Genomic DNA, 461,373 nt, shown 5'->3' with positions numbered 1-461,373 from the left:
AATTTCCGCAAGGACGCCGTCTGGAGCATGATCTCCGAATCGCTCGGTGCCGTCATTGCCGTCCTTCTGGCGCTGCTCGGTTTCGGCATATGGTCGCTGCTCGCCCAGCTTTTCGTCTCCGCGCTGGTGCGCCTGTCCGGCCTCTATGCCGTTTCCCGCTACGCACCGCGCTTCGTATTCTCGCTGCAACGCGTTCTGGCGCTCAGCCGCTTCAGTTTCGGCATGATGGGCTCCGAGATCGCGAACTTCATCACCTTCCAATCCCCGATGGTCGTCATATCCCGCTATCTCGGGCTATCCGACGCCGGCGCCTATTCGGCGGCAAACCGGTTCGCGAGCATCCCGAACCAGATCGTCCTCTCCGCCGTCATGGGGGTGCTGTTCCCAACCTTCGGCCAGATGATGCATGATCGCGAGCGGCGATCACAGGCGCTGATGCTTAGCACTCAGGTGACCACCGTTCTGCTGGCGCCGATGATGTTCGGCCTCTGGGCACTTGCCGAGCCGGCGATGCTCGTACTTTTCGGGAGCCAATGGGCCTATGCCTGGCCGGTCCTCGGACTTCTCGCGCTATCGAAAGGGATTCTCACCCCCTGCAGCACGTTCATCCCCTATCTGAAGGGGGTCGGCCAGGGAGCCGTCCTGTTTTGGTGGGCGCTGATTCGCGCGATTGCGACAACGGGTGCGGTCGCCTACGGAGCCATCGACGGCTCGCTGGTGGAGGCGATGATCTGGCTGTGCATCGTCAATGCCGTAACGCTTGTCGGATACTCCTGGGTGGTGTTTCGTGCCGACAGCACGCCCTTCGTCAAGGGCTTGTTCCTATCCAGCCGGCCGATGATCGCGGCGCTGCTGATGGCGCTCGTCGTCCGTTTCCTGCTCGAGCATTTCGGCGCCCATGTGCCGAACGCCGTTCTGCAATTGGTCGCCGGAACGGCCATCGGCACCGTGATCTACACGGTTCTGATCCTTTTGACGGAGCGATCGCTGTTGCGGAGGCTCCTGGAAATGGCGCGAGCACGCAAGCCGAGAGCCGCTCCCGCAGGAGCCGCCGAATAGTCAGACGAGCCCGACTGTTGAGAAAAAGGGACGAGTTTGTTACCGCCAGGGCGCGGCCGCGGGAACGGTTTGCGGCACGCCGCGTTACAGTTCGACGGCAACAACATGGATGGTCGAGATGAAAGGCATTATTCTTTGGTTGATGGGCGTTCCCCTCATCGTCATTATCCTGCTCTATATGTTCGTCTTCTGACCGCGCGGCATCGCGAATCATCCGCCTGACGAGCAAAAGTCGCGCGACTACACGCGCTCAGTCACGTCGATTTGCACGCCGCGGTGGCATTCACCCATAGTTTTGAAGGATGTGAATGGCACCCACCTGGGTTAGCCTGTTCGGGTATTTCGGCTGAACGGGGATGGGGCATGATCGGCATCAAAAGCGCGGTAGCTGCCGCCGGCGGCAGGCGCGCGCCGCACTCGGCACGACCGGTCTCTGCCGGCGCGCGGGCACTCGGCGCCGCTCTGGCGACGCTTCTTATGACCCATAACGCCGAGGCCGCAGATCCGATCATTGGTCACGCCTCGGTGATCGACGGCGATACTATTGAAATCGCGGGCGAACGCGTCCAACTTAACAGTGTGGACGCGCCGGAAGAGTGGCAGGTCTGCCTCGATGAAAGAGGAGCAGATTATCGGTGCGGCAAGGAATCGGCCTCGGCCCTGGATGCATTCTTGTCGGCATCCCGTCCGACCCGCTGCGAGTTTGCCGGACGGGATCGTTACGGCCGCTTCGTCGGAACGTGTTTCCGGGCCGATGGCAAAGACGTGAACCGCTGGTTGATCGAGTCCGGCAATGCAGTCGATCGCGACACGGACAACAAAGGCCTCTATGCATCCGCGCAGCAAACTGCCAAATCGAACGGTGCCGGAATCTGGCGCGCACAGCCCGAACACGCCTGCGCGGCGCGCGTCGGCCGCGTAAACCGAAAGCCGAATTGTTGAAGGCTGCAAACGAGAGCCAATGATCTTAGAACTCTGGATCCTGTGCGCCATTGTTACCGCCGTCGTCGCGGCGGTCCGAGGCGGCCATAGTCTGCTCTGGCTGCTCATCGGCTGTCTTCTCGGGCCGATCGGTGTTCTGGCGGCGATCTTCGTGCCTTCACTCAAATCGAAGGACCCTTTGGTTGCTGCAAAACGCCAGAGCGAGGTTGACGAGCTGGCGAAACCGCTTCGCGAAGGCGACACCAAGACCGTCTCCGCAAAACCAAAGGATCGCTGATTCCGATAACGACCTATGGCCTAGCTCTGCCGACTGCACGGCCTCAGGCCTGTTGAGATCGAATACCCGCCGCCGCTTGTTGAATTCCTCATTCCTGTGCTTGTCACAGGAATCCAGCTAGACCAAGTCCTTGGGCTGAAAGAACGCTTCCCGCGCCGCGGACGCGGCGCTGCTGGATCTCTGTGACAGGCACAGAGATGAGGGTGGAGAGGGTGCGGTCCTCGACGCGTTTCATAAACCATGAAGATAGCGGGGCGGCGCGGAAGGTCCCGGGTCACGCCGCTATACAGCGTCCCGCTTCGCTTCGATGTAGTAGCTGCACATCCCGGTCCCTCATTCCTGTGCTTGTCACAGGAATCCAGCCAGACCAAGTCCTTGGGCTGAAAGAACGCTTCCCGCGCCGCAGACGCGGCGCTGCTCTCATCCCTGTGACGAGCACAAGGATGAGGTGAGGAGAGGTTGCAGCCCTCCGAAAAGTTTTCCTATAGCGTCGCGCCTTCCGAGACACGCAAAGGTCGCTGTAGCACTTTGAGCTGCTGCATGTTTTTGTCCATTGATCGGCTACGATCAAAGGAAACATGCAGTGGGCGCACCGTGCCATTCGCCCTCTCGACAGGGACGGTGGATACGGCATCTTTCGGGGCACGTAGCTTCAAAGGGCTATAGCGTTTCACTGTTTCACAGGAACAGTGAAACGCTCTCGACTCGGAACCTGCAGCCGTCAGCGAGCCGCTGGCTGAAACAGCTCCACCATATTGCCGGAGGGATCGATCAGCAGTATCTGCGATCCGCCGGGTCCGGTCACGACGTCGTTGCGAAACCTGACGCCGGCGACGCGCAGGCGCTCGACCTCGACAGTCAGGTCGTCGACGATGAGATGAATCCGGTTCCAGCCGCCCGGCGAAGGACGTTCGCCGTCCGGCATTGGCCGTCCCGCAGAGCTCAATGGGCCGCTCAGCAACAGCCGCAGGGCACCCCGCCTGACATCCGCGAAAGCGGGAGCGTGGTTGGAGAGAAGCGAAAAGCCGAGATACTTCGTGTACCATTCGACCGCAGCCTCGACGTCGTCCACCATATAACGCACGTTGACGGTTGTTTCCGACATTCCCGCCTCCCGATCCGAGTTCACCAAAACAGCGCGAATACGCTACCAATTTTCGCGCGATTATTGGCGACGTCAATGTCCCTTTCGCGACTGCTGGTCCCCACCTCGTGCGGCGAGGGGGGCGGCCCGCACGTGAGACGGGCCGGCACTCAATCGGCGATGCGTTTCACCATGATGACATCGTCAATCTCCCGGCCCTCGTGAAGAAAACCGCCTGGAATGCGGCCGGCTACAGAAAAGCCCTCGCGATGGTAAAATCGGATCGCCGTCGGGTTGTCGGCGCTGACGGCAAGCTCCAGCTGTTTGATGCCCTCATTTCGTGCGTAATCCGCGACAGCATCCAGAAGCCGCCTCGCGAGCCCGGTTCCGCGCAGTTCCCGGCGCAAATAGACCATGACGAGCGTCGCGCGATGCGCCATCTTGCTGGCGCTCTGACGCATCAGGCCCATGATGCCGATTGGGACATCGTCCTGGAAGGCAACGAAGACGGGGTTGCCGACGGTTCTGCGCCGCCACTCCTCGTCCGGCAGCTTTTCCCAATCTTCGGCGCTGCTGGCAAAGGAGGCCGGCTCCGTCCGAAGCGCCTCCAGCCGAATGCTGCGGAAGGTCGCGACATCATCGATAACAAGCAGTCTGATCGTCGTGCTCACGATCACGCCGCCGGGTCGAAGAGGGCCATGTCGATGTCGGTCATCTCGACCCGGCGCTCGAAGGCGACCCCGTTCTCGTCGAAGAGATGGCAGTCGGCGGCGCGGATGCCGGTCCTGATCGTTTCGTCCGCACGGATCGCAAGCGTTCCCGGCAGCATGGCACAATAGTTCTCGCCCTCCCCGTCGAGCGCCACATAGGCCACGGTGTGAGCGCCGAGACGCTCGATTACCGATGGGGTGACCGTCAGCGTCAGGTCGGCGGCACCCATCTGGATGTGTTCCGGCCGGACTCCGAGCGTCAGGGATCGGCCGGCCATGCCTGCGCGGGGCATGACCGGCACAAGGACCGTCTGCCCCTTGTAGTCCACTTCCACGCCGGCCTCCGTGACGCCGGTGCAGATGACCGGCAGGAAATTCATCTTCGGGTGCCCGATGAAGCCGGCGACGAATATATTGGCGGGCTTGTGATAGAGCTCGAGCGGCGCTCCCGTCTGGGCGATCTCACCGGCATTCAGCACGACGATCCGGTCCGCCATCGTCATCGCCTCGACCTGGTCGTGCGTGACGTAGATCATCGTCGCCTTCAATTGGCGGTGAAGTTTCGCAAGCTCGATGCGCATGTCGGCCCGCAATGCCGCGTCGAGGTTCGAAAGAGGCTCGTCGAAGAGGAAGATCTTCGGCTCGCGCACGATCGCCCGCCCGATTGCCACACGCTGGCGCTGGCCGCCTGAAAGCATGCCGGGCTTCTGCTCCAGCCGCTGGTCGAGATGCAATATGCGGGCGGCATGCTCGACCTTCGCCTTCAGTTTCTCCTCGGGCATTTTCTCGACCCTGAGCGGAAAGGCGATATTCTCGAACACGCTCATATGCGGGTAGAGTGCATAGGACTGGAAGACCATGGCGATGCCCCGCCTGACCGGCGGCAGATCGTTGACGCGCTTCCCGTCGATGACGATGTCGCCGGCGGTCGTCTCGTCAAGCCCCGCGATCATTCTGAGCAACGTGGACTTGCCGCAGCCGGAGGGTCCGACAAAGACCACGAATTCGCCATTCCCGACTTCGAGCTCGATGCTCTTTAGCACCTCGTAGGTGCCGTAGAATTTCTGAACCTTGTTGAGAGTGAGCTGTCCCAATAATCTGTCTCCGGCCACCGGCGCAGCGGCATAGCCGCCAATAGGGAAGGCGGGACCGCCGAGCCGAGGCCCTGCGGTCCCGGCGGGTTTATTTGTACTGTTCGAGGTCGGCGGCCGCCTTCTTCAGGGCATCCGCCGGCTCGGCATTGCCGGTCACCACCGACTGGACCATCTCGATCATCGTGTTCTGGAAACCTTTGAAGTCCTTGAAGAGCGGCTCCGGACCACCATAGGCTATCCCGTCGATAAACGGCTTCCAGGACGGATCGGCCTTGACGAATTCGTCCACCTTCGGAGACGGCCGAAGCGGCGTCAGACCTGCACCGCCCTGCAACTCGTACTCGCCCTGCGGGCCGGGAGAGGTGATGAACTTGGCGAACTCGATCGCTTTCTCCTCGACACCCGTATCCTTGAACACCACAAGGCTGTCGGTGATCAGCAGGGTGCCTTCACCCTTGGCCGAAGGGCCGAGCGGCAGCGGCGCTACACCCCAATTGACCTTCGTTTCCTTCAGTCGGGCGGCAGCCCCGGAGCCCGACTGGATCATGCCGACTTTCCCGTCAAGGAAGATGGCGCGGATTTCATTCTGCTCGTAAGCCGTCGCCCCTTCGACCGAATAGGGGGTGATGTCCTTGTAGGCCTGCAGGGCGGCAAGGACTTCCGGGCTGTCGATGACGATATTGTCGCCGTCGATGACCTTGCCGTTATTGGTGTAAACCCAGTGCATGAACTGGTGCATGGTGTTGTCGAAGGTCTTGGCCGGAAGTCCGTAACCCGCAATACCGGTCTTTTCCTTGATCTGCTTGGCGAAGGCGATCTCTTCGGCCCAGGTTTTGGGCGGGACTTCCGGATCAAGACCGGCCTGTTTGAAAAGGTCCTTGTTCCAGTAGAGCGCCTTGGTGGAAAATGCGATAGGGACGCCCCACTGCGTTCCCTCGAATGTCACCGTGTCGACGATATTCGGATAGTAGCCTTTTTTCTCGTCCTCCGTCATCGGGACCGGAACGATCAATTCGTTCTCGGCGAACTCCTTGAGCGCGCGCGATCCGACATAGGCCATGCCGACCGGCGTCCCGGCCACGGCAAGCGTCGTCGCCTTGTCCTGACACTGGGCCCAGCCGACGACTTCGGGCGTGACCTTCCAGCCGGGATTCTTCCCCTCCCATTCCTTGATGTATTTCTCGTGGATAGGATCGATCGTGTCGCCGCAATAGATCCAGCTGATCTCCTGGTCCGCGGCCTGTGCGGCGACGCTGCCGAGAGCGGTCGATCCGAGCAGCGCAAGCGTGAAAAAGGTAGCTTTGCAAGCAATAGTCACTGATGAAACTCCCCTGTTTTAATGGTTGCTTATTGTTTCACCGCGCCGGCGGTCAGACCGCTGACGAGATAGCGTTGAAGGAAGAAGATCACGATCACGGCCGGAGCGATGCCGACGAAGCTCGCCGCCATGAGCTCATTCCAGACCACCTCCTGCCGGCCGAAATAGGCGAAAAGGCCCACGGGCAGCGGCATGTACTCGCTCTTTGAGTTGAAGGTCAGCGCGAAAATGAACTGCTGGGCATAGGAGCCGATGAAGGTCGTGATTGCCACAACGGTGATACCCGGCATGGCGATCGGCAGGATCACCCGGCGAAGAGTGTAGAAATGGCTCGCACCGTCGACGAAGGCTGCCTCGTCCAGCTCGCGCGGGATGCGCATCATGTAGGTGCGCAGAAGCCAGATAGCAGAGGGGATCAGGAAGGCGACACCCGGCACGATCATGGCAAAATAGGTATTCAGCACGCCGAAGCTGCGCATCAGCCGAAAGAGGGGGATGAGCAGCACGGCGCCCGAGAACATGTTGACCGCCAGGAAAGCGGCAAGCAGCGCCCCGCTGCCACGGAACCTGAAGCGCGCAAAGGCATAGGCCGCCGGCACCACCAGCACCAGCACGACGGCTGTCACGATGATGGAAATGAAGAAGGAGTTGAAGATATAGCGGGCGAAGCCCGGCACGCTCACCCACATGGTGCGATAGGCTTCGAAGGAGCCGTCCTCGGGCCAGAAGCGGTAGGGAGAGGAAAAAAGGCGGCTCAGCGGCTTCAGAGATACGAGGAAGCCTTCGACGAAAGGCGCGAGGATGAAAGTGAGGAAGACGAAGATGCCCGCATAGATGCCGACGAGCTCGTACCAGCGATAGCGGTTGATCATTGCGGGCTGGCTCATCGGCTTTCTCCCGTGGCAAGACGGTGCGTGACGCGGAAATAGGCGATGCAGAAGATCGACAGGAAGATGCAGATCAGCACGGCGCGCGCCGCGCCCTCCCCGTACTTCTTCGAGCCGATCGCGGTGCGGTAGGTGTCGATGATCATCGTGGTCGTGTCGCCGTTCGGCCCGCCCTGGGTCAGGATCCAGATGATGTCGAACGAGTTGAAGGTGGCGATCAGCGACAGCATCGACATGGTGATCATCGACGGCACGAGGAGCGGCAGGGTGATGCGGCGAAAGCGGTAGAAGCGCCCTGCTCCGTCGGTCCAGGCGGCCTCGTAGAGATCCTGCGGGATCGCCTGCATCGAGGCGAGCATGTAGAGCGTTACGAGGGGCACGCCGATCCAGACGTCGGTGACGATGGTCGCCCAGAAAGCGGTGGAGCCATGCGCCAGGAAGGCGACCGGACCGTCCACAAGCCCCCAGTTCTGGAGCATACCGGAGATCATCCCGAACTGGCCGTTATACATCCAGCCCCACATGAAGATGCCGATCGCCATGGGCACGATCCACGGCGGCATGGTGAGCAGGCGAAAAAGCGCCCGCCCCGGGACTGCGGCGTTCAGCATCACGGCGCCGAATGTGCCGATGATCATCTTGATCGTCACCGAGAAGGCGGTCCAGACGAAGGTGCGGAGGATCACTTCCGCGAAGGTGGCGTTGAAGATCTTGTCGTAATTGGCTGTGCCGATCCAATTGGTCGTCTTCTTCAGCGAGGCATCGGTGAAGGACAGGACGAAGGTATCGACCAGCGGATAGGCGACGATAACCGTCACGTAGAAAACGGCCGGAAGCAGCAGGATCCAGGCGAAGATGATCGTGCTGCGCCGAACGCTCATCCCCTCCCCCTCTCAAGCCGCACGGGCATGCAGGGCTTCATCGAAGCGGTCCCAGAGGGGCCGAAGATCGACGACTGTCCGTTTCATCCGCGCCTCATCCATGGACAGTGCCAGTATGCCCGCTTCCAGCGCGTCGAGCGGCGAGACCGGCAGGGGACCGCCATCCCGCACATGCGCGATGATCTCGGCCGCCATCTGCTCGTCGGCGCCGTAGTGTTGCGAAAGCGCCGTCTCCTTGGCGTAGCGCTTCTCGACGACCTTCCTGCCCGACAGCACCTCGTGCACGTCCAGATAGCCGCGAATGAAGTCGCCCTCCGCCATGCCGCGCGATCCGACGACGCAAAAGCGGCGGAACTGGTCCGGCACGTTGAGGTTGGTGTGGAAGTTCATCGCGACGCCGTTGGCATATTCGACGATGGCGACCTGATAGTCGATGATGTCGCCGTCACTGTCGAAGACCTTGTCGGAACCGAGCCAGCCGCTCGGCTTGCGGTGGAAGAGCTGCAGGTCGTTGACGCCGTCGCGACTGGGGTCATTGGCCGGAATGAAGCTCTTGCGGCCGCCGAAACTGGCGACGCGTTCCGGCCGCACGCCGACCACGCCATTGTAGAGATCGAGATCGTGACAGCATTTCTCGAGCATGAAGCTTCCGGCATAACGTCCGTAGCGGCGCCAGTCGCGCATGAAGAATGCGCCGTGATAGGGCTCTATGTGCTCGGCGGCCTCGATCGAAACCACGTGACCGAGCGTTCCCGCGGCTTGCGCAGCGCGCAGGTCACGATAGAGCGGCGCATAACGCAGCACGAGACCGACCATCAGCCGGTCGGGCCCGTGTTTCGAAAGCAGCGCCGCAAGTTCCAGGCTCTGTTCTATCGTGCTGACGATCGGCTTCTCGCAGAAGACCTTGATACCGGCCTCGAGACCGATGCGGATATGATCGAGATGCATGTGGTTCGGCGAGCCGATCATCAGGAGATCGAGCTTTTCGCCGGCGATCAGCTCTTCAGGCGTGGCGTAGGCCCTGCCGGCGGAAATGCCTTTTTCGGTAAGCGTGGCAAGGCCGGCTGGTTCGGGATCGACATATCCCGCGATCTCGAAGGCTTCGTCGATCGCCTTGAAGACATAGCCCAGATACCCCAGACGGAATCCGAGTCCGATTATCCCGACTTTCATGCTCGCGCTGTTCCCTTGTCTCGGCGTAATTATTTTTCGTAGACTGGGACAGATTTTTCACCTCGTCAATGAAAAATCGGAAATTTCGGCAGATTGTGAAATTCATTTTCATTCTCAGCCGTCAAGCTTAGCGCACGCGCAAGCAGCGGCCCAACCCATCCCTCAATCCGATTGGACGCGAGGCGCTTCAGATGTGCGCTCGACCGGCGAATGCCCGTTCAAGCCCCTGGAGCGCATCGTGAATGAGGACGGCCAGCGCGCCGACGATCAAGCCGCCCTGGAGGACAAAGGCGAGATTGTTGGATTGAAGTCCTGCGATGATGACCTCGCCAAGCGTCTTGGCCGCGACGGTCGAGCCGATCGTCGCCGTCGCGAGACTGATCACGACGGAAAGGCGGATGCCTGTCAGGATCACCGGCAGCGCCAGCGGAAGTTCGATCCTGAAGAGCCGCTGGCGCCCGGTCATTCCCGAGCCGCGTGCGGCCTCCATCACCGTCGGCGGCAGCGTCGTCAGACCGGTCAGGGCATTTTCGAAGATCGGCAGAAGGCCGTAGAGGAAGAGCGCGATCAGGGTCGGCTTCTCGCCGAAGCCGTAAATCGGGACCGCAAGCGCGAGGACCGCCACCGGCGGGAAAGTCTGGCCGATGTTCACCAGACTGCGCGAGAGCGGCAGAAACTCGGCGCCGGCCTTCCGCGTAACGATGATCGCCAGTGATACGGCGACGAGGGTCGCGGCCACCGTCGCGACGAATACAGTCCGCAAGTGCAGGACCGTCAGCCAGAACAGGCTGCCCTGGTTGTAGATGGCCGGCGCGTTCTCCTGCACCAGAGGTTTAAGCAGCGGTTCGAACCAGGCGGGCTGCAGCAGGAAAGCCAGCAACACGGCGAGCACGGTCAGCCGAAACAGATTGGGCAGCGTGGCCATCACTGCCGCCTCGCCGCACGCTTCACGATCGCTTCGAGCGTGATCTTGCCCAGGATCGCGCCGTCCGCCGCCGCGACCGGCAGTGCCGAGCGGCCCGTCCACAGAAGCTCCGACAGCGCGTCACGCTGGCTGAGAACCTCCGGGACCGGCCGGCCCTCGGCCGAGCCGGGCTCCACCGCCGCGCCGACCGTCTCGATGCCCAGCAGCCGGAATGGACGCTCGCTGGCGCCGACCAGCGTCTCGACGAAGGGTGTGGCGGGCCTGACGAGCATTTCGGCGGGCGTGGCATATTGCACCACCTCGCCCTTGTCCATCACCGCGATCCTGTCGGCAAGGTGGAAGGCCTCTTCCATGTCGTGCGTGACGAGGATGATCGTGGTGCCGAAATGTTTCTGGATGGCGGCGAGGTCGTCCTGCGCCTTGGCGCGGATGATCGGATCGAGCGCGCCGAAGGGCTCGTCCATCAGGAGCACGTTGGGCTCCGCCGCCAGTGCCCTTGCAACGCCCACCCGCTGCTGCTGCCCGCCGGAAAGCTCGTGGGGGTAGCGCGGTCCGAATTCCGCGGGATCGAGCTGGAACAGCTTCAGCAGCTCCTCGACCTTGGCATCGATGCGGGCTTTTTCCCAGCCGAGCAGCGTCGGCACTGTCGCGATGTTCTGCGCGACCGTCCTGTGCGGGAAGAGGCCATGGCCCTGAATGGCGTAGCCGATGCGCCGGCGCAGCTCGAAACCGGGAATCGACCGATTGTCCTCCCCGTCTATCCTGATCGTCCCGGCCGTCGGCTCGACGAGGCGATTGATCATTCTGAGGAGCGTCGTCTTGCCGGAGCCGGAGGTTCCGACGACGACGGTGACCGTATGCGGCGCGACCGTCAGCGACACGTCGCTCACGACTGCCGTATCGGCATAGCGCTTGGTTATTCCCTCGATTTCGATCATGCGGCGTTGCCTCGGCTGCGGTTCGGCATGGTCATCTCGATCAGCGCGTCGAGCACGATTGCGGCTGTAAAGGCCAGTACGACGGTAGGAATGGCACCGAGCAGCACAAGGTCCATCGCCGTCTGACCCACCCCCTGGAAGACGAAAACCCCGAACCCCCCGCCGCCGATAAGGGCGGCGATCGTCGCAAGCCCGATGTTCTGCACCAGCACGATGCGGATGCCGGTCAGGATCACGGGAAAGGCCAGCGGAAACTCGATCGCGACGAGGCGCTGCCGATCCGTCATGCCGATGCCTCGCGCCGCGTCGGTGGCCGCGTGCGGCACGCCGGCAAGCCCGACGACCGTATTCGCGACGACAGGCAGCAGGGAGTAGAGGAAGAGCGCGACGAATGCGGGGGCGGCCCCGATGCCGCGGATGCCGATCGCCGCAGCGCCGGGAACATTCGCCGCGACCCAGCCGAGCGGCGCGATCAGAATGCCGAAAAGTGCAATGGAAGGGATCGTCTGGATGGCATTCAGGACATTGAGCACGCCGGCCCGCAACCGTTCGACGCGGTGACAGAGAATGCCGAGCGGCAATCCGACGATGGTCGCCGCGGCAAGCGAGCCGAGCGCCAGCGTCACGTGACGGCCCGCCTCGGTCCAGAACAGTTCGGCGCGGTTGGCATATTCTTTCATGATCGAAAGGTCGTCCCAGCGGCCGGTGACGAGCATTCCTCCAGCGAGGAGGAGGACGCCCGCGAAAACGAGAAGCCGCAGACCAGGCCCCGGGTTGAGGCGGGTCAAGGCGTCCGCGAGCAACAATGAGAAGGCAAAGACCAGGACCCAGAAGCCGGAAGCCGGAGACACGCGTGCAAAGCTGTTGTCGGGCGGCGTCAGGTGATCGGCTGCCACTCCGATCAGAAGAGCGAGAGCTGCCAGCGCAGCCAGTGCCACGCCCATCCGCAAGAGGCGCGGCGTCCTCCCAAACGCGACGGCGGCGCCGGCGACCACGAGGGCGAGGAGCCCGTAGCCGAGCGGCGGCGGAAGTGCCTCCAGGATGGCCCGCGCTTCGCCCTGAATGATCCGGTTTGCACGAAACGTCGCGAAAGGAGCAACGAAAGCGCCATAGAGGACGAGGATCGCGATGATCAGGCCGAGCTTGTCGAAACGGAAGGCCAAGCGTTCCTTTTTCTGGATGATGCCAATCGCCATTCAGCCGTCCGTTCGACGCAGGGTGAGGGAGAGCGCGGTCGAAGTCTTATCGGACCAGCGCCCTTCCCCGGCGTCAAGCTATTTCAGGAAGCCGTTCGCCTTCAGGAAGTCCTCGGCAACGGCCTTGGCCGACTCGCCACCGACCTGCACGCGGCCGTTGAGCTCCTGCAGGGTGGTGAGGTCGAGCTTTTCGAAGACGGGCTTCAGGATCTCTTCGATCGCCGGATTTTCCTTGAGAACCGCCTCGCGGATGATCGGCGCCGGCTGATAGACCGGCTGGACGGCCTTGTCATCCTCGAGAACCACGAGACCGGAGGGCGCGATCCCTCCATCGGTGCCGTAGACCATTGCCGCGTTGGCGCCGTTCGTCTGGTTTGCCGCAGCCGCGATGGTCGCGGCGGTATCGCCACCGGAGAGCGTGATGAGCTGTTCCGGTTTCAGCTTGAAGGAATAGGTGGTCTGGAACGCAGGCAGGGCGGCGGCGGAGTTGACGAATTCGGACGAAGCCGCGAGCACGACTTCGCCGCCGTCAGAAACGAATTTGCCGAAATCCGAGAGGGTCTTGAGGTTGTTCTTCTCGGCAACGTCCTTGCGCACCGCGATCGCCCAGGTGTTGTTGGCCGGCGACGGCGTCAGCCAGACGATCTTGTTGGCGTCATAGTCGAGCTTCTTCGCCTCTTCATAGGCTTTCGCCGCATCCTTCCAGGCCGGGTCGTCGGCCTTCTCGAAGAAGAAGGCGGCGTTGCCGGTATATTCGGGATAGATGTCGATCTCGCCGGCGATGATCGCCTTGCGCACGACAGGCGTGGCGCCGAGTTGCACGCGATTCGTCGTCTTGATGTCGTTGGCGTTCAGGACCGAGAGGATGATGTTGCCGAGAACGCCGCCCTCCGTGTCGATCTTCGAGGAAACGACGACGTCGGCCTCGGCAGCCGCGGTGGTGAGTGCAAGCGCAATGGCGGCACCGATCAGTGTCCTGGTGAAGTTCAGTCGCATGATTGTCTCCCTCGGTTTTGAACTCGAATTTTGATCACGCTTTCCGCGCTGCGTCCGGCCAAGACGTTCCATATATGTCAGCTTTCCGGAAAAAATCGAGCTTAAGCTGTCTGCACTTGATATCCGTTCCATGGCGCCCTCCGGATCGGGCGGCGCGCGTCGCCGTCGATGCGCATTGCAATCGGACGTAATGTGGACCACTCTTCCGCCCGGCGCCAGCATCTCCTCGGGGGTTGTCATGAACAAGCATTTCGATGCGATCATCATCGGTGCCGGCCAGGCGGGACCTTCACTCGCCGGACGGCTGTCGGATACGGGCAAGACCGTCGCGCTCATCGAGCGCAAGCTCTTCGGCGGCACCTGCGTCAACACCGGCTGCATGCCGACCAAGGCGATGGTCGCGAGCGCCTATGCGATCCACACGGCCCGGCGCGGAGCCGAATACGGCATGACGACAGGACCCGTCTCGGTCGATTTCGGTCGCGTCATGGCGCGAAAGGAAAAAGTCCGGCTCGATGCCCGCTCAGGCGTCGAAAAGTGGCTCAGGGGTATGAAGAACTGCACCGTCTTCGAGGGCCACGCCCGTTTCGAAGGTCCGCGTGACGTCCGCATCGGCGACGAACTGATTTCGGGGGAGCGGATCTTCGTCAATGTGGGCGGCCGCGCCGCGGTTGCCGATCTGCCGGGCGTGATCGAGATTCCTTATCTCACCAACAGTTCGATCATGGACCTTGACGAGTTGCCTGAACATCTCGTCGTGGTGGGCGGCAGCTATATCGGGCTCGAATTCGCCCAGATGTTCCGCCGCTTCGGCTCCGACGTCACCGTCATCGAAAAGGGCCCGCGGCTGATCGGGCGGGAGGATCCGGAGGTCTCCGACGCGATCCGTGAGATCCTGGAGAACGAGGGCATTCGAATACGCGCGAATGCGGAATGCATCCGCTTCTCGAACCATGCGGACGGCATCGTCGTGGGCGTTGATTGCACGTCGGGCGAGCCCCAGGTGACCGGCTCGCATGTGCTGCTTGCAACCGGCCGCCACCCCAATACGGATGATCTCGGCCTGGAAAAGGCGGGCGTGAAAACCGACGAACGGGGCTATATCGAGGTCGACGACAGCCTGCGCACCAATGTTCCCCATATTTTCGCAATGGGCGACTGCAACGGCCGCGGCGCCTTCACGCACACGTCCTACAACGACTTCGAGATCGTTGCCGCCAATCTCATCGACGACGATCCGCGCCGGGTGAGCGACCGCATCCAGACCTACGCCCTCTATATCGACCCGCCGCTCGGGCGCGCCGGCATGACCGAAACCGAGGCCCGCAAGAAAGGACACAAGCTCCTGATCGGGACGCGCCCCATGACACGGGTCGGCCGCGCGGTCGAAAAGGGCGAGACGCAGGGCTTCATGAAAGTCATCGTCGATGCGGAAACCAAGGACATCCTCGGCGCATCGATTCTCGGAACGGGCGGCGACGAGGCGATCCAGAGCATTCTTGACGTGATGTATGCGAAGAAGCCCTACACGACGATCGCCCGCGCGGTGCATATTCACCCGACCGTATCGGAACTCATCCCCACGGTGTTCGGAGATCTGTCGCCGGCGTAGCGTCGGGGGATTGCCCCTCATCCGCCTGCCGGCACCTTCTCCCCGCGAGCGGGGCGCAGGGACCCCTAGGTCCCTTCTCATGCTTCAACTCCGCTGGAGAACTGTGGCCGCGCCGCTTGTCCCTTCTCCCCGTTTCGGACGGGGAGAAGGTCGCGGCAGCGGGATGAGGGGCAGCATCCGGCCTGTCATTCTTGGGTGGAACGCGGTCCTGGCCGGCTCCGGTCAAGCCCTTTCGCTGAACCACCTCAGCGACATGCAGGAAAGCCCCGCGTCGATCTTGCCTATTTCCGTGGTCTTCAACGGCACGACCCTGTAGCCCGCCTTGTCGAGCATCTCGATCGTCCTGGGAAAATCGGAGCCGACCAAGACCACGTCGTTGACGCGCAGCGCGTTGGCGGCCGGCTCTTCGCCCTTCGGAATGACCATCTGCCGGAACTTCCCGAAGACGCCGGATCGTACAAGACGATCGGTGGAAAGGATCGTCTCGTCGTCGAGGAGCGAGCAGTCGGTCTTGAAATGCAGGACGCCCTCCGGGGTCGCGACGACCTCGCTCTTGCGCCCGAGCTTTTCGAGGCGAGCCTGCAGCGCCGCCGCGCCTGCCTTGTCGGTTCTCGCCGACAGGCCGATCATCACGCTTTCCCGCGTCGTCAGCACGTCGCCGCCGTCCGCATAGCCTTGCGGCAGGTCGAGCACCGTCTCGAACATGTCACGCAGCGTCGGCGCGATTTCCTCGACTTCCTTGACGCGCGTGGCCGCTCCCGGCCGAAGCAGGACCGCCCCCTCTGTGAAGACCAGAGCGGGGTCCTCCACGAAAATCGAGTCCGGAAAAGTCTCGAGCGCCGGCAGGACCGTTACCTTCACGCCGGCATCGCGCATCGCCTCGACATAGGCGTCGTGCTCGGCCTTCACTCCCTCATAGGTGGGGCTGCCGCGATCCTCCGCGCGCAAGCCGTTGACGACCGATCGTGACGGCGAACGCACGATGATGGAATTGAATCGATAAGCCGGACGCGTCATTGCGGACTCTTCTCCCTCAGTTTGACTTTTATTTAAGCCGACACAGTGCTTACGAAATCCGGACTGCCGCGCAACGTGTTGCTGACTGTGCAGATCTCCTCCTCCGCCGCCTCCATGATGGCGTGGCGTACGGTGTCGTCGAATTCGCCCGTGATAACGAAGGCGATGTGGAACCGTGCGACCCGCGACGGTTCGTCATGGGCCTTCTCACCGGTCACCTTGACCGAAACTTCCGCGAGCCGGTCGAGCACGCCGAAACGGCTCGCGGCGATGCGGGCGCTGAGCACCAGACAGCTCGCGAGCGATGCATAGAGAAGGTCGAGCGGCCCGAATCCCGGCTGCGAAGGACCGGTGACGATATCGAGTTCGCCGCCGGTCAGCGATCTCACATGCGGAAAGCCGGTGCGGCCGACGACGGCGGTCGCGCCAGTTTCCCGCGTCCTTACCTTGAGCTCGGCCATGGGCGTAACCTCGCGCGGCTCAGACGTTTTCCGGCGGAACGACGCCCTTGGTGAAAAGAAAGCAGCCGTAGAAGCGGGTCTCGCCGGTGGTGATGACGCAATAGGCCTTCTTTGCTTCCTCGTAGAAGGCAAAGCGCTCGATGCCGTACATCGGAGCGGGCTTCCCTTCGGCGCGGTCAATCTCGGCCTGCACCTCCCGCTGCACTGCCGGGACCTCGTCCGGCGCCCCCATGACTTCCATGCGCCCGGCCGAAGGCTGAAGCGGCGTGTCGAGGGGTAGGACTGAAAGGATCGCCCTTGCCGCGCGCGCCGCCGAAACATTATCGATGTGCAGCAGTTTGCCGAGCGGGGTCTGCCGCGCGATGGAATCCGATGGGAAATTGGTATCGGAAATCACCAGCGTGTCGCCATGGCCCATCGATCGCAGCGCGTGCAGCACATCGGCATTGAGAGCCGGGTCGATATTCTTGAGCATTCCTGTCCTCCTCCACTGCAAAGCGCGGTCGCATCAGGCCGTTTCTGGCGCGCGCCGTCAACAGCCTGTTGCTCTTTCTCCACGCTTCGATGGAACGACCACCCGCTCATCCAAGAGCGGGATGCTATTCGCCGTACGGAATCCAGATATTCTTGACGTCGACCGCTCGCCGCAGGAACGCCTGCCCTTCGGCGGCCGAGCGATTCGTCCAGTCGATCGCCCTGCCGTAATCGACGAAGGTACGCTTGAGGTTGCCGACGGACAGCTTCTCGACCAGTGTCGAAAGTTCCGGCGAGCCGAACGCCCATAGCGCGTCCACGTCGTTGTGCGCTGCGAGCGCCTTGGCGAGTTCGATCGCAGATCCGGTGACGATATTGATGACGCCCGGCGGCACGTCCGAGGTCTCGAGGACCGAGTAGAAATCGGTCGCAGCCAGAGGATGCGCTTCGCTCGGCACGGCGACCACCCGGTTTCCGACCGCAATCAGCGGTGCAACGAGACTGACAAGTCCGAGCAGCGGTGCTTCCGGGGGGCAGATGACGCCGACGACGCCTTGCGGTTCGGGCATGGCCAGCGCGACGCCGCGCAAGGGCGGCTGGTGCACGGTGCCCTCATACTTGTCCGCCCAGGCTCCGTAGCTGAAGAGCCGCGCGATCGAAGCTTCGACCTCCGCTCGGGCATTGGCTGCCGAAGCCCCGGTCATGGCGGCGATGCGGTCGGCGAATTCCGCCCCGCGGCTGCTCAGGTTCTCGGCGATGTAATAGAGGATCTGGGCGCGGTTATGCGCGGTTGCCGAAGACCAGCCCGAGGCGCCCCGCGCCGCAACGACGGCATTGCGGATATCCTTGCGGTTGCCCTCGCCGACTTCGCCGATCACCTTGCCTTTCGGGGAAAGCACAGGCCGCGAATAGTTCCCGTCCGGCCGAGCCTGCTTGCCGCCGACGAAGAGCTTGGCAGTGCGGTCGAGCGCCGGAACGGCGAAATCACCGGCGGCCTGCTTCGCCGCCGGCAAGCCGTACTCGGCGCGCAGCTTGCGCCCCATCCAGGCCTTCGGCTTCAGATATTCGTAGCAGCCCTCGCGCCCGCCCTCGCGGCCGAAGCCGGACTCGCGCTTTCCGCCGAAGCCGCTCGATGCATCGAAGAGGTTGGTCGCATTGACCCAGACGACGCCGGCCGCAAGCTTGGCGGCAACATGCAGGGCAAGACCGATCGTTTCGCTCCAGACGCTGGCCGCAAGGCCGTAGCGGCTATGATTTGCAAGCTGGATGGCCTCCTCCGGCGTGCGGAAGGTCATCGACACGGCCACCGGCCCGAAGATTTCCTCGGTCGCGACGACGGAAGTCGGCTGGACCCCGGTCAGCAGCGTCGGCCGAAAGAAGCTGCCGCCCTTCGGCAGATCGATCTTCGGCTGATGCATCGAGGCGCCTTCCGCAACACCCTTCGCCACCAGCTCTTCGATGCGCTGGAGCTGCACCGGCGCGACGATCGCCGCCATATCGATCGCCTTGTCGAGCGGATGACCGACGCGGAGCGTCTCCATGCGCCGCTTCAGGCGATCATGAAAGACCGGCGCCACGCCCTCCTGCACCAGAAGGCGTGAACCGGCGCAGCAGACCTGGCCCTGGTTGAACCAGATCGCATCCACGACGCCCTCGACCGCCGCGTCGATATCGGCATCGTCGAAGACGATGAAGGGCGACTTGCCGCCGAGTTCCAGCGTCAGCGACTTGCCGCTCCCCGCCGTCTTCTCGCGGATGAGGCGTCCGACTTCGGTCGAGCCGGTAAAGGCGATCTTGTCGATATCCTCGTGCTCGACGATCAGCGCCCCCGTCTCGCCCTCGCCCGTCACCACGTTCAGCACGCCCGCGGGGAGACCTGCTGCAGCGGCAAGCTCCGCGAAGAGCAGCGCCGTCAAGGGCGTAAACTCCGCAGGCTTGAGGATGACGGAATTGCCGAGCGCCAGCGCCGGGGCAACCTTCCAGGCGAGCATCAGGAAGGGGAAGTTCCAGGGGATGACCTGTCCGACGACGCCCACGGGCACCTGGTCGGCGAATTCCGTCTCCTGCAGCTGTGCCCAGCCGGCATGATGATAGAAGTGGCGAGCGGCAAGCGGAATGTCGATGTCACGCGTTTCCCGGATCGGCTTGCCGTTGTCGAGCGCTTCGACGACCGCGATCAGGCGCGCATGGCGCTGGATCATTCGCGCGAGTGCATAAAGGTGTCGGGCGCGCGCATGTCCGGAGAGCTTGGCCCACGGGCCTTGCGCCTTGCGCGCCGCCGCCACCGCCGCGTTCACGTCGTCGCGCCCGCCATGTGCGATTTTCGCGAGCAGTTTGCCCGTCGCCGGCTCGAACGTGTCGAACGTCTTGCCGGAAACCGACCCGACAGAGGCGCCGTTGATGAAATGGCCGAACTTGCCTTCATGCCGGGCGAGCCAGGCGCGCGCCTCGGTGTCGGCTTCGGGGGCCGGGCCATAGGACATATCGTCGAAGAAAGTGGCAACGCTCATCTGATTATCCGATCGGGTGTCTGTTGAGGGCCGAATACGCGCCGCTGACATGATGTTCGAGCTGTCGCTCGATATCGGCGAGCAGGCTGGATGCACCGACGCGGAAAAGGTCGGGCTCGAGCCATTCCCGCCCAAGCTCTTCCTTCATGAGGAACTGATAGTTCAGCACGTCCTTCGCGACGGAGATGCCGCCGGCCGGCTTGTAGCCGACCTTGATTCCGGTTCGCTCCTCATAGGCCCGGATCATCCTGAGCATGGCGAGCGTGACGAGCAGGGTCGCGTTCACCCCTTCTTTTCCGGTCGACGTCTTGATGAAGTCGGCGCCCGCCATCATGCAGACGAGCGAAGCCCGCGCAACGTTGCGAAGCGTCTTGAGATCGCCGGTCGCGAGGATGGCCTTGACATGCGCATCGCCACAGGCCGCACGGAAGTCGCGCATTTCGTCGTAGAGCGCCTGCCAATTGCCGGTCAGTACGTGCTCGCGGGTAATGACAATGTCGATTTCCCGAGCACCATCGGCAACCGAGGCCTTGATCTCCCTGAGCTTGACGTCATGGGGAACGAGACCCGCCGGAAAGCCCGTGGACACTGCCGCCACCGGAATTCCGGAACCCTCCAGGGCCTCCACCGCGGTCGAAACGAAGCGATGATAGACACAGATCGCGCCGGTCGTGATACCTCGATCGCCCATGCCGATCGCTTCGAGAATGTCCTGACGCACCGGCTGGCGCGCCTTGGCGCAGAGGCGTTTTACGCGCTCGGTCGTATCGTCGCCGTTGAGCGTCGTGAGATCGATGCAGGTGACGGCTTTCAAGAGCCAGGCGGCCTGCGCATCCTTCTTGACGGTGCGCCGGCCAGGCAGCGTCTGAACGCGGCGCTCTGCCGCAGAGAGATTGACGCGCTGATCGAGCACCCAGGACAGGTCGAGCTCGACACCGTCATTGCGCGGCCAGTTGTGGCCCGCGCCGGCGGGGTGCACCGCCGCGCTTCTCAGAGCAAGGTCTTCCAACCGATTTCTCCCCTCTACCCGGACCACCGGCGGCGCGCCTCAAGAGCGAACACCAGAATGTTAGTTTTCTAACACGATATTTGTTAAACTTTCATCATTTCCGCCGCCTGTCAAGGCTGGTTGCGCGCGCTCATACTTTTCCAGGCACAGGCGTCAGCGCGGTTTCGCCGTCTTCCGTGATAAGCGACCGGAAAGCACCGGGTGGAGCAAAGAAAGCCGCCTTCAGCTTGCCGAGCTTGCTGCTGTCGGCGACGAGGTAATTCTCGCGCGCCAGCGAAATCACCTTCTGCTTGACGGGCACCTCGTGGAAATGAACGCAGGTCGCTCCCCTCGCCGGGTCTATCCCGGCCGCCGAAAGAAAGGCGACATTGATGCCGAGCTGGTCGAGCGTCTCGATGCCGGGCGCACCGGAAAACGAAGCCGACGACGGGTGATAGACGCCGCCCAGCATTACCATGCGGAGATTTTTCTTCCGCGTCAGCCTGTCGGCCGTGTTCAGGGAATAACAGATCGCCGTAACTGCGTAATCGTCCGGTATCAGCTCGACCAGATATTCCAGCGTCGTACCACAATCGATGAAAATCGTCTCATCCGGGCGAATGTGCCGGGCGGCATGAATGCAGGCCTGCCGCTTGGCGGCGGCGTGACTGTCGGCCGCGCGGGCAAGTTCGTAGGGCGCATCGCTCTCGATCTCGGCGGCCGGGACGATATGGCCGCCCAGATATCCGAACAGCCCAGGATGGTCGGCGACATCACGCCGGACGGTCATTTCCGATACGCCGAGCAGCGCCGCCGCCTCTTTCAGATGCACGACGCGCCGCGCCGAAAGCGCGTCGGACAAGGTGGCGATGCGTGTTTCCCTGCGGCTGGCCATGGCTCTTCCAATTTATAAAGAAAGCATTTTGCGCAATGTTAATCTGTGAGAAATATCACAGGACTGCCTCGGCCCGCAAGCGATCCGCCGGGGCGAAGCTGGACGGACGAGCTGGCCTATGGGCTCGTGCTTCAAGGCACACCGGGCGCCGCACAGCCATAGGGTGTCCCCTGAACTCGCCGTTTCCTCGATTGACAACGCCCGGCGAAGGTTGAAAGAGTGATGTACAATCGAAGCGGCCAGCGTCGGGGGGACTTTTGTCTATGCGCGCGTTTCTCGGTCTTTCCACTCTTCTCTTCACACTCGTTTCCCTGGGGATGCCGATCGCAGCGGCCGAGCCGGAACGCCGGATCGAGATTACCAATGATGCCGACTATTTCGGCTTCGATCTGCGCACCGAGCAGAACGTATCGCTCGACCAATGCCAGAGTGCCTGCATCGCCGACCGCTCCTGCAGGGCCTTCACCTACAATCCAAAGGTGAAGTGGTGCTTCCTCAAGTCCGACTTCAACCAGTTGAACACGTTCCCGGGGGCCCTCGCCGGCAAGGTCGTCGAAACCGCCGCGGGCGAAGCCGACATCGGGGCACCGCCGCGCCTTGACTTCGTCTCGGACGACCTCCTTCAGCAGGCGCGCGATGTAAAGGCGAATCTCGTTCTGGCCGACGAGCAGCAGGGTTTCGGGGTCAACGGCCTCATCGAGGCGGCGCGCAGCGAGTTGACGGCCGGCAACTTCGTCGCCTCCCTCCAGGCCTTCCGCGGTGCGCTTGCGGTAACGCCGGATGACAGCGCGTTGTGGCTGGAGGCGGCTGAGGCCGCCAACCGGTATACGGGCGGCACGGACCTGGCGAGCGAAGCCGCCCTTGCCGCGCTTAACGGCTATCAACTGACGCGGACCGCGCAAAGTCGCGCGCATGCGCTGGCTATTCTCGCCCAGGCGCTCGACAAGCTGCAGAACTATCGTGCCGCGCTCCAGGCCTACAAAGCGAGCCTCGAACTCGTGCAGGCAAAGTCGGTCGAGACGGCTTATCTCGATCTCAAGGCACGGCAGGGCTTTCGGGTCACCGGCCACACGGTCGATGCAGACAGCGCCAGCCCCCGCGCCTGCGTGCAATTCTCCGAGCCGCTACTGAAGAACGGTCCCGATTATTCCTCCTTCGTAACGCTGGATGGCGCTGCGCCGAAGGCGGTGGAAGCCAAGGGCAGCGAAATCTGCGTCGAAGGCCTGGCGCATGGCAAACGTTACAAACTCGTGCTGAGGCAGGGCCTGCCCTCCTCCGTCGAGGAAGTCATCGAGACCCCCGTCAGCCTCGACGTGTACGTGAAGGACCGCGGGCCGATGGTCCGCTTCACCGGCGACAGCTTCGTCCTGCCTTCGACTGCGCGGCGCGGCATTCCGATCGTCTCGGTCAATACGGAAAGCGCCAAGCTCAAGCTCTACCGAATCGGCGACCGCAACATCTCTTCGCTGCTCACGAGCTCCCAGTTCCTGACCCAGCTCGACGGCTACAGCGAGGAGCGCATCAAGGACGAGAGCGGCGAGCTGGTCTGGCAGGGCAGCATCGACATCGCCACCGAGCTTAACAAGGAAGTGGTGACGAGCTTTCCGGTCGACGAGGCTCTGCCGCAGCGCAAGCCCGGCGTCTACGTGCTGACGGCGAGCTCCGGAACCGGGCTTACACAGGATTGGGACGCCCGCGCCACGCAATGGTTCGTCGTGTCCGACATCGGCATATCGACCTTTGCAGGCACGGATGGGCTTACCGTCTTCGCGCGTTCGCTTGCGAGCGCCAAGCCTCTTGCAGAGGTCGAATTGCAGCTGGTCGCCAAGAACAATGAGGTGCTCGGGACGGCGACGACCGATGCGGAAGGGCGCGCAACCTTTTCCGCCGGACTGATCCGCGGCACGGCCAGCATGACGCCGGCGGCGATCACCGCCCGGAAGGGTAGCGACGACTACGTGTTCCTGGACATGACGCGCGCCGGCTTCGACCTTTCCGACCGAGGCGTCACCGGACGCGCCGCACCGGGTGCGATCGACGTCTTCGCCTGGACGGAACGCGGCATTTATCGCGCGGGCGAAACCGTTCATGCCGCAGCGCTCACCCGCGACGTCAACGGTGCCGCGATCGAGAAGTTGCCGCTGACCTTCGTTTTCCTGCGCCCGGACGGCGTCGAGGACCGCCGCCTCGTCAGCGACGGCGGCAAGCTCGGCGGGCACACGCTCGATCTGCCGGTCCCAGAAAATGCGATGCGCGGCACCTGGACGATGCAGATATTCACCGATCCGAAGGGCTCTGCGATCGCCGAGAAGCAGTTCCTCGTCGACGATTTCGTGCCGGACCGCACCGAGTTCGACCTGACGAGCGAGGCAGAGGCGATCGAGGTCGGCACCCCCGTCGAAATCGCCGTCGACGGACGCTATCTCTACGGCGCACCCGCCGCGGGCCTGACGCTGGAAGGCGAAATTGCCGTCAGGCCGACGCGCCGGAGCGAAGCGTTCAACGGCTATTTCTTCGGCCTCGCCGACGAAGAGGCAAGCGAGGACACGCGCCTGCCGCTGGAAGGTCTGGAGCCGCTCGATGAAAACGGCAAGGCGGTTTTCGACGTCGATCTGACCGAGGTCCCCGGAACGACGCAGCTGCTCAACGCCATTGTGACGGTTCGCATGCGCGAGGCCGGCGGCCGCGCGGTCGAGCGCACATTGACCCTGCCGGTGAAACCCGAGGGACCGATGATCGGGATCAAGCCGGAGTTCTCCGGAGACCTCGCCGAAAATTCTGTCGGGAAATTCCACGTCATCGCCGTCGACGCGGACGGCACCAGAACCGCGATGCCGGGTCTCCCCTGGAAGCTGATCAGCGTCGAACGAAACTACCAGTGGTATCGCGACGGCACCGCCTGGAAATACGAGCCGGTCGTCTCCACGAAACAGGTGGCGAGCGGCTCGGCCGACGTGACGGAGGACGGCGCCGAAATTTCCGTCCCGGTCGGCTGGGGCCGTTATCGGCTGGAGATCGAGGCGGCGGCCCTCGACGGGCCGGCTTCGAGCGTCGAGTTCGATGCGGGCTGGTATGTCGAGGCCACCTCGACGGAGACCCCGGACGGGCTGGAGATCGCGCTCGACAAGGAAAACTATGCGGTCGGCGAGACGGCGAAGCTCAAGGTCTCGCCGCGCTTTGCCGGCGAACTGCTGGTGACTGTCGGCACGGAAACCCTGGTGACGACGAAGACCGCGGCCATTGCCGAAACCGGCGGCGAGGTGGAACTGCCGGTGACGGCCGAATGGGGTACGGGCACCTATGTCACCGCGACGCTTTACCGCCCGGGCGAAGCGCAGGAGAGCCGCATGCCCATGCGGGCGATCGGCATCAAGTGGCTGTCCGTCGATCCCGCGGATCGAAAGCTCGCCGTCAGCCTGGACGCGCCCGAGAAGACCGAACCGCGCCGGCCGCTCGATATCGGCCTTCAGGTCCGGGGGGCCGGCGCCAACGAAGACGCCTATGTCACGGTTGCCGCAGTCGATGTCGGCATTCTGAATCTGACGCGCTACGAGGCTCCGGACCCGGACGGATGGTATTTCGGCCAGAGGCGGCTCGGGCTCGAGATGCGCGATCTCTACGGACGATTGATCGACGGCTCGCTCGGCGCGACCGGCCGGCTGCGCACGGGCGGCGACGGCGGACAAATGCCGCTCCAGGGCAGCCCCCCGACCGAAAAGCTCGTCGCCTTCTTCTCGGGCGCCATCAAGCTCGACGCCGAAGGCATGGCGAATGTTCGATTCGACATTCCGCAATTCAACGGAACGGCACGGATCATGGCGGTCGCCTGGACGAAGTCCGGCGTCGGCCATGCCGTGAAGGACGTGGTCATCCGCGATCCGGTCGTCGTGACCGCAAGCCTGCCGAAGTTCCTGGCGCCGGGAGACCGGGCCGAATTGCGGCTCGATATCGCCAACACCGACGGGCCGGCGGGCGATTATCAACTGCAGGTCACGACCAACGGCCCGGTCACCGTCGAACAGACAGCGGCCGAAATGGTGAACCTCGGCGCCGGCGGCAAATCCGCTCTTACCCTGCCGCTCGCCGGACAGTATCCGGGAGACGGTCTCGTCACCGTCAGGCTATCGAACGCCTCGGGCCTGTCGCTGGAGCAGACGCTGAACATTCCTGTCCGCCCGGCAGCCCTGCCGGTCACTCAGCGTCATGTCGTCAATGTCGCCGCCGGCAGCAGTCTCACGGTGGACGAGCAATTGCTCGCCGACAGCCTGCTGCAGGGCGCTTCGGTCAGCCTCAACGTGACGCGTTCGGCCGCCTTCGACGTGCCGGCGCTTCTGATGACGCTCGACCGCTATCCCTATGGCTGCGCCGAGCAGACGACGAGCCGCGCCTTGCCGTTGCTCTATCTCAGCGAGCTTGCCAAGCAAGCCGGGCTTGCCGACGACGAGGGCGTCAAGAAGCGCGTGCAGGAGGCGATCTATCGGGTCCTTGCCTATCAATCCTCCACCGGCAGTTTCGGCCTTTGGAGCCCCGGCTCCGGCGATCTCTGGCTCGATGCATACGTCACCGATTTCCTTACGCGCGCGCGGGAGCAGAAATTCGACGTGCCGGAACAATCGATGGTGCAGGCGCTCGAAAACCTGCAAAACGCGCTGAGCTACGAGACCAACGTCAAGGGCCGCGGCAACGAGATCGCCTATGCGCTCTATGTCCTGGCGCGCAACCGCAAGGCCGCGATCAGCGATCTGCGTTATTATGCGGACACGATGCTCGGCGATTTCCCGACCCCGCTCGCCAAGGCCCACATCGCCGCGGCGCTCGCGCTCTATGGCGACGCCCGGCGCTCGCAGGATATCTTCGCGGCCGCGGCCGACATGTCGACTGGGCTCGTCAATGTCAGCCTTGCCCGCTCCGACTACGGCTCTTCGCTTCGCGACGGCGCGGCCGTGCTGGCGTTGGCAGCCGAGAGCCGGCCCGTGCCGCCGATCATTCCCGAGCTTTCCAGGGTTGTCGCCCGGGAATGGCAGCAGGCGAGATACACGAGCACCCAGGAGCAGACCTGGATGGTCCTGGCCGCACGCGCAATCCAGGGGGGCGACGAAGACATGAGGATCGAGGTCAACGGCGCAGCGCGCACGGGCAGTTACGCCGCCCGCATGACCGGCGATGCGCTGATCGAGCACCCGGTCGTCATCCGCAACGAAGGCACCGACATGGTCTCCGCCGTCGTGACGACGGTGGCGGCGCCAGCCCAGCCGCTCTCGGCCGGCGGCGAAGGCTTCTCCATCGAGCGGAGCTATTACACGCTCGACGGAACGGCCGCTAATGTCAGCGAGGCCCGGCAGAACGAGCGCTATGTCGCGGTGCTGAAGGTGACCGAGAGCAACGACTGGCCGTCCCGGGTGCTTATCACCGACCTCCTGCCCGCCGGATTCGAGATCGACAATCCAAGCCTCGTCGACAGCGCCCAGCTTTCGAATTTTGAATGGATCGGCCAAGTCGAGTCTGCCCATACCGAATTCCGCAGCGACCGCTTCGTGGCCGCCTTCGACCGTTCGGCTGGCGACAACCGCGAAATCACCCTCGCCTATGTCGTACGCGCGGTGACGCCCGGCACATACGACCATCCGGCCGCGAGCGTGGAGGACATGTACCGGCCGCAATTCTCGGCGCGCACGGCGACGGGACGCATGGAGGTGCAGGCAGCCCAGTAGGACGCAGGATGATGTTCTCTCGGCGAAAGTCGAACCGCAAAGGCATTGTCGCAGCAGCCCCACGCGACCCATCCAGACGCGGCCGGGCGATCGTCGCCGTATCCCTCGTCCTGATCCTGTCCGCTCTCGCAGTCTTCACCTTCGAATGGGCCGACAGGGCCTTTCCGCCGCCGCTCTCCGAGGCCGAAACGGTCTCGGCCGAAGTTCTCGACAGAGACGGCCACCTCCTGCGCGCCTTCGCGACCAAGGATGGCCTGTGGCGGCTGAAGACGACCGCGCAGGACGTCGACCCGCGCTTCATCGCGATGCTGATCGCCTATGAGGACCAGCGCTTTCGCGAACATCAGGGGATCGACCCGTTGGCGCTCGCTCGTGCCGCGCTGCAGTTCATCACCAGCGGCCATGTCGTTTCCGGCGCTTCCACGCTCTCCATGCAGGTGGCGCGGCTCATCGAGCCGCGGGAGAGACGCACGCTGGCGGCGAAGCTTCGTCAGGTGGCCCGCGCCATCCAGATCGAACGGCGCCTCGGCAAGGACGAGATTCTCGATCTTTATCTGACCCATGCGCCCTATGGCGGTAATCTCGAAGGCGTGCGCGCGGCAAGCCTCGCCTGGTTCGGCAAGGAGCCGCGCCGCCTCTCGGCTGGAGAGGCTGCACTGCTCGTCGCGCTGCCGCAACTGCCGGAAAAGCGCCGGCCCGACCGCAATCTTGCCGCCGCCGAAGCAGCCCGCAAACGCGTGCTCGCGCGCGCCGCTGTCGCCAGGGTCATCGGCGAAGGCGAAGCGGAGCGGGCGGCGATGACCGCCATACCGACGCGCCGCCTGCAGCTTCCCGCCCATGCTGCCCATCTCGCCGAGGCGGCACGACGGAAGCATCCGGCGGGGCGCCGGCATCCGACAACGCTTAACCGCAATATCCAACGGGGCCTCGAAGGCGTCGCCCGCGAAGGTGCTGCAAGGCTCGGCCCCAAGGTGTCGGTCGCCATGGTCATGGCCGATAGCAGGACCGGCGAGATCGTCGGCGAAGTTGGCTCGGCCGACTATTTCGACGCAAGCCGCTCGGGCTGGATCGACATGACGCGGATCACCCGCTCCCCCGGATCGACGCTGAAACCCTTCATCTACGGTCTTGCCTTCGAGGAGGGTCTCGTCAGCCAGGAGACGATCATCGAAGACCGGCCGGCGGACTTCTTCGGCTACCGGCCGCGCAATTTCGACATGAGTTATCAGGGCGACGTCAGCGTGCGCGAGGCGCTGCAACTGTCCCTGAACGTGCCGGCGATCCGCCTGCTCGATGCCATCGGTCCGTCGCGCCTGATGGTGCGCTTCCGGCGCGCCGATGTCAGGCCGAAATTGCCGCCGCACGAGGCGCCGGGGCTTGCGATCGGCCTCGGCGGCGTCGGCATCACGCTTCGCGAGCTCGTACAGCTCTATGCGGGCCTGGCGAACCAGGGCTGGCCGGTGCGCCTCGGCAACGGCATCGAAGGCGTCCCCGGTCCCATCGACGGCGAACCGCTCCTGTCGACGGTCGCCGCCTGGCATGTCGCCGACATACTCTCCGACGTGCTGCCACCGGCGGGAAGCCGCCGGCACGGCATCGCTTATAAGACCGGCACCAGCTACGGCTATCGCGATGCCTGGTCCGTAGGCTTCGACGGCCGCTATGTGCTCGGTGTCTGGGTCGGCAGGGCCGACAATGGCGCCGTGCCCGGCCTCACCGGTTACGGTGCGGCGGCGCCGATTCTCTTCGAAGGATTTGCCAAGGCGGGGATCGCGATAACACCCCTGCCCGGCCCGCCCGCGGGCGCCGTCCGGCTTGTCCAGGCCGATCTGCCGATCAGCCAGCGGCGCTTCTCGGTCACGGCGAACGGGCTGCTTTCGGCCTCGGTTCGTGAAGCGGCGCCGCAGATCGTGTTCCCGCCGGAAGGCGCCCGCGTCGAGCTTGGCGCGCATGGGGACGGCGAGATCACGCCCTTGACGCTGAAGCTCCAGGGCGGCCGGGCGCCCTTCCGCTGGCTTGCCAATGGCCGCCCGCTACCCGACGTGACCCGACGGCGCGTCAGCCAGTGGCTGCCGGATGGCGGCGGCTACTCGACACTCACGGTCATCGATGCGCTGGGGCGTGCCGCCAGCGTACGCGTCTTCGTCCAGTGAACGAACGGACGCTCCACGCGACCGCCGGTCCGCCTCCTTCACGCCGTTTGCGCAGCCTTGACGCTATCGCCCTGCGGCTCGCGGGACGGCGGTGCCATGACGAGCGGCATGCCCGCTTCAAGGCAAGCGGCGATGAAGGCTTCCCGCGCCACTTCCGCCGGCGTCATCCGGTTCAACGCCCGCCGACAGGTCCGCACCGCCCGTTCGTAGCGCTCGCCCTTCCTGAGCGGCCACTCATTTTCCAGGAAGTCGAGGGCCTCGTAAACGGAGGCAAAAGTGTGCGTCAGACCGTTGGAAAGGCGCACGGTGAGAGGGATCGTCCAGGGGATCTGTTGCTGCTAGAGCCCACTTCCGGCGCATCCCCGCGATTAAGCGACTTATCGGTCCGGCGTAATCAACGTTACAGTCGGGAAATGCCTCCGATACCGCCCCGTATCCCTCGTCAACAGATCCAACCGGTCGACGGCGGCATGCGCGCCGATGAAGAAATCCGGCAGGACGCCAGTGCGCTGTCCACCTGCCTTGCGATATTTCTGGAACACCTTGCCAGCCAGAAAAAGCGCCGGCCGCGGCATGGCGGCGATATCGATCCCGGCCTCCGACAGAAACGCATCCAGTCGCTCGATCTGCTCGTAGCGCACCGCAAGTTCGGCATAGACGACTTCATTGATCAGAAGCGGCCCGCGCAACGCCGCGGCTTCGAGTTGACCGATCGACCAATCCGCCCAGGTCGGATCGTCGGTCACCACATCGAGCAGGACGTTCGTATCGACGAACGTCACTCGTCACCGCGCGTCAGCGCCATGATGGCATCGGTGCTCAAACCCTTCCCGGAATGGCCGCGCAGCTTGCTGAAGCGGCTCGCAGGCCGCTTCTTATCCGCCCGCGTCAAAACCACGGTGCCGTCTGCGGCACGCAGAAAATCCACCCGTGTACCCGGCACGATGCCAAGGAAGTCCCGCACCGGCTTCGGGATGGTCACCTGACCTTTTGTCGTCACTGTCGCGCTCATAATCTACCTCGGTAAGGAATACTTTAATCAAGGTATTACTTTACCCGGTCGATTTCAAGAACGGAGCGTGCAAGCATGCGCTCGACGAGTGATAGGCCTCGTCGAGCACGGCTTCCACATCGGGAAACGCCTCCTCCCAACTGCGCGCCCGGTCAGCGATCACACGCAATTGCTCGCGCGTGCAGCCGCAGCATTTACCGGCGTCCCGCGTATCTGGTAGCAGATCATCGTCCGGCCCCCGCCCGAAGGCCATTTCGTCGTCTCAACAGACGTTTTCGCGTCGCCGAAATGAAGACGGCGCCACGGCGCGCATGCTGGGGTCTGTGCATGATGACCTGATCCTCCCGCTTTACGCCCTTTGCGCAGCCTTGACGCTGTCGCCCTGCGGCTCGCGGGCCGGCGGTGCCATGACGAGCGGCATGCCCGCTTCAAGGCAAGCGGCGATGAAGGCTTCCCGCGCCACTGCCGCCGGCGTCATCCGGTTCAAGGCCCGCCGACAGGTCCGCACCGCCCGTTCGTAGCGCTCGCCCTTCCTGAGCGGCCACTCGTTTTCCAGGAAGTCGAGGGCCTCGTAAACGGAGGCAAAAGTGTGCGTCAGACCGTTGGAAAGGCGCACGGTGAGAGGGATCGTCCAGGGGATCTCATTGAGAAGCATTTTTCCTCCTTTCCTCTGCCGTCAATGAACTGCACGCCCGCTGCACTCTCACGGGTCGAACGAACCAGGCAGCGCTGCGAGGTGCCATATTGATCTCTGCGCGTCTCGAAAACGTATCGCGCTGAACAGATATTGGAGCGGAAAAGGTAAATTCAAGAACCTCGATCAGCGGCTTGGGCCCTCGTTCGAAGGGCCGATTTTTGCGGTCGCTCATGGCCGGAGTAAAGGACGAAAATCGATGCCCGGAGACCCTTGAAACCCGGCTTCGAATGACTAAATCGGGTGCGAGAGCCGCCTGTAAGGGGCTCGCAGTCGAGGAGCTCCGTTCTCTTCGGCGCTCCTCATCGTCCATGTTGCTCAAGGAGGATATGGCTATGAGAACAAGCTTCGATTTCTCGCCGCTGTCGCGCTCCAGCGTTGGCTTCGAACATCTGTTCGACCTCTTGGATTCAGCAAGTCGCCTGGCGCCGAACGACAACTGGCCGCCCTACGACATCGTGCGAGTCGGTGAGAACCAGTACCGGATCGCAATGTCGGTAGCGGGCTTCGCCCCGGACGAGATCACCATCACGCACGAGCAGCAGATGCTGACCGTTACCGGCGCGAAAACCGGAGAAGACGACACCGAATATCTCTACCGCGGTATTGCCGCACGCAACTTCGAGCGTCGCTTCCAGCTCGCCGACTTTGTCAGCGTCACCGGCGCCAACCTCGCCAACGGCCTGCTCAAGATCGATCTCGTCCGTGAGCTTCCCGAGCAGATGAAGCCGCGTCGGATAGAGATACATCAGGCAGAGGCATTGCCGGCCGGCGAGGCCTCGAAACAGATCGAAGGCGAAAAGCACGCAGCGTAGCTGCGCATGCCAATCGCACCGAAGCGCCGGCGGACGCTGACGCTTCGGCTCCGGAATGGGGGCGGGAGAGGCCGCAAGACGCCACACCCCGCTCCCAATGCAAAGAAAGGAACGGACCGATGAATGTACGTGATCTCATCCCATGGGGCCGCGCGCAGGGCCAGGTGCCGGCTTCCTATCGCGACAACGACCGAAATCCCTTCCTGGCGCTCCACAGGGAAATGAACCGCCTGTTCGACGACGCCTTCCGCAGCTTCGAAACCCGCCTGCCCTTCAGCGGCCTTACGGGTTTTGCAGGCGGCTGGCCGAGCGTGGAGGTCTCGGACCGGGATAAGGAAATCAAGGTGACCGCTGAACTGCCGGGTCTCGAGGAAAAGGATGTCGAACTGTCCTTGTCCGAGGGCGTGCTGTCGCTGCGAGGCGAAAAGCGGGCAGAGACCGAGGACCAGGAGAACCAGTTCTCGGAGCGATATTACGGTCGCTTCGAACGGCGCATTCCGCTCGGATACGAGGTGGACGAAAGCAAGGTGAATGCGACCTTCCGCAATGGCGTCCTGACGGTGACCCTGCCGAAGACCGAGCAGGCCCAGTCGAAAGCCAAACGCATTGCGATCAACGGGCGGTAGTTGCCTGTTGCAGTCCCCGCCGTCGGCGAGGGCCCTTCACCTGCCTGCCGGCACCTGCTCCCCACAGGCGGGGGCGAAGGGGTTCGCGGCACCTTCCGCGTCCCTCGCGAAGCTCACTATCTAAATGGGCGAGCTGCCGGCAGGCGGATGCGGGCCTGCTGCACGCTTCCTTTGATCGTACTTTCAGCTATGCCGTCGCCAGTGCCCTCACGGCCTCGGCCTTCGTCTCCCGCCGGCCGCTCTTCATCGGCTCGCCCGCCACATATACCTCGGCCACCGAGCGGTCGTCGCCCATGGTCTGCAAAATGAAGAGCTCTTCGGCAAGCGTCGAGGCAACCTGCATCCTGAGCTCCATGGCCGGCTTGGCGCGGCTGTCGAGAACGACGATGTCCGCATCCGCGCCAGCATGCAGCGAGCCGATCCGATGTTCGAGATCGAGCGCGCGCGCATTGCCGAGCGTCAACATGTAGAAGGAATTGAGCGGCGAGAGCCGCTGGCCCTGCAGGTGCAGCACCTTATAGGCTTCGTCCATCGTTTCCAGCATCGAGAAACTCGTACCGCCGCCGACATCGGTCGCAACCGCATGGCGTGCGCCGAGCCTGTCGAAACGATCGCGATCGAAGAGCCCGCTGCCGAGGAACAGGTTCGAGGTCGGACAGAAGACGCCGACCGCCCCGGTGTCTGCGAGGACGGATATCTCGCGGTCGCTCAGATGGATGCAATGGCCGAGCAGAGTCTTGCGGCCGAGCAGCTCGTAGCGCGCATAAATGTCGGTATAGTCCTTCGCTTCCGGATAGAGCGAGGTGGCGAAAGCGATCTCGTCCCGGTTTTCGGACAGGTGGGTCTGAACGTAGCAATCCGGATGCTCGGCAGCGAGCACGCGGCTCACCTCCATCTGCTCCGGCGTCGAAGTGATCGCGAATCGCGGGCTGATCGCATAATGCGCGCGGCCGCGGCCGTGCCACCTGGCGATGAGCGCCTTCGTCTCGTCATAGCCCTTTTCCGGCGTGTCTTGCAGCGCGTCCGGCGCGTTGCGGTCCATCATCACCTTGCCGCCGATCATCAGCATGTTTCGCTCTTCGGCCGCAGTGAAGAAGGCGTCGACGCTTTCCGGATGCACCGAACAATAGGCGACTGCGGTGGTCGTGCCGTTGGAGAGGAGTTCGTCCATGAAGCGGCCCGCGATGAAGGCGGCGTGCTTGGGCGACTTGAACTTCTGCTCCTCGACGAAGATATAGGTGTTCAGCCATTCGAGGAGCTGCGCACCGTAGGAGGCGATAGCCTGTGTCTGCGGGAAATGCAGGTGCGTATCGATGAAGCCGGGCAGTACGAGGTGCGGCCGATGATCGGCGACCTCTGCGCCGGGCCCCGCCTGCCTCGCTATGTCGCCGTAAGGGCCGACGCCCTCGATCTTGCCGTTCCTCACGAAAACGGCGCCGTCCTCGAAGTACCGGTAGGAGCCGGCATCGTCGATGCTCTCGGGTTCCTTGACGAAAGTCAGCACGCGGCCGCGGATCAAGAGATCGTTCATTGGACCTTTCCTTCCTTTACGGTCGTCTCGTACCAGGAGGCGATAAGCTGGCGTTCCTCCTCGGTGATGCCGGTGACGTTGGCAGGCGGCATGGCATGCGAGCGCCCCGCCTGCAGGTAGATTTCGCGGGCATGCGCGACGATGTCGCCGTCGGCTTCGAGAACCACGCCCTTAGGCGGCACGATTATGCCTTCCCATCCGGGCTCGCGCGCATGGCACATGGAACAGCGGCCAAGCACGGTGTCGCGCACTTTGGAAAAGTCCGGCGACGCGACGACGGCCTCGACGGCCGTCGAAGCCCGGGCCTCTCCGCCTTCGGAGAGAACCTTGGGCACGGTGGAGAGCCACATGATGGCGATGAACAGAAGCACCGTCGCGAGCCATGTCCAGGTCGGGCTGCCCTTGTTGGCGTGGCGGGTGTTGAACCAGTGACGGATCGTGACCCCCATGAGGAAGACCAGCGAGGCGATGATCCAGTTATACTGCGTGCCGAAGGCGAGCGGATAATGGTTCGAAAGCATCAGGAACAGCACGGGCAGCGTCAGATAGTTGTTGTGCGTCGAACGCTGCTTCGCCTGCTTTCCGAGCGCAGGATCGGGCGTCCGGCCCGCGATCAGATCGGCAACGACCTTCTTCTGGTTCGGGATGATGATGAAGAACACGTTGGCCGACATGATGGTCGCCGTGAAGGCGCCGAGATGGAGATAGGCAGCCCGGCCCGTGAAGAGCTGGGTGTAACCCCAAGCGACGGCGACGAGAATGAAATAGAGCAGCACCATCAGCCGCGTATTGTCGTTGCCGAACGGCGAACGGCAGATCGTGTCATAGGCAAGCCAGCCGAAGCCGAGCGAGGCCAGCGAGATGGCGATGGCCATCGGCTTCGAGACGTCGAGCACGTTCGGATCGATGAGGTAGAGGTCCGCGCCGGCATAATAGACGAGCGCAAGCATGCCGAAACCGGAGAGCCAGGTGACGTAGGACTCCCACTTGAACCAGATCAGGTGCTCCGGCATGTTTTCCGGCGCAACCAGATACTTCTGGATGTGATAGAAGCCGCCGCCATGCACCTGCCACTCTTCGCCGTAGGCGCCGACCGGCATGCCCGGACGCTGCTTCAGCCCCAGGTCGAGCGCGACGAAGTAGAAGGATGAGCCGATCCAGGCTATGCCGGTGATGACATGCAGCCATCTCACCGCAAATGTCAGCCAATCCCAGGCGATGGCATACTCGTACATTGAGTTCTCCCCATTTCTCTCGCGCTCATTATGTGTCATTGCTTGGGGAGGCGGGAACGGCGCCATCGCACCAACTCTTTCAAAAAAAACTATAAAATCGAAGAGGGGCCGGAGCGCTACGTTCGCGCCGGAAGAGCAGAGGCGGAAGCATGTCCTATCTCGATAATGTGCGTGTGTTCGTGCGCGTCGTGGAACTTGGAACGCTGTCGGCAGCGGGCCGCGATCAGCGCGTCACGCCGGCGGTTGCCAGCAACAGAATCAAGGAGTTGGAGCGGCATATGGGCGTGCGCCTGTTCAACCGCACCACCAGAAAACTGACGCCGACCGAGCACGGACGAGTCTTCTACGAAGGCGCGGTAAAGATCCTCGAAGCGGTGAACGAGGCGGAGAGCGCCATTGCCGATCTTTCAAGAAATCCGAAGGGAGCGCTGAAGATCACCGCCCCGCTCGGCATCGGCCGGCGGCTGATCGCGCCCGGCATACCGGAGTTTCACGACCGCTACCCGGATATCGAGGTGCGGTTGCGCCTCTCCGATCATAATGTCGACATCCTTGCCGAGGGCGTCGACATCGCCTTCAAGCTCGGCATACTCGAGGATTCGAACCTGCGCATGCGCGGCATCATGAACTGCGACCGCGTGCTCTGCGGGTCGCCGCGCTATTTCGAAAGGCGCGGCATCCCTTCGTCGCCGGACGACCTCCTCAGCCACAGCCACGACTGTCTTCTGCTGCGCTATCCCGGGTCGAAGGAGTATTACTGGACCTTGCAGACACCGGACGGCGTTCGCAAGTTCGAGGTCGGCGGTCCCTATGATTCGGATGATGGCGACGTGCTCACCCAGTGGGCGCTTGACGGACGCGGCATCGTCAACAAGCCGCTCTTCGAGGTGAAACAGCATATCGACGAGGGCTTGCTCGTCCCGGTGCTCGAGGAGACGCCGCCGCTCGGCGCCCAGCTTGCGGCGATCTACCCGCACAAGCGCTTCCAGGATCCGAAGGTCCGGCTGATGATCGACTTCATGGCCGAGCGCTGTCAGCGGCTGATCGGCAAGATGCTTGCCGAGCCTCATGAGGTGCAGGAGCGTTCAAGCGCTTGAGCGCAGCGCCCTCAAGGCACAAGCACGACCTTACCGATCGTTCGGCGGCTCTCGATCTCTCGATCGCGCGGTGTGCGTCCGCTGCCCGATCCAGCGAAAAGCGGCTGTCGATCGCGGTCGGCGCACGCCGCCGAGCTGAACGAGGCCGATCGCGTGACAGACTGCGTGATCCGCCCGCGAAAGGGCGACAACCGGCCTATGCCTTGATCGATCTCTGGCTCTTCGGGGTGAGCGCGCGAGGCTGCAGATGGCGGTTCAGCGCCGCGGTCATTATCTCGGCCGCGGCAAGGGCTGCGATCACCGGCGGCCGCTTGTCCTTCACCACCGTACCACCGATCGGGCAAACCAGCCTCTCGAAAAGCTCAGGACGATTGACCTCTCGCGACAGCCAGTTCTTGAAAGTCGCGCGCTTCGTCTTCGAACCGATCATGCCGACGTAACTGGCGTCTTCGCGCCCGAGCGCCTCGGTCGCGATCAGGAAGTCGAGTGCGTGATCGTGGGTGAGGACGACGAAGGCGCTGCCCGGCGGCGCGTCGCGCACGACCGCTTCGGGCATTGCGGTCAGGCAGGTCTCGATACCCGGCACGTCGGCGGCCGAGAGCTCATGTTCGCGGGTGTCGACGAGAACGGTCCTGAGCGGCACGTGCGACAGCGCCATGGCGAGCGCGTTGCCGACGTGCCCGGCGCCGAAGATATAGACATGCGGCCGATGCGCGATCTCATCGTCGCTGCGCTCGATGAGTGTCGCACGCGTGTCCGCATCGACCTTTTTGAAGGAAAGCGCGACGTGGCCGCCGCAGCATTGGCCGATCTCCGGGCCGAGGGGGATCGCCAGTCGAAGATCCGCCTTCGCCCCCTGAACGAGTTTCCGCGCGTGGTCGATCGCCATGAATTCCAGCTGTCCGCCGCCGATCGTGGCGAAGGTGCGGTCTTTTGAAACGAGCATCCAGGCATCGGTATCGCGCGGCGTCGAGCCTGCCGCGCTCGCCACCTCGACAAGCACGCAGGCCCTTTCACGACTCAGGAAATCCCGGATGTCTTCTCGGCGCGCCATCTCAGTCATCCATTATCTTCGCCGCGCGATCGTCCCTACCCGTCCCGGTGGGCGCGCAGGCGCTCGACCGCCATCAGCACGCGCTCCGGCGTTGCCGGGGCATCGATGCGCGGCGGAATACGATAATCCGCGACGCTCGCCGCTGCCATGGATATCGCCTCCAGAACCGAAATCCCCAGCATGAAAGGAGGTTCCCCGACCGCCTTCGAGCGCCGGATCGTCTCCTCCCGGTTGACGGACCATTCGGCCAAGCGCACGTTGAACACGCGCGGGCGATCGGACGCAAGTGGGATCTTGTAGGTGGAGGGCGCATGCGTCCGCAACCGGCCCTTGGCATCCCACCAGAGTTCCTCCGTCGTCAGCCAGCCCATGCCCTGCACGAAGGCGCCTTCGACCTGGCCGAGGTCGAGCGCCGGGTTCAGAGACTTGCCGACATCGTGGATGATATCGGTCCGCTCGACCTGGTACTCACCGGTCAGCGTGTCGACGCTGACCTCGGAGCAGGAGGCTCCGTAGGCGAAGTAATAGAATGGACGCCCCCGCCCTTCGGCGCGACTCCAGTGGATCTTCGGGGTCTTGTAAAAACCGGCCGCCGAAAGCTGCACGCGCGCGGCATAAGCCGCCTTGATAAGATCGGTAAAGGCGATGCGTCCGGCGCCGATCCGGACCGTGTTGGGCTCGAAGGCGATATCAGCTTCGCTCACGCCGTAGTGCTCGGCCGCGAAGCGCACGAGCCGCTCCTTGATCTGCTGACAGGCATTGGCGGCTGCCATGCCGTTGAGGTCCGAGCCGGACGAAGCGGCCGTCGCCGAGGTGTTCGGCACCTTGCCGGTCGAGGTCGCGGTCACCTTTATATGGTCGAGGTCGACCTGGAACTCGTCCGCTACGACCTGCGCCACCTTGGTGTAGAGCCCCTGCCCCATCTCCGTGCCGCCGTGGTTCAGCTGGATTGAGCCATCCGTATAGACATGGACCAGGGCGCCGGCCTGATTGTATTCCGTCTTGGTGAAGGAGATTCCGAACTTCACCGGCGTCAGCGCGATGCCGCGCTTGATGACGGAGCTCTCGCGGTTGAATGCGACGGCCGCCTGCCGCCGGGCCGCATAGTCGGACGAAGCCTCGAGCTCCTCGATGATCCGGCCGATGATGTTGTCCTCCACCGTCTGGTGGTACGGCGTCAGGTTACGCCCCTCGCCGCCATAGAAATTGAGCTTGCGGATTTCGAGCGGGTCCTTGCCGAGCGCGTAGGCGACGTCTTCGATTATCCGCTCGCCGCCGACCATGCCCTGCGGTCCACCGAAACCCCGGAACGCGGTGTTCGAGACCGTGTTGGTCTTCAGCGGCCGCGAGCGCAGCCGGACGTTCGGGTAGAAATAGCAATTGTCGGCGTGGAAGAGCGCGCGATCGGTCACCGGTCCGGAAAGGTCGGCCGAGAAGCCGCAGCGGGCGGCGAAGACTGCGTCCACCGCCTCGATGCGGCCCTCGTCGTCGAAGCCGACCTTGTAATCGACGTGAAAGTCGTGGCGCTTGCCGGTCGCCGTCATGTCGTCGTCGCGGTCGGGGCGCACCTTGACCGCGCGGCGGTATTTCCTCGCAGCCACTGCCGCAACCGCAGCGAAAAGATTTGCCTGCGTCTCCTTGCCGCCGAAGCCGCCGCCCATCCGCCGGACGTTCACGGTCACCGCATTCGACGGCACGCCCAGCACATGGGCGACCATGAGTTGCGTCTCGCTCGGATGCTGGGTCGAGGAAAAGACGGTCACTTCGTCATCCTCGCCGGGGATCGCAAAGGAGATCTGGCCTTCGAGATAGAAGTGATCCTGGCCACCGATGCGCATTTCGCCCGAAACGGTGTTTTTCGCCTTGGCAAAGCCGGCATCGATGTCGCCGCGCTCGAGCTTCAGGGGATCGATCACCAGCGGATAGTTCGCAGCCGCGGCTTCGAGAACATCGGTCACATGCGGCAGATCGCGATAATCGATCTTTACCTTGGCGGCCGCGCGCCGGGCGGCCTCGCGCGAGGTTGCAATGACCGCGAAGATGGGCTGGCCGTGGAACTCGACCTTGCCGGTCGCGAAGACCGGATCGTCGTGCTTGTGCGCCGGACTGATATCGTTCTCGCCGGGTATGTCCTCCGCCGTGAGCACTCCCACGACACCAGGACTGTTACGCACGGCCTCGAAATCCACCGACAGGATTTCGGCATGCGCGCGCTGCGAGAGCCCCAGATAGCCATGAAGAGTGCCCGCGGGCTCGGGAATGTCATCAATGTATTCTGCGGTTCCGGAAACGTGCTTGTGACCGGATTCGTGGCGTTCCTTGTCGTGGACGGCGCCGCGGACGCGATCGACGGGCTGCATCACATTCATGGGTCCACCCTCTCTACATAGCCACCGCGACCGTGCGGTCGATCCGGATATTGCGCGTTTCCTGCGTTTCCAGATGGAAGCGCCGCAGAAGATTCCTCGCAACGAGCATCCGATATTCGGAAGAGGCGCGCCAGTCGGTGAGCGGCGTGTAATCCCGCTCGAAGGCCGCTAAGCCAGCCTCGATGGCAGCGTCGTTCCATTGCGCGCCCTTGAGTGCGGCCTCCACGTTCGACGCGCGCTTCGGCGTGCCCGCCATGCCGCCAAAGGCGATAGCCACGTCGGCAACCTTGCCGTCACCGTCGAGCTTCACGCGAAACGCGCCACAGACTGCGGAGATATCTTCATCGAAGCGTTTCGTGATCTTGTAGACGGCGAAGCGGTCGGTCTCGTCCAGGAAGGGGATCCGGACAGTCTCTACGAATTCGCCGGGTTCGCGATCCTGCTTGCCGTATTCGATGAAGAAGGCTTCGAGGGGCAGCGTGCGGCGGCGTGTTCCCTTGCGCAGGATCACCGAAGCGCCAAGTGCGATCAGCGCCGGCGGCGTGTCGCCGATCGGCGAACCGTTGGCGATATTGCCTCCGACCGTGCCCATATTGCGCACCTGCTCGCCGCCGATACGATCCCAGAGCTCGCGAAGTTGCGGGAAGTGCCGGACGATGACCGGATAGGCCTCCGTGTAGCTTACGCCGGCGGCAAGGCTGATCCCGTTCGCGTCGACGGAGATCCGCCGCAGTTCTTCAAGATGCGAGAGATGGACGACCGGCGCGATGTCGCGCATGAATTTGGTGACCCAGAGCCCGACATCGGTCGAACCGGCGACGATCGTCGCCTTGGGGTTCGTCTCAAGAACCACAGCGAAATCGTCCAGCGAGGCCGGAAGCACGACGCGCTCGTCTTCGCCTCCGATCTCGACGCGCCGCCCGTCCCGAAGCGCCTCCAGTTGCCGCGTGATCTCCTCACGTTCCACGATCAGCGGATCCTTGCCGAGCTCGCCGACCGATGCAATCGCTTCCGCCGCCCGAATGATCGCCGCATAACCGGTGCAGCGACAGAGGTTGCCCTGCAGCGCCTTCTCGATTTCCTGAACGCTCGGCTTCGCATTCGTCATCCAGAGGCCGTAGAGCGACATCACGAAACCGGGTGTACAGAAACCGCATTGCGAGGCGTGCGTGTCGACCATCGCCTGCTGCACGGGGTGCAGCGGCCCGTTCGGCTGCGCAAGCGCTTCGACCGTCACCACATGGCAGCCGTCAAGCGATGCGACGAAGCGGATGCAGGCGTTGACGGATTCGTATTTGAGCTTGCCGTCGAGAAGCCGGCCGACAAGCACGGTGCAGGCGCCGCAGTCGCCTTCCGCGCAGCCTTCTTTCGTCCCGCGCAGACTCCGGTCGATGCGCAGAAAGTCCAGCAGCGTCTGCACCGGCGATACATCGGCAAGCTCGACGGGCCGGTCGTTCAAAAGGATGCGGATCGTATTGCGGATTTCGGTCGTCATTGCCGTCAGCTCCCGCGATACGTGGAATAGCCGTAGGGCGAAAGCAGGAGCGGCACGTGATAATGCGCGGCCCGGTCGGCGATCCCGAAGCGGATAGGGATCACGTCGAGAAACGGGTGCGTGCCGCGCTCGTCCGCAGGGCCGAGATATTCTCCGGCGTGAAAGCGCAGCTCGTAGGTTCCGGTTGCCATCGTGGAGCCGTTGAGAAGCGGCGCATCGCAGCGCCCGTCATCGTTGGTGCGGGTCGAGGAAAGAAGCTCCGTCCGTTCACCTTCAATCCGGTAGAGATCGATGCGCAGATTGCTTGCCGGTTTTCCGCTCGCCGTGTCCAATACGTGGGTCGTCAGGCGCCCGGGCGTTCCGTCTTGAACTTGCATTCTGTCGCTCCTCCGAAAGTCAGCATCGAGGATAGAGTATCCGGGGGGCGGGCGCCCTTGTGTAGCGGGCTCAACCTTCGAGACTTTCAAATTTTTCGGGGGGAATGGGAGAGCGGAATTCTCGCTACGAATTGGGCGACGAGACAATCTCTGGAGGAGCTGCTGCTATGAGATATCCCCGCGATCTCCTGGGCCATGGTCCGAACCCGCGCATCGCCTGGCCCGACGGCGCCCGGATCGCCGTGCAATTCGTGATCAATTACGAGGAGGGCGGAGAGAACTGCGTGCTTCATGGCGACGCGGCGTCGGAGGCCTTTCTCTCGGAAATCGTCGGCGCTCAGGCCTGGCCAGACCAGCGCCACTGGAACATGGAATCGATCTACGAATACGGCGCGCGCGCCGGTTTCTGGCGGCTGCACCGGTTGTTCACCGAAAAGGAGATACCGGCAACCGTCTACGGCGTCGCCACGGCTCTCAAGCGATCGCCCGCACAGGTGGCCGCCATGCAGGACGCCGGCTGGGAAATCGCTTCCCACGGCCTCAAATGGATCGAGCACAAGGATTTCGACGCGGAGCGCGAGCGCGCCGAGATTGCCGAGGCGATCCGCCTTCACACGATCGTAACCGGCGAACGGCCCACCGGCTGGTATACCGGCCGCTGTTCCGTGAACACACTCGACCTCGTGACCGAGACCGGCGGCTTCGACTACGTCTCCGACGCATATGCGGACGACCTGCCCTACTGGCACGAACATGCCGGCCGGCACCAGCTCGTCATCCCCTACACCCTCGACGCCAACGACATGCGTTTCGCAACGCCACAGGGCTTCAACAGCGGCGACCAGTTCTTCAGCTATCTGAAGGACAGTTTCGACGTTCTCTATGCCGAGGGCGCTGCCGGCGCGCCGAAGATGTTGAGCATCGGCCTGCACTGCCGGCTGGTCGGCCGGCCCGGCCGCGCCGCCGCGCTGGCGCGCTTCCTTGACTATGTGAAGAGCCACGAGAAGGTCTGGCTCGCCCGCCGCATCGACATTGCCCGCTACTGGGCAGAAACCTATCCGTTCCAGCCGAATGAAAACCGACCGTCGCGATTGTCGAAAGATGACTTCATTGGTCGCTTCGGAGGGGTGTTCGAGCACTCGGACTGGATCGCCAGACGCGCCTTCGCAAGCGAACTCGGCCCCGCCAACGACACCGCGTCGGGACTGCACGCGGCGCTCTGCGCGGTCTTTCGCGAGGCAAGCGACGAGGAACGGCTAGCCGTCCTCACCGCCCACCCCGATCTTGCCGGCAAGCTCGCCCAGGCGAAGCGCCTGACCCAAAGCTCGACTTCGGAGCAGGCTTCGGCGGGTCTCGACGCGCTGACGGATCAGGAGCGCGAGCGCTTCACGGCCCTCAACCATGCCTATGTCGAGAAGTTCGGCTTTCCCTTCATAATGGCCGTCAAGGGGCGCAGCAAGGACGAGATACTTGCCGCCTTCGAGAACCGTATCGGCAACGATCGGGAGACCGAGTTCAACACCGCGTGCCGCCAGGTGGAGCGGATCGCGCTGTTGCGGCTGCGCGACACTTTGGCGGACTGAGGCGGCGCCATGACGCGCGCCGCTGAAGTTCCCCCCGGCTTTGCGGGCGGGACGATCAACCTCGCTTCCGCGGGCCTCGGCGCCCGCGCGCTCTTTGCGACGGACGAATTCTTCGGCCCGGTGGAGCGCATGCTCAAGGACGAGCCGGCCGCGTTCCACCCCGGCGTTTACGACGATAACGGCAAATGGATGGACGGCTGGGAAACCCGCCGCCGCCGCGGTGCCGGCCACGACTACGCGGTCATCGCGCTCGCCGTGAAAGGGCGGATTGCCGGCTTCGACGTCGACACGTCGCACTTCACCGGCAATTATCCGAGCGCCTGCTCGATAGAAGCCTGTCATTCGGCGGAAGATCCGGACGAGGCGACCGAGTGGATCCAACTGCTGGCGGTCGCCGCCCTCGGACCGAATGCACATCACTTCTTCGCCGTGCACTCCGACGCGGTCTACAGCCATGTCCGGTTGCGCATCCATCCGGATGGCGGTATCGCCCGGCTGCGGGTCTACGGCACTCCGGCCCTCGATCTCAAGGCTATGGCGAACGAGACGATCGATCTCGCCTCCTGCCTTTCCGGGGGCCGGATCGTCGCCTTCTCCAACGGCCATTACGGCCACGAGCGCCTCATTGCGCCCGGCCAGGGTACGAATATGGGCGATGGCTGGGAAACGCGCCGACGCCGCGAACCGGGCTACGACTGGATCATCGTCAAGCTTGCCGCACGCGGGCACGTCGATCGCATCGTCGTCGACACGGCGTACTTCAAGGGCAACTACCCGGACGGTTGCTCGCTACAGGCGGCTGACCTCGCAGGCGTGGCTGCCGGGTGCGACGTGCTCGCCGCCTCCTCCGCGATGTTCTGGGAAGAGCTTCTGCCGCACCGGAAGCTTTCCGCCGACAGCATCCATGAGTATGGGGCAGATATGCTTGGACATGCCGGTCCGGTCACGCATGTGCGCCTGAACATCTACCCGGATGGCGGCGTCAGCCGCCTACGCATTTACGGCCGGGTCGCCGAGGCGAGCATATCCTAGATCAGAATGACATTAGGTCGAGTTGACCTAGAGTCGTGAGTGTGATCGATTCAATAGGTTAGAGCGGGACGTGGGCGGAAGACCGCGCACACTTTTCCTCATCCCGCTCTAGCCGCGGGCCGTTTTGCGCGGCCGCCCGCCCTTGGCACCATTAGCACGCGCGGCTGCTGCCTTCGCCGGCGATGTCACTTGCCCCGCCCGCCGCGCCATATAAGCCTTGGTGCCGAATATGCCGGCCAAAAGGCCCGGAATCGAAAGATCGACGTCCAAGGCCTCCCAATGCAGGCCATAACCTTGCCCAAGGATCTCGACTGCGGCGAGCTGATCGCTGCTCCCATCTTCCAGTCCCTGCGCCAGGCGTGGCGGAAAAGCGAACGTGCAGCCATTGGTCAACTCCACAACGATCCGGCCGCTTCGATCGTCATAGCGCGCAGATGCAGCACGGGGCTCTGTTTCTCGCGCCATCCGGCCGCTCTCCAAAGCTGCGTCGATTTGGGTGTCCGTCAATTCAGCCATGAATCGCCCTCCATCTGCCGAGGAATTGCTGTTGCCGTTCGTTGACGATCTGGACGGCCCGGCGCACATCGCTCCGCTTCATGCCATCAGCCCAAATCAATTCCGGAACGCCATCCGGTCCGATCAGGTTGATCTTGACCTGCCCATCGCCAAAGACATGTACATGGGCCGGTTCATGATCGTCAGTAAAGATGACGACGCTCAGGCCGTTTGCGCGATAGATCGTGACCATATACGCACGTAACCTATCATGATGGGTTACTCAAGTCCAACTTTGTCACGCGAGCGCCGCGAAGTATGTCTTAAAGTCCGGCAAGAACGCGAGAGGTTTGACGGCTTGTCAACGACCGTGGCGGCTTGGAGGGCCGCGCCGGTCGCGACCCTCCCCCAACCATGCTCCGTCACTCGGCGAAGAATGCGAAGCGGACGATGAACAGTGCCGCGACGAGCTGGGTCGCCGGGTGGATGACGTTCCACTTGCCGGTGCAGACCTTCAGGACGACATAGCTTACGAAGCCGAAGGCGAGACCGTTGGCGATCGAATAGGTGAAGGGCATGGCGATGGCGGTCAGCGCCGCGGGTGCCGCCTCCGTCAGGTCGTCCCATTCGATCTCGGTGAGCTCGCGCATCATCAGGCCGGCAACGTAAAGCAGTGCCGGCGCGGTCGCATAGGACGGAACGGCGGCGGCAAGCGGCGAGATGAAGAGCGCGGCGAGGAACAGCACCGAGATCGTCAACGCCGTTAGACCGGTGCGCCCGCCCGCCTGCACGCCCGAGGCGCTTTCAACATAGGCGGTCGTGCTGCTGGTGCCCATCAGCGAGCCGGCGACGATGGCCGAGCTGTCGGCGAGCAATGCACGCCCGAGACGGCTGGGCTTGCCCTCTTCCACCAATTTCGCGCGCTTGGCGACACCGATCAGCGTGCCGGTCGCGTCGAAGACCTCGACGAGCACGAAGACGAGAATGACGTGGACGAGACCGCCATGCAGGGCGCCCATGATGTCGAGCTGGAGGAAGGTCGGCGCAATGCTCGGGGGCGCAGAGACGATGCCCTGGAATTCCGATACGCCGAGGAACATCGACAGGACCGTTACCACCAGGATGCCGATGAGGATGGATCCGCGGACATTGAGCGCGTCGAGAACGGCGATGACGAAGAAGCCGAGGATCGCGAGCAGCGGTCCCGTCTGCTTGAGATCGCCGAGGCCGACCAGCGTCGCCGGATTGTCGACGACGATGCCGGCGTTTTTCAGGGCAATGATGCCCAGGAACAGGCCGATACCGGTCGCGATCGCGCTGCGCAGCGAATGCGGTATGCCCGCAATCAGCCAGCTTCGGACCCCCGTGACCGTCAGGAGCAGGAAAATGATGCCGGAGATGAAGACGGCGCCGAGTGCCTGCTGCCAGGTGAAGCCGAGCGCGGCGACGACCGTGAAGGCGAAAAATGCGTTGAGGCCCATGCCCGGCGCCATGCCGATCGGCCAATTGGCAACGAGAGCCATGACGGCGGAGCCGAGAGCGGCCGCAAGACAGGTCGCGACGAAGATCGCGTTGCGGTCCATGCCCGTGGTCGACAGGATGTCAGGATTGACGAAGATGATGTAGGACATCGTAAGGAACGTGGTAACGCCGGCGATCACTTCCGTGCGGACGGTCGTGCCGTGCTCCTTAAGCTTGAAAAGTCGTTCAAACATTTTTCCTCCCTTGGCAGACGTCATCTCGACGCAGCCGAACGACAGAGACCGGGTGTGTTGCTCCTCCAAGAGCCCGGCCATTGCAAGTTGATCGCGCCCCGATATTTATTCAGGGGGTATGATCCAGGCCGTGCGGCCTCGCCGGATGGGACGCCATCGCAAGCACCCGATTGTGCGTTTTCGCGCGCATGATCGCTAGCCACCGATTTCGACGCCGGGAGCGAAAGACTTTCAAGTTTTCGAGGGCATTCCGGGCGCTCCTGCGGGCATCGGCAACGTTAGATCCGGGTATCGGACGCGGTCCAGGCGCCGTCTTCGGCCCGGACGAGCATCGGCGTCGCGAAGACGCCTACGGTCCGCTCCGGCCATTGCGGAGAGAGGTCGGCGAGCGGCTTGCGCCACCGGTCCGACTGCAACATGGCGGCAGCGATCGCGACCGGCTCGATGCCGCAGGCCCCCATCAGCGACAGGCCGGCAAGTATCGAGGCCCCGCTCGATATCACATCGTCGATCAGGGCGACTCGCCGGCCCCTCAAAAGCGGCAGCATGCGGGGATCGACGTAGAGTCGCTTCTTCTGGCCCGGTGTCGTGATGGACGACAAGGGAACGGATAGATCGTCGACGTACCAGAATTTTCGCGAGGTTCCGAGCGGCACATAGCGCTTGTGGCCGAGCTTGCGGGCAACGGCTGCGGCAAGCGTCAGGCCGAGTGTCGGAAGACCCGCGACGATTTCCGGTCGGAAGGGCGCCAGTCGGGCGGCCAGTTCCTCCGCGAGCGTGTCCTCCACCTCGAAGCTCGCCTGATTGATGATCAGCGAGGCCAGCGCATGCTTGCCGTCCGAAAGCGGCCGGATCGGCAGGAGGATCTGGCGTCCGTCCGCGAGAGTGGCCGGAAAAGAGGCGCGGAAGCCGTCGTGCCCGACAAAGCTACCGGGTGGAAAGACCTCCTGCCAGTAATCGTGCGGCTCGATCGCCTTCGTTTCCGTCATGCCAAGCGTCCGTTCGGGTGAGTAAAAGGTTCTGATCCCAGAGTTTTTCGTCTATACCCATTGCCGCTTCGATCAAACCGAAAGGGCACACCCGAGCGCCAAAAGCTGGGGAATTCAGGCCCTTTCCAGACTGCTCAAGGAATGCCTGCCGATGCGCGTGCCCCCCGGGATTGTCGACGATCTCACCTTTCTCACGACCTTTCGCCGCGACCTGCACGCTTATCCCGAACTCGGTTTCGAGGAAGAGCGGACGAGCGACCTCGTAGCGAAGCTCCTCGATGAAGCAGGCCTCAAGGTCCACCGGGGGCTCGGCAAGACAGGCGTCGTGGGCACGCTGCAGGTCGGCAACGGCACGCGCGCGATCGGCCTGCGCGCCGACATGGATGCGCTCGCCATGCCGGAACTCGCCGATCGGCCCTACAAATCCAAGATAACGGGAAAGATGCATGCCTGCGGCCATGACGGCCATACGACGATGCTGCTCGGCGCTGCGCGCCACCTTGCGGCGACGCGTGACTTCTCGGGAACGGTCCATTTCATCTTCCAGCCTGCCGAGGAAGGCCGCGGCGGCGCCAGGCGCATGGTGGAGGACGGGCTGTTCGACCTTTTCCCTTGCGACGCGGTCTATGGATTGCACAACATGCCGGGCCTTGCAGTGGACGAGATGGCCGTCGTGGCGGGGCCGCAGCTTGCCTCGTCCGACAGCTGGCGCCTCACCTTCCGCGGCGTCGGCACGCACGGCGCCAAGCCGCATCTCGGCCGCGATCCGATCACGGCGGCAGGGACGTTTCTTGCTTCCCTGCAAACTGTGGTCGGCCGGGTGGTCGACCCGCTGCAGCCGGCGGTCGTCAGCGCCTGCGCGCTGCAAGCAGGCGATCCGAAAGCCCTGAACGTCATTCCGGATACGGTCGAGATCGGCGGCACGGCGCGTGCCTATACGCCGCATGTGCGCGACCAGCTGCAAGAAGAGATCGGCCGGTTGGCGCAGGGGACCGCGGCGATGTACGGCATCGAGGCCGATTATCGTTTCGAGCGGCGTATTCCCCCGGTCGTCAACGATCCGGACGCGACGGCACGCGCACTTTCGGCCGCCCGGTCCGTCTTCGGCGAGAAGGCGCTGACCAGCTTCCCGCCCTCGACCGCCGGGGACGACTTCGCCTTTTTTGCGCTGGAGGCGCCCGGCTGCTATGTCTGGCTCGGCAATGGCCCCGCCGTCGACGGCGCGCTGCACCATAACAGCGCCTACGACTTCAACGACGCGGCGATCGGTCCCGGCGCGGCCTTCTGGACCGCGCTGGTGGAACAGGAGCTCGAGGCCTGAAGAGCGTCAGAACGTCTCCAGGACCGGGCTTTCCAGCAGCTTGCCGGTCGCTACGTCGGCAATGCCGCGATCCGTCTGGTGCGGCCCGGCATTGCAGGCGAGCGTCGCCCCGAAGCAGGCCTTGAACACGAGATAGGGAGGCTGCCACTCCACGATCCCACCGGCAGCCTCGCGAATGGCCGCGAACCCTGCTGCGACTTCGGCCAGCGACGTATCCGAAACAAGCCCGCAAAGCGGCAGAGGCAGCAGCGCCTCGACCTTGCCTTCGGCAGCGACCGCCATCCCGCCGCCGGCTTCAATCACCGCATTGGCCGCAACCATCATGTCGCGGGGGTTGCCGCCGAAGACCGTCAGATTGTGGCTGTCGTGCGAAACGGTCGTCGCAAAGGCGCCGCGCCACTCGCCCCAGCCTTCAAGCAAACCGACCCGCGGACGGCTGTCGGCGCGGCCATGCCGATGGGCGACAGCGATCAGCGTCGTACCCTTCGGCGGCACCAGATATCCGCCCGAAACCTCGGCTCTCGTCTCGCCCCATCGGGTGAAGCGCGGCCGGTCGATCGTCACGACGCGGGCCGTGCTGCCAGTGGCAGCGATGCGAAAGTCGTCCACTGTCAGCGGTTCGATCTTCATCGTGTTGCGCAAGGGCGAGACATCGGCCGCGGCGGGCGCCTGAAGCATCCCACCGCCGCTCGCCACCAGCCTGCCGTTCGCCAGCACATGCCGCGCACGGAAATCGCGAATGTTCTCGAAGAGCACGATGTCGGCACGGCGACCGGGAGCGATCAGGCCGAGATCGGCCCTTCCGAGCCGCCGGGCGGCATTGAGGGTTGCCGCCTGCAGCGCCCACTCGGCCTTGAGCCCGTAGCGCACGAGGCGGCGGACCACGTCGTCGAGGCCGCCGTCGCGGTGAAGATCGTCCGGGAACACGTCGTCGGTACAAAGTGTGACCGTCTGCGGCAGATGCCCGAAAGCACCGAGCGCTGTCACGAACTCGGGAAGAAGGTGATCGTGCGAGCCGCGCAGCTCGATGGTCAGTCCCGCGCGGAGCTTCGCTATCAGGTCGTCGCCGGAGACGAGTTCGTGATCGGAGCTGACGCCGGCCGTCACGAAGGCCTGCAGACCGGCTCCCGCCAGGCCGCGCGCATGCCCGTTGACCTGTTTGCCCGCCTTCAGCCCCGCCTCGACGATCGCAGTCATGCGCGGATCGCCGTCGATGACGCCGCGCATGTTCATGACCTCAGCAATCCCGCCGATCTCCGGCCAGGACAGCATTTCCGCGACGGCATCGGCGTCGAAATCCGCGCCGGCGACCTCCAGACCGGGAGCGGAGGGCACGCAGGACGGCGCCAGCACCACGGCGCGCAAGGGCAGACCGCCCATTGCGTCGACAGCCCAGCGCACGCCGGCAAGTCCGCTCACATTTCCCAGTTCGTGCGGGTCCCAGACGACTGTGGTCACGCCGCGCGGCACCACGGCGGCGGCGTAGACCGCGGGCGTCACCATCGAGCTTTCGACATGCATATGCGTGTCGATAAGGCCGGGCGAAAGGTAGGCTCCCGCCGCATCGATGACCGTGTCCGCGTCGCTGCGCGACCCGGGTGCATGGAGGCTCGCGATGAGCGCGCCGACGATCCCGACATCCGCTGCCCGGCATTCGCCCGTCACGACATCCACGACCGTGCCGCCGGCCACGAGCACGTCGAAGGGCGCATCTCCGCGTGCGGCGGCAACTGCGCGCGCCCTCAAGCCGGCGTCATCGAGATCGGCGGGTTGCTGCAGGTCCTTCATCTGGCGGCTTCCTTGGCGAGCGAACCCAGCAGGTGCCCGCGGACACGCTCCGCATCCACGTCGACCGCATAATGGGCGTTGAATGTCTCGTGGCTCCCCCGGGTCTCGACCACCGTCCGGCCGCGCGTCAAGGCACCGGCAAGCTCGACATCAATTCGCGCCGGGCGAAACGACACAGCGTTTCCATCGACCAGCGCAACGGCTGCGCAGGGATCGTAGATCGCCATGCCCACCCTTCCACGGCTCGTGCCGATCGCGACGTAGCCGGCGAGAAGGTCGGCAAGCAGCGCGGCCTTCGCGCCACCTGCGATGCGCATGGCTTCCACATCGTCCGGATAGGCGATGACCTTCCGGCAGAGGTCGAGATCGACCATCCGGAACGGCACGCCGTGGGCAAGCACGATGGCAAGCGCTTCCGGATCGGCGAAGGCGTTGAACTCGGCCGACGCCGTATGATTGCCACTGGAAACACCGCCACCCATCCAGGTGAGCTCTTCGATCCGCGCGGCGAGGTCGGGACGTGCCAGAGCAAGGGCAGCGATATTGGTTAGCGGCCCGAGCGCCAGGATGCGATGCGGACCGCCGCCGTCCTCCAGCCAGCGGCAGAGAGCACGGAACGCGTCGCTATCCGGCAGGGCGGGTGCATCGGGGAGGCTCATTCCCGCCGTCGGAATGCCGGTCCTGCCAAGGATGCGCTCCGCCGTCTCGAGCTTCCCGAGTACGGGTAGCGCCCGTCCCTGATGGATCGGAAAGGTCCAACCGAAGGCCTGCGCTGCTGCCGCGGCGTTGCGCTTCACCTGCTCGAGCGGAACATTACCGTAGACCAGCGAGACGCCGTCGACGGCCTCACCGGCGTGAAGGACGACGAGCATCGCGGCGATGTCGTCGAAGCCCATATCCGTGTCGATCCAGATGCCCATGGCGGATCAATTGAACCTTTCCAGCCTCGCGGCCCTTTCGACCGGCAGATCGAAGGCGAGCGTGGTGCCTGCGGCGTGCGCGGGCACGGCCGCATCCACTTCGGCCTTCAGTGCACCGAGCGGCGTATCGAGCAGGTATTCGCGCGTGCTGCCCGAAAAAGAGGCCCCGCGCACTGTGCCCGTGAAAGGACCTGACCCCAGGGTCACCATGCGCGGGCGCCAGGCAAGCCCCGCCGCACCATGCGGCAAAGGCCCGGGAAGCTCGATCGGACCGTTTCCGGCGCGCAATTTGCCGTTCTCGATGGCAAAGATATTCTCGAAGCCGACGAAATCGGCCACGAAGGCGGAGGCCGGCCGGTTATAGATCTCTTCCGGCGTGCCGATCTGCTCGATCGCACCGTTCAGCATCACCACGATGCGGTCGGCCAGTGACAGCGCCTCGCCCTGATCATGGGTGACGAAGATCATCGTGACGCCGGTTTCCCTCTGGACCCGCTGCAGTTCCGTGCGCATCTCGAGCCTCAGCCGCGCGTCGAGGTTGGAAAGGGGCTCGTCGAGAAGAAGTACCTTCGGCTCCATCACCATAGAGCGGGCAAGTGCTACGCGCTGCTGCTGACCGCCGGAAAGCTCGGCCGGTTTCCGGTCGGCAAAGCTCGTCAGCCCGACGGATTTCAGGCCGGTCCCGACACGGGATTCGAGCTCCGCGCCGGAGAGGCCCTTCAGCCGCAGACCGAAGGCGACATTCTCGAAGACGGTGAGATGCGGGAATAGCGCATAGGACTGAAAGACAAGACCGACGGAACGCCTGTTCGCGGCAACGCGGGTGATGTCGGCGCCGTCGAGGCTGATACGGCCCGATTGCGGCTTCAGCAGGCCGGCGATGGAGCGCATCGTCGTGGTCTTGCCGCAGCCCGAAGGTCCGAGAAAGGCGACAAGCTCGCCTTTTCGAATCGACAGATCGAGATCCTTCACCGCGACGGTGTCGCCATAGGCGAGCGTCAGTTTTTCGAGGCTGAGGAAAGCGGGGTCAGACATAGCGGGAAAATCCTAGGAAACGCTCGGCGAGGAAGACGATGCCGATGGACATGAAGGCGAGAAGCGCCGAAAGCGCCGCGACCGATGGATCATAGGTGATCTCCATGTAGGAGAGCATGTCGATCGGCAGAGTGCGCACGCCGGGGCCGGAAAGGAACAGCGAAACCGGCACCTGATTGAAGCTGGTGACGAAGCCGAGGATGAAGGCGGCGAGAATGCCGCTGCGGATATTCGGCATGACCACACGGAAAAAGGCGCCTGAACGCGACGAGCCGAGCAGCACGGCGGCCTCCTCGATATCAGAGCGCAGATTGTTGAGGCTCGCCGAAACGACCCGCACCGCATAGGGCAAGACGAGCGCCGTGTGTGCCAGGAAGAGCGCGAGCGTGATGTTGAAGCCGAAGGGAACGACGAGGTAGCGCAGCAGCGCGAGGCCGACGATGATGCCGGGCACGATGATCGGCAGGGAGACGACGGTGCGCACCGTTTCGCCGAAGGGCAGCCGGTAACGCGAAAGCGCGTAGGATGCCGGGATGCCGAGGGTGAGCGCGGCAGCCGTCCCACCGATGGCAAGCAGCATCGACATGGTGAAGCTCTCGCGGAAGCTCTCGACCTCGAAGACCTTTGCGACCCATTTCAGCGACAGGCCCTGCGGCGGAAACGCAAGCGTTTCGCCCCCCGACAGGGATGCCGCGACGATGATGAAGAAGGGGCCGATCAGAAACGCGGTGACGAGTAAGAGCACCGTTACCGGGAAAAGACGGGAATTCATCGCTTGCTCCTCGCGGTGGCGAGCCGCTTCAAGAGAAGGTTGGCTGCGAAGCTCATGACGATCAGGATGAAGGCGATGACGCTTGCGGAGACGAAATCATTGGCGACGGTCACACGCTGATAGAGGAGCGTCTCCAGCATCAGGACCTTGGAGCCCCCGAGGATCGCCGGCGTGATATAGGCTGTCAGGGAGCCGGTGAAGACGAGCGTTCCGCCGATCACCAGACCTTCCTTGGTGAGCGGCAAAATGACCTTCCAGAAGACCTGAAACCAATTGGCGCCGAGTACCCGAGCGGCTGGGATCGCGTCCTTCGGCATGTTTTCGAGCGCGCTGATCAGAGCCAGGATCATCAGCGGCAGGAAGAGCTGCAGGAGTCCGACGAAGACCGCCGTCTCCGTGAACAGGAAGCGCACCGGTTCGTCCGTCAGGCCGACGCTCGTCAGTGCCTGATTGACGATCCCGGTCCTCCCCAGAATGACGATCCAGGCATAGGTGCGCGCGACCGGCGAAATCATCAGCGGCAGCACGACGAGACCGATCATCCGGCCCTTGCCCTTCGGCGGCAGGTTGACGATGGCAAAGGCAGCGGCATAGCCGATGACGGCCGCGACCACGGTTACCGTCGCGCCGAGCCGAAGCGTGCGCAGGAACACCGTCCGGTTGAGCGGATCGGAAAGGAAGCCGGTATAGGCGGATACCGACCAGCCCTCCGCATTGCGGAAGCCTTCGGCTAGCAGGATGACAACCGGCGCCAGAAAGACGACGGCGGCGAACACGGCCGCCGGCAAGGCAAGCGCCAGCGCCTCGGCCCGGTTGTGGAACATCTCTACGCCTTTCCGCGGCAGTGCCGCCGTTGGATACGTGGCGCGACACCGGCAGATTCTGGCGTCGCGCGAAGCAGGAGCCCGGCTCTTACTGGCCGACCTTGGCGTTCCATTCGGAAAGCCAGGCTTCCCGGTTGTCGAGCGCCACGGCCGACGGGATCAGTTTCAGGTTCTTGACCGTTTCTTCGCCGTAGGTGAGATTCTCGGCGATCTCGGGCGAGACTTTCACCTCCTTGTTGGCCGGGCTGTCGACCAGCTTTTCGGCGAGCGCCGTCTGGATTTCCGTCGACAGCCAGAAATCCATGAACTGAAGCGCCAGATCCTGGTTCTTCGACCCCTTGGCCAGGACCATGACGTTCATGCCGCCGGTCTGGCCTTCCTTCGGAGTCGCCCACTTGATCGGCAGATCCATCTTGGTGAAGCCCTCCCAGGAGAAACGGCCGATCGGCGCTGCCCAGATTTCCTCCTGCTGCATCAACTGCACGAGTTGCGAGGATTTGACGTAGAAAGTGACGATATCGTCCTTCTTCTCGCCGACGGCGGCGATCGCAGCCTTGAGGTCAGGCGCATTCTGCCCCAGCGCCTCACCGATCATGTAGAGCGTGGGCGGGCCCTGATTGGTCGTGACGTTCGGGAGGGCCACATGGCCGGCAAGCTTGTCGCCGAGCAGATCGGCCCAGGACGTGACTTCCACCTTATCGGACCGATAGACGATCGAGGTGGCGTAGAAAGTGTAGCCGACGCTCATGCCGTCGCCGTTCGGATCCTTGGCGATGTCGTAGAGCTTGTCGAAATTGCTGAGCTTCGAGGTATCGATCTTTTCGATCAGGCCGGCCCTCGTAGCGGAAAGCGCGTCCGCCATGGAAACGACTGCCATGTCGATGACCGGATTTGCCTTGTTGGCCTCCATCTTGGCGAGGCGCTCGACGCTGTTGCCGGTTTCGACCACGAGCTTGCAGCCGCACTTGGCTTCGAAGGGATCATAGACCAGCTCCTTGAACGCGTCCTGGGCGAAGCCGTAGACGGAGATGGTCAGTGTCTTCTCCTGAGCGGATGCGGCATGGGCGCCGATCAAGAGAAGTGCGCTCGAGGCGAGCAGGATGTTCTTCATGGCTGCGGTTCTCCTTCGCTGACAATGGGTGGCTGCACGTTGGGGGGTGGCTGCACGTTGGGGGGTGGCGTCGCCGTGGACTGGCGGACGACGAGTTGCATGGGCACTTTCGAAATGGTGGCTGCGACGGGCGCGCCAAGCGGGCGAGGCTCGGCTTCTCGGGTGCCGATCGCCTGCACCAGCGCCTCGATCGCAATCGCTGCGATGCGCGCCATGTCCATTCTGACCGTCGTCAGCGCCGGCGTCACGACCGGCGACCAGATCAGGTCGTCGAAGCCGGTAACGCTCGCCTGCTCCGGGACATGGATACCGGCGCGCTGCAGTTCCGTCAGCGCTCGCAATGCGTGAAGGTCGGAGACTGCCGCGAAGGCCGTCACGCCCTGCGCTACCTTCCCGGCCAGCCCCAGCGGGCAACCCCTGCCGGCTACCTGCTCCAGCCGCTCGATCCACAGCGTCTCGACGCGCACGCCTTCACCCAAAGCCGAGCGAAGGCCGCCGATGCGGTCGTTCTGTACGTTCGAGGCTGGATTGTTTCCGATGATCAGCAGGCGCCGATGGCCGAGCTTCAGGAGATGTTCGGCGATCTGGCGTCCACCGTCCCAGTGATCCGCAGCCACCGTGTTGCCTGGCGTCGACGGCGTGTCCACCACTGCAACCGGGCAACCGACATCGGCAATGCGCGTCCCGCGGCGCGGCACAATGACCATGCCCTCGACGCCCCGTTCGATGAGCCGCTCGATCGCGCTCGTCTGGACCGCGACGTCGCCGCGGGAATCGGCGATCAGCACGCCGTAACCGGCAGAAGACGCTGCGAACTCGATGGCCTGGGCGATCTGGGGAAAAAGCGGATTGCTGATATCGGGCAGCACCAGCCCGATAACGCCGCTCCTGCCTGTCCTGAGCGCCCGCCCCGCCTGGCTCGGCACGTAACCGAGCTCCGTCGCGGTGGCACGGATCTTTTCGGCGAGTTCCGCCGAAACACGCCCCTTGCCCGAAAGCGCGTTGGAAACCGTCGCCGCGGAGACGCCGAGAGCCGTGGCTATCCTCGTCAGTTTAGGTCCGGGACGTGCCAAGGTCCAGTTTTCCGCCGCAAGCTGATTAAACGATTAACCAGCGATATATCAGCCGATTGACCCTGTCGAATCATTTTTCCCAAGAAGCTGTGGATCGAGCGCTGCTCGGGCACCTACCGCGCGACGAAGAGCAGGTCAAAGCCCTTGATCTCACCTTTGGAGAACGATTTACGTATCGCGCGCCAGAGCGCCGCCCGGTTTTCCAGGCGAAAGCCGCGCAGACTTCTTATCAGACGGAGGGTCGCCACCGCAGTCCTGGCCAGACGCAGAACGGCAGGCCCGGAGAGCGACGCTGCCAGTATTTGCGGATGCACCGCGAGAAGCACGCTCGCGGTCCTCTTCCGGTCGATCGCCCGAAACTGGTCGAGCACCTTGTACTCGTAACCCTCGATATCGATCTTGAAGCAAAGCCGTTCGGTCCTCGCCATCGCCTGAAGCTCGGGAATGGTGATCGTTTTTGCCTCGATGGACATGCCGGTGTCGTCGGCGATCAGCGCAGACGTTTCGGAGCTTCCGAAACCGCCACCCACTGAATTGAGAACGAGGCATTCGTCCTGCGAGAGAGCCGCGTTGACGAGTTCGACCTCGCCGGCGTTTCCGTCTTTCATCTCTGTGAGGATACCGAAACAAACCGGGTCGGGTTCGACAACGATGACATTGTCGGCGCTTTGCGCCGCCCAATAGGGCGTCACGCCGATCCACCCGCCGATATCGATATAGGTCGTTTTCTCGTCGACGAAGCGCGCGATATTGCGAAAGGTTCCTGGCTCCCATTGGCCCGCCTGAAGGCGGCTGAAGAAGCGTGCCTTTTCCGGCTTGTCGGGGAAGTAGACGGTTCGCTTGTGATAGGTGATCGCGCGCATCGCGCTTCTCTAGCGCATGAATTCACAAAGCGGAACCGTTTTCCGGGAAGTTGCGGGAGACAGGTAAGGGTGGCCGAAACTCAGGCCTCTGCCCTCTGGGCGCGGCTGCGCGCCTCCGTCAACTCTGAAGTCGTCTGGCTGAGACGGTCGGCCAGCACCCGCATGATCTCGACTGCCATCTCCGGGAAATCAGCCAATAGTTTGAGGAAATCATCCTTCCGGATCCGCAATGCTTCGAGTGAGGTAGTCGTCTTGACGGTTGCCGTACGCGGCGTGTTGCAGAGGATGGCGATCTCGCCAACGATCGAATTCTGCTCCACTTCGGCGACTTTCAGCTGTCCGCTCGGCGTCGAAACGAGCACATCCGCATTGCCAGAAAGGATCACATAGGCAGCGTCGCCGATATCCCCCTGATGAAACAGATCTTCTCCCGCACTGTACATCACCCGGTCGGAGGTGAAAGCCAGAAGCTTGAGCTTGGCAGGCGGAAGTCCGGAAAACAGCGTTATCCGGCGCAGCATTTCCACTTCATCTTTTAGGAGCATAACAGTCCGCTTCTCCGAATGCGTCGCGCTTGGTGCAAACAGGTTCTAACCCGGCCGGCGGGAACATATGCTTGCCTCCTGACAACAATATTACATCAAGATGCCAGTTCCTTGTAGTCGCTGTCTCTTGAGTGCTTTTCCACCGGTTCGTCGTGCGCCAACCGTCCGTTTTCGAAATGGGCGACGCGGTCGAAGAGTTCCGCCAGATCCTGATTGGCAAGAACCCACAATATAGCGGGCTTTCGCTCGCCATCCCTCAGGAAAGCGAAGGCCTTCCGGGTGATCTGATCCTGCGTGCGCTGGTCGAGCGCCAGAAGCGGCTGATTGAAGACGTAGAAATCCGAGACCCGGATCAGGGCACGCGCGAGATTGAGCTTCTGGCGCTGGCCGGACGTCAATCGCTTGCCGCCGGCGCCGACGTCGAAATCCAGCCCGAACACGAGCACCTTGTTGTAAAGCCCAAGCGACTCGAACAGGTCACGCACGATTGCGCGTATCCGCTCGGACCCGTCCGTGTGCTTGTGCCCGATGCGGCCGAACAGCACGTTGTCCAGGATCGTCGCCGAGGCCATGTAGCGGTCCGGCTGGTAATGCTCGATGATGCCGACGAGATCGGCCGGGAGGCCGTCGCTGAACTCACGGCGCGCCTCGACGATCTTCTGCATGAGATCGTCCGTCAGGAGACCGAAGCGATGCCGCGGCTCGATATAGCCGAAACACAGGCGGATGATCCTGATGGCATCATCCTCGGACACCTCCTCGAGCGGCTTTCCCCTCACCTTCTGAAGAAGCGCCTCGTAGGCGGGGATTTCCTCGGCCGTCATGAAGGTGAGCTGCTGGAAGAACGGGTGGTCCGGCGGCAAGTCGCGGAACAGTTCCACGACGTTCTCGGCGATTTCCAGCCCCATCTTGTAGAATGTCTCGTGCAGGCCCGCCCGCTTCAAAACGGTCTTGAAGAAGGGATGGTCCTCGAGCGCCTTCTCCCATCGGTTGCTGTCGGTGACCGTGCCGAAGAGCAGGTTCTCCCCGACGGTCGCCTCGACATTGTAGGAGCCCGGTTCAAAGAAGACGACGAGGTCGCTGAGCTTCTCGGCCTCGAGCCTTTGCCGAAGCGCGCTGCGCATCGCCACGATCTCGCCGGCGAAAGCGTCGTGCTCGGTCGGATCGATCGTCGAACGGACAGCAAGCGCCAGGACGTCGTTGCTCAAGAGAACGACGTCCAGCACGGCTCTGATCTTCGCGAAGAGGTCGTCCGGCCCCGTCGCGCCCGCGGCCGCGTAATCGATCCAGTCACTGTTCAGGTCGTAATGCGGATTGCCGGCGAGCTTCGCCTCCACAAGCTCCCACCTGCGTTGAGCTTCCCTGTCGCCCTCATAGACGACCTCCGTCAACGGAGCATGCTTGAGCCCGTAGAGCAGATTGTCGCCGAGGCTGCCCTGGAAGGCAAAGACGTCGGAGGAGGCGTAGGATATTCGCCTGCCCACCACCGATTCGGGCAACTCATGAATATCGACGTCGCCTATGAGGATTCGGCCGGTTGCGGGCCAGGTCAGCCGGCCGAATGCCTCGGCCAGCGCCTCGCCGCCTCCGGACGTACCCCCGGTAACCGCGACCGTTTCGCCGGGTTGGACCTGCAGCGATACATATTCCACGACCTTCGAGCCGCCATCGTCGGCGACCGAAAGGTTGACGGCCGCCAGCGCTCCGGTGAGCGGCGTTGCCGGGTCGAGAGAAATCGCCTGCACCTTGGGGTCGATCAGCGGTTCGACGCTGAACTGTTCTACGACCTGGGCATATTTGACCTGCACATCCTGGCGCGCCTGGTCCCAATCGATCAATTCCTTCAAGGGACCCGGTAGGTCCTTGTAGGCGCCGATGACCGCGACAAGCTGGCCGATATCGAGCCGGCCCTGAAGCGCAAAATATCCGCCGATCGAATAGAACAGGAACGGCGTCACCTGGGCCAGGAAATTGTTCAGGAATTTGACCAGAAACTTCCACTGATAGAGATCGTAGCGGATCTTGAATATCCGGCCGAGCCGGGCGGCAATGTCGGCCCGTTCGAAATTCGAGGTATCGTGGGCGCGGATCGTGCCGATGCCGTCCACGATCTCGCTGACGCGCCCCGACAGCTCACGCGCCGTCAACTGACGCTCGCGGCCGAGCACCAGCAGTCGCCTGCGCATGCGCGGGATAATGACGGCCTGAACGGCGACAATGGAGGCTGCGATAATGCCCAGCCAGAAGCTCTGGAGGAGGATGAAGATGAGCGCCGTCAGAGCCTGACCGCCGAGAAGGGCGGGCTGTACGAAGGCGTCTCCTGTGAAGCCGCCCATAGGCTCCACCTCGTCCTTGATCATGGTCGAGATTTCGGCCGGCTTGACGCGCTTGAGATAGCCGGGGGGAAAGCGCAGGACCCGGTCGACGAGCTCGAAGCGGATTCGCCGCAGAAGCCGTTCGCCGAGCCGGCCCTTGTAGGTGTTGATATAGAATTTGAAGAGCCCGTTGATGATCACGAGCAGCAGGAATACCAGGCTCAAGGCCAGCAGCATGCCTTCCCTCCCGAGATCGAAACCCGAGAAGAGGTTGACCTCACCGAAGAACGGCAGGTCGAACGAAATCGGCAGGAACGGTTGGGTCGCCTCGGGGCCGTCGAAACCTGCACCCTGGATCGGTCCGTTGACGATCTGCTTCGGCAGATCGAAGGACAGGAAATAGGGAACCATCGACAGCGCCACGACCAGCAATATCCAGAGCTGCTGCTTGCGGGTGTGAGTCCAGATGTAGCGGGAAAGACGTGGTTCCATGTGCCGGTAAAGAGACCTATCTGAAATTCGGGATCGCTCGGCTGTTCTGCCGGCGGACTACAGCGCCGCAATTGGTGCCGGTCCGCCTGATCGTCAATGGGCCTGCGCTGCCTCCACGAAATCGTGACTACCCGGCATGAGAGCAGAGCGATGCGCTATGTCAAGCCTCGATAGATATGCAGTACCGCTCATCTGCGCAGGCGTCTTGCCTCCACTCCTGCGGCCCACTCCGGCGCCTTGCGCTCAACTGGCCGTGAGCTTACAACAGCCGCATGACGCATGCCAGCCACTCTTCCCGCCTTCCCGAAGATTGTCGCGAAAGCACCTATGACCTTGCCCGGGGGTTGGCCGCGTATTCCGGCAGCCGGCTCGTCGGTGGCATAGCCAGGGTCATTGCGAAGCATCCGCACGCGAACATTGCCAACGCCTTCAACCACTTCGTGCTGATCGGCTCGGTCTAACTCCTGGAGGGGGATCCGGCGTAAATCAATGTGACCTAAAGGGCTGCCTCGACAAAAGCCGCTCACCGATGATCCTCGCCGTTCCGGCGGCTCCGTCGAGGTCGAGCGGCGGGATGGCCGGCCTCGGTCGTGCAAGCATCGTCCTCACCTTAGCGGCCAGAAGCTCGGGCGTGATCCCCTCCTCCGGCAGCACCCCGGCGAGATCGAGCTGTTCGAGCCGTGCCGCCCGCGTGCTCTGTTCGGTCTCGCCACCCGCGGTAAAGGGGATGAGGAGGCATGCGCATCCGGCACGCAGAATGTCGCACACGGTGTTGTAGCCGGCCTGCGAGACGGAAAGGCGGGCACCGCCGAGCAAGCCACCGAAATCCCGCCGGAAACGAAAGAGGCTGACGCCCTCCGGAGCCGCGGCCGCGAATGTGTCGAAATCCGCCTGCGGCAGGTTCGGGCCTGTTATCAGGCACCAGCGAAGCGCATTCGGCAGAAGCTTCGCGGCCTCGAGCGCCGCGCCGATCAGCTCCCTGCCGACAGCGCCTCCGCCCGCCGAAACCACAATGTCGAATTTCTCGGCCGCTTCATTCGGCGGCGGCGGGGCGACGAGGCCCGTATAGACGACCTTGTCGCGGATTTCGTCGGCAAGGGGAAATGTTTCCTCGATACGGGCGAATCCGGGATCGCCGTGAACGAGCACGAGATCGAAATGGTTCTTGACGAGTTCGACGGTCTCTTCGGCCCTTCCAGGCTTGACCCTCTCTTGCAGAATGTCGCGCAGCGACGTCGCCACGAGCGGCGGCCTGCCGCTCGCCGCAATTTCAGCGAGCAGCGGCAGCAGTTCGAACCGCATCTGCCGACGCCCGAAGGGGAACGCCTCGATGATGACGACGTCCGGTTCCGCGCGTCGGAACGCCTCTATGAGCAGATCCCGTCGGTGCTCCTGAAAAGCGGCCGTGACCGGGTTTCCGTCGCCGTCGACAAGCCCGGAAAACCCTTTGTCGCCGGCAGTCACCGCCGGCAGTGCGACGGTCTGCACGCCTTCCCCCGGAAAGCCCGGCACCGGCGTGCCGCCGGTCACCATTGTGACCTCGAACTCCCGCTCGACCAGCGCTCCGGCAATGCGGCTCGCGCGCGCCATATGCCCGATACCGAGTAGATGCTGCACATAGAAAAAGACGCGAGGTCCGCTCAAGAGCTTCTTCTCCATTCGCTTTCGAAGAGCCCGACCAACTGACCGACGCTGGAGTGATGGTCGAACTCGTTGCGCACGCGCCGTTCGCCGGCGGCGCCAAGTCGCCGGCGAAGCTCCGGGTCGCGGATCAGCCGCTCCAGTGCCGCGGCAAGAGGCTCCGGGCTTTCCGGCGGCACTACCAGCCCGTTTTTGCCATCTTCGAGAAGTTCGGGAATGCCGGAGACTGCGGTCGAGATACAGGCAAGCCGCTGGCTCGACGCCTCCACCAGCACATTCGGCAGCCCGTCGCGGTCGCCATTGGCCGTCACCCGACAGGCCAGTGCGAAGATGTCGGCCTCGCGGTAGCGGTCCAAAACGTCCTTCTGATCGAGCGCCCCGCGCCAGCGGATGCGGTCCTCGATGCCAAGCTTTGCAGCAAGCGCCTGGAGCCCGCCGGTGAGCTCTCCCGCACCGATATGCTCGAAGCGCCAGTTGGCATCCGCAGGCAACAACGCCAGCGCCTTCAGGAGGACGTCATATCCCTTCTTGGGAACGGCGCGCCCGACGCTGACGATGCGCACCGGATCGTCGGGATCCGAGCCGTCGCGCCTTGTATGCTCACCTTCGAAGGCCGGGAAACGATCGAGGTCGAGGCCGTGATAGCTCAGATGGACCCGGGTTTGGTCCTTCGACAGGTCCCGCAGATGCTCATAGCCGCTTCGGGTGCAGGTCACCGTCCAGCGGGCCCGGTCGAGCTTGCCCGAAAGCTCCCAATCCTCAGAGGTCCAGATGTCCTTTGCATGGGCGGAGCAAGTCCAGGGTATGCCGGTGATGATGCTGGCATAGTCCGTTACCGAGGCCGGCGTGTGAATGAAATGGGCATGCAGCCACGCGGCGTCTTCCGGCCATTCGGTGACGAGTACCAGCGCCTGGCCGAGACGGCGGAAGCGGTTGCGTGAAACGTCTCGCGCGAGGTCCCGGAGGAACGGCCCGAGCACCCGCCGGAAGCCGGGCTTCCGGACGGTCTTCACCAGCGCGCGGAGAACGCGCCACGGCTCCTCATGCAGATATTCAGGCAGGTAATGGACGGCCGCGCGTATTTCGTCATGGACGGGATGGCGCTTCCTGTCGGTCGGACGGCGCAGGGCGACCAGGACGAGCTCATGCCCTGCTCTTTCGAGGCCCAGCAGTTCCTGCGCAATGAACGTTTCCGAAAGGCGTGGATAACCCTTCAGCACGACGGCGATCTTCGGTTTCGGTAACACGTGTCTTCAGTTCGATCTTTTCACGACGGCCAAATGCTCCTTCGATCTATGATCGAGCCATTCGCCGACGATGTCGGATATGTGGACGAGGCCTTCCAGCCTCAGGCCATTGGCGCGGAGCGACGGCGGTGCGCGCTGCGGCAGCGCCTTCAGGGCCGCAGCAAGGCGCAACGGCTCCTCCGCTTCCTGCGGAAGCAGCATGTCGACGAGCCCGAGTGCAGAGGCACGCTGGGCGCGGATCAATTGTTCTTCGCGTGGCTGAAGACGCGGCACGATCAGAGCAGGCTTGTCGAAAGAGAGTATCTCGCAATAGGTGTTGTAGCCGCCCATCGACACCACACCCCTGGCGCCGGCTACCAGTTCCTCCATGCGATTGTCGAACTCGATTATCTTGATGAATGGGATCTTGCTTCCCTTCTTGATCAGCTTGTTGCGCTGCTTTGCGGGCATGTAGGGGCCGAGGACGACGAGCGCGTTATGCGTGAGTTCGGGATCCTCCTGATAGGCGTGGATCACGTCATGGATGAGGTCCGCTCCGTCGCCGCCGCCGCCGGTGGTGACCAGTATGTAGTCGCCTTCCGGCTTATGGCCGTGCAGCGCATCGTGGGAAACGCTTCTTTGCAGAAAGCCGACGAAGTTCATGCGATCGCGCACGGCAAGGGGCACGTCGAGCCCGACCAGCGGATCGTAGAAATCCGGCGGTCCGTAGACCCAAATCGAATCATAGAACTGCTCGATCTTGCGCATCGTGTCGCGCCGCTTCCATTCCTCTTCCAGGAGGTGCGGCGAGTCCATCACTTCCCTTAGGCCAAGCACCAGCCTGGTGCCGTGCGTCTTCAGGTAGGCGAGCGTATCCTCCACCTCGCCGCGCAGGCCCATCGGCTCCTTGTCGACGACGAAAATATCCGGCCGGAAGTTTTCCGCCGTCGAACGGATGATCGACTGCCGCATTTTCAACGTTTCGTGCAGTTCGATGTGGCGGTCCAGCGAAGTATATTCGCCGTTTCGGAGCTTTATGACGCTCGGAATCTTCACGAAGTCGACGCGGGCGCGATAATCGAAGGCGCCGGCGATGGTCGCACCGGAGATGATCAGGATCTGCAGTCCGCTGTAATCTTCCACCAGGGCATGGGCGATGGCGCGACAACGTCTGAGATGGCCGAGCCCGAAGGTATCGTGGCTGTACATGAGGATGCGGGCATCCTCGAAGCGCCGTGTCATACGAAAAACCTTTCGCTCAAAGATAGAAACGTCGAAGTCTATTGCAGCGATCGCTTGCAGCCAACAGCGATACCGGGGCTTATTTGTAGGGATCGGCGGCGTCGCGCAACCCGTCTCCCAGGAAGTTGAACGCCAATATCACAAGAATGACCGGGATCGTGGGGAAAAGCAGCCACGGATAGAAGGCAATGACGCTGACGCTCTTTGCCTCGGTGAGCAGGATGCCCCAGCTGGTTATCGGAGGACGCAGGCCCAGGCCGAGGAAGCTCAGCGCCGTTTCTCCAAGGATCATGCCGGGTATGGAGATCGTTGCCGTGGCGATGAGATGGGACATGAAGCCCGGAACGAGGTGGCGCCCTATGATGCGTCCGCTTTTGGCGCCCATCAACTGCGCGGCAAGGACATAGTCTTCCTCCCTGAGCGCCAGCAGCTTCGAGCGCACGGCGCGCGCAAGGCCGGTCCAGTCGAGAAGGCCCAGGATGACGGTTATACCCAGATAGATGAGAAGCGGGCTCCATGTCGCCGGCATGATCGCCGCCAGGGAAAGCCACAGCGGAATGCTCGGGATCGACTGCAGGACTTCGATCAGTCTCTGAACCACAAGGTCGAAGATCCCGCCATGATATCCGGCAAGCCCGCCGATGACGATGCCGAGAACGAAGCTGACGGTGATGCCGAGAAGTCCGATCGTCAGCGATATCCGCGCTCCGTAGATGATCCGCGACAGCACGTCGCGGCCGAGACGGTCCGTGCCCAGGAGGAAAAGCTGCCCTCCCTCCGCCGGGCAAACCAGATGCAGATTGCTTTCGAACAAACCCCAGAAACGGTAGTCGTCCCCGCGGCAGAAGAACCGGATCCGCTCGACGGCCGTCGTATCGTCCGTGTAGTTGCGCTTCAGCGTGTCCATGTCCAGCTTCATCGTCCGGCCGTAGACGAAGGGGCCGACGAATTCACCCTCGTGGAAAAAGCGAACGCTCTGCGGCGGCGCGTAGATGAAATCGACATTGCGTGTATGCAGGTTGTAGGGCGCGAGAAACTCGCAGATCAGGATCATCCCGTAGAGCATCGCGAGGAAGATGCCCGAGACGAGCGCGACCTTGTGGCGCTTGAACTTCCACCACATCAGACGCAGCTGCGATGCCTGGTTCACCCGCACCTGCTCCTCGGTCATGACCTCCACGGAATAGGGGTCGAAGGGCGCGGTCGAAACGTAGTGCGGAAGGGGCTCGCCGGGCGCCGGGATCGGTGACGTCACTTTGTGCTCCTGCCTTGCAGACGAATTCGAGGATCGAGGACGGCGAGCGCCAGATCGGAAACCAGCACTCCGATCACGGTGAGGAACGCGAGGAACATCAGGAACGACCCGGCGAGATACATGTCCTGGCTCTGCAGCGCCTTGATCAGCATCGGTCCGGTGGTTTCGAGGGACAGCACGATTGCCGTGATTTCCGCACCCGAAATGATCGCCGGCAGGATCGACCCAATATCCGAAATGAAGAAATTGAGCGCCATGCGCAGCGGATATTTGAGCAGGGTTCGCGTGGGCGAAAGCCCCTTGGCGCGGGCGGTCACGACATATTGCTTCTGGAGTTCGTCGAGCAGATTGGCCCTGAGGCGCCGGATCATGCCGGCGGTACCGGCCGCGCCGACGATGATGACCGGGATCCAGATATGCTCCAGTATCGACTTCGCCTTTTCCCAACTCATCGGCTCGGAAAGATACTTCTGGTCCATCAAATGGCCGATCGAAGTTCCGAACCAGATATTGGCGAAATACATGAGGACCAGGGCCAGCATGAAATTCGGGATTGCGATGCCGATGAGTCCGATCAGCGACAGGCCGTAGTCGCCCCAGCTGTACTGGTGCGTGGCAGCATAGAGGCCGATCGGAAACGCGATGACCCAGGTGAAGATGATGGTGACGAAGGAGACCAGGACCGTGAGCCACAGGCGCTCGCCGACGACCTCGCTCACCGGCAATTCATACTCGAAGGAATAACCGAAATCGCCCTGGAGCATCCCCGCGACCCAGTGGACATAGCGCAGGATCGGCGGCTGGTCGAAGCCGTACTGCTTACGCAGCGCCTCGATCTGTTCCATGTTGACGCCCTCGCCCTGCGCCCTGATCTCGGCAATGTAGCTTTCGAAATAGTCGCCCGGGGGCAGTTCGATGATGGCGAAGACGAGCGCGGAGATGATGAGGAGCGTCGGGACCATGACTGCGATGCGCCAGAGAATGTACCGCAGCATCTCAGTCGTCCTGTTCCAGCCAGAAGGTGTCGGGCTTGTAGGCGCCGAGGTAGCTCGTCGGGTCGAAACCGTACAACCCTTCATCGGGGAAATTGCGCAGCTTCTTCGTGACGAGGATCGGCTGCAGCGAGCTGTTGACCAGCCCGATCGAGAAGACCTGATCCGTATAGATGGACAACATCTGTCTCCAGATGTCAGCCCGCTCGGCATCGTCCGCGGAATGCCTCCAGCGCTTGAGCAGGTCGAGGAGCTCGACGACCGCGGGAAGGTCGGGTGCCTCGCCCATTTCGCCATGCGACATATAGTTCAAACCCCAGACGGGCCACTGCAGCTGGTCGTCCGTGGTCGGTGCAAGCTGGCTGGGGCTCATGTCCGCAGTCGGCACGCCGTTGTCGAGACCGAACCACATCGACATGATGATCTCGCCGCCGACCGCGCGGCTGCGGAAGGTATCGCGCTGCGAGGTGCGAATGAACAGCGAAATGCCGACCTCGCGCCAGTAATCGGTTATGAGCTGCAGCACATCGGTATCGAGCGTGCTTTCGCCGGCCGTCTCTACGACGATCTGCGCCTTTCGGCCGTCGGGAAGAATACGGATTCCGTCGCCGCCGCGCTTGGCCAGTCCGGCCGCGTCGAGCAGCGCGTTCGCCTGTTCCGGATCATGGGCGATCCAGGCATTCGCGAATTCGGGCCGGAAGAGAGGACTTTCAGGCAGCACGGTGTCGGCGCTTTCCTTCGTCAGCCCATAAAATGCGGCCATGTTGATTTCGCGACGGTCGATTGCAAGCGACAGCGCACGACGGACGCGCACGTCCCTGAGCAGCGGCCGCCACACCGGGTCGGCAGAGTTGAGGTTCGGCAGCAGCGCCAGGCGTGACCCCGACGTCTTCTTCCAGAGCTTTACCACGACCGGGTGCCGCTTCTCCGCATCTTTGAGATAGGTATAGTCAACGAAATCGACCCCATAGGCCTGCAGGTCGCTTTCGCCCGTGCCGGCCTTCGCCGGAATGAGCGAGGACGAACTGACGCTGAGCACGAACCGGTCGATATAAGGCAATTGCAAGCCGTTTTCGTCCACCCGATGGTAATAGGGATTGCGTTCGAACATGAACTGTTCGGCCGGCAGGGGCGTGGTGTTGCGCCACGGGTCGAGGGTCGGCAAATCCGGATTTTCGGGCCGGTAAGAGCGCGCCATCCGCATGTGCAGCTGGCTCCACTTCTTGACCCGCTGTTCCTTCAGGAACGTCTTCAGCTTGTCCTCGTCCTGATATTTCGTGTGGAACTGCTTGAGATAGGCCGAGGGCATGACGACGACCAGCGGCTGTGGTGCAGCGAGTTCCTGCAGGAAAACCGGGTTCGGCATCGGCCAGGAATAGCGGACCGTTCGCTCGTCGACGATTTCGAACTTAGGCGCCTGCCCGTCCATGACCATCGCCGGCGGCAGGCCGGCCGGGGTCAGATTCTCGTTGAGGAGCACGTCTTCGAAGCAATAGCGGAAGTCCTCGGCCGTCAAAGGCGTGCCGTCCGACCACTTGTGGCCCTCGCGCAGATGAAAGGTGAAGATACGATCCTCGACCGTCTCGTAGCTTTCGAGAATATCGGGCTGGAGATTGAGCTTCTCGTCGTAGCCGACCAGGCGGGTATAGCCGTAGATCGTCATCAGGCGAATGTCCTTCGCACTGCCGATCAGGCTGCGGATCGTGCCGCCGTGGCGGCCGGCCTTTCGTCCCATCGCCGCGACATCGATCACCCTCGGCGTCTTCGGCAATCGTTCGCCGACCGGCGGAAGCTTGCCTTCCTGAACGAGGGCGGCGAGCGCGTCGGTTCCGCCTGCGGCCGCGAGCATTGCTTTTGGAAACGCAGCCGAAGCGAGAATGCCAAGCGCGGTTCTTCGGGTGATCATCGGCGTAACTCCCTGGCATCCACCGATTCGCGGGCGAGGACATAGTGCCCGCCACCGAGGTCGGCGGGAATAAGAGCACCGTTCTCGCCGCCGTCGGAAAATTGCGCGCCCCAGCGCTCCTGGTCCGATCCGCCGCTCGCCGCAAGGGAATCGAAGTCGAGCTTACGGTCGAGGTCGGGATAGGGAACGGCGGCGAGGAGCGACTTCGTGTAGGGGTGGACCGGATTGCGCATCAGCACCTCGCGCGGCGCCAGCTCCACGATCCGGCCCGCGCACATGACCGCGATCCGGTCGGCCATGTAGTCGACGACCGCGAGGTTGTGCGAGATGAACAGCATCGTCAGGCCGAGCTCTTTCTGCAAGTCCTTGAGAAGATTGAGGATCTGTGCTTGCACCGAAACATCGAGCGCAGAAACGGGTTCATCGCAGATCAGAAGCTGCGGCACGAGCGCGAGCGCCCGGGCGATCCCGATGCGCTGCCTTTGGCCGCCGGAGAAGCTGTGGGGATAGCGATTGATGAAGCGCTGGTCGAGCCCGACCGCCTGCAAAAGGGAGCGAACGTGTTCCTCACGCGATTTCGGCGTCCCTCGGCCGTGAATCTCCAGCGGCTCGCTGAGGATGTTCTTCACGGTCATGCGCGGCGAAAGCGACGAGACGGGATCCTGGAAGACCATCTGGATCTTCGCCCGCAAAGCCTTGAGTTCCCCGCCGTCGAGCTTCAGGACGTCGAGCGCGCCCTCCCCGTCGTCGAAGGTAATCGTGCCCTTGTCAGGCGTCACGGCCCGCATGAGGATCTTGCTGACGGTCGTCTTGCCGCAGCCGCTTTCGCCGACGAGCCCGAGGCATTCACCGCGGCGGATGTCGAAGCTGACATTGTCGACAGCGCGATGCCGATATGCGGTGCCGCTGCCGAACCAGCCGGAGCTGCGCGTGGAAAACGTCTTCGAAAGGTTGCGGACGGACACGAGGACATTGGGACCCGCGGCTTTCTTGACTTCGCGGTCGCCGACGATCGCGCCGGCCTTGACCGGCACCTCGCGCAACGCCTTCAGCCGCTCGCCCGGTTTCATGTCGAAGTGCGGCACGGCGGCCATCAAACCCTTGAGATAGGGATGCCGGGGATTGCGGAAGATCGCATCCACAGGTCCTGCCTCGACGATCTCGCCATGGTAGATAACGACCACCTCGTCGGCCATGTTGGCAACGACCCCGAGATCGTGCGTGATCAGAAGCATGGCCATGTTGAGCTTGCTTTGAAGCTCGCGCAAGAGCTGCAATATTTGCGCCTGAACCGTCACGTCGAGGGCCGTCGTCGGTTCGTCCGCGATGAGCAGCGCCGGTCGGCAGATCAGCGCCATCGCGATCATTGCGCGCTGCCGCATGCCGCCGGAAAGTTCGAAGGGATACATGTCGTATGCCCGCTTCGGATCGGAAAAGCCGACATAGCCGAGCAGTTCCTCCGTCCTCTCGCGGCGCCCTGCCTTGTCGGTATCCGTATGGATCTTCAGCACTTCCGAAATCTGGTTGCCGATCGTGTGAAGCGGCGACAGCGAGGTCATCGGCTCCTGGAAGATCTTGCTGATGCGTGCGCCGCGGATCTCCTGGATATCGCGCCCGTCCGTATCCAGCGAAAGCAGGTCGACGCCCTTTGCCTCGGCTTCGGGATCGTTGAACAACACCCGGCCGCCGACGCTTGCCACGCTCGGCAGGATGCCCATGATCGCCTGGCTGATGGCCGACTTGCCGGACCCGGACTCGCCGACGAGCGCCGTCACCCTTCCGGGCAGAATTCTGAAATTCGCTCCCCGAACGGCTTCAACCTCGCCGCCCAGCACCGAGAATGTGATCCGCAGACCCTCAACTCGCAGCAGGTCCGCTCCTGACGTCATCGCAGCACGCTTCCCTCAATACCCCTCCTGCACAATTCCAACTCGAGGCCGCCCCCAAAATAAAATCATGCAGCCACTTCCTGCAGCGCCGCGCGTCTGACCCCGCGTGCAAAGCTAGCCCCGCCGGAGGCACCGTAACTTTTTGCCACTCAAAAACAGTAGCCTAGGTTAAACGGGCTGTCCAGCAGGCCACCGGAAGGTCAGGAAGCGTGGAGCGGCCTTAAGAGAACGGGCAACTGCCGTTGGTCAGGACGTCCTCGCAGCGCGGGGAACGCCGGAAATCGTCGTAATAGAGCGTCCAATCGGTCGTATCGGCGGCCCGATAAGGTCCGAACTTGAAGTACTGGTTCTCACCGAGGCCCTTGTCCGCATGGCCCACATGGCCTTTGACGGAGACGATCGGCTGGCCGTTGGCAAAGAGCTCTATATGGCCCGAGCCGTCGGGACCGGGTTTCGTGAAGACGACGAAATCGATCCAGCCGGACTTCGGATCCGGTAAGGGATTGCCATGGTTGGTAATGGTGATCCCGTCCGTGCATGAATTGAAGAGGCTGCCGTCTTCCGGCTTCCAGTTGCCGTCGGTCGCCACCAGCATGCGCATCTGGTTGACTTCCGGACGGAGCCAGACCGGCGCCTGGCCTGGGGCGCAACGCGCCGCTACGCCATCAGGGCCGGCGGTGACCGGAGGCAGATCGTTGGTTTCGACCGTGGCGAAGAGCTTTCCAAAATTCATGCGCAGCGCCAGGAAGGGGCTGAAGTCGCCCTCGGCACCGGGATCGATCTCTCGCTTCCACTGTGCGATGAGATAGCGGTGGTCGTCGCTCGGCACCGGATCGTCGAACTTTACCGAGAAGCCGTACCAGACCCCCTTGTCGTAGGGTACCCGCAACTCGGTCTTTTCCCAGATCTCCGCGCGTTCGCTGCAGCCGTCGTGATCCGCAGGGCAATTCGGCACGATGCTAAGCTTCAGCCCTCCGTTGCCGCTGCGTCTGACGGCGCTCTGGAACTCGTATGTGCCGGCGCTCTGCTCGAAATTCTTGCGGTAGTAGAGCCCCCCTTCAGGCGCGAAATCCGTGCCCTCGAAACCATCGAACAATTTCCGTTCGTAGACTGCCGGCTCCTCCGCCGACTGGGCATAAGTGAGACTCGGCAAGGCAATCGCCGCCGCCAGCAGAGCTATACGAAACATCGGTCCCCTCATTGCAGCATCTTGTCGATCAGACCGCGCGGGCCAGGCGGCCGCTTCTTGTTGCGGTAGAGCAACATGACATGCTCGGCCTCGGAAAGTCCATCCTCGGTTGCATCATATGCCCGCTCCTGCGCGATTGCGGCAAGTGCGGTATCCCGCGGGTAGAGGACCGTGAACTTCTGACGAACCCCGCGCAGTTTCTCCTGCCCGAGCGTTTGCCATTCCCCGCCGCAATAATTCACGAAGGCCTCGCTCGCGACGACGCTGTGGTCATATTTCTTCGTCAGATTCTGCAGCCGCTGTACCTCGTTCACCGCAGAGCCGAACACCGAGAAGGTCAGCCGGTCGCGCAGGCCGACATTGCCGAACATGACGTTCCCCACATGCAGGGCGATGCCGTAGCCGATCGGGTCGCGGCCCTGCGTCCTGCGTTCCGCGTTGAGGGCGGCCATGCGCGCCGTCGCCGCGCCCACGGCGGCGAATGCCTCGCGGCTGGCCATCTCCGACGGCTCCTTATGTCGGCCGCATGGGTAGACGCCGATGAAGCCGTCGCCGATGAAGCTCAGTATCTGTCCGCCGTTGCGGTTGAAGGGCGTGGCGATCGCGTCGAAGAATCCGTTCAACGACTCGATATAAGCCTGCCGGCCTTCCTTTTCGGCAAGCATCGTCGACTGGCGCATATCCGCCATGACGAGAACTGCGCGTACCGTCTCGCCGTCGCCCCGCCGGACCTGGCCGCTCATCACGCGGCGCCCGGCATTGGCGCCAAGATAGGTGGTCAGCATGTTGTCGGCGAGCTTGCCGAGCACGGCCACTTTGGCAGCGATCGCCAGATGGTTCTGAAGTCTGAGAAGGGCCGCAATGACGTCGTCGCTGAAACCACCCTGACGGTCCGTCGTCCACGAGCCGACCATTCCGTGTTCGGATTCGGCTCCAAGAGGTTGCATGAAGGCTATGTAGTCGGTCGCTCCCTGCTCCTTCAGCTCGTCCAGAATCGGAAACTCCGAGGGCAAGGCGGGATCGATCCGGCGCCTGACATGATCGAGATTGTTGCTGAGCAGGTAATAATACGGGCTGTGCAGGAATCGCTCGGGATTGAGCGCCAATTCCTCATGGCGCAGACCGCTCACCTCGACACCCTGACCTCGCCACCAGGTGAAGCCGAGGGCGTCGTAAAGCGGGTGAAGCATCGAGAAAGACAGATGGACGCGCATGAGCGGCAGGCCCGCCGCCGCCAACCGCTCACAGAAACCGCGCACGATGGTTTCGAGTGTTTCGTCGCTGAGCGAGGTTCGCATGAGCCAGTCGGCGACCTTGTCCAGGAGGATTTGGGAAACGTTGTCGTTGATCGGGCTCATGCCATGTCCTCATCGTCGCGGCAACGGTCGCCACCGGCGCCGACCGCGAAGCAGCGATCGCTCGCTCGCGGTAGCACTGAGTGGGTACCCGTCGGTGAAAGAAGGCTCCCGCCGCCCCCGCGGCCGTTCGTGCAGCGATCGGGTCACCGCTGCGCTCCTGCAGATATTCACCGGGGAGCACATTTTCCAGAGACCACGAGCGATTTTTGATCGTTGCCGGATCGTACACGCAACAGCCCTGCGCATTGCACCCTGAAATTGCTGGGGTCCCTCACGATCGCGCGCCTGCCCGGGCCAGACAAAACGACGCAGGCCTTGAGGCGTGCGGCTTCGCTGACGGCGCGCCGCGCTTGACTTGCGGTGGCTTTCCCGCCAACAAAACGGCACCGGGCTCCGCAGCCGGATCGCTGAAGCGGCCCTCCCGGCAACAGAACTGGAAGCCAATCTTGACCTCTCCGCATCACGACAGGCTGCTCGAATCGATCTCCCGCCGCACCGCCCGCGTCGGTGTGATCGGCCTCGGCTATGTCGGCCTGCCGCTTGCCGTTGCAATCGCGCGCTCCGGCTTCCATGTCACCGGTTTCGACATAGACCCGGGCAAGATCGTCGCGCTCGACGCCGGGAGCTCCTATATCGAAGCGGTTTCGGACGCGGCGCTTGCCCGTGAAGCCGGCGCCGGGCGGTTCCGCTCCACGACCGACTTTTCGGATCTCGGCCTTTGCGACGTCATCATCATCTGCGTGCCGACGCCGCTCACCAGGCACCGCGATCCCGACCTCTCCTTCGTGGAGAATACGTCGCGCGCAATCGCTGACCGATTGCGGCCGGGTCAGCTCGTCGTTCTGGAGTCGACCACCTATCCCGGCACCACCGACGGTATCGTGCGCTCCATCCTGGAGGAAACGGGGCTCAAGTCCGGCGCCGACTTCTTCATCGGATTCTCGCCGGAGCGGGAAGACCCGGGCAATCGCGCTTACGAGACCACGAGCATCCCCAAGGTCGTGGCCGGAGACGGCCCAACGGCTGCAGCGCTGATGGAGCGGTTCTATGCCGCCGTGGTCACGACGGTGGTTCCGGTTTCGTCCAACGCGACCGCAGAGGCGGTGAAACTGACCGAGAATATCTTCCGCGCCGTCAACATCGCCCTCGTGAACGAACTCAAGGTCGTCTACGAGGCGATGGGCATCGATGTCTGGGAGGTGATCGATGCCGCCAAGACCAAGCCCTTCGGCTACATGCCCTTCTATCCGGGACCCGGGCTCGGCGGCCACTGCATTCCCATCGATCCGTTTTATCTGACATGGAAATCCCGGGAGTACGAGCTGCCGACGCGCTTCATCGAACTCGCCGGCGAGATCAATTCGGCAATGCCCCGTCACGTTGTGGCAAGGCTCGCCGAGGCGCTCGACCGGCGGGAGGGAAAAGCGCTCAGCCGCTCTACGGTCCTCGTCATCGGCCTTGCCTACAAGAAGAATGTTCCGGATATTCGTGAAAGCCCCTCCCTGAAGCTGATAGAACTCATCGAGGAGCGTGGCGGCAAGGCCGCCTTCTACGACCCCCATGTGGATGAAATTCCCTCGACCCGAGAACACATGGCCTTGAAGGGCCGGCGGTCGGTCGTCTTCGACGAAGCGACGGTTCGCGGCTTCGATGCCGTGCTTATCGCGACCGACCACGACGCGGTAGACTATGCCGCGCTTGCCGACTGGTCGCCGCTGATCGTCGACACGCGCAACGTCTTCGCGCGCCACGGCCTTGCTGCCGAGCACATCGTCAAGGCTTGACCGCGGGGGGAATATCCCCGGTGCTCGACAGGTCCCCTTCGGCAAGACCGGCCTTCAGGTTCCGGGCGGCCACCGCGTAGCCGCCGGCCGCACCGTCGATGAAATGCATGTGGTCTCTGCTCATCGGGCTCGGAACGATGCACGTCATCAGCGCCGAATCCTGCCGGTGCAGCCCGTAGCGGCATATGCCCGCCGCCGCTCCCTGCTTCAGCCGTTCCTCGATACGGCGCAGCCGATCGAGACTGACGTCGATCGTCATCTTCAGCGCGTCGTCGAACTTGCGGAAGTCCGAATTGCTGGCGAGGTCGCGCGCGTATCGCTTGACGTCGAACGGTCCGAAATTGATGCCTAGCCTGAAACAGAGAAACAGTGCAAGGCTCTGCGCCGCAACGAAGGACCAGGCGAGGAAGCGCCGGCCCCTCGGCGCGACGGCGCGCGATTCCACCGTAATGCCGCGCACGGAAAGGTGCGGCTCGGGTCCTTTTTCCGGTACCGGGTGCCCGCCTCGCTCCTCCCCCTCGGCCAAGGACACGATGTCGCCGATCAGCGCCTGGTATTCCGGACCGATGCCCCGCTCCCCCGGCACCGCGATAATGGAGACGATCGCTCCGTGGTGCGAGACGATCGGATTCCAGCGGCATGACAATCCTGTCAGGTCGGGTCTCGTGCCGGGCGGCGCAGCCTCGATCTGGTAGCGGCCCGCCTTCATTTCCGCTTCCGCCCAACTGGCACCACCGCCGGAAAACATGGCGTAGGAGACCTCCTCGCTCGCCTTGAAGCGGGCGACACGCATGTCGAACCCGCTGGCGCGCACGTCGGATACCGGGACGATTGCGGCGCGCAGCTCAAGGCCCAGTTCCTCCGCCACCCATGTCTTGGCCGCGGCGAGCACGTCCCTCGCTTTTGCCGCCAGCGTTCCGGGCACGGCGGCGAGCGCCCCGTCGCCGCCGAAGACGAAGGCGAGGTTTTTCTCGTCGAGCCCGTTCATGAGCGCCGAGATGACGCTCGCGCCCGCCATGTTCACGCTTTTGTATCGCCCTTCGGCGATCGCTCCCGTCGAATTGACGATATCGGCAACGGCGAGCCACCAGCCGTCGGGCAAGGGCCGGTAGTTGGCCTCGTCGGCGACCCCTTCGAATGCCTCGAAAAGAGGAAGGCCCGCATAAAATTCCCTGTCGGCCGGCTGCACCATCGTTGCCAAACTCCTAGAGGCGACATCTGTTGCTGATTTCCAGGCTGGAGCGATTTTCAGCCGATTACGACGGATAAAGCACCTTCGCTTCGATGGATAGATTTCTCTTCTCGCCATGCAATGCGTGCGCGACGGCGCCAATGGCATTGCAGGACCCTCATGATTTGTGCTTGTCTAATCACTACGCCCGGGCAAAATGCTACGGCAGGCAGGATAAAGCCGGAACGGAATGCAGGACGATACATTTCGAGTGAAGTTTTGGGGCGTAAGAGGCAGCTTGCCGGTATCCGGCGAGCAGTTCCTGCACTACGGAGGAAATACGCCCTGCATCGAAATTCGCTGCGGCAAAGAGGTGTTGATATTCGACGCGGGCTCGGGGCTGCGCGAGGCCGGGCTGTCGCTGATGTCCGAAGGTATCGCCGAGTTCGACGTTTTTTTCACCCACACCCATTACGATCACATCATCGGCCTGCCCTATTTCAAGCCGATCTACCGCTGCAGCTCCGCCGTCCGCTTCTGGTCCGGCCATCTCCACGGCACGATGTCCACGGCCGAAATGATCAACGAGTTCATGAGACCGCCATGGTTCCCGGTCGGAACGGGCATATGTCAGGCGAGCCTCGACACCGTCGATTTCCGTCCGGGTGAAACACTATCGCCGCGAAAGGACATTTCCATTCGCACCATGAGCCTCGTGCATCCCGGGGGATGTGTCGGCTACCGTATCGAATGGGGCGGACGGGCGGTCGCGCTCGTCTACGACACGGAACACGAACCGGGGATTCTCGACCCCGCACTCCTCGATTTCATCGCCGGAGCCGATCTGATGATCTATGACTGCACCTATCTGGAAAGCGAGATGCCGACCTTTCGTGGCTACGGACACTCGACCGGGATGCATGGATCGCAGCTCGCCAAAGCCGCCGGCGTCACGCGCCTCGCCATGTTCCACCACGATCCGTCGCGCACCGACGCCGCACTCGCCGCCATGGAACAGGAAGTCCAGGCTTTCTTCTCGGGTGCCTTCGCTGCGTGCGACCGTCAGGTCATCGATCTATAAGATCTGCGACACGGTTACTGCTGAAATGCTCGGCTGATTCGCGCCGGTCACAACCCAGGCGTCAGCACTCCTGCCCGCCCTCTCTGAGCAAAGCCACCCCCTCGGAATGGGTCACCTTTGGCACTCCGTCGAAATAAGGGCTGACGAGACGCCGCCATTCCTGGAAATCATCAGAATTGCGGAAGCCGACCATGTGGTCGTCGACCGTGTCCCATTTGACCAGCAGACGATAAAGATGCGGCGTCTCGACGACCCGGTGCAGCGCCACGCCGTGGCAGCCTTTCGCCCTCAGAAACAGGGGCGCCGCTCGTGACACGCCCGCTTCGAATTGCGCCTCGCTGCCGGGTTTGACGGAAATCTCCGCGACTTCAACGATCATGATGTCGCTCCCTGCTGATGGTGTTCCGCATCGATCGGGCGCTCCTCTCCGGTAGCGATCATGGTCCGGGTCGCATCGATGGAGGCATAGATCCAGAAAATGCGCATTGGCTCGGTCTCGGACGCATTGATGAAGCGATGGGGAACGTTTGCCGGGATCCAGGTCGTGTCGTTGGGTCCGAGCGGGTATCGGACCCCGTCGATTTCGGCAATGGCCTGCCCGTCGAGGACCATCACGCTCTCTTCGCAATTATGTTTGTGAAGACCGATCGCGGCGCCAGGGTCGAAAGCGGTGATGCCGTTGATCATGGTGGTCGAGCCGCATTTGCGCGTCACGAGCGGCGTCGTGCGGGCGCCGTTGCCACGATCATTGCTCTTGAGCTCCTTTGGGCGAAGGATTGCTGGCTGGGTCATCTGGGTTCTCCTTATTCCGGCGCCTTGGCGACAGGCTGGGCTGCGTTGGCCGGGCCGATCCAGACGGTCTTGATGTTGACGAACTCGCGGATGCCGTAGACACCGAGCTCGCGGCCGTAGCCTGAACGCTTGATCCCGCCGAAGGGGTATCGGGGGTCGGAGGCGACCATGCCGTTGATGAAGACGGCGCCCGCGTCGATCTCGCGCGCGAGCCGGCGTGCACGCTCTACATCTGCGGTCCAGATCGCCGAGCCGAGACCGTATTCGGTCTGATTGGCCAGCCGAACCGCTTCGTCGGCATCTCTGACGCGGACGATGGCCGCGACCGGTCCAAAGGTCTCCTCGCAGAAGGCCGCCATCTCCGGGCGCACATGATCGAGCACGGTCGGCGGATAAAAATAGCCTTGCCGGCTCAGCGGCGCGCCGCCGAGCCTGCATTCAGCGCCCGCCGCAATTGTCTTTTCGACCTGCGCGTGCAGGCTGCTCATCAGGTTTTTCCGTGCCATCGGGCCGATACCGGTATCGCGCTCCATGGGATCGCCCATCTTCAGTTGCGCGGCTTTCTCGCAGAAGAGCTCGACGAAACGGTCGGCGATCGCTTCTTCGACGATGAAGCGCTTGGCGTTGACACAGGACTGCCCGACATTGATGTAGCGCGCCTTGACCGCGACGTTTGTCGCCTCTTCAAGATCGGCGTCGGCAAGCACGATGAAGGGGTCGGAGCCACCGAGTTCCAGCACCTGCTTTTTCAGCGCCTTGCCGGCCTGCGACGCAACGATGGCGCCCACTTCGGTGGAGCCCGTCAGCGTGACAGCTGCGATCCTGTCGTCCGCGATGATGCCGGCCACTTTGGCCGGCTCGATCAGCAGGGTGGCAAAGAGGCCCTCCGGGCAACCTGCCTCGCGCATGATTTCCTCGATGGAAAGTGCACATTCCGGCACATTGTTCGCGTGCTTCAGTACGGCGCCGTTCCCTGCGGCGAAAGCCGGCGCTGCAAACCGGAAAAACTGCCAGAACGGATAGTTCCATGGCATGATGGCGAGGACAACACCAAGCGGCTCGAAGACGACGGCGCTTTCGGACGCATTCGAGGCGACCGTTTCGTCGGCGAGGTATTGCGCCGCGTGCTCGGCATAGAAGTCGCAGTTGTAGGCACATTTTTCGATTTCGGCCTCGGCCTCGACGATCGGCTTGCCCATCTCGCGCGTGATCATCTCAGCATAGCGCGACTTGCCGGCACGCAGCACCCCGGCCATGGCGCCAAGCAGTCGAACCCGCTCTTGGACAGGCTTCTTGCGCCACGCCTTTTGCGTCTTTGCGGCGGCCGAAAGCGCTGCATCGACAAAGGCATCGTCATGGAGTTCGTAGCGGGCAAGTTCCTCGCCGGTGGCCGGATTGGTCGTGACGATCATCGCCATCTCCTTCATTCTTCTTGATTGAGTAAAGCCTTGCGTGGCCTTGCACGCCGTCAACGCAGGTCGCGGCTGCTCGCAAGCACACCGCCCACGATGTCCTCGCGGAGCTTGTTTTCTGCACTCATCGTCCTGCAAGCCTCTCCAAGGCCTTTGTGAAAAAATCCGGGGCGCCGAAGTTCCCTGACTTCAGCGCGAGCGCCACCGGATCATCTCCTTTCGACAGAAGGACCGGGACGCCCGGGTCGATCTCAGGCCCGATTGTCAGCGTACCAAGATCGAGCGCCGAAACCACCGCGCCCGATGTTTCCCCGCCGGCAACGACCAGCCGGCGTATGCCCGCGCCAATCAGTTCCCGTGCCGTCTCAGCAAAGAGATTGTCGAGGGCTTCGGCGACCTTTTCCCGGCCAAAGCGCGCCTGGATCGCCTGAACCTCGTCAGGGGTGCCCGAGGAATAGACGAGTGGTGCCTTTCCCCGGTTGGCAAGCAGGAACGAAGTCAGGTCGACCGTCGTCACCGTTCCATTCATGACGCCGGCAACATCGATGGCAAGCGTCGGATAAGAATTCCGATGGTGGTCCACCTGTTCCCGGGTCGCGCCGGAACAGCTGCCGGCAAGAATGGCCTCCGGACCATCGACGCCGAAGCTCACCGAACTCTGTCCCTTGGCTAACCCGCGGGCGATAAAATTTGCCGGCAGCCCGATCGCAATCCCAGATCCTCCCGTGACAAGGCGATGATCGGCGACAGCCTTGCCGATCACGACGAGGTCGTCATCGGTAATCGCATCGACGACTACGAGAGCATGGTTATCATCGCCATGCCTGCGGAAGGCGGCCTCGATCGCCGAAGTCCCGCTGCGGACGGTGGCAATGTCGACATGTCCGACATCCGAGGTCGTCTGCAGCCGTAGCCAACGGCGGATATCGGCATCGGTCATTGGATTGAGCGGGTGCTTCTCCAGACCAGACTCGTCAAGAAGACGATCTTTTACAAAGATATGCCCCTGATATACCGTGCGTCCGGCCCCTGGGAATGCCGGGCAGACGACGACACCCTTCACGGCAAGCGCGTCGGCGAGCGCCTCCGCGACCGGACCGATGTTTCCGGCCGGCGTAGAATCGAACGTCGAGCAATATTTGAAGACGATCTGCTCGCAGCCCTGATCGAGCAGCCATTTCAGTGCCTCCAGCGATTGCTCGACGGCTACGGCCGCATCGATGGAGCGGCTCTTCAGCGCAATCACGCCCGCCTCGACCTCCGCGTCGGCGGCAGCGCTCGGAACACCTAGACATTGCACGGTGCGAAGGCCGCCCTGCCCTGGCAGGCCCTTCGCGATCGTATTGGCGATGTCGCTCGCCCCGGTGAAATCGTCCGCAATGACCCCGAGAAGCATCGTTTCTACTCTCTTTCAGTTCTACGACGAAGGGCTGACAATGACGCTGCGCTCGAAGCCAGCCGCTCCTCGATGACACGCGTTCGCGACCTAGCCGAGCAAACGGCGAAGCTTGGCAACGGCGGCGTCGGGGCTGTTCAGCACGGGAATGGTCGTGACCGCCTGCACCGCCTGAAACGCCCGCGCCGTCGAGAAATGCGCAAGCGTGATCGCGTCAAAGCCCTCAAGCCTGGCAGCGGCCTCCGCCACCAGCCGGTTGTGCGTCGCCTCGTCACCGGCCCTCACGGCTCCGATCGCGCCCTCGACGAGGAAGCTTTCGATTTCGGCGGACGGGTCCACACGGGCGGCCTCCTCGCGGAATTCGGCTTCCATTCCCTCCCTCGCGGGCGGAAACGTGTAGAGCATTGCCGTTCGCCCGCCCTTGCGGATGGCGGTCTCGAACATCGCCTCGTTCGGCTTGAGGACGGGGATGTCAAGCGTTGATGCAGCCCGTTCGATGGCGGTGCCGAAGGACGAACAGGTGAACAGGACCGCATCGCTGCCGATCATGCGCGCATATCTGGCCAATGCTACGATGCGATCCGTCATCTGCTCGGTTACGGCCCCGTCCCTCGCCCTGTCAGGGGAAAGGCTGTCCTCGAGAATGTTCACCCGGCCGGCGTCCGGCCAGGCCTTGTCGAAGGCCGCCTTGATCGGATCCATGGCAATCGGTGTCGCGTGAATGAGCGCGATTCTCGGCTGTGTCGTCATTTGTCGATCCTGGAAAAGAGGTGGCGGCCGCCGCTTCGGGCCTGCTACTGCTGGCCCGCCGAAAACACCCACACACTTTCGGGTGGAATGCGTGCCCAGACCGTCCCGGAAGACAGCTGCTTGGCGCCATGTGCCTTGGCAACAAAATCGCCGCGGCGCAGACGGTATTCCCACCTGTCTCCGAGATAGATGCTGTCGTCGAGGTTCATCTCGAGCGCATTGGCATCCGGCTGGTCGCTGACGCTGATCTGTTCGACACGTATCACCGCGCGCGCGTCTTGCGATGCCGACAAGCCCGACGCTTCGCGCACCGTTCCGTCGAGGCTCCAGTTGTCGCCGCCGATGACCGTCGCCCTGCCTTCAACCGTCTTCACCTTTGCCTTGACGATATTGTTGGCGCCAAGGAAATCGGCCGAATAGAAGCTGTTCGGGTTGGAATAGATCTCCTGCGGTCCGCCTTGCTGGACGATGCGCCCGTCCTGCAGCAGGAGAATATTGTCGGCGGCAGCCAGCGCCTCGCTCTGGTCGTGGGTGACGAGGATGGCGCAGATCTCGAGATCGAGGATGAGCTTGCGGATCCAGTAACGCGCCTCCTCGCGCAGCTTCGCATCGAGGTTCGAGAGCGGCTCGTCGAGCAGCAGAACGCGCGGTTCGTAGACGAGCGCGCGGCAGATCGCGACACGCTGCTGCTGCCCGCCGGAAAGCTGCGAGGGAAAGCGATCGGCGAGATGCCCGAGACCCATGCGCTCCAGGATCGCCTGAACGCGCCTTTCGAGATCCGCCGGCGCGACGCCCCGGAGTTTGAGGCCGTAGCCGACATTCTCCTTGACGGTCCGATGCGGCCATAGCGCGTAGGACTGGAAGACGAGGCCGATATTGCGCTGTTCCGGCGGCAAGGCCAGCTTGTTCTCGCCGTCGAGGACCGTTTTCCCCCCGATCACGATCTGGCCGACTTCCGGCTGCTCGAGCCCCGCGACGCAGCGCAGAAGCGTGGTCTTGCCGCTGCCGGAGGCTCCGAGAAGAGCGACGATCGACCCGCGCTGTGCGGTAAAGGAGGCGCCTTTGAGTATCTGCAGGCCGCCGAGCCATTTCTGGACATTGCTGACAACGAGTTCAGTCATGGATTTTTGCTCCCAAACGGAGGGCGAGTGCGAGGCCTGCGCCCGTCAATACGATGCTGATGAGGGCGAGCGCGGCGATCGTGTTCATCGCGCCGGTCTGCAGAAGCGAGACCATCAGCGAGCCGATCACTTCAGTGCCTGCGCCCATGAGATAGACGCCCGTCGCATATTCGCGAAGGAAGATGATCATGATCAGCGCCCAGGCGCCGGCGAGGCCGGGACGGACGATTGGAATAACCACGTCCTTCCATGTCCGGCCGATTGTCGCGCCGGTCGTGCGCGCCGATTCCTCGAGTTCCGGAGCCACCTGGATCAGCGTGCCCTGCAGCAGGCGCAGACCGTAGGAGAGGCCGACGACGAGATAGGCGACAAAGAGGCTGACGAGTGTCGGCCGCAAGGGCGTCAGCAAGGGCACGAACAGGAAAACCCAGAAGAAGGCGAGACCGACCACCAGGCCCGGAAGCGCGCGGGGCAGCAACACGATGTAGTCCAGCACCGTGTTCGACATGCCCCAGTTGCGGTGACCGGCGAGGCCGACGGCTAGGTAGATTGCGACTGCCACGGCACCGCCGACCACCGAAAGCACGATCGTGTTGATGATACCGTTATAGAGGCTCGGCACTTCCAGCATGCGGCTGAAGTTCGAGAAGGTGAGCTGGGACCACAGGTTGACCCCCTCTCCCCAGGCGTCGACAAAGGCGCGCACGGTAATTCCGCCGATCGGCAGGACAACCGACACGAAGAGCCACAGGCCGATGATCGAGAGAGCGATGATCTGGCCGCTGTTGCCTAGCTTGAGGGTAGAGACACGCGCACCCTTTCCGCCCATCGCCGCATATTTGCGGGCATTGCGCAAAAGCTTGCGCTGCATCCATACGAGCGGAAGTGTGATCAGGACCAGGACGACGGCGACCACTGCCATAAGCTGGTAGGTTGGCGTACCGAACAGCGTCGTCAGTTTGTAGATATACGTGGTCAGCACCATGATGCCGTTGGGATCCCCGAGCACAAGCGGAATGCCGAAGGTCTCGAAGCCAAGCAGGATGTTGAGCGCGGCAGCAAAGATCAGAGCCGGCAGAACCATGGGCAGGGTCACGTCACGCGAGACCTGCCATATCGATGCGCCGGTCGTGCGCGCAGCTTCCTCGAGGTCGGACGGCAGATTGCGCATGGCCGAGGACACGTAAAGATAGACGTGCGGCACGTGGCTGAGGCCAGCGATCAGGATCATGCCCGGCAGGCTGTAAATGTTCCAGGGAACAACGCCGATGATGTCGCGGACGAAGAGGGAGACGAAGCCCGTCGGACCGACCGAGACGGTGTAGCCGAAGGCGAGCACGATGGACGAGATGAACATCGGCACGAGCACGAGGACCTCGAGGAGGCGCTTGGCCCTCACGTCGGTTCTCGTGATCAGAAAGGCCAACAGGCCGCCGAGTGGTACCGCGATTGCGACCATCCCGAACGAGAAGATCGCCGTCGTGCCGAGGGCTTTGTAGAAATTCTTGTCGGAGAAGACGTAGCGATAGGCATCGAACCCGAACTTGGCGCGCGGGCTGAAGAAGGCAGCCGTCAGGAAGCTCTGGTAGATGATCAGGCCGACCGGCGCCAGCACCGCGATTGCGAGCAGGCCGATGACGACGCGCCTGTAGGTGCTCGCATTGCCGTGGCGGGGCATTCTCGCCGGATATTTCTTTTCGGCTGCGGCCTTTGAAAGCTCGACTGCGGCCGGTGCTTGAGCGTGGGTAGACATTCCTTGCCTCTCGCAAACGGGGGGCGGAGCCGCGGCGCCGATGGCGCCGCGGCGAGCGAAGCATCAGCGACCGAGCGCTTCCTTCCAGTCGTTGAAGAACTGGACGCGTTTCATCTGGTCCATGTATTCGAGCACGCCTTCATCGACCGCAATCGGCTTGAGACCGCCGCCCACACGCTCGTTGAGCGTCTTGACGTTGAGGCCGGAGGTCACATCCTCGCGGACCGAGGGAAGTCCGCCTTCCGCGAGAAGCGACTGGCCCTCGGCCGAGAGCATGTAGTCGACGAAGAGCTTCGCGGCGTTCGAATGCGGTGCATCCTTGGTGATAAGCGCCAGACGCGAGAAGGCCGGCGTATAGTCACTGGCGAAATGGACGCCGAGGTTCGGGCTTTCCTTGACCCAGTCGAGCGCATAGGAGCCGATGATGTTGATGGCGATGATGTTTTCGCCGGAAACGACCGTTTCCTTCATTCCTCCGGAGCTCGAATAGATTTTGGCCCCGTCGTCGCCCATGGCCCTGGCGAGATCCCAGAAGTCCTCGCGGTTGCGAGCATCGTTGGAATGATGAAGGAAGCCGGAGCCGCTCTTCTCAGGATCGAAGGTCGCCACCTTGCCCTGCAGCATGTCCTTGTTTTCCTTCAGGAAGGTGATCATGTCCGCATAGGTCTTCGGCAGCTTGTCTTCCGACAGGGCCTTGGTGTTGTAGATCACGCCGATCGGCTCGACGGTCGTGGCGTAGAGTGTGTTCTTGTAGTTTGCCCAACCCGGCAGCTGGCCCGCCTCCGGTGAGGCGTATTCCATGCCGTAACCGTCCTGAACCAGCGTCATCTGCAGGTCCATGGCCGAGCTCCAGACGACATCGGCTGTCGTCTGGCCGGCCGCGGCCTCGGATATCACCTGGTTATAGGTGCCGTTCGTGCCGAGGTCGTTATACGCGATCTTGATGCCGTATTTCTTGGTGAAGCCATCCTGCAGTTTTTGCGACTGGGCAGCGTCCGTAGAGGTGTAGACGGACACGGTGCCCTCCTCCTTCGCCTTGGCGATGAGGTCGGCATAGTCTGCCGGATAGCCGGCCGGTACTTCCTGTGCGGATGCAGTGGCTGCAAACGCGGTCATGAATGCCGCGGTGACGGCGAAAGCTGTCGAGCGGACGGTGTGTTGCCTGTTCATAGTCTGATCTCCCAATAGCGCCCGTGCTCCAAAGCTCCTCCGGGCATTTGCGCGAGGGCCACTCCGCGCCCTCGCGACCTCCGACTTTGCACTTTGGATTTATAAAATCAAAAGTGCAAACGCTTAGGCATTGACGGCCTTTCGGTCGCCGCCGCGATTTTGGACAGCCCGGGCCACGAGTGAGCCAAAGGTGTCTGTGTTGGTGTTGCCGCCGAGATCGCGCGTGCGCGTCGCCGGATTGGCGAGGACCTCGTCGACGGCTCGCTCGATCTCTGCGCCGGCGGCCTCGAATTGCGGAAGGCCGCGCTGCTCGCCGAGCCAGCTCAGCATCATCGCTGCCGAGAGGATGAGCGACGTCGGGTTGGCGATGTTCTGGTTCTGGATATCGGGCGCCGAGCCGTGCTGTGCCTGCGCGCAGACGAGGCCGGTCTCGGCGTTGGCGTTGATGGAACCGGCCAGGCCGAGGCTGCCGGAAAGCTCGCTCGCGAGGTCGGAAAGAATGTCAGAATAGAAGTTCGTTGCGACGATCACGTCATAGCGCGACGGGTCGCGCACGAGATGCGCCGCCATGGCATCGATGATGACGTCGTTGAGCCTGACTTCCGGGAATTCGGCGGCGACCTTGCGCACCTGTTGCAGAAATAGGCCATCCGTCAGAATGAAATTATTGGCCTTGTGGACGGCCGTGACCTTCCTGCCGCGCTTCATGGCAAGCAGAAAGGCCTGGCGCGCTATGCGCTCGCAGGCATTCGCGGTGATCTTGCGGACCGAGAGGGCGACATCCGGCGTCGGCATGAATTCGCCCGTCCCGGCATACATGTTGCGGTCCGGATAGAAGCCTTCGGTCGCCTCACGCATGATCACGAGGTCCATCTTCTTCGCATCGTTCAAAAACGCGCGGGAGCGTGCCGGGCGCACATTGGCGTAAAGATCGAGCTTGACACGGAAGCCGGCCGAGACGTTCACGCCGCCCTTGTCGCGGGGCGGATAGTCCATGTGCGACTGGGGACCGAGAATGATCCCGTCGAAGGTGCGGGCAAGCTCGATCGTCTCATCCCGGAGCGTCGAACCGTGTTTTTCCAGGCTGGCGAAGCCTGTGTCCTCAAAGTGGTATTCGAGGCCGAGACCGAACGCCGCGTCCGTGGCCTTCATGACCTCCATTGTTGCCGCGGTGATCTCGGGACCAATCCCATCACACGGCGTTACGAATATTTTCATCTGACAATCTCCCATGAGGCAACGGCCGACCGGCCGCGCAACGTCACGGGCAGATTATTGGCTTTTTAAATCTGAAAATGCAATCACTATTTTTCGAGAAGTTCTTTTTCATGCGCCTGATGCGACCAGGACCAGGTTACGGGCGACTTCTTCGAAAGCGCGCCACCCAGGTGCCGTCGCATCGCATAGGAAGCCTCGACGACCTCGCCGCGCTCAAGAAGATCAAGGATTTCGAGGTGCTCCCTGCACTGGCGCACGGTGCGGCTGCGATCGACCCGCGAACGATATTCGAGCAACCGGCGCATTCTGTTCACGCGCACGAGCGAGAGGTGGAAAAACGGATTGTTCGACATCTTGATCAGCTCTTCATGGAAAAGCGCACCGTTGTGGAGAAGCCGTTCGGCCGGCAGTCGCTCGATATCCGATTCCAGCATTCGCAATTGAATGCGCCGTTGCTCCTCGATGATCTTGCGATCGAGTCGAAACTCAGGTTCCAGCATCGCCGCAGGCTCGATAAGCATGCGGAACCGATAGATTTGTTCGAAGGCTTCGGGCGTTTTGGCGACCGGCAGGAAGCGCCAGCCGTAGCCCTGCTTGCGCTCCGCCCATCCTTCACGTGACGCGCGCATCAAGACATCGTTGACCTGCGATTTCGTCAGATCGTACCGCTCTCTCAGCATCTGCTCGGTGACTTCGGCCGGTATGCGGTCGGTGAGCCAGTCTTCTGCAAGACGCTGGTAGTCATTGGCGACCTCGAACGGCTCCGCATCGTCGCGAACGCGTTCGGCAATGCTTTCCGTGACCTCCTTGACGAAGAACCCCCTGTTTTCCTTCTGCTCGAGGAGACCTTGCGTGGCCAGCATGTCCATCGCCTCGCGAACCGGTGAGCGGGAGACGCCAAAGCGATCTGCCAATTGCTGCGTCTTGAGGTGATCCCCAACCGCCAGCTCTCCAGACGTGACCAGGAGGGTGATTTCATTTGCAATGGTCTGTGCCAACTGGCTGGAGCGCATCTCGGTCAATCCTATGAAAACGATGACGTCGCCGCACGTTAGTCCATGAGAGCCGCAAAGGGAACGATTCGCGCCAACAATTTGCATACCCGGCCGCCTGAAAAACCAAAAATCGGCCGAGTTGACATTGACACGGCTGATTTTTTGGTTTTTTGCATATTAAAAATCAACACCGGAGGAGACATGTGCTTTCGAGAGGTGCCTACGTCCCATGGGGTCGTTAAAGCGATTGATCTCACGTCCACCTTCGGCCCGGACTTCCACAGGCTGCCGTTTGTTCATCGAATCCTGCTGGAAAACGTCGCCAGGAAAGACACAATCTGCCTGCCCCGCATGATTGAAGCCATGCGGCGCTGGCTTGTCAGCGGCGCGAGTGAGGCTGAGGTCGTTTTCCATCCGTCGCGTGTCCTGATGCACGACACGACCTGCGTACCCGCCCTCGTCGATATCGCTGCCATGCGCGACGCCGTCGCCGAAGCCGGCGGCGACCCGGCGAACCTCACGCCGGTCCTGCCAGTCGACGTATCCGTCGATCATAGTGTCGGCGTCGACATGTATGGACAGCCTCGGTCCCGCGCCTTTAACATGCAACGCGAAATGGAGCGCAACAGTGAGCGCTACCGCCTGATGAAATGGGCAACCCAAGCCCTTCCAGGTGTTACGGTGCATCCGCCTGGCACCGGGATCATGCACACGCTCAATCTCGAGCAGCTGGCGACCGTCATGCGTCTCGAGGAGCGGCACGACGAAACCTGGGCGACGCCGGACACGCTCATCGGCACTGACAGTCATACGCCGATGATCAACGGCATCGGAGTTCTCGCCTGGGGCGTTGGCGGGCTGGAGGCGGAAAGCGTCCTCTTTGGTTTTCCGGTCACGTTACGGCTGCCGGAGGTCGTCGGCGTGCGCCTGACCGGACGGCTGTCCCCCGGCGTGCTCTCGACAGACCTTGCCCTGGAGGTCACGCACCTCCTACGGCGCCACAAGGTCTCGGGAGAGTTTGTCGAATTCTTCGGGCCAGGGGTGTCGACGCTCACCGGCGGCGACCGCGCCGTCATTGCCAATATGGCGCCCGAATATGGTGCGACGACCGGCTATTTCCCAATCGACGGACAGACTATCGAGTACCTGCGGCGAACCGGCCGAAGGGCGGAGCACGGCTCAATGGTTGAAGGTGTCGCCCGAGCGATGGGGCTCTGGTTCGATCCGGACGCGGAGCCGCGCTACAGTCGGGTCGTCGAACTTGATCTCGGCAATGTGCGTCCCCTTCTTGCCGGGCCGCGGCGCCCGCAGGACAAATGCGCGCTGACTGAGGCTGCATCTGCCTTGGAGACGGCAGCCGGCGGGCCGTTTGAGGAGATATCCAACGGGATTCCGGACGGCGCGATTGCTATCGCGGCCATCACGAGTTGCACCAACACCTCCGACCAGCGTCTGCTAGCTGCCGCTGGTCTTGTGGCCCGCAAGGCAAACAGGCTCGGTCTGCGGCCGCCTCACTGGGTCAAGACATCATTAGCGCCGGGCTCGCCGTCTGCCGAACTCTTCCTGAGAAGAAGCGGACTGCTGACGGATCTGGAGGCGACCGGCTTCAACATCGTGGGTCATGGATGCACCACCTGCATCGGAAATTCGGGGCCGCTCCAGCCGGACATGGCCGAAGCAATCGCCAATGGCACTGTCGCCGCCGCCCTTCTCTCGGGCAATCGCAACTTCCCCGGCCGGGTGCATCCGAGCCTGCAGTTCGGCTTCCTCGCCTCGCCGCCGCATGTCGTCGCCCTCTCGATGATCGGAAAATTCTGTCGGGATCCGTTGAATGTCAAAGTCGCGGACACCGCGGACGGATCCGCCGTCTGCCTTGGCGATCTCCTCCCGTCCGATGAGGAAATCGATGCCATTTTGCGTGACTTTTCGCAGTGCGAGGATTTTGGCCGGGCGTTTCACGACGCCACGAAGAACGATGCATGGCTTGCCCTCGAGGCGCCATCCTCTCCAACATTTCCCTGGGATGAAATCTCCACCTATATCCAGCGACCGCCCTTTGCCGTCGCGAGCAACACCAATCGGCTCGGAACCTATACGGCCCATCCGCTGCTCGTGCTGGGCGACGACATGACCACGGATCACATCTCGCCCGCCGGCCAGATCGATGCCGAGAGTTATGCCGGACGCCATCTCGTTGCGGCCGGCGATCCGCCAAACGACCTCAACGTCTATGCGGCCAGACGCGGGAACTGGGCGGCCATGGTCCGCGGTCTCTTCGACAATCCCACGGCGTCCAACCTCCTGCTTGACGGGCGACCGGCCTCAAGAACCGTGTATGCCCCTACCATGGATGAAGGCCCGCTATGGGAGGTGGCCGAACGCTACCGGCAGGAAGGGCGCTCCGTCGTGATCGTAGCCGGTGAGCGATATGGCGCCGGTTCTTCGCGCGACTGGGCAGCCAAGGGCCTTGCGCTGCTTGGGGTGCGCGCCGTCATCGCCAGAAGTTTCGAGCGCATCCACCGCACGAACCTGATCGGCATGGGAATCCTGCCCATCGTCATCGAGAACACAATTCCCTCACTTTCGGCACTGGACCTCATCGAAGTTGACGCCAGGCACATAGAAGCGCGCTGCGGTATCAGGCTGGTCTTGCTGAGCGCCTCTGGCGCAGCCAAGACATTGACGGCGCGCGCCGCGGTGGAGACGGAGCAGGAGGTTGAAACGCTTGTCGCTGGCGGGATGATTCCCCTCATTCTTGACCGCCACCTGGCGGAACTGGTGGTACCCAAGACGCCCGATTTCGTTCGCCCCATACCGGGCGGCGCATTTACTAAGGAAGGAAGTAAATAGATGCCATCGGGCTGGAAATTGTCATTGGCCTAAAAGATCCGCAACCCTGCGCCAGCGGCAGGCAGCGTGCGAGGCGGTGATGTCGAAAAGTCTGGATAGGAATTCCCATACGCTCTCGTCGTGAACGAGGTGGTGGGTGAGAATTCCCACCGTCCCGCCGCCCTTCTCGATTTCATCCAGCCGGCGATCGATGTCGCGAAGGATCTCGCCATGAGGGCGGCAGCCGCGGGTGCCGTGCCAGTCCATCACATCCACATGGGCGTTTATGAGCTGCAGCCCCGGGACGCGTAACACGGCGGATTTTTTCCCGTCCTCCGGTCCGAAAACCGAAAGGGCCCTAAAGCCGATCTCGTGCAGTCCGGGCACCAGCCCCGGGTCGATCCGGTTCCATGGCGGAACGAGGAGCGGCACCATAGCGGCAGGATAAAGCGCGCGCAGACGCGCCCAACCGGCGCGCAAGTCGGACGCCACCATCTCGCGCGACCTGTGACCTCCTAGTTCCTGGCGTTTTTCTGTAGCGGGGGCATGGTTTTGATGGGACCACCCGTGGACGGCAACATCGACAAGCGGTCGGCCGGCAATGCAGCGCGAAAGGCGCTCATCGGTACCTGCCGGAATGACGGCCAAGATCACCGGCACCGAAAAGCGGTCGGTGAGGTCGAGCAATCGGTGGAGCGCGGCCGTCGGCTCGACGGCGTCGTCGTCCCGCAGCCAAAAGTCGACCGATTGGCCTGCCTCCTGCAGGCGATCGAGCCTGTCGGCCAGCGTTTCCCAGATCGATGCGATCGTCATTTCGCACTCCCAACGAAATCGGCGAAGATCCCCGAGAGACGTGCGGCGGCGGCGGGAAGCGAGCGGTGCTCGAAAACGAAGCGCCGCGCGCGCTCGCCAAATTGTCTGCGTAGGGATCCGTCCACGAGGAAGCGCCGCACCGCTGCCGCCAGTGCGTCGATGTCCCCGGCCGTCGTCAGATATCCCGTTTCGCCGTCACGTACGACTTCCGGCACACCCGCCGTGCGCTGCGCGACGACCGCGAGGCCTGCAGCCTGCGCCTCCAGATAGGACAAGCCGTAGGCCTCCCCGCAGCCCGGCCAGACATAGAGGTCGCCGCCGGCGAGAATCTCCGGAATCGCCTGAGGCGACCTTTCGCCAAGCCAATCCAGCCGTCCTGCGGGAAAGGCCGAAAAGGCTTCCGATACGTCAGCCCGTGCAGGGCCGTCGCCCACCACCGTGAGCGTCCAGGGCACATCAGCGACGAGGGCGAGCGCGCGGGCAAGCATGCGATAACTATCCATCTTGTCGCCCTGACGCATCATCGCGACGGCAAGCAGGCGGTTGCCGCCGGCCCCGGTCCTTCGCAGGTCACGAAACGGCGACACATCGATGAAAGGGGCGAGCAGCGCAGAGCGCACTTCGGGTACCGCCTCTTCGAGACCCTCGCGATCACGATGGGTGAAACAGATATTGACCGCCGCCTGCCTTGCACCGGCGGCGACCTCATCTTGCGCAAGTTTCCATGACCCCAGGTTGCGCCGAAAGGAATAAGAACACTCGGCAGTAACGTATGGAATGGAGAATTCCGCGGAAAGCGCGGGACCAATGAGATCCGGAGCCTTGTAGTACGGGTGGTAGCAAAACCAGAGGTCGGGCGGCCCTTTCAACTGCCAGAGCCGCCGAAGCCTCGCAATCTCCCCTTCGGCCTCCTTGCGGAACGCTGAAAATGCCGCATCCGAGGCATCACGCGAGAAGGTGCGCAGCTCCGAGGCAATGCTGACGTCGTGACCTGCCAGCCGCAGCGATTCGATCAGCATGCGTGCCATCTGTCTGTCGCCGGAAGGGACAGGGTGGTCGGGTGATTTCAGTGGCGCATGAAAGACGATGTTCATTCGGCGCGAGCTATCCCGCCTCCCGTCGCGATGTCAACAGGCCCCGGCCCGACGACGTGCGGCTGCAGTGCCCCGGCTATTCCGCCGCTGCCTCCCCGCCCTGGGCGAGCGCCGCGTTCTTCTTGGCGATCGCGTCGCGTGTCGCGGCAGCTGCCGCCGGCGCCGATTGCACGTCGTCTCCGGCCACCTGGACCGTGGGCGAGGCGAACTGGATGCCATTGGTCTTGAAGGCCTCCTTGATCATGGCCTGGGCCCTTCTTCTCACCTGGGTCTGGTGGCCCGGCTTGGTTTTCATGGCGAAGCTCAGCGTTATGCCGTAATCGCCGAACTGCTCCACGCCTTTCATCTTCACCGTTTCGATGATCATCGGCGCGAGCTCCGGGTCTTCGAGCAAGGAAGCCCCGATGCCCTTCACGACCTTCTTCACCTTGGCGACGTCGGAGTCATAGGAAACATTGATCAGGAACTTGTCGATGACCCAGTCGCGACTCATGTTCTGCACCGCGCCGAGCGAGCCGAAGGGCACGGTGAACACCGGTCCCCGGTGATGTCGCAGCTTGACGGAGCGGATGCTGAAGGACTCCACCGTGCCCTTATAGCTGCCGCTCTGTATATATTCGCCGACCCGGAAGGCATCGTCCATCATGTAGAAGATGCCGCTGATGATATCCTTGACGAGCGTCTGGGAGCCGAAGCCGATGGCGACGCCGAAGACCCCAGCGCCGGCGATCAACGGACCGACTGCGACGCCAAGCCCCGAAAGCACCATCATACCGGCGACGACCGCGATGAAGGCCGCAAGGAAATTGCGCAGGATCGGCAGCAGCGTGCGCAGGCGCGTGTTGCGCGCGAACTCGGCGGAATCCTGCACGGTCAGGCTGGCGCGCGCCATGCGCACGTTGATGGATTCCTTGGCAAGCTGCCAGACGAGATCGGCCGCAAGCAGTATGACGATGCCGGCCAGCACGCCACGGAAGATGCGGTTGAAGGCATCGTCCTGCATCATCTGCGCGCCGTCGATGCGGAAGGTCATGGCAAGCCATACGGCCGCGAGCGCGATGATCACCAGCCTCGCCCCTCGCTCGATCAGAACATTGCGCAGGACGCGGAAGTCCTCCGCCGCGGCAGCATCCAGCATCGTTCTGGTCGCGGCGCTGGTGAAGCGCAGCAGAGGCGGCAGACCGAGGGCATAGACGCCGAGCCAGAACAGCACATCCATGCCTGCAACCCAGAAGACCCAGAGCAAGACTAGGAAGGAAACGATCAAGGCATTTCGCAGGATGCGACGCGCGGGCGCCATCTCGGCAATCGGCCGGCGCAAGGTCGTGTCGATCGCCAGTCCGAGAACGAAGAGGCCCAGGACCGCGCCGGTGAGGTTGCGCACGTCTTCGGGAAACGCGAGCGCGCGCATCATATCGCCGACGGCCCATACGAAAGCGACGGTGCAGATGAAGTATACGGACCGCCTGAGCCAGTAACGGGCACGATGCGGAGCAAGCGATACATACGACCTTGCCTGATCCCCCTCCGAGATGGCCGGCGTCAACACGGCCGATGCGATCGCGATCAGAAGTCGAGCCACGATCCAGGCGATAAGGAGCGGCGCCACCGCTGCCCCGAGGTGATGCGGCCAATCGGCGATCACGAAAGCAGCGACGGCCGCAATGGCGAAGGCGACAAGCGGCGCGATGCGAACGAAGGCCGCCAACCCGCTTCCTGCCTGCACGTTGTTGCGGCTGGCGCTTCGTCGCAGGAGATGGCGCAGAAGGAACTCGGCGCCGTAGCCGATCAGCAGAACCAGGGCAAACGCCCAGATGATCGGCAATCTTCCCTGGCCCTCCATGTCCCCGTACACACGGTCTCTCGCCGCCTGCCATTCGGGCAATACGCGCGGCGCGGCATTCAGAAGCGCAGCAAGGTGCCTCCTGGCCTCGGCCATCCAGCGCGAAGCGAAGCTCTGGGGCTGCGTGACGGTAACGGGCCCGGAGGCCGCCTGCCTGGTCTCGATCCCCTGCCTAGTCTCGATCCATTGACGGACCTCGGGATCATCCAGCAGCTGAATGAGCTGCTGCACCTTGGCCGGAGGCGCTGCCCCCTGGTCTTGGGCCGCCGAGAGAGCCACAGAAGCAAAGATCAGTTGGAGAAAAAAGGCCACCACTGCTGCGACGCGCCCTACACCTGCACCCATGCGATAGCCCCCTGATCGCCAGACCACTCGGCGATGATAGTGGCATATCAACACATATGCGTCACCCCGCAATCCCGTGCACTCCGAAGGGTGCATGGATCGGGGCATCACGCCGAAGCGCGGCGCCCAAACATGTCTTCTTTGATCCCATCCGGTAACGGAAGGCATGCAGCAGATCAAAGTGCCACGGCGATTTTTGCGCGTCCGGTAAGTAGGCCGGCGCAAGGCTCTCCGGATTATGGTCCGGCTCAAGCCGAACCGGCTTCAGCAGCCGACACTGTGGAGGCATGTTCGCGGGCCGAGTGTTTCAGGGCCGACGATGCGACTGCGTCCCACTGCGAAAGTATGCGTTCTGGCAAGTATCTCCTGGCGCTCGCCTCGGCATTGGTAGCCAAACGGCTCCTGAGTTCACCGTCGCCGAGCACCCTAGACAGTGCCTCGGCAAGCGCATCCACATCGTTGCTGGGAACGAGGATTCCATCCTCGCCATGCTTCACCATGTCCGAGGGGCCCCACTCGCATGCAAAAGAAACCACGGGAAGCCCTGCAGCCATGGCCTCGAGCAAGACGATACCCCATCCCTCGTAACGGGACGACAATACGAAGACGTCGGCCGTCTCCACCCATAGCCCCGGTCTTTGCGTCACGCCCGGTAACTCAACCCTGTCCTTCAGGTCCAGCGCGTCCCGCAGTGCCTCGAGCGATTTCCTGTCATCGCCCTCGCCCCAGATGACGAGCTTCCATTCGGGGTGCCTCGTGGCAATCCGTGCAAAGGCCTCGATCAGGAGATCGAAGCCCTTCTGACGCGTGAGCCGGCCAACCGCGGTCAAGATATTGTTGCCGCGTCTCTTCTGCCATTCGCCGGGCAGGTCGACGGCATTGGCGATCACCCACCCCCTGCTGCGCATCTTCTCCGGAAAATAGTCGAGCGCGCCCCTGGTCATCGTCACCAGACCGAACGCACGCGGATACAGACGGCGCTGAACCCATTTCCAGACTGGACCGAAAGGCTGGAGGGCCGGATTGTTGCGCTCGGAAACGATCACCGGAGCCTGCAGCCCAACCGTCGCCAGCAGCGTCAGTACGTTCGTTCGGGTCAGGAAGCTCAACACGAAATCGGGTTGCGAGCGGCGAATGGCGGAACGCAGGCGAGAAATTCTCTTGAGCACGAGCAGGCCCGCCTCGATCTTCCCAGCCCTTTGCGGCGGCAAATCGAGACGTTTGATCGCGATCTTCGGATCCAATTCGTAGTAGGGCTTCGCATCCGGCGGCTCGAGAGTGATCAGAGTGACCATGCAGCCGAGCCGGGCCCAATGGTTGGCGACAAGGTTGACCACGTGCTCCGTGCCCCCGGCGCCAAGGCCCGGCAGGACGATCGTCACACGTGCTCCGGAAATATTCGACGCCTCAAGCGCTGGGGAATTCGAACTGCCGTTCATTTCGAAATTCCCCTCCCCTGAAGCCCCGCGAACGTCACGCACAGGAGTCATGGCTGCCGCCACAGCAACGGTTTCTCTTCGCCCAAGGGACATCATCTGGTGCCTCCATTCCGTCTTCGCGATGCAAAACATCACGATCTTCACCAATGCCGTTTGGAATGTTACCGGGCGCGCCTCACGCCCTATGCAAGCACGTTATTGACAGAATGCTTGTTTTTCATTTCATATTCAAATTGCTAAAACGAATGCCTGAAATTGCCAGCCACGGGACGACCGGCACCATAAGCTTAATTAATTGCTTCAAAGAATCAATACCACACAAGACGCGCGACCACTGCACACGCAAAGAATTTCTTTTTTTCATTCCAAATATCCTTATGAAATAGGCGGTAGAATTATTTCTGTAACGACATATTGTTCTATTCTGCGCGATCAGTGCGCCAAAACTACATTTACCATGCGTGCACCGCACGCCGGTGATCTCAATTTGAGGGACAAACCATGGCAAGCATTCTCAGGCGGGCATGGCGTCGGGTCGAGAAGCGGGTACGGCTTACCAGCCATGCTGCCCAAGCCGACAGCTTCCTGATCTCCTATCCAAAATCGGGCCGCACCTGGTTTCGATACGTTCTTTCCCACTATCTCGCGGCAATCTCGCGGGTGCCGGAGCCGATCGACCTTCACAATATGTTTTCGATCGTACCGAACTTCGATCTCGACCCGGTGCGCGGCATGCCGGGCTACCGCTTCCGCGAGGCGAAAGACGCAATCCCGACGATCCTCGTCAGTCACCTGGACTATCGCGCCAGCCTGTTCCTCAGGCGTCCGGTCATCATGATGGTAAGAGACCCGCGCGACGTGATCGTGTCGGCCTATTTCCATGCGACCCGGCACAAACACCGTTTCGCCGGCACCCTTACGGAGTTCATAAAGGACCATGACCAGGGTATGCCCAAGATGATCAGTTATCTCAATCGCTGGGCAGCCGGTTTGTCCAACCGCGCGCACTTCGTTCTGAGCTACGAGGGGCTCTCCGCCGACACGGAAGGACGAACCGAGGCGGTGCTGAAATTTCTCCGCTGTCCGGTCGATCGAGCGGCGCTCCGGGCTGCAGTCGAGGCCGGGCGGTTCGAGGCCATGCAGGACAGGGAACGGGTAGAAGGCATTCCGGCTCATGACTACGATCGGAACGACGTGGAAAGCCTGCGGATGCGCCGTGGCAAGGCAGGTGGGTTCAGGGACTACCTGGACGAGGCGCAGGTCGCAGAGGTCGAGCGTTTGTGCGCGGCCGACCTGACGGTCGCCGCCAAACGTCTGGTCGGCCACACGGGATTGAACGTCTGACCCCGCGCCTGCGCACCCATTTGCGGATAAAGCTGCTCTAACGCCGCGCGGCATCGAGGGCTGGCCTGCCGATGCTGGCCCTTGCAAACACCTCCCGCAGGACATGCGCCGTCTTCTCCATTGCCGCCGTATCGAGCGCGGGATCGACCAGGAAGGCCAGGCTCGTCTCGCCGAGCTCGCGCGCGTCGGGCAATCTCTGCGTCGGGACCATGCCGATGTCCGTAAAGGCCTTTTCCAGGTAGATTTCCGAGCAACTGCCGCTGAAGCATGCGACGCCGGCGCCGTTGATTTCGGCAATGATCCGGTCCCGGCTCCAGTCTGGCCGCAGGCGCTCCGGCCGAAGAAACGTATAGAACCTGTACCACGCGTGCTGAATCCCACGAGGCGGCAGGGGCGTGCGCAAAGCCTCGATCTCCTCGGCCGCTCTGGCGATAATGGCCGCGTTGTGCGCTCTTATGCTGCGCCATTCCGTCAGGCGCTGCAACTGACGCGATCCCATGACCGCCTGGATCGACATCATGCGCCAGTTGGTGCCGATGGACTCATGCAGCCAGCGGAAACCCGGAGGGTGCTCCCTGTTGTAGACGGCGTCATACGATTTGCCGTGGTCCTTGCGGCTCCAGGCCTTCTTCCAGAGCTCGTCGTCGTTCATCGCCACGAGCCCGCCCTCGCCTCCAGTGGTGATGATCTTGTCCTGGCAGAAGGAAAAAGCCGCGATATCACCGAAACTGCCGACCGGGCGGCCGTCTATTTCGGCGCCGTGCGCCTGAGCGCAATCCTCTATCACCCACAGCCCCTTTTCGCGGGCAAGCGCCATGATGGCGGGCATGTCGCAGGGCCAGCCGGCCAGATGTACGACGATGACGCCCTTGGTCTTCGGCGTCAGCTTCGCCCTTATGGTTTCCGCCGTGATGTTCTGGCTGTCGCGATCTACGTCGGCGAAAACCGCAACTCCACCCGCCATCGGCACCGTGGAGGCCGAGGCAATAAAGCTGCGCGGCGTCACGATGACCTCATCGCCCGGCTCAAGTCCGAGCGCGTAGAGCGCGAGGTCCAGCGCCACCGTTCCGTTGGCGAGAGCCACCGCATGTTTTACGCCGAGAAAGCGCTCATACGCAGCCTCGAAGTTGCGTACGTGCGGTCCCGTCCAGGCATTCACTTCGCCAGATCTGAGGACCGACACGACATCCTCGATCTGCTCCTCGTCGTAAACCGGCCAGCGTCCCATCTGTCCCTCCGAATTGAATTGGGTCTTATGGCGTTAATGAGAAATTCCGTGTGACGCCGTTCCTCAACCTAAACGACGTGCCGGACCAATACGAAAGCTTCGGCCGCTTGCCGCATCACGGTCGCGCCGCGCAAGGTCGCCAGCGCCCTGAGGGTCGCAATCGAGCGCTCATGCGGCGGCTGGCGTACCTGCGAAGCAAACATCTCCATCGCCTTGAGCTTTGCCTCGAGATGTTCGCCGATATCGACGAAGACGTTCGGCACGAATGCCGGGGACAGATAGGGCGCGTTCCAATTGGTCTCGGACAGGGTCTCGTAGGCGAGAACGAGCTTCGGGAATTCCGCCTGATGCGGCCGGCAGGCGACCAGCGCCGACGTGAAGGTCAACTGATGGTCCATGTGCATGTCGCCCACGAAGGGCAATAAGACGGTTTGCGGCGACAGCCGGCGAACGAGCTCGAGCAAGGCGGCATTGACGGTCGCATGCGCCGTTTCCGCAAGCTGTGCCGCCGGCAGCCGGAGCCATATGGTTTCCGTCACGCCCAATGCGCGGTGCGCTTGCCTCGCTTCCGCCTGTATCCGGGCAGTTCCCTCCGGATCGAAGGCGGGGGGCTTTCCCTCCGTCACGACCGCGACGAACACCTCTTCGCCTTCGGCCGCGAGCCTTGCGATCGTCCCGCCTGCGCCGAGCACCTCGTCATCGGGATGCGGCGCCACGACCAAAGTGCGCCCGAAAGATATCTGCCCGCCACCCATAAAACCTCCTGATCAAAAATATTGTCGCCTTGGCGCGTGCTCATCCGCCGCATCACGCCTTCGGCGTCTCCGCGCCAACACGACGCGAAACAAACTCCCTGGCCTCTTGCAGATGCCGTGCATGAACCCGCTCGCCGATGACCAGCGTCTTCACGGTCAACAGGAGGATCCGCGCATCCAGCCAGAGACCGGCGTGTGCGACATACCAGAGGTCGAGAGCGATCTTCTCTTCGTCCGAAAGCCGCGTATTGCCGTTTACCTGTGCCCAGCCGGTCATGCCCGGGGCGACGCGGCAGCGCATGCGGCCGAGTTCGCCGAAGCCGGCGACGGTCGCCAAGGGAAGCGGGCGCGGACCTACCATCGACATGTCACCGGAAAGCACCGTAATGAGTTGCGGCAGCTCATCGAAACGCAGCCGCCGCAACAGAGCGGTTGCGGCGGTCTGCCGCAACCCATCCGGCAAAAGCGTGCCGTCAGGCGCCCGCGCATCCGTCATCGTGCGGAATTTGGCAACGGTAAAGACGCGCATCCCCGCACCGGCACGCGCCTGGGTGAAGAATAGTGGCAGGCCGAGGCTAGCCCAAACGACCGCTGCGGTGACCGCCATCAGCGGCAGGCACAGGACGAAAACGGTTCCGGCAAACAGGCAATCGAGGAAACGCTTGAGACGGTAAAATCCCAAGGAGGCAGGCAAGCCAAAGCTGACGGCCGCAGGTTCTCTGTAGGTTTTCAACTCAATATTCCCTTGGCGCAGGGCGCTTAAAGCCTGTTTTAAAAATATCTGAAATTAAGTCTTACATTCCGGCAATTGACACCATGAGTACGTCGCCCGGCACGAGTTCAGTCAGGGTCGATGCCTTTATGCTCGTCGGGGTGCCGCCGACCGGGTTACGGCGAATCTCATAGGTATATGAAATCTGATTTTTCTTGGACTCGTCTTCGGCCACCGCGGCCATGAGGAGTATTTGCTCTTCGGCGGAGTGCTTTCCGGAAATCAGCTTTTTGATAGCGATCTCACGCGCCTGAAGCTGCGTCAGTATGTCCTTCTCACGGTCGGCTGCAAGCTTTGCCAACTGCAGCTTCAACCCGCTCAACTCCTGGCGCGATCGCGCAAGTGTGGCAAAGGTCTCCAGAAGCTGCGCCTGTTCGGCCGAAGCATTGTTTTCCGCGCGGGAAAGATCGCTTTCGGTGTTCAGCCCGCGTTTGCGCAAGGTAGCGATACGCTCCACATCTTCCTTGCTGTTCTGGACCACGTCCTTTTGCTGCAGGATGAGTTGGTTCAGTATCTCGATGCCGCCCTCTGACTGGGTTATGCCCTCGGCCAGGATCTGCGCTTGCGACTTATTTGCGGCGAGGTCCGCCCTTAGAATCTTTTCTTCGAGCTCGATTACGCCATCGAGGGGCACGCCGTTTACATAGTCGCGAGCCACCTGAGGCACATCGGCAAGGTCAATCTTGTCGCTGGATTTCAACTGAGCCACAAGCCGCGCCGCATAGATGGCCTCGTGGATGATCTCGGCGTTGGCGGCCTCCGCCTCCGCACGCAGACGGGCGCGTGCGACGATCCGGTCGGATGCGCTCGCCGCAGCGACCTGCATGCCTCCGGCAAGACCGATTGCCTGCTCGACGGTCAGCCCGCTGTAGAAAGGAAACGAGCCCGGGGTCTTGACCTCTCCGAGCACGAAGATCGGCCGAAAAGTCGAAATATCGAGAGAGATTTTCGGATCGACGAGAACGTCGCGCCTGCGGTACTCGCCGCGGAGCTTCGCGAGCGCTTCCGGCACCGTGAGGCCGACGACCTCAACCCCGCCGATGAGCGGAAACTGCGCTACGCCGGCGCCCGAGACGGTCGCAGTAACCGGCAAGTCGGCATCGTCAAGGAAGTCGAAGGTCAGAACATCTCCCGAGTTGAGCCGGTAATCACCGGCCTGAGCGGGAATAGACGTAATTATCGGGAACGCAAGCGCCCAAAGTACCATCAGCAGCAGGAACGCCCCAAGCTTCAAACGGGGCAAAATCGTCCCATAAACGGCCGGTGAAATCCCCATCTCACAGCCTCCAAAAAGGAATAAAGAAAACTCTACCAAAAAATATTAGGCGACTATATTCTTCGATGCGCTATCACGTCAAAGGTTTTTAACTATTCGCAGCCTCATTGTTGGATTTGATCCTTGAGCCATCCCTCTCATGGATGAAAATTTTATAATATTTCAAACCGTTGCAGAAACTTATTGCGTCTTTAGAGGAGCGTCGGCGGGGGAAAGGGCGGTTCACCTTGCAACAAATGCGGACGGCTTGCGAGCTTGTCGGCACGGTTTTCGCCGGCTCTTCCCCTGACGAGATTCACTTAAGGCTACACAAGAAATCATGGCGGATGGTCCGTGCCTGAGCGGCGTACGACTACCGGCTCCGCACAAAGCATTTGCATATACCTATTATCTTATCTCTTAAATCATAGGCGGTTCCAGTGGCGTTCCGAAAGAAACTTCTCAAGAAAATCGGCAGCTTGCGGCAAATTCTCAGTCGAGAGAAAACGATGCTGGAGCGCCTGCAAAGCATTGCGCACCTGCTCACGGGAAACATTCTGAGCTCGGTCATCGGCCTTATCGGCTTTGCGCTCACGGCCAGGGCACTCGGTCCGGCAGGCTACGGTGTCCTCGCGCTATGCTTCTCCTACACGCGCGCGGTCGAGCGGATCGTCAGCTTCCAGTCGTGGCAGCCACTGATCAAGTATGGCGCGCATTCGCTCGCGGAGAACGCCGACGATGCGACCGAACTTCCGGCCTTACTCAAATTCGGCCTGCTGCTCGACATCTCCGCGGCACTGGCGGGATGGCTGGTTGCCGTCCTGCTAATCCTGGTAGCCGCGCCCTGGTTCGGCATATCGGGGGACGGGGCGAACCTTGCCATTCTCTACTGCACGGTCCTGCCGTTCCAGGTCTCCGGCATGCCGACCGCCGTGCTGCGCCTCTACGGGCGCTTCATGGCGATCGCCTATGGCCAGGTCGTCACAAGCGTTCTGAGGGTCGTTCTTTGCGCCATCGGCGTCGCCACCGGCGCAGGCCTATTCGAATTCGCGCTGATCTGGATGGCGGCTCAGATTCTCGGCACCGTCGTCCTGGTGATTTTCTCGCTTGCCGAACTGCGACGGCAGGGCGTCCTTTCGGGCCTCATGAGCGCTCCGCTTCGCGGCATTACCAAGCGGTTTCCGGGTCTGTGGAAGTTCGCGATCTCGGCGAACCTCTCGCTCACCATTCGTTCAAGCGCAAATGAGCTCGATACGCTGCTCGTCGGCTATCTTGCCGATCCGACCTCCGCCGGCCTGTATCACATTGCAAAACGCATCGGCCGCATCGCACAGCAGGCCGGCGTGCAGGTTCAGGCAGTCCTCTATCCGGAACTCGCCCGGGCATGGGCAACCAAAGCCCTCGGCGCCTTCCATCGCGCGGTCGCGCAGATGCAGGGACTGCTTCTCGGTTGCGGCCTGCTGCTGATCGGCAGTCTTTACCTCGTGATCGACCCGCTGCTCACCTGGGCCGCCGGGCCTGATTTCGCAGCTGCGGGCCCCCTCGTCGTGGTGCAGTCGGTCGCAGTGACCATGACGCTGTGCGGTGCGGTCATCCGCTCGGCACTTCTCGCAATGGGACGCGAAAACGAAATACTGCGCAGCGTAACGATCGCAGCGATCGGCTTTCATGCCACCGCCTTCGCCCTTATTCCGGTCATAGGCGCGATGGGAGCGAACGTTGCCCACATCGTCATGGCCTCGATCTGGCTGTCCACCATGATGCTGAGCTACCGCCGAACCCCTGCGCCGTGAGGGTTGAAACGCAAAGTTAAAGAAGCATCTTGCCTCCAGCCTGTTTTTCTGTGAAATTCGCCGTCAGATTTTATTTATTTCAAATATTGCTGGGATTAACACTTAAAACTGAGGTCGCTTTTCCGGATTTATCGCGCAAATTCTGCTGCTTCGCCACGGAACCTCAACCTATACATTCAACACCGACGGCCGACCGTAGCTGCACCCCATTCACGCTAGCGAATTTCGGAAGCACTGTTTGACCCAGGACCAAAGCCCCTGTTGGGGGGCGGCGAACCGTTCGTTTCGGTGCAATCGCCCTGGAGGCGATCGATGAAAGGGCCAAAGATGGAAATGCGGGATATCGACTTCCTGATCATCGGAGCGACGAAGAGCGCGACGACGTGGCTTCAGCAATCGTTGCAGCAGGACCCGGGCATATTCATGCCCGATCCCGAACTGCACTATTTCAGCCGCTATTACGAGCGCGGCGACGAATGGTATCTGGAACATTTCGCAGGCCAGGAGCACCGGCGGCTGCGCGGTGAAAAATCCAACTCCTACATGGATGTGCCGGAAGCGGCGGAGAGAATAAGGGAAAGACTGCCCCAGGCCCGCTTGATAGCTCAGCTTCGCAATCCGGTGGACCGGGCCTATTCCGATTATTGCATGCTTTATCGCCGCGCCGAGGTCGGGCGCGACATCGCCCAGTACCTCGATCCGCGACAAGGAGCGGGCGGGCGCTTCCTGAACGGCGGTCTTTATTTTCAGCAGTTGCAGGGCTATCTCGATCGCTTCCCCATGGAGCAGCTTCTGGTGCTCCTCTACGAGGACCTGAAGGTCGACGCCCGCGTCCAACTCGCCCGCGTCCGCGGCTTCCTCGGGCTTGAAGCCGATGTTCCGCTGAAGCCGCTTGCAAAAAAGGTGAAGGACAAATCGGAACCGGTCGTCAATCCGACCCTGCGCCGTCTCCTGCGTCCCTTAAAGCCGGTTGCTGCTCCATTCCGGCAGAATACCGGTTTCAAGAAACTGCGCTCGCTGATCGCCGGTGAGCTTCAATACGCACCGCTCAGCCATGATCTGCGCGCGCGGATGACCGATTACTTCGCGCCTGAAACGGAAAAACTCGGCGCCCTCGTCGGAAGGGATCTGACGGGCTGGCTGAGAAACAGAGGCCCCGAGAAATGACATCCGGCCCGGCGTACCGGGTGATCAAGCCCTTCATCAGCTCCCTGGGATCTAAGGCAATGACGTCTTCTGCAGCAGTTGATCTGAGCCAAGCGGAAACGCCCAGCATAGGCAGCGGCGATCAGGTGGTTGTGTGCCTTCCCTTCATTGGAGATCTTGTCGGCGGGAGTCACATGTCCTCGCTGGGCCTGATACGAAATCTCCCAAGATCGCGTTTCATGCCACTGGTCGTGCTGCACGACACCGATGGACCGGTCGCAGATTTGTTTCGCCGTGAGGGCATCGACTTTGTCGCCGCTCCGGTTCTGAACCGCCTGAAGCGGGCGGCTCCGCGCAACGGCGCCGCAATCGTCAATGTTATCCGCACACTGCCCGCGCTCGTCCGATTCCTGCGAGCGAACAATGCCTCGATCGTACACACGAACGATGGCCGCACACACCTCATCTGGGGTCTCGCTGCGCGCGTCGCAGGGTCGAAGCATCTCTGGCATCATCGCGGCGACGCGACTTCGTTCGGTCTGCGCCGTGTCGCGCCATGGCTTCCCAACCGCCTTGTGGCCGTATCGAAATTCGCATCGCCCCGCCCCGGGCTCTTCTCGGCCGCGGGCAAATGCAGTGTCGTGCACAGCCCCTTCGACGTCACGAAGATGGCCGGATTCGAGCGGAAGCAAGCCCGCGACAATGTGCTGGCCGCGATCGGGTGTACGCCCGAGACGAAGCTTCTCGGCTATGTCGGCACCCTGGTGGAGCGTAAGCGACCGATCCTGTTCGTCGAAGCGGTTGCCGCCCTGAAACGGCTTTCGCCTGAGACCAAGGTTGCGGGTCTGTTTTTCGGCAATGCGCTCAACGGCCTTGACGAGGCCGCGAAAGCGCGTGCCGAGGCGCTTGGAATTGCCGATCGCATACACTTCATGGGTTTCCGTTATCCGGGCGAGCCCTGGATCGCCGGACTGGACGCTTTGCTGGTGACGGCCGTCAACGAACCGCTCGGAAGAACCCTCGTCGAAGCGATGCTTCTCGGCACGGCGGTCGTCGCGGCCGACTCGGGCGGAAATCCGGAAGTGGTCGAAGATGGCCGGACCGGCATGCTCGTGCGCGCCGACGATCCGGATGAATTCGCCAGGGCGTGCCTGAAACTGTTCAGCGATGCGGCGCTTCGCGATCGCATCGTGGAAACGGCGCGCGGCGAAGTACGATCCCGTTTCAGCTTCGAGCGTCACGTACATGCGATTACATCGGTCTATGAAGAGCTGACAGGCATCACCGCCATGCAGCGCTCCGCCAGAGCGGGATGAGGAAGAGTGCGGACGGGACATATCCCGCTCTCGCTAGTTGTGAGGCGATCGTGTCAGAAACCGGTTTTACAGCGGCACATCAATTTCGTTATGCGAGCCAGCCCAGCAGAAAGAACCTTCGCCTTGCGGCGATCGAACGTGCCGTCGTCTATTTGGCCGTTTTCCTGGCGCCGTACGCGACATTCCGGTTTTCCGAACTTTTCTTCACGTTCAGCGATTTCTTCTTTTGCTTGAGCCTGTTCCTTCTTCTGATCACCGGGCGTATCAGGAGCAGACCGCTCGAACAAACGACGTCGATATGGCTTTGCGCTTTCACTCTGTTGTTCATCGGGATCATGCTTGGCAGCCTGTTTCACGGCAGTCCGCAACGCGGGCTGATCGTGATGGGGCAATATCTCTTCGCCTACCTGATCTTGATGGTCATCCTCATTCGTGAGGACCCGAGGGAAGCCTATCGGCTGGCCGCCATCTTTCTGGCCAGCGTCATTCTCATCGATATTCACGGAATCATCACGTTCTATACGGTCGGGTATGTGCCCGGAGAGGGTAAGGGCGTCGTGACCGGCGGGAAGCGCCTCGCTACCGTTTTGCGCAACCCAAACCTTGCCGCGGCGATAAACGCCCTGACGCTGCCGATTCTGCTGTTTTTCTGGTCTTCGGGCCGCCTGAAATCGTACCTCGCTTTGCCCGCTCTCGCGATCGTCATCGTCACGGTCGTCCTGACGAGTTCGAACAGCGGGCTGTTTTCAACGGCGCTTTGCCTTGCCGTCTTCATCGCGATGATTTCGACGCCGCGGCTGCTCTTGCGACTGGCACTTGGAGTGGCCATCGTCGTTGGCGGCGCGGCACTATTCGGCAGTAAGGAGATGCTGCCTAAGACATTCCAGACACGCGTTTTGGGCGCGTTGTCCTCCGGAGACATATCCGAAGCGGGGACGTTCCTCTCCAGAGCCGCGCTGATGGAGGAGGCGATGCATATAATCTCGGAGGATCAGATCCGGCTCGTGGGGCTCGGTGCGGATCAATTCCGTGAGAGAAGCGTTCAAAGCGCCCCGGTTCACAATATCTATCTTCTCCTCTGGGTCGAAGGCGGATTGCTCGCGCTTGTCGGCTGGTTGATGTTTTCGGGCGTCGGCATGCTGCTGGCGCTCGCGATTTTGAAGGTTGGCGGAGACAAACGCGCGCTCGCGGCGGTGGTGACGACAATCCTGGTCTTCTTGGTAATTGCTCTCTTCAATCCGCATATGTATGCGCGATATTGGACCATGCCGATTCTTCTGTGTTTCGGACTGGGCCTTACGCAGCTGAGAGGTGTCGGACCGACCAAGGCTCAAACCCCGTGAACCATGCAAGCGACGTCCCAATCAAACGGCCACCGTCAGCAACTGAGCACATTCAGGTTACGATTTTTACTGGCCGTGCCGCGAAATCCGGGGTATCCTTAAGCTTGTGACGCCCTTCGTTTTTGATCAGGGCGTATCGACATAGTATCTGCGACTTCATCTGCGCCACGGCATGCCCGAGGGCGTTGGTCAAAGACAACGTGCTTGTGCAGCCGAAGTAAATTTTGGCAGCATCGAACTAATTCATTGCGCCTTATTCAATATTTTACTAAAGTAACTGAATATAGAAAATTTTTTGATATTAGCAGGTTTCCATGACGACATTCGTTCCCGATGGCAGCCTATCTGCCCGCGCTCATCACCGAGAAACCATCGAGTTTGCCGCTCAGCAGAGTGGGACTACAGTCGGCCTCTTCGATCTCTGGGCCGTGGTAAAGAGGCGATTCTGGTTTCTTGCGTCAATCATCGTCGGTTGCACCTTGCTGTCTGCAATTGTTTCTTTTTCGCTCCCCAAAACCTATACCGCCAGCTCGGAGGTGGTGCTGGAGCGCAAAGATGTCCGGCCATTTGCCACCGATGCAGCTTTGACGTCCATCGACCGCGACCGCTCGGCCGCGGAAACCGAAATGGACGTGTTGCAGTCGCGGAAGTTCGCCGGCCGCATCGTGGACCGGTTGAACCTCATCGGTGATCCTAGCTTCAATCCATATGCGCCGGGCGGGGACAAGTCGGACGACCAGGGCCTTGTGGACGACATCAAGGAATTCATCGGTATTCGCAGGTCTTCGACTTCCGATCGAGTAGTACCGGATGTGAGGGCGCAACGGGATCACGCGATCTCAGCGCTGCTGTCCCAGTTCGAGGTGAGCCGAACCGGCGAAAGCCTCGCCGTACGGCTTGTCGTAACCAATCAGGATCCGAAACTCGCCCAGCAAATCGCAAACACGATCGCCACCCTCTATGTCGAAGCCTCGCTCGAATTCAAACAGGACGAGCGGGTCGCGGACAAGGAACGCGCGCTTAACACCGGCGGTGCAGTGGCTTTCCTTCGACAGAGCATGACACAGCCGCTTTTGATTACGCTGCGGAACGAAGAGGCCCGGTTGCTGCAGAGCAAGGCCGAACTCGCTGCCAAATACGGCAAGAATCATCCTCAGATGATCGATGCGGATTCGCAGATAGCAGGCATTCGAAGCATGATCGAGGATGAGGTCCAGCGAATCCTGTCCGATCTCGAAGCCGAGTCCCTGAAACCCAGCGCACGAATCGTATCGACAGCGGAACTCCCCAGTTCACCGTCGTTTCCCAAGCCAGGCCTTATCATTCCGGCGGCATTCGCCGGTTCCACGCTGTTGGCCTGCGTGCTCGCGCTCCTGCTGGAAACAACCGACACCCGTGTCCGTAGCGGACAACGCGCCGCGCAACTGCTGCGGATCCCGAATCTTGGCTACATACCGAAGGTCCCGAAGCATCTGACCTCTCCGGGCGCCAAGCGATCCTCTTGCATTCCGGACTGGAGCAATTTCACGTCCGCCGAAGCGGAGCGGGCGGTTTATATGGCCGGTCGCTATTCCGACGCGAAGCAACTGCGCCGCATAGTGATGGTCACCTCCTGCGTCCACGACGTCGCAAACGCGTCGACAGCTTGGGGAATCGCAACAGCCGCAGCAGCGGACGGCCGCCCTACCGCCTTCGTGAATCTCGACTTCAATCGCCACAACGTTCCCTATCTGAAAAGCATGGAACGTTCACCGGAACCGATCGAACGTTATCTCCGAAATCAAGCGGTGATAGGCGAGATCGTCCAGTCCGTTCCGACCTTGCCCGGTTTCGGGTTCATCGACGCGACGCACGTGATGACGGAGCCATTCAGATCGCTGGACTCCGACAAGCTCTGCGAACTCATCATGGATCTTAAGCAAAGCGGATACGACTTCATCGTGCTGCATGCTCCGCCGGTGCTCGCCTCCGGCGATGCAAGTTGGCTGGCGCCCTTTGTCGATGGCGTGATCCTCATAGCCAATTGGGGCAAAACGACTGAAGAGCATCTGCTGGAAGCTGCTACGCAGCTCCGGATGAACCATGCGCATCTGATCGGCACTGTGATCAATCAGGTCAATCCGGAAACCCACAGGCGCCACCGCTATGGGGGTTTCGTCATCACGTCCAAGCGCATCCCGGCCGGCCGCTGGCATCGCGTCCGAGGCAATGGGGCATTCCCCGAACGGGCGGACACGGACGTCAACACGCTTCATGCTCCCGCGGCGAGACCTTCGATCACGCGCCCGTCGAATGTCGCTTAGATCACCATGGGATGAAAGAACTCTTCCCGCGCCGCAAACGCGGCGCTGCTGGATCTTTGGTTCCTGTCACAAGCACAGGATGAGGAGACCTCAGTGTCTGTCAGGCTTATGTTGAAACTTATCCTGCATGCCTGAGATAGGCGGCGCATTCGTGCGGGCTGAAGGCTTTGAGGACTTCGCGGAGGCGTGTTCATGTCGCGTCGACGCTGCACTCGTCGGATTTGCTCAGCAGGGTCTTCAGTTTGGCGAACATCATCTCGATCGGATTGAGATCGGGGCTGTAGGCGGCAGGAAGAACAGATGGGCGCCGGCATCGCGGATGGCGTTGCGCGCAGGCTTGCCCTTATGGCTGCCGAGATTGTCGAGGATGACGATATCGCCGGGATTGAGGGTTGGTGCCAGGCATTGCTCGACCTAGGCGGTGAAGGCAATGCCGTTGATCGGGCCATCGAGCACGAAGGGCGCGACGATGCGGTCGTGGCACATTGATGCCGTCAGGGGGGCGTCCACACATGGCCATGCGGTATTCTAAGCGGCTGGCCGCGCTGACACCAGCCGCGGGTGCGCGTCATGTTGGTTTTGACTCAGGTTTCATCGACGAACACCAGGCGGCGCGGATCAAGTCGATGTTGATCGTCTTCCAGCGGCTTCGGAACCGCGCCACCTTGAGCCTGTCCTGTTCGCTGGCGATCAGCTTTTTTTTAAATGCCTTGCCTTCGCGGCGCAGGAAACGCCAAACGGTGTCATGAGAGACAACGATGCCGGCCGCCTTCAGATCGGCGGCAAGCGCCTGCACCGTCCAATCGGGCTTGGCCGCCAGCCGACGGTGAACCTCATCGGCCGCCGCGCCCCGCAGCATGGGTTTGACATGGCCACCCATCTTGGCCGGCGCCAAACCGCGGCCGGACCGGTCGAGTTGGCCGATCCGCACCGCCGTCGCCGTTGATATTCCAAAGCGCAACGCTGCCGCCCGCACCGTCATGCCTCCTGCCAAGGCGTCGGCGACGCGTGGCGTAAATCAAGAGAAAGAGGTCGCACCATCATTGCTGCCCTCCGCACCAGCAATGATCTTGAATCACAATCGCAACAAAAAGGGAATCCCGGTTCGATTCAGCTTAAGGCTGACCGACTCTAGTCCACGGTATCGCCCGCCATGAAATGGAGAAATGCTTCGAGATTCGTCCATCCGTCGCCATCCAAGTCTTGTCGACTGTCGCTGGCATCTGCCGGGTCGGTACCGTTTTCGACCTCCCAGTCATCCGAGATACCGTCCATGTCGCTGTCCGGATACGGCACCCCGGCATCGAGGTCCGGCCAACCGCCGACGTCCTGCGGATCGTTCACGAGCAATCGCCCGCTGCGGTTCCTGACCGCCTCGGTGATGCGGCGATCGACGGCGTCGCGGCGGGGCTTCGTCGCACCGGCACCCGTCAGGACCTCCTCGTAAGCAATTTCGGGTGCAGAGGCGCGGACCGCGGGTGCATCAAATGCCCAGGCTGAAACGAATCTTCTTTGTTTCTCGGCTAAAACGAGGCTGTCATCCTGACTGGCACCGGTGCGATAGGGTTCGTCGTAATTGTCCTTCAGATAAATCGCGTGCCCGCGTCCGCTTTCTTCGAAGAGATGAACCATATGGTCGTTTCGCAGCTTTTCCCCAGCGATCTTGTAGTTGCCGACCACATTGGCCTGGATCCGCGCCCATTCATCGCCGAAGCTCAGGACATATTGCCACTTCGGCGAGAAAAACACGTTGTTCACGACATCCGCGACGGCGCCGGGAATTTTCATCTTTATCAGCGGATTTCTGAACTGGCCGAAAGCGAAGAGAGAGTGATGCACGGAGACGTTGCCGCCTTTCGTGAACAACATGTTGCGCGCACGCTTGTCTTTCCCGGGGCCGCCACGCAGCAGCGGTTCGCTCGCAATACCCCACTGCCAGGTGAAGTTGCTCGCGTCTTCCGAATCGATCGTCTCGTCTGATCCCCAACTGGCGGAGATATGATCAAGCATAATATCCTTCGCCGAGTTGGAATACATTCCGAGGCCTCCGGAACAGCAAGCCTTCACGGCATGCGGACCGGGGCGAAGACGAATGTGCCTGATGATCACGTCATTGGTCACGATTTCGATTGAAGGGCGTATTTGCGTCTCGCCGTTCCGGATGGCGATCCCGCCGCCCGGTGCCGTCTCTCCGGCAATCGTCAGGAATGGATGTCGAACGACCAGCGATCTTTCGCGAAGAACAATGGTGCCGCCCGTGCGGAAAATACAAATGCGCGGGCCGGATGCCTCGATGCACGCACGCAAGGAGCCCTGCCCCGACTCGTTCGTGTTGACGACATAGATCACCTTGCCCCCCCGCCCTCCAAGAGAGCCGGCGCCGAAGCCTTCGGCCGTGGGAAAGGCACGTTGTCTCCCGTCTGGAAGCTTGGGTGAAAGGGGCTCGGCCAGTGCCGCCTGGGCTAGAGCTTCCCGCGAGAAGGCGACCCATGATCCGCAGACCAACCCCGCCAGCATCAGGCAACGCGCTATTGTGAAACTAAATGCCCTTACGTCATGCGCCTGGTAGATTACCGTCATGCTCTTGCGCCGCCAACCCGCAGAAATATGACACCGACCTTCAACGATAGCCGTAGCGTCGAAGCATCCAGCCGCCCAGCCGCTCGAACGAAACCTGCTGACGGGTCGGCATCCGTGTTCGCCACGTTTCATCCTTGTTGAGCGCGATCGACGCGTTCATGCGCAGCCGATTGCCTGCCACCTGATGTCCCGGCCCCATGGCCTCGCCATTCTGCAGCGATGTACCCACCTGACTGAGGTCAAGCTCGAGGAACGTCCCGATTTGCTGCATAACGGCAACAGGGTCAGACGCGAAATCCTCGTATCTGACACGCATGACCTTTTCAGAGCCCAATTTTCGCGAGAGATATTCGACCGCAAGATTGACCATGCTCCAGCGCAAGGCTGTCCTGAATACTGATTTCGGCTTGATTTCCTTCTGTAAGCCCGATTTGGCATCGCGCTCGTAACCCTTCAGCAACGACCAGGCTACACCGCGCCCGTCACGCACCAGATGAATGACCCGCATGTCGATCCCGGGTATCTGTGCAACGGCCATCGCCCTCCCCGGCAGCTTCGAGGAATCGACGATCACCTGCCGGCCCGAGCATGACTGCATTGCGCTGAACAGGCGCTTCGTATGAAGCATATAAAGAGAAAATTGTTTTCCGAGACCCATGCCGCCGAGCAATCTCGTCATCATCGAAAGCCCTTCGAACTTTTGCTGAAGGGCGCAATACTCCTCCATTAGTCCGGGTTCCTGGCCGGCGGACCACTCCCGGCGGACTGAACTCCAGAAGGAGCAGTCGCGAATTGCATTGCCGCACGCACAATATTCGTTGTGACGCCAGACGTGACGTGTGAGCGACGTTATCTCTCCGGCCCCCACCACAGCAGCATGCTGTCCCAGCGCAATGTCGAGTATGGTCGACCCGCTGCGTCCGTAACCTGCGATATAAGCGATGCGAACTGGTTGCGAGGGCATCATGAAGCCTTCCATTCTCTAGAAGTTTGATCTCCGCTTCGGGAGACCGCGACGTTCCATTCCGGCCGTGTATCGCTCCGCCTCACGATGCCCGGAAATCCAGCAGAAGCTTTTCGATCTCCGATCCGCCCCCGACGCGTTCCAGCGCGGCGAAAGAACCATCCTCCTTGAGCTCGAACAAGGTTCCGGCGTTTTCCTGCGCGCGGTTCGTTCGGGTCACCACGACCAGGGCGCCCGGACCGCGGAGATAGGAGTGGATGTTTTCGATTGCTGTCCGGATCTGATCCAGCGAGAAGTAGTTCGTATTCAAAATGTTTGCGGCTCTCACGAGATCGAACCGACCGGCAAGGTGCTGCGACCGGCTCATAATATCGTCTTCGACGAAATTTATTTTGCCGTTCTCGGGCAATGATCGCGTGATCATTTGCACCTGCCTGCTCTTGCCTTCCCGTACGCGGTCGCGAAGGCGCGGTTGCAAGAGGACGCGCGCCAACAGGAGCGGGGCAAATGCCAGCGTCACGTAGTCAAGCCTTCTGATCCAGGGCCGAACAGCGACGCCGCGCAGATCATATTGTAGCGGCCAGCCTTCCGGGTCGCAAAAGACCGTGATTCCGGGAGAAAATTCGACGATGTGGGCCTCTACGAATAGATCGGTCGCTGTAATGTGGACCGCGGCGCCGCAACTTTCGAGAAATTTTGACAGTTCCACCGTCGTCAGTCCGGTGGAGACACCCACATCCAGGATGTCGTGGAGGAAAGTAGCGCGCTCGGCGATGAACGGACGGAACGCGACCTCCAGCTCCCGAAATCGGGACGGCTGAGTCAGTTTGAAGGTGCCATTACGCATCTTCAACCGGGCGAAAAAAGCTGACTCCGAGACCAGATCGAACGTGTTGGAACTCAATGAATAAAATTTTTTGGCACTTACGGTCATGGCGTGACAATCCGTATCCATTCAACCAAAAGCGAATATTTTTCTCGGAACTTGAAATACCGTTCCGTCGCAGGGCGGGTGTCGCCCTCTTAAAAAATTTGCCACGACGTGGCGTCTTCTTATGCGTTTTTAATATTCAAAAACTTATCTAATGACTGGCGGCGTTATCCGCTCAGCCAAGACGTATCATAATTTCCGAGGCGCAGCAATTTGCAACGTTAGCTGGTGGTGCCGATTTATTCGGCCGCCATTCAGGCCGCAGACGCCGGAGCATTCTGTGCACCGCATGTTTCCGATCTCGGTCCTGACGGCCCATGCCGCCGGGCCGTTTATCTGCGCCGGAAAACCGGGCTGCGCTTTTCCTTAAATCCGGCGCTTCCGCCCCGTCTTCCGTCGCGAAACAGATCGTCTGCAGATCCCGTTCGTATTCAATCGCCTTTTCGAGTGGCATCGAGACCGCGGCCTTCAGATTCGCCTTGGCCGTCGCGGTGCCGCGGTACAATGACACTGCGATGGCCCGTGCCCGCGCCATCAGCTCCCCTTGCGGGACCACTTCACTCACCAGCCCCCATGCGAGACCCTTTTTGCGCTGACGAGATCCCCGTCAGAAGCATGAGAGCAGCATTCGAAGCCCTGATCGAATGCGTCAGATGTGCCGCCATGCCGCCGCCCCCTATCCAGCCGAGCTTGATCTCAGGCGCGGCAAACTGTGAGTTCCGAAACGACGCGAATGTCGCAAGACATCGCAGTTTCCAGGCCGCCGCTGCTGCTGCGAGACAAGGTGACGGCTTCGTCCCATGTAACGGGCGCGGAGCAACTCAGCAAAATCCGGCCGATTTGCCGAGACTTGCGTCGCCGCATCGAGAGGCAAAGCCCAATGCTTGCCTGCAAAGCGGTACCTATCGAAGGTGGGGCCGATACAGTTCCTTGCGATTCTGCAAGCACCTCGGGCGAGAAGATTGCGTCGAGGGGCTGCAGGCAGCCGGCATCGAACGCCTCCTCGCCGACACCGAAACTCCCCAAACTGTTGCAAATGCACGGGTTCACGACGAAAGTGCTTTTCCCGGAACGACTCTGGACTTCCCCGTAGCAATTGTGTTCGATGGGGCGATATTGATCTTGCATTTCTTTGAAGTCCCCCTCGAGGGCAGTCAGTGATTTCACATTCAGCTTTATGGTGTGACCATGCGAATCGTATTCATCGGCGCCGTCGAGAGTTCCAAGATTGCTTTGGAAGCGCTGATAAGGGCAAAGCGCACACCGGTGCTCGTAATAACGCTGCCGCCCGAAGCGGCGGGGCGCCATTCCGATTTTGTGGACCTCAGGGAGATCGGGCGGGCGGCCGGAAGCGCGATCCATTACACGACAGACATAAATTCCCAGGCGACGCTGGAGGCCGTTGCAGCGGCCGCCCCGGATCTCTCGCTCGTTATCGGCTGGTCGCAGGTCTGCCGGCGCCCGTTCAGGGATGTGGCGCGCGCGGGCACCGTCGGTTTTCACCCGGCAGCCTTGCCGCGTCTGCGGGGCCGCGGCGTCATCCCTTGGACCATCCTCCGGGGTGAGGAACGAACGGGCTCGACCCTTTTCTGGCTGGACGACGGCATCGACTCGGGACCGATCCTGTTACAGCGGCAATTTCCCGTCGCCCCGGACGAAACAGCGCGCAGTCTTTATACAAGGCACACCGAAAACCTGGCTGAGATGGTCGTCGTGGCGGCGGCACAGGTGGAAGCGGGAAACGCGGCCCGGATCGGGCAGAACGAAGCGGAGGCAAGCTATTGCGCGAAGCGCACCGCGGAGGACGGCCGGATCGATTGGCATGACCCGGCCGCATCCATCTTGCGGCTGATCCGCGCGGTCGGAGATCCCTATCCGGGCGCCTTTACATTCTACAAAGGCCAGAAAATACGCATCGATACGGCAACCCCGGTCGAGAACTCCAGGCAATATATCGGCCTGAGGGGGCAGATTCAGGCGCATACGGAGCGAGGGTTCATCGTGCTTTGCGGCGACGGGGAATGCATCGAGGTGCACGCATGGAAATGGATCTCGGACAGGCGGCCCCCGGTTCACGGCAAGCTCGGTGGGTCGGAGCCGGTCCAGGCTTCTGGGCAAAATACATAAGAACAGTAGAAAACTATAATTGGGCCAATACTGGAAAACTGTTTACAACCCATTAAAGACGTGCTTTTTTATTACGGTATTCGAATATGCCAAGGAATTTTGCGTTGCGGTTGGAATGATCGCGAACGCCTATTTTTGTTGAATTCATTTTATCTAGCCTTTCGAGCTGGTCGAACAGACACACAACAGACGCACTGTTCTTAGCCACCATAAGAGCTTTGGGGGTCGTGCGTTCGTCGTTCGGCGGAGCTGTAGGGCTTATAAGTATTGGAAGGGGCCGTCATGCAGCGTATACACGCCGCCGCGAAGGCAGTTCGTAATCATTTCCTGACGTTACCGACTATTTTGGGAAGAGAGGGGGGCAGCAGAGCACCGGCCAGAATATTCTGGGCGATCTGCGGAGCCGCCCTCGATATCGGCTTCAGGCGGATAAGGGGAGCGGTCCGCAGCGTTCAAAAATATCCTGCCCTCTATCTCACCGACCTGGCATCGGTCGGCGTCGCGCTCGCGATGGCATTATTGCTGCGCTACGGCGTCGGAGAGCTTTCCGCACGACCGGAGACCGCCTCGGTGCTGTTCTGGTCCGGTGCGCAATACCTCGCTATATGCGCACTCGTTTTCCCCCTCTCGGGCCTTTACAGCCGTAACTGGAAATATGGCTCCATTTCCGACCTCTTCATCATTTTGCGGGCGGTGTTGCTGACCTCCCTGCTGCTCGTCACGCTGCTGTTTTTCTCCACCAGGCTCACCGACATCCCGCGCACCGTCGTTCCGATGCAGTCTCTCCTGCTCATCGCCTTCCTGGCAGCAGCAAGGTTGAGCTTCCGCGCCGAGGAACTCGCGCTGAGGCGGCCCGGGCGCAGCAAGGACGCGCAGGACGACAACCGAATTCCGCTGCTGCTTATCGGTGCGAGCGATGCCGCCGACCTTTATCTTCGCGCTCTCGCACGCGATCCCAACGCGACTTATACGCCCGTCGCATGCCTCGACAGAAGCGAGGATCAGATCGGCATGAGCCTGCGCGGCGTGCCGATCGCCGGCCGTATCCAGGACTTCGAAGGGGTGGTTGCGGAGTTGCAGCAACAGGGCAAGCAACCCCGTCATATCGTCTTCACCGAGGCCCCTGCGGCCTTTGGAGAGGAGGCCTCCGACGGCCTGCTGCGATCCGCCGAAAGGCTGGGCATCGCCGTCTCGCGCCTGTCGCAGATGACGGAGCTGAAGCGGGCCAAGGGCGACAACCCCTACGAGCTGCGCTCGATCGAACTGACCGACCTCCTGGAGCGGCCGCAGGCAGCGCTCGACCGGGAGGCGATCGGTCGCCTCGTTCGCGGGCGCCGGATACTCATCACCGGGGCCGGCGGCTCGATCGGCAGCGAGTTGACGACCCAGGTCGCCGCCTGCGATCCGGCGGAGATCGTCCTGATCGACAACACGGAATACAATCTCTACGCAATCGACATGACGCTCACGGAAAGCTTCCCCCAAGTGCCGCGGTGGAGCTACCTTTGCAGCGTCCGCCGCAGCCAGCGGGTCGAGGAGATATTCGAGCGGCACCGGCCTGAACTCGTCTTTCATGCCGCGGCTCTGAAACACGTGCCCATGGTGCAGATGAATCCTTGCGAGGGCGTGCTCACCAATGTCGTCGGCACCATGAATGTCGCCAACGCCGCCAAGAAATATGGCACGCTCGCGATGGTCCAGGTGTCGACCGACAAGGTCGTCAATTCGACGAGCGTCATGGGCGCGACGAAGCGTCTTGCCGAACTCTACTGCCAGGCGCTCGACCTGAACGGCATCGAAACGGGTCTCGGCCCGCGCTTCATGACGGTCCGCTTCGGCAACGTGCTGGGTTCCAGCGGTTCGCTGATCCCGCTCTTCAAGCGTCAATTGGCCCGGGGCGGCCCGCTGACCGTGACCGATGCGAATATGACGCGGTTCTTCATGACGATCCGCGAAGCGGTTGAACTCACCCTGCAGGCTTCCGCCTATGGCTTTGAAAAGCAGCTGGGCCAGGGCGAAATCTTCGTGCTGGACATGGGCGAGCCGATCAAGATCATCGATATCGCCCGCCGGATGATCCGGCTTGCCGGCTTCACGCCGGACCAGGAGATCGAAATCAAGATCATCGGCTGCCGGCCGGGTGAAAAGCTCTTCGAGGAGCTTTTCGACGAGACCGACAAGCGCATAAGCTCGCCGGTGCCGGGCGTCCTTGGAGCGGTGCCTGAACCCATTCCGCTGCCGACGCTGAGGGACGCGTTCGCGCGCCTGCAGCGCTATTCGGAACGTGGCAACGAGGCCAGCGTCGTGGCGGTCATGCGCGAATTGCTGCCGCGATATGAGCACGAGGCGGATTTAAAAACGGCGGCGGCGAGCACACGCACGCCGTTGCGGCCGAAGAGCCGGATCAGGGCCAAGGCAGCGAAATCACCACGCGGCTACGGCGCGGAGGTCCGCCTGCCCGGAAGGTGACGACGGCGTACACGATCGGTGCGGATACATCGGGACGGCATTGCGGCCGCCTGCGAAAGTCCGCCGATCGGAAGCCGTGTCGCGCGCCGATCTTGCAGCAGACCAGTCGGCGCACCCCGCGCGGCACGCGTGTACGGCCGACGCAGTTGGAAGTTGAACGTTGAATACCACCGCTCGACGGTGGAGCCGATCCCGGGAGACGAGCAGTGGATCTTGTTGAAAAGGTTTCTCGAACCGAAGCCGAGAACTTTACGGACCGTTCGGCAAAACACGACGGAGTGGCGCGCCCGTTGCGGCAGAAGCGCGTTGTTGCCGTCGTCGCCAGCCTGACAGCCTCTCTCGTAATCTTTCGGCTCGAGCTGCTGAAGCGATTGGTCGCCGCCGGGCACGATGTCATAGCCTTCGCACCCGAACACGACCCCCGGGTCGAGCAGGAGCTTGCACGCATCGGCGTGCGCTTCATCCAGATCCCCATGGCGCGCACCGGGCTCAACCCGCTGGAGGACCTGCGGACCTTCTGGACGCTGCGGCGCCACTTCGCCCGCCTGCAGCCCGACATCGTCCTTCCCTATACCATGAAGCCGATCATCTACGCCGGGATCGCGGCCAGGACGCTCGGGATAAAGGAGCGCTGCTTCCTCGTCACGGGGCTCGGCCATATATTCTCGGAAGCCGCCGGTGCTTCGCTCAAGGCGCGGGCAATACGACACCTGTGTGTCCGGCTATACCGTTCGGCGCTGCGGGGTGCCCGCGTCGTCTTCGTTTACAACGACGCGGACGACGACGACATTCGCCGCTACCGAATGTTGCAGGGCGGCCTCTCGCCGACGATGATCTCCGGATCGGGCGTCGATCTCGACCATTTCGAATTCTCGAAGCCGCCTCGGGGCGGGCCAACTTTCCTGATGGTCGCCCGGCTGCTGCGCGACAAGGGCGTCGTCGAATATGTCGAAGCCGCACGGATCGTGCGCCGTTCTTTCCCGCATGCCAGATTTCAGCTGCTCGGCCATTTCGACAGCAACCCGACGGCGATTTCGCGCGAGGAAATCGATGGCTGGGTACGCGAGGGAATACTCGACTACCTCGGCACGACAGTGGACGTGCGGCCCTATCTCGCGGCGTCCAACGTTTTCGTCCTGCCTTCCTATTACCGTGAAGGAATTCCGCGGAGCATTCTCGAGGCCCTGGCGACGGGACGCCCGGTAATCACGACGGATCTGCCGGGCTGCCGAGACACCGTGCAGCCGGGAACCAACGGGATGGTCGTAAAGGCGCGCGACGTCGCAGCGCTCGCCGACGCCATGGCCGCTTTTGCGCGGGACCCGGACCTGGCGGAGAAAATGGGAAAGCGGTCGCGAGAGCTCGCGGAATCCAAGTTTGACGTCCACATGATCAACAGGATGCTGTTTGCCGGCATGCACCTGGCCGACTGAGGGATTTCATGGTGCTGCAGATCAGCCATGTAGAACGTCGCCGCGACAGACATGGGGCACCGCGATGATAATGCATGTCATCACCAATTTCACCGCGAGTGCCGGAGCCGAAACGATGCTGGCACGGCTGCTGCACGGAGCGACGGACGAGCGCATCGTCGTGGTTTCTCTCATCGGCGTTTCCGAGCGCAACCGTCGCCTCGCCGACAATCCGAGGGTCGCTTATGTCTCGCTAGGCGCCGCTTCGCTCGCGGCGCTTCCGGGCGCGATCCTGCGGCTTGCCCGGCTGATCCGGAAGGAGCAGCCCGACGTGATCCTCTGCTGGATGTACCACGCGATGGTCGCCGGCACCCTGGCGGCAGGCATGGCTCGGCATGGAGCGCCGGTCTTCTGGAACGTGCGCCAGTCGCTGGACGATCCCGCTTCCCTTACGCGCAGTTCCCGCGTCGCGATTGCGGCCGCGAAACTGTTGTCGCACCGGCCGAGCGGCATCATCTACAACAGCGCCCGCGCGCTCGAACTGCATCGCGCCTACGGCTACGCAAATCGGAACGCGATCGTCATTCCCAACGGCTTCGACCTTCCGCAAGTCGCGGCTCCCGAACCGCGAACGGCCCGGCGGATCGGTATAGTGGGTCGCTTCCACCCGCAGAAAGATCACGGAACCTTCTTCAAGGCGGCCGCTCAGGTGGTGAAGACCCACCCGCAGGCAGTCTTCTCCGCGGCCGGCAATGGCCTGGTCCGCGACAACCCGGCCGTCGTCGAGCTGATGGCACAAGCCGGTCTTCCGGCCCACGCCGTCGATCTCCGGGGGGAGATCGGCGACATGCCTGCATTCTATCAAAGCATCGATCTTTTGGTCCTCTCCTCGCGGACCGAAGGCTTCCCGAACGTCATCGCGGAGGCGATGAGCTTCGGCAAGCCCATCGTCACGACGGATGTCGGTGACGCGGCCGCGATCGCCGGAAAGGCCGGTATCGCAGTACCGGCGCGCGACCCGCAAGCGCTTGCCGGTGCGATGCGTGCCTTTCTCGACCTGCCGGAGGCGGAGTATGCGCGTTATGCGCGCGCGGCGCGCGAACGCATCGAAAGTGAGTATGCGATTGCTGCGGTGACCGCAAAATATTCAGATTTTCTGGCGGCTTGAATACAAGAAAATACATATGACTATCCCGTTTAATTATGGCCCAACATCGTTTTTCCAGTGAGGTTCATACAAGAGAATTTCATCAAATCTTTCTGTGCAGTTGAAAGTAATTGATGATTTCTAGGAAAAATAGTATTAATATATTTTTATTGGAAGCGTAAATAATTCCTGATGGCGGCAAGAGACTATAGGATAAGTATCACTTTGCGACCTATTCTCAATTTACCCGCCCTCCGGCCCAAAGCTAAAGGAAATTAAAATGATTCTGAAGGGAACCAATCTTTCCGACACGATCCGCGGCGCTCTGAGCGACGATGAGCTTTGGGGCTACGCGGGCGACGATTATCTCGATGGCGTCGAGGGCAATGACAAGCTTTTTGGCGGCGATGGCAACGACTTCATCGTCGGCGGACCCGGCGACGACTATGCCGAAGGCGGCGTGGGTAACGACCGGATCGACGGCGGCCTTGGCCACGACACGCTAAAGGGCGGATTGGGGAACGACATCTTAGATGGCGGCGATGGCAGCGACATCCTCGATGGCGGCGACGGCCATGACCAAATCCTGGGCGGCCGGGGCCACGACAAGATTTTCGGCGGCGCAGGAGAAGATTATATCGACGCAGGCGATGGCGATGACATCATCTATGCTGGTTCGGGAGACGACGGCTTCAACAATCGGGTAAATCCCGCGACCGGACAGGTCACGCAGCAGGCCGTTGCCGGCGGCGCCGGCCACGACAGGATATATGGCGAAGAGGGCAACGACGCTCTCAAGGGCCAATCCGGCAACGATTGGGTCTATGGCGGCATCGGCAATGACATCGTCGATGGCGGAGACGGGAACAACTATCTCGACGGCGGCGACGGTCATGACGTGCTGGACTCCGAGGGCGGCATCGACGAGGCCCACGGGGGCAGCGGCAATGACAAGATCTTCGTCGGCGCCGGCGACGATCGGGTCTTCGGGGATGACGGCGACGACATGCTGTACGGCGAAACCGGCAACGATTCCTTGAGCGGCGGCAACAACTACGACCGCATTTTCGGCGGCGACGGCAACGATACCCTGCGCGGCGACGCCGGCCAGGACGTCCTCGTTGGCGAGGCGGGAACCGATATTCTATGGGGCGGAGCCGACGCCGATCGTTTCGTCTTCAAAGGCGCCCCAGCGCTCAGCGGCCAGGATACCGTCATGGATTTCCAGGATGGTGTCGATTTCCTCGTGATAGAGAAGCTCGGGATCAAGCAATACTCCAGCTCAGGCGCTGCAGGCACCGTCTACGCCTATGATGGCACCGGAGGCGACGTGCTGGTAAAAGGCTACGACTCCTCCGGCAAAGCCTTCTCCATTCTGCTGGACGATCCCAACGGCACCCTTAGCGCCGCGAACTTTTCGAGCAGCGATTTCCTTTTCGCCTGATCGGTGAAGGAAGGGTCGGAGCTGCGCCGCGCGTATGGACACGCGGCGCAGCGCTTCAACCAATTGCCTGTTCGAAGCCTCTAAGCGTTCACGCTCCCGTCCTGAAATCCGTCAGGCCGGTCATCGATTTCCATGCTTCGATCCCCTCACGGAAGGAGAGCGGCGCATAGTTCAGTTCGTTTGCGGCCTTGGAAACATTGAGGGCCCTGAAGCCGCGCGGCGCCGCATCGGTGCTGCCGCCCTCGACGGCAATGAGCTGCCGTTCTGCTCCGACGGCATCGGCGACGATCTGGGCGGCCTCCAGTGAAGTAGAAGCACGCCCGCTCCCCGCATTGAAGACGCCGCCTTCGGCTCTCTCCGCAGCCTCGAGCGCCAACGTCACGACGTCGTCGACATAAACGAGGTCGACGCTGTACTGGCCCCCGTCCTGAATGACCAGGGAGCGCCCGTTTCCGAGCGTCCGCACGAAGACAGGCACCATGCCGGTGTCATGCATGCCGGGACCGTAAACCGATGCGAGGCGGAGCACCGTCACCGGCATGGCATTGGATTTGCCGAGGGCGAGCAGGCAGATTTCGGCGGCGAGCTTGCTCGCCAGATAATAGCTCGCGCGGTGCACGGGAAAGGCCGGGCTCGCTTCCGAAGCGAGGCCCGCGCCAGGAGCATAGACCTGCGCCGATCCGAACAGAACAAATCGCTTCACGCCTTGCGATGCCGCTTGCATGCCGACCTGGATGGTTCCGGTCGTGTTGATCTCGAAACATCTGGCGGCCTGACGCGCATCGCTGAGATCGGCGGGAATGTAGGCGGCAAGATGAAGGACCGCATCGGTTCGACCGAGCGGCGGGAGGGGATCGCCAACCGACCATCTCTCGATCCGGAGGCCCGAGCCCATTCCGGCTGCCACCCGCTCCGGATCGCGCGCAAGTGCGGTGACCTCGTAGCCCCTGGATAGGGCTCGATCGATCAACCTGGCACCGATGAACCCGGTCGCGCCGGTAACTGCCAGCCGCATTTCCCCTACACCGTTTCGTCGAGCTTCGCAGAAGAAGCAGTGACCAGATCGCCGGGTCTCACTACGGTTTCAGACCAGTGCCGCAATATCGTCACCGGCGTGATCTGCGGCTGCTCGATCGGCTCGTCGAAGAGGAGATGGCGGATGCACATTTCCACCTCGTTGAAGCCCGCATGAATCCTGACCGCCGTCGTTCCGGAGAACCGCGCATTGATCTCGAAGATGCGGGGAACACCGTCGTCCAAACGAAACTGGAAATTCGCCGGGCCATAGGCGCCGAGGGCATCGGCAGCTTCTGCCATGGCCTTGTTCAGCGCCGGGAAAGGCTCGGCAAATGCCCTGTAGGTGTTGCCGTCCCGAAGGTCCCTGCGCATGACGATCGTCGCACGGCATTTCCCGTCGAAAGTCAGCGTCCCGGCGGTGTACTCGCTCGTTTCGGAGCCGACATGTTTCTGGATCACGATGCCTGGCTGCTCCTCGATTGCGCGCGCCAGTTGCTCCCGATTGCGCACGACACTAAAGCCGATCGAACGGGCGCCAACTCTCGGCTTGACGACGAGCGGAAATCCGCATTCCTCGATCAGCGTGTCTTCGTCGCCCGGCAGACAGGAGGGAACATATCCCAGGCCCCGTTCGCGAAAGAACTCGGAGGTCAGCCATTTGTCGTTGGCAATCGACACCACCCGCGGCGAACTGATGATCACTTTGGTTCCGTAGGTTCTCTCGATCGCCTCCCTGTTCGCCGCGAGGATCGGAAGTTCCACATCGGTTCCCGGAATGAGGATGTCGGGCCGTTCGGCACCCAGGAGTTCGCCAAGCCGGTCCAGATAGGAAGGGTCCCTGGCCATCGGCACGAGATAGGCGGCATCCCCCCAGTAAAGCCCGGCCGAGAGCGGACTTGGGTCTCCCACGATTACCCTCGCGTTCAACGTCGAGCGCCGCAGGGCGCGAATGATGCCTTGCCCGAGCAGGGCGCCTGCCCCTGTGATAAAGACCTTCATGACCGCCCTGCTCCCAATTCGATTAACTGATCTCTGCAATGGCCCAGTTCGTCCAACCGGTGTGCATCGGAACCGATCGAAACGAATGGATTGACGTCCTCGCACAGAGCCAGAAACGCCGGCATGTCGACGAGGTAGGAGGAGTTGATCTCGATCGCGATCCGCCGTTCGAGGGTCGCTCTCATCAAGTCCCTGAAATAGGTTTCCGGAAAACGCCCGTGCCGCCTCAGGCTCATGCCGCCCGGATGGGCCAGGATGTCGATGGGCGCGTTCCTGACCATTCCCATCGACAGGCGGAACTCGATCTCGGCCGTCTCTTCATAGGAAAGCTGCTTGAAATCCAGATAGCCGCCGCGGCCGTCCGGGAGCCGGTGAACGACGCCGAGAACGATATCGCATTGATCCAGCACGTCCTGCGATACATCCAGCCTGCCGTCTTCAGCCATGGCCTTCGTCTCGCAGCCGACATAGACGCTCATATGGCCGAAACCCCGTGCAACGGAGAGAATCTCGTCCCTGAATTCCGGAAACCACGACGTGTCCTCGCGCACATGCTCGGTGAACGCCAGCGCGGCGAGACCGCGTTCATTGGCCGCTTGAAGGATTTCAAGCGCCGTCGCCTGCCCGTCGGTCCAACTCGTATGGACCTGGAACTCCACGTTCAGTTGCTCTCGGCTGAGATCCCGATACCGGCAGAACGCAGGGCTGCCAGCACAGATCTTGTCCTGTCCATTCATGCGTCACTCGTCCCTTTGACAACGCTACGGCGGACATCTCGCTGTTCACAACAGCGCGTAAGCCGGCGAAAGACCCTCGGCACCGGACAGGTGTAGCAAGGACATATCCGCCCAGGCGATGAAGTGCGGGTTTGCGAAGGCGCTGTCCTCCTCCTGCACCGTCTTGCCGTACAGGAGGCGCGAGCCGTCCAAGCGAACGACCGATCCGCCGGCAGCTTTCAGCACCGCGTCGCCGGCGGCCGTATCCCACTCCATCGTGCGGCCGAACCGCGGATAGACGTCCGCCTTGCCTTCCGCCAGCAGGCAGAATTTCAGCGACGATCCCACGGAAGCGTAATTCATCACGCCATGGCCGGTGAGGAAGGCCTCGGTCTCGGAACTGTTGTGCGAGCGGCTGGCGACCGCCGTCAGTTCCGCACCCCGCATCCGCACGCGGATCGGCTGCCGGTGCTCGAGTGCCCATGCGGGATCGAGCAGAAGCTTTTCCGCCCTGCCGCCATCGGCGACATAGGCACAGCGCTGCGCGGGTGCATAGACGATGCCGGCAACCGGCACATTGCCCTCGATGAGGGCAATATTGACGGTGAAGTCGTTGCGGCGATTGATGAATTCCTTCGTGCCGTCGAGCGGATCGACGAGAAAGAACGTGCCGCCGCTAATATCCGGGACGCGGCCCGAGGAAACAGACTCCTCGGCAACCACGGGGATGTGCGGAAACGCCGCCGCAAGTCTCTCGAGAATGATCGCTTCGGCCCGCTCGTCGGCCTCGGTGACGGGCGATTGATCGTCCTTGTAGCAGACTTGGGGACCGGCGTCGTAGACGTCGAGAATTGCCGCACCCGCATCGAGCGCCATGCGCTCCAGCATTTCGCAAAGGGGCGTCATTTCTCCTCCATCCTGCGGTCAAGGAATTCCTCGATCGCGAGCGCCAGGTCGGTCGGTTCGTGGCCGACGGTGCGTATATGGAGTTCCGGATTTTCCGGGGCCTCATAGGGCGAGGATACGCCAGTGAAGTTCGCGATCTGGCCGGCGAGGGCCTTCTCGTAGAGCCCCTTCGGATCGCGGCGCGCACACTCGTCGAGCGGCGTGTCGACGAAGATCTCGATGAACTCGCCCTCCTCCATCAATTCCCGCGCCATGCGCCGTTCGTCGCGGAACGGCGAGATGAAGGAGACGAGAACGATCAGACCGGCATCGGCCATGAGCTTGGCCACCTCCGCCACGCGGCGGATGTTCTCTACCCGGTCCTCCTCGGTAAAGCCGAGGTCTCGGTTGAGGCCGTGACGTACATTGTCGCCGTCGAGCAGGTAGGTGTGCTTGCCCTGGGCGTGGAGGATCCTGTCGAGCTCGTTCGCGATGGTCGATTTTCCGGAGCCGGAAAGCCCGGTGAACCAGAGAACGGCAGGGAGCTGATTTTTCATGGCGCTGCGCGCGCTCTTGTTCACCTCGAGCGCATGCCAGTGGACGTTGTCTGCGCGCCGGAGCGGAAAATCGATCAACCCAGCACCGACCGTGGCATTCGTCACCCGGTCGACGATGATGAAATTGCCCGTCGCCCGGTTGTCCTTGTAAGCGTCGAAGGCGATCGGAGCCTGTGTCGAGATGTTGCAGACACCGACTTCATTCATCTGCAGCGACTTCGCCGCCTCACGGATGAAGCTGTTGATGTTGACCTGGTGCTTGAGCGTGGTGACCGTCGCGCTGACGCTGTCGGTCTCCGTGCGCAGGATGTAGCTTCGTCCCGGCATCATCGGGTTCGCATCGAACCAGATCACATGCGCCTGGAACTGGTCCGCCACGAAGGGCCGGGCACCGGGGGCGACGAGCATATTGCCGCGGGACGCATCCACCTCGTCAGAGAGAACCAGCGTCACCGCTTCGCCTTCCCCTGCCGTCGCAAGCTCCCCGTCGTAGGTCACGATCGCCTTGACCGATGTGCGCTGCCCCGTCTTCGCGACGACGACCGGATCGCCCACGGAAATCCTCCCGCAGGAGATCTGCCCGGCATAGCCGCGAAAATCCGCGTTCGGCCGCATGACCATTTGAACCGGGAAGCGGAAAGGCTTTGCCTGGTCCGTTGGCTCGAGTTCTACCGTTTCCAGATATTCGAGCAGCGCCGCCCCTCTGTACCAGGGCGTATTGGCCGAAGCCGAGATGACGTTGTCGCCGTCGCGCGCCGAGATCGGGATCGGCCGTATGCTGGCAAAACCGAGCTCTTTGGCGAAAGCCATGTAGTCCGCGACGATTTCCTCGTACACCTGCTGTTGAAAATCGACGAGATCGATCTTGTTGACGGCCAGCACGACATGGCGGATGCCGAGCAGCGAAGCGATATAGGAATGGCGCCGGGTCTGCTGGAGAATGCCCTGCCGGCTGTCGATGAGGATGATGGCGAGATCCGCCGTCGAAGCTCCGGTCACCATGTTGCGCGTATATTCCTCGTGGCCGGGCGTATCGGCGACGATGAACTTGCGTTTGGACGTGGCAAAATAGCGATAGGCCACGTCGATGGTGATGCCCTGCTCGCGCTCGGCCTCAAGCCCGTCGAGAAGCAAGGCGAGATCGATTTCCTTGCCGTTGGCGGCGCCGGGAGAGCCGACGCGCCCGAGGTTCGCGAGCTGGTCCTCGAAGACCAGCTTCGCATCGTAAAGCAGCCGCCCGATCAGGGTCGATTTGCCGTCGTCGACCGAACCGCAAGTGATGAATCTGAGGATCGACTTGTTGTCGTGCTCGGCCAGATGCGCTTCAATGTCATGCGGCGGTATGGATTGAACATACGACATCAGAAGTAGCCCTCCCGCTTCTTTTTCTCCATCGCCCCGACTTCATCCGTGTCGATCAGTCGGCTCTGCCGTTCGGACGTGCGCACCGTCAGCATTTCCCGCAATATCTCGGGAACAGTGACGGCGTCGGACTCGACCGCCCCGGTCAGCGGATAGCAGCCAAGCGTGCGGAAACGCACCAGCTGTCGGGTAACCTCCTCTTCGGGCTGGATGGGCATGCGGTCGTCGTCGACCATGATCAGCATGCCGTCTCGTTTGACAACCGGGCGCCTGGCCGCGAAATAAAGCGGCACGATCGGAATTTCTTCGCGCAGGATGTACTGCCAGATATCGAATTCGGTCCAGTTGGAGAGCGGGAAAACCCGCATCGTCTCGCCTTGCCCGACCCGCGTATTGTAGGTCTTCCACATCTCGGGCCGCTGGCGCTGGGGATCCCAGCCGTGCTGTGCGCTGCGGATCGAGAAGATGCGTTCCTTGGCCCGCGACTTCTCTTCGTCGCGCCGCGCGCCCGCGAGCGCCGCGTCGAAACCGTATTTCTCGAGCGCCTGCCGGAGCCCCATCGTCTTCATGACATGGGTGTGCACGTTGGAGCCGTGGGTAAAAGGGCCTATGCCCTGATCTATCCCGTCCTGATTGACGTGAACGAGGAGATCGAAGCCGAGCTCTCGCGCCATCCGGTCGCGAAACTCGATCATTTCCCGGAACTTCCATTTGGTATCTACATGCAGGAATGGAAATGGCGGCTTGGCGGGGTAGAACGCCTTCATCGCCAGGTGCAGCAATACCGAGGAGTCCTTGCCGATCGAGTAAAGCGCGACCGGGTTTGAGAATGTTGCAACAACTTCTCGAATGACATGGATCGCTTCGGCTTCGAGCCGCCGAAGATGGGGAAGAGACATATCGCAATCCCTCTGATTTTAAATAATAAAAATGGCATGCAAATAAAAAAGTAGCCGCCTGCGAAATGTTGCAGACGCAATCAAATAATCGTGCAGCAGTTAAATGTGATCCCGCCGACTGGTGCGCATTTAAGCGCTATATCGGCAATATTTCAAGTAAGAATAACAATCCTTATTTCCGCGAGCGATTCGGCGCCCCGGCAGCGCTCAGGGCAACCCCACGGCCCGCGTCTTCAGGATCGCCGAGAACCGCGGATCGAAGGTCCGACTGATCGGCTCGGCCGCGGCACCGATCGCAACCGCCCACGGGTCCGTGAAACCCAGTTGCAGCCGCGGCGCGCTGCGTTGCCTCCGCTCGGCGATCGATGGCAGCAGCGGGTGGAGAGCGTCCATGAGAAGGCGGGCGAGCCCGGACGGCATGCCGCCGCACAGAATGATCGTCTGCGGATCGAAAACCGTTTCGAGCAACTGGATCGTCGCCCGCAATTCGAACGCCGCGTCTGCGATCCAGGCAGCTACGCGACGATCCTTCGAACAAGCAATGGCGTCGATGCGACCGTAGAGATCGCCATCGGCGGGATCGATCTCGAGAATCTTGCACAGCGAGGCGATCGATATGCGATGCTCCAGCGGTGCCCTCCCGTCGTCGGCGCCGCCACGCGGCCTGCTCAGAATCATGCCGATCTCGCCGGCATTGCCATGCGAGCCGCGATAGAGTTCGCCATTGAGGATCAGCCCCGCTCCAAGCCCGTAACCGAGATAGACGCAGAGGGCGTGGTCCACTCCATGGGCAGCGCCGACCATCTTTTCCGCGGTCGCGGCCGCCGCCGCGTCGTTCTGGAGGCGCACGTCGAGACCGGTCCCCGCCGAGAGCCTTTCAAGCAAGGGAAAGCTTTGCCAGGCAGCCATCATCCAGGGATCGTCGGCCTCGGCGTCGACGCCGAACGGGCCGGGCATAGCAACACCCAGACCAACGAGACGGTCCCTGGATTGCGGTGCGATGGCCGAAAGTTCCTGCCGTGTTTCGTCGATCAACGTCAGTATGGCCCCGACACCCGTCTCAGGACCGCCGGCTGGCAGGATTACCTCGTTGCGGGCGAGGACTGTGCCGACCAGGTCCACGGCGACCGTGCGCGTCACGTGGCGGTCGATCTGAAGACCGATGGCAAAAGCGCCCTCCGGCACCAGCCGATAGGGCGTCGATGGCTGCCCCCGCCCCTTGCGCACCGCGGCAAGCGACGCCACGAGCCCGTCGTTCTCGAGCTCCTCGATGATGTTGGAAACGGCCTGCTTGGTGAGTGCGGTCGCACGCGCCAGGTCGGCCCGCGACAAGTGCCCGTTCAGCCGCAGAGCGTCAATCATGACGCGGCGGTTGTGTGCGCTCGCGCCTTCCTGATTGGTGCCGCTCTTCGCCCGGATCGGGCGGATCTCGTTCATGAACAAATCCTCTTGACACATCTGGACTATTGAACAAGAAATAAGTCAAGACAATTGACTTATTAAGAGGTCGAAGAACCTCGGGGAACGAAAGCGGCCCGAAATGCCCGCGAACGCTCCGGTTTGATTTGTCGATGGCGGCCGCGGAGAAGCGGCGGAATTCCTGTTCGGCGCGCGGCAGGCGCGCAGCGAAGACTGCAACGGTCAGCTACTGGAGGCGACAATGTTGAAATCCACCCGCAACGCTTTGATCGGCGCGACCCTCATCGGGGCTGGCTTCACCGGCCATGCCCAGGCCGAGACGACGCTGAACGCGCTGTTCATGGCACAGGCCGCTTATAGCGAGGCCGATGTCCGCGCCATGACGGAGGCTTTCGCCAAGGCCAACCCGGACATCAAGGTCAATCTCGAATTCGTTCCCTATGAGGGACTGCACGACAAGACGGTGCTCGCCCAGGGTTCCGGCGGCGGCTATGACGTCGTCCTCTTCGACGTGATCTGGCCTGCCGAATACGCGACCAACAACGTCCTCCTCGACGTTACGGACCGCGTCACGGACGAGATGAACAAAGGCGTCCTGCCGGGAGCATGGACGACCGTGGAATATGACGGCAAACGCTACGGAATGCCGTGGATCCTCGACACGAAGTATCTCTTCTACAACAAGGAAATCCTTGACAAAGCCGGTATCAAGGAACCGCCGAAGACCTGGGAGGAACTTGCCGAGCAAGCCAAGGCGATCAAGGACAAGGGGTTGCTCGAAAGCCCGATCGCCTGGAGCTGGTCTCAGGCGGAAGCGGCGATCTGCGACTACACGACGCTGGTCAGCGCCTATGGCGGCAAATTCCTCGACGGCGGCAAGCCGGCCTTCACCACCGGCGGCGGGCTCGATGCGCTGAACTACATGGTAACGAGCTACACGTCGGGGCTCACCAACCCGAACTCGAAGGAATTCCTCGAGGAGGATGTACGGAAGGTCTTCCAGAACGGCGAAGCCGCCTTCGCGCTCAACTGGACCTACATGTACAATCTCGCCAACGATCCCAAAGAGAGCAAGGTGGCCGGCAAGGTGGGCGTCGTTCCGGCCCCGGGCGCTGCCGGCAAGAGCGAGGTTTCGGCGGTCAACGGCTCCATGGGGCTCGGCATCACCGCGACCAGCAAGCACCCCGAAGAAGCCTGGAAATACATCGTCCATATGACCTCGCAGGAGACGCAGAACGACTATGCCAAGCTGAGCCTTCCGATCTGGGCCTCTTCCTATGAGGACCCCGAAGTGACGAAGGGCCAGGAGGAACTGATCGCTGCCGCCAAGCGCGGACTTGCCGCCATGTATCCGCGCCCGACGACGCCAAAATATCAGGAGCTTTCGACCGCCCTGCAGCAGGCGATCCAGGAAGCACTGCTCGGCCAGTCTTCTGCGGAAGATGCCCTGAAGAGTGCCGCCGAGAACAGCGGTCTCTGATGACGGCTCGATCGGTCGCGGACGCGTTCGCCGTCCGGGCCGGCGCCCCAGCGCGCGGTCGGTGCGGCGACGGCGTTTCCTCGTCATTCCTGTGCTTGTCACAGCGATCCTTCGGCGCCGCGTCTGCGGCGCTGAAGGAGCTTTCAGCCCAGGAACCTGGGCTGGCTGGTTTCCTGTGACAGGCACAGGAATGAGGGTCCTGATTGCGTATTGCCGGTAGCTACCGAAGAAGAGGTTTCAATTCATGACCGGCACCTGGATTTCGACCCGCGCTTGGCTTCTGATGTTGCCGCTCCTCGTGGTGATGACCGCCGTCATCGGCTGGCCGCTCGTCGACACCGTTCGGCTCTCCTTCACAGATGCGAAGCTCGTCGGCACCGAGGGCGGTTTCATAGGACCGGCGAACTACATCAAAATGCTGACCGGATCGAACTTTCAGCGGGCACTCGTCACCACGACCTGGTTCGCAGTCATTTCGGTTGCCGCAGAAATGGTGCTCGGCGTCCTTGCCGCGCTCCTTCTCAACCAGCAATTCCGCGGGCGAACGGCGCTTCGTGCATTGATGATCCTGCCGTGGGCACTGCCGACGGTGGTCAACGCGACCCTCTGGCGGCTCATTTACAATCCGGAGTATGGCGCGCTCAATGCCGCGCTGACGCAGCTCGGCCTCCTCGACAGCTATCGCTCCTGGCTCGGCGAGCCGGGAACGGCGCTCGCCGCGCTGATCGTCGCGGATTGCTGGAAGAACTTTCCGCTGGTGGCGCTGATCGCACTCGCCGCGCTCCAGGCCGTGCCGCGCGACATCACCGCTGCATCGCTCGTCGATGGGGCCGGTCCGTTCAACCGTTTCCGCTTCGTCATCATGCCCTATCTCGCCGGCCCGCTGCTGGTGGCGCTGGTGCTGCGAACCATCGAGGCCTTCAAGGTCTTCGACATCATCTGGGTGATGACGCGCGGCGGACCGGCAAACAGCACGCGCACGCTCTCGATCCTCGTCTATCAGGAAGCGTTTTCCTTCCAACGCGCCGGCTCCGGCGCGTCGCTTGCACTCATCGTCACCCTGCTCGTGACAATTCTTGCCGCCGCCTATGCGGCGCTCCTCCGAAAGGCCGCCGGAGCTTCGTGATGGAACGCCAAAGCCCCCTCTTTTCCCTCTTCATTCATGCGAGTGCCCTGCTTCTGGCCGTGGTCATCCTCGCGCCGGTCGCCTGGCTGTTGATCATGAGCATTTCGCCTGCCGCGGACCTCAGTGCCAAGCCGCTGGCCTGGTGGCCGAGCGACATCGACCTCTCGCGGTACCGCACGCTGTTGTCGGCTGTCGAAAACAGTGCCGGTGCGGCCTTCATCGCCTCGCTCCTGAACAGCCTCAAGGTCGCTGGAATGGCGACGCTCGCCGCTGTGGCCGTTGCCGTTCCGGCCGCCTGGGCCGTGTCGCGCACGCCGGCCGTCGCCTGGTCGCTCTATGCCGTAATCGCCACCTATATGCTGCCGCCTGTCGCCCTTGCCGTGCCACTCTATATGGGTCTTGCCTATTTCGGCCTGCTCAATTCCGTCTTCGGCCTGGCGCTCGTCTACCTCACAATTCTCGCCCCTTTCACGACCTGGCTCCTGAAATCGGGCTTCGATTCCATACCGCGGGAGATCGAGAGCGCGGCGATGATCGACGGCGCGCGGCTGGACCAGATCCTGAGGCTCCTGACGCTGCCGCTTGCCGCCCCTGTCATGGCGACCTCTGCGCTCTTCGCCTTCCTGCTCGCCTGGGACGAATTCTTCTACGCGCTGCTCTTCACTTCCGACCAGCGCGCCAAGACCCTCACGGTCGCCATCGCCGACCTCGCCGGCGGCCGTGTTTCGGATTACGGGCTGATCGCAACCGCCGGGGTCCTTGCCGCCCTGCCTCCGGTGTTGATCGGCCTTATCATGCAAAGAGCCCTGATTTCCGGGCTCACCAGCGGCGGCGTCAAGGGATGACCATGAGCATATCGAAGGACCGCCCGGCAGGGCTCATTGCAATCGACCGGGAGATGGCGCGCCAGCATGCCGACGCGATCGCTTCCTACGAGGGAGCGACGGCCACAGCGCAGCGGATCGCCGCATCGCTGAAAGCGACGGGCCGACTCCTGCTTCTCGGCATGGGCGGTTCGCATGCCGTCGGCCGCGCCGTCGAACCGCTCTATCGCGCCCTTGGCATCGAGGCGGTCGCCGTCCCGCTTTCCGAACAGCTCGGCGAGCCGCTATCGATCGAAGGCAAGACCGTTCTCGTCACTTCGCAATCGGGCGAAAGCGCGGAAGTGCTGCGCTGGTTCCGCGAAACGGACGGGGGCACAAGCGAGACATTCGGGCTGACGCTCGAAGAGGACGCCTTCCTGGCCAAGGCCGTGCCTTCGCTCGTCGGATCAGGCGGGACGGAGCGGGCCTTTGCGGCCACGCGCAGCCTGACGGTGACCTTTGCGCTGCACCTGGCGGTCCTCGCCGCCCTCGGCGCCGACCCGGCCGACGCACTTCACGCCCTTACGGATCCCGAGGCGCCGGCAATCGACGGCGCGCTCGCGATGCTCGCCGATGTCGGCGCGATCGTCACCTCCGGCCGCAAACTGCAGGGTCTCGCCGAAGCGATCGCCCTTGGGCTTACGGAACTCTCACGTCTGCCCTGTTTTTCGCTCGAAGGCGGGCAGTTGCGCCACGGACCGATGGAAATGCTGGGGCCTCCTGTCGGCGTCGTCCTCTTCCGCGCCGCCGATCCGACCGCCAAGCTCGTCGGAGCCATGGCAACCTCGGCAGCCGAAGCCGGCTCGCCGGTTATCGTCTTCGACGCATCGGGCGAGCCTCCGGCCGCGGGTGCCACGACAATCCCCTTCAAGCCGGCGGCCGGCATGGCCGCGATCCTCGCCATGCTTCCGGTCGCGCAATCCCTGATGATCGCCTTTGCCGACGCCCACGTCGAAAACGCCGGGACGCCGGTGCGATCCACCAAGGTCACCCGGAGCGAATGACGATGCGTCCGCTTGCAGCCATCGGCAACGTCAACATCGATCTGATACTCGGCCCGGCCGAACCCTGGCCGAAGCCCGGCACCGAGGTCATCGTCGATCATGACGAACTGCGCGTCGGCGGCTGCGCCGGCAACAACGCTCTTGCCTGGGATTCGCTCGGCGTGGATTATGTGATTGCGGCCAATGTCGGCAACGATCAGTTCGGCACCTGGCTGAAGGAGGCGTTCGGGAAGCGCTCGCACGACTGGCCGGTGGAAGCGGTCGGCACGACGCTTTCGGTGGGCATCACCCACCCGGATGGCGAACGCACCTTCTTCACGACGCGCGGCCATCTGCCGCTGTTCAGCTTCCCGCAAGTGCACTCGATGCTAGACGGCAACCGACTTCGAGGCGGCTATGCGCTGCTTTCCGGTTCCTTCCTGACGGACGCGCTCACCCTTGCCTACGACGCGCTTTTCGACTGGGCGGACGCCCACGACATCGCAGTGGGCCTCGACACCGGGTGGCCGCTCGAGGGCTGGACGGAGACCAACCGGCTCAAGACGCTCGGCTGGCTGAAACGCTGTCATTGCGCCCTCTTCAACGAGGTGGAGACGACCACGCTTACGGGTCTGTCCGACCCGGCGGAAGCCGCGCTGAGCCTGAAGGGCGAAATGCCTGCGGACGCCATCGTCGTCGTCAAGCGCGGGCCCAATGGAGCGCTCGCCATCGATCGGGACGGCGGAATTTTTTCCGTTCCGGCGCCGCAGGTTCAGGTCGTCGATACGATCGGCGCCGGCGACGTCTTCAATGCGGGCTTCCTGGCGGCACTCGCCGCCGACATGCCGCTCGAAGCCTGCCTCAAGACCGGGGTTGCGATCGCCTCGGAAGCGATCTCCACCCTTCCGCGCCGCTACGGCAAGCCCCTTTCTGCCTTTCTCGAGGAATCCATGCGATGAGCGCTCTCGAAATCCGCAACATCCACAAGCGCTACGGCGAAGTGGAAACGCTGAAGGGCATCGACATCGCGCTCGAAAGCGGCGAGTTCCTCGTGCTGCTCGGTTCCTCCGGCTGCGGCAAGTCCACGCTGCTCAACATCATTGCCGGGCTTGCCGAACCGAGCGACGGCGACATCCTGATCGGCGAGCGTTCGGTCCTCGGAGTCCATCCCAAGGATCGCGACATCGCGATGGTGTTTCAGTCCTATGCTCTCTATCCGAACCTGAGCGTCGCCCGAAACATCGGTTTCGGCCTCGAAATGCGCCGCGTGCCGCCGGCCGAGCGCGACAAGGCGGTGCGCGACACCGCAAGGCTGCTGCAGATCGAGAACCTGCTCGACCGGAAGCCGGGCCAGCTTTCCGGCGGCCAGCGCCAGCGCGTCGCGATCGGCCGGGCCCTGGTGCGCAACCCCGAGGTGTTCCTCTTCGACGAGCCGCTGTCGAACCTCGACGCGAAGCTCCGGATGGAGATGCGCACCGAACTCAAACGCCTGCACCAGATGCTGAAGACGACGGTCGTCTATGTGACCCACGACCAGATCGAGGCGATGACGCTCGCAACCCGCATTGCCGTGATGCGCGACGGCCGCATCGAGCAGCTCGCCACGCCGGAAGAGGTCTACGACCGCCCCGCAACACTCTATGTCGCCGGCTTCGTCGGCTCGCCGCCGATGAACATTCTAGACGCCGAGGTGACCGCAAGCGGCCTGAAGCTCGACGGCTGCGAGGAGGTGCTTTCCCTGCCGGCAGCCTTTAACGGGGCCGCCTCGGCAGGACGGCGCGTGAAGGTCGGCATTCGTCCGGAGGCATTGCGGCTCGCAGCCGGGTCAGCGGCTCGGCGATTGACCGCGCATGTCGAGGTTGTGGAACTCACAGGGCCGGAACTCGTGACCACGGCCACAGTCGGCAGACAGCGCATCACCGCCTGCCTGCCGCCGCGCACGGCAGTCGGAATGGGATCGGCTCATGCCTTCACCTTCGACGAGACGGCTCTGCATCTGTTCGATCCGGAAAGCGGCCGTTCGCTCAGAATGGAATAGAGAGAAGGGCGATCTACCACCACCAGATGCGGAGGCGGCTGTCACCGTCCGGCAGCCGCTCGTGCAGAAGCCTCCCGGTCGCGGCGATAGCCAAGCTTCTCGGAGAGCTCGCCAGCTCCGTCGATCAGCACGCGGAGATAGGCCTCGCGATTGCGTAGACCGTCCTCTTTCGGTGCGACGAGGCAGAGCGTCGCGATGCAGACCGCTTCCGCGTCGTAGACCGGGACGGCGAAGCAATGGGTGAAGCTGTCGACGATGCTGTTGAAGGTGAAATAGCCTTCCTTCTTGGCTTTGCGGACTTGAGCGATGAATTCGGAGGGCTCGAGGCGCGTGCCATCCGGCAGGACGAAATCCTCCTGCGGTATGAAGGCCAGGATTTCCTCGTCGCTCATGTGATCCACCAGGAGACGGCCGGATGCGGTCCACGGAATGGCGACCGGTTCGCCGATATTGGTGGAGATTCGGAACGGGCGGCTCCCCTCGTTCATCAGAACGACGGCATATTTGTCGCCTTCGAGCTGGCACATCTGCGCCGTCTCGCGCGTCTCCTCGGCGATCCGCCCCAGAAGATGCTCGCTTTCGCGCATCAGGTCGAACTGTTCGGCATAGGCCGCGCCGAGGAAATAGAGCTTGCGCCCGAGAAAGACGCGGCCGTCATCGCCGCGATATTCGATGATCCCCTGGCGGACGAGCAGGTTGACGAGCTCATAGACCGACGAACGCGGCGCGCCAATCCCTTGCGCGATCTCGTTGGGGCGCAAGGGCTGACGCTGCAGACGCAGGAAATCGAGGATTTCGAAAGCCCGGTCGAGACCCCTAGCCCTGCGATTTATCGTGTCTTCCGCCTCGGCCACCGCGCCCTCCTTGCCGCTTCTATTCCGGTCCTTCAGAATTGACCTCAATTAGCCTTGTAGGCGACGCAGTCAACTTCGACCTTGCAGTCGACCATCATGCGCGACTGAACGCAGGCGCGGGCCGGCGGGTTGGCGCCGAAATACTCCGCATAGACGCCGTTGAAGGTCCAGAAGTCACGGGGGTCGTCGAGCCAGACGCCGACACGCACAACATCTTCGAGCCCATAGCCGGCTTCGTCCAGGATTGCGATCATGTTCTCGATCGCCTTGCGGCTTTCGGCGACGATTCCGCCGCCGACGATCTCGCCCGCCTCCATGGCGACCTGACCGGAAACATAGAGCCACCCGTTCGCCTCCACGGCGCGTGCAAATGGCAGGGGCTGCTTGCCCGCACCGGTTTCGCCCGTTCCATAACGCTTGATCGTCACGCTTCACTCCACTTCTTCATCAAATTCATTGCTTGCTCAGTTGAACGTCGAGGTCTTCAAAAACTCCGCCAGGCGTTCGGTCCTTGGTTTCAGGAACATCTCGCGCGGATCCCCCTCCTCGCCGATGCGCCCCTCGTTCATGAAGATCACCCGGGACGAGACCTCGTAGGCAAAGCGCATCTCGTGAGTGACGATCAGCATGCTCATCCCATCCTCGGCGAGACCCTTGATGACCTGCAGCACCTCGTTGACGAGCTCCGGATCGAGCGCCGAAGTGACCTCGTCGAAGAGCATGAGCTTCGGATTCATGGCGATGGCACGGGCGATCGCCACGCGTTGCTGCTGGCCGCCGGAAAGCTGCCCCGGATAATGATCCTTGCGCGAGAGCAGGCCGACCCGGTCGAGCCATTTCTCGGCAAGCACCCTCGCCTCGTCGCGGCTCATCTTTTTCACTTTGACAAGCCCGAGCATGACATTGGCCGCGGCGGTCATATGCGGAAACAGGTTGAACTGCTGGAAGGCCATGCCGGTCAGTGCGCGCTGACGGGCGATCTCCCGCTCGGGCTTGCGCCGGCGGGCGCCTCCTGCCGTCTCGTAGCCGATCTCCTGGCCGTCGATGGCGATCGTGCCGCCCTGAAACTCCTCCAGCATGTTGATGCAGCGAAGCATCGTCGTCTTGCCCGAGCCGCTGGAGCCGATGATGCTGATCACCTCCCCCTGGCGCATCGAGCAATCGACGCCCTTCAGCACCTCGACCGTGCCGTAGCGTTTGTGAAGATCGCGGATTTCGAGAAGGTTGGTCATGGGATTGCGAGCCTCACGATGGAACGGCGGTCTTGCGCTCGACGTAACGGCCAAAGCGCTCGATGCCGTAATTGATGACGAAGTAGAGAAAGCCTGCGAAGAAATAGAATTCGAGGCTCATGAAGGTGCGGGAAATCACTTCCTGCGTCCGCAGCAGCAACTCGCTTACGCCGATGATGGAAAGCAGCGTCGATGCCTTGACCATCTCGGCCGCTGTGTTGACCCAGGCAGGAAGTGCCTGCCGCAAAGCCTGCGGGGCAAGCACATAGGCGAAGGTTTGCGCAAAGGTCAAACCGATCGCCTTGGCGGCTTCGGTCTGTCCCTTTGGGATCGACTGCAGCGCGCCACGCACCAGTTCGCCGACATGCGAGCTGCAGAAGACGGCAAGGGCCAGAACACCGGCCTGGAACGGTCCGAGATCGATGCCGATCGTGCTCAGGACGTAGTAGCTTGCGAGCACCAGGACGAGCACCGGCGTGCCGCGGATGAAATCGGTGTAACCGCGCACGACCCATTTGAAGGGACGAAACCCGTAGACGAGCGCCAGACCGACGAAGACACCCAGCACGGTGCCGACGACGATCGAGAGAAGCGATATCGAGACGGAGACGCCGAGCCCTTTGAGGAGCGGTATCCGGGCAAGCCAGAGCTGGTCGAGAAACGAGAAATCCATGACGGTCACCTCGGCACTGCAAGACGCCGCTCGGCGGCGCGCATAAGCGCGGCCAGCAACGAGCAGGTCGCGACATAGAGGCAACTCGCAACGATCCAGGTCTCGATAACGCGGAAGGTCTCGACGTTGATCTTGCGTGCCTCGAAAGTGAGTTCCGGAACCGCGATCGCGGCGGCGAGCGAGGTGTCCTTGAAGAGCGAGATCATCGTACTGCTAAGCGACGGCAGGACGCTGCGCAGCATCAGCGGAATGATGATCGACGTGCGTATCTGCATCTCCGTAAGCCCGATCGCGAGCCCCGCCTCGCGCTGGCCCGGCGGTATGGCGATGAGGCCGCCGCGAAACACTTCGGCAAGATAGGCCCCCGAGTAGATTGCAAGCGTCGCGACGAAGCTCTCGATCTTGCCGAGACGGACTCCGAGTTCAGGAAGCGCGAAATAGCTGAAGAGGACGAGGACGAGGATCGGCGTGTTGCGGATCACGGTGACGTAGAGCCCGGCAGGCTTGCGCAGCAATGCCCTTCTGGAAACGAGCCCAAAGGCCGTGATCAACCCGATCACGCAACCCGCGAGGATCGCGACAAATGCAAGGCCGAGGCTGAGCGCCAGACCTTCGAGAAGCAGGTCGAACGAGCGCCACACGGCCGCGAAGTTCAAGGAATATGTCATGGAAGCAGCCGTTTCGTGGAACAAGGCAGCTCCACCAAGAGGCGGAGCCGCCATTGGCAGGGCTCACTTGTACTCGATGGGGAAACCGATCTGCGGCGGGGTGAGGTCCTTGCCGAACCAGGTCTTGAACGACTTCGCATAGAAATCGAATTCGACACCGGTCATGGCTTCGTGCAGCGCCGTGTTGACGAAGTTCAGCCAGTCCTGATCACCGCGCCGGACGCCGCAGGCATAGGTCTGCGGGTTCCAGCCATAGCCGGCGTCCTTATAGCGCCCCGAGTTCTGGGTCATGTACCAGGCGAGCGAGGACTGGTCGGTCGCGGCGGCATCGGCGCGGCCGGATTCGAGCGCCTGATAGATCAGGTCGACGGATTCATACTGGTCGACCGTCGCCTCCGGCAAGGCCGCATGGACCATGTCCTCGGCATAGACGTTCTGCAATACGGAAATCGTCACCGAAGAGCCGGCAGCTTTCAGCGCTTCATAATCGGCATACTCGCCGTCCGCCTTCAGCATCAGGCCGACGCCTTCCCGGTAGTAAGGGATAGTGAAGGCGATCTGCTGAGCGCGTTCCCCGGTAACCGTCATGAATTGGCAGGTGATATCGACCTTGCCGGTGGTGATGTTCGGAATACGAGCATCGGACGACTGGTTGACGAACTCGATCTTCTCCGGGTCCCCGAAGAGCGCCTTTGCGATGATGCGGCCCATGTCGACGTCGAAACCCTGGAGCTTATCTTCGGCGCTCTTGAAGTGCCACGGCGCGTTGGTGCTGCCGGTGCCGAGTATCAGATGGCCGCGGCTCAGAATCTCATCGAGCTTGCTCGATGCCTGTTGTGCTTGCGCCGGCATGGCCGCCAGCACGGCCGCGATGAAGCTCGCGGCGACCGTGAATTTGCTGATCATTGAAAGACCTCCCCTTTCGCTCCCACTCGTATATTCCGGTATAATGGACATGCGTCCTGAATAACGGATTTACCCATCAAATGCCTTGGGCCATTACTTGTCAAGCAGGATCGGCTACATTCGCCGCCGATCCACTTCGCATCGAGGAAACGCCCGCATGACACTGCCGATCGAAACCCCCGCCGTGCTGGTCGATCTCGATATCGCCCGGCGCAATGTCCTTGCGTTTCAAGCCTATGCCGACCGGAACGGCATCCGCGTGCGCCCGCACATAAAGACCCACAAGCTTCCGCAGATGGCCGAGCTGCAGCTCGATGCAGGGGCGATCGGCATCACCTGCCAGAAGGTGACGGAGGCGGAGGCGATGGTCGACGGCAGCGTCCGGATCGAGGATGTGCTGATCACCTACAACCTCCTCGGGACCGAGAAGCTCGCGCGGCTCGCGCGACTGAACGAAAAGGCGACGGTCAGCGTCGTCGCGGACAATGCGACCGTCGTCGACGGGCTCGCAGCTTTCTTCGCCGATGCCGGCAAGCCCTTGACCGTACTTGTCGAATGCAACACCGGGGCAGATCGCTGCGGCGTCGGGACTCCGTCCGAGGCGGCGCGCCTTGCCCGGCGCATAGCCGAGGCACCGGGGCTGCGCTTCGGCGGATTGATGACCTATCCGCCGGCCGATGGCGCCGCACGCGTCCAGACCTTCATGAGCGATGCGAAGCGGCTGATCGAGGCAGAGGGGCTCGAAGTTCCGTGCATTACATCAGGGGGCACGCCCGGTATGATGCAGGCAGCCGAGGCGCCGATAGCGAGCGAGCACAGGCCGGGTACGTATATCTATAACGACCGGTCGCTGGTTGCCCGTGGCGTGGCGTCATGGGACGACTGCGCCCTCACCGTTCTCGCGACCGTGGTCTCGGTTCCCAGCGAAAACCGGGCGATCATCGATGCCGGCAGCAAGGTCCTGACCTCCGACCTGCTGGGTCTCACCGGCTACGGCCACGTGCTCGGCCGCGACGACATACGTATCGATCAGCTCTCCGAGGAGCATGGCCGCCTTGTCTCGGACGGTCCGATCGGGCTAAAGGTCGGCGAACAGGTCCGCATCGTTCCGAACCATGCCTGCGTCGTGACCAACATGGTCGACGCGGTCCACGTCATCGAGAGCGGCATGCCAAAAGGAACATGGACGGTCGTCGCCCGCGGCCGCGTCCTTTGAGCGGGCTCCCGGTCACGACCGCGCTCGGCGAGCCTTAAGAGCCCGTTGGGGAGCCGAAAACCATTAGTCCACAATTTTAGTGCATTTCTAAAATGTCGTGCTATTTTATCGGCGGCAGAGAGCCAAGACCGATAACGGGCACGGCATTCTTTCAGCAGCTCGCATATTGACAGGACTTTTCAAGAAACCGCCTCCAGGCGTCATAAGTTTGCGTTGAAGTAGTCTACCAAATCGATAGCTTTATCTGGCAAAAGATGGAGGTCGAAATGAGCTCGAATAGTCTTGCCGGAATAGTCAAATTAGCGCTTATCGTCGGAAGCCTGCAGCTTGGCTCGATTGGCCTCGCGGCTGCGGACACGACGATCCTGAACGTGTCCTACGACCCGACTCGGGAACTTTACAAGGAGTTCAACGCGGCCTTTGCCGAAAAATGGCAGGCCGACACCGGCGAAACCGTGACGATCCAGACATCGCATGGCGGTTCCGGCAAGCAGGCCCGTTCGGTCATCGACGGGCTGGAGGCCGACGTCGTGACGCTGGCCCTCGAAGCGGATATCGACGCGATCGCCAAGGAAAGCGGCAAAATTCCCGCCGATTGGAAGTCCCGCTTCGATAACAACAGCGCGCCTTATACCTCGACCATCGTCTTCCTCGTCCGCAAGGGCAACCCCAAAGGAATCGAGGATTGGGGCGATCTCGTCAGGGAGGATGTGCAGGTAATTACGCCCAACCCGAAGACTTCGGGTGGCGCTCGCTGGAACTTCCTGGCCGCCTGGGCCTGGGCACGTGCCGCCAATAACGGGGACGATGCGAAGGCACAGGAATATGTGGCGCAGCTCTTCAAGCATGTGCCGGTTCTCGACACCGGCGCGCGCGGCGCGACGACCACCTTCGTCCAGCGCGGCCTTGGCGATGTGTTGCTGGCCTGGGAAAACGAAGCCTATCTGTCACTGGAAGAGCTGGGCCCCGACAATTTCGACATCGTCACGCCGTCGATCTCGATCAAGGCGGAGCCCCCCGTTGCGCTGGTCGATGGCAACGTCGACAGCAAGGGTACCCGCAAGGTCGCCGAGGCCTATCTCGACTATCTCTACAGCGATGTCGGGCAGAAGATCGCGGCCAAACACTACTACCGGCCGTTCAAGCCTGAACTGGCGGATCCCAAGGACACCGCGCGCTTCGCCGAATTGAAGCTCGTCACGATCGACGACTTCGGCGGCTGGAAGGAAGCTCAGCCGAAGTTCTTTGGCGATGGCGGGGTCTTCGATCAGATCTACAGGCCGGGGCAATGATATCGATGGCCGCTCGCAGCAACACGCGGTGGCGGTTTCGGCAGCCGAGCGTCATTCCGGGTTTCGGATTGGCGCTCGGCGTGACGCTGGCATGGCTCACCATCATCGTTCTCATTCCTCTCTCCGGACTGCTGTGGCGCTCGAGCGGCCTCGGATGGTCGAAATTCGTGGAACTGGCGCTTGACGAGCGCACGGTCAACGCATTGACGATCAGCTTCGGCACGGCCTTCATCGCCGCCGTTGTCAACCTGGTCTTCGGCGTGCTCCTCGCCTGGGTTCTCGTGCGCTATCGCTTCCCCGGCAAGCGCGTGATCGACGCCATGGTCGATCTGCCCTTCGCCCTGCCGACCGCGGTCGCCGGCATTGCGCTCACGACGCTTTATGCGCCGAACGGCTGGATCGGCTCGCTGCTCGCTCCGCTCGGCATCAAGATAGCCTTCACTCCGGCCGGGATCGTCGTGGCGCTGATCTTCGTCGGGTTGCCCTTCGTCGTGCGTACCGTGCAGCCGATCATGGAAGAGATCGACAAGGAAGTCGAAGAGGCGGCTGCGACCCTCGGCGCCACCCGCTTCCAGACGATCAGCCGGGTCCTGTTGCCCGGTCTCCTGCCTGCCGGGTTGACCGGCTTCGCACTCGCCTTTGCCCGCGGCGTCGGCGAATATGGTTCGGTGATCTTCATCGCCGGCAACCTTCCCTATGTCTCGGAGATCGCGCCGCTTCTGATCGTCATCCGCCTCGAGGAATTCAACTATCCGGCAGCAACCGCGATCGCCGCGGTAATGCTCCTGCTTTCCTTCATGATGCTGCTGGTCATCAATGTGATCCAGGCGTGGAGCAGACGGAGATATGGTTATGGCGCATGATGCCGGCTACGCTTCTAATACGCTTGTGACGGCTGCAACCTCGGAAACGCCGCTTTCACGCGTTGTCCTGACCGCCGTTGCGCTTGGTTTCGTCGCGCTCTTCCTGCTTCTGCCGCTCGCCACGGTGTTCATCGAGGCGTTCCGCAAAGGAGCGATGGAGTTCTTCACGGCGCTTGGCGACCCCGAGACCTTTTCCGCGATCCGTCTGACACTGCTCGTCGCGGGGATCGCCGTGCCGCTCAATCTCGTCTTCGGGGTGGCGGCCGCCTGGGCCATCGCGAAATTCGAGTTCAAGGGCAAGGCGTTTCTAACGACGCTGATCGACCTGCCCTTCTCCGTTTCACCAGTGATCTCCGGCCTCGTTTTCGTGCTGCTATTCAGCTCTCACAGCGCGCTCGGGCCGATCCTGCAGAGCTACGGCATCCAGATCCTCTTTGCCGTTCCGGGTCTCGTGCTCGCCACCGTCTTCGTGACCTTCCCCTTCGTCGCGCGTGAATTGATCCCGCTGATGCAGGAACAGGGAACGGCCGACGAGGAGGCGGCACTTTCGCTCGGCGCCACCGGCTGGCAGACCTTCTGGCATGTGACGCTTCCCAATATAAAATGGGGCCTGCTCTACGGCGTGCTTCTCTGCAATGCCCGCGCCATGGGCGAATTCGGTGCGGTCTCGGTCGTGTCCGGCCATATTCGCGGGCAAACGAACACCATGCCGTTGCAGGTCGAAATCCTCTACAATGAATATAATTTCGTCGCCGCCTTCGCGGTGGCGGCGCTCCTGGCGCTCCTGGCGCTGGTAACGCTCGTTTTGAAGACTGCTCTTGAACTTCGCTACAGCGACGAGATCGCTGCCAGCCGCAGGCACTGAAAGGTCCAGACCTCCATGGAAGTCCGCGTCCAGAATATTCGCAAGGAATTTGGCCGTTTTCCCGCGCTCGAGGACGTTTCCCTCGACATCCGCTCGGGTGAACTGATCGCGCTCCTCGGCCCCTCCGGCTCCGGCAAGACCACGCTGCTCAGGCTGGTCGCCGGGCTCGAAAGCCCGACCGAAGGCACGATTTTCTTCGGCGACGAGGATGCGTCGAAGAAGACCGTGCGGGAGCGAAACATCGGCTTCGTTTTCCAGCATTATGCGCTTTTCCGCCACATGACGGTGCTCGACAACGTCGCTTTCGGTCTGAAGGTGCGGCCCGCCAAACGACGGCCGACGGCTGCCGACATCCGCCGCAGGGCGCTCGACCTGCTGGAACTCGTGCAACTCTCCGGACTGGAGAAACGCTACCCGGCCCAGCTTTCGGGCGGGCAGCGCCAACGCGTCGCACTCGCCCGCGCCATGGCCGTCGAACCCAACGTTCTGCTCCTCGACGAGCCCTTCGGCGCGCTCGATGCGCAGGTGCGCAAGGAGCTGAGGCGGTGGCTGCGCGAAATCCACGATCGCACCGGCCACACCACGATCTTCGTCACTCACGACCAGGAGGAAGCACTCGAGCTTGCCGACCGCGTCGTCGTGATGAGCAAGGGCGCGATCGAGCAGGTCGGCACGCCCGACGAGATCTATGACCATCCGGTCTCGCCCTTCGTCTACGGCTTCATCGGTCAGTCCAACTGCCTCAACGTCACCCTCGCCAATGGCGAAATCTGGCATGAGGACCGCCCGATCGGCCTTCGTGCCGGGAACGAACCGGACGGCGCCGCAACCCTCTATTTCCGCCCGCACGACGTGGAACTCATCGACGGCTGCGGCGGTTGCCTCGCCGGCCTCGTCACGGCCAGCCGGCGCGTGGCGGGCACCCGGCATCTGGAACTCGACCTCGGACGTACGCACCCTCCGGTCGAGATCGAGCTGCCGCCGGAACGCGCCGCCTCCACCGACCACACGCGCATCGCCTTCCGGCCGACGCGATGGAAGCTATTCCGCAAGGGCGGACAAAAGGAAGCACCGCCGATAGAGGCGGAGGCGCCGGTGCTCGCGGCCACCGGCACGTGAGGCGGTGAACCCGGGCTTTGGAAGCGCGGATTCGCCCGGTCTGGACGCCGGGCGTTGATCTGCCGAATTAATCGTTCCGATCGAATGAATCCTGCGCTAGAAACCGTCCAATGTCTGTTATCGATGATCTCACGAGCGCACTCGGCGATGCCGTGCTCACCGGCGACCGGATCGCCGAACGTCACCGCGGCGATGCGAGCCTCACGGGCCGGATCCTCCCCCTGGCGGTCGTTCGCCCGGCAAGCGTTGCCGAGGTCGCCGACGCGCTGAGGATCTGCAACGCGCATCGCCAGACCGTGGTGCCGCAGGGTGGCTTGACCGGGCTCGCCGGCGGCGCCAATCCGTGCGCTGGCGACGTTGCCATATCGCTGGAGAGACTTTCGGGCATCGAGGAGATCGATGCTGCGGCAGGTACGATGACGGTGCTCGCCGGAACACCCCTCGAAGTCGCTCAGCGCGCGGCCGAGAATGCCGGCTTCCTGTTGCCGATCGATCTGGGGGCGCGCGGCTCTTGCCAGATCGGCGGCAATCTGGCCACAAATGCCGGCGGCATCCGGGTGATCCGCAACGGTGTCGCGCGCGACAATGTGCTGGGGCTCGAGGCCGTTCTTGCGGACGGAACCGTGATTTCGTCGATGAACAAGATGATCAAGAACAACACGGGCTACGACCTGCGGCAGCTCTTCATCGGTTCGGAAGGCACGCTCGGCATCATCACGCGGGCGGTATTGCGCCTGCGCCCGCTACCGGCCGGGCGGCTGACGGCGCTCTGCGCGCTCGACAGCTATGAGAATGTCGTCGCTCTGCTCAAGCGGGCACAGAAGGAACTCGCCGGCCTCTCCGCCTATGAGGCGATGTGGGAGAGCTATTTCCGTTTCAACTGCGAGGCTGAAGGGCTCAGGCTTTTCGAAGCCTCTCCCGCTTTCGCCGTCATCGTCGAAGAGGACCTGCAGGGCCATGAAGCGGAACGCGAACGGTTCGAAATCTTTCTCGGGCGAGCCCTGGAGGACGGCGTAATCGGCGACGCGCTGATCGCGCAATCGCAAAAAGAGGCTCAAGCCTTCTGGCGTATTCGCGAGGGTCACGCGCTGGATCGGCTGCCCCTGCTTCTCAACTTCGATGTCAGCCTGCCGATCGGCGCAATCGGCAGCTTCGCCGAGGATTGCGGCACGGCGCTCCGGGCCAAGTTCCCCGAAGCGCACGTGTCGTTCTTCGGCCATGTCGGCGACAGCAACCTTCACATCGCCTTTTCCGTTCCAGGCGCAACCGAGGAAACGGCCCACGCGGTCGACGCCGTCGTCTACGGACTGGTCGGCACCTATAGCGGCTCGGTTTCCGCCGAGCACGGGATCGGCCTCCTGAAGCGCGACTTTCTCGATCGCTCCCGCAGTTCGGCCGAACTCGAACTCATGCGGCGCATCAAGAATGCCTTTGATCCGAACGGTATTCTCAATGCCGGCAAGGTCTTAGCCTAAGGCCTGTTGAGATTCATTTTGAGTTTATGACGGCTGCTGCGAGATGGATAATGGCGTTGAAGCTCTGGTCGGTTTTGTCGGCACGCATGGCGATGCGCTTGAATTCCTTGAGTACCGACGGTGCGCCACTGCTGTTGATCGTAGCCGATCAATGGACAAAAACATGCAATCTCTCCTCCGTCCTCATCCGGCTCCCCCTTGCAAGTGTTTTTTGCAGATTTTTTGATCGGATCGCTTGCTTCCATATGTTCGGCCTTTCGGTGTGGCCGCACAGGGCCACTGGCCAAGATGGTTTCCGCAACGCCTGTGCCAAACAGTGCAACGGCCTTGGAAGGCCATTGGGATGAGCGGCGTGTCAGGCGTCTTGGGAATCGATTGATCGCACCATCTGCTTGTTCTCTTGCAAGTTCACAGCATCAGCCGGACACGGGCGGCTTTGTGTTGCGCGCCCATGGCGGCCAATCTCTATGCGGCCTGCGGCTGCTCTTCCATCCTCCGATAGGTTTGGCCGCTTACCATCAGCTTCCAGGCGATCCGGGCGATCTTGTTGGCGAGCGCCACGGCAACAAGCTTGGGCTTTTTGCGTTGCAGCAGTCCGGTGAGCCATTGCGAGGCATGCCGGCTTCGGCCGGCTCTGACCTGTTGAAGAAGAGAGGTCGCCCCAACCACCAGAACGCTTCGCAGCATCTCGTCGCCGGCACGGGTGATCACCCCAAGCCTCGTCTTGCCAGCGGTCGAATGATCCTTGGGCGTCAGTCCCAACCAGGCGGCAAACGCCCGGCCGGACTCGAACAGCCGGGCATCCGGGGTTTTCAGCATCAACAGCGTTGCGCCGACCGGACCGACACCGGGAATTTGCGCAAGGCGCAGGCTGCATTCATCGGCGCGGTGCAAATCCAGCAGCTCTTCCTCCACCTTCTTTATCTCGTGAAGCAGACCGCGATATTCATCGCCATGCATGGCAAAAACCTTTCGCGCAAGAACGGGCAGCGATGGGTCCTGCGCTATGCGCTCCAATAGCGGTTCGATCCTGCACATGCCGGTGGCCGCGACGATGCCAAACTCCATGGCAAAGCCGCGAATGCTGTTGGCCAGTTGTGTCCGGTTGCGGATCAGCCTCTCGCGCAAGCCCACCAGCATCAAGGCGGCCTGCTGCTGCGCCGTCTTCACCGGAACAAACCGCATCGTCGGCCGGCTCATCGCCTCGCACAATGCTTCGGCGTCCGCCGCATCATTCTTCCCGCGCTTGACATAAGGCTTGGCCAATTGCGGCGCAATCAATTTCACCTCATGGCCGAAGGAACGCAGCAGTCGGGCCCAATGGTGGGAACCACCACACGCTTCCAGCGCAATACTGGTCGGTGCCGCCTTCTGGAAGAATTTCACCATTTCCTTGCGCGTCAGCTTCCGGCGCAGGATCGGTTGCTCGGCGGCGTTCACTCCATGCAACTGGAAAACGCTCTTTTCGCGGTAGAGACGCCCGTTACCGGGCGCCCCCCGCTCAGATCCCGGCGAGCCCAATTAAGGCACCGGGCTCCTACCTTGGGTGTTTGACGGCGAAGCGCACGTCGGGCCATGGATGAAGGATACTTGGCTTGGGGAGCCAGTGCTCTGCCACTTTTGTGGTTCGACCCCATGTGAATCCGTCCCTCTGGCTACGCCGCCGAAGCGTGCGCCTCCAGAGTTCTTCCACATGGTGTCGAAACGCGGCTAGTGCGCGCGCGTTTGTCGGCACCGCGAAGTAGGCGAAATGCCCGCTCACGATTTGCCTTAGCCATTTCCCCTGTTCGGGTATGGGCCAGTGCAGCCGACGCCACAACTCCTCCTTTATGGTCCTGAGCTTCGTCCGCATGCGGTCGCCGCGGGTCTTCCGTTGAAGCTGGAAGCGCCCGCTGCGCGATTTGCCGCAGATGAACGTGAACCCGAGAAACATGAAGGTCTCCGGTTTACCGAGGCCGCGCCGCTTGCGATTAGCCGCCGCAAAGCGACCAAACTCAATCAGGCGGGTCTTGTCCGGATGGAGCGACAGTTCGAACTCCTCAAGTCTAACGCGCATTGCATCAAGGAAGCGACGGGCGTCGTCCTCGCGCTCGAAGCCGACCACCACGTCATCGGCATAGCGCACGATGACCATGTCGCCGCCGGAGGCGTGCTGTCGCCAGCGTTTCGCCCACAGATCGAGTGCGTAGTGCAGGTAGATATTGGCTAGGAGCGGTGAGATCACCGAGCCTTGACCGGTCCCCTTGTCATCTACGCTCAAGACCCCGTCTTCGAGAACACCCGCCTTCAACCATTTCTGGATCAGGCGGATGATGCGCTTATCACCGATCCGATATTCCAGGAAGCGAACCAGCCATTTCTGACTGACCGCCCCGAAGAAGTTCTGGATGTCGGCGTCGATGATCCAGCTCACTTTCCGATGGTCGATCGCAACACACAAGGCGTCCAACGCATCATGCGGTCCCCGTCCGGGCCTAAACCCGTAGGAAAAGCCACAGAAGTCGCCTTCATAGATGGCGTTGAGCACCATGACGGTCGCCCCTTGGACAATTTTGTCTTCCAGAGCTGCGATTGCCAGCGGCCGCTGCTTCCCATCTGCCTTCGGTATAAACGTCCGGCGTGAAGGCTGCGGGCGGTACGCTCCCCGTTGGACCCGCGCGTGCAGATCGATGAGCCGTGGCTCAAGCTCTGCCTCGTAGTCCTGCCATCTCATGCCATCCACCCCGGGGGCGGCCTTGCGCCTAAGGGCGTAGAACGCTGTCCGGAGTGCATCAACATTGATATGGTGAAGGAGCGCTGTGAACCTTTCCTTCTTCGTTGCCCTTGCGGCTTTCCGTACGCGATCCAACGACTGGGACATGCGAGCCCGGCCCTGTGTCCGGTGCATGCGTTGCTGTTCCGCGTTCCCCTTGGTCCCCGGCCTTGGCTCCACCAACTCCGCCACCGGTCGTCCGGCTTTGTTCGTCGGCTTCAAAGCTACTATGCCGAAGTCAGACTTCTCTGCATCGTTCATCAGCGGCTACGACTCCTCGCCTTCCCACTGCGGACCATCCACCCGTACGTCGGGTTGGGTGGCCAATCCAGAGATCTCCCGGTTCCTGTACAAGGAGCTTCCGTGCATGCCAGGGTCTCAGACCACGCCGGGTCGACTGAGCACTCGCGTAACGTGCTCAGTCGTATTGCCTTCCGGGACGTCAACGCCGTCGGCACCCGGGATTTTGGACTTTCGCGGCTCCATGGCTGGCCTACACGCTCCCCTACCGACGCTTCGCCGACACCCTCACGGTTGCCTGCGCACGGCTTGGGGCCGACGTGGGTTGCTAACCCTTCATCGTGGTGGACTTTCACCTCCTACTCCTTGCCAGTCTCCCGGCGCACTGACGTATCCATGCCAATTCGGATAATCTGCTCCACGGACGGTCTCCCTCGATTGAGATCTTAACGACTCACTCTGGCACATTGCGATGCCGTTGGGAGCCGTCCACCCCAACAGTGCTTGTCACAGGGATGAGAGCAGCGCCGGGTCTGCGGCGCGGAAAACGTTCTTTCAGCCCACGGACTTGGTCTGGCCGGATTCCTGTGACAAGCACAGGAATGAGGAATTCAAACAAGCGGCGGCGGTCGCACGAATCTTCAAACCCATGAGGCGGGCGATTTCGGCAGCCGGCCATCGGGGTCGATGACGCCGAGACGCGGTTCTTGCGGACCGTTCCAACGCCAGAGCGCAACACAGGTGCCGCCGGGCGACATGAAGGATGGATAGATCACCCCATGGAAGTCGCGCGCCAGAAGCTCCGACTGGAGCCTGTGGGTCTCCGGCACCGCGCCCTTGTCGAGCGCATCACGCCATTCGCAGCGATGGATCGCCTCATCTACACCAAGCTCCACAAGAAGGCTGACATCCGTGAGGTCCGCGAGCCTCGCCCCCAGCAACTCGAGCTGCACGATCAGCGCCGGATGCTGGACGAAACCCTGATTGTATTCGGCCCAGGCGGTGGAAAGCTCGCGCGCGCCATAGATCGCAGGCACGCCGATCGGGTTCCAGCGGCCACCGAAGCGAGCAGCACCCGCGCCGGATAGCGGCATATGTGCCCAGCGTGGAACGAAGGCCCGCCAGAGCGTTATCGGCTCGACCGACGGCGTCAGTTCCGGCTCGGGCCGCGATGCGGGCGGAATGTGCTTCCTCATCCCGTCTTAAGCGTAGACGCCGGCGCGTACCGATTCGAGATAGGCGAGCACCTTGTCGGCCTTGCCTTCACCGACCAGGTCGAACGCCGTCTTGCCGGCCCAGCCGGGAATAGGCTGGTGCTTGAACCAGATGACGGCGCGGGCCTCGTCGCCCGCCATTTCGGAAGCCATGGCCAGGATGCGGACGACCTTGCTCAAGGCGCTGTCGACCTTCCGGGCGCCGGATTTCGCCGTCAGCGTATTGCGGGCGACACCGATCAGCTTTGCGAGTTCGGCGAGCGTGACGCCTAATCGGTCGGCCACCAGGCGGGCCGAGAGAAACGGGGAATGATCGTCCCCGAAACGGGCTGCAGGGATCTGGAAATCGAGGGCAATCATGAGAAATCGATCCTGTTTTGATCGGGTCCCTATAAAAATAGGATCGATTTCCCCTCGATTCAAGCTCAATCTCGGCTCATAGCCGCCAGGAGGGATTGCGCCGTTCAAAGAAGGCCGACACGCCCTCCCGTGCTTCGTCCGTTTCCCAGGTATCGGCAAGGTGCTCTATCGTCGCGGCGATGACGGCGTCGGTGATGGGAAGGCCCAGCGACCGCGCAAGCCGCTTCGCCCGCCCGGCGGCGCCCGGAGCCGCGACGAGATAGGCCGTCACCGCGGCTTCGACGGCTCCGTCCAGCATGGTGCCGTCGACGACCGTCGTAACGAAACCGGCGACCTTCGCCTCCTCCGCACCGAAAATCCGCGCCGACATGAACAGCGGCCGCGCCCGCGCCTCGCCTGTCCGGGCAATGACATAGGGGCTGATCGTCGCCGGGATCAGCCCGAGGCGCGTCTCGGTCAGGCCGAATTGGGCGCCGGAAGCGGCGATCACCGTGTCGCAGACGCTGATCAGCCCGACGCCGCCGCCGAAGGCGTTCCCATGCACGCGCGCAATCAGCGGCTTCGGCAGATCGTTCAGCGCCTTCAGCATCATCGCAAGCCGCGTCGCCTCGGCGATCCGCGTCGGCCGGTCGGCGGAAAACTGCTGGCGCATCCATTCGAGATCGCCGCCGGCACAGAAACTCTTGCCTTCGGCGTCGAGAATGACTGCCCTGATCGATGTGTCGGTTGCGAGCCGGTCTGCGACGGCCGTCAATTCGCCGATCATGGTTGCAGAAAGCGCATTGTGCTTTGCTGAGCGGGCAAGCGTCACCCGGGCGACGCCGCGCTGGTCGATGGCACAGCGGATCGTATCGAAGGTCATGCTGTGCTCCTCAGCGATAGTGCAAAAGCAGCGGCGCGGTCAAGTTTGTCCGAGTCGAGGCTGGTGGCAAAACCCCGCGCCTCGAGAAAGGCGTTCACTGCAAGCGTATCGACATTGCCGGCCGCTCCCGGCGCATAGGGACAACCGCCGAGCCCGCCGGCCGAAGCGTCGAAAACCCGGATATCGCGCTCCAGTGCTACCGCGATATTCTCCAGCGCCCGGCCGGACGTGTCGTGGAAATGCCCGGCGAGTTTCTTGGCATCGATCTCGCAGAGTGCCGCTATCAGCATGGCATCGATCGCTTCCGGCGTGCCGCGCCCGATCGTGTCGCCGAGGCTGATCTCGTAGCAGCCGAGGTCGGCAAGCAGCCGTGCGACGCGGGCGGTCTGCGCCGGCGCGATCGCGCCCTCATAGGGACATTCGACGACACAGCTCACATAGCCGCGCAGGGGAATGCCTTGGCGCCGGCTTGCTTCGGCGACCGGCCGAAAACGCTCGATGCTTTCGGCAATCGAGCAGTTGATGTTCTTCTCGGAGAAGCCTTCCGACGCCGAGGCAAAGATCGCGACCTCGTCGGCGCCAGCCGCAAGCGCCGCCTCGAAGCCGCGCATATTGGGCGTCAGTGCCGCGTAACGCGTGCCCGGACGCCGGACGATGTCAGCCATGACAGCCGGCGCATCGGCCAATTGTGGTACCCAGCGCGGACTGACGAAGCTCGTTACTTCGATGCGCTCGTAACCGCAGTCGGACAGCAGATCGACGAGCCTGACCTTGTCCTCGGTGGCGACGAGCCGCGACTCGTTTTGAAGACCGTCGCGCGGCGCCACCTCGACAATCGTGACGCGCTCCTTTGCCGGCGACGTCATTGCGCAGCCTCCTCCATCAGCGTCACGAGCACCGTGCCCTCGCTGACCTGAGCGCCTTCCGCCACATGCACATTGGCGATCGTGCCCTCGCGTGAGGCCGAGAGCGTCAGTTCCATCTTCATCGCCTCCATCACGACGAGTGCCTGTCCCTTTGTCACCGCGTCGCCGGCGCCGACCCGCACCAGCTTCACGAGGCCCGGCATCGGCGCGACCAGCTCGTCGTCGGCGATCTCGCTGCTCTGCCCGCCGGTCAATCCGTCCGGCAGTTGGAACACCAGGTTGCGCCCGCCATGGAAGAGCGTCAACGCCTCGCGATCCCGCGAGAAGCGGATCAGGCGCTTCTGTCCGGCCACCTCGAGCCGGGCACCACCCTCGAAGCGGTCGAGCACGAGGACGGGCAGCGTGCTCGCGCCGGCGCGCACGGCGAACTGGTCGCGGCCGCGCGCAGCCAAGGTCACGGTTACGCGGTCGTCCGCATGCTCGATCACCACCATGCGGTGCGCGTCGCCCCAGATTTGCCAGGAACCGAGCGACGACCATGGATCGCTCGACTTGTTCGGATCGAGCGCGCCAGTCGATATGATCGCTGCCAGCGCCAGCGCCTCGTCGCCGGGTGCGACCGGCGCGGTCAGGCGCTCGATCTCGCGGTCGATCAGCCCCGTATCCGGATGGCCGGAGCGGAAGTCGTGCTCTTCCGTCAGGCGGATGAGAAAATCGCGGTTGGTAACGGTGCCGCCGACGCGGCATTCCTTGAGAGCGTCCTGCAACCGGCCGAGCGCCGCCGAACGGTTCTGGCCATGCACGATCAGCTTAGCAATCAGCGGATCGTAATAGGGCGTGATCGTATCCCCCTGCCGGACGCCGGAATCGATCCGCGCAGTATCCTCGGGAAAGCTCAATTGCATCAGCCGGCCGGTCGCCGGCAGGAAGCCCCGGGCCGGATCCTCCGCATAGAGGCGCGCCTCGAAGGCCCAGCCGTTCATGGAAATATCGGCCTGTTTCTTCGGCAGCGGCTCGCCGCTGGCGACCCGCAACTGCCATTCCACGAGATCGATGCCGGTGATCGCTTCCGTGACCGGATGCTCCACCTGCAGCCGCGTGTTCATCTCCATGAAATAGAAGTGATCCGGCCAGAGACCGTTGGTCACATCGGCGATGAATTCCACCGTGCCGGCGCCGACATAGCCGATCGCCTGGGCGGCTCTGACCGCCGCATCGCCCATCGCGCGGCGGACCTCAGCAGTCATGCCGGGCGCCGGCGCCTCCTCGATCACCTTCTGATGTCGCCGTTGCAGCGAGCAGTCGCGCTCGAAGAGGTGAACGATATTGCCGTGCCGGTCGCCGAAGACCTGCATCTCGATGTGACGCGGCTTCGTCAGATAGCGCTCTATAAGCACCGAACCGTCGCCGAAGGCGGATTCGGCCTCCCGTCGTGCGGTCTCCAGCGCCGGGCCGAAATCCTCCTGCCGCTCGACCCGGCGCATGCCTCTGCCGCCGCCGCCCGCCCGCGCCTTGATCAGCACCGGATATCCGATCTCCCGTGCCCTCTCGGCAAGAAAGGATGCATCCTGCTCATCGCCGTGGTAGCCGGGCACGACCGGTACTCCGGATCGTTCCATGAGCGCCTTGGCCGCGTCCTTGAGACCCATGGCGCGGATCGCGGCCGGCGGCGGCCCGACGAATATCATGCCCGCTTCTTCGACAGCCTCGGCAAAATCGGCGTTCTCCGACAGAAAACCATAGCCCGGATGAATGGCTTGTACGCCGACGCTTCCTGCCGCTTGAACGATGGGCGCAATCGCCAGATAGCTTTCGGTGGCGGGCGCTCCCCCGATCCGGATCGCCTCGTCGGCGAGCGCCACATGGAGCGCGTCTCCGTCTGCGTCGGAATAGACGGCGACGGTGCGAATGCCGAGCCGTCGCGCGGTACGGATGATGCGGCAGGCGATCTCACCGCGATTGGCAATCAAGAGCTTCGAAAACATGCGCCTCTTTTCCGGTGCTATTGCGCCGCTACCACTTCGACTTCCATGAGCCAGGCCGAATCGAAAATGCCGGTGATCACCACCGTCATCGCTGGCGCCAGCGAGCCGAGATAGTCGTTGCGGATTTCACGGTTTGCCACGACATGCTGCCTGTCGGCGAGATAGGTCGTGACCTTGACGATGTCGGTCTTGGACATGCCGGCCGCCTTGAGCTGCGCATCGACGTTCAGCCAGACCTGGCGCGCCTGCGCTTCGAAACCTTCCGGCACGACGTCGTCCGACGTCACCGGAATTTGGCCGCTGACGAAAAGCATCCGCCGGAAATCCTCGACGCTGACAGCCTGCGAATAACCGCCGCGCGGCTGCGGTGCATTCAGGGCATTGATGTTGTCGCGTTTCATCTCGGGACCTCTCGTCACATTCTGAACAGTCCGAAGCGCGTCTCCTCGATCGGCGCGTTCAAAGCCGCCGACAGAGACAGCGCCAGCACGTCGCGGCTCTTGCGCGGATCGATCACGCCGTCATCCCAAAGCCTTGCCGATGCATAGAGTGGATGGCTCTGCCGTTCGAACAGATCGAGCACCGGCTGGCGAAAGCGTGCCTCCTCCTCTTCGCTCCACGGTTTCCCCGACCGCTTCAAGGCTTCGCCGCGCACAGAGGAGAGGACGCCTGCCGCCTGTTCGCCGCCCATGACCGAAATGCGGCTGTTCGGCCACGTCCAGAGAAACCGCGGCGAGAAGGCGCGCCCGCACATCCCGTAATTGCCTGCCCCGAACGAGCCGCCGACCAGCATGGTGATCTTCGGCACCTTCACGGTGGCGACTGCGGTCACCAGCTTGGCGCCGTGCTTGGCAATTCCCTCCGTCTCGTATTTGCGGCCGACCATGAAGCCGGTGATGTTCTGCAGAAAGACCAGCGGAATCCTGCGCTGGGCGCAGAGCTCCACGAAATGGGCGCCCTTGACGGCCGATTCCGAGAAGAGCACGCCATTATTGGCGACGATGCCGACGGGAATTCCGTGGACGTGGGCGAAGCCGCAAACGAGCGTGGTGCCGAAGCGCGCCTTGAACTCGTCGAAACGGGAACCGTCGACAAGCCGGGCGACCACCTCGCGGATCTCGTAGGGTGTCTTGAGGTCGGCGGGGACGATGCCGGCGATCTCATCCGGATCGTAGAGTGGCGGCTCCGGCTCGATGCGCTCGACTGGCCACGGCTTCTCACGGTTCAAGGCCGAAACGGCCCGGCGCGCCAAGGCCAGCGCATGCGCATCGTCGCGCGCAAGGTGATCGGCAACGCCCGAAAGACGCGTGTGGACGTCGGCGCCGCCAAGGTCTTCGGCCGAGACTACCTCGCCGGTCGCCGCGCGAACGAGCGGCGGCCCTGCGAGAAAGATGGTGCCCTGCTTTTCGACGATGATCGCTTCGTCGGACATGGCCGGCACATAGGCGCCCCCCGCCGTGCAGGATCCCATGACCACCGCGATCTGAGGGATGCCGGCCGCCGACATGTTGGCCTGGTTGTAGAAGATGCGGCCGAAATGGTCCCGGTCCGGAAAGACCTCGTCCTGGTTCGGCAGGTTCGCGCCGCCGGAGTCGACAAGATAGACGCAGGGCAGCCGGTTCTCCGCCGCGATCTCCTGCGCGCGCAAATGCTTCTTGACCGTCAGCGGATAATAGGTGCCGCCTTTGACCGTCGGATCGTTGCAGACGATCATGCACTCGCGGCCGGAAATCCGGCCAATGCCGGTGATCAGGCCCGCGCCCGGCGCATCGTCGTTGTACATTCCATGTGCGGCGGTCGCTCCGACCTCCAGAAAAGGCGTGCCCGGATCGATGAGAGTAGCGAGCCGATCCCGCGGCAGGAGCTTGCCCCGGCTGACGTGGCGCTCGCGCGCCGTCTCGCCGCCACCGGCTGCGGCCAGGCGCACCGCGTCCTCGACCGTCGCGATGGCCTCCGTCATGGCCGCGCGGTTCGCCTTGAACTCCTCCGAGGACGGCGAAATATGCGAACGCAATACTGTCATGCTCCCCCCAAGCGTTACCTATTCGGCCTATTTCGTTTCGGCGAAGAGCTCCCGTCCGATCAGCATGCGACGGATCTCGCTCGTGCCCGCACCGATCTCGTACAGCTTGGCGTCGCGCAGCAGCCGGCCTGCCGGATAATCGTTGGTGTAGCCGTTGCCACCCAGCGCCTGTATCGCCTCCAGCGCCATGGCCGTCGCCTTTTCCGCCGCATAGAGAATACAGCCGGCCGCGTCCTTGCGCGCAGTCTCACCACGGTCGCATGCGGCCGCCACGGCATAGACATAGGCCCGCGCGGCATTCATCGTCACATACATGTCGGCAAGCTTTCCCTGCATCAACTGGAACTCGCCGATCGGTTGCCCGAACTGCTTGCGCTCATGGAGATAGGGGACGACGACATCGAGGCAAGCGGCCATGATCCCGAGCGGTCCGGCAGAAAGCACGACCCGCTCGTAATCGAGGCCGGACATCAGCACCTTGACGCCCTCCCCCACGCCGCCGAGCACGTTTTCCTCCGGCACCTCGCAATCCGTGAAGATGAGTTCCGACGTGTTCGATCCGCGCATGCCGAGCTTGTCGAGCTTCTGGCCGGCCGAAAAGCCGGGGAATGCTTTTTCCACCAGGAAAGCGGTGATGCCGCGCGGTCCGGCTGCCGGATCGGTCTTGGCGTAGACGACCAGGACATCGGCGTCAGGGCCGTTGGTGATCCACATTTTGCTGCCGTTCAGGACGTAACGGTCGCCGCGCTTGTCGGCCCTGAGTTTCATCGAAACGACATCGGAGCCGGCGCCGGGCTCGGACATGGCAAGCGCCCCGACATGCTCGCCTGAAATGAGCTTCGGCAGATATCTGCTCTTCTGTGCCGGTTTGCCGTTGCGGTTGATCTGATTGACGCAGAGATTGGAGTGGGCGCCGTAGCTCAGGCCCACCGAAGCGGATGCGCGGCTGATCTCTTCCATCGCCACGCAATGGGCGAGATAGCCGAGTCCCGCACCGCCATGAGCCTCGTCGGCGGTAACGCCGAGCAGGCCGATCTCCCCCATCTCCCGCCAGAGCGACATCGGAAAGGCGTTTTTGCGATCCACATCGTCCGCAAGCGGCGCGATTCGCTCCGCTGCGAAGCGGCGCACGCTCTCGCGCAGCGCATCGATCTCCTCGCCAAGCGCGAAGTTCAATCCAGCTTCAAACATTTCCATCTCCTCCCGACGCCCGCTCCACGATCTCCCCATCGCCGAGCAGAAGTGAGCCGCTACGGTGTGTCGCCGCACGTCCACCGTCGCGAACGATAACATCGCCGCCGGCTAATTTCCTTCCAAAGAGCCGGCGTGCCAAGCACGATCTGCAAAGACCGCGGCGGGCATTGCGAAATGCAACCTTAAAGACGGGCGAGACCTGCAAGCGCCTCGCGGACGATCTCCGCCAGCGGTTGGGCGACGTCTACGGCGACCGTCCTCACCTCCCCTGTCGGATCCTCGAGCGTCGCAAGCTGCGTCTGCAGCAAAGAGGACGGCATGAAATGCCCTGTGCGGTGGTGCATCCGCTCCGCAAGCACGGACTCGCTGCCGTGGAGAAAGACGAAGGCCAGGCCGCCGGGTGTGCTTTCGCGAAGCTTGTCCCTGTAGCTGCGCTTGAGGGCGGAGCAGGAAACGACAACGGGCTCCCGGCTCGCCAGTTGCTCTCCGATCGCAGCGAGCCACGGCCAGCGGTCGTCGTCGGTGAGCGGAATCCCCTCGGACATTTTCCTGATGTTTTCCGGAGGATGGAGCGCGTCGCCTTCGATGAAGGGATATCCGCAAGCTTCCGAGATCGCCTCCCCCACCGACGATTTGCCGCTGCCGGAGACGCCCATGACGACGATCGAGCCGGCAAAGTGCCGTGGCGGGGTTGCTTCTGATTTGGACTCAACACTCATTGTCGCAGGCTTCCACTCCTTACTGATGTTCCCTTAAATCCTATCCGATTCGACGACAACGTTCCGGTACATGAATGCAGCCACTTGCCCCCTGGTGCGGCAAGTTCTCTGCCGACCGGCGATTCGAACCCGACAATCATTGGAAACTTGCGTTTTGCCACAGAAAGCGACGCGTGCTGATTGCATCGCGGCGTTCATTCAAGCAAACTTATATGCCATAAGCTGAATCGAACTCGCGAGGAGACTACCAGATGAACAAAAAGGATCCTAACCCGATCGATGCCTTTGTCGGCTCGCGTGTTCGCATGCGCAGGCTGATGATAGGTCTGAGCCAGGAAAAGCTCGCCGACGGGCTCGGCATCACCTTTCAGCAAGTCCAGAAGTACGAAAAAGGCACCAACCGCATCGGCGCCAGCCGGTTGCAGGCGATCGCCGACATACTCGGTGTTCATCCGAGCTTTTTCTTCCAGCAGGACGAGGGCAGCGCCCAATCGGGCAAGCCCGCTGCAGATGTTCACGAATCCCAGGAGATTTCATCCTTCGTCGCCTCGAAGGAGGGTATCGCACTCAACCGGGCCTTCCTGAAGATCACCGACCCGGTGCTTCGCAAGAAGATCATCTCTCTCGTCGCGGCGATGGCGCAGACGCCCGAGTCGGATCAGACCCACGCCCAATCCGGAACCCGCCCCGCGGAATCACTTCATGGCTGAAGATCGCCATGAACATGGCTGTCCATGAAGACGATTGACGGCGGACAGGCTGCCTCCGCCGTTTTCAAATCCACTGAGGCGGAATGAAAGTCGTATTCGTTGGCCCGACCGTTCCCGACGCTGTACGGTTGGCCGGCGATGCGCTCACGATCCGCCCGCCTGCCAGGCAGGGCGATGTTCTCCGGGCGGTGCACGACGGCGCTGCGGCCATCGGCCTGATCGACGGCAACTTCGAACATGTCGCGCCCGTTTGGCACAAGGAAATTCTCTTCGCCCTTTCCGAGGGCGTGGCCGTCTTCGGCGCAGCGAGCATGGGTGCTCTGCGCGCGGCCGAATGCGCCGATTTCGGAATGGCGGGCATCGGCGAGATCTTTCGCCAATATGCAAGCGGCGAGGCCGAAGACGATTCCGACGTAGCACTGCTCCACGCTCCCGAGGAACTCGGCTACGCGCCGCTGACCATTCCCCTCGTCAATGTCAGAGCAACCCTCCGCCGGCTCCTGGAACTGCGATCGTTGTCCGTCGAAGATGCCGCTGATGTCGAGGAAGCCGCATCCTCCTTGTTCTACAAGGAACGGAGCTGGGGTGCGATCGCTGCGCACGCCCGGCTGATAACGAGCGGCGATGCACTGATCGGGAAGCTGCGGGCGGGCTATGTGGATCAGAAGCGGGCCGACGGCCTCGAGCTTCTGGAAACGGTGTGCAGCCACACAGGCGAACGACAGCATGCGAAATGCCAATGGACGTTCCATGCGACCAGCCTCTGGGCGAGAGCGCTTGACCCGTTGCCGACTTCCACAAATGAACCTGCCTGAATTTACGCCAGACCGGCGGCCATCTGCTTCATATTTAGGCATCTGGGTATATCGCAAAATATTTAGGCATATCTATATTGCGGAAATTGCTGCATCGCATCATGATACGGCATGACCCATCGCGACCTCACCATTCTTGTGATTGACGAGAACGCCATCCGCGCATCGATCATCGAGGAAGGATTGCGCGAAGCAGGACACGGCAAGGTCACCGTGATCCATGAGGTTCACGGCGTCGCCCGGGTCATCGAGACGCTCCGACCGGACGTGATCGTCATAGACATCGAAAACCCCAACCGGGACATGATGGAACATCTTTTCCAGCTGACCCGCACGGTCGGTCGCCCGATCGCGATGTTCGTGGACCGCTCCGACACCGCCTCTATCGAGGCGGCCGTCGAGGCAGGCGTCTCGGCCTATATCGTCGACGGATTGAAGAAGGAGCGCGTCAAGCCGATCCTCGACATGGCCGTCAGCCGCTTCAAGGCCTTCAGCCGGCTTCAGCGTGAACTGGCGGAGGCCAAATCCGCACTCGAAGAGCGCAAGCTCGTCGAGCGCGCCAAAGGCATTCTCATGAAAATGCGCAGTCTTTCCGAAGAGGAAGCCTTCGCGCTGCTGCGTCAGACGGCGATGAACGAGAAGAAAAAGATTTCGGAGATCGCGCAAAGCGTCGTGACCGCCGCCGGATTGCTGATCCGGTGACCGGCCGCTCTTCCGCTGCGGCACCTCGGGAGACACCGGAGTGAACATATTGACGAACAGAAGTGAATTCACCGGCAAGAAGCTCGCCGCCGGCGGTGCCATGCCGGCGCCAGGTCGCATCCGCCACGAGGGATCGCGCACCGTCCGCGCAGGATTCATCCCCCTCGTGGACGCGGCCGTGCTCATCGCCGCCGCCGAATTCGGCTTTGCGCAGCGCGAAGGCATCACCCTCGAACTCGTCAAGGACGTCTCCTGGGCGAATGTACGTGACAGGCTTGCCTTTCGACAGTTCGACGTAGCCCACATGCTTTCACCCATGCCGGTCGCCGCCATGCTCGGCCTCGGCTCCAATCCGTCGCCGACGATTGCGCCCTTTTCCCTGGGGCGCGGCGGCAACGCGATCACGCTGTCGACGCGGCTCTACGGGCTCATGCAGGAGGCAGAAGGGCTCGGCGCAGGCGAGGATGCATTGAAGAATGCCAAGGCCCTGGCGGCGGTCATCCGCAGCGCGGAGGCAGCCGGCAAGCCGCCGCTGACGCTCGGCGTCACCTACCCCTTCTCGTCCCATAACTACGAGTTACGCTACTGGCTCGCGGCCGGCGGCATCGATCCCGACCGCGACGTCAAGCTGGTCGTGGTGCCGCCGCCAATGACCTCCGACGCGCTGGCCGCGGGCGCGATCGACGGCTTTTGCGTCGGTGCGCCCTGGAACATGGTCGCATCCGAACGCGGCGTCGGCCGCATCGTCGCGACCAAGCAGGACATCTGGCCGTCCGCACCGGAAAAGGTCATCGGCATGCGTCCCGAATGGGCGGAAGCCAATAGGGAGACGGTCTCGCGCCTGATCGTCGCGCTCGACCGCGCCGCCCGCTGGTCGGACGAGCCGGGCAATCGCGGCCGCCTTGCGGAAGTCCTGGCAGAGGAGCGTCACGTGGCAGCGCCGGCCGATATCATCCGCCGGGTGCTTGCGGGCGAATTCGCAATCGACCCGGAAAGAAACCGCCGCGTCGTCGAGAACTATCTCGTCTTCCACGCAGGCTTTGCCAACTTCCCGCGTCCCAGCCAGGCGCTCTGGACCTACAGTCAGATGGTGCGCTGGGGACAGACATCCTTGTCGAGGCAGGGAATTGGCGCGGCCATCTCCGCCTATCGTCCGGACCTCTATCGCGAGGCGCTGGGCAAGGATGCCTTGCCGGCCGACGCGGACGGCAGGCTCGAAGGAGCAACCGACGGCGATCGTTTCATGGACGGCCACGTCTTCGACCCGGGCAGGATCGACGACTATATCAGGTCCTTTACCGACGAGGGCGATGGCGGGGTGCAGCACCCGGCAGACGATATCTGAGCTAAGGCCTGTTGAGATGACGGCTGCTGCGAGATGGATAATGGCGTTGAAGCTCTGGTCGGTTTTGTCGGCACGCATGGCGATGCGCTTGAATTCCTTGAGTAGCGAGCGTGCGCGTCTCATAAGACGCGCGGCGCTGTAGGAGGCGTATCGGAGGACTGCAATCTCTCCTTATGCCTCGTCCCTGTGCTCGTCACAGGGATGAGAGCAGCGTCGCGTCTGCGGCGCGGGAAGTTCTTTCAGCCCAAGGACTTGGTCTGGCTGGATTCCTGTGACGAGCACAGGAATGAGGGAAATCAAACAGGCGGCGGCGGGTGGCACACTTAGAGAATTTCTGTGGCGTCGCAGTAATTCTCGCCTCCCTTCGGTCGTGACCTCGGGCTTCTTCCGGCGTCAATCCCCGGGCGCGGTCACCATCCTCGTGCCTGGCCCGGGCTTGGCCCGAGAATCCACATGCGAGCCTGACAAAGACGGAGCGCTCACATCAGCCGTTAAACGTGTAGTCCTCGATCGATTGCTGCTTCATCTCGATCGAGAAGCCGGGCCGCTCGGGCGGCATGTAAGCGGCGTTGCGGATCACGCACGGATCCAGGAAATGTTCGTGCAGGTGGTCGACATACTCGATCACCCGCCCGTCCTTCGTGCCGGAAACGGCAACGTAATCGATCATGGAAAGGTGCTGCACATATTCGCAGAGGCCGACGCCGCCGGCGTGCGGCCAGACGGGCAGTCCGTATTTGGCGGCGATCAGCAGCACCGCCAGCACCTCGTTCAGGCCACCCATACGGCAGGAATCGATCTGCACGATGTCGATCGCGCCTTCGGCGATGAACTGCTTGAACATGATACGGTTCTGGCACATCTCGCCGGTCGCGACCTTGACCGGGCCGATCGCTTCGCGGATCTTGCGGTGTCCGGCGACATCGTCCGGGCTCGTCGGCTCCTCGATGAAGAAGGGCTGGGCAAAGGCGAGCTTTTGCACCCATTCGATTGCCTCGCCCACCTCCCAAACCTGGTTCGCATCGATCATCAGGTACCGGTCGGGGCCGATCACTTCGCGGGCAATCCTCAGCCGGCGGATATCGTCGTCGAGGTCACGCCCGACCTTCATCTTGATGTGGTCGAAACCTGCGTCGACCGCCTCCTGCGCAAGCCGCCGGAGCTTTTCGTCGTCATAGCCGAGCCAGCCTGCAGACGTGGTGTAGCAGGGGTAACCCTCCTTCTCGAGCCTTGCGACCCGCTCGGCCTTGCCGGGCTCGGCCCGCCGCAGGATCTCGACCGCCTCGTCGCGGGTGAGAACATCCGTCAAGTAGCGGTAATCGACGATGTCGGCGATCTCTTCCGCCGACATGTCGGCGACGAGACGCCACACCGGTTTGCCGGCGTCCTTTGCAAGGAGATCTCAGACGGCGTTGACGATGGCGCCGGTCGCAAGATGGATCGCGCCCTTTTCCGGGCCAATCCAGCGCAGCTGGCTGTCGCTCGTCAGGTGCCGCCAGAAGTGGCCTGGATGTTTTAAAATGTCGCCGAAGTCCTGACCGACCACGAGATGCCGCATGGCCTCGATCGCCATGCAGCATATGTCGTTGCCCCGCCCTATGGTGAAGGTGAGGCCGTGACCCGCCAGCCCCGGCCGATCCGTGTCGAGGATGACGTAAGCCGCCGAATAGTCCGGATCCGGGTTCATGGCGTCCGAACCATCGAGGCTCGCCGAGGTCGGAAAACGAAGGTCGAAGACGCGAAGGTCGGTGATGCGGGTCATGTTTGCTCCAATGGACCTACAGCGCCGCGCGCCTTTTCGGACGCGCGGAGAACACGGTGGCACTTTGATGCTGCCTGTTCGTGTCCTTCAGTCGAATAGGACCGAAGGAAACATGCGAGTAGCTCAGGTGTCGGCGCGAACGCGCTGCTTCTGGCTGCCGAGGCCCTCTATGCCGAGTTCGACGATGTCGCCGGCCTTCAGATAGCGCGGCGGCTTCATGCCCATGCCGACGCCCGGCGGCGTGCCCGTCGAGATAATATCACCGGGACGCAGCGACATGAACTGCGAGAGATAAGAGACGAGATAGGCGGCGCCGTAGACCATCGTCTTGGTCGAGCCGTCCTGCATCGTCTCGCCGTTGACCTTCAGCCACATTGCGAGATCTTGCGGGTCCGCCACCTCGTCCTTAGTGACGAGCCACGGGCCGGTCGGCCCGAAGGTGTCGCAGGACTTGCCCTTCGTCCACTGACCGTGACGTTCCGTCTGGAAAGCGCGTTCGGAGACATCGTGGACCGTGCAATAGCCGGCGACGTAGTCGAGCGCCTCGGCTTCGCTCACATATTTCGCCGTCTTTCCGATGACGATGCCGAGTTCCACTTCCCAGTCGGTCTTCTCCGAACCCCGCGGCAGGATCAGATCGTCGTTCGGCCCGACGATGGCGGAGGTCGCCTTCATGAAGATGATCGGCTCCGGCGGCACGGTCGCGCCCGTCTCGGCAGCATGATCGGAATAGTTGAGGCCGATGCATATGAACTTGCCCGTACCTGCGACGCAGGGACCAAGCCTCGGATTGCCGGACACGGCAGGCAGCGCCGCGACATCGAGCTTCGCGAGTTCGTCAAGCTTGCCGGGGTCGAGCGCGCCTGCGGCGAGATCGGGAACGTGGCCGGAAATATCGCGGATGATGCCGTCGGAACCGAGAAGACCCGGCTTTTCCTGGCCCGGTTCGCCATAACGAAGAAATTTCATGTGCTTTTTCCCTGATGAAGCGTTCAAATGGTCCAGCCGCCCTCGATGGCGTAGGCCTGGCCGGAGGTGTAGGTGGCGCCGGCGAGATAGACGGCGAGGTCGGCGATCTCTTCGGGCGTGCCGAGGCGGCCCATCGGCTGGCGGGAGATAAAGGCCGCGCGCGCCGTTTCGTAGTCTCCCTGTGCCCGCATGCGGCTTTCGAGCGACGGACTTTCGACCGTTCCCGGGCAGATCGCATTGCAGCGAATGCCGTCGCCCACATAATCCGCCGCAACGGCTTTCGTCAGTCCGATGACGGCTGCCTTGGTCACACCATAGGCGAAGCGGTTCGGCACGCCTTTGATGCTGGAGGCCACCGAGGCCATATTGACGATCGACCCGTCCTTGCGGGCGATCATGCCGGGCAGCACCGCGCGGATGGTGCGGATCATCGACTTGACGTTGAGGTCGAAGGCGAAATCGAGGTCCTCGTCCTTCATCGTCAGCACCGAGCCTGCATGCACGAAACCGGCGCAGTTGAAGAGCACGTCCACGGCCCCGATCTCTGCGACCAGCGCTTCGACCGCAGCGGTGTCGAGGACGTCCAGTCTGTGGGTGCTGATGCCCGCCTCGCCTTCGAGGCTGCCGACAACGTCCGCATTGATATCGGTCGCATGGACCTTGGCACCGGCCCTGGCGAAGGCAAGTGCGGTTGCGCGTCCTATGCCCTGCGCCGCAGCTGTGACGAGGACGACCTTTCCGGCAAGGCTCGCTGTCATTGGATGGTTCCCTCAAGTTTGCGTTCGACGATCAGAATGTGATCCGCGGCAAGAACGACCTCGCCGCGCTGGTTGATGACCTCGCACCGCTCGATGACCCGGCCGGCCCTCGGTCGCTTCGGATCGTCTTCCTTGGCGGCGATGGTGACGCGGGTGCGGATCGTATCGCCGATATGGACAGGGCGGACGAATCGCAGACGGTCGTAACCGTAAGAGAAGGCGACCGGGTTAATCAAGGAGGCGGTGAGCCCGACTCCGATCGAGAAGATCATCGTGCCGTGGGCAATGCGCTGACCGCCGGGCAGCGTTTTGGCGAACTCCGCATCCATGTGGTGCGGGAAGAAATCACCCGTATGCCCGGCGTGGACGACGAAGTCCGTTTCCGTGATCGTGCGTCCGCTCGTCAGCCGCACATGGCCCTGTTCGTAGTCCTCGTAGTAGATCGTCTGCTCGCTCATTTCACTTTTCCAATGGAAGCGCTGCGATCGGCGTTGCCGGGCGCGCGCTCGATTGATAGGCGGCCTCCACCAGGGCCATCGTCCGCCATGCGTCCTCGACCGACCCTATGAGTTCATCGTCCTCGCCGCAGGCATGGCGCTGCAGATTGGCCATCCGGTTGGCGAAGGCATCGGGGAACCAGGACCCTTCAAGCGGTACCGAAATCCATTCGCTGTCCCCCGAGGGACGAATCCACAGCTCGTCCGGCTCGCCGCGTGGATAGTCGAGATTGACGCCGAGCTTGACATAGGCGGCACCCCTCGTCCCGCAGATGCGGAATTCACAGGCCTGGAACCTCCGGCCGAAATCGTGGTCGTGATTGACGGAAAGCACGCAGCGCACGGCATCGCCGTAATCGAGGATCGCGGCGGTGCGGGTTTGAGCCACCTCGTGGTTCGGATGGCCGATGGTCTTGGCGTGAACACCCTGGGGATCGCCTAGGAGACTGCGCACGAGGTCCAGGTAGTGGATGGAATGCATCGCGATCTCGATGCGCGGCAGTCCCTTCAGGAACGGCCAGAGCCCCCAGGGCGTCGCAAGCGCCAGCCACGCGTCGAAATCGACGACCTCGCCGAGATAGCCCCTGGCGATCGCGTCCTTGAGCGCGAGCATCATCGGCGCGAAGCGGAGTTGAAAGTTCACCGCCGCCCTGATGTTCCGCTCACGGCAGATTTCGAGAATTCCGGTCGCCGCCGCAAGATCGCTGCCCATCGGCTTCTGTATCAGCGCAAAGGAGCCCTTCGGCAGTTGAGACAGGATCGAGGCGTGCGCGGCCGGCGGCGTCGCGAGATCGAAGATCGCGTTCTCCGCCGAAAGAGCCTCCCCTTCGCTCGTAAACGCCCTGACATCCCATTGCCGCGCGAGCGCCGCCGCCTTCTCCGCATCCGGATCGAAGATGCCGGCCACCGGGAAGCCTGCGTTCCTGTAGGCCGGAAGATGGGCGTCGCCGACGATGCTGCCCGCACCGAAGATGACGATGGGGCGTGGCGTAGCCGGCTTCGGCCACCATTGCCGCAGCGACGAGGGATCGAACGTCTCAGTCATGGTGGAAGACTTCCTCCATCATAGCCCACCACTCGCCTTGCCTGCGGCTTTCGAGAGGCTTCTGACAGGGCATGCACACCGACCACCATTCCTGGTTTTTCGGATGTGCCGCCATCTTCGCCATGTCGGCTTCGAAGTCCTCCCCGACATATTCCCAGTAGCCGAAGAGAAGATTTTCCGGCTCCTTCAGGAAGATCGAGTAATTGGTGATGTTGCACTCGCTGATCAGCGCGAGAATCTCCGGCCAGACGGCCGCATGCAGCCGCTTGTATTCCGCCACTTTCGGCGGTTCGAGCCCGATCACCATTCCCATTCTCTGCATGACTGTTCCCTTCTACCGGCGGAACTCGCGGGTGAACTCGGCGACCGAGCGCGCCTGGACAGCCTCCCAATCCCAGGCGATGCCGATGCCCGGATCGGAAGGCGCGATCGCCCTGCCCTCCCGGATCTCCATTCCCTTTTGCGTCAGATCGTCGAGCTGCGGAATGTATTCCACATATTTCCCGTTGGGCACCGCGCAAACGAGGCTCACATGCAGTTCCATCAGGAAATGCGGGCAGACGGGAATGTCGAAGGCCTCCGCCGCGTGAGCCACTTTCAGCCAAGGGGTGATGCCGCCGATCCGCGCCACGTCCACCTGGACGATCGAGCAGGCGCCCTTTTGCATATATTCGCGAAAATGGCGGATGGAATAGATGGACTCGCCGACGGCGATCGGCGTCGGCGTCGACCGCGTGAGGCGGATGTGACCGTCGAGATCGTCGGCCGGCAGCGGTTCCTCGATCCAGGCGAGATCGAGTTCGCGGAGCCGGGCGGCGCGGCGGATCGCCTCGTCGACGGTGAAGCCCTGATTGCAATCCGTCATGATTTCGAAGCCGTCGCCAAGTGCTGCGCGCATGGCCGAGAGCCGATCGTAATCCTCCGCCCCGCTCGGCTTGCCGATCTTGACCTTCGATCCGGAGCAGCCCTTGGCCTTCGCCTGCAACGCGTCGTCGACGAGGGCCTGCTTTTCGATGTGCAGCCAGCCCCCCTCGGTGGTGTAAAGCGGGCAGCTTTCCTTCGCCCCGCCCGCCAGTTTCCAGAGCGGCAGCTTCTGCTTCTTCGCACGCAGGTCCCATAGCGCCGTATCGACGGCGGCGAGCGCCAAGGCCGTGATGGCGCCGATGGTCGTCGCATGCGTCGCAAACTCCATCTTGTGCCAAAGCGCCTCGATGCAGTCCGCGTCTTCCCCGAGCAGGATCGGAACCAGATGATCGGAGAGCAGCCGCATGACGGACGATCCGCCTGTTCCGATCGTGTAGCTGTAGCCGGTGCCGGTCGCACCGTCCGCATCCGTGATCGTCACGATCGGCGTTTCCTGGCTCACGAAGCTCTGGATGGCGTCGGTCCGCTTGACCTTCGGCGGAAGATCCACCATCCGCAGTTCTATTTTCTCGATCCTTGCCATGTCAGCCTGCCAAAGCCTTTCCGGTCTCGCCGTCGAAGAGATGCGCCCGGGACAGATCGAGGCTCATGCGCACCGCCTCGCCCGGGCGCAGCGGCCGCGGGTTGAGCATGCGCGAGACCCAATCCCGCCCGTTGAACTGAGTGAAAACCAGGGTTTCGTTGCCCAGCGGTTCCGTGATCGTGACCGGAAGCTCGATCTCGTGGACGGCGTCCGCATCACCCGCATGGAGGCCGTGCCCCGAAGGATAGACATCGTCCGGCCTGAGCCCGAAGGTCACTTTCTGGCCCTCGCGAACCGAGGAACGGAAGCGTGGCGGGAGCGGCAGGGTCGCTCCGCTTGCAAAGGCGAGCTTTCCGTCCGTCAGGACCGCCTCCTCCATGTTCATCGGCGGCGAGCCGATGAAGCCGGCGACGAACTTGGTCGCCGGGCGGCGGAAGACATCCTCCGGCGTGCCCACCTGCTCGATATGCCCGTCGCGCATGATGACGATGCGGTCGGAGAGCGTCATCGCCTCCACCTGATCATGGGTGACGTAGATCATCGTCGCCTGCATGCGGGCGTGCAGTTTCTTGATCTCGGTGCGCACCTGGGTCCTGAGCTTCGCGTCGAGGTTCGACAGAGGCTCATCGAAGAGAAAGACATCCGGCTGCCGCACGATCGCGCGTCCCATGGCGACGCGCTGGCGCTGGCCGCCCGACAGTTGCGAAGGGCGACGTTCGAGAAGATGGCCGAGATCGAGGATCGCCGCCGCCTCGGCAACGCGCGTCTTGATCTCTTCCGCCGGACGCCCGGCGATTTTCAGCGAGAAGCCCATATTCTCGGCGACCGTCATATGCGGGTAGAGTGCATAGGACTGAAAGACCATCGAGATGTTGCGCGCTCGAGGCGGCAGATCGTTGACCTTTCGCCCGCCGATCTCGATCGCGCCGCCGCTGACCTCCTCGAGTCCCGCGATCATGCGCAGCGTCGTCGACTTGCCGCAGCCCGAAGGTCCGACGAGCGCAATGAATTCGCGATCCTTTACTTCAAGATCGATGCCGTGCACGACTTCCAGAGCGCCGTAGCGCTTGACGAGTTTCTTGAGCGTAACGGGCGCCATGGACGATTATCCTTTCACCGCGCCGAAGGTCAGGCCCGAGACGAGGTGCTTCTGAATGATGAAGGTGAGGGTCAACGCCGGAACGATCATGACGACCGCGAGCGCGCACATGCCGCGCCAGTCGATGGTGAATTCGGCGGTGTAGTCGAGGAGCCCCACGGGCAAGGTCTTGGAATTGACGGAGCGGGTAATCTGCGAAGCGAGCGCATATTCGTTCCAGGACGTCAGGAAAGCGAAGATACCGGCCGACGCAATGCCCGGGCCGGCAAGCGGAAACTCCACCTGCCAGAAGGCCTGCCAAGGGGTGCAGCCGTCGATCTGCGCGGCTTCCGCGAGATCTTTCGGCACCTGGCGGAAGAATCCGTCGATCAGCCAGATCGTGAAGGGAACGTTGAGCGCGACATAGGTGAGAATCAGCGAGAAATGCGTATCGATGATGCCGGTGCGCGCATAGAGCATGAAGAGCGGCAGCGACAGCGCGATGCCCGGCACCGCGCGCGTCAGCATGAAGCCGAGGAAGATGGCCGACTTCGCCTTGAACCGGTAGCGCGCGAAGGCATAGCCGCCGGCAAGGCCGATCGCCAGGGCGATGACCGTCGAGGTGACCGATACGATGAGCGAATTGCGGAAATAGTCCCAGACCGGGACGCCCCCCTGCCCGGCGCCCGAGAACATCGCCCGGTAGGCGTCGAACGAGAGCGTCTCCGGGATCCAGACCGGCGGCTTGGCCATGATCTCGACCGTCGGCCTCAGCGATGACAGTACGATCCAGAGGCCCGGCAGGCAAATGACCAGCATGGCGAGAAAGAGCCCCACGAGGTGCGCCACCTTCAGCAACCGCCGCCGCAGGCGATGAGACGCGTTCGTATCCATTACCACTCGGCTCCGATCTGCTGGCGCGCCGCGGCGAGCTTGCGGAAGAAATAGACGGTGAAGACGATCGACAGCAGGATGGCGACATAGGCCATTGCGTTGGCCATCCCCATGCGGGCGTCGCCATAGGCGGTGCGTCCGATAAGCGTCCAGAGCAGTTCGGTGCGCTTTGCCGGGCCGCCATCCGTCATGATCTTGACGATGTCGTAGGCGCGCGCGACATCGAGCGAACGGATCGTCATCGCGATGAAGGCGAAGGGCATCAGGTAGGGCCAGGTGACATAGCGGAAGGTCTGCCAGGGCGTGCAGCCGTCGACATGGGCCGCTTCGACCGGATCCTTGGGCATGGCAAGCAGCCCGGCGAGAATGAGGATCGCAAAAACCGCGGTCGACGACCAGACCTCTGCGACGATGATCGAGAAGAGCGCGAGATTGCCGTCGATCAGCCAGGGGATGGCACGGTCGGTGAGGCCCAGCGACTGCAGCGCGTTGTTGACGAAGCCGATATTGTCGTTGAACAGGAACTTGAACTGGAAGCCCACCAGCACCGGCGAGAACATCATCGGAAACATCATCGCGGTCCGCAACGCCCGCTGGCCGTAAGTCGCCTTGTTGACCAGCAGCGCCAAGCCAAGTCCGAGGAACATCTCGGCGTTGAGCGCGACGGTGAGAAGGAGCACCGTCCGGCCGAACGCGACCCAGAATTCGGCATTGGTGAGGACGTTCACATAGTTGCGAAACCCGATGAAGACCCAAAGCGAGTCCGGCTTCGTCAGACGGAACGGGGTGAAACTCGAATAAAGCGAGAAGACGAGCGGCAGCACGATGAACACTGCCAGGACGATGAAGGCCGGAAGCAGCAGAAGCGTGGGTGCCGACAGTTTCGAGAGCTTCATCGGAGATCCTGGGAAGAGTTCACATGCGTGGCGGCGCCGAAACGGTCCGGCGCCGCCTTTCAATCGGGATCAGAGCTTGCCGGCGTCTTCGAGGATGCCGGTCGCCTTTTCGGCGGCGGCGTCGAGCGCTTCCTTCGACGTCTTGTCGCCGAGGATCGCTGCCTGCAGCTCCGGATAGACTGCGTTGGAGATCTCGATCCACTCAGCCGTCTGCGGCACCGGGAAAGCATGCTTGGCCGCTTCCTGGAAGGCCTGCAGGACCTCGGTCTTGTAGGCGTCGCCTTCAGCGGCCTTGATGTTGTAGTCCCAGACGGCGCTTCGCGTCGGCAGCGGGCCGGCGGCGGATTCGAGCTTCTGGCTGTCCTCATTCGTCAGCCACCAGACGAGCGAGGCGGCTGCTTCCTTGTCGGCGCAGGATTCGGTCACCGAGAAGCCGTGATGCCCGGACCAGCCGGTGCGCTTGCCGGAGGAGCCGGCCGGCTGAACCTTGATGCCGACATTGCCGGCGACCTTCGACGACTTCGGATCGTTGAAGAAGGATGCCCAGCCGGGCCAGTCGAGATTGACCGCGATCGAGCCCGAGGCGAAGCCCTGTCCGAGATCGTCCCAGAGATAGTTGGTGGTGCCCGGCGGTACCGCCTTGTCTTTGTAGAGCTTGACGAACCATTCGAGCGCGCGCACGCCCGCTTCCGAATTGAAGGCCGGACGGCCGTCCTTGTCGAGATATTCCCCACCCTCGGCGACCAGCATTTCGTAGAAGCGGCCGTTGATCGCTTCCTCCTTGCCGGCAAACTGGGTGCCGTAGAAATTTGGCGGAGCGGCGAAGAATTCCGCCTGGTCGCTCACCTGAGCCCAGGTGTCCGGCGGCGCGAGGTCATAGCCGTATTTGGCCTTGAATTCGGTCTTCTTCGCCTCGTCCTGGTAAAGGCTCTTTTGGAAATAGAGCGCGGAGACGTCGAACTGCGCCCGCGGCAGCATCACGAGCTTGCCGTCGAGCGTCGAGGCGTCGATTACTGCCGGCACGAATTTGGACACTTCTTCGGAAGGGATGAGGCCGAAAAGGTCCGCATAGATGTCCGGATATTGCGGCGCGAAGGAGGAGTGGTTCGAACCGACGCACCAGGTGAGGCCGCCGGTGGCGATATCGGACTTGATCTCCTTGTCCAGTTCGAAGTGGTTCTTCTTCGACAGGATGTTGACCTTGGCTCCGGTCGCCTTCTCCCATTCGCCGATGCGCTCATAGAGTTTTTCGTACTGCTGTCCACCGATCAGCTTGGCGTCGATGGTCACGCCTTCGAACTTGCCGGGCAGGTCCGCGGCATTTGCCGCCCCCATTGCGCAAGCAAGCATGATCACTCCGGCCGATACGCCGGAAAGCAGCCTGTTCATTGTACTTCCTCCACTGAACACGCCCTTCTCCGAGAGCATGAGTCCTCATCCGTGAGAAACTAATTCATATACAAACGACAAATTTATGGATGGTCAAGGGTCATTCCCTTCCGTCTTCCGCTTTTCATGCGTATATGGAGAGGAATATTCATCTGGGAGAGACGCGGATGGACAATGAAGAGTCCGATAAGTATCGCGCGCCGGCACTCGACAAGGGCCTGGACATACTGGAGCTGCTTGCCAGCGTCGACGGCGGCCTCACGCAGGCGGAGATTTCGAAGAGGCTGAACCGCAGTCCGAACGAGTTCTACCGCATGCTCGACCGTCTCGTGCGCCGCGGCTACGTGACCCGTATCGACGGCGATCTCTATTCGCTGACCCTGAAGCTCTTCGGATTGGCGCAGTTGCATGCGCCCGTGCGCCGGCTCGCTTCCTTCGCCACGCCGTTGATGCGTGACCTCGCCCAGCGGTCTAAGCAGGCCAACCAACTCGCCGTCTTCGACCGCGGCTCCGCCGTCGTGATCGCGCAGCAGGAGGCGCCGGACTATTGGGGCATTTCGATCCGGGTGGGCTCGCATATCAGCCTGTTCGACACCGGATCGGGCCACGTGCTGCTTGCATTCCGTTCGCCGGAGGAACGGGAAATGATGATCTCCGAACATGTGCGCAGCAGGGACGAGATCAACCTCACCCCGGAATTCTACGCCCGTCTCGACCAGATCCGCGAGCGCGGCTACGAGATGATGGCAAGTGCCCAGACCGCCGGTGTTTACAACCTCTCCGCCCCGATCCTGGGGCCCGACGGACGCAGCATCGCAGCGCTCACCTGCCCCTATATCTCCCTGGTCAACAATCCTTCGGCCCCTGATATCACCGAGACCATATCGCTCCTGCTCAAGACCGCATCGCAACTCTCGGCGCTCGCCGGAGCCGATGTCGCGCAGGGTTGATCCGCGCCGGAAAAACAGACTTCCTATTTGAATGAAGAGGAGGAGCAGCCTTGATCATCGACACGCATCTGCATCTGATCGACAAATCCGCGCTCAACTATCCGTGGCTCGCCGGCGTTCCCGCGCTCGATCGCGATTTTCTCTATTCGACCTATGCGGCGGAGGCAAAGCGCGTGGGCATTGCCGCCTCGCTGCATATGGAGGTGGACGTCGACCCGGCTGAGATCGAACTCGAGACGCGCGAGGTCGCGCGTCTTGCGGGTGAGCCCGGAAGCCTCCTCAAAGGCGCAATCGCCGCCTGCCGACCGGAAGAGGAAGGCTTCGCCGCCTATCTCGCGCGGCAGGAGGAAAACGCCTTCGTCAAGGGTTTCAGGCGGGTGCTGCACGTCGTTGCCGACGATCTCTCCGAGCAATCTCTCTTTCGCCAAAACATCAAGCGGCTCTCCGGCACCCGCTTCACCTTCGATCTCTGCGTCCTGCCGCATCAGATTCCGAAAGCCATGGCACTCGCCGACCTCGCGCCGGACGTTCAGTTCATTCTCGACCATTGCGGCGTTCCGGATGTAAAGACTCGCGCGGAGCATCCCTGGCGCGATCATATGACCGAGATCGCCCGCCGCCCGAATGTCGTCGCCAAGATCTCCGGAGTGGTCGCCTATGCGGAGGAAGGCTGGACGCTCGCCTCCATCCGTCCCTATGTCGAGCACACGATCTCGGCCTTCGGCTGGGACCGCGTGGTCTGGGGCAGCGACTGGCCGGTCTGCACCCTCGGCGGCAACCTCTCGACCTGGGTCGCGGCCACCCAGGCTCTCATCGAAGGCTGCAGTCCCGAGGAACGGAGGAAGCTGCTCTCCGGCAATGCGCGGCGGATCTGGAACCTGCCCTGACGATTCTCTCTCTTGCTCCCTCACCCCTGTGCTTGTCACACGGCAATGAGGGCGTGCAAAAGGCGCCGTCATGATGCGCCGCGTTGCCGTTCCAGCGTCTCGAAATGGTCGGCGATCTCCTTGCCGGTTGCGATCCAAACTTCGCCTTTTGCCTGAACGTGGCGCAGGAAGTCGCGAAGGAGGTGCCACCGCATCGGACGGCCGGACACTTGCGGGTGCAGGACGAGCGTCGTGACGCCGCCCCAGGCATGGGTGGCCTCGAATTCGTCGACCCAGAGGGCGAGGACGGCTTCGCGGCCGAAGAGCGGCCGCGCGCTCGAGCGGCTGGACATCCCGAAATTCCAGTCGTCGAATGCGAAATTGACCGGAATCTCCACCGGGCCCGGCACGCCGTCAGCCGAAGCGTGCCGGTAGGGCAGGATGTCGTCGCGAAACGAGCTGGAATAGCGGATGCCCGTTTTGGCAAGATAGGCGATGAGCTCGGGAAAGTTCTCTCCCGAGGGCGCGCGGTAACCGACCGGACGGATGCCGAATGCCCGCTGCAGCGCCTCGAAGCCGCGGTCGATCTCCTCGAACGTCTCGTCCAGCCGATCGCGATCCGGTATCTTGTGAAGATAGCCGTGGTGACCGATCTCGTGTCCGGCCGCGACAATCTTTTCGCAGGCCGCGGGATGGGCAAGCGCCGTCCATCCGGGCGTGAAGAACGTCGCCTTCATCGCCAGCTCGTCCATCAGTTCGACGATCCTGGCAATGCCGACGCGCGCATCGTAGCCGCCATGGGAGGTGGTCACCATCCGATCGACATTCGAAGGATTGTTGCCGATCCATGCGGTTTCGGCATCCGCGTCGAAGCCGATGAAGACGGCGCTCTTCGCGCCGTTCGGCCAGCTCATCGCCGGCGTTTGCGGCGCCGGATTGAGCGGACGGGGCGTCAGGTCGTAGGTCATGACGAAATCCTCAGCGAAAGACGGGACGCTTGTCGCCGTCGCCGGCAAGCAAGGGCTCCAGAGCGCGGCAATCCTCGACGTGTTCGAATTCGGCGAGCATCCGCCAGAGCCCGTCCGCCTGCTCCGTTTCGATGCTCATCACGGCGAGCTCTCCGAACTTGGCGCGGATGGCGGCGGGGCGCATCGGCCTTTCGGCGGAGCCGGTCGCGCGGGGCACCATTCGTGCCAGACGGGCGCCGTCCTTGAAGAGAAGCGTGACGACCGGCTCGTCGAGCGGCTGCATCCCATCGTCTACCGTTAGCAGCATGCGGTCCATGACGGCCCGCAGGCGGGGATCGGCACGTCGGTCGGCGGCATAGGCCTGGAGCCCGGCCGTCAGGAACACGCAGCGTGCCGCAAGCGCATAGGGCAGGCTCATCTGCGTGGGCGCCATGGCGCCGCTCTCCCGGGCGCCGCACATGCCCATCAGCATGGCGCTCAACCGCAACTCGATCCTGTCGATCTCAGCTGCATCACGGCCCGTTTCCGAAAGCAGGTCGTCCAGCGCATCGATCGCCGAATGGGCGCCCCGGCAGGAGGCGTAGGGTTTGAGGACCGCACGCCTCACCTTCCAGTCTTCGCCGAGTCCTTCGCAAAGCTTCTGCGGCTCGCAGACATCCTTGTTGAACGATCGGAAAAAGCCGCCCCAGACGTCGGAGAAGACCTCGGAGGGGCCGGCAAGGCCCTCCCCTGCCAACCGCGCCGCCAGCAGCCCGCCCTCGGCCGCGCGGCCGGCATGGATCTTCTTCGCCTGCGATCCGTCATGGATGAAGGCCCAGAGACCGGAGGAGAAGCTGGTGGCGAGCGTGATCGCATCGCGTGTGGCAAGATCATCGAAACCGGAAAGCCTGGCAACGGCCGCCGCAGCCGCAAGCGTGCCGCAGGTGCCCGTGGAATGCCAGCCAAGCCCGTTGTGGCTATCGTATCCGCCCGCCGCTTCGAGGACGCGCCGGCCGGTCTCGTAGCCCGCGACCACGCTGGCGATGAGTTCCCTGCCCGTCACCGGCCGCTTCGCTTCGGCAATCGCGGCCAGAACGGCGGGAATGACGACGGCGCCCGAATGGTCGCACCCGCCGGAATCGTCGAGTTCGAAAGCATGTGCCGCGACCCCGTTTATGAGCGCGGCCTCACGCGTTGCTGCGCGATCGCCGGTGCCCCAGATCAGCGCGCTACCGGGCACACCGGCGGCCCTGCGGGCGATGCCGGCTTCCGCCGAGCGCGCGCCAGCCAGTGCCGCGCCGATCGTGTCCGCGATGTGGACTTTGGTCTTTTCGACGACATCGGCTGGAAGCGCTTCGAACTTAAAGGCTGAAAGAATGGATGCCAGCCTGTCGACCGGCGTGTCGGCAGCAACGCGGGGCATGGAACTGCTCATGGTTTGTCGAGAATCGGTCGGCGACGGCACCTATTGCGGCCCGGCCTGTTCGGGCGGGGCCGCAGCGCGCCGGATTACTTCACCGCTTCGCCATTGACGTAAATGCCATCGAGCAAGGTGCCCTCGAGGCCGTATTTTGCGAAAATCGCCTTGTATTCACCTGATTCCATCAGGGCCTTCAGCGCTGCGGCATAGGCGTCGCGCAGTTCCGTGTCCTTCTTGGCGAAACCGATGCCCTGATAGACCACGGTGAAGGGCTCGCCCACGACGGCGTAGGTGTCCTTCTCGAGATCCATCAGATAGGGCAGTGTTTCGGAACCCTGCACGGCGGCGTCGAGCCGGCCTTGCTTGAGCTGGGCGCGGGCATCGGCGGAGCCTTCCGTGCCGACGACCTTGATGGCCGGCAGCCCCTTGGCTTCGCAATTGGCAGCACTCCATTTCGCCGTCTCGTCCGGGAAGGAGGTGCGGCGGCTCATGCCGACGGTCTTGCCGCAAAAATCGGCGAGCGTCTTGAACTCGTCCTTGCGGGCAAAGGACGTGTAGAACTGCGCGCCGGATTTCATGTAATCGATGAAATCGAGCGTATCCCGGCGCTTCGGAAGATCGCTCATGCCGCTATGGATAAGGTCGACACGGCCAGTCTGAAGCGACGAGATCATCTGCTCGAAGCCGATATTCGACCACTCGATCGTGGTGCCGAGCTCTTTGGCAAGCGCGACGCCGAGATCGATGTCGACACCCTTAAGTTCGTTGGTCGCCGGGTCGACATATTCCATCGGCGGATAGTTCGGCTGGTTGGCGACGACGACCTTGCCGGCCGACTTCACCCGCTCGGGCAGGCCGGCCGCATTGGCGGAGGTTGCGGCGAGGCATGCAACCGTGAGCGCTGCGATGTGCTTGTTCATGTGGTTCCCCATCTTGTCCTGGTTCGAGCCGGCGGCTTCGTCTGCCGCCGTTTTTCTGTTCCTCAGCTGTGAACGGCTTTGATGAACTCCGCCGTTCGGGCGCTTTTCGGGGTGCTGAGAACCTCCGATGCCAAGCCTGTTTCGACCACCTTGCCGGTCTCCATGAAGGTGACGGTATTCGCCACGTTGCGGGCGAAGCCGAGCTCATGGGTGACGACGATCATCGTCATGCCGGAAGCGGCAAGGTCCCGCATCACATCGAGCACTTCCGACACCAGTTCAGGGTCGAGCGCCGATGTGGGTTCGTCGAAGAGAATGAGGTCCGGCCGCATGCCCATGGCGCGGGCGATCGCGACGCGCTGCTGCTGGCCCCCGGAAAGCTCGGAAGGGTAATGGTTCGCCTTGTCCGCCAGGCCCACCCGCTCCAGCAATACCGACGCCCTGTCGCGCGCTTCCTTCACCGGCTCGCCGAGCACCTGCACCGGCCCCTCGGTGATGTTTTCCAGGGCGGTCTTGTGCGGGAACAGGTTGAAGCGCTGGAAGACCATGCCGATCCGCCGCCGCTGGCGCGAAATCTCCGCATCGCTGATCTCGTGGAGATTGTTGCCGTCGCGGCGGTAGCCGATCAGTTCGTCCTCAACCCAGATCGCTCCGCCGTCCATCCGCTCCAAAAGATTGATGCAGCGCAGAAGCGTGCTCTTGCCCGAGCCCGAAGGACCGATGATGCAGCTCACCTCCCCGCGGGCGACGTCCAGGCTGACCTTGTCGAGGGCGCGGAACGTGCCGTAGTTCTTCGTGACGTCGATAGCCTTGACGAGAATATCCTGGTTCATGACCGACCTTACATGGACGAGCGGATCGATTTCGAACCGCGGCCGAAATAGCGCTCGATATAGTGCTGCCCTATCGAGAGCACGGAGACGACGAGCAGGTACCAGAAGCTCGCGACGAGCAGCAGCTCCAGGACGCGGGTATTGGCGAAATAGATGATCTGCGCATTGTGGAGGATCTCGGAATACTGGATGACGCTGGCGAGCGACGTCAGCTTCACCATGCCGATCACCTCGTTGCCGACTGGCGGCACCATGACGCGCATCGCCTGCGGTAGGACGATACGGCGCAGCATCATCATCTGCGTCATGCCGATCGTGCGCGCAGCCTCGTACTGACCGCTGTCGACGGACAGAAGCCCGCTTCGCACGACCTCCGAAGTATAGGCGCCCTGGGATATGCCGAGCCCGAGTACGGCGGCGACGAAGGGCGTCATGACGTCCACCGTCCTGAACTCGAACAATCCCGGAATACCGAGCGTCGGGAAGATGAGCGCCAGGTTGAACCACAGCATCAACTGGAGCAGCGCCGGGGCGCCGCGAAAGACCCAAATATAGCCGATGGCGATCGACGACAGCACCGGATTGCCTGATATCCGCATGATGGCGATGACGACGCCGAGGACGATGCCGAGGCCCATGGCGGCAACGGTCATCAGCAGGGTGTTGTAAAGGCCGGCGAGGATTGCGGGTGCGAACAGAAAATCGCGCACATAGCTCCATTCGATCTGCCCGACGCTGAAGGCCCGCACGAGACCCGCAAACAGCAGGAGCACGATGCCCGCCGCAATCATCCGCCCGATATGGCGCTTCGGCACCAGTTTCAGGTGGGCGATCTCGTATTTGGAATCCGCAGGCGGAGTTGCGAGGCTTGCCACATTCATCGGCGTCGCGCCTCCTCTGCGCCGTTCTTCGCTCCCGCGAAGGCCCCGCCGCCGGCCGGGCCGCCGGCAAAGGCGCGGCAGCCGGCAAGCGCCGTTTCGAAGCGGGCGATCTGCTCGCGAACCCGCTCCGGCGCCGTTGCACCGTAGCCGTTTCTGCTCGCAAGCGCCTTTTCGAGCGCCATTGCCGCAAGCATCTCCGGCTGAAGCCGCGGATCGATCCCCGGCAGATCCTCAGCCGTCAGGCCGGCAAGGTCGTGGCCGCGCTCTTCGCAATAACGCACCACTGCGCCGGTGATCTCGTGCGCTTCGGCGAAAGGCACGTCCCGGCCCACCAGCCAGTCGGCCACTTCGGTCGCGAGCGTGAAGCCCTTCGGCGCCTCGTCGCGCAGCTTCTCCACGTCGAATTCCAGCGTTCCCACCATGCCGGCAAAGGCGGGCAGGACCAGTTCGAGAACGTCGATCGTCTCGAACAGGCTGCGCTTGTCCTCGGCGAGATCGCGATTATAGGCGAGTGGCATCGCCTTCATGGTCGCGAGGAAGCCGGCGATGTTGCCGATCAGCGTGCCCGACATGCCGCGCGTCAGCTCGGCGACGTCGGGGTTCTTCTTCTGCGGCATGATCGAGGAGCCGGTGGAATAGGAATCATGCAGCCGTACCCAGCTGAACTGCTTGGAGCTCCAGAGGCAGATTTCCTCCGCAAGCCGCGAGAGATCCACCGCCACCAGCGAGCAGATGAAGAGAAATTCGGCGACGTGATCGCGCGCGGCGACGGCATCGATGGAGTTCTCGCAAGCGGCCGAATAGCCGAGATCGATGGCGGAGAGATCGGGGCGGCGCGCAATGCCGGAGCCGGCCAGCGCGGCCGCACCCAGAGGCGAACGATCGAAGCGGCGGTCCCAATCGGCAAAACGCTGCAGGTCGCGCAGCAGCGACTGCGCATGCGCCATGAGGTGATGCCCGAGCACGACCGGCTGGGCCGGCTGAAGATGGGTAAAGCCGGGCATCACGGTCTCCGTATGCCGGGATGCCTGCTCCATCAGTGCTTCTTCGATGGCGATCACGCCCCGGGAAAGCTCCCGCGCCATGCGCCGCAGATAGAGGCGCGTATTGTTGGCCGTCTGGTCGTTGCGCGACCGCCCGGCGCGAAGCTTGCCGCCAAGCGTGCCGAGGCGCGCCATCAACAGACGTTCGAGAAAGGTATGCAGATCCTCGTCGGCCGCAATAGGTTCTTCGCGGCCGGCACCGACATCGGCTTCGATGCCTTCCAGGGCCGCGCGTATCGCGGAGAATTCACTCTCGTCCAGGACGCCGGCCCGCTTCAACTCCGAAGCATGGGCGCGCGAACCTGCAATATCTTCCCTGTACAGGCGAAAGTAAGAGCGGGGCGCGCGGGACAGATTGGCAAGCGCTTCGGACGGTCCGGACTTGAATCGTCCACCCCAAAGCTGAGTGGGCTCAGTCATCTTCGTTCCCTTTATTTGTCATTCTTTCGAAGAAGCTCCCACGGGTGGCATATCCCGGCAAGCGAAGTTATTTCACCAAGCTATGACAAAAACGACTAGCCTTGCTCCGGGCACTTATTTAGGGTCTGCGCAAAGAACGGGGCGGAGCGGACCCGCATCGGCTGAATCTGGCGGAGGAATTTTCATGGCTTCGGGACGGCGGCGCTTGCCTTCGACGACCGCGCTTCAGGTGCTGCTTGCGGTGGCCGAAAGGGGATCGACGAGCGCTGCCGCCGAAAGCACGTCGCTGTCGCAGAGCGCCGTCAGCAAGCAATTGCTGTCGCTCGAAGAGCTGATCGGCAGCCCCGTCTTCGTCCGGACACCGCGCGGAATGATCCCGACGGAGGTCGGGACGATCTATATCGAACAGGCGCGCACCGCATTGAAGGCGATGGAGGACGCCGCCCTTCGCGTCGCCCGCCTAAAACCGGGCCCGCGCGTGCTGAGATTGCAGGTGCCGCCCATTTTCGGGGACCGGTGGCTGCTGCCGCGCTTCCTTCGCTTTACCGAGCAGCACCCGGAGATCGAGGTGCAGTTCACGACGTTCGTTTCTCCGACACAGTCCCAGACGCCCGATGCGATATTCCGTTTCCTGAGCGAACCGCTGCCGGACGAGGAGACCAGCTATCTCTTCGGGCGCGAGGTTCTTGTCGTCAGCGCCCCTTCCTACTGGGAGAAGAACGGCACTCCGGAGACGATCGAAGATCTCGCCTACGGCATCATGCTGGAGCACCCGCAGACGCCGCTGCACTGGAATTATTTCGCCAAAGGTCATGGCAAGGACGACCTCGCGGTCCGGCACACCACGCGCTTCGGCTATTATACAATGGTGATCCGGGCGGCACTTGCCGGACAGGGAATGGCCTTGATCCCGCGCGGCCTTATCCTCGATGACCTGGCGGCGGGAAAGCTCGTCAATCCGAACGGCTTCGGATATCGAAGCGACCATGGCTACTGGTTCGCAAAACCGCGGGACATCGCGCCGAGTGCTTCCATGCGGACTTTCGAGGCATGGCTGATGGCGGAAGCCGAAGGCATGGGCGACTGAGGCTCCCGGCCCGGGTCGTGGCGCGCCCGCTCAGCCCGCCAGCCGCGCGAGCGCCTCTCCGTCGAGCCGGAAGAAGACCTTGTCCGGTTTGCGTGCGCCGCCCAATTCTTCATAGAAGGAGAGGAGCCGTGTGTTTTCTGCCTCCGCGGTCCAATCGATGCGCGTGAGCCCGCGCTCCTTCGCCAGGCTGGCGAGCTTCTGCATCAAGGCCCGGCCGAGGCCGCGGCCCCGCTGAGATCCGCTGACGTAGAGTTCCTTCAGAAAGACGCCCGGCTTCAGGCCCGGCCCGGGGTAAATCGCGGAGAAGGCGGCGAAACCGAGCACCGAACGATGCTCCTCGGCGACGAGGATCTCCGCGCCCGGCGGCATGGCTTCAAGCCCCGCGATTATCTCGGCGCGCGGCGGACAGGCCACGCGGTAATGCGCCTGCATTTCCTCCATGAGGGTCGCAAGTGCGGGGAAGGCCGCGTCATTGGCGTGCAGCAGGCGGATCGGCGTCACTTCTATTCCCTCAGCTCGAGCGCGCCGCCACCCAGTTGTGCCAGTCTTCCTCGCTGCCGTTGAAGACGTTGAGGTCGATCCGCCCGTCGACGCCGTGGGACAGGCCCGAGCCCGAATATTGCCAGAAGATCCATTTGCGCCCGGGATAAACCTTGGACGGGTGCGCCGCGACCGAGCGCAGCCAGAAGGGATGATTGGGGAACGCGCCCTGCAGATTGTCGCGGTAGAAGTCCGGCGCGGTATAGATGATCGGGCGCTGGCCGTAGTGGCGCTCCAGCTTGTCCATGAAGACCTGCATCTTTTCCCGCACCCGCTCCGGCGACGGACGCCGCTTGCAGCTCGACTCGCCGTTCCACTCGACATCGATGACGGGCGGAAGCGCGCTCGGATCCCGGGGCACGTTGCGGATGAACCAGTCCGCCTGCTCGCCGGCCGTGCGGCACCAATAGAAGAAGTGGTAGGCGCCGCGTTTCAGCCCGGCCTCGTCGGCCCGGCGCCAGTTCTTCTTGAACATGGGATCGAGATGGTCGCCGCCGTCGGTCGCCTTGATATAGGCGAAGTTGGCGCCTTGCGTGCGCAGCTTCGCCCAGTTGATTTCGCCCTGCCATCGCGAAACGTCGACGCCGTGAACGGCGAGTTTGCGCGGCGACCGGGTACCGAAATTGATCGGATGGGCATCGCGGAAGCTGTGGCTGTAGACGCGCGAGCGGCCGCGCGGCTCGCGCGCGGGATTTTCAGGAGCGAGCATCGCAATGGGTCGCTCGGCCGGAACCGGCATGCCCACCGTCCTTTCCGCCGGCATGAAGGCCTGCGGCTCGGGAACGGTTCCCGCCCAGGCGAGCGCCTCCGGCTGAGGCGCCGCTTGCGCGGCAGCGGCACTGACCTCCGCCGAAGGAACCGGACTTGCCGGACGGGCGACGGAGCTCGTCGTCTCGCGCGAGGGCCTGCTCCCCCCGAAGCCGCAGCTCGTTAGTGCCAGGCAGGTTATGACGATCGCTGAGACAGCCGAAAAAGGACGCATGAGGACCCGCACGCAATACAAAAGCCGACGGCAACCGCGCCGTCAGGACCCACTGACGAGACTTGCTAACGGGAAATTACCAAGAAAGATTGAATCCAATCTTTACGCGGGCAGAGTTGCGAGGCCGAAAGTGCCGCAAGCGGATGAGGAGCGATTTCGCTCTCAGCGGAAACTCGCAAGAAACAGCCGGTTGAGCTCTTCGACCACGAGCCTCGGCCTTTCCCGGTTCCGCAGCCCCTTGTTCAGGCGGTCCGAGCCCGCCTGCTGGAAGGTCATGTAGCCGTCGTGGCGTGGCCGCAGCCAGGCGCCTTCGAGCGTCGCCCGCGTCGCGCGGTAGAAATCATGGGTCGCCGCATTAACGGTATCGTCCTGCCAGGCCTCCCCATGGCCGGGCTGGCCGCCGGATGCCGCATAGAGGCCGCGCTGCACGCCGCCGCTTGCAACCCAAAAGGCGAAATCAATCGCCTGTTCCGGCGCCTGCGAAAAGGCCGAGACGGCTATGCCCGTCCCGCCGAGCGCCGAGCCGACCGGCCCGGCAGTACCGACGGTCGGGAAATCGCCAAAGCGGACGAGCGCCGGGCGAAAGCCGGCTATGGAATAGCTGACATAGCCGTAGATAAGCGGCGCGCAGGCGGCGGGCGAGGCCTCGGCCGCCATGACCTCGAGCACCGCGATCGGGTCCATTCCGAAGCATGCGGGGTCGATGAGTGCCGAGATTTCCTGCAGCAGCTCGACCGCCATGGCACCGGTTTCGGCGTCGACGAGATCGCCCTTACCGGCGCTGCGGCAAGGACGGCCGAGATTGCCGCAGAGCGTGTAAAAACTCATCAGCGAATGCGGCGGCCTGAGCGGCAGGAGGACGCCGCCGCTGCGCGCGAGCGCGAGCATATCCCGCCAGGTCTGAAGGCGATCCGTCCGGTCCGGCCGCCAGGCCTGCACCTGGGTCGCCGCGTCGATCGGAAAGGCCCATTGCCGTTCGTTCCACGCGTAGCTCCGATAGGACGGGCCGACGCTTGCCGCCGAGAGCGCCTGCCGCTCCGCCTCGCGGCCCGCCACGTCCAGGGGCAGCAGGCAATTCTCGCCGGTGATCTGCCCCACATGCGGATGGTCGATGACGATCAGGTCATAGTTCCTGGCCAGGGTCTCGACCGGAAAGGTCTCGAAATCCTGCAGCGACCGCTTCTCCCAACGGATCTCGACGCCTGACTTTTCCTGCCAGGATTGCGAGCAGGCCACCATCGGATCATAGCCGCGCGGGTGGTTCCAGGTCATTCCCTTGAGGACGACGCTCATAGTCCGAACTCCTCCCTGATCGAGCGGCCATGCTCACCGATGCGCGGGGCGGCGCGCTCGACGCGCGGGCGGCGGCCGTTGATCCTGAGCGGCGAGCGCGTGGTGGTGATCGATACGTCGTCTTCGCGCATCACCGTCTGCAGCATGTCGAGCACCTGGAAGCCTTCGCTTTCCAGAAGCTCGTTCCAGTCGAGCACGCGCGCGCACCAGATATCGGCCGGTTCCAGCACCGCCAGCCATTCGTCGGCGGTGCTGAGCGCGATGCGGGCGGCAATCAGCGCCTTGATGCGGTCGCGCTCGGTAAACCACGAGGACGGGTCGTCGCGATAGGGGGCGAGTTCGTCGATCTGAAGCAGGTCCGCAAGCTTCGGGATCGGCGTCATGGCGATCGCGAGATAGCCGTCGCTCGCCGCATAAACGCCGTAGGGTGCGGCGAGATAGGCATGGGCGCTCCGGAATGCCGACCGCTTTGGCAGACGGCCGCCGTCGTTGAGATGCGTGGTCAATACCTCGAACTGGAAATCGACAAGCGCCTCCAGGAGGCTCGTTTCGACGAGGCTTCCCTTGCCCGAAATGCCGCGCCGCACCAGCGCCGCGAGAATTCCTTGAGCGGCGGCGGCGCCGGCCAGCATGTCGCCGATCGCGAGCCCGAAGGGAACCGGCCCCTGCCCTTCGTCGCCGTTCAGCCACATGACGCCCGAGCGCGCCTGCGCCAGCAGATCCTGGCCGGGACGCTTCACCCAGGGGCCCTCCTCGCCATAACCGCTGATCGAGGTATAGACGATGCGCGGATTGATGGCCCTGACCGCCTCATAGTCCAGCCCCAGCCTTTCGATGACGCCCGGCCGGAAGTTCTGGATCACGACATCGGCCTGCGCGAGAAGCCGCTTCAGTGCGGCAAGATCGGCCTCGTTCTTGAGGTCTATCGCAAGGCTTTCCTTGGCGCGGTTGATCGCATGGAAAATGGTCGAGTCGCCGCCGATCTCGGTGTCGCTCAGATAAAGCCGGCGGGAAAGATCGCCGCCATCCGGCCGCTCGATCTTGATCACCCGGGCGCCGAGATCCATCAGCCGCAGCGAACAATAGGGGCCGGAAAGAAACTGGCTCATGTCGACGACCACCAGGCCTGAAAGCGGCAGTTCGGATTCTGTTGTCATGCGTGGTTACTCTTCCCTTATGCAGCGGCAACCGGATGTGGACGCCATCCACCTGGACCAAACGAAGCGCTCTCGTCTTCTTATTTGAATACTTAATTCACATATAGGTGGCTTTGACAAGCCGCAAAAGGGACCGAATTCGCTGCGTGGCGCGGCTGACTGCCGGAAGGGAAACAACGGAAGGACTGGCGATACCTAAACGGATTGGGAGACGCGCTGGCGCCATCGAGAGGCGCCCGGAATGGCGCGCATGGGCAACACGTTACAGGGCTCACCGGCTCCGCGGCATTTCCTGCAACAAGCTTCTGTCCAAGATGGCGTCTGGCCAGAACAAGCCGAATGGGACGCAGACCCGTCCAGTATCGCCTGAACCGGAGAGGTTGGATGTCGCGAGACCTGGAAAGTCCCTGCCGGCTGCGGCCGCAGAATTTCGTCTTCGCGGAACAGTCCGTCGGCCAGGCCATGCGTTGACGGCGGGTGAGTACCGCCATCTGGCGGTCGTGGTACGGCGCGAGATCGGCATTCGGCTCCATCGTCAGGATGGCATACTCCGGCCGGGCCGGGTCGCCGGCCGCCAAATCCCCGCGAAATGAACCAGTCACCTTTGGTGAGCGAGAAGCTGAAGTTCCTATGGCGAAACTCGGACGCGGGCACCCAGGCAGCGGCGGGCGGGGAACGTCCGGCCTTCCGATCGGACGCCGTTCACGGCGCCCGCCAACGTCGCGCGGTCGCAGGCCACACGGCCGCTCCACCATCGCCACTTCGCCGTCATGGCGCCTTATGATAACGTGGCGCTCGTCGAGCGGACTTCGGACTGGAAACCTTCGCGCGCGTCATAATTAGAACATGCCAGGAACACGATTCGGAGACAATCGGACCTGAGACGGAGGATGCATGTGCAATGATTATCGGCTGATGACGGATGTCGCCTCGATCGTCGAGGACTTTGCCGAGCTCAAGATCAAGATCCGCTTCGGCGAAGGCACCCCGAATCTCGAAGCCCGTGAGGACATCAAGATCACCGATGTTGGGCCGATCGTCAGGGCGATCGACGGAGTGCCCGATGAGGCCGAGCTCGTACAGCGACGCTGGAGTTGGCCGCGGCCGAACAAGCGGCCGGTGTATAACTTCCGATCAGAGGGACGGGAGTTCAATTCCAACCGCTGCCTAATTCTTGCCGACGGCTTTTACGAGTTCACCGATCCGAAGGATCCGAGCAAGAAGCGCAAGGACAAGTGGCTGTTCACCAAGAAGGACGAGCCGATCTTCTGCATCGCCGGCATCTGGCGCAACACGCCCGAGGTCGGGCAAGCCTTCACCATGCTGACGATGGCGCCGGGGCCCGACATCGCTCCGTACCACGATCGACAGATCGTGATCCTTGAGCGCAATGTATGGACTGACTGGCTGAGCCCGAGTGTTTCTGCGAAGTCGCTGATCAAACCCCTTCCGGTAGACACGCTATCGGTAGAGCACGTTGGCTAGAGTCTGCTCGATTCTTGATGTGTTCGCGGGCTTCAAATCAGCTTGAGCTTCGTCGCCTGGGCCTGCGTGCCGACATTCAGCGCCCTGCGAGCATTTTCATGTGGATGTTCGCGTAGGTCATGTTCTCGATGGTGGTGATTGCTCTGCGTGTCCAACGTTCCTGCCGTTAGTCGTTTGTGGTGAACTTCAGCCGTGGCGAGTTTCTCGCGTTTCATGCACTTCATCTTGGCTCGGATGTACACGTCCGCCCGCTACAAATGGTGTTTCACCGACCGGGCGCCAAGCGAATTCCTCGGGCTCCAATGCTGTCAGCTTCAGAATGCTGCCCTCCAATGCCGTTCGTATACCATAGTAAGAGATGACGTCTGTCGCGACGACCCGCATCAAAATCCCTCTACCGACAGCTCTCACGACGGCCTCGCCATCGATGAACTTGAAGGTCTTTTCCATTCCGTTGTCCACGATTGAGACGCAAAATTCGGCAAACCGTTGGGAGACCGTCTCGATGAGGTTCCTTGAACCGGGGACGGAGACACAGCACTCCGAGAGGTGCTCATACATGTTCGCTCCTTGTAAGTTTCAACGTTGGGCGTGGTCTTGGTGCAGCACAGGCTCTTATCTGTTCGTCAGCACGTCTTGGATCGCGGTGCCCACCGCCCGGATGTCTTCTTCAGAGTGTCCGGCCGTGGGGCAAAGCCGCAACCCTGCCCTCCCCCGTGCAACGGTGGGAAAGAAGATCGCCGACGTATAGAAACCGCGGTCGAGCAAAGCTCTTGCGGCTTCAATGGCCGTCACCTCGTCGCCTATCTCGACCGTTCGTATCGGCAACGGTGAGCCTTGCTGGTCTGTGGGAACGAGGCTGTCGAACAAGGCGATTCTGCTTCGAAGTCCCTGTTGTAGCTTCGTGAGTTCTTGCGTTAGGTGCAGTTGCTGCGACGCGCGCGCCGCGCCGATTGCCGCGACATTCAGCGACGCCGAAAACGCATGAGCGACCGCGAATCTTCGAAACAGTTCCTCTTGCCGCGCCGTTCCAAGCATGATCAAGCCTCCTGAGGCGCCGAAGCCCTTTCCGAGCGAAGCCGCAATTATCGTCCGCTCCCCAAGGTGCCCGCTCATTTGCGATCTGGCAAAGCCTTCCCCGTGCTTGCCGAAGATTGATATGCCATGTGCGTCATCTATATAGAGGAAGAGGCCATAGCGGTCCTGCAGGCGCCTTAGCTCCTCGATGTCGGCGCTTCCGCCCATCGAATAGACGCCGTCGCAAACGAAGGCGACCGATTCGTTCGCGCGGCAGAGCATCTCGAGCGCGTCGAGATCGTTGTGAGCAATGGTCTCGACGCGAGTTTCGGCGGCAATGGTTTCCTTGTGAAAGGCAAGCGTCGCGTGGGCGAAGCGATCGAACACCATCAGCGGCTTAACGCCACCTGTGAGATGCCCGGAAGCAATCAGCGGCAACGCGCTCATGTTAGCTGCGAGCACTGTGGTATAAGTAATCACACGCGCATCGAACAACTCCGACAGCGCCGCCTCCAAGTCACCGAGAATCGAGAAATTGAGACGCGTCCTTGCGCATGACCAATGAAGCGCGCCGTAATCTTTCAGTGCGTCAACGGCACCCGCAACGACCTGCGGATGGTTGTCCAAGCCAAGATAGGAGCAACGCACGAAGTCGACGACCCGACGTCCCCGGTCATGGGTTAGTGCCACGGCGCGATTCTCTAAGGGTCGCCCGTAAATCGCCATCAAGCCCTGAAAATGCGCGGCATCGAAATGGCTTTGGGCGTACTGAATTAAGCTGGCGGTATTCCTTTGGGCACCCTTGCCAGAAATACTTCCCTGCCCTGGCGCTTTTTCTTCCATTCTAAAATCTCCCGAGACTTGAGCGGCGAATGCACGGGAGATTTATTTGTTTAGGCGCTGAACTCAACGAAGTATTTGCGAAATATCTTCACGCTGAATTTCGCATTCCGCGTAAAATTACGGTTGAGTTTTCCTTTCCCTGCACTTTTGAAAAAAATATGAGAAGTGTGAAACGTATCCGAACTCAATCGGGGCCATAATCAATGTCGATCGCATAGCCGGTGGCCCGTATTGTGCGAATAAGAGGATGACCGGTCAGGCGCTCAAGCTCCCGACGCAAGCGACCGACATGCACATCCACGGTGCGCGGCTGCACGTAGCGATTTGATGGCCACGCCGCTTCGATCAGTTCCAGACGGCTCCGCACCCGGCCTGGTGCCTCAAGCAGGCATCGCAGCAGGTTGAATTCGATGGCACCGAATTGAACGTCTTCATCACCATATCTGACGAGACGGCGCCCAGGCTCGAGTCTTAACTCGCCAAAGGTCTCAGCGGCGTCTTCGCTAGCGGGATGTGTCGGCTGCTTATCATTCGCACGATTGTTCGGCAGAGAACCAAGGTAAGCAAGCAGCCTTGCCGGCGAGACCGGGCGCACGAAGTTTTCGTCAACCCCCGCTTTCAACAGTGCTAGATAGTGCCGCTCATTGCCCGACGAAACGAGGGCGATAGTCGGGATACGCGAGGTTACGTCGTTAGCCTTTATGGCGGCACATGTTCTCACCGTGAGCTCTGAATCCTCTGCTGAATCCAGGATGATTGCTGTGGCCGGCCTTAGCACAGCCTGATCCACTACCTCTTCTTCGCTCACCAAAATCGTCTGAAAGCCCTCGGACGCGAGGATGTGTGCAAGCAGCACGTAGAAGTTCGCATTACCAGAGCAGATCAGGACCAAGTGTTTTGTGTGCTGAGCCTTCGTGCTTTCAAGCTGTCTCATCGCCGTTCTCTTCCCGATATTTGATGTCACAAAAATCGGAAATAGTATGGTCGCGGCTCCTACGTAATCCCTAGAATTTTAGAGATATTGCGCGAAATAGCCATAAACGTGTAAACGCCACGCGCTTTTCGTTCTATTTTGTTGCAACATTTTTGTTGAATTTCGACGTGAGATGGGCACTCTGTGGGATCAGCGAACCGGGTTAGCTATTCATGCACCATGACATCAGAGAACGCGCCAGAACCGATGAAGACCAGCCTCGACCATCTTCCGCTTCGAAAACAGCGCGAACTCGCGCGCATCGTCGAGGTCCTGCACGAGGAATTCGAGGACGCCCTCAAGGAGGGGATGGCCGACTTCGAGAAGCTTGGCCGCATTCTGAAGATCATCCTCTTCGGTTCTTATGCCCGATGAACATGGGTCGACGAGCCGCACACGAGGAAGGGACACAAATCGGATTACGATCTCCTGATCGTCGTCAACCACAGGAAGCTCACAGATTTTTCGACCTACTGGCACAAGGCGCAGGAGCGCCTCATGCACTTGCCGGAGATCGGACGCCAGTAAGCCTCATCGTTCATTCAAGACGGGAAGTAAACAGGGCACTTTACTATGGACAGTATTTTTTCTTCGAAATCCGCCGCGATGGCATCCTCCTCTATGAGCGGGACGACGGGCCGCTGGCCGAACCGAGACCGCGTACGTCGGCCCGCCCTGCGAATAGCGGTCGAGCATTTCGACGACCGTATGCCGCATGCTCGGAAATTCGCGAAGGGCGCCTCGTTCTATCTGAAGGAGCGCGATCCGAAAGAGGCTGCGTTTTTGCTTCATCAATCGATCGAGCAGGCGTATTCAGCACTCTTGCTTGTCCTGACGAGCTACAGCCCTGCATCCCACAATCTGAGGCATCTGCGCAGCCTCGCCGAGGAACGAGATCAGCGACTTGCTGAGGCTTGGCCGCGCGATCAGCATCAATATCTAGCGTGGTTCAACATCTTGAATGGGGCTTACGTCAAGTCTCGGTACTCGAAGCGCTATGAAATCAGCGAAGAAGCCTTTGCCTGGCTCGTTGAAAGAGCCCGTCGGCTGATTGCCGACGTGGAAGCGATCTGCATCGAACATCTGGATCGCCTTCGAAAACACGCAGAAGATGATCTCGACTGAGTCCGGAAAGGGACAGTCTTCGCTTGTGATAGACACATTTGCCAGGGACGGCACGATGAGAACCAAATGGTTCTGTGGCTCGCGAAAGCTGAGTTCCAACGTCCGGCAACCCATTGATCCCCTGCGCCGGACAGCAGGAGGTTCAGCGTGTCCAAGATTTTTTCCAATCCCGCCATCGGGGAGCAAAGCCCCCGGAAAGACGACTTCTGGCAGAAGCATCAACAGGAGGAAGTGGTGGAGGCGGCGATCGGCCTCTATGGCAACGAAGCCGCAATTGCGGCCGCCTATTGCGCGCTCGAGGCCTGGACCGAACGCCGACACGGCGATTACGGCTTCTGGTTTGAGGTATTCCTACGGCTTAGAAACCGCTTGATTTAGCAGTTCATCTATTCAGAGGGCGCGCCTTGCGGCTGTCAGTGGTCGAGCAAGGCGCTACCCGGCCTAAATTGGGAAACGCTCAATTTCGCGCTGGCGGAGCGAGCCCGTCGAGCGCGTAGCCAATGGACCGTACGGTGCGGATAACATCTGGCCCATAGTGGTTCAGCGCGCGCCTGATGTGACCGATATGGATATCGACAGTGCGGAGCTCGACTTCAGCTTCAGGCGGCCAGCCCGCGGCGATGAGATCGTCACGACTGTGCACCACATTTGGCATCTTCATAAGATGCAGAAGCAGTCTGAACTGTAGCGCGGAAAGGCTTACAGTGTGGCCGTTTCGCGTAACACGAACCCTGGTGACATTCATCTCGATATCCGCGTGCCGGAATATCTCCTCGCGTGAGACGCCACGGCGGGAGTCGTCGGGCAAGTTCGTTTGAATGCCCTTGAGGAACGCGAGCAGGTGTCGCGGATCGTAGGGACTGCATATGACCACGTCGATCCCGAGACTGCTGAGATCCTTGCTCGGTGCATTCGCAAAGACGGCGACTGGCGGGCGGTCGCTGATTGCCTTTATGCGGCGGCAAAGGGCAGGCGCCTCCAGGCGTCGATCGGAACAATCGACCAGGACAGCGAGCGGCCTTTCGGTCTCGATTGTACCAATCAGTTCGCTCGCATCGGAGCGAATCTGGACGGGAAATCCCTCGGTCTCGAGAATGTACTCGAGCAGAAGAAAGAGCTCCGCATTGCCCGTATAAATCAGCACACCCGCATGCATTCCGCACCCGGTCTCCAACTTCAAAGTGGCGCGTATTCTCCGCCATTGACGTCTATGATCGCGCCATTGATGAAGGCTGCTCCGTCGGAGGTCAGGAAACCGATGGCCGCCGCGACTTCTTCAGGCTCCCCCAGGCGGCCCGCGGGAATGCGGGCAACTGCTGTGCGATTGACCTCGCTGTCACGCGGACCGGCCATCTCCGTGGCAATCCTTCCTGGCGCAACGACATTCACCGTAATTGAGTGCGCCGCGTACCGTGAGACCAGCGAGCGGGCAAAGCCCGCAAGTGCGGCTTTCGAGGCGACATAGGCGGTGCCCGCGATTTTCGGGAGCGCACGACCGGCAATGGACCCGACAAGAACGACCCGGCCAAAACCTTGCGCGCACATGCCGGGCAAGACCGCCTGGCAGCAAAGCATTGTCCCGGTGAGGTTGACGGAAAGAACCGTGTTCCATTCTTGGAGTGTGATCTCTTGGAATGGGGTCGGCCCGTAGAGCCCCTTGGGCGATATGCCGGCATTGCAAACGAGAATGTCTGCTCTGCCCCAGCAATCGTCCAATTCCCGAAAGAATGACGTTATCTGCGCCGGCTCACCGAGATCGACAGCGCGCGCGAACACCCGCTCGGAGCCGAAATCCTGACAAAGAGCTTGGTCGGCGCTTTCAACATTGACGAGCTTCTGCCCGAAGAGGGCGACCCGGCATCCACGCTCCAACAAGAGACGGGATGTTGCCAACCCGATACCGGAAGTGCCGCCGGTGACGACGGCAATTCGTGCTTTAGAATCGCAACTCATGCCGCTTCGTCCATCTTTGCGAAGAGTGAGAGGGGGGGATGCGCCGCCGGGTCGGTCATCACTTCGATCAATAGCGGCCCCTGGTCCATGCCACGGTGCAAGTGATAGGCAAGCTCACTCGGGTCTTCGACACGAACCGCTGGGCAGCCGCAGGCTTCCGCCAATTTCGCGTGATCCACCTCGGCAAAGTGGCATGCCGATGTGAAGTTCCCGAACTTCACCGTTTCCGCATCGCGCTGGAAACCGAGGATGCCGTTGTTGAGGACGACGATTGCCACAGGAAGCTTCATCCGTATCATGGTCTCAAGCTCGGCCCAGCTGTGAGCAAAGCCGCCGTCACCGACAATCGCAATGACCGGCTTATCCGGTCGGGCAACCTTGGCCCCGATCGCGAGAGGCACCCCCCAACCGAGCCCCGCCAGCCCGCGCGGCGTGATAAAGCGCATTCCGCTCGCTCGCGCTCGGAGTTGGCCCAGGACCCACATAGACGAGTAGCTCGCATCGGCGACGACCGTTGCGTCGTCGGTTAGCAGGTCCTGGAGTTCGGCCATAATCCGCTCTGGGCGTATCGGTCGGGAATGCGATGTCACCACGTCGTGGCGATCAAGCTCGAACTGCTTCCAATATTGATGGATACATTCCTCCAGTCGCGCGCGATCCCCATGCCGCCGCGTGAGGTCGACGCGGGTGAGCGCCGCTCTCAGGGCGCCAAGCGTTTCCCGGGCATCGCCCACCAACCGAATGGCTTCGTAGTTACGTCCGATCTCCACCGGATCGACATCAATGTGCACGACCGTCGCGCTGGAGGGAATTTGCTGCCAATTGTCGGTGCCGTTCTGGTTGGTACGCGTTCCGATTAGAATGACCAAGTCCGCACTTCCGACCAAAGCGGACGAGTATCGACCGAGTGAGCGCGGCCCGACCAGTGACCCTAACACTCCGGCCGAAAGCGGATGAAATTCGTCCACCGCCCCCTTCCCCATGTTCGTGGTGAGAATCGGCAGGCACGCTTCCTGCTGGAGCGCAGCAAGTTCTGCCGCGGCGCCGCCGCAATGAACGCCTCCGCCGGCGATAATAATTGGGGCTCGCGCCGCTGCGATCAGAGACGCGACCTCTGCTAGTGATTCATCCGACGGGCGGACGCGATCCAAGGGCCAGTGGCCCAAGTTCTTTAAGCGTACGACCGCCGGAGATTTCGCCTCGGCACGCAGGAGATCGGCTGGAAGCAGCAGAGCGGCTGGGCCGGCACGGCCTGACGACGCGGCCGTAAATGCCGCGTCCACATAGTCGTCGATCCGCTCCGGAACCGTGACACGCCGCACCCATTTAGTGCAGGACTGGAAGAGAGCAATCTGATCAAGGTCCTGAAAGGCATTCCGGTCCATTTGGTCTCGCTCGACATCCTGCACAAGCGCCACGATCGGCACGCTAGCCTTCAACGCCTCGGCCAGCGGGGGCACAAGCAAAGTTGCCGCGGGGCCGTTTTGGGCGGCAACCACAGCGACTTTGCCGGAAAGACGGGCATAGCCGTCGGCCATCGCACCGCCCATGTTCTCCTGCCGGTACGCGATCTGGCGAATGCCGATCGCTTCCGCTGCAAGGATGACCGCCGATGGCAGGCTTTGGCCAAATATGAATTCCACATCGTGCCGGCGAAGAATCGTCGCGATACGCTGCGCAACGGTTTCGTTTGGGGTCTGTTGCGTCATTGCGCGCACTCCTTTCCGGATTGGATTTCGGCCTGAAGAAATTCGTCAAATGCACTGAGGATAAGGTCGATGTCGCTGTCGACCATTGGCGTCGAAAGGCAGGCGGCGGCTCCATAGGGGAGAAGAATGCCCGCTTCCAGCAAGTAGCGGCTCATTCTTCGCATGAGGGAGGCCTCCTCGGCGCTCAGATAGGCATCGCGATATTCGAGCGGCGCGATGCGCTTCGGATGGATGCGGAAGAGCGAGGCGGCGCCGGTCACCGAGAAGCGCGCGTCGCGCTTGGCAATGCTTGCCCTCAAGCCCGCGCGCAACCTCTCGCCCATCGCTTCGAGGTGATCGAACGCGTCGGGGGTCATCGCCTCCATCGCTGCCCGGCCAGCGGCCATTGAGACCGGATTTGCGGAAAACGTGCCACCCTGCGGCAACAACGGTTTTCCATGTTCGGTGCCGAAAACGCGCATTACTTCCTCGCGGCCTCCAATGGCACCGATCGGGAAGCCGCCTCCGATGATTTTGCCGGCCGTGGTCAGATCGGGTTTCAGACCGTAGCGTGCTGAGGCCCCGGCATAGCCCTGCCGAAGATTGAGCACCTCGTCCGCGACAATCAGGATTCCGTACTTGCGTGCCGTTTCCGACAATGCCTCGAAGAAGGCGGGCTCCGGATGCAGCAACCCCGCCCGGCTGGGCATGGGATCGATCAGTACACAGGCAACGCGGTCGCTCGCCGCGCTCAAGCGCGCTTCAAGGCCCTCGACGTCGTTGAAGCGCAGAAGATGGACCTCGTCGGCGACGCTTGAGGGAGTGCCGCGATAGGTCGGAGCTGCGACGGACATTGGCGCCCAGCCGCCCTTGCCGGGCGAAACCTCCTGTCCAGCCTCTGCCCAGTCATACGCGCCGTGATAGGCGCCTTCGATGCGTGCGATAGCGGGCCTGCCGGTGAAAGCGCGCGCGGCCTTGATCGCGAACATGACCGCTTCCGTTCCGCTGTTGACGAAGCGGACCCGTTCCATTGCGGGAATGCGGGTCGTCAGAAGTTCCGCGAGCGCGATTTCATGCTCCGTCGGGTTAGCGAAACAGGTTCCCGAGCGTAGCAGGTCGACGACAGCCTCCGAGGCCGGTGCGAAGCCGTGCCCGTGAATGAGCGTGGTAAAATTGTTGTTCAGATCGAGGAGCCGGTTCCCGTCGACATCGACGAGATAAGCCCCCTCGCCGCGCTGGACATAGATCGGAAACGGGTTCCTCTCCACCGTGGCGCGGGTGGTTCCATCCGGGAACACGGCCTTGGCGCGGTTGAATAAATGTTTTGACCGACTACGCGCAGACGCCTGCCGCAGCCTATTTGTTGCTTGAACGAGCATAGTTCCGGCTTCCTGAGGTGAGAAATCGACCGCTCGCTTTGCACGAGCTTCACAATTTTGTTGCAACAAAAATGCAGCCCGTCAAGTCCATGCAACAAAATCTTAAGCCAAGGAGCTTGCACCCCTCTCCAGAGAGGCGCGCTTCAGCCGTCGATATCCATCGCGAATATCATTTTCCATCGCCGCCCTGAGGCTTGCCGCGTCACGCTCCGCGAGAGCCTCCATGGCGATCTCGTGGTTGCGAACACCGTATTTCTCCTCGGCAAACTCTGGGTAGAGATTGTGCAAGGACGGCCCGATCCTCAGCCATAGACTTTCGATCATCGAAACGAGCTGGGGAAGACCCGAGAGACGATAGATCATAAAGTGGAATTCCTTGTTGTGCCACAGCGCTTCCGCATAGCGCTTTTCATCGAGGGCGGAATTGATAAGCTCTTGTAAGCACATTAGTTCTTCCACGTCTGCCGGCGTCCCGTGCTGGGCGGCCTGCTCGGAAGCCAGCCCCTCAAGCGCCAGGCGAGTGAGCGTTATCTCTCGAAGGTCGGCCGCGTCGAGAACTGGGACGACAACCGTCTTCGGCCCGGTGTAAACAAGCGCGCCTTCGCTCGTCAGACGATTGATCGCATCGCGCGCGGGCGTTGTGCTGACATCGAGGTCTTGGGCGACTGCGCGCACCGTCAACTTATGGCCTGGCAGATAGACGCCACGGATGATGCGCTCCTTCATTTCCCGATAGGCGGCATCCCCCAGCCGTTTCGAGGCTCTCTCAAGATCTGGCGATTCGGTTGCATTGTCCGCCATTTTGCTCTCTCGATCGGTTGACACTGTGAATTTTTGATGCAACAAAAATGAAGTGTGAAGGTTTTGCAAAGCTTTTGTCGCGCCAGCGGCTATTAGCAGCTTTCACATGCTCCGTCACGCGGGCCGGCGACAAGCGGCCCGCGGGGCACCAGAAACCTCGGCAAGAAGCGCATCGTCCTGACTCGTCCCGGGTCGGAGGAAGGCTTTTCATTGCGGCCGGAAGCGGCCGTCTCCAGGGGAAGACGCCGAAGAGCGTCCAACAGCTGAAAGGAAAGGCGGATTTGATCGGTCAATCTCTGTCCCTTGCGGGACTTCAAAAACGATACGGCGAAGCCCTTGCGGTTCGCGAGCTGTCGCTCGACGTCGCAGCCGGGGAATTTGTCTCGCTGTTGGGGCCGTCCGGCTCCGGCAAGACAACAGCCTTGACGATGATAGCCGGCTTTGAGGCTCCGAGCGCCGGCAGGATCGCCATCGGTGGCCAGGACGTGACTTTTCTTGCGCCAAATCACCGGAACATCGGAATGGTGTTCCAGAAATACGCGCTTTTTCCGCACCTGACGATCCACCAGAACATCGCATTTCCGCTCAGGATGCGTGGGCGGATGCACAAGACCGCGATCGTGCAGCGCGTCGAGGAGATGCTGGAACTCGTCCAGCTCTCCGGCTACGCGGAGCGCTATCCCAACCAGCTTTCCGGTGGCCAACAGCAACGGGTCGCCGTGGCGCGGGCTTTGGCCTTCGAGCCACCCGTCCTTCTGATGGATGAACCACTTGGCGCCCTCGACAAGAAATTGCGAGAGGCCATGCAATTCGAGATCAAACGTCTGCAGGAGCGACTTGGTGCCACGGTCGTCTACGTAACCCATGATCAGGATGAAGCGCTGACGATGTCGGATCGCGTCGCCATAATGTCCGACGGTCGCTTGATGCAGATGGGTACGCCGACGGAGCTCTACCGGCAGCCGAAGACGGAGTTCGTCGCGGACTTCATCGGCCGGATGAATTTTATTGATGGCGATTGCCTCGACTGCACGGCTGAGCAAACGGTTGTTCGCTTATCGGAGAGAACGGTGCTCAACCTCCGTTCTGCGGCAAGCGAGCGCACGCGCAAATATGATGCCGGAACGGCTCTGCGTGTGGCAATCCGTCCGGAACGGATGCGTCTTGCGAAGCGCGGCGATGGTGGCGCCGACGCGCTGCCGGGCGTCGTCGATGCCGCTGTGTTCATCGGTTCGACATACATCTTTCTCGTCCGCCTAGCCGATCGCCCGGAAGCAAGCCTGCAGGTACAGGTCGCTGCTGACGGCGTCATGCCATTCCAAAGGGACGACGCCGTGGACATCGTCCTTGACGGCGCAGCCGCGCACGTCTTCCCCATAGCGGAGAGGTGCGCCGCATGACGCGTTCACTGGCATCACTCTCATCTTCATTGACATTCCGCCGGTCGAGCTCCGCGCGCTTTTATTCGCCCACCGCCTCCATGGCATTGGTCACGCCCCTCCTCGCGGTCCTGCTGACCGGGTTCCTGTATCCGGTCGCGCGGCTGATCGCGCTGAGCTTTTCCGGGGGAACACTTAGCCACTATCGGCGTATTTTTACCGAGCCGCTTCATCTCGACGTTCTCTTCAGCACGATCGAGGTCGCCCTTGTCGTGACGGTTGCAAGCCTGCTGTTGGGTTTTCCCGTCGCCTACACGATGGCGCGGCTGAGCAGGGGCTTGGCAATGGCGGTCGCCGCCTGCGTCTTCATCCCCTTGTGGACTTCCGTCCTCATCCGCTCCTATGCGTGGGTCGTCCTTCTCCAACGCAACGGCATCATCAACAAGCTGCTCGTCGATACGGGGGTTACGGAAGGGCCGTTAAAGCTGATCTATACCCAGGGCGCGGTCATCCTCGCGATGACGCATGTGCTGATGCCCTTCATGATCCTGCCGATTTATTCGGCACTGCGCGCATTGCCCCCAGACTACGTGCGTGCCGCCCGCAATCTCGGCGCCGGGCCCATCCGTACCTTCGTCGCCGTAACGCTTCCGCTCAGTCTGCCGGGTGTTTTTGCCGGCAGCGTCATGTGTTTCGTACTGGCGCTCGGCTTCTACATCACCCCGGCGCTGGTTGGTGGGCCCGGCTCGATGCTGATGGCGACGCTCATCGGCCAGCAGACAACAGTCCTGCTCGATTGGCCGTTCGCGGCAGCACTTTCGACCGTACTCCTCGCCGTTACTCTCCTTTTTGTTCTCCTGTTCCGCAGGACGCTATCGCTCAGCAAGGGATTGAACAGTGTCTATTGATCACGCACAGATGCCGGGCCGGATTCCTGCGGTCATGGATATCTTCGCTTCTCCGACGATCCGCGGCTATTCGAGGGCGGCGGGGATCATTGCCATCGGCGCGGGGATCGGATGTATTCTCTTCTTCCTGCTGTTGCCGACGCTGATCGTGCTACCGATGTCGCTGAGCGAAACTGACCATATCGAGTTCCCGCCCCAGGGCCTGACACTCAAATGGTACAGCGCCTATTTCAATGATCCGGACTGGATGGCAGCGACGTGGTTCAGTCTTAAGATCGCCCTGGCGACAACCGCGACAGCGACTGTCGTGGGAATCATGGCTGCGCTCGCGATCGTGCGGGGATGCCTTCCGTTCAGATCTACATTGCAGGCACTCGCGCTCGGGCCGATGATTGTTCCCCACATCATCCTGGGCGTCGCGCTCTACCTCGCCTTCTCGCCCCTGCAGCTCACCGGCAGCTTTTTCGGATTCCTCATCGCGCACACCGTGTTGGCAATCCCCTATGTGATCATCACCGTCACGGCGTCGCTGCAGCGCTTCGATCCGACGCTCGAGCTGGCGGCGTTGAACTGCGGGGCCAACAGGCTGCAGGCATTCTTCCTGGTCGTTCTGCCGAACATCGTCCCAGGTGTCGCAGCGGCGGCCGTGTTCGCCTTTCTCGCCTCATTCGATGAAGCGACCGTCGCGTTCTTCATATCGGACATCGGTGGCAAATCGATCGGGCGCAAGATGTTCGAGGATATCGATTTCAACCTGACGCCGGTCATTGCCGCGGTCTCGACGGTGCTCGTCGCCACTTCCCTCCTGCTCATGGGCACGGTTCACCTGCTGAACGCCCGTAAGCCTCGCTCGTGAAACCGAGGACTGCCACTTCTCAGCATCTGAATGAACAAAGGATTATGTTTCATGACGTCTCTCCTCTCACGTTCCACAGCAGTGATGAAGCCGACTGTTGCCGGATTTCTATCCTTGATAGCCTTGTCGCTTCCGACATTCGCCGGCGAGCAAGTCATCATCGCGTCGACCGGCGGCGCTTATGACAAGGCTCTAAGGGAGGCCTGGTTCGATCCATTCACGAAGGCTACTGGCATCGAGGTGGTCACCGTCGCGGCGACGAACGCCGAAATGCGAGCCAAGGCTGCGGCCATGGTGAAAACGGGAAATGTCAATTGGGACCTCTATCTCGACGGCGAGATCCAGGCCGCCTCAAAGGCGCATCGCGAAGTGACAGAGGATCTAACGGAGTTCTGCCGCCAATTTGCCGATCGCGAGGATCTCAGCGCCAATGCATGCTCCGCTGGCGGGGCCCTGCTGCAATCCACGGCTACGCTGTTGGCCTACAGAACCGGAAAACCCGGAGAACCAGTTCCCGCAACATGGGCCGATATGTGGGATACAGGGAAATTTCCGGGCGAACGCGCATTTCCGAACTTCGATGATCCCTGGCGTGTCATGGCGGCAGCACTGCTCGCCGATGGTGTCAAGCGCGACGAATTATTTCCGCTCGACATCGATCGCGCGTTGGCTAAGCTCGACAAGATCAGGCCTTCCGTCACGCTGTGGTGGAAGACCGGCGATCAGAGCGTGCAAGGGTTTCGCAATGGCGAGTACTCGCTCGGGCAGATCTGGTTGACGCGCGCAAAGGCGATGCAGAATGAGGGGCTGCCGATCGACTGGTCCTACAAGGCCGCCTTCCTCGTCGGCGACCGGATAGCGCTGCTGAAGGGCGCGCCGCACCGTGAAAACGCGCTGAAGTTAATGGCCTTCTGGCTGGACTCCCCCGCGGCGCAGGCAAAAGCGTGCGAAACTCTCTCCTGCACACCCCCGAGCAGCGATGCGATCTCGATGATGTCGGATGAGGCGCGCAAGACGATGCCGCAGGGTGACGACGTTCGGGATCACGTCATTCTTCCCGACGCGGAGTGGATCAACGCCAATGCTGCGATGATGTTGCAGCGCTGGAACGAGTGGATTCGCTGACTGCACCAGCGCCCCGCGTGCATGGAGGCGAGGCGCACCGGTCTCGGAGCGCCTCCGCCTTGGGAACCGTCTGAAGGTGAAGCGGATGCTCACCCCGAGCCAAGCGTCCTCTTTGGGGGGAGCCGAGGTTCACGCAAGCACCGTGTACGTCCTCGTTTGTCCAGAAGCAGTCGCACGACAGTTTCTGATCAGCAGCCGGGAGCGACCCATAGTCGACGTCCGAGATACTCCCGCTTAATGAGCACTTTGAACGCGACAGTTGCCGTTCTGTTTCTGCGGTACGTAGGCTGCGCCTGCCCGCCTCAGCGCGCCCGCAGGGCCCTCGTAGTCGGAGCGAGAGGTATTTAAACGCCATGACTTGTGGCGTCGGACCTTTTATAGGCTCAAGAAGAGAGCGTCGCCTTCCCAGCCGGCAAATCGACACGCAGTGCCATGAAGCTCTTAAGCGGCTTCCTCGTTCCAGCAATAAAAGCTAAAATTTCGTGCCCGAGTGTGGAGAGCGGGATGAAGCGGCGGATCGAACGGCGGCTTGCTGTCATTATGGCTACGGATATTGTCGGCTATTCGCGCCTGATGGAGGCCGACGAGGCGCGCACGCTTGAGGCAATAAAGCGACTACAGGCCTCGATATTCTCTCCCACCATCGACGCATGCGGCGGTCGGATCGTGAAGCTCATAGGGGATGGAGCGCTGGTCGCGTTCAACTCCGCCGTCGACGCTGTGGAGTGCGCGATAGCGCTGCAAAAAGACCTGGCGCATGATCAGGAGGAGCTACCGTCTGACGAGCGCATCGTCCTTCGAATCGGCATCAATCTCGCCGATGTCGTCATAGAAGGAGATGATCTGCTGGGAGACGGCGTCAACATCGCTGCCCGGCTTGAGGCATCAGCCGAGCCGGGAGGAATATGCATCGCCGACGTCGTACATCGCCAGCTTGGCGGAAAGTGCCGGGCCGCTTTTGTGGACAGCGGCGAGATCTCACTCAAGAACATCGCCAAACCCGCTCACGTCTGGCGTTGGAAGAATGCGCCAGTAGCCGCGCCGTCGGCATGCTCGATAGCTGCGCGGACGTCCATCGCCGTGTTACCGTTCGAAAGTCTCTGCAGCTCCCCGGACCAGACCTTTTTCAGCGATGGCATCACCGAAGACATCATCGGCGGCCTCGCAAGATTTCGCTCGCTTTCCGTTATTGCCGCAAGCTCATCGTTCCGCTTTCGCAGCAAATATACGGGCCGGAAAGAGATCGGCAGGAAGCTGGGCGCCACCTATCTCGTCGAAGGCAGTGTTCGCCGTTCGGGCGAGCGTATACGCATCACGACACAACTCATCGAAGCCGCCAGCGGCACGCACCTGTGGTCGGAGCATTACGACCGCGACGTGACTGACATTTTCGCACTTCAGGACGAGGTGGCGAGGATGATCGTCTCGACTCTGGTGGGGCATATCGAGAGCGCCGATCTTCGCCAGGCAATGCGCAAGCCGACTACAAGCCTTGTGGCTTACGAATTCTACCTGCGCGGGCTTGTGCATATGCGCAGCTATGGCGCAGACGACAATCGGCAGGCCTCTGAGATGTTTGAGGCGGCGATCGAGCGCGACCCGCAGTTCGCGCTGGCGCACGCCCACCTGGCCTTGGCAAGGATCGCGCTCAACGGCTATGCCAACGCGCCTCCATTCATCCTTGACGAGGCGCTCTCCCTCGCGCGGAGGGCGGTCTCGCTCGACGAAGGCGAAAGCGGCTGCCAGCGCTTGCTTGCTCTCATTCATGTCAACCGGAGGGAATTCGAACTTGCGGAACGACACTATCGCCGTGCTCATCAGCTCAATCCGAACGATGCAAACACGTTGGTTCAGATGGGGGGCTTGCTTGCGCGTCGGGGCAAGCTGGAAGAGGCCATGGAATGGATCGATGAGGGTTTCCGATTGAACCCGTTTCCGCCGCCATGGTACAGCGCCGCGCTTGGCAATGCGCTCTATATTCTTGGCCGCTACGAGGACGCTGCAGCGGCGCTCAAGGAGCTCCCCAATCCGGGGCCGTTTACCTGTGCGCGCTTGGTCGCGTGCTACGCGCAGGCCGGCAATACAAATGCAACCGAGACCGCGAGGGCGCAGCTACTGAAGCTGTGCCCCGATTTCTCTACGGAGGATTTCGTCAGGCGAGGTTTGCTGCTGGAGCGTCCGGAACAACTGGAACTGTTCCGCCAAGGCCTGCTGAAGGGGGGATTGCCCAAATGAGCAACGGGTGGGAACCGGAAAGATCGACCCGGTGCGGTCATTTCGGGTCTTGACGCGAACGTCTTGAGTGGTGCGGAAGGCAGCCAGGGGACGTCCCCCATATCTCGGCCGCACGTCCGATCGTTGCGCCACTACCGCGCCGAAGATTGGAGCGCCCGCAGACTTCTTCACGCCGCGAGCGTCACGGGCAGTTGTGTCAGGGCGCGAATCCCAAGGCGCTTGCGCCACCTGATGTTCGATAAATCGCTGTTAAGGCTCATGTCTGGAAAGCGCGTCAGGACGCGTTCGAACGCGATTGCCGCCTCCGCCCGGGCGAGTTGGAAACCGAGGCAGAAATGCACGCCGGTACCGAAGGAGAGATGCGGATTTGGATGGCGCGTGATGTCGAAACGGTGCGGCTTCTCGAACTTGGCAGGATCGCAATTGGCCGCCGCCAGGAAAGCGGCGATCATGTCGCCGCGGCGAAATTGCTGTCCCTGCCAATTCATGTCGCGTCTTGCGAAGCGCGGCTTGGTCATCTGCACCGGCGAGACGTAGCGCAGGCACTCCTCGACGCAGGTGGGCATCAGGTTTGAATCATTCTGCAGCCGAAGCCGTTCACCCTCGTGCGACAGCAGCGCGAAAAGCCCGCCGGCAATCAGATGCGTGGTGGTTTCCTGTCCAGCGCCGAAGAGCAGGAAGATCATCGAGACAAGTTCGTCCTCGCTGAGCGTCTGCCCCTCCGTTTCGGCATCGCGCAACGTGGCGACCAGGCCGTCAAGCAGAGCTCCGCCTCCCGGCCGCGAGACGCGGCGAAGATAACGCACCACACGGACAACGCCGGGAACGGCGCGGATGATCGCGCCAATATTGGCAGTGTCCGTCAGACCGCCGAGCCATCTCTTGAAGCGATCGTGATCCTGCTCCGGCAGGCCGAGCACCGCGCAGATCACCGAAAGCGGCAGGTCCCGGCAGAACTCGGACATGAGATCGACCTTCCCCTTTGCCTCCAGGCGATCGAGGAGCCGATCGGCGATCTGCGTGATCAACGGCTTCATGGCCTCGATGGATCGACGCTGGAACGCCTGGTCGACCAGATCGCGCAGCCGGCGGTGCTCGGGATCGTCGTAGCCGATCATGTTCAATGCAAGAAGGCCGATCGTTCTCGGCAGGAATGTCAGAATTCGCGCCTGGGTCCTGCTCCCCGCATTGGCGGGGTCGCGCGCGAAGCTCTCGTGATCCTTCAACAGCGCCGCACAGGCGTCATGTGTGACCGCGAACGATGTGCGGCCGAGGATCGGCAACTTCATGCGAACAACAGCACCCTCCGCTCGCATGCGGTCGAACGTGGGGAGGGGGTTCGCGTGGAATTCCGGCGACAGGACATCGAAATCATGCAGCTCGACCATGCTTGTCACTCCGAGAGCTTCCTTTAAGGGCCAATGCGTTTCTCGCCAGTCCGCTCGGTAAGGGCATGGTAGCGTGTGTGGGAACCAGCGATGGAGATGTACATGAAGTCCGGCTTGAGTTCGAGTAATCCTGCGATGGCCGGTTCCTCCAGCAAAAGCGGCTGTTCCGAGCCTGTGCATTGGACTTCCTGTTTCCACCCATCACGGCCCTTAGCATTTGGTCGCTGAATGGCGGAAAGTCTGGGCAACCACCTCATTCGCCACCATCTCGTTTGACGATATGAGCAGTCGTATACTTGCTGACGACCAGATTGGGGGCGATCCAGCGATAGCTCCGGCCTTCCAGGAATCATAGAGCGAAGATCGTCGGCGAGGATGCGGATGGTCGCTCCGTATCCGGTTGACCGCCGATCAGGATGAAGCGCGGCTGTTCCATCTGCCATCCTCGATCAATTTCCACAGGCTTCGCCGCGCGCGCGATCGATGATGCGCTGCTGACGCTCCGATATGATTTGCTGGCTCGCCTGCATGCGGACGGTCTCCTGCAAGATCTTCAGCCTGTCCTGCATTGCCTCGAAGGCACGGCGGTGCGGCGGCGGCACGCGATTGATGACGTCCGTCTCGCCGCGCAGGATGGCGTTGCGGCCAAAGCGTTCATCGAGCGCCCGGCTGACCGCGGCGAACTCTCGGGCGACGGCGGGAGCAAGCGCGCCGGCGGCCACGTCGAGCTTGCCGTCCTTCTTCTTCATCTCCGCTGTCAACCGCAGCAGCGCGTCTTCGGCTGCCTGTGACAATCCTGGAATGGCGACCGCCATGCGGCGTCGTTCTTCCGTGATGGCTTGGCGCTCCGAGTCGACGGCCCTGACGTAAGCCGCGCCGAGCGAGCGCAAAAAGACGGACGCCTCAGAGACGGTCCGCAAAGCCTCTTTCCGCTCCCGGCCGGAAGCAAGCATGCGGTCGATCAGGCGTTCCGAACCGCGCAGCGCACCATAGGCGGTTGGGTCGTTGGCCACGGCCGCGACGATCCGCTCGGCCGCAAAACCCTGGACGATCAGCGCCTCTATTCTATCGACGGCGCCGGCCGGATCAAGCCAGATGCGCTTGGCGATCTCGGCGAGCGCAGCGCGATTGTGACGATAGTGGGGGGCGGAAAGCGCGCGTGGGCCCGCCTCCTCGTCCACCGGTGTCCTGAATTCCGTCACGGCGGCGAGCATCGGCAGCACGGCTTTATCCTCCTTCCCGAACTCGACACTTGCACCGGCAACGATCTTCGAACGGTCCTTCCTCTCGGCAAGATCCTGTTCTTCAGCGAAGCGACGGACGACCTCGAAGAGTCGCGTCAGCTTCCCCCGCCGTTCATCGGTGAGATCGTCCGGCATGCGCTCGTCGATGTTGCGTTCGACAATCGCGTCGGCCTTCGGCGTGAAGGCGCTCCAGCCGAAGCGGGCAGTCAGCGCGTCGCTCACTGCCTTCACCTCCTGCACGAGCGAGCGATCCTCGGCGGCGAAGGCAAAGGCGGTCTTCCAGGCGTCGTAACCCCCTTGCTTGCGCACCACCTCGATTTCGGCGAGGCGCTCCATGGCCTGTTTCGACAGCGCCGGGACCGACAGGGACATATGTGCGCGCCGCGTCTGCTCGCGCTCGCGGAACCGTGCGACATTCCTGCGGAACTCGGTCGCATGGGCGCGGGCCAAGGGCAGCAATTCGTGGAGGGACACCGTGGCGACGCCGCGCTCGTCGCGAGCCGCCCGGCCGTCAACCATGTGGTCCGACCCGCGAAGTCGGCCAAGCCGGTCCGGTGCTTTGCCGAGATCGTCGGCAAGCTTGCGGGGTTCGATGGCGGCGTCCGACGCCAGTGTATTAAGAGTAGATAGCGCGCCATCAGGGTCGCGATAGATTTTCGCCAGCACCGGGCGCAGGATGGCCTCGCGCTCCTTCCAGCGTTCGGAGGAGGGTTGAGCAAGTCGTGCGTCCTCCTCGACACTGCGGAAGAATTTCGTGGTGGGCGGGATCAGATATTTCCCAACCAACGGGATTGGGGCCGAGAGAGATTCCTTCCGTTCCTCGCTGTAGGAAACGCGCCGTTCGCGCTCGATCGCAAATCCGAGCGCAACGCTCGCCCGCTCCCAGAGCTTGGCCACCTGCTCCCTCTTTTCGATAAGCCACGCCAGCCGCCGCGAAACGCCCTCCTCTATTTCCGCCGCGACCTCGGCGACCGTGTCGATGCCGCGCCGCCGCGCGAAGTCCTTTGCATGCAGCCAGTACCCGGCCTCGCTCTCGAAATCGAGCGTCGTCGTCTTGGCGCCGGATCGTCCGAGACGCTCGACAAGCTCACTGAACAGCTCCGGCCGGTGGCTCTCGCGCTCGATCCGCTCCCGGCGAGCGTCTGCGGTTTCGATCTGCCTGACGGTCCAGACATTGCGATCGACTTCCCGTTCCTCGAAACGCTTTTGGCCCATCTCCTTATCGACGACGGGCACCCTGACCTTGACTTTCTCGACGCCGTCCTTTCGCAGCGTCACCGTATCGCCTTCAGCGACGCCCGCCGCCTCGAGCGCCTTCGGCAGGCTGACGCCCCAGAGCCGATGGACGGTTCCGTCGTCCGTCCGGACGTCGGCATAGGGACTCTCGTCCGCATCCTCGTCTGTGGGTCGCAACTTCGCTATCCCTTCTTCGACCAGTTCGCCGGTGACGCCGGCGGCATGATCGACGCGCGGCTTACGCCTCCATTCCGGCCTCGCCTCGAAGTCCTCTGTCGCCGCATAGAGATCGGCGCGGTCACGATGCCTGGTCATCGCCACATAGGTCAGATGCTGGTCCATCATGCCGGTGGCGAGCACGAAAGTCCGGTCGACGGTGGCGCCCTGCGATTTATGAATGGTCGTGGCATATCCATGATCGACGTTGCGATAGCTGTCCTTGCTGATGCCGATGTCACGGCCATTGTCGAGCCGGACCGACAGCAACGCATCGCCGCGTCTGTCGCCGGTGGAAACGACCGTGCCGAGCATGCCGTTCTTGACGTATTGCGGACCAAGATGCCGCGCGCGTGGCTCCACGAAACGGGCGTTCTCGAGGAAGATGATGCGGTCGCCGGCGGCAAATTCGCGCAAGCCTCGCGCCGTCTGGAACGCGCGCGCCCCTGTCAGCGCGCCCTTCTCCACCATCACGCTGCGCAGGGACTCGTTCAGCTTCCGGACGTCGTCGTTGGTGTGGGCGAGTACCAGAAGCTCGTCGCCGCGAAGCCGAACTTCATTTCCGCCGGAGACAGAGTTCTCGAGCGCCTGTTCGCGCGCATCAGCCCAGTCGGCAACGATGCGGTCGACAATTTCGTCACGCGTTTCCGCCGCGACAATACGGCCATGCCGAGCATAGGTATCGAGGCCCTCTTCGATCTTACCGCGGGCGAACAGTCGAGAGGCATCGCGCGCCCACGCATCGCGCTGCCGCCGCACGCCGGCCAATTCGGCAAAGCCGACGCGCTCTGATATCGCCCGGAACGCGGCACCCGCCTGGATCGGCTGCAGCTGCATGGCGTCGCCGACCAGCACCGCTTTCGCGCCGGCGTCTTCCACCGCTTTCAGGACGCGCGCCATCTGCTGCGACGACACCATGCCGGCCTCGTCGATGACCAGCACGTCATCACGCTGGAGCAGATCGCGCCCGCTCGCCCAGGCAAGTTCCCAGGATGCCAGCGTGCGCGACCTGATGCCGGAACTGTCCTCAATCCCTTCGGCCGCCTTGCCGGCCAGCGCCGCACCGAAGACCCGCCGGTTCCCGCTCTCCCAGGCGAGTCGTGCGGCAGCAAGCAGCGTCGACTTGCCGGCGCCGGCGAGCCCAACGACGGCGGCGATCGCATTGTCGCCGGTGACGTGGCGAACGGCATCGATCTGTTCCACATCGAGCTTGAAAGGCTTTTCGGTATCAGCCGTTTCGATGCTTCGGACGGCTGCGGCGACCTGCGCGTTGGAGACGCCGAAGCCCCTGCGCTTTGACAACACTCGAGCGGACTCTGCCATGGCATATTCGAGACGCAGGATCTCCCGTGTCGTGAACAACGCCGGCTCCGACGCCTTGCCGGTTTCAGCGTCGAGCTGCTGCGGCCTCAGCATGACCAACTCGTCCGATGCCATCAGCCGCGCCCGGATATTGGTGAAGTCGACGGGATCGTCGACATAGCGGTGCAGCGCCCTGGCGATATCCTTCTCGTCGAAGGTGGAGCGTTCGTTGCCAAGCTGCTTGAACAGAAGCGCGGGCTCGGTCAGCAACCGGTCGGCCATCTCCTGCCGGCGGGCGAGATCGGCCGGCGCAAAATACATCGCGACGCCCTTGCGGGCGAGCGCCGCCTTTTCCGGTCCGAGATGCTTTTGCGCAATCCCGTCGAGACCCTGCTCGTCATAAGAGCGGCCGTCGAGGCGGATCTCGTGGCCGGCAAGCACCAGATGCCGATTGGCGGTTTCTGCCCAGGCGATCTTCCAGGCCTTCATCGTTTCCTTGTCGCCGGCCCAGAGCTTGTAGACGATCTTGCCGTTCGGCCGCTCCGGCGTGACGACGCGCAGCGGCTCGCCGTGCTCGCCAAGCACCGGCACCTTCTTCGGCCCGAACCCTTCTTCTGTCAGGGGACGCAGCGGGATCATCAGATGGATGTGGGGATTGCCGTCCTTGTCATGATAAACCCAGTCAGCCACCATTCCCTTCGACGTCAGATTGTCGCGGACAAATTCACGGACAAGTGAGATGTTCTCCGCCTGCGTCAGCTCCTCCGGCAGGGCGACAATCAGCTCACGCGCAAGCTGGGCGTCGACCCTCGTCTCGAAGGCATCCACCGCATTCCAGAGCGCCTCAATTGCCTTGCCGACCAGTTGCCCGTTGATCGCCGTCTTCAGCCAGGCCGGGATATCGTCCGGCAACGCCAGCTCCTCATGCACCAGTTCCCGCGATCCGCCGCGATAGCTAAAGGACGTCCCAGCCTGCTCGTCCATCATCCGGGTGCGATGGCGATAGGCGGCGGCCGAGACGATGCTACGTCCCGCTCCCCTGCCGATCACCTGCGCTCTGACGAACATGATCGCCACGGCTGTCTCCGCATCGTCCAAGCACGTCGCGCCAGCGACGTATATTGCGCCCTCAAACCGATCGGCCTGCCAGGGCCGATGCCGCCTTCTCGGTTGTAGGCTAGCCTATTTAACTATCGTATTCTAGATAGTATAGTCACCCCGTGGAGGTTGGTCGAACCCGGAAAGGACATCGGAATGGCCGCAAAATCATCGATCGCCGAAATCGACGCACAGATCGAGAAGCTACGCGAGCGCAGACGCGCGATGATCGCAAAGTCCGCCGAACGCTTTGCGCGCGCGGCAACGAAATCGGGGCTGGCGGAAATGGAGATTGCTGACGAGGAGGTCGATCGGATTTTCGGAGAGATCGCCGCGCGATTTCGTAAGGAAGAAAAGAAGGGGACTGCCGGCGTATCTACTTCGCCGCGTCGACCAGCAGCTGGCGGGACTGGAACGTCGGCGGAGGTTTCTCATGACAGCTGATCGCAAACGCGAGGCGCGCGAGAAGTTTTTACTCGGCGGCATCGTCGTCAGGGCGGGTCTCACGAAGGCCGACCGGGCGTTTCTGCTCGGCGGTCTACTCGAACTGGCGAGGCTTGATCCGGGCTCATCGGAGCATCGGCGGTTGCGCGATATCGGCGAGGAAGCGTTCAAGGCACCGGCGCTTGACGGTCATTCGACGCGCATCCCGGAGGCAACCGAATGACCGTGCGAGCAAAACCGCATCCGAGCCTGTTGCTCGTCCTGGTGCCTATCGCGGTAACGGCTGTCGCCGTCTATGTGGTCGGCTGGCGCTGGCCAACACTCGCCGGCGGCCTATCCGGGAAAGCGGAATATTGGTTTCTACGCGCTTCTCCTGTGCCGGCGCTTCTGTTCGGACCACTGGCAGGACTGTTGAGCGTCTGGGCGCTGCCATTGCACCGGCGAAGGCCGGTCGCGATGGCGAGCCTCGTCTGCTTTCTGGCGGTCGCCGGTTTTTACGCGCTGCGAGAGTTCGGCCGGCTCGCCCCGTCCGTGGAGAGCAGAGCGGTGACATGGGACCGTGCCCTTTCCTATCTCGATATGGTCGCCGTTTTCAGTGCAGTCGCGGGCTTCATGGCGGCGGCGGTGGCCGCGCGCATTTCCACCGTCGTGCCCGAGCCGGTGAAGCGCGCCAGGCGCGGCACCTTCGGCGACGCGGACTGGCTGCCGATGTCGGCCGCCGGAAAGTTGTTTCCGCCGGAGGGCGAGATCGTTGTCGGTGAGCGCTACCGCGTCGACAAGGATATCGTCCATGGACTGCCCTTCGATCCAAATGATCGCAGTACTTGGGGACAGGGGGGCAAAGCCCCTTTGCTCACTTACAAGCAGGACTTCGACTCCACCCATATGCTCTTCTTCGCCGGGTCAGGTGGCTACAAAACGACGAGCAACGTTGTTCCGACGGCGCTGCGCTATACCGGACCACTGATCTGCCTCGACCCGTCGACCGAGGTCGCGCCTATGGTAGTCGAGCACCGAAGCCGTGTCCTTGGGCGCGAGGTGATGGTGCTCGATCCAACGAACCCGACTATGGGATTTAATGTGCTCGACGGGATCGAGGCGTCGAAGAGACAAGAAGAGGATATTGTCGGCCTTGCGCATATGCTGCTGTCGGAAAGCGCTCGCTTCGAAAGCTCGAGCGGCGCCTACTTCCAGAACCAGGCGCACAATCTACTGACAGGCTTGCTTGCACACGTCATGTTCTCGCCGGATTTTGAGGGGCGGCGCAACTTACGCAGTCTCCGGCAAATCGTCTCGGAACCTGAGCCCTCGGTGCTCGCCATGCTGCGCGACGTTCAGGAGCACTCGCACTCTGCCTTCATCCGCGAAACGCTCGGCGTCTTCACCAACATGACCGAGCAGACGTTCAGCGGCGTCTATTCGACCGCCTCGAAAGACACGCAGTGGCTGTCGCTCGACAATTACGCCGCGCTCGTCTGCGGCAGCGCCTTCAAATCGAGCGACATCGTTACAGCCAAGAAGGACGTGTTTCTGAATATCCCGGCAACGATCCTGCGCTCCTATCCAGGAATCGGCCGCGTCATCATCGGCTCGCTGATCAATGCCATGGTCCAGGCCGATGGTGCCTTCCAGCGCCGGGCACTCTTCATGCTCGATGAGGTCGATCTCCTCGGCTACATGCGCGTCCTCGAGGAGGCACGCGACCGCGGCCGCAAGTACGGCATCAGCATGATGCTGATGTACCAATCCCTGGGGCAGTTGGAGCGGCATTTCGGGCGGGATGGCGCGACGTCATGGATTGATGGCTGCGCCTTGGCCTCCTATGCCGCGATCAAGGCGTTCGACACGGCGCGCAATGTCTCGGCGCAATGCGGTGAGATGACGGTGGAGGTGAAGGGAAGCTCCCGCAATATCGGCTGGGATACGAAGAACGGCGCCTCGCGCAAATCAGAGAGCGTCAATTACCAGCGGCGACCGCTGATCATGCCGCACGAAATCACCCACTCGATGCGAAAGGACGAACAGATCATCATCGTCCAGGGGCACAGCCCGATCCGCTGCGGGCGCGCGATCTACTTCCGGCGAAAGGACATGAAGGAGGCGGCAAAGGCAAACCGCTTCGTCAAGCCGATCCCGTGATGGGCCGCCAACAGACGCCGGGAAAAAATCTCTATCGCTCGGTGCGGCAAATACAGGGCGAACGGGTCCTCCGCGCCTGGCGGCGTGAACCAGTCTAGAAAGAGTGTATGGCCGAAGGAGTGAGCCCGAGCACCGTTAGACCAAACGCCCAGAAGGGCATGCCGTTGGCCGCGTCGGGATGGGCGTGGACGACGATCGACATCGGCACACGACGATCGCCGTAAGCATCATAAAACCTGTGCCGGGGGGAACATGCAAAGGGTATAGAAGGCGAATACCACGCGCTGTAAACCGCCGCCCTGAGGACGCCGAAGCCAATCGCGTACGGAGGGCTGACGATGAATCGAAGCGCGTGAAAAGCTCCGCTTCGGCTCGTCGCGCCGGTTTCGCGTTAAGCGTTTTGAGGCTCTGTCGACATGACGGGCTCCTCGGTATTCGCTAGCGCAGATCGAAGCAACAAAATGGTCATACTGTTCCCACACCCAAGGGCAAGCGAGGAAATCCTCTTGCGATAATTCGGCCGATCCGGGTCGCAACATCGAGCGAGAGGGGGGCGTGACCGCAGGCGGAGACCGCTCGCGGGACCGGTGAGCGAAGCGAATAGCACTCCGTCGGCCGTCGGCTGGCTCGCCCGAACAACGATCTCCAGTCTCGACGATCAATCACGAAAATGAATCGGTGTGGGCCGACCGATTCATAAGTGTCGTTGAACTCAAAAGCCGGAACGGGCGATTCTTCCGTCATGCTCACTCAGCCTATCAGTTCTACATCGAACGCACGGATGCGACGAAAACCGTGGCGCGCTTCTACACGCTCGCGATCGAACCGACGCTGTTCGGCACGCCCTGCCTGATACGGCGTTGGGGCGCATCGGGCCATGGTGCATCACTTCGACAAGGAAGAGGATGCTCTGCACATGATCCTCGATCTGCTGCGGACCAGACAGGCGCGCGGCTAAAGACCGAAACACGCGTTCGACGTGAACACATGGCCTGGGGTTTCCCGCAGCGAGCGCGCCCTGATCCTCGCCGGTGATCATTGGTACGAAGCGGAGCTTCGGCCGACGCGTCGGTCGTTTCGCGTGTCGGCTCAGGCGGGAAGGCAAACGCCGCCCTCAGAAGGGCGGCGCGGGGTCGAAGGTGCCCTCCTGTTCGGCGGTCGCTGCCGCCAGTTCGGCCTGAGCCAATTCCAGCTCGGCTTCGATCTGGTGGCGCTCGGCAGCGTCCGCGTTCCTGAGCTCGGCGCGCAGTTCTTCAACCTGAATTTCTGTTGCAATCGTCATCGTCGTCTTCTCCTTGGATAATGTGAAGATGACGCCACGGGGGTCGAGAGGATCGGGCCGGGTCAAGGATCGCGTCAGCGACCGCCGGAGGCGGCGAGCGGAGGAACCGATTTTCTGACGGTGCCCTTAAGGGCACCGGCTGAAAATTGGAGGGGCCGCGAAGGCCTTGAGGCGGCGCGAGCCCTCATGGCAGACTTGGCTATTTGATCAGACAAGCTTTCGCCTCGTGTGGCAGGGGAGAGGAGCAAAAGCGGGTTCGATGCCCGCTTTTGTTCCCGGTGCTGCGTTTAACGATCAAACCGAGTAACGGCGAAGTCGGCCCCGATTTCTCGGGGCCGCTCGCTTGGCTCGTCAGTCCGGATTGTTCCAGAGGATCACCTTCTTGCTCGGATCGCCGCCGGGTGCCTGTGCGAGGTTGCCGAAGATCACGCCGATCTCGGGAGCCTCCAGCTTCACTGAGAGGTATTCCTCGCCGGTCTGGCGGGCGATGCGGTTCCAGCCCGCGCCGATTTCGAAGCCGGTCTTGCGGTTGATGACGCGGTAATCGGGGGCTTCTTCGCTCGACTTGGCTGCGTTCGGGACGATGGCGATCGGGGCGTTGACCCGGATGGTGGCGAAGACGCCTTCGAGGATGCCATCGGTCTTCTGCGTCAGGGTTGCGATCGTGGTGGCCATGCTTCTGTCTCCTTCAGTTGCTCGGGACCATTCCCGATGGCGCACGAAGAGACGGCCGGCGTGCTCGGTCAGCTCGGTCGAAAATTTTGCCAAATTCTATTTTCCGCCAGGAGAAAGAACCGAAATCGAATTTTGCAAAAATTTCGGGCGAGTCTTACCCCTTTAGGGGTTGGCCGCAAAAGCAGGCGGTCGTCTATACGAGCGACACAAAACGGGAATGGTTCGGGGCAACTGAAGGACGCGACAAACCATTATGCTGTCCGGTCCACGCCGCGGGAGATCGGCCGCGCATCCCTTGATACGTTGGTCCGCGTGCCGGTCAACGCCATGCCCTCGCGCTCTCTCAGCTACAGCAGGCGGGTGAGCACGTCGCTAACGATATCACCCCTTATGTTGATCCGAGAGGTAGACGCGGCGAATGTATCGCCGCCTGCAGCCCGCGCGGCAACACCTGATGAAGCCGCTCGCGTGAGCGATAGGTGATCTTCCCCCACTCCCCCCGGGCGCCCGGCTATCTGCGCTGTTGGTGTTCTCCAGGCACATCGCGGCACGCGCCCCATCCGAGCGGTCGGAGCCGGCTTAGTAGCGGAACCAGGCCCGGCGGTGATCACGAGACAACAGGATCCCAGCAAGTCGCGAACGGAATGCCATAGAGCGCGACATTCTGATCCTGGGAAACGAAATGCGCTCCCTCCGCCAAGGCCTGCCCCCGACGATGCGGTTCGTGTCGGCCAAGGCCGTCAATGAGCAAGCCGCCGCCGTGTTGGTCAGCGTCCGGGAGCGTTTGATCCGCAACCGCACCCAACTCGCCAGTGCAATCCGCGGTTACACCGCTGAATTCGGCATTTCCGTCGTCAAGGAACTGGCGCACATTCCCCTGCTGCTTGAACGGATACAGTCCGACGAGACCGTGCCTGAGCTGACGCGGGAAGTGTTCGCGAGCCAGGTTGCGGAATACGCCCAGATCGAAGAAAAGATTGCAGACGTGGATGCCAGGATCATGGCATGGCAGCGAGCCGACGAACACAGCAAACGTCTCAATACTATTCCCGGCATCGGCCCGATCGGCGCGGCGCTCCTGATCATCGAGACGCCGGCACCAGAGCCATTCCGATCCGGCCATCGCGCCACCCGCCAACCGAGATAGCTGTTCAATGAAGCGCTCCTCAGTCGTTGCCATCGAATGGTGTTCGTGCGCGATGACCCATTCTCCGTTTTGTCGCTCGGCCGTCAGTCCGAAATCGAGGCTTGCGACGCCGGACCAAATAATTTGTCAGGCTCGAAAGTAGATTTCTGTCGCACGAAACCGACCATCCATTCGCTTGCATTGAACGATGACGTCGATCGAAACCCTCAACAATTGTTCAATGTCTTCCCGATCCAAATTGCGGCCCCCTTCGGACTCCTTCACAAGCAGCGTCAGCTGTTGGAAAGCGAGCTTGGCGGAGTCGGCATGCACGGTGGTGATCGATCCGGGGTGGCCGGAGTTGACGTTGCGGACGTAGTAGAAGGCCGTGCCATCGCGCAGCTCCTGCAGCAGTATGCGGTCCGGCCGCATCCGGAGGCATGATTCCAGCAGTTCTTTAGGGCCGGCGGCTGAAAGTCCCTGGGCGCCTTTCGAATAGAACAGACGCACGTGGTTCGGCTGTGGAATAGCGAGTTCGGGAGTGTCCTCGATCGAAATGATCCGCTCATGCTCGGGAATGTGTTTGATCAGCGCTTTCGAAAGCGTCGTCTTGGCCGATCCGGTTGCGCCTGAGATAACGATGTTCTTCCGTGAAATGACGGCTTCCTGCAGAAAATCCTTGAAGCGACCGGCACGGTACAGCGCCGCCAAATCCTGGTCCTGTGTCGAGGCGCCGTCGTTGACCGCACGCGTCTCGGAGAAGAACTCTCTTTCTTCCAGATCATCGAGCGTGAATGTGACCGAGGACGGCTTACGGATAGTGATGCTGACCGTATTCCTGCTGGTAGCCGGTGGAATGACTATCTGGATCCGTTCGTCCCCCGGCAGCGTTGCCGACAGGATTGGCCGGGTTTCATCAATGAATTGATGGGAGAAACTGGCCACGGCCCGGGCAAGGCGCATCAGCTTCTCGAAGGAAAGATCCGGCAGATCATAGGTCCGCCAACCACCAGCGCCTTCCGTCAACACCTCCCCGGGCCGGTTTACGATCACTTCGTAGAGCGTGCTGTTACCGAGGAACGGCGCGAACGGAGAGAGCAGCTCACGAACGACCGTTGCGTCGGCCCCTTCGGTCATCGCCTTTGCTCTACTTCGTCACGAGCGTTGACTGCGGCCTGAAGTCCGGCACCGCCCGGCCGAGGACCTTGTTTTTCGGCTCCGTCACCCGTAATCCGTAGACACCGGAAAAGTCGAGATCGCGTGCCACGAAGATCGAGACCAGTTCACCCTGATGTTTGTTGAGCGTCGGCGGAATGTTGATCGATTGCTCGACAGCGATCGCCGCCGCCTGCTGGCCTGCGCTTGTCGTGTTCTGCGTGTCGACATCGCTTTCCTGCAGGCGGCTGCTGGCATAGCTCGTGGCGTCGCCAAAGATGGAAAGAAGAAGCGCAGCTCCGAACCGCTCCCACCAGTGGGTGTCCACATGGCCGTCGACGCCGGCCCGGCCGAGCGCATCCGTCGCCGGTGAGGCCAGTGTGACGATGACGCCGTTCGGGGTCTTCGCCCGGTTCCAGAGCACAAAGAGGCGCTTCTTTCCGCGCTGAAGACCGCCGCGATACTCGCCAAGAACTTGAGTGCCTTTCTCCATCAGCACGACGCGGCCGTTATCCGAGAGGACATCACGGTTGATCACGCAGCTTGTAAAGCCGGGCTGATCGGATGCCATGGCAGTTTCCAGGACGCAGGGTATCGAGGTCCCCATTGCGACGATGAAGTTACGATTGCCGAGTGTGCCGGCGCGCGAGCCCTCAAGCTTGGTCGATCGTAGCAAACCGTTGAATCGCTGTTCATCGGCATTGGCTGTATTCTGGCCCATCATGTTTCCATCGAGCGGCAGGAAATTGCTGTCCGTCGAAATGGCAGGGTCCGCGGTATCATGGCGCGATGCCGCGGCTTTCTGTCCGCCGCTATAGGCCATCACAGGCGCCCGCCGCGCCGAATCGAGCAGCGGATCTTCCTCCTTCACCTCCTCGGTCATGACGGGGGTCGGTAGCTTCACTTCCGGTACTGGCTGTACCGGTTCCATTTTCTCCTTGGCCGGTTCGAAGTCCGTCGTCTGGCGAATGACGACCCGATCCGGCTTCGCCCCATCCGTCGACGTCGTCTCATCGCTCATCGACCAGAGTGCGAAGGCGACGAAGGCAAAGACCGCCAGTGCAACGGCGCCCCGCTTTAGGACGGGATTGTTGTCGATCTTCCGTGCATTGACGGTCTCTGCGCGCTCGCCCGGGATGCGGCTTTCGTCTTCCTGAATCAAATCAGTCTCCTATTGCGGTGCGCCATTATCCGTGCGTACGACACGCTCGACCAACGGGGAGGTTGTGTTGGTGTCAAAATTGATCCCGACCGGGTCGTAGGCCTCGTTGAAGACGCAAAGCACATCCCCTCCCCGGCGCAGGAGGAACTTTCGGCTGATCGCGTGGACGAGGACCAGATTGCCATCAACGGACTTGGGCACGAGCCTTTCGCTGCCATCCGAGTTCTCTATGTAGATGGCAGGCATCTCCTGGTTGCCGACGAAGGCAAAGGTCGTGACCTTGCCATTGTCGTAGACCGATTGCGGCTCCAGCGCCTGTGAGCCTTGCGCCGAGTAGCGCCAGTTTCGTGGGCCATAGGTCTCATGAGTAGCCAGCACATGGTCGGCCATCTTCGCCTGCGCGGAGATCGCTCGCGCCGCCGCGGCCTGGCGCCGGCGTTCGGCTTCGTCTGCTGGATACCGGTATTTGACGTAGAAGTAAGTATTCTGGCCGACCTCCACTTTTCCATCGCGCACCGTCAGTTCCATCTGGTAGCTGCGGGTCGACCCGTCCCGTCGCGTGGTCACCACGGAGATATTGGTGACCGGCTGGTTCTCGCGGGGTTTGAGGAACAGGATGTTTCCGGCGGGCGCCACCTCCCAGGCGATTCTGTTGCCAAGCGCGACGTGGGCAATCTCCTCGTCGGCCGCGAATTCGACCTGCACCGATGACCGTAGCGACCCAATGATTCGGGTGATGTTGTAGGGCTGGTAATCGACAAAGCGCACGCGGCTGTCCTGCGACGCACCGCGCGGGATTTCGAGAGCCAACACCGTGGAAGCCGAGCCGGCCAAGAGAAGAGTGAGAATTGCAGCGGTCCGCATCAGTTGATGGTCTCCGGGTCGGCCCGGTATTCGCTGACCGCAAAACCGAGAGGATTCACCAGCCGATCCGTCGACGACATCGGCGCGTTTGCATAGGAGAAGGTGAGCGTCGCAACCCAATGGGTTGCTCGGACATCTTCTCCGCGGGTGACCGTGCGCATGTAGCGAACGGATACGACATGCGGATTGATCAGCGAAATCGAGGCGATGCTGATACGCGCGGTGGCGCCACGCCCATAGGTGTTCTGCGGCGACTTGGGATTGCTGCCGCGATAGAGTCCCGAAAACCGCGCCTGCTCCGGTTGCGTCGACAGCAGGGCGACGGTGCGGAAATTCTCTTCCGCCTCGCTCCAGACATAACCTTCGCGGGCTCGGACGTATTTCGCGGCGAAGTATTTGGTCACGGCCTCATCATAGGTGTCGGCCGTCGATGTCAGCGCGGAGACAACATCGACGATGCCCGTCGAATTGTCGACCCGCACGACAAACGGTTCCACCGTCTTCAGCGGCGAGAGACCGGCGACGGCGAAGATGGATGTGCCGGCAAGAACGCCTGCAACGGCGGCGATCGACCAAGCAACGCGGGCCGAGCGTTCGACTTGGATCATCCGTTCCTGATCGAAGCGCCGCGCTTTTTCGAAGTATGTCTTGAGTTCGTCGCGCGGAACCATCGCGCTACCCCTGGCAAGGACGATAGGATGCGCCGACGCCGAGATGGGCGAAGGCCGGAGGCCCCTTACTTGCCTCGGCATAGGCCGTGGCGACGGACCGAGACGCCACCGGTCGGGCATCCGACTGTTTTTGTTTCAGGATGCCATTGTCCTCCCACTGCCACATGGAGCGATTGAGAGGACGGCGCGAATAGCCATCGCATTTCGAGAGCGGATAGGCCATCGATGCGCAGCCGCTTAAGGCGACCGCCATGCAAAGCAGCGGAAGTGTTTTGATCATTCCTGCAGACCCTTTTTCTTGTTCCTGCGAAAAGCGTCATGATCCGGAGCCTTTCGAGGTGAAGGTTCGACCGACGGCGCGGACACCCCGTCCGGCCGCACGTACGGTATGGGACGTCGCCCAAGCGAGCGTGCTTTCGTGAGCGTCGCGTGCCGCACCGTAGCCGTAGGTCAACGATGCCCCGCCGGCAGCAAGCGCCGAAGCGATGTTGGGAAGCTGGTAGAAGACGTAGAGGGCGGCGAGGCAGATGGCGCAAAGCGCGATCGGCCGCATCAACACATCGCTATAGGCATCGATCGCTGAAAAGGTCGTGTCGACCGAGGTGATCAGCAGCGAGCCGACGGAGACGACGAGGACCTGCAGGATCACGAAGTTTGCAAGCTGCCCGATCCAGGCCTCGGTAAAGCGTCGCGTCGACTGGAACATGGCGAGTGCCACGAAGATCGGTCCGATCGCCAGGACGATGGCAAGCGCAAGCCTGGCATAGAGCGAGACGACGTAGCCGACAGCGGCGACAATGAAGCTTGCGCCGATCACGAGCATGCCGCTGGTGCCACTGACGATGTCGATAGGCCAGGAGGCGCGCGTCCAGATCTCTTTGGCGCACTGTTGTCCCTTGTCGAGCAGCCCGTCAAAGGTCGAAGCACTCGGCTCCGTCCCGGTATTCAGCGCCTGGGAGATTTCGCGCGGAAGGACGTCAAAGAAGATGTTGGTGACGTAGGTCTGGTATTCGCTGGCGTTCTTCACCAGCATGACGATGATGGCGAGCTTGATTGCGCGGAAAGCGAAATCGAGGACCGGCTCCTGGACGGATCCGCGCAGCACGAGATAGCCATGGAGGACCACGTAAAGGGTGACCGCCGTCGTCAGGGGGCCAGTGACCCACTCGGCAATGTTCGACGTGCCCGAGGCAATGAAGTTCCCGAGCGGTGCCTTGAACTGCCCGTCGACAAAGGCGAAGACTTGATACACGGTTTACCTCCGAGCGCTCCTTACATTCGTTCAAGGCGCGCCCTGAAATCTGCGGCCGCAGCGTTTTGGCAATTCGGAGTGTTGCCCAACTCACCCGGATTGTGGCGGCATTTGCCGATCAGGTCGGCGAGCAGCGCTTTGTCGGCAATCAGTTCACCGACGGTGTAGACGCGCTCGGCTTCCTTCGAGCAAGCGACCAGAACGAGGAGAAAGACAGAAAGAAAGTGCTGCCTCATTGCAGTGCGGCTCCCATGGCGTCCATGCGCTGGCGCCAGTCCTCGGCCTTGCGCTGTTCATCGACCTGCGCCTGCGCCTGCTGCACCATGCGCAAGCCTTCCATCCGCAACACATCGGTCTGAAGAAAGGCCTGCTCGGCCTGCAGCCGAGCCTGCAGGTCGGCGATATCCTTGGCGTCACTTGCGGTCGATATTTTCTCGCGCAACTCATCGATACCATTGATGCGCTTGGTCGCCGCGTCGTAGATCTGCTGCCCGAGGCTCATCTGCCCGGCATTCTTGTTCTGGATGCGCGAAAGCTCCTGCGCGTAGAAGTCGTCGGCGTTAGCCCGATAAGTCGTATTGCGCTCGAAGAATTTTGAGGCCGAGTCACCGAATACGCCCGTACTGTTGCCCTTGAACAGGCCCTCGATGGTGCTGAAGTCCGCCGGCAGCGCTTTGCGAATGGCCGGATCGTTCAAGACGCTGGCAACATCTGCCATGCCGGTTAGCTTGTTGAGCGAACCGTAGAGCTGTTGTGCCTGCTCGATCTGCTGGTTGAGCGATTCGAGTTGCGACTTGAGCTCAGCGATCGTCTCGATGTGCTTGGCGACCGCCGTCTGGTCGATCACCGGAATCCCCTGCCCTGCAGCACCGCTGGCGGAGAAGACGAGCGCAGAGGCAATCACCGCACGATTAAGTCGAAAGGGAACCATCAGCTCGCACTCCTTCTCTGCTGGAAAACCGGAAGCCAATCCTTGGCGTCTTTGCCGACCTCTGCACGGACTGCATCGGCAAGTTCCACGTTGGCGGTTCGTCCGGAGAGGATGGCGAGCTCGTCGTCAAAGCCCTTGAGATCTAGCTCGGCGACGACACTGTTGTGCCCCTGCTTCAACACGAACCTTCGGCTCTCGACCGAAAGCTCGCGCGCGACCAGCTCGAATTCGCGCTCCGTCAGCTTGAAGCCATCGACATAATCGGCATGGTTGCCGCGGGAGTTCGGCAGGAAGATCTGGGTCGGGCATTGCTCGATGATGGTGTGAGCAATCGGTGAAACGATCGCATCCCGTGGACTCTGAGTGGCAAAAAGCATGAGTCCGTTCTGCTTGCGGATCGTTTTCAGCTTGTTCTGAGCGAGGTCCCGGAAGCCTTCGTCCTGGAGTGCCTTCCAGAATTCATCGATAACGATGATGATCCTGCGGCCGTCGATCAGTTGCTCGACCCGATGGAAGAGGTAGCCCATCAGCGGGGTCCGGATTTCCTCGTTGTCGAGAAAGTCGGTCATGTCGTAGCCGACGAACTTGCCACCGATGCCGAATTCGCCGAAACCGATATCCTCCATGACGTTGTCGAAGACCCAGCCGAGCGGCCCTCCCCTCTCCCACCGCCGCAGCCTTGCCGCAATACCTTCCGGGTTCGTGTTGCCGAGAAAGGTCCTGAGCGCGCCGATCGTCCGGCGCTCGACCGGCAGGTCGGCGAGCCCGTCGATGGCGGACGCAATGTCGCGGAGTTCAGTCACGGTCAGTTCCCGCGTTGCCGAACCGACAAGCTTGCCGACCCAGCGCGTCAGGAACACCTTGTTCTCTGGCGTCAGTTCGAGTGCCTTCAGAGGGGCGCAGCCGGTCGGGATGCCATTCTTGAGGGGCAGATAGGTGCCGCCGGCGGCGCGCACGTAGAGATCTCCTCCCCTGTCTTTGTCGAAGAACACCACATGCGGATCATGCTTCTCGAGTTGCGATAGCATGAAGTTGAGGAGCACGGTCTTGCCGGCGCCGGATGGTCCGCAGACGAGGGTGTTGCCGAGATCGCCGTAATGGAAATTGAAGTAGTACGGTGACCCGGACGCCGTCTTGAGCAGGGCGACAGCAGGCCCCCACTCATTGCCGTCCTTCTGGCCTAGCGGGTAGGAGTGGAAGGGCGACAGAGCGGCGAAGTTCCGCGACGTGATCGCGCCGGACCGGGCCCGATAGCGGAAATTCCCAGGTAGTTGCGCCCACCAGGCCGCCTCGAGACCGAGGTCCTCGCGCGCGACGACCGCGCCACCACTCGTCATGCTGGCGCGCGCCTTAGCGAGATTATCGGTCAGTTCCTTAACCGAGGGAGCAAAGACGGAAAGCGTCAGGTGGTGCTCGCCGAGCACGAACCGGTTGGACTCCAGATCGTCTATCGCCCCATCGAGCTCCTCTATCTGCGAAGCCGCCTTGTCGCCGCTGCTGACCATCTGGTTCTGCTTGCGGCCCATGATCACGCGGGCGTCCGGCTTCGAGACAAAGGAGAAGGATTGCGCCAGTATGAGTTCGAACGGGCTGGTAAGCACGCTATCGAGCATGCCCGTCCTGGTGCGGGCCGGATATTCCTTGAAACTCAGCATGCCGGCATAGCGGCTTTCAGCCTCATGCCGGATTTCGATCGTTTCGCGGCCGACAATCACACGATCCGAGTAGATCGCCGACGCAATGCGCCCCTCTGTCAGCGGGATCGGCTCGCGCCGGCCGCCGACGAGCTGATGAAGCACTTCGCTCGGCTCCGAAAACAGCAGGCCATCGCGCTCGTAGACGGAGAGCATCCGGGGTTCGAAGCGCTTCAACGCGGCGGTGGCATCGACGACCTTGTCGCGCAGCTGCTTGAGAGCGTCTTCGTCCAGCTCGACACCCGCGCAATGGGCCCGACGCAGGCGCGCCAAGAGCTTCGTCGCCTTGTCGGCGGGATCGCGAGCCGGAGACCAGAGGATGGTCAGATAAAGGTCGTTGCGGAACAGATCCTCGCGCACCATGCGCGCGCGATATTTGTCGTTGAGCGCGGCCGAAAAAGCAGTCGTGAAGGTTCCCCCGGGATAGTCGCTGTCCCGGCGCCGAATGAGATGGGTCCACAAGGCAAGCCGCTCGTCGGCGATGTTCCGGTAGAGCGTGTTGAGGTCGCGATGAAGCGCGTTCAAATCGAGAACGTCCGCCGTCTCGAACGAGACGCCTTCGAGCGCGATCATGACCATCAGGGTCCGGGAATCGAGTGCAATCGTCGCCTCGTCAACATGGCGGACATAGGGGATAAAGGTCTCAGGAGCGAGTTCGCGAGTCCTGAGCGTTGCATTGCTAGACAAATCCGAGGTCCCTTTCGTCGTATTTGCGGGCGAGCTTCAGGGGGCTAAGCGTCGCGCCGGCCCAATAGGCGCTGTTGCGGTACCGGCCGCGTGTCTCCACCCAGGCCAATAAAATGCGAAACATGTTGTGGTCGTGTTTGACGAGTGCGCGGAACACCAGGTGGAAGACGACGCCGACAGCCAAGTAGGCGATCGAGCCGGCGACGATGTAAAGAACAGTCGTCAGCATGATGTTCATGCCCATGGCTTCCATCGTCACGCCGGCAATCATCGCCGGCCGGGTGCAGGCAATGAACAGCGTGTCCTCCTCGAGCGTCGGGCGCGGGGTCGCCATGGCGTCAGCTTCCTACGATGGTGTTCACGAGTTCCGTAGCGCCGAAGATCCCGCCGATGCCAATGATCCAGAACCCTGCCCGTCTCAAATCCATGTAGCCGAACATCCAGGCAATGCAGATCACGATCACCGCGATCACAGCCAGCAGCTTGGCAATGTTGCCGGTCAGCATGTCGACGATGTTCTGGAGTACGGTCTCGATGCCGGCGGCTTGAGCGAAGGCCGGTTCGACCAGGGTGGCCACTGTGGCGACGGCCATCAGGGTCGAGGCGGCGATCGGGCGGATACGGGCACTGAGGGTCATTCACTCTGCTCCATTTGACTGTTCTGAAACACAAGGACGGAAGATCTCCGTCGAGACCTGAAAACATCCCAGGACGGCGCTGATGTCTCATCGACGGGCCGGACGTCGTCCGCCTCCGCCACCGCCACATCGCCGGCGCTAGCTTCGGTGACCTCCCTCCGCTGTCCGTCATCTCCGATCACGAGAGTCGCAACGGTTTTGCCGAGCCGCTTCACTTCTTCGCGGACCTGCTCGTCGTACTGGACCATGGCGCCAACGGACGGATCGTCGCGGCCGTAGTAGGATTGCAGCATCACCTGTTCGGCCTGGTACGGATCCGCGCCGGCCTTCCCTGCGAGCCGGTAATATCCGTCGAGCAGCGTCGCGGTGGCCTGAAGGTTGAGGCACGGGTCGGAGGCGTCGGAGATCGAGAGCTTCAGCTTCTCAAGTTCCTCCCTGCCGATGCCGCCGAGACCGAGATGAATGTGCTGACGCTCGGCCGCCAGCGACGTGGCGATGTTGATCGCTTCCGTCTTGTTCGTTGGCCGCCGCGAGAGCGGGGCGCCGCTGTCGATCCGGATGGCGAATGGCTCGAAGCGGCTTTCAAGGCTGACGACACCGGCAATTGTCTCGGCCGCAATTACAGGCGCGCAAGTTTGCGCCAGATCGAGGAACTCAACAGGCATGACTCAGTACCACACCCTTTGTTTGCCGACGCCGTTGATGGTCAGGTCGATATAATGAGGCTGCGGGCGGACGTGCGGCCGCGTCGTCACATAGCGTCGGCACTCGGTGGGGCCCTCCCTCCGCCGCCACGTTGCCGACGTGATCCGATCATTATTGGAATAGCATTCATCAGTTGGGACAGTCTGTGGCCTGTTCGAGACGCAGCTCGCCTCGAGCCCGCGATCACCATACCGGGTCGTCAGGCGGTAGCCATCGTTGCAGTAATACGGCTCGTATCTGGGGCGCGAGGCCTGGAACCCAACGCCGCTGCAGGTCGGAAAGGAGTGTCCCTTTGCAAGCTCGTGCCAGAGCTTCTCGATCGGAGGCCGGCACTCTGCATACTGCGTCGGTCCGCCGGGATTGGAAAGGCACAGGATAACCTGGCATCCCCACTCATCCGCTCGCGCTTTACCGTCGAAAACAAGATAGAATGAGGCTAAGCTGGCTGCAGCAATGACTGCCTGCATGAGAGACTTGTCCATGACCACTACCCTTCACCGACGCAAGCATATGCGGAACCTAGAAGGCTCTGCGGCTTCCTGACTCGTTTTACAATCATATATCTGATAGTATAAAAGATGACAAGAGCACTCAACGCACATTGGCAGAGTCAGTTATTTGCGGCCTACGCCCTGCAAGAAGTCCTCGACAAACCGATCGACGGGGAAACGCCCCAATCGCGCCTGAAGCAGCTTGGAATGATGACGGTCCTCTACATGATGCACCAGAGCCACGAAAAGCTAACCCTTTCAAATATCGTAAAAATCACCGGGCTGACGCGCAATGCCGTGGCGGAATCGATTGATCCACTCGTTGAGCGCGGCATACTTACAGAGACGATCGTGAAGAACTCAATGGGGCGCGGAACTGCGAGGCAGTTCGAGTTCTGTCCCGAGGTATTTGAGAGACTGAAGCTGGGCGTCGATCAGAGAAAGCCGCAGACGTAATGGCTGTTATCTGATACTATGAGTAGGCGCGAGCTCACGGGCGCTTTCGGTGCACCATCCATCAGGTCCGCCCTGCCGCTTGCCGTTGGGCGCCACCACGCGGCCACACCAGCGCAAGAGCAGGAAGGCAGTCAGCGGCAACTTGCCGGAGAAGTTACTGGCCGCCTGCTCCGGCGAACGATCAGGCGCGATCGGGCGCGGCTTTGACGCCATTACCTCCGGCGGCGTCGCCGCCCGGAACTGGCCGCTCTACGGGCTTGAGGATCTGTCGGTGAGGACTCAATGCGCGCCGATCCCGCGCTGGAGCCTCTCCCTCCCCCTCGATCAGCCTCGATCGCACCACGATGATCACGAGCGACGATGACGAACACGTGCCGGCCTGTGACTGCCTCAAACGATGCGTCAAAGCCTAACGGAACGGCCTGTGTTCCGGCGCACTGACTAGGGCAACATCGACCGGCGCGGCTCACGCCGCAGTCGGCCAATCTGATCTTGAATCGCCGGTCCAATGCCCGGCAAGACGACGCCAATACAAACGAGCGCGAAGTGGGTCCAAGTGACCAGTATCGCTGACCGCAGCTCGTCCAACTTTACAGCTTTTGGGGCAAGCGAAATGCGCTTCATCACCGAGGTTCGAGCTGCGGGGGTTCTCCGAAAAGGTGACTGTGGTCATCAGGTGGTCGCTAGCGGCATCCTCCCGTTCTCCGATCGCGGAACGCTGGCTACGCGCAATTGCGTACTGCGTTCAACTTGTCACCGTCACAATCAACGCACAGATTAGAAGACCTCCCTGGTGGCCTCGTGCCGTTGACCACGGATGTACTGGCAGCGGCATGAGGTCGCGGCTGCTAAGATCTAGGCGGGCTTTCTCGTCCACCCCCTATCATCAACGGGTCGAACAGCGTTGGCGCTTCCTTGCATCTGGCGCACCAGAAGCGGCCTGGCATCGCCGACTTTTCGTGCTTGGATTCGGCCTGGAACGGATTGGTGTGGGTTTGGGAAGCCAGCAGTGGTCTCCCGGCTACGGATGGCACAATCTCGGGCCAGCACACCGGTTGCAAGAACCATCTTGGCTGGCACATCCGCATCAACTGGGCATATGCGCGCAGGTTTATACGACATAAATACCCCTTGTGATGGGGACACCATCTTCGCGGGGAGGCGACAAATGCCTTGTCGCTCGATAGGAAAAGCAACAGAGCATCCACCCGTTGAACGCCCGTAGCGAACCTACGTCGTTGGCGCTTCGGTTTCATCACACCGTTTCCTTTTTAAGCGCGGCTGAAGGCTCTGCGGCACCAATGCTTTGAGGAAATGAGGACAACGGATAGACAGCTTGTTCCGTCTTATCGAGATACTGCATGAGGGCGGTCACGAGGTGATAGAATATGGAAGCTGGGACTTCAGTCGCAACGGCCCTACCCTTCTCGTCGATGCGGTCGATCCACATCCCTAGCGGCGCCGGGTCGATGTGCCACCGGAACAGCCGGCCGACACGCGCCTCGATCTCCGGCTTGAGATCCGGTCCACCCGTGCCTTCCAGCGCGAGCGCGGCCTTGATCGCCTCGGCCTGCGGCCAACTACGCGAGATGAGGTCAAGTGGGAGGGCGGCGCGCGACACCGCTCCGTAAGCCAGTCCTGTCGACCGATTGAGCCCAGTTGCTATCGCGGAAGCGTAAAGCTTGCGGGCAAAAGCAATCAGATCCGTCTGCCTAGTTTTTGCGGCAAACTCGACGAGAAGCGAGGCCCATTCGAAATGATGGCCGGGCTCCGTCCACTGGCCCTTTTCGCCGAGGGCCGGCGTCCAGCCGTCGTCGAAATATTCGCCGAGCGTCCAGCTTTCGGTATCGAAGAAATGGCTGCGGAACAGATCGATGATGCGGGCAGCCCGGCGCAGATAACCCCGCTCGCCCGTTGCTGCGTACCAGGCGAGGAATGCCTCGAGAAGATGCATATGCGGGTTGCTCCGGCGCAGCTCGTTACCGTCGGATGTCTCCAGGAAACCGGTCAGTTTGTCGTCCTCCAGGTGCTCGTCGAGAAAGGCGAAGGTCTCCTGGCCTAGCCGCAGAGCGTCTGGATTGCCGGCTTGGTGTGCGTGAGCGAGCATCAACAGGACACAGGCATGATCGTAAGCATCCTCACACGCATCGGCAATCGTGCCGTCTTCCTGAAGCACCCGCGCCCAACCGCCGCGTTGAGTACGTCCTTTCTCCATGAATGCAATGCCATGCGCGATCAACCGGTCGGCATCGCCGTCCCAGCCGCGTAGCTTTGCCACGGAAAAGGCGTAGGCCTGACGGGCCATAGTGCGCATACGCTTGGGCTTCATCAGAGGTACAGCCTCGAAACTCAGGGCTTCGTGGAAACCGCCATTGCGCTCGTCGACACCCGCCGTAGACCACAGCGGCAGCGTTTCTTCGAACAGCCAGTGAGCGACCCGCTCACGCCAGGCACCGGGCTGCAGCACGCGACCGTGAGCCGGGGTGAACTTCGTCTCCAAACGCCCGCTCTTTTCTAGTTGTTCGACGATGCGCTTGACCTCCTGGCTCTTGGCGACCGGCGCCACAAAGGTGGCGTCAGCCGTGGACACGATCGCGACGTCTCGGAGGCCGATGACCGAAAGCAGCCGACCCTGGCTGCGCAGGTAGGAGCGCTCGCAATCGATTGCGACGACGTCGCCGATCACCACATTGCCGTTCCCGTCGGTAGGGCTGATATCGAGCAACGACTGCCAGGAGCCGAGGTCGCTCCAACAGAAGCTCGCCGGCACCATCGCGATGCCGCTCGCATGCTCCATGATCGCATAGTCGATCGAGGCAGAGGGGATCGTCGAATATTGCTCAATTGGAAGGTAGGTACCCGACACCTCGGTCGCTGCCGCCGCGAAGGCGCACTCTGCCTTTTGCCAGATCGCCGCCTGATGCTTGCGGAAGGCCGTGCGCATAGCGCCGGCGCGGAACAGGAAAATGCCGGCGTTCCAGAAAAAGGTTCCGGATGCGACATAGGCCTTCGCCATCTCCAGTTCAGGCTTCTCAACAAAGCGGGCGACATCTCGAACATTACCCTTCCCAACCGACTCTATGTAGCCGTACCCAGTTTCCGGCCGGTCGGGCGGGATGCCGAAGACAACAAGTCTGCCGGCTTCGGCGGCCGGCACGCCCTTTTCCACAGTATTCCAGAACTGCTCCTCGGTAGAAATCTCGTGGTCGGAGGGCACAACCAGGACCAGTCCGTCGCCGTGAGCGGCAATCGTTTCGAGTGCAGCCACCGCGACCGCGGCAGCCGTATTTCGGCCAACCGGCTCGAAGATCGCGTGACCACCCGCCAAATCGATACCGGCCAGGTCGGCACGCACCCGCTCAGAATGGCGCTCCGACGCGATCACGTGGACTGGCGTGTCTCCAGCCGATCGGGCCTTCAGCCGCCGCACGGTGTTGACCAGCATTGAGCCGTGGCCGGCAAGGTCATGAAATTGTTTCGGATTGTCCTCGCGTGAGAGTGGCCAAAGCCGCGAGCCGACGCCGCCGCTCATCACGAAGCAGGAAATCCGTTCCGGCATAACTTCGCCCTCTTCCGTTGCTCGCTTCTGGCTAGAAGGTCTGGTTGTACGCGCCGACCTCCGGATTTTCCCTGATTACGCAGTCGACCGCCTCGAACATGGCGCGCCGGCGTGCTTCCGAGACCGGGCTTTCGACCACGACGACGAGCTCCGGCTTGTTGGAGGATGCCCGCACCAGGCCCCAGGTGCCGTCCTCGGTCACCACGCGCACGCCGTTGACGGTGACGAGATCGGCAATCAAATGTCCTGCGACAGGAACTCTGTCCCGCTGCATCGCCCGGAACCGCTCCACCACCCGTTCGACCACTGCATACTTCACCTCATCGGCGCAAGGTGGCGACATGGTTGGTGAACTCCAGGTCATCGGCAGTGCCTGGTAGATCTCGGCCATGCTTCTGTTCGGACTGCGGTCGAGCATCTCACAGATCGACATCGCGGTGATCAACCCATCGTCATACCCGCGCCCGAGAGGCGGATTGAAGAAGAAGTGCCCCGACTTCTCGAAGCCCGCGATGGCACCCAGTTCAGCGACCCTTCGTTTAATGTAGGAATGGCCGGTCTTCCAGTAGTCGGTGCGCGCACCGTTCGCCTTCAGCACCGGATCGCTCGCGAAGAGCCCGGTCGATTTGACGTCGACCACGAATACCGAACCAGGATTCAAAGCGGAAATATCGCGTGCCAACATCACACCGATCTTGTCGGCGAAGATCTCGCTGCCCTCGTTGTCGACCACCCCGCAGCGATCGCCATCGCCGTCGAAGCCCAGCCCGACATCGGCGCCGCTCTCCAAGACCTTGTCCCGGATGGCATGGAGCATCTTCAGGTCCTCGGGATTGGGATTATAGCGGGGGAAGGAATGATCCAGCTCGCAGTCGAGCGGGATCACCTCGCAGCCGATCCGTTGCAGCACATCAGGCGCAAAAGCGCCGGCCGTGCCGTTGCCGCAGGCGGCAACGACCTTTAGCTTCCGGCCAATGCGCCTGCCTCGGGTCAGATCGTCGATATAGCGCCGACGGAAGTCGGGAACAAACTCATAGGCTCCGCCGCCGTTCAGGTCGAAGTCAGCTTCCAGTACGATCCTTCTCAACTCCGCCATCTCTTGCGGCCCGAAGGTCAGCGGCCGGGCCATGCCCATCTTAACGCCGGTCCAGCCGTTCTCGTTGTGCGAGGCCGTCACCATCGCGACCGACGGCACCTCGAGTGCGAACTGCGCGAAATAGGCCATCGGAGACAAAGCCAGGCCGATGTCCCTGACCCGGGCGCCTGCGGCCATCAGCCCGCAAACCAATGCCAGCTTGATGCTAAGCGAGTAGGAACGGAAGTCGTGCCCGGTCACGATCTCCGGACCGGCGCCCGAGCGCTGGATGAAGGTCCCGAGCCCCATGCCCAGTGCCTGAACGCCCATCAGGTTAAGTTCGGGCGCCTTCCCGCCATCGGAGCGCCCGAACCACCACCGCGCATCGTATTCCCGAAACCCCGTCGCCCGTATCAGGGGGCTCGTCTCATAGATAAATTTGTCAGGTCCGGGTTCTTGGGCCCGCCCATTTGCCGACGCCGATTCAAAACGAGCGAAATTCATCTGCACCGCCTCGCGCACCGCCAATTGTTGGAACCATTAACAGGATCGCGGTTGCGGCAGTCCCGGCTTGTCCCGTGCTCCCCCCTCGACGACGAACATATCGCTGAGCTTGTAAGCAACCTCAGTCCGGTTCGTAGCCTTCAGCTTTTTCATGATGTTCCGGATGTGGACCTTTACGGTGCTCTCACGCAGATTGAGCTCGTAGGCAATGATCTTGTTCGCCTTGCCGCGCCTGAGCGCTTGGATGACTTCTTCCTGGCGCTGTGTGAACATCCCCCCCAGAGGCCGTGACACCTCCCCGCCAGCGACCATGTCCATTCGTGTGGTCAGGACACTGCTGGCGGGGACGAATATCCCGCCGGCTCGCGCCAGATTGACGGCTTGCACACAGACTTCAAACCCGATCGAGGATGGTATATAGCCCCTGACCCCGCACTCAAGTGCCTTGAGGATTTGAGGCAGTTCATCCCAGTCGGATAGGAGCACGACGGGGGTCGGGGCAAATTCCCTCACCAGATCCGAGATTTCGGCCGAATTGCTGGTATCGACAGCCTTTCGACCACCGATATTCAACAGGATTGCCGCGATGGGCGGATGAGGTTCTTTGTCCTTCCGCCATTCATCAACTGAACCATAGGCTAAGACTTGCATGCCGATACCATGCAGCACGAGACACTGGGACAGGCATTCCCTATCGAGCGTTCGGTTGTCTAGCAGGAGCAGAGCCGAGCCCGCTGCCGTGTCGTTATGCGTTTCACCAATTGCTTTGCTAGGAAGAGGTGAGCTAAGCCTGTGGACTTCAAGCGCGCCATATTTGTGAATTCGAGTCAATGAATGCATGGTACACCCCCACCGCAACATTAGTCGGGCGCAAATAATGATGAGGTGGCGCTGAACGGTTCACGTCACCCGCTACAAAAAAATGTCAATTTTGAAAGGGCGCCGGTAAAGCGCCAATCCCCAATAGTAAGCGATAATAATCCCGAAAATGTCGTCGTTCATTAACATAAGTTAATATGCGCCATTATTTCGTATATTTATGAAAATCTAACCTAAATGGAGCACTTACAGGCTACTCTACAGATTAATACGATTTTACAAGCCGCTCGCAATATAACCATTTTGGGTTATCTTAAGCATCTTGATCTCGCATTCGCAATTCATGTCTCACCGGGCAAACGGAGGTAGCCTGGATCGAAATCTGCAAAGTGCTCTAAACCTTCTTTGTTCAGTAAATGAACGGAACCTTGTCGGAAATCCAAATAGCTCCTCTGTCTCAATTCGCGCAGCATCCGGTTAACATGGATCGGGGTTACCCCGAGTGCGGCCGCGAGATCATATTGAGTTAGGGGGCATTCAAACCCATGGCTTTTTGCAGCATCCGCCTTCTCTAGGCGCGTCCCCAACTCAAGGAGAAAATGAGCGGTACGTACCAAGGCACTTCTTCGGCCTAGATTGGTCAAGTGCTGAGACAGAATCGCTTTTTCGCGGGCGATCGCCCCGAGCAGGCCAGCGGCAAGGCTCGTGGAATGGGCGAGGCCTGACGTGATCGCCTTGGCGGGCGCCTCGAATAGCATGAGTTCGGTCTGTGCCGTGAATGATTCCAAACCTTCTCCCTCGAAGGCTCGAGAGACTACAACCTCTCCTTTCAGCGGGAAATCGAGGATCTGCCGCTCGCCATTCGCCAAATTGGTGCAGATGCAGCCCCAACCGGAATGGACGACGAAGATGCGATCCTCCTCGTCTCCCTGTCGGGTAATCACGGCATGCGCGGCGTAACGCCTCGGAATGAAGCCGAGCGACCCAAAGTGAAACTTATCGCTGTCGTTGAGCGCAACCCGGAGTATCGAGGTTTCCAGTGCCCGGGCAAACGCTTCAGACGCAACTGTCATTTGCGGGGCACCCCCTTTCTTTAAACTTGCATAATATACGGAGTGCGCCACAACGTAAGATTGCTAATGCGAGCTAATGCGAAATCGGTACCGTGCTCCCCCCTTTGAGGTCTTGTCTCGCATGTTGAGTTGTGGCTGAGCGACGAGGCAATCTCACGCTTTTGCGAAGTACTCAGTACGGTCCGGCTTGCTCGTTAAATTTCTGCGTCGCTACCGCAAGGTGAAGCCGCCGTGTTTGGGCCCGGGTCTGAGGCGATTGCAATGTGGGGCCTGGCCGCCAACTGGATAGATGCGGCTGAGGTCCAATGAGCAGGCGAGACCCGGGAAAGAATCCAACAAAGGGAAATGGCCCTCATCAGATCTGGTGAAGTCTGCGAGTCACGCAGACCTTGCGGCGGGTTCACGCGCGGGATGTGATTAGCATGAGTCGATGTCCGCGATCAGGTGCAGATACGCCTCAGCAATGCGGCGCCATGAAAAGGTCGCCGCCCGCGCTCTGCCCTTTTCTGCCAAGTGGCGACGTAAACTGTCTTCGTTGCAAAGTCGGCGGATAGCCGAAATCCATGATCCGGCATCTGCCGGGCCCGCGTAGAGGGCGGCATCCCCACACACCTCTGGAAGGCAGGGGGCAGTCGAAGCAATAAGGGGGCAACCAAGTGCCATGGCTTCGACGGCTGGCAAACCAAACCCTTCGATGCGGGAGGGGAAAAGGAAGCACAATGCATGCGAGAGCGCTTTGGCCAGGTCGTTGTCACTGATGCGGCCCAGCAGTCGGAGGTTCGATGGCTGCTGCGAAACCAATCGTTTCAGCAAAGCGGCATCAACATCTCCGGCCATACAAAGATCCAGCCCCAGCCGATCCAAGGCTGGGGCAAGCTTCAACAGAAGTTCCACATTCTTGTACTTCTGGCCCTGACCAAGGCAGAAGACAAAAGGCCGCTGCCCCAGATCGATCGACGACAGCGCCGCATCCCAGCGCGCTACATGATCGCTTCCATTGTAGGTAACAGTGATTTTCTCGAAAGGTGCCACGCCAAAGCCGGCGATGTGATCGCGTGAGAAACTCGATACTGTAGTGATCGCCGACGCTCTGCGGCCCAATGCTGGGAGTATTAATCTGTGCGCCAAGCGAAATCCTCGCCCGTAGCTTTGCGGCATCAACCTGGTGTGTAGATCGTGAATGCACACGATTTGGCGCCGAATAACCACTGGCGCGAGATTACAGAAGCTCAGCAATCCGCCCCTTACATAGAAAGGCAATTGCGCCTGCACCCAGAGCTGCGGCAGCCGAGGTCGACTGTATTCCGGCACCACACGCACCGGGATCGACTTCAAGGGAAGGTCTCCAGGCGGTTCGCAAGGGGCCACAATCGAAAACTGGAGCCCAAGCGTCATCGGATGACGTTCCGTCATTAACGCGTCGAGCGCCAAAGTCACTTCACGCGCATAGCGGGCCACACCGGTCGGGCGCAAAGCGAGAAAGTCCCCGTTGATGGTCCAGGCATGGTGCGAATTCGGAATAGGAGCCGCGAGCGCCGGTTCCCCTTCGTCGCATCCATGCCGTGGCGCCGATTTCGCACGAGTACTCTGCTGGTCGACCGGGCGAGCGCCCCCGACATCGGTCATGCTTGCTACTCCACCCCGGACGGCATTGACCGAACGCGCAATGGAGCATCCAATGACAATTTGGGCGCCGGTCGTTTAACTTCCCATCAGTCGCTCGGGCCGATTTATCGTCTGCTTGGAGGCGTTATGCCGTCGGCTTCTGGCCTTAACCTAACCTTTTGGAAAATACCTCCACATGCGCGCCATCGAAACGAACCCATTGGAGGTAAAGGTGGCATGCCCGGCGGTCATCATCCTGCGACCTACAACGAGTCTAACGCCAATGAGTAAGAGCGCTATCAAAAGGGTGGTGACGTGTTGAGCCTTTCGCCGGAACGAGGCTCGCCTAGGCCGCGCCAAGGACAAACCAGCGAGCGTCGGTCCTCACTCCAATAGCTGACGGCGGCTGGGAAGAAAAATCCGATGGTTTGCGGTAGGCTCGGACGCGGTATAATGCGCGCGGTGGCGGACTATGGAACGCTCGTGGACGATTAACGGACGCTTTCTGGCGCAGCCTCTTACGGGCGTTCAGCGATACGCTTTCGAGATCGTGCGTGCCTTGGACGAACTACTCGTAGAGCAACCCCTCCTCGCCAGCAAGCTCAAGATCGAATTGCTCGTTCCTCACGAGGCAAAGGTCCCTTCCCTCAAAGCGATCTCCACGCGCGCCACTGCCATTGCTCCTATGCACGGCCACTTTTGGGAGCAGGCAGCGCTTGCAGCTCACGTTCGAGGTGGACTTCTCAGCTTCTGCAATACCGGCCCCTTGAGCGTCCGAAAGCAGATCCTGTGCATCCATGATGTCAACACGCGAACCTACCCACAGAGCTATTCGCTCACGTTCCGGCTGCTTTACCGCACCTTAGTACCTGCTTTGGGGCGGAGAGTCGCGGCGGTCGCGACGGTCTCGCGCTACTCTGCCGGCGAGCTCGTTCGTCATCGAATATGCGGACCGGGCAAGATCATGGTGATCCCAAACGGGCACGAGCACGCAGCCTCGTGGAAGCCGGGGCATTCCCAAAGAACTCGGGCCGTCGCGGGGCGGGACACGATTGTCGTCATGGGAAGCGCAATTCCTCACAAGAACACCGGGCTGATCATCGGCATGGCCGAAAGGCTTGCCGCGGTGGGTCTACGAATAGCGGTGGTAGGCATGTCCGACGCGCGCGTTTTCAAGACCGCCGGCAGGAAAGAGTCGGTCAGCAATGTCACTTGGCTGGGAAGACTGTCGGATGAGGAACTGGCGGCGCTGCTCCAAGACTGCCTTTGCCTTGCGTTCCCCTCTTTCATAGAGGGCTTTGGTCTGCCTCCGCTCGAAGCCATGGCCACCGGTTGCCCCGTCATTGTTTCCAATCGCGCCAGCTTGCCGGAAATCTGCGGTGACGCGGCTCTTTACGCTTCTCCCGACGACGCCGAAGCTTGGTTCGACCGTTTCATGCGGGTGCGCAACATGCCCGACGTGCGCGATGAAATGATCGGCCTTGGCAGGATGCGAGCGTCAAATTTCCAGTGGAAGGCGTCGGCTGGCCGATATCTCGAAATAATGGCCGTCTTGGACGGAATGTCTAAGCCATCCGGCGGGCCGGTTGCCGTATCTATCGCCTGACGTGGGCGGCCTGAGCCACTGCAAGCGCCTTCAGGACCCCCAGGTCGAAGCGGTCTTCGGAAAATCTCTCCGCATTCGATCGGCACGCCTGCGGTGTGATCGCCGGCTGGTTCTGCTCAAAAACGTGGATGGCCTCCTTGAGCGACTCCACCGCCTGGCTGCCAAAGAGAATACCAGTTGGAGGCTCGGCTTCGCCGAACGGCTGCACGATATCGCGCGCGCCGCCACGGCTGAAAGCGATCAGTGGCGTACCGCATGCTTGTGCTTCCGCCAGAGCTATTCCAAAATCCTCGCATCCAGCAAACACCATCGCCTTGGCCATCGCGACGGTCCTCACATATTCCTGCCGTGGCAAATAACCTGTGAAGCTGACGTTGGATCTGGCCATGCCACGCAGGCTCTGGGACTGTTGCCCCTCTCCTACCACGACCAGTCGCCTCGAGGGCATATCGTTGAATGCCCGTATGACAAGGTCCGTGCGTTTGTAGGGCGCGAGAAAAGAAGCCGTAACGTAGTAGTCGTCTTTGCAGGCGATGAATTCAAGTTCGTCGAGGGCAACCGGCGGAAAGACGACCTGAGCTTCCCGGCCGTAGATCCGCTGGATACGGGAGCGCACATAGCTCGAATTGGCCAGCATGAGATCAGGCCCGTGGGCGGTTCGGGTGTCCCAGGTCCTCAGATTATGCAGCATGTAGCGGAAGAGCAGGCCCTTTGGGCCGAATCCAAGACGGCCCTGCGCAAGATAGGAAAACTGTTCGTCCCACGCGTAGCGAATGGGGCTGTGTACGTAGCATAAATGTGGTTGGTCAGGCCGGGTTAGAACTCCGCGCGCGAAAGCGGCGGAGGACGAGATGACGGCATCATAGCCGGTGACATCGAACTGCTCCATGAGAAACGGGCAAAGAAAAAAAAGGGAGCGATAATATTTCTGCACCATCGGCAGTCGGTTGGCGGCCGAGGGATGGAACGCGACATCGTGAAAATACTGCTCCTTGATGTCCTTTGGCAGAAAGTCGAACAGGGTAAAGACCTCTGCATTTGGGAACAGCTTGCATATGCGGGCAAGCACACGCTCACCGCCGCGAAAATTTGGGCACCAGTCGTGTACGACGGCGATCCTTGCGCTGCGATCCGCCAGAGCGAGTGGCTGCTGACCAGAAGCACGTCTATGCGGCCTGAGGCGCGTTATCCTTGCCAGTTCGTCGCGGCGCATATGATGCATGTGGGAACACCCCCTCAGCCGATGTGCGTCCAGATTTTCCACAGGAACGCGGTTCGGGGACGCACGCCAAATAGTCTGTGTTCGGTTGTTGACGCGGGCAAGGTGGCAATCAAGCTTAGACGGTTCTCACCTGCGAAGCGGACATAATCAAAATGCGTATGGTGTCTACGTCTGATGGGCCAGCCCCCGACACCTCGGTAGCCTTATTCACAGGCTGTCTGGCCGACCCGGCTCGCCTAGGATGAATTTCGCCAGGCGAAGGCCCGTGATTATGTCAGCTGCTGGAGAGCGAGCTATCGATGAAACTGGCCGTCATCATTGCCACTTTCGGCCGCAAAGAGCAGCTTGCTCACCTTCTAGAGCACCTCAAACGGCAGGAAAGGCTGCCGGACGAGGTTGTCGTGTCGGCTCCTGACGAGACGCACGTTCCCGTCTACGAGACGCCCAAGTTTCCGATCTCGATCGTCTTGGGAAAGCGCGGACTCTGCGCGCAACGCAACCAAGCGCTCAATCAGGTCTTGGAGCGCTTTGATGTGATCACCTTTTTCGATGACGACTTCATCCCCGAGGACAATTATCTCCGCCTTGTTGATCGGGCGTTTCAGGAGCATGAGGACTGGGCGGTGGTGATGGGGCGCGTCGTCAAGGACGGCGCCCGAACTGCAGGTCTGAGCTGGGCGGAGGGGCTTCAGGTCCTTGCGGTCGAACGATCGAAAATGCCTGTCAAGCCGAAAATCGTTGATCATGTCGGCGCCTATGGCTGCAACATGTCGATTCGAATGAAGTTTATCGGCGAGTTGCGCTTCGATGAGCGGCTGGTCCTTTACGGTTGGCAGGAGGACATCGACTTCACAAGTCAGTTGAGACGATTCGGTCGAGTGATCGGTCTGAGTACACTCCACGGCGTTCATCTCGGGCTCAAGATCGGGCGCGTCAGTGGCGAGCGCTTTGGCTACTCCCAAATCATCAACCCAATTTACCTGATAAAAAAAGGAAGCGTGCCGGCAAGTTTCGCGCTGCCGCTGATGGGACGCAACCTAGCCGCCAATCTTCTGCGCAGTCTTTGGCCGGAGCCATACATCGACCGGCGGGGACGCCTTCGTGGCAATCTTATAGCCCTCGCGCATCTGCTGAAGGGTCGCATCGAGCCAGAATACATCCAGAAGATAGCCGCATAGGAGGCCAGATGATGCCCTCACACAAACACCCGCTATCCAAGTTGCCCTTTTCACTGGAAGTGCCGGGTCTTGTGCCAGCCCGCGTTCCTTCGAAGCGTATCAGGCGTTGCATTGGCCGTTTCGCCTTGTCGGTAGCGCTTTCTGTTTTCACCGTATGTGGGCCAATTGCCGCCGTCGCCAACGATGAATATCTCCTCGGACCTCAGGACAAGGTGCGCGTCAAGATTTATGAATGGCGCGCCTCGCGTGACGTTATTTTTGAATGGAAGGCTTTGAATGATACCTTCACGGTGAGCGCGGGCGGGACATTGTCACTGCCCTTTGTCGGGGCAATCCCTGCCGCCGGTCTCACGCCGAACAGCCTCGCCTACGCCATTGGCGACAACTTGCAGCGCAATATGGGTCTCGGGAGGCGTCCCGATGCAGCAGTTGAAGTCATTCAGTACAGACCGTTTTATATTGTCGGGCATGTGATGCAATCGGGGGAATTTCCATACAGGCCGGAGCTTACGGTTCTCCAAGCGGTAAGCATCGCCGGAGGCCTGAGAACGAGGGAAGAAAGCATCACCAGATTCGAGCGCGAAATGATCCAAGGAAGAGGGGACGTCAGCCTTCTCGGGCTTGAGAATATCAATCTTCTGGCCCGTAAGGCACGACTGGAGGCCGAGCTTAAACACGCAAAAAACATTGAATTTCCAGTCTCGCTGATTTCTCGTCAAGACGATCACGCGGTCGCGCTTCTCATGGAGCAGGAACGGTCAATCTTCCAGGCCCGCCGCGAAGGGTTGGAGACCCAGATCCGTGCACTTGAAAATCTCCGCGCCTTTCTCGAAAAGGAGCTCATATCATTGGACAAGCAACTTGGTTTCCACGACAGGCAGATCGCCCTCATCCAGAAAGAGCTGGGGGATGTATCATCGCTTGTTTCCAAGGGCCTCGCGGCCGCTCCACGAGAGATGTCATTGGAACGCGCGCTCGCGCAGTATCAAAGTGAACGACTGGCGGGTGAGACAAGCCTTCTCCGAACGCGACAGGAGATTAGCAAGACGGAGATCTCCATTCTGGAATTGCGCAATCGGTACGTGAACGAAGTCACTGCAACTCTGCGCCAAACACAAGCGGAACTCGATGCACTGGGTCGCAAGGCAGAGACGGCGATTGAACTGCTACATGAGTCGGAAATCTCAGCGCCTCGGCTTCTGGCGCGCCAGGCTCGGGCCGCAAAGGCCGAACCGATCTACACCATCGTGCGCACGACAAGTGGCCACAGCAAGGAATTGCGGGCAGCCGAGTCGAGCGCGGTCAAGCCGGGTGATACCTTGAAGGTGGAAATTCCCATGCCCGACCTAGAGGACTTCGAGGACTTCGAGGCCACCGACCCGGGCGTCCCGGGTACCACTGCGCTCTCGATCGCGCCTACGAAATCCAGAGTGCCGAATGTTCGCTAAGCTCTTCAATACCGTAATAGCAAGCGAATCCCGGCCGTAGTCGGCATGCAGCCGACTGGATGGTCGCAGGCTGTAAGCCCATAATGTTGACCTGTGGAAGGGCAAGCGGTCGAGAACCGCGGCGTCTTCACAGTTTCGACGGCGACCTCTCACATCGGTGGCGGACAGCAAGGTGCGTCCCGACAATGATGAAATGAATGCTTCGCGACCCACGCAGCCATAAGTCGCCAGCAAGATCAAGGTCAAGAATCCAAGCTCGTGAAGCCCGATCGCTGCAGGCCGACGGGTTTTCGCCCGGCCGGGTTAAGATGGCTGCACACGCTGTCCTGAAACGACACTGGCAACGAAAAGCCATGAAAATTTAGAATCGCACGTTCACAAGTCCAGGCGACTCTGCTTTTCTGGGCTTGATTGGTTTCCCTTCGGACGCCTGCGAGGAGGTTGGTATGGCTTGGAGCTTCCTTGCAGTCGGAGCGGTCGGCATGCTGATCGGCGTTCGCCTCAGGGTGCCCGCGCTCATCGTCGCGTCCTTAGGAACGATTATGGTGAGCGTTACCGCGATGCAGTGCTTGGGGTTTTCAGATCAACGCACGTTTTTGACGACGCTTTACCTCGTTCTCACCTTACAAGGTACCTATCTCATTGGTCTTCTCTTTGCGACGTTGTTGCACAAGTCGCCCTTCGATCGACATCGGCGATAGGCAGTCGACTGGAGTCCGCGCACGTGCCACGTCTGTTGCGGCCCTCTACGATGCCTCATCGAACCTCATGACCGCGTAGGCTGTCTTAGCCAGGATGATGAGATCAGTCCAAATGGACCAATTCCGTACGTATTGCGCGTCGAGGGCAACTCGGCTCGCGTAGTCAATGTCATTCCTGCCACTTATCTGCCAAAGGCCGGTCAAACCGGGGCGGGTTTTCAGATACTCGCACGCCACGGAACCATATCGCGACAACTCGCTGGCCACGATGGGCCGGGGTCCGACGCAGCTCATCTCGCCTCGCAGGATATTGACCAGTTGCGGAAGTTCATCAAGGCTGGACTTCCTCAACATTTGGCCGAGCAGGGTGGTGCGCGGATCATTTTTGAGCTTTTGGGTTTCCCGCCACTCCTCGGCTGCCCGTTGATTGCAGGCAAGATACTCCTCGAGTACCTGGTCCGCGTTCTCCGCCATCGTTCGAAACTTGTAGCAATCGAATAGCCTGCCATTGAAACCGATACGGCGATGGACGAACAGGACTGGCCCGCCCGTGATGACCTTGATGAGGAGTGCGGCGACGACCATCAACGGCAGGGCCAAAACGAGAGCCGTCGACGCGACCACGAGATCTAAGCCTCTCTTGGGCCTACCGCCAAGGGGCTGGCGATGTGTCCCATGTGCTTTTGCAATCGCCGAGGGCTGACCCTCAGCATCCGCGTCGATCTCCCTGGTGGACCTGCCTTCAATCGGAAGGGGCGGCCATTTGAGACTTGGTTGTTCTTTTGAGGCGGCTCCCGAACGCGAGGAATGGCGCACACCCGTCAACGAGCTGTTGCTACCTAGCAACCTGGCGACGATTCCGCGACGGTCTGGACGAATACCAGGAGTGTTGGCTGTCATGATCTCAGCGTTCCCCAGGATATCTCACCCAGATATTTTTCAGCCGCCGCCGCCGCGAGGCAAGAACGGCAAAGGGCGTAAGTCTTTTGCAAATGCCGCAGCTGCCTACTACTAAGTAGCTATCGGCTACCCGCTTCGAATGCCGCTCGGCGATCGCATCACGCCAATTCGCGGACCGCACCGTCTGCCGCCCAGAACAAGTCGCGGCCCTCCTGCAAGGCGCCTGCAATCAATGACCCGTCTGAGTGGCGCGCTTGCAATATTGTCGCGTCGACAAGCTACGGACCTTCGTCATGACCACCCCTATCACCGCGGTCTTTGTAACCCGCAAAATGCGTGAAAGCTCGCCGACAAGATCCAGAGGGGTTTTCCCCCATTCCGCAACGATGAGCACACCGTCGAGCACGGAAGCAGCCACCAAACCGTGCACCCCAGAGGTGAACGGCGGAAGGTCGACAATGATGATCTCATAGCTATCGAGTTCGTTGACCAATAATGCTTCCAGATTCTTGGGTGTAATCAGCCGGAGCGCATCGGATGCCGGGCTTGGCAATAGGTCAAATTGCAACCCGGGAACAGATGTGATCTGCCCTTCTATTTCCGCACCGTCGCGGTTCTCGCCGGTCGGTACCTGGGCATGCGGAAGGCGCTTTGTCAACGTGGAGTGGAAACCATCGGCGTCGATTACGAGAGTTCGCATGCCGGAGACGGCATACAGCGCGGCAAGGTTGCTCGCAACCGTGCTCTTGCCGTCATCCGGAGTGGCCGAGGTAACGCCGATGCATCGCAAGGGATGCGCGACATCAGCCAGGCTAATGGCACCCTTTGTATGCCTGAGATTTCGGCTGAACAGAGACTCCGGCCGCCTTAGTACGTCATCCAGCTGACCAAAGCCTCGCAGAAAGCCCACTGGTGGCAGTTCCCCGACGCAGTCAAAGCCCAATTCGTCCTTGACCTGCCTCGACGTCCGTATAGTCCGGTCCAGCGTATGCCGTGCGAATGCCAGCCCGAGGCCGGCCATCAGCCCCGAAAGAACCCCCAATGCAAGCACCAGCCTCTTCCGCGGATGACTGGCTGCGAGTGGTCGCGTGGCCGGCGTGATGACGCGTGCGTCGGCTATCAGGTAAGGTTGTTGGTTCACAGAACTGGTGAAGGCGGCCAACAGGCTTTCATACATCTTTCGATATGTGTCCGCGGTAACCTCGAGTTCCTCGAGAGTAGGGCCGTTTCGCGTCACTCCCTCCCCTTGTCCGGACGCCACGACCTCCCCGTCCACGATTGTAGCCCCAAGTTGACGGCCAACGCTGTAGTCGTGCTTTGCCCGAAACTCTTGGGTCACCTGCGTGGCCAGATTCATCTGGGTACGGACTTCCTCGATGCGCTTTTCAAGCCATGCCACGCCTTCGCGTGCGGCTGCAGCTCGGGTCTCCAATTGTTCGCGAACGAACGCTGCCGCTGTGGCATTGGCGACCTTTGCTGCTAGTGCCGGATCGTGGGATTGGAAGGTTATATCGATAGCATAGGAGACACCAACGCGCTGGACGCCCAGGCTCTCTCTGAATGTTTCGACTACGATGCGCCTGCGCTCAAACTCCGATAGTTGTGCCGTGACGGCCCTTGTTTCCAACCGATCTGCGATGGGCGAAGCAGGCTTCGGCATCGCCTGATGTTGCGGATCGCCGTTGAGAGCGAGCATGTCGACGGCCATTTCCCTTACTCGTTCGATGCGCTCCACTATGCTCGGGCTGCTCACGGACTTGAAACGCGGGTTGTCGACAAGGTCCAACTCTTCGATCACCATTAACGCAATCTTCTCGGACCTGAGAACCGCGAGCTGGGTTTCAACCTGGGACGTGTCCAGGGACAAGTTAATCTCGCCGGATTGCCGTTGCAGCAGTTCGGGGATCTTCGGTTCTATGAGAATCTGGGTGCGAGCCGTGAACATCGAATCCGTCGTAGCTAGGGAGAAGACGGCGCCAAGCAGCCCGAGCAACGGGAACGCCATGATCAGAAATATACGCTGTCGGACAAATGAGGTGATATCGGCAAAGCCGATAAACTCGGAGTCCCTAGCTGGTCCATACGAATTCTGCTGGCCCGCCGCTGCCGACCATTGGCGCTCTAGCATGGCGTCCGCCCACAGTTCGCGTAGATCATGTGGAAGTGCCGAGCAAGCGTAAGACACATTCTAGCGACACTCGGCCAGGGAACCCCTAGTGAATTTCTCGACCGGTCGGGCCAACCCTCTTGTGCTACGGAATAGATGTGCATGTCGATTTACAGACCTGCTGCGATCCAAATTGTCCCGGAAATTGCAGGTTAGCCTCAAGGGCGGGATGCATAAATGCCACCAAATGGAGTAGGCTGGTCTACACCCTTCATATATCAGCGATCGACAATTGCATTCACGATGAACAGCGAGTGCCACCGCGATCTGGGTGGAGCTTCGCTCCATCAGCGCGGCGGGTCATTAAAGCCAATTAGCAAATGTAGGCCAAGCTCGCGCCGAGCGGAGAGCTAACCTTCTTCCCTGATGGACATAAATGCCGCATCAGCAGACATCGCAGACGTCACTGACCCGCACCAAGGTGCGCGGCATATTTCCTCTGAAACTCACTCGATAGTATCATTCCCAAGGCAACGTGTTCCCTGGTCATAGTTCCGCCATTCAGATGTCCCGCGTATGTGTCGAGGCCATATGGATCGGCTGACCGGTCCAAGAGCAGGAGATAGAGAAAACTGATGAACGGGCGGTCAGTCAAGCCGAAGGTAGCATAACGCCGATTGAATTCATCGGATTGCATCAGGGTGAGCACCATTTCCGTGACATTAGTCTCGCCGTTCTCCAATGCCTGCACCCAGCGGGCTATGGCTCCGGCATCTTTTCTGTGCCCTAGCACGAGACAGTAGGCAAAGCGCCCCTGCCGTACAGAGAGGGGCTCGGATGTACTGACTTCTGATATTTCACAGTCCCTTTTGGGGCGCACCACAGGGCGCTTCCCGAGAATGATTTCCCTTGCCGCGGCGTAGGCTGGTTTGGGCTCCCCTATTGCCCAGCCGCCATCACTCTTTGCGGTGAGCTTGACGAGGCCCATATACGCCTCGAAATTGGGTGCCCAATATGTCTCGTCGAAGAGTTCGTAAACGTGCGCCGCCTCTACGCTGTATTTCAGGTGTAACTCGCGCAAGCGCATCATCGCCTGCCTAAGTCCGTCTGCCTGCTGCTCGTCGCTGCGTTGACTACCGAGGGGATTGTTGAACTCCGTGACCCAGATGGGATGGCCATAACGTGCGAGTTCCTTGAACGCCCACTCAGGGTCTTCGCCATACATATGCCAGACGGAGATATCCCAGTCGATCCCGTCCTGCTTCATCCTTTCAAAGGCGCCGACGTGTCCCCAGCCCGCCGTGCCAATTGCTTTGCGGATTTGCGGGTCAACGGCGGTCATTCCATCAGACAATCCTCTCAAGACGGCGCTCACCTTCATCCATCGGGGTCCATAGTAGTCCAGTGGACCAACTCCGCCGGCAGGACCCCATTCACACGGATATTGACTACCGTCGTCCCGCTTTTCGCAAGCCTTGATGATGGCATAGTTTTCCATCTCGTTTCCCAGTTCCCAAACCCGGATGTCGGCCTTGAACTGGGAGCCAAGCGTCACGGCAAGCCTATGGGCTTTCTCGTAAAGATCTCCCACACTGTCCTTGTCGAGGTCAATGTTGCCGGGTGTGATCACGGGAAGGATACTTATGCCGCGGGCCTTTCCTTCTTTCACAAGTACCGCGAGGTCCTCTACTCTGACTGCGTCGGAAATGTTGACGCGGTAAGATTTCATGCCGAGATCCTCGAGGAAGTTGAGTTGTTGTTCGATTCCAATGCCAGGATAGGCCGTGATCGGATGGCCGTTGGCCCCCCAAAGTATGTCTGCGGAGCCGGAGGTGGCCGTAGTCAGGAGACATAGTGCTCCGATTGCCAGCCGAGTAAACATGACCAAATCCTTTTCATTTCGATGCCCGAACCATGCCGCCGCCCGGCCCGCGCGGCAATTCGACGAAATTGACGAGGCGGCGACGTTCGCTACACCTTTGGACGACCGTTCGCCTACTTATTGCCAGCATGACCTCTCGCTTGAATTTGTGGAATTTGGTGCTGGGAGCGCCGACCGGATCGCCATATGCGTGGCGCGTGAAATCGCTTGCGAAGACGAAAATGCTGCCTTCGGTACGAGGCGCAAGCGAACCTCGTTCCCCGGGCCCTCGTCGATACTCCCCGCAGATACTGCTCCAGCGGAGGCATCAGAACGTGGACAAAGGCGCGATTTCTCCACTCAACAGGCAGAGTTCCTCCGGGAGCGCCGCGATTGTCCTGGTCACTGATCAGAATTACGCACTGCCGACATTTTCTGCCGCGCTGTCTGCTGATCAACACACGAAAGGCGCAGACATCGCAATTCGCATGTTCGTGGTCGGTGCTGAAGATGCATGGGCCCGCCAATTTGACGAAGCGGTCGCTGGGACCAAGATTAAAGTCATTGCAGCAAGGCTGCCGCAGTTGGCCGAGCTTGCCCCATACCACCGCGATCACTATCTGCCCCCTATAGCTCTCGCGAGATTTTGGATTGACGGTTTGCTTGATGCCGAAGTCGACCGGTTCCTCTATATTGACGGAGACACAATGGTCGATGGTGAGCTTGATAGCCTCTTGGCCACGACGCCGCCAGCGGAAGGTTTGATGGCCGCACCAGATTTTCTGAACATTTTCATGGACGAGGTCAGTCGTGGTAAGAAGCGCGATCTAGCCCATCTGGAAGGCATAGGCTGCCGGGCCGAAACTTATTTCAACTCCGGCGTGATTTACGCTTCACGCGAGGCGTGGAACGACATTGTTCCTGCCGCCATGAGATTCATGATCGAGCACCCGGAACATTGCCCCGCCTCAGATCAGAGTGCGCTTAATCACGCGGCGCGTGGCCGCGTCACGATGCTGCCCCTCCGCTACAACTACCAGAGTGAACACATGATGGTGCTCGATCCGCGGAGACGAGGTATCGGTCCCACAATATGGCACTTTACCGGAGGCCCCAAACCCTGGAACATGCCTGGTTGGCCGTGGGATGAATCGTTCAATCGGTATTACTGCGCAGCCGAAAAGCGTTTGCACGGAAGCACAATCGTTACACCGGTACCCCCAGAGGCCCAGACTAGGGCAGGCATAGCACATCGGCGGCGTAGCAGAAGCAGAATGACTTGGATTTATCCATGGCGAAAGATCACACGTAGAAGAAAAATCCTGCATCTTCTTTCCGGCGACCGCTAACGGAAACTAGGCCGTAGCGGACCGGGGTGCCAGTATCGATGTACAGCGCTCCCGGTGACCTTTTCCAGTTGTGATTGCCAAGCACACGAGAAACGTCCGTAATTGGCGACCTACCCATTTTGACGCCGGAAACAGCGGTCCCTTACTCCCAATGGCGAGCTTGCTGGAGCGTAGGAGGATATCCACACTTTAGACAACTGGAACCGTGCCACCGATGCCGCCCAAGGGCAACCTTGTGACGCACCTAACGGTACAGCCAAACTCGACCCGGTGAAGTTATGAATTCGCTCGAACTGAATGTGGCGCCCATGAGGCCCAATGTCGCCGCACTGGGAGGTTGTCCCTGCTGTGCGTCGACCGGTACAAGGCCAATCTATCGGGCTTCTTCCATTCCCGTGCACAGTTGCATTCTGCTGGGGTCCGCGGAGGAAGCTCGCGCGTTCCCTGTGCGCGATCTTGAGCTTGCCTACTGCCGAGCGTGTGGCTTCATCTTCAACCGGATCTTCGACGAGTCCGTAATGGGCTATTCGACCAACTTCGAGGAATCCCAGCATTTTTCGGACACGTTCGGCGCATTCGCGAAGAAACTTGCCGGAGAGATCGTGGAGGTATGCGCAGTTGCGGGAAAGCACGTGCTCGAGATCGGCTGCGGCAAAGGAGAATTCCTGCGGGAACTCTGCGCCGTGGGTGGTGCGACCGGGCTCGGAATCGACCCGGGCTATCGAGCGGACAAGGGACGCGGCATCGACGGCGATCGCAGGCTGAACTTCATCGTCGACCATTTTGGGCCCAAATACGAGCATCTCAGTGCGGATGTAGTTCTTTGCCGTCATACGCTCGAACATATCGCGTCTGTACGGGAGTTCCTCCGCTCAATTCGACGACTCGCCGGAACGCATAATGACACCTGGATTGTCTTTGAAACGCCGGATGCAAAGCGTGTGCTCAAGGAAGCCGCGTTCTGGGATATCTACTACGAGCACTGTTCCTATTTCAGCCCTGGTGCTCATGCCCGGGTCTTTCGGCAAGAGGGCTTCGACGTCACCGGTCTCGAATTGGTCTATGGAGGCCAATATATCATCCAGTACGCCAGACCGGCCGACGGGCGATTACGGCCGACGTTGCCGCTGGAGGATGACCTTGCCGAATTGGAGCGCCTCGTTGAGACCTTTTCAAACCGGGTAAGCTCATTTCAGCAGCAGTGGCACGAACGTGTTACCGCGGCGCATTCCTCTGGCCGCCGGGTCGTCCTGTGGGGCGGCGGGTCGAAAGCAGTCTCTTTCCTGACGACGCTCGGCTTGGGCAAAGAAGTGGATGCGGCGGTTGACATCAACCCTTACAAGCAGGGCAAGTACACCCCGGGGACCGGCCACCCCGTCGTCTCGCCGCATGCGTTGTTGGCGCAGCCACCGGATTTGGTCATCGTGATGAACGCGATCTATAGCAACGAGGTTATCCAGTCGCTCAACTCGCTGGGCCTCAGGCCGGAAATTGTTGCAGTGGGAAAATGATAACCGGAGCGAAACATGTCGGTGCGCGTTTCTCTTGGATTGCCGGTGTACAACGGAGAGAACTTCATAGCCGAGGCGATCCAATCGCTTCTCGACCAGGACTTCGAGGACTTCGAGCTTATCATTACGGACAATGCGTCAACGGACAGGACGGCGGAAATCTGCCGGTCGTTCGCCGACCGCGACACCCGGATATGCTATTTCAGGAATACACGGAACCTGGGAGCGGGGGGCAACTTCAACCGGGTTTTCAGGTTGAGCTGCGGGACTTATTTCAAATGGTGCGCGCATGATGACCTGATCAGCGGCAACTTTCTCACCGATACTGTAAACGCTCTCGATGAGGATACGGATGCCGTGATCGCATACCCAACTTTGCTGGGCATCGACCGGTATGGCGCAATAACTGCGTACCAGGAAAGAGACCTGCCGGATATGAGCAATTTGGAGCCTGCATCGCGGTTCCGGATATTGATGGCCGCGCATGGATGCGACGCGGCAATGTTCGGCCTTTGGCGCCGGAGTTCCCTTGCTCTGACGTCTCTCCATGAGCCCTACTACGGCTCCGATTGCGCGCTCCTTGCTGAAATGGCACTGCTGGGCAAATTCGTCCGTGTGCCAAGCGCAACTCTTTTCAGTCGCGATCATCCGGCACGATCGGTGAATTTACACAGCAGTGAGCGCTTGCTTTGGCACAACCAGGACGCATCAGGCTCGAATCCCTTCGAGTTGTCCAACCGATTTAGGCATCTGGTCGTAATCGCCTATCGGCATAGGCGCCAAGCACCGGTTCACCGATCGCTCTGCCATCTTGTGCTCTGGATGTTGGATCCTCCTCTGATAGGTCGGCTTGTTCTGGAAGGCGTCGGCGCCTTTTCGCCTGCGCTTCGCGCCAGACTCCGCGCCATCGGGTTGCGCGCATTAAAGTCGATACAAGGTTCCTCGAACCAGCCGTCAGGACGAACATGAATAAGATTGCCCGACCAGCATTTCGGGGTGGTTCAGCCGCACGACTGCGGCGGAAAAACTTGGTCATCGTGCGCGCGGGCCGCAACTCTTTGCATGCGGGCTGGACGGCGGGAACGGGGGAGGCTGAGTTCGATCTCCTCGTGGCCGCTTATGAGGAGCTTACGCCCGGCGCAAGTGATCATTGGTTCGTCCTGTTACCAGGGAGAAAGATCGCCGGATACAACGAACTCTTCCAACGATATCCTGAACTGCTGGACCGCTACGAATACATCGCACTTATTGACGATGACATCAAAGCGACAAAGCAGGATATCAACCGACTGTTTCAAATCGGTGCGGATTACTGTCTCGACCTGTTTCAACCAGCCTTGTCCTGGGACAGTCACTTCTCATACGCGGCGACGCTCGCCATTCACAAGTTTCGGCTGCGATTCAGCAACACAGTCGAGATGATGTGTCCTGTGTTCCGCGCGAAATACCTGCGTATAGCACTCCCGTTATTTAGTCTCGGCTATGAAACGGGAATAGACCTTGTGTGGACGCGTCTTAACGACGATCCATGGTTCCGCTACGCGATTGTTGATGAGGTGGTCGTGACCCACACAAGGGTTATCGGCACGACGATGAAACAGCAGGGTTTTGCCCCGAACGAGCCTTACGACAGGCAAGTCGAATGCGTGCTGAAGAGATTTGCAGCAGAGTTTCGCGGATTCGTCACTTACGCGGGAATAGATAAGCACGACCGCCTAATCTCATCTCGATATCTCATCGGGCTGCATTCATTAGCGACATGGAGGGCCTGGCGCAGAACACCGGTGCCCCCAACATATTTTGTCCGGCTTGTTACTGATTATACACGACACTGCTGTCTGCGCCCCACCAACCTCAACCGAATTTCCATGTCGGAACACGCGCCGCGCTCAAGCGCAATTCGGACCGATTCCTGACGAACTTACACGCCGTCACCGGCGTGCGATAAACGACTGAAGGATCGATCCGGTATCATTTCCCCACTCCCAATTAACCGCCAGGCCCACGCGCAAAATTCGCAACGGCGGATCGTCGGGATACAAATCAGTCAGAGCCCGTTGCATCACAGGTTCGTCATCGACAAAGACCACAAAGCGCTCTCCATCGAAGGGAATCCGGAGGCGGAAGGGCTTGCCCCAGTCGATCTTGGTCCACACCATTGTCCACACCGCGTCATAGAGCTCTTCAAAACCGTGACGCTTGGTAAACAGCGCAACCGAGGAACCATGGTAATCATCGTCCAGATAAACCGTGAACGTGAGGTAATTGTCCCGGTCCTGCCAGAATACGAGCCCTGTACGGCAACAATGCGCCTGTCCGCGCTCTTCCCCGGGCGGCGTAATAGTGACATCCAAATCGGCGAAGCCAACCTGATCCCACGGCAGCGTGTACAATGTTCTGTTCGGATGGGGCTTTTCAACGGTTCCCCGCACGCGCGCCGCCCCGTTACCGGTGATGTCGATCAAGCCGGCACCGAAGGTTTTCCCCCAGGTTCCTCTGCCGATCCTCGGCGCGCGTCCCGCAAGATCCCCCAACGGCCCAGCGAAGTCATCGACGATTTCGGGCCGTTGGCCAAGCCGCAGCCAAGGCGCGTCGAAGAGCACAAAGGCCGGTATGGGCACCTCGCGTGGATGCGCCTCGAAACCGCGCATCTCCACGCCACCAGCGCCGTCAAACCATATGCCGGTGCCGGTAGCTTCTTCAAGCGGTTGATCGTCGATGCCGAAAAGGCGATCGCCATCCAGGTAACAACCGATTTGCCCATATCCGTCGAGAATCTGCAACGAATGAAGGGTGTGTGGCGCTAGGCTTGGGCGCGCGTCGCTGACAAGGATGACTTCTGCCCCCTGCTCTACTCGGATGAGCGCACTCCCCTCGGCCGATACCTTGAAGAGCCAGAAATTGTCGCCATCCTGTACGCGCCACGCAAGGCCGCAAGCGCCCGGAGTATCGCCTGTTGCGGCGATCGCATGAATGAGCCCCGACGGAACGCCAGGGTCGGACGTTGCCAGGGCGGCACCATCACCTCCTACGGCCCCCGTTTCCGTGCAATCGACATTGCCGCGCAAAACACGCCAAGAACCACTCCGCTCGGCAATACCGCTGGCAACGGGGTCTCTCGTCATCGGGTCACCGACATGAGCTGTCCCAAAGCGAGACGTTAGATCCGGCACTTTGTGCACTCTGATGCCATGAATGCGCGTATCGACGCGAAATCCAATCTGGCCGAGTACGCATTGATGTACGCCGGCGTAGAGAGTCTCGTCGTCATTGAAGGGATCGATGGCGATCGGCCGCATCATCGGGAAGGCAGCGAGCCCATGCGCCCCCTCCATGGCAGCGGCATAGTAGATTGCTCCGCGCTCACGCAAAGCGACGAAATAGTAGATCCGCAAGTTCTTCAGGCCGCGAAATGCACTGAGACAGCGCGTCCCGACCCGCGTCCACAATTCTCCGTTTTCCCCTTTCGCTGCATGCACGATGAAGCCGCAACCGTCAGAAAGCGGGTCGCGGGGTGCTTCGCTCGTAAACCAGCCTATCGCGAGATTCTCGTTGAAATCAGGAAGCTTGTAGGTCGTCCTTGTGCTGTGCGCCCACCAGAGGAAGCGCCTGAGCGTCCCTTTTTTGCGCGGACCACACGCCCAGGAAACGAGCCGGTTCGGCCAAGGGTCAGCATTAGGGCCTAACGCCCAGCGATGAATTCGCCTGAGGATGTGCTCTCCGATGGTTGTGCCCTGTGACGTATTGTGCCCGTTCGTTACGGAGACAGCCATGACGAGCCCGCTCGCACGGCGGAAGGGGCCATAGGCGATCCCCTGGCGTGCCCAACCAGGTTTCACGAGCGGTTGAAACCGGAGCGTTCCATGGTCGATAGCGATCTGCCGTTCACTATCACAGCCGCCCCTAATCACCCCGTTGATGGTTTGGGTTCCTATGACCGTGCCGGCGGCGCGATCGTCGGAAAAGGCATCCGCGACCAGCAACTCGCTACGATCATCTCGCGGCCCCGCATCGATTGCGACCGATTCAGTCATCGACATCCCTTCCAGTTCTACCGACATATCGTAACAAAAGCTCGTGTTGCAGCCGCCCGATCAAGCGACGACGATTTCCGGCGCAAGACCGATCGCTTTCGCAATTCCTGCAATCTCATGGCGGTAAAGCGGATTCATGATGATGACCGCCTCGACCATACAGCCCCGCAAGGACTCGGGCGAGAGAACCGGCGTGCCGGTCCCCGGTGCGAATCGCCCTTGCTTGTACGTGTTGACGTCGACAAGCGCACCGATCCCCGCTGCCGGCGGGACCACATTCACGAAGGTGATGCCCTTTGAACCGGCTCCCCAGACAACCACCCTACTTAGGTTGTGTTTATAGAGAAAGTTCTGCCAATGCGTGACCTTGTCGCGATGCATTCCCTCGAATTTGCGGACCAATAGCGCAAACTCCTCGGACTCTGCCGCTTCCGCAAGCGGGCGCACTCTACCGGGGCGCGCTTCAACGAACAGATACTGGTCGCCAAACGAGCTTCCAGCGTTCAGTACGTCGTATCCCGCCGCTTCAACGGCGACTCGCAGTGAGTGCGCGGTGAAGTAGGACACGTGTTCGTAGATGAGATCCCAGATGCCCAAGTCGCGCAGGGTGTAAAGGACATTAGGGACCTCGAAATAGAAGATGGTTTCGGGCGCGATGCCGGGGTGGGCGCGCAGTGCTCGCAAGAAGGCGATCGGGTCAGCGATGTGCTCTATGACGTGACGACAGGACACGAGGTCCGGCCGCAAATCCGCATAGCGGTCGTCGAACCAATCACTGACAAAACTTACCTTGGGAACGAGCGCGCCACGGTCTTCCTCAAAGCTCTTGTCGAAGCCGATGCCCGTGGCGCCGCTGAGCGTGCAAAGACGCTTCAAAAAATCTCCTTTCCCGCAACCGACATCGATGACGGTCTTGCCAGCGAGTGCATAGCTATTGCTCAATCGCTCCGCCAGAGCCTCGACGAAGGCTACGAATCGAGGAGAAAAATGCAGAGAGTTCTCATAGCTCTGGGTGTAGCCGATCCGCTGTTCCTCGAAGGCGGCATTGAAGAAATGCGTGCAGCGTCGACAGAAGACGAGGCAAAATCGGCCGGTTTCTGCTGTCCGTGCCGAAGCCGCGCTCGGATGGAGAGCGTTGCAAAGCACGGGCAACGCCTCGAACGTGATCGAAGGCAGTAGCTCTCGCCCACCGCAAATTGGACATTCGCTGCGAAGGTCTGACGCGATCGTCTCTGTTTCAACTGCCTGCGCGCACTTCATGCCAGCTCCTCACGCTTACTCTCACACGACGCGGGGAACCGGGACAGGAATGATGAACTTTCCACCACGCCCATAATAGTCGGCTTGCTGGTCGAGAATCTCGTCCGCGAAATTCCAGGCAAGCAGAAGAACGTAGTCCGGTTGGGCTTCGACAAGGGCCTCCGTCGAGCGTATCGGCAGACGCTGGCCAGGCATATACTTGCCGTGCTTATGGACGTTGCGATCTACGACGAAGTCTATGAGGTCACGTCCGATCCCGATCGTGTTGATCAGCGTCGCTCCTTTGGCCGCCGCCCCATAAGCGGCGATCGAGGAGCCCTCTGATTTCAGCCTGCGCAGCAGTGCCAAAAGCTCACGCTTCAACACGTCGACCTTCCCAGAGAAATCGCGGAAATAGTCGATCGTATCGATCCCCTGCGCCGTTTCGTGCGCAAGCCGATCCTTCACGGTGGCTCCCACGCGCTCCCTGAGCTCCACATAAAGACGAAGGGACCCCCCATGTATCGAGATAGGCTTGATCTCGTTGAGATACAGGCCGTGGCGACGGAAGAGCCTGTCGAGCGCCGTGACGGAGAAGTAGCAGAGGTGTTCGTGATAGATTGTGTCGAACTCGCAATGCTCGATCAGCGGCACGACATAGGGCACCTCGATCACCGCCACACCATCTTCCTTGAGGAGACGTGCTATCCCGGCGACAAAGCCATTTGTGTCGGCGACGTGGGCGAGTACGTTGTTGGCGTGAATGACGTCGGCAACGGCGCCCTCTGCACGAAGCGTTTCGGCGAGATCCCGAGTGAAAAAGGTGCATCGCGTTTGCACGCCTATCCTTTCCGCGGCTGCGGCAGGCCCATCGGCGGGATCGATTCCAAGCACCTTGACTCCCGCCTCGACATAGTTCTTGAGCAGGTATCCGTCATTGCTCGCCAGTTCGATGACAAGGCTCTCCGGTCCCAGGTTGCGGCAGGCGATGAGATCGAGCGCGTTCTCGCGCGAATGTTCCAACAGCGCGGGCGAGAATGAGGAATAGTAGGGGTAATCGTCCGCAAAGAGGATATTTGGACTCACCGTTTCGGTGATCTGGGCGAGGCTACAGTCTCTGCAGAACGCGACGCGCAACGGGAAGATCAGTTCGGGCTTGTCGATGTCCCCGTCGACGAGAAGGCGATCGACAAGCGGAGTTTCGCCCAGGTCGAGAAAGGTTTCGAGACGCGTTCCGCCGCAGGACCGGCATGCATGCTCCGTAAGAGAGTTCAGCTTTTCATGCAGCATGGTTGATACCACCCTCGCCCGCTTTAGACCGCCACCGCCATGGCAGGAGCGGAAACCCGGCGCAGGTCTTCGTCCAACTCGCCATTGCGGATCAGCTTCTTCACATGGGCGATGCGCTTGAAGCGCTCGCCTTCAAAATCTTCGACGGAAAGGCCAACCGAGCAGAACGTCTCATAAAGTTGCTCGACGCCGCGCCGAGCCGTCCATTGGGGCTTGAAGGCGTGCAAGCGCCGACCAATGTAGTTGCAATCGACTCGATAGCATCGCGTATCCGGACCCGCATCGGGCGCGAACTCGATCCGACTGTTTGGCACGATGGCTTGGACGATGTCGGCGATTTCGCAAACCTGGTAATTCTCGGTGGTCAGTCCCACATTAAAGGCCTCGTTGTGGACAAGCCCACGATCGGCCTCGAGCGCGGCAATATAGGCGCGAGCAATGTCTTCCACATGCACGATCGGACGCCAAGGAGAGCCATCGCTCTTGAGGTAGATTTGCCCGGTGGTGAACGCCCAGGCGGTCAGATTGTTGAGGACAAGATCAAAACGGATGCGCGGCGACAGGCCGTAGGCCGTGGAAGCGCGCAGGAAAGTCGGGCTGAAGCTTTCATCCGCCATGGGGGCAACCGCGTGCTCCACTTCCACCTTCGAAATGCCATACGGCGTGACGGGGTTGAAAGCGGCGCTTTCAGTCAAAAAATCCGAGCCTGCGGCTCCGTAATTGCTGCAGGACGAGGCAAAAAGGAAACGAGGCACGCCTGCCTTTTTTGCAAGCCGCGCCAAATTCACGGAAGCTTCGCAGTTGATTTGCTGGGTGAGGTTCGGGCGATAGTCCCCAAGAGGGTCGTTGGAGAGCCCGGCGAGGTGTATGACGGCCTCGAAACCGGCCAGATCGTCGACGACAATGTCGCGGACATCCTCTTCCATCGTCGGCGTATCGTCGAGGACGCCTGAGAACGTGCAGGAGCGGAAAATATCACTGTCGAGCCCGGTCACGTCGTGATCGCGCTGATGCAGCATCGACGTCAGGACGGCCCCGATGTAGCCGCGGTGGCCCGTAACCAGCACCTTCATCTATTCACTCCCACGTTTTCCAGGGCGCGTTGCCGCTGTCCCAAAGTGTCTGCAGGATGTGCTTCTCCCGCAACGTATCCATGCATTGCCAGAAGGCTTCATGGCGGTACGCCATCAGTTGGCCAGCAGCCGCGAGCCGCTGCATGGGCGCGTGTTCAAACATGTCTTCGTCGCCGCCGATATAATCGCGCACGCCCGGCTCAAGCACGAAGAACGCTCCGTTGATCCAACCTTCCGAAGCCTGCGGTTTCTCGGTGAATTCGACGACGCGGTTGCCGTCGAACTGAATGTGTCCGTAGCGCGCAGGCGGACGCACCGCCGTCATTGTCGCGAGTTTGCCGTGGCTTCGGTGAAAGGCAACGAGTTCGTCCAGATCGATGTTCGAAACGCCGTCGCCCCACGTGAGCATGAAGGTACCGTTGTTCATCCAGTCGATCAGGCGCTTGATGCGGCCGCCCGTCAGCGTTTTGAGCCCAGTCTCGACGAGATCGACGGACCAGTCCGGGGCAGCATTCGTGTGACGCCTCACGTTCCCGGTCGCCGCGTTAACCGTCAAAGTGCCACTAAGTGCGATGTAGTCGCTGAACCAGCGTTTGATGTACTCACCCTTATAGCCGAGCGCGATCGCAAACTCCCGATGGCCAAAGCGAGAGTAGTGCATCATGATGTGCCAGAGGATCGGCATGCCGCCGATCTCGACCATCGGCTTGGGTCGAACCTCCGTTTCTTCGGCCAGCCTCGTGCCGAAGCCACCAGCCAAGATACCCACTTTCATGAAGAACCTCCTCACGAAGACTGTGTGCCTGACGCAGGCGATTTCAGCTACGATGCATGTTCAGCGCCGAGCAAACAACACGAGCGAACGGATGATGGACACGCACACCTGGGACGTCAGGCAGGCCCTTTGCACGATCCTCGATAGCCGTATGCGGCGTCGATTTAAGCCCTTTGATGTAGCGGATTGGTCCGCGTCGTCCGTCATCTTCGCGCCGCATCCAGACGATGAGACGCTGGGTTGCGGCGGCGTTGCCGCCAAGAAGCTGGCTTCAGGCGTTGAGGTCCGCTTTGTTTTCGTTACCGACGGCGCAGCGTCTCATCGGAGGCTCATCAGTCCTGAAGAATTGCGCTCCAGGAGGGAGGCCGAAGCGCTTGAGGCGGTCCACCGTCTCGGTGCCTCCGCCAAAAGTGTGACCTTCTTACGCTTTCCTGATGCGGAGGCATCTGGTCACATTCATGCGATAACGAAAGCGATCGTGCCGTTGCTTGAAAGATGGCGGCCGCAAAGCGTGTTTGTCACCCATGCAAAAGACCCGCCTTCCGACCATATCGCTGTCAACGCCGCCGTGCGGGCGGCACTTCGCCGGCATGATCGCCCGCTCACCGTCTTCGAATACCCGGTTTGGTATTGGTATCACTGGCCCTGGGTTCGTCCCGGGGGCGATCTTCCCGGCATGTGGCGAACCACCCTGCGGCAGACAATCAAGACCGTCGCCGGGCTGCGTGCGCTATCTGCACTCAACACGCTGGTCCCGATCGGCGACTTCCTCGACGTAAAGCGCCACGCACTGGCAGCACATGTTTCGCAGACGCAACGCCCGGAAGACAAGGATGATTGGCAGACACTTTCAGACCTCTCCAGCGGTGAGTTTGTTGCGCGGCTGCTTGCAGACCATGAAGTGTTCACACGCTACCGGGTCAATTTTTAGCGAGCTGCGTCGTGCGGTCTTCATCCTTGCGGTAAGCGTCGCGACAACAAATTGCGATGTTAGCCATGGCAACGAAAATCCCCAAGATATAGCCCTTAATGGCCTTACGTTCGAACGGCAGGAAATCGCCGATCATTCGGGAGATGTGAAGCTCGTCGGCGACATTGATGGTGATGGTCAACTCGATTTTGTTCTCGGCGGACTTCCAGATGATCCGCTGTCATGGTGGCACGGTCCCGATCTGCGCAAGACCGCCATCGCCACCGCCCGCATCGAGTTCACTACCGATGGCGCGCTTGCCGATGTCGACGGCGATGGTGATCTCGACATTGTCACCGCCGACGGGCCTGACGGAGTTAATTTAATCTGGTTCGAAAATCCGCGCCCGAAAGGAGACCCGGCCGATGGTCACAATTGGAAACGCCACGAGATCGGAGCAGCCGGCGGTTGGGGCAAGGACATTAAGGCTGCCGATTTTGACGGCGACGGTCGTTTAGACATCGTCGTACGAGCGCCTGGTGAAGTAATGGTCTTTTTCCAGAACGAGCCGATCGCCTGGATCCGTGTCGCCTTTTCTTCCTTCAATCTGGGCGAAGAGGGCATGGCGATCGGAGACATCGACAGCGACGGCAATATCGACCTGGTCCTGTGCGGTGTATGGGCGCACAATCCCGGCGGAGTAGCGGCACGCGATGCACCTCAATGGCAGAGCTATCCGGTTGGCCCGTTCAACCCGGCATTCAAGGCGCTCGTTATCGATATCGACCAAGACGGGCGTGTCGACATTCTGTCGTCGAGTTCAGAGCACACGGCTGATGTCGTGTGGTTCCGCGCCGAAAACGGACCGTCTGGCCATTGGGTCCGCCATGTCATTCAACCAGCCGTGGCAGGTGCTCACACGCTACAGGCAGCCGACATGGACAGGGATGGCGATATCGACATTGTGGTCGGGCAAATGCATCAGACGGAGGAGCGGACCCTCGCCGTCCATTATAACCTTGACGGTCGCGGAACGCGCTGGACCCGGCAGATCATAGACGATACCGGTTTGCACAACGGCGTTGTCGCGGACGTCGATAGCGACGACGATTTCGATATCTATGGCGCCAACTGGGCGGGTCATCCGCCCCTCAGGGTCTGGATCAACCTTCTCAACACGCCCGCCCCGATCCGTCGGCTCGATAGGTGGGTCTATCACCGGATCACGAACGCGCATGTGCGTTCTTTCGGGCTGGCCTTCGCCGATATGGATGGCGACGGGCGAATGGACATTGTGTCCGGCCCGTTTTGGTACCGTCAGCCACCCTTGCCGTGGCAGAAGGGGTGGGAGCAGATCCGGCTGGGCGAAGGATTGGACGCGGTCGGAGCCCTCGATTTTGACGGCGACGGGCACGCGGAAGCCACCGCCCAGCGCAACAGGGGCAAAACGTTGCAATTCCATTGGCTGAAAACTGTCGATGCTGTAGCGCACAAGTTCGAAGAGCACGTAATTGGCGAGGTGCCTGCAGCGACGCATGACCTCGGCTCGCAAGGCCACGTATTCGCACAGATCGTTGAAGGAGGTCTTCCGGAGCTGGCGGTCTCGAGCGGTGGCGGGGTCTTCTATTTCACGATCCCCGAGGATCCGGCTGCTCCCTGGCCGAGGGCGCGCATCTGCGCAGAGGCCTCCGATGAGGGAATAGCCTTCACCGATCTCGATGGCGATGGCCTGATTGACCTCGTCGCCTCGACGGGGGAAACCAAGGAGGTCGCCTGGTGGCGCAACCCCGGCGATGGTTCGGAAGATTGGCAGCGACGGGACGTCGCGAAAGTGCCAGAAATGATTTACCCGGATCGGGTGGCGGCGGCTGACCTCGACGGCGACGGTCACCCGGACATCGTCGTGACGGAGGAAAACGGCGCCGCTGACGGTGCGCGGGCCTCTTGGTGGCGCGGCCCAGCCACTGCCTCATTCGATTGGGAGCGGCACGAAATCACTTCGCGAGGCTCACTCAACAGCCTTTCGGTCGCTGATATGGACGGCGATGGCAGGTTGGACCTAGTCATGGCCGAGCACCGCGGCGCGCTTCGGATGTCGGTTTGGCGCAATGTGGGCGGCGGAAATTTTATCGAGCAGTTGATCGGGGAAGGTTTCGAAAGCCATCTCGGCGCGCGCGCGGTCGATCTCGACGGCGATGGCGATCTCGACATCGTTTCGATCGGATGGGACGCCCCGGGTGCCATCCATGCCTGGCGTAATGATGCGGTCGAGCAAATGCCGGCGGCCCCTGAACCGAGCCAGTTACGACGATAAGGTGCATTGCTCACTGCGAGGGATGCACGCGTTAATCAATCGGCGTACTGCCACCAACCCGATGTAGGTCTCGATGGAGCTTGGCGGATTTGCCATTATCAAGGTAGTCGGCTCCGTTTCCGAGCCGAGGCAGGAATGATTGACCGACACAACGGAGAATGGGGCCATGAGACTGGTTTCAAGGCTGCTTGACCTTTTTTCGGAAAGACGTGTGGTTGCCACGGGAGAGGCCGCCGGATTGACGCTGGTCTCTAGAGATGCCGATCCGGACTTCAGGCGCGGTACCTATGAGCGCCCAATCCAACAGGCGATTGCATCGAATTTGGCGCCTGGTGGCGCCTTCTTCGATATCGGCGCCAATATCGGCTTCTTCTCCCTCATCGCTGCGCGCCGGGTCGGAAGGGAAGGCCAAGTCTACGCTTTTGAGCCGGTGCCGAGGAATGCCGCCGCGATCCGTCGAAGCGCGCAGCTCAACGGCTTCGACGCCATTCGGGTGTTCCCCGAAGCTGTTGGGGCTACGACCGGCCGGGCAGAGCTTCTGTTGGCGCGCCACATCGGGGGCGCTGCACTTGCCTCGGCCGAGGCACCACCCGATATGAACGGCTATCTTGAAGTCGATGTGACAACACTTGACGACGCGATCGCCCGGCACGGCCTGCGGCCCCCGTCGCTGGTCAAGATTGATGTCGAAGGTGCCGAGATTGAGGTCCTTCGCGGCATGACGGAAACCTTGCGAGCCCATCGACCGAGTATCATCTACGAAATCGATGACGCGACGCGCGATGGTCTTGACCGTAAGGCTCGCCAAATCGCCGCGCTTCTGACATCGGCCGGCTATGTTCTCGCAGCACTGCCGCCGTCCTATACCGAGCAGTCTTGGCACGTCCAACATTTGTTCGCGGAAGCAATGTAACCGCGCTAGGTGCCGGGATATGATGGGAGGCGAGAAGAGCATGTACAGACAAGCGCGAAATGCGGTGCGCGACCTCCTTCGGAGGCGCGCGCCCTATCTGATTCGCTACATCAGTACGTTTCATCTCACCGATGACCGCATACTCCTCGAGACGGTTATTCTCCCCTATCTGCGCGACGATCCTGCTGTAAAACGTGTCCTGTTTGTCGGCTGCGAGTGGTACACGAAGCCTTGTGAATCGAAGTTTCGCGCCAAGGAATATTGGACGATCGACATAGATCCCAATAAGCGCCGCTTCGGTGCGCGACGCCATATGGTTGACGCTCTGAGGAACCTGGAACGGCATAGGCCCGCCGATTACTTCGACGCGGTTATCTGCAACGGCGTCTTCATGAAAACGGCAATCGAAACGCGCGACGACGCTGAAGCCTCGTTCCGGGCATGCTGGCGTTGTCTGCGCCCCGGCGGCTGGTTCGTTCTCGGCTGGAATGACGTCGACGAGTTGCGCCCCTATCCTCCCTCGGAGAGCCCGACGCTTGCGGCTTTTACGCGCACTTCATTTCCCCCGCTAGGTGCGAGCGAGCATCGGACGGACACAAGCTACGGACACACTTATACGTTTTTCAGGAAGTCTGAAGCCATTCAGGAAGGCATTTAAGGGCGGGCATTCGTGTCATTTCAAAGCGTTGGATAGTATATGACCGGATTGAGGAAACTACGAAACAAAGCATGGAGCTAGCTTAGCTACTAGGGTCTCCTGTGCTCACCCGCTCATAAACGGACCTTAGCCGCTCCGCGCGCGCGCCCCAAGAATAAAGCGCCACGGCGCGCTCGCGTCCTTCGTTCCCCATTCCTCTTGCGCGGGCGGGATCATCCAGAACGGTGATCAGTGCCTGCGAGAGTTCGCCCGGAGCATCGGCCTCCACCAACATCCCGGTATGTCCGTCCAGGATGGATTCACACATACCCCCGACCCGCGTTCCCACCACCGGAATTCCGCAGGCCATTCCTTCCACGACAGAAATCCCAAAGCTCTCGCTGAGCGACGGATTCACCACGATATCGGCGTCGTGGTAGGCCGCAACGAGTTCCTTGTGGGACACATTGCCAACGAATCGGATCCGATCCCGTAGCCTGTGGCGATCTATGAGTTCGTCCAGGTGTTCCTGATATCTGCATCTGTTCCATTGGTCGTAGAAACGGTTGAGATCTATGACACGGGGGTCTGACGAGAGGCTGGTCAGGAAGTCAACAGGGAGAGGAGAATAGGGCCCCGCGATCCGCAGTTCCACGTCCGGGAAGCGCAGCGCGACTTCACTGAAGGCCTCTACGAGCGTGTGAAGCCCCTTTTCTGGTGATATTCGCCCGACGAACAGGATTACACGCCCGGTTCTTGGGTCACCTGGTGCTCCCGCTTCGCCCGGCCGAAAATGGAAGACATCGACGCCATTGCCGACAGAGGCAACAGCTCCGGGATAGTCCGGGAATGCAGAACGAAATGTTTCGGCTATGTGATCGCTGACGGCGACCACGGCATCCACTACCTCAAGTTGGGAGGCCACCTGATCCCGGTCACGCTGCGACAACCACTCGCATTGCATCTCGAGCACGAGCCTATGAGATGAGCCAGGCGCCTTTAGAGCCCGGCTCCACTTCCAATAGTTCATCAGATGGACGATATCCGGCCTGTCCAAGGCCAGATAACGACGAATTTCGTTCCTATATTGGGAATGGTCGTCAGCCTTCCGGTCCAGTTGCGCCCAACGCGCCGAGCGAGGAAACTCGCGGATAACCTTCTGCAGCAGCCTGTCGCGCCGTACCGGAGCTCGCCGCAAAGCGAACGGCAGGTCCGCGGGAACTCTGTCGTCCCGGTAGTGTCTTCCATAGACCGTGATATGCAAGCTGTCACTGAGATGAAGCGCAGTATTGTAGACAATCAGCCCGATCGAATTCTGAACCGGCGGGAAAAGTCTATCGTAGGGCTGCCCGACATAGACCAGCTTCATTCATGCCCCCAACGTCTGCTCACGCGACTTTTCTGAGCTCAGGAGAGCTTTCCGACTTGGAGACGTGTTCGGCAAGGCGCCTGATGCCCTCTTCGAGTGGAACCAAGGAACGGTTCAAGAGTGCCTTCATCTTACTCGTGTCAGGGCACCGGCGCGTCATGTCGCCCTCTGCAAGCGGCGGACGGAACTCCAATTTCGACGATGAGCCCAGCACACCGATGACAATTTCGGCGAGTTGTCGAATGCTCACTTCCAGATCGCTGCCGACGTTGATGACATCGTTCTCGTGCGAGCGAGTTCGGTGCACCGCAATGCACGTGTCAACCGTGTCGTCAACATAACAGAAGGTGCGCGTTTGCGAACCATCCCCGTAAATGGTCAGGGGCTCGCCGAGAAGTGCAGTACGCACAAATCGCGGCAGCACGAAATCTTCGCTCTGGCGCGGTCCATAGGTGTTGAAGAAGCGGAAAATCGTGAAGGGGAGTCCGAATTCACGCTGATAGGTGCGTAGATAGACTTCTCCAAGATTCTTCACGACAGCATATGGCAAGCGCGAGTTCAGCGGCGTGGTGTTCTCATTTTGGGGAATCTCAAATGGCTCCCCATAAACTTCTGATGAGGAAGCGAAGTACACACGCTCGGCGCCCGTGTTCTTGCACAGTCTCAGCACGTTCTCTATTCCGGCAATATCGCGCAGTACGAGTAATGGGTTTGCCAAGGTGCGCTGCACGCCGACGACGGCTGCGAAATGGAAGACATGTGTGAAATGGAAGCGATAGAACAAGGAGGAGATGTCGTCGAAATCGTTCGCATCCGCCTTTATGACGGTCAGGTTTCCGGCGTCGATTTGTACTTTATCGCGACTGCCGGTCGACAAGTTGTCAGCCACGACCACTTGGGTCTGAGGGAGTTTGACCAAGGCGCGAGTGAGTGCGCTGCCGATGTTGCCCGCACCTCCGGTGATCAAAATTGACTGTGTCATCATCCCACCTGTACCAAGCAGCCGATAGTGGCCGCCGATGCGTCGGCGCCATCCACAACACGCCCTGCCCGCTCATAAGCGGAGAAATGTCAAAGGCTCTTTGCTGCGCTCGAGATTGAGTGTCGCAGCGAACGATTTATTTGACAACTTCGGCTGGATAAGCATTTCGACTGTTCTCCTTTTGGCGCAACTCAACTTTTTTGAGTGTAGAGGGCCTCGCAGAATACATCCAATTTGCTGATTGCCGGGAACTACTTCACTGCAATAATTGAGACGATGCTCCATTCTCGACATGGGGACGAAAGCATATGCAACACATGAACACTGGTCCTGATGCCGAAGAACTGCTGAACCGCATCCGGACGCGGGACTGCACGATCGGCATCATGGGGCTTGGATATGTCGGGTTGCCGCTCGCTCTGAGCTCGCTTGAGGCGGGATTCAGGGTTATCGGTTTCGACATCGACCAGTCGCGGGTCGCGCTGCTTAACCGTGGCGAAAGCGGAATAAAGCATCTGCCTGGCCCAGCCATCCAACAGGCTGTTGACAGCAAGCGGTTTCGCGCCACGAGCGATTTCTCTGCGTTGAGCATGCCTGATGCGATCCTGATAGCGGTTCCGACGCCGCTTACCAGAAATCGGGAGCCAAACCTGTCGTTTGTCGAAAACAGCGCGAGGGCGATCGCTGACCGGCTCCGTCCTGGGCAACTTGTCGTCTTAGAGTCGACCACTTGGCCAGGCACGACACGAGAAATCGTGCGGCCGCTGCTGGAAGCGACGAACCTTGTTCTCGGAAAGGATTTTTATCTTGCATATTCGCCCGAGCGCGAAGACCCCGGAAACGAAGTGCACACTACCACCAGTGTTCCGAAGGTGATCGGCGCCGACGATCCGTCTTCACTGGAAATTGCGCAAGCACTGTACAGCCAGATTATCGTGCGGACTGTTCCGGTGACTTCAACCGCAACCGCGGAGGCGGTCAAGCTAACGGAGAACATATTTCGCTCCGTGAACATTGCCTTGGTCAACGAGCTGAAGGTCATCTTCGACCGGATGGGCATCGATGTTTGGGAAGTGATCGAAGCCGCCAAGACAAAGCCGTTCGGATATATGGCGTTCTACCCAGGACCAGGTCTCGGCGGCCACTGCATCCCCATCGACCCGTTCTACCTGACATGGAAGGCTCGCGAGTACGAAGTAGCAACGCGCTTCATAGAATTAGCTGGAGAGGTCAACACGAACATGCCGCACTACGTTGTTGACCGCCTTGTGGAGGCTTTGGACCGCAAAGCCCGCCGCGGCTTGAACGAATCTCGGATCCTATTGATCGGGATGGCTTACAAGAAGAATGTGGGGGATACACGAGAGAGCCCGTCGCTGAGGCTAATCGACCTGATGGAGCGACGGGGCGCAGTCGTTGACTACCACGACCCTTACGTGCCTGAGATTCCCGCCACAAGAGAGTATGCCGCGTTAGCAGGTCGGCGCTCGGTGGATATTTCAGCCGACCGCCTGGCCTCGTTTGATGCCATTGTCATCACGACAGATCATGATGCCATTGATTGGGGAACCGTCGTTGAAGGTGCAAAGCTGGTGGTCGACACCAGAAATGTCTGTGCACGCTTCCATGTGAGCGCCCCTAATGTAATAAAGGCATAAACTGCCCGACTGCAAGGCTCCGTGGGATAGCGTCAGCGAATTGTATTCTGACAAGCCGCCGGTTCGAGGTAGGTACCGGGAAGCGCCGCGGGGACCTGGTCAGTGTGCTTGTGAGAGCGCTGCCGTTTTCTCCGATGATCTGCTTGCTCCTATTCGCGAAGGCTTAGAAGCATGTCGCGAGCTTTGAGCAGGTCCGCACGCACCAGCAGGACGGCTGCGGCAATATAGATGGGAGCGCCAATCGCGATCCCTGCTGCCACTGTGACAGCCTGCGGGAGATCATCCGGGGCGGCCAGCAACCATGCACTAACGATCACGAACATGAGTGCGGCCGCGCCCGCCAATCTCGGGAAGATTGCCAATGGCTTCGACACGTCGATATGAGCGGTATGCTGTACGTAGAAGAGAAAGACCGGCAGCAGGAGCAAGTTACAGGCGACGAGCGCAGCAATTACTGCCTCCAGACTAATCTGTGCTGCGGCGGTGAGCAGGACGAGACTGAAAAGCGTGTAAATCATATTTAGTTTCAGGACCAAACTCGATTGCCCGAGCGCAAGGATCGTATACGCACACAAGCTGTCGATCGTACGCTGCAATCCCAGTATCATGAGGATCTGGACGGCGACCACGGCGTTTGTCCATTGTGGCCCGAAGACCAAGGGAACGGCGACAGGCGCGATCGCGGCAAAGCCCACGAAGGCGGGAAAGCCAGCAATTGCGGCCATCCGCACGCTTGTGTTGAAGAAGTGATCGATCTTGTCCGGTTCGCGTTGAACTCTGGCCACGGCGGGCATCGTTATCGCCGCCAGAGGACCGAGTAGGAACTCCCCCAAAAGGTCAAGGGGGCGACGGGCGATGGCGTAAACGCCAACAGCAACAGGCCCGAAAAACAGACCAAGGATGACTTTTGGAATCTCTTCGTTCACGAAGGTCCATAGAGTTTGGACGACGATGGGGCCGGCAAACCCGAACAATTCGCGGCAGCGCGCGTAAGAGTACGCCATACGGGGCCGCCACGAACTCCCGAGAAGAATAACGGTTGTTTCTACAATCGCCTTCGCGACCTGCATCAAGACCAGGCTCCACATGCCGTAGCCGGCGATCGCCATGGTCAAACCCACGGTCCCGCCGACCATCGTTCCGGTCAGTGTGCGCAGTGTGAAGAGGCGAAAATTCAGCTCTCTCTTGAGGACTGCTGTTGGGACTGCCGCCAAGGACTGAACCACAACAATTATGCCGGTCCAGCGCACGAGGCCCTCGAGAAGCGGTTCGCCGAAGAGCTCGGCGACCACTCCGGCGAACGCCCAGATGAGAGCGCTCAGCGTTGCGCCGGTCGCAACAAGCAGCCAGAACGCTGAATCCAGATGAATGGGCTCGATCTCCGCGCGCTGGACAAGTGCATCAGGTATCCCTCTCGTCACCACCGTTGCTAGAATGGTTGGAGCAACCATGGCAAGTGTGGCGAGACCGAATTCCTCCGGGCCGAGATGGCGGGCCAGAATGATGAAGACGGCGAACATGGCGACTTGGCGGCCCCATGTCTCGACAGCTGCCCATGCCGCGCTGCTGAGAACCTTTTTGCCTAGCGAAGTCATCTTGGGTCCTCGGACCTTTGGGGAATCGGATCTCGGAGTTAAATTGCATGGGCGCGGATCGTCTTCCTCGGCGTTTGCTATTCGCTCGATCCGTTTTGGTACATGCAAGGCCGCTGCCACTTACCAAATTCCGCAGGTGTGGTGTGCGCTCAGGCTAGCGGCGCACGGGATGAAGGCAAATCTCTCCATTTTGGGGAGGGCGTAAACCTTTCCACTCCTTTCGCAGGGCCATCGCATGTGGCGCGAACCATGAGAACGGGGGCAGACGGCGGGAAGTAACCCCGCAACTTTCGGCATATTGGCATACCGCGCTGAGGTTCAGGGGCGTTTGGCGGGCGGGCTCGTCGTCGGCAGACCTCGGCGATTGGGGCGACCTGAGGCGACAAGCCCTACCAAATCGTAGCAGGACCTTACTCCCTTTGGCGCGCTTGCGTTCCGCGCAACATTTGCCAAGGATTGGATGAGGCAAGGTTGCGACGAATTCGCGTGCCTTCGGTCTGCGTTGCAGAGTTGGAACCGGCAGCCCATGCAGATTTCGTTCGTAGGTCTTTCAATCTGTGCGGGAATATTGGCAATCGGCTATTATTGCCGCGCTCCCTTGATCATTGGCCTCATCATCTCGCTGGCTTTCGGTGCCACTGCCGTTATGACTCTCAGCGCGATTGGAGGCTCGTCGCCGCTCATCTACACCTTCTTCGCCGCGCTTTTGCTAACGGCAGTTTTCAGCAGACGGCGCATGTGGCGGGACCTTGGTCACGTGTTCGGCAAAATTCGACCGGTGTGGGTGCTCACGACCCTGATGCTCTATGCCGTGGTCGGCGCATGGCTATTTCCGCGCTTCTTTGCGGGACAGACGAGCGTATTCGTTCAGGCAGCCATGAGGCGCGGGGTCATCGAGGCTCCGCTTGCGCCGGTCTCGGGCAACATTACCCAAACCGGATATTTTGTTCTGGGCGGCCTCACCGCCATCGCCTTATGCGTCCTACTCCTGCACGAACATAGGCTGGAAAGTATTCGGCGCGGATTTCTTCTGTGGTGTAGTCTTCACGTCGTCTTCGGACTGCTTGATTTACTCGGCAAGATCGCTGGAGCCGGCGATATCCTGTCGCCCATCCGCACGGCCAGCTACGCCATGCTTACCGAGGTCATCGAAAATGGCTTTTGGCGCATTACTGGGGCCGCATCTGAGGCATCTTCCTTCGGCGGCGGCTCACTGGTCTGCCTATCATTTTGTTACGTTTATTGGCGCAAGACAAAGTCCCGCGTGGCTCAGGTACTGGCCCTCCTCTTGCTCGTCCTCTTGCTTCTTTCCACGTCTTCCGTTGCGTATGTCGGCCTCGCCGTGCTGAGCATTCCCGTGGCACTTTCCATTTCATGGTCGCTTCTGTCCGGCCGCATGGACAAGGACGAGATCCTGATCATTGCGTTCATTGCGCTCGCAGCCGTCACTGTCTTGGCAATCGTTCACTACGATGAAGAATTCTTCGCGCCCTTTGTCCATCTGATCGATTCCATGGTTCTCAACAAAGCCAGTTCCGCCTCCGGTCAGGAACGTGCCTACTGGAATATTAAGAGCCTCCAGGCTTTCGTCGAGACGGGTGGTCTCGGCGTCGGCTTGGGCAGCTCGCGTGCGTCGAGCTGGCCGATTGCGGTGGCTTCGCAGCTTGGCCTGGTCGGCGGGGTTATGATGGTGACGCTGCTGCTGGTCATACTCAGGGGCATGGGACGCCTAAAGGTCCACATCGATCCTGAAACAAACGCGGTGGTGTCGAGCGTGCAAGCTTGCGCTCTGGGTTCCGTCGTCGCTGGATCTTTGGGTGCTGGGAGTGCCGATCCGGGGATGATTTTCTTCATTGCTCTTGCCGTCATCGCGACGAGCAGAGTGAATGCCCGCCGGAGCAGAGATGCCAAAATGCGCACCATACAGCTTGGTCAGCCTGCGCCTTTCGCTTGCCGACCCGCCACGCATTGATATGCCGAAATGGCGGATCGCCGCTCAGGCTGTCACATTCGGCAAAGAGGTCTTCCCCGTCGCGGCCTCGGTTGCCTCCATTTTTCCGATGGGCCTACCGATTCCTTCACACGTCCGTGCGCCCGCCTCGGCGCAAGGAGCGGTTCGGATCAAGTTGCATATCCCTTCCATTAAGTTCTCACGATACCTGAACACGAGCACTCCGAGCAATCAGTGGCTTGGGGTCAGCATCTGTCGTTGGGGTCGTGACGGGAGCTGGGGAACAGTTGCTCGACAGTTTGACGACCGGCCTAGGGACGGGGGCCGGTCAGCCGCGGTGAGGGACCGCGATCGGGCGGTCGGCCTTTGATGGGCATCAAGAGCGTTGCATATACACATTTGCAACGTCTTTTGCGCGAATGTTTATTTAGCGACACATTGTGCAGCGCGTACGATGGGCATGAAAGGACTGAGTGGATCAAGAGTTGAGTATATCGCCTGAAGAGAGGCCGTTCAACTTGCAAGCTACCTCGGTTCGGTTGTTCGCCTTCAGTTTTTTCATAATGTGGCGGATATGGACCTTGACCGTGCTTTCGCGGAGCTTGAGTTCGTAGGCTATGATCTTGTTCGCCTTGCCTTTTCGCAGCGCCTCGACCACTTCCGCTTGACGAACGGTGAACATCTCCGCTAGCGGCGAAACTTCCTTCCTCTCAGTCGCGATCAGGTGGCGTGCCGCCAGCACGCTGCTCGCCGGCACAAAGACGCCGCCGGCTATCGCCAAACCGATCGCTTCAATGCACACGTCCACGCCGACAGATGTCGGGATATAGCCTTGCGCGCCGCTTTCAAGAACCCGCAAGATTTGGGCAATGTCGTCGCTGTCGGACAGGACAACGACGGGTGCGGGGCGAAATAGGGATATGAGCTTCGGAATCTCTGTCGCGATTTCGCCGTCTTTGCACGCGCCGACATTGAGGAGGACGGCTGCGACTGGGGGGCAGTTACCCTTCATCTCCCGCCATTCGTCAATCGACCCGTAGGCGGCGACATCCATGGTGAGACCGTGATTGATGAGGGTCCTTGCCAAGCATTCGCGACCTAACGCCCTCCCATCAAGGATAAGCAAACACCGCTGGTCTACGTTTTTAAGTGGCTGCTTTTCCTCTTCGTTGACCGCTTGTGCGATAGTATTTGCACGCTCCGGCTCATGCGTGGACGCCGACACATTCTCCAATCTGGATATTAAAGAAGCCATCTTCAATTCCCTCTAATGTCGCTACACCGCTAAACTCCAGCCAAAGAACGGCAGCAACGATCGGGGTACTCCCCGCACAAAATCACCATGAATAATAATATTACGCGATACAGCTGGGTTTTCATTCTAAACGCGGCTATTTCTCCACCAGCCATCGCGAAGTAATGTAGCTAATACAAATTTCGGGCTGACGCCTCGGCGAGGCGCCAATTTTCCAGCGGCTATTCTCTGTTGATATCTCAACGGATCAGTTCTCTTCAGGCGTATGCCGTGAAAGGGACGCTGGGACGTGCAGTCGGACCGCGGCGCCCCGGCAACCCTCTGCAATCCACGAAGCGGCTGATTTGGCCAGAAGAGCGGCAATCCGGGCAATCTACCCACTTCAGCGAGGTGCCGCTTCGCAAAGGTGAACGTTACACACTCCCAGACGTATGCTGTTCCTCATTGGCTACGGTCTCTCGTCCTCATCATATTAGCACTATCTAATTATTCTACTCTTTGAATTAAGTGATGTGGTCTACCATTTTGCAATTTCTCCAATGAGAGGACAGCGACCAACCAAAGAGGTAGGTCCGAATACCGTCTATTCACCTTTTGTGGAATTTTGTGCCGCCTGGCGCCGAAGTGGGCATTCTGTCTCAGAATTTCTAGTCCAATAGCATTCTGGGAAAAAGATCACCACCGTCAGCACTAATATTGCAGTTCATTGCAGTTCATTGAGGCAGATAGGTGGAGAAGTCGCGTAGAGCGTCGGCGCAGAGCATAAGCTAGGCTTGGCGGCGCCGCCTACACTCATTTCACATTGCTGATCAGGCTGTACAGTCGAAGGTAAACGTCCCGCCGCCGCGCAAATTGCCATGTGTGCCCTCCACGACCGTGCCTTATTTCATCACGACGATCTAATCCGGAAGCCTGTGCGCAATGACGACCATGGTGCCGCCGCTCATCGCCTCTTCCAGTGCCTTCTGAACGGCCGCGTCCGACTCGGTTTCGAGTGCCGATGTGCCCTCGCCGCGCGGCTTCGGCTTGTCCTCTGGAGAACACCCCGTTACTTGCCAAGGTCATCGACAAAATGCTGCAATCAATGTGTTGACTACCTCCGCCAACGGATCATCGACCTCGCGGCACATATCGACTGGCCCCGCCGGCAGGCCAGATGCACCTTCGTGCTAGCGACAATCTAGATCACAACATCTCGCCAGCGCCGCAAAAACACTGCGCAGATCTCCCCAGCATACGGAATGAGCATTGGAGCTCTCGCGCGGAAAGCATTTCAACCTGCACTAAGAAGAAGACTTGGGACGGGAGCCTGCAATTGCTCGGGGACCTTACGCGCCGGACCGCCGAGTCCGTTGGAACGCCAGCATATTCGTGTACCGCCCGATAATGGCGGGCTACCAGGCTCAAGGTTCATCCACCCGCTTAAGTTCGAAGAAGTAGATACGCTCGTCGGCCCTGATCGTCATCGCTCCCATGATCCTGTGTTGATCGATTCGGCGGAAATAATCGACAATCGGTTGATTGTCGTAGAGCATCGCCGCGCTCGCAACGCCGCTAAACGGCATCGTTCTCAGGGAGGCAACAGGACCTTTCGCGCGAAGTCCGCATTGAAGATGCGAAAACAGATTTCGAGCAATGCGCATCCTGCCGACCTTATGGAAGCGAAGCGCCAGGCGAAGCGGTACTATCCCGGGGTCGATCGCGATCAACCGCCGCTTGCCCGACCAAAACAGCAGCGCATCCGCGCGCATGCATGCGTTAAATCGCTTGCCGAACCAGCCGAGGTTTTCCAAAACGCCGTCGAGCGGATGCCCTGTCGGGATGCCGCGCCCTCTCCATAGTCCGACGATTTCGCGTGGCTCAAGCGGTGACAAGAATTGAAATTCCTTAAGTGCTGTCTGCTGTGCGTTCACCAGATTAATCCTCTCCTTCCCGGCGCTGCCTGGCGCGCCGCCTGGATTTGGCGTCACGTCGCGCATTTCGCAGCTCCTCCAGCGTCGGCATCCACCAGCCGCGGTGGAGTTCGTCTTCTCCCGGTGGCGTTCGTGCCGGCCAGGTTGTCACCAATTCCTCAAGCGCTCCCGGTCGCCAAGACGCCCAGACATATTCCCCTCCGTCATTCATTGGGAAATGGAACGAGCTCATCGTTGCCGGGTCCACCAGTTCGCCGTCCGTGCCAATGAAGAAGACAACCCCGGCATGCGTGCCGATCGCACGCGTGAGCGGGGGACGATCGGCGGCGGGAACCGGATATCGCTTGCGGCGGCGTTCTCTCGTCCTTGCCTTGAGCGCCTCGTCTTCCTCGGTTCCCCTTATTGCCTCACGCCGCGCCTTCCTCGCCTCCGGTTCACTGCGCTCAGCGGCCGCCTCGATGGCTGGCCACCGACGGCGGAGCTCGTCGAACGAGCGGTAAGGCACGGTCCAGATCCGGCGATCGGCGTCCCAGCGTGCATACGGGATTTCCCGGATTTCGCTGACGACGGTGCGTGAATAGGGTGTACGAATTTCGAACGACGCAGGTGTTGCCTTGAGATAGCGGCTCTCGATCGGATCGAATGCGAAGGCGTCACTGCCCTTCTCGTCGGCAAACGCGTCGGCTTCCGCTTCCCTTTCGGCCAGCCAGCGGCTAATACGTTTTTGAGCAGTGCGGCCGGGTACGAACCAGGCATTCAGACGGTCGCTCCAGCGAGCGCGGGGGAACGCTTGCCGAAACCGGGCCACTGTCACCCTGTCGTGCGGCAACTCGGTCGTTGCGCCAACACGTTGCGCGGCGGAAGCGTTGTTATTCGGCTCTTCGTCCATAGTTCCAAAACGCGGGAAGGCCACCTCCCGTTCGCTTCACGCGTTCCCTTCAAGCGTCCTGGGCCTTTATGGTGCATTCCCAATTGTTTCGAGACGCTTGAGGCGCCCAGTGGCCCTGACCTTCGCGGTCTTGCTAAGTAAGGTTTCGCAAGGACCCCTTGGCATGTTGAACAAGTAAACCGCTTCGGATCCAGTTTTGGCTTCACGGAGTCCACGTCGGCGGCATCGAAATGGGCGGGCCGGCCGCGCCCGTGGAGAAAGCGGCGCCCGGCCCCGCGGCCGCCTTCTCCTTCGTCGACCCACCAGAAAGCGAAGCCGGGCTTCCTAGGCGCGGTGGCTGCTTAGCGGCTCGAGACCCGGATCGCGCCGGCATCGCCGAGACTGCGTTGAACGGCGGCAATCTGACTGGACGCAATATGCGCCGACACCTCGATCTCGCCTTCGAGCGGTGCATCGCTACGAGCGCCCTGTTCATGAGAGGCGTCGCCACCCGAAGGCTCGGAGCCGGCCGTGTTGCGGTCGGTCGCCGACTGAATGAAAATGTCGGGCCTCGATATGCCGTGCTGTTGAACCAAGTGTTCGACGGCGAGATCGGCTGCTTCTCGAGTCTTGAAAGTGGCTCGTATCGTAGTGCTGCTGTCGTCGGCCATGTGAATGTCTCCTGATCGTTGACCTGCACAGGACGAGAACGCCTCTGCCGTCAGGTGGTTTCGCTAGCGTGTTATTTCGCTTCGCGTGCTTGCCGAGGCTGGGTTCGTGAAGATGCCTTGTACGCAGGTGTGTCAGACAATGAGTCCCGGTCAAAGGGGTAATGCGCGACCAAAAGGCGCCTCGTTAAAGTCGTTGTCCAATCGGAGATTGACCTGGGACACGACATAGGCGGGTCTATCCAGACGGCATCATGGCAGCAAAGGCAGCGCCCGATTGCGGACCGGCGCTGCTGCACTGAGTCGTCCGGGCGAGCTAGCCCGGATAGACTAAGCGCCAACCCCTCCCAACTCACGTAAAATCGGCGTGCTGGAATTTGAGGGGGATCATTATGCCGAAGAGAACTCTGTGCGCCTTAACGGCGCTGGCCTACTTGTCATGCTTCGTCACCTATTCAGGAGAACGTTCGATCAAGATCGCTGATCACAAGTTCCGGACCGCGGAGGACTGCATGAGGAAAGCACCGGTAGGCCGCTTCGACCGCAAGTGCGATATTCCGCTCCTCGGCTGGCGTGGCGCCGAGGGCATGTGGTGGTTTTCGAACGTTGTCCAGGGCGCCGGCATCTAGTTAGACAGCGCTCCCTTGAACGCTAAGTGCTTCGAGTACGGCGAGACGGCGTCGGCCCGTCGGCGAGCCCGGTTGCGCTAATGTCTTGCCGAGGTAGGCCATCGTCTTTTCTCGGTGCGGCCCAGATTTCTCGGATCGCCTCGAGCGCTTTCTGCTGTTCACTTTCGGCGTTTTCATGCGGTATGCGACCTCATGCGCCTGTTCTGAGACGAGCTCGCGGTCACGGCCTTTCTCCTTCGGATTATCTGCCATGCGTTACTCCAAGTCTTTTTCATGGCGGATGGCGGCCGTTCAGATGTCGGCAAGGGGGGAACTTCGCTCTTGATGACGGGTTGACCTACCGAGGAGACGACAGAATCGGCGAAAAGAAGAATGAAATGCACTCACTCAATCTCGCTGGCATCCTAATTCTTCTTGCTGTCATTGCAATATTCGCCCTTGCATGGATCGCACTTTGAGACGCGGCGCCCCCTCGAAAGCGCCAGGCGACCTAGTTTTCTTTGGAACCATTCACTACGCTCGCGCTCGGAGGGCACCGCTAACTAATGCGGGCTGCTGATGGGAGATCAGCGTGACGTTCTCCAGAACTTTTCAGGCAGCGCCCTTTCTCGCTTCAGGGTGCTGCCGCTCTTTCCTCCACTTACAGTACCTTGAGTTTTCGGGCCAATCAGAACACGGCGAGATAATCGCCCTGGGCAATGATTTGAGCGCCAATTCCGCCGCGACCTGTCGATCCTGTCTACCGCATGTACAGGATCGACATTTTGGCAGCGCCCCAAGACCCTCCCGGGGCGCTGGCGTCCGTATCCCCATTTTTTTGGACAGGATCGAAACCCGCGTTTGCCGCTTGGGGGTTAATCTGCGGCCGTCGCCGCCTCGACCCGTATCGCCGTCCCGTTGAAGTGCGCGGCGTCCAGGAACCCGCGAGGGAATTGCCAAGCCCTTCGGGGCTTCCGATATTCGACGACGAGATGCTGCAATCTCCGGCGATCACGCCATTCCTCACCCAGACGCTCTACGCCATCCAACTCGAACTGCGGCGGGCCTGCGACCGCGATCGGCGAAGGCACGGAAAATCTCGGGCGCCCTGCTGGCGCGCTATCATTTCGAGCCGCTGAAGCAAGTTGGCACCTCATGCCGTCCGGCTCGGGAAAGGTCGTTTGAGCAGCAGTTTGGTGTAGGGCGGGAGCGCGAAAATCTTGATGCCCAGACTAGGTGACATAGCTCGAGGGGCCAATCCGGATGAGTGACCAGGGCACCCGGGCTGCACCAGATGGAGCAGCTTCGACTTGGCCCTCGGTCGGGCGGAGCCGAACGGTTCTGATCTGAGCATCAGCCGCACTGCAAGCCGCGCCATGAGCACAGCCGCGGCACTGACCTGGAATTGACACGTGCACGCACGCATCGTGACAAGCCATCACTGCTTTGAGTTGTTCAGGGGAAACTTCTAGTGTTGGGTGACTATTGACTCAAGCTCATGGCGTTTTAATTCCTCGATTGCTTCGAGTGCTTCTTCGGCTGACCAGCCTGCAGACACCGCCGCCTCCAGCAACTTGGCCTCCGCCTCCTGCTCGAGTTTCATGTACAAAGGCTCTAATGCCTCCTGGACCGTTAGAATGTGCTCATCCGGAGCTACGACATGGACAAATGAAGTTGAGGGCGACATGGCACAAACCTTCCTCCTTCACACTGACGTGTTCCGACAAAACTCCAAACGTTGGCGTCTGTTCCACCGGATACAATCTTTGACGGTTGGATGAACTCGCATCGGTCGATTGGCGTCACTTTGGCTCTTCTACTTATCGCGCATTCCACGTTTGCGGCCGATCCGATCACCGGACGCGCGACCGTGATTGACGGTGACACGATCGAGATCCAAGGCGAGCGCATCCGCATGCACGGTGTCGATGCGCCGGAGAGCTGGCAGAAATGCGAGAATGCCGGCGGCAGCAGCTATCGGTGCGGAAGAGAGGCGGCCCAAGAACTCGCTCGGTTTCTTGCCGAGTCCCGCCCTACCCGCTGCGAGTTCGTTGAGCGCGATCGATATAAGCGGTTCGTGGGAATCTGCTTCCGCTCCGATGGCCGAGACGTCAATCGCTGGCTGGTTGAGAGCGGCAATGCTGTGGATTGGACGCGGTATAGCAATGGCGCCTACGCCAATGCTCAAGAGCGCGCAAGGTCTCAAAGGGCCGGAATCTGGCGCGGCAATTTCGAGCTGCCTTGCAATGCTCGCGCCGCTCGTGCAAAGCGCGAGGCATCCTGCTAACGCGAGATTTTCATGCCGACCAATGAAGCCGCCGACGGACACGCGTTCGATCGACCGCGAAATCGAAGCGCGGCTCCGATCCACGGGCAGAGTGTTAGGCGTAAGTCAAATCTTGGCGAAAAAAGTTGGCGTCACCTTCCAGCAAATCCAGAAATGCGAAAAGGGTATAAACCGCCTGTCGGCGGGGATGCTCGTGAAGGTCTGCCAATCGCTAGAGGTAAGCCCCCTGGGGATCCTCGCCGCCCACCTCCAGCATGGACGACGTAGCCGCATGGACTGGCTCCAAGAAAGATTGCTTACGGCCGAGCGAAAGCTGTCTGGGGTAAGACGCGCCTTGAAGACGAATGATGCGATCCTGCCGCTTACCCGTAAACAACCGAGACGAAATATAAAACGACTTGCGCTCTCTAATCTCTCACTCTTTGCAGTCGATGCACAGGCTGACCCACTTCCGTTCAAAAGCGTAAATGCTCTCGTCAGTGGAATGCCGATGGCACAGGTCTAGGATGCCGTCCGCCGACGTGGCGGCGACGGCGAGTGCGTATAGCTGCCGAGCCTCGTCATGTCGGAAACCTGTCCCTCGGGTGTTGACCTTCACAACTTGCACTTCCGGCGTACCAGCCTGTCGGCCGGCATAGAGCTGCATGCGGGCGCGCGGTGCGAACGCGCGCGCACTAGACTAAAAGGTAGCCTCGGAAGTCCGCCGCGTGCTCCGACCGGTGCAGTCTCGGAAATTTATGGCGTTTCCTCGAAGCGGCGAGACGAAATTGTGAACGTTCTCAAACGCCCCACGAACAACGGACCATAGTCCGATACCCAAGCATTCGGTGCTGCTGTAGCTTCTGCGTTCCGCGTTCTGTTTCTCGTAATGATTGTGGAGTTTTGCCGTGATTAAGATCTTCGTTTTGGCGACGACGCTGGTAATGGTTGGCTTCTGGGGTTCTGTCGGCGTTCTGATCTATCGGCTGCTTACGTGATTTCGAAGAGGAATGCTTAAACGTGCAGGTTACCCTTGCAGGGTGGCGGAATCTTCAGCCGTCCCCTATAGTTTTCTTGCGGCAATGGAGGTTGCCCAAGGAGGATCATATGAGCGACACCGCTTTTGGGTTTCTGCTAGCGGCTGAACTGTCAGCCTTGCTGTGGACCGCACTGCTCATGGCCGCCTTTTCAGTTTTCTGAAAATCGTTGGTCTTACCCGAAGCAAGATCTATTCGGCCGATCTTGTTTCGTCACGCGTGAGTGTGCGGCAGTAGTTGCAATCTTCAGTCGTTGCATCTATGGCCGCTTTCGCTGAAGAGTACGTGCCGAGTTCTCACGTCCTATCGCGTCGCGAGGAGGAAAGCTTCGCTGCTATCGTTGCCGCCGCGTAGGTTCCAAAAGGGATTCAGCGTGAGAGTCGCTGTCCGTACTAACCACCGCCGCCGCTATCCAACTGGCACCTCCTATTTTGATGGTGCCTGGGAAGCCGCCAGGCCATGGACTCATTTTGTCCCATCCCCTTGAAGGATGGATGCCGGAGCCCTGTCATCGGTGTACAGACTCAAAGCGTGCGTGAGCAGAAGCCCTGACTCGGCGCCGCCAGGCGACACATACCAAAGCGAAAGCGGCGCCGGAAACATGCCGGATGTCAACGCTTCACGTGCCAGGGCCACGTCCGGTGCCCCTCACGGCCAAACCGGGTGCCGCAACATGTTGAGCGCCGACAGATGCAGCAATACAATCCAGAACCGCCTGCCGCTTGGCGGCATAGATTCGTTTGGTGCGCCGGAGGTGGCGGATATAGTGGCTCGCATGCATGAACTCGGCGGTCGCGAGTTGTACCGCGGGCCGAGGTGCCGGCGCGAGACATGCTGCCACTTCGGCGAACTCAGGGGTCAGTGCGACTGGTGCGACGAGAAAGCCGAGCCGAAGGGTCGGGCTGATCGTCTTGCTGAACGAGCCGATGTGGATGACGCGTCCGTCCCGGTCGAGGGACGCGGGCGCCACGCTGCGGGTAAGTCGCTGATCGTCGTGGAAGTTGACTATGCACCGGGCGTAGCTTCCCCGCCGCACAGACACGCCGGATCGGCCTACATCTATGCCTACGTGCTCTCGGGAGAGATCGAGTCGAAGGTAGATACGGCGAGACGCGCATCTACAAGGCCGGCGAGAGTTGGTCCGAGGCGCCCGGCGCGATCCATTCGGTCAGCCGCAACGCGAGCAAGGCCACGCCCGCAAAGTTGCTGGCGTGTTCGTCGTCAACTCCGACGACAGGAAGCTCACCACACCAATCAAATAAATAGAATGATTTTGATCAATGAGGAACAGGGTCGTCTACAACCAGGCGTCGATCATTCGCCTCGTGACTACAGAAAAAGGAGTGTCGCGGGTCATCGGCGACCACGAGAAGTGTGATCCGAATCAACCCGGAGTAGCTTGCGACACAGGAGGGTGAGATTACCCACCTTTTCCTTAGCCAGTGCTTGAGCATCCGTTCCGCACAGCCCGACGGTCTCCTGCCTCGCGCTTCTTGTTTCGCGCGCGCATGAGCGAACAATCTGCGCGAGACGATGCCGGAAGTCTTAGCGAACCGAATAAGTGTTCGCGGCACGCATGAGGTCGATCGCGGTTGTGGAGGCGCCTCCGACCTCGGCCCGGCACGTCCGAGTAATATCCACCGGCCGAGACACCCCCCTGGCAAACCGACACCCGGACGGAAGCACGCCAGGTGGGTTTACGTCGATTATTAGACTAGAAGCGCGACTCTTCGAGCGCCATTTTCCGCGTTATGCCGTCGTGATCGGCATGAAAGTCGCTGATATACCCGATAAATTCGTTGCCATCAGCGGCTGCATCGGCAGCATGCAGCACTCCGGTAATCAGTCGTCGCAGGGCCACACCTTGCTCAATGCCAGAGGGACCAGCAAGGCGCCTGACCTATGTCCCTCCTCTGGATTATTGTTGACCCATTTACAGAGGACGTCGCGGACTTGCCCATATGTCACGTCCCTGGCTGGGCAATAATCGATTGGAGGACCCACCGTCGCATATGCATCCATAATCCCGTCGATGTAGGCAAGTGCTATGGCAGGGTCATTCTCGCACCACCGATTGATGTCATTGCCGTTAGACGCATGAGCATCGGACGCAGCTGTCATCAGGACCATAGCAATTCTTGCGACCTTCATTGTAGACCTCGGCTGCACACTTGCTCGGCTCTAGCAAAGCCATCGATAATGCTCGAACCAACCGTCAGATCGTGGCATTTGGCCTCGGGCGGGAGGTCGCGTGGATGGTTACCACCCGGGTTCCCATAAGCCGAGTCCCGCCGAAAATTTCAGCAGGGTTCAGCCGTCCTCAAGCGAGGACAGTCGTTTTATGCCTTTGACATCTTGATGATCCAGATCCTTGAGGACCTCGGATATCAAATATCTATTGAATATATCTGCTCAGGTGCGTGGAGTGAGACTGCCGGCTGCTGAGTTTTCGAGACCATTATTCTGTTCAAGAGACAGAACATCCATTGTCAAAATTTCCAATAGATGTAGACACCACCTCTCATAAAGATACCATCTAAGGGTGCCATTTGATAATATGGCAATCTATATAGGCCAGCGGTAATTGCCTTTCTGCTCAATCGTCACAAGCCAATGGCAGATAGGTCCGAATGGCAGGAAGGCCGGCATCTTCTGTCATCGGCTTGCGATTCGAGCTTAGATTCGCGCTCGAAAAGTTCGAGGCATCTGCGGTGCCATTCGATCATTCCCGGTGCGACCTAAGTGTCTATCCCCCTTCGCTGCTCTTCAGGGACGCGCCTGTGTCGTTATCCCGCCGCGTCAGACGAGCGAGGAGCGACGTCGGCGATGTGCCGAGACCGCGACGGGTGCCAGTGGCCCATTTGATCTCGCCCCAGTTCCTTCATGTTGGTGAAGTCAGCCCCAGGCGGCCGGGCTCATGAACATGGCGAAAGACGACTTCCTGCTCGTCGCCATTGATCGCGCGCCAGGAACGGATCCGCCGTTCCGACGAACGCCTTCGCTGACGTCGGGATGGCGGCGCAACATCTCCTCGAACACGTCGACCGGACGAATTCCAGGTGCCGCTTTCAGCAGCCACACGACCTCTGCATCGAAGATGTCGGCGAGTGGGTCGGGACGCCGACGACCGCGCGGCTTCTGCATTTGTGAGGCAGATGCGTGTTCTTCTCGATGCGACAGGCCCGTTGCTCTGCTGAGCGACGCCTTCGCGGCGACGCCCTCAACCCCGTGCTCTCTCTGATGGCCCAAAGGTGGTTCCCCGTTCTTCGAAGAGCCCAAGTTACCGGTTGAACCGCAATCATCAGATGAATCGGCGGCAGCACCGGTAGAACTCCGTTCGGGCTCCGCCCCCTCTGTGTTCCACCGCTGCTGCCGAGTCTCATCTTGATTGGGTTCTTCCGCATATTTGGTGCAGGGTCGTGGTAATCCCCGCTGCCGAACCGATATTGTCGCCGATCTGTCTCTCATGCCCGGGCCAGCACCTTGCTTTTCAGGAGATTGTAACCCGAACGCCCGTACATCTGGCGCTTGATCATCTTGAGGCGATTGATTTGCCCCTCGACCGGGCTGGTGCTCCAGGGCTCTGTGATCGCGGCTTTCACCGCTTCAATATCGCGTTCGATCCCCGCAGCAAATGACGCCAGTTCGCTGTCTCTGGCATCTGCGATCCATCTCTCGAGATCATCATTTTCATCGTCGCCACGAATGAGAGCGGCAAAGCGGCCAGCGAGTTCCGAGGCTGTTTCAAGCTTTGGCGCATGTTCGTAAAGATGACGAAGGAAGCGACCGGCACGTTCGTCGAGCGTGGCTGCGTCCCGGCTGAGGAACCACACGCATTCCCGGCGCGATGGCGCACGCTCGCGTACATGTTTCGGCGTGGACGTGGACGTTGGCTTCTCCTTGCGCTTGGCGGTCCATCTGTAAACCGTCGCCCTACCACCCCTGAAGCCCATCTGCTTGATCTCTTCCCAGAGCTGCGCCCCGTTGTGCTGACCTTCCTGCCATCGCTTTTCCAGGTATTTCCGGAAGGGCTCGGTGGTGGTCGACTGTGATTCCGACCGCCGATGCTCCGGCTCTCCGCCCGCAGCAAGCCACCGCTCGACGGTTCTGACGCTGATCCCAAGACGCGGCGCGATTTGCCGAGGCGACATGCCGGCCCGATGTAGGTGACGGATTTCCTCATGACGCTCGCGGCGTTGATCTCTTCGATCCTGGCGCAATCGTTCCAGCCCGGTTGGCGCACTGACAGCGGCCTTTTCGGCGTCATCGTGATCGACAGTTCCGGCAACAATCGCCTTTCCGGCGGCGTTGACAGCCACGCGATTGCGGTCGACGACAAGACGCAGGGCCTGACCGAGATTCTGCAGAAGATGGAAGCGGTCGGCGACTTGAATTGCATTGGGCGCGCCGCGACGAGCGCCTTCGGCGTAGACGCCGGCGCGGTCGCGTGCGATCACCTCGATGCCCGGGTAGCGGCCCAGCCATGATGCGAGCGTGTCGGCATTCCGATCCGGCAGCAAGTCAAGGACACGGTTGCGCTCCAGATCGCAGATAATCGTTCCGTAACGCTGCCCCTTGCGCCACGCCCAGTCATCAACTCCTACGACGCGCGGCGCCGATATCGGCTCGCACGCCGCCACCCGTACCATCCTGAGGAGCGTGTCGCCGCTGACCGGCATGCCGAGTTTTCGCGGCAAGCGAGAGCCAGGTTCTCCGCCCGCGGCAAAGCCGATGGCAAGATGATGCTCGCATAAGCGGGTCATGCGACGCGCTTTTGGCAGCACCGTCTCTGGCAATCTTTCCGTGAAGATCTTGCGCGGACATTCCGGATTAATGCATCGCCAACGGCGGGCCTGGAGCTGAACCTCCACAACACGCCCATGCCAAGGCAGATCCGCCAGCCGACGCTGGTAATGGCTATGGACACGGCTGGTTCGTGAGCCGCAACAGGGGCAACTTGTTTCACTTGCTGTCGGGCGCGCAACAAGCACGACCCGATCCGCCCGCGGAAGAATCTCGATTATGGAAAGCTCGGGAGAAATCAGCGGGCGAAAGAAGTCCAGCACGGGCAAATCACTGTATTGACTGCGATTCCCACTTTATGGACTTGTTCGCACTCGGCGTGAATCCCGCTGCCTGCACCAAATATGCGGAAGAACCCTTGATTGACGCTTCGTCTCATCTTGGTTGTCGCGCTGCACACAGTCGTTCGCCTCTCAGTTCCCGCACAGCGTGCTCCCCAGCGGGACATGGAACTAGGCCGTAAACTCATAAACGGACTTAATCGGGAAGAAGACGATTCGAAAGCGTTCGAGGGAGCGGAAGAACGGGGCCACGGCTCGCGGATGACCCTGGAAGCATCCGGGGGGCGTGACTTTGCTAATATTTCAAGGCTCCGCCAAATTCTTTGGTTCGTCATTCGCCGCATCGGTATTTGCGCATGAGCCGCACGAGCCCATCGATGTCGTGTGCGTGCCAATGAAGATGGCACGAGCATAAGGGCGCTTGTCGTAGAGGCGGTGCGCTGACCGGCAGCAAGGCCCTTATTGCTGGTCGGACCCAAGCACATCCAGGAGCCAGACGAGACCGGCGTCCATGAGCGCCGACTTCGGCACGACCGCCTGGATGCTTGACGCGCCAAGATCCAGCGGCAGCTTTGCGGTGCCGACGGCAAAGCGCTCCGCATGCATCTCGACGAAGCGCCTGGGCAGGACGCAGACGAGCTCAGTCCTCGTGAGGAGGTCGAGTGCCAGCAGGAAGTTCGGGACGGCCAGGGCCACACGGCGGGAAAGGCCGCGGCTTGCGAGCAGTTCGTCAACGACGCCCGAGGGATCGCCTCGCGGTGCGACGAGCAGGTGCTGCATGCGGCAATAGTTTTCGAGCGTAGGTTTCTTCGAAAAGGGATGGCCGCTCCGCGCCGCGACCACGAACTCCTCCTCGTAAAGCCTTTGCGCGGCGAAGCGGGCGGGCAGTTCGTAGAAAGGCGCGATCGCTACATCGATCAACCGCCCGTCGAGATCGGAAAACGCCGTCTCCATCTGCATGTGCCGCACGACGAGATCAATGCTTGGCGCCTTGCGGGCGATTTCGTCAAGCAGCGGCGGCAGGAACACCGAGAAGCCATCGGCCGTGCCGATTGTGAAGCGGCGGCGTGAGCGCGCCGGCTCGAAAGGTTCAGCGGTGGAGATGACGCTTCGCACCCGCGCGAGAATATCGCCGATCGGCGCCGCCAGTTCCCTGGCGCGCTCGGTCGGTACCACGCCCTTCGGGGTCTTCAGGAACAGCGGATCGTTGAGCAGCCGCCGCAAGCGGCCGAGACCGTGGCTGACGGCGGAAGCGGAAAGGTTCAGCCTTTCAGCGGCGCGGCCGACATTCCGCTCCTCAATCACCGTCTCGAAGAGCACCAGCAGGTTGAGGTCCGCGCGCGAGAGATCAATCTCATTCAGCATAATGATGAAATCATATCACTTCATTCATCATGAGCAAAGGACTAGTTGGTCGAGGTCATGGAGGCCACACGGTCTCCCGACACCCAAGCGGAGGAACAGTTGAGCGATTTCATCGGGTACATTGAAGCCCTGGCGCTGCGCAGCTTGCAGCGCGCAGAGGCGCAATTCCGCGCGCCGGCGCTTGTCGATCCGGGATTCAACACACGGCTGCGCCAGGCGCTTGCCGGGGAGGATGAGGCGGCGGCCGTCATCTCCTTCTGGCGGGAGGCGGGACCTGCGCGATGGTTTGCCAAGGAGGCCGAATTCGACCGCGCCTTTTGCGAGCGCTTCCTCGCTGCCCATGAGGCTGCGGCACGCGGTGCGCTTCTGAACTGGACAACTTCGCCAGAGAAAACGCTGGCGCTCCTTCTTCTCCTCGACCAGTTCCCGCGCAACGCCTTTCGCGGCACGGCTCGCATGTATCAGACCGACTCTCTGGCGCTCGGCATCGCACGCGCCGCGGTGAACGCAGGTTATGATCTCAGAGGGCCGGCCGACCTGCAGCTCTTCTTCTATCTTCCCTTTGGCCATTCGGAGGACCTCGTTGACCAGGAGCGATCGGTCGAGCTTGCCGGACGCCTCGGCGAACCGAGTCTTTCCCACGCCAAGGGTCACCGCGACATCATCCACCGCTTCGGCCGCTTTCCGCACCGGAACGGGATCCTAGCGCGGACGATGAAGGAGGAGGAGCAGCGATTTCTAGATGAGGGTGGCTTTGCGGGGTGAGGGACGCTCTGCGAGGAACGTCCCTGCGGTGGCAGATGGAGGTCACTTTCGGGGTAAAGGATCATGCCACCGTGATGGACGCCGTCGATGAATTCCCCGTCGGCCGTGAAGCCCGTGTCGTCCCAGAGTCGACGTAATTGCCGCGATTTCATAGCGCCCCCGATAGGCGCTTTCGCGCTTTCCGCCGCTTCGTTGTAGCGACCACCCGGCAGCAGCTCATACCGCATGTGGCCATAGGGCGCGACCCATGTGCCTACTTAGGTTGGTCGTATTGCCCCTGCGTAGATGCCTTCGAATTGTTGTCCACGTCGGCAAATGCCTTTGAAACGATGACGAGCGGGACGATAGCGGCAACGAGTGCGAGAGTCCGGCAATAATTCATCGCGAGGGCTCGACAACCCGGCGCGCGCTGCGGCCTTGCTTAGATGCCCAGAATGCCAGTAACTACGGTGGAACCCTGGTCGCGCCGCCGATCACGAATTCATCCTCACGGAATGGATTTGTTGTGCATTTGTGGGTGATCAGCCGCCGGAACCGCTTTCGAGACAAGTTCTTGGACCAGCCATCGGTCTTCGCCTTTCGATACATAACTGCATTGTTCGTGACGTACACAGGCGAATCCACCTCCTGCTGTGTGCTGCCGCGCGCCAATCCAGCCATCCGCAGGCTCCAAGGCCCCCTGCCCTTTACAAAGGGGCAAAGAGCGTCCATCGGCGCTCACGGACCTTTAGATTGTGCGAATATTCGTTTACCCTGAACTTCAACTGGGTGGCAGTGTCGATGCGCATCGCACATCCTTCGGATCTGCATTTTGGTGGCAAGTTCAGCTTGACCCTCTGGCGAAATGTTGACGACGTATCGCGTATTTCGAGCCTCAGCTGCTGGCCGTCTCCGCGACGTGGTTGATCACCTTGCCGCTGATGGGAAAGCAGAATGGGCAATTCCGCAGTGGCATTCAGGCAAGCGAATGGTGACGCATGAGGTGGGTTAGGGTACTTGCCGGCGTTGCCGCCGCGGCGGTGCTCGGTGCCGGGGCCGTGACCCTTCTTGGCATGCCTGCCGGCGTTTCGAGCGAGACGATTCAGCGATCGGTGACGAGAACACCCGACCTTTTGCAACGGGCCTGGTCGCTGCCGGTCGCGTGGACCTTTCAACATCAAGTCGTCTGGCAGTCCAATGCCTCGCGATGTGGCCCGGCGAGTATCGCCAATACATTTCGTTCGATCGGCGAAGAAGAAACGACGGAAGCGGCTGTGCTCGAGGATACCGGATATTGCTGGACAGGCTTCTGTGTCATCGGTCTGACGTTGGACGAACTCGCGGAGCTTACACGTTTAAAGACCAGACGCAGCGTGACGGTGCTCCGCGACCTGACCGCAGACGAGTTTCGGGAACACATGAAGCGGTCAAACGATCCAAGTCGTCGTTACATCATCAACTTCAATCGAGAAGGCATTTTCGCCGCCGGCAGTGGCCATCACTCACCGATTGGAGGGTATCTCGAAGAAGAAGACATGGTTTTCGTTCTGGACGTCAATGAACGATACAAGCCTTGGCTTGTCGAACGCGAACGCCTATTCAAAGCCATGGACACGTTTGATGGCGACCGCAAGCGCGGTCTACTTTTGGTCGAGTAGTGTCAACCAGATGTATGCGCAATAAAAATCCCGCAATTAAATTCCTTTAAAAGTAATACTTGAAAATAGACTCGACCAGAAAGTCGTTCTCTGGTTCTATCCTAACGAACTGTTTCCGAATGTTTGAGAGCGTGGCAAATGGCTTACGATTGGGATGGAAAGCGCACACGTCGAAGTCAAATACTCAAGTTCATGGGGGCGCTGGCTATACCTGCTCTCTTATTCGGCTCCGCCATGGCGGCACTGGAGTGGACCTACACGGAGAGTTCGACCTTAAGGGCCGCACACCTTAATAAATTTCCAGCAAAGCTGCAAATGTTCAATCAGACTAGACACCGACAGCCCTTAGCGTTCCCGTCGATACATTATGCGGTCCCCAACGCACAAGGAGAGAACGTTTCCTGAACCCCTTTTAGCGCGGACGCCAGGAGCTGCTTTTCATCCGCCGGATTTTGCTTCATCAACGAGGACGTCTGACGGAGCGGAGCGACGCCCATGATCAAACTCGAGAAGTTACGCGAACTCGACATTTACACGTGTGCCCATTCACGCCCTTCACACTTGAGCGCCGCAAGCGGACTCGTATGCGTGGGCTCTGCACTCTACGTGATCGCGGATGATGATGTGCACCTTGGCGTCTTTCCTGTCGACCGATTAGGACCAGGGCACTTAGTTCGGTTATTTGCGGAGATCTTGCCGGAAGGGACTAGCGATAGAAAAGAAACGAAACCTGACTTAGAGGCACTGGCCCGTATCCCTCCGTGCAATGGTTTTGCATTTGGAGCGCTTTTTGCTATCGGCTCAGGTTCGCGGCCTAACCGCAAGAAGGGAGTGGTGCTGGGGTTCGATGCGAAAGGCACGATCACCACTCCCCCCACTAGCGTCGACCTATCGTTCCTACTTGATCCGATCGCGACAGAATTTGGTCAGCTCAACATCGAAGGTTTGGTCATAGCCGCGGATGAGCTTCGTTTGTTTCAACGGGGCAATAGGCGCCACAACGACAACGCCATCATCCGGTACCCGCTGTCCCCGGTCCTGGACGCGCTGGAGAAAGAGCGCGTTGACCCGCTGAAGCCACTCGCTATCGAGCGTTTCGACCTCGGCGCCATCCAAGGCACTCCGTTCGGCTTCACCGATGCCGCCGCGCTGCCCAATGGAGACATGATGTTCAGCGCCGTCGCCGAGAATACAGAGGATGCATATGTCGACGGTCCGTGTCTCGGTGCTGGCCTCGGTATTATTGATGGCCGTGGCAATGTCGCCTCTTTTGATTGCCTCGAATATCCGCACAAGATCGAAGGAATCCACGCGTACGAAAAAGGCGAGGTCCTTGAGCTTCTCCTGGTGACCGATGCCGACAACCCCGATACCGCCGCCGGCCTGTTCTCGGCCCGTATCGTCCGCTAGCGTGCGTTGCCGACACCCCGTGCGGCGGCGTCACCACCTCCGCCAAGCTCCCGCGGGTAGAGTTAAGTAGGTCTGGGGCCTAGCACGAGCGAAGAATCTGAAGCTGAGCGCCGCGCGTGTGTCGTCGAACTGAGGCAGGCGCGCTTTCTCCGCAAGCCAGCGACCACGTGGGTGCGGCGGTGAACGTCACCTCGAGCATCCCCTCGTTCAGTCGCGCAACGGACGAACCGTAGTATGCCATCGCCTCGCACTGATCGCGAATGTCAGCTTGACTGTGGGACTAGGCCGCACGCGATCCGAGACTTTGCGGATGATCGCCGGAAAGCTCCAGCGGTGCGGGCAATTTCGTCTCACCGCGGCCGGCATCCCAGAGCTGCACGATGTTCCGACGGGGTGTCGGGTGGCACTTAAGCGGTCTGCCTCGTTTGCCGAACCGCAGAGGCGCACTAATCAGTAGTATGGCGACACACATTCCTGGCGTGGCCCGTAATAGGGCTGGAAAGAGTTGTCGTAGACCCGGTACGAGCGATAGCGATCATAGCACCATTCGACATGTGCCGACGGGGCGCTGGAATAAACCCTGCGAGGTGGCGACGCGATCGCGCCACCGATTATTACTCCGGTCCCGAATGCGGCCAGAGGATACCACCACCCGTCACTGTGCCGACGGTACCCGTCGCGACGGTAGCGGTATCCCTCGTAGCCATTGTAGTAGCCGTACCGTGGGCCCGCATTGTAGCGGCTCCCGTTGTAGCGGTAGTCGTTGTAGCCACGCTTGTGCGGCGGCCCACCGTAATGTCCTGGTTTGTGGTGGACCAGTTCGACTGGCTGGGAAGCTGACGTACCCACCGAAATGGGAGACAAAGGTACGGCCTGCGCCGACACCGCCGACAGTGCCATAGCGGCGGCTGCGAGTACTGCACCTATTCTTTTCATCAAAGTCTCCTACCAAGTGTGTACAGTGACTGCGCTACGTTTTCTAGAGGACACGATATGCATGCACTGAGCAGCGTTTCATCGTGAACAGAACGAGAGAAACTCAGTTAGTTGCCGTCGATCGTTTGGCCATAGGACCTTCGTCCTACCACCGTCCCTCAAAGGTCCTAGCCGATCGGACCGGCCACCTTTGTCCACAGAACACATTAAAATGGGGTCACGCGACTAACCAACAGACATGGTTTCAACGAAATGTGCAGACAGAAACCCAACCAAAGGCCGGGGCAAGCGTTCTTACTGCACGACTGGAAACCCGACACGGTGCTTTAGATTCTGAGTGAGTTTGAACGTTAACAAATGCCGCGCCCTCCCAAACTCTCGCTACGAAGTGCCACGGGTTCCGACAACCATGGCAAGCCAGAAGCACCTGCAGAGGGCGTCGAGGTAAGGACAAAGGTATCGGACTGCGGAGAAGAAGCTGGGCCCTCAACCCAAGCTGAACAGACGGAGCTCCCGCCGATACCTTTTAAACGAAGCAGACGCGCAGCTCGCGCACTCCTTCGCGCGCTGGGCCACGATTTGCGGGCAATGTCCACTGCTGCAACCGTCAATGCTCGCGCGGCAGCTTCCTCCTTTACGATGAAGATCCAGGGTTCGGACACGCCAACTCTTTCGTCCCTGGTTCGGAATCTCGGCCGGTCGCTCGCCAACCCTCCCGCAAAGGCAAGACGAGCTATCCGCCGGTTCGGAAAAATTGTTGGAAAGACAAGGCAGCGGGCGTGGCAAAGCGACAGCCGGTGGAAATCGACCGTTCGGCTGACCGCCGTTGGCTGTATTTTGCTTGCCGCAACCGTCCTGGTGTGGGCGCTGAAGGACATTCCCTGGAGCGAAATTCGGGACGGGACGCTAAAGCCTGTCGTAGTGTTGGAGACCGCGGCCGGTGGGCCGCTAGTCAGACAAGGCCCCTTTCAAGGGCCTTATGCGGAGTTTAGCCAATTCCCTCCACAGCTGATCGATGCGGTGCTGTCCGTTGAGGACCGGCGGTTCATGGACCACTTCGGGATCGATGTCAGAGGCATCGCAAGAGCGCTCATTCGAAACTTCGACGCCGGGTCGGTGGTAGAGGGTGGCAGCACGATCACCCAGCAGCTCATCAAGCTGCAGTACCTCGACAGCAATCGCACGATAAAGCGAAAGATCCAGGAGTTCGTGATCTCCTTGTGGCTGGAGTGGAAGCTGGGCAAGCAGGAAATTCTGACACGGTATCTCAACAGCGCCTATCTTGGCGCCGGCGCGACGGGCATGCCGGCGGCCGCACGTATCTATTTCAACAAGGACATTGGTGCACTCAACCTTTCGGAATCGGCCCTGCTGGCGGGATTGTTGCGGGCGCCGAGCCAGTGGAACCCGATCGATAATTTTGAAGGTGCCCGACAGCGCACGTCGGTCGTCCTCGATGCCATGGTGGCTAATGGCAAGATCACAGCGCCCCGGGCCGCGCAGCTCAAGGCGGGCTTTGCCACGCTCCACCCGACGACGCCGACACCACGCTCCGGGAGCTGGTTCGCGGACTGGATTTCCCCGAAGGCGGGCGAAATCGCCGGCGCGTCGCCGGGCTCGACGACGGTCCGCACGACGCTAGACCCACGGCTACAAAGGATTGCCGAAAAGGTCACTAGGAACGCCCTAGACACCGAGGGAAAAGTCGTCGGAGCATCCCAGGTGGCATTGGTCGCGATGACGTCGGATGGGGCGGTTGTCGCCATGGTCGGCGGTCGCGACTATAAAAAGAGCCAATTCAACCGCGCAGTCACCGCGAAGCGGCAGCCGGGCTCTACCTTCAAACTGTTCGTTTACTATGCGGCCCTTAAAGCCGGGCTCTCCCCATCTGATCAGGTCCTGGACGCGCCGGTCGACGTCCACGGCTGGTCGCCGGAGAATTCCAGCGGTCGTTATCGCGGCTGGGTCACGCTCGCGGAGGCCTTCGCCCGGTCGCTGAATGCGCCGACCGTAGCTCTCGCCCAAGAGGTCGGCCTCGAAAATGTGATCGCCGCTGCGCGCGAACTCGGAATCGACGCACCGCTTTCCGACACCCCATCCTTGGCCCTCGGTACTTCCGAGGTCAGCTTGCTTGACCTGACAAGCGCCTACGCGTCTGTGCATTTGGGCAAGGCGCCCGTCGAGCCTTGGGGGATCGTTGAATTTCGGGCGGCTGGTCAAGCAAAGGCATTTCGGGTCGGCTCGCACTCCCCCCCGAGCGTTGATCTTTCCGCCTATCGGCCAGACCTCCTTGCCCTTCTGCAGCTGGTGGTCCAACGTGGAACGGGGCGCGAGGCCAACCCCGGCGTCTTCGCGGCCGGCAAGACCGGTACCAGCCAAAACAATCGCGACGCCTGGTTCGTTGGCTTTACGGAGCCACTCGTTGCAGGGGTCTGGGTCGGCAATGACGATGACACGCCGATGAAGGGCGTCACTGGTGGCGCTTTGCCAGCGCATATCTGGCGGGATTTCATGCGGGAAGCGATGACGTCACCTGCGACAGGAACGCAGGAGGACGAGGCAACCTCACCTCATAGTTGCAACATCACAGCTTGCTCCCGCAGCTATCGTTCCTTCCGGCCATCCGACTGCAGCTATCAGCCTTATTTTGGAGGACGGCGGCTGTGCGAAAAATGATGTACTCAACGCAGATCGCCATTCCGCTTAGATGCCAAAATCGGGTCGCTATCTCCAATGGGCCAGACTTCCTGCGGCGGCCGGACATCGCGCAATCTCGTGATTACCTTGCAGGGCGGCCACCTTCTCTGCACCTATCAGGACAGCGACGTCATGAGCATGGCACAGCATGGATTATGGCCGCGCGGCGATCGCTTCCAGGGTCGAATGGCTTGCGATCAGCTCGTGGATGCGCCCCGCGTAAGTGCGCCGCGTCGTCGGCCCTACCTTGAGGCCGAAGCCGCGCAAGATGCCCGGAGGCTCATCTCGATGTCGTGAGCTTGCCTTGAATGAGCTTGCGGGCGCTCAGCAGCGCACGCACGTCCTGGGCGGCAAGAGATTTGCTGTGGACCTGTCTGAACCAGCCAAGCCGCATCAACTGCGCAATGCCGCGTGCATCCTTCTTGTCGGTCTTCACCGGCATCGTCTTGAAGGCTGCACGCACGTGGCGCGTCTCGATCAGTTCGACGCAAAGACCTGCTTTCACCATCCCGGCATGGAGCCACTGCGACAAGGGGCCAGCATCCAGACCAATTCGCTCCATCACCACACCGTGCTCGCCGAACCAGGCAATCAGCGCATCGGGTTCGCTGAGGATCTTTGCTTCCCGCACAGAGCGGCCGTCCGCATCCACCACGCACACATTTGGGTATTCCAGTGACACGTCGATGCCGGCATACTGCTTCACGGTCGTCTCTCCGTGCTGCTATGGAGCAGGCCACTTCTGACTCCGCGACACCATCATTGTGAGGGACGACCACCACCGGCCCTTCAAACCTGCCGGGCCGGGTCCGCCGTTACACCATCTTTTTAGCCCGGAAAGTGGAGAGCCTCGCAAGAAGCCGTGCACGGCGCTCACGAAGAACGCCTTGCGCACTGCGAGCCCCGCTCCTTGCCTAGGGCTATTGAATACGCCCATGCTGATTAAAATGCAGCTCGCACCAGTGAGCGTAACTGTCTTCCAAGTTCAACGGCACACCCGCGAATGACGATGACCATCCGCGACCGACTTCGTTCCGTTCGTATTCGAAGCCGTTCGGAAGGAGGATACCAACGCGATGCTCGTAGCCCGTTACTGGGTTCAGGATAGGCTCGCCACGGCCAATGGCGACGCCCTCGGCTTTGCACTTCGCGCGACGTGCCTTCATGTCGACATCGATGCTGATCGTCGTATAGATTGGATCACGGACGGTTTCGCACATCGCAGTGTAGACCGCCCAGAACGTTGCCATCGGATCGGTTTCCTCGCCGGTCAGAATACTGAGGAGTGCGCGGCGCTGAGCGGCGTCCGCGCGTTCGTCGATGATCGGCTGCATGACGCCGCGGCCCTCGTGAACCGCACCTGGCCAAGCAACGGCGATGGCCATGTTCAATCCGTCGAGCTTCGCCGCGCCGAAACTACCCCCAGCGATCGTGAAGAAACCGATGGCCTGGCAATGGCCATGGGTCGGTAAGCCATTGAACTGGCACGGGCATCCGTAGGAACAGTTGCAATTTCCGAATTCCATTCCGTGGAGTTCCCAATCAGTCATTGCTTCCTCCATTCGTGTCACCGGTGGGCGCCCATGCACCGGTATGCGCGCGATGATCTCTCCCCTTCTCCACTGCCAATGATACTACCACCAGGCGCCCCCGAAGCCCTAGTCACCTGAAAGTCGAGGATTTCATCATACGCTTGGCCCTATATGAGAGTTTGTTGATGGAGTTTCCTCCAAGGCGTCTGGGCTCCCGATTTCAGTTCGCAGCCCTGGTGGTTTCAATCTTGCGCAACGCGCCGTTGCGTCAGCCCTCGGTGCTCGAAATCGCTGCGTCGGTTGCTGCAAATCCCGCCCCTCTCCTTTCGACCACTATCAAGGGGCAGCTCATAGGAGAACGGGTCCTCAACGATGAAGCCGAGCGCGGCGTCCGAACCTGGACTTCCCCGGCGAAAATCGCGCGCCTTCTGCTGATGCGACGCTTGCCGAACCCCCTTTGCCGTGAGTACGACCGTGCCGATTAGGATGCTCGGCGCAATCAATCCAGATCTCGATAGTGTCGTCGCTACGGAACGGAGGAACCTGCCTACACCCGCAAGTTCGATCCGGCCGCTGCATCAACGACCAGCTCTGCTGGCCGGAGTAATCATTGGCGGGCGAGCCGGACCGAGCTGCGCGGCCAAATGATGCGTGGGAACAAAGCGCGCTTCAGCAACGCTATCGACCATGCCCCATACATGCCGTTCGGTGGCGTTTTCGCAGTTGCAGTTAGTTTGAGAATTCCGCCCTCGGATTCTCATCTTTAAATGTCAAATTGGCTGAATAATCGCTGCCGCCGGCACCAGGCGGTCGAGCTCTTCATCCCTTCGATGACTTGCTATCGCTCGCCGAGCAGAAAGAGCTTCGCCTCATGATGATAGGGTGGCGGCCACATTCCGATCTCGTCTCCGAACCGCACCTTCAAGCGCGCAAACTCGCGCCTGTTCATTGCGAATTACTTCCCTTTGTTTCCTACGCTTCCTCTGCGCGAGGCGACCCCCGCGCACCCGCCTCGCGCGTAGCGGCAACTGCTCGACGGATCCAATACTCGTTCCCATCACATCTGCGATCGCCCGCAAATCCAGATCGGCGCCCAGAAGCCTGCCACCCTTTGTTTGTCGCTAAGGCAGGTCATCGAGGCTCGAGCGAACGATGTCCAGTTCCTGGTGTGCGCCAATTCGGGTATCGGCTTCAGGTTCGTCATCTCATCGAACGCTTGTGAACGTTCGCCCCGGCGTTGAACCTCAGGTTGTGCTTGGAGTGCAAGGCACTTCGACCGCGTGTTAAATTAGTGAGAGTTCAATTACCGGCCGCTGGTTCGGACCCTTTCAAGAGCCCGGCTAGCCTAGTGCCTGTCCATAAACGCCTGTTTTTCGGCGGTTTTGAAAGGTAGTTTGCCGGCTGACACCGTTTCTTGGGACGCGCGATGGCACAAGGCGGCGCAGGTTATGTCCCGAAGAGCGATCTGGCGGCAATAGGTCATAGGGTATGGGCCGACGCTCGCCGGACTTACTCTGAACGCCACCGGATCAGGAGCGTCAGGTCGGCCTGAGGCGGGCGAAGAGGGCGAGATTGTAAGCGACCACCGAGGACCAGACATAAGCCTTGAAGTGGTCGAGCCCACGCCAGGTGCAGCGCCCCAAGCCATAAGCGCGTTTCAGGCAAGAGATGCCGGCCTCGATGCCGGCGCGGAAGTTGCGCAGCTTGCGATAGATCCGCCGGCTGCTGACCATGTCTTCGATGCTGAGGCCGCGCTTCTTGTGGAAGGCCATGTCGCGGATGCCGCGAGCTTTGGCTCCGCTCAGATTTTCGCGGCTGGCATAGCCGCCGTCGGCCGCCGCCTGACGCGGCGGCTCGCCGTAAAAGGCGATGTGGCGTTCCAGCATCGGCAGCAAGCGCTCGCTGTCGGTCGGGTTGCCGGCTTCGATGACGAGGTCGAGGATCAGTCCGCTTCTGCCGGTGGTCAGATTGAGTTTGTGGCCGTAGTCGACGTCGCGGCTGCCCTTGACGATGATGTTGGCATGCGGCTCGAACAGGCTCACCAGCTTCTCGCCGGCCGGAACCGGCTCCCCGGCCAGGACCCGCCGTTCGGTCTGGGCGATGATCCGCTCGATCAGCGGCCGGTAGTGGCGGAGTTGGGCCTGCCACAGTTCGCCGGCCGGGCCCGCCGTCAGCGGCAACTGTTCACTGGCCTGCTGCAGATAACTCAAGGTCGTGCGCGTGATCTTGAGCAGTTCGCGGTAGTGCTTGATCCGTTTAGGGCGGCCGCGGATATATTCGATCGCCCGGGCCCGCTTCTTTGCCGCGCGGCGATGGTCGTGCCATGGAATGGCGCTACCCAGTGCCTCGGCCTGCTGCAACAGCCGCACCGTCACCCGGACAGCGTCCCATAACAGGCTGCTGTCGCTCGGTTCATGGATCAGTGCGGCGGTAACGGTGCTGTCCACGCGCACGACCTTGCCACTTTCCAGCTTCTCCTGCCGGGCGCTCGCCAGCAGCACCCCGTTGATCTCTTCAAAGGTTTGCGCCCGGATCGCGCTGATCGTCTTGTGCAAAACCGACTTCTTCGGGTTCCAGCCCCACGGCAGCCGGGCAAACGCCCGGAACGAGGCGGAGTCTTCGAGGTGGAAGGCCAGTTCCTGGTAACTCAACTGGCGATGCTGCTTGAGCAGCGCGCAGCGCAGCACAGCCTCGGCTGGTAGCCCCTCGCGGCCAGTCTGTCTGAGACCATGCCGGCGCAGGTCCCGCGCCACCAGCCCGAGCAAATCGCCATGCTCATCCAGCCATTCCGACATCGCCTTCAGTTCACGACCGATCTCGTGTTCGGCGAAAAGATCAAATATGCTGGCTTGGACGGTGCGTTCTTGGCGCATTGTCGGCTCCGGCGGTGACGGGTTTGTCTTTAGAATCAGTAGCTTGATCTAAAGTATACCTGAAACCGCCGGGCTTTGCCCACGCAGATATCGCGATTCACTCAATAAATTCAGCAGTTTACCGTTTATGGACGGGCACTAGCCTAGCTTAGCTAAGCGAACACGCTCCCTCAGGGGCATTTCTAGCTACGCGACGAGGGGTCTGGCGCGGAGCCGTGGCTCGCTTTATCTTTATCGTCTGAATAAATGCATCGGGGAGTGCCGTGAACCTTCGCCATCAGATCGTCGCTCTTGCGGTCGTGCCGCTTGTCATTGCGATCCTTACCATTACCATCTTCATCACATGGCAGGCCACGAGCCTCGCGCAGAGCAGCATCGACACGTTTGAACGCAACATGCTGAAAGCGAAGGAGACTGAGCTGCTCAACCTCACCAATCTCGCACGCTCGGCGATCGAGGAGGTCTATGCGTCGGCGGATGCGAACGACGAAGCGGCCAAGGATCGCGTGCGCAGCATCCTGACGTTACTCGACTACGGCAAAGACGGCTATTTCTTCGTCTATGACTACGATGGCAACAATGTCGTGCACCCGCGGCAGATCTTCCGGCCGGGCCACAACTGGTTGGATCTGACCGACCCTGACGGCAACCAGGTGATCGCCAACCTAATCCAGAAGGCCAAGGAAGGCGGCGGTCTGTATCAGTACAAGTGGGAGAAACCCTCATCCGGCACGATGGCCGACAAGCTCTCCTTCGCCATGGGCCTGGACAAGTGGCAGTGGATGCTCGGAACCGGCGTCTATCTCGACGACGTCTTCGCCCAAACGGCCGCAGCGAAAGCGGACCTGCGCGAAACGATCGGCCATACCTTCCTCGTGGTGGCGTTGATAGCTGTGCCAGCCGTTATGGTCGTTTTTGCCACCTGCATGCTCGTCACGCTGCGTGAACGGCGCATGGCAGACAACAAGCTCAAGGCCCTCACACAGCGCATTATCGACACCCAGGAGGAAGAGCGCGCACGCCTTGCCCGCGAATTGCACGACGGCATATCGCAAAACCTTGTCGGCGTGCGCTATGCAATCGACCTTGCCGGCAGAAAGGTCCGGAACCACGCCGATGACGCGTCCTGCGCCATCGATAAGGGCGTGGAGGCGCTCAACCTCGCCATCAAGGAGGTCCGCCGATTGTCGCACGATCTGAGGCCCCCCGCGCTGGACGACCTTGGTCTGACCGCTGCGCTGACAGCACTGAGCAACCATTTCTCCGAACGGACCGGCATCCGCACGGTACTGGAAGCCGATGCAGGCAAGGACAGGCTGAAGACCGAAGCGAGCACAGCGCTCTACAGGGTTGCCCAGGAAGCGCTGAACAACATCGAGCGCCATTCCGGCGCCCGCGAGGTGCGGATCAAACTCTGGAGTACTCGCGGCCGGATGCGTATGACGGTTTCGGATAATGGTAACGGTTTCGAAGAAAGCGCTCGCCTTGCCCGGATTGGGCAGCAGAGCGGCCTTGGCCTTCGCAACATGCAGGAGCGCATGGCGCATTTTGGCGGTGCCCTCCTCGTCCGGAGCAAGCCGGAGGGAACGGTGCTAACCGCGATGCTTCCTCTTTCGGCCAATGTCAGCCCGGAGAACCGGACGGAAGCTGCATGAGTGTGATCATGCCGATCAGGGTCGTCCTCATCGACAATCACCCGCTGGTTCTCGACGGCCTTCGCGCCGTGCTGGAGACGTTTTCGCATATCGAGGTGGTCGGCACGGCGGGCCTGGCGCTGACCGGCTTGGAAGTCGCGATTCAGACCAACCCAGCGGTGGTGCTGATGGACATCAACATGCCGAAGCTCAGCGGAATCGAGGCAATCGAGCTGTTCAAGGCAAAGTTGCCCGACTGTCGCATCGTGATGCTGTCCATGCATGACAGCCGAGAATACATCTCGGCATCTGTCCTGCATGGCGCGTCCGGTTATGTCCTCAAGGATGTTTCGACTGACGAGATCGTCACGGCGATAGAGACCGTTGCTGCGGGGCGGACCTATTTCTCCACCGGCGTCTCCGAAGTTCTTCTCGATCGCCGGCCGAGCGAGCCGGCAAATCCGCTGACCACCCGCGAGCACGACGTGCTGATGCTGCTGGCATCCGGCAAGAGCAACCGCGCCATTGCCCAGTCGCTAGCCCTTTCCGAGGCGACGGTGGAAACACATCGCAAGAACATCAAGAAGAAGCTTGGAATTTCCAGTACCGCTGGCCTTATTCGCTACGCGATCGACAGTGGTTTTAGCCTTGCGGACGGCTGACCGGTAGGCCTACCCACTACTGGGTAGGCGGTTTTATTTGATGGTCCCAACTATCTTGTTCACCCAATGAGGACGCCATACGAGTTCCGATGACGGTCGGCGGAGGGTTCCGGCCGGGGAGGAATTCAACATGTCCGGCCTTTTGTCACTGTCGCGCGTCATCGACGCGCTCAACACGTTTATTGGAAAATCGGTGTCGTGGCTGCTGCTTGCCGCGGTGCTGATCAGTGCCGTCAACGCCGTCACGCGCAAGCTCTTCAGCCTGAGCTCCAACGCGTGGCTGGAAGCGCAGTGGTACCTGTTTTCCGCCGTCTTCCTGATCGCGGCTGCCTATACCCTGCTTAGCAGCGAACATGTGAAGGTCGACCTTGTCTACGGGCACCTGCCGCGGAGGGCCCAGCTCTGGGTCGAAATCCTCGGCACGATCTTCTTCCTGTTCCCTTTCTGCCTCATCACCATCTATCTCTCCTGGCCGATCGTGGTGTCGAAGTTCCTGAGCGGTGAGGTGTCGAACAACACCGGCGGCCTGCTTCTCTGGCCGGTCTGGGCGCTGATCCCCGTCGGCTTCGGCCTGCTGACGCTGCAGGGTGTCTCCGAGCTCATCAAGCGCTTAGCGATTTTGCGCGGCGACATGCCCGACGCAACGGCACTTGCCGACGCCGAAGCCCAGACGCTCTAACGCCGGGAACCGATCGCATGTTTGCTTTCTTCGCCGAAAATCTCGCGCCCATCATGTTCCTGTCGCTGATCGTCGTGCTGCTGATGGGCTATCCCGTCGCTTTCGCATTGGCCTTCGTCGGCTTTGTCTTCGGCTTCATCGGCATTGAAATGGGCCTGCTGCCGATCAACCTGTTCGGCGCCGTGCCCGACCGCATCTTCGGGCAAATGTCGAACGAAACCCTGCTTGCCATACCGTTCTTCACCTTCATGGGGCTGATCCTGGAACGAAGTGGCATGGCGGAGGACCTGCTCGATACGATCGGCCAGCTGTTCGGTCCGATCCGCGGCGGGCTTGCCTTCGCGGTCATCTTCGTCGGCGCGATCCTTGCGGCCACCACTGGCGTTGTCGCGGCCTCGGTCATCTCGATGGGCTTGATCTCGCTGCCGATCATGCTGCGGTACGGCTACGACCGGCGCGTGGCGGCCGGCACGATCGCGGCGTCGGGAACGCTCGCACAGATCATCCCACCGTCGCTCGTGCTGATCATCCTCGCCGACCAGCTCGGCCGCTCGGTCGGCGACATGTACAAGGGCGCGCTGGTGCCCGGCCTGCTGCTCGTTGCGATCTATGCCGGTTACATCATTCTCATGTCCTACCTACAGCCCGCCAGCGTTCCGGCGTTGCCGCCAGAGGCCCGCACGCTGCGCGGCTGGAAGCTTGCCCGAAAGGTGGTGACCTCCCTGGTGCCGCCGCTCGTTCTGATCTTCCTGGTGCTCGGCACAATCTTCATCGGCCTTGCGACGCCCACCGAAGGCGGCGCGATGGGAGCCGTCGGCGCGCTCATCCTGGCCGCATCCAACCGCCGCCTCGATCTCTCCATGATGAGGTCAGCGCTCCATGCCACGGCGAAACTGTCGTCCTTCGTGATTTTCATCCTGCTCGGCGCGCGCGTCTTCTCGCTGACCTTCTACGGCGTCGACGGCCATATCTGGGTCGAGCACTTGATGACCTCGATCCCCGGCGGGGAAATCGGCTTCCTCATCGTTGCCAACCTGCTGGTGTTCTTCCTGGCCTTCTTCCTCGATTATTTCGAGCTGGCCTTCATCATCATCCCGCTGCTAGCGCCGGTCGCCGAGGCGCTCGGCATTGACCTGATTTGGTTCGGCGTGATGCTGGCGATCAACATGCAGACCTCGTTCATGCATCCGCCCTTCGGCTTCTCGCTGTTCTACCTGCGATCCGTTGCACCCAACCGTGCCTACAAGGACAGGGTGACCGGCGCGACGATCAAGCCGGTGACCTCGGGCCAGATCTACATGGGCGCCCTGCCGTTCCTCGGGATCCAACTGTTCATGGTCGCGATGGTCGTGGCATTCCCGGGTCTCGTCACCCACTACAAGTCCGGCCAGACGGCGGTCGATCCGACGACGATCCAGCTGAATGTGCCGATGCCCGGTGCCGAGGGTGAAAACCCGTTCGGAACGCCGACGCAGCCCTTCGGCGCGCCGGAACCGTCTGATGACAGTTCGATGCCGTCCTTTGGAACGCAAACACCCGAATTCGGTTCGCCGCAGCCGAACTTCGGCCAGCCCGCCCAGTCCAAATGACCACAACCAACGGTCCCGGTCGGACAGCCGTGCCGGCCGAACACGCAGCCTTCTGAGGAGAATACGATGAATGACATTTTCAACCGCCGCAACTTTCTGACCAAGGGCGCGCTCGGCGGCGCGGCAGCGGTCGCCGGGGCGTCGCTCGCCGCACCGGCAATCGCCCAGGAACTCCCGACCCTGAAATGGCGTTTGACGTCCGGCTTCCCGAACAATCTCGACACCATCTATGGCGGCGCCGTCGTCATGGCGGAAGCGCTGTCGAAGATGACCGAGGGCAAGTTCCAGATCCAGGTCTTCCAGGCCGGAGAACTGGTGCCAGGCCCCCAGGCGATCGACGCGGTGCAAAGCAACACAGTGGAAATCGCCCATACCTGCGGCTACTATTTCACAGGCAAGAACCCGACCTTCGCGATCGGCTCGACCATCCCCTTCGGCCTCAACGCCCGCCAGCAGAATGCCTGGCTCTATCACGGCGGCGGCAACGAGCTTTATGACGAGTTCCTGAAGGAATACGGCATCGTAGGCAAGCCCGGCGGCGGCACCGGTGCCCAGATGGGCGGCTGGTTCCGCAATGAGATCAAGACGCTTGACGACCTCAATGGCATCAAGATGCGTATTGCCGGAGTTGCCGGCGAGGTCATGTCGCGCCTTGGCGTCGTACCGCAGCAGCTTCCGGGCGGCGACATCTATCCGGCGCTGGAACGCGGCACGATCGATGCCGCCGAATGGGTCGGCCCCTATGACGACGAGCGCCTCGGCTTCTACCAGATCGCTCCGTATTACTACTACCCGGCCTATTGGGAGGGCGGGCTGACCATCCACTTCTTCATCAACAAGGCGCAGTACGAAGCGCTGCCTGAGGCCTACAAGGTCGCGCTTGACACGGCTTGCAAGGCTGCCAACATCAACATGCAGGCGCTTTACGACGTGAAGAACACGACGGCGATCCGCTCCCTGGTCGGCAAGGGAGTCAACCTTCGCCCGATGCCGCGCGACGTGATGGACGCCGCCTATAAGGCGACCTTCGAGCTCTATGCCGAATACAGCGAGAAGCACCCCGCTTGGGCGAAGATCTATCCGGCCTGGAAGAAGTTCCGCGACGAGTCCTTCGAGTGGTTCCGCGTCGCCGAATACAGCTACGACAGCTACGTGTATGCTGCCCAAGCGGCCGGAAAGTAACGCAGGATCATCTTGTGTGGCGCAGCGTTGCGCCACACAAGACAGATTGCCAGATTGCCTCGCATGTGCGATCGGCGCGTGGCGGATACCCTAAAGCTTCTCTCTACGAGCACTGTCAACGGCGAAGCAAACTCCGGCCATGGTTTGAGCGGTGAAAGCTGGCACCACGCCCGGCCTGCCATCAGCCGCAGCGACGGCAAGCATTCCCGTCGATTCATTATGCGATCTTCTGTAGCATGAACGTTTTGGCTGTTCGATGAGACCGCTTTGCGTTGATAAGCAACTTCGCCAATGGGGGATCGCACCACCAGCGCTTCCAAGACGAGCACGCAATCGATGAACTTCGACGACGACATTCGAGGTTTCGGGGCGGGTCCGGCTCCTGAGAGCCATGAATTAAGACTGACAATATGCGGCGAGCCCCATATACCCAAATTCGCGAACGCCAACGGTACCGCAGTACTATGCCCTTGGAGTCTCCGATAATAGGCGCCGTCACCAATGCGTCGCCGAATGGAACCAACCCTCTCGCAGGACGTTGCCACCAGCCAGAGTACAACCAAGAACCCACCGTGCGAAGCGATGGAGACGACTGGGGTACTCCAGGAGGCCTGCAGGAGCACGGCGTTTGCGTCGCTAACGCCGTGCGTCCCGAGAGCTCGTTTCCGCTGGTTTTTCGTTCGGTGTGCTGCCGGCACAGATGCTTGCAAGGACACGGCCCGGAGCCCGTGGAACCCTACTCTTCAACTCGTGCTGCCGATCATTGAATGGTCCTTCGGATGTTGGCGGACGGCGCCGCGGCCAGTTCCTCGTCAGCCTCATAGCGCTCGTCACCAACGTGGTCTGGTTCGGACGGGTCAGCATCGAAGAAAGCTCGATTGCGCAGGTCGTCTTCTCTCCCTGGATGGTCTTCATCCCCGCTGTCGGCGGGCTCGTCATTGGTCTGATGGCGCGCTTCGGCTCGGAGAAGATCCGAGGCCACGGCATTCCCGAGGCGATTGAAGCGATCCTCATCGGCGGCAGCCGGATGTCCGCGAAAGTCGCCGTGCTGAAGCCGCTGTCGTCTGCCCTCTCGATCGGCACGGGTGGGCCATTCGGCGCCGAAGGACCGATCATCATGACCGGCGGTGCGATAGGATCGTTGTTCGCCCAGTTCTTTCACATGAGCGCCGCGGAACGCAAGACACTGCTGGTAGCCGGCGCGGCAGCGGGCATGACCGCCATTTTCGGTTCGCCCATCGCAGCGGTGATGCTGGCGGTGGAGTTGCTTCTGTTCGAATGGAAGCCGCGCAGCTTCATTCCGGTCGCCGGCTCGGCATGCGTGACGATCGCCTGGCGCCCGCTGCTCTTCGGCGCCGGCCCGCTCTTTCCGACGCAGTTCGATCTGCAGCTCCCTTGGTGGAATATCCTGCTTTGCGCAGGGATCGGCATCATTGCCGGCCTGCAATCTGGCCTCCTCACTACCCTTCTTTACAGGATTGAAGACGGGTTCGAACGCTTGCCGTTCCATTGGATGTGGTGGCCGGCCCTCGGTGGGCTTGCGATTGGGCTTGGCGGGATGGTTGAACCCCGCGCGCTCGGAGTTGGATATGATGTGATCGAAGGGCTGCTGAACAGCAGCATTCCGGCCTCGACGGTGGTGAGCATTCTCCTGGTCAAAGCCGCCATCTGGCTCGTGGCTCTTTCATCCGGTACGTCCGGAGGCGTGCTCGCCCCGTTGCTTATTCTTGGCGGTGCCGTTGGATGGCTGTTCGGTTTGCCACTTCCAGGCGAACCGGGGTTTTGGGCGCTTCTCGGTATGGCCGCAATGATGGGGGGAACAATGCGGGCGCCGTTGACCGGAACGTTCTTCGCCATGGAGATTACCGGCGATGTCGCGACGCTCATCCCCCTGCTGGCGGCCACCGTCGCTGCCTATGCGGTGATGGTCCTGCTGCTCCGCCGTTCTATACTGACGGAGAAGATTGCCCGCAGGGGCCAGCACATCGCCCGCGAGTATGGCGTTGATCCTTTCGAGTTCACGCGCGCCCGCGACATCATGGTCAAAGCCGTGGAAACCTTACCGGCGACAATGACCGTCGCGGAGGCCAGCACGCATTTCGGGTCGACGGACAAGGCGCATCGCGTCTATCCCGTCACCGAAGAAGGCGGCGTGCTGATCGGTGTCGTTTCACGCGCCGATGCGCTGAGATGGGAGGGGGAGGCTGATGCAGGAGCCGAGACATTGAAGGACAAAGTGTCCGACACGTCCATTCCGGTGGGGCATCCGGACGACACCGTCGGCCACATCGCAGACATCATGATCGCGGCCGATGCGGCGCGCATACCCATCACCGATCTCGCCTCCGGTGTGCTGGTGGGCCTCGTCTCCCGGAAAGATCTTCTTCGCCTCAGGCTGTCCCAGAAGTCCGCGGAGCTGGAGCGGCGACCGTATTTGGGGATAAGCGAGGAACTGCCTGATTAAGGAGGTGACATCTGTACACGGCCTGCCTTCAGGACTTCTTCATAGACCAGTTCGGTGCGGCAGGGAGGCCTGGTTTATGGCGAGAACATGACCTTGCCGAAGAACTATAGCCGCACCTCTCGAGAATAATGGGCCTGCCATCTCGTCCGAGCCCTAAGGTTATAGCCGCCGCAGTTTGTCTCGACCGCCCCTATCGGTTCGATGAAATGAGACATAGTCGACCGAATGGCACCATGATACGCAACTACCGAACGGCTTTATCCATGCTACAATCTTTCGAATTGCACAGTGGTCGGCAATGCACTGGATGATGGAAACGTTGCTCGCTTTGACTGTTGCGCCCGCCCAGATGACAGCGGCGCCACCTGCGCAAGTGGATGTCGAGCTGCTGCTGGCGGTCGACGTCTCCGCCTCGATGGACATCGAAGAGGCACGTACACAGCGCTTGGGCTATGTCGAGGCACTTAAGCATCCGGATTTCATCAACGCGGTGAAAAGCGGAATGCTCGGTCGTATTGCCATCGGCTACTACGAATGGTCCGGGGCGGTGAACCTACAGTCCGTCGTCCAGTGGCAGCTGATAGACGACGCCGAAGACGCGCAAAGGTTCGCCGAGAAAGTCGATAAGCCCGTCACAGGCTCGCGTCGCGGCACTTCTCTCTCTAATGCGATCCTATTCGGTACCCAATCAATCGACTCGAATGCATTTTCCGGAGCCCGTCGCGTTCTGGACTTATCGGGCGACGGCCCGAACAATTCCGGGCCCGCCGTCGCACCCGCCCGTGCCGCCGCATTGGAACGAGGCATCGTCATAAACGGTCTCGCCGTACTGATCCGTCCCTCTGTCTCCCTTACTCCGTTAGATCAATACTACAAAAATTGCGTTGTCGGCGGGCCGGGATCTTTCGTGCTGCCCGTTCACGAGCCTGAGGATTTTGCCATAGCGATACGGCAAAAACTCATCCTGGAAGTGAGCGGCGTGGCACCTTCAGTCTCCGCACTGCCCACCGCTGGTGAAGACACCGCTGAGTGCACTTTCCCATTTTGGCAATGAGATGTCATCGCCCCGCAGGAACCTCCCCTCCCCTTCAGTCACTCGCGCCGAACTGCAATCATGGGCTCTCGATGAGGAAGCTGAGCGCTGTGTTCTGACCTCTACATCGCCGGCCAAGATCGCGCGCCTTCTCCTGATGCGATGCCTCCCGAGACCCGAACCGGAGGCCACGAGCCGTGGCAATTCAAGGTGCTCCGCGCAATCACTTGAGATATGGATGAGGTCGTCGCTTCGGAACCGGAGAGCCTGCCCACACCCGCAGTCCGACCCTCCCCCTACGCCGGCTCTGCTAGCCGGAGTAGCCATCGCCGTTGCCGGACCGGAGATGCTCCGAAGCTTCGACCCCGCATCCGAGGCGGAGGAATCAGTGCCGTAATGCTGATTGTCGCTGGCAAGAGTTTCATCCTGTTCTGATCGCCGCTCCGCGACAAATTGAAAGAGCTCACACGTGACCGCCGCGCGCGGGCTGTACGCGCAAAGCTGCTCGCGAGGGAGGACCCCAAGCTCCTCAGGCAAGGCTTTCAAAAGGCAAATCGCCGAAATCAGCATGGGCCCGTTCTCGCAGAAGCGTTGATGTCAGCTCAGTATGAACGCCGTGAATGTCAGCAGACGTATTTGAGGCGCTGTGAGTTCCCAAATCTGTTAGAGTTTAGCAGAGGATCGGAGCATCGCAGATGGGCCCCCATCAACAGCGGTCGGAGCGTCGTGTCTCTGGGGCGATCGATCACCTCGGCCTCGGGCGCGATGCTTATCAGCGGCGGGCATGGTCCGACGCCTATCGGTGGCTTTCGCGTGCCGACGAAAAGGCCCCACTTGACCCAGAGGATGTCGAACGATTGGCGATTTCGGCCTATCTGGCCGGCCGAGACGACGAGTACCTGCAAGCCCTGGATCGCGCCCATCATTGCTATCTTGATGCTGAGGACTGCGTTCGCGCGGCGCGGGCCGCATTTTGGTTGGGGTTGCGCCTGGCGTTTCGTGGAGAAGTCGGTCCGGCGACCGGGTGGTTTGGTCGGGCCGAGCGACTGCTACAGCGCGAGGGGAAAGCCTGCGTCGAAGAAGGCTATCTCCTGCTTCCCGCCGCGGAGCAGCAGCTTAACGCCGGCGATGCCGAGACCGCCTACGCCACCGCTGCGCGAGCAGTCGAAATCGGCGACCGCTTCGCGGACGCCGACCTCAGCGCCTGCGCCCGCCATTTGCAGGGCCGGGCCCTCATCTTGCAGGGACAAGTGGCGAGAGGTCTCGCTCTTCTTGATGAGGCGATGGTCGCTGTTACCGCCGGAGAACTATCTCCGATCATGACCGGTCTGGTCTACTGTAGTGTGGTCGAGGCCTGCCAGCAGATCTATGCCGTGGATCGCGCCCGCGAATGGACGGCCGCATTGTCTGCGTGGTGTGCCGGGCAATTGCAATTGGTCACCTTCACGGGCACATGCCTTGTTCACCGCGCCGAGATCATGCAGACGAACGGCGCGTGGCGGGAGGCAATCGAGGAGGCTCGCCGCGCATGCACGGCACCTTCGCCGGGATCGGGGCACCACCCCCCTGCGGCAGCTTTTTACCAAGAGGCGGAGATACACCGCCTGCGCGGTGCGTTTACTGAAGCCGAGGAGGCATATCGTCAGGCGAGCCGGCTGGGGTGGGAACCGCTACCGGGTCTGGCCCTGTTGCGGCTTGCGCAGGGGCGCACCGAAACGGCCGTGAACGCGATCAAGCGTGCCTTGGGCACCACCATAAATCGGCTGCAGCGGACGAAGCTCCTGCCCGCCTATATCGAAATCATGATTGGCGCCGGCGATTTCGAGCCTGCGTGCGACGCCTGCCGCGAACTGGAAGAATGCGCCGATTACTTCCAGACTTCGATGCTGCGAGCGATGGCCGCCCACGCGACCGGTGCGGTCCATTTGGCGAAAGGCGATCCTCAGGACGCCCTTGCTGCGCTACGACGTGCCTTCGAGCTTTGGCTGCGGGTCGAAGCGCCGTACCATGCCGCGCGCGCGCGCAAGCTCATCGGGCTCGCCTGTGACGCACTCGGAGATGAGGAGAGCGCAACGCTAGAGTTGACCGCCGCTCGGGAGGCGTTCGAGCAGCTAGGCGCCGCACCCGATATCGCCGGCATGGTTCTCCCGATGCACGTTCACGGCTTGACACGGCGCGAACTACAGGTGCTGCGGCTGGTGGCGAGCGGCGAGCCGAACAAGAAGATCGCGGCTGAGCTCCGTCTCAGCCAAAGGACCATTGATCGGCACGTCAGCAACATTCTCAGTAAGCTCGATGTCTCGTCGCGAGCGGCCGCGACCGCGTGGGCCTACAAGCACAGACTTGTTTGAATATCCGGCGCGGCCAAGTGGGTGAAATTACCCATATCCCCATCCCGTAAATTGAGCGATTCGCCCGAAGCGGCGGTTCTTCTTTCGACGTAGGATCTTCTCAAGCTGAGAAGAGGACCTCTGGAGGACGCCATGATTACGAGCGATGCGGGAATGGGTCCGCGACAAGAAGATGCCGCACGGGAACGCACACCAACGACTGGAGGTCCTCGCGAACGGCTGCTCGCCGGCGTTTCGGTATCCGAGAAAACCCTGCGTCTGGCCGGCATCTCGACGGCGGTGCTGGACGGCGGCGCTGGACCGCCGATCATGTTGCTGCATGGTCCAGGAGAACATGCGGCCAAGTGGCTGCGGATCATCCCGGACCTGATCAAGACTTATCACGTCATCGCACCGGACCTACCGGGGCACGGAGCGTCCGAAATAACCGACGGTCCGATCGATGCCGATCGCGCGCTCGCTTGGCTCGGCGAATTGATCGAGAGCGTCTGCCCGACGCCCCCCGTTTTGGTAGGCCAGATCCTCGGCGGTGCCATTGCAGCGCGTTTCGCTGCCGCCAATAGCAATCGGCTGCGCTGCCTGGTGTTGTCTGATGCGCTCGGCCTTGCTCCCTTTCAGCCAGTGCCGGAGTTCGGGGCTGCGCTCATGGCGTTCGTCACGCATCCGAACGAGGAAAACCATGACCGCCTTTGGCAACGCTGCGCATACGACCTGGATACTCTGCGTGACCGCATGGGGGAGAGCTGGGATCGGCTAAGGGCGTACAACCTCGATCGGGCCCAAGTGCCGGGCCTCAAGCCAATCCAGCAGAGTTTGATGGAGCAGTTTGGGCTTCCGGCCATCACAGCAGCCGAACTGTCACGAATCTCCGTTCCCACGATCTTGATTTGGGGACGGCACGATCTCGCCACACCACTGCCTGTCGCCGAAGCCGCGAGTGCCCGCTACGGCTGGCCGCTGCACGTTATCGACAATGCGGCCGATGACCCCCCTATCGAACAGCCCGACGCCTTCTGTCGCACGCTGCGCGCCGCTTTGCGAGAGACTGTTGAAGCAGCATCCGAAACGGGCCTAGCACCAGCTAGTACTCGAGACGAGTGGGATCGAATTGCGCCGGGCTATGACCGGACCAACACCGAGACGCAAATGTGGCTCGGGAGCGAGGGGCTGCGCCGGGCCGGGCTCCGCGCAGGAATGAAGTTCCTGGACGTGGCGTCCGGCAGTGGTGCGCTCAGCATCCCGGCAGCACGGAGCGGCGCCGAGACGTTCGCCATCGATCAGTCAACCGTGATGCTGGAACTGCTCGGAGAGCGCGCGAACAAGGAAGCGCTTCGGATCGAGACGCTAGTAATGGATGGCCACGCCCTCGTGTTCCACGATAACAGCTTCGACATCGCCGGATCGCAGTTCGGCGTTATGCTGTTTCCGGACATGCCGAGGGGCATCCGGGAAATGGCGCGGGTTGTCAGACCGGGCGGACGAGTACTGGTCATCGCCTATGGCGATCCACATCAGATCGATTTCCTCGGGTTCTTCGTGCGGGCCGTCCAGTCGGTTCGTCCGAACTTCGAAGGTCCTCCCATGAACCCACCGCCGCTGCCATTCCAACTCAGAAATCCGGAAAGGCTATGCCAAGAGCTTACGGCCGCCGGGCTGAGGGAGGTTAGCGTCGAGACGATCACGGAGAGCACGGCCTTCAGAACCGGCGATGAGCTGTGGGACTGGATTGTATGGAGCAACCCGATCGTCGAAGAGGTGCTCGGCGATCTCGAACTGCGTGAAAGTGAGCGCGGTACGATCCGTCGGACGCTCAATCGAATGGTTCGCGACCGGGCCGATGACGGCGGCTCGGCCGTCCTCACCAATCCGATCAACGTCGGAATCGGGGTGAAGTGAACGCGTCGTAGGGTCCGCGGAATAGGCGAGGCATGCCGTTCTGGAGGGTTACCGACAGAGGTGTGTGCCAGAGAGTTTCCTTCAATTGGGACCTCCCTCTCGGATACTCGCATGGCTCATCGCGTAGCTGGGCAGACTCATCGGCGCCCCCATCAACATTTCTCTGGGTTCGGCAAGACGCTTACGGGCGCGGCTGCTCACCTCTCCCCTATTTGATTTGATTTGATTTTTGGGCCAGTCTTGGCGACCCGCCAGCGTCGTTTTGTTCACCCTGCTTGCCCGTTTTCCCTTACGGGTCCATTCTCATTTTTCCTATTGGGATGCTTAGGGAACCGGTCCAAGGCTATCGATGGGTCTACGGGGTTGATCGATGAACTGCGAGGGTTGCGGACTCGAGATCCAGAGCGGCTTTGCCTTCTGCCCGAAATGCGGGATGAGGCAACCAAAACCTTGCCCTGGCTGCGGTTATCCGTGCCCGTACGACTTTGCTTTCTGCCCGAAATGCGGCGCTCCCACGAACAGTGCGGGCGCAGCGGAGGACCCTACCATCCACGCCGGCTCAGCGCCGAGCGGGAAGGTTGGGCAACCGGCTCTGGCCGCGGTGGACGCCGACCGCCGCACGGTCACGGTTCTGTTCGCGGATCTCAGCGGCTTCACTGCACTGTCCGAGCAAATCGACCCGGAACTCATGCGGGCCCTGCAAAATGAGCTGTTCGAGGAGCTTACTGAGGCAGTGCAGAGGTTCGGCGGCTTCGTTGACAAGTTTATCGGCGATGCCCTGCTAGCGCTGTTCGGCGCGCCGGTCGCGCATGAGGAAGACCCGGAACGAGCGCTTCGTGCCGCCCTCGACATGGTCGAGCGAGCTTCGCGCATGCGCGAGCGCTGGCAGGCGCGGGCCGGCTCGCCGCCAGTCCTCCATATCGGCGTCAACACCGGACCGGTGGTCACCGGCGGCTTCGGCGCGGGAAGCGCCAAATCTTATTCGGTGACCGGCGACACCGTGAATACAGCGCAGCGGCTGCAATCGATGGCGTCACCCGGCGAGGTGCTGGTCGGGCCACTGACCCAGCGCCTAGCCCGGCATGCCTTCTGCTTCGAAACGCTCGGTGAGACCACGCTGCGCGGCAAGACAGGAAGCATACCAGTCTACCGCCTGCAGGGTTTGCGAGAAACCCCGCGTCCGGCGCGTGGGTTGGAGGCGCTGGGCCTCAGCGCCCCGCTGATCGGCCGAGATGCCGAGCTTGAGCGGATGTTGGCGAGCCTCGATCTGGCATGCCGGGGTTCGGCCCAACTGGTGCGGCTGGTCGGAGAAGCCGGCATCGGCAAGTCGCGGCTGGTCAACGAATTCATCGCGCGCATTCACGACGAAGAACGCTTTGCCGCTGTCGCTATCAGGAAGGCGGCCTGCTCTCCTCTCGGAGAGCAGTCCTATGGTACACTTGCTGCCGTCGTTCGAAGCGCCGCCGGCATGCCGCAAGGCGGCCCCGTAGCTGAAACCAGGGCAAGGCTTTCTGACCTGCTTGGCGAACTCGGTCTGGACGACGATGAGGCGGTCCGTTTGACGCCGCTTCTGTTCCATGTCGTCGGCCTCGGCGATCCGGAAGGCACCCTGCGGTATGTCGAACCCGAACAACTCCGCAGGCAGATCTTCTTTGCAATCCGCAGCATTTTCGAAAGGCGGCTGGCCCTCGCGCCGCTCCTGATCGTGGTGGAGGATTTGCATTGGGCAGACGCTGTGTCGCTGGAGGCGCTGCAGTACCTGATGGACCGGCTGGAACGGCGGCGGCTGATTCTGGTGTTCACCCATCGCCCGACATTCGACGTGGAACAACTCGATTCGAGGCGGATCAGCCACACGACGCTTCGTCTAGGTCCGCTTAACGACGGTAATGTGCGCAACATGCTCGCCTCTCTTTTCGGCGAAGGCTGGGACCAGGCGTTGAACACTCTGGGCAGCCGGATTCTCGACCGTGCCGGCGGAAACCCCCTATTTGTCGAAGAGATCGTGCGCGGCTTCATCGAGGGCGGGGTTCTGGTGCGAGACGGGCTTCATTGGCGGGCTGCGGCGAGTGAAACGGCGGCTGAAATTCCGGCGAGTATTCAAGCTATGCTGCTCGCCCGAATGGACAGGCTGCCGCCCGACGCGCGAAGGCTAGCCCAAGAAGCGGCGGTCCTCGGTCCGCGCTTCGACGCAACGCTGCTTGCCGCCGTTTCGACCCACCCGAAGCAGATCGAGGCGGGGCTCGATCTGCTCTGCGATGCAGAGATCATCGAGGAGGTGGCCGACAACGGTTCAATCGCGTCGCAATCCTATCGTTTCACCCAAGCCCTGCTCCAAGACGTGATCTACCAAAACCTCCTTCTGCAGCGGCGCACCGAAATGCATGGGCAGGTCGGGGCGGCCTTGGAACAATCATGCGGGCAAGAGCCAGAGCGCCTCGAAGATCTGCTGCTCCTCGGCCATCATTTCAGCCTGAGCGCGAACAGGCCAAAGGGTGCGCACTATTTACGTTCGGCCGGCGACCGGGCACGCTCGATTTACGCAAATGAAGACGCGATCCGGCACTACCAACAGGCGCTTACGGCGCTTGCCAATGATCCCGAGTCCGTGGAGCTTAGGCTCTCTCTGCGCGAGCGGATCGCCGACCTTTGCGGTTCGACGGGTCGGCGCGAGGCAGCCCACGAACACTACGGGACGGTGCTTGAGGCTCGCCGGGACACAGGCGACCGCGTCGGGGCGGCGCGGATACTGCGCAAACTCGGCCGATTGTTTTGGCAAGCCGGCAAAAGAAGCCAAGCTGAGGCGCATTATGCCGAAGCGGCTATGTCGCTCGAAGGAACGGACGCGCGAATCGAGCAGGCGCTTCTGCTCCAGGAGCGTGGTCGCCTGGCGTTTCGGAGCGGGGAGCATACCGCCGCCGTCAAGTGGGCGGATGAAGCGCTCGAACGCGCCGTGTCGCTGCCGATGGATGCCGACGAGGGGACTAGGTTGGAGGCGGCGCACGCAACCGCTGAAGCGCTCAACACAAAAGGGGTCGCGCTGGCGCGGCTCGAACGAAGCCGCGAGGCGGTGTTAGAGGTGGAACGGAGCGTCGAGATTGCCGAGGCGGCCGGCCTGCTTAGCGCCGCCTGCCGTGGCTACACGAATCTTGGCGTGCTCTACACTGTGATCGATCCGGCGCGGGCAATAGAGGTGTGTCGACAAGGCCTCGAAGTGGCGCGCCGGATCGGCGATCTCGGCTTCCAATCACGTCTTCTCGCCAATCTCGCTGTCGCCAGTTGCACCTTCACCGACCGCTGCGGTGACGAGGGCATTCCTGCCGCCGAGAAGGCGATAGAGCTAGACCGCGCACTCGACCAACGCGAGCATCTGCCTGTCCCGCTCATTGTTCTTGGACAGATCCATCAGTGCCATGCGAAGCCGGAGCTCGCGGCACGCTGTTACAATGAGGCACTGGAGGTGGCGCGAGAAACAGGCGAGCCGCAAATGCTTTTTCCGTGTTATGACGGCCTTGCTACACTGAGTCTCGACGTCGGCGATATGGCCGAGGCCGAGCGGTATTTTTCCCTGGCGCAGAATGTATGCAACCAGCACGGGCTTGATCCCGAAGGGCTGGTCGTCCTGCCGTTCCTCGATTAGCCGGGTGGAGGAACCGGATCTGTCCGAGCGTCATCCCGAAGGCCGCTGCAGCGGGTCGACCGTGCGCCAAATGCTCGATTAGCAGTGACGGGAAGATCGCCATCACGATTAAAGTTGGCAAAAGCCGCTCTTGGTCGGCATGTTCCGCGGGCTGCATTGGCTATTGTTAAGACGTCACATCGATGTACAGGCACAAAGTGTAGGGTCTTGAGCCGAAAGGGGCCGAATCGCTGGCCGTCCCAAACACTCCGACCAGGCGCGCGCCCTGTATTTCCACCATTGGCGGATGCAAGACCTTCTCTCAGCGTCATAGAGCGCTGATGTCAACCGCCGCGCAGGTCCTCTGTCCCAGTGTATTCGGCCTAGCGGACAATCGAGGGCAGATTGGTCGACAGTGGCATTAAGCCGGCGAGGAGCGGGTGCGTTTACCGGCTTGCTTTCCAGTTCGGGGCGGTATTGGACGCGATGAGACATGGATGGTTATGCGGCCAGCGCGCTCGCTGCGGCCATGATTTCGTAAGTAGAAGGAAACTTGCCCAGACCGGCTAGTCCATCGCCGGCACACTCAATATTAGCCCAGCGGACGAAACCGTCCCTATCGATTAAAAATTGGCCCTTAAGCTGAGGCCACTGTCGCTGCATATCGACTTGGTCCGTTTCGTTCTCCTTGTAGCCGTCTAGCTTTCCAACGGAGTCGGCCGCTTTCGTGATCGGCAGTGGTTCTGCTAACAACCCGTCCGGGTTGATCAGGGTCGTTTCCAGCGCCCTCAGGAATTCTGGCGTCGGGTTGGGTCTTGGGACGCCGTATGCTTGGTGCGTCGAGAGTTCGGGATCAGCCGCCAGACGAAGGCGTGTGGGCCGATAGCGGAAATAAAGCTGGGCGTTGTCCGGCGGTGTTGCCACAACTCCCAGCGTTTCAACTCCGGCAGACTTAAGCGCAGGCTCGGATGCTGAGATCTGGGCAATCGCGCGGCGGCAGAAAGGGCACCAGAGACCTACGAACAACGCGAGAAACAATGGGGTCCTTCCCCTATAGTCGGACAAGGAAACAGTCCCGCTGCCGTCCACTGCGGGTAAAGCAAAATACGGAGCGGGTTCCCCTGGCGATACAGGTTGGGAATTCTGAGTGATGTTCATGAGAACGACTCCTCCTAAACAGCAAGCACCATCATGAAGCAACGCGGACCGGCGAAAGATGGGTCGGCCTGACGCATTTCCGCGGCTAGGAGCGCCTCTCCCCCCGTACAATGGGAACGATGCTGGCTGAGTTTACATGCTTACCTGTCACTGAGACAATGATCCCAGGGTTGCTGCTCGACGTGAGCGCCGTCCTCGGCTCCCTCGTACGATAGGAGTCTTATGATAGTAAATCTCTGTGTCCTGAGCCGCGCCCGCGTAGTGATGCATGCACGCGCCACCGCCACAAGCAGATGATTGCTGACGCGGTTATAGCCTATGCGACGCGCCCGCCAAAACCTTGATCATTTAGGTGCCCTGAGCAACTTTCGTCCAGACGCAAAACTCGAAGCGCAATGTCGTTTGCAATTGAATCAAGCGTCCCTTCGAGGCGGAGCGCTTGAAGGCCCTCGAAGAGGAAAACGCCAACCAACTCCGGAGAAGGGATCTTGCTTTAGGCGGCAGTGACCGGCCACGGGTAATTCCTCCACGTTGAATTAGTGTCAGCGGGCAGAGAGCAGAGTTCCGGTCGATACATCGCCTTTATCAACCAAAGACAGCGACTGCTGATTTGCGATGATCCCACCATCCGGACTTCTCCGCATTTGGCGGCCGGTAGCGGCGCGAAAGACTTGCAGCAATTGCAGCGCCGGCGGCACCCTTGACCACAGGGTTTTCATGCGTTCCCTGCCAATTCGGCTTTTCCGCACTGCCTGGCCCGAAACAATGCGCTGTGACCAGCGGAAGCCAATCTCGTGGAAATACAGGTCGGCATGTTGGGGGCTGAGATGATGAAAGACACCGGCAATTGTGCGGCGGACCCGGGAATTGAAACCTTCGACCCAATTGACATGAACGGCGTCCCGAACGTATTCGCGGCTCGAATGCTTCACGGTGTCATGCCTGGCATAGTTCTCGCCAAGGGCTATGAGCGGTGTCGCCTCATCACTCATCACGCAGGCATGAGGTTCGATCTGCGTTTCGGCGGCGCGCGCCGCTGCACGTAGCGAAAGACCAGTCACCACCACAACACGCGCCTCACCGGCCGGAGTGCCGAGTGTGACGTCACTGGTCGCTGCACCATCACCATGACCGGTGTCTTCTGCGTATTTGGCTGACCTTTTCGGCCCCGTCCAGGCGGTGGATCGTCCGGATTTATTCTTGGTCGCCCACCGAGATGAAAATGGTCGATCTCCACCGTGCCATCGAGCATGTGCTCGCGCGCCGCCATGAGACGCAGAGCGCGTCCCATCCGCCAGGCCGTGGGTTGGCTCACTCCCAGAGCCTCGGCGAGGCGCACCGACGACAAACCTTCATCCGACTGCAACATCAGCCACATGCCCTTCAGCCAAAGACTCAAAGGTAGTTTGGTGGAATGCAGAGGCGTGTAGGTCGTCACCGCGAACTGGAACCGGCAATCGCCGCTGGAACACTGATAGAGACCCGAACGCGCACGCCGCTTGCCAGTGTCTGTCGCGCGCGGCTATAGCAATCGAGCGTTTGTAACCACAGGCAGGGTAAACTCTCCCAGCCGGGCAGCCATGCTTTCCAGCAATCGCCGGCACTGCTCCTCATCGCGAAAGGCCACAATCATATCTTTCTGTGGGCCGAATGTTGGCAAGCGATGCAAGCATCGTTTCCGACATTCTCATCTCCTTCGGATCATAACCTGAAGAATCGCATGGTAGCCGTTTGCTATCAAGGGTTCTGCTTGTCTTTCGTTGATAAAGGCCTGATCACATAATGCGATTTATTGAGCTCAGAACGCGAACATCTTCCCGACAAACCGTACGGGGCACCTTTCGAGGGCAGCACGCGAGCCCGCTCGCGCGGGATCGCTAAGTTATGCTAGAGGCGCGCGTTCCTGTCTCGCGCTTCGGCTCACCATCCAAGTGCGAAGCTTGGCGCACACTCCGTGTCGAGATTTGCCCCGTTGCATTGGTCAGCGCGAAACCTGCGCCACGGTCAGATGCTTAGGCAGAGGTATTTGATCTCCACATAGTCTTCAATGCCATACTTGGAGCCTTCGCGGCCCTGGCCGGACTGCTTGATGCCGCCGAAGGGGGCCGCCTCTGTGGAGATCAGGCCGGTGTTGACGCCGACCATGCCGTATTCCAGCGCTTCCGCTACGCGGAAGATCTTGCTCATATCCTTCGAGTAGAAGTAGGACGCCAGACCAAACTCGGTATTGTTGGCCGTTTCAATGACCTCCTCCTCCGTCTCGAATTTGAAGAGCGGCGCAACAGGTCCAAAGGTTTCCTCGCGAGCGATCTTCATGTCGATAGTGACACCCGTCAGCACGGTTGGCTCGAAAAACAGGCCGCCTCGGGCATTGCCGCCGAGAACCACTTCCGCGCCCTTTGCCACAGCGTCACCGATATGTTCCTCGACCTTGGCGAGTGCCTTTTCGGAGATCAGCGGGCCGGCGTCGATACCCGGTTCGAATCCGTCGCCAATCTTCATCTCCCGAACCTTGGCGGCAAGCTTCGCGGCAAAGCCGTCATAGACGCCGGCCTGCACGAAGAGCCTGTTGGCGCAGACGCAGGTCTGACCGTTGTTGCGGTACTTGGAGATCATGGCCCCTTCGACCGCCGCGTCGAGATCCGCATCGTCAAAGACGATGAAGGGCGCGTTGCCCCCGAGTTCGAGGCCAAGCTTCATGATCTGATCAGCGCCCTGGCGCATCAGGATCTTGCCGACATCGGTCGATCCGGTGAAGGTAAGCTTGCGCACCTTGTCGTTCGCACACATCTCCTTGCCAATACTGGCGGAGTCGGTCGAGAGGACGACGTTGAAGAGCCCCGCCGGCAGGCCGGCGCGCTCCGCCAAAACCGCGATCGCAAGCGCCGAAAGCGGCGTTTCCGCCGCAGGCTTCGCGACCATTGCGCAGCCGGCGGCAACCGCCGGCGACATCTTGCGGGCGAGCATCGCGTTCGGAAAATTCCACGGAGTGATCGCGGCCACGACCCCGACCGGTTGCTTGATCACGATGATGCGCTTGTCTGGCCGGTGTCCGGGAATGGTGTCGCCATAGACGCGCTTTGCTTCCTCGCCGAACCATTCGACGTAGGACGCCCCGTAAAGGATTTCGCCCCTCGCCTCCGCGAGCGGCTTGCCCATTTCCATGGTCAGGATGGTAGCAAGGTCGTCGGCATTGGCAACCATCAGGTCGTAGAGGTTGCGCAGCACCGCGGCGCGTTCCTTGCCGGTCTTTTTCGCCCATGCCTTTTGCGCTGCGTGCGCCGCATCGATGGCATGCGCGGTTTCGGCCCGGCCCATGTCGGGCAATGTGGCGATAGCCTCGCCCGTCGCTGGATTGGTGACGTCGAATGTCTTGCCGCTGTCGCTTCTCGCGAGCCACTCGGCGCCGACCAGCCCCTTGTCAACTGCAAGGCTGGTATCCTTCAGTTTGACGAGCAGGGTTTCCGAAATCGTCATTCACAGGCCTCCTCGCGCGAACGTGCGCGTCTTGCTCCCGAAGAGCCAGATTTCTGTCGTCCCGATGCCGCGTCGGCTACCTTCATTGACCGAAGACGTGCGCCGATCCGGCATCGAACCTCAACCAAACGGCATCGCCGCGAGCGAGCCCCGAGATCGCCTCGTGACCGAACGGAAGGCGGACAGACAGGTCGTTGCCCTTGTTGGTCTTTGTTGCGACGTGCACGTTGTTGCCGAGGAAGGTGATATCGCTAACCGTGGCGGGCAACCCGGTGTCCGATCGCGTTTTAGACAGGAGCAGGCGTTCCGGTCTCAGCATGAGGGAGGCTTTGCCTCCGGAGGAGGCAGTCCCATGCAGGGGAACGTTGGCCACTCTCATTGTGTCACAGATTGCGACCTCTGCCCGGCCGTTCGCCGTGGAGACCACATTGCAGGGCAGGAAATCGCTGTCTCCGATGAACTCGGCGACGAACCGCGTAGAGGGATTGCCGTAGAGCTCCGGCCCGGTACCGATCTGGTCGATCACGCCCTTCGAAAAAACGGCGATCCGATCGGAAAGGCGAAGCGCTTCCTCCTGGTCGTGCGTAACGTAGAGGATCGTCACCTCCGTCTGCTGATGAATCCGGCGGATCTCGTGCTGGATCTCCTCGCGCAGTTTCTTGTCGAGTGCCGAGAGCGGCTCGTCCATCAGCAGCACAGGCGGATCATAGGCAAGAGCGCGCGCCAATGCGACGCGCTGCTGCTGGCCGCCTGACATTTGCGCCGGCTTGCGATCCTCGAAGCCTTCGAGCCGCACGAGCTTCAGCATCTCGCGCACCTTGGCGTCGATCTCCGCCTTCGGCAGGCGGCGGACCTTCAGCGGAAAGGCGATGTTCTCGCCGACGGAAAGATGAGGGAACAACGTATAGCGCTGGAATACCATACCGATGTTGCGCTTGTGCGATGGCGTCATGAGCAGCGTTTCGCCGTTGAGCAGGATGTCGCCGCACGTCGGGTTCTCAAAGCCGGCGAGAATATAGAGCGTGGTGCTCTTGCCCGATCCCGACGGGCCGAGAAATGTCAGGAACTCGCCCTGCGCGACATCGAGATTGACGTCTTGCACGGCGGTCACCGGCCCGTACTCTTTGCGAATACCCCGGATTTGCAGGAAAGGTTTGCTCATGATTTCAGTCCTTTGCGAACGAGAGCGACGAGCACCATCAAAAGCACGGTCAAGAGAATGAGAAGTGTGGAAGCCGCGGCAACGACCGGTGTCAGATCCTGCCGCAGCGTCGCCCAAATTTTCACGGGGAGCGTCTGGAGCGTCGGGCTCGACATGAAGATTGCAACGACCACTTCGTCCCAGGAGGTGAGGAAGGAGAAGATCGCTGCAGAGAAGATGCCGTGGCTGATGGCCGGCAGCGTCACGCGAAGCTTGGCTTCGAGCGGAGACGCGCCGCACAACACGGCGGCATCCTCGATCGATTTGTCGAAGCCTTCGAGCGCATTGGTGATCGACAGGATCGAGAAGGGAAGCGCCAGCACCAGATGGGAGATGACGAAGCCCGTTAGGGTCCCGTTGAGTCCGATCTGCAGGAAAAATGCGTAGAGCGCGACCGCAAGTACCACGACCGGCAAGATCATCGGCGTCAGGAACAGCGCCTTCAACGCTTCTCGGAGCGGGAAACGCCCTCGGGTTAGGCCGAACGAGGTCACGAGCCCTAGCAGCACCGAGAGGACAGTAACAATGATCGCGATCTGGAAGCTCGTCCAGGCGGACTCGAGCCAACGCGGATCGGCGAGAAGCTCCTGATACCATTTGAACGTCCAGCCGGGTGGCGGAAAGATCAGCCATTGCGACGATCCCATGGACAGCGCCGCGATGAACAGGATCGGCAGAAGCAGAAATGCCGTCGTCAGCAGCGTGATGCCGAGGAGAACGAGCTTCCACCAGCCGAGGCGATCGAAGTTCAAAAGCATCTCAGCGCCCTCCCATCCGATTGGTGCCGAAGAAGCGGAGCTGGACGGCGTAAAGCGCCAGTGTGACCACCAGCAGCACAAGGGCTGCGGCACCACCCATGCCCCAATTGACGAGAGACTGGACGAACTGCGCAATGAGTTCGGCGAGCATCATGTTCGCGGTACCGCCGAGCAGCGCCGGCGTGACGAAGTAGCCGAGCGACATGACGAAGACCATGAGCGCGCCCGCCGCCATGCCCGGCATCGCCAGCGGCAAGAGCACGCGGACGAGCGATTGCCAGCGGTTGGCGCCACAAAGTGCGGCCGCCTGCAGGATGGCCGGGTCGATCTTCCGAATGACGCCATAGAGCGGCAGGATGATGAAGGGCAGCATGATGTAGGTCATGCCGATCGTCACACCGGTCAGATTGTTGACGAGTGGCAGCGGCTTGTCGATGAGCCCCATCCCGATCAGCAGCTTGTTGATGACACCGGTGCGCTGCAGCAGCACCATCCAGGCATAGGTGCGTGCCAGCAGATTGGTCCACATGGACAGGAGCAGAATGGCGAAGACGACCGAAGCGACGCGGCTGGGCATGATGGCGAGCGCCCAAGCGACCGGAAAACCGATCAGCAATGAGACAAACGTCACCAGGCCGGATACGATGAAGGTGTTTACAAATATGCGCAAATAGGTCGAAGAGCCCAGCAGTTCGGCGTAGTTGCCGAGGCCCGGCATTGGTTCCGTGACGCTGCGCATCAGCAGGATGGCAACCGGCAGCACGAAGAACAGGATCAGCAGGCCGAGCGCCGGCAAAGTCAGATCAAAGTCGCTCGGCCGCCGGGCGCGTACGGGCGCAAACGGTCTCCCGCTCTCGGTTTCGGTCTGCGTAACCATCGTCGTCTTTCCTCCCATTAAGAGGGCAATGCGCCGTCACGGGACAGCACGCAGCCCTCTGACCGCCGGAGCACCGGAAGAACGCCACAGCCGTCCTCCCAGTGGTTCCCGGTGGTTATTTCGCCTGCCAGGCGTACCAGCGCTCACCAATCGCATCGCGGTTTTCTGCCCAGTAGTTCATGTCGGCGTTAACCTGGCTCGCCGTCTGCGCGTCCGGCAGCGTTTTGGCCACTTCCGGGTCCATCATTTTTGGGGAATCCAGATTGATGGGCGCGTAGCCGGTTAAACTGGCGAGTTCAGCTTGAGCCTCGGCCGATGTTGCAAGTGCAATGAACTTCATCGCCGCTTCCTTATTCTTCGTTCCCTTCGGCACGACGAGTGAATCGGCGGCCGTGATGTTCTGCTCCCAGGAGGTTTCGGTATTGATGCCACTTTGGGCTAGCGCGGTCATGCGACCGTTCCAGAGGCTGCCGAAGGGCGCCTCAGCAGAGGCAAGGAGCTGCTGCGACTGTGCGCCGCCGGACCACCAGATGATGTCGCCCTTGATAGTGTCGAGCTTTTTGAAGGCGCGGTCGAGATCGAGCGGATAGAGCTTGTCGGCCGGAACGCCGTCCGCGAGAAGCGCTGCTTCAATGACGCCAGGCGCCGACCACTTGTAGAAGGTGCGCTTGCCGGGGAACTTTTCCGTATCGAAAAGGTCGGCCCACGTCTTTGGGCAGGCATCGACCACGTCCTTGTTGCAGCCAATGACGAAAGAATAATAGAAACTGCCGACCGAGTAGTCGGTGACGAAACGCGGGTCGAGTTTCGATTTGTCGATAACTGAGAAGTCGAGCTTTTCGAGAAGACCTTTCTTGCCGGCCTGCGCGGCGTAGTCGCCCTCGACGTCGACTACGTCCCAGGTGACGGCATTCGCCTCGACCATGGCCTTGAGCTTGCCGTAGTCGGTCGGCCCGTCCTGCAGCACGTTGATGCCGGTCTTTTCCGCGAACTTGTCAGCCCAGGCAGCCTTCTGCGCGTCCTGGGTCGTGCCGCCCCAGCTTGAAAAAACGAGATCGGCGGCGGATGCCGGCGCGGATGTTGCCATGGCGGCGGCGACGATCGTTAAAGCGAATATCCTCTTCATGTTCCCTTGCTCCGTTGTTCCCGGTTTTACTTGATTGGTTGTTCTGGTGATGCGCCGCCGCCGGTGGGCGAAAAGCGCGTAGCCTTCATGATCTTGTTCTCCGCGACTTCGATAAGGTCGCGTATCTTGGGGAGGAATGCCCGCCAGTCGGGGTCGTCCATCAGTGTCGCCCTGCGCCGCTCACGGTCGTCGAGGCTCGCATAAGCCCAGATGTGGACGATCTCGTTGATCGGACCGATCTCGGAGAAGAAGTAGGCGACGAGTTCGCCAAGATGCCTCCTCTGGATGGCGATCCCCTCGTCCTCCACCACCTGCAGGTAGGCCGGGATGGCGCCGTTCTTCAGTCGATAGGTGCGGATCTCGTAGAACATCGCCGTCACCGCATCACGAACGGGTCTGGGATCGGATCGTCCGACGTCCTGAGCCAGACGGTCTTCGTCCGCGTGTAGTCGAGCGCGGCTTCGAGGCCGCCCTCGCGCCCATGGCCGGAGAGCCCGAAACCGCCGAAGGGCGCGATCGGGGACACCGCCCGGTAGGTGTTGACCCAGACGATCCCAGCGCGGATCCCCTTCATCAACCGGTGCGCCCGCGTGAGGTTCTGCGTAAAGACACCGGCCGCAAGCCCGTAGCGCGTGTCGTTGGCGAGACGCAGAGCTTCGGCCTCGGTTTCGAAGGACAGGACCGAGAGTACGGGACCGAAGAACTCGTTATCGAGCGACGGCGAGGCGCTACCGTCGCAATCGAGAATGGTCGGGCGAAAATAGAAGCCATCACCTTCAGGCGCGGTGCCGCCGGTCACGAGCCCGGCGCCGGCGCTGAGCGAGCGGGCGACCAGTGCTTCTACATGGTCGCGCTGGCGCTCAGTCGCGAGCGGGCCGACCTCCGTCGCCATATCGAGAGGGCTTCCGATCCGGATCGACTCCGCCTTGGCCTTGAGGATCCGCAGGAAGCGATCCTTGACGCTCTTTTCGACGATCAGCCGCGAGCCCGCGACACAGCTCTGTCCCGTCGCGGCAAAGATTCCGGCGACCTGCGCGTTGGCGGCGCTTTCGAGGTCGGCGTCGGCGAAGACGATGAAGGGCGACTTGCCGCCGAGCTCAAGCGAGGTCGAGGCTAGATTCTCCGCCGAATTCCGCACCACATGGCGCGCGGTCTCCGGCCCACCGGTGAAGGCGATGTGGTCCACTTGAGGATGTCGGCTGAGCGCCGCGCCGCAGGAGGGGCCGAAGCCGGTGATGATGTTGACGACGCCGGCGGGAAAGCCCGCCTCATGCACCAGCCGCGCAAATTCGAGGAGCGGTGCCGGTCCGTCCTCCGAAGCCTTCACCACCATGGTGCAGCCGGCCGCAAGCGCCGGACCGATCTTCACCGCCGAGAGGAAAAGCTGGCTGTTCCAGGGCACGACCATGGCGACGACGCCGATCGGTTCGCGGCGGAGCCAGACATCCATATCCGGCTTGTCGATCGGCAGATAGGATCCTTCGATCTTGTCGGCGATGCCCGCGTAATAGCGATAATAATCCGCCACATAGGCGATTTGCGCCGAGGTCTCGCGAATGACCTTGCCCGTGTCGCGCGTCTCGAGTTCGGCGAGCTTGCCGGCATTTTCTGCAACGAGATCGGCAAGCTTGTAGAGGAGCTTGCCTCTCTGCGTGGCGGAAAATTTGTGCCAGGGCCCGTCATGGAGGGCGTTGCACGCAGCCTCGACGGCACGATCGACGTCCGCTTCTCGCGCCTCCGGCATCTCCGCCCAGGCACGGCCGGTGGCAGGGTCGATGCTTTCGAACCGGACTTCGCCGTCCGCGAATTCACCGTTGATGTAACACTGGAAGCGCTGCATGTGCCCTACTCCGCAAATGCCGGCATGACCTCGGCGATGAAGCGTTCAAGCGACGCCTTCTTGCGCTCGAAGGTCATGCCCGTGTCGATCCAGAAGGAATATTCGTCATAACCCATCGCCTCGTAGCTCTTGATGCGAGCGATGACCTCGTCGGCTGCACCAACGACGTTGTTGCGTCGCATTGCCTCGGCCGAGAGCATGGCGTTGGCGGCAATCTCCTCATCCGGAATCCGCTCGATGAGGCCTTGTGTGATCGGCCTCTCGTTCTTGAACCAGGCGAAGAAGTAGTTGTAGTAGACGCTCATCTCATGCGCGGCCTGTGCGATGTCCACCTCGTCGGAGCCGACATAGGTGTGACGCAGCAGCATGATCTTCGGCCGCTCGACCTTGGGGTTCTTGGCGCAGGCGTCGTTGAACCGTCCCATCAGGCTCCGCACCTCGTCGTCGTCTTGCCAGAGCGGCGTCACCTGCACATTGCAGCCGTTCGCGACGGCAAATTCGTGCGAGTTCGGATCGCGCGCAGCAACCCATATAGGCGGATGGGGTTTCTGCAGGGGCTTCGGCGACGAGGTCGTGGCAGGAAACTTGAAGAACTCGCCATTGTGGCTGTAGTCACCCGCCCAAATCCCCTTCACCGCCGGAATGAGCTCGCGCATGCGCTGCCCGGCGCTCCAGGCATCGAGGCCCGGCAACAGCCGCTCGTATTCAAAGGAATAGGCGCCGCGGGCAATCCCGATATCGAGCCGGCCATCGCAGATCAGGTCCGTCATCGCGGCTTCGCCCGCGAGCTTGATCGGATGCCAGAACGGGGCGATCACCGTGCCGGTTCCAAGCCGCGCTGTTCTGGTGCGGCGGGCAAGGTCGGCAATCGTGACGAAGGGATTGGGCGCAATGGTAAACTCCATTCCGTGATGTTCACCGGTCCAGATCGCGTGCATGCCGCCTTGGTCGGCGATCTCGCAAAGCGCGACGAATTCTTCGTACAGCGTCTTGTGGTCCTGGGAGGCATCCAGGCGCTCCATGTGAACGAAAAGCGAGAATTTCATGAGCGCGCGTCCTTCTTCGCGATCGGGTGAACCGTGCCGCCGGTCTCGTCGCCGAAGTACATACCGAAATTGCCGATGGAGCTTTCGAGCACGAAACGATTGATGATGTCGGCGGTCGCGGTGCTGTAGAATTTCGCCTGGGCGGCGTCCTCCGGCCTCAGGAACCGGCCTCTTTGCGGGGCACCGTCGCTGGCCAATGCGTGATAGACGATGTGTTGCCGTCCATCGCTCTTGTCTTCATAGACCGAATAGAGAAAGCCGATGGTGACGTTCAGTCCGGTCAATTGCTCGAGATGCGCCGCCAGGGTCCGGGCGGGGTCATCGCCTTCGACGGTGCAACTCGGGATCGACAGCGTTTCATCGCCCACGAGATATACTGAGCCCTGCTGCTCGAGCACTGCGCCGAGACGAATTTCGCCCCCGACGGCCGCGGAAACGGCCTTGCCCGCCAGCCTGGGCGTGAAATAGCCGCCGCGGGCATAGCCGAGGCCATTTAGTCCGCTGTTCTCGAAGGCCGTTACGCGCCCGACCATTATCACATGATCGCCAGCCTCGATGAGGTCCTGCTTCGAACACTCGAACCAGGCCGCGACCTGGGAAAAGATCGGGCAACCATTCGGCCCTTTCCTCCAGTCGACGGACGCGAACCGATCCTCGACCGGCCGGGCAAACGTGTTGGAAATGTCTTTTTGCGTTTCGGACAGGACGTTGACGGCAAAACGCTCCGCTCCGGTCATCGTCTCGTAATTGCGCGAGGTCTTGGCAATACACACGAGCAGCAGGGGCGGATCCAACGAGACCGAGGTAAAGGAATTGGCTGTAAAACCGATTGGCCGGCCCGCCGGATTGTTCGCCGTCACCACCGTCACTCCGGTCGCAAAGGCGCCAAAGGCGTCGCGCAAGGCTCTTGGATCTTCCACACTCATGCCGGCTCCTCCCGGTAATTCAGCCACTCCGCCATCAGCGCATTGACGCTTTCCGGCGCGGTCAGATTGACCATATGTCTGTGACCATCGACGACGCGGGCCCATCCGTTCGGCGTCTGGGACGCCATCTGCTCAGCCATTTCCGGCGTCGAGTTCGGGTCTCCCGAACCCGTGAGGAAAAGGGCGGGGCAAGTGACGGAAGGCCAGCAATCGGCATAGGTCTCGTCGCCGTTTGCAAAGGCGGTATAGGCGATCGCGTAGCCTTCCGGATCGACCGCCTCTAACCACGCGCGGGTCAATTCCCGTGCTCGCTGGCTCTGCGGATCATCGCCGAACCATCGCAGCAACGGTCCCGCCGTGTCCACGCCGCTTGTTCGGATCGCCGCTGCGCGGGCCAGGACGGCCGCCTTTGCCGCGGGATCGCGGCGGTAAACGCCGTTGAGATAAGCGACACGCGTGATGCGGTTGGCGAAGGTTGCCGCCGCGCCGCCGGAAATCAGCGCACCCATCGAGTGCCCCGCGAGATTCGCACGGACGATACCGATATCGTCCAGAAAGCGGCCGAACCAGTCGACGAAGTCGCGCACCGTGCTGCCCGCCGCGATTTTCTCGCTCCCGCCATGCCCGGGCATGTCCACCGCGATGACGCGGTGGGTCTTGGCGAAGGCTTCGATCTGCGGCGCCCAGGCCTCGAGGCGCATGCCGACGCCGTGAATGAGGATCAACGGCTCGCCCTCACCGGCTTCGAGGTAGGCGGCTCCGCGCACAGTCGTCTTACGCGGCAGCGCAGTGCCGCCCTCCCCGGACGTATTTGATGTGACCGTCTGCATCGAAGTGCCTGCCGTTTAGACGCCGGCCGGATTGGCGACGTCCTGACCGAGGTCCTTCAGATCCTGATAGCGGTCGCCGATCCGATGGTGCGGGCGTCCGCCAACCGATGCGCCAAGAGCCACGACGATTTCATCGGCGGCCGGCGCATCGGGCATCGCCGTCTGAATCGTCAGGTAGTGAGAACGGCGACCCTCATCGTTCTTGTCCATCAGTGGGATCATGACGGTGGCGTTGGCGGGGCCGCGCGTATTGCAGAAGGCGAGATACGACTTGGCGCCGACCGCTTGGCGATAGTGATTGCCGAAGCGCAGCGTATGGATGAGTGCCGAGGCATGCTCGATCTCACCGTCAAGCCCCACAACGGCGGCCTTGCCGTAGCCTTCGACCGCTTCGCCTGAGCCCACGGCGTCGATAATCATTCTGGTCAGGAGCTCCCCAAGCACAGGTGCTGCCGCATGGATCTCCGGCTTGAGGTCCTCCACGAAGCCCCGCCCCGCCCACGGATTTTTCACCACCGCCAGCGCCGAAAACAGCTTCAACGGCTGCGGGGTGGCCTTGCCTCCTTCGATCAAGGTCGTTTCGATCTGGAGCAGCGTCTTGCGGATCTGAACGGGCATTGAAAAATCTTCCCTATCATTATCTATTACGTCTTATGGTATACCATAATATTGCAGTGTCAAGCGAGCCTTAAAGCCGAGCCAAAAACGTCGGAAGCAACGGATGACATTGAAGAAAATCGCCTTGCGTCGGCGACTTGCGGGAGAGAAGCCAACCTCCTGTCGCTGCGCGGGTGCGCGAAGCCTGTCAGATGGACCCAGGGCCGAACGCCACACTGGTCGCCGGCGGCCGCTGCCCAGGCGTCCGATGTGTGTGGGGCGCTATTTCAGGAAAAGGAGGTGCCGCGGGCTCAGTTACAATGCCGTCGCCTTTGGAGAAGCGATCGGTGACCAACTCCTGGATAACCGGGGCTGGGCCAGGTCGACAGCATCGTCTCAGGGAAGGCAGGGCCATTCTGCCTTCCACCGTAACTATTCACTCGCCCGTCTGCTGAGCGGCGATGAGCGTTTCCGCGATGGCAGCGGCGCGGGCGACATGGTCAAGGGCGGCTCTGCAGGCGGCTTCGCCGTCGCCCCTTCTGATCGCGTTCACGATTTTTTCCATTTGCGCAGGTCCTTCGACGTCGCGATTCTTGGTCTTGATCGTCATGGAGCGCAGATGGTTGATCCGGACGGTCAGAAGATTCACGACGCCCCAGGCGACGTGCCGATCAACCCGGGTGAACAATGTTTGATAGAAAGCGGACGTCTGGTTGAGAACGCCATGCATGTCCTTGGCGGCATAGCTCTCGCGGATGCCCTTCAACGACGCTTCAAGAGCCTCCGCGATGGCCGGGTCGCGTCGTTCCGCGCACAGCCGCGCAGCCATTCCTTCGAGGGCACCACGGATTTCATAAATCTGCTTTGCCTCATCCAAGTCGAGGAGCGCGACGATCGGTCCCTTGTTCGGTAAGCTCGCCACGAGCCCCTCGGATTCGAGATGACGTAGCACCTCACGGACGACCGTGCGGCTCACGCCCAATTGACCGCAGAGATCACGCTCGACGAGACGTTCGCCAGGTTTGAAATAGCCGTCTACAATCGCATCCCGGACCTTTTCGAGTGCTAATTCCCTCAATGTCTTGGCCGGACGCTCTACTCGGATGTCGGTCTCCCGCAAATCAGCGTTCATCCTCTTACCTTAATATCGGTTCGTCTGCCGATGCTAGTGATATTACGGTGTACCATAATACTCGTATGCCTAAATTCTTCAATGGCGATCAACCGAGCGATATCTCCAGCCGCCTGCGCGTAAGATCTGGCGGGGCCACCCGGCTCCGAGATCACTTCAACGACAAGACTGAGCGCGTGAGGACAACACGGGCAGCAAACATCCGCATTAGTTTGCGCCCCGGCGATAAGGTTCCCGAGCCTGGCTCAGTGCGCAACATCAGGGAGAGCCAACCCCTAACGCCGAGGCACTAAACGACCATTTAAAGCTCTGATCGCACCGCTTCTGTTGGGGTGGAAGGCCCCGAACGGCATCGAATGTGCCAACGCCTGCCCTGCCCTATCGATTGAGAGGATGAGGGTTCCTACCACTCGCCACGGACATTAGCGGCGCTCGAACTGACTTGTGGGACGATAACCGGCGACTGTCGCGGACAGCAATTCAGAGATTAAATATCGAGGTTGTGAAATGGGCGACTTGGCGTCACAAGATGAACTACTCACCTGTAGAATTTGCGGCCAAGACTTCAATGCTCGTAGCTATCAGAGGTCAGCCAAAGGCGAGACGGCGGGCCCATTCAGGGCCGTGCCGTCGACCGCGAAATGCGAGCCGTGGCAAGGACAGTCCCAGCAACGTTCAAGGGAATTCCAATGCACGTGGCAGCCAATATGCGTGCAGGACGCGGATCGTTTGTATAACGTCCCGTCCTCGGCGCGGAAGGCGGCAACCTTGGTCAAGCCCTCGCGGACGATGGCACCCTGTCCTGGCTGGAGCTTATCGACGGAGTCGACCTCGCCAGGCGCAACATACTCTGCGAAATTCTTAACCGCCGTCGCGTTCTCCACGAGATAGTCCACAATCGCTCCCGTGGTTTTGCGAGACGGCTCGTAAAGGTCCCGCCACGGACTGCTGCCTTTAAGGATCAGGTCCCGGATCAATAGCGAAGCGACAACTCCATGCGTCATGCCTTCGCCGGAGTCGCCGGTGATCACAAACACACGCTCGTTCCCCGGATTGCGGCCAATGAAACCAGTGTAGTCGATGGCTTCCATTACTTGGCCGGACCAGCGATGGGTTTCAGCGCCGAGACTGGGCACCAGGCGCTTGATCCAGGCCGTCAAAGCGGCGAACCGCCGTTCAGCATCGTCAACCGCACCCGTTTTGTGGTCCTCGCCGCCTACCAGGAGAAAGTCGCTCGCGCCCTCACCGGGTTGCAGGCGGACATAGTGATACGGATCTTCCATGTCCCAGTAGAGCCCATCCGGAACGGCTCCGGGGTCGATTTCGAACGACATCGCGTAGGTCCGATATGGCGCTTGTTTGGTGTGGATGGCGACACGGTCATTGATCGGCGAATTAGTTGCGACAACGGCCCATCTTCCGGTGAGGCTGAGCCCAGAGCTCGTTGACACGCGGACGCCGTCTTCGGCTTCCTCGACCTTTTCGACAACTGTATCACAGCATAACCTGCCGCCACGCGCGCAAATGCTGGTAGCCAGCCCACGTAGATACTTGAGCGGGTGGAACGTCGCCTGACGGCCATAGCGGAGGGCTGGCGCCGCTGAAAACTCAACAAACGGCAAACCAACGATTTTTTCTACCGCGACCCCGATTTGGAGTGCTGCGTCGAGCTCGCGCTCGAGACTGGCATCCTCCGCTCCGGATGACGGAAATAAAAAGCCGTCGACACGTCTGAAGTCGCAGGCTATGCCCTCGCTCTTTTGGATCGCTTCGATACGGTCAATTGCGGCTGACTGACTTTGATAAAAATGCCGGGCCAGCTCGCGCCCCCGCAGCTCGATCAGCTGGGAGAAATAGTCATCGCATATCGATGAAAGGTGGGCGGTTGTCCGCGCGGTCATCCCGCTGCCGATTTCGCCGCGATCGATAACAGCGACTTTCTGCCCACACACGGCGAACTCGTAGGCTACCGACAAACCGGCAATTCCGGCGCCGATGACGATGACGTCGGCCTGATCGTTTTCCATGAGTGGAACCGCGTCAGGCGCAGCTTTGACCGTCGCCCACAGCGAGACGGTTCTTTCGTCGCTTACGTTCATGATGGGCCTTTCGGAAACGAGCATTGGCTAAATTTAAAACGAGCGCAAAAGTTCCGCGGAGACGCTGCCCAGCCGGCGTCCTCTCGGGTTCCGCAATCATCGGCGAGGCGGATCAAGGTGTCGCTTGGCCTTTAATTAGGGTCTTCCTCACTTTGTGTGGTGGCGATTTTGGTCGAGCGGCAGCATGCGTGCCCTGAGCAGCTCCGGGCCAGCTCTGCCATACATCGCACGCTTGATTGTCTTCAGGCGGTTGATTTGGCCCTCCGCCTGGCCGTTGCTCCACGGCAGTTCGATGGCGTTGTAGACGGCGTCAAGATCGCGGTGCAGGAAGGTCTCGCAGACCACGTTTTATCATCAGCTCGAAGCGCAGCACCTCTCTTCACCCACCACAGATGCAGCGCAAGCTAAGTACCCCATTTATGAGTAGTGCTATGACGAAGCATCAGATTGAGGTGATCACGTCGGTCGAGCGGCGTCGGCGCTGGTCTCGCGAGGAGAAGGAACGGCTCGTCGCCGCGGCATTCATGCCGGAGGCGCGCGTTTCCGAGATCGCGCGAACGGCCGGTGTCCATGTGAGCCAGCTTTTTCGCTGGCGCAAGGAACTCTGTCAGATATCCGCGCCGTCCGTCCCGCAGCTCATTCCGGTAGAAATCGTCGAGCCGCCGCCGTCGTCGCCAGCGGAGCCGCCGGTCTCCCGGCCGCGCAAAAGGGCAAGTATCGTCACGATCGAGCTTGGCCGAGGCCGTCGCCTGCGGGTCGAGAGTGACGTCGACCCCGAAGCGCTCGGTCGGATTTCTGATGTGCTGGAGCGGCGATGATCCCGGTCCCGAGCGGTGTGAAGGTCTGGTTGGCGACGGGCTATACGGACATTCGGAGAGGCTTTCCCGGCCTGTCCTAATGGTACAGGAGACCTCGAAGCGCGATCCGATAAGCGGCCCTCTCTTCGTCTTGCGGGGCTGGAGCGGCGGCTTGATCAAGGTGATTTGGCACGATGGCCAGGGTGCGAAGGCTCACCTTAAGCGAAGGCGTCAGCAACGCGTCACGAATGGCCATCGCCGAATGGTTCCTCCGATAGGCCGCTCCACCCATTACGGGCTGTCTGTGACTGGCGTTCGCTTGGCAGCTACTCACCGGAACTATTGCTCGCGAGCTCGGGTTTTCTAGAGATCCCAACTTCCTATCGCCACGGAAGGGCTGCAACTCCGCGGCGCCTAAACTGAAGGACGAGTCCTATGAGGTACAAACTGACCAGAGATTTCGTCGCCGCCCCATTACTTGCAATCGCCGCCCTGTTCACAACTTCAGCACTCTCCAACGACCCCGGAACTGGCGCGCAGAATGAGCGTTGCCGCGTCGCTCCGGGTGCGGGCGCCAATGGGGGGACGCTCACAGAAAAGCTTGATGATTGCGACGGAGTTCTGAAGCCGCCAACAGTCGGCGACACCGAAATGGTCGAGCCTGCTCCTGACGTCGGAAGAACGCCCGTGATCCGTCCAGACGAGGTGCCAGAACAACAGTAACGGTCCGAATCCCAGTGGGTTATGGCCAACATCATCTGCCGACTTGCTAATGGTTTCGCTCGCCTCCATGCGCTGAGCAGCTCCAGCTTTGGTCCGCATCGATCTGCATAGAACGAAGAAAAAGGCTTTTGCTGCGTGGAGAAGCGCCACGCCTCCTGCGACGGCCTGCGCGAAGTTCAGGACAATGCCGCGGTGTTCGATATGGCCGTTCCGGCCGGCGGCCGTTGATCATCGCGATCGATCAAGATCAGCGTGATCGAGTCCGAAGTGGTCGAGCACGAGTTGGAGATTGCGGCGGTTGGACTTGAAATAGACGTCGAAGACGTCGCCGACCACCGGGACGCTTCCCGCGACCGTGTCGAATCCTACATTGACCAGCATCTTGAGAAGCTTGTCGTTCGGCACGCCGAGACGGCGCGCCTCGTTGACGATGAAGAGGCTGACCGCCGCAGCGCCGAAATCACCGATGCCGGGGATCAAGCCGAGCACGGAGTCCGCGCCGAGCGAGACGCGGGTGCCGGGAATTCGGAGCGCCGTGTCCATAAGCCGGGCCAGGCCCCGTATACGCCGGAGGCGTGCGAGTTGCTCAATCGGTATCGTCTGCTTTTTCATTCTTCTTATGTGGTCCCAACACGCCGCCGTTCAAATGTCATGCGGCCGACTTCTGCTTGCCGAGCCGCTTGATCGCCTGCTCAAGCGGACGCCGCCCATCGCAGTAATCCTCCCAAGCGATCGTCTTTGCCAAAAGCGCGGGGACCGTGCGGATGATGAAGCGCTTCGGATCGAGGTTGGATTTTGAGCTGCGTCCAGGTGCGGTGTCGATAGAACGTGCATTTAGTCCTGATGCGCGAGGTCGCAGCAGTCAGAAGGCAATACGCCGCGTTGGCGCCGCCGATCTTGAGTTTGGCCCCGTTCTCCTGAGCCCGGGCCCCGAAAGCGGGAGAATAGTGCAGTCGCTGAGAACGGCGACCTGATGTGAGTTGTATAGGACCGAGGACGGGCCGGCAGTTGCTATGGGCTCAGACCGTGGATCCGGCTACAAAGAAGAACTCGATGACACCTGAATGGACCGTTGACAAAAATCCTGACGTGAGGGGATTCGAACCAACGGTCATCCTGTTTGGATGGGCTAAAGCCTTGAATATACAGCAAGGCTCGTAAGTTGATGCCAAGCGGCAAGGCACTACTTCGCGAACTCACGATACAGCTCGACCGTCGGTGCGTGCGTATCGATCGTGTCGGCGACCTTGGCGGCCATCGGCAGGTTTTTCTTTTCCGCATCCCATGCCGCCCTAAAACGTTCAACCGTCTCGCGCGCCGTGTCGATCACCAGCTTTTCGGAAAGCTCCGCTTTCGCAGCCAGATGCGCCAGCTCGTCCTTCGACAGCGCTGCCATCTTTTTTGTGCGGGAGAAATTGAGCGCCGCCGTATCTTCCCCCTCGATGTAAGGGATAGTCGACAACAAGTCATACGCTGGCGAGAGCGCAGGGGTGCGGCGATCAGGATAGATGAGCGACCAGTTCTTCAGGTGCATGTCGCCATTGCCGATTAGCGTGCTGAAGACTAGACGCCGGATGAACTCCGCCACGTCGGCCGTGCTGGTTTCGATCCCCAGCACGCGGCCGATCACCCGGTAATTGCCCTTATCGTATTTGTGGTCGGGAAAGACGCCGAAGACTTGCGCAAAGTCCTCGATATGCACCGCTCCCTCCGGCGTGCGGTCAAAACGCTTGATCGCCAGCGCCTGCCCGTGCAGTTCACCCACCCCCTGCGGAAGACCGCTTACAGCGTCGAGATCAACCAGCTGGAGCTCAGGCACGTCCATACCCATCATGCGGGCGATGGTCATCATCGCGAACTCATTCTCGGGCACGCCGCTATATTGCTGAGACGGCAGCTTCACGATCCACGAGCCACCTGTGCCCTCGGCCGGAATGGTCAAGCCGCCGCCCTTTTTGTCGTTCTTAAAGGCCGAGAACTTCAGCTGCACACCCGCCAGCGAAAAGCGCAGCGCGTTCGGCCGCGCTTCGACGATAGCCTGCCCGTCATCCAGAGGCGCGTCATCCGCTTCGGAGGGATGCACCGTCACAGCCCCAGGCAGGTCGCGGCCGAGCATCCAGAGCAGGATGAATTCCCGCGACGGCTTCACACCCGCACGATCAGCGAGGTATTTGCGCAGCGGTCCTTCCGGCAGTAGGTTCGAGAAGAAGGGCGGGACTACCATGTTGTACGGCCTGAACTTCGTGATGAGCGCCCCGAACGGGTCTTTCAGGGACAGGCTAAGCGTCGGCCGCTTTTCGTCTTCGATATAAGCATCGTTGAACGCGAAGATGGTGCGCCCGTCCTGCAGATTCGTCAGGGTCGCAACCGGTTCCCCATACAGCCTGACATCGAGTACCGTGACCTTAGGCATGATCGTCGTCCTCATCCAGCGCATAGGCCGAGCGAGGGACCGCGTCGTCACGCTCGCGGTGCACCGCGCCATTGCGTAGGTGTCTTACGACATGTGCGATCCTGCTCAGCTCCTGACGGGACGGAGGATCAGCCTGCCACCGGTCGAGGCGTGCAGTCGCCTCGTTGAATGTGTCCATCTCCTCGGCCGACAGAGGAAGATGCCGTAAGAGCGCGAGGCTATCTTTGAATGTATCTGCCTCGGAAGCACTACCGAACCCGCCCCGGTGCTGCGCAAACCACCGCTCAAGGCGCCCCACCAGTTTGCGCTGGTCGGATGTCACGACATCACTCGATGCCGATGCACTATCGAGGATATTGCGCATTGCCGGCATCAGTTTTTTCGGGACAAGGACGATCTCGAGGTCGAGCGCGCGCGCCACATCCACTAGGCTGCCAAGTCCGGGCTCCATGGTGCCCCGTTCTATCTGAGAAATATGGCTTTGCGTCAGGCCCGATCGTGCGCTCAGCTCGCGCTGGCTCATTTTCTGCGCTTCGCGCGCAGCGCGCAGCTGCTGCCTTATATGCTCCGTTTTATATGCCATATCATTATCCTGTATCGCACGATGCGAAACATACAGGATAATATATAAGAGGATTCTCAGAGCGACGCAATTTCGATATACAAAACCGTATCAAAAATGCTGACATATATAGAATTATATATATCAGATTGCAGTCTTGGGACTCACAGATATCCATCAGCTCCTATAGCCACCCATCAGTGCGCGCAGCAGATCAACCTGCGCAGACCCTGCCGGTATAGTGTCTGCTGTAAAGGGGACATTGATGTAGGCTCGCCCGTCCGGTTGCGGCCGCGCATGCAGGCCGAATTCCTCGAAAAGCCGGAAGCCTACCGCCCCGACATCGGCCAGCGCATTGTAGCTTTCCCATTTCCCCCGAGTGCCCCATAGCGTGCGCAGCTGGTCCACCAACCGGCCAATGGCAGTGACAAAGGCACGATCCTCGGTCGGTAGCTCAGGCGCCACTTCGCAGAGCGTACCGGTATCGTTCATCCCGTCCAGATGTCCGAACAGGTAGGACGCGATCCGCAGGGGCTCAAGGATGACAATGCCGACGTCATGGAAGACGCGCACCACATCACCATGCAGCCGATAAGACCGGACAGCATCGCGCGCTCTGATACGGCAATCCGTCAGCCGGATCGCGAGATTGTCGCGCATGCGGGTTTCCTCATTTACTGCAAACCCTGCAAGCGCCAGCTTCCAACGGCGCCGCCTGCGAAGATGAAGAGCACTGCTTCAGCGGCGATGCCAAGGCCGAAATTTTCCGAAAGGCTCTCGGAAAGCTGAATCAGGGCAAAAACAAAAACGAGATCGAAAAAGAGTTCAGGAAAGCTCGCCTTCGTCTGATCCGTATTTTCTTTCCGGAGCCAGTGCGGGTGGTTTTGAGCCATGGAACCCTCGTAAGGATGAGAAGCAGCGATATATAGGGCGCTCAGCACGTGAATAAGAAACGCACGAGGGTTGGCTTGGGATAACCGATGGAGACCCTCGGCGCTGACATCGTGGCGATGGCAGCTTCATCACCTGATCTACGCAGCCACAGCAAGGAGTAATCCATGTCTATCGGTATCATAGGAACTGGCCCTGCCCACATACTGGCTGAGGCTCGATAAGTTCTGTGTAAATGTTGATTTCAAATCGGCGCTCCCATTTGACTTTGGCTATCCATTGGCCGAACTCTGGATCGTAGCCAACTGATCACCATCGCCAACTACGGGAGGCCACGAGATTGAACGCTTCCCTGATCCGGCACGCCATCCACATTGCCGCGATTCTCGGCCTCTACCTTTCGGCCGCGATGCTGATTCCAGCGATGCTAGACCTCTATTATGGCCATCCGGATTGGCAGGTCTTCGCGGCCGGTGCTTTCGTTACCAGCGGCCTTTCTGCTGCGACTTTCATGGCAACCCGTGCTGGGCCGCCTCCGTTCTCGAAGAAATTCGGCTTTCTCCTCGTCAACGTTCTATGGTCGGCTTTCGCGTTGATCGGTGCCTTGCCGCTGTGGCTGTCCTCACTCGATCTCGACTTCGCGCAGGCGCTTTTCGAGTCCGTGTCAGCGATTACCACGACCGGATCGACGGTGATTGTCGGACTGGACGATGCCCCGCCCGGCATCCTGATCTGGCGATCGCTCATCTGCTGGCTTGGAGGCGTCGGAATTGTCGTCCTGGGATTGTTCATCATCCCGTACCTGCGGGTCGGGGGAATGTCCTTCTTCAAGATGGAATCCTCCGACACAAACGAAAAGCCATTTGCCCGCCTCGCCACCTTCAGCCGGGCGTTTTTCACCGTCTACGTTGGCATTACGCTCCTTTGTGCAATCGGCTACAACCTAACCGGGATGAACCGGTTCGATGCGATCAATCACGCCATGTCGACGGTTGCCACCGGCGGTTTTTCGACTCATGATGCATCATTCGCCTATTTCGGCAGCATTCCGCTCCTGTGGACGGCAACGTTCTTCATGGCCTTGTGCAGCCTGCCCTTTTCGATCCTCATCGTGTTCGTTGCACGCGGTCGGCTCGACGCCTTGCGTGATCCTCAGATCTTCGTTTTTCTCGCCTATCTGACGGTCTTCGCTCTTTCGGTGGCGATTTATCACCGTTTGACGAATGGCGTCGAGTTTCACATCGCATTGGCCCACTCATTCTTCAACTTCAGCTCGATTCTCTCGACTGCGGGTTACATGAGCGAGGACTACCAGCTTTGGGGACCATTCGTCGTGATGGCCGCATTCATCGCGACCTTCATGGGCGGGTGTTCCGGATCCACCGCCGGCGGCATCAAGGCCTACCGCTTTATCGTTCTCTTCAGCGCCATCCACTCTGGCTTGCGCAAACTCATTTATCCGGCGGCAGTTTACCCTGTCCGCTACGGCCGAAATTCCCTTGATCTGGACACCTTGCGGGCGATCCTCCTGTTTTTTGTCACCTATATCCTCCTCTGGATTTTCGGCAGCCTTGCGATGGCTGCCTTGGGCTACGACTTTCTCACCGCCGTGTCCTCGGTCATCACCTGCCTTTCCAATGTCGGTCCCGGGCTCGGCAGCATCGTTGGCCCAGCCGGAAACTTCTCGACGCTGGAAGATCCGGAACTCTATCTGCTTTCACTCATGATGATGATGGGCCGACTTGAGGTGCTGACCGTGCTTGTCATCCTGACACCAGTGTTCTGGAAGCAGTGACAAATTAGTGACCGGCAAGCGGTTGCATGCTACCACGGCAGATAACCACTGTTTTATTGGAGAACCAGATGACCGCCCATCAGCGAGATCCATACGCACTCGTCGGCCGACTCATAGGGACCATCCTCAGCGTTGTCGCCTACGCATTGGTTGCATGGCCGCTGGTGCGGCCTTTCCTGTAATGGCGGCGCTCGCGGCGTGGCGCAAAGCACCTAGCCTGCCCCCCGCACGAGTACCGAGTGACTATGCCGGCCGTGTGTCGTGGCCGGAGAACAGTGAGGATGCGATATTTGCGCCATTCACAGACAATCGTATCGACGGCCATTGCGTAACCGGAACTCCGCCATATTGTTAGGACAGCCGGCCTCAGCCTGCATCCATCGTCCATAAGATCGGGAGGATTTCCGCATGGCATTTTTAAGCTTGACCCGTCGCACCGCTATGGCGGCCGGGTTTGCTTTCTGTTCGGCGCTCGCGCTTGGCTCGGCGGCGCAAGCGCAAGAGTTTCCGGATCGGACGGTAACGCTCGTCGTTCCCTTTGCTGCCGGAGGTTCGACCGACGTGGTTGCGCGGATCATCGCCCAGAAAATGTCCGACGATCTCGGCCAGCAGGTGATCGTCCAGAACGTTGCTGGCGCTGGCGGTAATCTCGGCGCCGCAAACGTTGCCCGCGCCGATCCCGATGGCTATACGATCCTGATGGCGACAGTAGCGACCCATGCGCTGAACCCGCTCATCCTGAAAACCAAACCCTACGATCCCGAAAAGGATTTCGCACCGATCTCGCTTCTGGTCGTGGTTCCGAACGTCCTGGTGGTCAATCCGGAACTGCCGGCCAAGACGGTTCAGGAATTGCTGGCACTCTTGAAAGCTGACCCCGAGACGTACGCCTACGCCTCCTCCGGCAACGGAACACCGCTTCATCTCTCCGGCGAGCTCTTCAAAAAGATGGCCGGCGTCGAGATGCAGCATATTCCCTACAAGGGCTCCGGCCCGGCACTGAACGACGTGATCGGCAATCAGGTGCCAATCATGTTCGACAATCTCCCCTCGTCATCCGGTCATATCAAAGCTGGCACCCTCCGCGCGCTTGCTGTCACGACGGCAGAACGCGCATCGTCCTTCCCCGACATTCCGACCATCGCAGAGTCGGGCATTCCCGGTTACGAGACCTACACCTGGAACGCGCTCTTCGCTCCCGCCAACACGCCACAACCGGTGATCGCCCGCCTCAACGAAGCTGCGAAGAAGGCCATGGCCGATCCGGCGGTGCAGAAACGCATGGAGGAATTCAGCGCCAAGATCGTAGGTTCGACGCCCGAGGAGCTCGCCGCCCACGTCAAAGCCGAGCTTGCCAAATGGACCCCTGTCGTCCGCGACGCCAACATCCAAATGGATTGATCTGCAGCTGTCGCGCCTACCGCCACTTACGGTTTCAATGATCCGTGAAACGAGCTAGTGCGAGCTGTCTGCAGATCGACCATTCGGTCCGGCCAGTAAAGCTGAAACAAGGTTCTGTTCCCCCTGGGGAACGGAATGAACAGTCATAACAATGTCCGCTGACGCCGAGCAGTCGAGCGGCAACCGCTCACCGCGTGGCGGCCGAGAGCGGCGTTGGTTGCCGCGGCTATTGTGGGGCTTATACTATCTCAAGCGGCTCACTCACGATGCCATTCAACTCGATACATTATCCGATCTTAAAAGCACAAACAGGAACATTTCTCTACTTCGCGCCCCAGGGGGCGCGTTAACAGAAGGTGAATCTCTCTCGCAAAATCAGCTAACCGTTTGAACACCCGGTCTTTGGGCGGGCCAGGAGCCATGTCGTTAATCTGCCTTTGCCCTTCACATTGACAGTCCCCGACATTCGAACTCGAATTGATCGATCAACTGCGCATAGATCTCAGGAGAAACTTGAATGCGGCCGGGCACGCCTGTTGTTTCCATCCGCGATGCCACATTCACCGCATCGCCCCAGACATCATAGAAGAACTTCTTCACTCCTATGCCGAGTGCGACGACCGGACCACTGGCTATGCCGATGAATCGTCACGGCGCTGGGTATCATCTTGTCCGTATGGTGGCGAGCTTCGTCAATTGGCCTTGGGCTCTCGTCCTTCCGATCGCCGTATCCGTCCTCGGGCTCGCGGCCAGCGCCGGTCTATTGCCATGGATCGCGTATCTCACGGTTCTCGTGCGGCATCGCCCTCGTCTTCTCGGGCGCCGCCGTGTTGGCTGCGGACAATGTCTCGCAAGGGCAAATGTGCCTTGCGGGCGGCGTGATGAACACCGCAATGGAAGTCGGTCCGACGGTGGGATTTGCGCTCCTGATGGCGGTGGCAGCGACCGGCGCCGACACCACCGACAGCTATGCCAGAGCGTTCGCAACGGCGGCTGAAGCCCACGGCGTGGCCGCCGTGGCGGCCCTGTTGGTCGCGATCTGGCGACATAGACACGGCAATGCCCCCCAACATTGGGGCCGGACACCCTCCCCAGCGACAAGCCACAGGAGAAAGACGATGAGCGTCGTGCTGACCTTTGCCCTGACCGCGCTTCTGATCGGAGGCGGAGCCACTCTTCTCATGGATATGTGGGCTGCAGTGCAGAAGCACCTTTTCGGAGTGCCGCCGCTGAACTACGCACTTCTTGGTCGCTGGATGGGCCATCTCCGCCTGGGCCGGTTCACCCATGACAACATTACCGCTGCGCGGCCAATCCGAGAAGAAGCGGCGCTCGGCTGGTTCGCCCACTATGCGGCCGGGGTAGTCTTTGCCGCGGTTCTGCTGGCGGTGTGGGGCATAGAGTGGGCCCACGATCCCACGCCAGGTCCGGCGCTGCTTGTCGGCGTTGCAACGATCGCCGCGCCGTTCCTGCTCCTGCAGCCTGGGATGGGTGCGGGGATCGCGGCGAGGAGAACACCACGACCCAACGTCTCGCGTTTGCGGAGCCTTATCGCTCACATTTCATTCGGCATCGGCTTATACGCTTCGGCGCTGATCTCCGCCAGCGTGCTGCCGGGGTAAGTGCTGAAGGGGTCTAAGTGGAAGGAGCGACTTGAATACGTCCTTCCGTCCCCTCGCCGGCGAACCCGCCGCGCGACGAAGAGGTCACTCGCACGGCGATAGGGATCTGACCGTCCGCAGAAACTCGATGATCGACCGACGGGCGCTGCGTGGCTTCCATACCATCGCGAGATCCCAGGTGAGGTCGTCGGGCATCCCCACCAGCGGAACCATTGCGACACCGTCCACCCGCATCGAACGCGCTCCCTCGGGCACGAAAGCTACGCCCATACCGGCCGCTACCAAGCTCAGGATCGTGTGCATCTGCCGCGCCTCCTGACGCACGCGAGGCACGAAGCCGGCCTGCCGGCAGGCGCTCATCAGCCGACCGTGGAGCGAAGGTCCTTGCGCATATGGAAAGAGCACGAACGACTCGTCCGAGAGTTCGGCCAAGCCGATCGGGCTCTGGTTGCAAAGCGAACTCGATGCCGGAACTGCGAGGCAGAAACGGTCGCGATCGATCATCTCGACCTCTAGTCCCGACATTCCCTTCAACGGTGGCGTGACGAAACCCACGTCGATCGAGCCGTCCTGCAATCCTGCGAGTTGCGCGTCGGTCGACCGTTCATCCAGCCGAACGTCAACCATCGGAAAACGTTCGCGGTAGGCGCGGAGCGCAGCGGGCAATACACGGTAGAGCGCGGCGCTCGTGAAGGTAATCGAAATCTCGGCCAGATCCTCCGATGCGGCGCGTCGCGCCATCCGCACGCCTTCGTCCATTTGCTGCAGCGTGCGTCGAGCCTCCGTTAGAAACACTTGGCCTGCAGGGGTCAGCTCGACGCGGCGTTGTGTGCGCACGAAGAGCGGAAAGCCGAGCGCTTCCTCAAGGCGCCTGATCGACTGCGAGAGCGGCGGCTGGGCCATGTGGAGACGGGCGGCCGCCCTCCCGAAATGCAGTTCCTCGGCGACTGCCACGAAGTGGCGCAAGTGGTGCAGATCAACGCTCATATCGCAATCATCTCAATAAAGCGGCAATTGATATTGGAAGACATCGAACGCAGGTGCCAAGTCAAGAGGCGAGAATAGCAAAGCGGGAGTTTCTTATGCGTTCGCAGTCCATGATTCCACGTCTGACCGGACCGGTCCTCATTGGGGCCACTCTTCTGGGTGGCGCCGCTCAAGCGGAAATCGCCCGCCGAGACTTCACTGTCATCAGCGACCCGGGCGTTAAGCTTGCGGTCCGGGAGGTGAGTGATACCGAGGGTCCGTCCGGAAAGCCTCCCATCGTGCTTCTTCACGGCGCGCGCGTCCCGGGCGTTGCCACCTTTGATCTTCCGGTTGAAGGCGGCTCTCTCGCGGTGGACCTGGTTCGTGCGGGACACCGGGTCTTCATCATGGATGCGCGCGGTTACGGTGGCTCAAGTCGGCACGGGCAGGACGGCAGCCAGGATGGCCAGCCCCTCGTCCGCTCCGACATGGTTGTTCGTGACGTCGGCGCCGTGGTCGATGCCGTTCAGGCAAGGACAGGCGTCTCGCAAGTTGCCCTGCTGGGCTGGGCCACCGGCGGCCACTGGGCGGGCATGTATGCTAGCCAGAAACCCAGCGAGGTGAGCCATCTCGTGCTATACAATAGCCTCTACGGCGTGCACGCCGGTCACAAGACCCTGGGACCTGGTTCGGGTATGGCGGACCCAAGCAACCCCGACCAGTTCAACATCCAGCGCTTTGGGGCTTATCGGTTGAACACTGCTGCCTCCCTCCTGCCATCGTGGGACCGCTCGATTCCGATCGAGGACAAGGCTGCCTGGCGCGACCCGAAGGTGGCGGAGGCCTATCAAGCCGCGGCGCTTGCCTCTGATCCGTCCTCGCGCAGTCGCAACCCGCCTTCATTCCGAGCGCCTTCGGGAGCGATGGCAGATTCCTTCGAACTCGCTTCGGGGCACAAGCTATGGGATGCTGGTCCGATCGCCGCGCATGTGCTGGTCATCCGATCGGCCAATGATTTCTGGAGCCGGCCCGAGGACGTGACCACGCTGGCGCAGGATTTGAGGAAGGCGGCAAGCGTTCGCATGGTCACAATACCCGAGGCGACGCACTATGTTCATCTCGACAGGCCGGAGCGGGGGCGCCGCAGCTTTGTCGCTGAGGTAATCCGCACGCTCGAGCACCCCCCGAAGACCCGAGCGGCTCACTGAGGACGCCCATCGTGGAGGCCGTATTCGTCTATCTGGAGAGCCTATCTTCCAGCGCGTGGATGCGCTCCGGAGTATGGCCTTTTCCCATCATCAACCTCATCCATGTGCTAGGGATCGCGCTTCTGTTCGGCGGCATAGCGGTGCTCGATCTCCGTCTCCTGGGCGTCGCTGCAAAAGCTACCCGTCGCCGGCCTCGCCAACCTCGTCCTGCCCATTGCTGCCATCGGCCTCTGCTTCGCAATCGGAGCGGGGCCGCTGATGTTCGCCGTGAACGCGCGCGCGTATGCCGCGAACCTTACCTGCCGTGGAAGCTCGGCCTCATCCTGCTGGCGGGCATCAACATCACGCTGCTGCATGCGACCGCGCGGCGTTCGCACCGATTCTAGGGCGAACGAGTTCCCGCCCTGGCTAGGGCGCGGTCGAGCTTTTAACCATAGAAACAAGGGAAACCTGCTCCAACGTATCAAATGACCCCGCCCTTGTCTTAGGTCCGCAGTGGGCTCGCGATGCGACGTGATTGCAAAGCCGCTGGATTCCAGAGCGCTAACATAGCCTTCGAGCGGCTGTGCCCAGCCGGCGAAATGCATTGTCAGCCCCCTACTCTCCACCTTTGTCTCGAAACGGCGCCGATCGAAGTACGTCGCGGGAGTTTCCGACGGCGCACCAGGCCCGGACACGGCGAGGAGCTCCAAATCCGCCAGCGGGTGAACGATCGAAATGAAGAGCGTCCCGTCCTTTCGCAACACGCGCCTAATTTCCTTCAGCGCCCCAGGAACATCGACTCCAGCTCCTCGAGACGAGGAATATGCCGGATCGTGAAGATCGACGTTTTCCGGTGGGAGGAGAAGCTGTGCATCCTTTCAAACGCGCCGAAGTAATCGTGTGGATCGCGGCCATTGCTTGCGCTCACCCTTCTGACAGGAGCGATAATTGCACTGTCCCAATGTCAGATGATCGGGGGAAACTTTTGCTGCTTGGATGCTTGTTCGCATCGATCGAGTAAGAGCGCGGCAGGAGGACGGGCTCACTCCAGTGCGCAGCGAGAGCCGTGCGGGCTAGGCGCAGGCAAGCCCAAGGGCGCCGCGGACGGTTGCGCACGGCACGTCTCATCGAGCGTGCCCTTCCCTCCGTGGTCACCGGCTTGCGAACCGCGCGCCGGAGACCTCGCGATCCATTTCACGAGCCAGCCGAATCCTTCCCATTCGGCGCCGTCGAGTGGATCGGCGAACGCGTCGCAGCGTTTTTTGCGCTGTTGGCTTACCAGCTCCCTATATAGGATCGTCCATTCAAGTAGCATCTCGTTTCTCCGGGCATCTGGCGTTACCCGGAAGATGGTTCGAGAGGCCATGCAACTGTAGAGGCACGAACGAAAGCCATCTTTCATGGATGAAAGTCGAACCGGATGAAAGTCGAAAACTGGGAAGATCTTCGTCTCTTTTTGCACGTCGCCGAGCAAGGTGGGCTTGCGGGTGCCGCTGAGAAGACGGGGATCAGCGCGCCGACCATTGGGCGACGGATGCTGGCGCTGGAACGTGCCACGGGACGAGCGCTGTTCGTCAGGGCGCGGACGGGATACGAGCTCGCACCGGACGGGCAGATATTGCTGGACCGCGTGAGGGCGATGCAGGAGGCAGCGCAGGACATCGTCGATTGGCAAGAGACGGTGCATTCGATGCCGATCGTACGGCTTATTTCCGACAACACGATGTCGTGCTTCACGGCAACAAGCCTTCGGCACCTTTGGACACCGCACGATACTTTTCGCGTTTGTTTCAAGACAACTGAGGCCGCGATCGACCTGACACACCGCGACGTGGACATTGGACTCGCCGCGGAGCGGCCGCAGTTGGGCAATGTCGCGGTCCGGCGTTCCGTCGCCGTCGCCTATGCGCCCTACTGCGCCCAAGGTTTTGACCACCGGCGCCATTGCAACTGGGTTTCGCTGGGTACGGACGTCGCCAACCAGCCGTGGAAGCGGTGGGCATTCGAACAGCCGGGCCGACACATCACGAACTGGGTAAACTCACCGCGGATGATGTTCGATCTAGTGAAGGCGGGAGCGGGCATCAGCGTGATGCCATGTTTCATCGGTGATAGCGATCCAGGCTTCGTCCGGGCGGGGCGGGTGATCGATGAGCTCGGCCATGATCTCTGGATGGTCCTGCATGACGACGAACGCGGCCGGGAAGCCGTGCGCACGGTCGCAGACCGGCTTTCGGCGCTGCTCGCTGCAAATGCTTCTCTTTTTTTGGGGTCGAATGGGCGCGATCCCCTTTGAACCGAACCAGGATGGCAGCACGCAAGGGGGTGAGCTCGTCTATGTCGCAGAAGTCGGTACGGCCTTTTCGCGACGGATGTCGACGGAGTTACGCAAGCTGCTCGAGGCGATCGTCGCGAAGAAACCCACTGTTAACTGAAGCGGAACAACGCGATATTCACCGAGCCGCTGCTTTTGCCGAAGTCGAATTTCGCGCTTGGACTGCCGATACGAAGTTGAGATCAGGGTATCTAACCGAGGCGGCAAATCGCGGCATTCCCCTGCCCGAAGCGATGCAGCAGTCACTGCATAAGTCGGTGAGCCAGGCGGCGAGTTAATACACACCGCGGAACGGAAGAACGGACGAGCGGCGCGGCTGATTGTCTAAGGCGTGCGGAACGGGCACACCGATTCAGAGACGCTATGGGTGTGGCGTGATCAGCGACAGCGTCGGAAAGTAGGTGCGATACCGTCCGATATTGCGGGTCAGAAGCGGAAGCTGGCTAACTGCAGCATGCGCGCCAATGAAAAAGTCGGGTAGGACGCCAGTCCTTGATCCTCCTGCCCGGCGATATTGCGTGAACACCTTTCCTGCGAGGAAAAGCGCGGCTCGAGGAATTGGCGTCATCTCCAGTCCAGCCTCCTAGCTGTAACTGTCGTTGTCATCTGCGTTCCTCGGTAATGCCAGATACACGGCAGGTATTACTTTGTGCAGGCGATTTCAAGGATAGCTGGGAATCCCACCGGTTTTGGACAGGGGTCATGAGCTATGACCGGCGGAACGCCACTACATCGTAGTCGTTCCTAGAAGCAGTGACCGCGTCGTCGTTTCGCCCCCCCGGAGCCACTGCGGAATTGGCGAGCAACGGATCTTGCAGATGAATGCTGAGTCATAACGCCCTCCGCTCTCCCATCATTTGTCCTGAGCAGCGCCATCACATCGGACCAAGCGAAAGCTCGCCGAGGGAACGACATGGTCGTACAGCGACGCCGCCGTCGATGGGAGGCCATAGACTACTTGCGAGATTACCGTCCCAGTTTTCAGCAGAAACGGAAGCCGTGGCAATCAGGCGGCGCTGCGCCGCAAGTGCTTCAGCGCGACATACTCCCAGACGGCTACCACGAGCAGTATCGCACCTGAAAGCGCCTGGATCGCGGAGTTGGCGATGAAAGGCACAAGCGTGAAACTGGCTGCCAGCAAGCCGATGCCAAAGACATGCGAATACGGCAGGACGCGCGAAGACACCCCTTTCATCCACATTGTCCCTGCAAGGAACAGGATCGGCCCGCCGAGCTGCGCCAGCGCGCTATTGTATGTTCCGGATTGGTAAGGATGCGCCAGGCTGAAGTCTTCTGCGACGGCGGTGAAGATGATACCGCCCACGATCGGAAGGTGACCGTAGGTGAAGAGATACTGCGCGGTGGTTTGCGGTTTAGACGTATCCTCTGCCTTGTCAGCAGCGCGTTCCTGGCCGTCGTGAAAATAGATCCACCACATGAGAACGGTAGTCAGGAAGGAAAGACACAGCACCAGAGGCGTACCTTCAGTGTCCAGGTTTTCATACGTGTGTTTGCCGATCGTCAGTATGGTCTCCCCGAGCGCGATAATGACAAAAAGCGCGCTGCGTTCAGCGAGGTGTTCCCCGTCGATGTCGAGCGTTTCGCGCGGCGAAGCTCCGAGACGTGGTACCCAGTATCTGACCATCGGGCCTACGTATTCCAGAGCAAGTGCCACGATCCACAGGACGACGCGCAGATTCGGTTCGGACAGACCCCCCGTGATCCAGAAGATGCTTGAAATAATAAGCCAGACGGTAATCCGGAAGAAGGTCATGAACGAGGCCAAGTCGCCTCTTCGGAACGCATAGAGGGTGAACAGCGACCGGCTGACCTGCATGGCCGAATAGGCGACCGCAAAGACAAGGCCCATGCCCGCGAGGGCTTCCGGCAGCGCAATGGCCATTACCATGCCGCAGAACATCAGCGTAAAGAGCAGCAGGCGGACCGGTGAGATCTCGGTATCCAGAAGATCCATGACCCACGTCGTGTGGATCCATACCCACCAAAGCGCGAAGATGAAGAGCACTGCTTCAGCGGCGATGCCAAGACTGAAATCATCCGAAAGGCTCTCGGAAAGCTGAATCAACGCAAAAACGAAAACGAGATCGAAAAAGAGCTCAGGAAAGCTCGCCTTCGTCTGATCCGTATTTTCTTTCCGGAGCCAGTGCGTTTTGTTTTCGGCCATGCAACCCTTCATAACGATGAGAGCAGAGATATATAGCGCAGCGCTGGGTCAGGTGCCTTCGTTCCGACCGAAATATCTGCACGCTGCTGGCTCGATTCTTTTGTAATAGGCTGCGGAGAAGATCATTGACAGAAGCGCACCCAAATGGACGAACGCTTGAGCTCACCAGTCGCATCGTATCGGCTTATTTGAGCCGCAATATCATTGCCCCCGACGAACTCCCCCACCTTATCCAGCAAACCTACGGCGCACTGGGCGAGACGTCTGCGTCAGCGCAGAGCCCGCCCGCAGTTGAGGATCAACGGCCCGCGGTTCCGATCAAGAAGTCCGTGACCGACGACTTCATCGTATGCCTGGAGGACGGGAAGAAATTCAAATCTCTCAAGCGCCATCTAACGACTAAATACGGTTTGACGCCGGAGCAGTATCGCGAAAAATGGAAGCTTCCATCCGACTACCCGATGACCGCCCGCAACTATGCTCTGCAGCGCTCGGAACTCGCACGGGCGATGGGGCTTGGAAAGAGACACGCATCAACGCCCGCTGATGCCCCTGCGCCTGTTCGCAGAAGATAAGTTTGAAGTTCAGTTAACGCGGTGGAAGATGCGGGTCGCATGCGAGCCACAATAACGGTCAGCCTCGGCCGCTCGCGCAATGCTAGTGCGTGGTGGCCAGCGCATCGAGAAGGCCGGGTCCTGACCGTTCTGGGTTGCGTCCTTGGATCCTCCTATCGGCCATGGTGTTGGGCACGCTTGGCACTGAGCGTTTACCATTCGATGAAGCCTTTGCTTGGACTGTTTTCCGGGGGACAAGCACACTCCGGTCAATTCGACAAGAGTAAAACAAGAATACAAAAACCCCTAAATTGTTACTGGCACACCTAATACCTTCGTATAAGATCGACCACGCTTTGACACACCCTCTAGCATTGCCAGTGCTTGTAGTGGGCTTTGCGGCGGACCGTATTTCCGTGTCCTTGCTTCATACTGCAGAACGACAGTTCCAACGAAATTCCCTGACCGGAAACGGTCAGGGCTTCATCTATGCGCCTTAAGCTTGTTGATGTCAGCGCGCGCGATTCGGGGACGTAGATGGGCGAAACCTGTTGCAGCGGCTGACGAGCGCCCGCAACGGCTACTTTAGAAGCTCCGGTCCATTTCCATCGTTGGAGAAGACCGTTCCTCATATATCAGCTTGTCGAGTGTGTTGTGACCGGCCTGCATGATGTCCATATCGCAGATGTGACAGATAGCCGCCAATTCCTTCATCAGATCGCCTACTATGAGGTCGCGGCGCCGGAGGGTGCCTGTTTCCTCTTTCATAATGGCTGACTCGAGTTCCTCAAAAGACCCTCCCAGAGCCCGCTAGAGCTCCAGGGTCGACGAAAGAAGATTTCGCCGGCGCTGGGCAGGATCAGTCACTGAAGCCTCGCCGTCGCAGACCGTCATAAGTTTGATAGTTTTGTTCTGAAATTCGCTCATCAATACAAACGCAGATCTAAACCAATGTGCTCGGCACGATATCCTTAAAGGTTGAACGTCGAATTAATCTCAACCACTTCCGTCTTTTGGCGCCAGCGAAGGAGCATCCGGACGTCGGCAGCTTCGATCAGGTGCCTTTGGGCGTAGAAATGCTCGTGCAGCGGGTACATTCGCGCACGGGACGGGTTGTTGGGAATCACCGCACAGTGCCCTTGTCGACGATGGCGTCGCGCAGACGATAGCGCGGTGTAGGCCATGACGACCTCGGCGGGCAGGCCCTCGATCTTGGCGTCGGCTTGCGGCTCATCGCCCTTCTGGCCTGTGACCGAGACCGCTCAGGCCATGTGGATCTTGGTGTTCAAGCCGCCGCGCGAGCGGCCAAGGGCCTGATCTTCACCCGTTTTTTGCGCCTTCGGCGTGCTGATTGGCGCGGATGATGGTGGAATCGACTATCAGGTAGCACATGGCGATCTCCTGTCGGTTATTCAGCATGGCTCCTATGCCGAAACCACACGCCAAATTGTCATATAACCGTACGCGACGCCGGCGAAAGCACCCTCACATCTTCGAGCGAAAGACAACGAGACACTCGCGCCATAGTCCATTATGTCTATGCTCGTGCCGCACTTGGCCTCTTAATGGAACGCGGCCGGACTGGGAGAAATGCCTCACACACCACTTATTGCCACCCTCGTTGCCGGCCTTGGGCTGGCCTTCATTTTCGGCACTGTGGCAAATCGACTTCACCTATCGCCGCTGGTCGGCTACCTCTTGGCAGGTGTTTCGATCGGCCCGTTTACGCCTGGCTTTGTTGCAGATCAATCGCTGGCGCGCCAACTCGCCGAGCTTGGTGTTATCCTGCTGATGTTTGGCATAGGGCTACATTTCTCCATCCACGACTTACTTTCCGTGCGGACTATCGCGCTTCCTGGGGCTCTCGGCCAAATGGCTCTGGTGACAACGCTCGGGTTCATCGTGGCGCAAGCGATCGGATGGCCAATTGCAGCCGGCGTGGTGTTCGGGTTGGCACTCTCGGTTGCAAGCACGGTCGTGGTACTAAGGGCCCTCCAGGAAAAGCGACAACTCGAAACCGATGGAGGGCGTATTGCCGTCGGATGGTTGGTCGTCGAAGACGTTGCCATGATCCTCGCCCTCGTATTATTGCCGGCCTTCGCTGGCAGTTTTGGCGGCAGCACAACTCGGCCGAGTTCAGGCGATGGCGGCCTCTTCACGTTTCTTGAGCCGCAAACTGTGTCCGGCGCGCTTGCACTTGCGTTGACCAAGTTGACTGCCTTTTTTGCTGCGATGGCTATCTTTGGCCGGCGCGTCATTCCGTGGGTACTGCACTATGTTGCTCACACCGGTTCGCGAGAGCTTTTCCGTCTGGCGGTACTGGCGATTGCCCTGGGAGTCGCTTTCGGAGCAGCTGAACTGTTCGGTGTCTCCTTCGCTCTTGGCGCATTTTTCGCGGGGATGATCCTCGCCGAATCACAGTTGAGCCAAAGGGCCGCCCAGGAAACGCTGCCGCTCCGCGACGCATTTGCCGTGCTCTTCTTTGTCTCGGTAGGCATGTTGTTCAACCCCATGATTCTGGTCGAGCAGCCGCTGCTCGTCGGAGCAACATTCCTGATCATCGTGATTGGCAATGCTACAGCCGCGTCCGCGATCGCCATCATGTTCGGCTATTCCCTGCCTGTAGCTCTGACACTCGGCCTCAGCCTCGCACAGATCGGCGAGTTCTCCTTCATACTTGCCGCGCTGGGAGTTGAACTCAAGCTTCTTCCGGAGGCAGGACAGGACCTGGTGCTTGCCGGAGCGATCCTGTCCATTCTCATCAACCCTCTTCTATTCGCCGGATTCGGTCGCCTAACGCCACGGCTCAAGCAACGCGAGCCGGTCGGCGCCGTACAAGAAGACCGCAAGACAGACACACCCGAGCTCACGGGTACCCGTCTCACCCACCATGCTGTCCTTGTCGGCTATGGGCGGGTTGGGAGCCTGGTTGCAGAGACGTTGCAAAAAGCACGGTTGCCTTACCTGATAATTGAGGAGCGGCAAGCGGTTGCCGATCAACTTCGGGCGCTTGGCGCCGAAGTCATTATTGGAAATGCCGCTCAGCCCGGATTACTTGAGGCGGCCAACGTTGGCGCAGCCAAATGGTTGATCAGCGCCATTCCAAGTCCGTTCGAAAGTGGCAACCTCATCGAGCGCGCCCGCACAGTGAATCCGACACTCGAGATCATCGCCCGCGCGCATTCCGACGCTGAGGTCGATTACCTGACAAGGTTGGGAGCGAACCTCATCATCATGGGCGAGCGGGAGATCGCGCGGAGCATCTCGGAACATATTTTGAGCCGCATCGATGTATCCGCAGCTCCCAATCCTAACGAAGGCCAAACAGGCCGCATATCAGAATAAGCTTACGCTGAACTTCGGACAGGTCCCTCGCCTTAAATGTGAGCAGAACTTGAGACCCCGCCATTCAACTTCTGGCGCAGTTGAAGGGAGCGGCGGAAAGCACGTGGCAAGCTGTCTTCTGAACGCCGTGCCGCCGAAATTCGCAGGAGACTGGTGTTCTATAACGTCCCGGACGCAGAATCCTGGAAGGGTCGCTATGGTCGCTTGGTCGGAGAAAAGGACTATCCCACCTCGAAGAGGCAGACCGCGCCGATCTGGATTGGAGGTCGAGGCAGCGCTCGCATGGCACGATGAAGACCCGCGGCCAACGATCGTCACACCGTTGCTCGACGGCAAGCATCTGCGCGAACAGCTTGCGATCGCCGAGCAGTTCATGAGTGTGGGGATCTCGCGCGGGTGGTCGCCGCGGTTTCAGAGGCCGGAGGAGTGACCCAGCCAAATGTGAACGCTTGTTCTCCCGTCCGACCGGACGGCCTCTCCATTGCCAGATTCGACGAGCAATTCCCTTGATATGTTATGCGATCCTTTGGTGAATATTCAGGAACGTTTTCGACGAGGCAATGCGCCATCTGCGCGTCGGCAAGGTCGTCGATCGGCGGTCGCGCACCCGCAATGGCATGGGGGCGCAAAGACTGCAGCGTGCCGCTCTGGTCCCGACTGCCAGACTGATCCGAAATTGGAAGCGCCGGTTGGACTGCGCGGCGAGCAGAACTTCCTGTTTCCGCACCGGGGCGGAACGCTATGGATTCTGAACAAGAGCTGAGCCCGGCTTCGCTATCGCTCGGAATTTGCCAACGACCGCGCCTCATAGCGAGTACGCATGCTGGCGCGCAAGCGCTTGCACCGTCTTGCGAGCTCCTGCACAATGCCACACGTGCCCAAGTGGCGTTACTGGGGCAGTTAAGCGAGCGCAGATGACCGTCATAAACAGGTGCGTCTTGTAGACTGGGCCCCATGTCTGCTGTTTTGCCTCCATCGTGTAAATAGGATACCGATGACCCTTGAGGGTCTGCGCGCACCGAGAGGGAAGCGAGAAGATGGATGCGGTGAAGGTGCCCACGCCCGACGTTTCGGCGGTTTACACGGTCGACCTGAGTGAGCGGCCAGTGCCACGCGGCGATGCCGCGCAGGAGAAGGCCGCACTTCTTCAGCTCGCCGGACGCATGCACGATGCGCCTGGAGAAATGCTCCCAAAGTTCGTCGAACTCGCCATGGAACTGACAGGCGCGATTTCCGCCGGTGTCAGCCTGCTCGAACAGACAGAGTCGTTCCCGGTGTTCCGCTGGCATAATCTGAAGGGAATTCTGTCGCCGTTCAACGGGGCGACTACTCCCCGCGATTACTCGCCGTGTGGCATTACGCTCGACCGCAGCGCACCAACACTGGCGATCCATCCGGAGCGCGTCTATAACTGGATACCAGCGGGCTTGTCGCTGCCAGAGGTTTTGCTCGTTCCCCTATATATGGGACGGACGGAGCCACTCGGGACCCTTTGGGTCGTCGCCAACAGGATCGGGTATTTCCACTGCGGTCACGGAGCCACGCTGCAGGAGCTTGCCGATTTCATCGGTATAGCACTGAAGGTGGCCCGATCCGAACAGGAACTCCAGCAGGCGCTTGAACAGCAGGAACTGCTCACCAGAGAGATGAGCCACAGGCTCAAAAACCTTTTCGCTATCGTAGACGGCATAATCCGCATTAGCGCCCGAAGCACGGACAGCAAGGATGATTTAGTCGCGCTGTTGTCTGGCAGGTTGCATGCGCTCGCCGCTGCCCATTCCTTGGTGAAGCCATCTTTTAGCGACGTCCAAGGGGCGGCCTCCAATCTTGCGGACCTAATAAGCATCGTCATCGAGCCCCACAAGCCTGCCGCAATCCCCGGCGAGAGCGGGTTCTCTCTTGAAGGCCCTACCATTCTATGCGGCGAGCAATCGGTCAACGGACTTGCGCTAGTCTTCCATGAGCTGGCGACCAATGCGGCCAAATACGGGGCGCTGTGCGGCGACAATGGCAGGGTGGACATTGTCTGGCAGATCAACGGCGACGACCTGAGCATCACTTGGAATGAAGAGGGGGAGAGAGAAATATCCTCCCCTCCTGCTTCCAAGGGCTTCGGCAGCACGTTGGTGGAGGCGACCGTGATCCGCCAATTCGGCGGTACCCTCAACTATAACTGGCGACCAACCGGTTTATCAGTGAACATCATCTTGCCATTGTCCCGTCTGGCACAATAGCACCGTCTGGCTACCCTCGAAAATGAGCTGACATCCGCGTATGTGAGCTCTCATGCTGCAAGAGCGCGCGCCACAGTTCTGGTCAAGAGAGCTGTTACAGAGGACTTCATCATCTGCCTGGAGGCGGAGGGAAATTCCAATCTCTGAAGCGGCACTTGCGGCCAAATACGGCCTTAGGCCGACGAATATCAGGAAAAATGGAGCTATCAGCCGGCTTCCCTTAACCGCTCGCAGTTAGGCACGGCAGCGACCAGAATGCCTTCCAAGCAAGAGATGAGAATCACTCCAACCTCGTTTTCGAGTCGGCTGGGGCGATCACGAACCCGCGAATTTTTCGGTCGGAAGTTCTTCCAGTAGATTACGCCAATTCTTGCGGAACAGTGGTAGCCGCTGACACCTGATGGTGAGCACTCGCCAGGCCCTCTCCGTTCCAGCGCGGGGAGCCAAACGCGTTTCCGACCGCCGATCTCCCGCAGCTGCGGGAGATCGGGGCTACTTACTAGCCGGCCCGACGCGTGGCGCCAGTCGTGACCAGAGTACGTGGCGTTCCAAACGCGCCACCGAACCAAGCCGCGACCGCGCCAACAACGAGGGAGAAGAAGCCCAAGATGGCCCCGCTAGAAACTGCGGTGGCGGCCGTATCGGCGGCTTCGGTCGCCTGTTGTTTGGCGCGTTCGATCGAGGCCTTGTAGCTCTCTTCGTATTGTTGAACCTGCGCGCGTGCCTGGTCCACCGGAATGTTCTGTGCCTTTGCAATGGCATCAGCAGCACGATTTCGTGCTTCTTCCGCGGTCGCCTCGTCGCCGGTGACTGCTGCCTGCACAGCGGCGACTGCTGCGTCGCGGAGTGCTGCCGGATCGTTGCCTCCCGTCGCACTCCTGACCTGCCGCTCGATGTCGGCCATTGGATCCGCGGACGTGGCGATTGCCGGTGCGGCGGCAGAGGTGACTGTGGCGGCAGTCTTGCCGACGCCCCCGATGATGCTACTCAGACCGCTGAAGGCGCCACCCACCAACGCGCCGACGGAGGTCGTAAGGAGATAAAGAACGATCAATGTCGTGACGGCCCAACTCGTCAGCCCATGGTAACTTCCCGTCGTTTTGCTAGGGCGGCCGGAAACCCTGCTGGCGATATATCCGCCGACGAAGGCCGCAACTATGCCGGAGACGACGAACCAGAGACCGCCGGCGATCGAAAAAGTGCTTGGGTTTGGGTTGTCGTTCGTTGTCGGATCGAACACGGCGGCTCCGATGCCGACGCCCAAGAGGTTCAGCAGAAATTGGACCGCAAGCGCGAGCGCCACGCCCGCAAGCACCGCTCCCCAAGAGATTTCGTTGATGACGGTATTTGCCGAGAGATCAGGAGCGTAAACGGTCTCGCGGGTTTGATGAACGGCGACAGGATCGCTCATGATGGTGTTCCTCCCTTTTATGCAACTTGTCTAAACTAAGTACCTGCGAAAGAGTTCCTCGGCCGCGGTGGAGAGCAAGCTCACCTAGATCGATCCCGGGAGCGGGCTGCTATGCCAAACACCGTCCATCGTCGGCCCTCTCCCTGATCTCCTCGAACGAGGGATGCCTCAACTTCCGCTCATCGGTCCCACGCCCGATACTCGCCCCCACTGAAATGATCATCGAGGAAGGGCTCCGCCGTAGTTGCGAAGCCGCTGAGCTCCTCACCAAGAGGTTGGTTTTTGTGTCAGTCTGGGCCCGCGCGAAGGACCTGCTCCGCAAGATCGGGGTTTTCCCGGATGGGCACCTGCTACATCCTTGCAGGGCGTTCTCGCTACAGCGATGACGATGTGGCTACGTTGCTAGAAAATTGGACACAGTCTCTACCAGTTTTGCTGGGGGGAACGGCTTTTCTAGCATAATGCCGTTCGGGACACTTCTGGACGCCCGAGCTTAGAAAGCCATGTCCACTGATATACACGATCCACGTCGGGTTGATCTCTCGGGCGACACGCGCGCCACTAACCGTCAGGTCGATGGGAGAACCGAGTAGGGGCGGCCACGCCTGAAATGGTGGAGTCTGCGGATTTCAAGAGGCTATCGCCTCACTGCCGCTCGTGACCACCTGGACGTCGAATTCAGCACCGCTGAATGCAACAGCGTTTCGTCGCCGGTAAGCTGCGCAGCTCTCCCGTCATAATGTCGAGACGGCTTCCGCGCCGAGAGCCTTGAGCTGCTCGATCGAGGCAATTCCCATCAATGCAAGGCTGATCGAAATCTCCCGCTCGAGGATGGCGATCACCTCGGCCACGCCCGCCTTCCCGGCGGCCGAGAGGCCATAGGTATAAGCTCGGCCAAGCATCACGCCGTCTGCGCCGAGCGCGATCGCCTTGATGACGTCCGCGCCCCGGAGGATACCGCCGTCAAGCATAAGGCAGAAGTCGGTTCCCACGGCGGCGCGAATGCTCGGCAGGGCGCGGATCGTGCTCGGGGCACCGTCGAGTTGACGTCCGCCGTGGTTGGAAATCACCACCCCATCGCAACCGAGATCGCGAGCGCGTACGGCATCAGCGGGCGTGAGAACGCCTTTAATTACGAGCTTGCCCGTCCAGCGTTCGCGTAGCGAGGCGATGTCTCTCCACGACAGCGTCTTGTCAATTCGGCGCGAGAGATTGGCCGCCTGCTCAAGCGCGCCGCGACCGAATTCCGGCCGGTGCTCGATAGCCCTGACCGACGGCATGCCGGCAAGGGCCACCTGTGCGAGCCAGCGCGGCTTCAGCGCGAGGCGGGCGAAGAGGTCCGGCGTCACCCGCGTCAGCGATCGGAAGCCGTTTCGCACATCCCGTTCGCGAATGCCCGTAATGGCTGTGTCCACCGTTACGAACAGGGTATCGACGCCGGCCTGTTCTGCCGCTTGGAGCAATTCCTCGCATAGCGAGCGATCCTCCAGCACATAGAGCTGGAAATGCAGCGGCCCTTCCGTGACGGTGCGAAGGTCGGCTAGTGAAGCGATGGAAAAGGTTGATAGGCAGAAGGGGATGCCCGCGGCATGCGCCGCCTGCAAGGCCTTGACCTCGCCCTTGCCGGAATAAAGGCCGAGGAAGCCGACCGGCCCGAGCATGAACGGCAGGGGATGACGTCTCCCAAGATAAGCCGTGGAAAGGTCCTGCGGCTGCGGCTCGACTAGCACGTTCTGGCGCAGGGTTATGCGGGAGAAGTCCGAGCGATTCGCCCGCATCGTCTCCTCCTCGAAGGAGCCGCCGTCTATATAGTCGAAGAAGATCTTCGGCAGCCGCCGTCGGGCGAGATCGCGAAAGTCGTGGATGTTGACCAGCGCCATGTCAGCCGTTGTCCGGATCGATTGTGTCGATGAAGCTTGAAATTAAATCGTCTCCCGCAGCCGGCTCGCTTCCGGCCATCACCGCGACGGAGAAGCCTATCAGGGAGGAAATCGCATTATGGGTCGTTGCGCCGGCCCGCAGGTTCATCACCAGCGTCGGGCAGAGGAAAAGGCCAAGCCGGATCACCCGGCGCCAGTCGGCCGGAAGCATGCCCCGCGCCTTCAGTTCGTGGAGCAGTGGACGCCATAGTGCCTCTGCCTTCACGTCGAGAAGCGCCCGCCTGACGGAACTTGGCATGAAGTCGGTCGTTACGCGGAGCAGACTACCATCGAGCATTACGTTTGCCTTGTAGTGCTCAGCCGCCATGGCAGGATCGTAGAGCCACAGCGGATGGGCGAGGGTGTTATGGAAGGTCGTCTTCACTTCGGCGAGCAATGTCGGGATGTTCTCGCCGGCAAAGGCGGGGTCGAAAAAAGACAAGCGCGCCCTGTCTTCGCGCTCCTCGTACCAGACATTCGCGTTGTGGGCATCGCCATGCGCGACCACTCCCCCGGCATCGGTCAGCCGCAAGGGGTTCAACCGCTCATGCGCGGCATCGAAGAGGGCACCGAGGCTGTCGCGGTATTCGATGCCGTTCACCACAAAACGGCAGCGCGAAAGCGTCTCCCAATCGATCGTCAGGTTTGGAAAGGTAAAGTCCTTGCCGACATAGAAGCTCGCCATTCGCCCGCCCGGATAGGTACCTGCCGACGGGTCGATGAGCCGTTCGTAAAAGAGCCGGTGGATCGGCTCGGCCGCAACCTCTCCGGCATTCACCGGATGCAGCGTATCGAGATAGACCTGAAGCACGGCTTCGCTCAGCCTGCGTTCGGCCTCAACAGCCCTGTCTCTTGCGGCAGCATCGTCATTCAGATCCAGCGCTCGCAGCACATCGGAAAAACGCGGATCAGTGCGTCGGCGATAGACAAGGATCTGTTCGCCCGGAAGAGTCGACATCAGCAATGGCTGATCTACGGGAAGTCCGGCGCGGGCCAGGATGTCGGCGCGGTAATATTCGCCGCTCATGGCCTCCTCGCCTTCTTCCTGATGGAACTTGAAAAAGAACGCGCCATCTTCGGTATCGAAGAATCCATTGAGGGAATTGAGGCTATACTGGTCGTGATTGATCGCGACGTTCTTTGCCTCGATCCCGAAAAGGTCGCGCAGCAGCTCGGCCAGCAACTGTTCCGCCATGCCGTCTCCGGTTTTGGCGATTTTCCTGATTTGCGCGGTGCGGCTCGTGGCCTGGCTCATAGCGTTCTTTCCGAATGGGTCTTTTGGATAGGAACGGCGGTCACTTGCCGCCGTGCAGATAGCGGCTGCCGAGCGAATAACGGCTGCCGACATAGGTGAAGGTATTCACAGTTGCGACGACCGGTCCTGTCCAGGTCTTGCGGTGCAGGACCAGGCAGCAGTCACCCGGGCGAATGTTCAGCAGGCGAGCCTGGTCAGCACTCGCCGGCAGAGCGCTGATGAGGTGCTCCACCTCGGTCAGCGGCGTTGCGTTCTGTAGGTAGTCATAAGTGGCGACTGCGGCAAAGTCCTGGTCGACATAGCCGGAAACGAGGTTGGGATTGACGTAGCGCTCCTCGAGCTGCACCGGCAGGTCGTTCTCGAAATGAATGACTACGGAATGGTCGACGGGCTTCACCGCCTCAAACTCGAAGGCGAGCAGAAGCTCTGGTTCCGGTCGTGCAATGCGCTCGAGCACGAACACCTCGGCGCGGTGCCGGCTACCGCGCGCTCTGATCTCGGCGATGATGTTGCTGATTTCGATCAACGTCGACTGGGGCCGCGGCGGAGCGACAAAGGTGCCGACGCCCTGAATGCGGCGCAGATGCCCCTCCGAAGTGAGCTCCCGCAGCGCCCGGTGAACGGTCATACGGGACACGCCGAGTGCCATAACGAGTTCGTTCTCGGACGGAAGCCGGCTGTTGCGCGCCCACTTGCCGCTGCCGATGTTGCCAAGGACGAAGTCCTTCACCTTGGCGTAGAGCGGCGATGCAGAATCTGAAAGCGTATTCATGGTTCACTGCCTCCACCGCCGCCTTAAATGAGCCGGCACCCGGAATGACATGACGGACCGGACTTAGCCCGCCACCTCGATGATCGTCTTAAGCGCCTTGCTGTCGCCCCTCAGCAGCCTTTCGTATGCCTCGGGCACATCGTCGAGCGCCGGCAGCACCTCGATGAAACGTTGCAGCGCGGGTGCGAGATCGACGAGTAACCCAACGCTCTCGGGCAACTCGTCTGCAAAGGCATGGCAGCCGACGAGTGACATCTCCCGCTCCACTAGGATGTTCGGGTCGAAATCGAGCCTGCCGTGGCCAATGCCGACGAGCGCCAGCGCTCCGCCGGCCGACAGGATGTCGAGAGCCCGTGCGATCGCCTGAATGCTGCCGGTGGCATCCAGCGCATAGCGCACCCTTCCGCCGGAAAGTGCTTTTTCGATCACCGCCCTGTCGAGAGCAACGACCGCGCCGCCAGTCACCTCGGCGACAAGAGCGGCTTTGTCGGCGTTCAGATCGGCCAGCAGCAGCGGACCAGCGTGCAACCGGGAGAGAAGCAGGGCGCTCAACCCGCCGATCGTGCCGCAGCCGATGACGAGAACCGGTTCGCCGGCCGGAATGGCGAGGCGACGCACGGCATGCAAGGCGACCGCCATCGGTTCGGCCATAGCGGCAATATGGGGCGAAAGCTCAGGATCGTGGCGCACGACCAGTCGGGCTGGCAATTGCACCGCCTCGGCAAAGCCACCGTCACAGATCTCGCCGACGAAACCCAAGGCCTCGCAGACATTTTTGCGGCCGCTCGTGCAAGCCGGACAGGTGCCGCACCACATGCGCGAGTCCGCAGAGACGACGTCTCCCCGCACCACATGGCTGACGCCCTCTCCGATAGCAGTCACGCGACCGCAAAATTCATGGCCTGCCGTCGAGGGCCGGCGCGAGATCCATTGGCCGGTACGGTAGTTGTGAAGGTCGGAACCGCAGATGCCGGCAGCCCTTACTTCAAGGTTGACGAAGCCTGGCGGCGGCGCCGACAGTTCGGCGACCTCCTCCACCCGCAAGTCCTTGGCGTCGTAGAGCCGCACAGCCTTCATAGTTCAGGCGCCTTGCTTCAGATAACGATCGCGCACCGACGACACGGCGAGCGCATGCGAGGAGAAACCCTCGTAGATCGCCAGATTGTGGGAATGCTTGGCGAATTCCGGATAGGCCGGTGCCGTGACATAGCCGATCGAGCTGCGCTTGACGAAATCACTGACCGACAGCGGGCCGAACGTTCTGGCCCAGCGGCTGGTCGGCAATACGGCGTTCGGCCCAAGCGAAAAGTTGGCGATGCTGACCGGAGTATGGGGACCCATCAGGATTTCGGACGCTTCAGTGATGTGGCCGAGATGAATGAAGGGCTCTTCTGAGAGAAGCTCCAGATGCTCCGGCGCATAGGCGTTTACGAACTCGTAACTTTCCTCGATGGACGAGGTGAGAACGATGCCGCCTGTCTTTCCGCTCAGCACGGCCGTTGAGAAGGCGACGCGCTGTTCGGTCATCTTCGCCCAGTGTTCTGGAAGGGCTGCGAGCGCCTCCTCGGCGACGCGGCGGCTGTGGGTAACGAGATAGGCGGAGGAATCCGGGCCATGTTCCGCCTCGATCAGCAGGTCGAGCGCGGCAAGACCACCATGGACCGTATCATCGGCGAGGATCATCACTTCGGACGGACCGGCGGGAAGACCGGTATCGATGACGCCGGAAAGCAAGCGCTTGGCGGCGACCACCCACGGGCTGCCGGGACCGACGATCTTCAGCGCCGGCTTGATGGTTTCGGTGCCATAGGCGACGGCAGCAACGGCCTGCGCGCCGCCCACCTTGTAGACGGTTTCGACACCGGCCAGGCGTGCGGCAACCAGCGTCGCAGCATCGACCGAACCGTCCGGTGCCGGCGGCGTGACGATGGCCAGATTGGAGACGCCCGCAACAACGGCCGGGACCGATGTCATCATAGTCACCGACGGGAAAGAACCTTTGCCGCGCGGCACGTAGAGCGCGACCGACTGAATGGGCGTAAAGCGGTCTCCGGCAAATGCGCCGGGACGGATCTCCTTCAGCCACATGGCTTCAGGCTTCTGCTCCTCATGGAATTTGCGGATGTTGTCTATGCCGAATTGAACGGATTCGATCACGCTTGCATCAACGAGCTTGAAGGCCGCATCGAACTCGGCCGCGGTAACCTTCAGATTGGCTTCCGTGACGTCGGCCTTGTCGAGTTCGCGGCCAAATCGTGCAAGCGCCCTGTCTCCCTCGGTGCGGACGGCCTCCACGATCGGCGCGACCTTCTCGATGAAGGCCGATATGTCGGTTTCCGAACGGCGCAGCAGGGCGGCCTTTTCCTCGAGGTTCAGCTTGGAATATTCGTAGAAAGACACGTTGGTCATCGTCTTGTCCTTGTATCTCGCCCTCGCAGGGCCGCAGGGTCATTTCGATTTCAGGAAGATGTCGAGACCGACGAGCCGGTCGAGCAGCGCGATCGCAACACCCGCGCAGGCGATGAACACCACGGAGATGGCGGCCAGGTCGGGCGTGATGATCGAGCGGATGGAATTGTAGATCTGCACCGGCAGCGTCACGCTTCGAGCATCCACCAGCAGGAGGCTGACCAGAAACTCGTTGAGCGCGAGGATGAACATCAGCAGCGATCCCGTGATCACGCCCGGCAGGACCGCCGGCAGCGTGATATAGAGGAAGCGTTGCAGCGGCGGCGCTCCGCAATTGGCTGCAGCCAGTTCCAGGTCGGGCGACAGATTGCTGGCACTCGCCGTCACAGCCCAGACCATGAAGGGCAGGTTAATGACGGAGCAGGCGATACCCACCGGCCACAACCGCCCGAGAACGCCTATGTTGCCGAGTACCAGCATCATGCCGATGCCGGAACCGATCAGTGGGATGGTGAACGGCAACAGCAGATAGATCTGGATCGATCGAGCAAACCGCACCCGATATTTCGCCAACGCGATGCCGGCGAGGGTCCCGACCGGGATCGAGACCACGGTGCATATCGTGGCGACGATCAGCGAACGCAGGAAGGCCTGCCTCAGGTCACTTGCCTGGGCGATCGCCCCGTACCATTTCAGCGATAGGCCGTCCGGCGGAAAGGTGATGATGTTTCCGGCCGTAAACGAGGCTCCGAGCACCACGACAGTGGGCGCAGACAACATCACAAGCGCAGTCGCAACGAAAGCCCACAGAACGAAGGATTTACTCTTGCTGCCCGTCATTTACGGCCTCCTGTCATGGCGAGCGTGCCTGCGCCGAATACCATGAACACCACGCCGACGAGCATGGACCCGACCGCAACGAGCATCATTGACAGCGTAGCACCCATGCCCTGGTCGGAGGTGCGGAAGAACTGGTCGTAGATCGCGTTAGCGATAAAGTCCTGCGTGCCGCCGCCGAGGATGGCGGGGATAGCGAAGTCGGTGAGCGACAGTGTCATCACGACTAGGCCGGCCCCCACGAGCCCCGGTCGGGAAAGCGGCAGAACGATGTGGCGAAAAGTGCGGGTCCAGCCCGCGCCGAGCGAGGCCGCTGCCGCCTCGAGGTCGCTGGGGATCGCGGTCAGAGCCGGTGCGAGCATCAGCACCGCGAAAGGCAGCATGTACTGAATGAGGCCGAACAGTACCGCAGGGTAGTTGTAGAGCAGCCGTATCGGCGGGACGCCTACGAGACCGAGCGCCTCGTTGACCATACCCTGATTGCCGAGAATGATGAGCCAGCCATAGGCGCGCACAACCTGTCCGATGAAGAAGGGCAAAAACAACGCAACCAGCAGAAACTTGCGAAGCGTGGACGAGGGCGTGCGCACCATGAGATAAGCATATGGAAACGCGAACACCAGCGTGATCGCGGTCACGATCATCGAACCAATCAGGCTACGGCCTGCCACGGTCGCAAAGAAGCTCTCGGTCAGAACACGCTGATAATTGGCGAGCGTATAGCTCTCCGACATCAGGAAGGTATTGGTATCGAGCGTTCTCAGGCTCGTGTCGCCAATCTGGACGAGACCGAGCACAAGCAGCCCCACGAGCACAATCGCGGGCATCAGCATGAGATAAGGTAAGCCTCGCTGGAAGCTCGAGGGCCAGACGAAAGCCGCAAGGCGTTCGAGCATATCCATGACGCGCCACGTCAGGGGATATGCGGCACGGGAAGCGCGCATGGCATCGATCCTGTTTCACGAGAGAATGTTGCCCGCCGTGAGAAGGGACGCGGCGGGCACACAAGGCATCAGCCCTGCATGATTTCCTTGAACTTGGCGAACCACTGGCTTTCGTTCTCGACCTGTACCTTGGACGAGATGCGGATCAGGTGTTTGAAGTCCTCTTCCGTGGTCGGGTAGGACGGATCGCCCACCAGATCGGCCGGCGGCGTGATGCCGGGGATGACGCCGGGAAGGCCGAGACCGTCGAGCCAGATCTGCTGTGCTTCCTTGGTCAGGGCGTGATTGATGTACTTCTTGGCCCAGTAAAGCTCATTTTCGGGCAGACCTTTCGGGATCCAAAGGCCGTCGGTGTCGAACTTTGCGCCTTCCTCCGGCACGACCCAGGCGATCTCGATGCCGTTCTTCTTGGCTTCGCGCGCATTGGTCGAGATGGTGCAGGCGGCGTCGATCTCGCCCTTCTGGAACCAGGTGGTAAAATCCGGGTCCTCGCCGAGCAGGGGCTGCTGCTCCTTGATCTTCGAGATGAAATCCCAAGCCGGCTGCATGTTGGCGGGAATGTCCTCGAGCTTACCGCCGCCGGCGACCTGGGCCGGGAAGTGGAAGCCGATGCCGTCGTTATACAGCGCGATACGACCTTTGAGCTTGGGGTCGAGCAGATCCTTCCAGGACTTTGGTGCGCCGTTCGGGAAGGCCGACGGGCGATAGGCGAGCACGTAAACATAGCCGTAGGTATTGACGATCGGATAGCCGTCGAGACCGACCGGCTTGGCAAGATCCGTGGCGTTCTTGAGATTCGGCAGGTCCGACAGGTCCTCGGTGACCCCGCGCAGCGCCGACTTTGTCGCGTTCGTGGTCGTATCCCAGTTGATGTGGATCGGCGGGACACGCTTCTGGGCAACAGCGGCCCAGACCTTCGGCTGGATCTCGTTGTCCTCGGTCAGATCGTGACGAACGGCAATCCCGGTCATCTTGGTAAAGCTGTCGGACACGCCAGCCTTGAGGGCATCGACCCAGCTGCCGCCCCAGGCGCGAACGATGATCTCGGCCGGCTTTTCCGGCTCTTGGGCAAAGGCGCGACTGGCGCCGAGCGTCGAGAGACCCGCCGAGGCGCCGGCCGCGGCGATCGACGCAAGCAACGTCCGGCGGCGGATCTGCGCGGACAGGAATTTATCATGCGGCATTAGACATTCTCCTCTGGCTGGACCTTCTCGGGGTCATTTTTGAAAGACATGCATATCCCTGGCATTCCAGCCGAGACGAACCTCGTCGCCTGGACCGAACTGCAAGTGAGATTCTGGATCGTGGTCGAAGACCCGCATCAGCACGCCGGCCAGCCTCGGAACCTGAATTTCGTAAACGACGCGTTCGCCTTCGAAAATGCAATCGACGACCTGGCCGTCGACCACCGTTTCGAGTCGCTCGAGTGGCCTGTCCTTCGGTGCGATGCGGATCTGTTCCGCACGAACCGCGCCGCTGCAGGATATGCCGGTAGCAAGTGCAGCATCGGCAGGGATCCCGACGAGACGCACACCGTTGGCTTCGAACACGGCTCGCGCCGAAGTAAGTTCGACAACGTTGCCTTTAATGAAATTGGTCACGCCGATGAAGTTTGCGACGAAAGCGTTCGACGGCGCGCGATACGCATCGACCGGCCGGGCCTTTTGCTGAATGGAACCGCCATTCATGACGATGACCTCGTCGGAAACCACCAGCGCCTCTCGCTGGTCGTGAGTGACATTGATCGTGGTGACGCCGAGCTCTTTTTGGATGCGGCGGAACTCGAGCTGCATCTCCTCGCGCAGCTTGCGATCGAGCGCAGCAAGCGGTTCGTCAAGCAGAAGCAGGTCCGGCTCGAACACCAACGCACGGGCGATAGCGACACGCTGCTGCTGACCGCCAGACAACTCATTGATCCGTCGGCCGCCATAGCCGCCGAGGCGCACGAGATCGAGATAGCGCGCGACCTTTTCCGGGATCGTGCGGGCGTCATGGCGTCGCATCTTGAGCGGAAAGGCGACGTTTTCGGCCGCCGTCATATGAGGAAAAAGCGCGAGCTTTTGGAACACCATACCGATGGCGCGCTTGTGTGCCGGCACGGCACTGACCGGCCGCCCATTGATGAAGATCTCACCGTGGGTCGGCCGGTCGAAACCGGCGATCATGCGCAGCAATGTCGTCTTACCGGATCCGGACGGGCCGAGAATGGTCAGGAACCGCCCCTTGGGGAGGTCGAATGAGGCATTCCTGACAGCGTGAACATCGCCGAAAGCCATGCCGACGTCCTTGACGGAAACAGCGACCGGATTGACGGATCCGGTCGGACGGAGACCAGCAGCAACAACGCCCATTAAATTCCCCTGTCTTGCTCCAACCGATGAGACCGCGGCGAAGCTTTATTCTATTCGACATGGCGGGAAGGCACTCGACGAGCCCTTACGTCTAGTTGTCTATACATATTAGTACAAGTATCGTCAACCGGCATTGCGCATTTTTTGCACTGCAATTCTACATGCCAAATATTTGTGCAGATGCGAAAGGAAGGCGCAAAGCCGCTGACAGTTTGGCAGCGACGGACAGAATGACAAGCAGTCAAGACGGGTCCGTCGCACGGTTTGCACACCACACGGAGCATTCATGCAGGCTCGCGCACGGATCAGATGGAGGCGAGATAGCCGCCGTCGACAGGAATACAATGCCCCGTGATATAGGCAGCCGCATCGCTGCAGAGGAAAACCGCGACACCGCCGATGTCGCTTTCCTTGCCGAAGCGCCGCTGAGGGATTTTTTCCAGCATGCGGGATTGCCAATCCTCGTCCTCGTAGAAGCCCTCAGTCATGGCGGTGCGGAAATAGCCGGGCGCTATGGCGTTGACCCGGATGTTGTGCGCTGCCCACTCGGTTGCCAGGGCACGCGTTACGCCGAGCAGCCCGGACTTCGAGGCGCCGTAGGGTGCCGCCGTCGGGATCCCGACATAGGATGTCAGGGAGCAGAGATTGACGATTGCTCCGCCGTTTGCGTCCGCCATGATCCGGCCCGCCGCCTGGGCACAGAAGAAGGCGCCCTTCAGATTGGTCGAGACGATCGCTTCCCAAAGCGCTTCGTCTACATCGAAGGAAGGCCGGACATTCTCGTACCCGGCATTGTTGACCAGGATGTCGAGACCGCCCAAACCCTCAGCCGCTGCTCTCGTGACGCTTGAGCAAGCCTCAACGTCGCGTACGTCCTGGGCAAGCGCCACGGCGCGTCTGCCGGCCTTTTCGATCAGTGCCCGGGTCTCAGCCAAGCCCTCTACCGTTCGCGCGGTCACCGCCACGTGCGCACCGGCCTCGGCCAGGGCGAAAGCGATAGACTGCCCTATGCCGCGGCTTGCTCCCGTAACGAGGGCGCGGCGGCCGGAAAGGTCGAAGATCGGGCGGGTCATGACGGCTCCTGTCCTGGTTCCAACCTGGATGACATCATTATCTCGACAACATGTCTATACATATATACAGATCATGAATCCCGGCTTATGAATAGCACATAGCAAGGGTACCTCATGGAGACGGTAAAATGGCAAACCCATCAACCCCCATACGGAAAGAAATTCGCTCGATCGCCCCGTATAATGCCGGCCTGACGCTCGAAGAGGTGCGGGCGAAGTACCATGTCGACGAAGTCGCCAAGCTCGGCTCCAACGAGAACCCTCTCGGCCCCTCGCCCGCCTTGCGCGGGCTTTTTCCCGACATCGGTGAACTGGCCCGGCTTTATCCCGATCCGCAGGGCCGCGCGCTCTGCGCCCGCCTGGCTGCCAGCTTCGATGTGGAGAACAATCAAGTTATCCTCGGCAACGGCTCGGAAGATCTGATCGCCGTGATTTGCCGCTCGGTGGTGCGCGCGGGCGACACGGTGGTAACGCTCTATCCATCCTTCCCCCTGCATGAAGACTATACGACCCTGATGGGCGGAAAAGTCGATCGCGTCACCGTTGCACCGGACCTCACCGTCGACATGGACGCCGTTCTCGCCGCAATTGCCCGCAAGCCTCGCATGCTGATGTTCTCGAACCCAATGAACCCTGTCGGCTCATGGCTGACACCGCTTCAACTGGAAAAGGTTATCGCCGCGCTCGATCCGGAAACGCTCATCGTGGTGGACGAGGCCTATGCGGAATATGCAGCCGGCGACGACTATCCAAGTGCCGCCGACATGCTGAAGGTGACGGGCTTGAACTGGGTCGTGCTACGTACCTTCTCGAAAGCCTACGGACTGGCAGGCCTGCGCATCGGCTATGGTATTGTCAGCGACGGCAGCCTTTGCGATTTTTTCAATCGTGCGCGTACTCCGTTCAACACCAATGCGATCGCCCAGGTATCCGCCCTCACCGCCTTTGATGATACCGATCACCTTAACCGTTCCGTCGAGCTTGCTCTGGTCGAACGCGAACGGATGAAGACAGAACTCACGACGATGGGCTACCGGATTGCACCGTCGAAATGCAATTTTCTGTTCTTCGACGCACGCACAGAGGCAACCCGGATGGCCGAAGCACTGCTCCAGCAAGGCGTCATCGTCAAACCCTGGAAACAACCCGGCTTCGAGACGTATATTCGCGTCAGCATCGGCTCACCTGCGGAAAACGATCACTTCATCGAAGCGTTGAAGAAGGCTGAGGCTGCCGGGTGAGGCAGGCGTGAAGCGGACGGCAAGCACAGCTGGTCGTGCGGATAAGGAATTGGAACCCCTATTGGCTTTCGCTCATGCCACATTTCGAGTGCGGTGCGTTCAACCTCCCTGCCATATCTCCGCGCGGCCAGTTTCTTGAGGGTGGCCGCGACGAGTTTTGGCTGGCAGTTCTGATCGCTGCGGTGCGGCGTCATGCCGAGGGAAGGCTGGCCACAGCCTGCACCGCCGCAAATGGCGCGTGTTTCGGGCGGAGCATTTCGGCCAAGTCCGGTCCTTAGTTCTAAACGTCGCCGCTACTTTGACGAGCGACAGGTCCGGCCGGACTAGATGCCCAAAACAGACTGGCGTGAGCATTTGGACCCCGCCTATCGCGGCCGCCCAAACCGATGTATGTCAAGTTCGTCAGGTTGTCGCTCAGGAGCGCGATCGCGCTGATAGACCGCGGAAAACGGGATTGAACGGATATGGATGTCATTTTCACACCGGAGTTGACAGTTTGCGGGATTGAGGAACTGCCGGGCCAGAGCACACGCAACGTCACCCACGTCCTGTCGTTGATCGATCCCGAATATCCCGAGTTGGACGCCTTCCAGACCTACGGCAAACACCACCGCACCACGCTACGCTTCCACGACATCATTGCGGAGGCGCCTGGGCGGGTGATGCCCCATCCGGACCATGTGGCCGAGATCCTCCGCTTCGGAACGGATTTTCAGTCAAGGCAGGATGCAAATGGCTCAAGCCATCTGCTCGTCCATTGCCATATGGGCGTGTCGCGCTCGACGGCCGCCATGCTGTCACTGATGGCGCAGGCGAACCCAGATGAGTCTGCCGAGGACCTGTTTGCCCGTTTGATCGTGATCCGGCCGCAAGCATGGCCGAATTCGCAGATGATCCGTTTCGCCGACGAGCAACTTGGACGCAAAGGCGACCTGACAGCAGCGCTCGGCCGCCATTATGGCCGGCAAATCAAAAGCCGACCGCAGTTCACCGAGTGGATGACAACGCTGGGTCGACAGGCCGAGTTGCAAATGGCGGTTTTGAACTGACCGCACATGCGGGGCCACTGGGAACAAGTTAGAGGTTGGAAGGAGTTTTCCTGCCGTTTGGCGGTGTTCCTAGTGAGGTACTACCGGATATGCCAAGCCGCTGGTTGAGTACTACGACGCAGCTACGCGGGAGGTGCGCTTCAATGCGCGGCTATCTGCCTCACAGAGCCTACGCGGAACGACGAAACCGAGCTCCAGCCTGTTGTAAGAGCAGTGAACCAGCCCCTCCCCGCAGCACCGTGATGGCCTGGGATGCAGCAGCTGGCCCGCGAGGGCCATGGAAAGTGAAGTGAGCGTACCAGGCGCAGACGCTCAGCGTCGAAGCCAGTTCGCGCGCAACTTGACCGGTTAACAGCGCAGCCGCAGGAGGCTTAGCATCGCGCCGCCCGAAGGACGGAAGCCGGGACCGACTGCGCCCGGCAAGTTGCTCCGTCTCTCCGAGCTCATTGGCTAGGCTTTGCGTTCAATTGGGCGCTGCCTGAAATAGCTATGAACAGCCCGTGAGCATGGTTAAACCCACCCCTGGATGTCCGTGGCGAGAGTCAAGTCGTGGCTTGTGGAGCGCACCAATGCCGTTGATTGGCAGATAGACAGCAGGGCCGCCTTTGCCGACGCAATGACGTTCTGCGTTCGCGGGATGCAGGTGTCTGGCGCGGCAAGTTCAATTGCACTGCCAGGCAGGCGAAGTGCAAGCGTGGCGCGGCCCGCGGAACGCTTGCGGCTAAACGACATCGATATGCAGCGGCAGCAATTCTCGACACCTCTGCATTTCAGGATAAAGACGTAATTGGAGGCTCGCGATGAAGACAGCGTTCCTTAGCGGCAATCGCTGCGACGGTTTGTGGTGAATGGGAAAGGCTCCGATGAGGACCGACAAGCTCATCCGAAGCGAGCTGAGAGTGAGCGATCTCTCAGATCCGGATCAAGTGCGAAAGAGCAGGCTGACGGACGACCAAGAGAACCAACACATGCCGGTCGGCAGACACCCTGCAGGTTGTCAGGCCGAAAGTGCGGTCGCTCCTTCAAAAGTCGCAATAGTGACTGGCGCCATCGTTTGAGTCCCAGGTGTCCATCCTGGCGCATCGCGATGTTCGATCGGGCCCGCGCTGGGAGTTGCCTGAAAGACAGCTTCGCTTCAGGAGGTTTGAGCTGACCGAGAAATGATCTTCCGGCAAGATTGCCCATCTGGTCTGCACTTCGGCGTCCCGCAATCCTACGCCCATCAATCACGAAAGCGCCGCAATCGGTTCACCGGCCATTCAGCTTCGCTGCCCGATGATCAGCCATAGATTTCAACGGCTTCTCTGAAAGGTCCAGCAATGGCTGCGCGCATCTACGGAACGAACTATGCCGACATCATCAAGCAGAACGGCTATATCGCCGTCGAGATCTACGCCTATGACGGCGACGACGACATCTACCTGAACCGGACAGACAGCTACGGCGGATACAATTTCGTCGATGCGGGTTACGGCAATGACCTCGTGGTGAACTCCTTCGAAGGTGGCAACGACATTTATCTGGGCGGCGGCAACGATCTCTACATTACCGACATCCGTGCACGTGATGCGAGCTCCCACGACATCGTCTATGGCGGCAGTGGCAACGACCGCTTCGAGATCGAAGGCTACGCCAGCGACTATTACGGCGAAAGCGGCAACGACACCTTCCTCTCCGTCGGCTTCAACAACTACTTCAACGGCGGCAGCGGCATCGACACGATCAGCTACCAATTCCAGGACACCTGGAGCTCGGAGCGTGGCAGAGGGGTCACCATCGACCTCGGCTACCAGTACGCAACCACCGCGACCGGTCGCCGCGAAGACCTGATCAGTATAGAGAACGCGATCGGCACGAATTACGGCCATGATGACATAACCGGTAGCGCCGCCGCCAACACCCTGCGCGGCCTCGGCGGCGACGATATTCTCGAGGGACTCGGAGGCAACGATTTCCTCGACGGGGGCGCCGGCGCCGACGATCTCTATGGCGGCTCGGGTGCCGACATCCTGCGCGGCGGCACCGGCTTCGACTATCTGGCTGGCGGCGCCGGGACGGATACATTCGATTTCAACGCGATCGGGGAAACAGCGGCCGGCAGCAGCCGCGACGTAATCACCGACTTCCGCCGGGCCGAATACGACGTCATCGACCTGTCAACGATCGATGCCGACACGACCTGGAGCGGGAACCAGGGCTTTACCTATGTCGGCAGCAACGCCTTCTCGGGCGAGGCCGGAGAGCTCAATTTCCGCTCCGGGATCATCTCGGGAGACGTCAATGGCGACGGCTACGCCGATTTCCAGATCCGCGTGAACGGCGTCACGAGCCTGCGCGTCGACGACTTCTTCCTTTGATCGCAGGCCGAAATGCCAACCTAAGCCACAAATCAGGTTGGCGCGGTCCAATGATCAACTCCCCCGCCGATATCCATGATTTCCGTTGGTGCGAAGCCGGCTACGAGGTGGAAGTGAGTCGCCCGCCGGGCTGAGCAAACGCCACAACTCCGCACTGATTTAAGCTTAACTGCCGGAAAGCTCCCTGGCGCTCGGGCCAATATGAGAAGTCAGGCCACGCCTTGATCGTCAATGAAGTTGGCCATCCTGCGCATCGCGGATTTCCGCGAGCGTGGCGTAACTCAAGGCAGATGGCGGAATGGTGGTGTTGCCCCCTGCTATGGTGCGGCTTTCAAGAGGCGTCTTGCCCCCGTAGTCACTCGGGCGGGCTTGGCTGTCAAATTCATGACGATGCTCGAACTCCCCAAAATTGGGGAGGCGACCACAGGAGATCTTCCATTGAGTGGCGAGCTGGGTGCGAAGCCTCACTACGAATCCGGACTATACTGCGAGCACCCGGGCTTTATCAGATGCGGCAGCTTCGACTTCGCCGACGCCGGGCGGAAGAAACCGGCCGGATCACCCCAGCGCCATTGGCTCCGCGCACGGCGCTCGGAATATGAGAGCAACGCGACCGCCGACAATCTGCGTGAGTCAAGGCGGATCTTCAACGACGCCATTCGCATGGCAGCCTATCGAGGCCTGCACGTTGAGGTGAGGCTGCTTCAGATGCACCGTTCCGAAGGGCCGACGCGGGTTCCGCAGATCGACGTTCTCGCAAAGCTGTGACGGCATTTATGGGCGGCGGCAGCCCGCTCCTGACCCAAACAGAGCTGCAGTTGAATTTTGCGAATCCAGGACTAAATCTTCGGTTGCACCCTTGATTCCGATGCAATTGAAGCTACGGTCCCTGCAGATCATATTGCCGAAGAATCAAGGTGAACAATGGAAAGCAGGCTAGGCATATACGTGGGGCATTTATCAACCTCTGGGAAAGGGTGCCATTCATCAGTGACAAATTGCAGACGGTGGCCGCGATGACGACGATCTCTGGGAACCTGCCCCCAACCAATATCACCTTGTCCAACAACTCGATAGCAGAGAACTCTCCTGTCGGCACGACGATCGGCACACTATCGGCCACTGACCCAGAAGGGCAGCCCCTCACATATCAATTGGTGGACAGTGGTGGAGGCCTGGTTAAGCTTAACGGCAATAAAGTCCAGTTGGCTAAGCCGGTCAGTTACGAAGAGCTGCAGGGGAAGACGTTCCAGGTCGAGGTCTCCGACGGGGTGAACAAGGTTCTCAAAAAGTTCTTTGTATCAATCGAAGATGTTGACGAGCCGCCGCACCTAGTTTGGATGGGTGGAGCAGAAGTCCGAGAAGATATCAAAGTCGGCACCGTGTTCGACTACGTATCTGGGGTAGATCCAGAAGATTCAGTCCTAACATTCAAATTGATAGACGATGCGGGGGGCACATTCAAACTGGCAGGCGCCAATGGCATTCAGCTTGCGAAGCCGCTCGACTTCGAAAAAGCTCCGACGAAGACGGTAACCTTCGAAGTTTCTGACGGAAAGTTCACTGTAGTCAAGTCGTTCACGATCAATATAGCTGACGTCAATGAAGCGCCAAGTGCGCTGACATTGTCCAATTCGAAGGTCGCTGAAACCGCGTCCATCGACACCTTGATCGGTTCATTTGTTGCGGTCGATCCCGAAGGTGACGAGGTGGATTATTGGCTTAAGGACTCAGCCGGTGGAACGTTCTGGATTGTCGACAACAAGCTATACGTCAACGACACTCTGAACTATGAAACGAAACAGTCATACACCATCACAGTTGTAGTTTCGAACGCGAGCGGATCCTTTACTAGGGATTTCGTGATAGCCGTGACCGACGTGATCGAGACGATTGTGGGGAACTCCTCCTCTCAAACTTTGATGGGCGATATCGGTGCCGACAAGATCATGGCCGGCGGCGGCAACGACACTCTGATTGGAAAGGCCGGCGATGACCTCCTCTACGGTGAGACCGGAAATGACACCCTCATAGGAGGCGCGGGAAAGGACCGTCTGGATGGCGCCGCCGGAAATGACACGGCTTCATACGAAAGCGCCGCGGCCGGGGTGAAAGCAAGCCTCGCTGCCAAGTCGACCAACACCAATGACGCCGCCGGGGATACGTACTACGGGATTGAAAACCTCACAGGAACGCGCTTTTCAGATGTCCTCGGAGGAAACGCCTATGTCAACATACTCAACGGGGGCGACGGTAATGATATCCTGATCGGCGGGGCGAGTGGTGACAAGCTCATCGGCGGCATCGGAAATGACGCCGCTTCGTATGTGACCGCTACGAGCGGCGTTATCGCCAATCTAGGTAGCCCGAGCGGAAACACCGGAGATGCAAAGGGCGACACTTATTCTGCGGTTGAGAGCTTGATCGGTTCCAATTACGCAGACGAACTCTATGGCAACGGGAGCGCAAATAGCCTTTCCGGAGGAGCCGGCGACGATATTATCGGCGCGGGCTCTGGGAACGATTGGATCTACGGAGGCTCGGGGGCAGACCGGCTGGTCGGAGGAATGGGCGCCGACAGGTTCGTCTTCAAGGCACTCTCTGAATCAACAGGGGCGAAGGTCGATACCATCTTCGATTTCGTGCCTAACGAGCAGGATAGGATTGACCTCTCGGCTATCGATGCAAATGCCAAGATATCGGGTAATCAAGCTTTCTCTTTCATTGGCACCGCGGCTTTCAAGGGGACCGCTGGCGAACTGAGGTACGAGAAGCTGTCTTCCGACACTTTCATATACGCAGATGTGAATGGTGATCGGATCGCAGACCTCAAGATTCATTTGGACGACGCCGTGACCTTGGCGGAGAACTACTTTCTGCTTTAATTGACGCGGCCGGAGCGGTCGCGAGCCTCGCAAGTGAGGCGTCGGAGCGGCTCCTTTTGCAGTCTGAAAGCGGCATTTCAGAGCACGAGCTGGTGCAGATACTCATCGCGCCTCTGGACGGCAGCCCGGCAAAGGATGCGCTGGGCGACGAGTGGCAAGGCGGCGGCAGCCCCGCTCCTTAAGATCGAGAGCTGGCCTGACATAAATAGAGCTGCAGTGGGGGACCGCTGCAGCCTCCAACGCGACGTTGGTCACCATAAAGCTGGGGGCGCAATTATCCTATTCCATCCAAGGGACCGCTTCGAAAGTGAGCGCGACGAACAGCCCACCTTTTCTTTGCTGATTGAGACCGCGAGATAAGCTCGTTCATCTGCAGGAGTGGAACGGGATGGTTAGAGATCGCGCTGGTGCCATGCTGAAGCCATGGATGAAGCCAGGCATGATGGAGTCTACCGGCGGATCGAGGTAATCACCGGTCGACGACAGCGGCGGAATTGGACCGACGAAGAAAAGGCGCGGATTCTTGCCGAAAGCGCGGAACCCGCCGTGAACATCTCGGCCGTCGCCCGGTGCCGGGGTGTCAATCGTGGTTTACTGAACGTCTGGCGCCGCGAAGCCGGGCTGACCGCTCGACGATCCGCGCAAGCCTGCGCGCAGCAGGCCATGTTCGTGCCGGTGACCGTCGTTGGAGAACGAATGCCTCCCCAGAGCGCGTAGTCTTAAGCGGCAAGCTGAGGCCGTTCAGGCCGCGTAATTCCACGGCATGAGTGCGTCGATTTCTGAGCTCGGCCAGCCGTTAGCAATGCGCTCGAGGTCTGAGTGAGCCAGGCAAGCGGATCGATATTGTTCACCTTCGCTGTTTATGCCGACCGTCGAACTATGCCGAACGCCTCTCCTGACGGGGACGGTACGCCGCGTGTTCCCGGCCAGTTCGGCCGGGAAGCAGTGGTTGACACTCGGCATAGTTCTCATGCTCAGAGGGCGTTCAGGAATTCCAGAAGCCGGTCGTTTGGTCGAAATCGCTCGGCTTTGGCGCGTTCGTACGGCTTCAGCTTTGCGAGCGCGGATTCCTTCAGTTCAAGATGTGCATTAAGATAGGTCAGTGTCGTTTCCATCGCCTCATGGCCCAGCCACAGGGCAATGACCGAACAGTCGACGCTCGCCTGTAGCAACTCCATGGCAGCGCTGTGCCGCAAGACATGGGGCGATATCCGCTTTGAGCGAAGGGAGACGCAGTGCTCGCGCGCTTTGGCGGCATATTTGTTCAGCAGTGCCTGCACGCCGTCGGCGCTGATCCTGCCACCGTGCATATTCGGAAAGAGAGCCGTTGCGCCTCGCTTCCCTGGTTCCTTGAGCCAACGCCGGAGGGCTTGCTGTGCAACCTTGGTGAGTGGCGTACTTCGCTCTTTGCGGCCCTTGCCGACGCATTGCACATGCGCACCCTTTCCGAGCTTTACCGAGTCTCTGTCAAGATCGATGATCTCCGAGACCCACAGCCCCGTTTGCGCGGCCAGCAATAGCAGTGAGTAATCGCGGCGTCCCAACCACGTGCTTCGATTCGTGCAGTCCAGGATCGCTTCCATCTCGGGCCTGGTTAGAAACTGAAGCTGCCTCTTGTCACATCGCTTGCTGGGGATCGCGAGCACACGTTGAATGTGGGCGCTATGTGTGGGCTCCTCGAACGCCGCATATCGGAAGAAGGAGCGAATTGCCGTGAGGCGGAGATTCCGGGTCCTCACCGAAGCGGCTCTCTTCGTCTCAAGGTCCTCCAGGAATGCACCGATGAAAGGGGCGTCCCGCAGTGTCAACTGAGATGGGGACCTCCCAAGGCGCGTCTGTGCGAATGCAAACAGGAGTCTGAAGGTGTCGCGATAGGAGGCAATGGTGTTGGAACTTACAGGCCCGAAGTTTATCGACCCACGTGAGTGGATCCCGGAGCTGACTGCTCCAGAGGCCCTGAACCTGCCGATGGAACAACCGAACATCGGGCAGTGCAGACCATCGTTGCGGAATATAACCGCATCTCTGCCAGCATTTCCGAAACACCGAAAGACCACCGGTTCACCAGGATCGATGATCTAACCTTTGATGCCATGGAATGGGACGTCTGCTTTCTGATAGCGACTGGGTTCGCCCCCAATGTGGCGGCCCGTCATTCGCGGCCATGCCGTCACGGGTGATAAACTCAGCGAGACTAAAGGGCCCACCACCCACGAGGATGCTGCCGCCGTCCCCGAAGCGCTCGTCAATATCCGAAGCTACTTCATGCCAAAGCGCGCAAAGCAGAAGAGAAAAATCGCTATTAGTTCCGTCAACGCCGAAAGCAGTGGGCTGTTCGTCGCGCTCACCTTCGAACGTCGCTTGTGCGCATTGTACTTTCAGCGGAAGTGGAATCAACGCCGCAACTGCGCGCCGTCGCTGGCTCGCCTCGATCCGCTGAAGGATCTCGCGCATCACACCCGTGTCGGTGAAAAGGCTGTTGAGCAAATTGGCACGCATCCGGGTGGCGCCCCTCCAACGCCATTGAAAGGGGCGAGCGACGGCAGTATGCAGTGTACAGTTCGCCTCAGTCCGTCGGAAGGTAACAGATGGGTATATCCCTTCAGAAGCAGTTTATTTATTTCGTAGTCCCAAAAACGGGATCTGCCACCGTACGAAAAGCCCTCAGCCAATACATCGACATCAAGCGCCCGACTGAGCATTTCTCAGAACATGTTCCAATCAAGCGTTTTCTCGCGTCAAGCCATGCCGATCTCACCCGAGATTTTTTCAAGTTCAGCTTCGTCCGGAACCCCTATGACCGGATCTACTCAGGCTTTCAACAGGACATTCTCGCCGCATATAAGTTGAAGCATTGGGAGGAATCCAAGAAGCCCATTTTCGATAGGATCGGAGAAGACTTCAACCGGTACGTAATTGAATACGTAACTAGAGCGGACATCCGCAACGATCCTTTCTGGATCTGCTTTTGCCCCATGCATGAATTCACCCATTTAAATGGCAGGTTATTTGTCGATTTCGTAGGGAAAACCGAGACGCTGTGGGACGACATACGAAAGCTCGAGAAAATTCTCAAACTCGAGTGCGCCGAAACAGAAGACCTAAACGTCAGAAATCCCTCTCGATCTGAGCTCAAGTATATAGAGCATTACAGTCCAGAAGTGATCGGAGATCGTCAACGGCCTGTATTCGGACGACTTTCGGTATTTCGGATACACGCCCTTGGAGCCATCGGCTTTCCACGCCCGCTCCTAGTGCCTATCTGTCCGTTCGTACATCACTCCTATACTCGCCGCTCAACTCGGGAATGGAACGACTTCCTCAATAGCTTTGTCGACGACGAAGAAGTCATCGCTCGCGTCAAGGCGAAACCTCCGCGGTAACAATCGGCCGGTTACCTTCAACGCCGCGACGCACAACGCTATTGCAGTGTTTGCCGGGTCCACCGGCTCCGGGTCATTCAACTGCGCCTTTCTCTGCTTGAATAGGTCGGGCCTCCCCAATTGAAGCCGTCAGTAGGACTATAGGGCAATGATGCCGACTAACTGACGAACTCAACAGCGGCGTCGATGGTCTCTGTGAAACGGGTAGACCCGTGATCGCGGGTCTACCTAGGAAGACTTCGACCTTTTGCCAGCCGAAACTTTGGCAGCCGCTTCCCGAACAACCCGTCCCGCTCGGCGCCGCGTCAGAGTCGCAGGAGACAGATGAAAGGCAGGCATAAAATTAGCCGATATGTTAGAATGCCGTACTATTCAATCTCTAATATCAATCAGAGGATGGGAACCAATGAGCACTGGGAAAAAATGGGAGCCGATAGACAGCGCGCCAAGGGACTGGACCGACGTTCTCTTATTTGATCCCGCGTACCCGCATGATCACAGGACGGTCTTTGAAGGTTACTTCGATGCCGAGACAGAAGCATGGCTCTCAGCCGAAGGAGAGACCGTTTCTCCAACACATTGGCAGCCGCTCCCCGAACCACCCGCCCAAGGGGGCGACGAGCGACCACCCGCGCACTCGTGAAATCTGCGGACAGCGCATGGTCGCCGTTGCCAATTCGAAGGGCGTTACCGTCTTGGACGAATTCACGGCAGGCGCATCGGGGTTTCCCCCGATCCCCAGCACTGACTGTAAGAAGGCGGCTGCGAAAGACGAGAACTTTGCTTTCTGATGTCTGACATGCCGCGCAAAAAGTCCTCTGAGATGAAAGTAGGCCGCCCGCCGGGCTGGGCAAGCGCCGCTCTCCGCACCTGAATTAAGCTTAACTGCCGGAAATCTGCCTGGCACTCGGGCCAATGTGACAAGTCAGGATCAAGCCATGCTCGTCAATCAAGATGGCGCAGCCCATCCTCATTAAGACCGGCGGCTGCATCTCTGCCCCCGAGCTACATTAGTTCGCGCACCCGGGACCCCGGTTGTCAGAACCGTCGCTGCGGCCTCCGGCGGTCGTCGTCACCATCACCGCGGTCACGATTGTCGTCGCCGCGGCGCATGCATTGCACCGGTCGGCGGCTGGGGCGCCGGCCATGCGCTCTCCCGCACGCTCGTGAGCCTCGGGGCGAAACATCGCCGCATCTATTGATGATCGATGAAAGCAACGGGCCAACGGCAAACGATGCGAAAGGACTCAAAATCCGTGAACCATACGGTTCCTTGACAATGCGGTTCACCTCCACGGTCTCCTGCAGCCCCTTGGGGTAACGCGACTTAACCAAGTGTACGTTCCAGCGACTGTTGGTCCGTCGTGCGCATCAGAGGGGTATAGAACTATTTATATCCGATTTGAGATCAATGGTCTTCTATCTGATGACAAAGTTCCTATGAATTCCAACGGTAGACGGCGAATCGTCTTTGCCCTATCGCTTGGATATGAGATCAAGCCTCGAACATCTGCCGGAGAAGAAGCAGCGCGAGCTTGCCCGCGTCGTCGAGATCATCCATGAGGAGTTCGCTGACGCGCTCAAGGGCGGCACAGCAGACTTCAAGAAACGTGGCCGCGTCGTCAAGATCATCCTATTCGGCTCCTATGCCCGCGGAACGTGGGTGGACGAACCGCACACGATGAAGGGCTACCGCTCCGATTACGACATCCTTGTCATTGTCAACACGAGAAAACTTGCGCAACCGGAATATTGGGACAGGGCGACCGATCGGCTGCTGTGGGACAAGGAGGTTTCGACCCCGGTCGGACTGATCGTCCATGGGCGGCGTGAGGTGAACAACTTCCTAGCGGATGGACAATATTTCTTCGTCGACATCCTGCGTGAGGGCATCGTGCTCTACGAACTCGACGATCGGCCGCTGGCCGAGCCGAAACAGCTTGCTCCCGTCGACGCCCTCAGGGTGGCAAAGGAGCATTTTGAAGGGCAGACCCAGAGTGCCACCGAGTTTCAGCAGCTTGCCGCTTACGCGATTGAGCATGGTTGGCAGAAGCGGGCGGCCTTCTTGCTGCACCAAGCCGCAGAATCTGCCTACTCCTGCTTACTCCTAACGCTCACAAACTACAGCCCGCCTTCGCATAACCTCAAGTTTCTTCGCGGCCTCGCGGAGGATCAGGATCGCCGGCTCATCGAGGCATGGCCCCGTGACCAGCACCGCTTCACGGCCTGGTACAACATTCTCAACGAAGCCTATGTGAAGGCGCGCTACTCGAAGCACTTTGAGGTTACCGGAGAAGCGCTCGCGTGGCTTCTCGAGCGAACCGAACACCTCCTCCGCCTCGTCGAGATGATCTGCACCGAACGACTCGGAAAACTTGAACGGGCGACGGTCCGAGAGCAATAATTTGTGACAAGCAGCAATCGTGTGAGACTGGCGGATCGATTGCAGCGCATGTAGATAGCAATCGTGCTTTCCTGGAACCAATGCACCGATGGCGGTAACGCGACGACAAAGGCAAGACTGCGCATGTGTTTCCTCCGCTCCCACATCGGGGCCGGTAACGACCTTTGCCGTCCAGATCATCGGATGGAAGAGAGAACCCTTCGAACGGTATTTCCCCGACAGGCACTTCCGCTTCCTCCCTATGAATATCGGCGAGCGCGAATTCGAGCGCGTGTGGAAGCCGCGGATCCTGGCCGGCAAGGACGCCGAGATTTTCGCCTGGGGCCCGGAGCTGCCGCGCGCAGTGGAGGCTCTGGCAAAAGAGCGGAACATTCCCGTCACCTTCATAGAGGACGGTTTCCTTCGATCGGTCCGGCCAAGTGCCAGCCGCACGCCTCCCCTCTCCCTGACGCTCGATGGCAGGGCGCTCTATTTCGACTGCCGGCGTCCCTCCGACCTCGAAGTGCTGCTGAACACCTATGACTTCGAAGCGGATGCGGCGTTGATGGAGCGTGCGCGAGCCGGCATCGCGCTTCTCACCGAAAGCGGCATCAGCAAATATAATGGTGCGCGTCAACGCACCGCCGAGGAAGTTTACGGCGACAAGACGCGCAAGCGGGTGCTGGTCGTCGGCCAAGTAGAGGACGATGCTTCGATCCGCTACGGCTGTCTCAGCCGCATGACCAACAACGACCTAGTGCGGCTCGCGGCGTCCGAGCAAGCGGACGCCCAGATCCTCTACAAGCCGCATCCGGACGTGCTCGCCCGTGCTCGCCCGGCAAGGTCGGACCCCGCCGAAGTGGCGCATCTTTGCGAGCTCGTGACCGAGAGCCTGCCGCTCGCCGAGGCGCTGCGCACCGTCGACCACGTTTATACGATCACCTCGCTTGCGGGCTTCGAGGCGCTCATTCGCGGCATCCCGGTCACGATCGCTGGCTGTCCCTTTTATGCCGGCTGGGGACTGACCGACGACCGTCAGCCGAGCCCGCGCCGCGGGCGGCACTTGAGCATCGAAGCACTTTTCGCCGGCGCCTATCTGCTTTATCCTCGCTATTTCGATCCCGAGACAGGAGCACAAACCTCATTCGAAGCGACCGTGACCGCGATCGGAAGACAGCTCGACGAGCCGCAGGGCCTTGGCCCATCGCGGCCGCAATGGCGGGCCTGGGGCCCTTACGGCCTTCTCGGCTGGCGCCATCTGCTGACCGCTTTCGTCACACCGGTGATCCGCAGGATAGGCAGTGACCGCGATGTCGAAGACTTCAGGGCCGACCCGATCCGCTTCTTTCGAAGCCTCTCCGATCGAAAGTACCGGATCATCGGCCGCATACTTTATCCGTTCGGGTGATCCCCGCTCACCCGACGCGCACAAAGTACGAGCGGAAGCGATGCGCTCCGGCTTGAACTCTCTGTCTCCCAGTCTAGCCGACCCGCGGCCGGTCACCTGTGACGGCGGCACAGTGTGAGGGCAGGAATGGGCGCACTTTCGAATAGCGGCATCATACAGCATCAGGTGCTGCAGCGGCTATTGAGCCGGTCAATAGGTGAAGAAGGCGCTCGGCATAACCGGCCGGTGCCGGTATGATTCAGATGATGACGACGGCGGTGGCATAGTGAGGTCCGCAGCCGCCTCAATAGGCAGGAGCCTCAACAAGAGCGTTCATCCGAATGGGCTATATGACAAGATCATGGGCATCTGCTATAACAACAACCTTTAATTGCTGCGTGAAATAATATTGCCATTTATATTACTAATCATTTTTGGCCGGAAACTCCCGGCCTCGGAGGAAATCATGGCTGCAGTTACGTATCATTTTCCAGCAGGACTCTACCCAAATTCGTACAACCCACCTCTGAGCGGCGTCAGCATTAACCCGTCTTTCGGCGAACTCGTGGACATGCACAAGGCGAGCCGCTCGACCACTACCAGTACGGAGGTGCTCTATCGGCTGGACAACGGTCTCAAAGTAAAGTTAGTCGGTACGGGGTTCAGTTTCGATGCGAACGGTGAAGCTGTCGCAGGGACAGTGACATCGATCGAGGTTCTTCTGAACAACGGTGTAGGGTTGGTGCAAACGATAAGCGGCCTAAATGTCTCGCTTGAAGTTTTCCAAAACGCTGCTGACGGGTTCGACAGTTCCGAACTTGAGAGCTGGTTGTTGAGCGGAGACGATACCCTCAACGGGTCGAACGGTGATGATGAACTAAAAGGCCACCTCGGCAACGATGTTTTGAATGCCGGTGGCGGCAATGACATCGTTACGGGAGGCGGAGGTACCGATACCTACGACGGCGGAGCCGGGATCGACACACTTAATTTCCGGGATGCTTATGATGCTCCGACTGCGACGAGGGGCATAAATCTCGACGCTACAGCGGGGACGGTGATCGATCAGTTCGGCAACTCGGAAACATTCCAGAATTTCGAAGAATTCCGGGGTACACAGTTTTCCGACAGGATGATCGGATCCTCGGTCGACGAGACCTTTATGGGTTTCGGCGGACGCGACACAATTACAGGCGGTGCAGGCATAGACACCATTCGCTACGACCGCGACTTTCAACTCGGGGCAACCAAGGGTGTCAACGTCAATCTCGCCAACGGAGTGTCATTTGACAGCTTTGGATCCCAGGACACGCTTTCAGGCATTGAGAATGTCCGCGCCACTGAACTTAAAGATACGATCGTAGGAAATTCATCTTCCAACTTCATCCGCACATTCAAAGGTAACGATTTCATAAACGGCGCGGGTGGCGCCGACGACATGCGTGGAGGTGCAGGAAACGACACCTATTACGTCGACAATGCCGGCGATATTGTGAATGAGACCGCCGACAGTGGCGCCGGTACCGATACTGTTCGCTCCTCTATATCGTTCAACCTGGGCAACACGGCGGCTGCCATTGGCAACCTCGAGCACCTCACGCTACTGAACAGTGGCAACATTAGCGGCACCGGAAACAGCTTGAACAACACATTGACCGGAAATACGGGAAATAACGGCCTTAACGGCGCCGGCGGCAATGATCTGATCGACGGCGGCCACGGCAACGACTCCTTGAGGGGCTCCACCGGTCTCGACACGTTCCTCTTCAGCACGGCGCTTAATGCAGCAACAAATGTCGACACGATCCTGGATTTCAACATCACAGACGACACCGTGCGACTTGAGAATGCGATCTTCGATGCCATACAGGGTGTTGGAGCGCTGACCACGGCGCAGTTCGTCGCGAATACGGCGGGTGTTGCAGAGACATCCGATCAGCGCATTGTCTATGAAAGTGACACAGGCAAACTGTACTACGACAGCGATGGCAACGGTGCTGCGGGATCGGTACATTTTGCAACCCTCGGCACAAATCTCAACATCACCGCATCCGATTTCTTCGTTGTCTAGTCGCCTGGAGGGCGGGGATCGTACAAACACAGCGCCTCATACTCGGGGCGCTGTATTTGCTTTAAAACCGCCTCAGTCGCGCTGCCTGGTCGGCTCTCGCTGGCGTCCGGTATCCTCCAGCCACTACTGCAAAATCTCTCGCACCAGCCGCATGCCGCATGTCGGCACTGAGATTATTGAGCGTGCTCTCGACCGCCCGCATCAGGTGGCCGCCTCGGCCGCCTGCTTTTCGACAGCCGATATTCGGTGCTTGTGATTGTCGATCTGCCGAAGGGAGACTTCGGCAGCCGTCAGTCGCTTGTCGAGGCGATCGATGGATTGAGCCTGCGACTCCTGGTTGGCGTTCACCCTCTCCCAAGTCGCGCCACACGCTATGAGGCCGCCGGCAAAGCCGAATAGGATCTTCAGCAACTAAGCGTTCTGCGCCTTGCTTTGAGAGCTGCGAGGCAAAGCGCCACCGCGGGATTAACCCCCTCGGCGATCTCGCCATCGTTCAACTGCGCCTTGCCTCCGCCCCCCCATGAGAAGCCACCGACGTGGCCTGGCGCCAGAATCCCCACCAGCTCCAGTGCGGCATCAAGAGAATTTGTGAATTCCGGCAGTCGGTTAACTTCTTCACCGGGAAACAACCAGATGACGTTCACGTCACCCTTTGTCCGCGTGGCCTTGCGTTGCCATCCAGCCACTAGAGCAAGCTTGGCGTCTACCCTCCTAGATGGGGCGACGAGGTGTGACAATTCTTCTATTAATTCCGGCAAATCCATTGAGTTTATCCCCAGTCGCGATAGAACACGCATTACCATGCAGAGACACGACAGGAAACCCAATGACACTTAACGTTGCCGCAATCCAGCCGTCCGCCGGTACAAGCCAAGATAGGCAGGCGATACTTGCGGCGGCCGGGGTGATCATTAAGGGCGGCAAAATACCGATGGAGCCCTTCATCTGCGAAGGGGGCAGAGTCACGATCGGCGATGCGGAGATAGGGCCTTGGAATACAATCGGGCGATTCTCCTACATAAATAGCGGCTTCATAAGGAAGGCGGTAGAGATCGGACGATATTGCTCCATCGGCCGCGGCGTGACGATCGGAACGGGCACGCACGACATAGACGCCCTATCAACCTCGCCAGTTCTCGCCCCGCCAGCGAATATAGTGAAATATGCCGACCCGGAGCGAAGGAAGTCTGTCGTCATCGGCCACGACGTCTGGATAGGGGATCAAGCTATAATCCTCACAGGCGTCACGGTCGGGACTGGCGCCGTCATCGCCGCGGGAGCTATTGTAACGAAGGACGTTGCTCCATATTCCATCGTGGGAGGCGTTCCCGCAAGGCCGATAGCAAGACAGGTTAGGTTTTCAGAAGAGGTATGCGGTCGGCTGCTGGATTCGAGATGGTGGGAACTACCGCTACAGGCTTTACGCTCCTCACCCTTTGGGTCTCCTGTCGACTTCCTCAAGTGGCTTGACAAGAACGGCGAAGGCCTGCGGCGGGACCCGTTTATGTCCCGCCGCAAGCACATCTAATATCCGTGCACCTGCGGAATAAAGCCGCCGTCTGTCAGCATTCCCGTAGCATTTTTGTAAGCACGGTGATGGTATTGGCCGTCGCCGCATCAGCTTGAACCAAGGGTGTCGACTCCCCTCGACTTACGGCAACGGGCTGAAGAGAGCTTGCGGCCAGGGCAAACTCATCGATATTGACGAGATAGATGCCGGTCGCCGTCTTGCTTACACTCGTGATACCCCTCGGCGCCGGTGGCAATGAAATGATCTGATCGACGGCGGCCTCGGTAACGACTCCTTGGGGGGCTCCACCGGTCTCGACACGTTCCTCTTCAGCACGGCGCTTAATGCAGCAACAAATGTCGACACGATCCTGGATTTCAACATCACAGACGACACCGTGCGACTTGAGAATACAATCTTCGATGCCATACAGGGTGTTGGAGCGCTGACCTCGGCGCAGTTCGTCGCGAATACGGCGGGTGTTGCAGAGACATCCGATCAGCGCATTGTCTATGAAAGTGACACAGGCAAACTGTGCTCGCGGGGATCGTACAAATACAGCGCCTCATACTCGGGGCGCTGTATTTGCTTTAAAACCGCCTCAGTCGCGCTGCCTGGTCGGCTCTCCCTGGCGTCCGGTATCCTCCAGCCACTACTGCAAAATCTCTCGCACCAGCCGCATGCCGCATGTCGGCACTGAGATTATTGAGCGTGCTCTCGACCGCCCGCATCGAGGTGGCCGCCTCGGCCGCCTGCTTTTCGACAGCCGATATTCGGTGCTTGTGATTGTCGATCTGCCGAAGGGAGACTTCGGCAGCCGTCAGTCGCTTGTCGAGGCGATCGATGGATTGAGCCTGCGAATCCTGGTTGGCGTTCACCTCTCCCAAGTCGCGCCACACGCTATGAGGCCGCCGGCAAAGCCGAATAGGATCACGAATGTGTTGAGATTGAATTCAAACCTCCATTTCGCGCATGCGGTCATCGCAATGGTCTCGGATGAGCGTGCGATCCCGCCGGAATGCTTCAACAGACGCAAGCGTCTGCTCGCCGATGTGGCCCGTCCTCGCGGACGACGGCGACCTTCTGCAGCGACTTCACCGCACGCGCCGGACCGAAGTTCACCGCGAAATCGATAACGGCATAATCCAGCCCAGGCGGCAGAAGATCGCCGCCGCACTGCGGTCAGAACGAACGCTGCTAGATGTCAACCGCTTCTTTGCGGCTCATCCCCTTCACCTGGTCGGCCGTCACCGCCTTGGCGCCGCGATGGGCCGCAAGCGTCCTATGCGTAACGCCGTATTTCCTGGGGCCGCCCCGATCCGTCCTGAAATTCGAATAGCCGCCCCCGAACACGAGTTCGAGGGCGACGGGAAGAGTTTCCCGAGCCATATGTCACCTTACTGTTTGGGAGGAATTGTCTGCCCTATGGGCAACAAAAAACCCGCTCAATGGCAGGGCCTATGGTCGGAATCTGCTCAGAGGAGCCGCGCCATTACCGATGACATCGTTCGATGTTCCACGTAACGTTGCGCCCGACACCCTTCACGAAAAATTCACCAAAAGGGAGTTTCAACTGCGATGAACAGTCTTTATAGGGAACAACTTCTATACGACCCTAAATTTCATCAACAGCGAAATACAATCATCATGGACGGATGGCGTATCGAGAAAATGGCGCGGGCACTATGCGCCCAGAACAAAGAAGACCCCGACGGAACCTATGCCGTAATCGAAGATGGGGTCCCGGTCCAACGGCCCAGATGGTGGCGATATATGGACCGGGCAAGAATGGCGCTTGAAGCGCATGAGGGCAACTACCGGCCGTCTCTGGGGTCTGTATAGCCGCTACGACCGAGCCGCTGCATCCTTCAGCGACGCGAGGCACAACGCTATCGCGGTGTTCGCCGCCTCCACCGGGTCCGCGTCATTCAACTGAGCCTTCCCCCGCTTGAAGCGGTTCGGGCCGCCTCAGGCTGACAATGCTCATGCGATCATGCTCACGTCGTTCGCGGGGACTTCTGAGCACACACAGAAGCAAACCGCAAGACTTGAACCTCAGTGGCGTAGCCGTTACTCCTGAGCGCCATCGCGGTGACGACAGGATGAGGGATTCTATATGGCGCATGCAAATCTACCGCTTCACATCGCGTCGAGGTACACGCTCGACTATAGGCGGTTTATCGCCAAGAACACCGAGATGGCGGATCCGAAAGTGCACTGCCCCTGCTGTGGATCATCCTTCAAGGAGTGGCGGCCGGTCTTCGGCCGAGGCCGAAAGGCAGAATGCCACATATGCCATTCATTCGAGCGCCATCGCCACATCTGGATCACGCTGGACAACGATCCGGATTTCTTCAAGGCTGGCTCCTCCCTCCTTCATTTCGCTCCCGAGCCATTCTTCAAGACGGTGTTCGGACAGAATCCCAGCATAGATTATTACGACTGCGATCTCGCTAAGGAGCGTGCAACGTACCAGGTCGACATCACCGACATCCCATTCGACGACGGCAAGTTTGACCGCATTATCTGCAGCCATGTTTTGGAACACGTCCCCAACGATCGAAAAGGCATGCGCGAGCTCCGGCGCGTGCTCAAGCGAGGCGGCATTGCCTATATTATGGTCCCGTCGGAGCATCGCCCTGAAACATATGAGGACCCCTCGATAAATACCCCTGAGTTGCGCCTTGAGCATTATGGTCAGGAGACGCACGTCCGGATCTATTCGCGCAACGACTTTATCAAACGGTTGGAAGATGCCGGATTTGAAGTCGAAACACAGTTTCCGAAGGTGAAGTGGGGCGACGATATGTGCCGAGAATTCCTGCTCGGCGACAACATCTACATCTGCCGCTAGAAGTCACCCAAATCAGCTGCTTTCAAATTCAGGGCAGCAACACAGATGGAAAGGGCCGGCGTTGCCGCATGGTAGTACGGCCCTTCATCCACCTTGACCGTGCAGGTCACGCCAGCCTCGTTCACCACCCAGCTTACGCCCCCGTGCGATTTCCTCGCGACCAGATCAAGAAGCTCCAGCGCGGCATCGACGGAGAAAGTGAACGCAGGCAGACGATTCTCCCCGCTCACCGGATGTATCCAAGACACCTTTCGCGATTTCGTCGCGCCTTCTGAAGTCGCGACTTGTCGTTGCCAACCGAAGAGCAGCGCGATCTTGGCGTCCGTTTCGCGGCTTGGTTTCTTTGTGCTTTGAAGCTCGTGTATCAGGTCAGAGACTGCCATTTCCACCCCTATCGTGTATTCTGTGGATGCTATACAGCGACAAGGACGCATTCACAAACGATGGGGCCTACAGTGGATCAAGATCGTACAGAGCTGGTTGCGCGAGTGCTGTGCCAGCAAGAGGGATACGATCCCGACCAGTTCCGCAGCGAGGCCAGCCACGCGGAAACGGAGGCCGCACCGGCATGGACCTCTCCAGCATCTCCGAGAAGCAGGTCCCGACCTGGCCCGCCAGCAGTTCGTCCTTTTCGATGCCTCGCTGCCAGTCTCTGGAAGGCCTGAGGCAAACGAAGGACGCCCAGACCTTCGACCCAGCGCCTCCGATAGCTCTGCGACCGCATGACAAAGGACCGGCGACTGGAGGTTGTGCGCCGTCCCTTTAGCTACGCCGCCATCGCCGCAAGCGCGATCGCAGCCTGCTCCTGGGGCGGACTCTACAAGGTGACAATCGCCTATGTTTGCGGCATAGAAGCTGGCGTATCGATGTTTAAATTCGTAGCACCTCCGGACCAGGACCTTGACGTGCAGGAAAGATGCGCTGAAACTGTCATGCCTCAAGCAGCGTTCTGTTCGACCGTTCCGAACAAGGACAGGCGACTTCATCTTATTCCGACGGCCCCGGTCCAGCGCGAGGTTGCGCGCGTCTGGAGTACAAACCCTCTTGGCGAAGAGCCACCAAATTTTTCGTATGCCGAGGCGGCGTTAGCCGAACCCATACCGGCGGTGGCACTTGACCATCGAGGTGGTTCTCTGGGCGCCGATCTGTTTCATCCACGCTACTTCGGCTACGAGACAGGAGCGCAAACCTCATCTGAAGCAATGGTCCCCAGAACCAGAAGACAGCGCCATGAGCCGCGGTTATGTCGCCGCCGGTTGGCTTCTCGGCCCGCGCAGCATGCATCCGGCTTAGTTATCTCGGTGGTGCCCGGATGGGCACTGACCGCGCTTTCGGAACCTTCAAGGCCGACCCGATCCGCTTCTTCGGCGGCCCCTCCGACCGAAAGTACGGGAATCATCCCCCGCATACTTTGTCCGTTCGGGTGACTGACATGGGCTATCTCGCCACCCACTTTCGCGTCGTCTGCGCCCTTCTGGTTCGCGAAATGGCGACGCGCTTCGGCTCCAAACCCGGCGGCTATGTCTGGGCGCTGCTCGATCCGGCAGCCCACATCCTGCTGATGACGGTAATCTTCCAGGCGATCGCCCGCGCGCCGGCGCTCGGCACCAGCTTCGCGCTCTTCTTCGCCACCGGCTATATCGCCTTCCAGTTTTACCAGGCGATGACAGGCTATCTGAACGCCGCAGTGAAGGCCAACAAGGCGCTGCTCAGCTATCCGAATGTCGCGCCCATCGACACCATCGTCGCCCGTTTCGTCCTGCAGATGGGCACGACGTCGCTGGTCGCCTTCATCGTGCTCGGCACGATCGTCGCTACCATGCGGGTGGACACGAACATCCACTGGCCCCCGATCCTCGAAGCGGTCGGGCTCGCCTGCCTCTTCGGGCTCGGCGTGGCCATGGTGAATTGCGTACTGTTCCTCAAATACCCGCTTTACGAGCAGGTCTTTAGCATCGTCAACCGGCCCCTCTTCCTGATCTCCGGCGTCTTCTTCCTGCCCGACTCGATCCCCGCACCCTATCGCGATCTCGTGCTCGTCAATCCGCTCGTTCACATCATTATGAGTTTCCGCCAGGGTTTCTATCCGGAGTATCGGGCGGTCGGCCTCGACATGGTGTATCTCTACGGAATCGCATTTCTGACATTGTTTGCCGGAATGCTGGTTTTCACCCTTTCCAGAAGAACGCTGAGAAACGAATGATCCGGTTCGAGCAGGCGACGAAATATGCCCGCACCAAGGGCATCAAGAAACCGATCATCGAGGACGCATCACTGACGCTGAACCGCGGCAAGAGCGTCGGCCTTCTCGGCCGCAACGGCGCCGGAAAATCGACGCTACTGCGCCTGATCGCCGGCGCCATCAAGCTCGACAAGGGCCGAATCATCCGCCGCGGCAAGATCTCCTGGCCGCTCGGCTTTGCCGGCAGCTTTCAGAACTCAATGACCGCCGAGCAGAATGTGCGCTTCGTAGCCCGAATCTACGGCGTCGATACAGAGCAACTGATCGGCTATGTGGAGGATTTCGCCGAGCTCGGCCCCTTTTTCAGGGCGCCGGTCGGAACCTACTCGTCCGGCATGAAGGCACGCCTCGCGTTCGGCTTGAGCATGGGCGTCAACTTCGACTACTATCTCGTCGACGAAATCACCGCGGTCGGTGACTCAAATTTTAAGAAAAAATGTCAGGCTGCCTTCGAGACCAAGCTGCAGGATTCCGACATTATTATGGTCTCCCACAGCACCGGTACGATCCGCGACTATTGCGATTGCGGCGTGGTGCTGGAAAAAGGCAAGATGATCTATTATGAGGATGTCGAAGCGGCGATCCGCGCGCACGACAAGAACATGAAGGAAAGCTAATGGCGACAAGCAAGGACGCGGCAATGAATAAGCCTGACCCCGCGCAGGTCGCCGACAAGCAGAGCCCCGCCAGGGCGGCAGCCATAAGCAAAGGCATCGCTGTCCTTGAGGAGCTACTCGGGAGGGAGAGCGCACCGGTCATCCCGCTGCCGGGACGCAAGGTGGAACCGCCTAAGAAAGCCGGCTGGCAGCCGACATGGTTCATGAAGCTGCGCTTGCGCCACGCCATCATCGGCGCATCCTTTCTGGGACTTGTGGCCGTGCCTGCGACACTCGCCTCGCTCTACATGGCCTTTATCGCTGCCGACCAGTATCACAGCACGGCATCCTTCGCCGTGCGCAGCATCGAAGGCGGCGTTTCGAGCGACATCCTCGGCATGTTCACACAGGCTTCCGGCGGCAGCACCGTCTCGGACAGCTACATTCTCATGGATTATATCCTGAGCGAGCGGATGGCCGCAGACGCGGACCGGCGGTTCAAGCTTGAGGACGTCTACGCCACCCGCGGTCTCGATTATTTCTACGGTATCGGCTCCGATCTGCCGATCGAGGACAAGCTTGCCTATTGGCGCGATATGGTGAACGTCAATTTCGACCACGCCTCGGGCATCATGCAGGTGAACGTCAAGGCCTTCGAACCGAAACAGGCACAGGAGATCGCGCAGTTCATCGTCGACCAGAGCGACAATCTCGTGAACAGCCTTTCGCTTTCTGCGCGCAACGACGTTTTGCGCGCCGCGCAGGACGAGGTGCTTGCCGGCGAAGCGCGGCTTTCCAAGGCGCGCGCGGGGTTGCGTGATTACCGCGACAAATCGCAGGAAATCAGCCCCGAAGAAGGCGCAAAACTCGCGGTTCAGCTGATCGGCAGCTTGGAAGGAGAACTGACGAAGCTCAACGCCGATCTCGCCACGGCGAAAAGCCAGATGAGCGAGGATACACCGCGCATCCGCGTGCTCAAGACCCGCATCGAAAGCCTGGAACAGCAACTCGCCGTCGAGCGCCAGCGGCTGGGAGCGGGCGAAAAGGGAACGTCGGCTGCAGACGATCCGAACGCCCCGGACGTCGCCGGCCGAATCGCTGAATTCGAAGAATTGGAGACCGAGCGCGAATTCGCCGAACGTGCCTATACGGCGGCGTTGGGCTCACTTGAGAAGGCTCGTGTCGACGCGAACAATCGTCAGCGTTACCTCGCGCTCTTCATCGAACCTACGCTTTCGCAGATGGCGCAGTATCCGACGAGACTGCTGAACGCTTTTCTTGTGACGCTTGGATTGCTCTTTTTTTGGAGCATTTGCTTGATGGGCTTTTACAATATCCGAGACCGGGCGTGACTGAGCGCCTAATCGGCGTTTGGACGGAGGTACTCTGCACTGGATAGCAGTTCCAAGAATCTGGTAAGAGGCGTTTGCTCTGGATGGTGAGCACTGTCTTGCCTTCGATTACACTCTCCTGCTAGGGAGGAGGAAATTGGAGGCATCTGCATGAAGGGCGACGTTTCGTTCACATCGTATGGCATTGACGTAAGCTTCGTATTGCCTGGGCAACACGAAGATCACATTCAGAAAGTTATCGCTTCTACCCACAACTTCTATGAAAGTGATTTGCTTAGCGATGTATTCCCGCGCATCCGACCCGGGGCTCTCGTAGTCGACGTAGGAGCAAATATCGGCAACCACACGGTCTTTTTTGGAAAAGTGTGCCGTGCACGCGTAATTGCATTTGAGCCGCTGCCGCAAGCCCGAGAAATTCTGCTTGCGAATGTTCGACTCAACGAGATCGAGGACCGCGTTGAAGTAAGACAAGAAGCACTAGGCGCGGTCACGGCATCAGGCAACTTCAGTCCTATATCGGCTAGAAATATCGGGCAAACGATGATCCGCCGGGCGGATCACGCAGACGGCCCAGTGCACGTGGTTAGGCTCGATGATGTTATCGGTGATCAGAACGTAGATCTAATAAAAATAGATACGGAAGGGATGGAGCTTGAGGTCATCCGCGGTGCTGAAGAAGCGATTCGCCGCAACCGCCCTCTAATTTATGCCGAAGCCGCTCGCCTTGAATCGTTGGCACAGCTCGAGCAGCTGCTGTCGGCGTTTGAATACGTCGTCATTGATCGATTTGCGTCTACCCCTACCTTTCTTTTTGCGCATATAGCTGACGAGCGTCAGCGACATCTCTCGCTCATACACCGGACCTCAAATGTTAACCGGGAACTTCGAGTACTCGTAGATAACGTTGTCAAGCTCAAAAAAGCTAACGAACAGTCGAGCGCAAATCTGGCGCAGATTGCGGTCACAGGCGCCACCGCTGAAGCTGGCATTACGTCACTACAGGCGAGTATCACTGAGTCTGCCGAAGACGTTAAGGCTGGCATTGCATCATTAAACGAGAGAATCCTTGAAAGCGGCGCCGATGTTAAGGCTGGCTTCCATATCCTTGACGCCGCTGCAGCAAAGCTTCAGGCATCAAGCGAAAAATGCGAAACTGAAATCGTGGCCTTAAAGGGGCAAGTTCAGACACTAGGAAAGCATGACGTCAGTCGGGAGATGCAAGATCTCAAGCTTCAGATCGAGGATGTTCTAACTGGCTATCGCGAAAACATCCTCCGCCTCCAATATGAAAACTCAGTCCTGAGGCATCAGAAAGAGGCGTTTGAGAAGAAAATAACCTTGATGTATCGTACTAACACGTGGAAACTTCGATCCAAGTTTCTGGGGTTACTTTCTTCCTTCACCACGATTAAACGGCCTTTTTCAGAAAAGCAATTCTTTGACAAAGTTAAAAGAGATGTGCCGCCAAAGAGGGACTTGGTGGCGCGAGGCCCAAAAATTGCGTCGCCCGTCTATCCAGTAGCAGCTGTAGATTCGGCTGCGACTTACTCAAACAACACGTTCGCCGGGATAGCCGCGATCCCTGGTCGACGAGACGCGTTGCGGCAAACAATAGCTTCTCTACTGCCACAGGTCGACTCCATTGGCGTTTATCTGAACGACTGGGACGATATCCCGGAATTTTTGCAACACCCAAAAATAATTGTTGCTAGAAGCCAAGAGCACGGCGAGCTTGGAGACGCAGGAAAGTTTTTCTGGATCGAGCAGTTTGATGGTTTTTACTTCAGCTGTGACGACGACATCGTATATCCCGCATATTATGTAGAGCGCCTCGTCGATAAACTAAAGGACTATGGTTACGCTGCCGCAGTTGGATGGCACGGGTCGCTCATAAAGGGAAATTTCGCCAACTACTACACGAGCACCTCGCGTCGGGTGTTTGGTTTCCAACACCACAGGCCCTGGGATACGCCGGTTCATATCCTCGGCACTGGATGCGCGGCTTTCCATACCTCAACAATGAAGGTTCGGTTGAGCGATTTCCCAGAACCCAATATGGCTGATGTGTTTTTCGCAATTCTCGGCCAGCAGCAGCGGGTGCCCTTTATTGTTGTTCAGCATGACAAGGGCGAGTTGATTGAAATAGAGGGAACTCAAGAAAGTTCGATACAATCACACTCCAGAGCTCGACTGGCGTCAAACAAAAACACTGGTGCAAGGCAGAGCGCACTCATCGGTGGCATTACCGGCTGGCGAACCTTTGAATGGCGTCCATTGCGGATTGGTCTAGTCGGACGCTTTGAAAACTACGCCAAGGGCGGTATTTTTAAGTCTTGCAACCTTATCGCGAAGAGCTTGCGTGCGCGAGGACATCACGTGACAGTTCTCGACACGCAGTCTGAACTCAAGGAGGTTGACCCCTCGCTTGATTTAGTCTGGTTTTACCCGGGCGATCCAAATCGGCCGGACTTCGCGACAGTTGAAGATAAGATGGCCGTCTACCGAAATGCGGGCATCCCGGTTCTCGTCAATCTATCCTACTTGTACGAAGGCAATCGTTCTAAATGGATCGCACAGAAACTGCGGGAGTATAACGGCAGAAGTGACCTGCCGCCAGTGATGGCGGCGGTATTCGCTGAAAGTGTGATTGACGATCCCGAACTTGTAGCAGTGAAAGATCTCATCGTCTTTGTGCCTAAGACGATTGAACCCACAAAAGCCGCCTTCATTCCTGACTTCCATGATCGGGAGGGCATATGCTTTGGTGACAGTACAAAACTGGCGAATTCAGCAATCATTGGCGGCGATGTAAGACCTTGGATTGACGCGGTGAGCCGACGGCTACCTCAGGTCAATCTTTATGCCTTCAAACAATACAGCGGCGCGTCGGCTCATAAACACCTGCAAACGGTTCCGCACATGACCGATGACTTCGGAGACTTCCTCGCAGCCAGGAGATTGTTTATTAATCTCAATGTGCACCTTACATTTGAGATGGTGGGTTGCGAGGCACAATCGTACGGAACGCCGCTGGTATATCGCCATATGCCGCATTCTTTGAGCGAATATGTCGGACCCACGGGAGTCCGTGTCCGTTCTCCACTTGAATTGGGTGAACTTGCTGCGTGGCTTTATAACGACGAGTTGGCTTGGCGGGAATATAGCAAGGCAAGTATCCATAACGCCGCTGCAATGACGTTCGACAACGTACACAGTGCACTGGAGGCTTCGCTGCGTTTGGCTTTGGTCAGGGCTCGGAATTTAAAGCGTAAATCTTGAGACACCGCGGACCGACCTTCAAAATGTTCTGCGATATAAGCGTCATTATACCTAACTTCAATCGAACGGATCTTCTTGAGCGTTGCTTGTGGTCGGTTGCCGGGCAGACAATGCAACCGCGGGAGGTCTTGTTAATTGACGATCGATCGACTTATGAGAATCGAAAGGAAATTCACAGGATTATCGCGCAGTTTGCTTCGAGCTTGAATATACGTGCATTCGAGAACGAGACGAACAGAGGTGCGAACTTTTGCCGGAATCTGGGTATCTCAGAAGCGGCAGGAGAATATTTGGCATTCCTCGATTCCGACGACGTTTGGCATCCCAAAAAGCTCGAGAAGCAACTCGCGGCTGTAGCAGTCGCCGAACGAAGGGACGAAAAGCCGGTGCTGTCAGCGACCGGTCGCTACAGAGTAAACGGCTCAGGAGAGATTATTGCTCGGCAAATTGGGAAAACTGAATTCACGCGCGATGCTATTCTTAGATCGAATATTATTGGGACCCTAAGCTCAGTCGTTGTTCAGGCGAAAGTCGCACGCACGGTCGCGTTCGACGAAAGTTTCCGAGCATCCCAGGACTGGGACTTCTATATCAGGCTCTCTGAGTACGTCCAATACGTGGCAATACCTGAACCCTTGTGCTTCTACTTCGATCATGAGAGCGATCAAAGAATCACTCTAAACGGCCGCAGGCGGTTAGACGGCCATATGCAAATTTACAGAAAGCATCATCGGCAACAAGGCGTAGAAAAAACAATCATATACAACCTTCTAGCTGATGATTTGCAGCGTATGAATAGACATAAAATTGCCGCAGTCTATTACGCTAAATGGCTTGCACATGCTCGATTTAAATCGGCTACGGCAAGAAGCGCCGCTAGCTGCATTCTTGGCAGAGTATTTTCCTTGCTTACGCCAAGTTCTATCACTGAGCGACGATATAGAAAATACGAGAGTACCTTGAGAAAATCGCTCAGGTCGGAAGAGTTGTCGACCGAGGTTGCCAGCGACGTCAAATTAATCAAGAGCCTAATGAGCAGAAATTCGAAAACTTTCTAAGTGCCGGGAAAAGATGCGGAGTTTCTTGGCTACCGAAACATGAGAAGACCGAATATCATGCCGCATTCGAGAAGATCGCCAAGGCAGTCGGGTGTACGGCAGCATAGCAATATGCACTGCTTGAAGACGGGCGGCGATTAGTTAGCCCCGGCCTCGACCCCAGTCGCTGTACCGGACTTTATGGCGAGCGACCTGATGACCCTCTCTAAGGCGACGGGCGCCGCTGTATCGACACAAAAATAACGTGAGTGTAGCAAATAGGTAGCTGCAAATATTTCCTGTATCACCAGGCACCGGTTGCGCCGAGCATTGGCCGCGTGGTCGCTCGTCACCCCCCATCCTGCATAAAACGGCATCCCATAACACGTCACCGGAATGCCCCGGAGCAGCGCTTCGAAGCCCATCAGGGAGGTGATGGTGTAAACGTGGTCGATCCCCTCCAAAGCATCGGCGGGTGCAATGTCCTCCTTTAGCATCTCGCATATGTCAGCCACCTCGGCGGGGTCCGAAACGCCCGAACGGGTGCCGTACAAAACTTCCGGATGCGGCTTGTAGATGATTTGTGCATTCGGGTTTTCCGACGCCGCGAGGCGCACGAGATCATTGTTGGTTACGGCGCGGTCGCAGCCAAAGGCGATGGAGGCGTCGGTTTCCACCTGCCCGATCACCAGGACGCGGCGCTTCGTCTTCGGCCCCAGCAGAGCGTCGAGGCTCACACGCTTGCCTAGATTGTACTTGCTGACACGAAGATCGAGCAGCATGCGGATGCACCTGTCCGCGCGCTCCATGAGTGCCCTGTCCGCGGCAAAATCGTAGGTCTGCAGCGTGTTCTCGAGATCGGAGGCGCTGCGCGCGTCGTAATGAAGCGTTCGCGAGTCGATGATGAGCGAGGCCGGCGGCGACCTTTGGGCGCCGAGCGAGACGGAACGGACGAAGCCATCTTCGACGTGGTAGAACGGTATCCTCAAGCAGCGGCAAAACGATTTTAAGAACGGCGGATATTTGAAGCCCCAGACATAGACTTCGGGGCTGCGGTAGAGAAGCAGCCGAAGCGGCCAGCCCCCGCGAAGCATATCGCGCGGCTTGCTGCTCACCACCTTGCACTCCCGGTCGGGAAACCAGCGCGGGACGTAGTCTCTCCATGGCCTAAACCCGAAGAAGATTGCCGGCCGCCGCGAGCCCCTCAAAGCCTATCCTCCCGTATCTCCCGCATCGAGGCCGTCAGCAGCAGCAGCCCAGCAACGAAGCAAACGAGCGCGAATTCGATCACATAGCCCGTATCGAGTCCCTCGGCGCGGTATTCCGGGTAAATGCTCGACCGAAACCACATGATCACGTGCACGAGCGGGTTGTAGAGAATGAAGTCGCGGAAGGGGTGCGGTAGCGATTCCGGCAGGAAGAAGACGCCGGAGACCATGAAAAGCGGGCGGTTGATGATACCGAATATCTGTTCGTAGAGCGGGAAACGGGCGAACATCACGATGTTTATCGTGCCGATGCCGAGACCGAGCAGTGCAGCGGCTCCCGCGGCCTCGATCATGCCGGCGATGTTCATCGGCTGGGTGACGCCGCCGAGTTCGAGGATCATCACGAGAATGAGGATCGTCACCAGCGTATCAGTCATCAGTTGCAGGATGAAGCGCGAGACGATCGCGTCGAAAGGGGTGACGATGGGGTAGGAGAAGAGCGCCTTGTTGGCCTTCACCGTGCCGGCCATGAAGCCGGACATGCGCTGATAGAAGGCGAAGGGCAGATAGCCGCTGGCGAAGAACAGCGGGAAGCTCAGGCCGAGCGCCGGCATTCTCGCGATTGCCTGGAAGGTCAGCGTCATCAGCGCCACATGGGCCACCGGGTCGAAGATCGCCCAGAGATAGCCCCCCGGCTTCGAGCCGAAGCGCGTCGACATTTCGCGAACGATCAGCGCTGCCGTCACTCTCAGGTGCTGTTGGATGAGATTCACGTCCGACCTCAACTGTATTGCCATGGATGACCTGGCCGCCGCCCTCATCCGCCTGCCGGCACCTTCTCCCCGCAGGCGGGGTGAAGGGCCACGCGGCATGCTGCCGGCGCAAGGGGCGGCGCCTGCATCTTGCCGCCATATTCCACAAACCGCTCTTGCTGGCAAATCTTTGGCGCTCTCCCTTACCAGACAAAAAAGGCCGCCCCGAACCTTTCGGTCGAGGCGGCCAGGCGGCCCCACTGGGAGGTGAGCTCGTCCTGCTCAGCGCTCGCCTTCGAGTTCGCTCAGGAAAGCGCCAAGCTCCTTCTCCTCAATACCGACAAGATGGTTTTTTTCCGGATAGGCGCTGGAGCGGACGTCAAAAGCGAATTCGGAGAAGGCGGCGATGCGCTCCTGCTGCAGGCGTTCGTATTCGGCGGCGAAGTTGCGGTAGGTCTTGGCGTGGCGCGGATAGTGGCCGCGATGAGCGCCGAGCACGTCCTCGGCAAAGAGATATTGCGCGTCGCAGCCCGTCCCCGCCCCCATCGACAGCATCAGCATTGAGGTGCGCCCGCTGATCGCGGCGGCGACTTCGCCCGGCACCACCTCGATCTCGGCGGCAAAGGCGCCGGCCTCTTCCAGCGCCTTCGTCTGGCGCCAGATCTCGAGTGCGCTTGCGGCCGTCTTGCCGACAGCGCGAAAGCCGCCGGTCCAGGTGGCCTTCGAAGGGACTAGCCCGACATGGCCGCAGACGGGAATGCCCTCCTCGCGCATGCGCCGCACGGTCGAGAGGCTTGCCGCGCAGTAGACCGCATCGCCGCCCGCCTTCAGCGCCTGAAAGGCGGCGCGGATATAGTCCTCGGCGGTCACATGGTCCCCATATTCGAGGCCGGGAAAGGCGAAGACGGAAGGGGCCGCCTCGCGAAATTCGGGGCCGAGCAGCGCCGGCGGCACGGAGACGAGGTCGATCCTGGCCTTCTCGGCGGCCTCCGCCTCCTCCAGCGTCACGACCCGGAGCATGGTGAGCTGACGCTTTCCTTTCATCGACAGGAGATCGGCAACGGTCGGGCGGCGGTGTCTCATCGGGTTCTCCTGTATTCGAGGCCGGAGCGCAGCGACTCTCAGGCCGCCAGCAACTTCTTGAGCCTTGTTTCGGGTGAGGCAAGCGCCAGCGGTTCCGGCTTTGCCCCGGCGGCGATCAGCATTTCGGCAAGGCGAATATCGCGGGCGACCGCATTGCCGGGGCCGATGCCGCTTGCGGCGATCAGCCGTCCCTCACCATTCAGATGAAAGAGGATGAAGGCCCCCTCCTCCATGTCGCGCCGGACGGTCGTTTCCGCACCCTCCGCGAGCCCGGCGATCTGCAGGGTGAACTCGTACTGATCCGACCAGAACCACGGAATGCTGGCCATGGTTTCTGCCGCGCCGATCAGGTTGGCGGCGGCCAACGCGCCCTGGTCCTGAGCATTGCGCCAGGCTTCGAGCCGCACCCGCCGGCCGCCATAATGCGGCAGAGGGAAGGAGCAGCAGTCGCCGGCGGCGTAGATGTCGGGGTCGGAGGTGCAGAGCCTCTCGTCGACGGCGATGCCGTTTTCGATCGCGAGCCCAGCGGCCTCCGCAAGTTCGGTGTTGGGCACCGCGCCGATGCCGACGACTACAAGCTCGGCCTTAAGGCCGACACCGTTGGCAAGGAGCAGGCGTGCGCCGTCAGCGGCTTCCTCGATAGCCGCAATCTGCGCGCCGCAGATGATCTCCACGCCTTCTCGCCTGTGCCGTTCCGCGACGAAAGCGGCAATCTCCTCCGGCACGCCACGGGAGAGAACGCGCGACAGACCTTCGACGAGCACAACCTCGACGCCGAGCCTTCGCGCGGTCGCGGCAAGCTCCAGGCCGATGAAGCCGCCGCCGATGATGGCGAGCCTTGCACCGGGCGTCAGGACGGCGCGGATCGCAAGCGCATCGGCATGCGTCCTCAGCATGCGGATGCGCCCGGCATTTTCCGGCACGCCCGGGAAGCGTCGCGGCCGGGCGCCGGTGGCCAGAAGCAGGCGGTCGTAGGTGAGGGATCGTCCGTCCGAGAGCGTGACGGCTTTCCGCACGCGGTCGATGCTCTGCGCCGATACGCCGGTCAGGACCGCAATCCGCGCTTCCTCGTAGCGCGCAGCACCCGCGATGAATTTCGGCAGGGCAGCTTCCGCGAGACCGTCCTTGGAAAGCGGCGGCCGCTCGTAAGGAAGATGCGGTTCGGCGCCGATCAGCGTGATCTCGCCGTCGAAGCCCTTTTCCCTGAGGGCAAAGGCTGCCCGCGCACCACATTCGCCGGCGCCGATGATAACGATATGCGTCATGCCCTTTCCTCCTTCCATTTGCGACCGATTTCTTTGAGTACGGGACCCTCTCGGTCTTTGCCGGTGCCATGCTCGGGCTTCACCCAAGTCGTCATCGTCAGGCTTGATCCGAGGATTCATTCACGAGCCGCCGAAACTCAAAACCAGCCGAGGTCACGCGCAGTCCCTCTGCACGCCCCACCCCAGCCACGCCTTCCGGCTGGAATGCCTTGCGTGTGGAGCCTCGGGACAAGCCCGACAATGACGACCGGAGGAAGAACTGACTGCGGAGGCGCTCCAAAACGTGAGCAGACCTAGGAAAGCCCGATGAACACGCTCCCCGCCTCCACCTTGACGGGATAGGTCCTGAGGTTGACGCAGACTGGCGCGCCCCTGGCCTGGCCGGTCTTGTAGTTGAAGCGGCCGTTATGCTTCGGACATTCGATGATGTCGCCCATCACCAGGCCGTCGGCGAGATGGATCTGTTCGTGCGTGCAGAGCCCGTCGGTCGCAAAATACTCGTCGTCCGGGCTGCGATAGACGGCAAAGGTGCGTCCCTCGTGATCGAAACGGACGACGTCTTCCTCGTCGATCTCATCGGCCGCACAGACCTCCACCCAGTTCGCGCTCATCTCTTTCCTCCATTCGATGGTTTGCTGCGATCGCCCGCGCCGCCTCACTCCGCGGCAGGAACGAGCCGGTCGCTGTGGAATTCTTCGCGATAGGGCTTTGCCGTCGGCGGAAGTTCGCGCTTCAGGAAGTAATCCTCGTTGCGCAGCTGCCGCAGGAATGCGGGGATCATTTCACGGTAGCCGTGCAGGATCGAAGGATTGGCCGCCGGCAGGTCGTGCCTGATCATGGCGTGCAGCTTCGGCAGCGCGTGATAGGGCACCATCGGAAACATGTGGTGCTCCACATGATAGTTCATGTTCCAGTAGACGAAGCGGCTGACCGGATTCATGTAGACCGTGCGGCTGTTCAGCCGGTGGTCGGTCACGTTGTCGGCAAGGCCGCCATGCTGCAGAAGCCCGGTCAGCACGTGATGCCAGGCGCCGTAAAGCCGCGGCAGGCCGACGAGCATCAAGGGCAGGATCGAGCCGAGATAGAGCGAAAGGCCGATGGTCGCCAGATAGATGGCAAGCCAGATCCGGGCGACGCGGATCGCCTTCGGCTGCTCCGTTTCCGGAATGAAGGTCTTCTCGGCGGCGCTGATCACGCCGAAGGCGTTTCTGACCATGTCGATCATGGCATGCCAGACGTCGATGATGCCGAAGAAATTGAGGACCAGGCGGACGAGATCCGGCGGCCGCATGACGGCGATCTCCGGGTCGCGGCCGACGATGACGGTATCGGTATGATGACGGGTATGGCTCCAGCGCCAGGTGACCGGATTGCGCATGATCATGAAACAGGCGATCTGGTAGACGGCGTCGTTCATCCACATCGTCTTGAAGGCCGTGCCGTGGCCGCATTCATGCCAGCGGCTGTCGGAAGCGGAGCCGTAAAGGACGCCATAGGCGAGGAAAAACGGCAGCGCCCACCAGCTGCCCCAGAAATAGACGCCGAGGCCGCCGAGAAGAACCATGCTGCCGAGCCAGATCGCGGTGTCGCGGATGGCGGGACCGTCCTCCCGCTTCATCAGCTTTTTCATCTGCTTGCGCGGAATGTCGGTGTGATACCATTCGGCCGCGGCAAGGCCGCTTGCAACCGCCGCCTCGGCATCGCGGCCGAGCAGGCTGTAATCGCGCTTCGTCGCAACTGTCGTCATTCCCGCCTCCCCTGCAGCGCCGCGCACAGGAAGCGCAATGCGGCTGCAGCCTTTTGAACCGGCACCACTCCCGATCGGCGCCTCCATTCGATGAACCGAGGATAGGTTGACTTCTGACGGTTCTCAATGCAGTCATGATATATTCTCTCAAATCCTATCAGCACGGCAGCCTCAAGGATGAGGGAATAGTTTCAGGGAGGAGACATGACGAAGAGGCCGACGATCGCGGATCTCGCCCGCGCCTCCGGCGTGAGCGTCGCAACGGTCGACCGGGTGCTGAACGGCCGCCATCCGGTGCGCGAGGAAACGGCGCGCCGCGTCTATGATGCGGCAAAAGCGATCGGCTATCACGCCGTCGGCCTGCTGCGCCAAAGGGTGTTCGAGGATCTGCCGCAATACCGGCTCGGCTTTCTCCTGCAAAAGCCGGAGCAGTCGTTCTACAAGGCCCTGGCAAAAGAGATCGAAAACGCGGCGCTCTCGGTGACCCATGTCCGCGCCAACGCGCAGGTGGATTTCGTCGCAAGCTCCACGCCCGGCGCGATCGTCGAAAAGCTGAAGACGATCGCCGCGCGCAATCAGGCGATCGCGCTGGTGTCGCCCGACTACCCGGCCGTGACTGCGGCAATCGAGGAACTCAAGGAGCGCGGCATCCCCGTCTTCGCCCTGCTGTCGGATTTCGCCGCCGGCGTGCGCGAAGGCTATATCGGTTTGAACAATCAGAAAGTCGGCCGGACGGCTGCCTGGATAATCGCCAAGGCGGCCAAGCGGCCGGGAAAGGTTGCGGCCTTCGTCGGCAGCCACCGTTTCCATGGGCACGAACTCCGCGAGATCGGCTTTCGCTCCTATTTTCGCGAGAACGCACCCGATTTCCAGGTCCTCGACACGATGGTGAACCTCGACACGCCTGAGATCACCCACGAGGCGACGCTCGATCTCCTGCAGCGCCATCCGGATCTCCTGGGCTTTTACGTCTGCGGCGGCGGCATGGAGGGGGCGATCTCGGCGATCCGCGAGGAGAAGCTCGGGGGCAAGCTGCTCGCCGTCGTCAACGAGTTAACGCCGGAATCGCGCGCGGCCCTTGCCGACGAAACGGTGCTGATGGCGGTCTCGACGCCCGTTCCTGCTTTGGCCCGGGAAACGATAGACCTGATGGTCGGCGCGATCGACCGGGGTGCTTCGAGCGTCCCCGGCCAGACTTTCCTGCCTTTCGACATCTATACGCCGGAAAATATCTGACGCCGGCGTCGCGAAGACATTTGCGAAATCGCGCTTTCTGGAAAACGATAGCGAATCAACAGCTTTCGCAACCAGGAGAAAGTGATGCGGCGCTTCATTCTTTGTCTTCTGGGCGTTGCCGCGCTCGCCGTCACTGCAATCGCCATTCTGCCGAGCCTGATTTCCAGCGACTGGATGCGGGCCGAGCTCGGTCGGCAATTGTCGGCTGCGACCGGCAGTTCGATCGCGTTCAACGGTCCTGTGAAACTTTCGGCATTTCCCTATCTTGCGGTCGTCGCGGAGGACGTGACGCTTTCGGCCGAAGCGGAAGGGATCACCGCCGAATTTGCGGAGGTCGCCGGTTCGGTGGCGCTTTCCTCGCTCTGGTCGAACCGGCTGCACATCAAGCAGATCGCGCTCGACCGTCCCGTCGTCGTCCTCGACGAGAAGGCGCCGGGCGAGGCGACGCCGGCTGCCGGCGGCGACGATGAGACCGGTTCCGGCGACCCGCTTCCCGCCCTCGTCGCCTTTCTTGAACGAAGCGCAATCGGGTCGGTCTCCATCACCTCCGGCACGTTCGTACGGCGAAGCGCAGCCAACCCCGAGGAGGTCGTTTCCGATGTCGAGCTCACGCTCACGGCCCCCGACATCGATGACGAGTTCTCTCTTTCCGCATCCGCCCGCATGGGAGAGCAGAGTTACGAGACGAGCTTCACCATCTCGACCCTGCGGTCGCTGCTCGAGCGCCAGCCCGCCGATGTCACCCTTACCATGGAAGCGGACCCGGCTCCCGCGCCAGGCCTGACCAACTTTGAGGCAAGAGGACAGGTCACCCTGAACGTCAATGGCAGCTATCAGATAAGAGGCGGCGAAGTGGAAGCCGGCGAACAGGCCTTCGGCCTGAACGCGCTCTTCGTTCCCGGGGAGCGTGCGCGCTTTCTCGTCGATCTCGAAGCCGACCGGCTCGACCTGACGCCGTTCATGGACGCCACGCCGGGAACGTCGCAGTCGGAAGCGCCGGCCGCGGACACGGCCAAGCCGGCGAATTTGCAGTTCCTGGCCGGCTTCGATGCCGATATGAGCCTCAACGCCGCCGCTTTGACCCTCGGCGAAATTTCGGCGTCGGACATTTCCCTTTCGGCCGCACTCAAGGACGGGAAGCTGGTTGCCGAGCTCGGGCATTTGGGGATCGATGCCGGCAACCTTGCCGCCAATGTCGCGACCGACGTCAGGGCCGACGACCCGGTCTTCCGGGGCCGCCTCGCAAGCAAGGGTCTCGACATAGCCAGGCTCTCAGCCCTCGCCGGCCAAACCGTCCCGTTTTCCGGAGCCCTGACGATCGACGCCGGCTTTGCCTTTCGCGGCCTTGATGCGCAAGACATCAGAAAGACGGCCGATCTCACGGGAACGATCGGACTGCGGGATGCGGCCTATACCCTGCCGGGCATTGCCGATGAGACGATGCGCGAGGTGAAAGCGAAGAAGATCACGGCCCGGATCGAAAGCCTCGCGAAGCCGCTGCGCGTGGCCGGCCGCCTGGAATGGCGCAACAAACCGGTCGATGTCGACATGCAACTTCCCGCCGCCGATACACTTCTCGCCGGCAATCTTGCCGCCGAGGGGATCCCGCTTAAGCTTCAGGTGAAAATGCCCGACGCAAGCCTGTCGCTCGACGGCAAAGCTGCTCTGCCGGGGACCTATGCGGGAAAACTCGATTTTTCCACAGCCGACCTTTCTGCCTTCCTCGCCGGCCTCGGGCAGAGCGGTGCGGAGAGCATCGGTCCGCTCGCGTTCAACGGGCATGTCGATGCGGGCACGACGAGGGTTTCCTTTCAAAAGGCGACCATATCCGTGAACGGCGTCGAAGGCGCGGGCAGCGGCTCCGTCGAATTTGCGGCCCCGCTGAAGATCACGACGGCGCTGAACTTCGACGAGCTGGACCTTGCGCGCCTGGCCGGGGCGCAATCCCCCGCTCCGCAGGCAAAAGCGGCGAAAGGGGCCGAACCTGCCGACGTTCCGCTGGATCTCTCTTCGCTCCGGTCGGTCGATGCAACCGTCCAGCTCAATGCCAAAAAGCTCGGCTACGGCAAGGTCTTTGCCGGACCGGTTGCCACCAGTCTCGTCGTCTCCGACGGCGTCGCAAGCCTGACGCTGCCCGAAAGCCCGTTCTATGGCGGCCATATTGTCGCGAGCCTCAAGGCCGACGGCTCCCGGGCCGAACCCTCGATCGCCCTGCAGGCCTCCATTTCCGGAGCCGCGGCCGCACCGCTTTTGACGGACATGGCGGGCTTCAGATATCTCGAAGGCGCATTGAAAGCCCGGTTCGACGTAACGGGTGCGGGCGGCACGACCAGGACGCTCGCGAAGTCGCTGCAGGGCACAGCGGATGTGGCCTTTTCCGAAGGCGCCATTCGCGGCATCGACATCGCCGACGTCTACAACAATCTTGTGAGCCTGATGTCGTCAGGCTTCAAGCAGGACGGCAGCAAAGCGACGACATTCACCGAGCTTGCGGCATCCTTTGCCATCGAAGGCGGCGTTGCCCGCACCGAAGACATCAAGCTTGTCGGCCCGCTGGTCCGCATGACAGGAAACGGTGCGGCCGATCTTGCCGAACGCACTCTGAACTTCCGGCTCGAGCCCCGGCTCGTCGCTTCTCTCCAGGGTCAGGGCGCCGAGATCTCCACCGACGGCATCGGCGTCCCCGTGGTGGTCGAAGGCAGCTTCGCCGCACCGCGCATCTATCCGGACCTTTCGGACCTGCTGAAGAACCCCGATGCCGCATTGGCAAAGCTTAAAGGTTTCGGACTGCCGATCGACAAGCTGCCGATCGGCGACCTCATTAAAGGAGGCGGCTCGGGAGGCTCGGTGAAGGACCTGCTCGGCGGCGCCGTTGGAAAGGTGCTCAACGACAATGCGTTCAAACAGGAAGAACAGCAGCTGTCGATCGAGGAGATAATTGGCGGCGACGGCGCGCCCAAATCGGACGAGGCGGCTGTGGAAATACCCTCGAACGAGGAACCGGCCACGGCCGACGCACCCGCCGAACAACCGGCAAACGGAACTGCACTGCCCGGTAATGAGGCAGACAGTCCGATGGAGAGCCTGTTCAAAAAGCTCCTGCGTTAGCCGGCCTATCCTGCTATCGTCTTGGCGCGACCTGATCCTGCGTGGCCACTTACTTTGTTTGCCTTATCGCCGGCGACGTAGTCGGCGAACATGATTTTGACCGGGATGTCCTGCCGCATGGCGAAAGTGAAGTCGCGCAGCAAAGCGCCGTTCAGTGCAGGCCACGCCCATATTGGCGCGCTATCAGCTCTGTGCCGCTCGTCGCCAGAGGAGGTGAGCGCCAGGCGGCACGGCTTCCGAGTTGCTTCACAACGTCAAGCCCGAACCTAGGTGGCGCTATTAGAGTTGAGGCAGTCCCGGCTCCTCGCGAGGTGGAACGTTCGCGGTTCTGCAATCGCCACACTAGAGGAGGGCCGCCATCGAGCGGCCTTCAATGTCTTCATACGGGTATCGGCATCCGCAAACTTCGTATTGGCTGCTGCAGGGTGCCGATCACCTTGGCACCCTGATCGGTTACTTCAACCGGGATGCCATCGACGGTAACCGTCTTCAGGGTCATGATCTTGTCCTCTTTCGGTTTCTGATCACTGGTTGAGCAGCGAGGACGCCAGCCCCATGTTGCCCTGTGTCTCTGCCTTGTCTGCCATGCGCCGAAGAGCCCGCGCCGAACGGCGCTATGGCTGATGGCGATCGTCGCCGTATCCTCGAGGAAGGTCTTGCGGGTCTCCTCGAACAGCAGGCGCCACTTCTCAGCGAGGTTGCTACCAGCCTTCTTGGCCGGGTCGTATCCTTCCACCGATTGGCGAGTGATCGTCTCGCCGAATTCCTTCCTGACTGCCTCGACCACGATCGAAGGCGTGTCGAAGCAGGCGAGGCTTTGCACGATGAAGGTTTTCACCTCCTCGCTGAGTTTTCCTTTTGCCATGGCTGTGTCAGGCTCCGGTCAGGTCGACTCATCACCCGAAGGCGAAACAGTGGATCCGCTGCACCCTGTCATGAACAACACGAAGTGGGACGAACTGCGCCTGGCGATGCACGCGCTTGATAGGCGACCGCTCTGGCGTTGCAAGGACATCAACGGCCACTATTCCGATGATGACCGCGAGTGGTTCCATCATTTTCGGTCAGGTCGATACGACAGCATCTTGTACGTTGACATCACCGCTGATGATCCCGCTCACCGAAAATCGATCAGAGCTGCTCTGAAGGCGATTCACATACCCGGAGAAGAGACCGAAGCGGGGTTCAGGGTCTTCGGCTACAGCCAGACGGGCCAGGCCTTAGTCTACCTCTGACCTCAAGCGACCCCTTGAGATGGCATGTACCGCAAGCATGTGCGATTTGCGCTCTGGCGATCTCTGGTGGCCGGTTGGCTGCATCGGCCATTGCACGGACGCCAGCAGCATCTGCCCCGTAGCGGCGAATTACGCCGACGAACTCTTCCACGTCATGCCCGCGGATGCTGAAGACTGGCCGGCCCGTCGACCTGCTGAACTTCGGCGCGCCGAAGGCATCCGTCGCTTGCGCAGCGTGGTAGAGCTCGTGCACGACCAACGCCATGAACTCGGCGTCTCCGCAGTGCCGGCAGTATTCTGCGTCCAACGTGATGATGAAATCCGGGACGAAGCCGAACCACTGCTTCACCTGCATCTCTGCACGGGCCCGTGCCTACTTACCCATTGCGCCCTGAGGCTTCCCCTCTTCGCACTGGCCGATAATGCGGCGACATTTGCGGCTGTTCTCGATGACGGTCCAGAGGAAGCCAATCTCGGCATGAGCCAGATGGGCGTGCTCCTCGTTATGGAGCGGCGATGCCGGATCGAGGAATGTCGCCTCTATCCATTCCGGCATGTCTTCGGCTGGGATGACGGCCGGGGAGTCGATATCCTCGAAGAGCGAGGACGGCGGCTGCGGTCTCACAGACCGATCTCTTGCCCGGGCTGCAGGTTCCGCTTGAAGATCAGCACCCACCTATACGTTGAGCGTACGACGGCCTGGTGGAGCTCGTAACTTTCAACAACTTTTGCGTTGGAGAGGGCTTCAGCTTCGGAGGGACGACACTCGATGAAGAGGTACATGCTCATCTCCTGAAATGATGAAGCCCCGCTACCTGTTACGGCGGCAGGGCTGGGGAATGTCAGGACGTACCTAGCTTGACACCGGCTGCCAGCGGCCGAACGCATGTAGCATCGACGCTTCGCGTTCAATCAAGCTGGCGGTGATCGCCTGCGTGTCCTTCCACGCCGCCGTCCGGCTCGGGAATTGGGCTGGCGAGTTGCGGTCTACCAGCTTAATGGACAGCGAGCCCGGCTCAATTGGCTTCCCGATAAGTAGCCCGCAACGGTGCGCTTCTGTGAGAGGCGGCGCGGGCCTTGTTTTGGTTGCCAATCAACAGAACTCCTGCGCATCGTGTCGTTCTAAGCAGGAGGGGACAATGTCAGAGCTGGAAGAGAACCGCTTGTTAGACAGTGAATTCCAGACAATTTCGTCAGAGCCGTTGATTGGGCGCCTCAACCTTGAGACCGACTTGGGCACCATCGACCTTTTGGTGAACAAAGAGGCCGCGGAGTTCTTAATTTCGGTGTTGCTCGAGTTCCTTGCAGAAGGGACCGGCGGAGACGCTCCGAAGTTCAAGGTGCATACTGAGCAATAGCTGCCCGGTGAGCCCTGAATAAGCCGGCCGTCGCACAAAACGTCGGTCATTCAGTGGCACCTGCGTAGAGCGAGCTACGCGAGTTACCGGATACGCCGACATTTACGCACCCCTGTGCTATACTTTAGCGATTGCTGTACGCTCAAAGAGGACACAACGGATGTGGCTTGAATTGCGCGACAATAACGGCCCGATCTTCGTCAACATGGACAATGTCGTCCACTTCCAGCGGGTTGAAGGGCAGCGACGTACCACTCTCATTGCCTTCGGGGCCAACCACGGGGCCTGCGTGACGCTGCAGGTTCACGAAACGCCGAACGAGATCATGGAACTGCTATGGGAGGAGCAGCATAACGCGGACTAAGCCGCGCTGCGTGCGCCTGTATAGCTATGAACATATCAGGAACGTTGTGGCGGCAGATTGCGCCGTACCACCTGTAGTCTCAGGCGATGTGCTCACCAGCATGGTATGATGCTAGTGTGTTGAAACTTCTCAACCTTTGTTACCCAGGTTTCACCATCCGCGCAGGGTTTCCTGCATCGCTGGCACGTTCTCTCTGTGTCTAGAGAGTGGAGTACGTTCGAATGAGCGGACGGCATTATCCAGAACCGGAACACCACGCCTCGGCGGCACTTCCGGTAAGCATTCTGCTACTCGTGGTCCTCGGAATATCAGCCTACCTGCTGATAGGAGGTTCACTGAATAATGGGGAGCGGGTCGGATCCAAGGTGTACCTGCCCGCCGAGCAAACCCAGGATCGCTGAGAAAAACATCCGACCACCTCTAAGCGGAATGAAGGCGCCACCCTCCCGCACAGACGGCAGTCAGAGGGTGGTCGCGGCGACGCTTTGGTTGCAGGCCCGGGAATCGAACCGGTCTTCGTGGTTATGCATCATGCGGCTTACCAGTTGCCCTGCCTCCGTCGTTGAACTTCGGTCATCCGCTCTCCGGCGAGAGGGGGACAGATTTGGCGACTTGATTTGACTAAACTCCTGCGCGAACGTCTTATTCCGGTCACCATCGGTGGCTGCTACAACTGTCGAACGAGAGGAGCTTGCAATGCGTATCCTATTGATCCCAGCCGTGATGCTTATCGGTTCGTTTGGAGCTGTGGCTGTCGCAGCCGAAGGCGACGAGGCGTTCGCTACGGCCGACAACGAACTGAATTCGACGTTCAAGGAGATCGAGGCACGGATTGGCGACGACGCCGGCACGAAAAAGCTGCTTGTCTCCGCCCAAAGGGCATGGATTTCCTTCCGCGACAACGAGTGTGCATTTCAGACATCAGCCAGTGCGGACGGTAGCGCCTACCCTATGCTCGTCGCTGCCTGCAGAACCGAATTGACGACAGACAGAACGAAGGCACTTAAGGCGTATCTAAATTGCCAGGAGGGAGATCTTTCCTGCCCGCTACCTTCTGGGCAATAAAGCTTGAAGGCGACCACCCTACCGAATAGACGACGGTCAGAGGGTGGTCGCGCTTTCCCAGTTCGGGTCTATCTGCTTGATACCTTCTAATGGCGCCAGCTTGTCTCCAAATTGTGGATCGGAGTTCAAATGCGCCGCAGCAACACATGAACATCAACAGCATTCGAGATCGCGCGCAAGGTGTCGACGACGGTCTTCTGAACAGAAGGTCGAATTTGCGCGCCAAATATTGCGGTCTGGTGATGACGACGTTGGAGCCGTGTGGTTCGTGGTCGGACCTTGCGGCGCGCACCGTGATGCGACACTGATTGAGCCGTACCTCTGCAGCGAACACAAAGACGTCCATGGCGAGTTGGCCCTCAAAGGCCTATGTCCCTACCTGGGCTTGATCGATCACTATCGACCCGTCGTTCGCAAATACATCTTGGCCGGCGGCGATATCGATTTTGCCGGAAGCAACGCGGCCGCCATACATCTCGCGCCGGAGTATCTGCTGAATCTCAGAGACAAAGAAGTCGAAAGGACGCTGCTTGTGATCTTCTGCGATTTTCAAAATCGCAATCGAAGCGCAGCGCGTCACGTTGTTCAGATCCTCGAACTCCACGGAGAGCTCAAGGATCCTCTGGGGCTGCGCACGGATGCCGATGAGAACTGGGCTCGGGGCGGCTGTGGAAGTGCCCTCAAAGGTCGAACAGGCCACAGCCGACGCGCCCACCAAACCGCCGGCAAACGGAGGACCAGGGGCCCGTCACGTGGCCGATGGTCCGAAGAGGGGTTTTTCGCGCAGTTCCTCCGGTAGCCAACGCGCCTGAACCTCTTGCCAACAGAATCGAGCCGCAGGGTGCCGACGGTTAGAGCAATTCGAGGAAAAGTGCGCAGCGGTTTTAATTCGGAATAGCGGGAGATTGACGGGCGAGAGCCCTTTCCACTATTCGGCGAAAGGCGAATGCGCTAGTCGGGAAAACGATACTTGAAATGTTCGATCTCGGCGCCGAACAGCCGTTCGACGCGTTCCCGATCGCCCGGTTTATAATAACTGCGAATATCCGGCCTCCTTGGGTTCGCCTTCGCTCTGGTCAAAAATCGTTCATCAAAAGGCAGCCCGATTTGGTCGCATACAGTGCGTAGATCCTCCGAGAGGCGCTCCTGCCGACCGACGAAGTCGACAACGACTTCGTCGTTCTTGGTGTAGAGCTGCCACGACTTCCAGTTAATACGCTCCTTCTCGGCTGCACCTGCTTCGATCAAGCAGAGCATTTGCGAGAAGCTCGGCCGGGTATGGGCCTTCCTGTAGTGCCAATTGTAAAGAGAAACGGCCCTCTCGAACGGGTTTCGCACGAAGCAGAACTTGAAATATCGATTCCAGGCAGAGGGGTCGAAGGCCTCGATTTCGCTTGCGCTTGAATGATCTGCGAGCCTGCCTGCAAAACGCCGGCTGAGAGCGACACCGGCCAATGAATCGACACTGTGGTTGCGGACGAGGGTTTGGGCGATCTTAAGTGGAGACAGGTGGCGGAACATGGCAATTAGCGCCAGCCGATTGGGTTTGGCTCCATTTCCGAGTGCATCCTTCCAGGATCCAAGTTGTACGTCCCATGGTCCGAATTCGCGAGCGAGATAGGCAGAAACCGTGCTGCCGGCGGTTTTCGGCACGTGGATGAAAATGAACTTGTGGCGATGGGATATAATCACTGCCTGGCCACTCCTTAGCCGGAAAATAGTCGAACCCGCCCGTCATCGAAAGCCGAGACTGCAGCAAACTGGAGCCGATGCCTCCGTATCTGCATCCTATGCATGGCCACGGCTACAGCAAGCCCGGCGTTAAGCGCTCGAGGGTTTCCCGCTGCAGTCCGAATTAGCAGTCCCTTTCCCTCCCATGCGTCGGCCCCACCCGCTTCAAGTTCGACGCTCGGTGGTCGAGGTAATTTCTAAGAAGGATGCGCAATGAGGAAGCGGTCTGACCAAGGATTGCCGGCCTAACGTCAGCGCCTCGTCCCGATCGCGGGTGAGACATCGATATCAGCTAAGTGGCATCGGCTCCGGCAGTCAATTCCAAAAAACCGCCTTGGATGTTGTGGAGGCGAGCGTAGACGCCGTCCGGGCAGCGCGCGAGTTCCTCGTGCGTCCCCTCCTCGACGACCAGCCCCTCCTTCATCACGACGATCTTGTCAGCATTGACGACGGTGGAAAGCCGGTGCGCGATCACAATGACGGTGCGGCCGCTCATCGCCTGATCGAGTGCCTTCTGAACAGCTGCTTCCGACTCCGTATCAAGAGCCGAGGTAGCCTCGTCCAGAAGCAGAATGGGCGCGTTGCGGACGAGCGCTCGGGCAATCGAAAGACGCTGGCGCTGGCCGCCGGATAGCGTCATACCTTGTTCGCCCACGGGCGTGTCGTAGCCCTGAGGCTGCGCGAGGATGAAATCATGCGCATAGGCAAGCCGGGCCGCTTCCTCTACTTCCGCATCCGTCGCTTCGGGCCGGCCGTAGCGGATGTTATCGCGGATAGAACCTTCAAAGAGGTAAGCCTGTTGTGAGACATAGGCGAGCCCGTTGCGCAGAGACTGCTTGGTAACAGCGGCTATGTCTTGCCCGTCGATCAGGATGACGCCCGATTGTGGATCGTAGAAGCGTGGAATGAGACTGATGATCGTCGATTTGCCGGCTCCGGACGGGCCGACGAGCGCGGTCGTCTTGCCACCTTCCGCCAGGAAACTAACTCCCTTGAGGACCTCCTCGCCATTGCCGTAGGAGAACCGCACGTCTCGAAACTCGACGGTCGCGTCGCGGAAGGCCAGTTGAGTAGCCCCGGGCAGGTCCCGTTGATGCGGAACCGTGTCCAGAATTTCGTAAAGCATGCTGGCGTTGACGGCAGCGCGCTCCAGCGACAGCTGCAGGCGAGCCAGGCGCCGCACCGGGTCGTATGCCAAGAGAAGCGCCGTTACAAAAGCGAACAAGGCACCCGGGGCCACGTTGCTGTAGATGGTGCGGAAAGCCGCATAGGCAAGCACGCCCGAAATTGCCAGGCCCGCAAAGGTCTCCGTCAACGGCGCCGTCCGTTCGCTCAAGCGCGCGATGCGGTTGGCGCGGTTCTCCGCCCCCTTGATGATCCCCTCGACCTTGCGGCCCAACTCGTCCTCCATCGTGAAGGCTTTGACGATGGAAATGCCCTGGATGGTTTCCTGCATCGCGCCTAGTACGCGGCTGTTGGCCTCGACCGCTTCGCGCGTCGCCAGACGCAGCCGCCTGGAAATGTAGCGAAGGCCGAGAAGCAACGGAGGGGCCCCAATGAAGGTGATGAGCGAGAGCAGCCAGTCCTTGCTGATCATGACGCCGACAAGGCCGACCAAGGTCAGGACATCGCGGGCGACCGAGGTGACCGTCATATTGAGCACGTCGCGGATGCCGGAGATGTTCTGGTTGATCTTGGCGGTGAGGTGCGTCGAGCGCTTTTCCTGGAAAAAGCCAATGCTCAACGCCATCAGATGCGTATAAAGCCGGCGCTTATAGCGTGCGACAATATTGTTGCCGATTTTCGATAAAGCGACGGCTTGCCCATAAGTCGCCAGGCCTCTCAGCACAAAGGCAGCAAATATCGAGAAACAGACGAGTAGAACGACGTCGCCGCGCTTGTTGGCGAAAGCTTCGTTGATCACCGTTTCACTGATCCAAGCGGTGAAGGCCGTGGTTGCAGCCACAACCATCAGGCACGCAATGGCAAAGGCATAGCCGCGGATATGGTCGCGGCCGTTTTCGGCAATGACGCGCCTTAGGACCCCAGCGATCGTTTCAGTATCGACCTCGCGCTCTTTTCGATCCTTAACGCTCAAATAGTCCCGTCCCCGCAATCACGCATGGCGTGCCCGTGTACTGGCGCCGTTCCCGGGTCTCTATAGTGCCTTGTGACCGTCTTGACCAGTCATGGGCGGCACCCTGTCGTGACAGTGTCCAACGGCTCAGCCTTCCGGCCGCCTCCCTTCTGCAACTTCACAGACTTCAGCGCGAATGCGGTCGGAAGCCACCCGCTCTAACATCAATCCATTTTCAATGTTTTCCGTGCGGGCGAGGCTTCGCCTCGATGGGAGCGAGACTTCGGAGGCCCTTTCGCAATTTCTTGATGTCAGACTGAAATGTGTGCACTTATACAGGAGCCATTATCCTGAACCTGATCGGAAGCACGAAAATTGTTCGAGGGGATAAAGTCCGCCATACATTGGCGGTTCGCCAAAAAACTGAGGAATTCAAATCCTGATAGAGCTGCAAGGCACTTGGTGCTGGCAGCTACAGGACGCGGGGCAGACGTCTCCAGAGCCAGGCGCGCTGTGGGATTCCTCGTGGCAGACAAAAGGTACTCGGACGCTCGCACGATTTGCCGGGAGCAGATATCGACAGGCGACCCATCCGGCTTTTGGCGGCATTACGAGAGCTTCGTTGACGAGCTCGCAAACTCCTGCCGACCCCAAGAAGCGTCTGGTTCGAAAATCAAGATCGCTCTGTTCAACGACACAGACTTCAGGGTCAATATCGGATGCCGGCTGACAAGCCAGGGGCTCAAGCAACAGATTCTAGATGCGTTCCCGGACGCCGAGATCACATCCATCGGTTTCAATTTCTCAGCCTTCAGAAAGGAGTTCCCGAAGTCCACATCCGCTGGAGGATATGCACCCTCGGACATTGAAAGCCGACTTGCCACTGCATATGGCGAAGATGCCGTTGACCATATAGCGGCCGCCGATTTCGTGATCCTTCAGCCGGAGGGATCGTTGGACCACCGGACAACGGCAGACGGGCTTGCGACCTTCTTCACACCTGTTCTTACCGCCAGGACACTGAGGAAGCCGTTTGCTGTATTGAACGGAACGATACCTATCTACGAAGGCGAACGATCGGACTATCTCAAAGGGCTCTTTCGCGAACTCGGCCATGTAGCCGCACGGGACGAAATCTCGGCGGAGCATTACGGGATCGAATTTCTGGTGGATGCCGCATTCCTCCGAATATCGCCAGCACCTGTGGCCGAACGCGACGGTTGCCTGATAACCACCGGCGCCAGAAACAATGCCGAAGAAGACGTTGAAATCCTAAAGGCTGCACTGAAGGTCTGCGAGGCGCTGAAGCTTCGGCCCGTCGTTCTTACGCATGCAGTTGAACGCTTCTCTCCATATGAGGCCGAGATCATTGAACGTGGCGGCATTTTTGCTGAGACGGCCAGTATAGAACATGCTGCCGAGACGATCTCGCAATGCCGCCTGCACATAGGCGGGCGATATCATATGGCGATCTTCAGTCTCCTCTGTAACGTTCCTTCTCTCCTCTTCGACGTTCAAACGCACAAAAACCAGTGGCTGGGGCGCTACTCTCCTCTGATAACGCTTGTGCATCCGCACACCGACCTCGATGCCGCGGCAGCCGCGGTGCTGAGCAGTGGCGTATCGCAGGGAGATCCGGGATCACCGGCCGCGGAGAAATACGTTCATTTCCTGAGGCGCGCTATGGCTGAGCAGCCGCTATAGTCGGTCCCCGGTGGACGAGACGCTGCTGCGGCGCCCGGCCAATGACAGCGGCGCGTTGGGAACTATCGCCATTGGCGGTAATGCGATGCAGATAGCGGCCTACCCGCAATCGGCGAGATCGTGTTCGTCCGCCCCTCCACCGCCCAGTTCAGAATTGCATTTGCCTCGGCATGCATCTTTGCTCTGATCTCGGCCCGTTCCACTTCACTGGAAACGAATTGCAGCGGTATACGTTCAAGTGCGCTGAGTACGTCCTGCTTGAGGTCGGCATCGGGATCGTCCCTGAGCCTTTTGGTTGCAAGGACTTTCACCAGAAACTCTAGGGTCGCGACCCGCAATCCGTCATCTTCGAAATGCAAACTTCCGCCCCCCGGTGACCGCACCTTGACCGGAGATTAACAGCGGCGATTGTCAGTGGCAATTCGGATTTACAGTATACGTATGAGAATGAACGCGGCGCAATATTCAAAGTTTCTGGGGTGACGGAGAACTGTCTCACGTGCGGACGAGTACCGGCCGCTCCCGGTTCAGCGATTCGAAACCTGGACACTCTCCCGCATTCTGCTCAACACCGGACCAAAGACTGCCGAGAGACTTTCCGCACCTTTCGCCGACAGGTGATCTCCGTCCTTATAGAGAACGGTGCCCTCTCGCATGACATGACACCTGGAGGCGTCGCAGATTGCGCGCATCGGATCGACGACCAAAGCTCCGCTCGATCTGGCGGCATCCGCCAACACCAGCCGGGCCAAGGCTTGCCGCCGGTTCGTATATTCAAGAGAAGGAGCGATATCGAGCGAGCGACCGGACGCAGCCGCTCGTGCGAGGGCCTCCGGGACATCGAAACCCATCTCCGGCACATCCATCACCAAAATCGCCTTCGATCCGTGCCGAGCGAGCCTGGTCAAAGTCGCATCAAGTCCCTTCCTCACCGGAACAGACCAATCGGTCCGGGAGGGTACGACGCGAGGGTCAAAGAAAATCCCCTGCCCCGGAAGCTCTTCTCGGTGGACGTACTTGGGCCAATAGCCCACCATGAAAATGAAGGCGAACTTTCTCTTCTCGATCAGCGACATCACTGCGGAATTGTGATCGATGCACCTCTTGACCGCCCCCGGAGGACCGAAATCCGTCTCTGGCAAGGGCGGGCACGATCCGCGCCCGACGAACATGCCCGAGATACCCATTTGGCGAGCGGCAATGTCAATCGCAGGAGCGATCGCAGCGGCATGAGAATCGCCCCAAACGAGGAACCGCGGCTCGCCTGCAGTCTCGAACCCGACCCGACAGATATCCCCTCTCCTTATCTGAACCGGTGTCAGACCTTCCCCATTTGAATCGGTGAAACACCGTTTGGAGGAGAACGGGCTCTCATCATAGGTGGCCTGGTAAAGCGTTCGGGCCTTTTCGGGCAATCTTTGGGGAATGCCTTCCAAATCATTGACAATGAAACCGAAGGCGACCGCAGAAGAAACAGCAGCGCTACTCACGCCGACGATTGCGACGCGCGAGGATGCCAGCACGCCATACCGCGCGGGCTGCTCGACGAACCTCCATGAAATGTATGCGAGAGCGAAGGACATCGCCACGGCGGTCAGCGCCCATCCGGTTGTCAGTTCGTGGCCAAGGCCGTAGCGCAAGAACACGATTACGGGCCAATGCCAGAGGTAGAGGGAGTATGAGATGCGTCCGATGAAGACCGAGACGGGATTGCCCAGGAGGCGGCCTATCGCTCCGCCTCGACAGTGTGCGTGGATCACCAGGGCCGTACCGAGGCAGGGCAGTGCGGCATAAATACCGGGAAAGGGTGTATCGGGAGAGTAGCCGAAAACGGCCAGGGAAACGGCCAGCAGCCCGAATGCCGCCAATGCCTGCGAGCCGCGGGCCTCATAATTTGAGGTAGGAGCAATGGCAACAAAGACTCCGATCAGCAACTCCCAAACGCGGAAATGCAGCAAGTAGAATGCTTTTTCGGGCGAGTGCACGATCCCCCAAGTGCTTGCCCCGAAGGACAAGAGCGCCACCGTCAAAACGATTGCGGGAATGTGCTTACGTGCGAATTTGAAGGCAAGGAAAACCGCGATGGGAAAAATCAGGTAAAACTGCTCTTCCACAGACAGGGACCAGGTATGAAGCAATGGCTTCAATTCTGACGAGAGATCGAAATAGCCGCTCTCGCTGCGGAACAGGATGTTCGAAGTGAATACGGCAGCAGCTTGTACGCTATCGCCAAAATACCGAAACTCCTGCGGCATCAGCAAAAACCATGCCGCAACGGCCGAAACGGCAATCATCGAGAACAATGCCGGGAAAATGCGTCTCATCCTCCGAACGTAGAACGCCCAAAAGCTGAAGCTGCCACGCTCGAGGTCGGTGAGGATGATCCTGGCCATGAAATAGCCAGACAATACAAAAAAGACGTCGACCCCGACGAATCCGCCGGAGAAAGAATTAAAGCCTGCGTGAAAGAGGAGCACAGGCAGGATCGCCACAGCTCGCAAACCGTCCAGGTCCGGGCGATACTCGAAGTCTCGGTGGATTACTGCCAAGCGCGTTCCCATTTTCGTGATGGACTGCCAAAGCCAATGCGGCGTTTCAAGTCCACGTTAGATCGTACGGTTTGCTCCAGGGGACGTCGGCTCGTCAACCTTCTCCGGGCGGCACCATTTGTCTTCAGGCAACGCCGGCACGCAGAAGATCGTGGACGTGCAAGATGCCCGACGGCCGGCCAAAATCATCGACCAGAAACAGCACCGTGATCTTTTGCGATTGCATCATTTCCATTGCCGCACTTGCCAGCATTGCAGTCGTAATCACGCGAGGCATATGCGACATCACGGTCTCGACCGTGAGGAGCAACAGATCTTGTGACATATGGCGCCGCAAATCGCCGTCGGTAATGATGCCGACAAGCTCACCGTCGCTACCAACGACGCCGACGACCCCGAAACCCTTCGAGGACATCTGGATGACCGCTTCGCTCATTGGGCTACCGATCGGCAAAAGTGGCACAGCCTCGCCCGAATGAGCCAGCTCATGGGCAAGCAGCAACTGCGAGCCGAGCTTGCCGCCCGGATGAAAGGTCTTGAAGTCCTCGGCCGAAAACCCCCTGCGCTCGAGCAAGGCTATTGCGAGAGCATCCCCCACCGCCAACTGCAGCATTGCAGACGTGGTCGGGGCCAGACCATGAGGGCATGCCTCCGGCACTTTCGGCAGGACGAGCGGGATCGTGGAGTTGCGAGCGATTGTGCTGCCGGCATTCGAGGTGACGGAAATGACCGGAACGTTGAAGCGCTTGGCGTAAGTGAGGACGTTCCCGAGTTCGACGGTCTCACCGGACCATGAAAGCAGGATAAGCAGATCCTGCGCGGTGATCATGCCAAGATCGCCGTGACTTGCTTCCGTCGGATGCACGAAATAGGCGGATGTTCCGGTAGAAGCAAGCGTCGCGGCGATCTTGCGTCCGATGTGCCCGCTCTTGCCGACACCCGCAACAACGACCCGCCCACGCTGGGAGGCGACGAGTTCGACGGCGTCGACAAAACTACGGCGCAAGGCCGCATCATCCTCCAGACAGGCCGCCAGGGCATTGATCCCGTCGGCGGCAGTGGCGATCGTACGACTGATCGACGCCAGTATTGGGTCACTTACAACCACGTTCATTTCTTGACTGCCCGTAATTATCGACGACCGGTGCTAAAGGCGTCGCTTACCGTTGAAGTCTTCGAAATCAAATCAAGATGGCTAAATTGTGCGATGCATGGGTATTTCCACGCTTTCTGAAGCGGGGCGACGGAGTATTGAAAGAATTGCAATACCGGCTCACCCCCTTCTAGGCGAAGAACCGGGCCGCGAATGGACACGTAGGCTGGCTTGTGCGAGACATAAGATGTCAGTCCCTTAAGTGAATCTCGCCTGCCTACCTGGTCAATGGAATTCGCGATGACGATTGAACCCGAAGCGCTTGAAAAATTGCGAGAAAAGCACTGCCGCTGGCTCTCGCGACTTGGCATAATCGACAAGCCGTGGCTGATTCTCGGTTCGGCGCCCTCCCCCACGATTCCGCCGGACCTGGTTGGATATTGCGCACGCGTCGACGTCAATAACGCTGGTAAGACGGCCAATGCACTGGGTCTCCCACCCGCCGATTTGACATTTCGAAAGCGGAAGAAGTCGTGGGAAGAGCATCCCTATGTAAGGACGAGGGGTCTTTTATGGCTTCATACAAAGTCTATCTGGGTGATGTACCTGAAACTTCTGGCAATGCCGCAAGTTCGCTACAAGAGCCTGATGCGCGCCACCAAAGCTGAGCGCGAAGCGATCGTCGAGGCCGTGAGCGGCGGACTTCCCCCCGATATTGGCGAAGTCGGTAAGGTGTCGAACGGAGTTGCCGCCCTGTGCTACGCTCTTTTCATGGGAGTGCCGTCCGTGACACTGGCGGGGTTCTCAGTCACCAAGATGGGTCATTCCTACGACGACAAGGGGAGAATTCGGAGGCAGATTGCCGAAGACACCTTCGTTCTGACGCAGTTGAGAGATCGAGGAAACGTCTTCACGACCGAGTTGGAACTCTCCGAGCATATCGGCCTGCCTTTCATTCGCGATAAAAGCGACCTCGCCGTCAAGCCGGGCACCCCGATCGGCCCGGATCGGCGTCAGCGGACGTCCGCCCAAACATAGGCAAACGTGTATACGTCGCCCGGGCGTCCGGCGTTGTAGGGAACCGAGACGATCGTCGGCTTCAAGCCGGCAATTGTTGCGGGCATGAGCTGCAGTAGAGCCGAAATGCGAGGCGGAATCTCTTCTCGTCCCCTGCCTTCGGCCGACCAGACCGCCAAAATTCGGCCTGCCGGAAGACGTCTTTCCGCCTCCTGAGAAATTCCCGCCAGGATGATCGGGGTGTCGGGAAACTGAATCCTGAGGTTACCCGCCACGATCCTGTCGTCGACCACGATGGCGACCGGCGGCGGGCCGGGCTCAGCGCGCACAACCTGGGCGAAGCCGTTAAAGGGCGTATGTGCGAAGGAATAGTCGCCGATCATCGGACCGACGAAAACTCTTGCCCAAAGCATGACGATTACGCCGACGGAGAGGACGCCCGCGATCGAAAGAAGTGCCGGCAGACGACGGGCAGGGTCCAGACCGGCGGCATCGATCTTCAGCGCCAGGTAAAGTGGGAGAAGCGCAGTAAAAAGCGCCAACCACTTCGCACGGATGTGGGTCGCATCCATTGCAACGACGATAATCGCTATGATGAGGAAACAGGCGAGAATCATCCTGCCGACGACCCTCGTCCACAGGCTCTCGGCGCGAAGGATCTTCCTGAGATCCGCGTAGAAGACCAATCCGAAGACGGCAAGGGTCAGCGCGACGCCCTTGAGACTTGCAACTGCGAGCGAAACAAGCCCTTGGATCGCGTGCGGCAGCATCGCGCTGTCCGCCCCCTCCTTCATTTCAGCGACAGTGACACCCGTGGCATGTCCAAGATTATTGACGACCCAATAGGCATGGGGTGCCACGATCACCGCGCAAACCGCAACTGAAGCAAGCACGCGCCAGTCGAGCAGATATTTGCGCAGCTTTGCCTCGGGCAGGATGGCGAGCAGTGCCGCCGCGGGGAGGATAACAAAATTATATTTGGAAAGCGCCCCAAGCCCCACGGCAACGCCGACAAGCAGGTAGTGGCCAAGGTTCGGTGGGTTCTTTAAGGCGCGGAAAAAGCCGTAGAGAAAAAGCGACACCGCAAAAAGCGCGGCGACGGTGTGCGACAAGTCGCGCTGTGACAGAAGGAAAACCGGTGGCAGTGTCAGGACGCCCAGCACCGCGACCGCCGGAGCGAGCCGACTATTGGAGAGGACACCCGCCGTGAGCCCATAGAATAGAAGGAAGAGGAACAGAAAACCGTTCTTTACGATGGTCAGCGACGCGACGGAGATACCAAATAGGGCCACCACTCCATATTGAAGCCAGTTGTAGAAGGGTGGCTGCGCTCCGTATCCGAGCAGCAGATATTGTGAGAGCAGAGCTTGCTCGGACTCGTCGATCTCGAGCGAGTCCGGGCGCAGGATTTTCAAGATGATGCTGAGCAGGCAATAACCGGCAATCAGAACATATAAGAAATCCGGTCTTCGAACCAGGAGGCTGCGCATTCCTCTCCCCATCGTCCCTGCCCGTGCTGGTGGCAATATCGCGGACCAGGGACAAGCTACTAGGCGAAGTTCGAGGGAATTGCCAGAGGCCCGATCGAGGACCGCGAACAACCAAACACATCGTTTCGCTTCATCACGACGAGACGGTGCGGCCGGAAAGCGGTCGCTGCCGGCGAGAGAACGTTATCCGTTACACGAGGCTTCACGGCGCCGCCTTTTTTGGCTACACCTGAAAGCTTATACGCAAATAAGTGAGTTTGAGTCGTTTCGCGGCTGCCAAGCACGCTTGAAGCCTACCTGTTATCGGAGGTTTAATGACGGAAAGTGCTCATATTTACATCGGCTTCGACAGCAAGGAAGTCGTCGCCTATCATGTTCTTTGCCAAAGCATTTTGGAAAAGAGCTCCATCCCGGTCACGTTCACACCGATATCCTTGAACAACGTCGACAGGATTTTTACGCGCGAGCGGAATCCTCTCCAATCTACAGAGTTTTCCTTTTCCAGATTCCTCGTGCCTTATCTAAGCCGCTATGAGGGTTGGTCTCTTTTCGCTGATTGCGACATGCTAATGCGGACTGATATCGCCCAGTTGTGGGAACTGAGAGACGATCGCTACGCAGCGATGTGCGTAAAACACGACTACGTTCCGAAAGTCGAAACGAAGTTCCTGGGCCAGGTCCAAACGAAGTACGAAAAGAAGAACTGGTCGAGCGTGATCCTGTTCAACAATGCCAAGTGCCGAAAGCTCGATTTGGATTACGTCAATACTGCTACCGGGCTGGAGCTGCATCAGTTCAAGTGGCTGGATTCCGACGACCTGATCGGCGAACTGCCCGCGAGCTGGAACTGGCTCGTAAACGAGTATGAATATTCGCCGGATGCAAAGCTTGTACATTTCACCGATGGCGGGCCTTACTTCGATGAGTACAAGAACGATGACTACGCCGAGGAATGGTTCGCTGCACGTGATCGTGTTCTTCATGTAACGCAGCGCTCGGCTTAATCGCTCGACACCCAATAAGCCTTTTTCATCGGGGGGGGCGGTTGCCCGTCCCTTCGCATCGTCCCGTGCCGATGCGCCGGCGATGCACTTTCGCCAGAGAACCACTTGGCGATGGAGCATCACTGGCATTGGAGCATCACTGGGCGAAAGTTGAGTCGTAGCCGAACCCCATTCCGACAAGGGCCGAGACCGGCGAGTGGTTTACGACCTCGATGCCGCTTTCGGCGGCTATGCTGCGTGCCATGACCAAATGATCGACGATCCGCTTTTGGGCCGCGACGATTCCCGAATAGGCCTTATCGGTTGTTTCGTAGTACCTCGGTTCATCGGCATTGCTGAGATCTATCCCCACAAAACCGATCGAGCGGGGCCTCCAGGCGACGGCAAACTGTGCGGCTGAAACCGCGACCGAGCCTGCCTGGAAAATGCCGGCCAAGGGGTCTTCGGAAAAGCCGACGTCGCCGTCCTCGCTCAGCCGCACATACGGCAGCTTGCGCAGTTCCGCGGTGTCCCGACGTGCTACCCCGTACGGCTTTCGCACGTTATCGATCAATACGACCGGCCTGTCCCGCAGCCATGTGCCATCCAGCTCGCAGATCGCCCTTATGACGCTCACGGACAGCAGACAGACGCAGGCGGCAGGAATTCGCTTTACGAGATCGAAGTGTCTCCATACGAACCGTTCGTCTTCGATTGCTATCGCCAGAGGCTTTGCTACCACGCTGGGGAAAAGGTGCAACGCGCCGTTCAAGAGAAGGCACGAAGACCCGTCTGCGCGGGTCAGATCGCATCGGGCGACAGAGGGGCCGGAGCCGACGATAAGCACATTGGACGGCCTTTCTTTCAGGGCGCGCGAGGGGCTCGTGAGACGTCCTACCAACTCGCCGCGATACTGGATCGTGCCGTCTCGATCAGCGGTTGCAAGTTCGAGCTTGAGTCCGGGAAACCAGTCCTGAACATGCGCCCTGGAACGACCCAGGAGGAGCCGAACGGCGATCTTGATGAAGGAACGTGAAAAGGGACGATTTGAAATCATTGATTTCTCTAACGCAGGCGTTGAGCGAGCAAAATGAGGACACAGGGACAAATATGCAAAGTACTAGCGGCTTGAGCCGCTCCACAACGGAATGCCTAATTCTTCCGAAACCGGGGGATCCGCCGTGAAGATCGGGCGGCCCTCACTAATCAGCTTCGAAACAAGGACTTTATCCATTTGAACATGAAGACGCGTCAAACCCGTTGAATTGTAGACGTGACCGCTTGAGTTCGGATTTATTCCCGTGATGATGACGGCGGGTGCGCCGTTGTAGAGGGCAAAAAGGACCGCGTTCATACCGTTTGAGCATTTGGAATCGGCGTCCATCTCGAGGGAGCGCAAGTCAGCCACACGATCCAGCAAGGCCATGCGCTCGTATCGATCGACGATTTCCAGCCGATCGTATTTGTAATCGAACGCTCGCAAACCTTCCTCCAGGCGCGTGCGATCGTCCTTGCGCCAGAGAAATACGTAGAGCGTCCCTGTACGCTGCCCTTTCAGCACACGCCTGACCTCGATCGCGTTTGCAGTGGTTCCTTCGACCTGGTTAAACATCATCATGGTAATATCCGGCGCCTCAACGCCCCACTTGGCGATGACCGATTGCGAGCCGTTCACGGTAATGATTCTGAAGCTCTCGTCCAATCCGGCCGGCCTATTGGAAAGGGGCGCGGATCCGACAACCACGACGGGGCTGTTGAATTGAAAGGGTGCGGCCGGCGGATCCGGGCGCAGTATACGGTACTTCAGATTTCGGTATATGCGCTTACGCGCGTCGGAAATCCATGACCCCATTTATCCTCACCAGAAATCGATATCGGAAATTCGATGCTGCTATGCTTTGGTCTTCTTTAGGAACTTCGGCTTCAGCCGACGTAAAAATTCGTCAATGGACCGCAACACGCTTGTTAGAGATATCAGCTTGTCGACTTGTGCATCGGTCTGACTCAGACGCAGCGACAGGACTTCTGCGATCGTCGCGGAGATTTCGGCAGCGGGCAACTCCGGGAACCTTGAAGCAAGCGACGCGTAACTGTTTGTGGCGACACCGCCATGCATCGTCAGCTTGCCCACTCTTTCGAAAAGGCGCAAGAAGACCTGCTCGAAAGTCCAATCGTGGACAGCCACCACCCGCCACTGCTCGCTGCGCTTCGCTGAGAAACCCGCCAGGATGATCTTGGCCGGAAGCGCCTGGTCGACCAGCCACAAGGCCATAGCGAAGCCGCTCGTGGGGACTTTGGTCTGCGGGTAAAAGTCAGCGCAAAAGCCGGTCAGATCCAAATGCCCCGTGGGCGTTCCCAAGTAATCGGAACTTGTATTCAATCTCTCGCTCGCCGCCAGGCGGATGTTCATGATACCCAGGAAGTCCTGCGGCGCGAATAATTTGACGACGTCAGCGACCTCTTGTCGGTAAACGATGTTGGCGCCTTTCGGTTGAGCGCGCGAAATCAGCAAGGAGTGGCCGGAAAATTGTTCATCAAGAACCTTGTAGACCTTATTGAAGAATACAAAGAGGGCCGTTCTCGGGTACTCGGCCTGAAGTTCCTTGACGCTAACCTGATCGCTGTTGGCCACCAGGATAACGTGTGAAAACCCGGAAAACAAAGCACGCCATTGCTCCGCCGTCGTCAAATTCTCCGTCGATCCGGAGGCGGGAACGTCCATGGTCACTCATCCCAACTTCAGCGTGCTTTCAGCGCGCGACTTCTCCATTTTACCGAGGCTTGGATTCCAAGTTCGGTCCTCTCCCTCTATAAAGGTGATGTATTCCAAATCAAAGTCGGCATGCTAGTTCTGAAGGTGCATGGCAAAGGCCCGGAACGTCCCTTCTGCGCCGAATGAGGTGCGGGAATGAAGGAGAGCTGTATCGATGTTTAGCAACCAAGGGGCGTAGATGTTTGGACTGAGGGCGAAACGGCATCTTACAAGAGAACTTGCTATCACACCTCCGGCAGGGGAGTTGAACCGACACGGCATTGCGATTGTCGCCTGCGTGAAAAACGAAGCCAGTTACATTGTGGAGTGGGTGCGCTTCCACCAAGCTGTTGGTGTTCGACATTTCCATCTCTACGACGACGGCTCGACTGATGGAACGCTCGAGTTGCTTCAGCGGTCGCTGACCGGCCAAGAACTGACCGTCGTCCCGTGGAAAATGCGCATGCGGGATGAAAAAAGTGGTGAGTTCTTGAACGGGCAGACGATTGCCTTCGCCCATGCGATCTTAAACTTCGGCGGCAAATATGACCGTATGGCTTTCATCGACGTTGATGAATTTCTATTGCCCAAGAACGGTCGAACGTTAGAGGAGGCATTACGAGGAGCCCGTGGATTTCCTAACATCTCGTTGCCCTGGCACATGTTCGGCCATAGCGGTCATGTCTCGCGACCAAAAGGGCCGGTATGCCTTAATTACAAAATGAGGGTATCAGATCCCATGCGGAAGAACCTCGATGCAAGCAACTTCAAATGTATTGTCGATCCGGTCGAAGTCACAAAAGTGGGCGTACATCACTTCCAGACACGTTCCTACGGCGACGAAACCGCAAATGATGCGGGGATGGTGGTGCCAAAGAAAAAGCGGAAGGTTGCCGAATTTTATTCCGCGGAGTTCCTTCAGCTCAATCACTACTACGCGAAATCGGTTGAGGAGCTGAAGGAAAAGACAGAGAGAGGTTGGTCCTTCGACAGTTCCGCAGAGAAATACCGGAAAAAAGTCTCCTCAACCATCAAGTATCTCGAAGCGAACGCCATCGAAGACCGTAGCATGCTCGATTTTGTCGAAAAGAATGGGATCGATCTCGGCCAGTGATAAGTAGCCAGGGCGGAGCACGGTCGGGAGAGGACTAGCGTCACAACGGAGCTCAGCTTTGCAAGATAACCACGACGAAACGGTGAACACGCCCAGCACGACCTGTGTGTGGGCTGTGGCGGAAAGCAAGGCGGGAACGCTTACGCAGTGCCTCGGCGTTGGAAAGGAGTTCCATCGCGAGCCGGTGGTCAAGTTGATCAGTCGGACTCGCGGCCTGAGAAAACTTTTCGAACCCAGATTGTTTCGCAAAAGGGAACCGCGTCCCGAGCTCGTGATCTCCTGCGGTTTCCGCGCTGAACCGGCGGTCCTCGACATCAAAGCGGCCTATGGCGGCAAGCCTCTCACCGTCCACCTCCAACGCCCGCGCATAGAAGGATATGATCTCGTTTTCGTCTCTCGTCACGATTGGGTCGAGGAACTGGACCGGCGACCGAACTTTCATCCAATGGTCGGAGTACCGCATCAGATTACCTGGGCACGGCTCGCGCCTCTTAGGGATGCTGCGCGCAGACGGTTGTCGCCAGACGGGCGCCCAATAGTTGCCGTCTTCGTAGGCGGCTCAAACGGCGCGTACGTTTACGACGACAGAACCCACCAAAACATAAAGGGCGCTATCGAACGATTGGAGAAACAGGGCTGGCGCATCGTTGTGTCGGTCTCACGTAGATCTGAAGACCACACGCAGCAGGCCCTGTCGACACTCAACAGCGAAAGCATCGCTGTTTGGGACAGGCGAAGCGAGAACCCCTACCTCGACTATATGGCGGCCGCCGACGCGTTCGTCGTCGCAAAGGACTCGATCACGATGCCGTGCGAGGCTCTGGCCACGGGCAAGCCGGTCTACATACTGGATTTGACCCCCGTCGAGGGGCCGCGGCTGGATAAGTTCGAGCGCTATCACCGGGACCTGCATGAAACTCTGCAGCTGACCCGGCCGTTCGAGGGAAAGATCGAACCCTACAGCTACGAACCACTGGATGAGACGCGCCGCATCGCCTCGGTAATCCGTTCCCAGCTCAACCGCCCGTAAGGCCTAAGCAGCTTCACGATTATTCGCGCCAGTGCTCCGCCACCCAAGGCGTCGGACGGATGTAGTGCCGCAAGTACTGTAGCGGTCCTTTGTTCTTCCTTTGGTTCGCATCGAGGACTCCCGCTATGTGTTTGAACGCCGTCTTGCGGGGTCCCTTTGTTCCGTATCGGCCATCTATCGCGTGCTGCGGGTGCAGACCGCGCGGAAAAATCACGACACGTGCATCATGTGGCAGGCGTGGCGCAAAGAAATAGTTGAGCGGAAATGGCCAGCGGCAGTCCTGGCGAAAATGGAGAACCCATTTTCGTGGAAAAAACGTTATCCCACCAGGCGCGTTGCGGCTTACGAAGCGCTGCTCGTACCGGTACTCGTCGGCCACGCCCTGGGGGTCGGATCGGAACTTGTCCTGCAGCGGCGCAAGTTTCCCAACGGGAAAGCGGAAGAGGGAAGTTTGCCCGAGACGCTCAAAGGGTGTGGTTTGGTTTCTCGACAGTATTATGTCATCCGCCTCCCCTATTTCGAAGAAACCATCCAGCGACGACACGATCACGAGATCCAGATCGAGAAAAAGCACCGGGCCCTTCAGACTTCCCAAGGTCGGTCCCCAGAGCCGCGCCTTGGGCCATATGCCTCTCGTGTTCGTCGGCATGCTCTCCACGTCGAGTGGAGGCAAGTCTTCGCAAAGTATCGCGGGGTTCAGACCTGCGCGGTTATCGGTAAAACAGGTGAAGGTAAATGGCGGCGTGATGTTGCGAGCAACCATCGCGTACAGCCTGTTAATAAAGGGAGCCCCATATTTTGTGCCCCAATTGATGCAGATGACTTGCTTGACGCCGCCACTTGCTGCCAAAACGCTTGTAGTCATTTGCTCCGTTCCCAGTTGCTGCACATGTCCTGCAGCCGTGATCTTAATTCGCTCGCGGGCGTGCCGAACTGGGCACAAAGAGTGAATAAGCGCGACCATCGTGACCCTATTACTTGCAAGCCGCGCCTTCGCCAAGGCGCTGGCAGCTCGAAATTGGCCAATACATCCACGCAGAAGTGACGAGCAGCTGCCGCGCCTGGTTCAATGTTTACAAGTGATTTCTCGCCGTCAACGCACGCGTTGCACCAAATGATACTGCCCAGTTTGTGGCTGGAAATCGACGCTGGAGTGTCCAATCTCAGCTCCGTCGAGTTCACCGGAAAGCCGCCTTGACGCTTTGGAGCAGCGGCTCGCGACCGGCTGTGGACCTGTTAAACGGCCGCTTTGGGGCACAGCGTTACCTGCAATCGGCCGCATTGCATCGATTTTCCTCTCCTTGGCTCGCCGGTTCTGGTTCTGGCCACCATCATGATCAGGGGTGCACAGACAGAATTGTAGAGCACACCCTTGACCTTGCCATCGTTGGAATCTCCACATTCACTCAAGTCAGATCAAAGGAGACTTTCGATGCATCACGTCACTGTAGAAGACATGACCTGCGGACATTGCGCCGCCACGGTCGAGAAGGCCGTCAAAGCCGCCGACCCGCAGGCCAAAGTGGCCGTCAATCTCGAGGCGAAAACCGCCTCGATCGAATCGGGGATCGGATCCGATGTACTCATCGCTGCGATTGAAGATGCTGGTTACCGGGCGTCCTTCAAGAAGTCCTGCTGCAGCCACGTCGATTGATATCCAAGGCAACCGAAACATTCGAAACGCAGCTGTGAGGAATTCAAAGCAGGCCCCGTCCCGCGTGAACTGCCTCGGCTGGGCGAGAGCGAAAGGTCGCGGACCTGGTGCAGATCGCTACGACATGCCGAAAGGTTGGCAACCTCCGACGTTCGCCATCTCTCCGGTCGAGAAAATTCCCGGCAGAGTACCCAGAGATATTTGCATGGAATGACGAGGGCTTGGCAGAAAAAGGCTCCACAACGGGAGCCTTGTCATGTGATTGAATTTTCGATTTGATCGATACCGGCAACACAGGGGCAGCTCGATGACTTACCTCGAAGAAGAGTCAGAACGCGGAATTCAGCTCTTTATGGCTGAATACGCGGTCAACCGGGAAGACGCCCTTCGTCTCATCGTTCGAGACTGGTTAGGCAGTCACGGTTATCTCGCCTTAACCGAAGACGAATCAGAACTCGGCAGAGACACCGCAATCGACGAGACGGGGACGCTTGGCGGGGCCTAGAGCAGCGAGGCGCCTTTTCCCCGCCACTCCTGTATGTTGTGGAAGCACCTTGTCTGTCCCATCCGGAGGTCTATTTCGTGTCGGCGGAAACGCGCGTCGCGCCGCCATTTGGCAACTGACCGGAGAAAAGGCAGATGAACCTTTCCGTGCGCCTTGCACTTCTCGGCCTCGCCTGGGCGATGGTCGGGCTCGGCATTGCCGGAATCTTTCTCCCGCTGCTGCCGACGACGCCTTTCCTCCTCCTGGCGGTGTGGTTGTTTTCGCGTTCCTCGCCGCGCCTCGCGAAATGGCTGATGGACCACCCGTTGTTCGGGCCGCCATTACGTGACTGGCAGGAAGAAGGAGCAATATCACGTCGCGCCAAGATATCTGCAATTTTGCTGATGAGTTTGGCACTCATTTATTTGTGGGTTGCGTTCGAACCACCGGCAATCGCTTTGATCGTGGTTGCGGGGATCATGTTTACCTGCGGTGCCTTCATCGTGTCCCGCCCAGAACCGCCAAACAAGCGATGAGATGAGCAGCAAGTCCGCCGCGCTACTTCTTTCGACACGTCCTCTTGTCAGCGATGCGGAGTAGGGATGCGTGCCGGCCAGCAGTGGTGAATGAGATCGCTCCTAACGGATAAGTGCGGCATCGCTCTTGAGCTCCAGGAGAGAAGACCATTTTGTGGACGCCCTGGTACACAATGCTTGCGGCATGTCCAGAAGGTCACTTCGGGAATTATTCTGGGACTCCGTCACTCGGATTTGCATTTGGGCGTTCTGAGGTCGAGACCAAACACCGCCTCGTCCTCTTTCGCGGCCGTTCCCACCAACCGTTCCGTCCGGCAGCGTACCGAGGCTCGCGTTTCTCCAGATGGGGTGTATACTGTCTCCATCATCGGCCATTTCAACGGGCACCGATGGCTGGGAGATCATTGCGCTTTCGCCCCGATGGTGGAGAATGCGCCATGCACGCCGATATAACTTTCCACGTCAATCCAATCAGTCCTTATGACCTCAACGTGATCGATTCTGTCTTTCGGGCTGAGTTACACAAACGAAAGCTGTCCCGCTGCAGCGAAGAAGCAGAACAACTCGCTGCGAGGCTGATCAGTCTCTATCAGGCAGGTCGACGGGATGCTCATGAACTCTCGGCCGCTGTGGCAGACGGCAAGACGACCGGCATCTCTGTTGATAGGTTTTCACAGCAGGAAAAGTCAGGCTCACTCGGCTGAGGGGTCGAATTTATCCACCCCGTCTTTCCGCTTTCGGATGCCTTTGGAAGATGCGTGAGGGAGCTTTCCCTCGTCTGTCCATGCGCGGTACTCAACTTCGGAGGCGAGAACCGGCTCGACTACGACCGCGGCTTTCCTCTTCAGCGCGACGGCCGGCGCTTTCATCGCTCTGCCCTCCAGCAGCTTGCGCAGCTCTCACGAAAGCTCATTTGAGCAGCCGGCACCGCAGCCGCTGACAGACCGGCTCGCCATCCTTGCGCGCCGCCGGCAGCTGCCGGCCGAGATGAGCGGGCACGGTCGACGCCTCAAAGCCAACCACCACGAAGCTGTCGCGCCGCTTCCAGGTGATCTTCTGCCACCACTCGCCCCGGTCGGAGCGGTAGGCCTTCTCCCGATGCCGATAATGCCTTCAAGGCCCTGCGCGCAGGGCGGAGGACCGCCCCATCCGCATCGACCTCCTCAGACAGACGGATCGCACCCTCGCGGCCGGCGACGAGCGGCTCCAGCAAACGGCGACGCTCGCGCAGCGGTAGTCGGCGCAAATCGTGGCCGTCGAGATAGAGAAGATCGAAGGAAAGAAAAACGATCGGGCCGGCCTTGATCGCGGACGGGAGGCGACCGCCCCCCTGCAACATGCCGAAATCAGATCGGCCATGGCCGTCGAGAACGAACGCCTCGCCATCGAGGATGGCGGGCCTCCGCGCGTCATCTGCGATCGTCGAAAGGCGCCCGGTCCAGTCATAGCCGCCGCGCGTGAGGACCTCACCCGACCGGGCTCGACGTGCACGTCAGCCGGTATCCGTTCCATTTCACCTCGTAGGTCCAATCCGGGCCCTGGGGTAACTTGTCGACGAGCGTTGCAAGGCAGGGATCGACGCGCGCCGGCACAGGGTCCAGCGGTGGGAGATCGGGAGCCTTCTTCTTCGCGTTCTTCTTGCCACGACAGACGATAGTAGTGCTGCAAGCATATCGAAATAGATGCACGAGAGGGCTAGCACGCCGAAGTATCATGCGACCCCTCGCCGTCTATCACCCTCGATCGGTGGCATGAACACGACCGCCACCCTCCTTGATCCGCACCGAGGGCAGCGAAGGCGACTGGCGAGCATTGCCAGCGGAAAGTCCCGTCCGCGCGTCGCAACCAGCGTCAGCATATCGAGATCATAGATCCACGTGCACTGGCGAACAGACTTCATGCCTTCGCGGTTGCCGAATGCACATCGCGCTTTAAGTTGCCAACCAAGGCTGAATGCCTCGCCAATTGTCTCGACCATGGCGATGAAATAGTATAAGAACAAACGAAGAACAATCAACCGATGCTCGAACTCCCCAAAATTGGGGCGGCGACCACAGGAGATCGTCCATTGAGTGACGAACTAGGCGCGAAGCTTCGCTACGAACCCGGGCCGTATGTCCACTACTGCGAGTATCCGGGCTGCCCCAGATGGGGCAGCTTCGGCTTCGCCATCGGTCCGGCGGAGCCGCACTGGTTCTGCTCCGAGCATCGGTTGGAATGGACGTTGCGGCATGAGGCACAGCCGCGGCATTGACCTTCGCCGCAAGCGACCCCGCCACCAACATCCCGTGGCTCGTGGCGGGGTCTGCTCTAAATTGTTGCTGAAAAACCTAGCTTGTTGCCTTTCGTGCTCCAGCGCTGCGAGCACATACAGTATTTGCCAAGCGGCTTTCCCCGTCCAGCAAGACGTCCGGATTAATTCGAAAGGCTGAGACGGCCTTAATAGCTGTACGAACAAGAAGGAAATGGGCCGCTCACAGTTCGGCAATGTTGGGAACTTCGCTCCTGGTGGCGTGTTGACATGCCGAGGAGGTATGTAATGAGCTCCCTCAATGTTACCGGCATCCTAATTCTGCTCATTGTCATTGCGCTATTCGCCTTTGCATGGATCGCAATTTAAGGCGCCGCCATTTCCTCGAATGACTCATTCAGGAGCTTTCCGCTGCGAACACGGACGGCGGCGTTCACAAGCGGACAAGCCATGCCTTGGTGTGGAGCTCCGGGAGATAAACATTCTTGCTACTGTAGTCGCCTTTGAGCGCACCATGCGACTATCAGCGGGACACGGCACGGGCTCCGCTGGCTGAGAGGTCATCGCGCATTCGCCCCAATGCGGAGGTCGCCCTATGCTGTATCACCATCAGCAACCAGATGCGATTATGCCCGACGGCATCAACTTTCTGGACGAAGTCTTGACCCAACTCATGACCGAAAGACGACTCGGCCGAGACTGCGAAGATGCAGAACTTGTCGCGGTAAGGCTAATCTCGCTCTTTCAATCCGGCATACGCGACCGGGACATGCTGCGCAAAATGGCAACGCCTCCGTGATTGGGCGAATTCCGCGCAGTCATCCCGTGTCGCCGGCTTAAGGCTGAGAAGCACGGGGTGGTCTCGCGTTAAGCAGTTGGGAAACGGCCGTTAGCAGCTGCGATGAGGTAAACGGCTTTTCGATCATAATGCTGTTCGGGACACCTCTCGACGCCCAGTCCAGAGCACCGTGCCCGCTGATGTAAACAACTGGCATGTCTGGGTCGATCTCGCGAGCAACGCGCGCCACTTCCCAACCATCCGGATATTCGCCAAACCGAATGTCGGTAACCACTCCATCAATTGCCGCGTTTGCAGACCTGAGAATATCTATCGCTTTCTTGCCCCTCGTGACCGCCGTCACGTGAAATCCCGCATCGGTGAGCGCGAGCTCGAAATCCATGAGCAGCAGCGCTTCATCGTCTGCGAGCAATATTGTAACCGCTTCCATGCCCATCCCCGTACGGCTGAATCAAACTGAACGCGCGTGCATGGCCTGCGGTTCCAGAACCTCATCGCTTTGTCGCTGCGGTCAGACCGGCGTCCAAGTCCGGAACCTCACGCGCGGTGACGTGTTGAACGGCCGAGGAGACATACCATGGCTGATGCGCTGAAAATGAAACAGCTGATCTGGGACTGCCAGAAAGACATCGCCGCGTACCTGCCCGACGAGAGCGGCATTTCGGAGCACGAACTGATGCAGATGCTCATCGCCCGTCTCGACGGTAGCCAGGCAAACGAAGCGCTAGGAGACGATTGGCAAGGCTGGTGGCCAGATGACGATGGTGGCGGCGACGGGCGGCAGCCCCGCTCCTCGAGACCGAGAAATAGCCTGACATAAAAGAGCTGCAGAGGGCCACCGCTGCAGCTCCAATCGCGACGCTTTCCATCTTCACCTGGCTTTCGCCCGTTCCATCCAAGGGAACCGCTTCGAACGTCGCATGTCCATATTGTACTCTCAGCGGAAGTGGAATCAAGGGAACGCGCCGGAGATCAAAGCTTCTTCAAGGAAGGGAATGGTTCACTCCCCGGTGTCTTTGCAATCTTCCGATAGCTGTGCCCGCCCATCCCAGGTAGCCGCAGGATTTCAACTGCGGAAGGTACTGCATATCTCCGACCACCTCATATCCGAGCTGGTTAAGCTCGGCGAGGAGGTACGACTGGAGTCTCAAACCTGAAAGCTTCGTGTCCATGTTGTGCTTCAGGGGGCTCTGCATCACTCATCAACTCCGTTGAGAATGGGCAGCATTTGAGATTTACCCAGCCCCCAAGACAGCAAACACGACGCGGAAATGGGACTCGCAGCATCAACCATGATAAAGTTCTGTCCCTTTTGGGGTCATCGTCGTGGGCAGCTTCCTGAGATACGCCCTGTTTTATGTGGTCGAGCCGCTTCGCAAGCTCCTTCGGCCTCGCTTGTGGCCCTTTATCGCCCTGTTGTTGCTGCTAACATTCATCGGACGCCTCCTCGCCGGGGTCGGGGTCCTCGCGCCGGCCGAAAAAGCAAATCAAGTGGTCATTCAGGCTCTAAGTTCACTCGATCCATTCTTCGTTTCGCGTGCGTTCTCCGAGAGCATGCACCTTTGCCGCTATGACGCCCAGCAGGGAACGGTCTGCTCGAATGGGCCCGTATATATGTGCAGCATGTCTTTCACCTTTACAGAATTGACCGATTGTAACTGGGAGGAGAACCCTGGGTTTAGATCGCCGCCCGAGGTGGAGGAGCCGAAAGGTTGGTTAGAGCAGGGATGGGGCTTTCTGGCGCGGCGTGGAACGGCAATTATGAGGACACTCTACATAGTCTGGGAGCAGGGATGGACCGCCCGTCTTGTGTTAGGCCTGACGTTAGCACTGACCACCTTGTTAGTGGTCCCCATCGTTATCCGGAGCGGGCTGGCGTTCGTCTATTGGCTGGCGTTTATACCAATTACTGCCGGGGTCCTTGCATGGGCGCTTAAATATTCTCTGCTGCTGTTGACGCTGGCATTCGATGTGGTGCTCGGACTGGCGGTGTGGCTGACGAGCATCGTCGTAGGCGTGTGGAAACTCATCGGGATTATCAACAAGGCCGAGGAGTTGCAGACCGCAGGAGACCAGATCGCCTCTTCTTTTTCTTCTTCGTCTTCTTCCCCCCCGAGCGAAGGCACCCAGCCGCCGGACCGCTGATCAGCCTGAAACTCGCGGATGTTGTCGGGGCACCCTAGCAGCACGATCGGCGCCAACCTATCAAAGCGATCGGCGACACCGTTCTGACCGCCATTGATCTTCTTCGTGATGGTCTCGGCAGCGCCTTCGTCGGCCCAGTGGTTAAGGCCGCGCGTGTCCCAATAGAACAGCAGTACGAGACCTTCCCAAGGACGCGTGTTTACGGCATCGGGATCCTCGACAAAGTCCGGGCAGGCAAGGTCGGCCGCTCGGCACCCGTCGCGAAACTGGCGGTAGTTGTACTTGCCGGTGAGCTGCATACCAGTCCGACCGCGATTGCGGTGCCCTTCTCCGTCCTTCTCCGGCGTGTTTCCGAGATCGGTGCGCGTGTCGTAGCGCTGCTGGGCCGGCGTCGGCCCCAGATCTCCTCATCATAGGGGAAGTCTCCGCTTTCATGCATGAGCTGGGCGAAATACTGCGCGAGGCGGTGCGGCCGATCCAGGCCGAAGCGGTCGCCGTATCTGCCCAAAGCGACCAGCACGGATGCAAGATCGTTCTCGTTCACTCTGCCCTTTGCCGCATCGCGAACCTGCTTAGCGGTTATGGCGCTCATCGTATCTCCTGGTTTACTCGATGGGAGTGTGCCTGTGGCTTCACCTCCACGGCGTAAGGGATATCCTCTTCGCCGTAAGAACGAGCGGATTAAGCCAAACAGCTGAATGGTTGCCGGAGCTTATCTGTGGTTTGCTTCTGTTAGCAGCCGCCTAATTTAAGGCGGCCAGAGGCTCGTTGCTATCCGCAGAAGGCGACGAGCCTCGCCCAAAATACACCTGGTGTCGTGCGTACGGCTGACCCGTGATCCCCGCCCGGATCGCGGGTCTTTATGTCAAGAATGGTTGACGCTGCAGAGACGGCACAGTCTTGTTCATGGATTTCTCTGATCGTGGCTTTGGTTTAGCCGCAATAGGCTGAGACTGCCGGCGCATTGTGGTAACGCCGCGCAGCCGTCCTGCCGTCTCGCAGCGGACGGGGCAGTTAGAGGCCTGGCGCCTGCCTCCAGCGACGGGCCCCGCCCGGGTAATGCCTGACACAGGCGCCGCACCCCCCGAACACATCTCCATATCTGTCCAAAGCGACCAGCACGGACGCAAGATTGATCTCGTTCACTCTGCCCTTTGCGGCGTCGCGAACGTGCTGAGGGGTGATGCCGCTCAATGGTAACTCCTGATAGTTGTTGAAAATGCTCAGCGGGACTAAGCCACACTGGCTAATGGCGGGCCGAATTGGTCCGGCTTAGAATGCAACTGGTCGTCTCACACCTCGTAGGCGGCTCGGGAGGCTCGTCACCGGCCGCAGCCGTGGGCGGGCCTCGCCGTTGACCCAGCACCGTTGTTAAGGGATTGGGACATGGACGATCGCGAAGCGAGAAGCGCCGGCGATGCTGAACCGGCTCCGGACCTTTCTGAAGTCGCAGCACATTGTGCCGCTGCGGACCTTCTGGACTTTGCGGCGCAGCTTGCCGGCCTGGCCGAAGACCTCAAAGCTTTAGCAGCAAGGCCGATTGAGCCACTACCGACATTGGCCGAGCCAGACCATCCGCCTGAAGCAACCTCTCCTGACCTATGAGCAGCCTCACCTTGCCAGAGCGCCGGCCGCTATTCACTCCCCATGGAATCTTCGCGGAATAGCTGTGCGGGGACTTACTGATCGGTGTCCGGGACTTAACGAACACGCAGCCTCATCCCCGAACGTGTGGTCGAGGCAACGGGAAGGATTCCCCACATGATCTCCTGATTTGCGGTTGTGGTAGAATTAGATCAGAGTATCGACCGCCGCCTTGGGGCGATCGCACATACGCCACCCATGGCAATGAAGCCTACGCGACCACTCGTGAACTGCAGTTCGCTATCTCTCCGACAAATTTGTAGAAGTTAATTACAGTTCACAGATGATCAAAGTTCGCCAAACGACCACCTTCACTACGACCTTCGCTAGATGGCGCAGCGAGCTGCTGCGGATCGTTACGCATCCGCAGGCTCGAGCTTGGTAACCCAGGCGACGTAAAGCCGGTCGGCGAAGGAGTAAGCGAAATGCGCATTCCTTGCAGCCCTGGCTATCGCCTCTACTTCATCGCGGTCGGCGATACAGTCGTATCCTGCTTTGCGGCGGCGACAAATCTTCTCAAGGCCGAGACAGTAGCAAAGGAGATGGCAAAGGAGATCTGAGATGGCTATTGAAGCGACACTTTTTGACGTCCTCGACCACCTCAAAACACCCGAGGATCGCTTTGCCTACCTCGAAGCAGCTTTCGAAGACGCAGATCCGTCTCTAATCGCCCATGCGTTAGGAGACGTCGGCCCGATCAACCGGCTGAGGGCCGTCGCAAAGCACGCAGGAGTTACCCGTGAGGCACTCTATAAATCCTTTAGCGAACACAGCGATCCTGAGCGTTTCACCCTGCTGGGTGTAGCTAAGGCTCTTGGCATCACCGTTGAGGTGGTGGGCAAAAGAAATTATTGCGCCGAAGCAAGGCTGGGGGCGTAGCGAACAGGACTAATGGATGTGGGACTAAGCCCGATGGGCGAATGGCTGCAGGAAACTGATTGTGGTTTCCTGATCCCCAGCCGCCAGCACCCATCACTCCCAGGCGGTCAGAGGTCTGCCGTTGCCGGAGAAAGCGGCGGACCTCGGTCTTTGGCGATCAGCCCGAAGGTCCGGACGCGACGCCGCTCCCCTTAGCCCTCTCCGTCTCGCCGCCCTTAACGGCTAAAATTGACCAGCGGTACTGATTGCCCTTGGTGATGGGCCGTGGACTGAACTGACGACGTGAGATTGGCGGAGACATCCAGCGTCACGCTACCCACGGCAAGATATCAGGTGGACGCCGGGTTATATATGTCGGGTCATACGCGACCGAAGGCGACCGGCTGACGGCCGCCGTAACCACAAACCGCCCAACGACGCACAACGGCATCACGTCGGTTTTCGGAGTCGAGAAGGTCACCATAAATCCCCATGGCGGTGTTTCCGACCACAGCATCTTGGCCAAAGGGACGTCGCCGCAAGCACCTGGCATCAACTTCACTGCAGATCTTTCTAGCGTCAGCTACTAATCGCAGCCATCACGATCAGGCAATAAGTATTACTTAGTTAGTTCTTGCTTTATTAGACTTAAGTAGCATAGGCTAACCTCCTTGGCTTTGGGAGGAGCAAGATGGTAGAACGCGTTGAAGCCGATAAGTTTTTTAAGCAAACTACTACTAAGGTATGGAACATACACGTTTTTTGCCGGCAGCAACGCTTGCCTCAAGAGGAGGAGAAGCGCTTGACCAGCCTTTTTGGCGATTTCGCGGAGGCTTCGGAGTTGCTTCACAATGCCAAGCGCGCGCCGAGGTGGCGGTACTGACATATTAGTGACCACAGGGGGTGCGCATCTTAGAGAGGGAGGTGGTACGATAGGCGGGATTGCCGACCGCTGTAGACCGGGATTGCCGACCGCTGTAGACAGTACGCTGCCAGCGTATATGTGCTGGCAGGTGGCAAATCCCGACCGAGATGCGCATGACGAACCACTGACAACTCGCGGATAAGCGCGGCACTAAGATCGGCCTCGGCGTAGGCAATAAAAATTGCGGCACTTTCGCGGCATCGACGAGCGCAGCCTTGCCGGCTCGATCGGCGTGTGCGTCGCTTTAACCAAGGCGTAAGCCAATGCATTTCAACGTGCCGCGCGCGGCGACTTCTTTGAGCATTGCTGCGAAGTCGCCCTGCTGAATTCGGGAGCGTACCACGCTTGTGCACCGCGTGACGAATTGCCGCTCGGACATGACACGCCACCCAGAAATCCAGCGCCGTTTGCAACGGCGTTATCGCACTTTGTTGCAGGCACCGGCAGTTTGTCGAGACGAACCGAGCAGTCGACGCCGAGGCTACGCAGCAGCTCACGATTGCTTCGACGCCGGTCAGTGGATCGAGCATAGGTGGCAGGACCGTTCTGTAGGACACGTTCCTTGGCAAGGGCGACGCGTGCATCGGCGAAGGCGCAGTCGCTCTGCTTAAATAGAGCATAGGATCACGTCGCGACGCTTGGCTAGTTAGGCCAGACTTCACGCGATCAAGGGGCGAGTCGGTGCCCTTCTGCGTCGCGGCCCATTCAACCAGCCGACCGTCGTGTACCTTCAGCGAGGCAAGAGTGGTACGTTTGCCATCGTCGTCCGCTTTCACTACCAGCCCGGGCCTAATGTGGCCAATCCCATCTCTGACGAAGACGCGGAACGCATCGCTGGCCGCCTGCATCAATTTGCCGAAAGTCGGGCCAATCGGCCAATCTCTTGTTTGTTGTCGTCTGCAGAGTCGCGCCAGTTGCTGCTGGGAAGCGCTGCGCGAACGCCTTCGCGAGATCAGCATGGTTTTCAAATAGCCATCTCAGCGAAGGGGGCGTGCCGTTGTAGCGAGGCTGGCGAGATTTGCGGGGCGGCAGGCCCTTGGGACTCCGGGAGTCGTTGGTGCATCTGGCGGGGTGCGGACGTTGCCGGCCGGTCGCAGGTTGCCGGCAACGAATACATGTCCGGCATATCGGTCCCGGAGGTCCGGAAAGGTGAATCGTCTTTCGACGAGGGTTGGCCAGAGCGTTTCGTAGATGTTCCCGATGCGTCCGCTAAACCTTTCGCGGTGCACTTGGACGTCTTAAGCCAACCCCAAGAGCTCATTCGACCTGCTCTTCGCCTAAGTTGCCGAAAAATCATCGCCGGGAGTATCTGTCACCCGAGGAGCTCAAGTACCTCGGGGAAACGCGGATGACTACGGACCGGGTCGAGATCCGAGTCGTATTTCACCCACCTCTTTGTTTCGTGGGCGGCCCCCGGGAGAAGCTCGACTAGCAAGTCGATCGCCCGATCAGGTTCGCCCTGGAGCGAGTAAAAGCAAGCCACATTATATTTGGCGAGGCGATCGTCGGGATCGATCGCCAAAGCTCGTCTCGCCCATTCCTTAGCGCGATCAAGCTCACCAAGTGCCGCAAGCCCCACAGCCCCCAAATAGGCGGGTCTTGGATTTTCCGGACGCATCATGAGCTCACGTTCGGCGCGCGCGACGCCTTCCCGCGCCGCGGTATTCATTTCCTGCTCGCGCCCGAGCGAGCGGAGAACGTTAATGAGCACAAGTAAGGCCTGGTAATCGTCAGGTTTGATGTCTGCGGCGCGCTGGAAAAGCCTGGCCGCTTCGTCCAGTTTACCCTGGGTGAAGCAAGCGCGGGCATAGAAATAATGGGCCTCAAACAGATCGGGATCGAGGGCGATGGCCTGATCGAACTCCGCCATCGCTTCCGAATGTCGCTCGCGAAGTGACAGGGCGAGGCCGAGCGAAGCGTGCGCTTCTGCGAGACCGCTCTCAAGATCCAGCGCCTTTGCGCTGGTGGCCAAAATACCGTCGATCGACACGTCAGCGTTGTAGTGAAGGAAGAGGAAGGAGTCGCAATCAGCAATTCCAGCGTAGGCCCGTGCATAAAGCGGGTCGAGTGCGACCGCCATGGCGAACATACGCTTCGCCAGAACGTAATGCGACTTTGAGTGCCAGTGCAGAAATTGCCGCCCCCTAAGGTAGTACGCATAGGCCTCGAAGTTCCCGGTAGGCACTCGACCTATGTCCTTCTTTTCTTCTGGAAGCAGCTTGACCTTCAAGTGGTCTACAATGGTATGGGTGATCTCGTCTTGAAGGGCAAAGATTTCGGTGAGATCCCAGTCGTAACGATCGGCCCAGAGATGACCACCGCCCTTACCCTCGACGAGTTGCGCGGTGACGCGCACACGAGAGCCGACCCTCCGTACGCTTCCTTCTAGGATATAGCCCACCCTGAGATCCTGGCTCACCTGCTGCACCTTCACCGGCTTATTCTTGTAGGTATATGCCGTATTGCGGGCGACAACGAACAGGCCGGAGATTTTCGACAGGTCGGTGATGATGTCCTCCGTGATCCCGTCGCTGAAATATTCTTGCTCAGGGTCACCGCTTATATTGTTGAAGGGCAGCACCGCGATGGACGGCTTCTCGATCTCCCAAGGGTCTTGGCTGCCTGTATCCGAGCCGACCGTTTTTTGAGCCACAGGAAAATCCAGAGAAATGCTATAGGCGCGCACTGGCCGGTCGATGTTCTTGAGCGCCTGTTCGCCCATGTCCTCAAATCGAAGATCGAGCCTATTGCCAACGTTATCTCGCACGGCCGCAGATACGGCGATACCGCCCGGCGCCGCAATTTTTTCGAGGCGCACAGCCACGTTGACGCCGTCCCCGAAAATGTCGTCGCTTTCAACGATTACGTCGCCAAGATTGATGCCCATGCGAAGCTCGATCCGGCTTGGCCGCGGCACATCCGCATTGCGCTCTAGCATACACCGCTGGACCGTGGCAGCGCAGGTGACTGCATTCACGACGCTTGGAAACTCCGCCAGGAATCCATCGCCGGTGAGCTTGACGATACGCCCCTCATATTCCGCGATCTTGGGGACGATTAGGTCCTTTCGGTGCGATTTCCATGCCGCATGAGTACCTGCCTCATCCCGGGCCATGAGGCGGCTGTAGGTCACTACGTCTGCGGCAAGGATGGCCGTCAGACGTCTGTGCACGGTCGGATCGTCCATGTGACCACCCAGTTTTCGTGTACTGCCACGCTCGGGGTGCCATGTCCCAGGCCAAAGGCGATTATACTCCAGCGGCTAGTGAATGTCTCTGTCAGGCGAGCCGAAAACGGTCGAACTTGCGCTTCAATCTAGCCAAGGCGCGCAACACAAATGTCGTGCGCCTCCTATAGCTCTTCGCACCTCGCACGCAGTGATAGACGCGCTGGAACGATTGAGAGTGAACTCGGTTAGGACCCCGAAAACAACAGGAATATCAACATGGACGAGACATGGGATGAATGCGTGATCGTCGCGGTTCCCAATCTGGATGGTGTCCAGATCGTGTGGTCGCCCACGTTTGCAGCTCGCCTGCTTAGCGAAAACTGGCCGAAGATGGACGGACGCACATACGCTGCTGCTTTGAACGCCTGCACAGACGCGATGCTCGGCGCCGCCCCTGCGGCGCCGGCACGAGACGCTTTCATAGCAGCGATTGAAGAGGCAAAGCTCAAGACCTTCAGCTGAGGTCACGCGGGTCCCAACCTTTGCAGAGAGCTGCGACGACATTAACATGGCGACACAGCTTGTCTTCGGCCCTCTATCATGGCTCGAGCGCTCCGATCTTGGGCCGTGGGCTCGACCTTCGCTCTCCTGGCTCCAGCCCCTCGATGATGGCGACGTCGCTCTATGCTGCCTCCTGCGCATCATTAGAGGGTCGCACTCGACGTCGCAATCACCCGTCTTCGCGGCTGCTGTAAACTCTCGAGCGAATGATCGATGTGCGCAGGCGCACCAATCGATCGGCCTTGCCAGAACAGGCGAAAGCCGAGCGGCCATAAGCCGCGCGGCTGCATCGGCAGCTTCCGAGATCTCAATCACACGTCTGCCGATCGGATCGCTGACCCTGCCATGTGCACATCACATGCAAATGGCACGGCTCCTGCAGATTGGAATCTCGCTGACTGGATCAGTCGGCTCGGACCGTGGCCTTGCCTTCCTCTACCAACCGTGTCGCCGCATCTTCGATCGTTATTCGTTCGAAGGCGAGCTCGTCGGCGATGGGGCGCAGCACGCGCTGGTCGAATTCGGTCGATCCGAGCGGCGCCGGCGACGGATAGCTGCCCACCTGATCCTTGAGGGCATTGATGTATTTCACCGTTTCCGTCTCCGTCGGGTTGAGCGAAGGCAGGATGGCTTCGCGAACCGTCGGCGACATGGGTACGCCGCGCTCGACGCCCAGGATCTTGCCGGCCTCGACATCATTGACGAAGAAGTTGATGAACTTGGCTGCCGCTTCCCCGTTTTCCGTCGACGCGCCGATGCTCCAGATCAGCGCCGGGCGATAGTAATGGCCGGAGGGGCCGCCCTTCTCGGCGCGTGGCAGCATGCCGATACCAAGCTTGCTTTTCATGATGAGCTGATAGCCGACCATCTGGTTGGAATAGGCCATGCCCATGGCCGAGTAGCCGAGCGCCAGGCAATTGGTGTCGATCGTGTTCTGGTCGAGCGTCTGGATATCGGCGCCGACGGTGCCGCCGCGCTTGCGCAGTTCCTCCCAATAGGCATACCACTCCTTCGCCTCCTCGGCACCGAAACCAAGGCCGGTATCGGTGTAGAGGCTGCTGCCACGCTGGCGGAGCCAGGCGTCGAAAACATAGGCATAGCGGGCTCCATAGGGCCCGCCCCGGACATTCTTCTTGCCGGCCGCCTTGGTCATCTCCACGGCGATGTCGGCGTATTCCGCCCAGGTGGTGTCGATCCCGGGCGGCGCGATGCCGGCTTTGGCGAAGGCATCGGCGTCATAGAACAGCGCGAAGGAATTGAGACCGAGGCCGATGCCCCAGAGCTTTCCGTCCACCGTGGTCAGCTTCAGCACGTCCTTGCCGAAGGCGTCGACGTCGAGCGCCGAAGAGATGAAGGGATCGAGCGCCATGCAGGCGCCGCGCTTGGAATAATCGGAAATCGTGCTGGGCTCGAGCTGGAAGATATCGGCAATGGCGCGGCCGGCCATCTGCGTGGCGAGCTTCGTCCAGTACCCGTCTCCGCTCAAGCTCTCACCGACGATCCTGATATCCGGGTTCTTCTCCTCGAAAAGCTTGGCGACCGCCAATGTCCGTTTCGAGCGGTCGTTCGATCCCCACCACATCGCGCGCAACTGCACGCTTTCGGCGGCAAAGCCGGAACGGGAACCGAGGGCGATACCCGTCGCCGCGCCAGCCGCGCCGACCATGAAACCACGTCTGTTGAGTAGCATGCCAGTCCTCCCCTGTGCTGCCCTGCCCGGCGCTCTCCTCCGGCGCCTGCAGGTTTCAATCAGCGCAAGAGCTTATGCAAAAATCGTCCATGCGCAATATTTCTTTTCGAGCTTGCAAATTTGCGTTGATTGCGCAATGTTTGCACCATGATCGAAAGACCCTCCCGAAGACTCCGTCAGGCCGACATTGCCGCACACGCAGGTGTTTCCGTCTCCACCGTCTCACGCGTCCTCGCGAATGAGCCCGGCATCAGCGAGGATGTTCGGGTGCAGATCCTCAAGGTCGCCAACGACCTCGGCTACCCTCTCAAAGCCAGTGCCGCGGCAGGCCCTCGCACGCTGGCGCTTATCGCAAGCAACGGCGTTACCGGCAATCTGAGCGCATTTTACCAGGGCATTGTCGATGGCCTGCGCTCCGAGGCGGCCGAGCAGGGCATGTCCTTCGACATCCGCCTCGTAAACGAGGCGAAGGCGACGCCGCAAGCCGTTGGCGGACATATGCAATCGGTCGGTGCGCAGGGGCTTTTCCTGGTCGGCATAGATCCCTGCGAGGCTCTTGCGAAATGGCTCGTGGAAAGCCGTACCCCCATCGTCCTCGTCAACGGCGTCGATCCACAATTGCGCTTCGACGGTGTCTCGCCGCCGAACTTCTTCGGCGCCTTCGCGGCGACACGGATGCTCCTGGACGCCGGCCACCGGCGTATCCTCCACCTGACCGGATCGCATCGGCATACGATCCGCGAGCGCGTGCGCGGCTTCGAAGCGGCCGTCGCCTCCGTGGATGGCGGCGATGCGCGTGTCGTCCGCCTGCCGTTCGCGAACAACTCCAGCGCCGAAGCCCATGCGGCAACGCTCGCCGCTCTTGCCGAGGACGAGGGTTTCACCGCGGCTTTCTGCATGAACGACTTCATCGCAGTGGGCGTTCTCGAGGCGGTGACCGAACTCGGCCGGCGCGTACCGGACGATTTCGCGATCATCGGTTTCGACGATCTGCCCTGCGCCGACATGGCCAATCCGCGCCTATCGACGATGCGCGTCGACCGCGCAGCGCTCGGCCGCGAAGCGGTCGCTATGATGCAGTTTCGCTTCCGCCATCCGGACGTGCCCGCCCGGCATGTCACTCACGCCGTCGTCCCGGTGCCCGGCGGCACAATTGCCCCGAAAGACAATCCATGACCTATGATCCCGCCAGCGCCAACCCGCTTGCCGGAAATCCGCTCGAGACACGCGGCGACATGCAGCGCGCGCTGCTCGATCTCTTCGATCCGCTGGTCCCCTATTTTTCCAAAGGAAATGCGCGGGTCCGTCTCGACGCCGCCGCGGCTCATTTCGACCGGGCCGCTGCCGATCTGGAAGGCTTTGCACGGCCTCTCTGGGGTCTTGCTCCCTTTGCCGCAGGCGGCGGAAGTTTCGCGCATTGGGACCGTTATGCGGAAGGGATAGCCAACGGCACCGACCCTGAACATCCGGAATATTGGGGACAAGTGAACGGCCGGGACCAGCGCATGGTCGAGCTTGCCGCCCTTGGCTTCGCCCTGGCGCTGGCGCCGGAGAAACTGTGGGATCCCTTGAGCGGGCGTGCAAGAGACAATCTCGTCTCTTATCTCCTCCATGCCCGCAAGTTCGACTACGCCGACAACAACTGGAAGTTCTTTCGCGTTTTCGTCGACATCGCTCTCGATCGCCTCGGCATCGAGCACGATCGCAGCCTGACGAAGGCCTATCTCGCCGAACTCGACGGCTTCTATATCGAGGACGGCTGGTATCGCGACGGCAATGTGCGGCGCGTCGACCACTACATCGGCTTTGCCATGCACTTCTACGGGCTGATCTATGCGCGCCTCGTCGAAGACGACCATGCGGAACAGTATCGCGAGCGGGCGGTCGCCTTCGCCCAGGATTTCCGCTACTGGTTCGCCGAAGACGGAGCGACCCTCCCCTTCGGCCGTAGCCTCACCTATCGCTTCGCCTGCGCCGGCTTCTGGGCAGCACTGGCCTTTGCCGACCTCGAGGCGCTGCCCTGGGGCGAGATCAAGGGGCTCTGCCTCCGCCACCTCAGATGGTGGGCAGACAAGCCGATAGCGGATCGGGACGGCGTTCTCTCCATCGGCTACGGCTATCCGAACCTCCTGATGTCGGAAAACTACAATTCGGCCGGTTCGCCCTATTGGGCCTTCAAGGCTTTCCTGCCGCTTGGCGTCGGCGAAGACCATCCCTTCTGGACGAGCGCGGAAGAACCGCTGCGGCCACTGGCCGATCCGGTTGCCCTTCGCCATCCGGGCATGGTCATGATGCCGGTTGGAGGGGACGTGGTGGCGCTTTCCTCCGGCCAGGAAAACCGCCAGATGCGTTTCGGCTCGGAGAAATATGCGAAATTCGCCTATTCGACGCGCTACGCCTTCAGCGTCGAGAGCGACGAACGGGCATTTGCCGGCGGCGCCTTCGATTCGATGCTGGCATTCAGCGACGACGGCATTCATTACCGGGTGCGCGAGGCCAATGAGGTGGTGCGGCTTGCGGACGATGTGCTGTTTTCCAAATGGTCCCCCTGGCCGGACGTCGTTGTCGAAACGTGGCTTGTTCCCGCTTCGCCCTGGCACGTGCGCGTGCACCGGATCACGACGCCCCGGGCCTTGGAAACCGCTGAAGGCGGCTTCGCCATCCCCCGACGGGATTTCGAGGCCGACACGCTCGCCGCCGAGGAAGGGACGGCCCACGCAATCGGCGCCGAAGATTTCAGCGGGATCCGCGATCTCGGCTCGACCGTCCCGCGCGAAGGCCTGGTCCAGAAGGCGCCGCCCAACACCAATCTGATTGCCGCAAAGACATTGGTGCCGCAGTTGCGGGCCAAAATCCCCAGCGGGGAAACGATATTCGCCTGCGCCGTGCTCGCAGCCCGCAACACTTCCGCCGTCGCCGAAGACTGGTCCAACCCGCCGGCGATGCCCGATATGGAGGCGCTCGACGCGCTCAGGGCGGAAGGCTTGACCGTCAGCGCCATGCAAGCGCCCGGTTCGATGCCATGACCCTCCCGACCGTCGTCTTTGCGATGCAGCCGGAAAGGACGCGTCATGTTCTGACGCCGGAGCTTTTCGCGCGGCTCGGCGCCTTCGCCCGGATACCGGATCAGCGCCCGGTGACGGAGTTCGCCGATGAGCGGTCGCAGCGATTGCTGGCGGAGGCCGAGGTCCTGGTGACCGGCTGGGGCGCGCCGTTTATCGATGCGGCCGTCCTCGCCCGGGCGCCGCGCCTTCGCCTCATCGTCCATGCCGCCGGCACGATCAAGGGGCTCGTCGGCGAGAGCGTGTTTGATGCTGGGGTCAAGGTCAGCCACGCGGCGGAGGCCAATGCCGTGCCGGTCGCCGAGTTTACCCTCGCAGCGATTATTTTCGCGGGCAAGCAGGTGTTCCGCTTCCGCGATGTCTATGCGGCCGACCGCGGGCGCGAGCGCACCCAGATTCTTCAGGGCGAAGCGATCGGAAATCATCGCCGTACCGTGGGGATCGTCGGGGCGTCGCGGATCGGACGCCGCGTAATCGAATTGCTGTATCTCCTCGACTATCGATTGCTGCTCTATGATCCGCTGGTCAGCGACGCCGAAGCCATGGCTCTCAAGGCAGAGAAGGTCGATCTCGATACGTTGATGGCCCTGTCCGATATCGTGTCGCTGCACGCGCCGCTGCTGCCCGAAACCCGGCACATGATCGACAACCGCCAACTCGCCCTCATGAAGGACGGCGCGACGCTGATCAACACGGCGCGCGGCGCGTTGGTGGATGAGGCGGCACTCATCGAACAGCTGCAGTCGGGCGCGATCAATGCCGTGATCGACGTTACCGACCCCGAAATCCCGGACAAAAACTCACCGCTTTACGACTTGCCGAACGTATTTCTGACGCCGCATATTGCCGGCGCCATCGGTTTGGAACGCACGCGCCTCGGGGAAATGGCGGTCGATGAAGTGGCGCGGTTTCTCGAAGGCAGTCCGCTCCTGTTCGAGGTCCACAAGCAGGATCTGGGGCGCATGGCATGAACGCTTTCGAACCGGCTCTCTGCACGGTCACCTTCCGCAAGCTACCCGCCGGCGAAATCGTCGCGCTCGCAGCGAAGGCGCCGCTCGCCGCCATCGAATGGGCGGCAGACGCCCATGTTCCTCCGGGCGACACGGCCACCGCCCGCACTGTCCGGCGCCTGTGCGAAAGCGCGGGTCTCAAGACCTCCTACGGCTCCTACGTCGCGCCGCCGCCAGACGACCTTTCCGCCCTCGAGCCCGCACTGGCAACGGCGGTCGCGCTTGGTGCCTCCAACATCCGCATCTGGCCGGGCACGCGTCAGCGCGATTCGAGGGATTACAGCGCCCATGAACGGCGCGCCGCGGCGAATGCGATCCGCGAAATGGCCGCGGAAGCTGCCCGGCATGGCGTCACGGTCTCGCTGGAATATCACCCACAGACCCTGACGGACGAGACCGGGTCGGCGCTCCGCCTGATCGAGGCGGTCGCGCACCCGAATGTCTATCTCTACTGGCAGCCGCGGCCCGGTCTCCCGCTCGATGAGGCCCTCGTGGAGATCGTTCGCATCGGCGAGCACATTTCGCATCTCCATGTCTTCGCCTGGGATGGCGACCGCAACCGCTTCCCGCTGGCATCCGCCGCCGACTACTGGCGCGCCGTGCTGGCCGCCATGCCGTCGTCGCGCTGGACCGGGCGGCGTTTTGCCATGCTTGAATTCGTGGCGGGAGACGATCCGGCGGCATTTCTGGCGGATGCGGCGACACTGAGACAAATCCTGAAGATGGAGTTCCCGCCGGGCGCCTCTGCCATTGCAGACGAACCATGACTGCTCTACCGACCACCCTCTGGTGGTCCTCGCCCGTTCGCTGCCAAGGTGGCACCAGGCAGCCGAAACCCTCAAAGTCGAAGCAGTGGCGGTGCGGCGGCGAACTGACATATGTCGGAATCGCGGCGCTATCGCCACAAGAACCCGAGGCCAACGAGCAGCAGGACATACATGGCAAGATGAAATGCCGGGTCGGCCGTTACCTGGGACCGCAGGTCAGCCCCGCGATCCCTAAAGCCGGAGAGCAGGTGGTGCCATTGCAGGATCTGGTGCAGGAGTATCCCGTAGAAAAGCCGCCGATCGCCACGCCGAAAACAAAGCAGCCGATATGCCGCCGCGATCTTTGTGTTCGGGGCAAGCTCATCCCCTCCGTGATACGGCCAACCGGATCGGCGATAGAAGCGGCTCACCGTGCCCATCACCACTTTCCCGACGGCGCTCTCGTGCCCACGGCGCTTTGCTTCCGTCTTACATCTGCTCCGCCTGCGCGCCGCTGTTCGGCTTGGCTTTGGCAAGGACGGGCTTCTGTCCCATCGCCATGGTCGGCCCGGCTTTGAAGCTACCTTTGCCGTCGATCGACTGGCCCTGCGACCATCGCCCAGCCACGGCGTCCTTACCGTCCTGCTGGAAGCCGAGGAAAGCGTAGCTGAACTCCAGCTGTTCCTGGTCCTGGGGGAAGCTGTTCGGGATCGGGAAGGCTCCCTGGTGACCGCCAAGCTCTTCCAGGGCTGCCAGCCATTGGTTCTGATGCATGGTGTCCCTTGCTATGAGGAAGGACAGCATGTCTTTCATGCCGGGATCGCTTGTCATTCCGTAGAGCCGCACGGCCAACACGCGACCGGTCGCTTCGGCCGCCACATTGGCGGTCATGTCGGCAGCAATATTGCCGCTGGCGTAGATGTGGGACATATCGAAGGGCACGCCATCGGAATCGACGGGCATCGCTGCCAGGCCGGAGGACAGCAGATTTTTGAGATTAATGCCGCCGAGGACTGCACCGCCCACCGGGTCCGCGGCAACTTCCTCCCTGATGCTCAGGGGTGCACCCTCGAGGTTTAGAGCGACTGCCGTAGCCAGCATCTCGATGTGGCCAAGCTCCTCCGCGGCAGTATTCATCAGGAGGTCGCGGAACTTGGCGTCTCCCCGTGCCCCGCAAGCCTGGAAGAAATATTGCATGGCGACGCGAATCTCGCCCTCAATGCCGCCGATCGCCTGTTGCAGCGCGCGGGCAAACAAAGGGTCGGGAGTCTCGACACGTACCGGATATTGGAGTTTGCCGTCCGTAAAAAACATTGCCGCCTCCTTGCGTGAAAAGCGCCTAACAAAACTGTTTGTGCCTTGTTCCCGCAGGGACGGGGAAACCAATATCACGAATGGAGAAAGCTGCGGCTCGGGTGATCAAGCGTTGCTGCGGTGATGCTCAGGTCCAACAAATGGACAGGCCGGCGTCATCTCGCATATGTATCTCAAGCAATTCTCCAATTTGCAGCAAAGGACCGCTCTCGTTTGCTTTGCCTGTGCCAGTACGGATATTGCAGCCATGGCTGGCTGATCTCATCGAGCTTCGTGCGCTCTTCCTTGGTCAGTTTCAACTCTGCAGACGCGAGATTGTCGCGGAACTGCTCCTCGGTGCGGCCACCGACGATGACCGACGTAACGCCTTTGCGGCCGATCAACCATGCCAGCGCGACCTGTGCGGCGGAGACACCGCGACCTTCGGCGATGTCAACCAGCGTGTCGACGATGTTCCAGAGCCGGTTTTCGTCGCGGATCGGCGGTTCGGTCCAGCCGGCGAACTGGCGCGTCCCCTGGGGTGTGGCCTGGCTACGGCGATGCTTGCCGGACAAAAGTCCCCCGGCGATTGGGCTCCAGACGAGAATGCCGAGACCCTGGTCGATGCTGACCGGGATCAGTTCGTTTTCTGCGTCGCGGCTTTCCAGCGTGTAGTGGATCTGCTGGCTGACGAAGCGCTGGTAGTGGCCGCGCTCGGAGACGCCAAGGGCCTTCATGATATGCCAGCCAGAGAAGTTGGAGCAGCCGATATAACGCACCTTGCCCTGGCGCACCAGCGTGTCGAGTGCCTCCATGGTCTCTCCGAGAGGGGTCAATCCGTCCCATTCATGCACCTGATAGAGATCAATGACGTCGGTCTTGATGCGTTTCAGGCTAGCCTCGCAAGCAGCAATCAAATGCTGACGCGACAGGCCGCGGTCGTTTGGTCCGTCTCCCATCGGGAATCGCGCTTTGGTAGCGATTAGCATGCCCTTTTTGCGCGGACCACCGAGGATCTCACCCAGTATTTCCTCGCAAAGTCCATCGGAATATGCATCGGCGGTGTCGATGAGGTTGACGCCGGCATCAATGCAGAGATCAACGAGACGACGAGCCTCTTTAACGCCGAGGTCGCCGACCGTCTTCGCCCAGCCGACGCCGCCGAACGTCATGGTGCCCATGGTGATGGTGGAAACTTTCAGGCCCGATCGGCCTAGCAGTCGGTATTCCATCTTAAGTTCTCCTTTGGACGGGGTGTTTCTCAATCCGTCAAACTGCTCGACACAATACGGTGCATTTTCCAGCGGAAAGAACCGCCGGAAAAAGCACGAGGTTCAATTCTGCTCCATCACCTTGCGCCAGAGGTCAATGCCACCCTCCCCCGCATCGGAGCCGATCTCCGTCTGTGGTAACGACCGGCCCGCAGTCCACGCGTTGCGCCGCGGGGTCATTTTCGCCGAAGACGCGCATTGGCCATCAGTGAAGCCGGCGCTACGGCACCGCGGCAGTCAGAGAAGGTGCATTTCTGGTGAGTATCCGTTCCCTGACAAGAACCATGATGAAAATGCTTCCCAGGCAGTAAACGCCCATGCCGGCGATTTGCAATGGATAAGGTACCCCGACATCAATCAGGAACCCCGTCAGGCCTGGTCCCATGGCGGTAGCGAAGACAATGAGAGCCACAATGATAGCGCGGATGCCGCCGAGATGTTCCAGACCATACATCTCTGGCCACAGCGCTCCGAAAAGCGTCGATGACGCACCGAGCGAAGCGCCGAGCAGCGTCATGAAGGCGAAAGCGCTCCACTGCGCATCGACAAATGCCAGCATGAAGCACGCAGCGGCGAGTGGCAACAAATAGTACGGCAGGATTTGCACGGCGCTGAACCTGTCGATCAAATAGCCCGAGAGCAGCGACGAGAGCACCGTCATCGTCGATGAAACGATGAAAGCCCTGGCGAATACCTCAAGGGACCAGCCGCGAAGTTCAACGAGGTAGACCTGATGGAAAAAGATGGTTGTAGCGATGAAGCCGGGCGCAAGGACGCCCGCAAGCGCCATCCAAAACACAGGATCCCGCAGCACTTCCTTGCGTGTCCAATCTCTCGCAGCCGAACGTCGTTCAGGGCCATCGCTTAGGCTCGGGGTACGCTCGACCCGCAAAAGCAGATAGATCGCTGGCAGACCGACGATCAGAATGAAGACGGCGGACATGAACCATGTGGTCCGCCAGCCGACGAGTGGCGCAACCGCCACGAAAGCAAGCGGAAACAGTGCTTCGCCGGTTTGATTGCCGAGGCTCGCCAGGGACACCGCCCTTCCGCGTTGCGCCGAGAACCAGCGCCCCATCGCAGTTATCGCATTGTGCGTCATCATGCCTTGGCCGAATAGACGCAGCAGATAGATCGTCATGAACAGCCAGAACCAGTGCGACGCAAACCCCATCGCGACCGTCGCCACGGCAAGCATGGGAAGGGTGAGCAGGAGAACCGTACGCGCGCTTGCGTGGTCGACGACCCGGCCAAGCTGCGGCAGAGTAATTGCACTCAGCAGAGTCGCGCCCATGTAGATTGTGCCGAAGGCACCGTGGCTCAGGTCGAATTCTCGGCGGATGTCGCCGGCGGACAGCGATATGAAGAACGTCTGCCCAAAGGAGGAAAAGAAGCATAACAGGAACCCACCTGCCAGCCATCGGCTGTTTTTCACCAGAAACGTTGTGAATGGCATGTGGGTCCCGTTTGCCAGCTTGCTCAGTGCGCCGTCGGTGCGACGCCCTCACCTTTATCATGTACAGGGACGCGGTCGAGCATCCAGACTCTTGCCTCGTTGACACCGATGAGCTCCATGCGGGCAATGTTTTTGATGGCGATCTTGTCCAGCGCACCAACGGCCGTGATAGTCTCACCGACGTCGATGATGACCTTTTCCAGCGGTTCGGCGAAATCGAAGGCCGCGATGAAGGCTTCGGTCGAGGCGAAGAATATCTCGCCATCGACATGATAGGTGCGCACCTTGCCGCCTAGTCACCCCGGCCGTCAACCGCCACGGAGTACAGCCCCTCTCACCATAGATGACTGGAACTTACATCCCTTGATAATAAGGGACGGCATGTCGAACTGATCATGCCGCCGTTGCTCACAAAGGGCCTGAGATCGGTCTCCGACTTCTTTTGAAGCCGCTCGAACTGTTGGCCGGCCAGCACGCCGCCGAGCGCCCAAACGCAGACGCGTGCGGTCGGCACCAGCGCATCGATCGATGTGAAGCGGACCTTTCCGTTGCGATGGACGACCTCCGCCCCCGTAAACCCGCTTCACTGCAGAATTCTTGCAACCGTCCCGTGTCGCCGAGACTAAAGGGCGCGCGGAATGTGTCTCCCACCTCTTCCCGAATAGATGACCGAACGACAGGCGCGAAGGCGCCGTACCCCGCGAATTCTCAACTGCATCGCATGCGGCAACCGCCAGCCGCCCCCGCTCTTAGAACTCGCATCATCTCGATGAGCGGCCTTCGGCTTGTCCTCAATGAACATGAAACCGAACTGGCTCACGACGACGTCAAAGCCGTTGTCCGGCAAGGACAGCGCCTCGGCCGTTCCTCCAGGGTGCCCGTGTGATCACTGCTGTACGGCGGAGACCAGTCATGTTCCCGTCGTGTGAACGTCGTCATGGCGCTTAGGGTGTCTTTTCGCCCTCTACCGGAACCGACCCGTTGGTCGGCGTTTTCGTCACATTAGGTTTGTGCGGGGCTAGTGGTGCATACTGTGGCCATTTCGCTCGGCGTAGCGGCAATCTTTCAGTCGTCGTACTTGGCCTTTGACGGTTTGAAGTCTGTGGGAGCTGCCTACCTGATCTACTGCATACAAATTTTTCCGCGCTAAGTCAGAGCACCTCAACCCAATCCTGGCGGCAGAAGCAGTGGCAGGAGGATGGATGCGACGAAAGGTAGAGCGGCCAACGGCAGGCCGCGCACCGTTTCGATCAGACCGACAGAAAGAAGCCGTGGAATACAGAAAGAAGCCGTGGAATGGGGAGTACCGAACGGCGCCCCAGCGCCAGGAAAATTGCAAACGGAAATATAAGCCCAAGCGACAGCAGCGCTAGAAGCAGGGTGACCGGCAGCCCCCCCAGTTAAACGTCGATACTGGAGCCATGGGCGAGCGGGAGATCGCGCAGAGCATCTCGGAACATATTTTAAGCCGCGTCGATGTACTCGGCAACTCCCCTTCCTAGCGAAGCCAAACGGGCATCACGTCGGAGTATGCAGCGCCGGCTTCAGAATAGTTGAAGCCCGGGTCTTGCGGTCCGGCTGAGTCAATTCGCAAAAAGGTATTCTGATGCAACACTAAGCATACACCGCAATCCTCCTCCACCAAGAGAAGAGGATCTAAGCACAACGCGGGAAGATGGCTGCAGCAAAGACATGATCCAAAAGTCGTAGAGAGACAACGAAAATAAGGGGATTGACGAATCATGATACTACCTACACTCAGGGTTGCGGTAGCGCCCTGCGGCTTCACGCCTCAGGTGTCGGTACTGCGTGGCCATTTCGCTGCCATTTCAGGCGCTGTCTGAATGCTCCCGACTTATCTCGCCCCGGAGCCTGTCCAGCTCGATAAAGTGATCGGCTTCGCGGCGCAGTGCGTCTGAAATCATCGGCGGCCGTGTTGCCATGGTCGACACGACCGAGACCTTGCACCCCTTGCGTTGCAATGCCGCGACTAGGTTCGTGAAGTTGCCATCGCCTGAGAAGATCACGAGATGATCGGCCGTCTCCGATATCTCAATGGCGTCGATCGCTAGCTCCACATCCATGTTGCCCTTGACCTTGCGACGTCCGAGCGAGTCGGTGATTTCTTTGACGGGTTTGGTCACCACCTGGTATCCGTTATAGTCGAGCCAGTCGATCAGCGGCCGGATTGTAGCCGTTTCCTGGTCCTCCACCAGCGCGGAATAGTAATTGGCACGAAGCAGATAGGCGCGCTTCCGGAAAGCTTGGAGCAGCTTGCGATAATCTATGTCGAAGCCGAGCGCCTTCGAGGCGGCAAAGAGATTGGCGCCGTCTATTAGGAGCGCGATCTTCTCCCGCTGATCGAACATGGCCGCTCTCTCCCGCCGCAGGGCTCCGGACCGGAACCAATCAGCTTGCGCGACGGTACCGTCGCCTCAGGAGCATTATACGTGAAGCATGCACCGCTTGCGCATAGTCCGTTCGGCGCATCCTTCCTCTCGGGCCTTCAAGGACAAACCCTCGCAAAGAAATTTTGCTGGCCGGCCTTGTCAGTCCAGTGCCAATTATGCGCGACCCAGCCTCGACCGTGGCGCCGCCGAGCGGAGGGCGGGAATCTACGTTGCGTCTTTCAATGCTGCCGTGTGGCGGCAGGATTGTCCGACAACTCGAACGCCCCGTTGGCGCGCACGTCGCTGCACGGCAAGGACGCCTGGGCGCGGGCGGCGACGACTGACGCTCTGCGATTTTAGCACTTGGGATTCCGGACAGTACAGCGTGGAAATCACGTGCAGCACGTTGGGACCGCTTGCCATTACCAGGGCCACTCGTATTTCAGGAATTGAAGAGCGTCATCAGGGCCGGAGCCGGCAGGTCATGCCGTTTTCCAGGGGTTACCGACAGAGGTACGTGCCGAAAATTCCCTTCACGGAACTAGTTCCGGCCTTGTCTCTACGTGCACTCTGCTCCGCTGAAGCCTGCAACTGCGGGGCCGCCGCTTGCGGGCGACCAGCCGTCCGCGCCGGCCTGGTGAACGGCATCACCCAGACGATCATCAAGCCGACGGCGCCGGGAGTACCCGACATCTACCAGGGCAGTGAAGGCCTCGACCTTAGCCTCGTGGACCCGGACAACCGTCGTGAGCCGGACTTCGAGATGCTGCAGCAACGGCTGACGGAGAAGAGAAAGCACGCCTGCGCCGCCGAGGAGGATTGGCAGGCGGCTGGCTGAAACAGCATGTCATCGCTACCCTGCTGCGTGTTCGCCAGGAGGCGCCGACATTGTTTCGCCGGGGGGAAGTATCTGCCGCTCAGGGCATCGGGCAAGCACGGCGACAACGTCATCGCCTTTGCCCGTGCCGACATGGACGACACCTTCATCGTCATCGCCCCGCGGCTCGTGTTAAGCGCGCTGCATGCAGGCCTGGCTCCGTTTAAGTCCGAGCGCTGGGCGGAAACGGCGATAACTCTGCCCGAAAGGCTGGGACACCGCCGCTATCGCGATGTATGCACCGGCACTCTTTTCGAAGTTGATAGTAGCCTCGATGTGAACCGGGCTCTCAACGGGTGGCACTTCGCTCTGCTGCGGCAGGATCGATAGCTGCCCGACGCCGGTCTGGATGGCGCGCACAAGCCCGAAGCTTCGCCAATGTCGGCCAGCCAAACGAGGTCCTTAGCCCTGAGCAAGCGACACCTATGTCCAACTCGTCATTCTTTGAGGTTACCGCTGGATAAGCCTTCAGCTTGGAGCGACTGTTGACGACGACGCCGTCAACTCCGCCGTCTCCTCGGCCCATGCCGAGCGAGTCAAACTTCGCCTTTTCGACTGAGTTTTTTGTATCGTTTACTTTGACAACATGTCGTCGCCAGCGACATATCAGGACTATAGGACTAAGTCTGCCAAGCGCTTCAGCATTTTTGCTCGGGGCACTTGGCGAGCGGGTCTCTAGCCACGGCTGTGAGCGCCTACGGTGGCGGCACAGGGCTTCAAGCGGGATGATGCAGGACGCTGAGGCCGCCATCCACCGTCAGGCAGGTCGCGTTCATGAAAGGGCACTCGTCGGAGATCATGAAGACGGCGGCGCGGGCGATCTCTTCTGCCGTCGCGATGCGGCCGCTCGGATGGAGCTTCATGGTTGCCGCCTCGGCTGCTGCCGGGTCCGGGAAACTGTTCCAGTAGTCGTAAGCCTTCTGGGTCAACACATAGCCCGGCGCCAGCGCATTCACGCGAATGCCCTTTGGGGCATATTCGATGCCGAGCGCCTTCGTCATGCCGAGCAGCGCGTGCTTTGCGACGGGGTAGGGAAAGGTGTGCGGAATGATGGTGAAGGCATGAGTGGAAGCGATGTTGAGGATCGCCCCGCCGCCTTGTTCGATCAGGCCAGGCAGCACCGCCTTGCAGCAGTTCCAGGCACCACGGAGGTTGATGTCGAAACAGCGCTGCCAGTCGGCATCGCTCATCTCCAGCGGCTCCGAGAAGACGTTGACCCCGGCATTGTTGACGAGCGCATTGATCGGACCGATCGATGAAGCGGCTGCCGACACCACCGCCTCGATCGCATCGGCGTCCGTAATGTCGGCTTCGGCGTAGGCAAGCGCCCGCCCCTCCCGCTGCAGCCGCTTCGCCTCCATTTCAAGCAGGGGACCGTCTCGGTCGACGAGGAAGAGTGCCGCCCCCTCCGACAGGAACATTTCGGCAATCGCAAGGCCGATGCCCTGCGCCGCACCGGTCACCATGATCCGCTTGCCTTTAAGCCGGTCACTCATCCCTGCCTCCTTTCGGTCCGCGCATAGTCTTCACCACTCGGCAACACTGCCGTCCGAATGGCGCCAGATCGGATTGCGCCAGCGATGCCCCTCCTTCGCGCGTTCGATCACATAGGCCTCGTCCACCTCGATGCCGAGACCGGGCCCCTGCGGAATGGAAACGAAGCCGTCTTCGTAAGCGAAGACCTCCTTGTTGGAGATGTAGTCGAGGATGTCGTTCGCCTCGTTGTAGTGGATGCCGAGGCTCTGCTCCTGGATGAAGGCGTTATAGCTGACGGCATCGACCTGCAGGCAGGCGGCAAGCGCAATCGGCCCGAGAGGGCAGTGCGGCGCCAGAGCCACGTCGTAGGCCTCGGCCATGGCGGCGATCTTGCGGCATTCGGTGATCCCGCCGGCATGGGAAAGATCCGGCTGGATGATGTCGACGAAGCCGTCGGAGAGAACCGATTTGAAGTCCCAGCGCGAATAAAGCCTTTCGCCGAGTGCGATCGGCGTCGAGCAATGATTGGCGATTTCCCTCAGGGCTTCGCGGTTCTCGGAAAGCACGGGCTCCTCGATGAACATCAGCTTGAACTGCTCCAGCTCCTTGGCGAGTACCTTCGCCATCGGACGGTGGACCCGCCCATGGAAATCG

Annotated in this window: 383 protein-coding genes and 33 pseudogenes (1 of these 416 only partly in view); 156 read left to right on the top strand and 260 right to left on the bottom strand. The window is 60.6% G+C overall.

Going from position 1 to position 461,373, the window contains the following annotated elements:
- The 3 genes from exoT to AC5J09_RS06760 form a co-directional block, all read left to right on the top strand.
- Window positions 1-1,059 carry the 3' portion of a succinoglycan biosynthesis transport protein ExoT gene (exoT, locus tag AC5J09_RS06770; RefSeq protein WP_324763762.1) on the top strand. 426 nt of this gene lie to the left of the window's left edge, so the window shows 1,059 of its 1,485 coding nt (coding positions 427-1,485); its start codon lies beyond the left edge, outside the window; it ends in the stop codon at window positions 1,057-1,059.
- Window positions 1,060-1,422: 363 nt separating this feature from the next.
- On the top strand, window positions 1,423-2,001 hold the full coding sequence (locus tag AC5J09_RS06765; RefSeq protein ID WP_324763763.1) for a thermonuclease family protein: 579 nt from the start codon (window positions 1,423-1,425) through the stop codon (window positions 1,999-2,001).
- A gap of 19 nt (window positions 2,002-2,020) precedes the next feature.
- Window positions 2,021-2,278, top strand: coding sequence for a hypothetical protein (locus tag AC5J09_RS06760; protein WP_324763764.1), 258 nt, complete (start codon window positions 2,021-2,023; stop codon window positions 2,276-2,278).
- 721 nt (window positions 2,279-2,999) lie between these two features.
- On the opposite strand, the gene AC5J09_RS06755 is transcribed toward AC5J09_RS06760, so the two are convergent.
- The 11 genes from AC5J09_RS06755 to osmF all read right to left on the bottom strand — a co-directional run bounded on the left by AC5J09_RS06755 (window position 3,000) and on the right by osmF (window position 13,480).
- Window positions 3,000-3,383, bottom strand: a complete 384-nt coding sequence (locus AC5J09_RS06755; protein WP_324763765.1) for a VOC family protein — start codon at window positions 3,381-3,383, stop codon at window positions 3,000-3,002.
- Window positions 3,384-3,532: 149 nt separating this feature from the next.
- Complete coding sequence (locus AC5J09_RS06750; RefSeq protein WP_324763766.1) at window positions 3,533-4,033, bottom strand: GNAT family N-acetyltransferase; 501 nt, start codon at window positions 4,031-4,033, stop codon at window positions 3,533-3,535.
- Window positions 4,034-4,035: 2 nt separating this feature from the next.
- On the bottom strand, window positions 4,036-5,166 hold the full coding sequence (locus AC5J09_RS06745) for an ABC transporter ATP-binding protein (RefSeq protein ID WP_324763767.1): 1,131 nt from the start codon (window positions 5,164-5,166) through the stop codon (window positions 4,036-4,038).
- A gap of 88 nt (window positions 5,167-5,254) precedes the next feature.
- The gene (locus tag AC5J09_RS06740) at window positions 5,255-6,484 is read right to left on the bottom strand and encodes an ABC transporter substrate-binding protein (RefSeq protein ID WP_100670382.1); all 1,230 of its coding nucleotides are present in this window, start codon (window positions 6,482-6,484) and stop codon (window positions 5,255-5,257) included.
- Window positions 6,485-6,513: 29 nt separating this feature from the next.
- Window positions 6,514-7,371, bottom strand: a complete 858-nt coding sequence (locus tag AC5J09_RS06735) for a carbohydrate ABC transporter permease (protein WP_100670384.1) — start codon at window positions 7,369-7,371, stop codon at window positions 6,514-6,516.
- Window positions 7,368-8,252, bottom strand: a complete 885-nt coding sequence (locus AC5J09_RS06730; RefSeq protein WP_100670386.1) for a carbohydrate ABC transporter permease — start codon at window positions 8,250-8,252, stop codon at window positions 7,368-7,370. The genes AC5J09_RS06735 and AC5J09_RS06730 overlap by 4 nt, the downstream gene beginning before the upstream one ends.
- Window positions 8,253-8,264: 12 nt before the next feature.
- Window positions 8,265-9,425 (bottom strand): Gfo/Idh/MocA family protein, encoded by a 1,161-nt coding sequence (locus AC5J09_RS06725; protein ID WP_324763768.1) that lies wholly within the window; start codon window positions 9,423-9,425, stop codon window positions 8,265-8,267.
- Between the two features lie 187 nt (window positions 9,426-9,612).
- Window positions 9,613-10,350 carry an ABC transporter permease gene (locus AC5J09_RS06720; RefSeq protein ID WP_100670392.1) on the bottom strand — a complete coding sequence of 246 codons (738 nt, stop codon included), beginning with the start codon at window positions 10,348-10,350 and terminating at the stop codon, window positions 9,613-9,615.
- Window positions 10,350-11,288: an ABC transporter ATP-binding protein gene (locus AC5J09_RS06715; RefSeq protein WP_324763769.1), complete on the bottom strand. Its 939-nt coding sequence runs from the start codon at window positions 11,286-11,288 to the stop codon at window positions 10,350-10,352. Before AC5J09_RS06715 ends, AC5J09_RS06720 begins: the two co-directional genes overlap by 1 nt.
- Complete coding sequence (locus AC5J09_RS06710) at window positions 11,285-12,484, bottom strand: ABC transporter permease (RefSeq protein WP_324763770.1); 1,200 nt, start codon at window positions 12,482-12,484, stop codon at window positions 11,285-11,287. The genes AC5J09_RS06715 and AC5J09_RS06710 overlap by 4 nt, the downstream gene beginning before the upstream one ends.
- Window positions 12,485-12,562: 78 nt before the next feature.
- Entirely contained in the window at window positions 12,563-13,480 is a 918-nt protein-coding gene (gene osmF, locus AC5J09_RS06705) for a glycine betaine ABC transporter substrate-binding protein OsmF (RefSeq protein WP_324763771.1), read from the bottom strand.
- Window positions 13,481-13,718: 238 nt separating this feature from the next.
- Here osmF and AC5J09_RS06700 point away from each other — a divergent pair, with 238 nt between their 5' ends.
- The gene (locus AC5J09_RS06700; protein ID WP_324763772.1) at window positions 13,719-15,092 is read left to right on the top strand and encodes an FAD-containing oxidoreductase; all 1,374 of its coding nucleotides are present in this window, start codon (window positions 13,719-13,721) and stop codon (window positions 15,090-15,092) included.
- 222 nt (window positions 15,093-15,314) lie between these two features.
- Here AC5J09_RS06700 and AC5J09_RS06695 read toward each other — a convergent pair whose 3' ends face one another.
- The 6 genes from AC5J09_RS06695 to AC5J09_RS06670 all read right to left on the bottom strand — a co-directional run bounded on the left by AC5J09_RS06695 (window position 15,315) and on the right by AC5J09_RS06670 (window position 21,437).
- Window positions 15,315-16,109 carry a dimethylarginine dimethylaminohydrolase family protein gene (locus AC5J09_RS06695; protein WP_494297205.1) on the bottom strand — a complete coding sequence of 265 codons (795 nt, stop codon included), beginning with the start codon at window positions 16,107-16,109 and terminating at the stop codon, window positions 15,315-15,317.
- 32 nt (window positions 16,110-16,141) lie between these two features.
- Complete coding sequence (locus AC5J09_RS06690; protein ID WP_100670402.1) at window positions 16,142-16,570, bottom strand: OsmC family protein; 429 nt, start codon at window positions 16,568-16,570, stop codon at window positions 16,142-16,144.
- A gap of 19 nt (window positions 16,571-16,589) precedes the next feature.
- Window positions 16,590-17,045, bottom strand: a complete 456-nt coding sequence (locus AC5J09_RS06685) for an RbsD/FucU family protein (protein WP_324763774.1) — start codon at window positions 17,043-17,045, stop codon at window positions 16,590-16,592.
- 124 nt (window positions 17,046-17,169) lie between these two features.
- A complete protein-coding gene (locus AC5J09_RS06680; protein WP_324763775.1) occupies window positions 17,170-19,554 on the bottom strand; it encodes an aldehyde dehydrogenase family protein in 2,385 nt (794 codons plus the stop codon).
- 4 nt (window positions 19,555-19,558) lie between these two features.
- Complete coding sequence (gene deoC, locus AC5J09_RS06675) at window positions 19,559-20,563, bottom strand: deoxyribose-phosphate aldolase (RefSeq protein ID WP_100670409.1); 1,005 nt, start codon at window positions 20,561-20,563, stop codon at window positions 19,559-19,561.
- A 130-nt stretch (window positions 20,564-20,693) separates the two neighbouring features.
- Window positions 20,694-21,437, bottom strand: a complete 744-nt coding sequence (locus AC5J09_RS06670; RefSeq protein ID WP_275599043.1) for a DeoR family transcriptional regulator — start codon at window positions 21,435-21,437, stop codon at window positions 20,694-20,696.
- A gap of 263 nt (window positions 21,438-21,700) precedes the next feature.
- On the opposite strand from AC5J09_RS06670, the gene AC5J09_RS06665 reads away from it, so the two are divergent.
- Together AC5J09_RS06665 and pbpC are read left to right on the top strand one after the other, a co-directional pair.
- Window positions 21,701-27,148 (top strand): alpha-2-macroglobulin family protein, encoded by a 5,448-nt coding sequence (locus AC5J09_RS06665; RefSeq protein ID WP_324763776.1) that lies wholly within the window; start codon window positions 21,701-21,703, stop codon window positions 27,146-27,148.
- An 8-nt stretch (window positions 27,149-27,156) separates the two neighbouring features.
- The gene (gene pbpC, locus AC5J09_RS06660; RefSeq protein WP_324763777.1) at window positions 27,157-29,301 is read left to right on the top strand and encodes a penicillin-binding protein 1C; all 2,145 of its coding nucleotides are present in this window, start codon (window positions 27,157-27,159) and stop codon (window positions 29,299-29,301) included.
- A gap of 38 nt (window positions 29,302-29,339) precedes the next feature.
- On the opposite strand, the gene AC5J09_RS06655 is transcribed toward pbpC, so the two are convergent.
- The 4 genes from AC5J09_RS06655 to AC5J09_RS06640 all read right to left on the bottom strand — a co-directional run bounded on the left by AC5J09_RS06655 (window position 29,340) and on the right by AC5J09_RS06640 (window position 30,968).
- Window positions 29,340-29,606: a DUF982 domain-containing protein gene (locus tag AC5J09_RS06655; RefSeq protein ID WP_416385266.1), complete on the bottom strand. Its 267-nt coding sequence runs from the start codon at window positions 29,604-29,606 to the stop codon at window positions 29,340-29,342.
- 72 nt (window positions 29,607-29,678) lie between these two features.
- Window positions 29,679-30,083 (bottom strand): type II toxin-antitoxin system VapC family toxin, encoded by a 405-nt coding sequence (locus AC5J09_RS06650; RefSeq protein WP_324763778.1) that lies wholly within the window; start codon window positions 30,081-30,083, stop codon window positions 29,679-29,681.
- A complete protein-coding gene (locus tag AC5J09_RS06645) occupies window positions 30,080-30,313 on the bottom strand; it encodes an AbrB/MazE/SpoVT family DNA-binding domain-containing protein (protein WP_324763779.1) in 234 nt (77 codons plus the stop codon). Before AC5J09_RS06645 ends, AC5J09_RS06650 begins: the two co-directional genes overlap by 4 nt.
- A gap of 349 nt (window positions 30,314-30,662) precedes the next feature.
- The gene (locus tag AC5J09_RS06640) at window positions 30,663-30,968 is read right to left on the bottom strand and encodes a DUF982 domain-containing protein (RefSeq protein ID WP_324763780.1); all 306 of its coding nucleotides are present in this window, start codon (window positions 30,966-30,968) and stop codon (window positions 30,663-30,665) included.
- Window positions 30,969-31,342: 374 nt separating this feature from the next.
- On the opposite strand from AC5J09_RS06640, the gene AC5J09_RS06635 reads away from it, so the two are divergent.
- Together AC5J09_RS06635 and AC5J09_RS06630 are read left to right on the top strand one after the other, a co-directional pair.
- Window positions 31,343-31,822 carry an Hsp20 family protein gene (locus tag AC5J09_RS06635; protein ID WP_100670424.1) on the top strand — a complete coding sequence of 160 codons (480 nt, stop codon included), beginning with the start codon at window positions 31,343-31,345 and terminating at the stop codon, window positions 31,820-31,822.
- A gap of 119 nt (window positions 31,823-31,941) precedes the next feature.
- A complete protein-coding gene (locus tag AC5J09_RS06630; protein ID WP_100670426.1) occupies window positions 31,942-32,448 on the top strand; it encodes an Hsp20/alpha crystallin family protein in 507 nt (168 codons plus the stop codon).
- Window positions 32,449-32,635: 187 nt separating this feature from the next.
- Here the strand turns inward: AC5J09_RS06630 and guaD are convergent, their stop codons facing one another.
- Window positions 32,636-33,979, bottom strand: coding sequence for a guanine deaminase (gene guaD, locus AC5J09_RS06625; protein WP_324763781.1), 1,344 nt, complete (start codon window positions 33,977-33,979; stop codon window positions 32,636-32,638).
- Window positions 33,976-35,214, bottom strand: a complete 1,239-nt coding sequence (locus tag AC5J09_RS06620; RefSeq protein WP_127709827.1) for a urate hydroxylase PuuD — start codon at window positions 35,212-35,214, stop codon at window positions 33,976-33,978. Before AC5J09_RS06620 ends, guaD begins: the two co-directional genes overlap by 4 nt.
- Before the next feature lie 149 nt (window positions 35,215-35,363).
- On the opposite strand from AC5J09_RS06620, the gene AC5J09_RS06615 reads away from it, so the two are divergent.
- On the top strand, window positions 35,364-36,311 hold the full coding sequence (locus AC5J09_RS06615; RefSeq protein WP_100670432.1) for a LysR family transcriptional regulator: 948 nt from the start codon (window positions 35,364-35,366) through the stop codon (window positions 36,309-36,311).
- Between the two features lie 11 nt (window positions 36,312-36,322).
- On the opposite strand, the pseudogene AC5J09_RS06610 reads toward AC5J09_RS06615, so the two are convergent.
- A pseudogene (locus AC5J09_RS06610) lies at window positions 36,323-36,429 on the bottom strand (zinc-binding dehydrogenase); the annotation flags it as partial.
- Window positions 36,430-36,431: 2 nt separating this feature from the next.
- Between AC5J09_RS06610 and AC5J09_RS06605 the strand changes: the two are divergent.
- Window positions 36,432-36,518: pseudogene (locus AC5J09_RS06605) on the top strand (winged helix-turn-helix transcriptional regulator); the annotation flags it as partial.
- Here the strand turns inward: AC5J09_RS06605 and xdhC are convergent.
- The 4 genes from xdhC to uraH are packed head-to-tail and all read right to left on the bottom strand — an operon-like array spanning window position 36,508 to window position 41,606.
- The gene (gene xdhC, locus AC5J09_RS06600; RefSeq protein ID WP_100670436.1) at window positions 36,508-37,365 is read right to left on the bottom strand and encodes a xanthine dehydrogenase accessory protein XdhC; all 858 of its coding nucleotides are present in this window, start codon (window positions 37,363-37,365) and stop codon (window positions 36,508-36,510) included. The pseudogene AC5J09_RS06605 and the gene xdhC sit on opposite strands and share 11 nt — an antisense overlap.
- 35 nt (window positions 37,366-37,400) lie before the next feature.
- On the bottom strand, window positions 37,401-39,734 hold the full coding sequence (xdhB, locus tag AC5J09_RS06595) for a xanthine dehydrogenase molybdopterin binding subunit (RefSeq protein ID WP_324763782.1): 2,334 nt from the start codon (window positions 39,732-39,734) through the stop codon (window positions 37,401-37,403).
- A gap of 13 nt (window positions 39,735-39,747) precedes the next feature.
- Window positions 39,748-41,229, bottom strand: a complete 1,482-nt coding sequence (xdhA, locus tag AC5J09_RS06590; RefSeq protein ID WP_324763783.1) for a xanthine dehydrogenase small subunit — start codon at window positions 41,227-41,229, stop codon at window positions 39,748-39,750.
- Window positions 41,230-41,234: 5 nt separating this feature from the next.
- On the bottom strand, window positions 41,235-41,606 hold the full coding sequence (gene uraH, locus AC5J09_RS06585; RefSeq protein WP_324763784.1) for a hydroxyisourate hydrolase: 372 nt from the start codon (window positions 41,604-41,606) through the stop codon (window positions 41,235-41,237).
- Window positions 41,607-41,773: 167 nt separating this feature from the next.
- On the opposite strand from uraH, the gene puuE reads away from it, so the two are divergent.
- A complete protein-coding gene (gene puuE / locus AC5J09_RS06580; protein ID WP_324763785.1) occupies window positions 41,774-43,189 on the top strand; it encodes an allantoinase PuuE in 1,416 nt (471 codons plus the stop codon).
- Between the two features lie 9 nt (window positions 43,190-43,198).
- Window positions 43,199-44,221, top strand: a complete 1,023-nt coding sequence (alc, locus tag AC5J09_RS06575; RefSeq protein WP_324763786.1) for an allantoicase — start codon at window positions 43,199-43,201, stop codon at window positions 44,219-44,221.
- A 108-nt stretch (window positions 44,222-44,329) separates the two neighbouring features.
- Here the strand turns inward: alc and AC5J09_RS06570 are convergent, their stop codons facing one another.
- The 4 genes from AC5J09_RS06570 to AC5J09_RS06555 form a co-directional block, all read right to left on the bottom strand.
- Complete coding sequence (locus AC5J09_RS06570; protein WP_324763787.1) at window positions 44,330-44,737, bottom strand: DUF2442 domain-containing protein; 408 nt, start codon at window positions 44,735-44,737, stop codon at window positions 44,330-44,332.
- A complete protein-coding gene (locus AC5J09_RS06565; protein WP_018097064.1) occupies window positions 44,730-44,969 on the bottom strand; it encodes a DUF4160 domain-containing protein in 240 nt (79 codons plus the stop codon). The genes AC5J09_RS06570 and AC5J09_RS06565 overlap by 8 nt, the downstream gene beginning before the upstream one ends.
- A 169-nt stretch (window positions 44,970-45,138) precedes the next feature.
- Window positions 45,139-46,431: an NCS2 family permease gene (locus AC5J09_RS06560; protein WP_014530473.1), complete on the bottom strand. Its 1,293-nt coding sequence runs from the start codon at window positions 46,429-46,431 to the stop codon at window positions 45,139-45,141.
- Between the two features lie 278 nt (window positions 46,432-46,709).
- Window positions 46,710-47,420 carry a phosphoribosyltransferase gene (locus AC5J09_RS06555; RefSeq protein WP_494297199.1) on the bottom strand — a complete coding sequence of 237 codons (711 nt, stop codon included), beginning with the start codon at window positions 47,418-47,420 and terminating at the stop codon, window positions 46,710-46,712.
- A gap of 151 nt (window positions 47,421-47,571) precedes the next feature.
- Here AC5J09_RS06555 and AC5J09_RS06550 point away from each other — a divergent pair, with 151 nt between their 5' ends.
- Window positions 47,572-48,741: a M20 aminoacylase family protein gene (locus tag AC5J09_RS06550; RefSeq protein ID WP_324763789.1), complete on the top strand. Its 1,170-nt coding sequence runs from the start codon at window positions 47,572-47,574 to the stop codon at window positions 48,739-48,741.
- Window positions 48,742-48,747: 6 nt separating this feature from the next.
- Here the strand turns inward: AC5J09_RS06550 and AC5J09_RS06545 are convergent, their stop codons facing one another.
- The 10 genes from AC5J09_RS06545 to AC5J09_RS06500 all read right to left on the bottom strand — a co-directional run bounded on the left by AC5J09_RS06545 (window position 48,748) and on the right by AC5J09_RS06500 (window position 60,479).
- Window positions 48,748-50,529, bottom strand: a complete 1,782-nt coding sequence (locus tag AC5J09_RS06545) for an adenine deaminase (protein ID WP_324763790.1) — start codon at window positions 50,527-50,529, stop codon at window positions 48,748-48,750.
- Window positions 50,526-51,449 carry a nucleoside hydrolase gene (locus AC5J09_RS06540; protein WP_324763791.1) on the bottom strand — a complete coding sequence of 308 codons (924 nt, stop codon included), beginning with the start codon at window positions 51,447-51,449 and terminating at the stop codon, window positions 50,526-50,528. The genes AC5J09_RS06545 and AC5J09_RS06540 overlap by 4 nt, the downstream gene beginning before the upstream one ends.
- A gap of 6 nt (window positions 51,450-51,455) precedes the next feature.
- Window positions 51,456-52,484: an ABC transporter ATP-binding protein gene (locus AC5J09_RS06535; RefSeq protein ID WP_100670460.1), complete on the bottom strand. Its 1,029-nt coding sequence runs from the start codon at window positions 52,482-52,484 to the stop codon at window positions 51,456-51,458.
- On the bottom strand, window positions 52,477-53,256 hold the full coding sequence (locus AC5J09_RS06530; RefSeq protein ID WP_324763792.1) for an ABC transporter permease: 780 nt from the start codon (window positions 53,254-53,256) through the stop codon (window positions 52,477-52,479). The genes AC5J09_RS06535 and AC5J09_RS06530 overlap by 8 nt, the downstream gene beginning before the upstream one ends.
- On the bottom strand, window positions 53,253-54,080 hold the full coding sequence (locus AC5J09_RS06525) for an ABC transporter permease (RefSeq protein ID WP_018097071.1): 828 nt from the start codon (window positions 54,078-54,080) through the stop codon (window positions 53,253-53,255). Before AC5J09_RS06525 ends, AC5J09_RS06530 begins: the two co-directional genes overlap by 4 nt.
- Before the next feature lie 88 nt (window positions 54,081-54,168).
- Complete coding sequence (locus AC5J09_RS06520; protein WP_275599022.1) at window positions 54,169-55,191, bottom strand: ABC transporter substrate-binding protein; 1,023 nt, start codon at window positions 55,189-55,191, stop codon at window positions 54,169-54,171.
- Complete coding sequence (locus tag AC5J09_RS06515) at window positions 55,188-56,264, bottom strand: LacI family DNA-binding transcriptional regulator (RefSeq protein ID WP_494297194.1); 1,077 nt, start codon at window positions 56,262-56,264, stop codon at window positions 55,188-55,190. The genes AC5J09_RS06520 and AC5J09_RS06515 overlap by 4 nt, the downstream gene beginning before the upstream one ends.
- A 113-nt stretch (window positions 56,265-56,377) precedes the next feature.
- Window positions 56,378-57,127 carry an FkbM family methyltransferase gene (locus tag AC5J09_RS06510; RefSeq protein ID WP_324763794.1) on the bottom strand — a complete coding sequence of 250 codons (750 nt, stop codon included), beginning with the start codon at window positions 57,125-57,127 and terminating at the stop codon, window positions 56,378-56,380.
- Between the two features lie 80 nt (window positions 57,128-57,207).
- A complete protein-coding gene (locus AC5J09_RS06505; RefSeq protein ID WP_100670470.1) occupies window positions 57,208-57,672 on the bottom strand; it encodes a cyclic nucleotide-binding domain-containing protein in 465 nt (154 codons plus the stop codon).
- 95 nt (window positions 57,673-57,767) lie between these two features.
- Window positions 57,768-60,479: an ABC transporter ATP-binding protein gene (locus AC5J09_RS06500; RefSeq protein WP_324763795.1), complete on the bottom strand. Its 2,712-nt coding sequence runs from the start codon at window positions 60,477-60,479 to the stop codon at window positions 57,768-57,770.
- Between the two features lie 272 nt (window positions 60,480-60,751).
- On the opposite strand from AC5J09_RS06500, the pseudogene AC5J09_RS06495 reads away from it, so the two are divergent.
- Window positions 60,752-60,916 (top strand): annotated as a pseudogene (locus AC5J09_RS06495) (class I SAM-dependent methyltransferase); the annotation flags it as partial.
- Between the two features lie 49 nt (window positions 60,917-60,965).
- Here AC5J09_RS06495 and AC5J09_RS06490 read toward each other — a convergent pair.
- From AC5J09_RS06490 to AC5J09_RS06450, 9 genes are all read right to left on the bottom strand, one after another.
- Complete coding sequence (locus tag AC5J09_RS06490; RefSeq protein WP_324763796.1) at window positions 60,966-62,138, bottom strand: glycosyltransferase family protein; 1,173 nt, start codon at window positions 62,136-62,138, stop codon at window positions 60,966-60,968.
- Complete coding sequence (locus tag AC5J09_RS06485; RefSeq protein WP_324763797.1) at window positions 62,120-63,367, bottom strand: glycosyltransferase family 4 protein; 1,248 nt, start codon at window positions 63,365-63,367, stop codon at window positions 62,120-62,122. The genes AC5J09_RS06490 and AC5J09_RS06485 overlap by 19 nt, the downstream gene beginning before the upstream one ends.
- A 6-nt stretch (window positions 63,368-63,373) precedes the next feature.
- Window positions 63,374-64,588 carry a glycosyltransferase family protein gene (locus tag AC5J09_RS06480; protein ID WP_324763798.1) on the bottom strand — a complete coding sequence of 405 codons (1,215 nt, stop codon included), beginning with the start codon at window positions 64,586-64,588 and terminating at the stop codon, window positions 63,374-63,376.
- 79 nt (window positions 64,589-64,667) lie between these two features.
- Window positions 64,668-65,843, bottom strand: coding sequence for an ABC transporter permease (locus AC5J09_RS06475; RefSeq protein WP_275599018.1), 1,176 nt, complete (start codon window positions 65,841-65,843; stop codon window positions 64,668-64,670).
- Window positions 65,840-66,838: an ABC transporter permease gene (locus tag AC5J09_RS06470; RefSeq protein ID WP_003531312.1), complete on the bottom strand. Its 999-nt coding sequence runs from the start codon at window positions 66,836-66,838 to the stop codon at window positions 65,840-65,842. The genes AC5J09_RS06475 and AC5J09_RS06470 overlap by 4 nt, the downstream gene beginning before the upstream one ends.
- A gap of 1 nt (window position 66,839) precedes the next feature.
- Window positions 66,840-68,741, bottom strand: coding sequence for an ABC transporter substrate-binding protein (locus AC5J09_RS06465; RefSeq protein ID WP_324763799.1), 1,902 nt, complete (start codon window positions 68,739-68,741; stop codon window positions 66,840-66,842).
- Window positions 68,738-70,630: an ABC transporter ATP-binding protein gene (locus AC5J09_RS06460; protein ID WP_100670482.1), complete on the bottom strand. Its 1,893-nt coding sequence runs from the start codon at window positions 70,628-70,630 to the stop codon at window positions 68,738-68,740. The genes AC5J09_RS06465 and AC5J09_RS06460 overlap by 4 nt, the downstream gene beginning before the upstream one ends.
- Window positions 70,631-70,850: 220 nt before the next feature.
- Window positions 70,851-71,819 (bottom strand): polysaccharide lyase family 20 protein, encoded by a 969-nt coding sequence (locus tag AC5J09_RS06455; protein ID WP_494297191.1) that lies wholly within the window; start codon window positions 71,817-71,819, stop codon window positions 70,851-70,853.
- An 8-nt stretch (window positions 71,820-71,827) separates the two neighbouring features.
- Window positions 71,828-73,177, bottom strand: a complete 1,350-nt coding sequence (locus tag AC5J09_RS06450; RefSeq protein ID WP_100670486.1) for an adenylate/guanylate cyclase domain-containing protein — start codon at window positions 73,175-73,177, stop codon at window positions 71,828-71,830.
- A gap of 446 nt (window positions 73,178-73,623) precedes the next feature.
- On the opposite strand from AC5J09_RS06450, the gene AC5J09_RS06445 reads away from it, so the two are divergent.
- On the top strand, window positions 73,624-74,961 hold the full coding sequence (locus AC5J09_RS06445) for a nucleotide sugar dehydrogenase (RefSeq protein ID WP_324763801.1): 1,338 nt from the start codon (window positions 73,624-73,626) through the stop codon (window positions 74,959-74,961).
- Here AC5J09_RS06445 and AC5J09_RS06440 read toward each other — a convergent pair.
- Window positions 74,951-76,153: a DUF3095 domain-containing protein gene (locus AC5J09_RS06440; protein WP_324763802.1), complete on the bottom strand. Its 1,203-nt coding sequence runs from the start codon at window positions 76,151-76,153 to the stop codon at window positions 74,951-74,953. The genes AC5J09_RS06445 and AC5J09_RS06440 overlap by 11 nt on opposite strands.
- 229 nt (window positions 76,154-76,382) lie before the next feature.
- Between AC5J09_RS06440 and AC5J09_RS06435 the strand changes: the two genes are divergently transcribed.
- On the top strand, window positions 76,383-77,213 hold the full coding sequence (locus AC5J09_RS06435) for an MBL fold metallo-hydrolase (RefSeq protein ID WP_324763803.1): 831 nt from the start codon (window positions 76,383-76,385) through the stop codon (window positions 77,211-77,213).
- 61 nt (window positions 77,214-77,274) lie between these two features.
- On the opposite strand, the gene AC5J09_RS06430 is transcribed toward AC5J09_RS06435, so the two are convergent.
- The 10 genes from AC5J09_RS06430 to AC5J09_RS06385 all read right to left on the bottom strand — a co-directional run bounded on the left by AC5J09_RS06430 (window position 77,275) and on the right by AC5J09_RS06385 (window position 87,838).
- Window positions 77,275-77,592 (bottom strand): antibiotic biosynthesis monooxygenase family protein, encoded by a 318-nt coding sequence (locus tag AC5J09_RS06430; protein WP_275599012.1) that lies wholly within the window; start codon window positions 77,590-77,592, stop codon window positions 77,275-77,277.
- On the bottom strand, window positions 77,589-78,005 hold the full coding sequence (locus tag AC5J09_RS06425) for a cupin domain-containing protein (RefSeq protein ID WP_018097090.1): 417 nt from the start codon (window positions 78,003-78,005) through the stop codon (window positions 77,589-77,591). Before AC5J09_RS06425 ends, AC5J09_RS06430 begins: the two co-directional genes overlap by 4 nt.
- A gap of 11 nt (window positions 78,006-78,016) precedes the next feature.
- Window positions 78,017-79,417, bottom strand: coding sequence for an NAD-dependent succinate-semialdehyde dehydrogenase (locus AC5J09_RS06420; RefSeq protein ID WP_494297189.1), 1,401 nt, complete (start codon window positions 79,415-79,417; stop codon window positions 78,017-78,019).
- 124 nt (window positions 79,418-79,541) lie between these two features.
- Complete coding sequence (otnK, locus tag AC5J09_RS06415) at window positions 79,542-80,813, bottom strand: 3-oxo-tetronate kinase (protein ID WP_324763804.1); 1,272 nt, start codon at window positions 80,811-80,813, stop codon at window positions 79,542-79,544.
- Window positions 80,814-80,903: 90 nt separating this feature from the next.
- Window positions 80,904-81,563: an aspartate/glutamate racemase family protein gene (locus AC5J09_RS06410; RefSeq protein WP_324763805.1), complete on the bottom strand. Its 660-nt coding sequence runs from the start codon at window positions 81,561-81,563 to the stop codon at window positions 80,904-80,906.
- A 44-nt stretch (window positions 81,564-81,607) separates the two neighbouring features.
- A complete protein-coding gene (locus tag AC5J09_RS06405) occupies window positions 81,608-82,684 on the bottom strand; it encodes an ABC transporter ATP-binding protein (RefSeq protein WP_324763806.1) in 1,077 nt (358 codons plus the stop codon).
- Window positions 82,677-84,437, bottom strand: coding sequence for an ABC transporter permease (locus AC5J09_RS06400; RefSeq protein ID WP_100670500.1), 1,761 nt, complete (start codon window positions 84,435-84,437; stop codon window positions 82,677-82,679). Before AC5J09_RS06400 ends, AC5J09_RS06405 begins: the two co-directional genes overlap by 8 nt.
- A 63-nt stretch (window positions 84,438-84,500) precedes the next feature.
- Window positions 84,501-85,607, bottom strand: a complete 1,107-nt coding sequence (locus tag AC5J09_RS06395) for an ABC transporter substrate-binding protein (RefSeq protein ID WP_018097096.1) — start codon at window positions 85,605-85,607, stop codon at window positions 84,501-84,503.
- A 123-nt stretch (window positions 85,608-85,730) separates the two neighbouring features.
- Window positions 85,731-86,825 carry an isocitrate/isopropylmalate dehydrogenase family protein gene (locus tag AC5J09_RS06390; RefSeq protein ID WP_324763807.1) on the bottom strand — a complete coding sequence of 365 codons (1,095 nt, stop codon included), beginning with the start codon at window positions 86,823-86,825 and terminating at the stop codon, window positions 85,731-85,733.
- 86 nt (window positions 86,826-86,911) lie between these two features.
- Window positions 86,912-87,838: a GntR family transcriptional regulator gene (locus AC5J09_RS06385; RefSeq protein ID WP_324763808.1), complete on the bottom strand. Its 927-nt coding sequence runs from the start codon at window positions 87,836-87,838 to the stop codon at window positions 86,912-86,914.
- Between the two features lie 183 nt (window positions 87,839-88,021).
- On the opposite strand from AC5J09_RS06385, the gene acnA reads away from it, so the two are divergent.
- Window positions 88,022-90,670: an aconitate hydratase AcnA gene (gene acnA / locus AC5J09_RS06380; protein ID WP_324763809.1), complete on the top strand. Its 2,649-nt coding sequence runs from the start codon at window positions 88,022-88,024 to the stop codon at window positions 90,668-90,670.
- Window positions 90,671-90,691: 21 nt separating this feature from the next.
- Here acnA and AC5J09_RS06375 read toward each other — a convergent pair whose 3' ends face one another.
- The 5 genes from AC5J09_RS06375 to AC5J09_RS06355 all read right to left on the bottom strand — a co-directional run bounded on the left by AC5J09_RS06375 (window position 90,692) and on the right by AC5J09_RS06355 (window position 96,547).
- Complete coding sequence (locus tag AC5J09_RS06375) at window positions 90,692-91,462, bottom strand: polysaccharide deacetylase family protein (protein ID WP_324763810.1); 771 nt, start codon at window positions 91,460-91,462, stop codon at window positions 90,692-90,694.
- Window positions 91,459-92,556: a glycosyltransferase family 4 protein gene (locus tag AC5J09_RS06370; protein ID WP_324763811.1), complete on the bottom strand. Its 1,098-nt coding sequence runs from the start codon at window positions 92,554-92,556 to the stop codon at window positions 91,459-91,461. Before AC5J09_RS06370 ends, AC5J09_RS06375 begins: the two co-directional genes overlap by 4 nt.
- A gap of 76 nt (window positions 92,557-92,632) precedes the next feature.
- Entirely contained in the window at window positions 92,633-94,744 is a 2,112-nt protein-coding gene (locus AC5J09_RS06365) for a mechanosensitive ion channel family protein (protein ID WP_324763812.1), read from the bottom strand.
- 248 nt (window positions 94,745-94,992) lie between these two features.
- Window positions 94,993-96,183 carry a glycosyltransferase family 4 protein gene (locus AC5J09_RS06360; RefSeq protein ID WP_324763813.1) on the bottom strand — a complete coding sequence of 397 codons (1,191 nt, stop codon included), beginning with the start codon at window positions 96,181-96,183 and terminating at the stop codon, window positions 94,993-94,995.
- Between the two features lie 217 nt (window positions 96,184-96,400).
- A complete protein-coding gene (locus AC5J09_RS06355; protein WP_157813654.1) occupies window positions 96,401-96,547 on the bottom strand; it encodes a hypothetical protein in 147 nt (48 codons plus the stop codon).
- Between the two features lie 137 nt (window positions 96,548-96,684).
- Between AC5J09_RS06355 and AC5J09_RS06350 the strand changes: the two genes are divergently transcribed.
- Complete coding sequence (locus tag AC5J09_RS06350) at window positions 96,685-97,527, top strand: sulfotransferase domain-containing protein (protein WP_324763814.1); 843 nt, start codon at window positions 96,685-96,687, stop codon at window positions 97,525-97,527.
- Between the two features lie 37 nt (window positions 97,528-97,564).
- On the opposite strand, the gene AC5J09_RS06345 is transcribed toward AC5J09_RS06350, so the two are convergent.
- The 4 genes from AC5J09_RS06345 to AC5J09_RS06330 all read right to left on the bottom strand — a co-directional run bounded on the left by AC5J09_RS06345 (window position 97,565) and on the right by AC5J09_RS06330 (window position 101,558).
- Complete coding sequence (locus AC5J09_RS06345; RefSeq protein WP_324763815.1) at window positions 97,565-98,755, bottom strand: DegT/DnrJ/EryC1/StrS aminotransferase family protein; 1,191 nt, start codon at window positions 98,753-98,755, stop codon at window positions 97,565-97,567.
- 68 nt (window positions 98,756-98,823) lie between these two features.
- Window positions 98,824-99,510: a PIG-L deacetylase family protein gene (locus AC5J09_RS06340; protein WP_324763816.1), complete on the bottom strand. Its 687-nt coding sequence runs from the start codon at window positions 99,508-99,510 to the stop codon at window positions 98,824-98,826.
- A gap of 52 nt (window positions 99,511-99,562) precedes the next feature.
- On the bottom strand, window positions 99,563-100,243 hold the full coding sequence (locus AC5J09_RS06335) for a sugar transferase (RefSeq protein WP_324763817.1): 681 nt from the start codon (window positions 100,241-100,243) through the stop codon (window positions 99,563-99,565).
- A gap of 61 nt (window positions 100,244-100,304) precedes the next feature.
- Complete coding sequence (locus tag AC5J09_RS06330; RefSeq protein WP_324763818.1) at window positions 100,305-101,558, bottom strand: polysaccharide biosynthesis/export family protein; 1,254 nt, start codon at window positions 101,556-101,558, stop codon at window positions 100,305-100,307.
- Between the two features lie 419 nt (window positions 101,559-101,977).
- Between AC5J09_RS06330 and AC5J09_RS06325 the strand changes: the two genes are divergently transcribed.
- The 5 genes from AC5J09_RS06325 (at window position 101,978) to AC5J09_RS06305 (ending at window position 109,438) form a co-directional block, all read left to right on the top strand.
- The gene (locus AC5J09_RS06325) at window positions 101,978-103,330 is read left to right on the top strand and encodes a lipopolysaccharide biosynthesis protein (protein ID WP_324763819.1); all 1,353 of its coding nucleotides are present in this window, start codon (window positions 101,978-101,980) and stop codon (window positions 103,328-103,330) included.
- 327 nt (window positions 103,331-103,657) lie between these two features.
- Window positions 103,658-104,497 carry a sulfotransferase gene (locus AC5J09_RS06320; RefSeq protein WP_324764628.1) on the top strand — a complete coding sequence of 280 codons (840 nt, stop codon included), beginning with the start codon at window positions 103,658-103,660 and terminating at the stop codon, window positions 104,495-104,497.
- A gap of 59 nt (window positions 104,498-104,556) precedes the next feature.
- Window positions 104,557-105,792 carry a glycosyltransferase family 4 protein gene (locus AC5J09_RS06315; RefSeq protein WP_324763820.1) on the top strand — a complete coding sequence of 412 codons (1,236 nt, stop codon included), beginning with the start codon at window positions 104,557-104,559 and terminating at the stop codon, window positions 105,790-105,792.
- Between the two features lie 50 nt (window positions 105,793-105,842).
- Window positions 105,843-107,135, top strand: a complete 1,293-nt coding sequence (locus AC5J09_RS06310; protein WP_324763821.1) for an O-antigen ligase family protein — start codon at window positions 105,843-105,845, stop codon at window positions 107,133-107,135.
- Between the two features lie 314 nt (window positions 107,136-107,449).
- Window positions 107,450-109,438: a GumC family protein gene (locus AC5J09_RS06305; protein ID WP_324763822.1), complete on the top strand. Its 1,989-nt coding sequence runs from the start codon at window positions 107,450-107,452 to the stop codon at window positions 109,436-109,438.
- Between the two features lie 118 nt (window positions 109,439-109,556).
- On the opposite strand, the pseudogene AC5J09_RS06300 reads toward AC5J09_RS06305, so the two are convergent.
- From AC5J09_RS06300 to AC5J09_RS06280, 5 genes and pseudogenes are all read right to left on the bottom strand, one after another.
- A pseudogene (locus AC5J09_RS06300) lies at window positions 109,557-110,479 on the bottom strand (IS630 family transposase).
- 90 nt (window positions 110,480-110,569) lie between these two features.
- Window positions 110,570-112,018 carry a thrombospondin type 3 repeat-containing protein gene (locus tag AC5J09_RS06295; protein ID WP_324763823.1) on the bottom strand — a complete coding sequence of 483 codons (1,449 nt, stop codon included), beginning with the start codon at window positions 112,016-112,018 and terminating at the stop codon, window positions 110,570-110,572.
- 40 nt (window positions 112,019-112,058) lie between these two features.
- Window positions 112,059-112,997, bottom strand: a complete 939-nt coding sequence (locus AC5J09_RS06290; RefSeq protein ID WP_324763824.1) for a sulfotransferase family protein — start codon at window positions 112,995-112,997, stop codon at window positions 112,059-112,061.
- 67 nt (window positions 112,998-113,064) lie between these two features.
- Window positions 113,065-113,937: an ATP-binding protein gene (locus tag AC5J09_RS06285; protein ID WP_164866880.1), complete on the bottom strand. Its 873-nt coding sequence runs from the start codon at window positions 113,935-113,937 to the stop codon at window positions 113,065-113,067.
- 151 nt (window positions 113,938-114,088) lie between these two features.
- Window positions 114,089-114,478 carry a Clp protease/crotonase-like domain-containing protein gene (locus tag AC5J09_RS06280; RefSeq protein WP_379940584.1) on the bottom strand — a complete coding sequence of 130 codons (390 nt, stop codon included), beginning with the start codon at window positions 114,476-114,478 and terminating at the stop codon, window positions 114,089-114,091.
- Window positions 114,479-115,101: 623 nt separating this feature from the next.
- Here AC5J09_RS06280 and AC5J09_RS06275 point away from each other — a divergent pair.
- From AC5J09_RS06275 to AC5J09_RS06255, 5 genes are all read left to right on the top strand, one after another.
- Window positions 115,102-116,040: a methionyl-tRNA formyltransferase gene (locus AC5J09_RS06275; RefSeq protein ID WP_324763825.1), complete on the top strand. Its 939-nt coding sequence runs from the start codon at window positions 115,102-115,104 to the stop codon at window positions 116,038-116,040.
- A gap of 381 nt (window positions 116,041-116,421) precedes the next feature.
- Window positions 116,422-118,509, top strand: coding sequence for a polysaccharide biosynthesis protein (locus AC5J09_RS06270; RefSeq protein ID WP_324764629.1), 2,088 nt, complete (start codon window positions 116,422-116,424; stop codon window positions 118,507-118,509).
- A gap of 206 nt (window positions 118,510-118,715) precedes the next feature.
- Complete coding sequence (locus tag AC5J09_RS06265) at window positions 118,716-119,942, top strand: glycosyltransferase family 4 protein (protein ID WP_324763826.1); 1,227 nt, start codon at window positions 118,716-118,718, stop codon at window positions 119,940-119,942.
- Between the two features lie 64 nt (window positions 119,943-120,006).
- Window positions 120,007-121,089: a glycosyltransferase family 4 protein gene (locus AC5J09_RS06260; protein ID WP_324763827.1), complete on the top strand. Its 1,083-nt coding sequence runs from the start codon at window positions 120,007-120,009 to the stop codon at window positions 121,087-121,089.
- Between the two features lie 259 nt (window positions 121,090-121,348).
- Window positions 121,349-122,512 carry a calcium-binding protein gene (locus AC5J09_RS06255; RefSeq protein WP_324763828.1) on the top strand — a complete coding sequence of 388 codons (1,164 nt, stop codon included), beginning with the start codon at window positions 121,349-121,351 and terminating at the stop codon, window positions 122,510-122,512.
- An 88-nt stretch (window positions 122,513-122,600) separates the two neighbouring features.
- Here the strand turns inward: AC5J09_RS06255 and AC5J09_RS06250 are convergent, their stop codons facing one another.
- The 7 genes from AC5J09_RS06250 to AC5J09_RS06220 form a co-directional block, all read right to left on the bottom strand.
- Window positions 122,601-123,527: an NAD-dependent epimerase/dehydratase family protein gene (locus AC5J09_RS06250; RefSeq protein WP_324763829.1), complete on the bottom strand. Its 927-nt coding sequence runs from the start codon at window positions 123,525-123,527 to the stop codon at window positions 122,601-122,603.
- Between the two features lie 5 nt (window positions 123,528-123,532).
- A complete protein-coding gene (locus tag AC5J09_RS06245) occupies window positions 123,533-124,528 on the bottom strand; it encodes an ATP-grasp domain-containing protein (RefSeq protein WP_324763830.1) in 996 nt (331 codons plus the stop codon).
- Complete coding sequence (locus AC5J09_RS06240; protein WP_324763831.1) at window positions 124,525-125,265, bottom strand: PHP domain-containing protein; 741 nt, start codon at window positions 125,263-125,265, stop codon at window positions 124,525-124,527. The genes AC5J09_RS06245 and AC5J09_RS06240 overlap by 4 nt, the downstream gene beginning before the upstream one ends.
- A 45-nt stretch (window positions 125,266-125,310) precedes the next feature.
- Window positions 125,311-126,150 (bottom strand): 3'(2'),5'-bisphosphate nucleotidase CysQ, encoded by an 840-nt coding sequence (cysQ, locus tag AC5J09_RS06235; RefSeq protein ID WP_324763832.1) that lies wholly within the window; start codon window positions 126,148-126,150, stop codon window positions 125,311-125,313.
- Window positions 126,147-128,048 (bottom strand): bifunctional sulfate adenylyltransferase/adenylyl-sulfate kinase NodQ, encoded by a 1,902-nt coding sequence (gene nodQ, locus AC5J09_RS06230; protein ID WP_018097134.1) that lies wholly within the window; start codon window positions 128,046-128,048, stop codon window positions 126,147-126,149. Before nodQ ends, cysQ begins: the two co-directional genes overlap by 4 nt.
- On the bottom strand, window positions 128,048-128,947 hold the full coding sequence (gene cysD / locus AC5J09_RS06225) for a sulfate adenylyltransferase subunit CysD (RefSeq protein ID WP_100670571.1): 900 nt from the start codon (window positions 128,945-128,947) through the stop codon (window positions 128,048-128,050). The genes nodQ and cysD overlap by 1 nt, the downstream gene beginning before the upstream one ends.
- A 207-nt stretch (window positions 128,948-129,154) precedes the next feature.
- Entirely contained in the window at window positions 129,155-130,384 is a 1,230-nt protein-coding gene (locus AC5J09_RS06220; RefSeq protein ID WP_324763833.1) for an ROK family transcriptional regulator, read from the bottom strand.
- A gap of 223 nt (window positions 130,385-130,607) precedes the next feature.
- Between AC5J09_RS06220 and AC5J09_RS06215 the strand changes: the two genes are divergently transcribed.
- The 6 genes from AC5J09_RS06215 to AC5J09_RS06190 all read left to right on the top strand — a co-directional run bounded on the left by AC5J09_RS06215 (window position 130,608) and on the right by AC5J09_RS06190 (window position 136,856).
- Window positions 130,608-131,846, top strand: a complete 1,239-nt coding sequence (locus tag AC5J09_RS06215; protein ID WP_018097137.1) for an extracellular solute-binding protein — start codon at window positions 130,608-130,610, stop codon at window positions 131,844-131,846.
- A 244-nt stretch (window positions 131,847-132,090) separates the two neighbouring features.
- Window positions 132,091-132,972, top strand: a complete 882-nt coding sequence (locus AC5J09_RS06210) for a carbohydrate ABC transporter permease (RefSeq protein WP_100670577.1) — start codon at window positions 132,091-132,093, stop codon at window positions 132,970-132,972.
- Complete coding sequence (locus AC5J09_RS06205; protein WP_324763834.1) at window positions 132,972-133,817, top strand: carbohydrate ABC transporter permease; 846 nt, start codon at window positions 132,972-132,974, stop codon at window positions 133,815-133,817. Before AC5J09_RS06210 ends, AC5J09_RS06205 begins: the two co-directional genes overlap by 1 nt.
- Window positions 133,814-134,839: an SIS domain-containing protein gene (locus AC5J09_RS06200; RefSeq protein ID WP_324763835.1), complete on the top strand. Its 1,026-nt coding sequence runs from the start codon at window positions 133,814-133,816 to the stop codon at window positions 134,837-134,839. The genes AC5J09_RS06205 and AC5J09_RS06200 overlap by 4 nt, the downstream gene beginning before the upstream one ends.
- On the top strand, window positions 134,836-135,777 hold the full coding sequence (locus tag AC5J09_RS06195) for a PfkB family carbohydrate kinase (RefSeq protein ID WP_324763836.1): 942 nt from the start codon (window positions 134,836-134,838) through the stop codon (window positions 135,775-135,777). The genes AC5J09_RS06200 and AC5J09_RS06195 overlap by 4 nt, the downstream gene beginning before the upstream one ends.
- Window positions 135,774-136,856, top strand: coding sequence for an ABC transporter ATP-binding protein (locus tag AC5J09_RS06190; RefSeq protein WP_324763837.1), 1,083 nt, complete (start codon window positions 135,774-135,776; stop codon window positions 136,854-136,856). The genes AC5J09_RS06195 and AC5J09_RS06190 overlap by 4 nt, the downstream gene beginning before the upstream one ends.
- A 41-nt stretch (window positions 136,857-136,897) precedes the next feature.
- Here AC5J09_RS06190 and AC5J09_RS06185 read toward each other — a convergent pair whose 3' ends face one another.
- The 6 genes from AC5J09_RS06185 to AC5J09_RS06160 form a co-directional block, all read right to left on the bottom strand.
- Window positions 136,898-137,758 (bottom strand): IclR family transcriptional regulator, encoded by an 861-nt coding sequence (locus AC5J09_RS06185; protein ID WP_324763838.1) that lies wholly within the window; start codon window positions 137,756-137,758, stop codon window positions 136,898-136,900.
- Window positions 137,755-138,138: a RidA family protein gene (locus tag AC5J09_RS06180; protein ID WP_275598974.1), complete on the bottom strand. Its 384-nt coding sequence runs from the start codon at window positions 138,136-138,138 to the stop codon at window positions 137,755-137,757. The genes AC5J09_RS06185 and AC5J09_RS06180 overlap by 4 nt, the downstream gene beginning before the upstream one ends.
- A gap of 36 nt (window positions 138,139-138,174) precedes the next feature.
- Complete coding sequence (locus AC5J09_RS06175) at window positions 138,175-138,942, bottom strand: amino acid ABC transporter ATP-binding protein (RefSeq protein WP_324763839.1); 768 nt, start codon at window positions 138,940-138,942, stop codon at window positions 138,175-138,177.
- A gap of 13 nt (window positions 138,943-138,955) precedes the next feature.
- Window positions 138,956-139,615 carry an amino acid ABC transporter permease gene (locus AC5J09_RS06170; protein ID WP_324763840.1) on the bottom strand — a complete coding sequence of 220 codons (660 nt, stop codon included), beginning with the start codon at window positions 139,613-139,615 and terminating at the stop codon, window positions 138,956-138,958.
- Window positions 139,616-139,620: 5 nt separating this feature from the next.
- Entirely contained in the window at window positions 139,621-140,283 is a 663-nt protein-coding gene (locus AC5J09_RS06165) for an amino acid ABC transporter permease (RefSeq protein ID WP_026168824.1), read from the bottom strand.
- 63 nt (window positions 140,284-140,346) lie between these two features.
- Window positions 140,347-141,189: a transporter substrate-binding protein gene (locus AC5J09_RS06160; RefSeq protein ID WP_102764196.1), complete on the bottom strand. Its 843-nt coding sequence runs from the start codon at window positions 141,187-141,189 to the stop codon at window positions 140,347-140,349.
- 157 nt (window positions 141,190-141,346) lie between these two features.
- On the opposite strand from AC5J09_RS06160, the gene AC5J09_RS06155 reads away from it, so the two are divergent.
- The 6 genes from AC5J09_RS06155 to AC5J09_RS06130 all read left to right on the top strand — a co-directional run bounded on the left by AC5J09_RS06155 (window position 141,347) and on the right by AC5J09_RS06130 (window position 148,019).
- Window positions 141,347-142,405, top strand: coding sequence for a D-TA family PLP-dependent enzyme (locus AC5J09_RS06155; protein ID WP_324763841.1), 1,059 nt, complete (start codon window positions 141,347-141,349; stop codon window positions 142,403-142,405).
- A 266-nt stretch (window positions 142,406-142,671) separates the two neighbouring features.
- Window positions 142,672-143,697 carry a sulfate ABC transporter substrate-binding protein gene (locus tag AC5J09_RS06150; RefSeq protein ID WP_324763842.1) on the top strand — a complete coding sequence of 342 codons (1,026 nt, stop codon included), beginning with the start codon at window positions 142,672-142,674 and terminating at the stop codon, window positions 143,695-143,697.
- On the top strand, window positions 143,694-144,560 hold the full coding sequence (gene cysT / locus AC5J09_RS06145) for a sulfate ABC transporter permease subunit CysT (RefSeq protein ID WP_180980771.1): 867 nt from the start codon (window positions 143,694-143,696) through the stop codon (window positions 144,558-144,560). The genes AC5J09_RS06150 and cysT overlap by 4 nt, the downstream gene beginning before the upstream one ends.
- Window positions 144,550-145,425, top strand: coding sequence for a sulfate ABC transporter permease subunit CysW (cysW, locus tag AC5J09_RS06140; protein WP_018097152.1), 876 nt, complete (start codon window positions 144,550-144,552; stop codon window positions 145,423-145,425). The genes cysT and cysW overlap by 11 nt, the downstream gene beginning before the upstream one ends.
- Before the next feature lie 15 nt (window positions 145,426-145,440).
- On the top strand, window positions 145,441-146,544 hold the full coding sequence (locus tag AC5J09_RS06135) for a sulfate/molybdate ABC transporter ATP-binding protein (RefSeq protein WP_494297184.1): 1,104 nt from the start codon (window positions 145,441-145,443) through the stop codon (window positions 146,542-146,544).
- A 110-nt stretch (window positions 146,545-146,654) separates the two neighbouring features.
- Window positions 146,655-148,019 carry an FAD-binding oxidoreductase gene (locus tag AC5J09_RS06130; RefSeq protein ID WP_324763844.1) on the top strand — a complete coding sequence of 455 codons (1,365 nt, stop codon included), beginning with the start codon at window positions 146,655-146,657 and terminating at the stop codon, window positions 148,017-148,019.
- Window positions 148,020-148,484: 465 nt separating this feature from the next.
- Here the strand turns inward: AC5J09_RS06130 and AC5J09_RS06125 are convergent, their stop codons facing one another.
- From AC5J09_RS06125 to AC5J09_RS06075, 11 genes are all read right to left on the bottom strand, one after another.
- A complete protein-coding gene (locus tag AC5J09_RS06125) occupies window positions 148,485-149,540 on the bottom strand; it encodes an IS110 family RNA-guided transposase (RefSeq protein ID WP_416385267.1) in 1,056 nt (351 codons plus the stop codon).
- A 16-nt stretch (window positions 149,541-149,556) separates the two neighbouring features.
- Complete coding sequence (gene ltrA, locus AC5J09_RS06120) at window positions 149,557-151,032, bottom strand: group II intron reverse transcriptase/maturase (RefSeq protein WP_324763207.1); 1,476 nt, start codon at window positions 151,030-151,032, stop codon at window positions 149,557-149,559.
- Window positions 151,033-151,652: 620 nt separating this feature from the next.
- Entirely contained in the window at window positions 151,653-152,207 is a 555-nt protein-coding gene (locus AC5J09_RS06115) for an RES family NAD+ phosphorylase (protein ID WP_324763845.1), read from the bottom strand.
- Window positions 152,208-152,213: 6 nt separating this feature from the next.
- Window positions 152,214-152,585, bottom strand: coding sequence for an antitoxin Xre/MbcA/ParS toxin-binding domain-containing protein (locus tag AC5J09_RS06110; protein WP_018097157.1), 372 nt, complete (start codon window positions 152,583-152,585; stop codon window positions 152,214-152,216).
- Between the two features lie 76 nt (window positions 152,586-152,661).
- Complete coding sequence (locus AC5J09_RS06105; RefSeq protein WP_324763846.1) at window positions 152,662-153,447, bottom strand: crotonase/enoyl-CoA hydratase family protein; 786 nt, start codon at window positions 153,445-153,447, stop codon at window positions 152,662-152,664.
- Entirely contained in the window at window positions 153,444-154,313 is an 870-nt protein-coding gene (locus AC5J09_RS06100) for a hydroxymethylglutaryl-CoA lyase (RefSeq protein WP_324763847.1), read from the bottom strand. Before AC5J09_RS06100 ends, AC5J09_RS06105 begins: the two co-directional genes overlap by 4 nt.
- Window positions 154,310-156,298, bottom strand: a complete 1,989-nt coding sequence (locus AC5J09_RS06095) for an acetyl/propionyl/methylcrotonyl-CoA carboxylase subunit alpha (protein ID WP_324763848.1) — start codon at window positions 156,296-156,298, stop codon at window positions 154,310-154,312. The genes AC5J09_RS06100 and AC5J09_RS06095 overlap by 4 nt, the downstream gene beginning before the upstream one ends.
- A 17-nt stretch (window positions 156,299-156,315) precedes the next feature.
- A complete protein-coding gene (locus AC5J09_RS06090; protein ID WP_100670781.1) occupies window positions 156,316-156,699 on the bottom strand; it encodes a RidA family protein in 384 nt (127 codons plus the stop codon).
- 14 nt (window positions 156,700-156,713) lie between these two features.
- Window positions 156,714-158,321, bottom strand: coding sequence for a carboxyl transferase domain-containing protein (locus tag AC5J09_RS06085; protein WP_100670613.1), 1,608 nt, complete (start codon window positions 158,319-158,321; stop codon window positions 156,714-156,716).
- 27 nt (window positions 158,322-158,348) lie between these two features.
- Entirely contained in the window at window positions 158,349-159,512 is a 1,164-nt protein-coding gene (locus AC5J09_RS06080; protein ID WP_275598962.1) for an isovaleryl-CoA dehydrogenase, read from the bottom strand.
- Between the two features lie 185 nt (window positions 159,513-159,697).
- Window positions 159,698-160,234, bottom strand: a complete 537-nt coding sequence (locus AC5J09_RS06075; protein WP_324763849.1) for a gluconokinase — start codon at window positions 160,232-160,234, stop codon at window positions 159,698-159,700.
- A gap of 251 nt (window positions 160,235-160,485) precedes the next feature.
- Here AC5J09_RS06075 and AC5J09_RS06070 point away from each other — a divergent pair, with 251 nt between their 5' ends.
- The 4 genes from AC5J09_RS06070 (at window position 160,486) to AC5J09_RS06055 (ending at window position 163,806) form a co-directional block, all read left to right on the top strand.
- Window positions 160,486-160,944 (top strand): helix-turn-helix domain-containing protein, encoded by a 459-nt coding sequence (locus tag AC5J09_RS06070; protein WP_324763850.1) that lies wholly within the window; start codon window positions 160,486-160,488, stop codon window positions 160,942-160,944.
- Window positions 160,945-161,027: 83 nt separating this feature from the next.
- Complete coding sequence (locus tag AC5J09_RS06065; protein WP_324763851.1) at window positions 161,028-161,759, top strand: TfuA-like protein; 732 nt, start codon at window positions 161,028-161,030, stop codon at window positions 161,757-161,759.
- Window positions 161,760-161,870: 111 nt separating this feature from the next.
- Window positions 161,871-162,461, top strand: coding sequence for an ANTAR domain-containing response regulator (locus AC5J09_RS06060; protein ID WP_100670625.1), 591 nt, complete (start codon window positions 161,871-161,873; stop codon window positions 162,459-162,461).
- 40 nt (window positions 162,462-162,501) lie between these two features.
- The gene (locus AC5J09_RS06055) at window positions 162,502-163,806 is read left to right on the top strand and encodes a CmpA/NrtA family ABC transporter substrate-binding protein (protein WP_324763852.1); all 1,305 of its coding nucleotides are present in this window, start codon (window positions 162,502-162,504) and stop codon (window positions 163,804-163,806) included.
- Window positions 163,807-164,290: 484 nt separating this feature from the next.
- Here the strand turns inward: AC5J09_RS06055 and AC5J09_RS06050 are convergent.
- The 11 genes and pseudogenes from AC5J09_RS06050 to AC5J09_RS06000 all read right to left on the bottom strand — a co-directional run bounded on the left by AC5J09_RS06050 (window position 164,291) and on the right by AC5J09_RS06000 (window position 174,541).
- Window positions 164,291-165,568, bottom strand: a pseudogene (locus AC5J09_RS06050) (L-fuconate dehydratase).
- Between the two features lie 123 nt (window positions 165,569-165,691).
- A complete protein-coding gene (locus AC5J09_RS06045) occupies window positions 165,692-166,537 on the bottom strand; it encodes a fumarylacetoacetate hydrolase family protein (protein WP_018097170.1) in 846 nt (281 codons plus the stop codon).
- Window positions 166,538-166,560: 23 nt separating this feature from the next.
- Window positions 166,561-167,295, bottom strand: coding sequence for an SDR family oxidoreductase (locus AC5J09_RS06040; protein WP_494297181.1), 735 nt, complete (start codon window positions 167,293-167,295; stop codon window positions 166,561-166,563).
- Entirely contained in the window at window positions 167,292-167,753 is a 462-nt protein-coding gene (locus AC5J09_RS06035) for a MaoC/PaaZ C-terminal domain-containing protein (protein ID WP_102762312.1), read from the bottom strand. Before AC5J09_RS06035 ends, AC5J09_RS06040 begins: the two co-directional genes overlap by 4 nt.
- 1 nt (window position 167,754) lies before the next feature.
- On the bottom strand, window positions 167,755-168,837 hold the full coding sequence (locus AC5J09_RS06030; RefSeq protein WP_324763854.1) for a Gfo/Idh/MocA family protein: 1,083 nt from the start codon (window positions 168,835-168,837) through the stop codon (window positions 167,755-167,757).
- Window positions 168,830-169,159 carry an L-rhamnose mutarotase gene (locus AC5J09_RS06025; RefSeq protein WP_018097173.1) on the bottom strand — a complete coding sequence of 110 codons (330 nt, stop codon included), beginning with the start codon at window positions 169,157-169,159 and terminating at the stop codon, window positions 168,830-168,832. The genes AC5J09_RS06030 and AC5J09_RS06025 overlap by 8 nt, the downstream gene beginning before the upstream one ends.
- A gap of 12 nt (window positions 169,160-169,171) precedes the next feature.
- Window positions 169,172-170,284: a mandelate racemase/muconate lactonizing enzyme family protein gene (locus tag AC5J09_RS06020; protein WP_324763855.1), complete on the bottom strand. Its 1,113-nt coding sequence runs from the start codon at window positions 170,282-170,284 to the stop codon at window positions 169,172-169,174.
- Window position 170,285: 1 nt separating this feature from the next.
- Window positions 170,286-171,383, bottom strand: a complete 1,098-nt coding sequence (locus AC5J09_RS06015) for an ABC transporter ATP-binding protein (protein WP_100670641.1) — start codon at window positions 171,381-171,383, stop codon at window positions 170,286-170,288.
- Between the two features lie 6 nt (window positions 171,384-171,389).
- Window positions 171,390-172,256 carry a carbohydrate ABC transporter permease gene (locus AC5J09_RS06010; protein ID WP_018097176.1) on the bottom strand — a complete coding sequence of 289 codons (867 nt, stop codon included), beginning with the start codon at window positions 172,254-172,256 and terminating at the stop codon, window positions 171,390-171,392.
- The gene (locus tag AC5J09_RS06005) at window positions 172,256-173,152 is read right to left on the bottom strand and encodes a carbohydrate ABC transporter permease (protein ID WP_018097177.1); all 897 of its coding nucleotides are present in this window, start codon (window positions 173,150-173,152) and stop codon (window positions 172,256-172,258) included. Before AC5J09_RS06005 ends, AC5J09_RS06010 begins: the two co-directional genes overlap by 1 nt.
- Before the next feature lie 69 nt (window positions 173,153-173,221).
- Window positions 173,222-174,541, bottom strand: coding sequence for a type 2 periplasmic-binding domain-containing protein (locus AC5J09_RS06000; protein WP_416385268.1), 1,320 nt, complete (start codon window positions 174,539-174,541; stop codon window positions 173,222-173,224).
- Window positions 174,542-174,708: 167 nt separating this feature from the next.
- On the opposite strand from AC5J09_RS06000, the gene AC5J09_RS05995 reads away from it, so the two are divergent.
- On the top strand, window positions 174,709-175,491 hold the full coding sequence (locus AC5J09_RS05995) for an IclR family transcriptional regulator (RefSeq protein ID WP_100670645.1): 783 nt from the start codon (window positions 174,709-174,711) through the stop codon (window positions 175,489-175,491).
- A gap of 50 nt (window positions 175,492-175,541) precedes the next feature.
- Complete coding sequence (locus tag AC5J09_RS05990) at window positions 175,542-176,378, top strand: amidohydrolase family protein (protein WP_324763856.1); 837 nt, start codon at window positions 175,542-175,544, stop codon at window positions 176,376-176,378.
- Window positions 176,379-176,446: 68 nt separating this feature from the next.
- On the opposite strand, the gene AC5J09_RS05985 is transcribed toward AC5J09_RS05990, so the two are convergent.
- The 6 genes from AC5J09_RS05985 to argH form a co-directional block, all read right to left on the bottom strand.
- The gene (locus tag AC5J09_RS05985; protein WP_324763857.1) at window positions 176,447-177,325 is read right to left on the bottom strand and encodes a polysaccharide deacetylase family protein; all 879 of its coding nucleotides are present in this window, start codon (window positions 177,323-177,325) and stop codon (window positions 176,447-176,449) included.
- A gap of 10 nt (window positions 177,326-177,335) precedes the next feature.
- The gene (locus tag AC5J09_RS05980; protein WP_324763858.1) at window positions 177,336-178,727 is read right to left on the bottom strand and encodes an MmgE/PrpD family protein; all 1,392 of its coding nucleotides are present in this window, start codon (window positions 178,725-178,727) and stop codon (window positions 177,336-177,338) included.
- Between the two features lie 86 nt (window positions 178,728-178,813).
- Window positions 178,814-179,644: an ABC transporter substrate-binding protein gene (locus tag AC5J09_RS05975; protein ID WP_324763859.1), complete on the bottom strand. Its 831-nt coding sequence runs from the start codon at window positions 179,642-179,644 to the stop codon at window positions 178,814-178,816.
- 62 nt (window positions 179,645-179,706) lie between these two features.
- A complete protein-coding gene (locus AC5J09_RS05970; RefSeq protein ID WP_324763860.1) occupies window positions 179,707-180,477 on the bottom strand; it encodes an amino acid ABC transporter ATP-binding protein in 771 nt (256 codons plus the stop codon).
- 8 nt (window positions 180,478-180,485) lie between these two features.
- On the bottom strand, window positions 180,486-181,358 hold the full coding sequence (locus AC5J09_RS05965; RefSeq protein WP_100670655.1) for an amino acid ABC transporter permease: 873 nt from the start codon (window positions 181,356-181,358) through the stop codon (window positions 180,486-180,488).
- Window positions 181,355-182,821 (bottom strand): argininosuccinate lyase, encoded by a 1,467-nt coding sequence (gene argH, locus AC5J09_RS05960; protein ID WP_324763861.1) that lies wholly within the window; start codon window positions 182,819-182,821, stop codon window positions 181,355-181,357. Before argH ends, AC5J09_RS05965 begins: the two co-directional genes overlap by 4 nt.
- A gap of 184 nt (window positions 182,822-183,005) precedes the next feature.
- Between argH and AC5J09_RS05955 the strand changes: the two genes are divergently transcribed.
- A complete protein-coding gene (locus AC5J09_RS05955) occupies window positions 183,006-183,908 on the top strand; it encodes a LysR substrate-binding domain-containing protein (RefSeq protein ID WP_324763862.1) in 903 nt (300 codons plus the stop codon).
- 30 nt (window positions 183,909-183,938) lie between these two features.
- Here the strand turns inward: AC5J09_RS05955 and AC5J09_RS05950 are convergent, their stop codons facing one another.
- The 5 genes and pseudogenes from AC5J09_RS05950 to AC5J09_RS05930 form a co-directional block, all read right to left on the bottom strand.
- On the bottom strand, window positions 183,939-184,415 hold the full coding sequence (locus tag AC5J09_RS05950) for a GNAT family N-acetyltransferase (protein WP_324764632.1): 477 nt from the start codon (window positions 184,413-184,415) through the stop codon (window positions 183,939-183,941).
- A 4-nt stretch (window positions 184,416-184,419) separates the two neighbouring features.
- Window positions 184,420-185,430, bottom strand: coding sequence for a glycoside hydrolase family 25 protein (locus tag AC5J09_RS05945; RefSeq protein ID WP_324763863.1), 1,011 nt, complete (start codon window positions 185,428-185,430; stop codon window positions 184,420-184,422).
- A gap of 162 nt (window positions 185,431-185,592) precedes the next feature.
- On the bottom strand, window positions 185,593-186,723 hold the full coding sequence (locus AC5J09_RS05940) for an extracellular solute-binding protein (protein ID WP_324763864.1): 1,131 nt from the start codon (window positions 186,721-186,723) through the stop codon (window positions 185,593-185,595).
- A complete protein-coding gene (locus tag AC5J09_RS05935) occupies window positions 186,720-187,880 on the bottom strand; it encodes a CaiB/BaiF CoA transferase family protein (protein ID WP_324763865.1) in 1,161 nt (386 codons plus the stop codon). Before AC5J09_RS05935 ends, AC5J09_RS05940 begins: the two co-directional genes overlap by 4 nt.
- 357 nt (window positions 187,881-188,237) lie before the next feature.
- Window positions 188,238-188,665, bottom strand: a pseudogene (locus AC5J09_RS05930) (SOS response-associated peptidase family protein); the annotation flags it as partial.
- A 109-nt stretch (window positions 188,666-188,774) separates the two neighbouring features.
- Here AC5J09_RS05930 and AC5J09_RS05925 point away from each other — a divergent pair.
- Window positions 188,775-189,365 (top strand): SOS response-associated peptidase, encoded by a 591-nt coding sequence (locus tag AC5J09_RS05925; protein WP_324763866.1) that lies wholly within the window; start codon window positions 188,775-188,777, stop codon window positions 189,363-189,365.
- A 186-nt stretch (window positions 189,366-189,551) separates the two neighbouring features.
- Here the strand turns inward: AC5J09_RS05925 and rctB are convergent, their stop codons facing one another.
- The 3 genes from rctB to AC5J09_RS05910 all read right to left on the bottom strand — a co-directional run bounded on the left by rctB (window position 189,552) and on the right by AC5J09_RS05910 (window position 192,159).
- The gene (gene rctB / locus AC5J09_RS05920) at window positions 189,552-189,926 is read right to left on the bottom strand and encodes an SMa0974 family conjugal transfer regulator (RefSeq protein WP_324763867.1); all 375 of its coding nucleotides are present in this window, start codon (window positions 189,924-189,926) and stop codon (window positions 189,552-189,554) included.
- A 54-nt stretch (window positions 189,927-189,980) separates the two neighbouring features.
- Window positions 189,981-191,225, bottom strand: a complete 1,245-nt coding sequence (locus AC5J09_RS05915; protein ID WP_324763868.1) for an 8-amino-7-oxononanoate synthase family protein — start codon at window positions 191,223-191,225, stop codon at window positions 189,981-189,983.
- Between the two features lie 184 nt (window positions 191,226-191,409).
- Window positions 191,410-192,159 (bottom strand): winged helix-turn-helix transcriptional regulator, encoded by a 750-nt coding sequence (locus AC5J09_RS05910; protein WP_324763869.1) that lies wholly within the window; start codon window positions 192,157-192,159, stop codon window positions 191,410-191,412.
- Window positions 192,160-192,405: 246 nt separating this feature from the next.
- Between AC5J09_RS05910 and AC5J09_RS05905 the strand changes: the two are divergent.
- Both AC5J09_RS05905 and AC5J09_RS05900 read left to right on the top strand, forming a co-directional pair.
- Window positions 192,406-193,323 (top strand): annotated as a pseudogene (locus tag AC5J09_RS05905) (nucleotidyltransferase and HEPN domain-containing protein).
- Between the two features lie 147 nt (window positions 193,324-193,470).
- Window positions 193,471-193,701: a Y4oE-related protein gene (locus AC5J09_RS05900; RefSeq protein ID WP_324763870.1), complete on the top strand. Its 231-nt coding sequence runs from the start codon at window positions 193,471-193,473 to the stop codon at window positions 193,699-193,701.
- A gap of 79 nt (window positions 193,702-193,780) precedes the next feature.
- On the opposite strand, the gene AC5J09_RS05895 is transcribed toward AC5J09_RS05900, so the two are convergent.
- The 5 genes from AC5J09_RS05895 to rctR all read right to left on the bottom strand — a co-directional run bounded on the left by AC5J09_RS05895 (window position 193,781) and on the right by rctR (window position 199,144).
- A complete protein-coding gene (locus tag AC5J09_RS05895) occupies window positions 193,781-194,479 on the bottom strand; it encodes a winged helix-turn-helix transcriptional regulator (RefSeq protein ID WP_324763871.1) in 699 nt (232 codons plus the stop codon).
- Window positions 194,480-194,499: 20 nt separating this feature from the next.
- Entirely contained in the window at window positions 194,500-195,276 is a 777-nt protein-coding gene (locus tag AC5J09_RS05890; protein ID WP_324763872.1) for an SDR family oxidoreductase, read from the bottom strand.
- The gene (locus tag AC5J09_RS05885) at window positions 195,273-196,985 is read right to left on the bottom strand and encodes an acetolactate synthase catalytic subunit (RefSeq protein WP_324763873.1); all 1,713 of its coding nucleotides are present in this window, start codon (window positions 196,983-196,985) and stop codon (window positions 195,273-195,275) included. The genes AC5J09_RS05890 and AC5J09_RS05885 overlap by 4 nt, the downstream gene beginning before the upstream one ends.
- A complete protein-coding gene (locus AC5J09_RS05880) occupies window positions 196,982-198,343 on the bottom strand; it encodes an aspartate aminotransferase family protein (protein WP_324763874.1) in 1,362 nt (453 codons plus the stop codon). Before AC5J09_RS05880 ends, AC5J09_RS05885 begins: the two co-directional genes overlap by 4 nt.
- Window positions 198,344-198,445: 102 nt before the next feature.
- Entirely contained in the window at window positions 198,446-199,144 is a 699-nt protein-coding gene (gene rctR, locus AC5J09_RS05875) for a GntR family transcriptional repressor RctR (protein WP_324764633.1), read from the bottom strand.
- A 281-nt stretch (window positions 199,145-199,425) separates the two neighbouring features.
- Here rctR and AC5J09_RS05870 point away from each other — a divergent pair, with 281 nt between their 5' ends.
- The 5 genes from AC5J09_RS05870 (at window position 199,426) to AC5J09_RS05850 (ending at window position 205,647) form a co-directional block, all read left to right on the top strand.
- Complete coding sequence (locus tag AC5J09_RS05870) at window positions 199,426-200,544, top strand: ABC transporter ATP-binding protein (RefSeq protein ID WP_324763875.1); 1,119 nt, start codon at window positions 199,426-199,428, stop codon at window positions 200,542-200,544.
- Window positions 200,541-201,431: an ABC transporter permease gene (locus AC5J09_RS05865; protein WP_100670689.1), complete on the top strand. Its 891-nt coding sequence runs from the start codon at window positions 200,541-200,543 to the stop codon at window positions 201,429-201,431. The genes AC5J09_RS05870 and AC5J09_RS05865 overlap by 4 nt, the downstream gene beginning before the upstream one ends.
- Window positions 201,421-202,287 carry an ABC transporter permease gene (locus tag AC5J09_RS05860; protein WP_324763876.1) on the top strand — a complete coding sequence of 289 codons (867 nt, stop codon included), beginning with the start codon at window positions 201,421-201,423 and terminating at the stop codon, window positions 202,285-202,287. Before AC5J09_RS05865 ends, AC5J09_RS05860 begins: the two co-directional genes overlap by 11 nt.
- A 51-nt stretch (window positions 202,288-202,338) precedes the next feature.
- Window positions 202,339-203,412 carry an ABC transporter substrate-binding protein gene (locus AC5J09_RS05855; protein ID WP_324763877.1) on the top strand — a complete coding sequence of 358 codons (1,074 nt, stop codon included), beginning with the start codon at window positions 202,339-202,341 and terminating at the stop codon, window positions 203,410-203,412.
- A 504-nt stretch (window positions 203,413-203,916) separates the two neighbouring features.
- Window positions 203,917-205,647: an adenylate/guanylate cyclase domain-containing protein gene (locus AC5J09_RS05850; protein ID WP_324763878.1), complete on the top strand. Its 1,731-nt coding sequence runs from the start codon at window positions 203,917-203,919 to the stop codon at window positions 205,645-205,647.
- A gap of 167 nt (window positions 205,648-205,814) precedes the next feature.
- Here AC5J09_RS05850 and AC5J09_RS05845 read toward each other — a convergent pair whose 3' ends face one another.
- Both AC5J09_RS05845 and traA read right to left on the bottom strand, forming a co-directional pair.
- A complete protein-coding gene (locus AC5J09_RS05845) occupies window positions 205,815-207,035 on the bottom strand; it encodes a cytochrome P450 (RefSeq protein ID WP_494297173.1) in 1,221 nt (406 codons plus the stop codon).
- Between the two features lie 449 nt (window positions 207,036-207,484).
- A complete protein-coding gene (gene traA, locus AC5J09_RS05840; protein ID WP_494297171.1) occupies window positions 207,485-212,110 on the bottom strand; it encodes a Ti-type conjugative transfer relaxase TraA in 4,626 nt (1,541 codons plus the stop codon).
- A gap of 177 nt (window positions 212,111-212,287) precedes the next feature.
- Here traA and AC5J09_RS05835 point away from each other — a divergent pair, with 177 nt between their 5' ends.
- From AC5J09_RS05835 to AC5J09_RS05820, 4 genes are all read left to right on the top strand, one after another.
- Entirely contained in the window at window positions 212,288-212,575 is a 288-nt protein-coding gene (locus AC5J09_RS05835; RefSeq protein ID WP_324763881.1) for a TraC family protein, read from the top strand.
- Window positions 212,565-212,798, top strand: coding sequence for a conjugal transfer protein TraD (locus AC5J09_RS05830; protein WP_018097210.1), 234 nt, complete (start codon window positions 212,565-212,567; stop codon window positions 212,796-212,798). The genes AC5J09_RS05835 and AC5J09_RS05830 overlap by 11 nt, the downstream gene beginning before the upstream one ends.
- Complete coding sequence (gene traG / locus AC5J09_RS05825) at window positions 212,795-214,714, top strand: Ti-type conjugative transfer system protein TraG (protein WP_324763882.1); 1,920 nt, start codon at window positions 212,795-212,797, stop codon at window positions 214,712-214,714. Before AC5J09_RS05830 ends, traG begins: the two co-directional genes overlap by 4 nt.
- Window positions 214,715-215,392: 678 nt before the next feature.
- Window positions 215,393-215,749, top strand: a complete 357-nt coding sequence (locus tag AC5J09_RS05820) for a WGR domain-containing protein (RefSeq protein ID WP_494297170.1) — start codon at window positions 215,393-215,395, stop codon at window positions 215,747-215,749.
- A gap of 79 nt (window positions 215,750-215,828) precedes the next feature.
- Here the strand turns inward: AC5J09_RS05820 and AC5J09_RS05815 are convergent, their stop codons facing one another.
- Both AC5J09_RS05815 and AC5J09_RS05810 read right to left on the bottom strand, forming a co-directional pair.
- Window positions 215,829-215,996 (bottom strand): hypothetical protein, encoded by a 168-nt coding sequence (locus AC5J09_RS05815; RefSeq protein ID WP_324763883.1) that lies wholly within the window; start codon window positions 215,994-215,996, stop codon window positions 215,829-215,831.
- A gap of 351 nt (window positions 215,997-216,347) precedes the next feature.
- Complete coding sequence (locus tag AC5J09_RS05810; RefSeq protein ID WP_324763884.1) at window positions 216,348-216,671, bottom strand: DUF736 domain-containing protein; 324 nt, start codon at window positions 216,669-216,671, stop codon at window positions 216,348-216,350.
- 682 nt (window positions 216,672-217,353) lie between these two features.
- Here AC5J09_RS05810 and AC5J09_RS05805 point away from each other — a divergent pair.
- Complete coding sequence (locus AC5J09_RS05805; protein WP_494297681.1) at window positions 217,354-217,818, top strand: transposase; 465 nt, start codon at window positions 217,354-217,356, stop codon at window positions 217,816-217,818.
- A gap of 126 nt (window positions 217,819-217,944) precedes the next feature.
- Here AC5J09_RS05805 and virB11 read toward each other — a convergent pair whose 3' ends face one another.
- From virB11 to AC5J09_RS05740, 13 genes are read right to left on the bottom strand one after another with little or no spacing between them, the layout of a single operon-like run.
- Window positions 217,945-218,934, bottom strand: coding sequence for a P-type DNA transfer ATPase VirB11 (gene virB11 / locus AC5J09_RS05800; protein ID WP_324763885.1), 990 nt, complete (start codon window positions 218,932-218,934; stop codon window positions 217,945-217,947).
- Between the two features lie 10 nt (window positions 218,935-218,944).
- A complete protein-coding gene (gene virB10 / locus AC5J09_RS05795; RefSeq protein WP_324763886.1) occupies window positions 218,945-220,114 on the bottom strand; it encodes a type IV secretion system protein VirB10 in 1,170 nt (389 codons plus the stop codon).
- A gap of 9 nt (window positions 220,115-220,123) precedes the next feature.
- Complete coding sequence (virB9, locus tag AC5J09_RS05790; RefSeq protein ID WP_324763887.1) at window positions 220,124-220,978, bottom strand: P-type conjugative transfer protein VirB9; 855 nt, start codon at window positions 220,976-220,978, stop codon at window positions 220,124-220,126.
- Window positions 220,978-221,649: a VirB8 family type IV secretion system protein gene (locus AC5J09_RS05785; protein ID WP_324763888.1), complete on the bottom strand. Its 672-nt coding sequence runs from the start codon at window positions 221,647-221,649 to the stop codon at window positions 220,978-220,980. The genes virB9 and AC5J09_RS05785 overlap by 1 nt, the downstream gene beginning before the upstream one ends.
- A 4-nt stretch (window positions 221,650-221,653) precedes the next feature.
- On the bottom strand, window positions 221,654-221,929 hold the full coding sequence (locus tag AC5J09_RS05780; RefSeq protein ID WP_324763889.1) for a hypothetical protein: 276 nt from the start codon (window positions 221,927-221,929) through the stop codon (window positions 221,654-221,656).
- A 36-nt stretch (window positions 221,930-221,965) separates the two neighbouring features.
- Complete coding sequence (locus tag AC5J09_RS05775; RefSeq protein WP_324763890.1) at window positions 221,966-222,901, bottom strand: TrbL/VirB6 family protein; 936 nt, start codon at window positions 222,899-222,901, stop codon at window positions 221,966-221,968.
- Window positions 222,902-222,921: 20 nt separating this feature from the next.
- Window positions 222,922-223,137, bottom strand: coding sequence for an EexN family lipoprotein (locus AC5J09_RS05770; protein WP_324763891.1), 216 nt, complete (start codon window positions 223,135-223,137; stop codon window positions 222,922-222,924).
- Window positions 223,134-223,832 (bottom strand): P-type DNA transfer protein VirB5, encoded by a 699-nt coding sequence (virB5, locus tag AC5J09_RS05765; protein WP_324764634.1) that lies wholly within the window; start codon window positions 223,830-223,832, stop codon window positions 223,134-223,136. The genes AC5J09_RS05770 and virB5 overlap by 4 nt, the downstream gene beginning before the upstream one ends.
- A complete protein-coding gene (locus AC5J09_RS05760; RefSeq protein ID WP_494297169.1) occupies window positions 223,832-226,213 on the bottom strand; it encodes a VirB4 family type IV secretion/conjugal transfer ATPase in 2,382 nt (793 codons plus the stop codon). The genes virB5 and AC5J09_RS05760 overlap by 1 nt, the downstream gene beginning before the upstream one ends.
- A complete protein-coding gene (locus tag AC5J09_RS05755; RefSeq protein WP_324763893.1) occupies window positions 226,206-226,547 on the bottom strand; it encodes a VirB3 family type IV secretion system protein in 342 nt (113 codons plus the stop codon). The genes AC5J09_RS05760 and AC5J09_RS05755 overlap by 8 nt, the downstream gene beginning before the upstream one ends.
- Before the next feature lie 4 nt (window positions 226,548-226,551).
- Complete coding sequence (locus AC5J09_RS05750; RefSeq protein WP_324763894.1) at window positions 226,552-226,851, bottom strand: TrbC/VirB2 family protein; 300 nt, start codon at window positions 226,849-226,851, stop codon at window positions 226,552-226,554.
- On the bottom strand, window positions 226,848-227,516 hold the full coding sequence (locus tag AC5J09_RS05745; protein WP_324763895.1) for a lysozyme family protein: 669 nt from the start codon (window positions 227,514-227,516) through the stop codon (window positions 226,848-226,850). Before AC5J09_RS05745 ends, AC5J09_RS05750 begins: the two co-directional genes overlap by 4 nt.
- Window positions 227,517-227,519: 3 nt before the next feature.
- The gene (locus tag AC5J09_RS05740) at window positions 227,520-228,038 is read right to left on the bottom strand and encodes a hypothetical protein (RefSeq protein ID WP_324763896.1); all 519 of its coding nucleotides are present in this window, start codon (window positions 228,036-228,038) and stop codon (window positions 227,520-227,522) included.
- 96 nt (window positions 228,039-228,134) lie between these two features.
- On the opposite strand from AC5J09_RS05740, the gene rctA reads away from it, so the two are divergent.
- A complete protein-coding gene (rctA, locus tag AC5J09_RS05735) occupies window positions 228,135-228,503 on the top strand; it encodes a conjugative transfer repressor RctA (protein ID WP_324763897.1) in 369 nt (122 codons plus the stop codon).
- 1,255 nt (window positions 228,504-229,758) lie between these two features.
- On the opposite strand, the gene AC5J09_RS05730 is transcribed toward rctA, so the two are convergent.
- From AC5J09_RS05730 to AC5J09_RS05710, 5 genes are all read right to left on the bottom strand, one after another.
- The gene (locus tag AC5J09_RS05730) at window positions 229,759-232,062 is read right to left on the bottom strand and encodes an AGE family epimerase/isomerase (RefSeq protein WP_494297167.1); all 2,304 of its coding nucleotides are present in this window, start codon (window positions 232,060-232,062) and stop codon (window positions 229,759-229,761) included.
- Between the two features lie 31 nt (window positions 232,063-232,093).
- Window positions 232,094-233,641 (bottom strand): phosphomannomutase/phosphoglucomutase, encoded by a 1,548-nt coding sequence (locus AC5J09_RS05725; protein ID WP_324763899.1) that lies wholly within the window; start codon window positions 233,639-233,641, stop codon window positions 232,094-232,096.
- A gap of 36 nt (window positions 233,642-233,677) precedes the next feature.
- Window positions 233,678-234,502: a response regulator transcription factor gene (locus AC5J09_RS05720; RefSeq protein WP_324763900.1), complete on the bottom strand. Its 825-nt coding sequence runs from the start codon at window positions 234,500-234,502 to the stop codon at window positions 233,678-233,680.
- A 299-nt stretch (window positions 234,503-234,801) separates the two neighbouring features.
- On the bottom strand, window positions 234,802-235,533 hold the full coding sequence (locus tag AC5J09_RS05715) for a Crp/Fnr family transcriptional regulator (protein WP_324763901.1): 732 nt from the start codon (window positions 235,531-235,533) through the stop codon (window positions 234,802-234,804).
- A gap of 417 nt (window positions 235,534-235,950) precedes the next feature.
- Window positions 235,951-237,159, bottom strand: coding sequence for a glycosyltransferase family 4 protein (locus tag AC5J09_RS05710; RefSeq protein WP_324763902.1), 1,209 nt, complete (start codon window positions 237,157-237,159; stop codon window positions 235,951-235,953).
- 451 nt (window positions 237,160-237,610) lie between these two features.
- Between AC5J09_RS05710 and AC5J09_RS05705 the strand changes: the two genes are divergently transcribed.
- Entirely contained in the window at window positions 237,611-238,744 is a 1,134-nt protein-coding gene (locus AC5J09_RS05705) for a glycosyltransferase family 4 protein (RefSeq protein WP_324763903.1), read from the top strand.
- Here the strand turns inward: AC5J09_RS05705 and AC5J09_RS05700 are convergent.
- A complete protein-coding gene (locus AC5J09_RS05700) occupies window positions 238,734-239,966 on the bottom strand; it encodes a glycosyltransferase family 4 protein (RefSeq protein ID WP_324763904.1) in 1,233 nt (410 codons plus the stop codon). The two genes, AC5J09_RS05705 and AC5J09_RS05700, sit on opposite strands and share 11 nt — an antisense overlap.
- 299 nt (window positions 239,967-240,265) lie before the next feature.
- Between AC5J09_RS05700 and AC5J09_RS05695 the strand changes: the two genes are divergently transcribed.
- The 3 genes from AC5J09_RS05695 (at window position 240,266) to AC5J09_RS05685 (ending at window position 243,293) form a co-directional block, all read left to right on the top strand.
- Window positions 240,266-241,144 carry a glycosyltransferase family 2 protein gene (locus AC5J09_RS05695; RefSeq protein WP_324763905.1) on the top strand — a complete coding sequence of 293 codons (879 nt, stop codon included), beginning with the start codon at window positions 240,266-240,268 and terminating at the stop codon, window positions 241,142-241,144.
- An 8-nt stretch (window positions 241,145-241,152) separates the two neighbouring features.
- Window positions 241,153-242,592, top strand: a complete 1,440-nt coding sequence (locus tag AC5J09_RS05690) for a polysaccharide biosynthesis/export family protein (RefSeq protein ID WP_324763906.1) — start codon at window positions 241,153-241,155, stop codon at window positions 242,590-242,592.
- A gap of 446 nt (window positions 242,593-243,038) precedes the next feature.
- The gene (locus AC5J09_RS05685) at window positions 243,039-243,293 is read left to right on the top strand and encodes a hypothetical protein (protein WP_324763907.1); all 255 of its coding nucleotides are present in this window, start codon (window positions 243,039-243,041) and stop codon (window positions 243,291-243,293) included.
- Between the two features lie 45 nt (window positions 243,294-243,338).
- Here the strand turns inward: AC5J09_RS05685 and AC5J09_RS05680 are convergent, their stop codons facing one another.
- The 3 genes from AC5J09_RS05680 to AC5J09_RS05670 all read right to left on the bottom strand — a co-directional run bounded on the left by AC5J09_RS05680 (window position 243,339) and on the right by AC5J09_RS05670 (window position 248,182).
- Complete coding sequence (locus tag AC5J09_RS05680; RefSeq protein WP_324763908.1) at window positions 243,339-244,193, bottom strand: sugar transferase; 855 nt, start codon at window positions 244,191-244,193, stop codon at window positions 243,339-243,341.
- A gap of 229 nt (window positions 244,194-244,422) precedes the next feature.
- Window positions 244,423-246,321 (bottom strand): polysaccharide biosynthesis tyrosine autokinase, encoded by a 1,899-nt coding sequence (locus AC5J09_RS05675; RefSeq protein ID WP_324763909.1) that lies wholly within the window; start codon window positions 246,319-246,321, stop codon window positions 244,423-244,425.
- Window positions 246,322-246,763: 442 nt separating this feature from the next.
- The gene (locus tag AC5J09_RS05670; RefSeq protein ID WP_324763910.1) at window positions 246,764-248,182 is read right to left on the bottom strand and encodes a DUF4214 domain-containing protein; all 1,419 of its coding nucleotides are present in this window, start codon (window positions 248,180-248,182) and stop codon (window positions 246,764-246,766) included.
- Between the two features lie 314 nt (window positions 248,183-248,496).
- On the opposite strand from AC5J09_RS05670, the gene AC5J09_RS05665 reads away from it, so the two are divergent.
- The 4 genes from AC5J09_RS05665 (at window position 248,497) to AC5J09_RS05650 (ending at window position 252,937) form a co-directional block, all read left to right on the top strand.
- The gene (locus tag AC5J09_RS05665; RefSeq protein WP_494297163.1) at window positions 248,497-249,510 is read left to right on the top strand and encodes a glycosyltransferase family 8 protein; all 1,014 of its coding nucleotides are present in this window, start codon (window positions 248,497-248,499) and stop codon (window positions 249,508-249,510) included.
- A 518-nt stretch (window positions 249,511-250,028) separates the two neighbouring features.
- Window positions 250,029-251,021, top strand: coding sequence for a class I SAM-dependent methyltransferase (locus AC5J09_RS05660; protein ID WP_324764635.1), 993 nt, complete (start codon window positions 250,029-250,031; stop codon window positions 251,019-251,021).
- Between the two features lie 15 nt (window positions 251,022-251,036).
- Window positions 251,037-251,990: a glycosyltransferase family 2 protein gene (locus AC5J09_RS05655; protein WP_324763912.1), complete on the top strand. Its 954-nt coding sequence runs from the start codon at window positions 251,037-251,039 to the stop codon at window positions 251,988-251,990.
- Entirely contained in the window at window positions 251,987-252,937 is a 951-nt protein-coding gene (locus AC5J09_RS05650) for a hypothetical protein (RefSeq protein ID WP_324763913.1), read from the top strand. The genes AC5J09_RS05655 and AC5J09_RS05650 overlap by 4 nt, the downstream gene beginning before the upstream one ends.
- A 15-nt stretch (window positions 252,938-252,952) precedes the next feature.
- On the opposite strand, the gene AC5J09_RS05645 is transcribed toward AC5J09_RS05650, so the two are convergent.
- From AC5J09_RS05645 to rfbF, 5 genes are read right to left on the bottom strand one after another with little or no spacing between them, the layout of a single operon-like run.
- Window positions 252,953-255,055, bottom strand: a complete 2,103-nt coding sequence (locus tag AC5J09_RS05645; RefSeq protein WP_494297161.1) for a DNA-binding protein — start codon at window positions 255,053-255,055, stop codon at window positions 252,953-252,955.
- 60 nt (window positions 255,056-255,115) lie between these two features.
- A complete protein-coding gene (locus AC5J09_RS05640) occupies window positions 255,116-256,315 on the bottom strand; it encodes a class I SAM-dependent methyltransferase (RefSeq protein WP_324763915.1) in 1,200 nt (399 codons plus the stop codon).
- Between the two features lie 21 nt (window positions 256,316-256,336).
- A complete protein-coding gene (locus tag AC5J09_RS05635) occupies window positions 256,337-257,584 on the bottom strand; it encodes a class I SAM-dependent methyltransferase (protein WP_324763916.1) in 1,248 nt (415 codons plus the stop codon).
- Window positions 257,585-257,607: 23 nt separating this feature from the next.
- Window positions 257,608-258,657 (bottom strand): NAD-dependent epimerase/dehydratase family protein, encoded by a 1,050-nt coding sequence (locus AC5J09_RS05630; protein WP_324763917.1) that lies wholly within the window; start codon window positions 258,655-258,657, stop codon window positions 257,608-257,610.
- A 4-nt stretch (window positions 258,658-258,661) separates the two neighbouring features.
- A complete protein-coding gene (gene rfbF / locus AC5J09_RS05625; protein WP_324763918.1) occupies window positions 258,662-259,432 on the bottom strand; it encodes a glucose-1-phosphate cytidylyltransferase in 771 nt (256 codons plus the stop codon).
- Between rfbF and AC5J09_RS05620 the strand changes: the two genes are divergently transcribed.
- The 4 genes from AC5J09_RS05620 (at window position 259,431) to AC5J09_RS05605 (ending at window position 264,227) form a co-directional block, all read left to right on the top strand.
- Entirely contained in the window at window positions 259,431-260,363 is a 933-nt protein-coding gene (locus AC5J09_RS05620) for a PIG-L deacetylase family protein (protein ID WP_324763919.1), read from the top strand. The genes rfbF and AC5J09_RS05620 overlap by 2 nt on opposite strands.
- Window positions 260,266-262,656: an FG-GAP repeat domain-containing protein gene (locus tag AC5J09_RS05615; protein ID WP_494297158.1), complete on the top strand. Its 2,391-nt coding sequence runs from the start codon at window positions 260,266-260,268 to the stop codon at window positions 262,654-262,656. The genes AC5J09_RS05620 and AC5J09_RS05615 overlap by 98 nt, the downstream gene beginning before the upstream one ends.
- 166 nt (window positions 262,657-262,822) lie before the next feature.
- Window positions 262,823-263,569, top strand: coding sequence for an FkbM family methyltransferase (locus AC5J09_RS05610; protein WP_324763921.1), 747 nt, complete (start codon window positions 262,823-262,825; stop codon window positions 263,567-263,569).
- 19 nt (window positions 263,570-263,588) lie between these two features.
- Window positions 263,589-264,227, top strand: a complete 639-nt coding sequence (locus AC5J09_RS05605) for a class I SAM-dependent methyltransferase (protein WP_324763922.1) — start codon at window positions 263,589-263,591, stop codon at window positions 264,225-264,227.
- A gap of 82 nt (window positions 264,228-264,309) precedes the next feature.
- Here AC5J09_RS05605 and AC5J09_RS05600 read toward each other — a convergent pair whose 3' ends face one another.
- A complete protein-coding gene (locus tag AC5J09_RS05600) occupies window positions 264,310-265,575 on the bottom strand; it encodes a glycosyltransferase family 4 protein (protein ID WP_324763923.1) in 1,266 nt (421 codons plus the stop codon).
- A gap of 19 nt (window positions 265,576-265,594) precedes the next feature.
- The gene (locus AC5J09_RS05595) at window positions 265,595-266,557 is read right to left on the bottom strand and encodes an NAD-dependent epimerase/dehydratase family protein (protein ID WP_324763924.1); all 963 of its coding nucleotides are present in this window, start codon (window positions 266,555-266,557) and stop codon (window positions 265,595-265,597) included.
- A gap of 308 nt (window positions 266,558-266,865) precedes the next feature.
- Between AC5J09_RS05595 and AC5J09_RS05590 the strand changes: the two genes are divergently transcribed.
- Window positions 266,866-268,215, top strand: a complete 1,350-nt coding sequence (locus AC5J09_RS05590) for a nucleotide sugar dehydrogenase (protein WP_324763925.1) — start codon at window positions 266,866-266,868, stop codon at window positions 268,213-268,215.
- A 149-nt stretch (window positions 268,216-268,364) separates the two neighbouring features.
- On the opposite strand, the gene AC5J09_RS05585 is transcribed toward AC5J09_RS05590, so the two are convergent.
- Window positions 268,365-269,810, bottom strand: coding sequence for a lipopolysaccharide biosynthesis protein (locus AC5J09_RS05585; RefSeq protein ID WP_324763926.1), 1,446 nt, complete (start codon window positions 269,808-269,810; stop codon window positions 268,365-268,367).
- A gap of 526 nt (window positions 269,811-270,336) precedes the next feature.
- Here AC5J09_RS05585 and AC5J09_RS05580 point away from each other — a divergent pair.
- Window positions 270,337-271,782 carry a hypothetical protein gene (locus tag AC5J09_RS05580; RefSeq protein ID WP_324763927.1) on the top strand — a complete coding sequence of 482 codons (1,446 nt, stop codon included), beginning with the start codon at window positions 270,337-270,339 and terminating at the stop codon, window positions 271,780-271,782.
- Between the two features lie 457 nt (window positions 271,783-272,239).
- Here AC5J09_RS05580 and AC5J09_RS05575 read toward each other — a convergent pair whose 3' ends face one another.
- The 5 genes and pseudogenes from AC5J09_RS05575 to AC5J09_RS05555 all read right to left on the bottom strand — a co-directional run.
- On the bottom strand, window positions 272,240-273,016 hold the full coding sequence (locus tag AC5J09_RS05575; RefSeq protein WP_324763928.1) for a response regulator transcription factor: 777 nt from the start codon (window positions 273,014-273,016) through the stop codon (window positions 272,240-272,242).
- Between the two features lie 1,403 nt (window positions 273,017-274,419).
- Entirely contained in the window at window positions 274,420-274,995 is a 576-nt protein-coding gene (locus tag AC5J09_RS05570; RefSeq protein ID WP_324763929.1) for a DUF4334 domain-containing protein, read from the bottom strand.
- Window positions 274,934-275,818 (bottom strand): hypothetical protein, encoded by an 885-nt coding sequence (locus AC5J09_RS05565; RefSeq protein WP_494297156.1) that lies wholly within the window; start codon window positions 275,816-275,818, stop codon window positions 274,934-274,936. The genes AC5J09_RS05570 and AC5J09_RS05565 overlap by 62 nt, the downstream gene beginning before the upstream one ends.
- A 341-nt stretch (window positions 275,819-276,159) precedes the next feature.
- Entirely contained in the window at window positions 276,160-276,468 is a 309-nt protein-coding gene (locus tag AC5J09_RS05560; RefSeq protein ID WP_324763931.1) for a hypothetical protein, read from the bottom strand.
- A gap of 716 nt (window positions 276,469-277,184) precedes the next feature.
- A pseudogene (locus AC5J09_RS05555) lies at window positions 277,185-277,346 on the bottom strand (DUF3606 domain-containing protein); the annotation flags it as partial.
- A gap of 623 nt (window positions 277,347-277,969) precedes the next feature.
- Between AC5J09_RS05555 and AC5J09_RS05550 the strand changes: the two are divergent.
- Window positions 277,970-278,313: pseudogene (locus tag AC5J09_RS05550) on the top strand (hypothetical protein); the annotation flags it as partial.
- Window positions 278,314-278,541: 228 nt separating this feature from the next.
- Here AC5J09_RS05550 and AC5J09_RS05545 read toward each other — a convergent pair.
- Complete coding sequence (locus AC5J09_RS05545; protein ID WP_324763932.1) at window positions 278,542-278,760, bottom strand: hypothetical protein; 219 nt, start codon at window positions 278,758-278,760, stop codon at window positions 278,542-278,544.
- A 90-nt stretch (window positions 278,761-278,850) separates the two neighbouring features.
- On the opposite strand from AC5J09_RS05545, the gene AC5J09_RS05540 reads away from it, so the two are divergent.
- Window positions 278,851-279,360: a thermonuclease family protein gene (locus AC5J09_RS05540; RefSeq protein WP_494297155.1), complete on the top strand. Its 510-nt coding sequence runs from the start codon at window positions 278,851-278,853 to the stop codon at window positions 279,358-279,360.
- Window positions 279,254-279,865 (top strand): helix-turn-helix domain-containing protein, encoded by a 612-nt coding sequence (locus tag AC5J09_RS05535; RefSeq protein WP_494297154.1) that lies wholly within the window; start codon window positions 279,254-279,256, stop codon window positions 279,863-279,865. The genes AC5J09_RS05540 and AC5J09_RS05535 overlap by 107 nt, the downstream gene beginning before the upstream one ends.
- 976 nt (window positions 279,866-280,841) lie before the next feature.
- On the opposite strand, the pseudogene AC5J09_RS05530 reads toward AC5J09_RS05535, so the two are convergent.
- Window positions 280,842-281,343, bottom strand: a pseudogene (locus AC5J09_RS05530) (hypothetical protein); the annotation flags it as partial.
- Window positions 281,344-281,352: 9 nt separating this feature from the next.
- Here AC5J09_RS05530 and AC5J09_RS05525 point away from each other — a divergent pair.
- Window positions 281,353-281,638: pseudogene (locus AC5J09_RS05525) on the top strand (cupin domain-containing protein); the annotation flags it as partial.
- A 580-nt stretch (window positions 281,639-282,218) separates the two neighbouring features.
- Here AC5J09_RS05525 and AC5J09_RS05520 read toward each other — a convergent pair.
- The 4 genes and pseudogenes from AC5J09_RS05520 to AC5J09_RS05505 all read right to left on the bottom strand — a co-directional run bounded on the left by AC5J09_RS05520 (window position 282,219) and on the right by AC5J09_RS05505 (window position 286,825).
- Window positions 282,219-282,497, bottom strand: coding sequence for a Rap1a/Tai family immunity protein (locus AC5J09_RS05520; protein ID WP_494297659.1), 279 nt, complete (start codon window positions 282,495-282,497; stop codon window positions 282,219-282,221).
- A 763-nt stretch (window positions 282,498-283,260) separates the two neighbouring features.
- A pseudogene (locus AC5J09_RS05515) lies at window positions 283,261-283,655 on the bottom strand (IS21 family transposase); the annotation flags it as partial.
- A 185-nt stretch (window positions 283,656-283,840) separates the two neighbouring features.
- A complete protein-coding gene (locus tag AC5J09_RS05510; RefSeq protein WP_494297658.1) occupies window positions 283,841-285,367 on the bottom strand; it encodes an ISL3 family transposase in 1,527 nt (508 codons plus the stop codon).
- 552 nt (window positions 285,368-285,919) lie between these two features.
- Window positions 285,920-286,825 (bottom strand): LysR family transcriptional regulator, encoded by a 906-nt coding sequence (locus AC5J09_RS05505; protein ID WP_324763936.1) that lies wholly within the window; start codon window positions 286,823-286,825, stop codon window positions 285,920-285,922.
- A gap of 99 nt (window positions 286,826-286,924) precedes the next feature.
- Between AC5J09_RS05505 and AC5J09_RS05500 the strand changes: the two genes are divergently transcribed.
- Window positions 286,925-287,590 (top strand): DUF924 family protein, encoded by a 666-nt coding sequence (locus AC5J09_RS05500; RefSeq protein WP_324763937.1) that lies wholly within the window; start codon window positions 286,925-286,927, stop codon window positions 287,588-287,590.
- On the opposite strand, the pseudogene AC5J09_RS05495 reads toward AC5J09_RS05500, so the two are convergent.
- Window positions 287,476-287,835: pseudogene (locus AC5J09_RS05495) on the bottom strand (Atu4866 domain-containing protein); the annotation flags it as partial. The gene AC5J09_RS05500 and the pseudogene AC5J09_RS05495 sit on opposite strands and share 115 nt — an antisense overlap.
- Before the next feature lie 199 nt (window positions 287,836-288,034).
- Entirely contained in the window at window positions 288,035-288,250 is a 216-nt protein-coding gene (locus AC5J09_RS05490) for a hypothetical protein (protein WP_324763938.1), read from the bottom strand.
- A 317-nt stretch (window positions 288,251-288,567) separates the two neighbouring features.
- Here AC5J09_RS05490 and AC5J09_RS05485 point away from each other — a divergent pair, with 317 nt between their 5' ends.
- Both AC5J09_RS05485 and AC5J09_RS05480 read left to right on the top strand, forming a co-directional pair.
- Complete coding sequence (locus AC5J09_RS05485; RefSeq protein ID WP_494297153.1) at window positions 288,568-289,227, top strand: phytochelatin synthase family protein; 660 nt, start codon at window positions 288,568-288,570, stop codon at window positions 289,225-289,227.
- Between the two features lie 495 nt (window positions 289,228-289,722).
- The gene (locus AC5J09_RS05480) at window positions 289,723-290,637 is read left to right on the top strand and encodes a DUF6929 family protein (RefSeq protein WP_494297152.1); all 915 of its coding nucleotides are present in this window, start codon (window positions 289,723-289,725) and stop codon (window positions 290,635-290,637) included.
- Window positions 290,638-291,087: 450 nt separating this feature from the next.
- Here the strand turns inward: AC5J09_RS05480 and AC5J09_RS05475 are convergent, their stop codons facing one another.
- Window positions 291,088-291,573, bottom strand: a complete 486-nt coding sequence (locus AC5J09_RS05475) for a BA14K family protein (protein ID WP_324763940.1) — start codon at window positions 291,571-291,573, stop codon at window positions 291,088-291,090.
- A 588-nt stretch (window positions 291,574-292,161) separates the two neighbouring features.
- Between AC5J09_RS05475 and AC5J09_RS05470 the strand changes: the two genes are divergently transcribed.
- The gene (locus tag AC5J09_RS05470) at window positions 292,162-294,249 is read left to right on the top strand and encodes a PBP1A family penicillin-binding protein (protein ID WP_494297151.1); all 2,088 of its coding nucleotides are present in this window, start codon (window positions 292,162-292,164) and stop codon (window positions 294,247-294,249) included.
- A gap of 189 nt (window positions 294,250-294,438) precedes the next feature.
- On the opposite strand, the pseudogene AC5J09_RS05465 reads toward AC5J09_RS05470, so the two are convergent.
- From AC5J09_RS05465 to AC5J09_RS05455, 3 genes and pseudogenes are all read right to left on the bottom strand, one after another.
- Window positions 294,439-294,976, bottom strand: a pseudogene (locus AC5J09_RS05465) (IS110 family transposase); the annotation flags it as partial.
- A 214-nt stretch (window positions 294,977-295,190) separates the two neighbouring features.
- Window positions 295,191-295,820 (bottom strand): DUF1326 domain-containing protein, encoded by a 630-nt coding sequence (locus AC5J09_RS05460; RefSeq protein WP_324763944.1) that lies wholly within the window; start codon window positions 295,818-295,820, stop codon window positions 295,191-295,193.
- Window positions 295,821-297,340: 1,520 nt separating this feature from the next.
- Window positions 297,341-298,675, bottom strand: a complete 1,335-nt coding sequence (locus AC5J09_RS05455) for an ISNCY family transposase (RefSeq protein WP_324763945.1) — start codon at window positions 298,673-298,675, stop codon at window positions 297,341-297,343.
- 263 nt (window positions 298,676-298,938) lie between these two features.
- Between AC5J09_RS05455 and mctS the strand changes: the two genes are divergently transcribed.
- From mctS to AC5J09_RS05405, 10 genes are all read left to right on the top strand, one after another.
- Window positions 298,939-300,330 (top strand): two-component system sensor histidine kinase MctS, encoded by a 1,392-nt coding sequence (gene mctS / locus AC5J09_RS05450; protein ID WP_324763946.1) that lies wholly within the window; start codon window positions 298,939-298,941, stop codon window positions 300,328-300,330.
- Window positions 300,327-300,971: a two-component system response regulator MctR gene (gene mctR / locus AC5J09_RS05445; protein ID WP_324763947.1), complete on the top strand. Its 645-nt coding sequence runs from the start codon at window positions 300,327-300,329 to the stop codon at window positions 300,969-300,971. The genes mctS and mctR overlap by 4 nt, the downstream gene beginning before the upstream one ends.
- A 130-nt stretch (window positions 300,972-301,101) precedes the next feature.
- Entirely contained in the window at window positions 301,102-301,650 is a 549-nt protein-coding gene (locus AC5J09_RS05440; RefSeq protein ID WP_324763948.1) for a TRAP transporter small permease subunit, read from the top strand.
- Window positions 301,651-301,667: 17 nt separating this feature from the next.
- Window positions 301,668-303,239: a TRAP transporter large permease gene (locus tag AC5J09_RS05435; protein WP_324763949.1), complete on the top strand. Its 1,572-nt coding sequence runs from the start codon at window positions 301,668-301,670 to the stop codon at window positions 303,237-303,239.
- Between the two features lie 66 nt (window positions 303,240-303,305).
- Window positions 303,306-304,421: a TRAP transporter substrate-binding protein gene (locus tag AC5J09_RS05430; protein WP_324763950.1), complete on the top strand. Its 1,116-nt coding sequence runs from the start codon at window positions 303,306-303,308 to the stop codon at window positions 304,419-304,421.
- A gap of 763 nt (window positions 304,422-305,184) precedes the next feature.
- The gene (locus AC5J09_RS05425) at window positions 305,185-306,885 is read left to right on the top strand and encodes a chloride channel protein (RefSeq protein WP_494297150.1); all 1,701 of its coding nucleotides are present in this window, start codon (window positions 305,185-305,187) and stop codon (window positions 306,883-306,885) included.
- Between the two features lie 307 nt (window positions 306,886-307,192).
- Entirely contained in the window at window positions 307,193-307,939 is a 747-nt protein-coding gene (locus AC5J09_RS05420) for a DUF1194 domain-containing protein (protein WP_416385272.1), read from the top strand.
- A gap of 674 nt (window positions 307,940-308,613) precedes the next feature.
- Complete coding sequence (locus AC5J09_RS05415) at window positions 308,614-310,269, top strand: LuxR C-terminal-related transcriptional regulator (RefSeq protein ID WP_324763953.1); 1,656 nt, start codon at window positions 308,614-308,616, stop codon at window positions 310,267-310,269.
- A 132-nt stretch (window positions 310,270-310,401) separates the two neighbouring features.
- Window positions 310,402-312,165: an alpha/beta fold hydrolase gene (locus tag AC5J09_RS05410; protein WP_324763954.1), complete on the top strand. Its 1,764-nt coding sequence runs from the start codon at window positions 310,402-310,404 to the stop codon at window positions 312,163-312,165.
- A 370-nt stretch (window positions 312,166-312,535) separates the two neighbouring features.
- Complete coding sequence (locus tag AC5J09_RS05405; RefSeq protein WP_324763955.1) at window positions 312,536-315,805, top strand: adenylate/guanylate cyclase domain-containing protein; 3,270 nt, start codon at window positions 312,536-312,538, stop codon at window positions 315,803-315,805.
- Between the two features lie 480 nt (window positions 315,806-316,285).
- Here the strand turns inward: AC5J09_RS05405 and AC5J09_RS05400 are convergent, their stop codons facing one another.
- From AC5J09_RS05400 to AC5J09_RS05325, 16 genes and pseudogenes are all read right to left on the bottom strand, one after another.
- Complete coding sequence (locus AC5J09_RS05400) at window positions 316,286-316,942, bottom strand: redoxin domain-containing protein (RefSeq protein WP_324763956.1); 657 nt, start codon at window positions 316,940-316,942, stop codon at window positions 316,286-316,288.
- A gap of 585 nt (window positions 316,943-317,527) precedes the next feature.
- Window positions 317,528-318,627: pseudogene (locus tag AC5J09_RS05395) on the bottom strand (IS1595 family transposase).
- A gap of 319 nt (window positions 318,628-318,946) precedes the next feature.
- Window positions 318,947-320,419 carry an NAD-dependent succinate-semialdehyde dehydrogenase gene (locus AC5J09_RS05390; protein ID WP_324763957.1) on the bottom strand — a complete coding sequence of 491 codons (1,473 nt, stop codon included), beginning with the start codon at window positions 320,417-320,419 and terminating at the stop codon, window positions 318,947-318,949.
- Between the two features lie 82 nt (window positions 320,420-320,501).
- The gene (locus tag AC5J09_RS05385; protein WP_324763958.1) at window positions 320,502-321,581 is read right to left on the bottom strand and encodes an ABC transporter ATP-binding protein; all 1,080 of its coding nucleotides are present in this window, start codon (window positions 321,579-321,581) and stop codon (window positions 320,502-320,504) included.
- Window positions 321,578-322,378, bottom strand: a complete 801-nt coding sequence (locus AC5J09_RS05380; protein WP_494297149.1) for an ABC transporter permease — start codon at window positions 322,376-322,378, stop codon at window positions 321,578-321,580. Before AC5J09_RS05380 ends, AC5J09_RS05385 begins: the two co-directional genes overlap by 4 nt.
- Window position 322,379: 1 nt before the next feature.
- Window positions 322,380-323,255, bottom strand: coding sequence for an ABC transporter permease (locus AC5J09_RS05375; RefSeq protein ID WP_324763960.1), 876 nt, complete (start codon window positions 323,253-323,255; stop codon window positions 322,380-322,382).
- A 115-nt stretch (window positions 323,256-323,370) separates the two neighbouring features.
- On the bottom strand, window positions 323,371-324,381 hold the full coding sequence (locus AC5J09_RS05370; protein ID WP_324763961.1) for a polyamine ABC transporter substrate-binding protein: 1,011 nt from the start codon (window positions 324,379-324,381) through the stop codon (window positions 323,371-323,373).
- A 26-nt stretch (window positions 324,382-324,407) separates the two neighbouring features.
- Window positions 324,408-324,752 (bottom strand): NIPSNAP family protein, encoded by a 345-nt coding sequence (locus AC5J09_RS05365; RefSeq protein ID WP_494297148.1) that lies wholly within the window; start codon window positions 324,750-324,752, stop codon window positions 324,408-324,410.
- A gap of 5 nt (window positions 324,753-324,757) precedes the next feature.
- Window positions 324,758-326,221: an aldehyde dehydrogenase gene (locus AC5J09_RS05360; RefSeq protein WP_324763963.1), complete on the bottom strand. Its 1,464-nt coding sequence runs from the start codon at window positions 326,219-326,221 to the stop codon at window positions 324,758-324,760.
- Between the two features lie 5 nt (window positions 326,222-326,226).
- Complete coding sequence (locus AC5J09_RS05355; RefSeq protein ID WP_494297147.1) at window positions 326,227-327,267, bottom strand: LLM class flavin-dependent oxidoreductase; 1,041 nt, start codon at window positions 327,265-327,267, stop codon at window positions 326,227-326,229.
- On the bottom strand, window positions 327,264-328,193 hold the full coding sequence (locus AC5J09_RS05350) for a flavin reductase family protein (RefSeq protein WP_494297146.1): 930 nt from the start codon (window positions 328,191-328,193) through the stop codon (window positions 327,264-327,266). The genes AC5J09_RS05355 and AC5J09_RS05350 overlap by 4 nt, the downstream gene beginning before the upstream one ends.
- Window positions 328,190-329,023 (bottom strand): alpha/beta fold hydrolase, encoded by an 834-nt coding sequence (locus AC5J09_RS05345; protein WP_494297145.1) that lies wholly within the window; start codon window positions 329,021-329,023, stop codon window positions 328,190-328,192. Before AC5J09_RS05345 ends, AC5J09_RS05350 begins: the two co-directional genes overlap by 4 nt.
- A 15-nt stretch (window positions 329,024-329,038) precedes the next feature.
- Window positions 329,039-329,641: an amino acid synthesis family protein gene (locus AC5J09_RS05340; protein ID WP_102764161.1), complete on the bottom strand. Its 603-nt coding sequence runs from the start codon at window positions 329,639-329,641 to the stop codon at window positions 329,039-329,041.
- Window positions 329,642-330,056: 415 nt separating this feature from the next.
- Entirely contained in the window at window positions 330,057-330,752 is a 696-nt protein-coding gene (locus AC5J09_RS05335) for a GntR family transcriptional regulator (RefSeq protein WP_494297144.1), read from the bottom strand.
- 581 nt (window positions 330,753-331,333) lie between these two features.
- A complete protein-coding gene (locus AC5J09_RS05330; protein WP_494297143.1) occupies window positions 331,334-332,851 on the bottom strand; it encodes an FAD-dependent oxidoreductase in 1,518 nt (505 codons plus the stop codon).
- A 147-nt stretch (window positions 332,852-332,998) separates the two neighbouring features.
- Window positions 332,999-333,196 (bottom strand): hypothetical protein, encoded by a 198-nt coding sequence (locus AC5J09_RS05325; protein WP_494297680.1) that lies wholly within the window; start codon window positions 333,194-333,196, stop codon window positions 332,999-333,001.
- An 86-nt stretch (window positions 333,197-333,282) separates the two neighbouring features.
- Between AC5J09_RS05325 and tnpA the strand changes: the two genes are divergently transcribed.
- The gene (gene tnpA / locus AC5J09_RS05320; RefSeq protein WP_494297142.1) at window positions 333,283-333,669 is read left to right on the top strand and encodes an IS66-like element accessory protein TnpA; all 387 of its coding nucleotides are present in this window, start codon (window positions 333,283-333,285) and stop codon (window positions 333,667-333,669) included.
- Window positions 333,670-334,083: 414 nt separating this feature from the next.
- Entirely contained in the window at window positions 334,084-334,371 is a 288-nt protein-coding gene (locus tag AC5J09_RS05315; RefSeq protein ID WP_494297141.1) for a hypothetical protein, read from the top strand.
- A gap of 228 nt (window positions 334,372-334,599) precedes the next feature.
- Here AC5J09_RS05315 and AC5J09_RS05310 read toward each other — a convergent pair whose 3' ends face one another.
- The 5 genes and pseudogenes from AC5J09_RS05310 to AC5J09_RS05290 form a co-directional block, all read right to left on the bottom strand.
- Window positions 334,600-334,983, bottom strand: a complete 384-nt coding sequence (locus AC5J09_RS05310) for a DUF4112 domain-containing protein (RefSeq protein WP_122102871.1) — start codon at window positions 334,981-334,983, stop codon at window positions 334,600-334,602.
- A gap of 571 nt (window positions 334,984-335,554) precedes the next feature.
- Complete coding sequence (locus AC5J09_RS05305; protein ID WP_494297140.1) at window positions 335,555-336,784, bottom strand: type II toxin-antitoxin system HipA family toxin; 1,230 nt, start codon at window positions 336,782-336,784, stop codon at window positions 335,555-335,557.
- A complete protein-coding gene (locus AC5J09_RS05300; protein ID WP_379943388.1) occupies window positions 336,777-337,367 on the bottom strand; it encodes a helix-turn-helix domain-containing protein in 591 nt (196 codons plus the stop codon). The genes AC5J09_RS05305 and AC5J09_RS05300 overlap by 8 nt, the downstream gene beginning before the upstream one ends.
- Before the next feature lie 156 nt (window positions 337,368-337,523).
- A complete protein-coding gene (locus AC5J09_RS05295; protein ID WP_440854720.1) occupies window positions 337,524-338,006 on the bottom strand; it encodes a hypothetical protein in 483 nt (160 codons plus the stop codon).
- Window positions 338,007-338,062: 56 nt separating this feature from the next.
- Window positions 338,063-338,239, bottom strand: a pseudogene (locus AC5J09_RS05290) (low temperature requirement protein A); the annotation flags it as partial.
- A 338-nt stretch (window positions 338,240-338,577) separates the two neighbouring features.
- On the opposite strand from AC5J09_RS05290, the gene AC5J09_RS05285 reads away from it, so the two are divergent.
- Both AC5J09_RS05285 and AC5J09_RS05280 read left to right on the top strand, forming a co-directional pair.
- Complete coding sequence (locus tag AC5J09_RS05285; RefSeq protein ID WP_494297139.1) at window positions 338,578-340,032, top strand: TrkH family potassium uptake protein; 1,455 nt, start codon at window positions 338,578-338,580, stop codon at window positions 340,030-340,032.
- A 408-nt stretch (window positions 340,033-340,440) separates the two neighbouring features.
- Window positions 340,441-341,433 (top strand): Bug family tripartite tricarboxylate transporter substrate binding protein, encoded by a 993-nt coding sequence (locus AC5J09_RS05280; RefSeq protein ID WP_494297138.1) that lies wholly within the window; start codon window positions 340,441-340,443, stop codon window positions 341,431-341,433.
- A 444-nt stretch (window positions 341,434-341,877) separates the two neighbouring features.
- Here AC5J09_RS05280 and AC5J09_RS05275 read toward each other — a convergent pair whose 3' ends face one another.
- Window positions 341,878-342,033: an adenylate/guanylate cyclase domain-containing protein gene (locus AC5J09_RS05275; protein WP_379943380.1), complete on the bottom strand. Its 156-nt coding sequence runs from the start codon at window positions 342,031-342,033 to the stop codon at window positions 341,878-341,880.
- 281 nt (window positions 342,034-342,314) lie between these two features.
- On the opposite strand from AC5J09_RS05275, the gene AC5J09_RS05270 reads away from it, so the two are divergent.
- The gene (locus tag AC5J09_RS05270) at window positions 342,315-343,055 is read left to right on the top strand and encodes a DUF2938 domain-containing protein (RefSeq protein ID WP_494297137.1); all 741 of its coding nucleotides are present in this window, start codon (window positions 342,315-342,317) and stop codon (window positions 343,053-343,055) included.
- 84 nt (window positions 343,056-343,139) lie between these two features.
- Here AC5J09_RS05270 and AC5J09_RS05265 read toward each other — a convergent pair whose 3' ends face one another.
- A complete protein-coding gene (locus tag AC5J09_RS05265) occupies window positions 343,140-344,042 on the bottom strand; it encodes a LysR family transcriptional regulator (RefSeq protein ID WP_379943376.1) in 903 nt (300 codons plus the stop codon).
- A 95-nt stretch (window positions 344,043-344,137) separates the two neighbouring features.
- On the opposite strand from AC5J09_RS05265, the gene AC5J09_RS05260 reads away from it, so the two are divergent.
- From AC5J09_RS05260 to AC5J09_RS05245, 4 genes and pseudogenes are all read left to right on the top strand, one after another.
- Window positions 344,138-345,229: an alpha/beta fold hydrolase gene (locus AC5J09_RS05260; RefSeq protein WP_494297136.1), complete on the top strand. Its 1,092-nt coding sequence runs from the start codon at window positions 344,138-344,140 to the stop codon at window positions 345,227-345,229.
- An 11-nt stretch (window positions 345,230-345,240) separates the two neighbouring features.
- Entirely contained in the window at window positions 345,241-345,615 is a 375-nt protein-coding gene (locus tag AC5J09_RS05255) for a hypothetical protein (protein ID WP_379943372.1), read from the top strand.
- A gap of 1,016 nt (window positions 345,616-346,631) precedes the next feature.
- Window positions 346,632-347,507: a LysR family transcriptional regulator gene (locus AC5J09_RS05250; RefSeq protein ID WP_379943370.1), complete on the top strand. Its 876-nt coding sequence runs from the start codon at window positions 346,632-346,634 to the stop codon at window positions 347,505-347,507.
- Between the two features lie 215 nt (window positions 347,508-347,722).
- A pseudogene (locus AC5J09_RS05245) lies at window positions 347,723-347,874 on the top strand (integrase); the annotation flags it as partial.
- A gap of 33 nt (window positions 347,875-347,907) precedes the next feature.
- Here AC5J09_RS05245 and AC5J09_RS05240 read toward each other — a convergent pair.
- Both AC5J09_RS05240 and AC5J09_RS05235 read right to left on the bottom strand, forming a co-directional pair.
- Window positions 347,908-348,129 (bottom strand): annotated as a pseudogene (locus AC5J09_RS05240) (type II toxin-antitoxin system VapC family toxin); the annotation flags it as partial.
- Window positions 348,130-348,552: 423 nt separating this feature from the next.
- Window positions 348,553-349,731, bottom strand: a complete 1,179-nt coding sequence (locus AC5J09_RS05235) for a low temperature requirement protein A (protein WP_100674395.1) — start codon at window positions 349,729-349,731, stop codon at window positions 348,553-348,555.
- 125 nt (window positions 349,732-349,856) lie between these two features.
- Between AC5J09_RS05235 and AC5J09_RS05230 the strand changes: the two genes are divergently transcribed.
- On the top strand, window positions 349,857-350,306 hold the full coding sequence (locus AC5J09_RS05230; RefSeq protein WP_379939871.1) for a Ros/MucR family transcriptional regulator: 450 nt from the start codon (window positions 349,857-349,859) through the stop codon (window positions 350,304-350,306).
- 564 nt (window positions 350,307-350,870) lie between these two features.
- Here the strand turns inward: AC5J09_RS05230 and AC5J09_RS05225 are convergent.
- The gene (locus AC5J09_RS05225; protein ID WP_494297135.1) at window positions 350,871-351,053 is read right to left on the bottom strand and encodes a hypothetical protein; all 183 of its coding nucleotides are present in this window, start codon (window positions 351,051-351,053) and stop codon (window positions 350,871-350,873) included.
- Between the two features lie 281 nt (window positions 351,054-351,334).
- Window positions 351,335-351,671 (bottom strand): annotated as a pseudogene (locus AC5J09_RS05220) (transposase family protein); the annotation flags it as partial.
- A gap of 204 nt (window positions 351,672-351,875) precedes the next feature.
- Between AC5J09_RS05220 and AC5J09_RS05215 the strand changes: the two are divergent.
- Window positions 351,876-353,630, top strand: coding sequence for a cation:proton antiporter domain-containing protein (locus AC5J09_RS05215; RefSeq protein ID WP_494297134.1), 1,755 nt, complete (start codon window positions 351,876-351,878; stop codon window positions 353,628-353,630).
- Window positions 353,631-354,667: 1,037 nt separating this feature from the next.
- Entirely contained in the window at window positions 354,668-355,864 is a 1,197-nt protein-coding gene (locus tag AC5J09_RS05210) for a sensor histidine kinase (protein ID WP_494297133.1), read from the top strand.
- Window positions 355,865-356,363: 499 nt separating this feature from the next.
- On the opposite strand, the gene AC5J09_RS05205 is transcribed toward AC5J09_RS05210, so the two are convergent.
- The 11 genes from AC5J09_RS05205 to AC5J09_RS05155 all read right to left on the bottom strand — a co-directional run bounded on the left by AC5J09_RS05205 (window position 356,364) and on the right by AC5J09_RS05155 (window position 368,835).
- Complete coding sequence (locus tag AC5J09_RS05205; protein WP_494297132.1) at window positions 356,364-357,275, bottom strand: PhnA-like protein; 912 nt, start codon at window positions 357,273-357,275, stop codon at window positions 356,364-356,366.
- A 734-nt stretch (window positions 357,276-358,009) separates the two neighbouring features.
- Window positions 358,010-359,155: an alpha-hydroxy acid oxidase gene (locus AC5J09_RS05200; protein WP_494297131.1), complete on the bottom strand. Its 1,146-nt coding sequence runs from the start codon at window positions 359,153-359,155 to the stop codon at window positions 358,010-358,012.
- A 1-nt stretch (window position 359,156) separates the two neighbouring features.
- The gene (locus AC5J09_RS05195; protein WP_494297657.1) at window positions 359,157-360,377 is read right to left on the bottom strand and encodes a hypothetical protein; all 1,221 of its coding nucleotides are present in this window, start codon (window positions 360,375-360,377) and stop codon (window positions 359,157-359,159) included.
- Between the two features lie 112 nt (window positions 360,378-360,489).
- The gene (gene hutC, locus AC5J09_RS05190) at window positions 360,490-361,221 is read right to left on the bottom strand and encodes a histidine utilization transcriptional repressor HutC (protein WP_494297130.1); all 732 of its coding nucleotides are present in this window, start codon (window positions 361,219-361,221) and stop codon (window positions 360,490-360,492) included.
- Window positions 361,222-361,284: 63 nt separating this feature from the next.
- Window positions 361,285-362,298, bottom strand: coding sequence for a zinc-dependent alcohol dehydrogenase (locus AC5J09_RS05185; RefSeq protein ID WP_494297129.1), 1,014 nt, complete (start codon window positions 362,296-362,298; stop codon window positions 361,285-361,287).
- 3 nt (window positions 362,299-362,301) lie between these two features.
- Complete coding sequence (gene hisD / locus AC5J09_RS05180) at window positions 362,302-363,630, bottom strand: histidinol dehydrogenase (protein WP_494297128.1); 1,329 nt, start codon at window positions 363,628-363,630, stop codon at window positions 362,302-362,304.
- Window positions 363,631-363,669: 39 nt separating this feature from the next.
- Window positions 363,670-364,470, bottom strand: coding sequence for an ABC transporter permease (locus AC5J09_RS05175; RefSeq protein WP_100674383.1), 801 nt, complete (start codon window positions 364,468-364,470; stop codon window positions 363,670-363,672).
- Complete coding sequence (locus AC5J09_RS05170) at window positions 364,467-365,411, bottom strand: ABC transporter permease (RefSeq protein ID WP_494297127.1); 945 nt, start codon at window positions 365,409-365,411, stop codon at window positions 364,467-364,469. The genes AC5J09_RS05175 and AC5J09_RS05170 overlap by 4 nt, the downstream gene beginning before the upstream one ends.
- 68 nt (window positions 365,412-365,479) lie before the next feature.
- Window positions 365,480-366,595: an ABC transporter substrate-binding protein gene (locus AC5J09_RS05165; RefSeq protein WP_494297126.1), complete on the bottom strand. Its 1,116-nt coding sequence runs from the start codon at window positions 366,593-366,595 to the stop codon at window positions 365,480-365,482.
- A gap of 33 nt (window positions 366,596-366,628) precedes the next feature.
- Complete coding sequence (locus tag AC5J09_RS05160) at window positions 366,629-367,762, bottom strand: ABC transporter ATP-binding protein (protein ID WP_494297125.1); 1,134 nt, start codon at window positions 367,760-367,762, stop codon at window positions 366,629-366,631.
- Between the two features lie 305 nt (window positions 367,763-368,067).
- Window positions 368,068-368,835 carry an SDR family NAD(P)-dependent oxidoreductase gene (locus AC5J09_RS05155; RefSeq protein WP_494297124.1) on the bottom strand — a complete coding sequence of 256 codons (768 nt, stop codon included), beginning with the start codon at window positions 368,833-368,835 and terminating at the stop codon, window positions 368,068-368,070.
- Between the two features lie 128 nt (window positions 368,836-368,963).
- Here AC5J09_RS05155 and AC5J09_RS05150 point away from each other — a divergent pair, with 128 nt between their 5' ends.
- From AC5J09_RS05150 to AC5J09_RS05120, 7 genes and pseudogenes are all read left to right on the top strand, one after another.
- The gene (locus AC5J09_RS05150) at window positions 368,964-370,076 is read left to right on the top strand and encodes a histidinol-phosphate transaminase (protein ID WP_494297123.1); all 1,113 of its coding nucleotides are present in this window, start codon (window positions 368,964-368,966) and stop codon (window positions 370,074-370,076) included.
- 464 nt (window positions 370,077-370,540) lie between these two features.
- Complete coding sequence (locus tag AC5J09_RS05145; protein WP_411927392.1) at window positions 370,541-371,125, top strand: tyrosine phosphatase family protein; 585 nt, start codon at window positions 370,541-370,543, stop codon at window positions 371,123-371,125.
- Between the two features lie 35 nt (window positions 371,126-371,160).
- Window positions 371,161-371,309, top strand: a pseudogene (locus tag AC5J09_RS05140) (IS21 family transposase); the annotation flags it as partial.
- A 1,135-nt stretch (window positions 371,310-372,444) separates the two neighbouring features.
- Window positions 372,445-373,482 carry a calcium-binding protein gene (locus AC5J09_RS05135; RefSeq protein WP_494297122.1) on the top strand — a complete coding sequence of 346 codons (1,038 nt, stop codon included), beginning with the start codon at window positions 372,445-372,447 and terminating at the stop codon, window positions 373,480-373,482.
- A 280-nt stretch (window positions 373,483-373,762) separates the two neighbouring features.
- A pseudogene (locus AC5J09_RS05130) lies at window positions 373,763-373,929 on the top strand (VOC family protein); the annotation flags it as partial.
- Between the two features lie 470 nt (window positions 373,930-374,399).
- On the top strand, window positions 374,400-376,367 hold the full coding sequence (locus tag AC5J09_RS05125; protein WP_494297121.1) for a calcium-binding protein: 1,968 nt from the start codon (window positions 374,400-374,402) through the stop codon (window positions 376,365-376,367).
- 423 nt (window positions 376,368-376,790) lie between these two features.
- Complete coding sequence (locus tag AC5J09_RS05120) at window positions 376,791-377,084, top strand: transposase (RefSeq protein ID WP_494297120.1); 294 nt, start codon at window positions 376,791-376,793, stop codon at window positions 377,082-377,084.
- A 24-nt stretch (window positions 377,085-377,108) separates the two neighbouring features.
- Here the strand turns inward: AC5J09_RS05120 and AC5J09_RS05115 are convergent.
- Both AC5J09_RS05115 and AC5J09_RS05110 read right to left on the bottom strand, forming a co-directional pair.
- Window positions 377,109-377,227, bottom strand: a pseudogene (locus tag AC5J09_RS05115) (transposase domain-containing protein); the annotation flags it as partial.
- 114 nt (window positions 377,228-377,341) lie between these two features.
- Window positions 377,342-378,220, bottom strand: coding sequence for a tyrosine-type recombinase/integrase (locus tag AC5J09_RS05110; RefSeq protein ID WP_494297656.1), 879 nt, complete (start codon window positions 378,218-378,220; stop codon window positions 377,342-377,344).
- Between the two features lie 40 nt (window positions 378,221-378,260).
- On the opposite strand from AC5J09_RS05110, the pseudogene AC5J09_RS05105 reads away from it, so the two are divergent.
- From AC5J09_RS05105 to AC5J09_RS05080, 6 genes and pseudogenes are all read left to right on the top strand, one after another.
- Window positions 378,261-378,659 (top strand): annotated as a pseudogene (locus AC5J09_RS05105) (YecA/YgfB family protein); the annotation flags it as partial.
- A 296-nt stretch (window positions 378,660-378,955) separates the two neighbouring features.
- Window positions 378,956-379,390: pseudogene (locus AC5J09_RS05100) on the top strand (sulfotransferase family 2 domain-containing protein); the annotation flags it as partial.
- Between the two features lie 712 nt (window positions 379,391-380,102).
- Window positions 380,103-380,393, top strand: a complete 291-nt coding sequence (locus AC5J09_RS05095; RefSeq protein ID WP_494297119.1) for a DUF551 domain-containing protein — start codon at window positions 380,103-380,105, stop codon at window positions 380,391-380,393.
- An 846-nt stretch (window positions 380,394-381,239) separates the two neighbouring features.
- Window positions 381,240-382,154: a nucleotidyltransferase and HEPN domain-containing protein gene (locus AC5J09_RS05090; RefSeq protein ID WP_494297118.1), complete on the top strand. Its 915-nt coding sequence runs from the start codon at window positions 381,240-381,242 to the stop codon at window positions 382,152-382,154.
- An 88-nt stretch (window positions 382,155-382,242) separates the two neighbouring features.
- Window positions 382,243-383,541, top strand: a complete 1,299-nt coding sequence (locus AC5J09_RS05085) for a capsular polysaccharide export protein, LipB/KpsS family (RefSeq protein ID WP_494297117.1) — start codon at window positions 382,243-382,245, stop codon at window positions 383,539-383,541.
- 445 nt (window positions 383,542-383,986) lie between these two features.
- Window positions 383,987-385,591 carry a calcium-binding protein gene (locus tag AC5J09_RS05080; protein WP_494297116.1) on the top strand — a complete coding sequence of 535 codons (1,605 nt, stop codon included), beginning with the start codon at window positions 383,987-383,989 and terminating at the stop codon, window positions 385,589-385,591.
- 61 nt (window positions 385,592-385,652) lie between these two features.
- Here the strand turns inward: AC5J09_RS05080 and AC5J09_RS05075 are convergent.
- A pseudogene (locus AC5J09_RS05075) lies at window positions 385,653-386,002 on the bottom strand (hypothetical protein).
- Entirely contained in the window at window positions 385,996-386,355 is a 360-nt protein-coding gene (locus AC5J09_RS05070; RefSeq protein ID WP_494297115.1) for a hypothetical protein, read from the bottom strand. Before AC5J09_RS05070 ends, AC5J09_RS05075 begins: the two are co-directional and overlap by 7 nt.
- Before the next feature lie 425 nt (window positions 386,356-386,780).
- Between AC5J09_RS05070 and AC5J09_RS05065 the strand changes: the two are divergent.
- Window positions 386,781-386,934: pseudogene (locus AC5J09_RS05065) on the top strand (DapH/DapD/GlmU-related protein); the annotation flags it as partial.
- A gap of 757 nt (window positions 386,935-387,691) precedes the next feature.
- On the opposite strand, the pseudogene AC5J09_RS05060 reads toward AC5J09_RS05065, so the two are convergent.
- Both AC5J09_RS05060 and AC5J09_RS05055 read right to left on the bottom strand, forming a co-directional pair.
- Window positions 387,692-388,083, bottom strand: a pseudogene (locus tag AC5J09_RS05060) (hypothetical protein).
- A gap of 215 nt (window positions 388,084-388,298) precedes the next feature.
- Window positions 388,299-388,490, bottom strand: coding sequence for a glycosyl hydrolase 108 family protein (locus AC5J09_RS05055; RefSeq protein ID WP_494297114.1), 192 nt, complete (start codon window positions 388,488-388,490; stop codon window positions 388,299-388,301).
- Window positions 388,491-389,217: 727 nt separating this feature from the next.
- On the opposite strand from AC5J09_RS05055, the gene AC5J09_RS05050 reads away from it, so the two are divergent.
- A complete protein-coding gene (locus tag AC5J09_RS05050) occupies window positions 389,218-389,955 on the top strand; it encodes a class I SAM-dependent methyltransferase (protein ID WP_494297113.1) in 738 nt (245 codons plus the stop codon).
- Here AC5J09_RS05050 and AC5J09_RS05045 read toward each other — a convergent pair.
- Entirely contained in the window at window positions 389,952-390,338 is a 387-nt protein-coding gene (locus tag AC5J09_RS05045; RefSeq protein ID WP_437409374.1) for a hypothetical protein, read from the bottom strand. The two genes, AC5J09_RS05050 and AC5J09_RS05045, sit on opposite strands and share 4 nt — an antisense overlap.
- A 1,049-nt stretch (window positions 390,339-391,387) precedes the next feature.
- Between AC5J09_RS05045 and AC5J09_RS05040 the strand changes: the two genes are divergently transcribed.
- From AC5J09_RS05040 to AC5J09_RS05020, 5 genes are all read left to right on the top strand, one after another.
- Complete coding sequence (locus AC5J09_RS05040; RefSeq protein WP_494297655.1) at window positions 391,388-392,158, top strand: ABC transporter permease; 771 nt, start codon at window positions 391,388-391,390, stop codon at window positions 392,156-392,158.
- Window positions 392,155-392,814, top strand: coding sequence for an ABC transporter ATP-binding protein (locus AC5J09_RS05035; protein WP_494297112.1), 660 nt, complete (start codon window positions 392,155-392,157; stop codon window positions 392,812-392,814). The genes AC5J09_RS05040 and AC5J09_RS05035 overlap by 4 nt, the downstream gene beginning before the upstream one ends.
- Window positions 392,814-394,145 carry a KpsE/RkpR family capsule polysaccharide export protein gene (locus AC5J09_RS05030; RefSeq protein WP_494297111.1) on the top strand — a complete coding sequence of 444 codons (1,332 nt, stop codon included), beginning with the start codon at window positions 392,814-392,816 and terminating at the stop codon, window positions 394,143-394,145. The genes AC5J09_RS05035 and AC5J09_RS05030 overlap by 1 nt, the downstream gene beginning before the upstream one ends.
- 150 nt (window positions 394,146-394,295) lie before the next feature.
- Window positions 394,296-397,424 (top strand): FkbM family methyltransferase, encoded by a 3,129-nt coding sequence (locus AC5J09_RS05025; RefSeq protein WP_494297110.1) that lies wholly within the window; start codon window positions 394,296-394,298, stop codon window positions 397,422-397,424.
- A gap of 23 nt (window positions 397,425-397,447) precedes the next feature.
- Entirely contained in the window at window positions 397,448-398,482 is a 1,035-nt protein-coding gene (locus AC5J09_RS05020) for a glycosyltransferase family 2 protein (protein ID WP_494297109.1), read from the top strand.
- Window positions 398,483-398,619: 137 nt separating this feature from the next.
- Here the strand turns inward: AC5J09_RS05020 and AC5J09_RS05015 are convergent, their stop codons facing one another.
- The 6 genes from AC5J09_RS05015 to AC5J09_RS04990 all read right to left on the bottom strand — a co-directional run bounded on the left by AC5J09_RS05015 (window position 398,620) and on the right by AC5J09_RS04990 (window position 404,516).
- A complete protein-coding gene (locus AC5J09_RS05015) occupies window positions 398,620-399,669 on the bottom strand; it encodes a capsular polysaccharide export protein, LipB/KpsS family (RefSeq protein WP_494297108.1) in 1,050 nt (349 codons plus the stop codon).
- On the bottom strand, window positions 399,666-400,442 hold the full coding sequence (locus tag AC5J09_RS05010) for an ABC transporter permease (RefSeq protein WP_494297107.1): 777 nt from the start codon (window positions 400,440-400,442) through the stop codon (window positions 399,666-399,668). The genes AC5J09_RS05015 and AC5J09_RS05010 overlap by 4 nt, the downstream gene beginning before the upstream one ends.
- A 261-nt stretch (window positions 400,443-400,703) precedes the next feature.
- Entirely contained in the window at window positions 400,704-401,504 is an 801-nt protein-coding gene (locus AC5J09_RS05005) for a 3-methyl-2-oxobutanoate hydroxymethyltransferase (protein ID WP_494297106.1), read from the bottom strand.
- Between the two features lie 38 nt (window positions 401,505-401,542).
- A complete protein-coding gene (locus tag AC5J09_RS05000) occupies window positions 401,543-402,769 on the bottom strand; it encodes an NAD(P)/FAD-dependent oxidoreductase (RefSeq protein WP_494297105.1) in 1,227 nt (408 codons plus the stop codon).
- Window positions 402,770-403,062: 293 nt separating this feature from the next.
- The gene (locus tag AC5J09_RS04995) at window positions 403,063-403,380 is read right to left on the bottom strand and encodes a MocE family 2Fe-2S type ferredoxin (protein WP_494297104.1); all 318 of its coding nucleotides are present in this window, start codon (window positions 403,378-403,380) and stop codon (window positions 403,063-403,065) included.
- A gap of 44 nt (window positions 403,381-403,424) precedes the next feature.
- Complete coding sequence (locus tag AC5J09_RS04990) at window positions 403,425-404,516, bottom strand: fatty acid desaturase family protein (RefSeq protein ID WP_494297103.1); 1,092 nt, start codon at window positions 404,514-404,516, stop codon at window positions 403,425-403,427.
- Window positions 404,517-404,720: 204 nt separating this feature from the next.
- On the opposite strand from AC5J09_RS04990, the gene AC5J09_RS04985 reads away from it, so the two are divergent.
- Both AC5J09_RS04985 and AC5J09_RS04980 read left to right on the top strand, forming a co-directional pair.
- Window positions 404,721-405,752: a LacI family DNA-binding transcriptional regulator gene (locus AC5J09_RS04985; RefSeq protein WP_494297102.1), complete on the top strand. Its 1,032-nt coding sequence runs from the start codon at window positions 404,721-404,723 to the stop codon at window positions 405,750-405,752.
- Window positions 405,753-405,836: 84 nt separating this feature from the next.
- A complete protein-coding gene (locus AC5J09_RS04980) occupies window positions 405,837-408,860 on the top strand; it encodes an AsmA family protein (protein WP_494297101.1) in 3,024 nt (1,007 codons plus the stop codon).
- Between the two features lie 527 nt (window positions 408,861-409,387).
- Here the strand turns inward: AC5J09_RS04980 and AC5J09_RS04975 are convergent.
- Window positions 409,388-409,725 (bottom strand): annotated as a pseudogene (locus tag AC5J09_RS04975) (DUF2280 domain-containing protein); the annotation flags it as partial.
- Between AC5J09_RS04975 and AC5J09_RS04970 the strand changes: the two are divergent.
- Complete coding sequence (locus tag AC5J09_RS04970; protein ID WP_494297100.1) at window positions 409,685-410,095, top strand: DUF6678 family protein; 411 nt, start codon at window positions 409,685-409,687, stop codon at window positions 410,093-410,095. The pseudogene AC5J09_RS04975 and the gene AC5J09_RS04970 overlap by 41 nt on opposite strands.
- Here the strand turns inward: AC5J09_RS04970 and AC5J09_RS04965 are convergent.
- Together AC5J09_RS04965 and AC5J09_RS04960 are read right to left on the bottom strand one after the other, a co-directional pair.
- A pseudogene (locus AC5J09_RS04965) lies at window positions 410,046-410,720 on the bottom strand (putative metallopeptidase). The gene AC5J09_RS04970 and the pseudogene AC5J09_RS04965 overlap by 50 nt on opposite strands.
- Window positions 410,717-410,878 carry a hypothetical protein gene (locus tag AC5J09_RS04960; protein WP_494297099.1) on the bottom strand — a complete coding sequence of 54 codons (162 nt, stop codon included), beginning with the start codon at window positions 410,876-410,878 and terminating at the stop codon, window positions 410,717-410,719. Before AC5J09_RS04960 ends, AC5J09_RS04965 begins: the two are co-directional and overlap by 4 nt.
- 356 nt (window positions 410,879-411,234) lie before the next feature.
- Here AC5J09_RS04960 and AC5J09_RS04955 point away from each other — a divergent pair, with 356 nt between their 5' ends.
- The 4 genes from AC5J09_RS04955 (at window position 411,235) to AC5J09_RS04940 (ending at window position 413,190) form a co-directional block, all read left to right on the top strand.
- The gene (locus AC5J09_RS04955; RefSeq protein WP_324764008.1) at window positions 411,235-411,453 is read left to right on the top strand and encodes a hypothetical protein; all 219 of its coding nucleotides are present in this window, start codon (window positions 411,235-411,237) and stop codon (window positions 411,451-411,453) included.
- 160 nt (window positions 411,454-411,613) lie between these two features.
- Window positions 411,614-411,817 carry a hypothetical protein gene (locus AC5J09_RS04950; protein WP_494297098.1) on the top strand — a complete coding sequence of 68 codons (204 nt, stop codon included), beginning with the start codon at window positions 411,614-411,616 and terminating at the stop codon, window positions 411,815-411,817.
- 696 nt (window positions 411,818-412,513) lie between these two features.
- Entirely contained in the window at window positions 412,514-412,882 is a 369-nt protein-coding gene (locus AC5J09_RS04945) for a lysozyme inhibitor LprI family protein (RefSeq protein ID WP_494297097.1), read from the top strand.
- A 146-nt stretch (window positions 412,883-413,028) separates the two neighbouring features.
- Window positions 413,029-413,190 carry a hypothetical protein gene (locus AC5J09_RS04940; protein ID WP_494297096.1) on the top strand — a complete coding sequence of 54 codons (162 nt, stop codon included), beginning with the start codon at window positions 413,029-413,031 and terminating at the stop codon, window positions 413,188-413,190.
- 59 nt (window positions 413,191-413,249) lie between these two features.
- Here AC5J09_RS04940 and AC5J09_RS04935 read toward each other — a convergent pair whose 3' ends face one another.
- From AC5J09_RS04935 to AC5J09_RS04925, 3 genes are all read right to left on the bottom strand, one after another.
- Window positions 413,250-413,486, bottom strand: coding sequence for a hypothetical protein (locus tag AC5J09_RS04935; RefSeq protein ID WP_494297095.1), 237 nt, complete (start codon window positions 413,484-413,486; stop codon window positions 413,250-413,252).
- Window positions 413,487-413,833: 347 nt separating this feature from the next.
- The gene (locus AC5J09_RS04930) at window positions 413,834-414,574 is read right to left on the bottom strand and encodes a sulfotransferase family 2 domain-containing protein (RefSeq protein ID WP_494297094.1); all 741 of its coding nucleotides are present in this window, start codon (window positions 414,572-414,574) and stop codon (window positions 413,834-413,836) included.
- A gap of 331 nt (window positions 414,575-414,905) precedes the next feature.
- Window positions 414,906-416,711 (bottom strand): ABC transporter ATP-binding protein, encoded by a 1,806-nt coding sequence (locus AC5J09_RS04925; protein ID WP_494297093.1) that lies wholly within the window; start codon window positions 416,709-416,711, stop codon window positions 414,906-414,908.
- A gap of 354 nt (window positions 416,712-417,065) precedes the next feature.
- Here AC5J09_RS04925 and AC5J09_RS04920 point away from each other — a divergent pair, with 354 nt between their 5' ends.
- Window positions 417,066-418,394, top strand: a complete 1,329-nt coding sequence (locus AC5J09_RS04920) for a polysaccharide pyruvyl transferase family protein (RefSeq protein WP_494297092.1) — start codon at window positions 417,066-417,068, stop codon at window positions 418,392-418,394.
- A gap of 62 nt (window positions 418,395-418,456) precedes the next feature.
- On the opposite strand, the gene AC5J09_RS04915 is transcribed toward AC5J09_RS04920, so the two are convergent.
- The 3 genes from AC5J09_RS04915 to AC5J09_RS04905 all read right to left on the bottom strand — a co-directional run bounded on the left by AC5J09_RS04915 (window position 418,457) and on the right by AC5J09_RS04905 (window position 422,057).
- Window positions 418,457-418,753 carry a hypothetical protein gene (locus AC5J09_RS04915; protein WP_494297091.1) on the bottom strand — a complete coding sequence of 99 codons (297 nt, stop codon included), beginning with the start codon at window positions 418,751-418,753 and terminating at the stop codon, window positions 418,457-418,459.
- Window positions 418,754-418,921: 168 nt separating this feature from the next.
- Window positions 418,922-420,955, bottom strand: a complete 2,034-nt coding sequence (locus AC5J09_RS04910) for an acyltransferase family protein (protein WP_494297090.1) — start codon at window positions 420,953-420,955, stop codon at window positions 418,922-418,924.
- A gap of 112 nt (window positions 420,956-421,067) precedes the next feature.
- Complete coding sequence (locus tag AC5J09_RS04905; RefSeq protein WP_494297089.1) at window positions 421,068-422,057, bottom strand: KpsF/GutQ family sugar-phosphate isomerase; 990 nt, start codon at window positions 422,055-422,057, stop codon at window positions 421,068-421,070.
- 279 nt (window positions 422,058-422,336) lie between these two features.
- Between AC5J09_RS04905 and AC5J09_RS04900 the strand changes: the two genes are divergently transcribed.
- Entirely contained in the window at window positions 422,337-423,074 is a 738-nt protein-coding gene (locus tag AC5J09_RS04900; RefSeq protein WP_494297088.1) for a hypothetical protein, read from the top strand.
- Here the strand turns inward: AC5J09_RS04900 and AC5J09_RS04895 are convergent.
- Window positions 423,050-424,543, bottom strand: coding sequence for an ArnT family glycosyltransferase (locus tag AC5J09_RS04895; RefSeq protein ID WP_494297087.1), 1,494 nt, complete (start codon window positions 424,541-424,543; stop codon window positions 423,050-423,052). The two genes, AC5J09_RS04900 and AC5J09_RS04895, sit on opposite strands and share 25 nt — an antisense overlap.
- Before the next feature lie 314 nt (window positions 424,544-424,857).
- Between AC5J09_RS04895 and AC5J09_RS04890 the strand changes: the two genes are divergently transcribed.
- The gene (locus tag AC5J09_RS04890) at window positions 424,858-425,547 is read left to right on the top strand and encodes an LPS glycosyltransferase (protein WP_018098610.1); all 690 of its coding nucleotides are present in this window, start codon (window positions 424,858-424,860) and stop codon (window positions 425,545-425,547) included.
- 136 nt (window positions 425,548-425,683) lie between these two features.
- Here AC5J09_RS04890 and AC5J09_RS04885 read toward each other — a convergent pair whose 3' ends face one another.
- From AC5J09_RS04885 to AC5J09_RS04875, 3 genes are all read right to left on the bottom strand, one after another.
- Window positions 425,684-426,583: a glycosyl transferase gene (locus AC5J09_RS04885; protein ID WP_494297086.1), complete on the bottom strand. Its 900-nt coding sequence runs from the start codon at window positions 426,581-426,583 to the stop codon at window positions 425,684-425,686.
- Window positions 426,584-426,646: 63 nt separating this feature from the next.
- A complete protein-coding gene (locus AC5J09_RS04880; protein WP_494297085.1) occupies window positions 426,647-427,378 on the bottom strand; it encodes a membrane-anchored protein in 732 nt (243 codons plus the stop codon).
- A 39-nt stretch (window positions 427,379-427,417) separates the two neighbouring features.
- Window positions 427,418-428,248: a 3-deoxy-manno-octulosonate cytidylyltransferase gene (locus AC5J09_RS04875; RefSeq protein WP_494297084.1), complete on the bottom strand. Its 831-nt coding sequence runs from the start codon at window positions 428,246-428,248 to the stop codon at window positions 427,418-427,420.
- 229 nt (window positions 428,249-428,477) lie between these two features.
- On the opposite strand from AC5J09_RS04875, the gene AC5J09_RS04870 reads away from it, so the two are divergent.
- The gene (locus tag AC5J09_RS04870; protein ID WP_494297083.1) at window positions 428,478-429,392 is read left to right on the top strand and encodes a glycosyltransferase family 92 protein; all 915 of its coding nucleotides are present in this window, start codon (window positions 428,478-428,480) and stop codon (window positions 429,390-429,392) included.
- A 58-nt stretch (window positions 429,393-429,450) separates the two neighbouring features.
- Window positions 429,451-430,422, top strand: a complete 972-nt coding sequence (locus AC5J09_RS04865) for a mitochondrial fission ELM1 family protein (protein WP_494297082.1) — start codon at window positions 429,451-429,453, stop codon at window positions 430,420-430,422.
- Window positions 430,423-430,441: 19 nt separating this feature from the next.
- Here AC5J09_RS04865 and AC5J09_RS04860 read toward each other — a convergent pair whose 3' ends face one another.
- Entirely contained in the window at window positions 430,442-431,287 is an 846-nt protein-coding gene (locus tag AC5J09_RS04860) for a glycosyl transferase (RefSeq protein WP_494297081.1), read from the bottom strand.
- Between the two features lie 567 nt (window positions 431,288-431,854).
- On the opposite strand from AC5J09_RS04860, the gene AC5J09_RS04855 reads away from it, so the two are divergent.
- The 4 genes from AC5J09_RS04855 to AC5J09_RS04840 all read left to right on the top strand — a co-directional run bounded on the left by AC5J09_RS04855 (window position 431,855) and on the right by AC5J09_RS04840 (window position 433,800).
- Entirely contained in the window at window positions 431,855-432,076 is a 222-nt protein-coding gene (locus tag AC5J09_RS04855; RefSeq protein ID WP_494297080.1) for a heavy-metal-associated domain-containing protein, read from the top strand.
- A gap of 307 nt (window positions 432,077-432,383) precedes the next feature.
- Window positions 432,384-432,581 (top strand): hypothetical protein, encoded by a 198-nt coding sequence (locus AC5J09_RS04850; RefSeq protein ID WP_324764027.1) that lies wholly within the window; start codon window positions 432,384-432,386, stop codon window positions 432,579-432,581.
- A 134-nt stretch (window positions 432,582-432,715) separates the two neighbouring features.
- Window positions 432,716-433,096, top strand: a complete 381-nt coding sequence (locus AC5J09_RS04845) for a YbaN family protein (RefSeq protein WP_324764028.1) — start codon at window positions 432,716-432,718, stop codon at window positions 433,094-433,096.
- 437 nt (window positions 433,097-433,533) lie between these two features.
- Complete coding sequence (locus tag AC5J09_RS04840) at window positions 433,534-433,800, top strand: hypothetical protein (RefSeq protein ID WP_379939988.1); 267 nt, start codon at window positions 433,534-433,536, stop codon at window positions 433,798-433,800.
- On the opposite strand, the pseudogene AC5J09_RS04835 reads toward AC5J09_RS04840, so the two are convergent.
- Window positions 433,789-434,808: pseudogene (locus AC5J09_RS04835) on the bottom strand (ATP-dependent DNA ligase). The gene AC5J09_RS04840 and the pseudogene AC5J09_RS04835 overlap by 12 nt on opposite strands.
- A gap of 356 nt (window positions 434,809-435,164) precedes the next feature.
- On the opposite strand from AC5J09_RS04835, the gene AC5J09_RS04830 reads away from it, so the two are divergent.
- Window positions 435,165-435,350, top strand: a complete 186-nt coding sequence (locus AC5J09_RS04830) for a hypothetical protein (protein WP_494297079.1) — start codon at window positions 435,165-435,167, stop codon at window positions 435,348-435,350.
- Window positions 435,351-435,942: 592 nt separating this feature from the next.
- The gene (locus AC5J09_RS04825) at window positions 435,943-436,146 is read left to right on the top strand and encodes a hypothetical protein (RefSeq protein WP_494297078.1); all 204 of its coding nucleotides are present in this window, start codon (window positions 435,943-435,945) and stop codon (window positions 436,144-436,146) included.
- Window positions 436,147-436,183: 37 nt separating this feature from the next.
- On the opposite strand, the gene AC5J09_RS04820 is transcribed toward AC5J09_RS04825, so the two are convergent.
- Entirely contained in the window at window positions 436,184-436,576 is a 393-nt protein-coding gene (locus AC5J09_RS04820) for a response regulator (protein WP_324764031.1), read from the bottom strand.
- 147 nt (window positions 436,577-436,723) lie between these two features.
- On the opposite strand from AC5J09_RS04820, the gene AC5J09_RS04815 reads away from it, so the two are divergent.
- On the top strand, window positions 436,724-436,966 hold the full coding sequence (locus AC5J09_RS04815; RefSeq protein ID WP_494297077.1) for a hypothetical protein: 243 nt from the start codon (window positions 436,724-436,726) through the stop codon (window positions 436,964-436,966).
- A 152-nt stretch (window positions 436,967-437,118) separates the two neighbouring features.
- Here AC5J09_RS04815 and AC5J09_RS04810 read toward each other — a convergent pair.
- Window positions 437,119-437,318, bottom strand: a pseudogene (locus AC5J09_RS04810) (hypothetical protein).
- A gap of 154 nt (window positions 437,319-437,472) precedes the next feature.
- Between AC5J09_RS04810 and AC5J09_RS04805 the strand changes: the two are divergent.
- Window positions 437,473-438,291: a hypothetical protein gene (locus AC5J09_RS04805; protein WP_494297679.1), complete on the top strand. Its 819-nt coding sequence runs from the start codon at window positions 437,473-437,475 to the stop codon at window positions 438,289-438,291.
- Here AC5J09_RS04805 and AC5J09_RS04800 read toward each other — a convergent pair.
- A pseudogene (locus AC5J09_RS04800) lies at window positions 438,285-438,883 on the bottom strand (glycoside hydrolase family 19 protein); the annotation flags it as partial. The gene AC5J09_RS04805 and the pseudogene AC5J09_RS04800 overlap by 7 nt on opposite strands.
- Window positions 438,884-439,677: 794 nt before the next feature.
- On the opposite strand from AC5J09_RS04800, the gene AC5J09_RS04795 reads away from it, so the two are divergent.
- The 4 genes from AC5J09_RS04795 (at window position 439,678) to AC5J09_RS04780 (ending at window position 441,676) form a co-directional block, all read left to right on the top strand.
- Window positions 439,678-439,896 (top strand): hypothetical protein, encoded by a 219-nt coding sequence (locus AC5J09_RS04795; RefSeq protein ID WP_324764034.1) that lies wholly within the window; start codon window positions 439,678-439,680, stop codon window positions 439,894-439,896.
- A gap of 464 nt (window positions 439,897-440,360) precedes the next feature.
- Window positions 440,361-440,495 carry a hypothetical protein gene (locus tag AC5J09_RS04790; RefSeq protein WP_494297076.1) on the top strand — a complete coding sequence of 45 codons (135 nt, stop codon included), beginning with the start codon at window positions 440,361-440,363 and terminating at the stop codon, window positions 440,493-440,495.
- Window position 440,496: 1 nt separating this feature from the next.
- Window positions 440,497-440,814, top strand: coding sequence for an addiction module antidote protein (locus AC5J09_RS04785; protein ID WP_494297075.1), 318 nt, complete (start codon window positions 440,497-440,499; stop codon window positions 440,812-440,814).
- Window positions 440,815-441,484: 670 nt separating this feature from the next.
- Window positions 441,485-441,676 (top strand): hypothetical protein, encoded by a 192-nt coding sequence (locus AC5J09_RS04780; RefSeq protein WP_324764036.1) that lies wholly within the window; start codon window positions 441,485-441,487, stop codon window positions 441,674-441,676.
- Window positions 441,677-443,030: 1,354 nt separating this feature from the next.
- Here the strand turns inward: AC5J09_RS04780 and AC5J09_RS04775 are convergent.
- Window positions 443,031-444,905 (bottom strand): adenylate/guanylate cyclase domain-containing protein, encoded by a 1,875-nt coding sequence (locus AC5J09_RS04775; protein WP_494297074.1) that lies wholly within the window; start codon window positions 444,903-444,905, stop codon window positions 443,031-443,033.
- Window positions 444,906-445,163: 258 nt separating this feature from the next.
- On the opposite strand from AC5J09_RS04775, the gene AC5J09_RS04770 reads away from it, so the two are divergent.
- A complete protein-coding gene (locus tag AC5J09_RS04770; protein WP_324764039.1) occupies window positions 445,164-445,409 on the top strand; it encodes a DUF982 domain-containing protein in 246 nt (81 codons plus the stop codon).
- A gap of 442 nt (window positions 445,410-445,851) precedes the next feature.
- Here AC5J09_RS04770 and AC5J09_RS04765 read toward each other — a convergent pair whose 3' ends face one another.
- Window positions 445,852-447,138, bottom strand: coding sequence for an ABC transporter substrate-binding protein (locus tag AC5J09_RS04765; RefSeq protein WP_324764040.1), 1,287 nt, complete (start codon window positions 447,136-447,138; stop codon window positions 445,852-445,854).
- A 147-nt stretch (window positions 447,139-447,285) separates the two neighbouring features.
- Between AC5J09_RS04765 and AC5J09_RS04760 the strand changes: the two genes are divergently transcribed.
- Genes AC5J09_RS04760 through AC5J09_RS04745 form a run of 4 tightly spaced genes read left to right on the top strand, consistent with a single transcriptional unit; the run spans window position 447,286 to window position 451,977 of the window.
- Window positions 447,286-448,314 carry a LacI family DNA-binding transcriptional regulator gene (locus AC5J09_RS04760; protein ID WP_494297073.1) on the top strand — a complete coding sequence of 343 codons (1,029 nt, stop codon included), beginning with the start codon at window positions 447,286-447,288 and terminating at the stop codon, window positions 448,312-448,314.
- Window positions 448,311-450,164: a DUF2264 domain-containing protein gene (locus AC5J09_RS04755; RefSeq protein WP_494297072.1), complete on the top strand. Its 1,854-nt coding sequence runs from the start codon at window positions 448,311-448,313 to the stop codon at window positions 450,162-450,164. Before AC5J09_RS04760 ends, AC5J09_RS04755 begins: the two co-directional genes overlap by 4 nt.
- Window positions 450,161-451,171: a hydroxyacid dehydrogenase gene (locus tag AC5J09_RS04750; protein WP_494297071.1), complete on the top strand. Its 1,011-nt coding sequence runs from the start codon at window positions 450,161-450,163 to the stop codon at window positions 451,169-451,171. Before AC5J09_RS04755 ends, AC5J09_RS04750 begins: the two co-directional genes overlap by 4 nt.
- On the top strand, window positions 451,168-451,977 hold the full coding sequence (locus AC5J09_RS04745; protein WP_494297070.1) for a sugar phosphate isomerase/epimerase family protein: 810 nt from the start codon (window positions 451,168-451,170) through the stop codon (window positions 451,975-451,977). Before AC5J09_RS04750 ends, AC5J09_RS04745 begins: the two co-directional genes overlap by 4 nt.
- Window positions 451,978-452,105: 128 nt before the next feature.
- On the opposite strand, the gene AC5J09_RS04740 is transcribed toward AC5J09_RS04745, so the two are convergent.
- From AC5J09_RS04740 to AC5J09_RS04715, 6 genes and pseudogenes are all read right to left on the bottom strand, one after another.
- A complete protein-coding gene (locus AC5J09_RS04740) occupies window positions 452,106-452,396 on the bottom strand; it encodes a DUF2243 domain-containing protein (protein ID WP_494297069.1) in 291 nt (96 codons plus the stop codon).
- Window positions 452,397-452,445: 49 nt separating this feature from the next.
- A complete protein-coding gene (locus AC5J09_RS04735; RefSeq protein WP_494297068.1) occupies window positions 452,446-453,270 on the bottom strand; it encodes a manganese catalase family protein in 825 nt (274 codons plus the stop codon).
- Between the two features lie 173 nt (window positions 453,271-453,443).
- Window positions 453,444-454,481, bottom strand: coding sequence for an aldo/keto reductase (locus tag AC5J09_RS04730; RefSeq protein WP_494297067.1), 1,038 nt, complete (start codon window positions 454,479-454,481; stop codon window positions 453,444-453,446).
- 259 nt (window positions 454,482-454,740) lie between these two features.
- A complete protein-coding gene (locus AC5J09_RS04725) occupies window positions 454,741-455,976 on the bottom strand; it encodes an MFS transporter (RefSeq protein WP_494297066.1) in 1,236 nt (411 codons plus the stop codon).
- A gap of 23 nt (window positions 455,977-455,999) precedes the next feature.
- Window positions 456,000-456,266: pseudogene (locus AC5J09_RS04720) on the bottom strand (hypothetical protein); the annotation flags it as partial.
- Between the two features lie 1,539 nt (window positions 456,267-457,805).
- Window positions 457,806-458,345, bottom strand: coding sequence for a LabA-like NYN domain-containing protein (locus AC5J09_RS04715; RefSeq protein WP_324764048.1), 540 nt, complete (start codon window positions 458,343-458,345; stop codon window positions 457,806-457,808).
- A gap of 574 nt (window positions 458,346-458,919) precedes the next feature.
- On the opposite strand from AC5J09_RS04715, the gene AC5J09_RS04710 reads away from it, so the two are divergent.
- Together AC5J09_RS04710 and AC5J09_RS04705 are read left to right on the top strand one after the other, a co-directional pair.
- On the top strand, window positions 458,920-459,204 hold the full coding sequence (locus tag AC5J09_RS04710) for a hypothetical protein (RefSeq protein ID WP_494297065.1): 285 nt from the start codon (window positions 458,920-458,922) through the stop codon (window positions 459,202-459,204).
- Window positions 459,205-459,210: 6 nt separating this feature from the next.
- A complete protein-coding gene (locus AC5J09_RS04705) occupies window positions 459,211-459,573 on the top strand; it encodes a hypothetical protein (RefSeq protein WP_494297064.1) in 363 nt (120 codons plus the stop codon).
- 386 nt (window positions 459,574-459,959) lie between these two features.
- On the opposite strand, the gene AC5J09_RS04700 is transcribed toward AC5J09_RS04705, so the two are convergent.
- Entirely contained in the window at window positions 459,960-460,739 is a 780-nt protein-coding gene (locus AC5J09_RS04700) for an SDR family oxidoreductase (protein WP_494297063.1), read from the bottom strand.
- 30 nt (window positions 460,740-460,769) lie between these two features.
- A partial coding sequence (gene dgoD, locus AC5J09_RS04695) for a galactonate dehydratase (protein WP_494297062.1) occupies window positions 460,770-461,373 on the bottom strand: 604 nt, incomplete at its 5' end.

Source organism: Sinorhizobium sp., from assembly GCF_059070375.1.
This window is presented reverse-complemented; position numbering and strand designations above follow the sequence as displayed.

Bases quoted from the DNA above. Each gene is read 5' to 3' on its own strand.
- AC5J09_RS05375 (WP_324763960.1), bottom strand. From the start codon at position 323,255: ATGGTTACGCAGACCGAAACCGAGAGCGGGAGACCGTTTGCGCCCGTA.
- AC5J09_RS05135 (WP_494297122.1), top strand. From the start codon at position 372,445: ATGGCTGCGCGCATCTACGGAACGAACTATGCCGACATCATCAAGCAG.
- AC5J09_RS05300 (WP_379943388.1), bottom strand. From the start codon at position 337,367: ATGGCATATAAAACGGAGCATATAAGGCAGCAGCTGCGCGCTGCGCGC.
- AC5J09_RS04895 (WP_494297087.1), bottom strand. From the start codon at position 424,543: ATGCGCAGCCTCCTGGTTCGAAGACCGGATTTCTTATATGTTCTGATT.
- AC5J09_RS06620 (WP_127709827.1), bottom strand. From the start codon at position 35,214: ATGTACGAGTATGCCATCGCCTGGGATTGGCTGACATTTGCGGTGAGA.
- AC5J09_RS05720 (WP_324763900.1), bottom strand. From the start codon at position 234,502: ATGTTGCGGTGGGGGTGTACCATGCATTCATTGACTCGAATTCACAAA.
- AC5J09_RS04985 (WP_494297102.1), top strand. From the start codon at position 404,721: ATGACGAAGAGGCCGACGATCGCGGATCTCGCCCGCGCCTCCGGCGTG.
- AC5J09_RS04725 (WP_494297066.1), bottom strand. From the start codon at position 455,976: ATGCCATTCACAACGTTTCTGGTGAAAAACAGCCGATGGCTGGCAGGT.
- AC5J09_RS06035 (WP_102762312.1), bottom strand. From the start codon at position 167,753: ATGAGCGAGCAGACGATCTACTACGAGGACTACGAACAGGGCCATGTG.
- AC5J09_RS06735 (WP_100670384.1), bottom strand. From the start codon at position 7,371: ATGAGCCAGCCCGCAATGATCAACCGCTATCGCTGGTACGAGCTCGTC.
- AC5J09_RS06045 (WP_018097170.1), bottom strand. From the start codon at position 166,537: ATGAAATTTCTTCGTTATGGCGAACCGGGCCAGGAAAAGCCGGGTCTT.
- AC5J09_RS06175 (WP_324763839.1), bottom strand. From the start codon at position 138,942: ATGACCAACCTTCTCGAAATCCGCGATCTTCACAAACGCTACGGCACG.
- AC5J09_RS06105 (WP_324763846.1), bottom strand. From the start codon at position 153,447: ATGACCTTCGATACGATCCGCTGTGCCATCGACCAGCGCGGCGTCGCC.
- AC5J09_RS06720 (WP_100670392.1), bottom strand. From the start codon at position 10,350: ATGGCCACGCTGCCCAATCTGTTTCGGCTGACCGTGCTCGCCGTGTTG.
- AC5J09_RS06500 (WP_324763795.1), bottom strand. From the start codon at position 60,479: ATGGAACCACGTCTTTCCCGCTACATCTGGACTCACACCCGCAAGCAG.
- AC5J09_RS06540 (WP_324763791.1), bottom strand. From the start codon at position 51,449: ATGGGCATCTGGATCGACACGGATATGGGCTTCGACGACATCGCCGCG.
- AC5J09_RS05770 (WP_324763891.1), bottom strand. From the start codon at position 223,137: ATGAGGCAGCACTTTCTTTCTGTCTTTCTCCTCGTTCTGGTCGCTTGC.
- AC5J09_RS05695 (WP_324763905.1), top strand. From the start codon at position 240,266: ATGAAACTGGCCGTCATCATTGCCACTTTCGGCCGCAAAGAGCAGCTT.
- hutC (WP_494297130.1), bottom strand. From the start codon at position 361,221: ATGAATACGCTTTCAGATTCTGCATCGCCGCTCTACGCCAAGGTGAAG.
- AC5J09_RS05940 (WP_324763864.1), bottom strand. From the start codon at position 186,723: ATGAGCGTCGTCCTCAAGGGAATGACCTGGAACCACCCGCGCGGCTAT.
- AC5J09_RS05915 (WP_324763868.1), bottom strand. From the start codon at position 191,225: ATGGAAGAAAAAGCGCCAGGGCAGGGAAGTATTTCTGGCAAGGGTGCC.
- AC5J09_RS05610 (WP_324763921.1), top strand. From the start codon at position 262,823: ATGAGACTGGTTTCAAGGCTGCTTGACCTTTTTTCGGAAAGACGTGTG.
- cysD (WP_100670571.1), bottom strand. From the start codon at position 128,947: ATGTCTCTTCCCCATCTTCGGCGGCTCGAAGCCGAAGCGATCCATGTC.
- AC5J09_RS06080 (WP_275598962.1), bottom strand. From the start codon at position 159,512: ATGTTTGAAGCTGGATTGAACTTCGCGCTTGGCGAGGAGATCGATGCG.
- AC5J09_RS06110 (WP_018097157.1), bottom strand. From the start codon at position 152,585: ATGATTGCCCTCGATTTCCAGATCCCTGCAGCCCGTTTCGGGGACGAT.
- AC5J09_RS05410 (WP_324763954.1), top strand. From the start codon at position 310,402: ATGATTACGAGCGATGCGGGAATGGGTCCGCGACAAGAAGATGCCGCA.
- AC5J09_RS06510 (WP_324763794.1), bottom strand. From the start codon at position 57,127: ATGCGCGCGATCACCTATCACAAGCGAACCGTCTACTTCCCCGACAAG.
- AC5J09_RS05995 (WP_100670645.1), top strand. From the start codon at position 174,709: ATGGACAATGAAGAGTCCGATAAGTATCGCGCGCCGGCACTCGACAAG.
- AC5J09_RS05350 (WP_494297146.1), bottom strand. From the start codon at position 328,193: ATGAGTGTGGAAGATCCAAGAGCCTTGCGCGACGCCTTTGGCGCCTTT.
- AC5J09_RS04950 (WP_494297098.1), top strand. From the start codon at position 411,614: ATGTGGCTTGAATTGCGCGACAATAACGGCCCGATCTTCGTCAACATG.
- AC5J09_RS05655 (WP_324763912.1), top strand. From the start codon at position 251,037: ATGTCGGTGCGCGTTTCTCTTGGATTGCCGGTGTACAACGGAGAGAAC.
- AC5J09_RS05640 (WP_324763915.1), bottom strand. From the start codon at position 256,315: ATGAAGTGCGCGCAGGCAGTTGAAACAGAGACGATCGCGTCAGACCTT.
- AC5J09_RS05705 (WP_324763903.1), top strand. From the start codon at position 237,611: ATGGAACGCTCGTGGACGATTAACGGACGCTTTCTGGCGCAGCCTCTT.
- AC5J09_RS06420 (WP_494297189.1), bottom strand. From the start codon at position 79,417: ATGATCGTCACGACCAATCCGGCCACCGGCGAGGAACTTGCCCGCTAC.
- AC5J09_RS05980 (WP_324763858.1), bottom strand. From the start codon at position 178,727: ATGCCCCGCGTTGCTGCCGACACGCCGGTCGACAGGCTGGCATCCATT.
- AC5J09_RS05080 (WP_494297116.1), top strand. From the start codon at position 383,987: ATGGCTGCAGTTACGTATCATTTTCCAGCAGGACTCTACCCAAATTCG.
- AC5J09_RS04795 (WP_324764034.1), top strand. From the start codon at position 439,678: ATGGACGATCGCGAAGCGAGAAGCGCCGGCGATGCTGAACCGGCTCCG.
- AC5J09_RS06200 (WP_324763835.1), top strand. From the start codon at position 133,814: ATGACCATGAGCATATCGAAGGACCGCCCGGCAGGGCTCATTGCAATC.
- AC5J09_RS06640 (WP_324763780.1), bottom strand. From the start codon at position 30,968: ATGCTTCTCAATGAGATCCCCTGGACGATCCCTCTCACCGTGCGCCTT.
- AC5J09_RS05480 (WP_494297152.1), top strand. From the start codon at position 289,723: ATGATCAAACTCGAGAAGTTACGCGAACTCGACATTTACACGTGTGCC.
- AC5J09_RS05335 (WP_494297144.1), bottom strand. From the start codon at position 330,752: ATGAACGCTGATTTGCGGGAGACCGACATCCGAGTAGAGCGTCCGGCC.
- AC5J09_RS05740 (WP_324763896.1), bottom strand. From the start codon at position 228,038: ATGGACAAGTCTCTCATGCAGGCAGTCATTGCTGCAGCCAGCTTAGCC.
- AC5J09_RS06665 (WP_324763776.1), top strand. From the start codon at position 21,701: ATGCGCGCGTTTCTCGGTCTTTCCACTCTTCTCTTCACACTCGTTTCC.
- AC5J09_RS05675 (WP_324763909.1), bottom strand. From the start codon at position 246,321: ATGCTAGAGCGCCAATGGTCGGCAGCGGCGGGCCAGCAGAATTCGTAT.
- AC5J09_RS05225 (WP_494297135.1), bottom strand. From the start codon at position 351,053: ATGAAAGAGGAAACAGGCACCCTCCGGCGCCGCGACCTCATAGTAGGC.
- AC5J09_RS06710 (WP_324763770.1), bottom strand. From the start codon at position 12,484: ATGGCGATTGGCATCATCCAGAAAAAGGAACGCTTGGCCTTCCGTTTC.
- AC5J09_RS04860 (WP_494297081.1), bottom strand. From the start codon at position 431,287: ATGACTACAAGCGTTTTGGCAGCAAGTGGCGGCGTCAAGCAAGTCATC.
- AC5J09_RS05260 (WP_494297136.1), top strand. From the start codon at position 344,138: ATGCGTTCGCAGTCCATGATTCCACGTCTGACCGGACCGGTCCTCATT.
- AC5J09_RS04740 (WP_494297069.1), bottom strand. From the start codon at position 452,396: ATGGGCACGGTGAGCCGCTTCTATCGCCGATCCGGTTGGCCGTATCAC.
- AC5J09_RS06430 (WP_275599012.1), bottom strand. From the start codon at position 77,592: ATGATCGTTGAAGTCGCGGAGATTTCCGTCAAACCCGGCAGCGAGGCG.
- AC5J09_RS06730 (WP_100670386.1), bottom strand. From the start codon at position 8,252: ATGAGCGTTCGGCGCAGCACGATCATCTTCGCCTGGATCCTGCTGCTT.
- AC5J09_RS05470 (WP_494297151.1), top strand. From the start codon at position 292,162: ATGTCCACTGCTGCAACCGTCAATGCTCGCGCGGCAGCTTCCTCCTTT.
- xdhB (WP_324763782.1), bottom strand. From the start codon at position 39,734: ATGAATGTGATGCAGCCCGTCGATCGCGTCCGCGGCGCCGTCCACGAC.
- AC5J09_RS05175 (WP_100674383.1), bottom strand. From the start codon at position 364,470: ATGACGGGCAGCAAGAGTAAATCCTTCGTTCTGTGGGCTTTCGTTGCG.
- AC5J09_RS04850 (WP_324764027.1), top strand. From the start codon at position 432,384: ATGACTTACCTCGAAGAAGAGTCAGAACGCGGAATTCAGCTCTTTATG.
- alc (WP_324763786.1), top strand. From the start codon at position 43,199: ATGACGCGCGCCGCTGAAGTTCCCCCCGGCTTTGCGGGCGGGACGATC.
- AC5J09_RS06455 (WP_494297191.1), bottom strand. From the start codon at position 71,819: ATGTTTCGTATAGCTCTGCTGGCGGCGGCGATTGCCTTGCCGAGTCTC.
- AC5J09_RS05520 (WP_494297659.1), bottom strand. From the start codon at position 282,497: ATGACAGCTGCGTCCGATGCTCATGCGTCTAACGGCAATGACATCAAT.
- AC5J09_RS06755 (WP_324763765.1), bottom strand. From the start codon at position 3,383: ATGTCGGAAACAACCGTCAACGTGCGTTATATGGTGGACGACGTCGAG.
- AC5J09_RS05340 (WP_102764161.1), bottom strand. From the start codon at position 329,641: ATGCCCGTTCAGATCCGCAAGACGCTGCTCCAGATCGAAACGACCTTG.
- AC5J09_RS05750 (WP_324763894.1), bottom strand. From the start codon at position 226,851: ATGACCCTCAGTGCCCGTATCCGCCCGATCGCCGCCTCGACCCTGATG.
- AC5J09_RS06290 (WP_324763824.1), bottom strand. From the start codon at position 112,997: ATGGAAGGCTTCATGATGCCCTCGCAACCAGTTCGCATCGCTTATATC.
- AC5J09_RS04855 (WP_494297080.1), top strand. From the start codon at position 431,855: ATGCATCACGTCACTGTAGAAGACATGACCTGCGGACATTGCGCCGCC.
- AC5J09_RS05805 (WP_494297681.1), top strand. From the start codon at position 217,354: ATGCGCTCCCTCCGCCAAGGCCTGCCCCCGACGATGCGGTTCGTGTCG.
- AC5J09_RS06095 (WP_324763848.1), bottom strand. From the start codon at position 156,298: ATGTTTTCGAAGCTCTTGATTGCCAATCGCGGTGAGATCGCCTGCCGC.
- AC5J09_RS06555 (WP_494297199.1), bottom strand. From the start codon at position 47,420: ATGACGGAAACGAAGGCGATCGAGCCGCACGATTACTGGCAGGAGGTC.
- AC5J09_RS04825 (WP_494297078.1), top strand. From the start codon at position 435,943: ATGCTGTATCACCATCAGCAACCAGATGCGATTATGCCCGACGGCATC.
- guaD (WP_324763781.1), bottom strand. From the start codon at position 33,979: ATGAACGATCTCTTGATCCGCGGCCGCGTGCTGACTTTCGTCAAGGAA.
- AC5J09_RS04770 (WP_324764039.1), top strand. From the start codon at position 445,164: ATGGACGAGACATGGGATGAATGCGTGATCGTCGCGGTTCCCAATCTG.
- AC5J09_RS06645 (WP_324763779.1), bottom strand. From the start codon at position 30,313: ATGAGCGCGACAGTGACGACAAAAGGTCAGGTGACCATCCCGAAGCCG.
- AC5J09_RS06690 (WP_100670402.1), bottom strand. From the start codon at position 16,570: ATGGCCGAGCTCAAGGTAAGGACGCGGGAAACTGGCGCGACCGCCGTC.
- AC5J09_RS06210 (WP_100670577.1), top strand. From the start codon at position 132,091: ATGACCGGCACCTGGATTTCGACCCGCGCTTGGCTTCTGATGTTGCCG.
- AC5J09_RS05580 (WP_324763927.1), top strand. From the start codon at position 270,337: ATGCAGATTTCGTTCGTAGGTCTTTCAATCTGTGCGGGAATATTGGCA.
- AC5J09_RS04905 (WP_494297089.1), bottom strand. From the start codon at position 422,057: ATGAACGTGGTTGTAAGTGACCCAATACTGGCGTCGATCAGTCGTACG.
- AC5J09_RS06025 (WP_018097173.1), bottom strand. From the start codon at position 169,159: ATGCAGAGAATGGGAATGGTGATCGGGCTCGAACCGCCGAAAGTGGCG.
- AC5J09_RS05490 (WP_324763938.1), bottom strand. From the start codon at position 288,250: ATGGCTGGATTGGCGCGCGGCAGCACACAGCAGGAGGTGGATTCGCCT.
- AC5J09_RS05545 (WP_324763932.1), bottom strand. From the start codon at position 278,760: ATGTCGCCCTCAACTTCATTTGTCCATGTCGTAGCTCCGGATGAGCAC.
- AC5J09_RS05660 (WP_324764635.1), top strand. From the start codon at position 250,029: ATGGGCTATTCGACCAACTTCGAGGAATCCCAGCATTTTTCGGACACG.
- virB5 (WP_324764634.1), bottom strand. From the start codon at position 223,832: ATGGTTCCCTTTCGACTTAATCGTGCGGTGATTGCCTCTGCGCTCGTC.
- AC5J09_RS05030 (WP_494297111.1), top strand. From the start codon at position 392,814: ATGGCGACAAGCAAGGACGCGGCAATGAATAAGCCTGACCCCGCGCAG.
- AC5J09_RS05235 (WP_100674395.1), bottom strand. From the start codon at position 349,731: ATGGCCGAAAACAAAACGCACTGGCTCCGGAAAGAAAATACGGATCAG.
- AC5J09_RS05170 (WP_494297127.1), bottom strand. From the start codon at position 365,411: ATGCGCGCTTCCCGTGCCGCATATCCCCTGACGTGGCGCGTCATGGAT.
- AC5J09_RS04700 (WP_494297063.1), bottom strand. From the start codon at position 460,739: ATGAGTGACCGGCTTAAAGGCAAGCGGATCATGGTGACCGGTGCGGCG.
- AC5J09_RS05050 (WP_494297113.1), top strand. From the start codon at position 389,218: ATGGCGCATGCAAATCTACCGCTTCACATCGCGTCGAGGTACACGCTC.
- AC5J09_RS05215 (WP_494297134.1), top strand. From the start codon at position 351,876: ATGCCTCACACACCACTTATTGCCACCCTCGTTGCCGGCCTTGGGCTG.
- cysQ (WP_324763832.1), bottom strand. From the start codon at position 126,150: ATGACGCCCCTTTGCGAAATGCTGGAGCGCATGGCGCTCGATGCGGGT.
- AC5J09_RS06350 (WP_324763814.1), top strand. From the start codon at position 96,685: ATGGCAAGCATTCTCAGGCGGGCATGGCGTCGGGTCGAGAAGCGGGTA.
- rctB (WP_324763867.1), bottom strand. From the start codon at position 189,926: ATGTATGAGCACCTCTCGGAGTGCTGTGTCTCCGTCCCCGGTTCAAGG.
- AC5J09_RS05330 (WP_494297143.1), bottom strand. From the start codon at position 332,851: ATGAACGTAAGCGACGAAAGAACCGTCTCGCTGTGGGCGACGGTCAAA.
- AC5J09_RS05460 (WP_324763944.1), bottom strand. From the start codon at position 295,820: ATGACTGATTGGGAACTCCACGGAATGGAATTCGGAAATTGCAACTGT.
- AC5J09_RS06285 (WP_164866880.1), bottom strand. From the start codon at position 113,937: ATGGATACGGATTGTCACGCCATGACCGTAAGTGCCAAAAAATTTTAT.
- otnK (WP_324763804.1), bottom strand. From the start codon at position 80,813: ATGCTTCTCGGGGTCATTGCGGACGATTTCACCGGGGCGAGCGACATC.
- AC5J09_RS05145 (WP_411927392.1), top strand. From the start codon at position 370,541: ATGGATGTCATTTTCACACCGGAGTTGACAGTTTGCGGGATTGAGGAA.
- AC5J09_RS06465 (WP_324763799.1), bottom strand. From the start codon at position 68,741: ATGATCACCCGAAGAACCGCGCTTGGCATTCTCGCTTCGGCTGCGTTT.
- AC5J09_RS05725 (WP_324763899.1), bottom strand. From the start codon at position 233,641: ATGAATTTCGCTCGTTTTGAATCGGCGTCGGCAAATGGGCGGGCCCAA.
- AC5J09_RS06030 (WP_324763854.1), bottom strand. From the start codon at position 168,837: ATGACTGAGACGTTCGATCCCTCGTCGCTGCGGCAATGGTGGCCGAAG.
- AC5J09_RS04715 (WP_324764048.1), bottom strand. From the start codon at position 458,345: ATGTTCGATCAGCGGGAGAAGATCGCGCTCCTAATAGACGGCGCCAAT.
- AC5J09_RS06570 (WP_324763787.1), bottom strand. From the start codon at position 44,737: ATGGCTGAATTGACGGACACCCAAATCGACGCAGCTTTGGAGAGCGGC.
- AC5J09_RS05865 (WP_100670689.1), top strand. From the start codon at position 200,541: ATGACGCGTTCACTGGCATCACTCTCATCTTCATTGACATTCCGCCGG.
- AC5J09_RS04845 (WP_324764028.1), top strand. From the start codon at position 432,716: ATGAACCTTTCCGTGCGCCTTGCACTTCTCGGCCTCGCCTGGGCGATG.
- AC5J09_RS04790 (WP_494297076.1), top strand. From the start codon at position 440,361: ATGCGCATTCCTTGCAGCCCTGGCTATCGCCTCTACTTCATCGCGGTC.
- AC5J09_RS05945 (WP_324763863.1), bottom strand. From the start codon at position 185,430: ATGCGTCCTTTTTCGGCTGTCTCAGCGATCGTCATAACCTGCCTGGCA.
- AC5J09_RS05205 (WP_494297132.1), bottom strand. From the start codon at position 357,275: ATGAGCGATCCTGTCGCCGTTCATCAAACCCGCGAGACCGTTTACGCT.
- AC5J09_RS05670 (WP_324763910.1), bottom strand. From the start codon at position 248,182: ATGTTTACTCGGCTGGCAATCGGAGCACTATGTCTCCTGACTACGGCC.
- AC5J09_RS06320 (WP_324764628.1), top strand. From the start codon at position 103,658: ATGGAAATGCGGGATATCGACTTCCTGATCATCGGAGCGACGAAGAGC.
- AC5J09_RS05025 (WP_494297110.1), top strand. From the start codon at position 394,296: ATGAAGGGCGACGTTTCGTTCACATCGTATGGCATTGACGTAAGCTTC.
- AC5J09_RS05540 (WP_494297155.1), top strand. From the start codon at position 278,851: ATGAACTCGCATCGGTCGATTGGCGTCACTTTGGCTCTTCTACTTATC.
- AC5J09_RS05415 (WP_324763953.1), top strand. From the start codon at position 308,614: ATGGGCCCCCATCAACAGCGGTCGGAGCGTCGTGTCTCTGGGGCGATC.
- AC5J09_RS06685 (WP_324763774.1), bottom strand. From the start codon at position 17,045: ATGCTCAAGAATATCGACCCGGCTCTCAATGCCGATGTGCTGCACGCG.
- xdhA (WP_324763783.1), bottom strand. From the start codon at position 41,229: ATGACGACCGAAATCCGCAATACGATCCGCATCCTTTTGAACGACCGG.
- AC5J09_RS05280 (WP_494297138.1), top strand. From the start codon at position 340,441: ATGGCATTTTTAAGCTTGACCCGTCGCACCGCTATGGCGGCCGGGTTT.
- AC5J09_RS05315 (WP_494297141.1), top strand. From the start codon at position 334,084: ATGAGGTACAAACTGACCAGAGATTTCGTCGCCGCCCCATTACTTGCA.
- AC5J09_RS06630 (WP_100670426.1), top strand. From the start codon at position 31,942: ATGAATGTACGTGATCTCATCCCATGGGGCCGCGCGCAGGGCCAGGTG.
- AC5J09_RS05830 (WP_018097210.1), top strand. From the start codon at position 212,565: ATGACAGCTGATCGCAAACGCGAGGCGCGCGAGAAGTTTTTACTCGGC.
- AC5J09_RS04880 (WP_494297085.1), bottom strand. From the start codon at position 427,378: ATGGGGTCATGGATTTCCGACGCGCGTAAGCGCATATACCGAAATCTG.
- AC5J09_RS06070 (WP_324763850.1), top strand. From the start codon at position 160,486: ATGAACAAAAAGGATCCTAACCCGATCGATGCCTTTGTCGGCTCGCGT.
- AC5J09_RS06000 (WP_416385268.1), bottom strand. From the start codon at position 174,541: ATGAACAGGCTGCTTTCCGGCGTATCGGCCGGAGTGATCATGCTTGCT.
- AC5J09_RS05200 (WP_494297131.1), bottom strand. From the start codon at position 359,155: ATGGCGCTGGTCAACATCCACGACTTTCGCGATCTCGCCCGACGGCGG.
- xdhC (WP_100670436.1), bottom strand. From the start codon at position 37,365: ATGGCGCGCCGAGAAGACATCCGGGATTTCCTGAGTCGTGAAAGGGCC.
- AC5J09_RS05185 (WP_494297129.1), bottom strand. From the start codon at position 362,298: ATGAAGGCTGTGCGGCTCTACGACGCCAAGGACTTGCGGGTGGAGGAG.
- AC5J09_RS05835 (WP_324763881.1), top strand. From the start codon at position 212,288: ATGGCCGCAAAATCATCGATCGCCGAAATCGACGCACAGATCGAGAAG.
- AC5J09_RS06440 (WP_324763802.1), bottom strand. From the start codon at position 76,153: ATGGTGCAGCCGGCCGACAGGGAATTTTATGCGGGCCTTCCTCTTTTC.
- AC5J09_RS05975 (WP_324763859.1), bottom strand. From the start codon at position 179,644: ATGAACAAGCACATCGCAGCGCTCACGGTTGCATGCCTCGCCGCAACC.
- AC5J09_RS05270 (WP_494297137.1), top strand. From the start codon at position 342,315: ATGAACACCGCAATGGAAGTCGGTCCGACGGTGGGATTTGCGCTCCTG.
- AC5J09_RS05845 (WP_494297173.1), bottom strand. From the start codon at position 207,035: ATGGTCGAGCTGCATGATTTCGATGTCCTGTCGCCGGAATTCCACGCG.
- AC5J09_RS06015 (WP_100670641.1), bottom strand. From the start codon at position 171,383: ATGGCGCCCGTTACGCTCAAGAAACTCGTCAAGCGCTACGGCGCTCTG.
- AC5J09_RS06340 (WP_324763816.1), bottom strand. From the start codon at position 99,510: ATGGGTGGCGGGCAGATATCTTTCGGGCGCACTTTGGTCGTGGCGCCG.
- AC5J09_RS06260 (WP_324763827.1), top strand. From the start codon at position 120,007: ATGATAATGCATGTCATCACCAATTTCACCGCGAGTGCCGGAGCCGAA.
- AC5J09_RS06005 (WP_018097177.1), bottom strand. From the start codon at position 173,152: ATGAAGCTCTCGAAACTGTCGGCACCCACGCTTCTGCTGCTTCCGGCC.
- AC5J09_RS05895 (WP_324763871.1), bottom strand. From the start codon at position 194,479: ATGCATGCGGGTGTGCTGATTTATACGGGCAATGCGGAGCTCTTTCTT.
- AC5J09_RS05005 (WP_494297106.1), bottom strand. From the start codon at position 401,504: ATGAGACACCGCCGCCCGACCGTTGCCGATCTCCTGTCGATGAAAGGA.
- AC5J09_RS05040 (WP_494297655.1), top strand. From the start codon at position 391,388: ATGGGCTATCTCGCCACCCACTTTCGCGTCGTCTGCGCCCTTCTGGTT.
- AC5J09_RS04730 (WP_494297067.1), bottom strand. From the start codon at position 454,481: ATGGAATACCGACTGCTAGGCCGATCGGGCCTGAAAGTTTCCACCATC.
- AC5J09_RS05755 (WP_324763893.1), bottom strand. From the start codon at position 226,547: ATGGCGACCCCGCGCCCGACGCTCGAGGAGGACACGCTGTTCATTGCC.
- AC5J09_RS05685 (WP_324763907.1), top strand. From the start codon at position 243,039: ATGGCTTGGAGCTTCCTTGCAGTCGGAGCGGTCGGCATGCTGATCGGC.
- rctA (WP_324763897.1), top strand. From the start codon at position 228,135: ATGACAAGAGCACTCAACGCACATTGGCAGAGTCAGTTATTTGCGGCC.
- AC5J09_RS06220 (WP_324763833.1), bottom strand. From the start codon at position 130,384: ATGAACGAGATCCGCCCGATCCGGGCGAAGAGCGGCACCAATCAGGAA.
- AC5J09_RS06010 (WP_018097176.1), bottom strand. From the start codon at position 172,256: ATGGATACGAACGCGTCTCATCGCCTGCGGCGGCGGTTGCTGAAGGTG.
- AC5J09_RS05650 (WP_324763913.1), top strand. From the start codon at position 251,987: ATGAATAAGATTGCCCGACCAGCATTTCGGGGTGGTTCAGCCGCACGA.
- AC5J09_RS05605 (WP_324763922.1), top strand. From the start codon at position 263,589: ATGATGGGAGGCGAGAAGAGCATGTACAGACAAGCGCGAAATGCGGTG.
- AC5J09_RS05715 (WP_324763901.1), bottom strand. From the start codon at position 235,533: ATGACAGTTGCGTCTGAAGCGTTTGCCCGGGCACTGGAAACCTCGATA.
- AC5J09_RS05400 (WP_324763956.1), bottom strand. From the start codon at position 316,942: ATGAACATCACTCAGAATTCCCAACCTGTATCGCCAGGGGAACCCGCT.
- AC5J09_RS05780 (WP_324763889.1), bottom strand. From the start codon at position 221,929: ATGATCAAAACACTTCCGCTGCTTTGCATGGCGGTCGCCTTAAGCGGC.
- AC5J09_RS04840 (WP_379939988.1), top strand. From the start codon at position 433,534: ATGCACGCCGATATAACTTTCCACGTCAATCCAATCAGTCCTTATGAC.
- AC5J09_RS04960 (WP_494297099.1), bottom strand. From the start codon at position 410,878: ATGTACCTCTTCATCGAGTGTCGTCCCTCCGAAGCTGAAGCCCTCTCC.
- AC5J09_RS06565 (WP_018097064.1), bottom strand. From the start codon at position 44,969: ATGGTCACGATCTATCGCGCAAACGGCCTGAGCGTCGTCATCTTTACT.
- AC5J09_RS05055 (WP_494297114.1), bottom strand. From the start codon at position 388,490: ATGGCTCGGGAAACTCTTCCCGTCGCCCTCGAACTCGTGTTCGGGGGC.
- AC5J09_RS06085 (WP_100670613.1), bottom strand. From the start codon at position 158,321: ATGACAGTATTGCGTTCGCATATTTCGCCGTCCTCGGAGGAGTTCAAG.
- AC5J09_RS06255 (WP_324763828.1), top strand. From the start codon at position 121,349: ATGATTCTGAAGGGAACCAATCTTTCCGACACGATCCGCGGCGCTCTG.
- AC5J09_RS06160 (WP_102764196.1), bottom strand. From the start codon at position 141,189: ATGATCAGCAAATTCACGGTCGCCGCGAGCTTCATCGCGGCCGTGCTG.
- AC5J09_RS05620 (WP_324763919.1), top strand. From the start codon at position 259,431: ATGAAGAACCTCCTCACGAAGACTGTGTGCCTGACGCAGGCGATTTCA.
- AC5J09_RS05405 (WP_324763955.1), top strand. From the start codon at position 312,536: ATGAACTGCGAGGGTTGCGGACTCGAGATCCAGAGCGGCTTTGCCTTC.
- AC5J09_RS05600 (WP_324763923.1), bottom strand. From the start codon at position 265,575: ATGAAGCTGGTCTATGTCGGGCAGCCCTACGATAGACTTTTCCCGCCG.
- AC5J09_RS04755 (WP_494297072.1), top strand. From the start codon at position 448,311: ATGACCTATGATCCCGCCAGCGCCAACCCGCTTGCCGGAAATCCGCTC.
- AC5J09_RS04785 (WP_494297075.1), top strand. From the start codon at position 440,497: ATGGCTATTGAAGCGACACTTTTTGACGTCCTCGACCACCTCAAAACA.
- AC5J09_RS06505 (WP_100670470.1), bottom strand. From the start codon at position 57,672: ATGCTCCTAAAAGATGAAGTGGAAATGCTGCGCCGGATAACGCTGTTT.
- AC5J09_RS05630 (WP_324763917.1), bottom strand. From the start codon at position 258,657: ATGAAGGTGCTGGTTACGGGCCACCGCGGCTACATCGGGGCCGTCCTG.
- AC5J09_RS05070 (WP_494297115.1), bottom strand. From the start codon at position 386,355: ATGGATTTGCCGGAATTAATAGAAGAATTGTCACACCTCGTCGCCCCA.
- AC5J09_RS05035 (WP_494297112.1), top strand. From the start codon at position 392,155: ATGATCCGGTTCGAGCAGGCGACGAAATATGCCCGCACCAAGGGCATC.
- AC5J09_RS04875 (WP_494297084.1), bottom strand. From the start codon at position 428,248: ATGGACGTTCCCGCCTCCGGATCGACGGAGAATTTGACGACGGCGGAG.
- tnpA (WP_494297142.1), top strand. From the start codon at position 333,283: ATGACGAAGCATCAGATTGAGGTGATCACGTCGGTCGAGCGGCGTCGG.
- AC5J09_RS04765 (WP_324764040.1), bottom strand. From the start codon at position 447,138: ATGCTACTCAACAGACGTGGTTTCATGGTCGGCGCGGCTGGCGCGGCG.
- AC5J09_RS06360 (WP_324763813.1), bottom strand. From the start codon at position 96,183: ATGAACGGCAGTTCGAATTCCCCAGCGCTTGAGGCGTCGAATATTTCC.
- AC5J09_RS06040 (WP_494297181.1), bottom strand. From the start codon at position 167,295: ATGACAGCGAGCCTTGCCGGAAAGGTCGTCCTCGTCACAGCTGCGGCG.
- AC5J09_RS06060 (WP_100670625.1), top strand. From the start codon at position 161,871: ATGACCCATCGCGACCTCACCATTCTTGTGATTGACGAGAACGCCATC.
- AC5J09_RS05485 (WP_494297153.1), top strand. From the start codon at position 288,568: ATGAGGTGGGTTAGGGTACTTGCCGGCGTTGCCGCCGCGGCGGTGCTC.
- AC5J09_RS05020 (WP_494297109.1), top strand. From the start codon at position 397,448: ATGTTCTGCGATATAAGCGTCATTATACCTAACTTCAATCGAACGGAT.
- AC5J09_RS04820 (WP_324764031.1), bottom strand. From the start codon at position 436,576: ATGGAAGCGGTTACAATATTGCTCGCAGACGATGAAGCGCTGCTGCTC.
- AC5J09_RS05575 (WP_324763928.1), bottom strand. From the start codon at position 273,016: ATGGCTTCTTTAATATCCAGATTGGAGAATGTGTCGGCGTCCACGCAT.
- mctR (WP_324763947.1), top strand. From the start codon at position 300,327: ATGAGTGTGATCATGCCGATCAGGGTCGTCCTCATCGACAATCACCCG.
- AC5J09_RS05890 (WP_324763872.1), bottom strand. From the start codon at position 195,276: ATGAGTTGCGATTCTAAAGCACGAATTGCCGTCGTCACCGGCGGCACT.
- traG (WP_324763882.1), top strand. From the start codon at position 212,795: ATGACCGTGCGAGCAAAACCGCATCCGAGCCTGTTGCTCGTCCTGGTG.
- AC5J09_RS05355 (WP_494297147.1), bottom strand. From the start codon at position 327,267: ATGAAATTCTCGCTTTTCGTTCACATGGAGCGCCTGGATGCCTCCCAG.
- AC5J09_RS06670 (WP_275599043.1), bottom strand. From the start codon at position 21,437: ATGGCCAGCCGCAGGGAAACACGCATCGCCACCTTGTCCGACGCGCTT.
- AC5J09_RS06545 (WP_324763790.1), bottom strand. From the start codon at position 50,529: ATGAAGGACCTGCAGCAACCCGCCGATCTCGATGACGCCGGCTTGAGG.
- AC5J09_RS06450 (WP_100670486.1), bottom strand. From the start codon at position 73,177: ATGAGCCCGATCAACGACAACGTTTCCCAAATCCTCCTGGACAAGGTC.
- uraH (WP_324763784.1), bottom strand. From the start codon at position 41,606: ATGCAAGTTCAAGACGGAACGCCCGGGCGCCTGACGACCCACGTATTG.
- AC5J09_RS06470 (WP_003531312.1), bottom strand. From the start codon at position 66,838: ATGCTGCGGTACATTCTCTGGCGCATCGCAGTCATGGTCCCGACGCTC.
- AC5J09_RS04980 (WP_494297101.1), top strand. From the start codon at position 405,837: ATGCGGCGCTTCATTCTTTGTCTTCTGGGCGTTGCCGCGCTCGCCGTC.
- AC5J09_RS06490 (WP_324763796.1), bottom strand. From the start codon at position 62,138: ATGGAGAAGAAGCTCTTGAGCGGACCTCGCGTCTTTTTCTATGTGCAG.
- AC5J09_RS05090 (WP_494297118.1), top strand. From the start codon at position 381,240: ATGAGATCAAGCCTCGAACATCTGCCGGAGAAGAAGCAGCGCGAGCTT.
- AC5J09_RS05045 (WP_437409374.1), bottom strand. From the start codon at position 390,338: ATGGCAGTCTCTGACCTGATACACGAGCTTCAAAGCACAAAGAAACCA.
- AC5J09_RS06020 (WP_324763855.1), bottom strand. From the start codon at position 170,284: ATGGCAAGGATCGAGAAAATAGAACTGCGGATGGTGGATCTTCCGCCG.
- AC5J09_RS06385 (WP_324763808.1), bottom strand. From the start codon at position 87,838: ATGCGCTCCAGCCAGTTGGCACAGACCATTGCAAATGAAATCACCCTC.
- AC5J09_RS06115 (WP_324763845.1), bottom strand. From the start codon at position 152,207: ATGAGGAAGCACATTCCGCCCGCATCGCGGCCCGAGCCGGAACTGACG.
- AC5J09_RS04940 (WP_494297096.1), top strand. From the start codon at position 413,029: ATGAACATCAACAGCATTCGAGATCGCGCGCAAGGTGTCGACGACGGT.
- AC5J09_RS05420 (WP_416385272.1), top strand. From the start codon at position 307,193: ATGATGGAAACGTTGCTCGCTTTGACTGTTGCGCCCGCCCAGATGACA.
- AC5J09_RS06615 (WP_100670432.1), top strand. From the start codon at position 35,364: ATGTCCTATCTCGATAATGTGCGTGTGTTCGTGCGCGTCGTGGAACTT.
- AC5J09_RS06725 (WP_324763768.1), bottom strand. From the start codon at position 9,425: ATGAAAGTCGGGATAATCGGACTCGGATTCCGTCTGGGGTATCTGGGC.
- AC5J09_RS06535 (WP_100670460.1), bottom strand. From the start codon at position 52,484: ATGTCTGACCCCGCTTTCCTCAGCCTCGAAAAACTGACGCTCGCCTAT.
- AC5J09_RS05210 (WP_494297133.1), top strand. From the start codon at position 354,668: ATGGATGCGGTGAAGGTGCCCACGCCCGACGTTTCGGCGGTTTACACG.
- AC5J09_RS05985 (WP_324763857.1), bottom strand. From the start codon at position 177,325: ATGACCTACGACCTGACGCCCCGTCCGCTCAATCCGGCGCCGCAAACG.
- AC5J09_RS05565 (WP_494297156.1), bottom strand. From the start codon at position 275,818: ATGGACGAAGAGCCGAATAACAACGCTTCCGCCGCGCAACGTGTTGGC.
- AC5J09_RS05585 (WP_324763926.1), bottom strand. From the start codon at position 269,810: ATGACTTCGCTAGGCAAAAAGGTTCTCAGCAGCGCGGCATGGGCAGCT.
- AC5J09_RS05265 (WP_379943376.1), bottom strand. From the start codon at position 344,042: ATGAGCGTTGATCTGCACCACTTGCGCCACTTCGTGGCAGTCGCCGAG.
- AC5J09_RS05380 (WP_494297149.1), bottom strand. From the start codon at position 322,378: ATGCTTTTGAACTTCGATCGCCTCGGCTGGTGGAAGCTCGTTCTCCTC.
- AC5J09_RS05785 (WP_324763888.1), bottom strand. From the start codon at position 221,649: ATGGTTCCGCGCGACGAACTCAAGACATACTTCGAAAAAGCGCGGCGC.
- AC5J09_RS05745 (WP_324763895.1), bottom strand. From the start codon at position 227,516: ATGCCTGTTGAGTTCCTCGATCTGGCGCAAACTTGCGCGCCTGTAATT.
- ltrA (WP_324763207.1), bottom strand. From the start codon at position 151,032: ATGAACGATGCAGAGAAGTCTGACTTCGGCATAGTAGCTTTGAAGCCG.
- AC5J09_RS06065 (WP_324763851.1), top strand. From the start codon at position 161,028: ATGAAAGTCGTATTCGTTGGCCCGACCGTTCCCGACGCTGTACGGTTG.
- AC5J09_RS04890 (WP_018098610.1), top strand. From the start codon at position 424,858: ATGACGGAAAGTGCTCATATTTACATCGGCTTCGACAGCAAGGAAGTC.
- AC5J09_RS05635 (WP_324763916.1), bottom strand. From the start codon at position 257,584: ATGCTGCATGAAAAGCTGAACTCTCTTACGGAGCATGCATGCCGGTCC.
- AC5J09_RS06395 (WP_018097096.1), bottom strand. From the start codon at position 85,607: ATGAACAGGCAACACACCGTCCGCTCGACAGCTTTCGCCGTCACCGCG.
- AC5J09_RS06305 (WP_324763822.1), top strand. From the start codon at position 107,450: ATGACGACATTCGTTCCCGATGGCAGCCTATCTGCCCGCGCTCATCAC.
- AC5J09_RS05475 (WP_324763940.1), bottom strand. From the start codon at position 291,573: ATGAAAAGAATAGGTGCAGTACTCGCAGCCGCCGCTATGGCACTGTCG.
- AC5J09_RS04760 (WP_494297073.1), top strand. From the start codon at position 447,286: ATGATCGAAAGACCCTCCCGAAGACTCCGTCAGGCCGACATTGCCGCA.
- AC5J09_RS04995 (WP_494297104.1), bottom strand. From the start codon at position 403,380: ATGAGCGCGAACTGGGTGGAGGTCTGTGCGGCCGATGAGATCGACGAG.
- AC5J09_RS05910 (WP_324763869.1), bottom strand. From the start codon at position 192,159: ATGAGACAGCTTGAAAGCACGAAGGCTCAGCACACAAAACACTTGGTC.
- AC5J09_RS04815 (WP_494297077.1), top strand. From the start codon at position 436,724: ATGGCTGATGCGCTGAAAATGAAACAGCTGATCTGGGACTGCCAGAAA.
- AC5J09_RS05855 (WP_324763877.1), top strand. From the start codon at position 202,339: ATGACGTCTCTCCTCTCACGTTCCACAGCAGTGATGAAGCCGACTGTT.
- AC5J09_RS04945 (WP_494297097.1), top strand. From the start codon at position 412,514: ATGCGTATCCTATTGATCCCAGCCGTGATGCTTATCGGTTCGTTTGGA.
- AC5J09_RS05000 (WP_494297105.1), bottom strand. From the start codon at position 402,769: ATGACGCATATCGTTATCATCGGCGCCGGCGAATGTGGTGCGCGGGCA.
- AC5J09_RS05155 (WP_494297124.1), bottom strand. From the start codon at position 368,835: ATGACCCGCCCGATCTTCGACCTTTCCGGCCGCCGCGCCCTCGTTACG.
- AC5J09_RS06355 (WP_157813654.1), bottom strand. From the start codon at position 96,547: ATGAAAAAAAGAAATTCTTTGCGTGTGCAGTGGTCGCGCGTCTTGTGT.
- AC5J09_RS05370 (WP_324763961.1), bottom strand. From the start codon at position 324,381: ATGAAGAGGATATTCGCTTTAACGATCGTCGCCGCCGCCATGGCAACA.
- osmF (WP_324763771.1), bottom strand. From the start codon at position 13,480: ATGCGACTGAACTTCACCAGGACACTGATCGGTGCCGCCATTGCGCTT.
- AC5J09_RS04780 (WP_324764036.1), top strand. From the start codon at position 441,485: ATGGTAGAACGCGTTGAAGCCGATAAGTTTTTTAAGCAAACTACTACT.
- AC5J09_RS06165 (WP_026168824.1), bottom strand. From the start codon at position 140,283: ATGACATATTCCTTGAACTTCGCGGCCGTGTGGCGCTCGTTCGACCTG.
- AC5J09_RS05810 (WP_324763884.1), bottom strand. From the start codon at position 216,671: ATGGCCACCACGATCGCAACCCTGACGCAGAAGACCGATGGCATCCTC.
- puuE (WP_324763785.1), top strand. From the start codon at position 41,774: ATGAGATATCCCCGCGATCTCCTGGGCCATGGTCCGAACCCGCGCATC.
- nodQ (WP_018097134.1), bottom strand. From the start codon at position 128,048: ATGTCGTATGTTCAATCCATACCGCCGCATGACATTGAAGCGCATCTG.
- AC5J09_RS06480 (WP_324763798.1), bottom strand. From the start codon at position 64,588: ATGACACGGCGCTTCGAGGATGCCCGCATCCTCATGTACAGCCACGAT.
- AC5J09_RS06330 (WP_324763818.1), bottom strand. From the start codon at position 101,558: ATGGGGATTTCACCGGCCGTTTATGGGACGATTTTGCCCCGTTTGAAG.
- AC5J09_RS06530 (WP_324763792.1), bottom strand. From the start codon at position 53,256: ATGAATTCCCGTCTTTTCCCGGTAACGGTGCTCTTACTCGTCACCGCG.
- virB11 (WP_324763885.1), bottom strand. From the start codon at position 218,934: ATGACCGAAGGGGCCGACGCAACGGTCGTTCGTGAGCTGCTCTCTCCG.
- AC5J09_RS06680 (WP_324763775.1), bottom strand. From the start codon at position 19,554: ATGAGCGTTGCCACTTTCTTCGACGATATGTCCTATGGCCCGGCCCCC.
- pbpC (WP_324763777.1), top strand. From the start codon at position 27,157: ATGATGTTCTCTCGGCGAAAGTCGAACCGCAAAGGCATTGTCGCAGCA.
- AC5J09_RS05885 (WP_324763873.1), bottom strand. From the start codon at position 196,985: ATGACGCAACAGACCCCAAACGAAACCGTTGCGCAGCGTATCGCGACG.
- AC5J09_RS06425 (WP_018097090.1), bottom strand. From the start codon at position 78,005: ATGACCCAGCCAGCAATCCTTCGCCCAAAGGAGCTCAAGAGCAATGAT.
- AC5J09_RS05690 (WP_324763906.1), top strand. From the start codon at position 241,153: ATGATGCCCTCACACAAACACCCGCTATCCAAGTTGCCCTTTTCACTG.
- AC5J09_RS05700 (WP_324763904.1), bottom strand. From the start codon at position 239,966: ATGCATCATATGCGCCGCGACGAACTGGCAAGGATAACGCGCCTCAGG.
- AC5J09_RS05305 (WP_494297140.1), bottom strand. From the start codon at position 336,784: ATGCCTAAGGTCACGGTACTCGATGTCAGGCTGTATGGGGAACCGGTT.
- AC5J09_RS06100 (WP_324763847.1), bottom strand. From the start codon at position 154,313: ATGACGTCGCCGGCAAAGGAGCGCGTCACGATTGTCGAGGTGGCGCCG.
- AC5J09_RS06460 (WP_100670482.1), bottom strand. From the start codon at position 70,630: ATGACGTCAGGAGCGGACCTGCTGCGAGTTGAGGGTCTGCGGATCACA.
- AC5J09_RS06410 (WP_324763805.1), bottom strand. From the start codon at position 81,563: ATGACGACACAGCCGAGAATCGCGCTCATTCACGCGACACCGATTGCC.
- AC5J09_RS04705 (WP_494297064.1), top strand. From the start codon at position 459,211: ATGTCATCGCTACCCTGCTGCGTGTTCGCCAGGAGGCGCCGACATTGT.
- AC5J09_RS05360 (WP_324763963.1), bottom strand. From the start codon at position 326,221: ATGCAGCGCTTCCAGTGTTACATCAACGGTGAATTCGCGGACGGCGAA.
- AC5J09_RS06520 (WP_275599022.1), bottom strand. From the start codon at position 55,191: ATGAAGAACATCCTGCTCGCCTCGAGCGCACTTCTCTTGATCGGCGCC.
- AC5J09_RS06275 (WP_324763825.1), top strand. From the start codon at position 115,102: ATGCGAATCGTATTCATCGGCGCCGTCGAGAGTTCCAAGATTGCTTTG.
- AC5J09_RS05590 (WP_324763925.1), top strand. From the start codon at position 266,866: ATGCAACACATGAACACTGGTCCTGATGCCGAAGAACTGCTGAACCGC.
- AC5J09_RS05310 (WP_122102871.1), bottom strand. From the start codon at position 334,983: ATGAAAAAGCAGACGATACCGATTGAGCAACTCGCACGCCTCCGGCGT.
- AC5J09_RS06390 (WP_324763807.1), bottom strand. From the start codon at position 86,825: ATGAAAATATTCGTAACGCCGTGTGATGGGATTGGTCCCGAGATCACC.
- AC5J09_RS04775 (WP_494297074.1), bottom strand. From the start codon at position 444,905: ATGGACGATCCGACCGTGCACAGACGTCTGACGGCCATCCTTGCCGCA.
- cysT (WP_180980771.1), top strand. From the start codon at position 143,694: ATGATATCGATGGCCGCTCGCAGCAACACGCGGTGGCGGTTTCGGCAG.
- AC5J09_RS06405 (WP_324763806.1), bottom strand. From the start codon at position 82,684: ATGACTGAACTCGTTGTCAGCAATGTCCAGAAATGGCTCGGCGGCCTG.
- AC5J09_RS06695 (WP_494297205.1), bottom strand. From the start codon at position 16,109: ATGACGCGTCCGGCTTATCGATTCAATTCCATCATCGTGCGTTCGCCG.
- AC5J09_RS05970 (WP_324763860.1), bottom strand. From the start codon at position 180,477: ATGAACCAGGATATTCTCGTCAAGGCTATCGACGTCACGAAGAACTAC.
- AC5J09_RS05345 (WP_494297145.1), bottom strand. From the start codon at position 329,023: ATGCAGACGGTCACATCAAATACGTCCGGGGAGGGCGGCACTGCGCTG.
- AC5J09_RS04885 (WP_494297086.1), bottom strand. From the start codon at position 426,583: ATGATTTCAAATCGTCCCTTTTCACGTTCCTTCATCAAGATCGCCGTT.
- AC5J09_RS04745 (WP_494297070.1), top strand. From the start codon at position 451,168: ATGAACGCTTTCGAACCGGCTCTCTGCACGGTCACCTTCCGCAAGCTA.
- AC5J09_RS06345 (WP_324763815.1), bottom strand. From the start codon at position 98,755: ATGGGACGCTGGCCGGTTTACGACGAGGAGCAGATCGAGGATGTCGTG.
- AC5J09_RS06150 (WP_324763842.1), top strand. From the start codon at position 142,672: ATGAGCTCGAATAGTCTTGCCGGAATAGTCAAATTAGCGCTTATCGTC.
- AC5J09_RS05815 (WP_324763883.1), bottom strand. From the start codon at position 215,996: ATGACGATTGCAACAGAAATTCAGGTTGAAGAACTGCGCGCCGAGCTC.
- AC5J09_RS06215 (WP_018097137.1), top strand. From the start codon at position 130,608: ATGTTGAAATCCACCCGCAACGCTTTGATCGGCGCGACCCTCATCGGG.
- AC5J09_RS06240 (WP_324763831.1), bottom strand. From the start codon at position 125,265: ATGAATGGACAGGACAAGATCTGTGCTGGCAGCCCTGCGTTCTGCCGG.
- hisD (WP_494297128.1), bottom strand. From the start codon at position 363,630: ATGACCAACGTGTCTTTCTACGAATATTCCAAGCTGAACCTCGAGGAA.
- AC5J09_RS05645 (WP_494297161.1), bottom strand. From the start codon at position 255,055: ATGACTGAATCGGTCGCAATCGATGCGGGGCCGCGAGATGATCGTAGC.
- AC5J09_RS06205 (WP_324763834.1), top strand. From the start codon at position 132,972: ATGGAACGCCAAAGCCCCCTCTTTTCCCTCTTCATTCATGCGAGTGCC.
- AC5J09_RS05680 (WP_324763908.1), bottom strand. From the start codon at position 244,193: ATGACAGCCAACACTCCTGGTATTCGTCCAGACCGTCGCGGAATCGTC.
- AC5J09_RS05535 (WP_494297154.1), top strand. From the start codon at position 279,254: ATGCTCAAGAGCGCGCAAGGTCTCAAAGGGCCGGAATCTGGCGCGGCA.
- AC5J09_RS06295 (WP_324763823.1), bottom strand. From the start codon at position 112,018: ATGACGGTAATCTACCAGGCGCATGACGTAAGGGCATTTAGTTTCACA.
- AC5J09_RS05505 (WP_324763936.1), bottom strand. From the start codon at position 286,825: ATGCTGAATGAGATTGATCTCTCGCGCGCGGACCTCAACCTGCTGGTG.
- AC5J09_RS04910 (WP_494297090.1), bottom strand. From the start codon at position 420,955: ATGGGAACGCGCTTGGCAGTAATCCACCGAGACTTCGAGTATCGCCCG.
- AC5J09_RS06155 (WP_324763841.1), top strand. From the start codon at position 141,347: ATGACACTGCCGATCGAAACCCCCGCCGTGCTGGTCGATCTCGATATC.
- AC5J09_RS05435 (WP_324763949.1), top strand. From the start codon at position 301,668: ATGTTTGCTTTCTTCGCCGAAAATCTCGCGCCCATCATGTTCCTGTCG.
- AC5J09_RS06315 (WP_324763820.1), top strand. From the start codon at position 104,557: ATGACGTCTTCTGCAGCAGTTGATCTGAGCCAAGCGGAAACGCCCAGC.
- AC5J09_RS05160 (WP_494297125.1), bottom strand. From the start codon at position 367,762: ATGGGCGTTGTTGCTGCTGGTCTCCGTCCGACCGGATCCGTCAATCCG.
- AC5J09_RS05390 (WP_324763957.1), bottom strand. From the start codon at position 320,419: ATGACGATTTCGGAAACCCTGCTCGTCAAACTGAAGGATACCAGCCTT.
- AC5J09_RS06190 (WP_324763837.1), top strand. From the start codon at position 135,774: ATGAGCGCTCTCGAAATCCGCAACATCCACAAGCGCTACGGCGAAGTG.
- AC5J09_RS06195 (WP_324763836.1), top strand. From the start codon at position 134,836: ATGACGATGCGTCCGCTTGCAGCCATCGGCAACGTCAACATCGATCTG.
- AC5J09_RS05085 (WP_494297117.1), top strand. From the start codon at position 382,243: ATGGCGGTAACGCGACGACAAAGGCAAGACTGCGCATGTGTTTCCTCC.
- AC5J09_RS04990 (WP_494297103.1), bottom strand. From the start codon at position 404,516: ATGACGACAGTTGCGACGAAGCGCGATTACAGCCTGCTCGGCCGCGAT.
- rfbF (WP_324763918.1), bottom strand. From the start codon at position 259,432: ATGAAAGTGGGTATCTTGGCTGGTGGCTTCGGCACGAGGCTGGCCGAA.
- AC5J09_RS05925 (WP_324763866.1), top strand. From the start codon at position 188,775: ATGTGCAATGATTATCGGCTGATGACGGATGTCGCCTCGATCGTCGAG.
- AC5J09_RS05850 (WP_324763878.1), top strand. From the start codon at position 203,917: ATGAAGCGGCGGATCGAACGGCGGCTTGCTGTCATTATGGCTACGGAT.
- AC5J09_RS05965 (WP_100670655.1), bottom strand. From the start codon at position 181,358: ATGAATGTGGCAAGCCTCGCAACTCCGCCTGCGGATTCCAAATACGAG.
- AC5J09_RS06090 (WP_100670781.1), bottom strand. From the start codon at position 156,699: ATGAAACGCGACAACATCAATGCCCTGAATGCACCGCAGCCGCGCGGC.
- AC5J09_RS05615 (WP_494297158.1), top strand. From the start codon at position 260,266: ATGATTGGCAGACACTTTCAGACCTCTCCAGCGGTGAGTTTGTTGCGC.
- AC5J09_RS05935 (WP_324763865.1), bottom strand. From the start codon at position 187,880: ATGACAACAGAATCCGAACTGCCGCTTTCAGGCCTGGTGGTCGTCGAC.
- AC5J09_RS05955 (WP_324763862.1), top strand. From the start codon at position 183,006: ATGGCTTCGGGACGGCGGCGCTTGCCTTCGACGACCGCGCTTCAGGTG.
- AC5J09_RS06370 (WP_324763811.1), bottom strand. From the start codon at position 92,556: ATGAACATCGTCTTTCATGCGCCACTGAAATCACCCGACCACCCTGTC.
- AC5J09_RS04955 (WP_324764008.1), top strand. From the start codon at position 411,235: ATGTCAGAGCTGGAAGAGAACCGCTTGTTAGACAGTGAATTCCAGACA.
- AC5J09_RS06435 (WP_324763803.1), top strand. From the start codon at position 76,383: ATGCAGGACGATACATTTCGAGTGAAGTTTTGGGGCGTAAGAGGCAGC.
- AC5J09_RS06250 (WP_324763829.1), bottom strand. From the start codon at position 123,527: ATGCGGCTGGCAGTTACCGGCGCGACCGGGTTCATCGGTGCCAGGTTG.
- AC5J09_RS05165 (WP_494297126.1), bottom strand. From the start codon at position 366,595: ATGCCGCATGATAAATTCCTGTCCGCGCAGATCCGCCGCCGGACGTTG.
- AC5J09_RS05150 (WP_494297123.1), top strand. From the start codon at position 368,964: ATGGCAAACCCATCAACCCCCATACGGAAAGAAATTCGCTCGATCGCC.
- AC5J09_RS06400 (WP_100670500.1), bottom strand. From the start codon at position 84,437: ATGTCTACCCACGCTCAAGCACCGGCCGCAGTCGAGCTTTCAAAGGCC.
- AC5J09_RS05095 (WP_494297119.1), top strand. From the start codon at position 380,103: ATGTTAGAATGCCGTACTATTCAATCTCTAATATCAATCAGAGGATGG.
- AC5J09_RS06635 (WP_100670424.1), top strand. From the start codon at position 31,343: ATGAGAACAAGCTTCGATTTCTCGCCGCTGTCGCGCTCCAGCGTTGGC.
- virB9 (WP_324763887.1), bottom strand. From the start codon at position 220,978: ATGCGGACCGCTGCAATTCTCACTCTTCTCTTGGCCGGCTCGGCTTCC.
- AC5J09_RS05730 (WP_494297167.1), bottom strand. From the start codon at position 232,062: ATGCCGGAACGGATTTCCTGCTTCGTGATGAGCGGCGGCGTCGGCTCG.
- AC5J09_RS05880 (WP_324763874.1), bottom strand. From the start codon at position 198,343: ATGCTCGTTCAAGCAACAAATAGGCTGCGGCAGGCGTCTGCGCGTAGT.
- AC5J09_RS06760 (WP_324763764.1), top strand. From the start codon at position 2,021: ATGATCTTAGAACTCTGGATCCTGTGCGCCATTGTTACCGCCGTCGTC.
- AC5J09_RS06075 (WP_324763849.1), bottom strand. From the start codon at position 160,234: ATGAGTGTTGAGTCCAAATCAGAAGCAACCCCGCCACGGCACTTTGCC.
- AC5J09_RS04900 (WP_494297088.1), top strand. From the start codon at position 422,337: ATGACGATTGAACCCGAAGCGCTTGAAAAATTGCGAGAAAAGCACTGC.
- AC5J09_RS05595 (WP_324763924.1), bottom strand. From the start codon at position 266,557: ATGACACAGTCAATTTTGATCACCGGAGGTGCGGGCAACATCGGCAGC.
- AC5J09_RS04750 (WP_494297071.1), top strand. From the start codon at position 450,161: ATGACCCTCCCGACCGTCGTCTTTGCGATGCAGCCGGAAAGGACGCGT.
- AC5J09_RS05560 (WP_324763931.1), bottom strand. From the start codon at position 276,468: ATGGCCGACGACAGCAGCACTACGATACGAGCCACTTTCAAGACTCGA.
- AC5J09_RS06525 (WP_018097071.1), bottom strand. From the start codon at position 54,080: ATGTTCCACAACCGGGCCGAGGCGCTGGCGCTTGCCTTGCCGGCGGCC.
- AC5J09_RS06715 (WP_324763769.1), bottom strand. From the start codon at position 11,288: ATGATCGAAATCGAGGGAATAACCAAGCGCTATGCCGATACGGCAGTC.
- AC5J09_RS05385 (WP_324763958.1), bottom strand. From the start codon at position 321,581: ATGAGCAAACCTTTCCTGCAAATCCGGGGTATTCGCAAAGAGTACGGG.
- AC5J09_RS05430 (WP_324763950.1), top strand. From the start codon at position 303,306: ATGAATGACATTTTCAACCGCCGCAACTTTCTGACCAAGGGCGCGCTC.
- AC5J09_RS06700 (WP_324763772.1), top strand. From the start codon at position 13,719: ATGAACAAGCATTTCGATGCGATCATCATCGGTGCCGGCCAGGCGGGA.
- AC5J09_RS05120 (WP_494297120.1), top strand. From the start codon at position 376,791: ATGGATGAAGCCAGGCATGATGGAGTCTACCGGCGGATCGAGGTAATC.
- AC5J09_RS04870 (WP_494297083.1), top strand. From the start codon at position 428,478: ATGTTTGGACTGAGGGCGAAACGGCATCTTACAAGAGAACTTGCTATC.
- rctR (WP_324764633.1), bottom strand. From the start codon at position 199,144: ATGGCGGACAATGCAACCGAATCGCCAGATCTTGAGAGAGCCTCGAAA.
- AC5J09_RS06170 (WP_324763840.1), bottom strand. From the start codon at position 139,615: ATGGATTTCTCGTTTCTCGACCAGCTCTGGCTTGCCCGGATACCGCTC.
- AC5J09_RS05250 (WP_379943370.1), top strand. From the start codon at position 346,632: ATGAAAGTCGAAAACTGGGAAGATCTTCGTCTCTTTTTGCACGTCGCC.
- AC5J09_RS06365 (WP_324763812.1), bottom strand. From the start codon at position 94,744: ATGGGTGCAGGTGTAGGGCGCGTCGCAGCAGTGGTGGCCTTTTTTCTC.
- argH (WP_324763861.1), bottom strand. From the start codon at position 182,821: ATGACTGAGCCCACTCAGCTTTGGGGTGGACGATTCAAGTCCGGACCG.
- AC5J09_RS05440 (WP_324763948.1), top strand. From the start codon at position 301,102: ATGTCCGGCCTTTTGTCACTGTCGCGCGTCATCGACGCGCTCAACACG.
- AC5J09_RS06245 (WP_324763830.1), bottom strand. From the start codon at position 124,528: ATGAAGGTCTTTATCACAGGGGCAGGCGCCCTGCTCGGGCAAGGCATC.
- acnA (WP_324763809.1), top strand. From the start codon at position 88,022: ATGTGCTTTCGAGAGGTGCCTACGTCCCATGGGGTCGTTAAAGCGATT.
- AC5J09_RS06550 (WP_324763789.1), top strand. From the start codon at position 47,572: ATGCGCGTGCCCCCCGGGATTGTCGACGATCTCACCTTTCTCACGACC.
- AC5J09_RS05710 (WP_324763902.1), bottom strand. From the start codon at position 237,159: ATGACCGATGTCGGGGGCGCTCGCCCGGTCGACCAGCAGAGTACTCGT.
- AC5J09_RS05570 (WP_324763929.1), bottom strand. From the start codon at position 274,995: ATGCGCGACGTGACGCCAAATCCAGGCGGCGCGCCAGGCAGCGCCGGG.
- cysW (WP_018097152.1), top strand. From the start codon at position 144,550: ATGGCGCATGATGCCGGCTACGCTTCTAATACGCTTGTGACGGCTGCA.
- AC5J09_RS05295 (WP_440854720.1), bottom strand. From the start codon at position 338,006: ATGCGCGACAATCTCGCGATCCGGCTGACGGATTGCCGTATCAGAGCG.
- AC5J09_RS05455 (WP_324763945.1), bottom strand. From the start codon at position 298,675: ATGCGCCAAGAACGCACCGTCCAAGCCAGCATATTTGATCTTTTCGCC.
- AC5J09_RS06765 (WP_324763763.1), top strand. From the start codon at position 1,423: ATGATCGGCATCAAAAGCGCGGTAGCTGCCGCCGGCGGCAGGCGCGCG.
- AC5J09_RS06135 (WP_494297184.1), top strand. From the start codon at position 145,441: ATGGAAGTCCGCGTCCAGAATATTCGCAAGGAATTTGGCCGTTTTCCC.
- AC5J09_RS06560 (WP_014530473.1), bottom strand. From the start codon at position 46,431: ATGTTTGAACGACTTTTCAAGCTTAAGGAGCACGGCACGACCGTCCGC.
- AC5J09_RS06375 (WP_324763810.1), bottom strand. From the start codon at position 91,462: ATGACGATCGCATCGATCTGGGAAACGCTGGCCGACAGGCTCGATCGC.
- AC5J09_RS05365 (WP_494297148.1), bottom strand. From the start codon at position 324,752: ATGTTCTACGAGATCCGCACCTATCGACTGAAGAACGGCGCCATCCCG.
- AC5J09_RS04970 (WP_494297100.1), top strand. From the start codon at position 409,685: ATGAAGGTTTTCACCTCCTCGCTGAGTTTTCCTTTTGCCATGGCTGTG.
- AC5J09_RS06130 (WP_324763844.1), top strand. From the start codon at position 146,655: ATGTCTGTTATCGATGATCTCACGAGCGCACTCGGCGATGCCGTGCTC.
- AC5J09_RS04735 (WP_494297068.1), bottom strand. From the start codon at position 453,270: ATGTTTTTTACGGACGGCAAACTCCAATATCCGGTACGTGTCGAGACT.